This window comes from Rhodocytophaga aerolata, assembly GCF_030503435.1.
GTDB classification, from domain to species: domain Bacteria; phylum Bacteroidota; class Bacteroidia; order Cytophagales; family 172606-1; genus Rhodocytophaga; species Rhodocytophaga aerolata.
In genome coordinates, this window is sequence record NZ_JAUKPO010000001.1 from 288,357 (window position 1) to 749,729 (window position 461,373).

At 41.8% G+C, this 461,373-nt stretch carries 364 protein-coding genes, 2 tRNA genes and 1 pseudogene (2 of these 367 running past the window's edge); 188 read left to right on the forward strand and 179 right to left on the reverse strand.

Annotation, left to right across the window (positions count from 1 at the left end; all coding sequences use genetic code 11):
* From Q0590_RS01150 to Q0590_RS01175, 6 genes are all read right to left on the reverse strand, one after another.
* Positions 1-370 carry the 5' portion of an START domain-containing protein gene (locus Q0590_RS01150; RefSeq protein WP_302035634.1) on the reverse strand. It extends 251 nt beyond the left edge of the window, so 370 of the gene's 621 nt are visible here — the first part of the coding sequence; the start codon lies at positions 368-370; the stop codon falls past the left edge of the window.
* A 241-nt stretch (positions 371-611) separates the two neighbouring features.
* Positions 612-1,514 carry an SDR family oxidoreductase gene (locus Q0590_RS01155; protein ID WP_302035635.1) on the reverse strand — a complete coding sequence of 301 codons (903 nt, stop codon included), beginning with the start codon at positions 1,512-1,514 and terminating at the stop codon, positions 612-614.
* Between the two features lie 49 nt (positions 1,515-1,563).
* The gene (locus Q0590_RS01160; RefSeq protein ID WP_302035636.1) at positions 1,564-2,598 is read right to left on the reverse strand and encodes an SDR family oxidoreductase; all 1,035 of its coding nucleotides are present in this window, start codon (positions 2,596-2,598) and stop codon (positions 1,564-1,566) included.
* 128 nt (positions 2,599-2,726) lie between these two features.
* Positions 2,727-4,958: a catalase gene (locus Q0590_RS01165; RefSeq protein ID WP_302035637.1), complete on the reverse strand. Its 2,232-nt coding sequence runs from the start codon at positions 4,956-4,958 to the stop codon at positions 2,727-2,729.
* 333 nt (positions 4,959-5,291) lie between these two features.
* Positions 5,292-5,999, reverse strand: a complete 708-nt coding sequence (locus Q0590_RS01170) for a DUF4142 domain-containing protein (protein WP_302035638.1) — start codon at positions 5,997-5,999, stop codon at positions 5,292-5,294.
* 49 nt (positions 6,000-6,048) lie between these two features.
* Complete coding sequence (locus tag Q0590_RS01175; protein WP_302035639.1) at positions 6,049-6,324, reverse strand: hypothetical protein; 276 nt, start codon at positions 6,322-6,324, stop codon at positions 6,049-6,051.
* Positions 6,325-6,508: 184 nt separating this feature from the next.
* On the opposite strand from Q0590_RS01175, the gene Q0590_RS01180 reads away from it, so the two are divergent.
* Complete coding sequence (locus Q0590_RS01180) at positions 6,509-10,516, forward strand: AAA domain-containing protein (protein WP_302035640.1); 4,008 nt, start codon at positions 6,509-6,511, stop codon at positions 10,514-10,516.
* 150 nt (positions 10,517-10,666) lie between these two features.
* Here Q0590_RS01180 and Q0590_RS01185 read toward each other — a convergent pair whose 3' ends face one another.
* The 8 genes from Q0590_RS01185 to Q0590_RS01220 all read right to left on the reverse strand — a co-directional run bounded on the left by Q0590_RS01185 (position 10,667) and on the right by Q0590_RS01220 (position 20,637).
* Positions 10,667-12,169, reverse strand: a complete 1,503-nt coding sequence (locus tag Q0590_RS01185; RefSeq protein ID WP_302035641.1) for a S8 family peptidase — start codon at positions 12,167-12,169, stop codon at positions 10,667-10,669.
* Positions 12,170-12,348: 179 nt separating this feature from the next.
* A complete protein-coding gene (locus Q0590_RS01190) occupies positions 12,349-13,146 on the reverse strand; it encodes an SDR family oxidoreductase (protein ID WP_302035642.1) in 798 nt (265 codons plus the stop codon).
* A gap of 97 nt (positions 13,147-13,243) precedes the next feature.
* Positions 13,244-14,998, reverse strand: coding sequence for an SLC13 family permease (locus Q0590_RS01195; RefSeq protein WP_302035643.1), 1,755 nt, complete (start codon positions 14,996-14,998; stop codon positions 13,244-13,246).
* Between the two features lie 213 nt (positions 14,999-15,211).
* Positions 15,212-16,822, reverse strand: a complete 1,611-nt coding sequence (locus Q0590_RS01200) for an HTTM domain-containing protein (protein WP_302035644.1) — start codon at positions 16,820-16,822, stop codon at positions 15,212-15,214.
* Positions 16,823-17,040: 218 nt separating this feature from the next.
* Entirely contained in the window at positions 17,041-17,961 is a 921-nt protein-coding gene (locus Q0590_RS01205; protein ID WP_302035645.1) for a hypothetical protein, read from the reverse strand.
* 242 nt (positions 17,962-18,203) lie between these two features.
* On the reverse strand, positions 18,204-18,512 hold the full coding sequence (locus Q0590_RS01210; protein WP_302035646.1) for a hypothetical protein: 309 nt from the start codon (positions 18,510-18,512) through the stop codon (positions 18,204-18,206).
* A 669-nt stretch (positions 18,513-19,181) separates the two neighbouring features.
* Positions 19,182-19,502 (reverse strand): hypothetical protein, encoded by a 321-nt coding sequence (locus Q0590_RS01215; RefSeq protein ID WP_302035647.1) that lies wholly within the window; start codon positions 19,500-19,502, stop codon positions 19,182-19,184.
* Positions 19,503-19,770: 268 nt separating this feature from the next.
* Positions 19,771-20,637 carry a sigma-70 family RNA polymerase sigma factor gene (locus Q0590_RS01220; RefSeq protein WP_302035648.1) on the reverse strand — a complete coding sequence of 289 codons (867 nt, stop codon included), beginning with the start codon at positions 20,635-20,637 and terminating at the stop codon, positions 19,771-19,773.
* A gap of 482 nt (positions 20,638-21,119) precedes the next feature.
* On the opposite strand from Q0590_RS01220, the gene Q0590_RS01225 reads away from it, so the two are divergent.
* Positions 21,120-21,932: a DUF892 family protein gene (locus Q0590_RS01225; protein ID WP_302035649.1), complete on the forward strand. Its 813-nt coding sequence runs from the start codon at positions 21,120-21,122 to the stop codon at positions 21,930-21,932.
* Positions 21,933-22,127: 195 nt separating this feature from the next.
* Here the strand turns inward: Q0590_RS01225 and Q0590_RS01230 are convergent, their stop codons facing one another.
* The 6 genes from Q0590_RS01230 to Q0590_RS01255 all read right to left on the reverse strand — a co-directional run bounded on the left by Q0590_RS01230 (position 22,128) and on the right by Q0590_RS01255 (position 30,280).
* Positions 22,128-24,761, reverse strand: a complete 2,634-nt coding sequence (locus tag Q0590_RS01230) for an ATP-binding protein (protein ID WP_302035650.1) — start codon at positions 24,759-24,761, stop codon at positions 22,128-22,130.
* Between the two features lie 141 nt (positions 24,762-24,902).
* Positions 24,903-26,180 carry a T9SS type A sorting domain-containing protein gene (locus tag Q0590_RS01235; RefSeq protein ID WP_302035651.1) on the reverse strand — a complete coding sequence of 426 codons (1,278 nt, stop codon included), beginning with the start codon at positions 26,178-26,180 and terminating at the stop codon, positions 24,903-24,905.
* Between the two features lie 308 nt (positions 26,181-26,488).
* The gene (locus Q0590_RS01240) at positions 26,489-26,677 is read right to left on the reverse strand and encodes a hypothetical protein (protein ID WP_302035652.1); all 189 of its coding nucleotides are present in this window, start codon (positions 26,675-26,677) and stop codon (positions 26,489-26,491) included.
* Between the two features lie 71 nt (positions 26,678-26,748).
* Complete coding sequence (locus Q0590_RS01245; RefSeq protein WP_302035653.1) at positions 26,749-27,606, reverse strand: gamma-glutamyl-gamma-aminobutyrate hydrolase family protein; 858 nt, start codon at positions 27,604-27,606, stop codon at positions 26,749-26,751.
* A complete protein-coding gene (locus tag Q0590_RS01250) occupies positions 27,570-28,598 on the reverse strand; it encodes an amidoligase family protein (RefSeq protein WP_302035654.1) in 1,029 nt (342 codons plus the stop codon). Before Q0590_RS01250 ends, Q0590_RS01245 begins: the two co-directional genes overlap by 37 nt.
* Positions 28,599-28,828: 230 nt before the next feature.
* On the reverse strand, positions 28,829-30,280 hold the full coding sequence (locus Q0590_RS01255; RefSeq protein ID WP_302035655.1) for a Gfo/Idh/MocA family protein: 1,452 nt from the start codon (positions 30,278-30,280) through the stop codon (positions 28,829-28,831).
* Between the two features lie 272 nt (positions 30,281-30,552).
* Here Q0590_RS01255 and Q0590_RS01260 point away from each other — a divergent pair, with 272 nt between their 5' ends.
* The gene (locus tag Q0590_RS01260; RefSeq protein WP_302035656.1) at positions 30,553-31,833 is read left to right on the forward strand and encodes a DUF418 domain-containing protein; all 1,281 of its coding nucleotides are present in this window, start codon (positions 30,553-30,555) and stop codon (positions 31,831-31,833) included.
* A 63-nt stretch (positions 31,834-31,896) separates the two neighbouring features.
* Here the strand turns inward: Q0590_RS01260 and Q0590_RS01265 are convergent, their stop codons facing one another.
* The 3 genes from Q0590_RS01265 to Q0590_RS01275 all read right to left on the reverse strand — a co-directional run bounded on the left by Q0590_RS01265 (position 31,897) and on the right by Q0590_RS01275 (position 37,794).
* A complete protein-coding gene (locus Q0590_RS01265; RefSeq protein ID WP_302035657.1) occupies positions 31,897-33,435 on the reverse strand; it encodes a c-type cytochrome domain-containing protein in 1,539 nt (512 codons plus the stop codon).
* 56 nt (positions 33,436-33,491) lie between these two features.
* On the reverse strand, positions 33,492-34,985 hold the full coding sequence (locus Q0590_RS01270; RefSeq protein WP_302035658.1) for a DUF1501 domain-containing protein: 1,494 nt from the start codon (positions 34,983-34,985) through the stop codon (positions 33,492-33,494).
* Positions 34,986-35,046: 61 nt separating this feature from the next.
* The gene (locus tag Q0590_RS01275; RefSeq protein ID WP_302035659.1) at positions 35,047-37,794 is read right to left on the reverse strand and encodes a DUF1553 domain-containing protein; all 2,748 of its coding nucleotides are present in this window, start codon (positions 37,792-37,794) and stop codon (positions 35,047-35,049) included.
* A 511-nt stretch (positions 37,795-38,305) separates the two neighbouring features.
* Between Q0590_RS01275 and Q0590_RS01280 the strand changes: the two genes are divergently transcribed.
* Positions 38,306-39,727, forward strand: a complete 1,422-nt coding sequence (locus tag Q0590_RS01280; RefSeq protein ID WP_302035660.1) for an MATE family efflux transporter — start codon at positions 38,306-38,308, stop codon at positions 39,725-39,727.
* A 252-nt stretch (positions 39,728-39,979) separates the two neighbouring features.
* Here the strand turns inward: Q0590_RS01280 and Q0590_RS01285 are convergent, their stop codons facing one another.
* From Q0590_RS01285 to recQ, 7 genes are all read right to left on the reverse strand, one after another.
* A complete protein-coding gene (locus Q0590_RS01285) occupies positions 39,980-42,301 on the reverse strand; it encodes a M1 family metallopeptidase (protein WP_302035661.1) in 2,322 nt (773 codons plus the stop codon).
* Positions 42,302-42,420: 119 nt separating this feature from the next.
* Positions 42,421-43,017 (reverse strand): HupE/UreJ family protein, encoded by a 597-nt coding sequence (locus tag Q0590_RS01290; RefSeq protein WP_302035662.1) that lies wholly within the window; start codon positions 43,015-43,017, stop codon positions 42,421-42,423.
* Between the two features lie 90 nt (positions 43,018-43,107).
* Entirely contained in the window at positions 43,108-43,743 is a 636-nt protein-coding gene (locus Q0590_RS01295) for an LON peptidase substrate-binding domain-containing protein (protein WP_302035663.1), read from the reverse strand.
* Positions 43,744-43,942: 199 nt separating this feature from the next.
* A complete protein-coding gene (locus Q0590_RS01300) occupies positions 43,943-44,416 on the reverse strand; it encodes a gliding motility lipoprotein GldH (protein WP_302036274.1) in 474 nt (157 codons plus the stop codon).
* A gap of 64 nt (positions 44,417-44,480) precedes the next feature.
* Positions 44,481-45,752 carry a PSP1 domain-containing protein gene (locus tag Q0590_RS01305; RefSeq protein WP_302035664.1) on the reverse strand — a complete coding sequence of 424 codons (1,272 nt, stop codon included), beginning with the start codon at positions 45,750-45,752 and terminating at the stop codon, positions 44,481-44,483.
* Positions 45,753-46,000: 248 nt separating this feature from the next.
* Positions 46,001-47,296: a phosphoribosylamine--glycine ligase gene (gene purD / locus Q0590_RS01310; protein ID WP_302035665.1), complete on the reverse strand. Its 1,296-nt coding sequence runs from the start codon at positions 47,294-47,296 to the stop codon at positions 46,001-46,003.
* A gap of 84 nt (positions 47,297-47,380) precedes the next feature.
* The gene (gene recQ, locus Q0590_RS01315; RefSeq protein WP_302035666.1) at positions 47,381-49,567 is read right to left on the reverse strand and encodes a DNA helicase RecQ; all 2,187 of its coding nucleotides are present in this window, start codon (positions 49,565-49,567) and stop codon (positions 47,381-47,383) included.
* A 433-nt stretch (positions 49,568-50,000) separates the two neighbouring features.
* On the opposite strand from recQ, the gene Q0590_RS01320 reads away from it, so the two are divergent.
* From Q0590_RS01320 to Q0590_RS01335, 4 genes are all read left to right on the forward strand, one after another.
* Positions 50,001-51,074 carry a mannose-1-phosphate guanylyltransferase gene (locus Q0590_RS01320; RefSeq protein WP_302035667.1) on the forward strand — a complete coding sequence of 358 codons (1,074 nt, stop codon included), beginning with the start codon at positions 50,001-50,003 and terminating at the stop codon, positions 51,072-51,074.
* 261 nt (positions 51,075-51,335) lie between these two features.
* On the forward strand, positions 51,336-52,424 hold the full coding sequence (gene hemH, locus Q0590_RS01325) for a ferrochelatase (protein ID WP_302035668.1): 1,089 nt from the start codon (positions 51,336-51,338) through the stop codon (positions 52,422-52,424).
* Positions 52,425-52,795: 371 nt separating this feature from the next.
* A complete protein-coding gene (locus Q0590_RS01330; RefSeq protein WP_302035669.1) occupies positions 52,796-54,958 on the forward strand; it encodes a sensor histidine kinase in 2,163 nt (720 codons plus the stop codon).
* A gap of 419 nt (positions 54,959-55,377) precedes the next feature.
* Positions 55,378-56,742 (forward strand): Gfo/Idh/MocA family protein, encoded by a 1,365-nt coding sequence (locus Q0590_RS01335; RefSeq protein ID WP_302035670.1) that lies wholly within the window; start codon positions 55,378-55,380, stop codon positions 56,740-56,742.
* Between the two features lie 74 nt (positions 56,743-56,816).
* Here the strand turns inward: Q0590_RS01335 and Q0590_RS01340 are convergent, their stop codons facing one another.
* Both Q0590_RS01340 and Q0590_RS01345 read right to left on the reverse strand, forming a co-directional pair.
* Positions 56,817-57,242, reverse strand: coding sequence for a nuclear transport factor 2 family protein (locus tag Q0590_RS01340; RefSeq protein ID WP_302035671.1), 426 nt, complete (start codon positions 57,240-57,242; stop codon positions 56,817-56,819).
* A gap of 204 nt (positions 57,243-57,446) precedes the next feature.
* Positions 57,447-57,575: a hypothetical protein gene (locus tag Q0590_RS01345; RefSeq protein ID WP_302035672.1), complete on the reverse strand. Its 129-nt coding sequence runs from the start codon at positions 57,573-57,575 to the stop codon at positions 57,447-57,449.
* A gap of 28 nt (positions 57,576-57,603) precedes the next feature.
* Here Q0590_RS01345 and Q0590_RS01350 point away from each other — a divergent pair, with 28 nt between their 5' ends.
* From Q0590_RS01350 to Q0590_RS01395, 10 genes are all read left to right on the forward strand, one after another.
* Entirely contained in the window at positions 57,604-58,449 is an 846-nt protein-coding gene (locus Q0590_RS01350; RefSeq protein WP_302035673.1) for an alpha/beta hydrolase, read from the forward strand.
* 263 nt (positions 58,450-58,712) lie between these two features.
* Positions 58,713-61,109 carry a TonB-dependent receptor gene (locus tag Q0590_RS01355; protein ID WP_302035674.1) on the forward strand — a complete coding sequence of 799 codons (2,397 nt, stop codon included), beginning with the start codon at positions 58,713-58,715 and terminating at the stop codon, positions 61,107-61,109.
* Between the two features lie 3 nt (positions 61,110-61,112).
* Positions 61,113-61,928: a DUF4249 domain-containing protein gene (locus Q0590_RS01360; RefSeq protein ID WP_302035675.1), complete on the forward strand. Its 816-nt coding sequence runs from the start codon at positions 61,113-61,115 to the stop codon at positions 61,926-61,928.
* A gap of 194 nt (positions 61,929-62,122) precedes the next feature.
* Positions 62,123-63,262 (forward strand): redoxin domain-containing protein, encoded by a 1,140-nt coding sequence (locus Q0590_RS01365; RefSeq protein WP_302035676.1) that lies wholly within the window; start codon positions 62,123-62,125, stop codon positions 63,260-63,262.
* Positions 63,263-63,460: 198 nt separating this feature from the next.
* Positions 63,461-64,099, forward strand: a complete 639-nt coding sequence (locus Q0590_RS01370; RefSeq protein ID WP_302035677.1) for an acetyltransferase — start codon at positions 63,461-63,463, stop codon at positions 64,097-64,099.
* A 101-nt stretch (positions 64,100-64,200) separates the two neighbouring features.
* The gene (locus tag Q0590_RS01375; protein WP_302035678.1) at positions 64,201-64,833 is read left to right on the forward strand and encodes a hypothetical protein; all 633 of its coding nucleotides are present in this window, start codon (positions 64,201-64,203) and stop codon (positions 64,831-64,833) included.
* Between the two features lie 268 nt (positions 64,834-65,101).
* Positions 65,102-65,581 carry a DUF2975 domain-containing protein gene (locus Q0590_RS01380; RefSeq protein ID WP_302035679.1) on the forward strand — a complete coding sequence of 160 codons (480 nt, stop codon included), beginning with the start codon at positions 65,102-65,104 and terminating at the stop codon, positions 65,579-65,581.
* 3 nt (positions 65,582-65,584) lie between these two features.
* Complete coding sequence (locus Q0590_RS01385; protein WP_302035680.1) at positions 65,585-65,812, forward strand: helix-turn-helix domain-containing protein; 228 nt, start codon at positions 65,585-65,587, stop codon at positions 65,810-65,812.
* A gap of 260 nt (positions 65,813-66,072) precedes the next feature.
* Positions 66,073-66,576 (forward strand): DUF6265 family protein, encoded by a 504-nt coding sequence (locus Q0590_RS01390; protein ID WP_302035681.1) that lies wholly within the window; start codon positions 66,073-66,075, stop codon positions 66,574-66,576.
* 176 nt (positions 66,577-66,752) lie between these two features.
* Positions 66,753-67,691, forward strand: coding sequence for an LEA type 2 family protein (locus Q0590_RS01395; RefSeq protein ID WP_302035682.1), 939 nt, complete (start codon positions 66,753-66,755; stop codon positions 67,689-67,691).
* A 91-nt stretch (positions 67,692-67,782) separates the two neighbouring features.
* Here Q0590_RS01395 and Q0590_RS01400 read toward each other — a convergent pair whose 3' ends face one another.
* Positions 67,783-68,070 carry a GNAT family N-acetyltransferase gene (locus Q0590_RS01400; protein ID WP_302035683.1) on the reverse strand — a complete coding sequence of 96 codons (288 nt, stop codon included), beginning with the start codon at positions 68,068-68,070 and terminating at the stop codon, positions 67,783-67,785.
* Between the two features lie 122 nt (positions 68,071-68,192).
* Between Q0590_RS01400 and Q0590_RS01405 the strand changes: the two genes are divergently transcribed.
* A complete protein-coding gene (locus Q0590_RS01405) occupies positions 68,193-69,338 on the forward strand; it encodes an AI-2E family transporter (RefSeq protein WP_302035684.1) in 1,146 nt (381 codons plus the stop codon).
* Here the strand turns inward: Q0590_RS01405 and Q0590_RS01410 are convergent.
* Both Q0590_RS01410 and Q0590_RS01415 read right to left on the reverse strand, forming a co-directional pair.
* Positions 69,335-69,598, reverse strand: a complete 264-nt coding sequence (locus Q0590_RS01410; RefSeq protein WP_302035685.1) for a GNAT family N-acetyltransferase — start codon at positions 69,596-69,598, stop codon at positions 69,335-69,337. The genes Q0590_RS01405 and Q0590_RS01410 overlap by 4 nt on opposite strands.
* Before the next feature lie 95 nt (positions 69,599-69,693).
* Positions 69,694-70,779: a site-2 protease family protein gene (locus Q0590_RS01415; RefSeq protein ID WP_302035686.1), complete on the reverse strand. Its 1,086-nt coding sequence runs from the start codon at positions 70,777-70,779 to the stop codon at positions 69,694-69,696.
* Positions 70,780-71,064: 285 nt separating this feature from the next.
* Here Q0590_RS01415 and Q0590_RS01420 point away from each other — a divergent pair, with 285 nt between their 5' ends.
* Together Q0590_RS01420 and Q0590_RS01425 are read left to right on the forward strand one after the other, a co-directional pair.
* A complete protein-coding gene (locus Q0590_RS01420; RefSeq protein ID WP_302035687.1) occupies positions 71,065-71,295 on the forward strand; it encodes a hypothetical protein in 231 nt (76 codons plus the stop codon).
* Between the two features lie 829 nt (positions 71,296-72,124).
* A complete protein-coding gene (locus Q0590_RS01425) occupies positions 72,125-72,817 on the forward strand; it encodes a hypothetical protein (protein WP_302035688.1) in 693 nt (230 codons plus the stop codon).
* Between the two features lie 78 nt (positions 72,818-72,895).
* Here the strand turns inward: Q0590_RS01425 and Q0590_RS01430 are convergent, their stop codons facing one another.
* Complete coding sequence (locus tag Q0590_RS01430; RefSeq protein WP_302035689.1) at positions 72,896-73,117, reverse strand: hypothetical protein; 222 nt, start codon at positions 73,115-73,117, stop codon at positions 72,896-72,898.
* Positions 73,118-73,257: 140 nt separating this feature from the next.
* A complete protein-coding gene (locus Q0590_RS01435; protein WP_302035690.1) occupies positions 73,258-74,817 on the reverse strand; it encodes a serine/threonine protein kinase in 1,560 nt (519 codons plus the stop codon).
* A gap of 171 nt (positions 74,818-74,988) precedes the next feature.
* On the opposite strand from Q0590_RS01435, the gene Q0590_RS01440 reads away from it, so the two are divergent.
* A complete protein-coding gene (locus Q0590_RS01440) occupies positions 74,989-75,453 on the forward strand; it encodes a DUF4920 domain-containing protein (RefSeq protein WP_302035691.1) in 465 nt (154 codons plus the stop codon).
* A 61-nt stretch (positions 75,454-75,514) separates the two neighbouring features.
* Here the strand turns inward: Q0590_RS01440 and Q0590_RS01445 are convergent, their stop codons facing one another.
* Positions 75,515-76,255 (reverse strand): SDR family NAD(P)-dependent oxidoreductase, encoded by a 741-nt coding sequence (locus tag Q0590_RS01445; protein ID WP_302035692.1) that lies wholly within the window; start codon positions 76,253-76,255, stop codon positions 75,515-75,517.
* Positions 76,256-76,298: 43 nt separating this feature from the next.
* Positions 76,299-77,813 (reverse strand): oligosaccharide flippase family protein, encoded by a 1,515-nt coding sequence (locus Q0590_RS01450; RefSeq protein ID WP_302035693.1) that lies wholly within the window; start codon positions 77,811-77,813, stop codon positions 76,299-76,301.
* Between the two features lie 283 nt (positions 77,814-78,096).
* Here Q0590_RS01450 and Q0590_RS01455 point away from each other — a divergent pair, with 283 nt between their 5' ends.
* Both Q0590_RS01455 and Q0590_RS01460 read left to right on the forward strand, forming a co-directional pair.
* Positions 78,097-78,744, forward strand: a complete 648-nt coding sequence (locus Q0590_RS01455; RefSeq protein WP_302035694.1) for a class I SAM-dependent methyltransferase — start codon at positions 78,097-78,099, stop codon at positions 78,742-78,744.
* Positions 78,745-78,794: 50 nt separating this feature from the next.
* A complete protein-coding gene (locus Q0590_RS01460) occupies positions 78,795-80,063 on the forward strand; it encodes a glycosyltransferase family 4 protein (protein WP_302035695.1) in 1,269 nt (422 codons plus the stop codon).
* A gap of 123 nt (positions 80,064-80,186) precedes the next feature.
* Here the strand turns inward: Q0590_RS01460 and Q0590_RS01465 are convergent, their stop codons facing one another.
* Complete coding sequence (locus tag Q0590_RS01465; RefSeq protein WP_302035696.1) at positions 80,187-80,480, reverse strand: hypothetical protein; 294 nt, start codon at positions 80,478-80,480, stop codon at positions 80,187-80,189.
* Positions 80,481-80,812: 332 nt separating this feature from the next.
* On the opposite strand from Q0590_RS01465, the gene Q0590_RS01470 reads away from it, so the two are divergent.
* From Q0590_RS01470 to ytxJ, 5 genes are all read left to right on the forward strand, one after another.
* The gene (locus Q0590_RS01470; protein ID WP_302035697.1) at positions 80,813-80,965 is read left to right on the forward strand and encodes a hypothetical protein; all 153 of its coding nucleotides are present in this window, start codon (positions 80,813-80,815) and stop codon (positions 80,963-80,965) included.
* A 304-nt stretch (positions 80,966-81,269) separates the two neighbouring features.
* Positions 81,270-83,249 carry an alpha-ketoacid dehydrogenase subunit alpha/beta gene (locus Q0590_RS01475; protein ID WP_302035698.1) on the forward strand — a complete coding sequence of 660 codons (1,980 nt, stop codon included), beginning with the start codon at positions 81,270-81,272 and terminating at the stop codon, positions 83,247-83,249.
* A gap of 178 nt (positions 83,250-83,427) precedes the next feature.
* Complete coding sequence (locus Q0590_RS01480) at positions 83,428-83,727, forward strand: hypothetical protein (protein WP_302035699.1); 300 nt, start codon at positions 83,428-83,430, stop codon at positions 83,725-83,727.
* Positions 83,728-83,792: 65 nt separating this feature from the next.
* Positions 83,793-84,653 (forward strand): hypothetical protein, encoded by an 861-nt coding sequence (locus tag Q0590_RS01485; protein ID WP_302035700.1) that lies wholly within the window; start codon positions 83,793-83,795, stop codon positions 84,651-84,653.
* A gap of 6 nt (positions 84,654-84,659) precedes the next feature.
* Complete coding sequence (gene ytxJ, locus Q0590_RS01490; protein ID WP_302035701.1) at positions 84,660-85,016, forward strand: bacillithiol system redox-active protein YtxJ; 357 nt, start codon at positions 84,660-84,662, stop codon at positions 85,014-85,016.
* 46 nt (positions 85,017-85,062) lie between these two features.
* On the opposite strand, the gene Q0590_RS01495 is transcribed toward ytxJ, so the two are convergent.
* Positions 85,063-85,470 (reverse strand): OsmC family protein, encoded by a 408-nt coding sequence (locus Q0590_RS01495; protein ID WP_302035702.1) that lies wholly within the window; start codon positions 85,468-85,470, stop codon positions 85,063-85,065.
* Between the two features lie 281 nt (positions 85,471-85,751).
* Between Q0590_RS01495 and Q0590_RS01500 the strand changes: the two genes are divergently transcribed.
* From Q0590_RS01500 to metK, 4 genes are all read left to right on the forward strand, one after another.
* Complete coding sequence (locus Q0590_RS01500) at positions 85,752-86,429, forward strand: hypothetical protein (RefSeq protein ID WP_302035703.1); 678 nt, start codon at positions 85,752-85,754, stop codon at positions 86,427-86,429.
* 77 nt (positions 86,430-86,506) lie between these two features.
* Positions 86,507-87,379, forward strand: coding sequence for a lipoyl synthase (lipA, locus tag Q0590_RS01505; protein WP_302035704.1), 873 nt, complete (start codon positions 86,507-86,509; stop codon positions 87,377-87,379).
* A 114-nt stretch (positions 87,380-87,493) separates the two neighbouring features.
* Entirely contained in the window at positions 87,494-88,663 is a 1,170-nt protein-coding gene (locus tag Q0590_RS01510) for a lycopene cyclase family protein (RefSeq protein WP_302035705.1), read from the forward strand.
* Positions 88,664-88,782: 119 nt separating this feature from the next.
* Positions 88,783-90,090 carry a methionine adenosyltransferase gene (gene metK, locus Q0590_RS01515; RefSeq protein WP_302035706.1) on the forward strand — a complete coding sequence of 436 codons (1,308 nt, stop codon included), beginning with the start codon at positions 88,783-88,785 and terminating at the stop codon, positions 90,088-90,090.
* Positions 90,091-90,201: 111 nt separating this feature from the next.
* Here the strand turns inward: metK and Q0590_RS01520 are convergent, their stop codons facing one another.
* From Q0590_RS01520 to Q0590_RS01540, 5 genes are all read right to left on the reverse strand, one after another.
* Positions 90,202-90,621: an EamA family transporter gene (locus tag Q0590_RS01520; RefSeq protein ID WP_302035707.1), complete on the reverse strand. Its 420-nt coding sequence runs from the start codon at positions 90,619-90,621 to the stop codon at positions 90,202-90,204.
* Between the two features lie 91 nt (positions 90,622-90,712).
* Positions 90,713-91,012 (reverse strand): ribosome hibernation-promoting factor, HPF/YfiA family, encoded by a 300-nt coding sequence (hpf, locus tag Q0590_RS01525; protein WP_302035708.1) that lies wholly within the window; start codon positions 91,010-91,012, stop codon positions 90,713-90,715.
* A 35-nt stretch (positions 91,013-91,047) separates the two neighbouring features.
* Positions 91,048-91,926 carry a phage lytic cycle repressor MrpR family protein gene (locus tag Q0590_RS01530; RefSeq protein WP_302035709.1) on the reverse strand — a complete coding sequence of 293 codons (879 nt, stop codon included), beginning with the start codon at positions 91,924-91,926 and terminating at the stop codon, positions 91,048-91,050.
* Between the two features lie 69 nt (positions 91,927-91,995).
* Complete coding sequence (gene rpsU / locus Q0590_RS01535; protein WP_302035710.1) at positions 91,996-92,190, reverse strand: 30S ribosomal protein S21; 195 nt, start codon at positions 92,188-92,190, stop codon at positions 91,996-91,998.
* Positions 92,191-92,282: 92 nt separating this feature from the next.
* A complete protein-coding gene (locus Q0590_RS01540) occupies positions 92,283-92,726 on the reverse strand; it encodes an SRPBCC family protein (protein WP_302035711.1) in 444 nt (147 codons plus the stop codon).
* Positions 92,727-92,790: 64 nt separating this feature from the next.
* On the opposite strand from Q0590_RS01540, the gene Q0590_RS01545 reads away from it, so the two are divergent.
* Positions 92,791-93,378 carry a hypothetical protein gene (locus tag Q0590_RS01545; RefSeq protein WP_302035712.1) on the forward strand — a complete coding sequence of 196 codons (588 nt, stop codon included), beginning with the start codon at positions 92,791-92,793 and terminating at the stop codon, positions 93,376-93,378.
* Between the two features lie 141 nt (positions 93,379-93,519).
* Positions 93,520-95,733 (forward strand): TonB-dependent receptor, encoded by a 2,214-nt coding sequence (locus Q0590_RS01550; protein ID WP_302035713.1) that lies wholly within the window; start codon positions 93,520-93,522, stop codon positions 95,731-95,733.
* On the opposite strand, the gene Q0590_RS01555 is transcribed toward Q0590_RS01550, so the two are convergent.
* The 12 genes from Q0590_RS01555 to Q0590_RS01610 form a co-directional block, all read right to left on the reverse strand.
* The gene (locus Q0590_RS01555; protein ID WP_302035714.1) at positions 95,727-96,119 is read right to left on the reverse strand and encodes a MerR family transcriptional regulator; all 393 of its coding nucleotides are present in this window, start codon (positions 96,117-96,119) and stop codon (positions 95,727-95,729) included. The genes Q0590_RS01550 and Q0590_RS01555 overlap by 7 nt on opposite strands.
* A gap of 64 nt (positions 96,120-96,183) precedes the next feature.
* Complete coding sequence (locus Q0590_RS01560) at positions 96,184-96,576, reverse strand: diacylglycerol kinase family protein (protein ID WP_302035715.1); 393 nt, start codon at positions 96,574-96,576, stop codon at positions 96,184-96,186.
* Positions 96,548-97,153, reverse strand: coding sequence for a DUF1361 domain-containing protein (locus tag Q0590_RS01565; RefSeq protein WP_302035716.1), 606 nt, complete (start codon positions 97,151-97,153; stop codon positions 96,548-96,550). Before Q0590_RS01565 ends, Q0590_RS01560 begins: the two co-directional genes overlap by 29 nt.
* A gap of 101 nt (positions 97,154-97,254) precedes the next feature.
* Positions 97,255-97,734 carry a hypothetical protein gene (locus tag Q0590_RS01570; protein WP_302035717.1) on the reverse strand — a complete coding sequence of 160 codons (480 nt, stop codon included), beginning with the start codon at positions 97,732-97,734 and terminating at the stop codon, positions 97,255-97,257.
* 7 nt (positions 97,735-97,741) lie between these two features.
* Positions 97,742-99,178: a DUF4153 domain-containing protein gene (locus tag Q0590_RS01575; protein ID WP_302035718.1), complete on the reverse strand. Its 1,437-nt coding sequence runs from the start codon at positions 99,176-99,178 to the stop codon at positions 97,742-97,744.
* Between the two features lie 165 nt (positions 99,179-99,343).
* Positions 99,344-99,706, reverse strand: a complete 363-nt coding sequence (locus tag Q0590_RS01580) for a chaperone modulator CbpM (RefSeq protein ID WP_302035719.1) — start codon at positions 99,704-99,706, stop codon at positions 99,344-99,346.
* A gap of 82 nt (positions 99,707-99,788) precedes the next feature.
* Positions 99,789-100,742: a DnaJ C-terminal domain-containing protein gene (locus Q0590_RS01585; RefSeq protein WP_302035720.1), complete on the reverse strand. Its 954-nt coding sequence runs from the start codon at positions 100,740-100,742 to the stop codon at positions 99,789-99,791.
* Positions 100,743-100,996: 254 nt separating this feature from the next.
* Complete coding sequence (locus tag Q0590_RS01590) at positions 100,997-103,858, reverse strand: TolB-like translocation protein (protein ID WP_302035721.1); 2,862 nt, start codon at positions 103,856-103,858, stop codon at positions 100,997-100,999.
* 185 nt (positions 103,859-104,043) lie between these two features.
* A complete protein-coding gene (locus Q0590_RS01595; protein WP_302035722.1) occupies positions 104,044-105,309 on the reverse strand; it encodes a dihydroorotase in 1,266 nt (421 codons plus the stop codon).
* A gap of 323 nt (positions 105,310-105,632) precedes the next feature.
* Positions 105,633-107,171: a glycosyltransferase gene (locus Q0590_RS01600; protein ID WP_302035723.1), complete on the reverse strand. Its 1,539-nt coding sequence runs from the start codon at positions 107,169-107,171 to the stop codon at positions 105,633-105,635.
* Between the two features lie 407 nt (positions 107,172-107,578).
* Positions 107,579-109,690 carry a BatA domain-containing protein gene (locus Q0590_RS01605; protein WP_302035724.1) on the reverse strand — a complete coding sequence of 704 codons (2,112 nt, stop codon included), beginning with the start codon at positions 109,688-109,690 and terminating at the stop codon, positions 107,579-107,581.
* A 171-nt stretch (positions 109,691-109,861) separates the two neighbouring features.
* Positions 109,862-110,617, reverse strand: a complete 756-nt coding sequence (locus Q0590_RS01610) for an SIMPL domain-containing protein (RefSeq protein WP_302035725.1) — start codon at positions 110,615-110,617, stop codon at positions 109,862-109,864.
* A gap of 175 nt (positions 110,618-110,792) precedes the next feature.
* Here Q0590_RS01610 and Q0590_RS01615 point away from each other — a divergent pair, with 175 nt between their 5' ends.
* From Q0590_RS01615 to Q0590_RS01625, 3 genes are all read left to right on the forward strand, one after another.
* Positions 110,793-111,185, forward strand: a complete 393-nt coding sequence (locus tag Q0590_RS01615; RefSeq protein WP_302035726.1) for a hypothetical protein — start codon at positions 110,793-110,795, stop codon at positions 111,183-111,185.
* Between the two features lie 135 nt (positions 111,186-111,320).
* Positions 111,321-111,704 (forward strand): SMU1112c/YaeR family gloxylase I-like metalloprotein, encoded by a 384-nt coding sequence (gene gloA2 / locus Q0590_RS01620; protein ID WP_302035727.1) that lies wholly within the window; start codon positions 111,321-111,323, stop codon positions 111,702-111,704.
* Between the two features lie 115 nt (positions 111,705-111,819).
* A complete protein-coding gene (locus tag Q0590_RS01625; RefSeq protein WP_302035728.1) occupies positions 111,820-112,617 on the forward strand; it encodes an alpha/beta hydrolase in 798 nt (265 codons plus the stop codon).
* Positions 112,618-112,678: 61 nt separating this feature from the next.
* Here Q0590_RS01625 and Q0590_RS01630 read toward each other — a convergent pair whose 3' ends face one another.
* Both Q0590_RS01630 and dusB read right to left on the reverse strand, forming a co-directional pair.
* Positions 112,679-113,572: a DMT family transporter gene (locus Q0590_RS01630; protein WP_302035729.1), complete on the reverse strand. Its 894-nt coding sequence runs from the start codon at positions 113,570-113,572 to the stop codon at positions 112,679-112,681.
* Between the two features lie 49 nt (positions 113,573-113,621).
* Positions 113,622-114,608, reverse strand: coding sequence for a tRNA dihydrouridine synthase DusB (dusB, locus tag Q0590_RS01635; RefSeq protein WP_302035730.1), 987 nt, complete (start codon positions 114,606-114,608; stop codon positions 113,622-113,624).
* Between the two features lie 274 nt (positions 114,609-114,882).
* Here dusB and Q0590_RS01640 point away from each other — a divergent pair, with 274 nt between their 5' ends.
* From Q0590_RS01640 to Q0590_RS01655, 4 genes are all read left to right on the forward strand, one after another.
* Complete coding sequence (locus tag Q0590_RS01640) at positions 114,883-115,827, forward strand: CPBP family intramembrane glutamic endopeptidase (protein ID WP_302035731.1); 945 nt, start codon at positions 114,883-114,885, stop codon at positions 115,825-115,827.
* Complete coding sequence (locus tag Q0590_RS01645) at positions 115,827-116,033, forward strand: putative signal transducing protein (protein ID WP_302035732.1); 207 nt, start codon at positions 115,827-115,829, stop codon at positions 116,031-116,033. Before Q0590_RS01640 ends, Q0590_RS01645 begins: the two co-directional genes overlap by 1 nt.
* A complete protein-coding gene (locus Q0590_RS01650; protein WP_302035733.1) occupies positions 116,014-116,847 on the forward strand; it encodes a phosphatidate cytidylyltransferase in 834 nt (277 codons plus the stop codon). Before Q0590_RS01645 ends, Q0590_RS01650 begins: the two co-directional genes overlap by 20 nt.
* Positions 116,848-116,956: 109 nt before the next feature.
* Positions 116,957-117,622, forward strand: coding sequence for a carboxypeptidase-like regulatory domain-containing protein (locus Q0590_RS01655; RefSeq protein ID WP_302035734.1), 666 nt, complete (start codon positions 116,957-116,959; stop codon positions 117,620-117,622).
* A gap of 92 nt (positions 117,623-117,714) precedes the next feature.
* On the opposite strand, the gene Q0590_RS01660 is transcribed toward Q0590_RS01655, so the two are convergent.
* The 3 genes from Q0590_RS01660 to Q0590_RS01670 all read right to left on the reverse strand — a co-directional run bounded on the left by Q0590_RS01660 (position 117,715) and on the right by Q0590_RS01670 (position 120,800).
* The gene (locus Q0590_RS01660; protein ID WP_302035735.1) at positions 117,715-119,145 is read right to left on the reverse strand and encodes a CCA tRNA nucleotidyltransferase; all 1,431 of its coding nucleotides are present in this window, start codon (positions 119,143-119,145) and stop codon (positions 117,715-117,717) included.
* A 93-nt stretch (positions 119,146-119,238) separates the two neighbouring features.
* Positions 119,239-119,805 carry an L-threonylcarbamoyladenylate synthase gene (locus Q0590_RS01665; protein WP_302035736.1) on the reverse strand — a complete coding sequence of 189 codons (567 nt, stop codon included), beginning with the start codon at positions 119,803-119,805 and terminating at the stop codon, positions 119,239-119,241.
* Between the two features lie 167 nt (positions 119,806-119,972).
* The gene (locus Q0590_RS01670; RefSeq protein ID WP_302035737.1) at positions 119,973-120,800 is read right to left on the reverse strand and encodes a hypothetical protein; all 828 of its coding nucleotides are present in this window, start codon (positions 120,798-120,800) and stop codon (positions 119,973-119,975) included.
* Between the two features lie 207 nt (positions 120,801-121,007).
* On the opposite strand from Q0590_RS01670, the gene mscL reads away from it, so the two are divergent.
* A complete protein-coding gene (gene mscL / locus Q0590_RS01675; protein WP_302035738.1) occupies positions 121,008-121,472 on the forward strand; it encodes a large conductance mechanosensitive channel protein MscL in 465 nt (154 codons plus the stop codon).
* 105 nt (positions 121,473-121,577) lie between these two features.
* Here the strand turns inward: mscL and Q0590_RS01680 are convergent, their stop codons facing one another.
* The 8 genes from Q0590_RS01680 to Q0590_RS01715 form a co-directional block, all read right to left on the reverse strand.
* A complete protein-coding gene (locus Q0590_RS01680) occupies positions 121,578-122,291 on the reverse strand; it encodes a PT domain-containing protein (RefSeq protein WP_302035739.1) in 714 nt (237 codons plus the stop codon).
* 505 nt (positions 122,292-122,796) lie between these two features.
* Positions 122,797-122,970: a DUF1059 domain-containing protein gene (locus Q0590_RS01685; RefSeq protein WP_302035740.1), complete on the reverse strand. Its 174-nt coding sequence runs from the start codon at positions 122,968-122,970 to the stop codon at positions 122,797-122,799.
* 334 nt (positions 122,971-123,304) lie between these two features.
* Positions 123,305-124,576 (reverse strand): sodium:proton antiporter NhaD, encoded by a 1,272-nt coding sequence (nhaD, locus tag Q0590_RS01690; RefSeq protein WP_302035741.1) that lies wholly within the window; start codon positions 124,574-124,576, stop codon positions 123,305-123,307.
* Positions 124,577-124,692: 116 nt separating this feature from the next.
* Positions 124,693-127,650: a protein translocase subunit SecDF gene (gene secDF / locus Q0590_RS01695; protein WP_302035742.1), complete on the reverse strand. Its 2,958-nt coding sequence runs from the start codon at positions 127,648-127,650 to the stop codon at positions 124,693-124,695.
* 202 nt (positions 127,651-127,852) lie between these two features.
* The gene (locus Q0590_RS01700) at positions 127,853-128,209 is read right to left on the reverse strand and encodes a hypothetical protein (RefSeq protein WP_302035743.1); all 357 of its coding nucleotides are present in this window, start codon (positions 128,207-128,209) and stop codon (positions 127,853-127,855) included.
* A gap of 270 nt (positions 128,210-128,479) precedes the next feature.
* Positions 128,480-129,613, reverse strand: coding sequence for a phosphoglyceromutase (locus Q0590_RS01705; protein WP_302035744.1), 1,134 nt, complete (start codon positions 129,611-129,613; stop codon positions 128,480-128,482).
* Between the two features lie 96 nt (positions 129,614-129,709).
* Positions 129,710-130,237: a hypothetical protein gene (locus tag Q0590_RS01710; RefSeq protein WP_302035745.1), complete on the reverse strand. Its 528-nt coding sequence runs from the start codon at positions 130,235-130,237 to the stop codon at positions 129,710-129,712.
* A gap of 40 nt (positions 130,238-130,277) precedes the next feature.
* On the reverse strand, positions 130,278-131,600 hold the full coding sequence (locus tag Q0590_RS01715) for a hypothetical protein (protein ID WP_302035746.1): 1,323 nt from the start codon (positions 131,598-131,600) through the stop codon (positions 130,278-130,280).
* 261 nt (positions 131,601-131,861) lie between these two features.
* Between Q0590_RS01715 and Q0590_RS01720 the strand changes: the two genes are divergently transcribed.
* Positions 131,862-132,248: a hypothetical protein gene (locus Q0590_RS01720; protein WP_302035747.1), complete on the forward strand. Its 387-nt coding sequence runs from the start codon at positions 131,862-131,864 to the stop codon at positions 132,246-132,248.
* A 168-nt stretch (positions 132,249-132,416) separates the two neighbouring features.
* Here the strand turns inward: Q0590_RS01720 and Q0590_RS01725 are convergent, their stop codons facing one another.
* Positions 132,417-134,366, reverse strand: coding sequence for a heparinase II/III domain-containing protein (locus tag Q0590_RS01725; protein ID WP_302035748.1), 1,950 nt, complete (start codon positions 134,364-134,366; stop codon positions 132,417-132,419).
* Between the two features lie 235 nt (positions 134,367-134,601).
* On the opposite strand from Q0590_RS01725, the gene Q0590_RS01730 reads away from it, so the two are divergent.
* The 6 genes from Q0590_RS01730 to Q0590_RS01755 all read left to right on the forward strand — a co-directional run bounded on the left by Q0590_RS01730 (position 134,602) and on the right by Q0590_RS01755 (position 148,828).
* Positions 134,602-135,921 (forward strand): ComEC/Rec2 family competence protein, encoded by a 1,320-nt coding sequence (locus Q0590_RS01730; protein ID WP_302035749.1) that lies wholly within the window; start codon positions 134,602-134,604, stop codon positions 135,919-135,921.
* A gap of 65 nt (positions 135,922-135,986) precedes the next feature.
* The gene (locus Q0590_RS01735) at positions 135,987-136,841 is read left to right on the forward strand and encodes an endonuclease/exonuclease/phosphatase family protein (protein ID WP_302035750.1); all 855 of its coding nucleotides are present in this window, start codon (positions 135,987-135,989) and stop codon (positions 136,839-136,841) included.
* Positions 136,842-137,449: 608 nt separating this feature from the next.
* Entirely contained in the window at positions 137,450-140,563 is a 3,114-nt protein-coding gene (locus tag Q0590_RS01740; RefSeq protein ID WP_302035751.1) for a SusC/RagA family TonB-linked outer membrane protein, read from the forward strand.
* 51 nt (positions 140,564-140,614) lie between these two features.
* Positions 140,615-142,156, forward strand: a complete 1,542-nt coding sequence (locus Q0590_RS01745; RefSeq protein WP_302035752.1) for a SusD/RagB family nutrient-binding outer membrane lipoprotein — start codon at positions 140,615-140,617, stop codon at positions 142,154-142,156.
* A 107-nt stretch (positions 142,157-142,263) separates the two neighbouring features.
* Positions 142,264-145,395 (forward strand): DUF5107 domain-containing protein, encoded by a 3,132-nt coding sequence (locus tag Q0590_RS01750; protein WP_302035753.1) that lies wholly within the window; start codon positions 142,264-142,266, stop codon positions 145,393-145,395.
* A 1-nt stretch (position 145,396) separates the two neighbouring features.
* Positions 145,397-148,828: a VCBS repeat-containing protein gene (locus Q0590_RS01755; protein ID WP_302035754.1), complete on the forward strand. Its 3,432-nt coding sequence runs from the start codon at positions 145,397-145,399 to the stop codon at positions 148,826-148,828.
* Between the two features lie 40 nt (positions 148,829-148,868).
* Here the strand turns inward: Q0590_RS01755 and Q0590_RS01760 are convergent, their stop codons facing one another.
* From Q0590_RS01760 to Q0590_RS01795, 8 genes and pseudogenes are all read right to left on the reverse strand, one after another.
* Positions 148,869-150,137 (reverse strand): amidohydrolase/deacetylase family metallohydrolase, encoded by a 1,269-nt coding sequence (locus Q0590_RS01760; protein ID WP_302035755.1) that lies wholly within the window; start codon positions 150,135-150,137, stop codon positions 148,869-148,871.
* Between the two features lie 115 nt (positions 150,138-150,252).
* The gene (locus Q0590_RS01765) at positions 150,253-151,476 is read right to left on the reverse strand and encodes an aminotransferase class V-fold PLP-dependent enzyme (protein WP_302035756.1); all 1,224 of its coding nucleotides are present in this window, start codon (positions 151,474-151,476) and stop codon (positions 150,253-150,255) included.
* Positions 151,477-151,536: 60 nt separating this feature from the next.
* Positions 151,537-151,995 (reverse strand): RidA family protein, encoded by a 459-nt coding sequence (locus Q0590_RS01770; protein WP_302035757.1) that lies wholly within the window; start codon positions 151,993-151,995, stop codon positions 151,537-151,539.
* Positions 151,996-152,087: 92 nt separating this feature from the next.
* Entirely contained in the window at positions 152,088-153,881 is a 1,794-nt protein-coding gene (locus tag Q0590_RS01775) for a PQQ-dependent sugar dehydrogenase (protein WP_302035758.1), read from the reverse strand.
* Between the two features lie 213 nt (positions 153,882-154,094).
* Entirely contained in the window at positions 154,095-155,393 is a 1,299-nt protein-coding gene (locus tag Q0590_RS01780; protein ID WP_302035759.1) for an amidohydrolase/deacetylase family metallohydrolase, read from the reverse strand.
* Positions 155,394-155,426: 33 nt separating this feature from the next.
* Entirely contained in the window at positions 155,427-156,659 is a 1,233-nt protein-coding gene (locus Q0590_RS01785; RefSeq protein ID WP_302035760.1) for a PLP-dependent transferase, read from the reverse strand.
* 29 nt (positions 156,660-156,688) lie between these two features.
* Positions 156,689-157,143: pseudogene (locus Q0590_RS01790) on the reverse strand (RidA family protein).
* A gap of 74 nt (positions 157,144-157,217) precedes the next feature.
* Positions 157,218-157,364 (reverse strand): hypothetical protein, encoded by a 147-nt coding sequence (locus Q0590_RS01795; protein WP_302035761.1) that lies wholly within the window; start codon positions 157,362-157,364, stop codon positions 157,218-157,220.
* 123 nt (positions 157,365-157,487) lie between these two features.
* Here Q0590_RS01795 and Q0590_RS01800 point away from each other — a divergent pair, with 123 nt between their 5' ends.
* Complete coding sequence (locus tag Q0590_RS01800) at positions 157,488-158,426, forward strand: SMP-30/gluconolactonase/LRE family protein (protein ID WP_302035762.1); 939 nt, start codon at positions 157,488-157,490, stop codon at positions 158,424-158,426.
* A 115-nt stretch (positions 158,427-158,541) separates the two neighbouring features.
* Here Q0590_RS01800 and Q0590_RS01805 read toward each other — a convergent pair whose 3' ends face one another.
* The 4 genes from Q0590_RS01805 to Q0590_RS01820 all read right to left on the reverse strand — a co-directional run bounded on the left by Q0590_RS01805 (position 158,542) and on the right by Q0590_RS01820 (position 166,338).
* Positions 158,542-161,820, reverse strand: a complete 3,279-nt coding sequence (locus Q0590_RS01805) for a TonB-dependent receptor (protein WP_302035763.1) — start codon at positions 161,818-161,820, stop codon at positions 158,542-158,544.
* A gap of 195 nt (positions 161,821-162,015) precedes the next feature.
* Positions 162,016-163,134 carry a purine nucleoside permease gene (locus Q0590_RS01810; RefSeq protein WP_302035764.1) on the reverse strand — a complete coding sequence of 373 codons (1,119 nt, stop codon included), beginning with the start codon at positions 163,132-163,134 and terminating at the stop codon, positions 162,016-162,018.
* 75 nt (positions 163,135-163,209) lie between these two features.
* Complete coding sequence (locus Q0590_RS01815) at positions 163,210-164,799, reverse strand: hypothetical protein (protein WP_302035765.1); 1,590 nt, start codon at positions 164,797-164,799, stop codon at positions 163,210-163,212.
* A 207-nt stretch (positions 164,800-165,006) separates the two neighbouring features.
* On the reverse strand, positions 165,007-166,338 hold the full coding sequence (locus Q0590_RS01820) for an NAD(P)/FAD-dependent oxidoreductase (RefSeq protein ID WP_302035766.1): 1,332 nt from the start codon (positions 166,336-166,338) through the stop codon (positions 165,007-165,009).
* Positions 166,339-166,592: 254 nt separating this feature from the next.
* Between Q0590_RS01820 and Q0590_RS01825 the strand changes: the two genes are divergently transcribed.
* The 4 genes from Q0590_RS01825 (at position 166,593) to Q0590_RS01840 (ending at position 171,714) form a co-directional block, all read left to right on the forward strand.
* A complete protein-coding gene (locus Q0590_RS01825; protein WP_302035767.1) occupies positions 166,593-167,786 on the forward strand; it encodes a multidrug effflux MFS transporter in 1,194 nt (397 codons plus the stop codon).
* Positions 167,787-168,164: 378 nt separating this feature from the next.
* On the forward strand, positions 168,165-168,905 hold the full coding sequence (locus Q0590_RS01830; protein ID WP_302035768.1) for an HAD family hydrolase: 741 nt from the start codon (positions 168,165-168,167) through the stop codon (positions 168,903-168,905).
* The gene (locus Q0590_RS01835; RefSeq protein ID WP_302035769.1) at positions 168,905-169,927 is read left to right on the forward strand and encodes a UbiA family prenyltransferase; all 1,023 of its coding nucleotides are present in this window, start codon (positions 168,905-168,907) and stop codon (positions 169,925-169,927) included. Before Q0590_RS01830 ends, Q0590_RS01835 begins: the two co-directional genes overlap by 1 nt.
* A gap of 116 nt (positions 169,928-170,043) precedes the next feature.
* Positions 170,044-171,714 carry a glycosyltransferase family 39 protein gene (locus tag Q0590_RS01840; RefSeq protein WP_302035770.1) on the forward strand — a complete coding sequence of 557 codons (1,671 nt, stop codon included), beginning with the start codon at positions 170,044-170,046 and terminating at the stop codon, positions 171,712-171,714.
* Between the two features lie 513 nt (positions 171,715-172,227).
* Here the strand turns inward: Q0590_RS01840 and Q0590_RS01845 are convergent.
* The 6 genes from Q0590_RS01845 to Q0590_RS01870 form a co-directional block, all read right to left on the reverse strand.
* Complete coding sequence (locus tag Q0590_RS01845) at positions 172,228-173,844, reverse strand: glycoside hydrolase family 32 protein (RefSeq protein ID WP_302035771.1); 1,617 nt, start codon at positions 173,842-173,844, stop codon at positions 172,228-172,230.
* Between the two features lie 325 nt (positions 173,845-174,169).
* Positions 174,170-175,885, reverse strand: a complete 1,716-nt coding sequence (locus Q0590_RS01850; RefSeq protein WP_302035772.1) for a RagB/SusD family nutrient uptake outer membrane protein — start codon at positions 175,883-175,885, stop codon at positions 174,170-174,172.
* Positions 175,886-175,905: 20 nt separating this feature from the next.
* The gene (locus Q0590_RS01855; RefSeq protein ID WP_302035773.1) at positions 175,906-179,076 is read right to left on the reverse strand and encodes a SusC/RagA family TonB-linked outer membrane protein; all 3,171 of its coding nucleotides are present in this window, start codon (positions 179,074-179,076) and stop codon (positions 175,906-175,908) included.
* A gap of 158 nt (positions 179,077-179,234) precedes the next feature.
* On the reverse strand, positions 179,235-180,131 hold the full coding sequence (locus Q0590_RS01860) for a carbohydrate kinase family protein (protein WP_302035774.1): 897 nt from the start codon (positions 180,129-180,131) through the stop codon (positions 179,235-179,237).
* A 45-nt stretch (positions 180,132-180,176) separates the two neighbouring features.
* A complete protein-coding gene (locus Q0590_RS01865; protein ID WP_302035775.1) occupies positions 180,177-181,511 on the reverse strand; it encodes a sugar porter family MFS transporter in 1,335 nt (444 codons plus the stop codon).
* A gap of 186 nt (positions 181,512-181,697) precedes the next feature.
* Positions 181,698-184,457, reverse strand: a complete 2,760-nt coding sequence (locus tag Q0590_RS01870; RefSeq protein ID WP_302035776.1) for a substrate-binding domain-containing protein — start codon at positions 184,455-184,457, stop codon at positions 181,698-181,700.
* 917 nt (positions 184,458-185,374) lie between these two features.
* On the opposite strand from Q0590_RS01870, the gene Q0590_RS01875 reads away from it, so the two are divergent.
* The 3 genes from Q0590_RS01875 to Q0590_RS01885 all read left to right on the forward strand — a co-directional run bounded on the left by Q0590_RS01875 (position 185,375) and on the right by Q0590_RS01885 (position 190,494).
* Positions 185,375-185,953 (forward strand): hypothetical protein, encoded by a 579-nt coding sequence (locus tag Q0590_RS01875; protein WP_302035777.1) that lies wholly within the window; start codon positions 185,375-185,377, stop codon positions 185,951-185,953.
* Positions 185,954-186,477: 524 nt separating this feature from the next.
* The gene (locus Q0590_RS01880) at positions 186,478-187,764 is read left to right on the forward strand and encodes an MFS transporter (RefSeq protein WP_302035778.1); all 1,287 of its coding nucleotides are present in this window, start codon (positions 186,478-186,480) and stop codon (positions 187,762-187,764) included.
* Positions 187,765-188,349: 585 nt separating this feature from the next.
* Entirely contained in the window at positions 188,350-190,494 is a 2,145-nt protein-coding gene (locus Q0590_RS01885) for a tetratricopeptide repeat protein (protein ID WP_302035779.1), read from the forward strand.
* Positions 190,495-191,192: 698 nt separating this feature from the next.
* Here Q0590_RS01885 and Q0590_RS01890 read toward each other — a convergent pair.
* Positions 191,193-192,008, reverse strand: a complete 816-nt coding sequence (locus tag Q0590_RS01890) for an SDR family NAD(P)-dependent oxidoreductase (protein WP_302035780.1) — start codon at positions 192,006-192,008, stop codon at positions 191,193-191,195.
* Between the two features lie 346 nt (positions 192,009-192,354).
* Positions 192,355-192,768: a response regulator gene (locus Q0590_RS01895; RefSeq protein WP_302035781.1), complete on the reverse strand. Its 414-nt coding sequence runs from the start codon at positions 192,766-192,768 to the stop codon at positions 192,355-192,357.
* Between the two features lie 564 nt (positions 192,769-193,332).
* On the opposite strand from Q0590_RS01895, the gene Q0590_RS01900 reads away from it, so the two are divergent.
* Positions 193,333-196,305, forward strand: coding sequence for a CheR family methyltransferase (locus Q0590_RS01900; RefSeq protein WP_302035782.1), 2,973 nt, complete (start codon positions 193,333-193,335; stop codon positions 196,303-196,305).
* 148 nt (positions 196,306-196,453) lie between these two features.
* Positions 196,454-198,079: a PAS domain-containing sensor histidine kinase gene (locus tag Q0590_RS01905; RefSeq protein WP_302035783.1), complete on the forward strand. Its 1,626-nt coding sequence runs from the start codon at positions 196,454-196,456 to the stop codon at positions 198,077-198,079.
* Between the two features lie 336 nt (positions 198,080-198,415).
* Here Q0590_RS01905 and Q0590_RS01910 read toward each other — a convergent pair whose 3' ends face one another.
* Both Q0590_RS01910 and Q0590_RS01915 read right to left on the reverse strand, forming a co-directional pair.
* Positions 198,416-199,672: an alkaline phosphatase family protein gene (locus Q0590_RS01910; protein WP_302035784.1), complete on the reverse strand. Its 1,257-nt coding sequence runs from the start codon at positions 199,670-199,672 to the stop codon at positions 198,416-198,418.
* 923 nt (positions 199,673-200,595) lie between these two features.
* Positions 200,596-201,042: a hypothetical protein gene (locus Q0590_RS01915; protein ID WP_302035785.1), complete on the reverse strand. Its 447-nt coding sequence runs from the start codon at positions 201,040-201,042 to the stop codon at positions 200,596-200,598.
* A gap of 316 nt (positions 201,043-201,358) precedes the next feature.
* Between Q0590_RS01915 and Q0590_RS01920 the strand changes: the two genes are divergently transcribed.
* From Q0590_RS01920 to Q0590_RS01930, 3 genes are all read left to right on the forward strand, one after another.
* The gene (locus tag Q0590_RS01920) at positions 201,359-201,577 is read left to right on the forward strand and encodes a hypothetical protein (protein WP_302035786.1); all 219 of its coding nucleotides are present in this window, start codon (positions 201,359-201,361) and stop codon (positions 201,575-201,577) included.
* 223 nt (positions 201,578-201,800) lie between these two features.
* Positions 201,801-202,565 carry an SDR family NAD(P)-dependent oxidoreductase gene (locus Q0590_RS01925; RefSeq protein ID WP_302035787.1) on the forward strand — a complete coding sequence of 255 codons (765 nt, stop codon included), beginning with the start codon at positions 201,801-201,803 and terminating at the stop codon, positions 202,563-202,565.
* A 316-nt stretch (positions 202,566-202,881) separates the two neighbouring features.
* Positions 202,882-203,781, forward strand: a complete 900-nt coding sequence (locus tag Q0590_RS01930) for a helix-turn-helix domain-containing protein (protein WP_302036275.1) — start codon at positions 202,882-202,884, stop codon at positions 203,779-203,781.
* Between the two features lie 212 nt (positions 203,782-203,993).
* Here the strand turns inward: Q0590_RS01930 and Q0590_RS01935 are convergent, their stop codons facing one another.
* The gene (locus Q0590_RS01935; RefSeq protein ID WP_302035788.1) at positions 203,994-207,368 is read right to left on the reverse strand and encodes a sensor histidine kinase; all 3,375 of its coding nucleotides are present in this window, start codon (positions 207,366-207,368) and stop codon (positions 203,994-203,996) included.
* A gap of 554 nt (positions 207,369-207,922) precedes the next feature.
* Positions 207,923-208,504: an LOG family protein gene (locus tag Q0590_RS01940; protein WP_302035789.1), complete on the reverse strand. Its 582-nt coding sequence runs from the start codon at positions 208,502-208,504 to the stop codon at positions 207,923-207,925.
* A gap of 150 nt (positions 208,505-208,654) precedes the next feature.
* Here Q0590_RS01940 and Q0590_RS01945 point away from each other — a divergent pair, with 150 nt between their 5' ends.
* Positions 208,655-210,523, forward strand: a complete 1,869-nt coding sequence (locus tag Q0590_RS01945) for an ABC-F family ATP-binding cassette domain-containing protein (RefSeq protein ID WP_302035790.1) — start codon at positions 208,655-208,657, stop codon at positions 210,521-210,523.
* Positions 210,524-210,530: 7 nt separating this feature from the next.
* Here the strand turns inward: Q0590_RS01945 and Q0590_RS01950 are convergent, their stop codons facing one another.
* From Q0590_RS01950 to Q0590_RS01990, 9 genes are all read right to left on the reverse strand, one after another.
* A complete protein-coding gene (locus Q0590_RS01950; RefSeq protein ID WP_366970286.1) occupies positions 210,531-211,448 on the reverse strand; it encodes a sugar phosphate isomerase/epimerase family protein in 918 nt (305 codons plus the stop codon).
* Between the two features lie 87 nt (positions 211,449-211,535).
* The gene (locus Q0590_RS01955) at positions 211,536-214,109 is read right to left on the reverse strand and encodes a phosphoenolpyruvate carboxylase (protein WP_302035792.1); all 2,574 of its coding nucleotides are present in this window, start codon (positions 214,107-214,109) and stop codon (positions 211,536-211,538) included.
* A gap of 215 nt (positions 214,110-214,324) precedes the next feature.
* Positions 214,325-217,720 (reverse strand): ThuA domain-containing protein, encoded by a 3,396-nt coding sequence (locus tag Q0590_RS01960; RefSeq protein WP_302035793.1) that lies wholly within the window; start codon positions 217,718-217,720, stop codon positions 214,325-214,327.
* 113 nt (positions 217,721-217,833) lie between these two features.
* Positions 217,834-219,246: a vanadium-dependent haloperoxidase gene (locus Q0590_RS01965; RefSeq protein WP_302035794.1), complete on the reverse strand. Its 1,413-nt coding sequence runs from the start codon at positions 219,244-219,246 to the stop codon at positions 217,834-217,836.
* A gap of 38 nt (positions 219,247-219,284) precedes the next feature.
* Positions 219,285-222,689: a VCBS repeat-containing protein gene (locus tag Q0590_RS01970; RefSeq protein WP_378410438.1), complete on the reverse strand. Its 3,405-nt coding sequence runs from the start codon at positions 222,687-222,689 to the stop codon at positions 219,285-219,287.
* Between the two features lie 94 nt (positions 222,690-222,783).
* Positions 222,784-224,661, reverse strand: coding sequence for a RagB/SusD family nutrient uptake outer membrane protein (locus Q0590_RS01975; protein WP_302035796.1), 1,878 nt, complete (start codon positions 224,659-224,661; stop codon positions 222,784-222,786).
* 11 nt (positions 224,662-224,672) lie between these two features.
* Entirely contained in the window at positions 224,673-228,281 is a 3,609-nt protein-coding gene (locus Q0590_RS01980) for a SusC/RagA family TonB-linked outer membrane protein (protein ID WP_366970287.1), read from the reverse strand.
* A 105-nt stretch (positions 228,282-228,386) separates the two neighbouring features.
* On the reverse strand, positions 228,387-229,448 hold the full coding sequence (locus Q0590_RS01985) for a FecR family protein (protein WP_302035797.1): 1,062 nt from the start codon (positions 229,446-229,448) through the stop codon (positions 228,387-228,389).
* 282 nt (positions 229,449-229,730) lie between these two features.
* Positions 229,731-230,372, reverse strand: coding sequence for an RNA polymerase sigma factor (locus Q0590_RS01990; RefSeq protein WP_302035798.1), 642 nt, complete (start codon positions 230,370-230,372; stop codon positions 229,731-229,733).
* An 800-nt stretch (positions 230,373-231,172) separates the two neighbouring features.
* Between Q0590_RS01990 and Q0590_RS01995 the strand changes: the two genes are divergently transcribed.
* From Q0590_RS01995 to Q0590_RS02040, 10 genes are all read left to right on the forward strand, one after another.
* Positions 231,173-231,547 carry a DUF3471 domain-containing protein gene (locus Q0590_RS01995; RefSeq protein WP_302035799.1) on the forward strand — a complete coding sequence of 125 codons (375 nt, stop codon included), beginning with the start codon at positions 231,173-231,175 and terminating at the stop codon, positions 231,545-231,547.
* Positions 231,548-232,027: 480 nt separating this feature from the next.
* Positions 232,028-233,041, forward strand: a complete 1,014-nt coding sequence (locus Q0590_RS02000) for a helix-turn-helix domain-containing protein (protein WP_302035800.1) — start codon at positions 232,028-232,030, stop codon at positions 233,039-233,041.
* Between the two features lie 251 nt (positions 233,042-233,292).
* The gene (locus tag Q0590_RS02005; RefSeq protein WP_302035801.1) at positions 233,293-234,564 is read left to right on the forward strand and encodes a hemolysin family protein; all 1,272 of its coding nucleotides are present in this window, start codon (positions 233,293-233,295) and stop codon (positions 234,562-234,564) included.
* Positions 234,565-234,892: 328 nt separating this feature from the next.
* Positions 234,893-235,444, forward strand: coding sequence for a hypothetical protein (locus Q0590_RS02010; RefSeq protein WP_302035802.1), 552 nt, complete (start codon positions 234,893-234,895; stop codon positions 235,442-235,444).
* 552 nt (positions 235,445-235,996) lie between these two features.
* A complete protein-coding gene (locus Q0590_RS02015) occupies positions 235,997-236,560 on the forward strand; it encodes a carboxymuconolactone decarboxylase family protein (protein WP_302035803.1) in 564 nt (187 codons plus the stop codon).
* 34 nt (positions 236,561-236,594) lie between these two features.
* Positions 236,595-239,369: a TonB-dependent receptor gene (locus Q0590_RS02020; protein ID WP_302035804.1), complete on the forward strand. Its 2,775-nt coding sequence runs from the start codon at positions 236,595-236,597 to the stop codon at positions 239,367-239,369.
* A gap of 46 nt (positions 239,370-239,415) precedes the next feature.
* Positions 239,416-240,654: an MFS transporter gene (locus tag Q0590_RS02025; RefSeq protein WP_302035805.1), complete on the forward strand. Its 1,239-nt coding sequence runs from the start codon at positions 239,416-239,418 to the stop codon at positions 240,652-240,654.
* A gap of 61 nt (positions 240,655-240,715) precedes the next feature.
* The gene (locus Q0590_RS02030) at positions 240,716-241,270 is read left to right on the forward strand and encodes a carboxymuconolactone decarboxylase family protein (RefSeq protein WP_302035806.1); all 555 of its coding nucleotides are present in this window, start codon (positions 240,716-240,718) and stop codon (positions 241,268-241,270) included.
* Positions 241,267-242,496 (forward strand): DUF3179 domain-containing (seleno)protein, encoded by a 1,230-nt coding sequence (locus Q0590_RS02035; protein ID WP_302035807.1) that lies wholly within the window; start codon positions 241,267-241,269, stop codon positions 242,494-242,496. Before Q0590_RS02030 ends, Q0590_RS02035 begins: the two co-directional genes overlap by 4 nt.
* Positions 242,497-242,530: 34 nt before the next feature.
* On the forward strand, positions 242,531-243,079 hold the full coding sequence (locus Q0590_RS02040) for a carboxymuconolactone decarboxylase family protein (protein ID WP_302035808.1): 549 nt from the start codon (positions 242,531-242,533) through the stop codon (positions 243,077-243,079).
* A gap of 183 nt (positions 243,080-243,262) precedes the next feature.
* Here the strand turns inward: Q0590_RS02040 and Q0590_RS02045 are convergent.
* Positions 243,263-243,336, reverse strand: a tRNA-Ala gene (locus Q0590_RS02045).
* A gap of 36 nt (positions 243,337-243,372) precedes the next feature.
* Complete coding sequence (locus Q0590_RS02050) at positions 243,373-244,056, reverse strand: C40 family peptidase (RefSeq protein WP_302035809.1); 684 nt, start codon at positions 244,054-244,056, stop codon at positions 243,373-243,375.
* Positions 244,057-244,116: 60 nt separating this feature from the next.
* On the opposite strand from Q0590_RS02050, the gene Q0590_RS02055 reads away from it, so the two are divergent.
* The 6 genes from Q0590_RS02055 (at position 244,117) to Q0590_RS02080 (ending at position 249,797) form a co-directional block, all read left to right on the forward strand.
* Positions 244,117-245,514 (forward strand): FAD-binding oxidoreductase, encoded by a 1,398-nt coding sequence (locus Q0590_RS02055; protein ID WP_302035810.1) that lies wholly within the window; start codon positions 244,117-244,119, stop codon positions 245,512-245,514.
* 105 nt (positions 245,515-245,619) lie between these two features.
* Positions 245,620-246,051 carry a hypothetical protein gene (locus Q0590_RS02060; protein WP_302035811.1) on the forward strand — a complete coding sequence of 144 codons (432 nt, stop codon included), beginning with the start codon at positions 245,620-245,622 and terminating at the stop codon, positions 246,049-246,051.
* 264 nt (positions 246,052-246,315) lie between these two features.
* Complete coding sequence (locus Q0590_RS02065) at positions 246,316-247,197, forward strand: SDR family oxidoreductase (RefSeq protein WP_302035812.1); 882 nt, start codon at positions 246,316-246,318, stop codon at positions 247,195-247,197.
* An 83-nt stretch (positions 247,198-247,280) separates the two neighbouring features.
* Positions 247,281-247,658, forward strand: a complete 378-nt coding sequence (locus tag Q0590_RS02070; RefSeq protein ID WP_302035813.1) for an SPW repeat domain-containing protein — start codon at positions 247,281-247,283, stop codon at positions 247,656-247,658.
* Between the two features lie 115 nt (positions 247,659-247,773).
* Entirely contained in the window at positions 247,774-248,415 is a 642-nt protein-coding gene (locus tag Q0590_RS02075; protein ID WP_302035814.1) for a deoxyribose-phosphate aldolase, read from the forward strand.
* Positions 248,416-248,591: 176 nt separating this feature from the next.
* The gene (locus Q0590_RS02080) at positions 248,592-249,797 is read left to right on the forward strand and encodes a proline dehydrogenase family protein (RefSeq protein ID WP_302035815.1); all 1,206 of its coding nucleotides are present in this window, start codon (positions 248,592-248,594) and stop codon (positions 249,795-249,797) included.
* A 116-nt stretch (positions 249,798-249,913) separates the two neighbouring features.
* Here Q0590_RS02080 and Q0590_RS02085 read toward each other — a convergent pair whose 3' ends face one another.
* The gene (locus tag Q0590_RS02085) at positions 249,914-250,333 is read right to left on the reverse strand and encodes a hypothetical protein (protein WP_302035816.1); all 420 of its coding nucleotides are present in this window, start codon (positions 250,331-250,333) and stop codon (positions 249,914-249,916) included.
* 197 nt (positions 250,334-250,530) lie between these two features.
* Between Q0590_RS02085 and hppD the strand changes: the two genes are divergently transcribed.
* Positions 250,531-251,625: a 4-hydroxyphenylpyruvate dioxygenase gene (gene hppD, locus Q0590_RS02090; RefSeq protein ID WP_302035817.1), complete on the forward strand. Its 1,095-nt coding sequence runs from the start codon at positions 250,531-250,533 to the stop codon at positions 251,623-251,625.
* A gap of 437 nt (positions 251,626-252,062) precedes the next feature.
* The gene (gene arfB, locus Q0590_RS02095) at positions 252,063-252,488 is read left to right on the forward strand and encodes an alternative ribosome rescue aminoacyl-tRNA hydrolase ArfB (RefSeq protein ID WP_302035818.1); all 426 of its coding nucleotides are present in this window, start codon (positions 252,063-252,065) and stop codon (positions 252,486-252,488) included.
* 78 nt (positions 252,489-252,566) lie between these two features.
* On the opposite strand, the gene Q0590_RS02100 is transcribed toward arfB, so the two are convergent.
* Positions 252,567-253,073, reverse strand: a complete 507-nt coding sequence (locus tag Q0590_RS02100; RefSeq protein ID WP_302035819.1) for a DUF4864 domain-containing protein — start codon at positions 253,071-253,073, stop codon at positions 252,567-252,569.
* 100 nt (positions 253,074-253,173) lie between these two features.
* Between Q0590_RS02100 and Q0590_RS02105 the strand changes: the two genes are divergently transcribed.
* The 9 genes from Q0590_RS02105 (at position 253,174) to Q0590_RS02145 (ending at position 262,206) form a co-directional block, all read left to right on the forward strand.
* Positions 253,174-253,827: a class I SAM-dependent methyltransferase gene (locus Q0590_RS02105; protein WP_302035820.1), complete on the forward strand. Its 654-nt coding sequence runs from the start codon at positions 253,174-253,176 to the stop codon at positions 253,825-253,827.
* Between the two features lie 121 nt (positions 253,828-253,948).
* Complete coding sequence (asnB, locus tag Q0590_RS02110) at positions 253,949-255,850, forward strand: asparagine synthase (glutamine-hydrolyzing) (RefSeq protein WP_302035821.1); 1,902 nt, start codon at positions 253,949-253,951, stop codon at positions 255,848-255,850.
* A gap of 112 nt (positions 255,851-255,962) precedes the next feature.
* Entirely contained in the window at positions 255,963-256,946 is a 984-nt protein-coding gene (locus tag Q0590_RS02115) for a Kelch repeat-containing protein (RefSeq protein WP_302035822.1), read from the forward strand.
* Positions 256,947-256,983: 37 nt separating this feature from the next.
* Positions 256,984-257,520, forward strand: coding sequence for a GNAT family N-acetyltransferase (locus tag Q0590_RS02120; RefSeq protein WP_302035823.1), 537 nt, complete (start codon positions 256,984-256,986; stop codon positions 257,518-257,520).
* A gap of 32 nt (positions 257,521-257,552) precedes the next feature.
* Positions 257,553-258,302 (forward strand): L,D-transpeptidase family protein, encoded by a 750-nt coding sequence (locus Q0590_RS02125; RefSeq protein ID WP_302035824.1) that lies wholly within the window; start codon positions 257,553-257,555, stop codon positions 258,300-258,302.
* A 180-nt stretch (positions 258,303-258,482) separates the two neighbouring features.
* Positions 258,483-258,860: a tellurite resistance TerB family protein gene (locus Q0590_RS02130; RefSeq protein ID WP_302035825.1), complete on the forward strand. Its 378-nt coding sequence runs from the start codon at positions 258,483-258,485 to the stop codon at positions 258,858-258,860.
* A gap of 42 nt (positions 258,861-258,902) precedes the next feature.
* Complete coding sequence (locus Q0590_RS02135) at positions 258,903-260,570, forward strand: UxaA family hydrolase (RefSeq protein ID WP_302035826.1); 1,668 nt, start codon at positions 258,903-258,905, stop codon at positions 260,568-260,570.
* A gap of 84 nt (positions 260,571-260,654) precedes the next feature.
* Complete coding sequence (locus tag Q0590_RS02140) at positions 260,655-261,428, forward strand: SDR family NAD(P)-dependent oxidoreductase (protein ID WP_302035827.1); 774 nt, start codon at positions 260,655-260,657, stop codon at positions 261,426-261,428.
* Between the two features lie 76 nt (positions 261,429-261,504).
* The gene (locus tag Q0590_RS02145; RefSeq protein WP_302035828.1) at positions 261,505-262,206 is read left to right on the forward strand and encodes a head GIN domain-containing protein; all 702 of its coding nucleotides are present in this window, start codon (positions 261,505-261,507) and stop codon (positions 262,204-262,206) included.
* A gap of 83 nt (positions 262,207-262,289) precedes the next feature.
* Here Q0590_RS02145 and Q0590_RS02150 read toward each other — a convergent pair whose 3' ends face one another.
* The 10 genes from Q0590_RS02150 to Q0590_RS02195 all read right to left on the reverse strand — a co-directional run bounded on the left by Q0590_RS02150 (position 262,290) and on the right by Q0590_RS02195 (position 270,631).
* Positions 262,290-263,519, reverse strand: coding sequence for an MFS transporter (locus tag Q0590_RS02150; protein WP_302035829.1), 1,230 nt, complete (start codon positions 263,517-263,519; stop codon positions 262,290-262,292).
* Between the two features lie 19 nt (positions 263,520-263,538).
* Entirely contained in the window at positions 263,539-264,522 is a 984-nt protein-coding gene (locus Q0590_RS02155; protein WP_302035830.1) for a GSCFA domain-containing protein, read from the reverse strand.
* Positions 264,523-264,655: 133 nt separating this feature from the next.
* A complete protein-coding gene (rplI, locus tag Q0590_RS02160) occupies positions 264,656-265,099 on the reverse strand; it encodes a 50S ribosomal protein L9 (protein ID WP_302035831.1) in 444 nt (147 codons plus the stop codon).
* 79 nt (positions 265,100-265,178) lie between these two features.
* Positions 265,179-265,430 (reverse strand): 30S ribosomal protein S18, encoded by a 252-nt coding sequence (gene rpsR, locus Q0590_RS02165; RefSeq protein WP_302035832.1) that lies wholly within the window; start codon positions 265,428-265,430, stop codon positions 265,179-265,181.
* Complete coding sequence (rpsF, locus tag Q0590_RS02170) at positions 265,427-265,798, reverse strand: 30S ribosomal protein S6 (protein ID WP_302035833.1); 372 nt, start codon at positions 265,796-265,798, stop codon at positions 265,427-265,429. The genes rpsR and rpsF overlap by 4 nt, the downstream gene beginning before the upstream one ends.
* A 121-nt stretch (positions 265,799-265,919) precedes the next feature.
* Complete coding sequence (locus tag Q0590_RS02175) at positions 265,920-266,333, reverse strand: hypothetical protein (RefSeq protein ID WP_302035834.1); 414 nt, start codon at positions 266,331-266,333, stop codon at positions 265,920-265,922.
* A 276-nt stretch (positions 266,334-266,609) separates the two neighbouring features.
* Positions 266,610-267,530 carry a DUF8428 domain-containing protein gene (locus Q0590_RS02180; RefSeq protein ID WP_302035835.1) on the reverse strand — a complete coding sequence of 307 codons (921 nt, stop codon included), beginning with the start codon at positions 267,528-267,530 and terminating at the stop codon, positions 266,610-266,612.
* Between the two features lie 207 nt (positions 267,531-267,737).
* Positions 267,738-268,511, reverse strand: a complete 774-nt coding sequence (surE, locus tag Q0590_RS02185) for a 5'/3'-nucleotidase SurE (RefSeq protein WP_302035836.1) — start codon at positions 268,509-268,511, stop codon at positions 267,738-267,740.
* A gap of 110 nt (positions 268,512-268,621) precedes the next feature.
* On the reverse strand, positions 268,622-269,341 hold the full coding sequence (locus Q0590_RS02190; RefSeq protein ID WP_302035837.1) for a hypothetical protein: 720 nt from the start codon (positions 269,339-269,341) through the stop codon (positions 268,622-268,624).
* 33 nt (positions 269,342-269,374) lie between these two features.
* Positions 269,375-270,631, reverse strand: coding sequence for a bifunctional 3,4-dihydroxy-2-butanone-4-phosphate synthase/GTP cyclohydrolase II (locus Q0590_RS02195; protein WP_302035838.1), 1,257 nt, complete (start codon positions 270,629-270,631; stop codon positions 269,375-269,377).
* 231 nt (positions 270,632-270,862) lie between these two features.
* Here Q0590_RS02195 and Q0590_RS02200 point away from each other — a divergent pair, with 231 nt between their 5' ends.
* Positions 270,863-271,237: a hypothetical protein gene (locus Q0590_RS02200; RefSeq protein WP_302035839.1), complete on the forward strand. Its 375-nt coding sequence runs from the start codon at positions 270,863-270,865 to the stop codon at positions 271,235-271,237.
* Between the two features lie 130 nt (positions 271,238-271,367).
* Here the strand turns inward: Q0590_RS02200 and Q0590_RS02205 are convergent, their stop codons facing one another.
* The gene (locus tag Q0590_RS02205) at positions 271,368-272,603 is read right to left on the reverse strand and encodes a sensor histidine kinase (protein WP_302035840.1); all 1,236 of its coding nucleotides are present in this window, start codon (positions 272,601-272,603) and stop codon (positions 271,368-271,370) included.
* 572 nt (positions 272,604-273,175) lie between these two features.
* Here Q0590_RS02205 and Q0590_RS02210 point away from each other — a divergent pair.
* The 3 genes from Q0590_RS02210 to Q0590_RS02220 are packed head-to-tail and all read left to right on the forward strand — an operon-like array spanning position 273,176 to position 277,555.
* The gene (locus tag Q0590_RS02210) at positions 273,176-274,723 is read left to right on the forward strand and encodes a GDSL-type esterase/lipase family protein (RefSeq protein WP_302035841.1); all 1,548 of its coding nucleotides are present in this window, start codon (positions 273,176-273,178) and stop codon (positions 274,721-274,723) included.
* Complete coding sequence (locus Q0590_RS02215) at positions 274,701-275,978, forward strand: GDSL-type esterase/lipase family protein (protein WP_302035842.1); 1,278 nt, start codon at positions 274,701-274,703, stop codon at positions 275,976-275,978. Before Q0590_RS02210 ends, Q0590_RS02215 begins: the two co-directional genes overlap by 23 nt.
* Positions 275,979-276,037: 59 nt before the next feature.
* A complete protein-coding gene (locus tag Q0590_RS02220) occupies positions 276,038-277,555 on the forward strand; it encodes an MBOAT family O-acyltransferase (RefSeq protein ID WP_302035843.1) in 1,518 nt (505 codons plus the stop codon).
* A gap of 36 nt (positions 277,556-277,591) precedes the next feature.
* Here Q0590_RS02220 and Q0590_RS02225 read toward each other — a convergent pair whose 3' ends face one another.
* Positions 277,592-277,957: a DUF6249 domain-containing protein gene (locus tag Q0590_RS02225; RefSeq protein ID WP_302035844.1), complete on the reverse strand. Its 366-nt coding sequence runs from the start codon at positions 277,955-277,957 to the stop codon at positions 277,592-277,594.
* Positions 277,958-278,212: 255 nt separating this feature from the next.
* On the opposite strand from Q0590_RS02225, the gene Q0590_RS02230 reads away from it, so the two are divergent.
* Together Q0590_RS02230 and Q0590_RS02235 are read left to right on the forward strand one after the other, a co-directional pair.
* On the forward strand, positions 278,213-278,524 hold the full coding sequence (locus Q0590_RS02230; RefSeq protein ID WP_302035845.1) for a YciI family protein: 312 nt from the start codon (positions 278,213-278,215) through the stop codon (positions 278,522-278,524).
* A gap of 67 nt (positions 278,525-278,591) precedes the next feature.
* The gene (locus Q0590_RS02235; RefSeq protein ID WP_302035846.1) at positions 278,592-279,065 is read left to right on the forward strand and encodes a hypothetical protein; all 474 of its coding nucleotides are present in this window, start codon (positions 278,592-278,594) and stop codon (positions 279,063-279,065) included.
* A gap of 32 nt (positions 279,066-279,097) precedes the next feature.
* Here the strand turns inward: Q0590_RS02235 and Q0590_RS02240 are convergent, their stop codons facing one another.
* The 3 genes from Q0590_RS02240 to Q0590_RS02250 all read right to left on the reverse strand — a co-directional run bounded on the left by Q0590_RS02240 (position 279,098) and on the right by Q0590_RS02250 (position 281,008).
* Positions 279,098-279,754 (reverse strand): 3-oxoacid CoA-transferase subunit B, encoded by a 657-nt coding sequence (locus Q0590_RS02240; protein WP_302035847.1) that lies wholly within the window; start codon positions 279,752-279,754, stop codon positions 279,098-279,100.
* 47 nt (positions 279,755-279,801) lie between these two features.
* Positions 279,802-280,131, reverse strand: coding sequence for a four helix bundle protein (locus Q0590_RS02245; protein ID WP_302036277.1), 330 nt, complete (start codon positions 280,129-280,131; stop codon positions 279,802-279,804).
* Between the two features lie 181 nt (positions 280,132-280,312).
* Positions 280,313-281,008, reverse strand: a complete 696-nt coding sequence (locus tag Q0590_RS02250) for a CoA transferase subunit A (protein WP_302035848.1) — start codon at positions 281,006-281,008, stop codon at positions 280,313-280,315.
* A 464-nt stretch (positions 281,009-281,472) separates the two neighbouring features.
* On the opposite strand from Q0590_RS02250, the gene Q0590_RS02255 reads away from it, so the two are divergent.
* The 4 genes from Q0590_RS02255 to Q0590_RS02270 all read left to right on the forward strand — a co-directional run bounded on the left by Q0590_RS02255 (position 281,473) and on the right by Q0590_RS02270 (position 285,991).
* Positions 281,473-284,127 carry a valine--tRNA ligase gene (locus Q0590_RS02255; RefSeq protein ID WP_302035849.1) on the forward strand — a complete coding sequence of 885 codons (2,655 nt, stop codon included), beginning with the start codon at positions 281,473-281,475 and terminating at the stop codon, positions 284,125-284,127.
* A 193-nt stretch (positions 284,128-284,320) separates the two neighbouring features.
* The gene (locus tag Q0590_RS02260; RefSeq protein WP_366970290.1) at positions 284,321-284,560 is read left to right on the forward strand and encodes a CsbD family protein; all 240 of its coding nucleotides are present in this window, start codon (positions 284,321-284,323) and stop codon (positions 284,558-284,560) included.
* Positions 284,561-284,730: 170 nt separating this feature from the next.
* The gene (locus Q0590_RS02265; RefSeq protein ID WP_302035850.1) at positions 284,731-285,609 is read left to right on the forward strand and encodes an SPFH domain-containing protein; all 879 of its coding nucleotides are present in this window, start codon (positions 284,731-284,733) and stop codon (positions 285,607-285,609) included.
* Between the two features lie 184 nt (positions 285,610-285,793).
* A complete protein-coding gene (locus tag Q0590_RS02270; protein ID WP_302035851.1) occupies positions 285,794-285,991 on the forward strand; it encodes a type II toxin-antitoxin system antitoxin in 198 nt (65 codons plus the stop codon).
* A 253-nt stretch (positions 285,992-286,244) separates the two neighbouring features.
* Here the strand turns inward: Q0590_RS02270 and Q0590_RS02275 are convergent, their stop codons facing one another.
* Entirely contained in the window at positions 286,245-287,135 is an 891-nt protein-coding gene (locus tag Q0590_RS02275) for a hypothetical protein (protein WP_302035852.1), read from the reverse strand.
* Positions 287,136-287,381: 246 nt separating this feature from the next.
* Between Q0590_RS02275 and Q0590_RS02280 the strand changes: the two genes are divergently transcribed.
* Positions 287,382-287,936: a ferritin-like domain-containing protein gene (locus Q0590_RS02280; RefSeq protein WP_302035853.1), complete on the forward strand. Its 555-nt coding sequence runs from the start codon at positions 287,382-287,384 to the stop codon at positions 287,934-287,936.
* Positions 287,937-288,024: 88 nt separating this feature from the next.
* On the opposite strand, the gene Q0590_RS02285 is transcribed toward Q0590_RS02280, so the two are convergent.
* The 3 genes from Q0590_RS02285 to Q0590_RS02295 all read right to left on the reverse strand — a co-directional run bounded on the left by Q0590_RS02285 (position 288,025) and on the right by Q0590_RS02295 (position 291,570).
* Positions 288,025-289,311 (reverse strand): metal-dependent hydrolase family protein, encoded by a 1,287-nt coding sequence (locus Q0590_RS02285; RefSeq protein ID WP_302036279.1) that lies wholly within the window; start codon positions 289,309-289,311, stop codon positions 288,025-288,027.
* Between the two features lie 72 nt (positions 289,312-289,383).
* On the reverse strand, positions 289,384-289,815 hold the full coding sequence (locus tag Q0590_RS02290) for a YybH family protein (RefSeq protein ID WP_302035854.1): 432 nt from the start codon (positions 289,813-289,815) through the stop codon (positions 289,384-289,386).
* A gap of 51 nt (positions 289,816-289,866) precedes the next feature.
* On the reverse strand, positions 289,867-291,570 hold the full coding sequence (locus Q0590_RS02295; protein ID WP_302035855.1) for a helix-hairpin-helix domain-containing protein: 1,704 nt from the start codon (positions 291,568-291,570) through the stop codon (positions 289,867-289,869).
* 117 nt (positions 291,571-291,687) lie between these two features.
* On the opposite strand from Q0590_RS02295, the gene Q0590_RS02300 reads away from it, so the two are divergent.
* The 13 genes from Q0590_RS02300 to Q0590_RS02360 all read left to right on the forward strand — a co-directional run bounded on the left by Q0590_RS02300 (position 291,688) and on the right by Q0590_RS02360 (position 304,467).
* Positions 291,688-292,089 carry a hypothetical protein gene (locus Q0590_RS02300; protein WP_302035856.1) on the forward strand — a complete coding sequence of 134 codons (402 nt, stop codon included), beginning with the start codon at positions 291,688-291,690 and terminating at the stop codon, positions 292,087-292,089.
* Between the two features lie 141 nt (positions 292,090-292,230).
* On the forward strand, positions 292,231-292,980 hold the full coding sequence (locus tag Q0590_RS02305) for an alpha/beta fold hydrolase (protein ID WP_302035857.1): 750 nt from the start codon (positions 292,231-292,233) through the stop codon (positions 292,978-292,980).
* A gap of 42 nt (positions 292,981-293,022) precedes the next feature.
* Positions 293,023-294,138 carry a 5-methyltetrahydropteroyltriglutamate--homocysteine S-methyltransferase gene (locus Q0590_RS02310; RefSeq protein ID WP_302035858.1) on the forward strand — a complete coding sequence of 372 codons (1,116 nt, stop codon included), beginning with the start codon at positions 293,023-293,025 and terminating at the stop codon, positions 294,136-294,138.
* Positions 294,139-294,204: 66 nt separating this feature from the next.
* Positions 294,205-295,140, forward strand: a complete 936-nt coding sequence (locus Q0590_RS02315) for an alpha/beta hydrolase (RefSeq protein ID WP_302035859.1) — start codon at positions 294,205-294,207, stop codon at positions 295,138-295,140.
* A gap of 83 nt (positions 295,141-295,223) precedes the next feature.
* Positions 295,224-296,516, forward strand: coding sequence for an MFS transporter (locus tag Q0590_RS02320; RefSeq protein WP_302035860.1), 1,293 nt, complete (start codon positions 295,224-295,226; stop codon positions 296,514-296,516).
* Between the two features lie 22 nt (positions 296,517-296,538).
* Positions 296,539-297,717, forward strand: coding sequence for a 4-hydroxybenzoate 3-monooxygenase (locus Q0590_RS02325; RefSeq protein WP_302035861.1), 1,179 nt, complete (start codon positions 296,539-296,541; stop codon positions 297,715-297,717).
* A 2-nt stretch (positions 297,718-297,719) separates the two neighbouring features.
* Complete coding sequence (pcaD, locus tag Q0590_RS02330) at positions 297,720-298,511, forward strand: 3-oxoadipate enol-lactonase (RefSeq protein ID WP_302035862.1); 792 nt, start codon at positions 297,720-297,722, stop codon at positions 298,509-298,511.
* A gap of 235 nt (positions 298,512-298,746) precedes the next feature.
* Positions 298,747-299,145: a 4-carboxymuconolactone decarboxylase gene (gene pcaC / locus Q0590_RS02335; RefSeq protein WP_302035863.1), complete on the forward strand. Its 399-nt coding sequence runs from the start codon at positions 298,747-298,749 to the stop codon at positions 299,143-299,145.
* A complete protein-coding gene (gene pcaH, locus Q0590_RS02340) occupies positions 299,132-299,830 on the forward strand; it encodes a protocatechuate 3,4-dioxygenase subunit beta (RefSeq protein ID WP_302035864.1) in 699 nt (232 codons plus the stop codon). Before pcaC ends, pcaH begins: the two co-directional genes overlap by 14 nt.
* Positions 299,827-300,411 (forward strand): protocatechuate 3,4-dioxygenase subunit alpha, encoded by a 585-nt coding sequence (pcaG, locus tag Q0590_RS02345; RefSeq protein ID WP_302035865.1) that lies wholly within the window; start codon positions 299,827-299,829, stop codon positions 300,409-300,411. The genes pcaH and pcaG overlap by 4 nt, the downstream gene beginning before the upstream one ends.
* A 3-nt stretch (positions 300,412-300,414) precedes the next feature.
* Positions 300,415-301,734: a class-II fumarase/aspartase family protein gene (locus tag Q0590_RS02350; RefSeq protein WP_302035866.1), complete on the forward strand. Its 1,320-nt coding sequence runs from the start codon at positions 300,415-300,417 to the stop codon at positions 301,732-301,734.
* A gap of 15 nt (positions 301,735-301,749) precedes the next feature.
* A complete protein-coding gene (gene pcaF / locus Q0590_RS02355) occupies positions 301,750-302,955 on the forward strand; it encodes a 3-oxoadipyl-CoA thiolase (protein WP_302035867.1) in 1,206 nt (401 codons plus the stop codon).
* Between the two features lie 165 nt (positions 302,956-303,120).
* The gene (locus Q0590_RS02360) at positions 303,121-304,467 is read left to right on the forward strand and encodes a 3-oxoacid CoA-transferase (protein WP_302035868.1); all 1,347 of its coding nucleotides are present in this window, start codon (positions 303,121-303,123) and stop codon (positions 304,465-304,467) included.
* A gap of 117 nt (positions 304,468-304,584) precedes the next feature.
* Here Q0590_RS02360 and Q0590_RS02365 read toward each other — a convergent pair whose 3' ends face one another.
* The gene (locus Q0590_RS02365) at positions 304,585-305,286 is read right to left on the reverse strand and encodes a GDSL-type esterase/lipase family protein (RefSeq protein ID WP_302035869.1); all 702 of its coding nucleotides are present in this window, start codon (positions 305,284-305,286) and stop codon (positions 304,585-304,587) included.
* 64 nt (positions 305,287-305,350) lie between these two features.
* Positions 305,351-306,586, reverse strand: a complete 1,236-nt coding sequence (locus tag Q0590_RS02370) for an AGE family epimerase/isomerase (RefSeq protein WP_302035870.1) — start codon at positions 306,584-306,586, stop codon at positions 305,351-305,353.
* A gap of 719 nt (positions 306,587-307,305) precedes the next feature.
* Between Q0590_RS02370 and Q0590_RS02375 the strand changes: the two genes are divergently transcribed.
* Together Q0590_RS02375 and Q0590_RS02380 are read left to right on the forward strand one after the other, a co-directional pair.
* A complete protein-coding gene (locus Q0590_RS02375) occupies positions 307,306-310,530 on the forward strand; it encodes a SusC/RagA family TonB-linked outer membrane protein (RefSeq protein ID WP_302035871.1) in 3,225 nt (1,074 codons plus the stop codon).
* A 90-nt stretch (positions 310,531-310,620) separates the two neighbouring features.
* Positions 310,621-312,237, forward strand: a complete 1,617-nt coding sequence (locus tag Q0590_RS02380; protein ID WP_302035872.1) for a SusD/RagB family nutrient-binding outer membrane lipoprotein — start codon at positions 310,621-310,623, stop codon at positions 312,235-312,237.
* Positions 312,238-312,700: 463 nt separating this feature from the next.
* Here the strand turns inward: Q0590_RS02380 and Q0590_RS02385 are convergent, their stop codons facing one another.
* The gene (locus Q0590_RS02385) at positions 312,701-312,925 is read right to left on the reverse strand and encodes a hypothetical protein (protein WP_302035873.1); all 225 of its coding nucleotides are present in this window, start codon (positions 312,923-312,925) and stop codon (positions 312,701-312,703) included.
* Positions 312,926-312,958: 33 nt separating this feature from the next.
* Positions 312,959-314,482: an outer membrane protein assembly factor BamB family protein gene (locus tag Q0590_RS02390; protein ID WP_302035874.1), complete on the reverse strand. Its 1,524-nt coding sequence runs from the start codon at positions 314,480-314,482 to the stop codon at positions 312,959-312,961.
* Positions 314,483-314,738: 256 nt separating this feature from the next.
* Here Q0590_RS02390 and Q0590_RS02395 point away from each other — a divergent pair, with 256 nt between their 5' ends.
* The 12 genes from Q0590_RS02395 to Q0590_RS02450 all read left to right on the forward strand — a co-directional run bounded on the left by Q0590_RS02395 (position 314,739) and on the right by Q0590_RS02450 (position 334,167).
* Entirely contained in the window at positions 314,739-318,023 is a 3,285-nt protein-coding gene (locus tag Q0590_RS02395; protein ID WP_302035875.1) for a VCBS repeat-containing protein, read from the forward strand.
* Between the two features lie 11 nt (positions 318,024-318,034).
* Positions 318,035-319,360, forward strand: coding sequence for a vanadium-dependent haloperoxidase (locus tag Q0590_RS02400; protein ID WP_302035876.1), 1,326 nt, complete (start codon positions 318,035-318,037; stop codon positions 319,358-319,360).
* 14 nt (positions 319,361-319,374) lie between these two features.
* Entirely contained in the window at positions 319,375-320,616 is a 1,242-nt protein-coding gene (locus tag Q0590_RS02405) for a heparan-alpha-glucosaminide N-acetyltransferase domain-containing protein (protein WP_302035877.1), read from the forward strand.
* 72 nt (positions 320,617-320,688) lie between these two features.
* Complete coding sequence (locus tag Q0590_RS02410) at positions 320,689-321,843, forward strand: family 20 glycosylhydrolase (RefSeq protein WP_302035878.1); 1,155 nt, start codon at positions 320,689-320,691, stop codon at positions 321,841-321,843.
* Positions 321,844-321,893: 50 nt separating this feature from the next.
* A complete protein-coding gene (locus tag Q0590_RS02415) occupies positions 321,894-322,460 on the forward strand; it encodes a hypothetical protein (RefSeq protein ID WP_302035879.1) in 567 nt (188 codons plus the stop codon).
* A 195-nt stretch (positions 322,461-322,655) separates the two neighbouring features.
* Positions 322,656-323,621: a sugar phosphate isomerase/epimerase family protein gene (locus tag Q0590_RS02420; RefSeq protein ID WP_302035880.1), complete on the forward strand. Its 966-nt coding sequence runs from the start codon at positions 322,656-322,658 to the stop codon at positions 323,619-323,621.
* A 151-nt stretch (positions 323,622-323,772) separates the two neighbouring features.
* Entirely contained in the window at positions 323,773-324,663 is an 891-nt protein-coding gene (locus Q0590_RS02425) for a sugar phosphate isomerase/epimerase family protein (protein WP_302035881.1), read from the forward strand.
* A gap of 287 nt (positions 324,664-324,950) precedes the next feature.
* Positions 324,951-329,201: a hybrid sensor histidine kinase/response regulator gene (locus tag Q0590_RS02430; protein ID WP_302035882.1), complete on the forward strand. Its 4,251-nt coding sequence runs from the start codon at positions 324,951-324,953 to the stop codon at positions 329,199-329,201.
* A gap of 287 nt (positions 329,202-329,488) precedes the next feature.
* On the forward strand, positions 329,489-331,039 hold the full coding sequence (locus tag Q0590_RS02435; protein ID WP_302035883.1) for a TolB family protein: 1,551 nt from the start codon (positions 329,489-329,491) through the stop codon (positions 331,037-331,039).
* Between the two features lie 89 nt (positions 331,040-331,128).
* Positions 331,129-332,118 carry an L-glyceraldehyde 3-phosphate reductase gene (gene mgrA / locus Q0590_RS02440; protein WP_302035884.1) on the forward strand — a complete coding sequence of 330 codons (990 nt, stop codon included), beginning with the start codon at positions 331,129-331,131 and terminating at the stop codon, positions 332,116-332,118.
* Between the two features lie 73 nt (positions 332,119-332,191).
* The gene (locus Q0590_RS02445) at positions 332,192-333,301 is read left to right on the forward strand and encodes a glycoside hydrolase family 26 protein (RefSeq protein ID WP_378410437.1); all 1,110 of its coding nucleotides are present in this window, start codon (positions 332,192-332,194) and stop codon (positions 333,299-333,301) included.
* Between the two features lie 62 nt (positions 333,302-333,363).
* Positions 333,364-334,167, forward strand: coding sequence for an NIPSNAP family protein (locus tag Q0590_RS02450; RefSeq protein WP_302035885.1), 804 nt, complete (start codon positions 333,364-333,366; stop codon positions 334,165-334,167).
* 64 nt (positions 334,168-334,231) lie between these two features.
* Here the strand turns inward: Q0590_RS02450 and Q0590_RS02455 are convergent, their stop codons facing one another.
* From Q0590_RS02455 to Q0590_RS02480, 6 genes are all read right to left on the reverse strand, one after another.
* Positions 334,232-334,951: a hypothetical protein gene (locus Q0590_RS02455; protein ID WP_302035886.1), complete on the reverse strand. Its 720-nt coding sequence runs from the start codon at positions 334,949-334,951 to the stop codon at positions 334,232-334,234.
* A gap of 43 nt (positions 334,952-334,994) precedes the next feature.
* Entirely contained in the window at positions 334,995-336,104 is a 1,110-nt protein-coding gene (locus tag Q0590_RS02460; RefSeq protein WP_302035887.1) for a DUF3419 family protein, read from the reverse strand.
* The gene (locus Q0590_RS02465) at positions 336,091-337,194 is read right to left on the reverse strand and encodes a hypothetical protein (protein WP_302035888.1); all 1,104 of its coding nucleotides are present in this window, start codon (positions 337,192-337,194) and stop codon (positions 336,091-336,093) included. Before Q0590_RS02465 ends, Q0590_RS02460 begins: the two co-directional genes overlap by 14 nt.
* Positions 337,195-337,207: 13 nt before the next feature.
* Entirely contained in the window at positions 337,208-338,125 is a 918-nt protein-coding gene (locus tag Q0590_RS02470) for a fatty acid desaturase family protein (RefSeq protein ID WP_302035889.1), read from the reverse strand.
* 4 nt (positions 338,126-338,129) lie between these two features.
* On the reverse strand, positions 338,130-338,870 hold the full coding sequence (locus Q0590_RS02475) for a long-chain fatty aldehyde decarbonylase (RefSeq protein WP_302035890.1): 741 nt from the start codon (positions 338,868-338,870) through the stop codon (positions 338,130-338,132).
* Positions 338,871-338,959: 89 nt separating this feature from the next.
* Entirely contained in the window at positions 338,960-340,000 is a 1,041-nt protein-coding gene (locus Q0590_RS02480; protein ID WP_302035891.1) for a hypothetical protein, read from the reverse strand.
* Between the two features lie 470 nt (positions 340,001-340,470).
* Between Q0590_RS02480 and Q0590_RS02485 the strand changes: the two genes are divergently transcribed.
* The 3 genes from Q0590_RS02485 to Q0590_RS02495 all read left to right on the forward strand — a co-directional run bounded on the left by Q0590_RS02485 (position 340,471) and on the right by Q0590_RS02495 (position 345,736).
* Positions 340,471-341,502, forward strand: a complete 1,032-nt coding sequence (locus Q0590_RS02485) for a helix-turn-helix domain-containing protein (RefSeq protein WP_302035892.1) — start codon at positions 340,471-340,473, stop codon at positions 341,500-341,502.
* Positions 341,503-341,738: 236 nt separating this feature from the next.
* Positions 341,739-343,517, forward strand: coding sequence for a 3-keto-alpha-glucoside-1,2-lyase-like domain-containing protein (locus Q0590_RS02490; RefSeq protein ID WP_302035893.1), 1,779 nt, complete (start codon positions 341,739-341,741; stop codon positions 343,515-343,517).
* Between the two features lie 83 nt (positions 343,518-343,600).
* On the forward strand, positions 343,601-345,736 hold the full coding sequence (locus Q0590_RS02495) for a plastocyanin/azurin family copper-binding protein (RefSeq protein WP_302035894.1): 2,136 nt from the start codon (positions 343,601-343,603) through the stop codon (positions 345,734-345,736).
* A gap of 96 nt (positions 345,737-345,832) precedes the next feature.
* On the opposite strand, the gene Q0590_RS02500 is transcribed toward Q0590_RS02495, so the two are convergent.
* Both Q0590_RS02500 and Q0590_RS02505 read right to left on the reverse strand, forming a co-directional pair.
* Positions 345,833-346,822, reverse strand: coding sequence for an arabinan endo-1,5-alpha-L-arabinosidase (locus Q0590_RS02500; protein ID WP_302035895.1), 990 nt, complete (start codon positions 346,820-346,822; stop codon positions 345,833-345,835).
* A 129-nt stretch (positions 346,823-346,951) separates the two neighbouring features.
* Entirely contained in the window at positions 346,952-348,208 is a 1,257-nt protein-coding gene (locus Q0590_RS02505) for an Hsp70 family protein (protein ID WP_302035896.1), read from the reverse strand.
* A 454-nt stretch (positions 348,209-348,662) separates the two neighbouring features.
* On the opposite strand from Q0590_RS02505, the gene Q0590_RS02510 reads away from it, so the two are divergent.
* The gene (locus Q0590_RS02510) at positions 348,663-349,361 is read left to right on the forward strand and encodes a porin family protein (RefSeq protein ID WP_302035897.1); all 699 of its coding nucleotides are present in this window, start codon (positions 348,663-348,665) and stop codon (positions 349,359-349,361) included.
* Between the two features lie 482 nt (positions 349,362-349,843).
* The gene (locus tag Q0590_RS02515) at positions 349,844-350,053 is read left to right on the forward strand and encodes a hypothetical protein (protein ID WP_302035898.1); all 210 of its coding nucleotides are present in this window, start codon (positions 349,844-349,846) and stop codon (positions 350,051-350,053) included.
* 176 nt (positions 350,054-350,229) lie between these two features.
* On the opposite strand, the gene Q0590_RS02520 is transcribed toward Q0590_RS02515, so the two are convergent.
* The 3 genes from Q0590_RS02520 to Q0590_RS02530 form a co-directional block, all read right to left on the reverse strand.
* Positions 350,230-350,727, reverse strand: coding sequence for a fasciclin domain-containing protein (locus Q0590_RS02520; RefSeq protein ID WP_302035899.1), 498 nt, complete (start codon positions 350,725-350,727; stop codon positions 350,230-350,232).
* Positions 350,728-351,930: 1,203 nt separating this feature from the next.
* Positions 351,931-352,002 (reverse strand) — tRNA-Glu (locus tag Q0590_RS02525).
* Positions 352,003-352,132: 130 nt separating this feature from the next.
* Positions 352,133-352,480, reverse strand: coding sequence for a 4Fe-4S binding protein (locus Q0590_RS02530; protein WP_302035900.1), 348 nt, complete (start codon positions 352,478-352,480; stop codon positions 352,133-352,135).
* A gap of 172 nt (positions 352,481-352,652) precedes the next feature.
* On the opposite strand from Q0590_RS02530, the gene Q0590_RS02535 reads away from it, so the two are divergent.
* Positions 352,653-353,663, forward strand: a complete 1,011-nt coding sequence (locus Q0590_RS02535) for an acyl-CoA reductase (RefSeq protein WP_302035901.1) — start codon at positions 352,653-352,655, stop codon at positions 353,661-353,663.
* A gap of 56 nt (positions 353,664-353,719) precedes the next feature.
* Here the strand turns inward: Q0590_RS02535 and msrA are convergent, their stop codons facing one another.
* From msrA to trpS, 3 genes are all read right to left on the reverse strand, one after another.
* A complete protein-coding gene (msrA, locus tag Q0590_RS02540) occupies positions 353,720-354,400 on the reverse strand; it encodes a peptide-methionine (S)-S-oxide reductase MsrA (RefSeq protein ID WP_378410413.1) in 681 nt (226 codons plus the stop codon).
* A gap of 152 nt (positions 354,401-354,552) precedes the next feature.
* On the reverse strand, positions 354,553-355,143 hold the full coding sequence (locus Q0590_RS02545) for a DUF2939 domain-containing protein (RefSeq protein ID WP_302035902.1): 591 nt from the start codon (positions 355,141-355,143) through the stop codon (positions 354,553-354,555).
* 186 nt (positions 355,144-355,329) lie between these two features.
* Positions 355,330-356,301 carry a tryptophan--tRNA ligase gene (gene trpS / locus Q0590_RS02550; protein WP_302035903.1) on the reverse strand — a complete coding sequence of 324 codons (972 nt, stop codon included), beginning with the start codon at positions 356,299-356,301 and terminating at the stop codon, positions 355,330-355,332.
* 129 nt (positions 356,302-356,430) lie between these two features.
* Here trpS and lpxK point away from each other — a divergent pair, with 129 nt between their 5' ends.
* The 3 genes from lpxK to Q0590_RS02565 all read left to right on the forward strand — a co-directional run bounded on the left by lpxK (position 356,431) and on the right by Q0590_RS02565 (position 360,018).
* Complete coding sequence (gene lpxK, locus Q0590_RS02555; protein WP_302035904.1) at positions 356,431-357,483, forward strand: tetraacyldisaccharide 4'-kinase; 1,053 nt, start codon at positions 356,431-356,433, stop codon at positions 357,481-357,483.
* Positions 357,484-357,497: 14 nt separating this feature from the next.
* On the forward strand, positions 357,498-359,372 hold the full coding sequence (locus tag Q0590_RS02560) for a putative porin (protein WP_302035905.1): 1,875 nt from the start codon (positions 357,498-357,500) through the stop codon (positions 359,370-359,372).
* A gap of 64 nt (positions 359,373-359,436) precedes the next feature.
* Positions 359,437-360,018: a MiaE family protein gene (locus Q0590_RS02565; protein WP_302035906.1), complete on the forward strand. Its 582-nt coding sequence runs from the start codon at positions 359,437-359,439 to the stop codon at positions 360,016-360,018.
* Positions 360,019-360,139: 121 nt separating this feature from the next.
* On the opposite strand, the gene Q0590_RS02570 is transcribed toward Q0590_RS02565, so the two are convergent.
* The gene (locus Q0590_RS02570; protein WP_302035907.1) at positions 360,140-361,066 is read right to left on the reverse strand and encodes a UbiA family prenyltransferase; all 927 of its coding nucleotides are present in this window, start codon (positions 361,064-361,066) and stop codon (positions 360,140-360,142) included.
* Between the two features lie 266 nt (positions 361,067-361,332).
* On the opposite strand from Q0590_RS02570, the gene Q0590_RS02575 reads away from it, so the two are divergent.
* The 3 genes from Q0590_RS02575 (at position 361,333) to Q0590_RS02585 (ending at position 367,111) form a co-directional block, all read left to right on the forward strand.
* Positions 361,333-362,442 (forward strand): type III polyketide synthase, encoded by a 1,110-nt coding sequence (locus tag Q0590_RS02575; protein WP_302035908.1) that lies wholly within the window; start codon positions 361,333-361,335, stop codon positions 362,440-362,442.
* 193 nt (positions 362,443-362,635) lie between these two features.
* Positions 362,636-366,238: a PAS domain S-box protein gene (locus Q0590_RS02580; RefSeq protein ID WP_302035909.1), complete on the forward strand. Its 3,603-nt coding sequence runs from the start codon at positions 362,636-362,638 to the stop codon at positions 366,236-366,238.
* Between the two features lie 42 nt (positions 366,239-366,280).
* Positions 366,281-367,111 carry an alpha/beta fold hydrolase gene (locus tag Q0590_RS02585; RefSeq protein WP_302035910.1) on the forward strand — a complete coding sequence of 277 codons (831 nt, stop codon included), beginning with the start codon at positions 366,281-366,283 and terminating at the stop codon, positions 367,109-367,111.
* 4 nt (positions 367,112-367,115) lie between these two features.
* Here Q0590_RS02585 and Q0590_RS02590 read toward each other — a convergent pair whose 3' ends face one another.
* Together Q0590_RS02590 and mfd are read right to left on the reverse strand one after the other, a co-directional pair.
* Entirely contained in the window at positions 367,116-367,817 is a 702-nt protein-coding gene (locus Q0590_RS02590; protein WP_302035911.1) for a TVP38/TMEM64 family protein, read from the reverse strand.
* 154 nt (positions 367,818-367,971) lie between these two features.
* Positions 367,972-371,325, reverse strand: coding sequence for a transcription-repair coupling factor (gene mfd / locus Q0590_RS02595; RefSeq protein WP_302035912.1), 3,354 nt, complete (start codon positions 371,323-371,325; stop codon positions 367,972-367,974).
* Positions 371,326-371,483: 158 nt separating this feature from the next.
* Between mfd and Q0590_RS02600 the strand changes: the two genes are divergently transcribed.
* From Q0590_RS02600 to Q0590_RS02610, 3 genes are all read left to right on the forward strand, one after another.
* Positions 371,484-371,867, forward strand: coding sequence for a DUF4174 domain-containing protein (locus Q0590_RS02600; RefSeq protein WP_302035913.1), 384 nt, complete (start codon positions 371,484-371,486; stop codon positions 371,865-371,867).
* Positions 371,868-371,947: 80 nt separating this feature from the next.
* Positions 371,948-372,892 (forward strand): L-lactate dehydrogenase, encoded by a 945-nt coding sequence (locus tag Q0590_RS02605; protein WP_302035914.1) that lies wholly within the window; start codon positions 371,948-371,950, stop codon positions 372,890-372,892.
* Positions 372,893-373,054: 162 nt separating this feature from the next.
* Positions 373,055-373,807, forward strand: coding sequence for a spheroidene monooxygenase (locus tag Q0590_RS02610; RefSeq protein ID WP_302035915.1), 753 nt, complete (start codon positions 373,055-373,057; stop codon positions 373,805-373,807).
* Between the two features lie 48 nt (positions 373,808-373,855).
* Here the strand turns inward: Q0590_RS02610 and Q0590_RS02615 are convergent, their stop codons facing one another.
* From Q0590_RS02615 to pdhA, 5 genes are all read right to left on the reverse strand, one after another.
* On the reverse strand, positions 373,856-374,098 hold the full coding sequence (locus Q0590_RS02615) for a type B 50S ribosomal protein L31 (protein ID WP_302035916.1): 243 nt from the start codon (positions 374,096-374,098) through the stop codon (positions 373,856-373,858).
* Positions 374,099-374,171: 73 nt separating this feature from the next.
* Entirely contained in the window at positions 374,172-375,851 is a 1,680-nt protein-coding gene (locus tag Q0590_RS02620) for a M1 family metallopeptidase (RefSeq protein WP_302035917.1), read from the reverse strand.
* A gap of 47 nt (positions 375,852-375,898) precedes the next feature.
* Complete coding sequence (locus tag Q0590_RS02625) at positions 375,899-376,120, reverse strand: hypothetical protein (protein ID WP_302035918.1); 222 nt, start codon at positions 376,118-376,120, stop codon at positions 375,899-375,901.
* Positions 376,121-376,260: 140 nt separating this feature from the next.
* Entirely contained in the window at positions 376,261-378,231 is a 1,971-nt protein-coding gene (locus Q0590_RS02630) for an alginate lyase family protein (protein WP_302035919.1), read from the reverse strand.
* A gap of 111 nt (positions 378,232-378,342) precedes the next feature.
* Entirely contained in the window at positions 378,343-379,392 is a 1,050-nt protein-coding gene (gene pdhA / locus Q0590_RS02635; protein ID WP_302035920.1) for a pyruvate dehydrogenase (acetyl-transferring) E1 component subunit alpha, read from the reverse strand.
* Positions 379,393-379,539: 147 nt separating this feature from the next.
* On the opposite strand from pdhA, the gene recF reads away from it, so the two are divergent.
* On the forward strand, positions 379,540-380,631 hold the full coding sequence (recF, locus tag Q0590_RS02640; RefSeq protein WP_302035921.1) for a DNA replication/repair protein RecF: 1,092 nt from the start codon (positions 379,540-379,542) through the stop codon (positions 380,629-380,631).
* A gap of 48 nt (positions 380,632-380,679) precedes the next feature.
* Positions 380,680-381,000, forward strand: coding sequence for a DciA family protein (locus tag Q0590_RS02645; protein WP_302035922.1), 321 nt, complete (start codon positions 380,680-380,682; stop codon positions 380,998-381,000).
* 54 nt (positions 381,001-381,054) lie between these two features.
* On the opposite strand, the gene Q0590_RS02650 is transcribed toward Q0590_RS02645, so the two are convergent.
* Together Q0590_RS02650 and Q0590_RS02655 are read right to left on the reverse strand one after the other, a co-directional pair.
* Complete coding sequence (locus Q0590_RS02650) at positions 381,055-381,825, reverse strand: glycosyltransferase family 2 protein (protein ID WP_302035923.1); 771 nt, start codon at positions 381,823-381,825, stop codon at positions 381,055-381,057.
* Positions 381,826-382,193: 368 nt separating this feature from the next.
* Complete coding sequence (locus Q0590_RS02655) at positions 382,194-383,129, reverse strand: GumC domain-containing protein (RefSeq protein ID WP_302035924.1); 936 nt, start codon at positions 383,127-383,129, stop codon at positions 382,194-382,196.
* Between the two features lie 178 nt (positions 383,130-383,307).
* Between Q0590_RS02655 and pseB the strand changes: the two genes are divergently transcribed.
* The 24 genes from pseB to Q0590_RS02770 all read left to right on the forward strand — a co-directional run bounded on the left by pseB (position 383,308) and on the right by Q0590_RS02770 (position 413,240).
* On the forward strand, positions 383,308-384,348 hold the full coding sequence (gene pseB, locus Q0590_RS02660) for a UDP-N-acetylglucosamine 4,6-dehydratase (inverting) (RefSeq protein WP_302035925.1): 1,041 nt from the start codon (positions 383,308-383,310) through the stop codon (positions 384,346-384,348).
* The gene (pseC, locus tag Q0590_RS02665) at positions 384,345-385,505 is read left to right on the forward strand and encodes a UDP-4-amino-4,6-dideoxy-N-acetyl-beta-L-altrosamine transaminase (protein ID WP_302035926.1); all 1,161 of its coding nucleotides are present in this window, start codon (positions 384,345-384,347) and stop codon (positions 385,503-385,505) included. Before pseB ends, pseC begins: the two co-directional genes overlap by 4 nt.
* Positions 385,506-385,531: 26 nt before the next feature.
* Complete coding sequence (locus Q0590_RS02670) at positions 385,532-386,725, forward strand: N-acetyl sugar amidotransferase (RefSeq protein WP_302035927.1); 1,194 nt, start codon at positions 385,532-385,534, stop codon at positions 386,723-386,725.
* Positions 386,726-386,734: 9 nt separating this feature from the next.
* Positions 386,735-387,349, forward strand: a complete 615-nt coding sequence (gene hisH / locus Q0590_RS02675) for an imidazole glycerol phosphate synthase subunit HisH (protein ID WP_302035928.1) — start codon at positions 386,735-386,737, stop codon at positions 387,347-387,349.
* 10 nt (positions 387,350-387,359) lie between these two features.
* Positions 387,360-388,148 (forward strand): imidazole glycerol phosphate synthase subunit HisF, encoded by a 789-nt coding sequence (gene hisF, locus Q0590_RS02680; protein WP_302035929.1) that lies wholly within the window; start codon positions 387,360-387,362, stop codon positions 388,146-388,148.
* Position 388,149: 1 nt separating this feature from the next.
* On the forward strand, positions 388,150-388,713 hold the full coding sequence (locus Q0590_RS02685; RefSeq protein ID WP_302035930.1) for a GNAT family N-acetyltransferase: 564 nt from the start codon (positions 388,150-388,152) through the stop codon (positions 388,711-388,713).
* A 12-nt stretch (positions 388,714-388,725) separates the two neighbouring features.
* Positions 388,726-389,598 carry an aldo/keto reductase gene (locus tag Q0590_RS02690; protein ID WP_302035931.1) on the forward strand — a complete coding sequence of 291 codons (873 nt, stop codon included), beginning with the start codon at positions 388,726-388,728 and terminating at the stop codon, positions 389,596-389,598.
* Positions 389,595-391,679, forward strand: a complete 2,085-nt coding sequence (locus Q0590_RS02695) for a glutamate-1-semialdehyde 2,1-aminomutase (protein ID WP_302035932.1) — start codon at positions 389,595-389,597, stop codon at positions 391,677-391,679. Before Q0590_RS02690 ends, Q0590_RS02695 begins: the two co-directional genes overlap by 4 nt.
* On the forward strand, positions 391,676-393,166 hold the full coding sequence (pseG, locus tag Q0590_RS02700) for a UDP-2,4-diacetamido-2,4,6-trideoxy-beta-L-altropyranose hydrolase (RefSeq protein ID WP_302035933.1): 1,491 nt from the start codon (positions 391,676-391,678) through the stop codon (positions 393,164-393,166). Before Q0590_RS02695 ends, pseG begins: the two co-directional genes overlap by 4 nt.
* A 69-nt stretch (positions 393,167-393,235) precedes the next feature.
* Positions 393,236-394,309 (forward strand): pseudaminic acid synthase, encoded by a 1,074-nt coding sequence (pseI, locus tag Q0590_RS02705; RefSeq protein ID WP_302035934.1) that lies wholly within the window; start codon positions 393,236-393,238, stop codon positions 394,307-394,309.
* A 625-nt stretch (positions 394,310-394,934) separates the two neighbouring features.
* Positions 394,935-397,037, forward strand: a complete 2,103-nt coding sequence (locus tag Q0590_RS02710; protein ID WP_302035935.1) for a hypothetical protein — start codon at positions 394,935-394,937, stop codon at positions 397,035-397,037.
* A gap of 664 nt (positions 397,038-397,701) precedes the next feature.
* Positions 397,702-398,853, forward strand: coding sequence for a hypothetical protein (locus Q0590_RS02715; RefSeq protein ID WP_302035936.1), 1,152 nt, complete (start codon positions 397,702-397,704; stop codon positions 398,851-398,853).
* 24 nt (positions 398,854-398,877) lie between these two features.
* Positions 398,878-400,245: a capsular polysaccharide export protein, LipB/KpsS family gene (locus Q0590_RS02720; RefSeq protein ID WP_302035937.1), complete on the forward strand. Its 1,368-nt coding sequence runs from the start codon at positions 398,878-398,880 to the stop codon at positions 400,243-400,245.
* A gap of 87 nt (positions 400,246-400,332) precedes the next feature.
* Positions 400,333-401,565, forward strand: coding sequence for a lipopolysaccharide biosynthesis protein (locus Q0590_RS02725; RefSeq protein ID WP_302035938.1), 1,233 nt, complete (start codon positions 400,333-400,335; stop codon positions 401,563-401,565).
* Between the two features lie 24 nt (positions 401,566-401,589).
* Entirely contained in the window at positions 401,590-402,831 is a 1,242-nt protein-coding gene (locus Q0590_RS02730; RefSeq protein WP_302035939.1) for a hypothetical protein, read from the forward strand.
* 13 nt (positions 402,832-402,844) lie between these two features.
* A complete protein-coding gene (locus Q0590_RS02735) occupies positions 402,845-403,594 on the forward strand; it encodes a glycosyltransferase family 2 protein (RefSeq protein WP_302035940.1) in 750 nt (249 codons plus the stop codon).
* A 51-nt stretch (positions 403,595-403,645) separates the two neighbouring features.
* On the forward strand, positions 403,646-404,359 hold the full coding sequence (locus Q0590_RS02740) for a class I SAM-dependent methyltransferase (RefSeq protein WP_302035941.1): 714 nt from the start codon (positions 403,646-403,648) through the stop codon (positions 404,357-404,359).
* Between the two features lie 46 nt (positions 404,360-404,405).
* Positions 404,406-405,395 (forward strand): class I SAM-dependent methyltransferase, encoded by a 990-nt coding sequence (locus Q0590_RS02745; protein WP_302035942.1) that lies wholly within the window; start codon positions 404,406-404,408, stop codon positions 405,393-405,395.
* Between the two features lie 28 nt (positions 405,396-405,423).
* A complete protein-coding gene (locus Q0590_RS02750) occupies positions 405,424-406,476 on the forward strand; it encodes a glycosyltransferase family 4 protein (protein WP_302035943.1) in 1,053 nt (350 codons plus the stop codon).
* A gap of 20 nt (positions 406,477-406,496) precedes the next feature.
* Positions 406,497-407,558: a glycosyltransferase gene (locus Q0590_RS02755; protein ID WP_302035944.1), complete on the forward strand. Its 1,062-nt coding sequence runs from the start codon at positions 406,497-406,499 to the stop codon at positions 407,556-407,558.
* Positions 407,559-407,995: 437 nt separating this feature from the next.
* Entirely contained in the window at positions 407,996-408,862 is an 867-nt protein-coding gene (locus Q0590_RS37535; protein WP_366970307.1) for an O-antigen ligase family protein, read from the forward strand.
* A 92-nt stretch (positions 408,863-408,954) separates the two neighbouring features.
* Complete coding sequence (locus tag Q0590_RS02760) at positions 408,955-410,337, forward strand: undecaprenyl-phosphate glucose phosphotransferase (RefSeq protein WP_302035945.1); 1,383 nt, start codon at positions 408,955-408,957, stop codon at positions 410,335-410,337.
* Between the two features lie 161 nt (positions 410,338-410,498).
* Positions 410,499-411,959, forward strand: coding sequence for an Asp-tRNA(Asn)/Glu-tRNA(Gln) amidotransferase subunit GatB (gene gatB / locus Q0590_RS02765; RefSeq protein ID WP_302035946.1), 1,461 nt, complete (start codon positions 410,499-410,501; stop codon positions 411,957-411,959).
* 141 nt (positions 411,960-412,100) lie between these two features.
* Positions 412,101-413,240: a TlpA disulfide reductase family protein gene (locus tag Q0590_RS02770; RefSeq protein ID WP_302035947.1), complete on the forward strand. Its 1,140-nt coding sequence runs from the start codon at positions 412,101-412,103 to the stop codon at positions 413,238-413,240.
* Positions 413,241-413,590: 350 nt separating this feature from the next.
* Here the strand turns inward: Q0590_RS02770 and Q0590_RS02775 are convergent, their stop codons facing one another.
* Complete coding sequence (locus Q0590_RS02775; protein WP_302035948.1) at positions 413,591-415,858, reverse strand: aconitate hydratase; 2,268 nt, start codon at positions 415,856-415,858, stop codon at positions 413,591-413,593.
* Between the two features lie 408 nt (positions 415,859-416,266).
* On the opposite strand from Q0590_RS02775, the gene Q0590_RS02780 reads away from it, so the two are divergent.
* The 3 genes from Q0590_RS02780 (at position 416,267) to Q0590_RS02790 (ending at position 417,649) form a co-directional block, all read left to right on the forward strand.
* On the forward strand, positions 416,267-416,569 hold the full coding sequence (locus Q0590_RS02780) for a DUF3817 domain-containing protein (RefSeq protein ID WP_302035949.1): 303 nt from the start codon (positions 416,267-416,269) through the stop codon (positions 416,567-416,569).
* Between the two features lie 161 nt (positions 416,570-416,730).
* Positions 416,731-417,126, forward strand: a complete 396-nt coding sequence (locus tag Q0590_RS02785) for a hypothetical protein (RefSeq protein WP_302035950.1) — start codon at positions 416,731-416,733, stop codon at positions 417,124-417,126.
* A 145-nt stretch (positions 417,127-417,271) separates the two neighbouring features.
* The gene (locus Q0590_RS02790; protein ID WP_302035951.1) at positions 417,272-417,649 is read left to right on the forward strand and encodes a YccF domain-containing protein; all 378 of its coding nucleotides are present in this window, start codon (positions 417,272-417,274) and stop codon (positions 417,647-417,649) included.
* Positions 417,650-417,977: 328 nt separating this feature from the next.
* Here the strand turns inward: Q0590_RS02790 and Q0590_RS02795 are convergent, their stop codons facing one another.
* Positions 417,978-419,231, reverse strand: a complete 1,254-nt coding sequence (locus tag Q0590_RS02795; RefSeq protein ID WP_302035952.1) for a pyridoxal phosphate-dependent aminotransferase — start codon at positions 419,229-419,231, stop codon at positions 417,978-417,980.
* A 262-nt stretch (positions 419,232-419,493) separates the two neighbouring features.
* Between Q0590_RS02795 and Q0590_RS02800 the strand changes: the two genes are divergently transcribed.
* Together Q0590_RS02800 and Q0590_RS02805 are read left to right on the forward strand one after the other, a co-directional pair.
* Complete coding sequence (locus Q0590_RS02800; protein WP_302035953.1) at positions 419,494-419,919, forward strand: hypothetical protein; 426 nt, start codon at positions 419,494-419,496, stop codon at positions 419,917-419,919.
* A 59-nt stretch (positions 419,920-419,978) separates the two neighbouring features.
* On the forward strand, positions 419,979-420,737 hold the full coding sequence (locus Q0590_RS02805) for a hypothetical protein (RefSeq protein ID WP_302035954.1): 759 nt from the start codon (positions 419,979-419,981) through the stop codon (positions 420,735-420,737).
* Positions 420,738-420,801: 64 nt separating this feature from the next.
* Here Q0590_RS02805 and Q0590_RS02810 read toward each other — a convergent pair whose 3' ends face one another.
* The 6 genes from Q0590_RS02810 to Q0590_RS02835 form a co-directional block, all read right to left on the reverse strand.
* The gene (locus Q0590_RS02810) at positions 420,802-421,668 is read right to left on the reverse strand and encodes a sigma-70 family RNA polymerase sigma factor (protein ID WP_302035955.1); all 867 of its coding nucleotides are present in this window, start codon (positions 421,666-421,668) and stop codon (positions 420,802-420,804) included.
* Positions 421,669-422,375: 707 nt separating this feature from the next.
* Positions 422,376-424,781, reverse strand: coding sequence for an endopeptidase La (lon, locus tag Q0590_RS02815; RefSeq protein ID WP_302035956.1), 2,406 nt, complete (start codon positions 424,779-424,781; stop codon positions 422,376-422,378).
* 308 nt (positions 424,782-425,089) lie between these two features.
* Complete coding sequence (locus Q0590_RS02820) at positions 425,090-425,953, reverse strand: SRPBCC family protein (RefSeq protein WP_302035957.1); 864 nt, start codon at positions 425,951-425,953, stop codon at positions 425,090-425,092.
* 65 nt (positions 425,954-426,018) lie between these two features.
* The gene (locus tag Q0590_RS02825) at positions 426,019-426,543 is read right to left on the reverse strand and encodes a DUF4142 domain-containing protein (protein WP_302035958.1); all 525 of its coding nucleotides are present in this window, start codon (positions 426,541-426,543) and stop codon (positions 426,019-426,021) included.
* Positions 426,544-426,816: 273 nt separating this feature from the next.
* Entirely contained in the window at positions 426,817-428,643 is a 1,827-nt protein-coding gene (locus tag Q0590_RS02830) for a DUF3858 domain-containing protein (RefSeq protein ID WP_302035959.1), read from the reverse strand.
* A 267-nt stretch (positions 428,644-428,910) separates the two neighbouring features.
* Positions 428,911-430,014, reverse strand: coding sequence for a bifunctional 3-deoxy-7-phosphoheptulonate synthase/chorismate mutase type II (locus tag Q0590_RS02835; RefSeq protein WP_302035960.1), 1,104 nt, complete (start codon positions 430,012-430,014; stop codon positions 428,911-428,913).
* A gap of 179 nt (positions 430,015-430,193) precedes the next feature.
* On the opposite strand from Q0590_RS02835, the gene Q0590_RS02840 reads away from it, so the two are divergent.
* From Q0590_RS02840 to Q0590_RS02865, 6 genes are all read left to right on the forward strand, one after another.
* Positions 430,194-431,534 carry a site-specific DNA-methyltransferase gene (locus Q0590_RS02840; protein ID WP_302035961.1) on the forward strand — a complete coding sequence of 447 codons (1,341 nt, stop codon included), beginning with the start codon at positions 430,194-430,196 and terminating at the stop codon, positions 431,532-431,534.
* 108 nt (positions 431,535-431,642) lie between these two features.
* Positions 431,643-432,380: a hypothetical protein gene (locus Q0590_RS02845; RefSeq protein ID WP_302035962.1), complete on the forward strand. Its 738-nt coding sequence runs from the start codon at positions 431,643-431,645 to the stop codon at positions 432,378-432,380.
* Positions 432,381-432,486: 106 nt separating this feature from the next.
* Positions 432,487-433,416 (forward strand): DUF4349 domain-containing protein, encoded by a 930-nt coding sequence (locus tag Q0590_RS02850; RefSeq protein ID WP_302035963.1) that lies wholly within the window; start codon positions 432,487-432,489, stop codon positions 433,414-433,416.
* A gap of 299 nt (positions 433,417-433,715) precedes the next feature.
* Entirely contained in the window at positions 433,716-434,123 is a 408-nt protein-coding gene (locus Q0590_RS02855) for a hypothetical protein (protein WP_302035964.1), read from the forward strand.
* A gap of 579 nt (positions 434,124-434,702) precedes the next feature.
* A complete protein-coding gene (locus Q0590_RS02860; protein WP_302035965.1) occupies positions 434,703-435,278 on the forward strand; it encodes a hypothetical protein in 576 nt (191 codons plus the stop codon).
* A 112-nt stretch (positions 435,279-435,390) separates the two neighbouring features.
* Complete coding sequence (locus Q0590_RS02865; protein ID WP_302035966.1) at positions 435,391-435,744, forward strand: J domain-containing protein; 354 nt, start codon at positions 435,391-435,393, stop codon at positions 435,742-435,744.
* A 1-nt stretch (position 435,745) separates the two neighbouring features.
* On the opposite strand, the gene Q0590_RS02870 is transcribed toward Q0590_RS02865, so the two are convergent.
* The 8 genes from Q0590_RS02870 to Q0590_RS02905 all read right to left on the reverse strand — a co-directional run bounded on the left by Q0590_RS02870 (position 435,746) and on the right by Q0590_RS02905 (position 445,729).
* Positions 435,746-436,801 (reverse strand): phosphotransferase family protein, encoded by a 1,056-nt coding sequence (locus Q0590_RS02870; protein WP_302035967.1) that lies wholly within the window; start codon positions 436,799-436,801, stop codon positions 435,746-435,748.
* A 106-nt stretch (positions 436,802-436,907) separates the two neighbouring features.
* Positions 436,908-438,119: an acyl-CoA dehydrogenase family protein gene (locus tag Q0590_RS02875; protein ID WP_302035968.1), complete on the reverse strand. Its 1,212-nt coding sequence runs from the start codon at positions 438,117-438,119 to the stop codon at positions 436,908-436,910.
* Positions 438,120-438,136: 17 nt separating this feature from the next.
* Positions 438,137-439,228 carry a glycoside hydrolase family 130 protein gene (locus Q0590_RS02880; protein WP_302035969.1) on the reverse strand — a complete coding sequence of 364 codons (1,092 nt, stop codon included), beginning with the start codon at positions 439,226-439,228 and terminating at the stop codon, positions 438,137-438,139.
* 85 nt (positions 439,229-439,313) lie between these two features.
* On the reverse strand, positions 439,314-440,084 hold the full coding sequence (locus Q0590_RS02885; RefSeq protein ID WP_302035970.1) for an SDR family NAD(P)-dependent oxidoreductase: 771 nt from the start codon (positions 440,082-440,084) through the stop codon (positions 439,314-439,316).
* Between the two features lie 69 nt (positions 440,085-440,153).
* The gene (locus Q0590_RS02890; protein ID WP_302035971.1) at positions 440,154-440,912 is read right to left on the reverse strand and encodes an SDR family NAD(P)-dependent oxidoreductase; all 759 of its coding nucleotides are present in this window, start codon (positions 440,910-440,912) and stop codon (positions 440,154-440,156) included.
* Positions 440,913-440,955: 43 nt separating this feature from the next.
* Positions 440,956-441,831, reverse strand: a complete 876-nt coding sequence (locus Q0590_RS02895) for an NHL repeat-containing protein (RefSeq protein ID WP_302035972.1) — start codon at positions 441,829-441,831, stop codon at positions 440,956-440,958.
* A 101-nt stretch (positions 441,832-441,932) separates the two neighbouring features.
* Entirely contained in the window at positions 441,933-442,916 is a 984-nt protein-coding gene (locus Q0590_RS02900) for a zinc-dependent alcohol dehydrogenase family protein (protein WP_366970293.1), read from the reverse strand.
* Positions 442,917-443,107: 191 nt separating this feature from the next.
* Positions 443,108-445,729 (reverse strand): WG repeat-containing protein, encoded by a 2,622-nt coding sequence (locus Q0590_RS02905; protein ID WP_302035973.1) that lies wholly within the window; start codon positions 445,727-445,729, stop codon positions 443,108-443,110.
* Positions 445,730-446,092: 363 nt separating this feature from the next.
* On the opposite strand from Q0590_RS02905, the gene Q0590_RS02910 reads away from it, so the two are divergent.
* Together Q0590_RS02910 and Q0590_RS02915 are read left to right on the forward strand one after the other, a co-directional pair.
* Positions 446,093-447,472: an Nramp family divalent metal transporter gene (locus Q0590_RS02910; protein WP_302035974.1), complete on the forward strand. Its 1,380-nt coding sequence runs from the start codon at positions 446,093-446,095 to the stop codon at positions 447,470-447,472.
* A 256-nt stretch (positions 447,473-447,728) separates the two neighbouring features.
* Positions 447,729-451,229, forward strand: coding sequence for a T9SS type A sorting domain-containing protein (locus tag Q0590_RS02915; RefSeq protein ID WP_302035975.1), 3,501 nt, complete (start codon positions 447,729-447,731; stop codon positions 451,227-451,229).
* 29 nt (positions 451,230-451,258) lie between these two features.
* Here the strand turns inward: Q0590_RS02915 and Q0590_RS02920 are convergent, their stop codons facing one another.
* The 6 genes from Q0590_RS02920 to Q0590_RS02945 form a co-directional block, all read right to left on the reverse strand.
* Positions 451,259-451,468 (reverse strand): hypothetical protein, encoded by a 210-nt coding sequence (locus Q0590_RS02920; protein WP_302035976.1) that lies wholly within the window; start codon positions 451,466-451,468, stop codon positions 451,259-451,261.
* 13 nt (positions 451,469-451,481) lie between these two features.
* Complete coding sequence (locus tag Q0590_RS02925; RefSeq protein WP_302035977.1) at positions 451,482-452,393, reverse strand: hypothetical protein; 912 nt, start codon at positions 452,391-452,393, stop codon at positions 451,482-451,484.
* 172 nt (positions 452,394-452,565) lie between these two features.
* Entirely contained in the window at positions 452,566-453,636 is a 1,071-nt protein-coding gene (locus tag Q0590_RS02930) for a DUF6807 domain-containing protein (RefSeq protein WP_366970295.1), read from the reverse strand.
* Positions 453,637-453,784: 148 nt separating this feature from the next.
* Complete coding sequence (locus Q0590_RS02935; protein WP_302035978.1) at positions 453,785-455,125, reverse strand: Gfo/Idh/MocA family protein; 1,341 nt, start codon at positions 455,123-455,125, stop codon at positions 453,785-453,787.
* Between the two features lie 103 nt (positions 455,126-455,228).
* Positions 455,229-455,960 (reverse strand): 3-keto-disaccharide hydrolase, encoded by a 732-nt coding sequence (locus Q0590_RS02940; protein WP_302036284.1) that lies wholly within the window; start codon positions 455,958-455,960, stop codon positions 455,229-455,231.
* A 297-nt stretch (positions 455,961-456,257) separates the two neighbouring features.
* Positions 456,258-457,187, reverse strand: a complete 930-nt coding sequence (locus tag Q0590_RS02945) for a sugar phosphate isomerase/epimerase family protein (protein WP_302035979.1) — start codon at positions 457,185-457,187, stop codon at positions 456,258-456,260.
* A 311-nt stretch (positions 457,188-457,498) separates the two neighbouring features.
* Between Q0590_RS02945 and Q0590_RS02950 the strand changes: the two genes are divergently transcribed.
* From Q0590_RS02950 to Q0590_RS02970, 5 genes are all read left to right on the forward strand, one after another.
* Entirely contained in the window at positions 457,499-457,885 is a 387-nt protein-coding gene (locus Q0590_RS02950) for a hypothetical protein (protein ID WP_302035980.1), read from the forward strand.
* Between the two features lie 151 nt (positions 457,886-458,036).
* Positions 458,037-458,969, forward strand: coding sequence for an alpha/beta fold hydrolase family protein (locus Q0590_RS02955; protein ID WP_302035981.1), 933 nt, complete (start codon positions 458,037-458,039; stop codon positions 458,967-458,969).
* Between the two features lie 124 nt (positions 458,970-459,093).
* Positions 459,094-459,636, forward strand: a complete 543-nt coding sequence (locus Q0590_RS02960; protein ID WP_302035982.1) for a GNAT family N-acetyltransferase — start codon at positions 459,094-459,096, stop codon at positions 459,634-459,636.
* A gap of 285 nt (positions 459,637-459,921) precedes the next feature.
* Positions 459,922-460,566: a class I SAM-dependent methyltransferase gene (locus tag Q0590_RS02965; RefSeq protein WP_302035983.1), complete on the forward strand. Its 645-nt coding sequence runs from the start codon at positions 459,922-459,924 to the stop codon at positions 460,564-460,566.
* A 192-nt stretch (positions 460,567-460,758) separates the two neighbouring features.
* A complete protein-coding gene (locus Q0590_RS02970) occupies positions 460,759-461,223 on the forward strand; it encodes a low affinity iron permease family protein (protein WP_302035984.1) in 465 nt (154 codons plus the stop codon).
* A gap of 103 nt (positions 461,224-461,326) precedes the next feature.
* Here the strand turns inward: Q0590_RS02970 and Q0590_RS02975 are convergent, their stop codons facing one another.
* A protein-coding gene (locus tag Q0590_RS02975; RefSeq protein ID WP_302035985.1) for a leucine-rich repeat domain-containing protein crosses the window boundary here: on the reverse strand, positions 461,327-461,373 show its end. Its footprint extends 1,171 nt past the window's final position; 47 of the gene's 1,218 nt are visible here — the last part of the coding sequence; its start codon lies off the right edge, out of view; it ends in the stop codon at positions 461,327-461,329.

Genomic DNA, 461,373 nt, shown 5'->3' on the forward strand with positions numbered 1-461,373 from the left:
GCGTTTGCTCAATGGTCATGCGAACAGCAGCATCCCGGTTTCTGGCAGGCCAGGGCAAAGCTGTTTCCACATAATACAGCAGTTCTGTAGCAGAAATTTCCTGGATAAGGTAGGCTTGCTTAGTAGCATATACCCACTGTGGTTGCTTTTCCACTTCTTTGAGAATAGAAATAATTTTCTGGCAAGTTCCTTTAAATACGGCTTCTACCTTTACTGACTTCACTGGCGAAGTGCTAGATTCGGCTGTATAAATTTTGATCCCATTTGTCTCCTTTTCCAAATTCCATTGTGCCTGTGCTGAAAAACAACTAAAAGCCAGCAGGCAGATTAAGTAGAATGCTATTTGTAAAGCTTTTTGTCTGGTATACATAGAAGATGGAAAACAGGGAGGCAATAATTAATATCTTTTATAAAGTAACTGCTAGCTAAAGCATTAGTTTATAAGAAACAACACTTTTGGATGGAACGACAGTAGACTTATCGAAAAAAGGCCGGAACGTGTGTGCTAAAAGGTAGCAAAACACATTTCAGGCCTTTTACTTTGCTTGATTCCCAAGTAGGAAACTCCTTTTCTTTTTCTGGAGCTACGTAGCTTACTAAGTCAGCAGCTACTAAATAGTTGGCGTGCCCCCGGTAGCAGGTATAGTAGCTCCGGATATATAGCTAGCATCCTGGGACGCCAGTAACACATAAATAGGAGCCATTTCCACTGGTTGACCGGGCCGCTTCATAGGCGTATACTCACCAAACTTCTGTACCTCTTCGGCAGGCATAGTAGCCGGGATTAGCGGCGTCCAGACTGGCCCTGGAGCCACACAATTTACGCGAATTCCTTTATCTGCCAGGATTTGTGCCAGATTTGCTGTAAAATTCTGTATAGCTCCTTTGGTGGCTGCATAAGCCAATAAAGAAGGGTTTGGCTTATAGGCATTAACAGATGTAGTATTTACAATGGCACTTCCCGGTTTCATATGTGGCTCTGCTGCTTTACACAGGTAAAACATAGAATAAATATTGGTGCGGAACGTATAATCCCACTCCTCGCTAGGAATCTCCTGTAACGATTGCCGGGCCATCTGAAAAGCCGCATTGTTCACCAGAATATCTATTCCTCCCAGTTCTTCTACTGCCCGCCTGATAATTTCCTGGCAATGTTGCTCCTCACTTATATCTCCTGAAACCAGTACAGCTTTTCGCCCGGCTTCTTCTACATAACTGGCGGTAGTTTTAGCATCCTGCTCTTCATTCAGGTAAGCTATTAACACATCAGCGCCTTCCCTGGCAAAAGCAATGGCTACCGCCCGGCCAATCCCAGAATCGCCACCAGTAATAATGGCTTTTTTGCCTGCCAGCTTCCCTGAACCTTTATATGATTCTTCTCCATGATCAGCTTTGGGCTGCATAGCCTCATCCGTTCCCGGTACCGGTTGTTTTTGTTCCGGGAAGGGAGGCTGCTGGTATTTTTGCTGCGGATCTGGATTAGCCTGTGGTTTATTCTCTTTGGACTGTGGCATAAATAAAAGATTTAAACTTATATAGGAATCACTTCTCCAGAGTCACTGATCAAAAATCTATATCCTCCGTTTCGTCTGTATGGATTTGTTTCTTTTTGCCGCTGAGTAATGCTGCTAATGCTACGCCTCCTCCTACTAAGGCTACACCAGCTAATACTGGATTAAGCTTGGCTTTTTGCAGCAAACTATTTTCCAGTACCATGCCTTCATACTCTCCCCGTTCCTGTAAAGCCGACTGTGTCTGGTAAAGGCCATCGGGCTGGGAAGAGGGCTTAGGTTCGTCTTTAAACTGGCGCTTCGACATATCTTTTTCCATCATCTTATCCATAAGCCGGGGAGCCACCTGCCCCATAGCACCCAGCAGTTTACCTTCTCCTACCGTAAAGTCGCGTACACTATTTTCCGCACAATGCAGAATAGCTTCGGCTACCAGGTCAGGCGCAAACACTGGCGGCGGCAAGGTCGCTTCTTTCTCCTGGTAGTTTTTGGCATGTTGTGGATACGGCGTGTTGATGGCACTAGGCTTAATAAGTGTTACAGAAATAGGTAAATTATCTTGTTCTAACTCCATACGTAAGGCGTCGGTAAATCCTTTTACCGCATGTTTGGAGGCACTGTACGTTCCTTGCAAAGAGATGGCACGGTCGCTTAGCACACTGCCTATGTTAATAATAGCTCCGCCACGGGCAGCTAAGTGCTGTACCGCAATACGTGACCCTAAGACAACGCCCCAGAAATTAGTTTCAAACAACCGGCGCTGGTCTTCCATAGATATTTCTGTAATTTTGCCATAAATGGATACACCGGCATTGTTTACCCAGGTATCTATGCGGCCAAACCGTTGAATAGCGGCTGTGGCTGCCTGTTGCAATGCCGCTTCGTCAGATACATCTACTTCGGAAAATATAGCTTTGTTGCCGGAGGCATTCAGTTCATCGGTTAGTTCTTCTAATGCTTGTCTGTTACGGGCTACTAATACTACTTTTGCGCCTTTCCGGGCTGCCATGCGTGCCGTAGTGAGTCCGATACCACTAGTTGCACCAGTAATCAGGATTACCTGTTCTGCGAGAGGTTTTAATTTCATATAATTTATATTGTTTTAGGTAGTTAATTTTACTGTTACAGTACTTAGTGAAGGGGAATTTAGTTACATCATCTATCAGTAAGTAACTTATGGGCAGAAGCAAATAGTGCTTCTGCCTGAAGTTAGATTTAGGCGGGTATCATTGCTCTTTCCTCACGTTCCACAATATGTCTGTGCTGGGCAATAGCTTTTAGGAAAACCTCATTAAAAGCTGTAAAATCTCCGGTGTTGCGCAAGGTAACTATACCTTTGGCGGTCAATGGTTTACCCTGTTGATCATCGGAAGCTACGGTAACTAGCTGCGAAATACTGGATGCCAGCAGCAAGTCTACTCCCTCATTAATGGCTCCAATAGGCTTACCATGCTTAAAAGCCTCATTAATAAAATGCAGTGCATCGCCTTGTTTTTTTAGCTTCTCTATACTTTCCTTTCCACCTGGCACAAATACAGCATCGTACATAATAGACCCCGTTGTAATATGGCTTTTATCTACCTCTAGTTCTTCTCCATCAGCACTTTTCAGTTTTCCTTTAAACATAGAAACGATTGTGGCCTGTGCACCCTGTGCCTTTAAAGCTTGTTTGATGGACATTACCTCTTTAAAAGCAAAGCCATTGTCTACCAGAACTGCTACTTTACGGCTTTTAATGGCGTTTGATTTGTTGTTGCGATCTATGCTAAGGGAAGGTGAGTCTTCTACTGTTTTCCCTGGGCTAAGTGAATGAGCAACCTTATCTTTTATGCTTCCGGCAGCATCCTTTACCTTGCTTACTATTGCACCTGAAGGAGCCTCTACACCTATGCCTTCAGCTACCATGGTAGCCAGCTCGTGGTTAATATTGTTAAGTATTTCATTTACCATCCGCATGCGTACCTCTTTGGAATCTACTTTGCCCAATTCAAAGTGGAGGGCCTGTACGATACGTTTTTTCTCTCCTGCCGACATACTGTTCCAGAACAAGGTTGCCTGGCTGAAATAGTCTTTAAAGCTTTTGCTCCGCTCACGTACCTTATGTCCTTCTACTTTTTCGGTATAGTGCACATAGCCGCCTTCTTGCTCGGAGGCCATTTTGGGATAACCCCCACCTAAAGAGTTGGGGAAGTAGTTTACTTTGCCTTTGCTGATTGTTTGCCGCATAAATCCGGCTCCATGTTGATTGTGAACAGGTACTACCGGACGGTTAATGGGCACCTCCGTAAAGTTTGCACTGCTAAACCGGTTGATCTGGGTATCTACGTAGGAAAATAAGCGGCCTTGCAACAAAGGATCGTTGGTAAAATCTATACCCGGAACCACATTGCCAGGATGGAACGCAACCTGTTCTGTCTCTGCAAAAAAGTTATCCGGATTGCGGTTCAACGTCATTTTGCCTATTCGTTTTACTGGTACTAATTCTTCTGGAATAAGTTTAGTAGCATCTAGAATGTCAAAAGCAAAACTATGTTCATCTTCTTCCGGAATAGCCTGTATCCCCAGTTCAAATTCTACATAGTCTCCCATCTCAATTGCTTCCCATAAGTCTCTGCGGAGCCAGTCCGGATCTTTTCCTGCTAGTTTCTGGGCTTCGTCCCATACTAAAGAATGGACACCGAGCAGTGGCTTCCAATGAAACTTCACAAATGTTCCTTTACCCTCCGCATTTACCAGCCGGAAGGTATGTACACCAAAACCTTCCATCATGCGGAAACTACGGGGAACAGCTCTGTCGGAGAGTACCCACATCAGCATATGAGCGGTTTCAGGCATCAGCGAGGCAAAATCCCAGAAGGTATCATGGGCGGCAGAAGCCTGAGGCATTTCGTTATCAGGCATAGGTTTAATTGCATGCACCAGGTCAGGAAATTTAATAGAATCCTGAATAAAGAATACAGGCATATTATTGCCTACCAGATCGTAATTACCCTCCTGGGTATAAAATTTGGTAGCAAAGCCACGTACATCCCGAACGGTATCAGCCGATCCTCTGGAGCCTACTACGGTAGAAAACCGGACAAAAACAGGTGTTTTAACAGAAGGATCTTGCAGAAACTGGGCTTTAGTTAGGTGTGTCTGGGGCTCGTATACCTGGAAATACCCGTGCGCACCTGAGCCACGGGCATGCACTACGCGTTCGGGAATAGACTCATGATCCAGGTGGGTCATTTTTTCACGAAAGTGGAAGTCTTCCATGAGGGTAGGGCCACGGAATCCGGCCTTGAGTGAGTCGTCTGTATGACTGATTCTGACTCCCTGGTCAGTGGTCATATACTGGTCTTTGGGCTCTTCCTGGAATTGCTCCAGTTGCCGCTTTTTGCTATTTTCATCTACTTTTTCGCCAGTAGAAGCATTATTGGGTTGTGGTTTGCCTGTGTTTTCCATAGAATTTGGGTTAAGTAAACATTTATGTATTAAGAGGTATCAAAAGCAAAGTGTGTGTGTGGTAAGCAGATCATAGTTTACTGAATTTAATTTAAGTAAGCATGTATAAATTCTTCTTTCAAGAACCTGTTAGTGAATGTACTACGCTGAAAAATTTTGAAAGAAATTACTATTTGGGAATAGGTATATACTTATACCCTCGTAAAAAGGTTATTAACTGATGGATATTTTAACCCGCTTTTACCAAATAGTTGCTCCATTAGTTTTTCCTATTAAAAAAGCCTGACGTGATTTCTCACGTCAGGCTTTTGGTTTTTAGTAAGCAGTATTTTATTAATTGCCTTTTGTTCTGGCTGTTCCTCCTTCCAGCGAACTATTGATTTGCTGAGCTTTCTCCAGATGTTGTTGCAGCGTTGGCAAGGTAGCAGAGGCAAAACTTTTCAATTCTGCATCTTTTAAGCTACTCGCTGCTTGCTTGAACTTACTAACATCTTCCTGATGATCCTCTACCATCATGCTCATATAGTGCGTATCAAATTCACTGCCCGATAACTTAGAGAGTTCAGTTACGTGTTGCTGATGTTTTTCCATCATCTGATCTGGCAACGTTATTTTCTTTTGAGCGGCAAGGGATTTCAGTTTTTCATTAGCTTTTTTATGGTCTGCCATCATCTGTTTGCCAAAATCTTTTACTTGTTGGGCTTGTGCTTTTTGAGTGGCTAACTCTCCCAGCGCTACTTCCATCATCCCTCCACTGGCGGCTTCTTTGGCAAATTGCTCGGCAGTCATATCTCCGGCAGGTTTGCTGGCATCTCCGGGCTGCATAGCGGCATCAGAATTTTCTACATTGGCTTCTCTGCCAGCATTCGGATCACTGGTGGTAGGCGCTTCATTGGCTGCCAAATTTTCCTGGCCTGGGGAAACCATGGCCTGGTCTTCGCCGGTATTCTGGTCTGCATTGGCGGACTTTTCTCCGGAATTACAGGCAGACGTGTAACAAAGTGTTGCTGCCAGTAGGCTCATTATAAGAATTCTTTTCATAGTGGTAATAATTTAGGTGTTTGTTGATACTATTCTTGTTTAAACTTTTCTATGGTTCCATACGGAAGCTTTTATAACTAGTTGGTGAAATAACAGCCACTTGTGTTTTCTGGTCTGGTCCGGGCGTTGAATGCCCATGCAAATATTGATCGTATACGTTTACCAGGCCTGAAAGGACAAACGACGATTTGTTAAAAAGTTCTTTGGCTCTTAAATCTTCTATCTGCTGGACATGATCCTCCATCTGGACAATCAGTTCGCGAAGCCTGTTCTGCATTTGAGTAACATATACTTCGGCGGCATTTTCAGGTGTTATAAAACTCATAGGTTTATTCGGTTACTGTTCAATCAATAAAATTATAATATGCATATCATTCTACCTTAGGCAAATGCAATTCAAAACCATTTTAAGGGGTGTACTACATTTATTGAAGAAAGTTGCAGAAAAGAAGAAGGCGTTGGGCTGCTAAACAAGGCAAGTCTTTGGTTTGTCCGCATAAATCCGTATCATGCTGCTTACAACTGGAGCTTCCATGCAGCAAGTACTCAAACACTACCTGAAACGATTGACCAACCTGAGTTCCAGCAATAAATCATTGCTGCTGCTGAACCTACCCCTTGGTCAGTTTATAGATATTCATGAACTGGATTTCCTTACGAGCAAACCCTCTTTTCATAGTATAGAGCAACTCATTGCCGGTAAAAACAATATCTACCTGTGTGATGTACACGACAGCCGCTTTGATAAAGTAAATGAAGCCAGCAATAAGCTCAAAAAATTAGACCGTACCGAGCAATTCATTGAAGACGAACGAGGCGCACACGATTTATATGTAGGCTACCCGATGATCCGGGGCAAACTTTCCGATGGCAGCCCTATCCGCTGCCCCTTGTTATTTTTTCCGGTAAGTCTGCATGTACAAAACAACAAGTGGCATCTGCAACAGCGGGAAGAGGAAGAAGTAATGCTGAATAAGAGTTTTTTACTAGCCTATGCTTATTTTAACCAGATTAGCCTGCCTGATGAATTCATTGAAACCAGCTTTGAAGACTTTGATACAGAAAGCCGCATGTTCCGCACCCAGGTATACGAATTGCTGAAGAACAGCCCGGTGAAAATCAACTTCAATCAGGAAATCATCACCACGGATAAACTTCAGGCTTTTGCCAGATTCTCTAAACCGGAATTTGAAGAGAAGGAACGTACCGGTGAATTAAAGCTTTATCCGGAAGCCGTACTGGGCATTTTCCCTCAGGCAGGCTCCTACCTGGTACCCGATTATGAATTGTTATTGCAACGGGAGGAAGTCGAGAGCCTGGAAGAGCTTTTTCTGGATAAACAAGCCATTCTACCAGACACTTCACAGGCTACGCGGGAAGAACAGACATTTACGCCTTTTGCCATGGATGCCTCCCAGGAAAATGCTATCAAGACAATTAAAAGCGGAAAATCTCTGGTTATTCAGGGTCCTCCGGGTACAGGAAAGTCGCAGTTAATTTGTAATCTGATCGCCGACTATATGGCCCGGGGAAAAAAGGTTCTGCTTGTCTGTCAGAAAAGAGTAGCCCTGGATGTGGTATACGACCGGCTGAAAGAAGGAGGCATGGAGGATTTTGTGGCCCTGGTACACGACTTTAAACACGACCGCAAAGCCTTATATACCCAGATTGTAGCCCAGATAGAAAAGCTAGATACCTATAAAGAACAAAACAACAGCCTGGATGCCATTTTTCTGGAACGTACTTTTCTACAGGAATGCCGCAAAATTGACAAACTTACGACCGAACTGGATGAATTCCGCAAAGCCCTATTCGACCATACTATCTGTGGCTTATCTGTAAAAGAGCTTTACCTAAGTAGCGACCCGTTACTCCCCCATATTCCTTTGGCTACTACCTATAAGCATTTTCCGTTTGTTTCTCTGGATGCTTTTCTGCAGAAACTCCGGTATTATGAAGCGTATGCCCGGCAGCTGGAAAAACCCCTGTACCCCTGGAAAAACAGGGTTTCATTCAGCCAGTTTACCTATACTGATCTGGAAGAGATAAAAAAAACAATAAAAGCCATTCCTATCTTCGGGCAAGAAGTTAAAAACCGGATAGAGCGTATTACCGGTGAAGCGCTTTCATTATCTGAAATAGAAAAATACAGCCCTGAAGTGGAGCCTCTCCGGCATTTTGTGCACGTAGCCCAAACCGAAGAACAATGGGCAATATTTCAGCGGTTACGGGATTGCAACCATCCTAAATCATGCAATTTAGCCTGGATGGAAGAGGCAGAAAGTAAATTACTTAGTTATTTGCAAGGGGTGGGCATTGAGAGAAGTTTACCAACAGAAGAGTTAACCAACTTCAGCAATATATTACTGGAAGCACGTGAGGCAAGAGCCGGATTTTTTACCTGGTACCTATGGCTGTGGTTTTCTAAGAATAAACACCAGGTGGCAAGTGTAGCGGCAGCTAACGGCTTATTGTTAAGCCAGGATGATATAGAAATACTTAGCCAGAAAGTAGCCAACCGCTTGGCTATGGAAGATTTGTTAGTTAATATAAAAGAGGTACGTCCCATTAGCAATCCCTATGAGCCAGAACACATCCGTACCTGGTTTCATCAACAGAAAAAAGCCATTGAACTAAAAAACCTGCTAACTATTTCGGCTTTCCTGAAAAAGTATCCCCACTTGGTAGACTTACCGTTTACACAATTTACGCAAAAAATAGATGAACTGAGTTCTTTAGTACAGGATATACAAATGGCCCGTACCTCCTGGAAAAGATACCTGCTTGATGTCCAGGTTGAGCAACTTCTGACCAACCACCAGTATGCGGATGAACTAACACGCACCGTGCAGGAAGATTTTGATTCGCTGGTAGAACTAGACCGCATCAAAGAAAGCATGGATAGCATAGAACTCGACGTAACACACCAGCTATGGGACTATATATCTGCTACTGCCACCGATACAGCCGGCTTAGATATGGTTAGTTTAGTGGAGAACAGCCTCCGCATTGCCTGGATAGAACACATAGAAGCCACGTATCCTATTTTGCGCAGTGTAGCTACCCTGAAGCTGGAACAGATGGAGCGGGAACTTCAGGAAAGTATTCTGAAAAAAATGCAGATAGGCCGGGATATTACCTTGCTGAAAGCCCGAGAACAAACCTACCGCCATATGGAATACAACCGCCTGGGCAATCTGGTAACGTACCGCGACCTGAAGCACCAGGCCAGTAAGAAACGTAATATCTGGCAGATCAGAAAATTATTTACTGCTTATGCCAACGAAATTTTTAAGCTTATTCCCTGCTGGATGGCCTCTCCGGAATCGGTATCGGCCATTTTTCAGATGGAAGAACTTTTTGACCTGGTCATTTTCGACGAAGCTTCCCAGTGTTTTGCCGAGCGGGGTATTCCGGCCATTTACCGGGCCCGCCAGGTAGTTATTACAGGCGATACGAAACAATTACCCCCAAGCGACTTGTACCGGGTGCGGTTTGAGGAAGAAACCGAAGATACTCCGGAACTGGAAGTAGATTCCCTGCTTGACCTGGCTGCCCATTATTTTCCTCAAGTACAGTTGCAAGGCCACTATCGTAGCAAATCATTAGAGCTGATTGATTTTTCCAACAAACACTTCTATAAAAATACCCTGCAACTCCTCCCCGACCGCTTGCAGATCAATAAGCAAGAGCCCGCCCTCAGCTACAGGAAGGTAGAAGGAATTTGGCAAGACAACACCAACCGCATAGAAGCAGAAGAAGTGGTCAACCTGATTAGTCAGCTTACTCAGCAATGGCCAGAGAAAGAGATAGGAATAGTTACGTTTAACTTCAAGCAGCAAAACCTGATTCAGGACCTGCTGGAGGAACGTGCCTTACAATCCGGCAAAAATTTCCCTTCTTCCTTATTTGTCAAGAATATAGAAAATGTACAAGGCGACGAACGGGATATTATTGTATTTTCTGTTGGCTATGCCCCGGATGCTAAAGGCAGAATGGCCATGCAATTTGGCAGTTTGAATATGCAAGGCGGTGAAAACCGGCTAAACGTGGCGATCACCCGTGCCAGAGAACAGATCTATATTATTAGTAGCATCTTACCCCCTCAATTGAAAACTGAAGACACCCTGCATCAGGGGCCTAAATTACTCAAAGAATATCTAGCATATGCCTTAACCGTATCGGGCGGGGCGTATACACCTTCTCCTAAACCTGCCAAAGGTTTTGAAGCAAGCCAATTGCTGAAAGATAAATTAGTAACCTGGAATACGTCTCTGGCGAAAGAATTGCCCTTTGCTGACCTTACACAAAAAAAGCACGAAAAATACCAGTCGCTTCTCCTCACCGACGATGACCTGTATCACCAGAGCCTATCAGCAAAAGATGCACACGCCTACACACCTTTTTTATTAAATAAAAAGAACTGGCCTTTTATCAGAATATACAGCCGCGAATACTGGAAAGACAAAACCAAAGTGCAGGAAAAGCTAAGTAGGTATGAGCACGTAGAAATATAAAACCGGCTCTTTGCAATTTTTACTTCATTATGAAATAGATCATCATTGCTTTGGCAGAAGCTTAAACAAACTATATTATAAGCTTTATAGTAATGAAAAAACCAGGCCTGAATAGTAGCAGACCTGGTTTTTATTTAGATAGTCAGGTATTTATTGGGCATTCACAACGGCCCGGTAGGCATTTACCCGGCCATGGCCGTAGTAAGCATCTTTCCCCGGCTTTCCTAAATCATCGGCAGACGCTCTCAACACAGTTTCTACCTGCGAAGGTTTCATGCTACCGCCATTTTTACCGATGATTAAAGCGGCTACACCGGCTGCATGAGGGGAAGCCATACTGGTGCCTGCTGACCAGTAATACCCATTATTCCCAGTACTGAACACCAGATCGAATACCCAGCAAGGACGGGTTATCCCGGCAACTGTGCAATTCTCATTTCCAGGATAGGAAGAATCCCCACCTGGGGCAGCAAGGTCAATAACCGATACCCCAAAGTTGGAATAAGATGCCAGATAATCCAGATTTGCATTAGGACTGGTTAACCAGCCAATAGGCGCTGTAGCAGAGATAGAAATAACATTAGGGGCATCTGAGGGTACACTCACCAGAGATTTGTCTTTATCTCCATCGTTGGCATCATTGCCGGCAGAAGAAATAAGCGTTACTCCTTGTTGGTAAGCAAAGGTAGTTACCCGGCTAATGGCTACAATTAACTCTTGTACAGCTTTTGTATCGGATACGATAAAATCGTCTGTAGGGTCGTTAGGCGTTCCGTTGTCATCCAGAAATTTGCCATTCCGTGGAATAGCGGCGCCCAAACTCATGTTAATTACATCTGCTCCCTGAAGCGTAGCATGAACAATTCCATTCAGCAGCCAGGAGAATGATCCGCTGCCACTGTCTGCTAACACTTTTACTAAAATCAGTGTGGCTTCTGGGGCTACACCAATTACACCTACGCCATTGTCTGCAGCTGCTACTGTGCCGGCTACGTGTGTACCATGGCTGAATGTGTTGGGCAATGCATATTCCAGTTTTTCGGTTGGAACAAAACTGGCACTGGCGGCCAGGTCAATATTGGGTGCCAGATCCGGATGATCCACATCAAAGCCGCCATCCAGTATGGCTACTCTGGTTCCTTTTCCACGGTACCCTGCGTTCCAGGCTTCTGGCGCATTAATGGCATCATGCCCCCACTGTAAATCAAAAAAAGGATCATTATCGCCGCTGGCAGGTGGATTACCAACTGCTTCGCTTACTACATTTTTTTCTTTGCTTGGATCGTACCATTGCACTGAAAAATCCGGAATTACAGCTTTAACGCCTGAAATCTTGGCAGCCTTGGCTGCAAAACCTGGACTGGCCGAGGAGGCGGTTGCCAGGCCTACTTTATCCATTGAGCTTGTGAGTGCACCTCCGGCTGAGGCAAGTTGCTGGGAAAGATTGGCTGGTAAACCCGCAGCATTGGTGGAAATGATAATGTAATTTCCCCGAGTGATCTTCACTTTTGATGTCTCAGCGCCTACACGCAGAGTAGCCTCATTTACAGGCGAATCATTCGTTAGTTCTTGTAACTCTTGCTTAGCACATCCGCCGCTAAACAATAAAAAAATGGCCGCAGCAGAAAGTTGCGATAGGTAAGTAAACTTCATACGTGGTTTAAGTTTGTTGATGAAAATTTGGTTAGAACCTAAAAATTAAGCCGATTATTAATTATAATCAAACATTATCCATATAAATTTTAGTTAAAAATTCTAATTTTTCATATGTTACCAACTTAACCTACTGATATCAACTGAATTACCCGGCTTTGTATTCTGTATTTTTCTACTTAGCCCATAAGTAACGACTCTGCCCCATCTATCCAGACTGGAGTTCCGGTAATATGGCTGGCTTTTGCTGAGGAGAGAAAAAGAACAAGCTGGGCTACCTGTTCACTTTGGCCCGGTTTGCCATTGGTTAAGGGTATTTTACCTTCCGGAAAATCTACTGGTTCTTTTTCCTTAGTAAGGTTTCTTTCTTCTGTACTTTCTTCAATATTGGTATCAATAGCTCCCGGACATACGACGTTTACCCTGATCTTATATTTAGCTAACTCCAGGGCAGCCATTTTGGCGAAAGCCAGCTGAGCAGCTTTGGTGCAAGAATAGGCCGTAGCGCCGGTATTACTGAATATACGGGTACCATTTACAGAAGCAGTAATTACGATGGCCCCACCTTTTTTCTTCAGCAGTGGAATGGCATATTTCACAGTAAGAAAGGTACCCCGCAAGTTAATGTTTATTGTCCGGTCCCATTCTTCTGGTTGCAGGTCCTCCAGGGGAGCCCATACGCCATTTATGCCAGCGTTCGCAAATACAATATCTAGCGTACCCCATTGCTCAGCTATGGTTGCCAATGCCCGCTCCATGTCTGGAACAAAAGAAATATCTGCACTGATTTTCAGGGTATGTCCGCCCAACGCTTCTATCTCCTCCACCGTTTTTTCTAACGACTCTTCCGTACGATCCAGTAAGGCTACTTTTGCTCCTTCCCTGGCAAATACTATAGCGGTAGCTTTACCAATTCCGGAACCTGCTCCGGTTACCAGGGCTACTTTTCCGGTTAACTCTCCTGCTGGTTTTTTCATATGAGTAGTATAGAAATGGTTAGGTAACGAATCTACTGGGCGCATAAATAAGCTCCCGCCCGGCTATACTTATAGATAACATGACCAGGGCGTATGCTTACATCTTCCAGAAAACAGGCACCATACATACAATAATTACGATCATAATAATGGTTAATAGGGAACCTGTTTTTAAAAAATCCATAAACTTATATTTTCCTGGCCCATACACCAGAATACACGATGGTTCAAAAGGAGTAATCAGGGATACAGAAGCACCCAACATAATGGCAATCGCAAAAGGCCGCGGATTCAAACTTAGTTGTTCTGCCACCTGCATGGCTACCGGCAGTACCACCAATGCCGCCGCCGCATTAGACATGGGCTGGGTTAATACTACGGTAAGAATAACAAACCCTGCCAGAATAGAAATAACCCCCAGAGGTTGCAGCAAAAATACAATATACTCTGCCAGAAAAGAGGAAGCGCCGGTTTTCTCCATGGCAATTCCAAAGGCGCTCATCCCTCCGATCAGAATTAACAAACGCCAGTCTACCATCTGATAAGCCCTTAGAGCAGTAAGTTTGTTTACAAATGCTACCAGTAAAGCTGCTGCCAGAAAGCTGATAGATAAAGGAACCACATTTGCTATATTTAATATAATAGCCAGTAGAAATATACCAATCGTAATCCAGCCGCGGCGTTTTTTATACAGCACCGGGGAAAGTTGGCCTAAAATGGCAAAATCGTCGGATGCCTGGGCATGGTCAATTTTGTCGGAAGGTCCTTGAACCAGCAGCATATCCCCCATATTCAGCCGGATATCTCCCAGCTTGTCGCGCAGATAACTCCGGTTGCGGTGCACAGCCATTATTTTCAGGCCATACTTTTGAAAGAAGTTGGCTTGCTTGGGTGTACGGTTAATCAGGCTGGAGCGGGGTGTTACAATAACCTCTGCCAGTTTAATATTATCGTTACTCAAATCTTCCATCAGCAGGTCGGCTTTTATCTCAATTCCTTCCGTCTCTTTTACTTTAATCAGTTCATCCATTTTACCTTCTACCAGCAATATATCATTCTGTTGAATAACGGTGGTAGCTCTGGGCATAAAGTTGCTCGTATGCCGGATAACCCGTAGAATAGTAAAGTCCAGTTTATTCAGGTCCGATTCAAACACATGCTGCCCGATTAATGGCGAATCTTTCATGATAATAATCTCTGTCAGGTAGTCGCGTACGGCATATTTGTCCGCTAGGTTAGCTACGGGGTGGTTGGGTAATAAGAATTTACCGGCAGTAAGCATATATACAATCCCTACCAAAAATAAGATGGCTCCCATGGGTAGCAGCTCAAACAAACCTATTGGTTGCATCCCGGCTTTGCTAATAAAGCCACTTACGGCCACATTGGTAGAAGTACCAATAACTGTGCAGGTGCCACCCAGAATAGAAGCAAAGGCCAGAGGCATTAACATTTGCGAAGGGCTGATTTTTAGTTTCCGGCATAACCCTGTGATAGGGCCAAGAAATAAGGCAGTTACCGTGGTATTGTTCATAAAAGCAGATACAGCACCCGTAACTACCATAATTATCCCCAGCAGCACACTCTGGTTTTTAATGTTCACACGGCTTATCTGCAACCCCAGGTTATCCAGTATACCGGTATCCTGCAAAGCGCCACTAATAATAAACACAGAAGCCAGGATAATTATAAAGTCGCTGCTAAAGCCTGAGAAAGCCTCTTCCGGCGTAAGAATTTGAGTAAGGGTAAGTACAATAATAAGTAATAGTGTTACTACATCTACAGATAATTTTTCTGTAGCAAAAAGGCCGATTGCTACTATCAACAGGCCGAGAACTAAGGCAATTTGCATAAAATGGGAGTGCAGAAATACGCTGCGTGAAGGATAAATGAGTTATTATACGCAAATGTGGATAAATAGATAATATTTTTATTGTATTGCGTACAAATTCACATAATAGCAGGTATGGTATATTTTAAAAAGTATTTTAGTAGCTTAACGGCTTTACTCTTTGCAGTTATTTTCTACATTCTGGCAGCCAATCTATTCACTGTTCAACAAATTTTATTTAACATCCGGCAAAACTGTATTACAGTCGAATAACAATTCTTTTACCGGAGGTGATGGCTGATAATCTGGTTTGGTTACTTCTTTCATGTAGATGATTTGCAAATTGGGTATACGGTTGCCTGGATCTGTCTGCCGCGCATTCCATTGGTTAGTGAGGTAGGCACAATAATACAACCGGTAGTGGCTGTTGTTTACAAAAAGAATATTCTCATGGTATTTTCGCCAGCGGTCGTCTTTAAAAAAGTCGGCTACTACGGCAGGTTTCTCAAACGTAACAGGCCCATCCGGATTGGTTATATCTAGTTGCTTTCCATTCACTGTTTTGCCAAGCAAAACAAACCAGCCATCGTCTTTAAACACGGCTGGGGCAAACATCCCCCAGAACTGGTCGATACGTAACAAGTGGCCTACCCACCTGGCATTGTCCAGAGGAGGAACCGGTAGTTTAAGGTTGCCTATATTCCAGAGTAAGGTGTATCCAATGCAGAAAGTGATAAACAGGGAAGTAAGCCATTTTTCACTGGGGACATAGTTTTTTAAGATTTCCTGCTCTTCCCCTGCTTTTAAACTGTAGGTTCGTAATTGCTGCCAGGTAATAAATTTGGACCGTTGCCTTTTATAAAAACTGATAGCTCTGTCATACAGATAATCGTGGCGGCTGTTGAGCCGGTTTTGTACCATAGTAGGGAGTAAGCCTAGTACAGAAACAATATTGATTAATGGAAAAAGGCCCACATACAGTGTCATGCTAATGCCGATATGAAACAGCACCATACCTATAACAAACGCCAGGCGGAAATACCCGGTAAAAAAAGGCACTAATAAGAAAAATGGCAAGATGAGTTCTGTATAATAGGTCATAAATGTCATTAGCTTCAGGCCATCTCCCAATTCTAGCAACAGTTTGCCAAAGGGAGTTACCAGCTGGTCCAGGTTAAGGGCATAATACAAAGCGGTGTATTCCTGATTCCATTCCGGAGACGATTTAAGCAGTGCCGAAAAAAAGTATACATAGAATATCTGGCACACGTACGCAAAGCCAGCCAATGATACATAGTTGTTAGAAGAAAGCTCACTTTTTGAAATCTTAGCTGCATCCAACGAGTAATAGTACCCCCATGGAAGAAACATTCCCCAGAATAGAAGCAGGCGTAATAAATCGTCGCCTCCTTGCTGAATCAGCGGATTGCGGTTATGTAAGGAAAGTATACATATCCAGCAGAGAAAGGTAAATAACCGAGTACGGTACCCAACCATCAGACAGAAAGCACAAATGCCATTCAACAAAAAAATAAGTGCCTGGATTTGCCAGCTGCCCGCCATTGTATATACCGATACATAGTTGGGATTCCAGGCGTACCGGAACAGAACTTCCAGTGGCAATATGCCGGTGTTGCTGTAATGAGCTTCCAAACTGGTAGCCCGGATTATCAGGTCAAGTATAATAACTAAACCTACGCCGATCCGCATGAGTGCCAGTGAACGTAAGTCCAGGGCGAAGAGTGAATTAAACCGTTGTTCCAGGAAGAATAGAGCTCCCTGGGTATTTTTTGATTCTGTAGTTATCGTAGGGGGTGTCTTCGTAGAAACATGGTTACCTTCCATCTGACGTAAATGCTTGGCTATGGGCAAGTATATGTAAAATTACTCCAGCAAAAAAGAGCTGGTTAAATCTGTAAACAGATATTGCCCAGCTCTCTATCAATATAAGCTCCCTGAAGTTTACTATTTACTTTATGTTTTAACAATAAACCGGAAGTAATAAGTTACTTCCGGTTTACTTTATACACTATACAAGTTGTCTTGTAATGTATTTAAAACAATTATCTGCCACTGGTAGTACCTGTGCCAGAAGTGGTACCTGAAGTAGTGCCGCCACCGGAAGTAGTTGTTCCAGAAGTTGTACCGCTAGTAGTAGTACCGGAAGTAGTTCCTGTACCGGAGGTTGTGCCGCTAGTAGTTCCTGAAGTAGTACCTGTTCCGGAAGTTGTTCCGCTAGTGGTACCTGAAGTAGTTCTTCCACTGGTTGTACCAGAAGTTGTTCCAGCGGTAGTACCTGAAGTGGTTCCACTAGTAGTTCCTGAAGTAGTTGTACCAGAAGTGGTGCCTGTACCAGAGGTTGTTCCGCTGGTAGTAGTACCGGAAGTAGTTCCTGTGCCTGAAGTAGTACCAGAAGTGGTTCCGCTGGTAGTTCCTGTTCCGGAAGTTGTGCCGGAAGTAGTTCCACTGGTAGTTCCTTCATCGTCGGCATCATCGCTACCTGAGGTAGTTGCACCGCTGGTAGTTCCTGAAGTGGTTCCGCTAGTAGTTCCTGAAGTAGATGCACCACTAGTTGTTGCTCCACTAGTAGTTCCTTGCTGCATATCCATGTCGTCGTTTTCGTCGTCGCTCATGTCAGTGCCTGAAGTAGTGGTACCAGAAGTTGTTCCGCTGGTAGTTCCTGTTCCGCTAGTAGTGGTACCAGAAGTAGTACCTGTACCTGAAGTGGTTCCACTAGTAGTTGTACCTGAAGTGGTTCCAGTTCCGCTAGTACTCATACCAGAAGTTGTTCCACTGGTAGTACCAGAAGTCGTTCCAGTATCTGTATCCGCATCTGTACCTGTACCTGTACCGCTAGTTGTGCCTGTTCCTGTGTTGGCAGTTGTCCCTGGGTTACATGCAGGGAAAACACATAAGCCTATAATTGAAGTTGCAAAAAAACCTTTGATTACAGTTTTTTGAATCTTCCTAATAACTAAATTCATAACAAATGGTGGTTTGGTTGATAATTAAAATAATTAATATGTGTTTACTTTTAACAGACCCTTACTTATTTCTGTAGAGTAAGGTTTCAAAATTTTAGCTTATTTTTTTATTGACTTGTTTTTGCTTAAAATAGATACTGCTCTTTTTTATCCTTACCGGTCGTTCAGCTAATTTGAATTGTAGATGAGCCCCAGACCAAAAATTGAATACGCACTATTATAAAATAGTCAATGAGGGATGTTTAATTGCCGCTGGTAGTACCTGTACCAGAAGTAGTTCCGCTAGTGGTAGTACCAGAGGTGGTTCCACTCGTAGTAGTTCCTGCAGTGGTACCTGTGCTAGTTGTATCCATTGTAGTTCCAGTTGCATCTGTTCCTGAAGCATCCGTACCAGAAGTGGTACCTGTCGCATTTTCATCTCTGCCGGTATCACCACCTGATGCATTTTCTCCACTAGAGCCACACGCAGAAAACATAGTAACAGTGATTGTAGCCAATACAAATACACCTTTCTTGAAGATGTTCTGCAAGTTTCTAGGCATCAATTTCATAGGTTTGTTTTAAATAATTGGTAATACGTTTTAGGTAAATCCCTAGCAGATTCAGTAAGCTGATTCTGGCCAGGTCAGAGACTGATACGTAAGGATTTATTATAGGTTGGGTTTTTTAAATTTTTTTTTAAGTACTTTCTACTTTTGCAAACACTTTATTCGTTGTAGTATTTCTGATTTATAAGCATTTTTAGCTTTTTACGCAGCTATATCAGCATTGAAAAGGTTGGTATTTACATGCATGTCTGGTTGTTTTTTTATCTATCTCGTCCCCAGTTCATTCCTGCTTTTCATTTATATTTTTAGGCTACTGATCTTTTTACAGAGCTTCCCCGCATTATGCTAGTACACAGTTAATAAGAGATTTTTTGATATATATTCCTGTCAGGCTTTCGCCCAAAAGCATTCTTAAAATGAAGGTTACGCACAGGTATAGCTGAACAGGCTACCCACAAACAAAAAAAATAGCAATTAGGTAATTCATTATCACCAGAAAAGATACTTCTACTGGGCAGTTTATCCGAGATGAATGATTGATAGCAGGCAGAAGGAGTGTGACGCCTGCCTGACTTTAACTGTATGTTTTAATCCAGGCAAAAAGACCTGTTTTTAGCCGGATGATCGGCAAAAAACAGGTCTTTTCAGGTAGCCTTATTATAAAGTTACGTATTACCTACCGAACGTAGACAATATTTGATTGATTACAGTTTTCACTTCGTTACGGGCGCGGCTGAATTCAGAAATTTTTTCTACTTTATTTCCAGCTGACCAATAGCCTTTCAAATGTCTGCTTTTATCATATTCCAGATCACGTAAGGCAGTGGTTCTGCGGCTGTCAAAAAAGTCGTGACGTGGATTTTTTAGTTTTCCCAGTATATTTATTGTCTGATCAATCAGACCTTCCAATTCCAACGCTTTTGCATCATTCAAATCCAGGTTATTTACCTTATCCCGGATAGATCTTAATTCATTGATTAATTCAGCTGCCATAGTTAGTAATAGATGTATATGTATTTCAGATATTTTATTTTTTGTTAGTTGAAATCTTTTCCGGATAGGGTTAATCTGGAAGGAAGCTCTAAATTATAAAAATTCAAGCGTAGTAACTACTCTCTTCCGCTTACAGTATAGAAAACTATGTAATTATTGAGCTGAAATGCAATATTTGAAACTATAGTGTAAAATTTACCACCACACGCTTACATAAAGGCGCTACCAGCATAGAATTTTTTCATAGGCCGTAGCGCCTTATATTGGATCAGTTAAGAAAGAACTGCAATAAGTGACGGCCGGCACGTGCCCTTAATTTACGTAATGCACCTTCTTTTATTTGCCTCACCCGTTCATGGGAAACGCCAATTCGTTCAGATACATCTTCAATAGATTGCGGATACTCGTAGCCTATGCCGAATACACGGCAAATAATTTCTTTTTCACGCGTATGTAAGGTCGCTAAGATTCTTTCCAGTTCTATGCTCAACGACTCTTTGTCGCTAAGAGCAGCATCTGTAGATTCTGCATCCGGATTATCGAGCACATCGAGTAATGAGCCATCTTCACTGTCGCTGAAAGGCGCATCTAAGGACGACTGTTTAATAGAAGCTACATTGGTTGATTTAATCTCCTCTACATTTATTCCCATAAATTCAGCCAGTTCTTCCAGGGTTGGTTCTCTTTCAAAACGTTGCTCCATTAATGCGGAAGCATGGTTTATTTTAGACAGGCCGCCAATTTTATTAGCCGGGATCTTTACAATCCGCGAGTGCCGGTCCAGCGCATCCATAATAGACTGACGAATCCACCATACGGCATAGGAGATAAATTTAAAACCCTTGGTTTCATCAAACATTTTCGCAGCCTTAATTAAACCCAGGTTGCCTTCATTAATCAGATCATTAAGCGGTATTTTGCTATGATGGTATTGCTTGGCTACAGACACAACGAATCGCAAATTAGCCTTTACCATTTTTTCCAGAGCTGCCTGATCGCCTAACTTGATGCGGCGGGCCAGATCTACTTCTTCTTCCGGGGTAATCATAGCAACCTTCGAAATCTCATTGAAATATTTCTCAATGGTAGCACTGTCGCGGTTGGTTATTAATGTTGATATTTTAAGTTGTCGCATGGGTATATCATTCTACTTTTACCTGGTACACACCTTTAGGTTTTCCCGCCTACTACTGTTATGTACTTGTACGAATCCGCCAGAAGCTAAATGGGAATAAAACAAGGAAGGAGTATTCGTGAAAACCAAAATTTAATTTGGTCAAAATCCATTAAAGAGGAATTCTATATAAATTACAAACTTACACATTTATAACATCCTCATTTTGTAGCTTCTCTCTTAATTAGATACAAATTAGCGGTGCCAAAAGTTTATTCTGTACAGATAAATTTTAACAGGTTCCAGCACAAAAATATCTTCATTTTCTACTACTAAAATATAAGCAAAAATACTTGCCTCCGTTAGTTAAATACATAAAACCACTAATTACCTGTTAAAATATTTTTTTTATCACAACAATACGCAGCGTATGTCCGTCTGTAATAGTGGCCTTTTTGAAAGGCTTAAATTTAAGGTAATATAAACTTAAACCACCTACAATCATGAAACTTGAAACATTAAGAAAACTGTATGTAACTGAACTGAGGAGCCTATATAGTGCTGAAAAGCAAATTCTTTTGGGCTTAAAAAAAATGAAAGCCGCTGCCCACCACGATGAATTGAAACAAGCGTTTGAGCAGCACTATGCAGAAACAGAAGGTCAGATAAACCGGCTCGAGCAGATATTCGACCGCCTGGGAGAAAGCCCTAAAGGACAGACTTCCAAAGCTACCCTAGGCCTGATTGCCGAAGGTGAGAAAATCATTAAAGCAAAAGGCCAGTCGGATGTAATTGATGCCGGCCTGATTGCCGCAGCTCAGAAAATAGAGCATAATGAAATAGCTTGCTATGGTACAGCCATTGCCTATGCCAAACAACTAGGCGACCAGGAATCAGCCAGCTTGCTGCAACAAAACCTGGATGAAGAATATGCAACAGATAAGCGGTTGACAGCGATGGCTGAAAATTCAATTAACCGTGAGGCGACTTATTCTACCGGGTATTATGAGGAAACTAGTGAGTATAGCAGCAGCAGTAATACTGGTATTTCGTTATCGGGTTTATTGCTTGGCGCAGCTACTGGTGTAGCGGTAGGTATGTTACTGGCACCCTCTACCGGCTCAGATTTCAGAAGAAAAATTTCGTCACAAGCCAATAACCTGTTCGACCAGTTTGGCGGCCAGTTGGGCTCCGTATCGGATGTTGCCAAATCACTGCTAGATAAATTTTCTGCCCAGGAAGGCAAATCTGGCGGCAATCCTTCAGGTCCACAATCACAAAACAGCCCCTATGGAGCTGGCGGACCTAAGTTTTAATGTAGATGAATAGAAATTAAAAAACCTCCTGGTTAGTTGCCAGGAGGTTTTTTAATGTAGTTGATCTATATAGTGATCAAACAAGGATTGTTCGTTCTATCATCTTTTCAAACAAGAAAGCCTGTAGCTGTCTTTAAATACAGTATGGATATAGGAAGGGTGATCATGCTTATAATAATTTGTCACTAGTGTGTATTAGTGAGGATTTACTGCTTCCTTCTCTTGAATAGCCTTGTATCTGGATAGCTCTGTTTTTACCCAGGAACACTCTTCTTCAGTTTGTTTGATCAATTGCGAAATAACTTCCCCATTATCCTGCTTGGTTTGTAGCACTTGTTTACTTTGTTCCAGTAGTTCATGCAACTGAGCCAAATCCAGTAACTGTAGCAGCGATTTAAATTTATGCATGCTATCCCGTAGCCCGTCTACATTTTTGCTATGCATGCTTGAGGTATAAGAGCCCTGTAACTCAGAAATATTGTTCAGGCAAGCATCCAGCAACTCCTGCATAAATTGTTTATCTCCTTCAGCCAGCTTTTGAATTTGCTGATAATTTAATTCTTTCGCTTTGTTTTCAGGCTCCACTGCTGGAGAACTACTTTCTACCGGCTTGTCAGCTACTGGAACTGTGCAGGAGACAATTACCTGATATAAATCTGTTGGATGGAAGGGCTTAGCCAGGTAATGGTTCATTCCAGCTTCTTTGATCTTTTGTTTAATGTCGGCGCTTACATCGGCTGTGAGGGCAATAATGGATAATTTCTCGTACTCTCCGGACAACCGACGGATGGCACTGGCAGCCTCCAGGCCATTCATTACTGGCATTTGTAAATCCATCAGCACTAGGTCGTAGGTTTTTTGCTGCACCTTTTCTAGGGCTTGCCTGCCGTCTTCTGCTACATCAGCCGTAATATTCCATTTCTGCAAAAACTTTTGTGCTACCATTATATTTACCTGGTTGTCTTCTACCAGCAGCAAGCGGATATGCCCCAGGTCAGTTTTCATGGAAGCCTGCCCCGATAAGTTATATGCCGCCTTGGCTGCGTCTGTCCGGAAAGGCAAGCAAAAGCCAAAAGTAGAGCCTATGCCTTCTAGGCTGTTTACCCATATTTTGCCATTCTGCAATTCTATTAGCTTTTTACTGATGGCCAGGCCAAGTCCGGTTCCGCCGTATTTTTTGGTTGTATCTGGCTCAGCCTGTTCAAAAGCCAGAAATATCTTCTCCAGCTTTTCAGCCGGTATCCCTATGCCGGTATCTGTTACAGAGAAAGAAAGATTACAGGAAGTACCCTGGCTTGCCGTTAAGCTTACGTGCAGTTTTATAGAGCCAGCATTGGTAAATTTTATCGCATTGCTTAACAAATTATTTAATACCTGCGTCAGGCGTACAGGATCGCCGGTAAGCACCTCTGGTATGTTCTTGTCTGTATGCAGGGTGATGCTAATGCCTTTTTCTGCTGCGTTAAAGGTAAATGCATAAATAATGGTATGGAGCAGGTCTTTGATATTGAACGTGGCCTCTTCAAAAAGTATTTTTCCTGCTTCAATCTTTTGTAAATCCAGTATGTCATTAATCAGCGCAAGCAGGTTTTCCGACGAAAACCGGAGTACTTTCAATAGTTCTACCTGGTCGGGCCGTGGATTTTGCTCTAGCAGCAGATTACTAAGCCCTAATACCGCATTCATAGGGGTACGAATCTCATGGCTCATGTTCGATAAAAAGTCGGATTTTATTCTGGTAGCCTGCTCAGCCATTTCTTTGGCCGCAATTAATTCAATCTCTGCTACTTTCCGGTCGTTAATGTTTTGCATGAAGGTAGTTACCCCCACTACTTTCTTATCTTTATCTATAATAGGGTTAAAAAATACTTCTTTGTAAAAATTTTCACCAGGAAGCTCTACAGAAAATTTATCGCCGGCAAGCGCTCTGTCATAAAAGCCTTTCCATTGCCGGGCTATTTTCGGGGGCAACAAGCTGATGAAATTGTCTCCGGTTTTTATATCGGCTCCAAAGCGGTAATAAAACAACTTTTTGTATCTGGAATTATAATACGTAAGCTTATACTCGCTGTCTAACGACCAAATGTAATGATTCGCATTCTCCACGATGGCTGATAATTTTGCCTTTTCTGCATCTATTTCGCGGGTAAGCTTCGACAAATGTTCCAGATTAGTCTTTAACTCTTCTTCCCTATGAGTTAACACTTTGTTGAGGCTCTCTTCTGTTAAAACGGTGGAGGTTAATTCGTTCTCTACAAAGTAATTGGCTTTTATCAAATGGTATAAGCAAAGAATAGTAAGCAATAAGGAAGTAAGCAGCGAATACGAATACAGAATATCCAGTTTAGTAGGGGAAAGCGGAATTATCCACGAATTAAGTTTTACAGGCAAATGAAGTGCAAAGAGACTCACCAGGCTAACGGATAAAACTAGTAGCGATTTGTCCATTTCGCGGTAGTCGAACAGCACAAGTGCGGCACAAACCAGGGGGAAATAACAAAGGTAAATTCCAGCTTCCATCCCCAGCAGCAAAGAGTCGTAAAATATTTCCGTGCATGCCGTAAATAGCAGAAAATACTTGGCATAGGTATAATGCCCTTTTCTATTCAGCCAGAATACAAACAAATAGATGCCTATACAGAGTGTATGAAGAAAAATGAGGGAATGAATATGAAAAGCAATCAGAAACACATCGTATAAAACCGTATTGATCACCACTAGGAATCCTAGCTGGTTACATAAAATAATTTTCCTGTTGGATAAATAACTGTGGGTATTATTTAAGCCTATATAGGAAAAACGGTTCCAAAGCTTGATAAATTTATTCATCTGCACCGGTTATTAGCTACACATACTACGAGGCAAATTTACCAAGAATCAGCAAGATAAAAACCAATATTAGCTGCAAACCCATACTATGTAATGAAAAGCCACTCTGGCTTAAACAGATAGGGTTATTGTACAGGAAGATTATCGGGTGACCATTACCCGGTGAATAAACTCCTGTTGGCCAGTATATATACTTACCATATACAAGCCGGCAGGAAACTGGCGCATATCAAACTGCTGCGTAAAATACCGTCTGGCTCCGGTTAAACTGGAAGTTAGTAACTCTTTACCTAGCAAATCGGTTACTTTTATGGAAAGTCCGGTAATGTTTTCTTCGAAAAAGCCATCCACTGTTAAGGTGCCATTGGTGGGATTGGGAAATATGGCTATTGGCTCGTCTCCGGCTTCTGGCGTACGGGTACGCCATCCAATGGCAGAAAGCATTCTCAGCGTGAGCTCACCGGGCCAGTAAATAGATTCTGCTCTCCCGATCTGAGGTGTCATAAGGGCATTTTCGTTGCCAGCCGGGTACCTGAACTCGTCCAAATGCGAAATACTGGAGCCTAAGCTAAAAAGCCTTGGCGCATATATGCGTGGTAATGCATCGGCAGTAGCCGGGTTGTTAGAAGAAGACACATCAAAGAATAAATTATTGTTGGTTAACTGGCTGGCCAGACTTGCAGAGGGATTTGGAAAAAGAGTGGTATTGGTAAGCCGCTGATTGCTGGTGTTTTCAATAAAATAATCGTATACAAAGGCATAGCCAGTTTCTTCTCCCCATTGCCCCTGGTTGGTAGCCACATCAAACGAAGAGAAAAACCCTAGGCCATGAGCTATTTCATGCAGCACCACTGTTACCAGGCTATACTGCCCAGCCGGGGTACGTCCATCTATGCCATAATACCAGTTTACATTGCTGTTGAACGAAGCCACAATATCTGGTTCCCCAGGTTCATTTAGCTCCCTGCCGGTTAATCTTTCAGCCAAAGCTACCGGATACCATAGTCCAGGTCTAAGGGCTCCCGGAAAATCACGGTATAAGGTGGTAGCCCCTGCGGAACCAAGCGTAGTAGTTTCCAATTCCTCCCAGCTTGCATCAATTTGAATAGGAACTGAAGAGACCAATACCGATTGCCAGATACTTACCGCGTACTGGAATGCCTGTTGCGCCTGTGGAGTAAAGCCGCTGTAATTAACAGTAATAGTAGAGTTTACATTGCCAATAGACTGGAGATTTTCGCGGTAGGCCGAGGGCATGGCTACCATACTGTTAAAGTCTTCGTTATGGCCGGGACAAGAGAGAATTGGTCCTGGCGTAGAAATCTGTGCTGATGCTGTGGGGATACTGCCTAATAGGCTAAGCACTACGAATAATACCCCGGTCAGGTTGATGTAGGGAGTAAGTGTTTTTTGTTGCATAGCTGGATAATCAGTAAGGGAAGACATCCCTTTGAAGAGATATTGTATACTAAACTTATGAGATTCATACGGAGAAGTACAAAAGTTTGATATATGTATGTATTATTTCCTGACTGTACTGCAGCTATTACCTGTTAATATATATTGATAAAAAATAGCCTATATCCCTATTTTTCAGCCATCTACTTCATAAGAACCTTATTTTATATAGCCTACAAACCTTTTTAAAACACATCAGCCGGTGAGCAAATCGTATGATTCCCTCACCGGCTGATGCATACCTGAATGTACGCAGAGTAGCTACCTTTTTAAGAGACTACTAGCTTTTTTTCTTTTTTCTTTGGCTTGCTGCTCGTTGGATAAGTAACAAATTCTTTTTCCAGTACTTCTAAATGCTTTCTTAAGGTTTGCCTGCCCAGATCAGTTTGTGCTTCCTTCAGTTGACTGAGTGTATCGTTAACCCGTTTACGGACTTCTAATTTGCGGTGCTTTTTCATAGCGGCCTTTTCTAAAGTTAAACTGTATTACTATTGCTTATTAATGTACCAGGCTGAAAATTGTAACCTTCTTATCCGGCTTCTATTGCTTCCGGTTCATTTTGTTTCGTTGCTGGTTTCGTTATACTGGCTTTTACTAAGGCTTTGAATATCCGCCTGTGTATTTTTTTCTGGATCAGGTATTCCGGATGCCATTGCACCCCCATAATAAAATACTCAGTAGTTGCCTCAATGGCCTGAACCACATCGTTTGATTCTTTTGCCACAATTTTTATGCCTTTCCCTGGCTTTTTAACAGCCTGGTTATGGATGGAGTTTACCATTAATTCAGGCACATTTAGTATGGCAGATAGTCTGGTGGTAGGCTGTACAAAAGCTTTTTTAACAGGAAAGATGCTATGCCTGTTCGGTTTTTCTGTATAAAAGTCTTTGATATTTTTGTAAAGCGTTCCCCCAAAATATACGTTAATCAGTTGTGAGCCACGGCATATACCCAGTACAGGTATTTGTTTCTCTATAGCCTGATTCAGCAGATTAAACTCTAGCAAATCCCGGTCTTTATCCAGGCCATGACCTTGAGTACCCCGGCTTAGCCAAATCCGAATAAAATACACCGCCGGATAAAGAATCAGACTGAAGAAGCTGCTGATCCGTTGCAGGAACGATTTGCGTTTATTTCTAAGTGTCTGATTTAGGTAGGCCTGAATAAAATTATCTTTTTCGTACGTATTCGGATCAACGTCTGCTCCACCTCCAATAATAAGCGCATCTAATTTAGCTACCGGCTGTGGCTTAGCAGGCGTAATCCGCCTGGGTATACCGCCTGCAATCAGTACAGAAAGAGCTGTAAAAAACCAGGCGGCTGTACCGCCAGTATCTGGTCCGGTTATGCCTATAGTTGGCTTGGTAAAGGTCGGCTTTGCATCCATTCTTCCATTTTATTAATCCATATTTCCTCAAAATTTGTCAGGTTCATCGCCGAAATCCGCAGGTATTCCTTGCTTAACTCGGCTAGTGCGCCGGGGTCGCAGGCCAGTTTTTCTACTTCTACCCAGCGGTTCCATTCTTGGGCAATGGTCCAGTCCGGATCATCTATTAAACTGTTGGGTAAGCGGTAGTGAAACGTAGGCCTTGGAGAAACTTTACCAATATCTTTCAGGCCGTTTACTTTTTCTGCGTTCAGCCAGGCAAATACCGGATACAAATCCAAAGGCCGGTTGCGGTCTGGATTCAGCAGATAATAATCATCTATGAACTGATCTAGCTGCGGAGCATACTGTTCATCTAAGATAAACCGTATATAGGCAGCCGGGAATGGATTAATAAACGAACTGATCCGGCGGGCAATAGCAATTTCAGAGACTTTAAACAGCCATGGATAGAGCATTACAAAGGCTCTGGTGTAGGCAAGCAGGGTTTGTACATTTTTTTCCGGCAACTCAGGATTTATATGCATAGCAAATGCATAGAGAATGGAAGATTTTGTGCCCTTTGCATCAATTTCCTGGAGCCCCTGCCTTAAGCGCTCAATTTGATGCAACTCGGTAATTGGCAGGGATGGCGCAGAAATTTCATAGGGAATTACCGTAGTTATCCCTGATTCCAGTACATTTTCAATAACAGTGTCCAAGGAGGTGTTGCCAATATTGATTGTAGCCAGATTAATGCCTAGTTTCTCAAACAATACCGTATATTTTTTCTCAGACAATAAACGTAAATCTACATTCAGGCAGAAATCGCCTATGGACGAATTGTTTACCCGTTGTTTCTGCTTATCGGTGGTTACATATTCTCCGCCATATTGCTGTAAAATTACGGTTGCCGCTTTTTGTAAATCTACTCCGGCAAATTCCAGCTCAAAGCCTACTCTACGTATTTCCCCTTTCTCATTGAGAATAACGGGAGGTTTTTTGAATTCCATAAAAAATGATATTTCTCTAAAGTGCTTTGTATACGTATAAAAACTCCACCTTAGTTGCAGAAAATAAGGAATTCCCATGAAGGCGTGGGCAGTATCAAGGAATTAAAAATAAGAATACCCATAAAAATTGCCTCCTATACTAAGCTAGGCAATTTTTATGGGTTTATCTTGTTTAATGTTAGCTCTAAAAAAGTATATCGTTTTGTTACAGCCTATTGCTAGCAGCTTGGTTAGCCTGGTAAACTCCAGCCTTGCCGGTATTCTCTTTTTACAAATTGGTTAGCTGTATCGAAGTTTGAGATTTTCATATTTTTTCCATCCCAGAGTAATTGTTTGCGGCCAGGATACGAATAGCCTTTGCCATCGGCATTAGGTTGCCGGAAGTTGTAGCTGCGTACAGCCAGGTTACCCATCAAAATAGTTTCAGTAAGCGGACCTGCTTCTTCGAACGGAGAGCTGGTATAGGCCCCATGTCCCTTTTTGCAAGCTTTTACCCATTGCTGCTGATGCCCTTCCGGCCCACCTTCTACCATAGGTTTGGCAGCTGCCGGCAGCGTAACCTCTTGCATTTTTGAGGTAGGAAGCAACGTAGGTTTTCTGCCCCACATGCCTGCTGTTAATTTACCTTTGGTTCCCTCGAAAATCATTCCTCCATCTTGGTCACCCATTTTTTCGTCCGGTTTCAGTTCTATGGGACGTTTGGGAAGAATTCCCCCATCCGACCAGGAGAAATCTACAGCAGGCATAGTCCCGCGCGCCGGAAACTTCAAATAAATAACCGAAGATGGCGGACAGCTTTCTGAGAAATCAGCTTCTTTAAAAAAATCTGCATATACGGCTCCAACACTACATTCCACAGCCTCCGGATATCCCAATTTGAGCGCCCGGAAGGGCACATCCATAATGTGGCAGCCCATATCTCCTAAGGCGCCAGTACCAAAATCCCACCACCCCCGCCAGCGGAATGGCATATAGGCTTCATGGTATTCACGGAATGGAGCGGTGCCGAGCCACAAATCCCAGTCCACGCCTTGAGGTACTGGCATTTTGTCTTTGGGAGTAGGCACTCCTTGTGGCCACACCGGGCGGTTTGTCCAGGTGTGTACGGTGTGTACATCGCCGATCAACCCTTGCTGAATCCAGGTTTCAATGTTACGTGTATCGTCACCGCTGCTGCCCTGGTTGCCCATCTGGGTTACTACTTTGTATTTTTTTGCTGCCTCTGTCAGCATGCGGGCTTCATAAATATCGTGGGTAAGGGGTTTTTCTACGTACACATGCTTACCTGCTTGCATAGCGGCCATGGCAATAGGAAAATGCATATGATCTGGCGTACTCACAATAACTGCATCTATACTTTTATTTTCTTTTTCTAGCATTAGGCGGTAGTCTTTGTGGTATCTGGCCTTTGGCCACTTCTGGCGAGCTTCTTTGGCCTGTCGGTCATCTACATCGCAAAGCACCACTATATTGTCGCTGCCATTGTTATATGCCTGGGTAAGATTATACATGCCTTTGCCACCTGCGCCTATAGCCGCAATATTCAATTTATCGCTAGGAGCAACATAGCCTTTTCCGCCAAGTACATGCCTGGGTACAATAAATATTCCGGCAGCAGCTACAGTGCCTGCCTGTAAGAATGATCTGCGGCTAACTTTTTCAGGTTTGTTTTGATTTTCCATGTTACCTATATATTCTATACCATTAAAGTTCAATAAAAACTATTGAACATACAATATTTTCTAACTGACTTATTTAAGTGAAAAGAAGAAAAGCTTGCGAATAGCAAAGAAATATCCCACAAATAATCATAAAAAGGTATAGCCTTTGGTAAATAGTTTATTCCGCTCATCCATTAACTCATTGAATTTCAGATGGTAAATATTACCTTACTGTTCTCTACTCAATGCCAGATCTGAAAGCTTGTTGCTGAAAAACAAACCATCCCAACACTATGAGCACTCAAACCATTACTTCTGTAGTTAGCACCCCCATCATACCCGTCAGGCAAGCAAAAGACCGAATCCAGGTTATAGATGTACTCCGGGGATTTGCATTAGCCGGAATCTTATTTGCCCACCTGTCTAATGAATTTTCAGCGGGGATGTTGCCTCAACGCATTTACGAAACAATGATGAGCCATCCGGCTAATATGGCGGTAATTATTATCAGCAATATATTTGTGCAGGGTAAATTTTATACTATTTTTTCGTTTTTGTTCGGGTTAAGTTTTGCGCTACAACTAAGTTCGGCCAGAGAAAAAGGAGGACATTTTCTTGGCAGGTATGCCTGGCGTTTACTGATTTTAGGCGCAATTGGCCTTATCCATCATTTACATTGGCGCGGAGATATTTTAACTATTTATGTAATCCTGGGCTTTGTGATGCTGCTGTTCCGAAATTTGCCGGATAAATCTCTTCTACTTATTTCTCTGCTATTGGTACTTAACCTGCCAGGTAGACTCACCAATCTATATGAAGCTATTACCGCCGGGCCGGCTCCGGCACAGGCGCAAGTTGAAGCGGAGAACAAGCAGCGGGAAGCCCAGGCAGAAAACTATTATGACTTTATTAAAAATGCCTCCTATGTACGCACCTTGCAAGAAAACTTTGTGGCTTTTGCTGATAAAATGAAATTTCAAGTAGAAAGCGGAAGAATATACATGACACTCGGATTTTTCTTAATGGGTATGTATGCCGGAAGAAGGCGGCTGTTTGAACAACTGCCGGATAACAAACCTTTTTTTAAGAAGATCTTTAAATACACTGGTTTACTTACCCTTGGGTTAATTTTACTGGCCTGTGGCCTCTTTTTAACACCGCTAATGAAAGACAATCCTTATGCAAATGCCGTTGGAGGATTTATTTTTGATACTGGCAGTACGGCCCTTACTTTATTTTATATAGCCGGCATAAGCTTATTATTCTTCCGTAAAACCTGGACTAAACGTTTAGCACAACTAGCGCCGGTCGGTAAAATGGCCCTGACCAGTTATCTGATACAAACGGCTTTTGGCCTGCTGATTTTCCAGAGTTATGGTCTTAATTTGCTGGGTGAAATTGGTGTAGCCGCGGCAACTGCCCTTACTATTCCTATATTTTTCCTGCAGGTAGTATTTAGCAAATGGTGGCTAACGAAGTATCAATATGGGCCAGTGGAGTGGCTATGGCGTTCCCTCACCTATCTAAAAGTACAGCCTTTAGCTAAACCTAGTTTGGAAGTTCCAGCACCATAATCGGATAGGTACCCTTACTCACCATAGCCATATCATTTATAGCTATTGCAGGTAGGGTTCTATCTATTGTTTCTGACTTACTACTTTCAACACCGAATCTTTATCTGATTTGGAAACCGAGTCTTTTTTATTGGTGTCTGTCCAGCCGGTATTAATGACTAGTTTCGGGTGTTGTTTTTGTAAAGATTGTACGCCGGTTTCGCTTACCTTGGTTTGCCACAGATATACGGACTGCAAGCCTTTAAAAGAAGTTAATTTAGGTAAGGCTTTGTCTGAAACGGCTGTGCCATACAAATTCAGGTATTCCAGATTATCTAGCTTTTGTAGCGATGCAATAGCCTCATCAGTAATATTGGTTTTATCCAGCCGAAGCCTGGTAAGATTGCGTAAACTACTTATTTCCTTTAATCCTTCGTCAGTTATTTTGGCGTTACTTAGATCAAGCCAGGTAATTTGTGGGGCTATGGCTTGTAAAGCCTTGGCTTGTGCTTTACCAAAGTTTTCAGTTGTGTGTGTATATTTTACCTGCAAATACTGATTATCCTGCGAAATAGAGGTAACCTGGAAACCGGCTTTTTTTACACTGTCAATCGCGGAAGGCTTGGCCGGAGGTACTTGCTTGGCAAAAATACCTTTAGGTTTGCCCTCATCTTCTGTAGATACACCCAGGCTTGCAAGAGCCTTTTCCACCGGTTCTGTTACCGTTGCCTGGGCTACTTTTTTATCGGCCGAAGCACCTTCATCAATCCACCAGCGGATAAGTTCTATCTGGGCTTTGGTTAATTGTTTTTTACCCTTTGGCGGCATATGATCATCATCTTCCAGAGGGAGGGTTATATGTTTGTAGAGAGGACTTTCAGCAGATTTTCCGGAAACCAGTACTTTTCCATCCTCGCCGCCTTTCATCAGGTCGCTGAACGTATGCATGAGTAGGTCGCCTTTCTTTTTATCCGGGTTGTGGCAACTAATACACCGCTCTTCAAAAATGGGATGAATAATGTCTGTATATAGTACGGCTTCCTGAATATTGGTGATGGGTTTAGCTTCCGTCTTTTTAACCGGAGCTGGTAAGCCAGCCAATGTCCGTAGCGGACCGGGCATGTACTGCGTGAGGTATTCGGAGCCATGCGTTAAGTTTCCACCCAAGTGACCTGCTACCATCAATACCACCATACTGGAAGCTAACAAAGGAAAATAAGCCTTAGACACCAACGTTATGTTACTGACGGTGCGAATTTTTAGAAAATAGGCAATTGCGGATGTTACCGCTACCCCAATACCAAACCATTGATGCCAGAATAAAGCATCTTCATCATACCCACCTTCAAAGGAAAGAAAATACCCCAAAATAGCTGCCGCTACTGCACTTAAGGTACCCAGGAGCAGTACCAGAGACGTAGCATGCCGCACTTCGCTGAACCGTTGCAGGCGGGAAAAGCATTCCAGCAGAAAGGCAATAATGAGAAAGCCAATAGGTAAATGCACAAACAGGGGATGAAAACGGCCCAGGAATAATAGAAATTCGGATGGCTCGTCGGCATTCGTGGCTGCCATGACTGGTCCGGAAAGTATCAGAAAAAATAAAATGAGTCGGCTCTTCACAAAATATAAGTTAATGGAGTGGTATAACAACTGTATAATTTCATGTACTTACTAAATCAGGCAAGTATATCCCGTACTACTTGGCCATGCACGTCTGTCAGGCGGAAATTACGTCCCTGGAAATGGTAGGTAAGTTTTTCATGGTTCATCCCTAGTTGGTTTAATATAGTAGCCTGAAGGTCATGCACGTGCACTTTGTCTTTTACCCCGTAATACCCAATTTCATCGGTTTCGCCAAAAGAGACGCCCCCTTTCACACCCCCTCCGGCCATCCATACGGTGAAGGCTTCTGTATGATGGTCGCGGCCTGTAAATGGATTTTCTTTTCCTTCCCGGTTTTCTAGCATCGGCGTACGGCCAAACTCTCCGCCCCACACAACCAGGGTATCTTCCAATAACCCTCTTTGTTTTAAATCCTGTATAAGGGCTGCCATAGGCTGATCTACTTCCCGGCAACGGTCCATAAACCCGAAATTCAAGGCTTCTTCTTTTCCTGCGCCGTGGGCATCCCATCCCCAATGGAAGAGCTGCACAAAGCGCACATCGCGTTCTATCAGGCGGCGGGCTAGTAAGCAATTATTCGCAAAAGACGATTGACCCGGACTTGTCCCATACATCTGATGCACAGATTCTGGCTCTTTGGAAATATCCATCGCTTCCGGCACAGATACCTGCATTTTAAAAGCCATTTCATATTGCGAAATCCTGGAAATTATTTCCGGATCGCCCATTTCTTTGTATTGCTCTTCATTAATTTTATTAATGGCATCCAAGGTATGCCGCCGTAAATCCCGGTTCATGCCTTTCGGATCAGATACATATAGCACAGGTTCGCCTTTAGACCGGCACTCTACCCCCTGATATACCGTTGGCAGGAATCCGCTTCCATAGGCACTTTTACCAGCATCAGGCTGTTTGCCGCCAGACACTAAGACAATAAACCCTGGTAGATTTTCATTTTCTGATCCTAAGCCATAAGTTACCCAGGAACCCATACTTGGCCTGCCTAGGCGGCCATTGCCAGTTTGCATCAAGAGCTGGGCAGGGGCATGGTTAAACTCATTCGTATGCATGGCTTTGAGAAATGCTACATCATCTACCACCTTAGAAAAATAAGGCAAATGCTTGGAAACCCAGGCTCCCGACTGTCCATGCTGTTTGAATTCAGCCTGTGGGCCTAACATTTTTGGTACACCCTTAATAAAGGCAAACCGCTTTCCTTCCAGCAAAGATTGTGGGCAACTCTGTCCGTTGAGCTTCATCAACTCTGGCTTATAATCAAATAATTCTAGCTGGGAAGGCGCCCCGGCCATGTGCAAAAATATGACGCGTTTGGCTTTTGGAGCAAAATGGGCAGGTTTGGGGAGAAGCGGATTTGTGCTGTGTTCTGCCAATGCTTTTGCTGTGTTACCTGTGGATTTTCCCGAGGAATTACATCCCAGAAACGAACCTAAAGCCATGGCTCCTAAACCTGTTGTGCATTTTAGCAAAAAATGCCGCCTGGTTAAATATTGTAACCGCTCAAATTCCGCTTGTTCAAACAAATTCATACCTATCTATATTTAAGTCCACAGCCCATTATATTGCCAAGCTATGGAGTATTTAGTAAATTTATTCCTTGGTTATTACCTCATCCAGATTCAATATGGCATTGCTAACTACGGTTAGTGCTGCCAGCTGAGTGTTGGTTGATTGTTCCTCCCCTAGTATTGCTCCTACCTCTTCGGGCTTTTCTTTATAATAGGAAAGAGAGTTTGTATATAATTGCTTCAGAATAGCAAGTTTAGCAGCAGTAGGTTCCCGCAGTGTAGCTAGCTTATATCCGGTTTTTAATTGATCTTCTATGGTAGCTTCGTCCTTAGTTGAGCTCATCCGGCTGGCTAGCCCACGGGCAGCTACTATATAAACAGTATCGTTCAGTGTAACCAGGGCTTGCAAAGGTGTATTGGTCCGGATACGCCGGGAAACGCAAATTTCCCGGACTGGGCTGTCAAACGTGATCATGGAAGGATACGGAACTGACCTGCGCCAAAAGGTATAAATGCCTCTTCGGAAAGCATCTTCTCCCTCGCTGTTTTTCCATTGTAAACCACTGTACACCACTTGCCACACACCTGCTGGCTGTGGAGGCATTACGCTTGGTCCACCCATTTTTGTACTTAATAAACCTCCTATGGCCAGTGCCTGATCCCGTACTTGCTCAGCCGTCAACCGGACTCTGGGGCCGCGGGCCAATAACCGGTTATAAAGGTCTTTTTCCTGCAGTTCCGGGGTCACTTTCGCCGATTGCCGGTAAGTAGCAGATAGCACTAGTTGCTTCAGCATCTTCTTTACACTCCACTGCTGTTCATGCATAAACTGAAGTGCCAGCCAGTCTAACAATTCCGGGTGGGAAGGTTTCATGCCTTGAGAACCAAAATCCTCTAATGTTTCTACAATGCCTGTCCCAAATAATTGTTCCCAGAAGCGGTTAACAGTTACCCTAGCAGTTAGCGGGTTTTCAGGGCTAACTAACCATTTTGCCATACCCAACCGGTTACTCGGAACTCCTTTTGGCAAGGGGTTCATGGAGGCAGGCACTCCACTCTGCACTTGCTCTCCTTTTACCAGCCAGTTACCCCGCACAAACACATGGGTTTTCCGGCGAGTAGTTTCGCCGTTCTCCTGCAGTATGGGCATTCTGTCTGGTTTAGCTGTATTGTGCAGGCTCAGCAAACTATCTTGTACAGCCTTGAACCCTGGTTTATCCCATCCTGGCATTGCTTCACTGAACACTACCCAGTCGACAATGGCTACTTCACTTTTCGCAGCAGGATTATTAAATACCAGATACACATCATGGGTTCCTTCGGTTGGCTGAATGAAAAACGATTTTACTACATATTTCCAGCGGCTACCAGTGCTTTCTACCTGCCAGGTACCAATTTTTTCACCATCTACAGCACCTTTTCTAAGCTCTACCACACCGCCCGGACTTTCCGCTGCATACCGCGTAAACACTTGTGTTTTACCAGTAAAATTAATTTGCTTTAGCCTGGTAAAGCCTGTATGATGTATTCCTGGCGATTTGTTATCTCCGGTAAGCACACCTTTCGTTAAAGAATCAAAATTATGTCCGTGAAATTTTGGCTCCAGCACCTGAAGAAAATGGCGGATCTTTTGTTCTTGCTGCGCTTTTTCCTTTGCCGGGCTATGGTTTGTAATCCAGTCTTTTACTAACTGAACTTTTGTTTGCTCTTCCTGCTTAAAAAAATTCAGTGTTGGGGTTTCATTCGGGGTGTCTTCATCGCGGGTGTTATTAAAATACGACATGAATTGGTAATATTCCTTTTGCCGGAATGGATCATAGGGGTGGCTATGGCATTGTACACAAGCCATGGTAGTCGCCTGCCATACTTCCCAGGTAGTATTTACCCTATCTAGAACAGCGGTTGTGCGGAATTCTTCATCGTCTGTACCCCCTTCATCGTTGTTGGTCGTGTTCCTGTGGAAACCTGTGGCAATCAGTTGTTTTTCGGTCGGTTCTGGCAATAAGTCTCCGGCTAATTGTTCAACCGTAAACTGATTAAAGGGCAGGTCTTTATTGAATGACTCAATTACATAATCGCGGTACCGCCAGATATTCCGGAAATCGTCTTTTTCATAGCCTTTAGAATCGGCATAGCGGGCTAAATCTAACCACATAGCTGTCCAGCGTTCCCCATAGTGAGGAGAAGCCAGCAAGCGGTCTACTACTTTTTCGTAAGCGTTCGGAGAATTATCTTTCAGAAAACTGTCAACCTGGGTTTGTGTTGGAGGTAATCCGGTTAAGTCCAGCGTAACGCGGCGAAGTAAGGTTGTTTTGTCTGCTTCCGGAGAAGGTTGCAAGCCTTCTGCTTCCAGTTTTTGGAGAATAAAGTAATCTATCCCGTTTTTAGGCCAGGCAGTATTGCTTACTTTGGGTAACTCTTGGGGCTTGGGCTTTACATAGGCCCAATGATCTTCCCATTGTGCTCCTTGTTTAATCCAGGCTTTTAACTTGCGTATTTCTTCCTCGTTGAGTGGCGGGGCATCCAGGGGCATCCGGTATTCTGGATCGTCGTGTACCAGGCGTTTGATAAGTTCGCTTTCGCCAGGCTTGCCCGGAATAATGGCTGGTTGCCCTGATTCTGTTTCCGCCAGTGCTTCCTCCCTGAAAAGCAAACTAAAGCCTCCATTCTTTTTTACTCCCCCATGGCAAGAAATACATTTTGTATTAATTATCGGGCGGATATCTGCATTAAAGTCTATATGTTCATTTGAAGAACAAGCGCCAGCCAGGTATACGAGTGAAGCTACGCCTATTCCTTTTATCAAGGATAGACTATTTTTTTTCTTCATTTGTATGCTGAGGTTCCTAAGTAGCTTCATAGATGAAAAAGGGTGGTTAGTAAGGCATGTATTAGGTTACCTGAGGCACATTTTATTTTCAGGCAGATCGATACTATTTCCCGCCTGACAGGCTATGTTTTGCCTGATATTGGCTGCGGCATTCATTAAGTATTGCTGGCTAAGAATAGTGGCGGTCATACAACAGGCATGGATTTGGGGTTCTACCTAAGAAAAGAAATTATTATTGTTCTAATCACGAATATACAAAATTTTATAGTAAATATCTTTTAAATACTATAAAACCTGCACCCATAATTTGCTCAATAAGGGCTGCCAACCTTCTACCACACAAAATTTTATGTTTCCGGTTATGTAAATAGTGAGCATTGCATTTCTATTTTTTATATCTTTGGCGGATGAAGTAGTTATCCCCAAATACAGAACCTCTTGCTAGCCATCCTCCGGCTACCTTTTTCTTTATTCACTGTATTATTCTTTATACTTTTCTGTCCTTCTGTATATGGATCATCAACAGCCGCTTGTTACTGGCAATAAACTTCAACGCATAGTTGCGTATTTTAAGATTGCGGTAAAAGGCGAGGAAAAAAATTTTACATCTGGCAGCATCAACAAAGCCATTTTTATGCTTTCTGTTCCTATGATTCTGGAGATGGTGATGGAATCTTTGTTTGCTGTAGTGGATGTGTTTTTTGTAAGCCGCCTGGGAGAAAATGCCGTAGCGACCGTAGGCCTAACCGAATCTGTGCTGACGTTGATCTATGCCGTAGCCATTGGAATAAGTATGGCCGCCACGGCTATGATCGCCAGACGCGTAGGCGAGAAGAAAGAAAAAGAAGCATCGGAAGCTGCCGGTCAGTCGCTTGTTCTGGCAATCAGTATCTCTGTGCTCATCAGTTTGGCAGGTATTTATTTCGCTGCCGATATTCTGCGGCTGATGGGCGGTTCGGAGGAATTAATTGCGCAAGGACAAGGCTTTACCCGGCTCATGTTGGGAAGTAACCTAACTATTATGCTTCTCTTCCTGAACAATGCCATATTCCGGGGTGCTGGCGATGCTTCTATCGCCATGCGTTCTTTATGGATTGCCAATGGTATTAACCTGTTATTAGATCCTCTGTTTATATTTGGCTGGGGACCTGTACCTGCTTTTGGTGTAACTGGTGCTGCCATGGCTACCACAATTGGTCGCGGATGTGGGGTTATTTATCAGTTTGTCATATTATTTTCCGGCAGATCAATCATTAAAATTAACTGGGAAGATATACAGTTGCGCCTCTCTGTTATCTGGCAAATTCTGAAGATCTCTTTTGGCGGCATGGGGCAGTTTCTGATCAGTTCTGCCAGCTGGGTCTTTCTGACACGTATCATCTCTGAGTTTGGCAGCGATGCTTTAGCCGGTTATACGGTAGCTATACGGGTTATTATATTTACCATTCTTCCTTCGTTGGGCTTAGCAAATGCAGCGGCAACATTAGTAGGGCAAAACCTGGGTGCCGGTCAGCCAGCACGGGCCGAGAAATCGGTATGGCGGGCCGCTTTTTTTAATATGCTTTTTCTAACAGCTGTCTCAATAGTCTTATTTATTTTGTCAGAAAATATCATTCTTATTTTCTCTCAGAAACAAGAAGTAGTAACTTATGGTAAACAATGCTTGCGGTATATATGTGTAGGATATGTTTTTGCAGCCTATGGGATGGTCATTAGCCAGTCATTTAATGGAGCCGGCGACACCCGTACTCCTACGTTCATTAATTTCTTTAGCGAATGGGTACTCCAGATTCCTCTGGCTTATATGCTAGCCATTTATTTAGATCTGGGGCCTGCCGGTGTATTTATTGCCATTGCCATTAGCTTATCAGTACTGGCTATTATTAGCATTTTTCTTTTTAGAAGAGGCAAATGGAAGCTGGTGAAAATATAGAAAACCGGTTGAGAAACCCCTGTCTAGTAGGCAAGCAAGATTACATCTAGTACTTGTGAAGAGCACGGGAAATTAATAAGGGAGCGGTTTAATGTTAAAAGATACATTAACTAGGTTCGAGCTATATAATGATATAATTAAAAGAAAGTACAAAGTTTGCTTCAGTCTGATAAATCCGGATGGTAAGAATTAAAAGCAGGGAATAAAAAGTGCATGTGGTCCACGTTCTATTCCCTGCTTTTAATTTACTCCTTAATTGGTGTTCATTTGCCCGGCGGCTTCCCGTTGCTGTTGCATCGGGTTTTTAGGTGTCATTTTCCGTTCCTTATATAGTTGAAACCTGGTAGGCACGGATTTTCTTGGGAACGCATTATTTTCTGTATCAATGTCAGCAGTTTCCAGGTACGGGTCTAATGTAAATTGTGCTACAGGTTTTTCCGTAAAAAGCACTTTATTTATCTCCTGATTATTCATTCGCCATACTTCCGCCGGAATCCGCACTACTTTCTCGGTGCCATCTTCAAAGTCCATTTTAATGATTAATGGCATAATGGTACCGCCATTGTTTTTCAAAGAAAGCACATAAAAATTCAATCCTGAATCTACCAGTTCTTTTTCTTCCGGAGTTAGAGAGTTATAGTACCGTTGATATTTTGCACGATCGGCTTGTGTAACCTGGTATGGATCATAAGAATTATAAAAGTCAGACACGGCAGTATCCCGTTCCTGTAAGGTACTCTTTATATCTTTCGCATTCTGTATTTTACTTAGGGTTTGCGGATTAGCTTGTTCTTTGGCTAAGGGTTTCTCAACCTCCGGATTTTGCGTGTTAATCTGATAATGTGTTACATCGGCCAGGGCTATTTCTACCGGATTCGTGCTATAGAACCAGCCTCTCCAGAACCAGTCCAGATCCACACCGGAAGCATCTTCCATGGTGCGGAAAAAATCTGCCGGATGCGGATGTTTAAAAGCCCATCTGCGGGAATATTCTTTAAAGGCATAATCGAACAACTCACGTCCCATTACCGTTTCGCGCAGGATGTTCAAGGCTGTAGCCGGTTTACCATACGCATTTGCCCCAAACTGCATAATCTGCTCAGAATTCGTCATAATCGGTACCAAAGCCGTAGGATCGCTTTTCATATAAGGTACAATTTTATATGGCTCCCCCCGTCTGGACGGATAATCCCGCTGCCACTCTTGTTCGGCCAGAAACTGGCAGAAGCTATTTAACCCTTCATCCATCCAACTCCACTGCCGCTCGTCTGAATTAACAATCATCGGGAAAAAGTTATGCCCAACCTCGTGAATAATCACCGAAATCATGGCATATTTAATTTGTTCGGAATAGGTACCATCTGGTTCCGGACGTCCGCCATTAAAACAAATCATCGGATATTCCATGCCAAACACTGGTCCATGTACAGAAATAGCTACCGGATATGGGTAATCGATGGTATGCTTGGAATAAACCTGTAAGGTATGGGCTACTACTCTGGTAGAATACTGGCCCCACAGTGGATTTCCCTCTTTAGGATAATACGACATGGCCCAAACTTTTTTCCCGGCAATGTTTACCTGCATGGCATCCCAGATAAATTTCCGGGAGCTGGCCCAGGCAAAATCCCGTACATTTTTGGCTTGGTACACCCAGGTTTTTGTGCCCTTTGCTTTGCTTTTTTCGGCTTGTTCGGCTTCCTGTTGCGTAACAATTACTACTGGTTCTTTGGTATTTTTTGCTTTTTCCCAGCGTTTTAACTGAGTAGAAGTTAATACCTGATTCAGATTCTGGCATTCACCGGTGGCCGCCACTATATGATCTGCCGGCACGGTAATAGCCACTTTATAGTCTCCGAATGGCAAGGCAAACTCTCCCTGACCTAAAAATTGTTTATGCTGCCAGCCATACACATCGTCATAAACGGCCATGCGCGGAAACCATTGGGCTATTTCATAGAGGTAATTGCCATCTTTTTCAAAATATTCAAAACCTGTACGGCCTCCCAGTTTTTTCTGGTCATTGATGTTATAGTTCCAGTCTATTGAAAACGCAAACGTACCCTTTGGCTTGAGCGGCCGGGGCAGGTCTATCCGCATCATGGTTTTATTGATATTGTACGTCAGTTTAGCGCCAGATTTCTCTTTAACAGCAGTAATTTTATAGCCTCCGTCAAACTTCTCCCGTTTCACAAAGTCCAGGGCATCAAACGATAGGTTATCATTCAATGTGCCTGTTTCGGTCTTATACGTATCTGAGTCTTTAGAAAACAAATTCTGGTCTAACTGTACCCACAGATAGGTTAGCTCATCCGGAGAATTATTAGTATAGGTGATTACCTCTGAACCGGTAATATGCTGTTTTTCATCATCGAGCTGCACTTTAATATCATAATCTGCTTTCTGCTGCCAATAATCCGGGCCGGGAGCACCAGAGGCACTCCGGTAGGTATTGGGTGTAGGCAGCATGGTGCCTAACTGCTCAAACTTTGAATTAGCTGGCTTATATTCCTCCTGCGCCCACAGCTGTGTGTATAGTGTGCAGCAAAAGATCAGAAAACAAACTCTTTTCATCTGGTTATACGGTATGTTGATAAACTATAAAATTAAACTTGCTATTTTCTTATTGAGGGCAACTATTGCTCTAATTGCATTCTTCAAAGATAAACAATTCTGTAGAGAGCGCACAGGCTTCAGAATATATTTGTCTTGATAAGCAGGGTAATGGCAAAACCAATGACAATCCCAGAGACAATCAGAATCCAGTCACGCCGGGACACCTTTAATATATTCTGGAAAACGACAGCCAGGCAGAGCACCACAAACACTATAGCCAATTGACCTATTTCCAGACCTATATTAAATGCCAGCAGGGGCTGAAAGATGCTAGCCTCTTTCCCTAGCAAACTTCTCAGATAATTAGAGAACCCCAGCCCATGAATTAACCCAAACAGAAGAGCCATGCCATATCGGAGCTTAGGTGTTTTTTCATCCGTGAGTCTACCGGTAGTTTTAGGATTGTTGAACAGATTACCAACCGCCGTCAGCACTATAGTAACTGGTATAAGAAATTCGATAATATCGCTGCGGAACCGAACCATGTTCAGCGTAGCCAAGGCCAGGGTGATGGAATGGCCTACGGTAAAAGCCGTAACCAGAATTAACACCTTTTTCCACTCTCTGAACTGATATATTATGCAGAGCGCCACAATAAACAGGATGTGGTCGTAGCCATTTAAATCTGTAATATGAGAAAATCCTAGTCTTAAATACGCTTCAAATTCAGTCATTTCTACAAGCAACTTGGGTAATCAGCATACATTACGAGCAATGCATCCTGAGAAAATACACTTAATGAGATTGGAAGTTTTACTATGATTTTAAAAATTCAAGGGGTCCAGATGCTTAAAATGGCCATTCAACCGGATTCTTTCTTTGGTTCGCTCCATATCCTGTATCAAAGGTATAGCATTTTGCAAATGTGTAACTAAAAACTCCTGCCGGCTTTTTTCTGAAGGCATAGTCAGCAACTGATATTCTTGCTCCGTGGAAAGGCCAATCTTATGCGCTAACTCAAAAGACAGGTACTGATACAGTTTAAAATCCAGGTTCAGGTTTAGTTGCAACAGGCTATATAATTGCTTTACTTGGCCTATCAGCTGGGTAGTTATTGGCTCACTGGCATCGTCGATGAGTTCCAGGGCTTGTACTTCGCCGCCCGCATACAATTTGCTTTTCACTGGATTTTCAAAACTCAGCAACTTAAAAATACGCAAGCCTTGTGTTTCAATATCCATTTTGCCATCTTCATATATCTTGCTTATCGCAAGCAGGCGCATTTCTGTACCATACCCTTCAATTTTATTATTAATAAAGCACGGAATGCCAAAAGTGGTATGTTGTGCATAGCATTCAGTAATTAACTGTTTGTAGCGGGGCTCAAAGATGTGCAGGTTAAGTTTTTCCTTCGGATACACCACCAGATTTAAAGGAAAAAAAGGCAGAAAATGGTTCATGGCTCACAGAAAATTGCGGGTAAAATTACAAAGTAAACTCATTAATGCATAATAAGTTTGCTTCGCATCAGGTTTCTATCTGAGGCATCATAAGGCAATAAACTATCAGGTGGCCTGAAAACTGATGGCAGGCATCCACGAGTTGTTTGTTCCTAAACGTATGGTTGGATACTGATCCGTTAAATAATGGCGCTAGAAATTAACTGCCTTCTGCCTGCTCTACCCGAATTCCTACACTCATGATAGATGGCAGTGGATCTTGCCGCATATATTGTTTTAGTCTGATGGTGTACGTGCCAGCTTTGGGAAATTTGAAATTTGGCAACGCCACAATCTGATGGTCAAAAATATCACCTAAGCCATTTCCTAGGGGTTTACCGGTTTTAGGGTCTAACAACGTTAACTCTTGCAGGCGGGCGGATACCTGGTTACCCTCTTCATCCAGCAAGTAGTAAGTCAGGTAGAGGTTATAATACGGATATGAATTAGCATTGCGGATGTTGTAATAGATATTGTAAGCTGCCGTAGAATCAGTAATAGTAAATGTAAAACTTGGGATACTATCAATATACCATTGATTGTTAGGAATTGTATGATTTTGTTCATACACCCTGTCTGAATCGCAGGCAAAAAAAATGGTGCTAATGGCTACTACAAATAAAATATATTTCATCATGCGCAAATAAAATAAATTATCCGCAATTCGTAAGCTCTCTACGCATTGCGGATAATCAAAATTATTCAGTTTTTGGTTTTGGTTTCTTTTTCTTCTTCTTCTTTGGCCTGTCTGTTTTTCCGTTTAAGCTTTTATCGGCTAGTATTGGCTTTTCTGTAAGTGGCTTATCGGCTGGTACAGGTTTTTCACCGGTAGGCCTGTTATGCCTTGGATTTTCTGCCCCTTTTGGCTTTTTGTTCTTTTTCTTATCAAACCGTTCAAGATCGTTTTGAAGAAGGGCATCTGCTTTTGCTTCTTTTTTTGCATCTGATCCGTTTTCTTCCAACTCCAAAGGTTTTAAGCCTTTTTTGTTCATGGCCAGAATTTCGTTTACCCGTTCTACCGGAATAGGATGCCAGGTACTTTCATTGTCATAGCCAAACCAGAGCAGTTTCTTGAAAATATCAGTCTTTTGTAAAAATACCGGCCCCTTTTCAGTCATTAATGGGCCTTCTACCGTGGGAATATCTTTTAATGCATCCATGTACGTATCCAGTTCGTAGTTGAGGCAGCATTTGAGCCTGCCACACTGGCCAGATAACTTACTGGGATTCAACGATAAATTCTGATACCGGGCAGCAGCCGTGGATACACTTTTAAAGTCGCTGAGCCAGGTGGAGCAGCAAAGTTCACGGCCGCAGGAACCAATGCCTCCTAAGCGACCGGCTTCTTGCCGGAGGCTGATCTGTTTCATTTCCACCCGTATTTTAAACTCTCCAGCCAGCAGTTTAATCAGTTCACGAAAATCTACCCGTTCTTCGGCAGAGTAATAAAAAGTAGCTTTGGTATTATCTGCCTGATACTCTACATCCGTCAACTTCATGTCCAATTTTAATTCCTGGGCTATTGCACGGGTGCGGTATAAAGTAGGCATTTCCCGGAGCTGGGCCTGCTCAAATTTTTCCAGATCTTTGGCTGTGGCTACCCGGTAGATAGGCCGGATATCATCGGTTTCTTTCACACCTTTTTTCAGCATTTGTAACCTGACCAGTTCACCCTGTAAAGAAACATGTCCCATATGATGGCCATTGGGCACGTCTACAATCACCGGGTCGCCGGTATACAGCTCCAAATGATCGGTATTGCGGAAAAAATCTTTGCGTCCTCCTTTGAAACGGACTTCTACTATATTGAACCGGCTGGTAGCAGGAAGGTCCATATTACCAAGCCAGTCGAAAACATTCATTTTATTGCAGCCACCTGTACGGCAGCCACCATTGTTGCGGCATCCTGCCACTTTTCCGTCAGCTGTTTTGGTGCCGCAGCCGCCGGACGAACAACTCTTACATCCCATGTTATGTATATATTTAATCAGTAAGCTGGCTTACTTACCAACCTACCTACCCAACGCATTGATTTATTTATATATATTGAAATATACTGTTACTAAAACACTTTCAGCGTATGTTACTGATGGTATGAAGTTCTGTGATTATTCAATCTTCAACCAGTGTTTCAAGTAAGTGGTATACTTGTATGAATGATTATACATACTATATCTGTTAAACTTCACTTATCCGGATACAGAAGTTTTCAAAGTTACTAACTATTTATATTTAAATAAAGAACATCTAAACCAATGTCTTTTCTATAATATTTATTTTCCCACTCAATTAGTTGAGCGGCTGCCCGTGATTTTTGTAGTGCCTCCTCTAACGTAGTGCCAGTGGCCGTAAGCGCTAAAACACGGCCGCCATCTGTTACAACAGTACCATCTGGCAGTTGCTTGGTAGCTGCATGAAAAGCCGTTACTTCCCTTATTTTGTCTAACCCACTGATAGCCTTCCCTTTCTCATACCCTTCCGGATACCCACCTGAAACTAGCATAGTCGTAGCAGCCGGATTCGGATCTATTTCTAGCTGTATATCATTCAGTTTTCCCTCCGCTGTTGCCTGCAATAAGGCGACCAGGTCGGTTTTAACTCTGGGAATGACTACTTCTGTTTCCGGGTCTCCCATGCGCACGTTATATTCGATAACGTACGGATCGCCTTTTACATTCATTAAACCCAAGAAAATAAATCCTATATAATGGATGCCCTCTGCCTGCAAACCTTGGATAGTTGGCTTAATTACCTGCTCGTCAACCTTCTGCATAAAAGCAGCATCTGCAAAAGGTACAGGAGAAACAGCACCCATCCCACCAGTATTTGGCCCTGTGTCCCCTTCTCCTATTCGTTTATAATCTTTCGCTTCCGGCAGGGTTACATAGTTTTTGCCATCTGTCAGCACAAATACAGACAGTTCAATACCTGACAGAAATTGCTCTATGACTACTTTGGCGCTGGCCTCGCCAAAACGTTTATTGGCCAGCATATCTTGCAGGGTGGTGCGGGCTTCTTCAGTTGTCTGGGCTATAATTACACCTTTCCCTGCTGCCAGGCCATCGGCTTTTAATACCACTGGCAGGCTGTGTTTGTCTACATAGCTCAGGCCTTGAGATAAAGTTTCGTAGGTGAATGTGGCCGAACTAGCCGTAGGGATAGCATATTTCTGCATGAAGGATTTAGCAAAGTCCTTACTGCCTTCCAGGCGGGCGCCCGCTTGGTCAGGGCCAATTACCGGGATGGAAGCTAGTGCTGCATGCGCAGCAAAGTAATCTTTAATACCGCGCACCAAAGGTTCTTCCGGACCCACTACTACCAGTTGCACAGCGTTGTCTGTTACAAACTGAGCTATTGCCTTAAAATCGGTTACAGAAATGGATACATTTTGTGCAACGGAGGCGGTGCCTGCATTACCTGGAGCTATAAACAAGCGGCTGCATAAAGGGCTTTGGGAAATTTTCCAGGCAAAGGTGTGTTCTCTGCCCCCAGAGCCAAGTATGAGTATATTCATAAGAATGACGAATGACGAATGATGAATGACTATGTAATACGCAAGCAAGGTACTACTTATTCATTAATGATTCGTCATTTGCTGTTAATTTGCTACTTCTGAAATAAACTTAATCCGCATCAGCCGCAGTTCTTCTTCAGAATACTCTTTGCCTAGCTTGTTTAAAGCTACCTGAATATTATCCGTATCGGCATTCATAAAGTAATCAAAAATATCTTCTTGCCGTTCGTCGTCCAGCACTTGGTCTATGTAGTAATCCAGATTGAGACGGGTGCCAGAGTAACAGATATGCTCTATTTCTTCCAGCAGTTCAGCCATATCCAGGTCTTTAGATTCAGCTATTTCTTCCAGATCAATTTTACGGTCTATCTGCTGAATGATGAATATCTTGATTTTCGACTTGTTTACCGTGGATTTAACTACTACATCTGAAGCCGTTTCAATATCGTTTTCTTCTACGTATTTAGCGATCAGATCTATAAAGGGCTTACCAAACTTAGCTACTTTCCCCATACCTACCCCATTGATCTGGGCTAGTTCTTCTCGGGTGGTTGGATAAGTAGTGGCCATTTCTTCCAATGAGGGGTCCTGGAAGATTACATATGGCGGTAAGTTTTTCTCTTTTGCCAGTTTTTTACGCAGGGCTTTCAGCAGTTCGAATAACACCTGGTCGTGTGCTTTAGAGGAAGTAGTAGCAGGGGTATCGTCTTTATCGTCATCTTCTTCTGTTGCACTGGAATAATCGTGGTCTTTGGAGAAGGTGATCGGATAAGGATTTTCAACATAGTTCAACCCTTTTTCTGTAACGTGTAGCACGCCATAATTATCAACATCTTTGTCCAGATAGTCGAACACCAGAATCTGGCGGTAGAGAGAGTTCCAATAGGTTGCTTCCTGCTCGGCCCCCTGACCATATACGTCTAGTTTGTTGTGGTTATAGCTAATGACGTATTGGTTTTCCTGGCCTCTTAATACATCTACCAGGTGTGCAGCGCCGAAACGTTGGTCAGTTTGCAACACCGCCTTAATGGCAAGCACTACTTCATCCTGGGCCACAAATTTTTCTTTGGGTTTCAAACAGTTGTCGCAGAAACCACAGTCTTTATCCATGTGTTCGCCAAAATAATGCAGCAACTGGCGGCGGCGGCAAACAGAAGATTCGGAATAAAAAGCCATTTCCTGCAACAGGTGCTTGGCATTGTCTCTTTCAGTAACGGGTTTGTCTTTATTAAATTTCTCTAGCTTAATAATGTCGTTATAGCTATAGAACATCACACAATTACCTTCCAGGCCATCTCTTCCGGCCCGGCCAGTTTCCTGATAATAGCCTTCCAGCGATTTTGGCGTATCGTAGTGGATTACAAAGCGGACATCTGGTTTATCAATACCCATCCCAAAAGCAATAGTTGCCACAATAACATCTACTTCCTCATTCAGGAATGCATCCTGGTTGTGCATGCGTACCTGCGGATCAAGACCTGCGTGGTAAGGCAAAGTCCGGATATCATTTACATTCAGCAACTCGGCTATCTCTTCTACTTTTTTGCGGCTTAGGCAGTAAACAATGCCTGATTTACCTTTATGGTTTTTTATGTATTTGATCAGCTGTTTTTTGGTATCTGTTTTTGGCCGGATCTCATAATACAGGTTTTTCCGGTTGAAAGACGATTTAAAAACAGCCGCCTCCTCCATTTGAAGGTTTTTCTGAATATCCTGCTGTACTTTAGGCGTGGCAGTGGCTGTAAGTGCAATCACCGGCAAACGGCCTAAGTTATCAATAATGGTTTTAATCTTACGGTATTCCGGGCGGAAATCGTGGCCCCACTCGGAAATACAATGTGCTTCATCTATGGCCACAAAAGAAATATTTGCTTTCTGAAGAAAAGCCACATTCTCTTCTTTAGTCAGTGATTCCGGCGCTACATACAACAGCTTTACTAATCCGGAAAGGGTATCTTTTTTAACTTTGGTAATTTCGGCTTTTGTGAGGGTGGAGTTAAGGAACTGAGCGTTCACGCCTACGGCATTTAACTGATCTACCTGGTTTTTCATCAACGCAATAAGCGGAGAGATGACAATAGCTGTACCGGGTAAGGCAATAGCGGGAAGTTGATAGCACAACGATTTGCCTGCTCCCGTCGGCATAATGACAAATGTGTTTTTACCTGCCAGCACATTCCCAATTATAATTTCCTGGTTACCTCTGAATTGGCCGTAACCAAATACTTCTTTTAATTTATCTTTTAAATTTGGGGCCTGATCTGTTAACATCTTTTATTTTATAGACAAAAAAGTGACTGCTTTTTATATATTTGCTACGAAGTTCATCAAAAATACACAATAACAAAATTACAAAGGGAAGTTAGTAAAAAATAAAGTGAAAAATGCAAAATTTAATAAATCAATCTCGCATAAATTATATTTTATATCCAGTGAGCAGAGCATATGGCTTAGGGCAGCTGTAAGGTACAGTTACCTTTTTATGTTTGAAGGTGTACAAAACGCACGAATATAACAACCTAACAATCAATTTACTACTATTCTATTTTTAGAGTCCTTTATTTTTGCAACACTTCTTTACTTTCGTTTTCCCTAACTGATCTGATCGCTAAAGTGAGATAGAACTCTTTGTTTTTTTACAGAAAAAATTCAAAAAATTACATAATACTTTTATAATGTATTTATCAGCTAAACAACCGAACAAATGAACAGAAATAATTATGTAGTAATAATGGCAGGTGGAGTAGGAACGCGCTTTTGGCCTTTCAGCCGTACAAATTTTCCAAAGCAATTTCATGACGTATTAGGCACCGGTAAAACCTTGTTGCAACAAACTGCTGAACGATTTGAGGGGGTCTGCCCTTCTGAAAATATTTATATCGTTACCAGCCAGGAATATAAAGAACTTGTTCAGCAACAACTGCCATATTTGTCCGCTCACCAGATATTACTGGAACCTACCCGCCGCAATACCGCTCCCTGTATTGCGTATGCCTGCTACAAAATAGCTGTTAAAAATCCGGAGGCTAATATTGTGGTAGCCCCCGCAGATCATATTATTTTAAAAGAACAGGAATTTAAAGATACCATCCGCAAGGCACTGGCTGCTACAGCGGAACAGAATATACTTATTACACTTGGTATAAAACCTAGCCGGCCCGACACCGGATACGGCTATATTCAATACATTCCGCAGAGCACCTCTGAAATAAAGAAAGTAAAAACATTTACCGAAAAGCCTCACCTGGAACTGGCTAAAAAGTTTATTGAAAGTGGGGAGTTTGTATGGAATTCCGGAATTTTTATCTGGAACGCACAAGCCATTATTCAGAATTTTGACCAACACCTGCATGAAGTAGCCGAGCTTTTTGAAGAAGGAAAAAAAGTATTCTACACAGACGAAGAAGAAAGTTATATTAAAAAAACGTATTCTTTCTGCAAGAATATTTCAATAGACTATGGTATTATGGAGAAGAGTGAAGAAGTATATGTGCTGCTGAGTGATTTTGGCTGGTCGGACCTGGGCACCTGGAAGTCCTTATATGACGTATCGGAAAAAGATTCTTCCGGCAATGTGATAGATGGGCAAGTAATGACCTATAACACAACTAATTGCATCATTAAAACTCCGAAAGACCGCCTGGTAGTAGCCCAGGGATTAGAAGGGTATATTGTAGCTGAATTCGACAATGTGCTGCTGATCTGCAAAAAAGACGAGGAGCAAAAAGTTAAAGATTTTGTAGCCGATGCTAAATCAAAAGGCGCAGAATACATTTAACTAACCACCACCGGTTTAACTATTTTTAAAGCAGACATAGCCCTCCTGGGTTATGTCTGCTTTTTTTACAGGATTTTCATATTGAATAGCTATACCTATATATTATATTAAGTTTCTATTACTTCTATTAAATAACTCTGAAAAGGTTTAGTCACTGATGCACCTCCTTCTTCATGTCTGTAAAGTGTAAAATTAACTTTTGTTCTTTTCAACCTTTTTAGGCAATTTTTGGTTATTTCTGATAAATACTGAATTTTGAACATGCTAGCGTCTACTTCTGCTATACAAACTGAGCAACCGTCTAAAAAAAATTTCACACCTGCCCGCCCACGGACTGGGGTATTACTTGTAAACCTAGGCACACCAGATAGTCCATCTGTGCCAGATGTACGAAAATACTTGCGGGAATTTTTAATGGATGGTAGAGTAATTGACATTCCGTTCATTTCAAGATTCTTCCTGGTTAATTTTATTATTGCACCTTTCCGGGCGCCTAAATCAGCAGAAGTCTACAGAAAACTCTGGACAGACAAAGGGTCACCATTAAAAATCTATGGGTATGAGGTAGCTTCTCTGCTGCAACAGGCTTTGGGAGAGGAATACCTGGTTTCGTTGGGTATGCGTTACCAGAGCCCAAGTATAGAGAGTGCATTGCAGGAGTTAAAGGATAAGGGGCTGGACAATATTATTGTTGTTCCTTTATTTCCTCAGTATGCATCGGCTACTACTGGTTCTGTACACGACAAAGTAATGGAGATTGTACGTACCTGGCAGATTATACCACAAATCAACTTTATTAATAGTTTTTTGCAGCATCCTAAGTTTATAGAAACTTTCGCCTTGCTGGGTAAGAAGTATATAGCCGAACATCCGTTTGACCATTATATATTTACCTATCATGGCTTGCCTGAGCGGCAGATACGCAAAGGGGATGCAACCAATACCTGTCTGCAGGGCAACTGTTGTGGTTCCTTGCATGCGCTAAACCAGCATTGCTACCGGGCACAGTGTTTTGAAACTTCTAGATTATTAGCGGCCGCTTTAGGCATTACGCCAGATAAATACACCGTTTCGTTTCAGTCCCGGTTGGGGAAAGACCCATGGATTAAGCCCTATACTGATGATATGATTTCGGAACTAGCGGCCAAAGGGGTGAAACGGGTGCTGGCTTTCTCACCCTCGTTTGTATCTGATTGTCTGGAAACCACTATTGAAGTAGGAGAAGAGTACAAAGAGTTGTTTGAAAAAAAGGGTGGGAAACACTGGCAACTGGTAGAAAGCCTCAACAATCATCCCTTATGGATAGAAACGCTGACAGATATTGTTCATAGAAATAATGTAAAGGCCTGATTTACTGATAACGTAGAAAAGAAAGGGTTATAAGTTTTTGTTACTATAAGAAAAATCTAATATTGTGCCGGGCCAGGTGAAGTGCCCCCAAAATTACTCTCATCATCTTTTTAAGGAGATTGCCTGTGTAGGTGTTTCAGACAAATTTTTCTGGAAAAAGTTTTAATTTATGCCAAAAAAAAGGGGCTATTATTTGGTATTCCGTATTCATTTAATAAATTTCACATCAGATTTATAGACTGATTAAGCAAGCAAAGGTAATCCCAGGTTGTATAAAAGTATAGTGCTGTTTATTTTATCTCTACCGGGTAATTCAATGATGGCAACAAACCTGGTAAAAATCTTCAATACATTTTGTTTTACAATAAGCTATGGATTCGCAACTATTGCTGCAAGAACTAGCACAGGGATTTTCTACGGCAGCTATAGGAAAGGAGTTTTTCCGCTCACTGGCCCAATATCTGTCGAAAGCTCTGGAAGTTGATTATGTATTTATTGGTGAGCTTACTGCTGTCAGTAATGAGGCCGATGCAAATCAGGCTTCTGCTCTATACAATCAAACGGTGAGGTCTATCGTGTTCTGGAGCCATGGCGCAGAAACCAGCAGCACACAATATCCACTGGTAGGATCTCTGTGTGAATATGTGGTAAAAGATAATTTCTGCTCTTTTCCATCCAATGTACAAAAGCAATTTCCTTACAACCAATCCCTTAAGCAGTACCAGGTAGACAGTTATGTAGGTATTGCGTTATATAATTCACAGAAGCAAGTAGCTGGGCTAATCTATATTATGCATGGAGCCCCTATCCAGAATATTTCTCAAACTGAGTCTTTGCTTAGAATAGTTGCACGCCGGGCAGAACTTGAGCTGGAGCGTAAACAAAAAGAACGGCAGTTGCTGGAGAAAAATCAGCAGTTGCAACAAGCGCAGGATTTACTACTTCAACTCAACGAACAACTTGAGCAGCGGGTAAATCAGCGTACCAAAGAACTACAAGCAGCCAATACGCAAATACAAACCTTGCTGGAACGCGAAAGAGCAGCCCGCCTGGAGGCCGAAATACAGCAAAGGCAGGTGGAAACGCTGCTCCGGCAAGCGCCGGTTGCCCTTGGAATTTTGAGCGGACCAGCTTACACTATTATGGTGGCCAATGAGGCTTTATGCAAAATGCTGGGCAAACCTCAGCAAGAGGTAATCAATCATCCGCTTTTTGCTATATTACCTGAATTAAAAGGCCAGGTATTTGAAAAATTGCTGGATACAGCCTTTTCATCCGGAGAGCCTTTGGCTGGCACGGAACTGCATGCCATAATTACGCGGAAAGGCGAGCGCAGGGAGGGATATTTGAATCTGGTTTACCAACCTATCCGCGATCCTAAAGGTGAAATCACAGGAATTATTGTGGTAGTGCATGAAGTTACCGAACAAGTAATAGCCCGCAAAAAAATTGAAGAAAGTGAATCCAGGATATTACAGATTCTGGATAGTATTCCGCAGATAGCCTGGACTTCACTGCCGCACAGCCTTAACATTGCTTTTTTCAACAAACGCTGGTACGACTATACCGGTTTAACGCAGGAGCAAAGCCAGGATGCAGGTTGGCAAAAAATTATTCATCCGGATGATTTGCCTACAGTAGTTGAACGCCGTACGAAGGGACGCAGTGAAGGAAAATCGTACGAAATAGAAAACCGGTATAAAAGAGCCGATGGTACGTACCGCTGGTATTTGAGCCGAATTGTGCCCATCCGGGATGAGCAGGGGGCCATTTCTTTGTGGGTAGGCACAGCCACCGACATTCATGAGCAGAAAGTAACACAACACAAGCTGGAGCACACCCTCAAAGAACTCAACGATAAAAATTACGAACTTGACCAGTTTGTCTACAAAACCTCTCACGACCTCAGAGCTCCGTTAACCAGCATATTAGGCTTAATTAATATATCCAGGCTGGAACAGGAAGAGGCCACCCGAAAAAATTATATGGACCTGATAGAAAACAGGGTGCATAAGCTGGATAATTTTATTCACTCTATGCTGGAATATTCCCGGAATGCACGGACTACTACAGCTCAGGAAAAGATTAACTTCCATACGCTTTTACAGGAATGTTTGGCAGAACTGACCTATATGCGGAATTTTGGCCAGCTAACGGTTAGCATGGAGGTTCACGGAGATAATTTTTATTCAGACAGGTTCCGCCTTAAGATCATTTTTACAAACCTGATATCCAATGCCATTAAATATCAGGATTTTGCAAAAGAGAAGCATTACCTGAAAATACGTATTTCCATCACCCCCGAACAAGCTACTTTTGAATTTACAGATAATGGCACCGGCATTGAACCTCAGTTCCAGGAAAAAATATTTCAGATGTTTTTCCGTGGCTCCGAACACTCCGATGGGTCAGGGCTGGGCCTATATATTGTAAAACAGACTGTAGATATTCTTCAGGGAAAGATAAGGGTAAACAGCCAGGTAGGCCAGGGTACGTGTTTTACGGTAACCTTACCCCTTTACCTCACTCAATAAATTTTGATGATATTCAGCTCAAACCAAGCTGCTGTAATCCTTTTTTAACACCTGGCAACACCTGAAAATGCCCTTAAATATGGGATAAGTAATCATAACTAATCCATGCCCATACAAAACCTCTTCATACAGATAACACTTTGCTAGAAACAGCCCTTGCGCAAACTTTTTACATTCAACCTACTTACTTGCAGCAAATAGTTGCGTAGAAACTATTATCTATAAAAAAAATTCAAGTAGATAGTTGTTTTTTTATATGAATGATGATAAACTAGCTAGTGCATGTTGGTAGCCTGACTGAATAGTAGTTAGTTATCTGGCAAAAATACGTTGGTAGGAGCCCCGCTAAACAAGCGTATTACCGGCTACTTCCTTTTCTTAGATACCTTACCCTGTATACACCTTTTTAACCTTTATTTATGAACATTTCAGAAAAAGTATCCAGCCGGAGAAGTTTTTTAACTACTACCGGAGCAGTGGTTACCGGCAGCTTATTACTGAATCCACTTTCTGTAGCTGCCCAATCTGTTGCTTCCGCAGATAAAAAAATGCGTCTGGCCATGGTGGGCACCGGCAGCCGTGGCATCGGCATGTGGGGAGTTGATGTACAGAAACAATACAATCAGCATATAGAATTTGTAGGCCTTTGCGATACCAACCCAGGCCGGCTGGAATATGCCAAAAGCCGGATGGGTGTTGCTTGCCCGGTGTATACCGATTTTGAAAAGATGATGAAGGAAGCAAAACCAGATATGTTAATTGTAACTACGGTGGATGCCACGCATCATGAATTTATTATCAAAGGAATGGAAATGGGTGCCAATATTATCACCGAAAAACCCATGACTACGGATGAAAAGAAATGCCAGGCCATACTGGATGCAGAAAACCGCACCGGAAAAAAAGTAACCGTTACCTTCAACTACCGCTACTCTCCCCACCGGGCCAAAATGTATGAATTACTACGGCAGGGGGCCATTGGCAAATTAACTTCCGTGGATTTTCACTGGTATCTGGATACCAGCCATGGAGCAGATTACTTCCGGCGCTGGCACCGCCTGGAAGAAAAAAGCGGCTCATTGTGGGTTCATAAAGCCACCCACCATTTCGATCTGCTCAACTGGTGGATAGACAGCGATCCATCCGAAGTATATGCCTCAGCCTCTCTGGACCATTATGGCAAAAACAATCCGTTCCGCCACACCCACTGCCGGCCATGTCCGCATAAAGAAAAGTGCAACTTCTACTGGGACATTACCAAAAACAAAAACTATATGGAGCTATACGTAAATAACGAAAAGCACGATGGCTACCTGCGTGACGGCTGCGTATGGAAAGAGGATATAAATATTTATGATAAAATGGCGGCGACTATTAAATACATGAATGGCGTACAAGTGAGTTATTCGCTTACTACCTATTCTCCCTATGAAGGCTATCGGGTTGCCTTTAATGGCACAGAAGGCCGTTTAGAAGCGTGGATCGAAGAAAGTAACCCGGTAGAAAAAAGAGACTACGATGAACTAATGCTCGTCAAAAATTTTGGCAAACGGGAGTTTTTCAAAATTCCGCACGGCACCAGCGGACATGGTGGAGGCGACAGATTGCTGAAAGACAAAATATTTTTACCAAATAAGCCAGATCCCTTACGCCAATCAGCTGGCACACGGGATGGTGCCTTATCTGTGCTGGTTGGGGTAGCCGCCAGGAACAGCTCTAAAAGCGGGCAACCAGTTAAGATAGCTGATCTTACATCCATTAAACCACAGACTCAGAAAGCATAACGCTACCTGCCTGACTAGCAAAAAGCCTTTCTATTAGCAACATAGAAAGGCTTTTGCTAAACATATGAAACTTATTACAGTTTAAAAGCCTGGCGGGCAAGCAATTTCCATTGTCCTTGCTGCTTCTGCCATACCAACAAAACTCCCAGATTTACATTTCCAGGCTGTCCGCTGTTTACTACTTCGCCAGTAAGCTTATGCCGGACAAGGGCAGTGTTTCCAGCTAACTTTATGGTCTGTTCTGTGAGGTTGATGCTTTTAAAATCAGCCTTCCCACTGGCTAGTGCCTCTACAAAAGCAGCTTTATCTTCTATTAACCCATTGGAGTGCCCATACGTGAGTTCTGTAGCAGCTATGTTTTCCAGCGAAGAGCGGTTTGCATCTAACATGGCTTTTTTGAGGCTTTCTACGGCAGCCGCTACTTCTTTTTCCTCTTTTGACTGAGCCTGTAAACTACTGCTGAGAACTAAAAATAAAAGTAATCCTAAAAGTTTTTTCATGGGTGTATGGGTTAAAACGGAGTGGATTGGTAACAAAGCGAAATTTATTAAAAATTACCTGTAAGTAAAACAGTTAATTTGTGCAAGCCATGCGTCTCCGCTTTTCCTGCACATTAGCCATTTTTCAACCAACTTATAAACATTCAGTACTCTGCGTTGTTCACTATAGAAGATAGGTATACCTTTGAGGTTTGTGGGTTTGGATTAAGTCAGATACGGCAGAAAAGAATGGGTATCTCTTTCCGGCAGTTGATTCCAGGCATCTATTCCAATATATAAATACATATTTTTTCCGCTACTTATCCGCAAAAAAGAATAAAAGCGTATTTTCATTCATTTCTACAGTCAAAATTAGTATGCCATGTCTACTGATGTGTTAGTTACAGATGTATTTGCTATTCAAACCACCGATGGGCTGCATTTGCAGGGAAAATACTGGAAAATAAACAAGCCTAAAGCCATTATATGCCTGGTACATGGCCTCGGCGACCATATAGGCAGGCACATGCATGTAGGTGATTTTATGGCTGCACACCAGATTGCCATGGTAGCCTTTGACCTTCGGGGACATGGAAGATCAGAAGGCAAAAGAGGGCATATTCCTTCCTATGAAGTTCTGTTGAATGATGTTGAACGTGTACTCACGTATACCAAAAGCCTTTATCCCGATGTTCCTCTCTTTCTGTATGGACATAGTATGGGTGGCAATCTTGTAGCTATTTATGTATTAAAAAAGAAGGTAGATATACTAAAAGGGGCAATTATTTCTTCCCCCTGGTTGCGGCTTAGCTTTAATCCTTCTGCTATTCAACTGACTTTAGCTAAGCTGGCGAGCAAAATTTATCCTAAGTATACGCAACCCAATGGCCTCAATGCTAAGCAACTTACCCACGATCCGGAAATAGCCAAAGCCTATGTGTCAGACCCACTGGTACATACACATATTTCTGCTACTTTATTTTTTGGGATGTACCAGAACGGGGAATGGGCCATTAAGCATGCCGACCTTTTAAAAATTCCTGCACTCGTTATGCATGGAGAAAACGACCCTATCACCTCTATGCCGGCTACCCGGGAATTTGCCCGCAAAGCTGGTAATTTAGCTACCCTTAAGGTGTGGGACGGACTTCTGCATGAGACGCATAATGAATCTAACCGGATGGAAATACTGGCCTATATGAAAGACTGGATTCTGAGCCATAGTTAGTTTTACACTTTTGTTGAATAGAATTTTTATTTTTTTTCCTTCCCGCATAGGGGTAGTGCTCTTTCTGCCTGTCTTATCTACAAAAGGATCAAAACCGGTTTTCCTCCACAAAATGATAATTCAATAAATTATTGGATATATCCAACTTATAACGTAGGCTGTTGCTTTAACCTATAAATCAACCGCTTATACTATATGTATTCAACTAAAAACAATAAAACTGCATTTTTACTTCGCAAAAAAATCTATTTCAATAGAAAACAATGAACGTATCGAAAGGTTTACTCTTGCTTATCTTTTGTGCTCTATTTGGGTATAGCCATGCACAAAGTAAATATACCATCAGCGGCTATATAAAGGATGCCCGGAGTGGGGAAGAACTCATTGGGGCTACCGTGTATGTACAGGAACTAGGTACCGGGGCCACTTCCAATGCCTATGGATTTTACTCGCTCACCCTACCTGAAGGAAACTATACCCTCTTATATAGTTATGTTGGGTTCATCAATCAGAAAAAAGCCCTAACCCTTACCTCCGGACAAACCATTAATATAGAACTCTCCGAGGAAAGTGTGCAGATGCAGGAAGTAGTAGTATCGGCTCAGAAAATGGATGAGAACGTGACGGAGGTGAAAATGAGCCGGGAAAATATCAAGATTGAACGCATCAAATCCATGCCTGCCCTGTTTGGTGAGGTAGATGTGCTCAGAAGTTTGCAGATGCTGCCCGGCATCCAATCTGCTGGCGAAGGCACCACCGGCCTGTTTGTACGCGGAGGTTCTGCTGATCAGACTCTGATGCTGCTAGATGAGGCTACCGTCTACAATGCTTCTCACTTTCTGGGCTTTTTCTCTGTTTTCAACCCGGATGCCATTAAAGATATTGAGCTTTATAAAGGCGGTATCCCGGCAGAGTTTGGCGGCAGACTAGCCTCTATTGTGGATGTACGCATGAAAGATGGCAACTCTAAAAACTTTGCAGCCTCTGGTGGCATTGGTACCATCTCCAGCCGCTTAACGTTAGAAGGCCCTCTTGTTAAAGACAAAGCTTCGTATATTATCTCTGGCAGAAGAACCTATGCCGATTTGTTTTTGAAACTTTCTCCGGATGAAGCCATCAACAGCAACACCTTGTATTTCTACGACCTGAATGCCAAAATGAATTACAAGATCAATGACAAAAACCGTATATTCCTGTCAGGCTACTTTGGAAAAGATGTTTTTGGCTTTGATGATGTCTTTGGGTTGAACTGGGGCAATACCACGACTACGTTGCGCTGGAACCACCTGTTTAGTCCTAAATTATTTCTCAATACAACGGTCTTGTTCTCTGATTTCAACTATGGCTTCGATATAAACGACGGCGCACAAAACTTTCAATGGAAATCGAATCTGCAGGAATATGCGCTGAAACTGGATTTCAATTACTTTCTTAACCCTAGCAATGAATTAAAGTTTGGGTCTAACACCATGGTTCACCGCTTTTCTCCGGCTACCATTAAACCTAAAAATTCCAACTCTATTTTTGAATCCTTTGCTTTGGATAATAAATATGCCGTAGAGCAAGCCTTTTACCTGAGCAATAACCAGAAAATCTCTGACCGTTTGTCGTTGCAATATGGCCTGCGTTACTCTTTATTCCAGAATGTAGGGCCAGGCCGGGTATTCCAGTATGCCCCTGGTGTGCCAAAAGCGGATAATACCATTGTAGATACAGTAAGCTATGGCCGTCTTGAGAAAATTAACCTCTATCATGGCCTGGAACCTCGGCTGGGTGCCCGCTTCCTGGTAGATCAGAACAGTTCGGTGAAGGCTTCTTACAACCGCATGCGCCAATACCTGCAGATTGCCTCCAACTCTACGGCCGGCCTACCCATTGACCGATGGGTACCTGCAGATAGCTACATTAAACCTCAAATTGGCGATCAGGTGGCCGTAGGGTATTTCCGTAATTTTAAAGACAACATGTTTGAGGCTTCGGTAGAAGTCTATTATAAGTGGATGCAAAATCAGATTGACTTCAAAGATGGCGCAGAAATATTATTGAATAATAACCTGGAAGCCGAGTTGCTTTCGGGCAAAGCCTGGGCGTATGGCTCTGAATTTATGCTGAAGAAAAACACCGGCCGCACCACCGGCTGGATAAGTTACACCTTAGCCAAAGCGCAACGGCAAATTGAAGGCATTAACAATGGCAACCCTTACAGCCCCCGCTACGACAGGCGGCACAATGTGTCTCTGGTACTTACTCATGAGCTCAGCCCCAGACTATCTCTATCCGGCAACTGGGTATATACCACGGGAAGTGCAGTCACGTATCCACAAGGATTTTATGAAGTAGAAGGCCAACGCATAGCCTACTATCCGCAGGAACGCAACACCAGCCGTATGCCAGCTTACCACCGCATGGATTTATCGCTCAACCTGGCCGGCAAAAAGAAGCCTGGCAGAAAATGGGAAAGCAGCTGGAACTTCTCCTTATACAATGCTTATGCCCGTAAAAATGCCTTTACCATCCAATTCAGAGATGTGATTAATGGTGACCCTGGTGTAAGTGAGTTTGATGATGATCTGGTCATTAACACCCGTGAACCCAAAGCGGTAAAAACCTCCCTGTTTGGCATCGTGCCTTCTGTTACTTATAATTTCAAATTTCAATAAGTCATGAAAACAATAAACATCTATATTTTTGCCGGGTTGCTTTTTCTTTTATCCGCTTGTCAAGAGGTGATAGAGGTACCTCTGGATAATACAAATCCCAAACTAGTGGTAGAAGGAGCTATTACCAATCAACCGGGGCCCTATTATGTTAAACTATCGCAGACAGGCGACTTTTACAGCACGGCCCCTGCTCCCAAAGTAACCGATGCAGTGGTGACCATCTCGGATGATGCAGGCAACAGTGAGGTATTGACGCACCTGTCTGATCAGCCTGGTACCTATGCGACCAGCAGTTTACAAGGGGAAACAGGCCGCACCTATACCTTAACTATTGTGCACGAGGGGCAAAATTATCAAGCACAGTCCAAGCTACTTCCAGTAACGAATATCGATAAACTAGAGGTGCGGTTTGTGCCTGAAAGCCCTACCAAAGACGAAGGCTATTATATTTATTTCTTTGCCAAAGAGCCGCAGGGAGAAACCAATTATTACCGGTTTATGGTGTATGAAAACGATTCGCTCTACAACAGCATCAACGACTTGCTGGTGAGCAATGATGATTTTATTAAAGGAGATATCGAAAACCTGGAATTAGGCTATGCCTTTCAGTTAAATGATGAAGTGAAGCTGGAAATGCATTCGATCAGCAAAGAAGTGTACGACTACTACATTGGCTTAATTAACATTTACAACAATGACGGGGGCTTGTTCAGTCCGCCTCCGGTGAATCCGCCATCCAACATCAGCAATGGGGCTTTGGGTGTTTTCCGGGCATCTTCGGTAGTTTCACAAACCGTTACCATTACAGGCGAAGAATAATTTTAGCACTTGTTTATACATATTTTACACCCCACCGATAATTATTTGTGGGGTGTTTCTTTTTATTAACGTCAATTCAGGTACGTGCGCTCTTATTGCTATTCTAAGTATAATTATTTAATTTAATCAAATAATTCTATTCGTGAGTAAACCGATTTTATAACTTCTGCCTGTAGTATTAAATATCCACACCTATGAAGAAACTTACTATTTCCGCTGACAAATGCCTTCTGGGTCTTTTTTTATTGATTAGTAGCATATTTACAGGTATAGGCCAAGCATTCGGTGACGATCCGAAAACACTGGAAATAGGCTCTGCTGCCCCGGATTTCAACCTGAAAGGCATTGATGACAAAATGTATAGCCTGAAAAGCTTTGCTGATGCCAACGTATTAGCCATTATTTTCACCTGCAACCATTGCCCCACTGCCCAGGCTTACGAAGACCGCATTAAACAACTGGTAACCGATTATAAAAGCAAAGGCGTAGCTATTGTGGCTGTATCTCCGAATGACCCGGAATCTGTCAGGTTAGATGAACTGGGCTACTCAGACATGGGCGATACATTTGAGGAGATGAAAATCCGGGCAAAAGACAAAGCCTATAATTTTCCTTACTTGTACGACGGCGAAAATGAAAAAATGTCTATGGCCTATGGACCGGTAGCTACTCCGCATGTGTTTATTTTTGATAAAAACCGCAAACTCCAGTATACCGGCCGTATTGATGATTCTGAAAAACCAGGTACACCCAAAGTACACGACACCCGCAATGCTATTGAAGCCTTACTGGCCGGAAAACCTGTGCCGGTAGCCAAAACAAAAACCTTTGGATGCTCTATTAAATGGGCCGATAAACGGGATTATGCGAAGAAGGCCTATGTAGATTGGGCTAAAGAAGAAGTATTGCTGGAGATGATTGATGAAAAGGGTTTAAAAGAATTGATTAAAAATGACTCGGACAAATGGCGGCTTATTAATGTGTGGGCTACCTGGTGTGGCCCCTGTGTAACTGAATTTCCTGAGTTTGTGGATATGAACCGGATGTACCGCAACCGGGAGTTTGAGTTTATTTCCATCAGTGCCGACAAACCCGACAAAAAAGACAAAGCTTTGGCATTCTTAAAAAAATCGCAGGCATCCGGAAAAAACTATCTGTTCAACTCGGAAGATAAATATGCGTTGATAGAGGCTGTTGATAAAAACTGGCAAGGTGCCCTCCCCTATACTCTTTTAGTCGGGCCTGGCGGTAAAATTGTGTACAGCAAGCAGGGCACCATTAATCCGCTGGAAATGAAACGGACCATTGTAGAGCAGTTAGGCAGGTATTATTAGTTTTCCCACACGCTTACGCTTAGCCATCAGGCCGCAGTTCTATACTTTGCTCATCCGGCAACAGAAACAGGTATACATTTCCTGATCTCTTTTGCAAAATCTGTTGCCGTTTCTTTTATTGCATGCGTATATCCCAACAATGCACTACTTTAGTGGGCTAAACGTATAGGAAACCCTTATAATTAACTTGAGACTTTTATGGAAAATCCGGTAATCATTTTAGGAGCTGGCGGCCTGGGCCTGGTAGCATTAGATGTTTTTCAGAGCAATGGGGTAGTGGTATACTGCTTCCTGGACGATAATACTGAACTACATGGCAAGGAAATACACGATGTATCGGTACTGGGCAGCACCGACGATGAAGGCTACCTGAAATTGATCGGCAAAAAATGTGAAGCATTCATAGCTACCGATGATACTAAACTCCGCAAGCATCTGGTAGAAATGCTGAACGAACGCCGGAAAATGATGCCGGTTAACGCCATCCACAATCAGGCATACATTTCTTCGCTGGCTACTATTGGGCACGGAAACCTCATAAGCGCCGGCACTATTCTTAATACGGAAGCAAAAATAAGCAACCACTGCATTCTGCATGCACGGGCTGTAATAGATTACCAGGCAGAGCTGGGAGATTTTGTACAGGTAGGCACCGGCAGTATTATTAACTCTGGCGTAAAAATAGCGAATGATGTATTTATAGGCGCTGGCGTTACGGTAGTTTCCGGCATCACTATTGGCAAAGGTGCCCGCATAGGGGCAGGTTCGGTGGTTATAGAGAATGTAGCAGCCAATGCTACAGTATTCGGCAACCCTGCCAAAGCCATTGGAAAATAAATTGAGTGAGTTGTACAAAACGCCAGACAGCGTGTATCCTCTAAATTCACTATATGTCCGCTATAATAGCGTGTGTATAAGTGTTAGGTGTAAGTTGAATTATGAAAAAAATTGGGTTTTTACTTCTGCTGTTTTTAATATTTACTAAAAGTTATTCACAAGTAGAAATCCGTGGTGTCAACAAAATTGCAACACAGGGCATACAGTCCGACTCTATAAATGTATCGCCGAATAAAGATTTTGAGGAGCGAATCAGAATAAAGCCAACAAAAGAATCAAAAAATGATGTAGAAATAAGGTTCTATGCTCATTCAACACTGACTGATACAAGAGATTTACTAATAATACAATTACATGAGAGTACTTGGAAAGGAATTATATTTAGGGAGACGAACTACCCAAAGATTAAGATTAGCAAGTATAAGTTGAAAGCAAAAGCAGAGTTGGCCGAAGTGTATACTACGCTTCTTGAAAATAATTTGACAAGGTTACCTAATCAAGAGGAACTCAAGCCCAAGATGCGGAAAGTTTCGATGCAAGACGGCTGGGAAGTTGAACACAAGCTTTCTGTTACCGATGGAACGGTCTATATGGTAGAGTTTAAAATTGGCGATAAATTTAGGGTTTACTCATTCCATAGTCCCGAACTGTATTCCGAATTTTATCCGGATGTACAAGAATTGAAAGACTATGTTGCTATAAAGAAGATTTTTGAAACAAAACTAATAGAATAACTGCTAGCCAAACCGGTTAGCAGCCAGCACAGCGCAATCTCCAAGCTTGAGGGTATGCCGCCGGTTGGCTTTGGTCAATAAGAAATCATTGTAACAGACGAACCGGCTAATTCTAACCGGTTGATAATTTAAATCCAAAAGTTGTTAATCAGTTTCATAAGAGAAAGACATTTAAATTTCTAATATTTCATAAATAATAACAAATATTTACTGTTTATCAATAATTATTTATTATATTTATAGTGAAATTTTAATTTATAAAATCATTATGAAAAGAATTTCAACAACATTTCTTCAGGCAGTTATCGTGCTTATCGGCATGGTGGCGATTGCCATTTTGATTCGGTTTCCCTTAACCGAGGGAAGGGCTACAAATCTAGACTTGTTCAGCATTTACGCTGACCCGTTCATCTTGTATGGATACGCAGCATCAATCGCTTTTTTTGTTGCGCTGTATAAGGCCTTCAAATTATTGGGATACATCGGGCAAAATAAAGTGTTCTCCTCAGACTCTGTCGGAACTTTAAAGAGCATAAAGTATTGTGCCATTGTATTAAGTGTTTTAATTGTGGCAGCAGGACTATACATTAGAATATCCCATTCTAAAGAGGAAGACCCTGCGGGTTTTATTGCCATATGTATCTTGGCTACTTTTGTGTCGATTGTAGTTGCAACTGCTGCGGCAATATTTGAAAAAATCTTGCAGAATGCCATGGACCTGAAATCTGAAAACGACTTAACAATTTAACCTATGCCAATCATTGTAAACTTAGACGTGATGATGGCAAAACGAAAAATTTCTCTGAATGAACTTTCTCAAAAAGTTGATTTGACATTATCTAACCTTTCTATCTTAAAGACAGGTAAGGCGAAAGCCATTCGTTTTAGCACCTTAGACGCAATTTGTAAAGCATTAGACTGCCAACCAGGCGACATTTTGGAATATGTAACTGACAAAAATAAAATAACAACTCACTAACCTCAGCTTGGCAAAAGTAGGGCTGACAGTTTCCATTGTCAAGCCTTCACCAAGCCATAAACCGTTAGCCAGTACAAAAAAGATGAAGTTAAGGAAAGGAATAACTGGATTTTATACTCAATGTGACAAACAACCGACTCCAACAGTAGATGAAGAATTGTTAAAAACTCTCTAGTATAGGCATACTAATAATTTTCTTTGGAATTGCTAAACTTGGCAAATAGTGATAATTTACCGGCTTATCACCTATTCCATCGTACATGAAAAGTCTTTATTTTTTATGGTTGCTGGCTGTCGGCTGCTTCGCCCTACCAGAGGTTTATGCTCAAAATGCTGCCAGTAAAGGTTCTCTTAGTGACTTAGCTTTTATAGAAGGCCATTGGAAAGCAACACCCGAAGGGCGAACAATAGAAGCTTCCTGGTTTCCTCCCGCAGGCGATAACATAGCCGGCATGATGCGTATGATGACCAATGGGAAAGTTACTATGTACGAAATCCTGGGCTATGAGAAGACAGAGCAGGGTATAGTATCTCTGGTAAAACATTTTAAACCCGGTATGATTGGGCAGGAAGACATAGAAAAGCCTGTACGGTATATTTTCTTGGAGTCAAGCAAAGACCGGGTAGTGTTCGAGCAGGATAATCAGCAGGTGCGGGTATTGTATGAAAAACGATCTACTGATGCTTTTGTCATCTCCATTGGCCGGCAGGAAGAAGGCAAATGGGCATTTAAACCCTTGTTTGAGTTTAGCCGGGTTAAATAAATCATTCATCCATAGCATTCTACATTAGCTTATAAATTCTATGCCTCCGCTTCTTTGGGTTTTTATAAAAAGAAACGGAGGCTTTTTATTCAATAATTCTACCCAACTGCTTCATTTGATAATAACTAATCGTCAGTAACTTACGTAGGGATAAAGATTATTAGTGAAATCTTTCTATGGCTTCTCAATCTTTCTTCCGCAGACATCCCATTCTTACATTCTTTCTGATACTTATTCTTCTAGGCGCTGCGGCAGCTGTCTATCTATTTAAAACTACATCCAAAGAAGAACTGGTAAAACAGGGAAAAAACTATGTAATGCCAGATTTGCAGAGTGCCAAAACCGTAATAGACGAAATCACTGCCGACTCTTTGAAGGGAAAATTAACCCTGCGGGTAAAAAACAGTTTACCCCTTACCATAGATATAGATAGCCTGCAATACAAAGTAACTCTGGATGGCGATACCGTAACCAAAGGCTATGACGACACAGGCATTCGCATAGAGTCTAAGTCTAATGATGAAGTTACCGTGCCGATAAAAGTGAATATCCGTTCGTTTTATCAGAAGGTGCGTCAGCTGGAATCGGATAGTGCTATGGTTGGCATACATGCGGTGCTATACAACCACTTTCCTGTAGTAGGCAGTAAGGCTATTCCCGTTAATTTTACAAAAAAAATCTATATACCCAAACTGCCGAAGGTGGAAGTAGACGGCATAGATCTATCCAATATGGGCCTAAAAGGCGGTAAATTACAGGTAAAAGTGAAAGTGACGAATTACAGTGCTATGCCCTATACCGTTAATGGGTTTACCTATCACTTTAAGATGAGCGACAATATAGATCTGGAAGGCAAGAGCGACCAGAATTTTAATTTTGATAAACCAGGTACAGAGATTATCACGATACCAGTTGACATAGACCTGAACCAGGTAGGTGAAGCCGCTGTAAAAATCTTGTTTAAAAGTGAAGACACTCCTTATACGTTCGCAGGCAATATGCACATTGTTACCGACAATGCTGCGCTTGGCAAGTTCAACATGGCCTTTCAAAACGCTGGGACTATCAAAGAGCTGAAAGAAAATGTGAAAGCGGCCGCACAAAAGGGTAAATAAAAGTTGAAGTTTAGCAGTATCAACCCGTATGAATTTATCCGGGCGATACTGTTAAATATATCACCAATTTTTCAGCGAACTGGCTTTGAGGTTAATTTTTAGCTAATAAAGCTTCATACTCGGAAGCGTGCCGCTTTACGAAAGCAGCTACAAAGCGGCAGGTAGCTAGTATTTTCATTCCATTATCTTTGGCATAAGCAAAGCCGGCTTCTACTAGTTGCTCCCCTACTCCCTGCCCTCTAAGCGATTCGGGTACAAAAGTATGCTGAAAATCAATAATACCCTCTTCCGGTAAGCTGTATGCAAGTTCGGCTTCTTCGCCTTCTACCTGTGCATAAAAAGTCTGTTCTTGTAAATTATGATCTATATGTACTTCCATAACTATTTTTAGTTGAATACAATCAAAACTTTGTTACTTACGTAAACGACATAAATTTGTAGCAAAACTCAATTCATTTCCACAGAAATATATTTTACCCGCCTTCGATTTATTAATTATCCATGGATACAACAGAGCCTAAAGATTTAATGCAGCGATATCCGCTTGTTAGGTACACCTTTCTTTTATTGTTTGGCTTTTTATTTATTGGTGCTTTGTATTATGCCCGTGCACTCCTGGTGCCGATGAGTTTAGCGGCCTTGCTGGCTATGCTGATGCTTCCCTTATGCAAAAAGTTTGAGAGCTGGCGTTTTCCCAGAGGATTGGCCATTGTTTTATGTATTTTAATTATTCTGTTAACTTTTCTGGCGTTAATCTCTTTATTCACCTGGCAGATTGCCGATTTCGCCAGTGATATTCCCAGCCTGCAGGTTCAACTTAATAAAAAGTTAGATATGTTGCAGGGGTTTGTAGAGCGCCAAACCAATATTTCCCCTGAAAGGCAGCTTGAATATATCCGTCAACAATTTTCTACTTTCCTGGAATCTGCCGGCCAATACATGACTGGTATACTAAGTGCAACCACTGGTACACTGGCTACTATAGGTATTTTAGCTATTTACATTTTCTTTTTTATGTTTTACCGCGAGAAGTTTGAGCGGTTTACCTTAATGATCACGCCAAATGCCGAACATGACAAAGTAAAGAATATAATTGGACAAATCAGCCTAGTTACTCAGCAATACTTATCTGGGGTACTAATTGTGGTAGTTATTTTATCTACACTTAATTCTGTAGGGCTGCTGGTTATTGGTATCAGACAAGCCATATTTCTGGGATGTTTAGCTGGGATACTGAATATTATACCCTATATAGGAGTACTTATCGGAAGCTTGCTTCCCATCATTATTGCTTTACTTACAAAAGATGGTATAGGGCCGGCCATTGCGGTAGCAGGTGTATTTGTGTTTGTTCAATTTCTGGAAAACAACTTCCTGACGCCTAATATTGTGGGTGGCAAAGTGAAGATTAATCCACTGGCCTCTATTATTGCGCTGCTCATTGGAGGCTCTTTGTGGGGGGTTGCCGGTATGATCCTTTTTATCCCTTTCTTGGGAATAGCTAAAATAATATTTGACAATATAGAAAGCCTTCGCCCGTATGGCTACCTGATCGGGGATGAAAGTGATACTGAAGAACCAAATGCAGCAGATAAAATAAAGAAATGGGTTAAAAAGAAAAGGGCTGACAAACAGCCCATTCCTTAACGGTGCTGGCTGTGTACATATTTTTCGGCAAAGCGGCAACTCGTTATAATGCGGTAGTTATTTTGCCGGGCATAGGCTAATCCGGCCATTACGAGTTGTTTGCCTATTTCATTGCTGCGTAGATTTTCCGGAACAAATGTTCTTTTAAAATCTATTAAACTCTCTTCAGGCATTTTATATACTAGTTCTGCCTTCTGGCCCTGTATATCTGCATAAAAAACCTGGTTCTCTTTGTCATGCATTACTTGTACATTCATCATAACAATATAATTAGTTAAGTTTCCTTACGGATAAATAGGTACATCTGTTTTAAAGATGGTTTTGCCACTTACAGCTTCTCTAGTAAGCTTATATTTTATCCATAACTTAACGCAGACCGGATCATTACAAATTCTTGTATATTGTTCATATCGATTACTCCTATCAGGCGGTTGCCTTCTACTACAGGAAAAAAAGCATTTTTCTTGCGTTGTGCATTTGCATATACTTCTGTGAGGCGGTCGCTAATAGCTACTGTATCAAAATTCCGCTCCATTATTTCTGTTACGGCTTCTCCTGCCCGGTTTTCGCGAAGGGAGTTAATAATTAAGGAGCGGGTCATGATTCCTATAGCTTGTCCGTTGTCAACAACTATCAGATCCTGATCAGAGCCAGATAATAGTTTATCTGCTGCATCTTTCACTGAATCAGCCGGTGATAAGGTTACGAAGTTGGTAATCATGGCACTTTGCACGGTGTAATCTTTCAGTAATTCCAGGTGTTGCACCATTACATTTTCTGTCCGGGCACCAAAGTATACAAATATGCCAATCAGAATCAGGATAGGATTGCCGGAAGTAAGGCCGAAAAAGACAAAGCCAAGCGCTAAAAACTGTCCTAAATTCGCCGCAATCTGTGTGGCACGCATACGCCCCATCCTCATGGCAAGCAAAGCACGAAGAATTCTGCCACCGTCCATAGGAAAGGCCGGGATAATATTAAAAACCACTAAGGCCACATTTATTCTGAATAAAGAATTTAAAAAGCCTGCTGTACTAGCTATGCCTGCCGTTTCTTCATTAATAAACAGCTGATCGGTTTGAATAAATGGAAATAACAGCAGGGCAATTACAACGTTTACTGCTGGTCCGGCAACTGCTACCCACAACTCTTGTCTGGGGTCCTCCGGAATGCGTTCCAGGCTAGCTACCCCACCAATAGGTAAAAGTGTAATTTTCTTGGTATCTACCCCGTAGCGCTTTGCCGTAAGCGAGTGGCCTAATTCATGTAGCAAGACGCAAACAAAAATACTTAGTACAAAAACCACCGTGTTAATAATAGTGGGCGTATCGTTTCCCTTGCTAACGCCAGATATGACAATCCAGCCTAAAAGCAATAAAAAAGTCCAGTGTACGAGAATTTTTATCCCGGCAATTCTTCCAAGTACTAAAGATCTGCCCATAGTGGTTGGTAATGTGGTTAAATATTAGTAAAATAGTACTTCAATCTTACATCAAGTCTGCTCACTGGTAGGACTTCCCTCTTTTATAAGGGAATGAACCAGATTCACAGCCTACAGTACCTGATATGTATCTGATACTAACGGATTTGGACGGTGTATGTTTTTTGTTAATTTTTTAGGTTTTTTATAACAGACACCAAACCCCGTAAGTAATAATTCGTATAGTGTATTATTATAACATTTTAAAGTTAAAACTAGATTAAGTATTGTTAGGCCATGGAGTCAATGTTTGAATTTATTATACTACCTTCTGAAGAACAGGCGCAGTATGTATGGGAAAAGGGCACATTTCTGATGTCGCGGCAATTAGGCAGATACAACATTAGTTTGTATCACGTAGATGGGTTTTATGCAGAAATATGGTATAATAAATTGGATAATACCATTTACGCAATCACTCCTTTTAAAGATACTTCCCGGTTAGAGCCTTATTTGGCAGAAATTGAGCTGTGTTAGATATACATTTCAATTAATAAGGTAAACCTCAAAGTATGAGATGTAAATTAGTGCAATTTTTAGGCACTTTATTACATCTGCTTTAGATTACATAAGTTACCTACTTTAGTAAAATTCATTTGTACTATCTATGGATGTAGCATTGGATACATTCGTAGATAGTTGCGTTTTATAGGAATATATTCTTATACATTGCTTTATTTAATTTGCCACTTACTCCTACCTATTAATTAGTGGATTTCCTTCCATACCTCCAGGTAATTTTCCTCAAGTTCCCATTTATTGAAGTAGAGTTTTCCTTCTATATACCACACACTTTATTCTTCAAGTAGTTAACATTTCCTCTAGCAATAAATCGTTATACTCAAACATAAATAGTTAGTAATCAGATTTTTGAATTTAATCAGCTTAAATTATTCTACTCTTTTTAACTTATTTACCTTCTAAGCTTTTAGTAGTTCATCATCCGCTAAACTGGAAAGTCTAGCTGCACAGCATTGCCCGACTTCCATTCACTTTATCCGGCAAAACTCAAAATCTTTTTTCACAAAGCTTCAAAAACCTATAGAATTTATAAGCTTAAAGTGCTGAATAACAAAATTTAACTAAAGTATTGTATTTTTTAAACATATTATATAACAAAGCAGTTAAAAGCTTTAAAGACTGGCAACAATATTGCTTGTAAAAAATAAATTTATTCTACAAAATATCACATTGTTTGCCAGACCTAAGTATAACTATTACACAGCCAAGGGTAACTTATAGTAGCACTAAAGGAATTTAGCTATACTATCAGCAACTCTTACATCTTTTTTAAATATTTAACCATATGACTACAAATCAACAACATATTCTCTCCATGTACCAGACAGTGTTGTCTTACATGGATGCTAAACCCACTATGTGGAATACAATAGGGCCTATTGTCAAATCTGTGTTTATGTTCAGAACCTACGTAACAGCCCTTATTCAGCAAATGTATATTCAGCCTGGCCAAATGGCTGCACTCTATATGCAAGATAAAGATGGGCATATGCTGGCCATGTCGGATATGTCGCTTGCTATTTTATTGAAGGTTCGCGCGTATGCTAAGGCATCTAATAATAAAGCCTTGCTTTATGCCATAAATTACTCTGAGAATGAGCTACGTACTGGTTCAGAAATACATATTGTGAAACGCTGCCAGACTATATATAACAAGGCAAAAGATCATTTAGCAGAATTGACAAAATATGGCGTTACTGAAGAAAGATTATCACAGTTGCAGCATGCCATAAACACTGTCAGACCTATGATTACTCACAGGAATGCAGTTGCGAATAAAAAATTAGCTGCTATGGTGAATGTGCCTTTACTTATTGAAGAAGCGCGGGCCGAACTAGAGAAACTCGACGAATTAGTTAAAACAACTATTTTTGATAGAAGGTATATAAAAATGTATATGCAGTTACGCAATCAGACAGAAATGCCTTTACATACACCTTCTGTACAGATGAGTAGCAATAATCTGCAACTTTCCTAGAATTGATTCGCACAAGTGTAACAGGCTTTATCTCAACAGGTAAAGCCTTTTTGCTAATTAGCCCAGTTTATTATAAAACTAACCGGATTGATTCTTAAACCACTTAGCTACTTTTTTATCGAGCCGTGTAAGATACCCTACAAGCAATATAACTGATATAATGCCGCCCAGTATCATGAACCAAATTACCTGGTCTTGCATATGATCTGGCACTTCTCTACTCCGCACGGTGGGATAGTCTGTAGGAGTTTGGGCGAGCAAAACAGGAATCCATAAAAATAAATACAACAGCTTATCCATAACACATATTTTTAGGGGTAAAACATATAAGCAGGCAAAACTAAAGTTGTTACAAGAGGGTGTATCTCCTGGTTAGTTTAGCTGCTTGTTAGTTTATCCTACGTATTTGATGCTCAGCTGTTGTAAAATTTGTCATATACTTAATCTCCGGTGATATAATAAATCTGTAAATCTTTGTTCATTTTCAGCATAGTGTACAGCTTTCGGGTTTTCCAGCTGCGTTGATTGGGCCGACGGTACCTATAGTTTACATAATAATCTATCACGTAGTTACCTTTTTCATCTCTGGAATAGCGGAAAGTTTCCCACAACACGGTATACTTTGCTTCAGGTGTACGTTCCCATGCCTGGTTCTGCAACTGTTTCAGTAATTCATCTGACACACCATATTCGTTAAAAAACCGGATAAGGCTAGGGGCATAGTACTGAGCCAGGCGGCCAGAATCTTTAGCTTCCATAGCTTTGTAATAATTTTCTAAGCGGTATTGCAGCTCTGATTCCGTGAGCATAGCTGTATTGGCAGCCGCCAGGGTAGTAATCCCTTCCGGAATGGCAGATTCTTCAGTATCTGAGACAGAATCGTCTGCTATCGTAGAATCGGAGTCTTGATTGCTTTCAACAGAATCCATATCTACCGATTGGGCTGCAGCATACGTTTCCCGGCTGGCAGACTTGGAGGCATTTTGATACAACAAGGTTATTATAAAAAAACAGGCGGCCATCAGCGTAAATACAGCAAATATGCCAGCCACCGTTCTCGACTTCTTCTTATGTTCAACAACTTTTATTACTGAATCAACTTCTGCGTCTGTGGATTGGATGCTGTTTACCGATATCTCCCGCAACATTTCCTGATATTGTTTCTCTCTTTCTTCATTCTGTATTTCCTGTACGGCTATTATAAACTCGTCTGCATCCGCAAAGCGTTCATCGGGATTTTTAGCAGTGGCTGTATTTACCAGCAGTTGTAGTTTTCCCCTGATCCCTTGCCTGATTTCATGTTCTTTAAACAGGGGTTCATATACGATTTTGTTCTGTATCTCAAATTCGGAACAATTGCTTCTAGCATACGGACCATTTCCGGTGAGTAACTCATACAAGACAACACCTGCTGAATAAATATCTGTACGGGCATCCAGAGATTTTTCATAAATCTGCTCAGGGCTTTTGTAGCACACATTCCCTATTTTAAAACCCGCCTTCGATAAAGCCATCGTATCGGTTGACAGTAACCTGGATGTACTACAAAAAGAGATCTTTACTTTTTTATCTGTAGTAATAAAGATATTAGAAGGCTTAATATCGGTATGCAATACGCCGCGTCTGTGAGCTAAAGCAATGGCCCCTAGTAGCTGCAGAAAAATCTCCATAATTTCTTCTTCCGCAAGTTCTCTATCCGCCTTGTCGATGTATTGGGCCAGGGTAATTCCATCTACATATTCCATCATCAGGCCAATGCCCTCTGTCGATTCTGCCAACTCGTAGATGTGTACAATATTTGGATGGTGCAAACTGCTAATCAGCGGAACACTGTTCTTCAGATGTTTGGCCAGCCTGGTGCTTCTTACCAGGTATGGATTATAAACTTTTAAGGTGGCTGGGGTTCCCTTCCGGGTATCTGAGGTAAGATAGACGGTACTCATGCTGCTCATGTTGAGCAATTTTTCTACCTTATAATGGAGAACTTCCTTTCCTAACATAGTTGTTCTTTAATTATAACTAAGACCTTAACGTATAACTATACAGAAAAGCTATACCTGGAAGGTAAATACTTTTATAGAATAAATCTATTTTTTAAACTAATATCTTCTATTTTAGCGTTTTATCCGGACAGTAGAAACCTTAAGTTACTTCAGTAAACTTTTAGTCAGATGAAAAAAATCAATGCTCTTTTTGCCGTTTTATGTATGTTAACTGCATTTCTCCAGAATGCCTCTGCTCAGAATCCTGCTAGTTATGGGGCTCATTTTGTTCCGGATAATCCGGTGCCTGCTTCAGCCCTTACCAGCAAATTGAATGGAAAAGAATCTGTTGACCTGCAGACAACCGGAACCGTAAAAGAAGTTTGCCAGGCTAAAGGCTGCTGGATCAAGGTAGATGCCGGCAATGGACAAGAAATGCTGGTAAAGTTTAAAGACTATGCTTTTTTCGTACCGAAAGATATTGTTGGAAAACAAGTTGTACTCAATGGAAAGGCTTTTCAGAAAACGATACCTGTAGCCCAGTTGCAACATTATGCCGAAGATGCCGGAAAGTCTAAGGAAGAAATTGCCAAAATAACCCAGCCTCAATCTTCCCTGCAATTTGAAGCGGATGGAGTGTTGGTAAAAAATTAAATGTATACATTCTCTAAAGGCAGTACAGGAGACAGGTTAGCCAACTTCTCCTATGCTGCCTTTATTTTTTGATATAAATATATCCATCTTCCGCCTGAATGGGAGTCTGAAGTAGCTGCCATACATGGTTTGCTACTTCCTCGGCAGTTAGCAAGCCATTGGAGTTTTTTAAGTCAATAAACCGCTGAAGTGTGCTGAAATTATCCTGGGTGGTTTCGCGTATGGCATCTTGCATAGGTGTGTCGGTAGCGCCTACGGATAAAATATAATAACTAATTCCTGAGTTTGAAATTTCCGCTTCCTGCCTGGCTACTTTTGTTAACATATCTAATGCTGCTTTAGTACTACCATACATAGACATGCCATCTCTGGGGTTTCGCCCGGCACTAGTACTCACATTTATCACCAGCTTCTCTTTAGTGGTGTGTGCATATTGTTGTGCAAATGCATTCATCAAAATAGCCGGAGCTACACAATTACTAGCATACACTCTGGCTATGGAGGCATTATCCAGCTTGCCAATATGTTTCAATTCCCCAATCCAGGCAGCATTATTAATTAATACAACCTTGCTATAGAAGGAAGCATCAGGAAAAATACTGGCTAGTTTATTTACCAACGCCTGCCAGTCCGACAAATCTGCCTGAATATTCGTGAATCTTTCCCGGCTCTTCATAGGCGTGCGGGAAATGCCTATAACTGCTGCATGCGGGTACGAAAGTATTTTGTTGAGCAGTGCTTTACCTATCCCCTTGCTGCAACCGGTAATAATATATAATGCTTGAGGATGATTTTCTTCCATAGGTATATAGCTGTAAGTGATTTAGTATGGAAATAACATATTATCAGGCAGTTTTTTTCATAAAAGCCTTTATTCGGTCTACCCCTAGTTTAGCCAGGTTATTGGCATCTTCAGATACCTGAAAGACATAGGTAAACCCAACAAACAAACCAGTGATGACCGCTGACCGGAAAAGAATGTTGAGCAATGTAGGAACAATTTCATCTTCAGGAGCTGGCACCAGGGAGGCAGCAAAAAAAGTAACCGCCATAATTAATACTACGATTACCGTTTTTATATTAAAAGGCTGCATCCGGAATTTAATCCAGAGAAATACGTATTTTAAAATATTATATAGAAAAACAGACAAGGAAGTACCAAATGCTGCCCCGTTAATTCCATACAGCGGAATAAAAATATAATTAGTTACTACAATCAATACAGCCAGAAATACAACCGAGATCAGATTAAACCGGTAATATTTAGATTGAAGAATAATCTCTCCATTTACTCCGGTAGCCATATCAAAGAGGCGGGCAGCTCCAATAAACAGAATTACATACTTGCCTGCCCGGTACACTTCCCCATTAGGAATTATATTAAATATAGCATCTGCATTGCACCATATGCCCAGAAAGCAAAATGCCCCGATAACAAGTTGATTAATAGCTGATTTCTTATAAATGTCTTCAATCTTATCGAGGTCGTTTTGTTGCCAGGCCTGCGAAAGAATAGGTGTACTGATTTGAGCAATAGCCCGGCGGGGAATCTCTATAATGGTGCCCATAAAAAAGGCAATGGTATAAATGGCCACTTCTCTGGTTCCTGCCAGAGAGCCTAACATCAGAAAATCTATTTTCGTAATAATAAGCGTAGCTGCGCCTCCCAGTAATATAAAAGCTCCATAAATCCCCATCTCTTTCAAAAGTTTTCCGGTGAGGAAATCCAGGCGAGGTTTTATATGCAATACTTTCAGGTTGTACAAATATGCCATCAGCAGCAATGTAATTATTCCATAGGTAGCAATAATCGAGAGAAGAAACTGGTGAAAGGTGATAAGTTGAAAAGAATACAGGAGAATAAAACCCAGCGTAATCAGCTTCAATACCACATCCCTGAACAAACCAGGTACCACAATCCGCAGATGCACCCGGCTATACGCCTCCAGTATCAGCTGGTACATCATAAAGAATACAAGGGGAATGAAATAATAAAAATAGGTATTTACAGCTGGGGATTTTTCCTGGTATACTTCCAGCCATATATTTTTAAACGCCAGGAATAACAGGCAAAAAAGCAGAAAACCGGCTAATGGGAAAATCAATAAAAAAAACAGGAAGCCATTATTCGTCTTGTCTTCGGTACGGAATACAGGTATAAACTTATCTGCTATGTTTGCAGCACCCAGCTGCACAAAAGCGGCTATAAACAAGCCGTTTTCCTGCAATAAACGCATTAATCCATACTGCTCCGGGCTTAATATTTTAGGAAAAACCACTATTGTATTCACAGCCCCAATCAATACGCCCAGGTATGCCACCGTCGAATACTTCAAGCCCTGTCTAACAATAATCCCCATGTATACTTTACTGTTTAACACTTATCTTTATAAGCGTCAAATTTATGCAGGATATTGTATAACAGAGCTATCAGCCTGAAATATATGTAAGTGGGCATTGTAAGATTTATCTTTGGGCAATAGAACAAGATGGCCACTGGCAGGAAAGATGCTGGGTATAGAGCTACTTCCCTGTTTGTACCACACTTTTATGCTTAAAAAGATAAATTTTTAATTACCGATATTTAATTAGAATTTTGACCCATTATCTATCTATAGTTCCGGCTTGTTGTTGCAACATGGCATGAAAAAAGTAAAAAAAATCGTCTGGAACAGCTTAAATGCCATTGGTATGGGCGGAGCTGTACAATTAATATTGGAAAGTGCTTTACTAGAAAACGGCTGGTTTAGAAGTTACCATACCAAACAATCGGTTGACAGAGACGGACAGCCAATTCCCTGGTGTACTTATCCTTACATCCATTTTGTGGAGCCTCGCTTACAGGAACATATGGAGGTATTTGAGTTTGGCTGTGGCAACTCCACCCTGTGGTATTCTTCCAGAGTAAAAAGCATAAAAGCCGTAGAGCATGATAAAAACTGGGTTAAGCTTATGGAGTCCAAACTTCCGGCTAATGCACAAGTTGTTTTTCAGGCTTTGCAAGAAGACGACAACTATGTACGGGAGGTGGGCAAAAGCGGGAAAAAATATCATATAATTATTATAGATGGAAGGAAACGCAGCAAAAGTGCCAGAGAAGCCGTGCAACATCTGACTGAAGACGGAGTGATTGTATGGGATAACACAGATCTTCCACAGTACCAGGAAGGTGTTAAGCATCTGCTCAACGTAGGGTTTAAACGTTTAGATTTTTGGGGATTGTCTCCTATTACCGCACATTTAAACTGTACTACCGTTTTTTATAAATCCACAAATTGTTTACATATATAATTTGGTAAAATGGCTACGTATTTCCAGGATTTTATGAAAATAGAACAGCAATGAAAGTACTATTCATGTTTGGCGGCTTACCTCATTATTATAATCTGGTATTGAACAGGCTCAACCAAGTTCCCGGGCTGGAAGTTGTTGTAGTGGCTCCGTCTAATCAAAGTAAAAATGTAGGCGCAGGGGTACACCAGACTTTAGAAGGCATTGATTTTAAAGTTCATTTTCTGGAAGAGTACCAGACAGTGTATGGTAAAACATTCTTTAAAAATTTCAGTCAGCTTATCCGGCAAGAAAATCCAGATGTGATAGTCACTATATGGCCTTATGTAGTAGGGTTCGTGTACAACATACCTCTACTAGCCCTGATTAAATCTAAAGGCATTAAACTTATTTTAAAAGAAATTCCATTTAAGATTCCTAAATACCAAGAAGCCCGCCAATTTTATGCGGAAGGTGGCATCGTTACCGAAGACCTAAAAACTAACCTGAACCGGAATAGCCTGCTTTTCCGGCTGAAATATGACCTGGTTACCTATGTGCGTAAAATTTATTACAACCTGATGGATGCCCATGTCAATTATATTGAGGAAGCCTATGATATTATCGGAAGTTACGGCGTTGACAAACGTAAAATCTTTATCACCTATAACTCGCCAGATACAGATATCATCTATGCAGCGAAAGAAAAGATAAAAGACCTCCCTCCTATTCTTCCTCCAAATCCGCATCGATTGTTGCATGTGGGCCGGCTTATCAAATGGAAACGGGTGGATATGCTTATTGAAGTATTCAGCCGGTTAACAGATGAGTACCCCGACGCTGAACTGGTAATTGTAGGAAATGGTCCGGAAGAGGCCACCCTGAAAAATCAGGTTCAAGCACTAGGGTTATCACAATCCGTCCACTTTACTGGTGCCATTTATGATACAGAAACCTTAGGACGGTATTTTACAGCTGCCGCTGTATATGTACTGGCGGGTCTGGGTGGCTTATCTATTAATGAAGCCATGACTTTTGAGAAACCAATAGTATGTTCAGAATGCGATGGCACTGAGAAAAAACTAGTACGAGAAGGTTACAACGGCAAGTATTTTAAAGAAGGAGATGCAGATAGTTTGTATCAGGTATTGCAGGAATTATTGGCTAATCCTCAACAACTTGCGCAAATGGGTAAACGGTCGGAAGAGATTATCCGCAATGAAGTAAACATTCACACGGTTATAAAAGGATATGTAGCTGCTTTTAATTTTGTAACCAATCATAAATATCACCTTCAATACACACCTACGGCAACTACAGAAAAAGTAAACAAATTATAAAATTCAGCACTGCTTAAAAGCTTTCTATTAAATGTTCTATACAAAAAGAAAACCCGGCTGTAGACCGGGTTTTCTTTTTGTATAATTACACCTGTTTGTCAAACAGGTTTTGCATAGTATTATTTACTTATCCTTGCCAAAGCCTTCCATCTTGATAAGCTTGTTATAAAGACCCAAAAGCAAGAAAGGAGCTGGCCACTGGCCTACAAATAACGCCTCTTCGTCTTTCTTCATCACTTTAAGTGTAGCTGAAATAGCCATTGAGCCTAAAGCAGCCCATAGAAATATGTCTGAAGGTATTTTAGCCGTATACTGCTCAATAGCAGTAGCTACCGGACCTTCTTTATACTCTGGATTGAAGTTGTCAGCTTTATTTTTCAATCTTTGTGCTTCGTCTTTTACTGATTGTGCTTCCATAATTCTGATTTTTAATTAGGTTTTAAAATGTGGTATATGCCTACCAGAACGTATTTGTTACTTTATTGTTTAGCATTTGCTACAAAATAACAAGGAATCTAGCTGATAGAATCATATCTAAGGTTTTACGGAATATTTTCAGTTTAGTTGAATTATAGCTTACTGGTTTCTACAGCTTTCAGGTAAACACACAATTCCCGACACATAACTCACCTCCTTACAAACCCTAAAATTGCACACGTAAAACCAAGAATCTGTATTACTTACCGCGTACTTAACCTTTGCCAGGGGTTTGCGTAAGTTAGAGTAATGTTGAACCTAAAGTCTTTGTTATGTATACGTCAGTTTTTTGGATCATTTTAGCACTAGTAGCAATTGTACTAGTAGTGTATATAGCTGGCAACAGCAAGAAGCGGAAACGGGTAATTAATGAATCTACCCAGAAGTTTCCTGAAAATAAAAGTACTCCCCGTAGTGCCCCTTAACCATACGGGCTAATGCCGGAGAAGGTACTTTCTCAAGAAATACCTTTTAGTTGATAGTGGGACGCTTTACTATACTAAGCCAGTTTGTAAAGCTGAGTGGCTATAGTATGAAAATATTCCGCCTATACACATTTGACCGGTATGCGTTTGTAGCTTGGTGACTGTTTTTTCAGTAGCTAGATACCTAGGTCAAAAGCATAAACCTACCTTAATCAGGTAGCTCTGGTTAAACGAAGTTTAAGAATAGCATTGGTTTGAGATATCAAAAACCCTAGTAACTTTGATAGTTCAAACCAATATTTTTGTGAAATTTCGTAGAAAACACTATACCGACGATACCTTACTGGCTCTTTACAAAGCTATTCTAAAGCCCCGCCTGATTGAAGAAAAAATGCTAATTCTGTTGCGGCAAAACCGGATCAGCAAGTGGTTTTCCGGTATTGGACAAGAAGCCATAGCCGTGGGTTCTACCATGGCTTTGCAAGAAGATGAATACATTTTGCCGCTTCACCGGAATCTAGGTGTTTTCACAGTTAGAAATTGTCCTTTACATCAGCTTTTCGCTCAATTTCAAGGCAAACCCACCGGATTTACCAAAGGCCGAGATAGATCTTTTCATTTCGGCACCCAGGAGCATCATATCATAGGCATGATTTCGCATCTGAATGCGCAGCTACCGGTTGCTGATGGAATAGCTCTGGCAGATATGCTGGCTAACCGCAATAAAGTAACCCTAGCTTATAGTGGCGATGGTGGCACCAGTGAAGGAGATTTTCATGAAGCGTTAAATGTGGCTGCTGTGTGGAACCTACCTGTTATTTTCCTTATCGAGAACAACGGATACGGCTTATCTACCCCAAACAACGAACAATATAAATGCGAATATCTGGTAAGCCGGGGGGCAGGCTATGGAATGAAAGCTGTTCAGATAGATGGGAATAACGTGTTAGAAGTATATGATACCATTGTTCAGCTAAGTGCCCAGATGCGGGAAAACCCTCACCCCGTACTGGTAGAAGCCCTAACTTTCCGGATGCGGGGCCATGAGGAAGCTTCCGGAACCAAATACGTACCTCAAGTTCTGCTGGATAAATGGTCGGCGTTAGACCCTGTCTCCAATTACGAAAAGTTTCTCTTGCAAGAAGGGATTCTAACTGAAGCAGTTATAGCAGAAATTCGTGCATTAATCAAAGAAGAAATCAATGTGGGTCTGGAAAAAGCCTTTCTGGATAAAATGCCGGAAGCAGATACAAAGCAGGAGTTACAGGATATGTATAAGCCATTTGTACAAACTGCGCATGCACCTGCTAATGCAACCAAAACAGAGAAAAGATACATTGATGCTATTTCGGATGCTTTGCGGGAAAGCATGCTCGCCTATCCGAACCTGGTATTAATGGGCCAAGATATAGCAGAGTATGGAGGTGTATTCAAAATTACAGATGGCTTTGTGAAACAATTCGGCAAAGAACGTGTCCGGAATACACCGCTTTGCGAATCGGCTATTATTGGAGCTGCTCTGGGCTTATCTATCAATGGATATAAAGCTATGGTTGAAATGCAGTTTGCTGATTTTGTTTCCTGCGGTTTTAACCAGATAGTTAATAACCTGGCTAAAAGTTATTACCGCTGGGGGCAGCATGCAGATGTCGTTATCCGGATGCCTACTGGCGCAGGTACAGCTGCCGGGCCCTTTCACTCTCAGTCTAACGAAGCCTGGTTTTTCCATACTCCCGGATTAAAAATTGTTTACCCATCTAATCCTTATGATGCCAAAGGTTTACTAAATGCAGCGATAGAAGATCCTAATCCGGTTATGTATTTTGAACATAAGTCTCTTTACCGTTCTGTTGCTGCTGCTATTCCGGATAGTTACTACACCGTACCCATTGGCAAAGCCGTCCTAACTGCTATAGGCGAAGATCTGACTATTATCACCTATGGAATGGGTGTACACTGGTGCCTTGAAATCCTAGCAAAGCACCCCGAAATACACGCTGACCTTATAGACCTGCGCACGTTGTTACCCTGGGATAAGGAAACTGTGGCGGCAAGTGTTAAAAAAACTGGTAAGGTTTTGGTGGTGCATGAAGACTGCCTTACCGGAGGTATTGGAGGAGAGATAGCGGCCTGGGTGGCAGAACACTGCTTTACGTCCCTGGATGCCCCGGTTATGCGGGAAGGCAGCCTGGATACAGCTGTACCTTTTGCTCCAACATTAGAGCAAAATTTCTTACCTAAGTATAGAATAGAAGAAAAGATAAAAAAACTGCTTGCCTTTTAAATCTACCTTGCAAAAGGTGTGAAATGGATTCAGCAAATGCTAGCAGAAATGTATTTTCTTACTTCTAAGAAAAGTATCTTATTGCGTAAAGTTAAGAAAATCAACCTTTTTGCAGATATTCGTGTTAAAATAGTAACAAGCTGGCAACTAAATAAACATCCATACCAAAACAACAGATATGAGGACAACTTTAACAGGCTATAGTATATTACTCATAATCGGACTGATAGCTTTTTCTTCCTGCCAGAAGAAAAATTGCCCTACCTTTTGGGGACCTGCCGATAACACCCAGGTTGCTTCAGATAGCAAAAAAGACTCTGGTGAAAATCTGGATACGGAGGATGGCGAACGCACGGTAGAGTTTCCGGTAATACGGGTAAAGCGGGATAAGAATGGCATTGTTACCAAGCAGCAGCCTAAAAAGGGAAAGAAAATGTATAAAGACCCTAGAAAAGATTACAAACCACAACGAAATTAACCTTGATTTACTGAGCAGACCCCTCCAGTTCAAGATTTAATCCTAATTAAACACCCTGCACATTGATGCAACAAGTTATTGTTACCTGCTTAAGGGCACTGTTTACATCCTGTTTTGCTTTTCTTTGTAAAAGAAAGGTAGCAGGTAGTGTATATGCAGGTACTGTTCAAACACTTTGTATAGTATTAATAAGCCTTTTTTTTATCAGTATCCCGGCAGCCGACGGATTCTCCCAAAGTAAAAAAGACCGGGAAAACCTAGGTATGGTGAAAGTGAGGTCTGATAAATTTAAACGGAAGAAATCTAAAGAAACAGCCAATTTTACCAGCAGAAACTATAATAACAATCCTCCGGGAGGTTCAGTAAAAGACCGCCAGAAAATGTCGTCTTTTATGGGTAATGGCTTGGTACCCGTTTCTAAACCTAGTGGCGGTAATATTGGAAATCCCAGCAAAGCAGAAGCCTACCGCAACCTGAAGCCGCTGAAACCAGGCCGCAATCCGATGGGTGAACAGATTGCCCGCCAATCGCAAGCCTATAAAGGTAATGGCTTAGTTAAAAGTGATTACAAAAAACGGAAAGATGCCCGCAGACGCGATGGCAGGTTTGGCCACTATAAAGGTGTACTGGTAAAAAGTGATTATAAAAAGCGGAAAGATGCCCGCAAGAAAAGTCAGCAGATTAGCAAGTACAGAGGAGATCTGTTAGTGAAGAAAATGCCAAAAGGTGCACATCCAAGTGCTGTATGGAGAGGTGGAAAAGTTAAAAATTCTTATCAGCAAAAGGAGAAATACCGTCAGCGGATGATGAAGCGGATTGGCAGAAATAAAAACAATCTTCAGCCAAATTATTTGCGGAAGAAAAACCGAGAAGAAAAACCAACGTATGATTCAAGAGAGAACGAAATTTGGAGCAAACCTAGATAAAAACCTATGAACTGGATTAAATTGAATGACTCGTCACAAGTAGACGAAATAAAAAAGGAATCGGAACAACAACCTGTCTTAATATTTAAGCATAGTACCCGTTGCTCTATCAGTGCAACTGCCCTAAGCCGGCTGGAGCGTTCGTGGAAGGACGATGACATGAAAGAGTTGAAACCTTATTATCTGGACCTGCTTAGCTACAGGCCTATTTCTAACAACATTGCCGAAACCTTTGGTGTATATCATCAGTCGCCTCAGGCGTTGATTATCCACAAGGGTAAATGTGTATACAACTCCTCACATTTTGATATTACTTACCCGGATATTAAATCGCAGATGGAGACTATTACTAAAGTAGCCTAAACAAAAAGAGCAGAATGTAGATTCTGCTCTTTTTGTTTATTGGCGCCTAAAAAGTAAAACTTACCACTTGCTCTACGTCCGGATGCAGACTCAACGCCACCGGACAGGTTAAAGCAGCTCTTTTTAATTTTTCTTGCTGCTCTATAGATAATGATATATTGGCTTTCATATCAAATACAATTTCTATTTTAGCAATTTTTCTGGGATTAGAAGCCATCGTCTTAATAATTTCAAATTTTGTATCCCGGAGTTCAATTTTTTCCCGTTCAGCGACTATTCCCATAATAGTCATCATACAGCTGCCTAAGGCTGCACACACCAGGTCTGTTGGAGAAAAGGCTTCGCCCTTTCCGTTATTATCTACCGGGGCATCTGTAATAAGGGTATTACCTGAGGCAACATGCGTAGCTTTTGTCCGGAGATTACCCTGATAAATTGTCTGGATTGTTGGCATAATTAAGTAAATTGGTCTAGAAGATCAGAATTCAGCAAATATCAAATTTATGTGTAGTAAAATACGTTCATAATATACGTATTTTACAAGCTAAAATTATAACTATATTGCCCTTGATAAAACTTAGAACAGGTTAAATGCCTGTTGCTAAAGGATTTTGTCTAGAACAATTGCAGAAATTTTTGCGTTAATGTAGAAACGCTTACCTTTAGAAATAACATCCTAATCAGTAAATAACCGTGTTGCGCTACTCTTTTTTTATTATTTTCATAATAAGCTTATTGTCTTATCCTGTATTGGCACAGGAGGATGAAGATGAAGAATACCGGTCCGAAATCGTATATGGGTTGAACTTTAATACCAATGGCGGTATAATTGGAGGAGCTATCTTCAAATACAGTCAGGCAGTTAGTTCTAGCATGTACCAGACGTTTGGTATTGAAGTGGTAAATGTAAAACATCCCAAAGAACTACGGGTTACCTACAATAACACGAACACCTTCATAGCCGGTAAGCAAAATTACCTTTTTGCAGTAAGGCCGCAATATGGCCGGGAACTAGTGCTTTTCCGGAAAGCGCCAGATGAAGGTGTCCAGATTAATGCCGTTGCTGCCGTAGGCCCTACACTCGGACTGGTAAAGCCCTACTATATACTGTATAGCTACTCAACTACTGATGTCCGCTCTGAAAGATACGACCCTGATAGACACGACTTATCCCGTATTATTGGCACAGGCGGCATGTTTGAAGGTTTTGATGAAATAAAAATAGTGCCCGGAATTAATTTTAAAGCAGGCTTGAGTTTTGAGTTAAGTGGCTTCAGAAACAGTGTAACCGGGTTTGAAGTGGGCTTTATGCTCGAAAAATACACTTCCGATATCGTACTGATGCCGCAAGCATCTAACCGCAGTTTTTATACTTCCGGATACCTGAATTTATTTTTCGGTAGCAAACGCTAGAGCTGCCGTTCATTTGCTGGTGCCTAATTCTGCAAATTGGGAATCAGTTCCTATCTTTACATGTTTAGTAACTAACCATGATAGAACTTCCTGTAATATCCAAAAATACAACCCGTAAACCAGATTGGCTACGGGTAAAACTTCCGGTCGGCAAGACTTATGCAAATGTCAGAAAAATTGTAGACGAAAATAAGCTGCATACCATCTGCGAAAGTGGCAATTGCCCCAATATGGGTGAATGCTGGGGAGCAGGTACCGCTACCTTTATGATATTAGGCAATGTTTGCACCAGGAGCTGTACGTTCTGTGCTGTAGCCACCGGGCGGCCCAATGAATACGACACCGATGAACCCCGCCGTGTAGCAGAAGCCATTAAACTGATGGGTGTAAAACATGCTGTTATTACCTCTGTCAACCGGGACGAATTAAAAGACCGCGGTGCTGAAATTTGGTATCAAACAGTAGTTGAAGTAAAAAATGCTTCGCCTGCTACCACTATTGAAACCTTGATACCAGATGTAAAGGGAAACTGGGAAGCTTTATACCGCATGATCAGTGCTGGTCAGGAGGTAGTTTCTCATAATATGGAGACTGTAGAACGTTTGTACCGCCGCGTTCGGCCGCAAGCCAAATATGAAAGAAGCCTGGAGCAAATAAAGCGGATTAAAGATTTTGGCAAACGTACAAAATCTGGGATCATGCTGGGCATAGGAGAAACTACTGATGAAGTATACCAAGCTATGGACGACCTGGCCGCTCATGGACTAGATATTTTAACACTAGGGCAATATCTGCAACCAACTAAAATGCACCTGGAAGTAGCAGAATTCATTCATCCTGATTTGTTTGCCCATTATAAGGAGGAAGGATTAAAGAGAGGATTAAAATATGTAGAATCCGGACCGTTGGTTCGATCTTCGTATCATGCAGAAAAACATGTGCATGTATAAAACATCCCCTCCATCTACCAGTTATTGTATAAAGTCTTGTTTTCATGCAAGACTTTTGTTTTTTATTGCTTTACTTGAGCAAACGTTTAACTTACAGCTTTTCCTGATTGCTTCATGAAACAGAAACGGTATGACTACATTATTGCAGGAGCCGGTTGTGCAGGCTTAAGTCTTGCCTACTATTTATCGCAAAGTAGTTTACAAGATAAATCTGTTTTACTGATAGATAAGCAATTAAAAGTGGGAAACGACCGTACCTGGTGTTTCTGGGAAAAAGGAATTAACGATTTTGAAACCATTGTCTGTTGCAAATGGCCCCAGGTAAATTTTTATGGTACAGATTATTCGGCTACGCTGAATCTAATGCCTTATCAATACAAGATGATCCGGAGCATAGATTTTTACCAATTTGTACAACAAGCGATTGCCCAGCACCCAAACTTTGAATTTTTATTAGGCAACATCACCTCTTTCTCAGATACAACCGATGGAGCCCAGGTTGAAGTTGAAGGCGTAACCTATCAAGCTGATTATCTATTTAATAGTTTATACCAGGTAGAGCAACAAGCCAAAAAACCCGGCTGTCATTATCTATTACAGCATTTTAAAGGGTGGGAAGTAGAAACACCGGAAGCTTTTTTTGATACCAGTGTAGCCACATTAATGGACTTCAGGATAAAACAACATGGAGAAACCCGTTTTTTTTATGTATTACCTTTAGATGCACACCGGGCTTTGATAGAGTTTACTGTATTTTCGGGAAACATATTAGACAAACCGGCGTACGACCAGGAATTAAAGGAGTATATAAAAAACTTTGTAAAACTTGAAAATTATACGGTGCGGCACCAGGAGTTCGGCATCATTCCTATGAATGACCATCCCTTTTCCATACAAGCTGGCAAGCATCTGATAAATATTGGCACAGCAGGCGGCCGTACCAAAGCATCTACAGGTTATACTTTTCTCCGCATCCAACAGCACATTAAATCATTGCTTACCTGTTTGCTTGCTACCGGAAAACCTTACATGGAATCTTCTGCCAATAGCCGGTTTAAACTTTACGATAGTATGCTGTTAAATATTATGGCGAAGAACCGGTATTCCGGAAAAGATATATTTACCAAACTCTTTCAAAAAAACGATACAAGCACAATTTTGAAATTTCTGGACGAAGAAACCCACTTTGGGGAGGAACTCAAAATTATGGCTACTACGCCTTATAAGCCTTTTATACTTGCCTTGGGAGATATTCTGCTCAATAAAAAACCTCTTTTTAATTAAGAAACATACATTAAACAAGGCTTGCACAAGTTTTTTAGTCAGACTTATATATTTTTACATATAAATTTATAGTATTTTTGCCCACTTTATACTGTTAAGGTTTAACAATCAATTAACTAATGTCATATCTATTCACTTCAGAGTCAGTATCCGAAGGTCATCCGGACAAAGTAGCTGACCAGATTTCAGATGCCATCCTGGATGCTATGCTATCGCAGGACCCTAATTCCAGAGTAGCTTGCGAAACACTGGTTACCACTGGCTTAGTGGTAGTAGCTGGTGAAATAACTACTAATGCCTATGTAGATATTCATAGTGTAGTAAGAAATGCAGTTACTCAGATAGGCTACAACAAAGCAGAATATCAGTTCGAAGCCAATTCTTGTGGCATTATTAACACATTACATAGCCAGTCCGCTGATATTGCCCGTGGGGTAGATGAAGCAGATAATAAAGAACAAGGCGCCGGCGACCAGGGAATGATGTTTGGCTATGCCACCAGAGAGACAGAAGAATACATGCCAATGGCACTTGCCTACTCTCACCGCCTGGTAAAACGGCTGGCTGATATTCGTAAAAAAGAAAGCAACCTGATTAACTATCTTCGGCCTGATGCTAAGTCACAGGTTACCATCGAGTACGACGATAATCATAAACCTTTACGCGTACACACCATTGTAATTTCTACGCAGCACGATGATTTTGTGAAGCCAAAAGATAACTCTCCTGCAGCTCAAGCAACAGCAGATAAAGAGATGCTGGAGAAGATTAAGCAAGATATTATCGAACATGTGATTAAAAAAGTAATTCCTGCTAATCTTTTAGACGACAAAACTATTTATCATATCAACCCGACTGGTAAATTCGTCATTGGGGGTCCACATGGTGATTCAGGCTTAACGGGCAGAAAAATTATTGTAGACACCTATGGTGGAAAAGGAGCACATGGCGGTGGAGCATTCTCAGGGAAAGACTCTTCTAAAGTAGATAGAAGTGCAGCATATGCAGCCCGTCATATTGCCAAAAACATGGTGGCTGCTGGTGTAGCCGACGAAATGCTGGTACAAGTTTCCTATGCTATTGGTGTGGCTAAACCTGTTTCTTTAACGGTGAATACATATGGTACAGCCAAAGTTAACTTAACAGATGGACAAATTGCAGCCAAAGTACTTGACATCTTTGATATGCGCCCGAAGGCTATCGTAGAAAGACTGGGCTTAAAAAATCCTATTTTCTCTAAAACGGCTGCTTATGGACATATGGGCCGTGATGCTTTCAAAGAAAAAGTAAAACTGGAGCTGGTGCAAATAAAACAGAATGGCAACGGCAAAGAAGAAATTAGAAAAGAGGAGTACAAAGAAGTAGAATTTTTTACATGGGAAAAACTAGACCATGTAAATAAAGTAAAAGCTGCTTTTGGTTTATAAAATACTCAACTTGTAGTTAAACTAAAAAAGGTGCTTTATAAGCACCTTTTTTAGTTTATAGCCTAGCTAAATACTTATATTTTTGAATTAGCAAGATATACCTAAAAGATTTTATAAAATAAGAATTATTGTGCCAGCTATTATTAAAATAGCCCCAATAGCCGCTTTTACTGTTAGGGTTTCTTTCAGAATAACTACTGATAATAGTATAGCTATAGCCACACTCAATTTATCAACAGGAGCCACTTGTGATACCTTACCTATTTGCAATGCTTTAAAATAAAAAATCCAGGATAAGCCAGTTGCTATTCCTGATAAAGTCAAAAACAGCAAATTATTCTGTGAAAGCTGCCATATAGTATTTCCATTTCCCTTAAACACAACTATTGACCAGGCTAGTAACAAAACAACAATGGTACGGAAGGCTGTAGCAAGATCTGAGTCTATGCCTTTCATACCTATTTTAGCTAATATAGCTGTTAGTGCAGCAAAGAAAGCTGATAATATTGAATATATCCACCAGGTATTCATAAATGGTATGTTAACTGTTTAAACTGAAAATCCTCTGGAAAACAGTAAATAGTCTTCCAGAGGATTTATATGGATTAAATAGCGGCTTCTATTAATGGGCTACTATCTTTGCTTTATGCTTGGTCAGTTGTCTTTTCATAGCATCCACTACCATATCAGTGGCGGCTTCAAATGATTTTGCTTGCTCACGGCTAAACAATTGTTGGCCGGGTATACGTATTTTAAGTTCTACTAATTTATTTTCTTGTGTTTCATCCTTAGTTAATCTCATAGTCACTTCACCATCAATGATCCGCCCATGAAAAGTATCTAACTTATCAGCTTTTCTTTGAATAAAATCGATCAATTTTCTGTCGGCGTCGAAGTGAATGGAATGCATTTGAAGTTTCATAACTGTAAAAATTTAAAGTGGAACTTAAACATCAATTAAGCTTTAGGATGAGCTTGCTCAAAAATATTTTTTAGCTTTTCCAAAGAATTATGCGTGTACACCTGCGTGGCTGCCAGACTACTATGCCCCAGCAGATCTTTTATTGCATTTAAATCAGCTCCTTTATTTAACAGATGGGTAGCAAAGGTATGCCTCAACACATGCGGACTGCGTTTTTCAATAGTTGTAGCCAAATCAAGGTGTTTTTTTACAATCCGGTACACCATCATAGGATATATTTTATCGCCGCTATCCGTTACGATTACATGAGAATTACCATCAGGAAATAGTTGTTTTTTTTCAATACAGTAAGTAGTAAGCAATGAAAGTAACCGTTTGCTGACCGGAATAATACGTTGCTTATTCCGTTTGCCTGTTACTTTAATTACCCCTTCGTGCGTATTTATATCTTTTTCCTGTAATTCAATCATTTCAGACAAGCGGATACCTGTGCCATAGAGTAATTCCATAAGCAAGCGGTCGCGGTGGCCGGCGAAAGTGTCAGGAAAGTCAAAGGTATCCAGTAATTGATTCAGGCTGTTTTCATCCACAAACTGAGGCAGAGGTTTGCTCAGTTTCAGCGATTTTACTTTCATCATCGGATCGCTGGTAATTACATTTTTCTTTAAAAGAAACTTGTAATAGGTACGTAGCGTGGCTATTTTTCTGTTGACAGAACTTGCATTCTTCTTTTCTTCTACCAGGCTTACAATCCACGAGCGGATCATGGGAAAGCTGGCAGTTTCAGGTGAAGGCAACTCGTAAGAAGTAGTAAGAAAAGTATGAAACTGCTGCAAATCAGTCTCATAAGAGATGAGTGTATGGGGACTACACCGTTTTTCGTATTGTATATATTGCAGGAAAGACGAAATCATGTTAGTATTAGAAGGGGTAACTTCTTAATACTAACATAATAAATATATACTTTAAAAGTAAATGAAAACTTAAGAATTTTCTTCCATCTGCAAGCTTTGTTTGTAAGCTGCTTTAATCTTCTCTGTTCTTCTGGCTACGGAAGGTTTTTCGAAATAGGTACGTGCTCTTAGTTCTTTCAAAACACCGGTACGCTCAAATTTCTTCTTAAATCTTTTTAATGCCTTGTCGATTGATTCGTTTTCTTTTACGTTGATTATGATCATTTTGCTAGATAAATTTCTTGTTTGTCAAAAGGATTGCAAATATAACAAGCTCTATCGGATTTTCAAAACGAAGTAGAGAACTGCGAACAATTTTATTGTTTTCTGCGAAAGTACTTTTTGTAAACTGGTTTTCTGTAGAAGAACTGCCCATATAACACCGGATACATTAAATAATCAACTAAAATGAATGGGGTTTTAAACTGAATATCATCTACAATAGCTGTATTCTCGCCTCGTTTCAGAATGCGGTGGGTATGCTGCCAGTAGCGTAGAAAGAACGGTAATTGTATTCCTTTATCTATAAAATAAATTTCGTCTTCCTGTACGCTATCTTCTATGATCAGACTTTTCCACACTTGTTTGAACAATAGAAAGTTCAATTCCAGATGTACTTCATCGCCTTTTCTGGAGCCATCGAATCGCAGCAACTTTACAGGTGGAAAAGGAGGATTTAATGCCTTAAATAATTTTTCGTCGAAGTTAGCGGCTACTTGTTGATAGTTCTGCGTTACTAATGTTGTAAGTCTAATGCGCATGTTTTTCTCTTTTTTGGCTTATTTATTGTTACGGTGTAGTAAAAAATCACAAATCCACTTACTTATGAACCGCATTTTTCAGTGTATAACTATTTTTAGTTTGCTGATGTTATCTTTTGCAGCCCAGGCACAAAATGATTCTTTGTATGTACGCAGGGATAATAACTTAGCTCAGCAGAAGCCATCTTTTTTTGAGAAAGTAACTGTTGGAGGTAACTTTGGGCTATCGCTCGGAAATCCCATGCAGATTAATGTGTCGCCTCTGTTTGGCTATCGCTTTACGAATAAGTTTGTAGCAGGCGCCGGTCCATCTTTTATTTATACCCGCATAAAAGCTTATGGCCAAAAAATCGAGAATAGTGTATTGGGTGGCCGGGCTTTTGCACAATATACCTTGTTCCAAAATTTTGCTGCCCGAGGTGAATATGAATACCTAAGTATTCAATATCCAGTATTTAATGGCACAGATTATACCAAACAAAGAGAATGGGTGAGTAACCCGATGCTAGGTGCTTCTTATATTATACCTATAGGTAAAAAATCTTCTTTTGGTATTACTGCTTTATATAACTTTAATTACAAGAACCGCTTAAATCAGCAATATTTGTATGGAAGTAGCCCGCTAGTAATACGGGCAGGTATTATGCTATAAAACTCTCTTTCTATATTTCTCAAGTAAACCTGGTCCAACAAGATTAGGTTTATTTTTTTAGACCAACCTAAAAAATAATTTCATATTATCTAAACTTTTTTTTAGATTTACTGTAGACATATAAAACGGTCTACCTAAAAAATGATGAAATTATTTACATGCTTATGCCTATATTTTTTACTTTGTTGTATAAGTAAGGGAGTAGCCCAAGGAGAAGAAGGTACAATTACCGGGAAGATTGTAGCGGCTAAAGTGCCTGTAGCATTCGCCAATGTAGTGTTGAAAGACACCCAGATCGGCACGACTACCTCTGAAAAAGGAGAGTTCACGCTTAAAGCCAAGCCTGGAAATTACGTTTTGCAAGCTTCAGCCGTAGGATATACTGCTTTTCAAAAAACGATCGTAATTCAACCTGGAGAAACACACAAAATTGATATTACCATGCAAGAATCTTCTATAAACTTAGGGGAAGTAGTGGTAACAGGCACAATGAAAGAAACATTTGTAAAAGATTCACCTGTAAAAGTTGAAGTGATTACGCAAAAATTTCTATTAACTAACCCAACTAATAATGTCATAGAAGCTATTCAAACTGTAAATGGCGTGCAAGAACAGATCAACTGCGGCGTGTGTGGCACCAATGATATACATATTAACGGAATGGAGGGTCCTTATACCCTAGTACTGATTGATGGAATGCCAATAGTCAGTTCCCTGGCTACTGTTTATGGATTCAATGGTATTCCTACTTCACTAGTAGACCGTATCGAAATTATTAAGGGTCCATCCTCTACTTTGTATGGCACGGAAGCTGTAGGCGGAGTTATTAATATCATTACCCGCAAACCCGACAAAATGCCATGGCTGAGCTTCAATACATTTTATACTACTCACCACGAATGGAATACCGACCTGGCTTTTTCTCCCCGCATCAGCAAAAACATAGCGACTACCTTCAGTGCCAATTATTACCGCAACCAGTACAGACTAGATAATAACGGGGATAATTTCACCGATATTCCCTTGAATGAACGCGTATCTTTATTTACTAAGTGGCATTTTACCAGAAAGAATAATTATCTGGCAAGTATAGCTGCCAGATATTATGGAGAGAATCGTTTTGGTGGCACCATGCAATGGCAGCCTATCCATAGAGGTAGCAATCAGGTATATGGGGAATCTATCTACACCAAACGGTTTGAACTAATTGGGTCTTACCAACTGCCTGTCAGCTTTACCAACCTAAAAATTGACTACTCATTCAACATTCATAACCAGAATAGCTTCTATGGAAAAACTCCTTATAAAGCCGATCAGAAAGTATACTTTACCAACTTGCTTTGGAACCATACTTTCGGAAACCACGACCTGCTGGTAGGAGGCACACTCCGCTACCAGACGTATGCAGATAACTCTCTGGCCAGTACCAATGACAAACGTTTTATTCCTGGTATATTTGCCCAGAACGAATGGAAATTTGCTCCCAAAAGCAGTTTATTAGTAGGTGCCCGATTGGACCATCACCAAAAGCATGGATTTATTTTTGCGCCGCGAATAAATCTCAAACAAGGATTTGGAGATTTTACCACGGCAAGGCTTAATTTGGGTACTGGCTTCCGGGTGGTAAATCTGTTTACAGAAGACCATGCGGCACTCACTGGAGCCCGGACAGTACTGATACAAAATGACCTGCAGCCGGAAGAATCGTATAATGCTACCTTGAACCTGAACCGGGTATATACCTTGGGAGAGTCTGCTGGCTCAGTGGATGTAGATTTATTTTATACTTATTTTACAAATAAGATCATCCCGGATTATGATACTGATCCTAATCTGATTATTTACGACAACCTGGAAGGCCATGGAATTTCCAGAGGGGTAGCCATGAATGTGCAGCATTCCTTTTTATTTCCACTGAGAATAACCATGGGAGCCACCCTTCAGGATGTGTATGAAATAACAAAAGATGAAACTGGAAAAAAGTACAAAGAGACACAGGCCTTTACTCCCAGATTGTCTGGCACATTTGTTATCGGCTATGAATTTAAGAAAGCACGTTTGTCGATAGATTATACCGGACGGGTAATGGGCTCTCAGCGATTACCAGAATATACTGAACCTTTTACCAGGCCTACGCAATCGCCATGGTATACTATCCAGAATGTGCAGATTAATAAGGAATGGAAGAAAGGGTTTCAGCTATATGGTGGAGTAAAAAATCTTTGGAATTATACGCAGAACAGCCCGCTGATTGATCCGGCGAATCCCTTTGGCGACAGTTTTGATACTTCTTATGCCTGGGGTCCGCTGCAAACCAGAAGATTTTACCTGGGTGTACGCTGGAATATTCAATGAGTATTCGGCTGAACGTTTTCTGCGGAATTGGCCGGGTTAGTTGTGTTGCTGTCTTTCACGTCCAGGTTGTTGCGGACTTCTATCAGAAATGATTTTATTTTCTCCAGAGAGGCAATCAAAGCAGCCTTTTCGTTTTGTTCTTTGGCACTGGCTTTAATAATATCTTTAGCACCTTGCAAGGTATAGCCTTTCTCTTTTACCAGATGGTATATCGTTTGTATACAATCAATATCTTTTTGAGTAAACTGCCTGTCTCCTTTTTTATTTTTCTTTGGGCGTAGGATATCAAATTCCGTTTCCCAGAAACGAATCAAGGAGGTATTGACATTAAACTTTTCAGCCACTTCGCCAATTGTATAATACCGCTTCTGGATTTCTTCTTGCATGGTTACCGGATTTGTACAATCTGCAAATTAAACGATTTACCGGGAAGAGCAGTAGTAATGCTGGCTAAAATTTTATCAGCATATTTAATTTATTGCCAAATACTAATACACCCACGGCTAAAGCCATTATAGAAATTACCAGCACCGCTCCGGCAGCTATATCTTTCACAGCCCCAGCTTTGGGGTTGAATCCTGGCGAAACCAGGTCCACCAGTTTTTCTAAAGCTGTATTAAATATTTCAGCGGCCCACACCAGACCAATCTGCATCAGAATAAGAGCCCACTCAATAGCAGACAATTTTACAAGCACACCTAACAAGAGAGCAATAATGGAAGCAAAAAGATGAATTCTAGTGTTGTTTTCAAACCGGATAACTAGGTATATTCCTTTAAAGGCATAGGTAAAACTTCTGGCTGTTTTTAACAAACTATTCCGTACGTTGATGAGTAGATTCATAGGTTTTCCAATGAATGAGGCTTAAAAACAGCAAGTAAAAGAATGTAAGAATACTAGCAAAAGCAATTGTCATTTTTATAGCCGTAGGATTGGTTAATTGCTGCAAGGAATCCATCAGCAACCATCCTGGGTTAGTGAATAAATCCCAGCTGTTCCACCGTTGAAACCTGCCCAGGTACACGCCATAACTCGACAGCCACACACATATAGCTATAATTCCATAACTTACCTTTTTAGTGAACACCTTCTCCAGCAAGCCTTGCATAATGTATAAGGAAAACAAACCTGCTTGCAGCCCGGCCATAGCATAAGAGAAAACCAATAATGAATCAAACCATACAGGTACATCACTATTGCCACGCAAATGAAGAAGGTCGGTAATGATATAAGGAGCATTGGGTAAAAACAATAACCAGAATACGCTACCTACAGCCAAATACACACGATGCATGGGCTTGTGTTGAAAATACAGTTGCATATACACGGCTATTGCCAGCGGAACCCAGGCTAGAAATAAATTCCACACCAGAAAAGAATACCTGATGGTATCGGTAGAGAGGATTCTTGCCAACAGCATAGCCAAACAAATAAGGGTGAAGCCTAGCAACAGCAGAACTGGCTTACATAAAGTAGAAGAATAAAATTGACGCAACATGTGCATGGTTCTGGAAATAAATTTTAAAATTTAGTAAAAAGGGAAGGTAATTGCCGGCTCATCAAATAAAGGCCTGTAGAAGCAGTCAGGTAAAATGAAATAATAATAGCTAGTGGTTCTGGCGGCAATGGCCTACATTCGTTGGCTGCCCATGCAATGGCTGTTAGCATTACGGAAAGCAAAACCGGCATAGGTAGATACTTAGCAAAAATGGCCATACTTTGTTTAGGGCTATTTGCTTGGTTAAGCTCCCACAAGGCTATAGGCAACAACAGTACGGCACTTGCCGCCATACAGACAAAACTGCCAAAAAATCCGCCAAAAATAATGATCAGGATGGCTGTACTGCTTTCGCCAAATAAAATGGATGGCTTTGTAGCTAGAAAAGCTTCTGCAAGTAAGCCATACACAACAGCTAATGGTCCTAGGATAAAGCAATTTAGCAACAACCTGGTAATCAGCTTAGATAAGGAGATAAAGCCTGGGACAGAAAAATTTTTCATAGCTGTATTATTTAAGGTTCAGTAAATCCTTGGCTATTCTGCTGTCATCGTAGTTCCACGATTGCCACTGCTGGCGGGTGTACTGCTCTAAAAACTCATTTTTCTTTTGAAGGATTGCTGCTTTTTGTGCTTCTGTCAACCGCTGTGGGTCCTTCTCCAGAAGATTCACCAGAAGGGCTGTATTGGTTTGAGGTAAACCTACCAGGTACGCAATATCTATTTCTTTGAAGCTATTCAGGTGGCTCAAGTTATATTGCGTAATCAGGCGGCTCCAGTTTATCAAAGTAGCTAGTATGAGTACTGTATAAAAAGCCCAGGTAGTTTTGCGGAATAAAAACCAGTTGTTTTTTACGCCATATATTTTAATAAACGTAGTAACCAGGCCAATAACCGTTAGCAGCAAATAAACATATACCCCTATACGCTTATGAGTTAGACTGTATTCGGCAATGTATAAAGAGGTTTTTATGGCTGTGTTACCTACTAACACAATATTCTGTACTATCCAGGCGTAGGCTAGCCATTTAAGCAAACTATTATTTTTGTAAAAATTCAAGTTGCCTCTGAAGTAATAGAGAATTACCACAATAGCTAATACAATAGAAAATATAAGGGCATATACTCCCTGATGCACATACTGGGCATAGTCTACACCTTCCGGTAATGATTTACTAATCAGCAAGTAGTAAAAATCAATTCCATTTACAAACAGCAACAGTGCATTTAGCAAAGCAAACGATAGCCAACCCAACTGGTATTCGGTCCGGAGAGCAGGCAGTTTAAAGATCCGTCTGATACCTGACCGTTTTCTGCGTAATTGATCAGGACTCAGCAAATCATGTTCGGTAAGGGATTCGATAGAAATTTGATAAATAAAGCCGAATAACAGCAGAAAACCCATCAACGTAAACGTAAACCATTCTCCGGAAATCCATCCGGTAAAAAGCTGATCCGTAATAGATTTAAAAGCAGGGTTAGCTATCCGGTAAATAAATACGAATAAAACGGTAAGCAAAGGAGGAACAACTACTTTCAAGGTCAGGGCAGAACTCATGCGGACCCCAGCTGTTTTTGGTCTCTCCTCACTGAACGAATGAGCTATTTTAAGAATAATAGCTGCAAAGAAAGAATAAATAGAATTCAGAAAAGCAATTAAAAACGAGGAGCCAGGATTTAAGCTCAACCCTGCTACTACAATCATAGAAATGCTATGTGCTACAATAGCTAGCGTAGTGTGCTGCCATACCACCATACCAGAAGTTAGTAAGGCACCTACCCCCACCGCCATCCACGACTTACTCAACAATAATAAAGGTTGCCTTACTACTAACAGAATCAGCAGTACTATAGTAAAGAGCAGAAAATTAATGCCTGCTGTTTGTTGAAAAAACAGAAAGCTATAGGCTAACAGCGCAATAAAGAGAAATAGATTATTTTTGTTCATAAGTTTGATTATATAAAAGTACTTTGTATTTCAAAGTTACAGTATAAAAGAAAAGAGCTGGAAATGGAGCTCTAATAAGTAACCATACTATATACTTTCCAAAAGTACTTTGTAATTCAAAGTTATAATAAACTTTTTATCTTTTCTATAAAATGCGGAAATTATTTATAGTTGTTCATCATGATCTAAAAGCAAGCCTCTGCTTCTAGGTATATCAAAAAATAGCCATTCCCGTTCTTGTTCCAGGCGCTGAGCTTTGTTACGTACTTTATTCAGCTCATCATGCAGTTGAATGAGTTGGTCCCGCATAGATAGAATAATGTCAATTCCCTCTTTATTGATACCCAGATCACGGTAGAGCCTGATTAGCCGGGCTACGTGTTCGGTATCGTCTGCCATAAGGTATTCGCCTTCTTGTTGCCTGTAAACGGTTACCAGGCCAAATTCCATAAATTCCTGGATAAGCTCTTGTTGTATACCAAACTGGGTAGAAAACTCTTCTATGGTTATAAAGACTGTGGAAGCCATATCTAAATAAGTTGGAAGTTTAAAACTATAAAAACGAAAAGAAAGAATATCTGGCTATTTCTAACACTCGTCTCAGCCAGAGTTACTCCCCTCTCAAGGAAGCAAGTTGCCGGAATAGTTCTTTCTCCTTATCCGTCAGGTTTTCCGGAATTTGCAGGTTTATTTTTATATATAAATCTCCGGCTATTCCCTGCTGACGGTAGGCCGGAAATCCCTTGCCTTTTAGACGAAGGGTAGTTCCATTCTTTGTTTCAGGCTTTATTTTAATTTTTACTTGTCCGGACAACGTTTCTATTACTGCTTCACCACCTAGCATGGCTTTATACAAGCTGATCGGTGCATCCATAAACAAATCATTTCCTTTGCGTGTGTAGACCGGGTCTGGATGAATGCGGAGGGTAATATATAAATCTCCGTTCTCCCCTCCCTGAATACCTGGCGCACCGCTTCCTTTCAGGCGGATGGTTTGCCCGTCTTCTACGCCCGGATGAATCGTAATCCGTAGGTTTTTCCCATCAATACCCACTGTTTTCTTTGTTCCTTCAAAAGCCTCTTGCAAAGTCAGGTGTAACTCGGCATTATAATCCTGCCCTTTAAACGACATGCCACCGGCTCTTCCACGGGTACGCTGGCCACTTGCTCCAGGACCCGCCGCTCCACCAAACAGGGTGCTAAAAAAGTCAGAGAAGCCACCAGCGCCACCAAAGAAATCTTCCATATTCCCTTCATATTGAGTATAGCCTCCTCTCCCTCCTTGCTGGGCATACTTAGACCAGTCGAAACCTCCTTGTGCATCTCCTGCCTGCTGGTAACGGTTCCAGTCGGCCCCGAAAGCATCGTATTTTTTCCTCTTCTCATCGTCACTTAATACATCATAGGCTTCACTGATATCTTTGAATTTTTCCTCTGCCTCTTTATTGTTTGGGTTTACGTCCGGATGAAATTTCCGGGCTAATTTGCGGTATTGCTTCTTTATATCTTCTTTAGAAGCTGTTTTTTCTACACCAAGAATCTTATAATAATCTTTATAGTCCACGTTTGTATCGTATCAAAAAGTTAAATATGACCAATGAAGATGCCGGTTATTGTTGCCACTCTGCTATCTTCATCTCATGAGTATTAAACGAAAAATAACAAGTTTTTTTAAGATTGTCAACCGGAAACTACCTGAAAAAATGAACAAAGCCTGAAGCAATATTGAATTCTTAGCAAGAAACTACCAGTGCTTTTTTCGATGGCTTTAATAGCCTAAAAGTCACCGGTAGAAAAGAGACAAGAAGCAGGTACTTATTAGAATCCTACCTCAATTACTAAAAACTGAAAGTTCCATTGGTTGGTATCCGGGAAATAAATGGTACGCATGCCCATTTCTAAGGGTACTGGTAGGCGCATAAAGCAAAATTCTGTAGTTAAATCAGCCCCTATAGATTGATACAATTTTGAGCCTTGACTTGTTTCTCCTTTGCCCACATCATAGAATAAGCCTCCGTTAATTCTCCGGAAATAGAACCAGCGGCCCAGGGCATAATCAGGATTAAATAAGGGTAACCGGTATTCTGCCGATCCGCCATAAAACTGTGAGTGACTTGTATACTCATGGCCTCTGGGGAAAAGGATAGAGGAGGAAAAGCGGTAATTGCTTTGATCTTCCTGCTGGTATTGAGCCCTTATATGGAAGCTATGATGTTTGCCTAACCCTGGGAAATATGCATTACCTACTGCAGAAAACAACTGTCCCTGAAAATCGCCTCCAAACGGTGTATGCCTAAAATTCAAGGCAAGGGTCTGGCCCCAGCGGGGAGCAATATCCCGGATGCTTCTTTTATGTAGCCTGCGGTAAGAAAGTCCATACAACATAGCCTGCATAGATCCATTGCTGATATCGGAGAACCGTCTTCTAGGCAGATCGTAGCCATCTACTAAGGTTAAGGAAGTATGTGCAGAAACATTCAGCGTCTGAATATATTTATCATGCGTAAAATTAAAGGGCAAGCGGGCACCCAACATCAAATTACTTTCTTTCCAGGTATCTTTCTGTTCTTCCTCATCAATGGTTAACGACACATTCCGGGGTCCGCTTTCGAAAGTAGCATCTAGTACTGGATATAATCCCTGGTAGCTTACATTGGCAAAGAAATTAGCTGTTTGTTCATTAGCATTATATCCTAAGCCAGCCTCGGCCTGCAAGGTGCTTAATATATCCTGTGAAGCCAAAGACAAGGTAAGGCCACGTGCATCGGAACTGATAATAGGCGACCAGCTATAGGGGTTAAATAAGTGCTTCCCCTTGCTAAACCGGTTTATCTGATATTCATTGGTAGGTATGCTATCCAGAATGTTATGGTTGCCCTCTTGTTCTACCAGCGGCGCATGATAATTTACATTACGGTCTTCTACTTGCTCCAGGGGTGTCCAGGTGCCGGGGTTATTAGGCATAGTAGCTATCCGGAAACCATCTACGGTGTAATCATTAAAAGCCAGTGTTGAGCCATCGGGAGATATAGCCGGATTATACGCTCCATATTTACGGGATGTCACCTTGTATTCCTTCCCTGTCTGGATATGTACAGCATGAATATTATCTATGCCATTGTAGGGAGAGTTGAAATAAACATAGTCGCCATTCATCACCGGATGGGCTATATTCATGTGGCTATAGGGTATTATTTCGCGGCCTTTGCCAGTGGCTATATCAATAAGCTCAATGGTTTTTCCTTCTTTTGCCAGTTTAACCGCTACAATCTGCTGTCCGTCCGGCGACCACCGGGGCATAATGTAGAAGTGGTTGCCGGGGTTAGATAGCTTTTGTAACTCCTGACCAGTCCGGCTATCTAGAATCACAAAATTATATTCATTGTTCACCGACACTTGCAAGGCAAGTATCTTCTGCCCATCAGGCGAAAGAGAAGGAACATTTAAGCGGCTTTTGCGGGTAATCTGGCGTACTTGTTTGGTTTTCAGATCATACAATTTCAAAATTGTGTAGTCTTTCATTCCCCAGCGTGGATCAAATGTACGTTCACTCCATATCAGCACATCCTTACTTACTGAAAGCATACCTCCACTGTTAACAATTCCAGGTACATACACTTTTTCCTCTTTCCGGGAGCCATCGGGATTTAACACTACAAAGGTCTCTACATCGGCCATGCCATATTTTTGCGCCAGTATACGCCCATCAGAAAGAAATTGCGGATATTCATAACTAGTGAACACCCGGTTTTGGGCCGTAGGCAACGTTTCTGCTTCTGTAATAGGCATACCTTCCAGCTGTTCCCGCCACTTACTGCCAATATTATTCATAGTTACCTCATAAAGGTCTTCTACCCGCTTGCCGGTTTCTTTCTTAATAGCGTTTGAAAAAACAAAAGGTAATAGAGGGAAATTATACGTACGGTTTAGCACACGGCTCCAGGCATTTGGCCCATATTCCCGCTTCATATAGGTAGTAATGTAATACCCCAGTTTATAGCGGCTGAATCCGGGAGTGACATAATCTTTATAAGAACCTAAATAGGCTTTTGAATAAGAGAAGGCACCTTTTTCTAATAGGTAAGTACGTAGTTCCAGAGAGAAATTAGGCATACGGCCACGGCCACTGCTGGTAAGAGCCGTTTCGGCCCCCACAGCATCTCCCTCCCAGAACCAGCCAGGTACCGACAGATTAGCGATTAAGCTTAATCCATTGCCCCCAAAAATATAATATACCCCTTTAGTGAAACCTGTAAGTGCTTTATCGAATTGCACCACATGCCGGAACTCATGCACCGCCAGCAAGTTAAGCCAGTCGTTGGTACCTAATAAGTTATAATCTTGGGGAGGCGTAGTAAAGAATTCGCTGCGGCGGGGCGTAAGCGTAACAAATCCGTTGCTAATGGCTGTTTGGTTTTGAAGTACAATGGAAATAGGCCTGGGCTCTTTCTCCAGGCTGCGGGAAACCGGCCCGTAGATGGTTTGCAAGGTATTAGCCATCCGTTGCGCTTCACTTTCAAACCCTTTTGGATATACAACACGGAACTTGGGAGTATTGATCTGATACCATTTTAAGCCAGTAGGATTCTGATCTAAAATGGGCAGGCTTTGGGCAAAGCTAAAATTTATAAAACCCACGACTGCCAGCGTTGCCAGCAGTACACTTTTTTTCAGGAACATAGTACAAATTAATCTATTCTGCTTATGAAACCAAATGATGAAATAACATTGAGGTGATAAGGCGAAAAGGGAAGTATTTCCGGCTTACGGGCATTAATGTATATAATCTATTTTGGTAACCTGTGGCAGAACAGAGAATAAGCTAACGTTTCTTAAATCAATTTTGCGAGCATTTTCAGCATTTGCTAGGCAATTTTTCCATTATTAATAATTGCCAGAGGTTTTCCTTTGAACGTTTGCCCGATAAATGGAGAATTTAGCGATTTGGAACGGATATTTTTTTCTAAATAGGTCCATTCCAGCTCCGTAGAAAATAAAGTGAGGTTAGCTACTTGCCCCTCTTCAATAGCAGGAACTGGTAGCTGTAAAATCTGCCGGGGGCGGATAGCTAATTTTTCTACCATGTCCGATACGGAGAGAATTTTGTTATAGGTATTGATGAGGGCAAAGGCTGTTTCCAGACCGGTTATCCCAAATTCAGCCAGGTCAAATTCCAGCTTTTTACTTTCTATATCTAAAGGATTATGGTCTGAAACAATGGCATCAATGGTATTATCGGCCAGGCCCTCCCATAAAGCAGCAATATCGGCCTGGCTACGGAAAGGAGGATTTACCTTTAGATTTGTATCAAATTCTAGCAGAGCCGTATCATCAAAAGCAATCTGATGGGCAGCTATATCACAAGAAACCTTCAAGCCTTTGTGCTTAGCCTGACGGATTAGCTGCACGGCTTTGGCGGTAGAGATCGTAGAAAAATGAATTTTACCACCGGCATATTCCAGAAAACGCAAATCCCTGGCTATCATCATTTCTTCTGCAATGGCAGGTATGCCTTTTAAGCCAAGCATCGTACTTGTTATACCTTCATGCATATTGCCGAACTGGGTAAGCAGGGTATCTTCGGGGCGGTTGATTAACAAACCATTGAAAGTTTGCAAATATTGCAGCGTTTTTACTAATATATCTGAATGCCATACCGGCTTTATTCCATCTGTAAACGCAATGGCGCCAGCCATATGCAGGTCTATCATTTCTGTTAGGTCTTTACCTTTGCCATCAATGGTAACCCCTGCCATGGGATGCACAGTTACTGCATGCGTATTGCCTTTGGTTTTGGCATAAATAATGGATTCTTTAGTCTGCGTAAAGGGATGTGTGTTGGGTAGTAAAGCTATTTCTGTGAAGCCTCCGGCGGCGGCGGCATCCCGGACGGTATATAAATCTTCCTGGTGTTCCAGGCCTGGGTCTTTGGCTAAAGCCCGCATGTCTACCCACCCGGCAGATACTTTTAATGCCTCATCTTTATACACCCGGTGTGCTTCTGTGGTAGGTAACTCACCTGCATTCGCAATATTTTTGATAATTCCATTTTCAATCCATATATCCCGGCGCTGGCCATTTAATTGAGAATTAGGAGCTATTATTTCTGCCGAGCGAATGAGTATTTTCATGTGTATATAATATCTTTTATAAGGCCTGACTAACGCTGGTTCAGCAATGTCCGGCTTTTAGGTGTATCCTATTGAGAATCTTTTTCCCAATTCTTCTACTCAACAAGTGGTATTGATAAGCAAATGTGCAAATATGCGAATCATTCAGTAGGAATTTACATAAGTCCCAGAAAAAAATACACCGCATCAGAAATTCCGCAAGGAATCTAGGTGAGCTAAATACCATCTTTCCCTAAAAACGTATGGCAAAAGATGAGTAATATCAATAAAAAAGCGCATTCATTAAAAAATGATGCGCTTGAATAGAAAAAAATTAGTACGTATTATGCTGTTACTGTCATTGGTCTGTTTACTCTGGCTTTCCGATGGTACACAGATTTTTTATTGAAAGCTGCCTGTTTCCATAAGTATTTTAATACGTCCCAGTATCCTCCGCCGACTTTTACCAATTTAAACGAAGATACACCCATATCTGGCGTACGGTTAATCCAGGAAATGGGTACTTCTTCAATGGTATATCCCATCATCAATGGCATTAAGCCCGTTTCTGCATTAATGGAAAACCCTGGCTGGCTTAAGGGTAGTTTTTCCACTACTTCCCTTTTTATCAACTTCAAGTTGTTGGTTAAATCTCTGAACCGCTCCCTGAGAATAATACGTGCCAAAAAGTGAAATCCTCTGTTGGCAATAATTTTCTGAATAGGATAGTTTAATAAGACACTGTGTCTGGAAAAGCGGCTTCCGACAATTACATCTTTCCCTTGTACAGCGGCATCAAACATATCGCGCAGTTCGGGTAACAAATGCTGAAAATCACAATCCATGGATAAAATATAGCAGCCTGTGGCATGTTTATACCCATCCATAATGGCACGTCCGACACCATTGGGTGGCGTGCGGAATACCGGATTGATTAGTGGATATTGCAGAGCCAGCTTTTTAATTACCTCTTTTGTATTATCCTTGCTGTTATCATCTACCAATATTATTTCGTGCAGGTAGTCTCCATAGAAGTTCATTAATTGTGTAACCAGAGGCCCTACATTCATCTCTTCATTATGGCAAGGTACAACTACGGATATGGCGCCTTTTAATTCGGGATGATCACATAACGATACTTTTGGGGTAGCCAGTTGCTGTGCAGGTTTTTGAGCATGAATAAGAATAGATCCGGCCAGGGTACGGATAAACGGGAAATTCTCCAGAATAATAGACAGATTGCGCAGCACCCATACAGCTTTCGGTGTGAGTGGGGCATATACAAAATCGTTGAATACAGAAAACACCTTCACAAAGCCTAGTTCTGACATCAGTTCATATAGTTCTGTACGGTTAAGTAGTTGCCGCTGATCTTTTTTGCCAAACAATCCGGAGATCAACCGGCTTCCCTGTAAAAACACATTCCAGGGATTACTTTCATAGAAAATAATTTGTCCGCCTGGTTTAAGTAGTTTATATACCTGTTGTAATAACCATGAACAATTTGATTTATCCATCAAATCCATGGCCACAATAAAGTCAAACTGTTTTCCATCCAGCTGCTCTACAATAGCTGTTAAGCTCAGCACTTCCACAGAAGCAGGCATCTCTGTCTGAGGTAGATCCTCCTGGAAAGTAACAGCCGTAATATTATTTTCGCCGCGAGATACCTGGTATAGTTGTTTAGTAAATAAACCTTTTCCGCAGCCAAGCTCTAAGATAGTCTGGCCAGGCAGTAAATGCACCAGATGCCGGAATGTTTGCGCACGCCACAACAAACGGTCTTTTATAATAGGGTCTTTTTTGTGCCAGTACTGGTCGCGGTACTGTTCTCGCCGCTCAAGAATTTTTACAGAGTTGCTTTTTTGTGCTTTTACCGACATGGTTCTAAATAAGATAATGGATGCAAGAACTTCTCAATGAGTTTAGGCGGCTCTGTGTAAAGTACACATATTGATCCAGTAAAATGGTTGTTTTATTTCTACTGGTTACCTCATCAGGCGATGCTTACTTTACTTTCTTAAATACCAATTTGTTTTTATAAGTAAATACAACTTGTATACTCACTTACAGGAAATTAAGTATAAGAATAATATTGAACATTTTCTGCTAGGCACTAGCAAACAGCAGGTAGCAATATGTAAGATTTTGTAATTGAAAAGAAAAGAATTGCATACTTGCCTGATAGCAGACTATCATACATTTACTATTTGCTTGGCAAAAGTAAAATAACCAAGGAGCAGGTTTTAGGTAATATGACTTATAATGCTTTTGTTGAAGCAAAACTTAACTAAAACAGCCGGATAAGCGCAATTTCTGTGAGCAGGAAAAACAGAGCTGCCAGTAAACAATACTTCCACAAGTTCTGCCCTACGTTCTTAGCTTTAAAATCTTCAGCAAAATCTCCGTCTTTTACAGAGTTGTATACCTGTACATTCTTTTTATTGCCAAAAATCTTTTGCAACTCCTGTGGACTATAGGTTTTCATATCCGACTCTTTTTTGTCGTAATTAAAGGCCAAAATACGTTCACTTTTATTATCCAGAGTTAACTCATAATACCCAGATTCAGGAGCTTCGCTACTGGTGGTCTGGCCAGGCTGCGGAAGCTCAAAAACAAGCTGGTTGCCCGACTTACGCTGGGAAGGAATTACTTCAAAATTTTCTTTCTTCAGCTTATATACTTGCTCTGAACCCGAAGCATTTACATCTACAGCAATGGTGGGCTCCTGAAAAGTATACGACAGCCTTTCCTGTGATTTGCTTAGGGCAGCAATTTTATAGAGCACAGGTACAAATAAGGCGTGTTTTGGAAAATTGCTATACTTCGTGTCTAATGGAGCTGCTACCAGATAGGTTTTGCCCTGCTGGCTGCCAAACTCTGATAAGAAAGGCTGGTTGTTCCGGAATTGAAGCAACGCTGTACCCGTATTACGCCATTCCAGTACCGGATTGGCAAAAGGCATATTGATCATCCCTTTTTGTGTAGTATTTTCGAAGATAGATTCAAAAAAGGGGTTACGCATATCTGGCGGAGCCAGTGTATTTACCGGGGAATCATCTGCAGCTGAGTAGGAAACCGGACTTACATTTACCGAAGAACTTACCACACTCGGACGGGCAAGGCCTCTTACACCCAGGCTACTCAACAATTGCCCATACGAATTTACATCTGGCTGATTGCCTGGAAATATCAGCAAACTTCCGCCTGCTTGTACAAAATCCGTTAGTTGCCCTCGGACAGTAGCATCTATTGAAGCAAGATTTTCAATAACTACCAAATCAGAAGTTTTTACCTGGGCTAAGTCTGCATTATTGATATTAAAGCTTTTTACATTAAAAACTGTTTCATTTCCAAACACACTGGAAACATATTGTGTGCGGGGCTCCTGATACAGATGCACGATATTAATAACCGGAGCAGCATTAATTACAAAATAATAGTCATTATCAAAAGTTACCGGATAGTCTTCAAATGAAACACGGCCTTTTTTAAATCCTTTATCCTGCACAGTAAAGGTAAACTCCATAATGCCATCCGTATCGGCTTCTAGAGAAATGGTAGAAGAGGCTACCTGTTTTTCATCTATGAAGAGTTTTACCGGAAGGTTATCTACCCGTTCTGCACTACTGTTTACAAACCGCACGTTCAGCACATTGCTTTCCATTTCTTTTACAAACGGGGTAGTAAGCCAGAGAGAATCGACAAACACATTGGCCCGCTCTTCTGCCTGTAGGGGTACAATAAAATATTGATTGAGGGTATCCAGGGGGATTTTTTCCAGTTCGCCGGAGGTGCTTTTTTGAAAGTCGGAAAACCAGAAAAGCTGATTTTGCGGAGTAGAGGAGTACTTTTCCAACAAGCTTCTTTGCCTGCGGTAAACAGCATCCAGTGAACGGGAAGTATTAGAAAGATTTATCTCTGTGAGCCGGTCTTTGAGTTTATCGGAACTGGCGACAAACTGGTCGCGGCTCTCAAAGTCATTGGTTAGAAGCTGATACGATGGCCGGTTGGGAAGTATGTTTAATACTTGTTCAATCTGGTCTACGGCTACATCCAGATTGCGGCTCTTTCCAGACTCGTTTTGCATACTGAGGGAATTATCCAGGTAGATGCTGGTAAGTCCTTTATTTTGTAAAGCCGATTGCTCCGGATTTTGCCCGGCCGGGATAAAAGGCTGGGCGAAGGCGAGTACCAGAAACGTAATAAAAGCAATACGGGAAATAAGAATCAATATATGCTTTAGCCTACGAAACGAACTTGTGCTGGTATTTACATTTTTAAGAAAAGCAACATTGGTAAAATATACCTTCCTTGTCCGCCTGAAGTTGAACAAGTGTATAGCAATAGGAATACTAATAGCGGCTAACCCAAATAAAAAGGAAGGATATAAGAAATTCATGCAATTCGAAAATAAATGAGTATTGACTAATGAGGAATGAATACCTGCTTTGCCTGTAGTGATTACTTAAACACAATAGATTGGCAATCAATTCCCCTGTATGCTAATTTAGTAATATTCCAGTAATATACCTATTAAGCCCATTAATCAATACTCATTCGTTAGTTTGCCCTACTTTATGGCAAAAACGGCCTGCATTTCATAACGGAGCTTAATTTTTCTGAAATCTATTTCGGGTTCCTGAGCCATTTCACCCCCGGCAGCATCGGCTTTCATCATCATCTCGTTGGCAGCTCTGTTATACACCGGATATGGCTGGTAAAACCCATCCGTACCTCCCATTTCGGTAATTTCCAACACGCCTCCCAGTTGCTCATTCAACCCTTCTACCAGATACCCGGCTTTCTCCTTGGCTGCCTGCAATGCTTTTAACTTTAGCTCTTTGCGGTATTGTTCAATTTTAGAATGTTCGTACCGGGAAATATTCACATATTCAATGCCTTTAGCATCTACCTTTGTCAATACATCATCTACTTTGGCTAAATTATTCAATTTCAACACATACCGGCGGCTCTCCAGGAAGTCTACTGGTTTCTTACGTTGATTCCACTGCCAGCGGTTGCCTGAAATATTCTCAATCTGAAAATTTTCTTTCGGAATACCTGCCCCACTGACCGCAGCCTGTAATTGTTTTTCTAACGCCGCAATCTCTACTTTATTCTTGTCTTTCTCTTTAAAATACTCCCGTAATGAGATAGTAAAATAGATTTCATCCGGAATTACTTCCATCTCGGCGCTGCCGGTAACAGTAATTTTTTTTATATTCTGATTAGTTGTCTGCATTTGTGCCTGCGTTTTAGTTGAGCCTACCAGCAATCCTGTAATAATGCTTAAGAGAATAGCTAGCTTTACATACGGTGTGTTCATAACTGTTTTTATTAATAGTTGGTATTTGCTCACAAGATGCAACAACAATGCCTATTCCATAAAGAAAACAGGTAAAACTACTTTATTTTTTGTCGTGCAACCATTCTAACGCGAGCAGGGTCTTGGGGAAAATGCTTTCTTGATGTATCTATTTTTGGCTTAACTTCTGTTTTTTATGTACAGGTTAATTACTTCTTTCAGTGGCGTACTCCTCCTTTTCAGTCTGCTTTCTTGCGATAAAAACGACTTGTCTCCGGAAAACGCTGCCTTGGCATACTCCGCCTGTGGTGTAAAAGATCCGGCAAACGAATTACCATGGCTCAAAGAAATTATACATAAAGCAGAAAATGGTCCGGACAAATTCTCTGATGCAGGAACGGTGCAGCTGATTACTTACCAGGGACAATCGTATTTTATCTATCAAAAATATGTAATGAGTTGCATGGCTTGCCTGGTATACGATTGCCAGGGAAATAAATTAGATATTCTCTCCAGGCCAGAACTGCACATGGCCATTATCGAGCATATGTCGGAAAAGAATATTATTTACCGTTCACCATTCAGTTAGACAAACCGTAAGCTACTACAATAGAGTATCAAAGTATAATAAGCAGAAGCCACATTGGAAGGAGAGAATACTCCCATTGTGGCTTTCTTCTTTATTATCTTATATTCGTGCATTCTATTACAAGCCACTATTTATATGCAAGTAACTAAAATCCACCATGTAGCCATTATCTGCTCCGATTATCAGAAATCCAAAGCTTTTTATACCCAGATCCTAGGCCTGCCTATTATCCAGGAAACCTTCCGGGCAGAAAGAAACTCGTATAAACTGGACTTAGCTATCGGCCAACAACAGATAGAACTTTTTTCTTTTCCCAATCCTCCCAAACGCCCCAGCCGGCCTGAAGCACAAGGGCTACGGCACCTGGCCTTTGTCGTAGATAACATAGACGAAACAGTAAAAGAGCTGCAAGCGAAAAAAGTAGAAGTGGAAGCCATCCGGGTAGATGAATTAACAGGGAAACGTTTCACCTTTTTTAGTGATCCGGATGGTTTGCCACTGGAGCTGTATGAAAAGTAAGCTTAATTCTATGGTACAAACAGTCGTTCCCTACGCTTGGAAAAAAGTGTGTATCGTTTAACTTCTTCTAACTTATTTGCATATTAGCACATTCACCAATCAGCTTAAAACTCGTATGGCACAGCAAGCAAATTTATCTTACCAACAAGCAGGCACTGGGTTTCCGGTAGTGTTACTGCATGGGTTTATGGAGAGCAAAGAAGTATGGAAAGCAGTAACAGCCAAGTTATCTGGCCACTTTCGGGTAATTGTACCGGATATGCCAGGGTTTGGCGAAAGCCTGACTAATTCACATTATCAATCGGTGGAAGCCATGGCCGACGAGATCCAAAAGCTGTTGCAAACCCTTCAGGTGACTCAGTGTATTATTATTGCTCACTCGTTAGGTGGCTATGTAGCATTGGCTTTTGCCGAAAAATTTGCTGATCAGGTAAAAGGCCTGGGTATGTTCCATTCTACTGCTTTTGCAGATAGTGAAGAAAAAAAGCAAAACCGCGACAAAACAGCTGACTTTATAGATAAGCATGGAGTACAACCGTTTGCTGAGAATTTTGTGCAGTCGTTGTTTTACAAAGAAAGAAAAGAGGAACTGGCTGATATTATTGCCAGTGTTTACCAGATGGCTTTACAAACTCCTAAAGCAACGGCTGTAGCCGTAACCAAGGCTATGCGCAACCGCCCCGACCGCACACAGGTTCTGAAGGAAGCTACTTATCCGGTGTTATTTATTGCAGGCAAGGCCGATGAAGCTGTTCCACTGGAAAAAAGTAAAGAAATGTTGTATCTGCCTAAAAATGCCCTTATTCAGCTTTTGGACGAAACAGCGCATATGGGCATGTATGAACGTCCGGAAGAAACCTATTTTATGGTAGAGCAATTTTGCAGGTATTGTGTAGAAGTTACTAAAAAATAAGTTAGTGCAACATTCGTATGAACTGGCCTACTAGCCCTGCCTAGCTGTAAAAGTTGTGTTTTTACTTCTTGCGGTTTACCATATACACACCGGCAATAATGGCTATCATACTGATGTATTGCACCCATGTCAGTTTTTCCCCGTCCAGTAAACCCCAGCCTAAGGCTACTACCGGAATCAGATATGTTACCGAAGCGGTAAAGATAGGCCCGGCCAACTGGATCACTTTATTAGACAGGACCGTAGCAACAGCCGTACCCATTAAGCCAAGCAATAGTACACAACCCATAGCCAGCAAACCTTCCCGGGTTTGAACTACGGAAATATCAATATCTGTACTGAAAAAATAAGCTCCGGCTAACACTCCTACACTACACAAAGCCACAGACGTAATTTGCAGCGAAGGAATAGTATTCAGGTATCGTTTCACCAGATTTGCATTGATACCATAGCAAAAAGTGGCCACTACAGGCAGGATGGCATAGTAATTTGTAAAATCCAGTTTCCCTTCTGCATTAATAACGATCAGGAATACACAACCTGCCAGCCCTATCAGTAGTCCGATTAGTTTCTCTCTGGCAATCGATTGACTGAAAAACAGGGCACCTACCAGTAAGGTAAACAGCGGTGTGAGGGCATTTAAAATACCAGATACTGAGCTGTTCAACTTTGTACCGGCAGCAGCAAATAAAAAGGATGGAATAAGATTTCCCAGCAACCCGCTAATAAACATAACTGGTATTTTATCTCTGGGCACTTTTCTAAGATGAAAAAACACCAGGGGCAATAGAAACACCGCTGCAGAAAATATCCGCAAGGACCCTACCTGGGAAGCCGAATAAACAGAAACTCCCTTCTTGATCAGAATAAAGGAGCTTCCCCAGATAAGGGCTAGAACACACAGTAATACCCAGGCTAAGGTCAGGTTAGCTTCCTTGGGTTTAGTAACAGACATGCAGATGAGAGGCGGTAATACTAGATAGTAACATACGTAGAAATATAGCTTAACACATCTGTAAATACTGTTCGGCTATTTCATCGAGAATTTCCAGGGTTTCTTCATAACTGCCTGCTTCTACCAGACGCATCCGGAAAGGTTTGAAATGTTCTATACCTTTGAAATAGTTGGTGTAATGGCGGCGCATCTCAAATATACCAGTTTTAGGACCTTTCCACCGGATAGAAAATTCCAGGTGTTGTTTGCATACGTCTACCCGTTCGGCGATCGTGGGCGGCACTAACTTCTCGCCAGTAGCCATGTAGTGCTTAATTTCGCGGAAGATCCAGGGATAGCCAATAGAAGCCCGGCCAATCATTACGCCATCTACATTGTATTGAGTACGGTAAGCCATGGCTTTTTCCGGGGAGTCAATATCGCCATTGCCAAAGATGGGTATATTGATTCTGGGATTCCGCTTAATTTCACCGATTAACGTCCAGTCGGCTACGCCTTTGTACATTTGCACACGGGTACGGCCATGGATTGTTAAGGCAGCAATGCCAATATCCTGCAAACGTTCGGCTACTTCGGGCACATTTTTGGTATCATCATCCCATCCCAGGCGTGTTTTTACAGTTACTGGCAAATGCGTGGATTTAATAACGGCTTCTGTCATTTTTACCATTTTGGGTATATCCTGTAATAACGCAGCACCAGCCCCTTTACAAGCCACATTTTTTACCGGGCAGCCATAGTTAATATCTATCAGATCGGGATTTACCTGGGTAGCTATTTCGGCAGACATTCTCATATGTTCTATTTCACTGCCGAATAACTGAATACCAATGGGCCGTTCGTACTCAAAAATGTCCAACTTCTGCCGGCTCTTGGCTGCATCGCGTATCAACCCTTCTGAAGAAATAAATTCGGTATACATTAAATCGGCACCATTGGCTTTGCATACGGCTCTGAACGGAGGATCACTTACATCTTCCATGGGCGCCAGCAACAGCGGAAACGCTCCCAATTCTATATTTCTTATTTTCGCCACAACAATCTGTGTTTTAAATCCCGTTTTATTATTGTAAAATGCAAGCAGATTCCTAAAAGTTCTTATAGCTGTGCAGAATGTACAGTCAATCTCTGAAAGCCACTACGTCGGTTCTACAGTGATAGAGAGCTGATACGTGCCATATGCTTACATCCGTAAATTAAAATTTTGCCGTAAATTTACATGAAATGGCCATACTATAGTAGAAGAATCAGCAGAATCCACAAAAAGCCATTACATATGGCCATAGAAAGTAAATGTATATACATGAATTATGACTAATTTATATAATGACTATCCGGTAGCCAGAGAAAGAAATCCCTTGTATGAAATTTTTATCCTGGTCATGTTTGTGCTCATTGGGCTGTTTGTGGGGTATTTTGTAGGAGTAATGATCGCCTTGGTAGTATTAGGATTTGATATTACCTCCTTTCAAACAGTACTTACCAATCCTACCGCTAACCCAGATGCCTGGAATATTATTATGATTTTGCAAGCGGTTCCAGCGCTGGGTGCTTTTATTATTGCCCCGCTTATTTATACACAAACATTTGCCAACAAGCCTGTTCAATCGCTTAACACTTCTAAAGAGGTATGGCTCATTCCGGCTTTGCTTTGCGCCTTTCTTATTATTGCTTTTATGCCGTTTAATGCCTTGTTTATTGAATGGAACAGCAAAATGAACCTGCCGGCCTGGCTGGAAGGGCTAGAGCAGTGGATGCAGCAAAAAGAAACTGCTTTAAAAGAACTTACTGAATACCTAACTACATTTGATACATTTCCGCAGTTATTCGTTGGCTTTTTGGTTATAGCTTTAATTCCGGCAATCGGAGAAGAGTTATTGTTCCGAGGCTTAATTCAACCCAGAATGTACCGCCTTACCCGCAATGTACATGCGGCTGTCTGGATTACAGGCTTTATTTTCAGTGCTATTCACCTGCAGTTTTATGGCCTCATTCCCCGGATGCTGCTGGGCGTATTGTTAGGGTATTTGTATGTGTGGTCTGGCAACTTGTGGTACCCCATTATAGGCCACTTTACCAACAATGGATTTACCCTGCTAATGATTTTTTTGCATAACCGCAAAGCCATAGATATTGATATTGAAGCCACCTCCTCAGTACCTATAGGTACCGCACTGTTAGCTGCTTTAGTAACAGGAAGCATATTATTTGTATTGAAACGATATTATTTTAAGAAGGAGACAAGCACCGCATAATGAACAACTGGCAAAAAGTATACACCAGCCTGATCGGCCACCAGGCAGAGATCGTGAAAGGTGTACTCGAAACACATGGAATTCCGGCGGTAGTGATGAACCGGAAAGATTCCTCTTACCATTTCGGACATTTTGAAGTGCTGGTACCGGCTGACAATACAATTGAGGCGTTAAAAATAATTTCGGATGAGATTAACTTTAAGTAAGCTTACCAACCTGCAGCAGCGTGTAATTGCGGCAGCTATTGGAGGCTGTATTCTGGTAGGATCTATTTTATGGAGTGAATGGTCTTACTTTTTTGTATTTTTTTTTCTGTGCATGTTGTCGCTGCTGGAGTTTTACAAACTGGTGGGTTTAGATGGCAATATTCCACTCAAAACGTATGGCACCCTTTCCGGGCTATTTATTTTTGTGCTTACCTTCTTTATTGAGAAAAAGATTATCGGCTTCCAGTATTATTTTCTTATTTCCCCGGTTGTATCGTTTATATTTTTCATCAAACTCTATAAGAAAGCCGACCTCAAACCATTTACCAACATTGCTTTCACTTTCCTCGGAATTATTTATGTAGCTATCCCTTTCTCCTTACTCAACTTATGTGCCTTTGCTACCGGAGCCTATAGCTACCAGATTATCTTAGGAAGCTTATTTCTTTTATGGGCCAGTGATACTGGTGCTTATTTTGCAGGGGTAAACTTTGGCAAAACCAAACTCTTTGAAAGGGTTTCTCCCAAAAAGTCGTGGGAAGGATTTATGGGTGGCGCCATATCTTCTGTGACGGCTTCTATATTTATCTCCTGGAATTTTGGAGACTTAACTTCCTGGCAATGGCACTGTATAGCCATTATTATTGTAGTAGCCGGCACCTATGGCGATCTGGTAGAATCCTTATTCAAGCGGAGTATGGCTATTAAGGATTCAGGTAGCAGTATTCCTGGGCATGGCGGCTTTCTGGATAGGTTCGATGGCTTGCTGCTCTCGGCTCCTTTTATAGTGACATTCATACGAATTTTTGGATAAAACCTATATAATCTTACATTTTTGAATTTTTTATGGCGTAAATTCGTATTTTTAAAAAGTGTCCGCCTGAAATGGATAGGACACTGGTCAGAAATAACCGGGCATGCTTATGAACAATTTACTCTTTACATACAGCTATAAAATACCAAGTTTCTTTTTACTCATTCTGTGTGTATTAGCCATTACTGTTCAGCAAGCAAAAGCCCAGGGTAAAGAGCCTATTATTCAGTTTTCAGGAATTATTATTGGCGGCGACAACTCTGAACCCGTTCCTGGAGCCCATATTTATGTTCCCAAAGCCGGCAGAGGAACTACGACTAACCCTTATGGATTTTTTTCTATGCCAGTAATGGCTGGCGATAGTATTATTATTAGTTCTGTCGGGTATCAGCGGCAGTATTATGTAGTGCCTCCCAAGAATGAAAAAGGCTACTCTGTGGTAATTGAGTTGCAATCTGATGTTACTACACTGCCCGTAGTAGAAGTATATCCCTACCCTACGGAGGAATTATTTAAAGAAGCATTTTTAGCATTGCAAATGCCGGATGAGAAGCAGCAGCAAGCCATGCGGAAAAACCTGGATCAGCAATTGCTTTACCAAATGTCTATAGCCGCCGGACCTGGAGCCGGGGAGAGTTTCCGGAACTTTACCAGTCAGCAGCAATACTACAATGCCAACCGCAATTTTGCTCCTACGTTGCAACTACTCAACCCTTTTGCCTGGGCTCAGTTTATTAAACAGATAAAGAACGGCGATTTTAAAAAGAAAAATTAACCAGGTGTAGTTCTTAAAAATTTCTTGTTTCAGGAGGGTAGAAAATCATTCAGTATAACTGTTGGATCGATTCTCTACGCAAAATCCGGTATTTATCTTTCTATTTCTTTTTGCACCTTTAAACCCATTTTTCTACCTGTTTCTTTCATAAATCCATAGGCCTCTGCAAACTCATTACGGATTTCTCCTTCCAGAATGGCTTCCCGGAGAATAGTTTTAATATCCCCTACTTCTTTAGAAGGTTTTAAGCCAAACGTTTCCATAATGATCTCCCCGGTTATTACCGGCTGGAAGTTGCGCAGTTTGTCCCGTTCTTCCAGTTCGTGCAGTTTGCGTTCTACCTTATCAAAGTTCTGGATGTAGCGTTTTACTTTGTCGTGGTTTTTAGACGTAATATCGGCCCGGCACAAAATCATTAGTCCCTCCAGGTCTTCCCCAGCCTCAAATAGCAGGCGCCTTAAAGCTGAATCAGTAATATTCTCTTTTACCAGAGCAATGGGACGCAAATGCAGCCTTACCAGTTTTTGCACAAACCGCATTTTTTCATTTAGCGGAAGCTTAAACCGCTTAAAAAGGCCAGGAGTCATTTTAGCACCCAGGTCTTCGTGTCCGTGAAAAGTCCATCCTACTTTTTTGTCGTACCGTTTAGTGGGTGGTTTGGCAATATCATGCAGAATAGCTGCCCACCGCAGCCACAAGTCATTGGAGTGTTTGCTTACATTATCCAGTACTTGCAGCGTATGATAAAAATTATCTTTATGGCCTTTGCCCTCCAGGGTTTCTACACCTTGCAGGGCCACCATTTCCGGAAAAATAATTGACAGGAGTCCTGAATGGAACAGCAGTTTGAATCCGTAGGAAGGAGTAGGCGAAAGAATGATTTTGTTGAGTTCTTCCGTAATGCGCTCCATAGACACAATTTCTATCCGCTCCTTCATTTGAGTGATAGCATCAAAAGTATCCGGGGCTATATCGAAACCTAATTGTGAGGCAAACCGGATGGCCCGCATCATCCGTAGCGGATCGTCTGAAAAAGTAATAGCCGGTTCGAGAGGTGTGCGGATATTTTTTTTCTGAATATCTTTTAATCCATTGAACGGATCTATTAAGTCACCAAAATTGCTTTCATTCAAGCTAATAGCCATGGCATTTATGGTAAAATCACGCCGGTTCTGATCGTCTGTTACCGTTCCTTCTTCTACAATGGGCTTGCGGGATTCACGCTGGTAAGATTCTTTGCGGGCACCTACAAACTCTACTTCCCACTCGCCTATCTGGAGCATAGCCGTACCAAAATTCTTGAAGATAGCTATCTGATTTTCCCGTTTGCTCTCTTTGGCCACTTGCCTGGCTAGTTCTATTCCATTGCCGATACATACAATATCTATATCTTTAGATGGCCTCCGCATTACCAGGTCGCGCACAAAGCCGCCAATTACATACGCTTCCACTCCCTGCTGGCGGGCGGTATGGGCCACCAGTTCGAATATTGGATTTTTATGGAGTGTGTCTGTAAAGTTCATGCGGCTGAGTAAAGAGTACAAAATTTCTAAATTTCAGGCTCTAATCAAAGTAATACTTACAATTAAGCCTGCAACCTCTTCAGGTATCCCTGTTTACTTCCGGATAAAGGTGATTTGCCCGTTGAGTTCGAGGCGAAAAATGGTTGGCAGTAGTTTTTTTGTAGTAGCCGGCCGGTTAGGTACTTGCACTATATAATCTACTCCTTCCTGAATAGATGCATCCACGTCTGCCAACGCAAATGGCTTGGCTTGCTTAGCTACATTGGCTGAGGTATACACAACTCCCCGGCCAACTTTCCGGATAAGTTTCTGGCAAAATTCATCTTTCACCAGTTGAATAGCAATGCTTCCATCGGCAGCTAATATTCCCGGAGCTACATTTTTGCCTTTCGCATACACAACGGTTAAGGGTTTTTCTGCAAACTCTACTATATCCCAGGCAATATCCGGCACTTTCTGCACATAGTCGTGTAGTTGCCCGATTTCAGCTATCAACACAGTAAATGGCTGCGGTGGGTTCCGATTTTTTAGCTGATGAATCCTAGTTACGGCTTCTTCATTCCGTACATCGCACCCTATACTCCAGACAGTATCTGTTGGGTAAAGAAGTAGTTTGCCGGCTCTTAGCGCATCGGTTGCTTGTTGCAGAACATCCATCATGAATAAGATTATAATTGACCCCGCCTGACAGTAGTAATCCTTTGCTGTCCTCCGCATACAAATATAACGCGTAAATGGATGTTATGTTAATACCTGGTGGTATCAGATACATTCAGGGGAGCTATTTCGTAAAATTTGATTTTAGTAGCTTAACATCCCTACTGGCTTTATTCATATTCATAAGAGGCTGTTTGAGGCTCAACTTGTGGTGACGTTTCTATTCGAACTGTTTTTTGAGCCGGATATCCTTTTTCGTTATAGCTATAAGTACTAGAATTTACAAAACTAATGGTAGTGCCATCCGCTGCAAGTGTCGTCTGTTTGCCCGGGTTGTTTACATAGAAGGTGATACCTGGTAAGTAGGGAAAAACAATAGCCAGGTTATCTACACTTTTTTTGTCATCATACCCTTCATATCTGGTGATAGAAGATAAAGTAAACGTTGTCTGGTTGGGGAGTTTATTAAATAGTTTTTGCTCAGTCAGGTTGCCCCGGGCATCATACGCATAGACATGTTTAAACTGGTTTGCCTCTCCTTCAAACAGGTCGTGTACTTGTGATAAACTTTCAGTTAAGCGGCCGTTGCTATTATAGATATATGTATGTGTAAGTCTTAACCTGTTACTGTTGTCGTATTCCTCCATTTTCTTCAGCACCGTGCCTTCGTAATAATATTTATTAAAAAATCCGCTGTCAAAAACAATCTTATCCAGGTACCCGGCTGCATCGTACGTAAAATTTGCTGTTGTCCGTTTAATTTCCTGGACATCATTGTTCATATATAACCACTGCGAAATATAGCTGGCAATTTTTCCATCAGGCAGGTAGGTATACTGCTGAAAATCAGTTGCACGCCACGTAATCTTCTTTATTCTGGATGGGGCATCAGCAGGCTGAGGCGTAGTATCCCGGGTGCAGGAAAAAAGAAGGCCAGGCAGCACTACCCAGCAGGCAGCCTTAAATAATTTAAGATAAAAGGGTGTGGAATTTTTCACAGTATTAAGGTGGAGTTGTTTACTTTAATGAATGACCCAATTTTTTCATTTCTGGTTGCACACACCATAAAAATTAACCAATCAGCTACATATGATGAAATAATTAAGCCGTAACACCTATAAAAAAATAATTTTCCCGGTCTGCATTTTACCAAAGCAAATTAAATGATATATTCCTGTAAATTTTAACCCTAAACAAAACATCCCATGCTAAAAGAATTCAAAGAATTTGCCATGCGAGGCAATGTTATTGATCTGGCGGTAGGCGTAATTATCGGCGCCGCCTTTGGTCAAATTGTCAACTCAATTGTTAAAGACTTAATTATGCCTTTAGTAGGTATTGCCGGTTCCGTTGATTTTACGAATAAATATCTTCCTTTATCAGATAAAGTACGCGAGGCTATGCAATTACCGGATGGAAGTGTGTTAGGATTGGAAAAAGCCCGGGAGCTAGGACCTGTGTTTGCTTATGGTAACTTTATTACGGTACTTATTAATTTTATCATACTTGCGTTTATTATCTTTTTATTGGTGAAAGCTATGAACAATTTGATGCGCAAGAAAGTAGAAGCCCCTGCTGTTCCACCGGCTCCAACTAAAGAAGAAGTATTGCTTACTGAAATGCGGGATGCCCTGAAAGTAATCGCCAACAGACCAACAACTACCTTATAGTTAGCTTGTAAAGTTATATATAGTCATACAGCCGGCCTATAAAAAGCCGGCTGTATAGTTCTACCTCCAGTAACAGATAGATGCATTTTCTACCGGATACTGAACTTACCAGGTGTTTTTCTGGAAGTACGATCCATTGGCATCATTGCGGTTAAATTTCACCAGCATATACTCTTTACCATTCATTTGCACCATTTCGTAATAGTACGTTTTTACTTCTAACTCTTCCGGACGGGAGTCGCGGCTGAAATTAGAACTCGGGGCACAAGAGTAGAAGCCTCTGGCTTTGCCACTAGCAGGTGTAAATGTGAACGAACCATCCGCTTCATTAAACTCCACAGTACCTTTTTTGTACGTATACGCTTCTGTTTTGCAATTATACATGCGTTGTGTCATAATGAAGTATTGTTCACATTCGCCGTTATCCTTAAACACAAATACATTAGACTGTTCTGAGGCGTTACCGGCATATGATCCATCGTAGTTCCAGAACTCAGTCAGAGAAAACGTACCTTGTGTCCAGTTGCCTACCATACCACCGGGTACACTCCCATTGCCTGGGATAGGATTGTCGTTAGGGTCTTCTGTTGGTTCGTCTGTGGGCTCCTCGGCTGGCTCATCATCCGGATTGTCCGATGGCTCGTCGGTGGGCTCATCTGTTGGATCTTCCGTTGGGTCATCGCTGGGAGTGTCTGTTGTATCGGAAGGCACTTCATGGATAGGGCCCTCCGGATCTGGTATTACGATATCTTCCGTACAAGCGGATACTAGGGTAAGAAATGTAAAAAGGGTAAGAACAAATAAAATATATTTTTTCATGATTGTTTTCAAAAATTAGTGGATTGTTTTCATTTTATTAAGCTAACCGACTACTTCCAGGAAAATCCGGCAACCTCAGGCCCTTTCAAATTTTGGTGCGGTGTTCCAAACTTCTCATCGTTAACATGCCCTTTATGAGAATTTGTATAGGCAGTAAACCATGGCAGCTAAATTTTTTTACAATAGCATATCGGTTGCTTCACAAAGGAAAAGTATACTGTTACCTGCATCGCCTGGCAAACGAAGGTGAATGTGTTTCCGTAAAGGTGAATATGCAAGGCAAAGCATACGTACTTCTGCAACTTCATGTGCGTGGCAAGTTGCAGGTAAGCAGCAATAGATAGAAAAAGTTTAACCCGATATAGGTAGAACGGCTTTTGCAGAAAAAATCCGGACGAGAAGGGTATGGAGCTACAACTAAGCTATTGTTCCAACAACGGAAGATGGTGTTGAGAATAGCTTTACGGAAAAGGTATCATACAAGCTCAGCCATGCATGACTGCTTCTACTTTTCTTCTTTAATAAGCGTTTGTACTTGCTTAGCCATTTCAGGCGTAACCTCTACTCCATGCACTTTTTTGGCATGGTCGGCGGCCTGCTGCAAAACTTCGGCATCAGTATTTCCATGGATTACCTGGTTGCAATCAAACCCAGCATCACGGCATTTGAGCGTTTTCATAAAAAGTGCGATTGAAAATGAACGGGTATGTAAAAGTAAATATACCTAACTCCGTAAATAGCTCTGCTACAGCTATATGAAAGTATATGTATTAAAAATAGCAGGTAATACTTTATTTGTCAATACCTGTTTTTAGGTATTTTGTTTATCGGCCGAGCAGCCTGTCTGAACAGAAACACTGGGTAACAAAATAAAACCTGTCAGGTAGCAAGAACCCGACAGGTTTTATAACAGAACCGGGGCAGCACCCAGACTTTTCACTCAACTATGTGTTAGCAAATGCTTACTGCCTTGGCAGCAGGTGAGCTTAAGCAACTAAGGCATATACAAAGCATTAATTAAACAAACTGTACATACCCAGGTACACTACTACGCCGGCAAAATAACCCAGCAAGGCCAAAAAGCTGATGCGTTTAATATACCACATAAAATCTATCTTTTCCATGCCCATAACGGCTACCCCGGCAGCGGAGCCAATAATCAGTACACTTCCCCCGGTACCAGCACAGTAAGCCAGAAATTCCCACAGTTTGGCATCCGTCGGAAAGGTATTCAGGTCATACATTCCCATGGTAGCAGCCACCAGGGGCACATTATCTATAACGGCAGATGCCAGCCCGATGGTTACCACAATAATATCTAAGTTTCCAATAACATCGGTCATCCAGGTGGCCAGGTCGGTTAACAAGTGGGTAGCTTCCAACGCGCCAATAGCAATTAATATTCCCAGGAAAAACAATACACTAGACGTATCAATCTTGGAAAGGGCATGTGCAGGCGTATAGGGGTGCTTTTCTTCGTCATCCTTATCACTGTTTACCAGTTCAGATACAATCCAGACTACGCCTAGCGCCAAGAGCATACCCATATAAGGTGGCAAATGAGTAACCGTTTTAAATATAGGCACAAACACCAGCCCGCCTACCCCTACACAAAGCATTAGTGTGCTTTTTTCGTGTGTATCTACTTCTAGCTCCATTTCTTCGCCTTTAATATCTCCCTTCATTCTGAACGATAGAAAGATCAGGGGTACCAGTAAGCAGGCCAGGCTAGGAAGAATTAAACTGATAATCACATTCATCGCAGTAATCTGGCCGCCAATCCAGAGCATGGTAGTGGTTACATCTCCCAGAGGCGACCAGGCACCACCCGCATTGGCGGCAATAATTACTACACCGGCATAAAACTTCCGCTGTTCCTGATCGCTGATCAGTTTTCTGAGCAAGGATACCATTACAATAGACGTAGTCAGGTTATCTAAGATGGCTGACAGGAAAAAGGTAATAATAGATAATACCCATAACAAGGTGCGGCTGTTCCGGGTAGTAATTCTATCGGTAATTACTTTAAATCCATGGTGTGCATCTACCAGCTCTACAATAGTCATAGCCCCTAATAGAAAGAACAAAATTTCAGATACTGCTCCCAGATGATGGGATAATTCTTCGACAATACTCTCAGCTTCATGGCTGGTAAACAGCACATACACTGTCCAGCACAACACACCTGTTACAAGGGCAGAGGCTGTTTTGTTAATTTTGATAGGGTGCTCAAAGGCAATAGCTAAATACCCGATTACGAATATTCCAATGATTAATCCGAACATGTTTAAAAGGTTAAGTAAAGTTGGTTTAAGTGTGTATAATTAAATAAATGTGGTACGGCATAATGTACCTCCAACTCATCTGACTAAAACACCGGGAGTTGGAGGCAGTATACAAATCAGGCAGCCTGCCTGCTGACTTTTCGCTTGGAGAAATCCAATACTACTGGCGCTGCAATAAAAATAGAAGAATATGTACCCAGGATAATACCTATAACTAAGGCAAAGGAAAAGCCTCTGAGCACCTCTCCCCCAAACAAAAACAAGATCAGCACCACAAGTAAGGTAACAAAAGAAGTCATAACGGTGCGGCTAAGCGTCTGTCCGATAGAGCGGTTAAGAATACTCTCTAAACTCTCTTTCGTAGAGGCCATCCCGGTAAACTCCCGTATCCGGTCGAATACGACTACCGTATCGTTAATGGAATAGCCAATTACGGTAAGCATGGCGGCAATGAATACCTGGTCTATTTCGTAGGAAACCCCAAACAACCGTACCAGAGCAAAGGCAGATAATACCGCCAGCACATCGTGAAACAAGGCTACCACGGCTCCCAGACTGTATTGCCACTTCCGGAACCGGACTAAAATGTATAGGAAAATGACCACCAGAGAAAGCAAAATAGATGTGCGGGAACTATCCTGAATATCGTCGGCCATGGTAGCTCCAACTTTGGAAGAACTAATATCCGTACTGAATTTATACCCTGCTAGCCCGGTCAAAAGTGCATCTTCCACCTTCTTATCTGCTTCCGCCGACTCATCATCGATTAAATAGCTGGTAGTTATTTTAAGCTGGCTGTCGCCATTGTAGGTTTTAACCTCCGGAGCTATATTTCCAAAATTATCGGTCAGGGCAGACCTTACTTCGGGTGCCGACACGGCCTGCTCAAAATTTACTACATACATCCGGCCACCTTTAAAATCAACACCTAAATTCAGCCCCATAGTCGCCATAGCAATAATGCCAGCCAGAATAAACACACCGGAAAGTATATAGGCCTTGTTCCTGAATCCGATAAAATCGTAGGTAACATCTTTGAAGAGATTTCTGGAAATAACCGTATACATAGAAAGGCCTTTGGTATCGGGTCTTCGGGCCGTCCATTCTATAATAAGTCTGGTAATAAAAACAGCTGTAAAAAGGGAACACACAATACCAATCATTAAGGTAACGGCAAATCCTTTAACCCCCCCAGAACCAAACGTATACAAGATTACCCCGGTTAAAAAGGTAGTGGCATTGGAATCCAGAATAGAACTATAGGCTTTATCGTACCCAAAACTGATGGCTTGCAAAGGCGGCCTGCCCAGGCGAAGTTCTTCTTTAATACGTTCAAAAATAAGCACGTTGGCATCCACTGCCATACCCATGGTAAGCACAATACCGGCAATACCTGGCAGGGTAAGCGCTGCACTGAACTGGGCAAGTATGCCTATAATAAAGAAGATATTGAAAAGCAACGCCACGTTGGCGATCATTCCGCCAGCTCCATAATACAATACCATGAAAATAACCACCATGCCCAAACCGGCTGCCATAGACACCAGGCCCTGTGTAATAGATTCTTTGCCCAGCGAGGGACCAACCACGGCTTCTTCTACTATGCGGGTAGGGGCTTCCAGCTTACCGGCTTTCAGGATGTTGGCTAAGTCTTTGGCTTCTTCAATGGTAAAGTTGCCAGAAATAGAAGAGCTGCCATTGGGAATTTCGCCCTGTACGTTGGGGGCAGAATACACATAGTCATCCAGAACAATGGCTATTTGCCGTCCTACATTATTCGCTGTGAGGTTTTTCCATTTCCGGGCGCCTACCGAATTCATCTGCATGATTACTTCTGGCTGCCCGGTCTGGCTATAGTCCTGGCGGGCATCTATAATCACATCACCTGCCAGAGCCACTTTATTATCCCGGCTTTTTTTAATCGCATGCAAAGCGATAAATTGTTCTCCCTCGGTAGTACCTCCCACAGGTTTAACCTCCCACACAAAACGGACATTGGAAGGGAACATATCTTTCACTGCCGGGCGGCTCAAGAGTTCATTAACTGCTGCTGTATCGCGTATATTGGTGCCTAAACCTCCCATCATGGGAACAAAATACTTGGCCAGGCCACGGGTCTGGTTTTGCAGATTGGCCAGTGAATCGGCTCTGGTGGAATCTCCGGCTGCGGTTCTGCCGGCTAACTGCTGCTCCAGGCTGGTAGCCGTATCGCCTGCCGCTGATAAGGTAGTGCTGTCAGTAACAACCGGAACCCTATTCTGTGTATTGGCAGCAATGGGCGCAGGTTCTGTACTGATCAGGTATTCGTCCAGCCGTTGCAGATATGGATTTAACTCCTGCATCTGCCATACTTCGGCAAACTCTAATTTAGCTGCACCGGTTAATAGTTTCCGTACCCGTTCCGGATTGGCAATACCAGGGAGTTCCACCTGAATGCGCCCGGTACCTGGCAGCTGCTGAATGGTAGGATTAGATACCCCGAATTTATCAATACGGGTGTTTAGAATTTCGAATGAACGGTCAATGGCATCGTCTACCTCCGCTTTAATTACGTTCACTACCTGATCGTTTGTAGACTCATAACTGATTTTACCTTTGTTGGCAGCCGTTGAAAAAATCCGGCTGAGCCTTCCATTGGGCGCTGCCTGCTGGTAAGCCTGGTAAAACAAATCAACGTACGACTCCTGGCTTGTTTTCTGTAACTGATTTGCTTGTTGAATAGCCTGCAGAAACGCCGGATCAGTGCTATTGCCCGACATAGCTTTTAATATTTCTACCGGAGAAACTTCCAGGGTTACGTGCATACCGCCCTGTAAATCCAGGCCTAAGTTCAGCTCTTTTTCTGTAACCTCTTTGTAGGTATAACTGGTAAAGCCAAGATCGTATACTGGTTTATTCCAGAGAGAATCCAGATACGCCTGTTTTTTACTAAAATCCACTTTGCCGGAAGCATCTGTGGCATACGCGGTGGCATCCTTCTGGATACCACGGGACACGAAGGTGAATGACAGAAAATAGATACACAAAACGGTAATAAGTGCTGTCAGGATAATAATGCCTGTTTTGTTACGCATAGCGTTACTGGGTTAATGGGATTAACATTGTTGATGGGAATAATGGAGTACCACTAGTAGAAAGGCCCGATGGCCATTTTACGCAGCAACCCACAGAATAAAAATTACATCATAAGGCTAGTACCTTAAAGAAATCGCCATTCCAGACTTTTTAAACCAGCCCGGAAGACAAATAAAGAATGTAATGAAAGGGGAATATTACCTAAGGAGCGTTAATAGCTATGTGGTGACAAAAAATATTGTCTAAATAGGAAAGTGTAAAAGAAGGCGTTTTAAAAATGGCCGCCTTAAAAAGAAGAAGTACAGAAAAAGCAAATCCTAGAACAAACAGGAACTCTTGCGCCAAATTAAAATGAGCCGCCTGTACAAGCGCTTTATCGCTGGCTGGCAGCAAAACGGCCTGGTCTGGATCACTATGGGGCTGCGCTGCCGAAGAGGGCAAATTAATCTGATACTCAGCAGATGACATACTCCTAATGTTTGTGGAAGGCTTACAAATGCCAGCCAGCACCACCAGGAATAATAAGATCAATTGTATAAAAGGTATCTGCTTCGCCATAAATGCTTGATCAGCAATGAATAGGAATTGGTTTGCAAAGGTAGCAATAATAAGAGTAATATAAAATAGTTATTTTCGTTTTGCTGCACAGTGTTTCTACTGGTTTCTTTCATCCCAGCCTAATTTTCTATGGTTATATTCTAGATACATAGGCCTAACTTACAGCAAGTCTAAAACAAGGCAGACAATTAGGGTAGTAAATACTGTTTTCAGATGTAACATAGTTATCTAAAGATTCAACCAGAAATCTTGAACATCTTCCGTCCATGATTACTTTTTTATCATCTCCTGCACTACTTTGCCTACTTCCCGCTTACTGGTATACTCTTGTCCGAGAAAGGCAGCCAGGGTTTTGGCCATCTGGTTTTGCCACCATTGCCCATTGGTTTTTACTTCCCCCAAAGCAGGTGTGTCCGGCCCGATCACAGCAAACCAGATCGCATCTGAACCTGCATGTTCTTTCCCGTGGTGTTTCCAGGCATCTTTAGGCGTATCGCCCCGGCCGTGGTCGGTGGTTATGAGAAAGGTGGTTTTCTGTGCATAAAAAGGATCACTTTGCACAAATTGCCAGAGTTGCCCAATCATGGCATCTGTCTGGCGGGCCGATTTTAAATAATGGTCATAGTGGCCATCATGGGCAAAATCATCGGTTTCGCCGTAGGCAATATGCACTACCCTGGGGTGTTTCCGCTTTATGTACTCCAAAGCAAAATGATGTGTAAAGGCATCCAGCCGGACTGAGCCCCATGGGCTAGGAATTTGTTCCTGCAATTCATTCAAGAATACTTCCCGGCTGCTCAATCCCTTCCCTTCTGCCCTGCGGAAACCAGCATTAACAGGAATATCACTGCGTTTTTCGTTGATAATAAATGGAAATACATCCCAGGAACCAAAGAAGGCGACTTTGCCCTGGTAAGCTGGTTTCTGATTAAGCCACTCCAATACCGTTACATGCGGGTTATCAATCTTATTATTGGAGTTGATTTCCGGATCGCTGAACCCGGTAAGAATTTCGCTGTAGCCTGGGTAGGAGAACCAATGCGGATTCGATACATTTACTTTATTGCCCAGCCAGCGGTTGCCATAAATCTGCCCTTGCTTGCTTACCGTCTGCCACATCCAGGGCATTAGTTTCATCCGCCTTTCCTCGGCTGTAGAACCGGCAAACAAGGTTTTGAGTTGCGCCGTGTCTCCTACAAATGTTTTATCATTCAGTAAACTGTCTGCCGCTCCGCCAAATAATTCTTGCCAGCGCATGCCATCCAGGGTAATAATAAATACATTTTCCGTCTTGAGCGGTTTAGGTTGGGCTACTGTGGAAAAAGAGCCAGAAACAAGCAAACCTAGTAATAGAACAGCAAACCGTGTAGCCTTTAGGGAGCTATAACCAGCAGAAAAATACATACAAAAGTTCATGTTAAGGATAGGGGTGAAAATAGTACCAAAGTTCACGCGTATATGTGAAGCCCACGTAAGGTAAAAATTAATTTATTATGAAACTTAATACAAAAGGGCAATTATTCTGTTTCCCCAGTGGTTTTCCCAATTCTGCTTGTATGACCGGAGTTGTTCTTTGCTGGGAATGCCTGCCTGCTGTACCTGCTTGTCGTAAGCTTCGGCACTTAGCCAGGTAATGCGCCTAGTGGGGATATCTAGGATAAAATAGGCTTCCGGTTTTTCATCAGGTGTTTTCCCATATACCCGGTTACCGGTTTTTATAAACTCTTTGGTACGTACCAGTACCTTCTTATTCTGGTCTACAACAGCTGACAGGTAGGGCTCTTCGCCACGTTTTCTCACTTCCAGTTGATCTCCCAGGGGAATACGTTCATATTCTGGGCCGCTTTTTTTTCCCCAATAAGAATTCTGCCAGATAATTAACCCTACAAACACCAACCCGTACGTGTGTAGTTTTGACCACCTTTTTCTTAGTAGCCATTGTAAGAAAAAGTGTAGCAGGCTTCCATATAAAACAGCCAGAATTGCCAGACCCGCTAAACTTAGCAGATAGTACAGCGAATAAAACATGGAGTAAAGGTAGTTTTTACGCTAGGTATAGGTAAAGCTTTTATTTTTCAAACCTAACCATATATTCTGATACATACTCTCCCTTGCCCTCATAATTATCTTTAAAAAACAACCGGCCTTGCTGCCCCATTTTTAAACAGGTATGCTTGTTTGCAATATCTTCTTTGGTATTCAGTGGTTGCAAAGAAGGATACCAGAGAGTATGGCCTGGTTTTTCTACCAGCAGCACCGGCGTAGACCATTGTTGCGAATTGTTGCCTTTGCCCAGATCAGCATTTGTATTAAAGGAAACATACAGGCTACTTCCTTGCCAGGAAGGGCCCTCGGCTTTTGCCATCAGCATCACCCAGGCTTGTAAGTAGGTGTTCCAGCTAACGGAAGGACCCCAGTAATACTTTCCTTCAGCAGAAGAAGCCGGACCACCTCCTTGCGATTTGGGAATGAGTAGGGATGCAATAGGGGCTCCTATGCCATCGTAGGCTGCATCGAAACTTTTTCCGTTCCATCTTTTTGCTTTTCCCTGCGGATTTTCCAGATCTTTCAAAGCTATGCGTGCCACACTAATGCATTGTCCTTTGTGTTCAAGTTCAGGGTCATAGGTAGTGGCAGCATACGTGCCCGGATAGCCATATTCTCCATAAAACAGATACAAATACTCGCCGCTGGCCACCGCCGAAGGATCGCCTACTCCACCGGCAAAGTTAATTCCATTATTATGCGGTTTTAAAATAAGCCTTGATTGCAGATCTTCTATAAAAATGCCTTTGTTTACCCAGCTTTTTCCGCCATCCGTAGACTTCATAATGCCAATCCGGCAAACGGCTGCGGCTGTTTCCGGGCCTTTTAAGCCCTGTGGCCAGTGGGCATCTATGTATCCTTTTCCGGTAGCCGCATCATAGGGTAAAGTGGAAGGATAATTTTCGTTGTGATAAACAGCAAACAAGGTTTTACCAGTTTTATCTTTGGCGTCCTGGTAAACGGTTTCAAACCATACAGCTCCATGAAGGCCCTCTGTACCAGGAGGCGCATTTTTTGGCATTACCGGCTCTGTAAATTCATCGGAACGTCTGTTGAATACTTCTTCGGCATGAGCACCATCGGCATACTTCAGGTCCCGGGCATCGCCCCACAAGGGATCTTCGCCGTATTTGCCCGGAAAAATTCGGAAGGTATCGCCAATCCAGGCCTCGGCCATGTTGCAGTCTACAAAGGAATTGAACAGGTAGCGTTCTGCCGGAATTAATACGGCTCGGGGTGTAGCCGGATGTGGGAAATGTGGTTGCCGGGAAACAGGCCATATAAAGGCTACACTTCCACACAAAACGAGGAGTACAGCCGCTAAATATACTTTTTGTGTATTCATACCTACAGCATAGTAGTGTTAGTTACCATAATGGAACGCAGCTCTAACAATTTAACAGCAGCCAAAAGAAAGATACAAAAAACCAGAATGAGTATACATGCTGCCAGGAAAAAATTAGGAGTTACTTCCTGAACAGGTAGCCGGTCGGGAGGTAGAATTTGATTAGAAAAGAACAACTATATAAATAATTCAAGGAAATATTAGAATAAATTTTTATATTTCTTCTTCTTTACCAGTTAACCCATTTATAACCACACGCATATGAAAAACCTAGTAAAAACTGGCGGTAAACTACTGGCTGCAACCCTGCTTTCTGCTTTTTTTGCCAGCACAGCCTCTGCCCAGGAAGCAGCTGCTAAAGAAACCAGCCTCACAGGCGAAGTTTTGGATCTGTCCTGCTACATGAAAAGTGGCGCCAAAGGCCCTGAACATAAATCTTGTGCAACTGGCTGCTTAAAAAACGGCAATCCGGTTGGCCTTCTGGCTTCCGATGGAAAAGTATATCTGGTTGTGGAAGACCATAAAAATGCTGATCCCTATAAAGAACTCATCACCCATCCGGCAGAGCAGGTAAAGCTTACTGGTACCTTACAAACCCGGAATGGAATGCCAGGCCTGGTACTCTCCAAGATGGAAATGGCCAAATAAGCAAGTGTAGACCTTATAAAATTATGGAACAACAGGGTAAGTATAGTGCTACTTACCCTTTGTCTTTTTAGTTTAATAAACGGTAAGTTTGGCAAGACTACAAATATATCCCCTACCAATCAATCACGTCTGTATATGTTAATCAAGTAGCTTTTCATCTATTTTAGGCTACTTTCTGGCCCAGTTTATCAACGAATTCTCTGATTTCCGGACATAGGTATCTGCTCCTTCCGGAATAAGAAGTACCTCAAGCGTTTCTTTAGCCTTTTGGGGCATTTTTACCTCAAATCCGATGATGACCGTACCTGGGTTTGGTGCATCATAGGAGTTAGGAGGATATGTACGCCAGGTTTTCAGCCGTACGCCGGCAGGTTTCTGCACGTGTATGGTGAGCTTTTTGCCGTCTTTTACCAGGTAAGCTTTGTTCGCTTCTATTTTCTGCACAGCAGCCGGTGTTAACATGGTCCAGCGGATGGTGCAACTGTCGTTTGCCGTTTCTATTTCATCTTGCACAAGTACATACTGCTGTTCAACAATAGCTACTCCCCGCTGGGCTTTGGTTAGCTGATCTGCATATAGGGCGGTTATGTCAGTGGTAGCAAAGAGAAAAGAAGGCTGGGTGCCATGCGTTGTAATAGCAGCATAGCCATTTACCCGCTGCAAAGAATCATTAACCGTTAAAGTATTGTGGGTAAAGTTTGAATAGCGGAAGATCTGCCACCGTTGCGAATGCTGGCCACCATCCCACAACCTCACGCCTTTTGACTCCAGCGACTCGTAGCTTTGCATCCCAAAATCCATTGCCCAGCGTACCCCTTGTGCTTCCATTACAAAAGACCCTACATCCATATGCCCATGATTTACTGCCGGGGAACCAGCTTTCAATCCCACATATATAGCAGCCGGGTCAGTCCAGGAAGTACGCATAAGCGCCACCGGATTTTTACCCTGCCCTACCCACACCTGTTGTTTAGGCGGACGAATATCTTTTAGTTGCGTACCTGCCCCCCAGAGTAGTACTGCCGGAAGCAAGCGGTTGTCTGTAGGTAGAGTAGCCTCTTGAGTAGCCAGGCGCTGGCGTTCTACCCACAGCAACGAAGGGTCTTTTACCTTTTGAGCAAACCAAAACATAGCCGGTTGTAATTTGCCCTCCAGACCAGAATCAGAATAATTAAAACACTCACCAGAGGGCCCGGTCATGTGTTGCAGATAGCCGGCAGTTTTTAGAAAACCTGCATTCTCTGGCATACCGGAAGTATTACCCAATGCTTTTTCAATAGCACTGATAAATAAAACCTGAAAACTAGTGCCATAGGCCCAGTAACTGTATCCTTCTGGGTAGGCTCCATCCGGCAAATAATCTTGCAGCGGCCGCTGAATACTCTCCAGGCTGCGTTTAATTATACGTTCTGCTAGCTGGGGTTCATCTTCGTAAATAGCCAAAGCCCCATAGGCCATGCCGGCATTACACACCTGGTTCCAGTTATGGCTAGCCTTCAGCCAGCTGGAATACCTGGTATCCAGGGAAGGCTCTATGCCTTTTTTTAAAATCGCTTCTTTTATGATCTCTCTGGATGATTGAGGCAAGTCCTGATACAGCCAGTCGTAGCCGATAGCCATGCCAAGCGTCATTTCAGCTACATCCAGAAAATGAGACGGGTTCCAGTCGCTGAAACCGGCAACTGCCAGCATCTCTTTCTCTGCCCGTTTCATATATTTTTCCTCACCAGACACCCGGTAAGCATAGGCCAGATAAAACACCCGGCGCAGCAGTTCCCGTGATTTATCCAGCAGCCGTCTGCCTATTTGTATCCGCTGAATAGGCTCTTCCTTAATGAATCTATCGCATTGGGCTATAAGTGTTTGATGCAGTTTCTCCCAGGCAGGATCGCTGGCAATGGTTTTCCGGATGGTTTCCTCCTCTCCTTTCAACAGCAAAATCCGCGGATGACTGGCCAGCGGCTTTCCTTCAAAGGTTTGAGTAAAGGCTCCGTTTCCTGTACCTGTTACTAGTGTTAGTATAAGCAGCATTAGCCTGGTAAAATAGTGTAGATGGTAAAGCCAGGCAGCTGTTGCCTGCAAAGGATTACTGTTGTTCTCAGTAGTAAATAGGTACATACAGTGTAGAATTAGAAGAACTAAGCCTGTAAATTTAATAATAACGTAATGTACCTTGTCCGCTGTTAGAATACATTATTTACTATTCTTACAGTCAATAAGCTGAATTAGAATAGACTTTTTTACATTTCCTGCCGGGAATATACTTTTCCGGAAGGGTGTTTTAAATGTAAAATATAGCTATAAATTAGCAATGTTTTTTTAAAGCCTCTCCCATAGTTTTTGGTAAGAACGTATGTATAGATTAACTATCCACCCTGCTTTAGTTATAAAATATACACTTATTGGTATTCTGCTTCTCTGTGTAGGTACCGTCAGTGGGCAACAGATAGGCAGCCCATTGCCTCCCTGGCAGGAAGGAATGTTAGATCTACACCACATCAATACTGGCCGTGGCGATGCCGCCTTCTACATTTTCCCGGATGGCACGACTATGCTTCTGGATGCCGGCGAAATGGACCCTACAGATCCTCGGACTACCTCAGCCAGGAATGCCCCCCTCCATCCTAACAATTCCCGGACTCCCTCTGAATGGGTGGCTATTTACATACAAAATTTCTTCCCTAAGACGAGGCAACCTACATTAGACTATGCACTGATTACGCATTTTCATGACGACCACTATGGCTGTATTTTTCCGGGTGCCAAAACTTCTGCCAAAGGCGGTTATACCCTCACTGGCATTACTGGCGTAGGCGATGCCATTCCCATAGGTACCTTACTAGACCGAGGCTACCCCGACTATTCGTATCCTACCGATCTGAATGCGTACAAAGCCATGGTAGCTGCCAGACCAGGTCTGGAAAAATACTACAAAAGCATGCTGAATTATATTGCTTTTACCAAGTACCACGTGCAGCAATCCGGCATGAAGGCGGCACAATTACAAGCCGGCCGCAACGACCAGATCAAACTTCTGCATAACCCCAGAAAATATCCTGAATTTAAGGTACAGAATGTAAAAGCCAATGGCCTTATCTGGACAGGAACTGGCACGGAAACTTTCAATTATTTAGAGAAAGCGCCTGCAGACAAAATTTCTGAAAATCAACTGAGCCTGGTTATCCGCATTGATTATGGCCCTTTCCGCTACTACACTGGAGGCGACTGTCCTGGCATTGCCGACCTGGGTGCACCCACGTGGGCCGATGTGGAAACGCCTGTAGCAAAAGCCGTAGGTGAGGTGGATGTAGCCGTTATGGACCACCATGGAAACCGGGATGCCCATAATGAATTTCACATAAAAACCCTGCGCCCCAGAGTATGGATACAACAAACCTGGTCTTCGGACCATCCAGGGCACGAAGTACTCAGGCGGGTTACGTCCAGATATTTGTACCCTGATGAGCGGGATTTATTTGCTACCAACATGCTGGAACCTAATAAACTCGTAATTGGCCCTTCGCTGGAAAATGCCTACAAAAGTATGGATGGCCATATTCTGGTCCGGGTAATGCCCGGAGGTAACACCTACTCTGTAATTATATTAAATGACGAAAACGAGAAAGCCGAAGTAAAAGCCGTTTTTGGTCCCTATACCACAAAAACCAAATAACACAAGTTTAGCACTTGTTCAACCAGTATGCAGGTTGAATGCAGGCTGATTGTAGTACTATACGTATGAAACATACATCTAAAACTTTACTTGTATATATACTCAGTGGAATTGCACTCTTCGTGGCCGCCTGTTCTCCCCGAAATTTACCGGCTACCAAACGTGTAGCCCAAAATAAGCCGGCTGATCCCTTAACTGGCCAGGTAATCCGGGTAATGGCCTACAATATTCATCACAGTAACCCGCCATCAAAACCTGATTATATTGATATAGAAGCTATTACAACTACCATCCGTACCCAAAACCCGGATCTGGTAGCCCTACAGGAAGTAGATGTCCATACAGACAGATCAGGCCCAGCTAACCAGGCAGAAGAAATTGCCCGGAAACTCAACATGCACTACTACTTTGGCAAAGCAATTGATTATGGCGGCGGAGAATATGGTGTAGCCATTTTGTCAAAATATCCCCTTTCGGAGCAGAAAGTACACCGCTTGCCTACCCAGGAGGACACCAAGGGAGAGCCCAGGATTCTGGCTACGGTTAAAGTTACCTTACCCAACGGCCAGGAAATACGTTTTGGCAGCACACACCTGGATGCACAGAAAGCAGCTGTTAACCGGGAACTGCAAATCAGGGAGATAGGCAAGATTGCTTCGGCTGAAACATTGCCTTTTATTATTGCCGGAGATTTCAACGCACCGCCAGAGTCTGAGGTAATTCGCCAGCTAGATACGTATTTTAAACGGACCTGCCAGCCGTGCGCCCCAACTATTCCGGTGGAAAACCCTACCAAAGCCATTGATTTTATTGCCTACCGGCCTGCCGGTAAATTCAGGGTTGAAAGCCACCAGGTTATTGCTGAAAAATACGCCTCCGATCATTTGCCGGTCGTCGCAGAGATTATGCTATCTAACTAATGTACCTGGAAATTCTTTCCCTTTTTTCAGCCTTTAGAGTTTTACCTGTCTACTACGCATCCCAAAACCGGTAGCCTTCAAGTGAATTTCTTATGTTTAGAAAACAGAGAATAATTTAACTAGAATGTTCGTGGCTAGCCAATTTTTTAACTATAGCAGGTTTGGATGTCTTCTATTTATGGTAGTCTACACCCGGCAAGTGTCTCACCATATATTTACCTGTCTCCATTGCTATGCTTTATCAGCTTTCATTCATTAACTAATCAGTGAGCTGTAGGCTGAAAAATTATTCCAAAACATTTTGCATCTAAAACATTTTTCATAATTTATCATAATTAAAATATTTCAATTATTTCCATGTATAGTATAAATTATACAAATAGTATTTATGAATTTTACACAGTTTTGAATAAATCTTTAATAGTCACTAAATGAGTATAATTTTTTTTAGTAAGCATTTCTAAATTTTACTTGCCATCTATTCTGTTTATTACTAAGTTTAGTGCCTACAATAAAAATAAAATCCTAAAACAGGCAAATTTATTTTGGTCAGCAAACTCACTTCTAATTATTGCACTTTACAAACATTCATTAAAACAAATCCCATTATGAAGCAGAAGTTTTATCTACTCGTATGCCTGCTGTATTGCATAAGTATAGTACCTATACTTGCCCAATCCAGTACGGTAGCAGGAACCGTAAAGGATGATAACAATGAGCCCTTACCCGGTGTAAACGTTTTGTTAAAAGGCACTACCCAGGGTACAGCCACCGATGCGAACGGAGCCTTTCAGCTTCCGTCGGTAGATGGAAGCGGCACCTTAGTTTTCTCGGCCATTGGCTTCATTACGCAGGAAGTACCCATCAACAACCGGTCGACTATAAACATCAGCTTACAATCGGATGTGCAAAGTTTGAATGAAGTGGTAGTTACCGCACTAGGTATTGAGAGGCAGGCCAAAACCCTTACCTATGCCACCCAGCAACTGGAAGGCAGGCAATTGACCCAGGTACGGGATGCTACTGGTAGTGCTGTAAATTCCCTGGCTGGTAAAGTTGCCGGCTTAACTATTACCCAATCAGCTAACGGGCCGGGTGGCGCTAACCGGGTAGTATTGCGGGGTAACCGCTCTATCACCGGAAACAACAATGCCCTGTTTGTGGTAGATGGAGTAGCCATTGATAACTCTACCCGCGGCCAGGTTACATCCTCTTTTGGAGGCAGCAATTCCAGTGATGCCGCTGCCAACATCAATCCGGATGATATTGAATCGATAAACGTACTGAAGGGAGCTGCGGCGGCCGCCTTGTACGGTAGCCGGGCTGCCAATGGCGTAATTCTGATCACGACCAAAAGAGGCAAATCCGGACAAACATCCGTTGATGTTAATTCTGGTATTTCTGTGTCTAACCCAATGCTTTTACCCAACTTCCAGAATGACTATGGGCAGGGATTAGGGGGTGTATATGCAGCTAACTCAGAAAGAAGCTGGGGACCAAGAATGGACGGCCGCACAGTAACTGACTGGACAGGCAAAGAAACTGCTTTTTCCCCTCAGCCAGATAATATCCGCGACTTCTTCCGGAATGCGTTATCGCTGAACAATTCAATTGGAATCAGCGGCGGCAGCGAAAAAATACAGACGTATCTATCCTACACCAACAACTATGTGGAAGGTCTGCTACCTAACAACGATATGATGCGCCATACAGCCAACCTGCGGTTAAACAGCCAGATTTCAGACAAACTAAGTGTGGAGGGCAAAATAACTTATATGCAGCAAGGCATTGACAACAAACCGGCTGTAGGCGAAACGGCTGCCCCCCTGAATAGTTTATTCCAGGTACCCCGCAACATCCGCCTAGAGGATATGGAAAACTATCAGCGGATTGACCCAGCAACAGGCCTGCCGGTGCAGAATTACTGGCTACCAGGCTCTTCGGTTTTGCAAAATCCTTACTGGATTGTGAACCGCAATTCCTATTTTGAAGACAGACGACGGGTTACGGCCTTTGGTTTGGCCCGGTACAATTTAACCAGCTGGCTGAATGCACAGCTCCGGGTAAGTGTAGACCGCTACAACGACCGCTTAGAAGAAAAACATTACCAGGGTTCTTACTGGATAAACCAGGCCGGGGGCCAATATGGTTTTGGCACTAACTATGTAGATGAACAAAACGTAGACTTGCTGATCAGCGGAAATAATACCTTAAGCGAAGCCTTTAAACTTAACTACAATATTGGAGGCCAGTTGCTCTACCGGGAAAGTGAGTTTAACTACAGCAATTCCAATGGTTTATTAAAGCCTAATTTGTTTGCGATCACCAACACTGGTAATGTAACCCCTTCGTATAGCTACTTCAAAAGAAACCTGCAAGGCGTATATGCCACTGCCCAGCTTTCGTTCCGCGACTACCTGATTTTGGATTTAACAGCCCGCAACGACTGGTCTTCTACGCTGCCGGCTTCCAACCGTTCCTACTTTTACCCGGCAGTTGGCTTAACCTATGTATTGTCTGACATGATAACCATGCCTGAATTTATATCATTTGCTAAATTCAGAGGTTCATATACACAGGTGGGTAATGATGCTAATCCATACTTGTTGCAACAGACGTACACCGTTTCGCAAGGCGGACTTAGCGGCTGGGTTACCCGCGATGCTACCCAGGCTATTCCGGATCTGAAGCCAGAATTAACTAAATCCATTGAGGTAGGCATGGACTGGCGTTTCATGGATAACCGCATTGGTCTGGATTTAACCCTTTACCATACCAATACCATTAACCAGTTATTAACTTTGTCATTACCTCCGGCCTCTGGTTTCTCTAATAAATACATCAATGTGGGAGATGTACAAAATCAGGGTATTGAAATTATGCTGACCACTTCTCCTATCCGTACGGCTAAATTTAACTGGAATGCCAATTTGAACTTCTCTGCTAACCGCAACAAAATTCTGGAACTTAGCCCAGACATTAAACGGGTAGGTTTAAGCTCCGACTCCCGCGTAGGCGATGTTGTAGTAGAAGAAGGCAAACGTTTTGGCGAAATTTATACAGAAGGCTGGGCCAGAGACCCGGCAACCGGACAACTACTAATCAATGCCAATGGCTTACCTGTATTGACACCCGGAGGGTTAAGCCAATATGTTGGAAACTTTAACCCAGATTGGATGCTGGGCTTTAACAATACCTTTACTTATGGAAACTGGTCGTTAGGTGTGTTACTAGATGGACGTTTCGGTGGTGTAATGGTATCTGGCGGCGATGGCTTGCGTACTTCCAACGGATCAGTAGAAGTAACGACAAATTTCCGGGAAGGCGGCTGGGTATTGCCAGGTATTGTAGAAGGTACCGGCGAGCCAAATGTTAAACCTATCCGGTCTGAAGATTTCTGGTATTACATGGGGGGCCGCTACTCCAGAGGCGAAATTTATACCTACGATGCAACCAACGTTCGTTTACGGGAAGCCAACTTAGGGTATTCGTTCAACATGCCTGAAAACTTCTTTATCCGCTCTGCCCGGGTTTCTGTTGTAGGCCGTAACTTGTTCTTCCTGTACAGAGGAAGTTCTACCTTTGATATTCCAGGCATTGGCAAACGCAAAATGGATTTTGACCCGGAAGCTAACCTGGGTTCTGGCAACTTACAGGGCTTGGAATACAATGCCTTGCCCACTGCCCGTACGCTGGGTGTAAACATCAACCTTGGTTTCTAATTCTTTTGTTTCACAAATACTCTTAAGTTTTCATATCAATTAGATAAAAGAATGAAAAGCATAAAATTATATAGCATTAAACTATTGAGTGGTGTAACCCTTATTGGCACACTATTTAACAGTTGTACGGATAACTTTGAGGAAATCAATACCAATCCAACCAAAATCACAGCGTTGGGTACAGGCGAATACGGAATGATGTTTGCCAAAGCAGAATCAGTGCCTTTTGCCTCCTACCAGATTTCCCAGAATTTATTTGCCGACTTGTACGCACAGTACTTTGCTCTTACGGCCAGCTACTTCCAGTCAGACCGCTACACCATGCGTTTCGACTGGCTAACCGGCCACTGGAATCCGCCTTATACACAGGGAGTACCCCAGCTAAAAACCATTATTGAAGCTACAGAAGGTGAACTGCCGGCTGAAAATGCACTGGCGAAAATCTGGTGGGTATATATGTTTCACCGGGTTACAGATTATTATGGACCCATTCCCTATTTCCAGGCTGGCACCGATTCCAAAGTAATTGCATACGATCCGCAGGATAAAATTTATGACGACTTCTTCAAGAAGTTAGCAGAAGCCACCGAGGTGTTAAATGCCAATAAGGATAAAAAACCTTTTGAGAAATACGATGCCATCTATGCAGGTGATGTAAATAAATGGATTAAGTTCGCCAATACGCTCCGCCTGCGTCTGGCTATGCGGATTTCCGATGTTGATCCGGCCCGTGCCAAAACAGAAGCGGAAGCCGCTGTAGCCGGGGGAGTTATGATGGAAGTAACAGACGATGCCATGTTAAAAGTAAGTGGCAAAGGAAATGATATTAATACGTTTAACCAGATTACTAACTGGAATGAGTTCCGGATGAGTGCTTCTATGGAAAGCGTATTGAAAGGGTATGGCGATCCCCGGATTTCTGCTTATTTCCAGCCTGCCGAAGCCACCGGTACGTACGAAGGATTACGCAACGGCTTACTGCCAGCTCAGCAAGGCCTTACATTAAATTTGCCAGCTCAAAATTCTAACGTAGCTGCCAGGTTTACGGTGGCTAACCAGAATACCAATCCACAGGATGTAATGCATGCCGCAGAAGCTTATTTTCTCCGGTCAGAAGGTGCTTTAAACGGATGGAATATGGGAGGCACAGCGCAGGAACTATATGAAGATGGTATCCGCACTTCGATGATTCAATGGGGAACCACCGATGAAGCGGCTATTACCGCCTATATTACGAGTGCAGCTACACCTGTTGCCCCTCAGGATCAACAGAATTCGCCTGCTTTGTCGGACATACCTGTGAAATGGGAAGCAACTCCTGAAAGGCAACGGGAGCAAATTAATACGCAGAAATGGCTTGCGCTGTATCCGGATGGATTTGAAGCCTGGGCTAACTTCCGCAGAAGCGATTACCCCAGATTATATCCGGTAGTAGCTTCCGATAATGCAGATGTGCCAACCGGAACGTTTATCAAACGGATACCTTTTATCACGCTTGAAAAGCAAACAAACGGACCTGCCGTTACAGCTGCCGAAGCCTTACTTGGCGGACCTGACAAAGCCAGTACGCCACTGTGGTGGGATAAAGATTAATGGATCTTTTTATCTGATAAATCAACACAAATCGGTGGGGTATATTCATACTTCACCGATTTGTGTTTCAATCGTTGCCTCCATTTTTTAATCTACTATACAGCATCATGCGTAAAATCTACCTTTTCAGTATAATATATTATCTTCTCTTAACGTATAGCCCCCCCTTGCTTGCCCAGAATGCTTCGTTCCGGGAATATACCAAAGCCTACAAAACCTACCCCTTCTCCGACCCTAATCCCATTCCTAATCCAAACACACTAATTTATCCCTACTTCCGCTTTGATGGGTACACCGACAAACCTGTAAATAAAGAATGGAAAGTAGTAGAACTGGAAAATGAATACATTAAGCTAACTATACTGCCGGAAATTGGGGGTAAGATATGGGCAGCCTATGAGAAAGCATCTGGGAAATCGTTTTTTTATGACAACCAGGTAGTTAAATTCCGGGACATAGCCATGCGCGGCCCCTGGACATCCGGCGGATTGGAAGCCAACTATGGAATTATTGGTCATACCCCGGCGGTAGCTACGCCAGTAGATTATTTAGTAAAGAAAAATGAAGACGGCAGTGTGAGTTGCTTTATTGGCACCCTGGATTTACTTACCCAAACTACCTGGTGCCAGGAAATTAACGTAGCGCCCGATAAAGCCTATTTTATTACCCGTTCGTTCTGGTATAACTCATCCCCGCTTGAACAACCCTACTACTCCTGGATGAATGCCGGTTTAAAAGCCGCCGGAAATCTGCAATTTATTTATCCTGGTACACACTACTTAGGGCATGAAGGGCAGTATGAAAAATGGCCTGTAGATGAACAAGGCCGCGATTTGTCTTTTTATGAAAACAACAATTTTGGCACCTACAAATCGTACCATGTATTTGGCAAGTACACCGATTTTTTTGGCGGCTACTGGCACGACGAAGATTTTGGCATGGGCCGCTACTCTACCCACGACGACAAAGCCGGGAAAAAAATATGGATCTGGGGCCTTTCCCGTGAAGGAATGATCTGGGACAAAATTTTGACAGATACCGATGGGCAATATGTAGAAGTACAATCCGGACGTTTATACAACCAGGCAGCCCCGGCAAGCTCATTCACTCCTTTCAAAAATATAGACTTTACGCCCTATGCCAGTGAAGACTGGAAAGAATACTGGTTTCCGGTAAAAGGGACCAAAGGTTTTGTAAAAGCCAATACCTATGGAGCATTGAACCTGAAGAAAGAAAACAATTCGTTGAAAGTCTACTTTTCGCCCCTGCAACCCATTGCCGATACACTAAAAATAGTAGATAACCAGAAAGTCATTTATACCAAAGTACTCACCCTGAAACCCCTGCAACTCTTCTCTGATTCCATAGCCTTTACCGGGAATGAAAGGAACCTGGTGTCAAGTTTAGGAGGAAATAAATTAGTGTATGCAGCCAATCCCCAAACAGATGTATTGCAACGCCCAATGGATTTTCCGAAGGAGTTCGACTGGCAATCTGGCTATGGTTTATACATTCAGGGAAAGGAACTGGCCAGACATAAACAATTTGGTCAGGCTATGCAGAAACTACAAGCCAGTTTGCAAAAAGAACCACATTTCGGCCTAGCTCTGGTAGAAGTCGCACAGTTGCTGTACCGGAATATGCAATACCAGGAAGCCCTGACGTATGCCAAACAAGCCCTTCGTTTAGATACCTACGACCCGGCAGCCAATTACATATATGGCCTGGCAAATGCTGCCTTACAAAACACCACCGATGCCAAAGATGGATTTGACCTGGCTGCCCTTTCTACCGAATACCGGCCACAAGCCTATACGCAACTAAGTAAGCTGTATTTCACTGAGAAAAATTATACCCAGGCGGCTGAATATGCCCGGAAAAGTCTGGAGTATACCCACAACAATCTGGAAGCCTATCAGCTATTAGCTGTGCTGCATCGACTGGAAAATAAAACAAAGGAAGCAACTGAGTATCTGGACGAAATTTCTAAGATAGCTCCATTGAATCACTTCGCTCGCCTGGAACGCTACTGGCTGACTAAAACTGAGGAAAACAAAAAGCTATTTACTTCCCTCATCCGTACAGAACTACCGCATGAAACCTATATGGAGCTGGCAATCTGGTACTTTCACCATGGATTGTTTAAAGAATCTCTGGCTGTATTGGAATTAGCTCCTAGTAGCCCGGAAATTGTATACTGGCAAGCATTTTTGCAGCATAAGGCAGGCAACCAGGCAGCCCATGAGTTACTAAAGAAAGCCAATAGTCTGTCACCTGCCATGACGTTTCCCTACCGCTCCGAAACAGCCGACGTACTAAAATGGGTGCTGTCCCAAGATAAAAGCTGGAAACCCAACTACTACCTGGGTCTGATTCACTGGAACCGGCAGGATACCCTGCGGGCAAAAGAGCTATTGATGGCCTGTGGCACTGCTCCTGAATTTGCCCCTTTCTACCTAGCCAGAGCTGAACTTCTTGGCAAGAATAATCCTAACCAAGCCCTGACTGATTTCCAGAAAGCGGAAAAACTGGATCCAAAAAATTGGCGAATTGGTTTACTGCTTTCTCAATTCTATGCGGGGCAAAAAAACTATACAAAAGCGCAGCAGTATGCCAAACGGTATTATCAACTCTTTCCCGAGAACTATATTTTAGGTAGCCAGTATGCGAAAACCCTGCTGTTAACCGGAGATTATAAAGCTAGTTTAGGCGTATTAAATAAACTCAACATTCTGCCCTACGAGGGAGCAACCGAAGGCCGGTCATTGTACAGAGAGGCAAATCTGATGCTGGCTACCCAGGCGTTGCGTAGTGGCAAAGCCCCTGAGGCAATAAAATTTATAACCCAGTCACGGGAGTGGAAAGAGACATTGGGAGCCGGAAAACCTTATCCGGAAGATATAGACGAACGCATGGAAGATTATATGGAAGCCCTGAGTTATGAGAAGCTAGGCAAACCGGATAAGGCCAGGGCTTTATACAACAAAATCGTAAACTTCAAAAAAGAGGGAGCGGCTCCCAATAAGCTATTTACTGCTTTTGCTCTTCAACACTTGGGGAAGCAAACAGAAGCCCGTAACTTACTGGAAGATTGGGTGAAACAATCGCCGGAGAGTACATTAGCCAAGTGGTGTTATGCCCAGTTTAAAGGAGAAAATCCGCCGGTTCCAGCAGAAATTTCAGCAAATGAAAATCTGCGTTTATTAGTTGCCTTTTGTGAAAGTTTGAAAAAGGTGTAACATGTATACCTATATACCTATTGTTATTTCATTCATTAAAATGTATCGGTTACTTATCTACTCTACCTTCCTTCTCTTTATACTTCTTTTTACAGCCTGTAAACAGGAAGAAAAGAAAGACACCTTATTCTCTTTATTACCCGCAAGTGAGACTGGCATCGCCTTTATTAATCAGCTAACTGAGTCAGAAGAATTTAACGTGCTCAAGTATGGGTATTTCTACAATGGCGGCGGCGTAGCCATTGGCGACCTCAACAACGATGGATTGCAAGATATTTATTTCACAGGCAATATGGTGGGCAACCGACTATACCTCAACAAAGGGGAGTTAAAATTTGAAAACATTACCGAAAGTGCAGGTGTAGCGGCGATGGTTGGATGGAAAACCGGCGTAACCATGGCCGACTTAAATGCCGATGGCTTACTGGATATATACGTTTGCCGTTCCGGAAGCAGTGTAGCCAAAGAACGTGAAAACTTGCTTTATATCAATCAAGGGAATATGCGGTTTACAGAGCAGGCCGCCCAATACGGATTGAATGATACCGGGTATTCTACACAAGCCGCTTTTTTTGACTATGATAATGATGGCGATCTGGATATGTGGCTGCTGAACCATTCTGTACAGGAATACGCCGGATTCAGCCAGATCAGCGCTAAACTAAAAGATCAGAAAAATCCTCTATTTGCCAGCCGCTTGTTGAAAAATGAAGGGGGAAAATTTACAGATGTAAGCGAAGCCGCCGGTTTGGTAAACAATGTCCTAAGCTTTGGCCTGGGAATTGGTATTTCTGACTTTAATAAAGATGGATGGCCCGATGTGTATATTTCCAATGATTACAACGAACAAGACTACCTGTACCTCAACCAGGGAAATGGCACCTTTAGCGAAAGGTTAAAAGACTGCATCGGACATACTTCCCTCTTTTCGATGGGTGTAGATGTGGCCGATGTAAATAACGATGGCTGGATGGATGTACTCACCCTGGATATGCTTCCGGAAGATAACTTCCGCCAGAAACAAGTGCTTGGGCCAGATAATTACGATAAATACCAGATGCTGGTAAAGTCAGGCTTTTATCACCAGAACATGCGCAACATGCTGCAACTCAACAACGGACCAATGCAACTAACGGATTCTGCTGGAAAACCAAATCCGGTCAAAGGAGTTTCGTTTAGCGAAATTGGGCAACTGGCTGGCGTTTCGAATACCGACTGGAGCTGGGCGCCTTTGTTTGCCGACTTTAACAACGATGGCCATCAGGATCTTTTTATCAGCAATGGGTACGCCCGCGATTATACCAATATGGATTTTCTGAGCTTTGCGGCAGACGAGAAAATGAAAGAAGGCCAGGGCAGCCAGAAAATGACCATGCAACAGATTATTGGCAAAATGCCATCTGCCATTGTAAAGAATTATATCTACGAGAACAAAGGGGACCTGACTTTTGCTAAACAAACAGAGAAATGGGGGCTGGACCAGACCAGCATTTCCACCGGAGCCGCCTATGCCGACCTAGACAATGATGGTGACCTGGATTTAGTAGTAAATAACACCAATGAAGCTGCTTTTGTATACCAGAACAACCTGGAGAACCAAGTAAAAGACCACCGTTTTTTAAAGGTAAAACTTATAGGAGAGGGAAAAAACAAACAAGGAATTGGAGCAACTGTACAGCTTATTTGTTCAGATAAAACATTGGTTCAGGAAATGATGCCTACCAGAGGATTCCAGTCCTCAGTACCTGCCGAACTGGTATTCGGTTTGGGAACCTCTGACCTGCAACAAATACAGGTAACCTGGCCAAGTGGAAAAATACAAACCATTTCCTCTTTGAAGCCTAACCAAACCATTACTTTACAAGAAAAAGAAGCCTCTCTGCCATCAACTCCACAGGCAACTACTTCTCTGCTGTTTACACAACTAAATACTCTAGTAGATTTTACACACCAGGAAGAAAACTTTGTAGACTTTAAAATTCAACGATTGCTACCCAATGCTCTTTCTGCACAAGGGCCGCACATAGCCAAAGGTGATGTAAATGGAGATGGACGGCAAGATTTGTTCGTTTGCGGTGCCCGGGGACAGGAAAGTAAACTATTTCTTCAAAAGGCGGATGGCACTTTTCATGCACTTCCACAAGCTGATTTAGCCAAAGATGCGGCCGCTGAAGATACGGATGCCTCTTTTTTTGATGCAGATGGAGACAAAGACCTGGACCTACTGGTCGTAAGCGGGGGCTATTGTTTTCCGGCCAATGATCCAAGTTTACAACCCCGTTTATATGTGAATGATGGCAAAGGAAAATTTATCCGGAAAAGTGACCTGCTTCCCTCCTTCTTTGTAGATGCCTCCTGTGTACGGCCTGGAGATGTAGATGGTGATGGGGATGTAGATCTGTTTATTGGTGGAAGAGTTATTCCAGGCCAGTATCCAAAAGCACCCGAAAGCTATTTACTAGTCAACAATGGCAACGGACAGTTCACAACACAAACCGACAAACTGGCACCCCAATTAAAACATGCAGGCATGGTTACCGATGCTCTCTGGCTGGATGTAAATGGAGATAAAACCCAGGATTTAGTGGTTGTCGGAGAGTGGATGCCCATTACCCTATTTATTAATCAGGATGGAAAACTCGTAAATCAAACATCCACCTATTTGCCACAAGCTTCATCCGGATGGTGGAACCGCATCCTGGCTGAAGATTTCGATAACGATGGCGATCTGGATTTGGTAGCAGGAAATCTGGGATTAAACAACCAGATGAAAGTAACCGGGCAACAACCTGCTACACTACTCTACAGCGATTTTGACAATAATGGTACCATTGATCCTGTACTAAGCTATTACATAGAGGGCAAGAATTATCCTGCTTTCAGCCGAGACGAACTAGGCGGTCAGATGCCTGCCATAAAAAAACGGTTTACGAGTTACGAAGCTTATGCCAAAGCAACTATGGAAGATGTATTTTCGAAAGAGCAATTACAGGTTGCTCAAAAATTAACCGCTAGCCGCTTTCATACCACGTATTTTGAAAATAATAAGGGCCTATTCACTGCTAAAGAGCTGCCCATACAAGCTCAATTTGCACCTGTGTATGCCATACAATCTCTGGATATAAACAGTGACGGGCACCTGGATATACTACTTGGCGGAAATCTGGAGAAAACCAGGGTAGTTACCGGGAAATACGATGCCAGTTACGGAACCGCTTTTCTGGGAGACGGCAAAGGCAATTTTACTTATTTGCCTCAGGCACAAGCGGGCCTGCATATCAGAGGCGATGTCCGGGATATAGTTGTTTTGGAGCAAGGCAACCAAACAAAAGTACTTTTTGCTGTTAACAATGACAAAGTACGTACGGTAGCTCTAAACAAGAAGAATCAAAACATGGCAGCTTCAACCACTAACACATCTGCTAATAAATAAGCGGCTATGAATTAAAAATTAGAAATAACCATCCATACAGTTATCTGGATGCGGCTGCTGGTTTTTGTGGTACAACAAGCGGACTGGCTATGCCATTGAGATCATATACAATTTTGCCGTCCCTGATAGTCATTTCACATTCCAGGCGCTTGTTTCCTTCTAGTTTATAGCCAGTATAATCGAAATAGCCGAATTTACCGTTACGTAAAGTAAGTACTGCCACGTCGGCTAGGGCACCAACCGATAAATGGCCTAACTCTTCGCGTTTAATAGCTTTAGCAGAATTCCAGGTACTGGCTTGTATAACAGGCTGCAGTTCCATACCCATTATCAGGAATTTAGACATAGTCGTCAGCATATCTTTCATGGCATTATTCATACTGCCGGTGTGGATATCGGTACTGATGGTATTCGGATAAAAGCCATTTTTAAGGGCTGGTACAGCCTGCGAAAAAGCAAAACTGATGCCTCCGTATCCTACGTCAAAGATGATTCCCCGTTTTTGCGCTTCCCAGACAAAGGGCTTTACTTTTTTAGACGCTGTGTCTACAATCGCTTCTCTGGTAGCCAGCTGCCCGAAAGCATGCGTATAAATATCCCCAGGCCGCAGGTGTTTCATAAATAGTTCTTCAATAGACAACGGAGGGTTGCTTCCCCCAAAATCAATAATTACAGGAATATTCGCCATATTACCTGCTTCCACTGCCCGGTCTACCGGAGTCCATTCCGGGCCTTCGTAATGAGCCACTTTTACACCTACTATGTAATTTTTATGTTGCTTGGCTACCAGAGCAGTCATTTTTGCATCCATATCCTGCGTGTTCTGCTCATAGGCACCGCCTCTCATGCCTTCGCCTACAATATTTAAAAAAGAAAGTACCCGTGTTTTGGAGTTATCAATCACATTTTGTTTGAATGTAGGAAAACTGCGCCAACCGGCACCCCCGCAATCTACCACGGTAGTAACTCCATTACGGAACGTAAATCCATCCGGGGGAAGGGCATTAAAGCCATTGCTGTAGGCATGGTTGGGTTCTGTGCCAAAGAAATTATGAGAATGGATATCAATCAGGCCGGGCGTTACATACATACCTTTGGCATTCACCACTTGGGCAGCACCTTTGGTGTCTATATTTTTGCCAACCTGGGCAATTTTTCCATCCAGAATGGCTACATCCATCACGCCATTAAGGTTATTCTTGGGATCAATTACATGTCCACCTTTAATAACTATACTATAGGTCTGTGCCTGAACAAAGTTTAGCGTAAAAAATACGAGAGATAAAAAAATGAGATATACTTTTTGCATACGTACGGGTTAGGGATTCAATAGCTGTAAAGAAAGAACCCTCTACAATAAAGTAAAGGGTTAAAAGGATTAACAAACCAGGTAAGTTTTTCAGTAATTCTGCTTTTATACAGCGTTAGACAGTGGCTTTTGAAAATTCTTCTGTCAGACGTTTGGCTACTATTTTCTCCTGGCCCGGCTTCATCATCCAAACGGTCACACTAAAGGACTCTGGCCCACCACCCCCCAGTTCAATAGATGGATTGCCCTTGCGCAAGTTGGCGACGAGATCGTCTTTAGCAAGCTTGATTTTATTTTTGTCCCAGGTTACTTGCAAAGTAGGTGTATGGTTGCCCAGAGGTGGCACGGTTATTTGAGTTTGCACACCTTCTACTTTTTTGATGGAATTGTCAATGTGTGCTATGCCTTCCTCCCACTGCTTCCAGGTTTTCGCATGATCCTGATTAATAAATTTCTCCAGAGCCACATACATGCCGAAAATTTCTTCTTTGTTAATTTTCATGCCCCGGCCAATCGTAAAACCTCTGGGAGGCATGTGCATCCGGGCAGCAGCAATCAGGTCTTTTTTGCCCATCAATAATCCGGCGCTTTGGGGTCCCCGCATGGCTTTGCCGCCAGAGATACACACTAAGTCAAAGCCCATGTCATTAAATTTCCACAGGTTTTCTACCGGGGGCACATCGGCGGCTATATCAATCATGGTAGGTATATTGTGCTTTTTGCCCAGGGCTACCCATTCTTCATGCATAATTTTCCCTTTATCTGCCTGGATGTGTAGAAACCACAGCATAGCTGTGCGTTCGTTAATGGCTTTTTCTACCTCTTCTACCGTTTCTACAAACACCACTTTACACCCAGTATTGGTCAAGGCTTGTTTATACACAATATCGTGCCCTTTCTGAATGATTACTTCGGATTTCATACCAGTGTATTCCAGATGCGGCAGTTGCTCTACTTTTTTCTGATCGGTACCGGTTAGTACACCTGCCAGGCCTAATGTCAAAGCGGAGAAGGCACCGGATGTAACTACAGCTGATTCTGAATGAACCATTTTGGCAATCCGTTCGCCTACTTTGTCTTGCACCTCATCGAGCAAACAAAATTCCTTGGAGGTAGAAACAATGGTATCCAGTACTTCATCTTGCATCAGGGAGCCCGTCATGAAAGTAAGCGTACCTGCCGCGTTAATAAAGGTACGTACACCTAGTTCTTTAAACAGATCCCGTTTGGGCTCTTTAGGAGCAGCCTGTGCAGGCAGAAAGGGAATACTGCTTCCGACAAGTCCGCCCAAGACTGGTATGGCAGACAAGCGTTTGATTAAATTTCTTCTATTAAGCATTAGGGTATAGGTTAAATAGGGAAAGAAAGTGGTATCTCGGCTTAGAAATACCATGAGTTGTTAGACGTAAGCAATGCAATCCATTTCTACCAGTGAGTCGCCTGGTACGCCCCCATACACTGCCACTGTGGTACGTACCGGGGGTTTACTGCCAAAACGGCCTTTATATACTTCGTTCATCCCTTTGTAATCATTCAGGTCGTGCAGGTACACGTTTACTTTCAGTACTTTATCCATAGAGGAGCCGGCTTTTTTTAGTTCAGCCTCCAGTTCCTTCAGTACTTCATCGGTGTGTACTTTTATATCGCCTTCTTTATGATACCCTTTTCCGGCAACAAATATCAAATTTCCATGCTTAGTAGAACCTGAAAACAAAGGTACATCCTGATAAGTAGTGACATTAAATACTTCTTTTTCCGGAGTGGCATCTGTTTTAGCCTGAGCAACGGCTCCTAAACCGGTAACACCTGCAAGGGAGGCAAATAGTCTTTTTAGAATAGATCTTCTTTGTGATTTCATAGTGGGTTTTTGTAAAGGAATAAAATTGAATTGGTATGTTGAAAATTTACTTTGTTGATTAGTCTGGAAAGAAACGGTTTCTAATTCCCCTCTCACTTAGTTGTCGAAGTATTTTGCACGTGTAATGCATTTCTCACCTTATTCACTTCGTCTGCATTGATGGCGCTTGCCGTATTTCCAAAATTTTGCCGGATATAGGTCAGTACCTGGGCTATATCTTCATTTCCCAAAAAGCTATGCTGCGGCATTACATTGTTATACGATTGTCCTTTTACTTCAATAGGGCCCTGTAACCCATTCAATACTACTTCAATCAACCGATTTTTATCGCCTACTACCCAATCTGAGTTAGCCAGCGGGGGAAAACGGCTGTTATCGCCTAAGCCATTCCGCTGATGACAGGAACCACAATAGGTATTGTATATTTTTTCGCCGGCTACTACTACCCCTTTATCCAGGTTATCATTCACTTCATCGGGGGTGCGCAGGTGAGAAAGAGATTTGCGTTTTTCCATCTGGGCTAATTGCGGCTCTCCAAAGGTATCTTTCTCCCCGGTGTACATAATCCGCCATACTTTGCCTTTTTCTGTTTCAGCAATGTATAAAGACCCATCAGGCCCCATAGCAATGCCCATAGGTCGGTAATGTGCATCACTTACGTTCACAATGGGGTCTACTCCGGCAAATCCATCGGCAAACACTTCCCATTCGCCAGTAGGTTTACCATTTTTAAACGGAATAAAGCCAATAAAATAACTGGCTTGCGGATAAGGTGCCCGGTTAGTAGATCCATGAAAGGCAACAAAGGCCCCTTCCCGGTACCTTTCGGGAAACTGAGTTCCTGTATAGAAAAGCACATCGTTTGGAGCCCAGTGGCCAGGAAAGCCGAAAATCGGTTGTTCCAGGTCTTTTTCTTTTCCAGCCAACGCTGCTTTCCCTTCATATTCCGGATTTATTACTTTCTTTTTCTGCATCTGGTCGTAATAGAAGTAGGGCCAGCCGCCATCCATTCCTTCCCGTACCTTAAAAAATTCTTCTGAAGGCAGCACCGCACTTTGCCAGGGCGTATACTTATGTGCCCATAAGCGCAGCAGGTCATCGCGGCCATGGTTGAGTACGTATAAGCTTTTATCAGCCTGATTCCAGTCCATGGCTACAATACTTCGCAGGCCAGTGGCATACTTAGTACCATCTCTCTGGGTCTGGTGAAGTTTATCTGCACTAAACCGCCAGATGCCTGCATGATCTTCCAGGAGCGGGCAAGGATAGATGCCTGGAGAGTTAGGTGTGCGGTTAGTTTCCTGGCACGCATTGGAGGGAGCGCCAAACGGAACATACATATTTCCCTGATCATCGAATGATAGCGGTTTGGCGATGTGTTCGTGCATGCCATGCGCATGGTCGTCGGTGAGGATTATCTCCATCTTGCCTTCCGGCACCAGTTTACCCGGCGTCAGTTTATACCTGTACACAAGTAATTCCGAGCTGAAATAAATATATCCTTTATGAATCCGTACGGCTGTACCATAACCTCTTTCCTTTCCTACGCCACCAAACCGTTTCAAAATATCTGCTCTGCCATCGTTATTGGTATCACGCAGTGCAATAATTGAACTATCGGCTCCGCCATACCGGGCCTTTACATACACATCTCCATTATCGTTTACTGCAATATGCCGGGCTTTGCCTTCCAGACTATCTGCTACCACTACGGCCTGAAAATTACCAGGAAGAAAAAGACCTCCATTGTCTGGGCTGGGTGGCGGCAGCTTTACTTTTTCTTTACACTGTGAGAAGAAAAGAAGGAGCAATAACCAACAAAAAGTTCTGCTGAACAGTCCTGTTGCAGAGGTTGCCTTTAAATACGTCAGGTATATGTGTTGCATCTGATAGAAAATGCTTCGGTATTAGAAATTTCACTTTAGTAGCAGGCATAGCAAAGCACCTTTTTGCCCGGCAACACTAGCCGGGAAAGACGGCCACTTTTGCTTTCTAACTTACAGATAAAAAAGATACCAGTCAACTAAAAGGATGAATACGTGTACGTGCACGTTTCTTGTGTGCGCGTACACACAGTTTGTCAAAGGCAAACTTCCTTATCAATGCCCGCCACTCTTCTGAGAAGAAGTAGCCCGTTGTGTAGAGGCTGTTCTGGGTACGACTATTGGATTGGCAATGCCATTCAGGTCGTATACAATTTTGCCGTCTTTAATGGTCATTTCACATTCAAATTTCTTTTTGCCTTCCATCTTATAGCCTGTTTTATCATAGAAGCCAAAATTGCCTTCCCGCATGGTGAGCACGGCTACATCGGCCAGGGCACCCACGGACAGATGCCCCAATTCTTCCCGTTTGATAACCTGAGCCGGAGCCCAGGTACTGGCTTTAATGACGCTGGCTTCGTCCATACCCATGGCTACAAATTTGGACATGATGCTTAATATATCTTTCATCGAGCCATTCATGCTGCCTGTATGCAAATCGGTGCTGATGGTGTTGGGATAAAAGCCTGCTTGTAGGGCCGGGATGGCCTGGGAATAATTAAAACTGGCTCCCCCATAGCCTACATCGAACACAATTCCTCTTTTCTGGGCTTCCATTACAAAAGGCTTCACTTTTTTGGTGGCTTCATCTACCACCGTTTCCCGCACATTTCCTTCCAGCAATGTATATGTATGGGTATAAATATCCCCGGGCCGCAAGCGTTTCATAAACAATTCTTCAATAGAGAGTGGAGGCGTGTTGCCACCAAAATCTATAATAACTGGCATATTGGCTAAGTTACCTGCTTCTACTGCCCTATCTACCGGTGTCCATTCCGGGCCCTGGTAATGCGCTACTTTGAATCCTACGACATAGTCTTTGTTTTGCCTGGCTACCATGGCAGCCATTTTTGCATCCATGTCATTCAGGTTCTGCTCATAGGCTCCTCCCCGCATGCCTTCACCTACAATGTTCAGAAAAGACAGCACTCTCGTCTGCGAATTATCAATAATGTTTTTCTTGAAGGTAGGAAAAGACTTCCAGCCGGCACCCCCACAATCGACTATAGTGGTACACCCGACCCGGAACGTAAATCCATCTGGCGGCACGGCCACCAGGCCATTACTCAGGTAATGATCTGGCTCTGTACCAAAAAATACATGCCCGTGAATATCTACCAAGCCAGGCGTTACATACATGCCTTTGGCATTTACTACCTGGGCAGCGCCTTTGGTATCTATGTTTTTGCCTACCTGGGCAATTTTTCCATCCTGAATGGCCACATCCATCACAGCATTGATGTTATTCTTAGGATCAATTACATGTCCGTCTTTGATGACGATGCTATAGGTTTGTGCTTTGGCAAAGGAAGCCAGGAGCAGCATAGAAAAAATATAAAGTACTACTTTTTGCATAAGTATTAAGGATAATTTGTTTTACTAAAGTTATCAAGCAGAGGCAGAAGATAGTTCTTCGGCCAGTCGTTTGGCTACTATTTTTTCCTGGCCTGGCTTCAACATAAACACCGTCAGGCTGATGGATTGGGTACCTTTTTCTCCTCCCACTACTTCAATGGAAGGATTGCCTTTGCGCAGTTTCTCCTGCAAATCCTGAGGCGAAAGCTTGATCTGGTCTCTATGCCAGGATATGCGCAAAGCTGGTGTATGGTTGGCTATAGGGGGCACAAATGTTTCTGTTTGCACGCCAGTTACTTTTTTTACAGCCGTGTCGATGTGAGCTATCCGGGTTTCCCACTCTTTCCATTCTTTTGCATGATCCTGGTTTATATACCGTTCCAGGGCTACGTACATGCCTAGTATTTCCTCTTTGTTTACTTTCATGCCCCGGCCTATATTTCCCCCTCTGGGTGGCCCGTTTAGCCTGGCAGCAGCAATGAGATCCTTTTTCCCCATCAATAATCCGGCACTTTGGGGTCCACGCATAGCTTTGCCGCCAGAGATACACACTAAGTCAAAGCCCATGTCGTTGAATTTCCACAGGTTTTCTACCGGGGGCACATCGGCGGCTATATCAATCATGGTAGGAATAGTATGCTTTTTGCCCAGGGCTACCCATTCTTCATGGGTTATTTTTCCCTGCGGGGCAGCATAGTTTAGGAACCACAGCATGGCTGTGCGTTCGTTAATGGCTTTTTCTGCTTCTTCCAGGGTTTCTATTTCTACTACCATTACGCCAGTATTGGTAATGGCATGTACATAGCCGGTATTATGTGCCTTCTGTACAATCACCTGCGACTTCATGCCGGTGTACTCCAGGTGGGGCAGCTGAGCTATCTTTTTTTCGTCTTTGCCCGTAAGCACGCCTGCCATGCCCAGCACCATGGCCGACCAGCAGCCGGCCGTTACCATAGCCGCTTCGGAGTGTACCAGTTTGGCAATCCGCTCGCCTACTTTATCCTGTACTTCTTCCAGCATCATAAATTCTTTAGAAGCGGCGTTGATGGTATCCATCACCTCATCTGGCATTAGCGAGGCTGTCATGGCGGTGTAGGTTCCGGCTGCATTAATAAAGGTCCGCAACCCAAGTTCCTGGATGACATTTCTTTTAGCAGCAGTTGGGAGAGCTGCTCCGAGTGTTGCAAAGGGCAAACTGCTTCCAAACCAGCTTCCAATAAATGGGGCAGCTGACAGGCGTTTAATCAGGCTTCTTCTAGTGAACATGAAAATACAATTCTAATACCTATTCAACATTATATATGCGCAATACAATCTATTTCCACCCATGAATCACCTGGGGGCCCCCATACACCGCCACTGTGGTACGAACCGGAGGTTTGCTTCTAAAGCGGCCTTTGTATACTTCATTCATGGTTTTATAATCATTCAGGTCGTGCAGATAGACGTTTACTTTCAGCACTTTATCCATAGAAGATCCGGCTTCTTTCAGCGTTTTTTCCAATTCTGACAGCACGTGACCTGTATGAGCTTTGATGTCTCCCTCAAAATGGACACCTATGCCATGAGATAAAAACCAGCGTACCTTGCTTTTTAAATTTACTATACAAAGGTATATCCTGCACGGGCCCAGCTCTTGATTCTGCTTTCCTAGCCTGCGTTACAGCATGAGCAACCGTACCCGTTCTGGTAATTCCTGCTAACGAAGCAAGCATTTTTTAATGAGGGTTCTCCGTTTGTGTGTGATCATAGAAAAGGAAAATAAGCGGCAGATTAGTTACTAAATTTACCTAACAAAATCAACATCTTTTACTAATTATCCCACTAAACCCTGCTGGCAAGCCGGTTATGCCCTTGCCGGTTGATGGCTGCATAAAAATTAGCTGCATTACTATTTTCTTCGGATGGCGGCAATACAAAAAGGCGGGGAATGGTGCCGCCAGTTAACTTACCAGGATAGCTGAAAAACAAACCGAGAGATAGGGTGCAGATACCATGTTTGCATTAAAATAAAAAAATAGTAAGCATCATGAAAGTATTCGCATCAGTTATTGCTAATTTAAGCGTTCTTCAACTTTTTCAGTTCAGGCTACTATGCAACCTACCTACTCACGTACCTTTCTTTTATTCCGGATTTATGTATGCCTATCAATTTTCATTACCTTTTCCTGCTCTTCTAAAAAGCAGCCATCCGGTTCAGAAGATTTATTCAAACCTGCTGCTTTTACACCTGCCAACAGCTTTACGTCCGGTGCAGAAGGGCCTGCTGTAGACAAATCAGGAACGGTGTATGCCGTAAACTATGCACGTGAAGGAACCATTGGCCAGGTAAATCCTGCCGGACAGAGCACTATGTTTGTAGAATTACCCAACAGCAGTATCGGCAATGGTATCCGCTTTAATTCCCGTGGCGAGATGTTTATAGCCGATTACACGAACCATAATGTACTGAAAGTGGACATGCGTACCAAGCAGGTAAGTGTATTTGCTCATGAACCCCGCATGAATCAACCCAATGACATAGCCATCGATAGCAAAGACCGTTTGTATGCCAGTGACCCGAACTGGAAAGCAAGTACTGGTAATATCTGGCGTATTGACACTGATGGCAAGGTTACCCTTCTGGAAGATAGCATGGGTACTGCCAATGGCATAGAGGTTAGCCCGGACGATAGAATATTGTATGTAAACGAATCTGTGCAACGCAAAATATGGGCCTATGATTTATCTCCTGAAGGGCAGATCAGCAACAAACGCTTGCTTATTGAATTTCCAGACTTCGGTATGGATGGCATGCGCTGCGATGCAGAAGGGAATTTGTATGTAACCAGACATGGAAAAGGAACGGTGGTAAAAGTATCTCCCAGTGGCAAAGTTGTACAGGAAATAACATTAGCCGGAAAAAAACCCTCAAACATTGCTTTTGGTGGAGAGGATGGCCGCACAGCGTATGTTACCTTACAGGATCAGGGGAATCTGGAAACTTTCCGGGTAGATATCCCCGGCCGCGAGTGGCAAATGCAACACAAATAAATTGGCGGTACATCTATTTTGTGAATGAATCCCAATAGCCGCACAAAGGCTGCTATTGGGATAAATTATTCTCTACTAAATCTATACTTGAGTACGTTCTACAGGTTTGTATAAGCTAAAAAGTATACCGCAATTCCAATTGCCCTTGCCATAAAGCACTGTTGATGCCAGATTCGAGTATATTCCATGGTTCTACGCCGGAAGGGGTATTAAACGAGAAAGCTGGCGTAGTGCCGTCTGACAATTTGCCCAGATAGGTAAGCAGGCGATAGTTCGGATTACCGGCTGTGCCTACAAAATACCGGCGGCCCCAGTTATTATTAAGGAAGTTAGCGGCATTGAACATATTGAAACCTACCGTTAACATATGGCGTCTGCTGGAGGCAGTTTTTACAAAGAAATCTTGGCTGATTTTTACATCAACTATACCTGTGAAAGGTGTACGGTCGGCAAAACGTTCGGCATAGGAACCCCGGTTTTCCCGCAGGTAATCTACACTTTCTATGTACGAATTCAAGGCCTGCCACATTACTTGCTGCTGATCTTCCGGCAAACGTTCAACCGTCGTCTGGCCATTGCTACCCGTTACAGTCTGGCCAAATACAATTTCATCTGGTGAGGCAGGTATATACACCAGGTTTCTGGCTGCGCTAATGCCGGGGCTAAAAATTTCATTATTGAGCAAGCCATCATCGTTGTATACATAAGAGAAAGGACTGCCTGTTTGCCCGGTAAAAACCAGAGAAATTTTAGTTGCCATAAAGCCCAGGTATTCTTTCTGGTAGCCAATGGCCGCTACTATCCGGTGACCTGCGTCATACAGGGAAGTAGCCAGTACAGCATTGTTTCTGCCGTTTACCTGTTCGCGGTATACCCAGTTATCGTTGTTAATAAACTGCTCTCCATCGTATAAGGATTTAGCTCTGGTAAAAGAATAGGCAATGCTTCCGCCAAAACCTTTCCGCACAGGATACGACAGCGTAGCCGTTGCATTCCAGGTATAGCCCTGACTGGTATTGGTTACCAGCGTAATATTATTATAGGTAGGGTCTATTTTATCTTCGGTGTTGAATATGGGCCGATTATCCGGCGTACCAGCCAGCGTAGCAGTGGAAGGCTTTACATTCACATTTTGCACCCGGATATTGCTGATATTTTTGGTATACATAAATTCGGCAGAACCTACAAAACCTCCCGGCAACTGAATATCTGTTCCCAAACTTCCTCTGAATACCTGCGGATATTTAAAATCTTCCGCATAAATATCTACATCTCCGGAGGGTTTGGTCAGGTTAGTGGCTAAGTTAGTCTGCCATTGCCCCGGATTGGGATAAAAAGGCTGCACACCCAGGGATAAACTACTGGTCAGTCCATTCCGGATGTAGATACCTCCCGGCCAAACCCAGGGAATACGGCTGGTAAATATGCCTAGTCCGCCACGCAGCTGAACAGCATTTGCGTTACTCACATCCCAGTTAAATCCAATACGCGGGCTCCAGTGAATACGCGACTTAGGTAATACACTGGCTCTGGCTCCCTGCAAGTCATAGCCAAAGCTTTCAATCAAGGGTATGGTAGTCTGGTTGAAGGGGGTATTTATCTGGGGTGCATCATCCAGGTTTACCGGAATATCTATGCGAAGGCCAGGAGAAATCTTAAACCGGTCAGAAACCACAATTTCGTCCTGCACATAAAAGCCCAGCTGCATGGCACTAAAGTCGGCGGCTACGTTTTCCGCATTATCTGCCAGCCGGATGGCTTGCCCTGGGCTTACCGGCAACTCATGTCCGAACAAGTAAAAACCCGGTGCACCACTCAGGAAACTTTCCAGTCCGGTAGGACCGCCATAAATATAGCGGGGTGTAGAAAAAATAGTAAACGTGTTGAGTAGCTTAAAAAACTCATTATGGGTGCCCACAGTAAGGGTATGATTATTTTTATAGAAGGTCAGGTTATTGGTTAAGGTAAACACATCCTGGTTTACAATGTTAGTATAGGAGAAGTTATCAGTTCCAAAAATAATAGTAGCATCGCCATCGCCAGCTTGTACCTGCGGAAAAGGTTGCCCCAGAATGTCGCGGTCATCTCTGACAGTAGTCAGGCCCAGGATTAGATGGTTAGACAGAGAGGGGCTAAAACTGCTGCGCAACTCAACAGCAGAAGAATTAGTGACACTTGGGAAATATACCCCGGTGTTTCCAAAGTAAAGCGTAGTACTATTCGGCCTGTTACGCGTTTCTGCAATGCCTTTTACGTAGCTATGCCGCACCGACAGTTTATGCACTTTATTAATATTCCAGTCGAGTTTGCCTAGCACCTTCGTTCCTTTTAAAGAGTTCAGTTCATTCAGGTAGCCTCCCGGATCATAGCCATATTGCTGCCGCAGCACATCCACTAGTTGGTTAATTTTAGTAGCATCGGCATTGCCTGCATAGGTATTAAAAGAGAAAGGCAACGGAGTTTCATCTTTTTGCAGTTCTATATTGGTAAAGAAAAACAACTTATCTTTTACAATAGGCCCTCCCAGCCGGACTCCATAAATGTTAGACGTGAAAGGTGCCAGCTTATTGCCGGTAGAAGGGGTAACGCCAGCCAGTTTTTCGTTCCGGTTCAGGAAATAAGCTGAGCCCTCAAAATAATTTTTTCCACTTCTGGTAACCGCATTTATCCCTGCTCCTACAAATCCTCCTTTGGTAACATCGTAGGGCGAAGTAACTACTTGTATCTGTTCCAGGGCATCTATACTGATAGGCGAAATACCAGCCTGTCCGCCATTGGTGCCGGAATACGCCAGGCCAAATACATCATTGTTAATGGCTCCATCAATATAAATAGCATTGTAGCGGTTGTTCATGCCGGCAAAAGAAATACCAGTGCCTTCGCCCTGAACTAGTGTGGCCTGGGGCGTAAGCCGCATATAATCGGTAAGCGACCGCTCTATGGTAGGAAGGCTTTCTAGTTGTTCCCGGTTTACTGTAGTGGCTGGGCCTGTCCGGTTTCTGTCAAAGGAACCCTGGGCTGTAACATTAATTTCGGCCAGTTGCAGGGCCTCTTCCTGTAGCTTAATCTGTAGTGGGTATTGCTCCCCCAAACGCAGATTGATGCCTTCTCTGGTATAGGTTTGAAAACCCACAAAAGAAATGGCGACTTTGTAGGGGCCGCCAATCTGTAAATTAGGTAAACGAAAATTGCCTTTCTCATCGGCTACGGTACCGTAGGTGGTGCCGGTAGCCTGGTGGGTGGCTACCACTTGTGCGCCAGGCAAAGGCCCGCCGTTGGCTTCTTCTATTTTGCCTACCATAGAAGCAGTAGTTACGCCTTGACCAAGGCTACTAGTATATGTAATAACAAAAAGAATGAGTGTAAGGGAGAAGGCATGTAATTGCTGTTTCATGGTGTAAGGTGGATAATACAGGCTAAATATACTGCCAACACTACTCTTACACAAAATTTAATTCTCAAAAATTATATATATCTAATTTATAATTTTAGTTATTTAACTATTTTAAGAATAATTATACCATAAAACACATTTATGCATTTAACTTCATTTACCTGCCTTACTTGTTATATGAACCGAAGTGGCTAATTACATTTCTTCGGCTGAAGGTATTTTGGTTTTGTAGGTTTGCCAGTGAGTTACCAGGCTATCTACGACGACCGAACCAGTCCGGTAAGCTGCTTCCAGAGATGGAATAAAAGCTGTATAGCCTTCTTCTCCTCCATGATCTTCATGCGTCAGGCTCTGGGCAGCCGTGATACCAGGATATTGCATAGTGAAATTACTGGCGGTACGCAACACCAATAGCCGGTTCATATCTGCTTTGCCGGCTTTGTGTAGAAACTCCAGCGATTGGCCAGTTCCGGTATCTTCCATAGCTGAGGTTACAAAGTTGCCTTTTCCTTGTGTCCAGTAGCTTACCCATTGATTGGCCCAATCATTCAGGTGCTTTCCGTGCCAGTAAGTCATAGCGGCCAGGTGATCGCCTTTCATTACAGCAGGCGGGTTTTGTGCTTTCGGATAATTGCTATACTTTTCCCGCATCCGCTTTATTTTCTCGTTATCCTCTAGTTTTAGGTCTTTAGTCAGGCCATAGGCCCAATTAACCAGCCCAGGATTCAGGTGAATAGCATTGTTATACTCATTTTCCATCACTGGTTGCTGATAAGGTTTTGTTTTACTCAAAGGCAGATATCCGGTTGGCCAATCTTTAGGCATTTCCCTCACATCTATTTCGTGCGCCAGGTCGCCATCTACCAGCCACTCGGCCCATACTGCCGAACCAGTGCTGCCATCTTCCGGATCAATGCCGGCTATGCCAGCTACCAGCCAGTACGCATTGGTCAGGTCGAAGCGGGGGTCCATACCCAGGGCCATAATAGAGGCAGCAGACCGGGCCGTACCCATGCCAGTACAAATACCCAATACTTGTTTTTCGCGGTTGTAGCGGAGTGTTTTATAGCCTTGTGGGAAGGAAAGAGTATCTGGCAAAGGCAGCCGTTCTACCCAATATTGAAATTCACCTGGTGCATCCCCACTATCTTGTCCACGTTCAAACATCGTAACCACCACTACTTTCACTGGGATAAGGCTGTCTGAAGCAGGTTTACTGGCAGCAGTTTGAGAGGTATTTTCTTTGCCGGAAGGCTGGCAACAGGTACACGAAAAGATGGCGATTAACAACAGTAGGTAAACAGGTAGTTTCATGGGCAGTTTATATAAATTTATAAGTAGGTATAACAGGTATTGTTCAGCCTGGTGAAGTAATTTAGTTAACTCCCATTACAGGGATGAATTAGCCATACTAACGAAACGCTGCCAGCGGCTTTCCCAGATTTGTAAGGCTTTTTTCTTCTCCGGTGCATCCAGCAAACTGTATTCAATAGCATTCATAGAAAGCTTCTTTAACGCCCGCAGGTCCAGCTCCCAGGCCAGAAAGATACTCCAGTAATCAGGCGTGGTGCCAGTGTACTGAAATATAGCCGGGTCATCGGAGTTAATAGAAATCTGGATGCCCCGCTTAATCCAGGCATGGGCCGGATGCATCCGTAAATCGCCGATATAGCCCAGGATCTGGTTACTCAGCGGACTAACCTCTATACATATATTCCGCTGCCGGATCATCTCTTCTGCAGCCGGGAAAAAAGACAAGTTAAAACCATGTCCAATGCGGGTGCTACCCAGCAGCACAGCATCGTATACATTCGATACGTGTTCCCAATTGCTTTCGCCATCGTGGAGGCAGAGCGGCATATCTATCTTGTAAACTTTTGCCAGAGAATCACGCAGTTGCCAGGCCTCCAGAAAGTACAGCGTAGAATTGCCGGCATCTTCCTCGGCTACCAGGTCGTAAGCTTTTACCAGATGAGGATATTTTGCCCGTATGGCAAAGGCTTTGGGCAGGTCCTGTTTAATAATGTCGAGTGGCCGGAAGCGGACATTGGTATAAATCAGCTGGTAAGTAAATGCCGGATCACTTTTTTGGCGTACAAGGGTAGCCGCCTGTTCCAGATAATGAATGATAGAATCTGCCGGAAAACTACCTGGCGAATGAGTTAAATCATATAAGCTTCCTCCCAGAAAAACACGCAACTCCGCATGCTGGATGCCATCTGCCAGTAAGGAATCAAAGCAGGCGGTGTAAAAATCCTGAAAAACGGGCTGATAAGTAGTGAAGCCACCAGTTCTGCGGAAACACCGCTCAAATTCATACCAGATATCTACAGAATCGTTGGCTTCGGAGGCATTAAAGGTGAACAGTTGGTAGAGCTGGCTTTTGAACCCGGCAATAGATTCGTTTAATTGTTGAATGGCATAAAATCCTTCTGGCACTTCGTCTTTTTTGTAAAAATGCATTTGCCCTCTGATGTATTGCTCATTATCATTTTGCCAGTATACATAACAATCCGGCTCTTGCAAAGCCCGGTTAATTACCCATTCAAAATTGAGCCCGGCTGTTGGATGAAAATGATGAATGCCTCCTTTCGGCATTTTCTTTAATACTTGAAAAAGAGGAGTAGTATAGATGTGCTCCTGCGATTTATAAAAGTTGTGGGCCGGGGGAAAAAAGTTTACAGCATCATATTGTTGGATCATTTGCTTGCGGAGAGCAATTAACTTCTCATTTAGTTGTTGCTCTTCCGTAGTTAAGGCTATGTGTGCGTCAAAATCTTGTATACTATCTGTAGCTACCAGTTGCTGCCTGGCCTGTAGATAAGCTTGTGCGGTTGGATAGAAGGTAGGGTATGTAGTAGCTGCTTTAGTAGAAGAGGTACCTGCCAGTTTCGAATGGCAGCCAGAAAACACAAAAGACAAAGTTACCAGATAAAGGAACCAGAGCCCTACATCCGGCTTTCCGCTTATACAGCGCATATACTTATGGATTTAACCTGCAATAAAAAACGAAGCTATCTAACAATTTCTATTTTCAAAATAAAAAATAAAATATTTATAGATATTCCTAATATTATTCTACCAAATAGACAAACAACAGAATTAAGACTGCCTCTACATGTATTTGTCATTAGTTCACTAAGGCATTTGCTCCCCTGCATTTTATAGGTAAAAACAGAGATTGGGTTATACAACAGTTTTTGATGTAACAGCTTCTACCGGTACGTTTTCATGTTTCTTGCCAATAATTAACCGGATACCTTTGTCGTAACTAAAATAACTCCACATCCAATTCATCAGGACAAAGAGTTTGTTGCGGAAACCAATTACTGAGATCAGGTGGATAAACATCCAGATTAACCAGGCCCTGAAGCCCTGCGTACGGTATTCTTTTTTGAAGACTTTTAGATCGGCTACTGCCCGGTTGCGTCCGATAGTAGCCATAGAGCCTTTATCGTCGTAGGTAAAAGCTTGCAATGGCTTTCCGGCCAGCATATGCATGATATTTTTTCCGAGTAACCTTCCTTGCTGCAAAGCAGGCTGAGCCATCATGGGGTGGCCTTGTGGGTATTCTTCCGTTATCATGGCGGCTATATCGCCAATGGCAAAGATGTTAGTGTAGCCACTAACCCGGTTGTGTATATCTACCTGCAGGCGATTGCCTTTTAAAATACTTTCTTTCCGTAAGCCTTTGATAGGTGCCCCGGATACGCCCGCAGCCCAGATCAGCGTACGGCTGATAAACTTCTCTCCACTGTCTAAGGTTACCGTATAGCCGTCATAGGATTGTACGCGTCTGTTCAGCCATACTTTTACTCCGAATCTTTCCAGATATTCCAGCGCCTTAACAGCTGCTTCTTCCGACATACCATTCAGCAAACGCGGCCCACTCTGGATCAGGTGAATATCCATTTTTACAAAGTCCAGTTCCCGGTAATCTTTAGGGAAAACGTGTTTGCGTAGTTCACTTAAAGCGCCGGCTATTTCTACACCGGTAGGCCCTCCGCCTACAATCACATAATCCATTAAGCTGTTTAGCTGCTCTTCATCATCTATCTGCAAGGCTTTCTCAAAGTTGGTCAGAATGGTATTCCGTAGCGAAAGTGCATCTTCAATACTCTTAATAGCAATGGACGACTGCTCAATAAGGTTATTTCCATAGAAATTTGTAGTGGCACCTGTGGCAATTACCAGATAATCGTAGCGCAGGTACCCAATAGAGGTCTCCAGAATCTGTTTGTCGGTATCCACACATTCAACGGTAGCTAAGCGGAAAAACAAATTGTCCTGTTCTTCGAATATCTTGCGGAAAGGATACACAATAGAATCTGCTTCCAGCCCGGCTGTAGATACCTGGTACAGTAAGGGTTGAAAAGTATGGTAGTTCTGTTTATCGATTAACACGACTTGCAGGTCTGCATGGCGCAAGGCCTTTGCTAATTCAAGCCCTGCAAACCCACCGCCTACAATAACCAGGCGGGGTTTACCATTATCGGCTATTCTGGTTTGCTCCAGCATCGAAGTACGTTTTGGGTGGTTGATATACTAGGTAATTATATGGGCACTACTAAACAAACCTATGCTTCAAACCGGATGTTTAAAAGGATAAGTTTCAAGTTATGGCAATTTTCCGGAATTTTATTTTCATGTACGAACTTTCAACGTATAGCTGAAAAATTTACTATCATTTATTAACCAAAAACTTTCATTATTCCAAGAGGCACTCTGCTTAGCCCATAACTTCCCTTATCTTTGCAGGCTTATTCCTGACAATGACCCGTAAAACCTACCTCTCCCTCATTCTTATCTTAGGCTCCCTTACAGCATTAGGACCTTTTTCCATTGATATGTACCTGCCTGGCTTTCCGGCGATTGCCAAAGATTTAAATACGACCGTGGCAGAAGTGTCACTTACCCTTTCCAGCTACTTTATCGGAATTTCTTTCGGGCAATTGCTGTATGGCCCCTTGCTGGACAGGTTCGGCAGAAAAAAGCCTTTATATATAGGAATGATTGTTTATGTCTTGTCTTCGCTTGCCTGTGCGTTTTCTACCTCCATTGATGCACTTATTTTGCTCCGGTTTATTCAGGCAGTAGGTAGCTGTGCAGCCGCAGTTGCTTCCCGGGCTATGGTCCGCGACTTGTTTCCTATAGAGGATAATGCAAAAGTATTCTCGTTATTGATGCTGGTCGTAGGTGTTTCTCCGATGGTGGCCCCAACGGTAGGTGGCTATGTAACTGCCGGATTTGGCTGGCCCTGGGTCTTTGTTATTCTGGGCGCTATGGGAGCTATTCTGTTAGTGGTGGTTTACCTGGGCTTGCCTGAAAGCAGTGTTCCGGACAGAACGTTGTCACTACGGCCCAGGCCCATTATCTTAAATTTTCTCTCTGTGGCAAAGATTCCGGTTTTCTATACCTATTCTCTTTGTGGAGCCCTGTCTTTTGCCGGTTTGCTTGCCTATGTTTCAGGTTCGCCGCTGTTGTTTATGGAAATATTCAGTGTCAGCGAAAAAGAATACGGATGGATATTTGCCTTCCTCTCGATAGGGTTAATTGGTGCCAGCCAGGTAAATAGTCTTTTACTAAATAAATTTCCCAGCAACCAGATTATTTTCGTAGCCCTGATCGGTCAATCGGTTATTGCCTTTGTATTGATGCTGGGTACATGGCAGGGCTGGCTGGGCTTATACGAAACCATTGGTTGTATATTTATCTTCTTGTGTTGCCTGGGCTTTAATTTTCCGAATTCGTCTGCCCTCTCTATGGCTCCTTTCTCCAGGAATGCAGGCAGCGCCTCGGCATTAATGGGAGCTTTGCAAATGGGTTGTGGCGCCTTGGCAACCGTTGTACTAAGCTTGTTCAGTAATCATTCTTCGCTGCCTATGACCATCGTCATGATTAGCACTTCGCTGCTGGCGCTGCTACTTATGATTGTAGGCCGCAGGCATATCCAATCGTTTGCTTAATGCGCAATAGTCGACCAGACTAAAAATAGAAAAGCCTCTATCATAAATAGAGGCCTTTATAAATATACACTTTTGCATTATTAATTAGCTATACGCAAATACTGGTCCATAGGATGATTTTTTATAAAATATTTTTTAGTGTGTGGATGCATCAATAGTAGAAGGCAGATTAAATGAAAATTATTAAATAGTTATCAAGCAGTTGTTATAGTTATTTTCCGGTTTTACACTATTTTTTATACATTTTTTATCAGTAAAGTTAGTAAGTTGATAATCAAAGTACTTATATTTAATTTTAAAGAGATACATGACATTTTCTAGTTAAAAATATGAAAAAAAACAGCGTATTCTTTTAGCTGCTATTACCCCTAATTGCGTATGAAGCTACAAATACTCATATTTGTAGTTTATATTGAACAAACATTTATACACTTGAGCTTTGATTGGAGTAAACTAAAAGTAGTAATCTTTGATGTGGATGGTACCTTGTATACTCAGTCGCGGCTACGGAAGAAGATGTTGTTTTCTCTGCTAGGATTCTATGCACTACGTCCGTGGAGAATAAGGGAAATGCTTATTTTACATCATTTCCGGGCACAGCGGGAGAAGATGATTCATAGCCAGTATACCGATCTGGAGAATACGCAATATGAGTGGTGTGCTCAAAAAATTAATTTGCCCATAGAGGTGATAAAAAAAGTAGTCGATCATTGGATGTTCACCTTTCCGATTGCCTACTTAAAGCAATGTATGTATCCGGGTATCCATGCTTTTTTTGATGCACTACGTAAGCATCATGTTAAGATAGCTATTTACTCAGATTATAAAGCACAAAAAAAATTAGAGGCAATGGGTCTACAGGCAGATTTAGTAGTTTGCTCTACCGACCCCCAGATAGACAGGCTTAAGCCAGACCCGCAAGGGTTATTATATATTGCTAAACAACTACACGTACGAGCAGACGAGTGTTTATTTATTGGCGACCGATATGAACTAGATGGGGAGTGTGCCATACAAGCTCAAATGCCTTACCGGATTGTTGATAAAAAACCATACAAGGAATTTGATTTCTACCATCGTATTACCCAGGAAATGACCCTAAACCTAACCAAGAAATAATGAATCAAACGACTCTTACCCCATCAGACGTGGTTCCGCAGGAAATTGTATCAAGACCTGCCGGATTTAAAGAATACCTGGCTATTGCCCGGCTCGATCACTGGTTCAAAAACATATTCATGTTGCCAGGTATGCTGTTCGCCTTGCTTGTATACAGCACTCCATTAGATTTAACGTTACTGATCCGCATAATAATCGGGATTACAAGCACTTGTCTTATCGCTTCTGCCAATTATGTAATTAATGAATTTCTGGATGCAGAATTTGACCGTTTCCATCCGGAAAAGAGGAAAAGAACAGCCGTAGTAAGTGTGTTGCAGGCAAAAGTTGTGTATAGTCAGTGGGTATTATTAGCAGCCGTAGGCCTGGCTTTGGCCTATCTGATCTCCATTCCATTTCTGGCCCTGGAGGCTTTTTTGCTGGTCATGGGAATTATTTATAACGTTAGACCCTTCCGCACGAAAGAACGGGTGTATCTGGATGTGCTTTCTGAATCTGTTAACAACCCCATACGGTTTGCCCTGGGCTGGTTCATTTTTGTGCCCGTTACCTTGCTGCCAGACAGCTTATTTGATCTATCCTGGGTAATTATCCCCCCAAGTAGTATTGTAGTAGCCTACTGGATGAGTGGTGCTTTTTTGATGGCGACCAAACGGTTTGCCGAGTACCGCTTTATTAATAACCCTCAATTAGCTGGCCTTTACCGGAAATCTTTTAAAAAATACACCGAAGAAAGCCTGCTGATCTCCATGTTCTTTTATGCCATTACCGCTTCATTCTTCCTGGGTATTTTCCTGATAAAGAACAAAATAGAACTACTGATCAGCTTTCCGTTCTTCGCCTTATTATTTGCCTGGTACTTCAAATTAGGTTTACGGAAAGATTCAGTAGTACAGGGGCCTGAAAAATTGCATAGAGAAAAAAAGTTCATGGCTTATGTAGTCTTTCTGACTTTGCTGGTGATGGTGTTGATTTATATAGATATTCCGGCCTTAAACTGGTTCCTGAAAAAATCTTTCTGATCGCCAGAACCATCGTCAGCAATACCTCTTTCTCAATAGTTATTAGTTGTCCATTTTGAGCAACACTGCTCTATACCATTAAAACAAGTCAATGTTTATATTGGCTGCTTTATTAGATGCACTTTCAGACAAACGTACTTTCCAGAGAGCACGTGCCAGGCTCTTCTACTTCTATTGAGAGGTATATTCGCGAAAACATTGCGATGCTCACCTGGCTAATTATAGGGGTGGGCATCGCCGTACGATTGTTTCATTTTTTCTATAACCGTTCCCTCTGGACAGACGAAGCTTATTTAAGTAATAGCATCATCCGAATGGATTTTGTCCGGTTGGCAATCCCTCCCTTGGAGTATGAGCAAAAGGCTCCTATAGGATTTTTATGGATGTCTAAGCTTTGTGTTCTGCTGTTTGGCAAAAAAGAAATGGCTCTCCGGCTGTTTCCGCTGATCTGTGGCATTAGTTCGTTGTTTGTTTTTAAACGGGTAGCCAGCTACTTTTTAAAACCAGCAGGTCTGCTGGTTGCCATGGCTATAATAGCCATAGCTCCTCCCCTTGTGTACTATGCCGTGGAAGCGAAACAATATGCCACCGATCTGCTGGCTACTACCCTGGCTTTGTATGCATACCTGCGCTTTCATGAAAGAAAAACCATTCTTTCTATGCTGCTTTGGGGCGTATGGGGAGCTGTTATTATTTGGTTTTCTTATGCAGTTATCTTTATTCTGGCAGGTATAGCTTTCGCCCTTTCCGTGTACTATCTTTTTACCAGAGACTGGCAAAAGTTCTTCTATGGTATGCTTCCTTTTTCCATGTGGTTACTAAGCTTTGCCATTAACTACTTGTTGTTTACTCAAAAACATGCCGATTCACAATGGCTAATTGACTGGTTTGCAGGAATTAAATCCTTCATGCCTTTTCCCCCAACCTCGGGTAAGGAGTTAACATGGTTTATTACCATGCCTCTTTCTATGTTGCATTTTAGCATAGGGCTCTCCTGGCTGGATTTGGGTTACAACTACAGCAACCTTTGGAGAACTTTGGGAAGAATGCCCTGGCTGCCTTTGATCTGTATAGGACTAGGAGCATTGGTGTTTTTCCGGCAAGAGAAAAAACATTTCCTGGTATTGCTTTTTCCTTTTTTACTGGCAATGGTAGCTTCCGGACTCAAAATGTATCCTTTGTTTGAGCGGCTTTTCATCTTCCTTGCTCCTTTGCTGATTTTATTGGTGGTCCGGGGATATGAGCAGCTTATGCACCAACTGTCTGCTGTCAGGTGGAAGTATATCATTCCTGCCTTACTCCTAGTGGGGGCTATCGGCAATTCACTTCATATCCTTTTTAATCCCTCCACATTTGGTAAACATGCCAAAAACATGACCGGCAGAGCCGCATTGCTATATGTAAATGATAGAGTGCAAAAAGGAGATGGCGTGTATATTTACTGGAATTTTGAACCTATTTACCGGTATTACAAAGAGGCTTACGAGCTTAAATACGAGGCAATTGTGGGGCAAGATGTACGCCTGGCGTCTAATAACCAGATTGACTACTCCTATAAGTTGACTCCTGATATTGACCAACTGGAAGCCTATAACCGGGTCTGGCTTGTTTACCATAAATACCGGAAGTTCACCATAGGCGATTATGCTCACCAACCTGCCTGGTATTATGCCACCGACTTTCATCCCGGACAAGTGGTGTACCAGAAACTTTTAGAAAAAGGCAAAGAAGCCAACACCTTTCAAACCAGGGAAGTAAAGGTGCATTTGTTTACTTTATCAAAATAAAACATAGAAGTTGTTTAAAGTTATTTGAAATGTTATTGAAGCTTTGCTTAAACTAGATAGATTTGACCATATCTTCTTACTTTTTTGTCATTGCCACAGGGCAAAGCGCATGCTTTGAGCCAGCCTTATGTGTCATTAACAAAAAAAGTCTAGGATTCCCAAGTATGCGAATGCGAAGGGAACCAACGCAGTTGACAATGCTTCTCCGCTGCAAGCCTACGCTTGGCTCGCTGTTTTTCCGGGCCAACGCAATTTTTAATCCTTTTAATAAAACGTTAAATAAGTTCATAGTCAACTTAAGGCTGAACCATATGCATTTGTAAGGTGGTAGGCGAAGTTTATTCCGGACGGTAAATCACTTTAATCTGATTGAAAAAGTAAGTTAACATAAATAATCAGCTCACCGCTACCTATTGAAGATATTAGCTGATGAGCTGATTACGTGTATATTCAACTAAAATTGTTTTATTATAGCTAGTTAAAAACTATAGATGTATCCATTCAAAGGCTGATTTAGTTGGCAGAAGCTAACTTTTGATCCCAAATAGATTTGAGCCTGGTTAGCTGCCCGCTAGTCAGTTGGATGGCCCCCTCTTTTGAATATAGCTTCACCTGATCGTAATTGGCATCCGGAAAGAAGATACTCGTCATTACGGTTTCTCCATTGTCGGCAAATACTTCTACGGAAGCTACATCAATAAAGACCTGTAATGTTAAGGTATTGCCGGTAGAGAGTCTGGGAGCGGTTTGTTTTTTAGGAAACTCTTTAGAAAAATCTATTTTGCCAGACTTGCTACGGTCAATGTAAAACTGCTTGCTTGCTGGTTCATATCCAATTAGTAATTTTTGTCCTTGTGCATTAGAAAGCTCAATGCCCAAATCTTTGCTTTTATCAATGTCTTCTAAAGATACGGTTAGTTCGGATAAAGTTACCGGAAAGGATGCACTTTTGGTCAGGTCTACTTCTCCGTTAATTGTTTGACTCTTCAAGTCAGCAGATTCTGCTCTGATGGAACTCAACTCTTTCACTGGCTGCGAAACCAGGCGGATGCCTTGAGGAGTGTTTTTTAAGCTAAGTTCCCTGGGTAAAGTCATGGCACTGCGCCAGGTATCAGTCGGCACATCATCGGCATACAGCCAGTTACTCATCCAACCCATAAACAACCTGCGGCCATCCGCCTGCGGAATATTCGACCAGGTTACCCCAGCATAATTATCGGTGCCATGGTCTACCCATAAAGTGGTTTTGGCCGGATTATCACTGGTAAACGTTTTGCCATCGAAGTTGCCGATAAAATACTGGGTAGCCGAGCCGCCATTGGGCCCGCCAGGATTAATGCTTAATAACATTACCCACTTCTGCTTGCCATCTACAGTTAATGGAAACAGATCCGGGCATTCCCATACGCCCCCATGGCCACCATACGTTTTGCCAAATTCACTTAGCTTGGTCCAGCTGGTCAGGTTCTTGGAACCGTAAAATTCTACATGGTCGGCTACAGCTAAAATCATCACCCATTGTTTGGAGGGTTCGTGCCAGCTAACTTTCGGGTCGCGGAAGTCTTTAATACCTGGATTTTTCAGCACCGGATTTTGCTTGTATTTTTCCCAGGTACGGCCATTATCTGTACTATACGCGATGCCCTGCGTCTGGTAATCTATTTTTCCTGCTTTCTCTCCTTCGGCTAAGTGATAGGTATAAATGGCTACCATGGGTGGATTCTCTTTCGTGCCCAGGCCAGAGGTATTGTTTGCATCTACCACTGCACTGCCGGAAAATATATACCCCAAACTATCCGGATACAAAGCAATAGGCAGGTGTTCCCAGTGAATCATATCTTTGCTGACAGCATGCCCCCAGTGCATAGGGCCCCAAACCGTGCTATCCGGATAATGCTGATAAAATAAATGGTATTCGCCATTGTGGTACACCATGCCATTGGGATCATTCATCCATTTAGCCGGCGGCGAAAAGTGGAATTGCGGCCGGTGGGTTTCCTGAAAATTGTTGGCTACCTGGGTAACTTCTTGTTGAGTAGTATCCGTTTGGGCTGTTTGGGTATTTTCCTGGCTCTGGTTGCATCCTATGCATAGAAGCATAAATAGAGCAATAGCAATGTTGTATTTCATACAAATGTATTTAAAACGACTAGATGGCTTTAAGATATGAATATAGTGATCTGGTGGATATATTTTAACGTGTGTATAAACAAATCGTAAGTTAGTGAAGAAAGCGTATGCACCAGAAGCATACGCTTTACTGAACAACTATGTCTACTTTAACCTATTTATTTTCGATATAAAAAGTGATTGCATGGCATAGCCACTCTTTACTTGTAAGCTTCCTTTGTAACATTTATTGTAGTTTGATCAATCAGTAATGGATACGAACTCCTGGGTGTAAAACTGTTTGTAGAGGTTACAAAAGCTATTATACTAAATATATCACCCTCCGTTAATACCCCGGATTTTGTTGATATAAGCCTTTGGTGAAGTTTATTTCCCGCTGAGGAATAGGTAAATACTCATCCCGGCCTGCCGTGAATTTAGCTCCGTTCAGGTAAGACCTTCTTGTCTTCTCTTTAGCCAGATACGCATTCAGGGTTGGTTCGGCAATTCCCCATCTTACCAGGTCAAAGAAACGTGGGCTTTCCATGGCAAATTCCAGCCGCCGTTCCCATTGCAGGGCTTTCCTGGCATATTCCTGTGTCCAGTTAGCTGTGGTATAAGGTTTTATTAAGTAATTAGATGGATTAGTGCCATCCGCTTTCTTAGTCCGGCCTGTGCTGGCAGCAGCTCTTTCTCTCACCTGGTTTATCAACTGCAAAGCCAGTGCTTGTTGGCCTGTTTCTATATAAGCTTCAGCTTGCATGAGCAATACATCGGCATAGCGGATAATGTCTATATTTTTGGAAGTACCAATAAAAGGGCCTTCTTTTTTGTAGCAAGAACAATCGGCTAATTGCTGCTCTTTCATACTTTGGAAGAAACCATATACTCCAGCATCCCGTACCCAGCTGTTTTTAAACGGAAGGGCAGCATTGTATTTATAGGGGTGTCCATCAATGCCGATGGTATGGTCTACGCGGGGGTCGACCGTGGCCGTCTGGAAATTGATTTCGCTTTCGTTGAATGTATCGAATTTGGGTAGCCCGTTTGCATCCGTTCCGAAAGCATTGGCCAGGTTCTGGCTTGGCTGGTGAAATCCGCAGCAACCATATTGGGGCGCCCCATGCGGATAGTTTAGTCCGGTTACCGTACTTATTCTGCCTAACGAGGTACCATCATTAATGGAATACTGAATGGCAAATACAGATTCCGGTCCGTTATCAAAACCATCGAGAAAGTTTTCGCCAAAATCGGGCTGCAAACTATATTTTCCCGAACCGATCACCATCTGTGTTAAGCTAATCACTTCCTGCATTCTGGCCTGATTGATTCCAACAACCTGATGATTATCGTTCTGCTCATAGGCCTGATATAGCCGGAGTTTTGCCAGATAGGCAGCGGCAGACAATTTATTAGCCCTTCCTACTTCGGGTTGTGTTTCTGGTAAATTATCCACTGCATACTGGAAGTCTTGGGCTATTTTGTTCCATAGTTCATCGTTGGTATATTGCCTGTTTGAAGTTTCCAGAATCTGCTCATTGGTAAGGGTCTCATCTATATACGGAATGTACTTAAATAACATTTTCATCATAAAATGCGAATGTCCTCTCAAAAAACGTAACTCAGCCTGCCTGGTAGTTTTCATCGCAAAATCTGTTTCAGATAGATTATTGAGAGAACGCAGGGCAAAATTAGCTCTGGAAATAGCTCTGTAGAAATTCTCCCAGGTATAGGGATGAAAAAATCCGCCGCCCTGTTGTGGCTGTGTCAGGTTATATTGTTCGTAGAAGTTAATATCTTCCAGGTCGGCTACCCCGCCGCCACCTTTATACGAATCGTCGGAGCGGACACTGCCATATACCCACATGCTGGTCATAGGCCCAATCATTTCATCGTTGCCGATGCCGGCATAGGCGGCTGTTACCAGAGCTTCTGCATTTTGTGCGGTGGTTACACTTTCGGAGGACAAGGCCCCTTGCGGTTGTGTTTCCAGGTAATCTTTACAAGAGCCCAATGTGAGCAGGCTGATCAGAAGGGAGCTATATATAAGTTTATTTTTCATGATGGAAAGCATTAAATGGGTTAGAAAGAAACATTGATACCGGCAGTAAAAACTCTGGGTACTGGAATAGTATTTACATCTATCCGCTCTGGATCTGGCCCTTTAAAAGAATTGCTTTTTACCCAGAATACATTATCAGCCATCAGATACACCCGTAACTTTTCCATGCCTCCAATTTTGCTGATAGCTGTGGTGGGCAGGCTGTAGCCCAATTGCATGTTCCGAAGCTTAAAATAGGAAGTGTTTACGTTGAAATAGTCAGAGGGACGGGTCTCGTTGTTGCTGTCAGATAAGGTTAAGGCCGGCACATTAGAAGTGGGGTTCTGTGGTGTCCAGGCATTAAACACGCCAGGGCCAACATTATCTCTGCCCCGGATAAAGTCATTGTAGAAAGTATAGGGGTCAAAACCTGTTCTGCCGGCTATACCAGAGCCGAACAGGGAGAAGTCAAAGTTCTTGTAGCCCAGATCTACCCGTACGCCATAGTTGAAAGCAGGCAGGGTGGTTCCATAAAACTCCTGGTCTAAGGCATTGATGATACCATCGTTGTTCAGGTCTACATACCGGATTCTGCCGGGGCCTACGCCTACTTGGGTGGCATGAGCATCTACTTCTGCCTGGCTCTGAAAAATACCATCGGTGCGGTACCCAAACAGATCCAACTGGGAATGGCCAATAATGGTGGTAATGGCATTTCCGGCAAAGGCAGACCGTACTTCTTCTGGCAGCACTGTAATTTTATCTCTGAAGCGGAAGACGTTGGTAGATACACTGTAAGTAAAATCTCCTTTAGGCTTGCCATAATAGGCCAGAGAAAATTCCCACCCTTTGTTGGTCTTGGTGGCGCCGTTCACAAACTTTAACTGCCCCTCGCCTACCGCTGAAGCTACCGGAGGTTTAATCAATATATCTCTGGTTTCTCTGGTAAAATAGTCAAACGAACCTACAATGCTTTCGCCGAAAAAGCCAAAGTCTATCCCTACGTTTACCTCATCGGTGGTTTCCCATTTCAGTGCCGGGTTAGCTCCCTGGGTAGATACAAAGCCAGAAGGAAGGTTACCTGAATTTATTCCACCCAGATCATAGGCCGTTCCGACGTTCCAGTATTGGTCAAAGAAGCCATTATGCCCGTTGGGTACTTGCGAGGCTCTGGTGCCATACCTGGGTTCAAACAAACCAAATCTGGCTACGTCTCCAATATCCTGGTTACCAATTCTTCCCACGCCGGCTCTCAGTTTCAGGTTGGTTACAGGCGTAAGGCTTTTCATGAATGCTTCCTTGTCAAGTCTCCAGCCCACAGAAGCAGCCGGGAAAAAACCATACCGGTTCTCTTCTCCGAATCTGGAGGAACCATCTCTCCGTAGGGTTACGGCCGCCAAATAGCGGTCTGAGAAGGCATAGTCGATGCGGGCAAACTGGGAGAGCAGGCGGCTTTGCGTAGCATTTCCGGCACTGTTGGCATTGCCAGATCCGGCACTGATAACAAAAAAGTCCTCGGACTGTACAGCAAAATTCTCCCGGTAAGCGGTTAGGTCATTCAGGTTATCTCTAATAGCTTCGATACCTGCCAAGAGGTTAAATCTGCTTTCTCCTACATTGAAATTATATCTGGCGGTATTGGACCAGGTTAAACTGACAAACTTATTGGTATTGATTGTTAAGCTGTTGAGTGAACGGGCGATAAAGCCTTCTTTATAGGATTGTTCTATATTTTTATTTGTATATCCGGCAATATCTGCTCCCAAAGAAGACCGCAAAATCAGGTTGGTTACCGGCTCCACTTCCGCATATACGTTACCGAAAATGAATTCTCTTCTGGTATTATCCCATTTATTAATATCCTGCATATGCAAAGGATTGTTGCGGTCAGAATAACCTGAGCCCAGGGGCCCGGCATACCTTCCATCCGTAGTATACACCGGAATGGTTGGGGCCAAGGTAATGGCCAAGCCAGGGGTTGGAGCACCACCCAGATCAGTTGCGGCCAGCGTTTCTTTGGAAGAAACCAACTGCGTGTTTACGCCCAATTTGAGGCGGTTATTGAACAGTCCAGTGTAAGCATTGATGCGGCCGCTGTACCGGCGGTAGTTGGTGAATTTCAACATACCGGAATTGCTCAGATAACCAAAATTCATTAGCAGGGAAGAATTCTGGGTGCCACCAGAAACGGTTACATCATTAAAGGTAACATAGCCGGTTTTGTATACTTCATCCTGCCAGTCGGTATTGCCAGCTGGAGTAAGCGGATCGCCTCCAACCAAAGGTTTCACAGATACACTATTGAGGACCGGGTTGTTAAAATCGTTATTCCAATCGAAATTATATATTTCCCCGTAGCCGGAAGCCGGATCTACCCGGTCGTTGACAGATGCTTGCCAGAGTGCCCGGCCACGGTCTACTGAATTGAGCATTTCAAACCGCTGCGACTTTTCGGATTGGGTGGAAATACTGGAGTTGAGCTGTACCTTCAGCTTACCATCTGTATTGCCTCCGTTATTGGTGGTAACAATGATTACACCATTCGATGCCCGGGAACCATAAATAGAGGCCGAGGAAGCATCTTTTAATGCCTGAATAGATTGGATAGTACCAGGATTTAAGCTCTGAAATACCTGCGAACGCTTAGTAGGAACTCCATCAATAATATACAAGGGATCAGTATTTCCTAACGTGTTTACGCCACGTAGCAGAATCCTGCTATTATCTCCGGATGGCGTACCGGTTTTTTCAATATATAAACCAGGTACCCGGCCTTGTAATGCCTGCATCGGATTGCCAGAACTGGCAGTAGCATTTTGAATGGGTGCTAACTCTACTACGGCTACTGCACCAGTCAGGTCTTGCTTTCTGGAGGTAGTATAACCTACTACTACTACTTCGCTTAGGGCTTTAATATCAGGGGCCATTGCCATATCAATAATTGATCTGCCGTTTATGGGCACTTCTTCCAGGGTGTAGCCAATAGACGAAAAAACCAGTGTAGCATTAGCATCCGGTACTTGTAAAGTATAAGCACCATTCACGTCCGTGGTAGTTCCGATAGTGGTCCCTTTAACCAGTATGTTGGCACCAATCAGGGGCTCGTTGGTTTCCGATTCAGTCACTTTTCCGGTAACTGTGAAGGTAGTCTGGGCATGCACACCTATACAGGTGCACCAAAGCCAGACTACCAGGAGTACGCTTTTTTTCATGGGTTAGGAGTTTAAAGTGTAAGTGGATAAACAAGTGTTAGAGAAGCTTCCGGTAGGGAGAAGCCTCTGCTCACTAGAGGAATCTTCTCTGTTCGCAAAAAACTGTTGAATTAAAAGCCTCAGATTAACCAAGTGATCGGCTCTGAAAGCTGCTTTTCTTAAGAATAAATAGATGATTTCATCAATGCGTGCGTAAAGTGTTCTGGCACTTCCGGTGTTGCTCCGCGTTGGGTAGCTACATAGGCGCCGGCTGCACAAGCATACGAAAGCGCCTCAGATGGTGGCATTCCCAGCAAATACCTATGTAAATACATCGCCAGGAAAGCATCGCCACTGCCAATGGTATCTTCTACAGTTACCTGAAAACCCGGATGTTCGGCGTATCCATCTCTGGTTATCAGCGATGCGCCATTTTCGCCTCTGGTTACTAATAGCAATTGTTTATTAAACCGTTTGAGCAGATACTCCATGCTTTCTTTTTCCTCCAGATTCTTCCCAAACCAGCTCATAATTTCTATCAATTCCTGGTGATTCATCTTCACAATGTCTGCCTGTTCCAGGAGTTGCATGACCCCTTCTGGCGTGTAATGCGGCGGCCGCAGGTTTACATCAAACACTTTCAGTCCGGCAGCAAGCGCTAAATAATTCATCAGGGTTTCACGGGTGGTTTTATGGCGGGCCGCCAGGCTTCCGTAAATGAATACCTTACTTTTCCGGATACTCTCTGCCAGTTGCTCATCATAGGATATAAAATCCCAGGCTACCGGCTCCACAATTGTGTAGGTTACATGTAATTTGTTGCTGACGTTCGCTTCTACTACCCCTGTTTGATGAGTTTGGTCTTGCTGTATTAAAGCTGTAGGAAGTCCTTTTGATTCTAAAAAACCAGTTAGCTCTTTGCCAAAAGCATCTTTTCCAACACGGCTGATTACTAAAGGAGCATGTCCATTATAAGCTAGATGAATAGCCACATTCATAGGGGCTCCACCTGGCATAGCACCATCGGGTAATATGTCGAACAGGGTTTCGCCGAAGCAGATAATTGTTGGGTGCATAAAATTAAGGGGTTGAGTTATTTTGCAAGCGGCACTACTTAATACCTAGTGCATGACTACTGTTTTTTCGATTTGCTCCAGCGAAGTATTTTTAGTTTCCGGCATTATGCGCCATACAAAAAGTAATTGCAAGACCATCATCACACTAAAGAGCAGAAATGTATTGCCACCGCCCAGGGTGTCTGCTATGTAAGGAAAGGTAAAAGCAATGATAGCGGCCATAAACCAATGGGTGAAACTGCCCAGCGCCTGGCCGGAAGCCCGCACTTTGTTAGGGAAGATTTCAGAAATAAACACCCAGATGACAGCTCCCTGCGAAAAAGCAAAGAAGGCGATATAGACAAACAAGTATACCGGAACAGAATAACTAGTAAATTCTTCAAAATAAAAGGCTTTGGCTACCAGGCCCAAGGTAAGAATGAGTCCGACAGAACCAATGAGCATGAGGGTGCGGCGGCCGAAGCGGTCTATGAAGTTGATAGCCAGTAAGGTGAAGAGAAAGTTAATGAGCCCAATGCCAGCTGATGAAAGTAATGCCGAGCTTTTACCAAGACCTGCCATTTCGAAAATACGTGGCGCATAATAGATGATGGCATTAATTCCGGATGCCTGATTGAAGAAAGCAAACAAGATTGCCAGCATCACAGGCGTACGGAACTGCTTAGAAAACAAGGAACCTTTTGCCTGGCTGCCATCTGCATTCTGGGAAGATAATACAATGTCGGCGACCATCTTATTGGCATCAGCCTCCGGATTAGCTATTTTAAGTGTCATTTTGGCTTCTTCTATGCGGCCTTTTTTCAATATCAGCCATCTGGGGCTTTCAGGTACCATTAAAACTGTTACCAGAAATACTAGCGAGGGAAAAGCTTGTACACCCAGCATCCATCGCCAGTCGTTTTCTGCTTCTCCTCCAATTAAGTAATTCGTGAGATAGGCGATCAGAATGCCAAAAACTACATTGAACTGGAACATGCCTACCAATTTTCCGCGTGCATGTGCCGGAGCAATTTCAGAGATATAGAGCGGAGCCGTAACCGAAGACACCCCTACGCCCACCCCACCTAAAAAGCGGAAAATTAAAAAAGTGATCCAGTCTGGAGCCAGGGCCGTACCAATAGAAGACAAGAGGTATAAAACAGCTATAGCAAACAGGGTAATTTTGCGGCCATATTTATCGGAAGGAATTCCTCCAAACAAGGCACCCAATACAGTTCCTATTAATGCAATAGATACGGTAAGCCCATGTTCAACGACGCTTAATTGCCATAGCTGCTGAATAGCTTTCTCAGCACCTGAGATAACTGCTGTATCAAAGCCAAATAAAAAGCCACCTAATGCTACAACCGTTGCCCAGAAAAATACTTTTGTGTTTGTCATCGGAAAATTATTTTCGTTCTGACAAAACTAGGGTATGGGCAGAGGTCTTTATTGCCGCATTATACCAATTTCCTTCGAATTTGTATCAATCCGGTTTATTACACACATTCCGTTGATTATCAAATAATTATCAACTAATCAAGTTATTGAATTTTCAATTTTGTATCCTGTTTTTTCAAATTTGTTTCATTCCTGCGGGGAATATTTCTGGTTCCTGTACTCCAGGGGAGAAAGTCCATACCTGGCTTTGAAGGCAGTGGAGAAGTAGGCAGGAGAAGAGAAGCCTACCTCATAGGCAATATCGGCTACCGATACCCCTGGTTGCTGGAGGCTATGGCAAGCTTTGTTGAGGCGGATGGATTGTATGTAGTCGTTTATGGTAACCCCCAGCAGTGCTTTTACTTTCCGGTAGAGCTGAACTCTAGATAAGCCTAGTTCTTTACACAGACAGTCTACTGTTAAGGAAGGATCAGCAATTCTAGAATCTATAATAGCTTTAAAATCGGTTACAAATTTTTTGTCTACTTTACTGAGTCTGCTGCCAGCTTTAGAAGTAGGTATTATTTCGCCGGTATAATGATTTTTCAAGATGGCCCGGTTACTTAGCAAACTTCGAATATTTTCCTGCAAAAACTGTAGATTAAAGGGCTTGGTCAGGTATAGGTCTGCGCCGGTTTGTATTCCTTCTATCTGCTGTTCTACGGTAGTTTTAGCTGTTAACAATATAATGGGGATATGGGAAGTCCGGATGTCTGTTTTTAGGGTTGAGGTTATTTTCAACCCATCCGTATCCGGAAGCATAATATCACAGATAATCAGGTCGGGAATTTGCTCAAAGGCCTCTTTCATGCCTGCGTTGCCATCTGTAGCCGTGGTTATCTGAAAAGTTGACTGGAGCTTTTCTTTCAGGAAAACTTGGAGGTCTTCATTATCTTCTATAATTAAAATCGTTTGTTCTAAGAAAGCAGGAATATTCTGCGCTGTTTCTAGGGTGGTAGCTTCGGTGTGTTGCAAAGCAAAATGCTCCGATAATACGCTTTCTGGTTTTTCTGCTGAAAGAGCTTCTCCGGTGAAATGGGTTTTGCCTAATGGCAGTTCTATGGTAAACACCGTTCCTTTGTACTTCTCACTTTTCACAGTTATTTTTCCCTGATGCAGTTCTACTAACTCCTGCGAAAGTGGCAAACCCAAGCCAGTTCCTTTGGCCGAAGCGTTACTGCCCTGATAGAACATTTCAAATGCACTGGCTGCCTCTTCTTCCGACATTCCTACGCCTGTATCTTCCACCTTCAGAATAGCCTTTTCTCCGCTGGCATCTTGTTCGATATATACATAAATGCGGCCTTTGTCCAAGGTAAATTTAAAGGCATTGGATAAGAGATTAAACAAAACGGTATCCATCATGTCTACATCTATCCAGGCAGGCAGGGAGCTTAGCTTAGTAATTAATTGAAAATCGATGCTGCGTTTTTTAGCCACTATTTCAAAGGGCAGCATGGTTTCCTGTACCAGGGCAATCAGGTCGGTCTGCGTAGCTTTTACCATAATTTTTCCGCTTTCAATCTTGCGGAAATCCATTAGCTGGTTTACCAGCCGGAGCAGGCGGAGGGCATTTTTATGAATAAGCAGCAGGTCTTTTTTTACCATACTTGCCTGGTTTTTTTTGGCGGCTACAATTTCTTCAATGGGTGCCAGAATGAGGGTTAAAGGTGTCCGGAACTCGTGAGAGATATTGGTAAAGAACCGGAATTTAGATTCGGTGGCTTCCTGGGCTTTCTCTGCCATCTCCTGCACCTTGTTGCGCTGCTCTAAAATTTCTGCATTTTTGGCTTTCAGCTCCCGGTTTATTTTTTTGTTTTCTGTTAAGGAATATAGCGCCAACGACCCGGCAACAATGGTTACCAGCAGCAAGCCCGACATGCCATACAGAAACATTTGCTGATTCTGGTATATCTTAAGCTGGTCGTCAATTTTTCGTTGCTGGGTTTCTATATCTTCTTGCTGCAGGAGAATTTTATCCGTCTGCTGTTTCATCATATGCACATTCGAGGAATCTATTACAGCCGTTTGCAGAATGGTTTCTTTGTCGTAGCTGTCTTTTTTAAGAATCTTCATGGCTGTCCGGATAGCCTCTTCGCCACCTGGCGAATAGAGTATGGTAGCTTTAAAGATGCTATCACTTACCATCTGCAGCCCTCCCGTTTTTCCGGCCAAGCCATCAATCCCAACAAACTTCACCTTGCCCAGCAGTCCTTTTTCTTTGCATACTTCGTAGGCGCTTACTGTCATCCGGTCGTTGTGCCCAAATATCAGATCTACATCGCGGTGCTGATCGATGATTTGTAATAAGGCAGGTCTGGCATATTGTTTTTCCCACTCCCCGTTGATGGTTACTACCTTTATGTCTGGGGAAGAGGCTACCTGATCCATGAAAGCCTGGTGGCGGTCCATGGCTGGGGAGGATTTTGGCGAACCAGTTATTTCAATTACTTTTCCTTTTCCTTTTAACAGCATTTGAATATACTGGCCGGCCAGCTTACCTACTTCTCCATTATTCCCCCCAACAAATGCCGAATAGAGGGGAGAAGAAATACGGCGGTCTACTACCACTACCGGAATACCCATGCGGTAAACTTCCTCTACTACCGGGGTAATGGGCTGGTCTTCATTGGGAGATACAATCAGCAGATCAATATCCGAATTTGCTAACTCCCGTATCTGTTCTATCTGTTTCTGATTATCGTACTTGGCATCTCTGTACAACAATTCTACATTCGAATGGAAAGCTAATTCCCGTTGCATCCCGTTAAGCATCGCTCTACGCCATTCGTCGCCGCCAGTACATTGAGAAAAGCCAATAGTAAATTCTGCAGCAGGCTTTTGATCACAACCTGCCAGTATATGAGAAATAACTAGTACAAGAACTAAACAAAAACGGCCAAACATCTATATCAGCTAAAGTTATTCAAAAGCCTGGCTTCCGTTGCAAGCAGTTACGATGCAGGAAAGTAACTAAACTATCTATTAAAGATACCTTAAGTCCTGGTAAGAAAATATAAGAAGGAAAGATTTTATATAAAATACCTATCGGGAATAGAATATCCGGATGGCTGGTATGTATAGGCTTTTCGGGCTGGTTAGATAGGTAAATTCAATAAAATTTCATAGCAAACTCAATTTTTATATTTGTAAAATATTCAATTTTTATTACATGTAAACATATGATATACTTTTTACAAACAAATCATACCAATAACGTAAAATTCAGCATTTAACTACTTATGTAATTTTACTATACTCAGTATAAAGATGATTATTATGTATAATATATGGTAATTTTTTTTAAATATTAATACATATCTTACATAGAATGCATATTTTTTGATGCATGACTCAAGGCAATACATAATCTATAAATTATACTATACTCTTAAAACTAATTCTTTTTTATAGTAATATAAATTTATTAATCTCATCATTTTTAGCAACAACTTAAAACAATACGTATATAATATTATAATAGTACAAAAACCTATCTAACTTCTTATATTTTTCTAAGCCATAATTGCAATATATAAATAACACAAAGTTTAAATATTACTAATCAGATTTAGCAATTATCCGTCCTGAAGTTAATTTTATTGACTAAAACCGTCCTAATCCATTAGCAATAACCTTGATATAGTTATATTTTTCACCGAACCAATAGTGGGATTGTACCGTGTGAAGAGGTAACTTTGTTTATAATTAATTCAATTTCAGTATAACTAACTAATTAATTAACAAATTAAATATTTCTAATAAGAGGGGGTAATTACTAGGATGCTCGTTGTATCCACCAATTGAACCAACTACCTAAACCTATGAACGCAACTAAAATAAATCAACCTATAGATACTCCATACTTTACCAATGCTGAACCAAAGACCTTACATAGTCTTTCTGGAAAATCTGACACACAACCAGCACCGCTGCAATGGGTTAAACATACGCTACATAAAGTACTACGGGCAGTGTACCATATGTTACATAGCAGCCTTGCAAAACTGGTAACGGTTAACCAAGATGGGCAACAGGTATTGGTTGATATCATAAGTCCAGAAGGCTCTTCCTTGCCCAGATACTCTTTTTCCGGAACAGCACAGGTATTATACATGCTACCAGTCAATTCAGCTACGAAAAGCGCAAGAACTGTCCCTTTTAAAGCCATTGTTAAGCCTCTGGAAGAAAACTGCTATGAGTTGATCATTGAAGGAGGCCGGCAGAAAAAAGAACCGTTGGCAATCAACATTTATGGGGAGACAAACACCCTGCTCTATAGTGAGAAAATTATGTACAATGGCCACTTTAGCCGCCTTTACGACTTAAAATGGCCTCATCTACCAAATATTTCTTTCGAGGTGATCAGCAGATATGGAGCATGCAAAGCTGAAATTATCTGATTACCGAAAATCTGTTTCATTCAATAATTTAATTCAATAAACTAAGCTCTTAATTTTATGGAAGCCATATTCAGTATCCTTTTTATCATTGTGTCCGTTGGTGCCCTGGATGCCCTAACCTATAAGTCACTCGACCATTTGTTCAAAACAAAGAACAAGTCCTAGTCTACAGGCTTTCTGCATTTTCAGTTTCATTCACCGACTAATCTCATTTCAACAAAAGTATCTCACCTTTCACAGAGGTACTCCAACAAATACATCATTTAAAACCTGATACAGGCGTTATCAGCCCTGGAAGTACCTGGGGCTGTACAAAACCTGTGTGCCAGATTTTTAACGGAGCCTGCATATTCAGGCCGCTGGCACAAAAGCAAATCCCAGCCAACGCATCTACCCAGATGCGCTGGGGATTTGTACAGGAGACTTAGTATAGCCTTTCAGTTCTACTTGCGGGTACACGAAGTAATAGGCACAGCATAGACTATTACAAACGGTATACTCTAAGGCCCTGCCAGTAGAATAGTATGAAAGGCCTACACCTAACGGATAAACGCTATCTCCATAGCTTCTCATCCTCTTATTACCCGGACATTCAGCTTTACCGGTTTCATCAGTTCCTCCACCCTTTACTATTTCTCGTACAGAATATGTTATCAAAACTTAGTATATTCCCTTCTCCGCGAAGGGTAATCCGCTTAACCATCGGTACCTTTTTCTTTCTGCAGGGCCTATGTTTTTCTTCCTGGGCAAGCCGCATTCCTACCATCGGGCACCAACTAGGTCTCAGTCATGGAAAACTAGGCGCGGTGCTTTTTGCCTTGCCCATAGGGTTAATTACTAGCCTGCCTCTGTCGGGCTGGCTCATTAGCCGGTATGGAAGCCGACAGGTACTTATTGTATCTGCCATTCTATATGCATCCTTTTTGCCGTTAATTGGCTTAACCGCCGAAGCCTGGCAATTGATGGCTATGTTATTTTTGCTGGGGCTTTCCGGAAACGTATCGAATATTGCCATGAATACGCAAGCCGTACATGTAGAAGCCTGGTATGGCCGCTCCATTATGGCTTCTCTGCATGGATTGAACAGCTTAGCCGGATTTGCAGGAGCTGCTATCGGAATGTATTGCGTTTCTCTTCATCTGTCACCGTTTGTTCATTTCAGCCTGATATGCGCTCTTGCTTACATGTCTATTGCCTTCCTGTACAGGTATGTTCTGCCGTTCAAAGAAAAGGTAAAACCAGCCAAACCTACGTTTAGTTTTGCCCTACCGGAAGGAAGATTAACCTTGCTTGGCCTCATTGTATTTTGCGGAATGGTCTGTGAGGGTACCTTATTTGACTGGAGCGGCATTTATTTTATGGAAGTAGTGAAAGCACCTGTTGACCTGACTTCGGTAGGCTATCTGGCTTTTATGTACGCAATGGCCTTTGGCCGCTTCGTAGGAGACTGGCTTTCTTCCCGCTTTGGCACCAAACAAGTAATCCGGGTGAATGGCCTGCTCATTGGTATCGGGCTGACTACGGCTATTGTACTGCCCTATGTATCTACGGCTACCGTGGGTTTTCTATTGGCAGGTGCCGGCGTATCAACCATTGTGCCGCTAATCTATGGCTCTATCGGAAAACAAACGAATGGTACGGCTTCTAATGCGTTAGCCGCCGTAGCCTCTATGGGATATATTGGTTTCTTGCTGGGCCCTCCCATAATTGGAATGCTTGCAGAAATAATTAATCTACAATGGGCATTTGCTTTTGTCGCTTTGCTTGGCATGCTAGCTGCCGTACTGATTAGCAAAGTAAAATTTGAATAGTTTGAATACCTCTCCGCAAGTATGTGCCTGTATCTGCCTCCATCAACAAACCGGTCTTGTTGATGGAGGATTTTTACTAAGGGCTACTTGATGTTTCATCTTTCTACCAGTATACTTCTTCACATCTTACTCGCCTTCTGTCACCCCGTTTGCTCCTGCATTGTGCTAATTTCTGCTTTAATTAAGAGCCAGATATAGGCCCTGTTCTGTTAAAAAGCTAAGTATATGCAGCGGCTGATGGCCGTTACACTAGCGTAGTTCCTCTTACTTTTACTAATGCCAGACTTACCGCTAGCTATAAGTATATATCCTTAGTAATTTACTACCCAACATTTTACGGCTATTCTGCTATACATTTATTAATTTTGCCTGCAACTTAAAGAGTTACTATTTAAAATCTTCTTGAGAGAATAGTATCTTTAGCATTTCACCTGAATTAGCAGTAACTTATTTAATTCTGTTATCGCCCTTGAAACGTACTTTCAGGTTACCCAGCTATGGTGAGTTGTCGGTATACTAATGAATAGCTTCTTATGACTTGCATAGTTTATGTGGATAAAGCAGTTCTACAGCCGGATTTTTCTTATGTTACTGGTACAACCTGTATGGGCCAGGTGGCAAAACAGGATACAGCCTTTGCAGATTGGTCGTATGCATGTGATATGTATGGTTGGGTTGTTGTTTATTTCGGTAGCTAGCTTAGCACAGAACCAACCGGGTAGCGGGCAAAAAACAGGCACCCAACGTCCGGATACAAATCAGGTGAATGAATTAAACCGGTTAGCCAGAATTTATCAATGGAAGGCGCCGGAGAAATCAAAAGACTATGCCAGGGAAGCGTATCTCCTGGCAACCAGAATCAATTATGCCAAAGGAGCTTCCTATGCCTTATGGAAACTAGGCAGCCTTCACGAATTGCAGGGGAATTACAACAAAGCCCTGTATTATTTTTTAGAATCTATCCGGGTACATCCTCCTCAAGAAAATACCACCGCAAAAGCACATGCGTTTGGCAGTATAGCTAACTTATATACCAGCCTGGGGCAATACAAGCAGGCAGAAACCTATCTTACCGAATCGTTTTCCATTTTCAAGAACCTCTCTCATCCCCTGGGAATAGCCATTTCGCACAGGCGACTGGGATTTTTACACTTCAATCAGAATCAGCTTCAACAAGGAATGCAACACTTTTTGCGTTCGCTTACCTTAATGCAGGAGTTGCAAGATACGGTAGGTATCGGGTATGCACGGGCGAGTATGGGACAGGTTTACTTCCAGGAAAAAAAGTATACGCAAGCTCTGGAAGAATATACCCAGGCAGTAACTTTACAAGAGAAAACAGAAAATTTTGCTGAAAAAGCGTATTTGCTGATCTATATAGGTAAAATATACACGCAAACCGGCGAGTATGCAAAGGCAATTGAAAGTTGTACGCAGGCCCTTACCTTAGCTAAAGAACTGAATTTTAAGCCTGCTTTGCAGGAAAGTTATAAAAGTTTAGCTGCCATCTATAAAGCCCAGGGTAACTTAAAGCAAGCCCTTTATTGTTATGATCAGTTTCTGGTTTTACACAATGAGCTGTTAAGTGACGAAACCATGGAAAACATAGCTGACTTACAAATTCAGTATCAAACCTTTGAGAAAGAACAAGAGATAGAATTGTTGAAAAAAGAGAAGGAAATACAATCGCTGAAAATTACTGAAAGCACCCATATTGTATACTTTTTTGCCGCTATTCTGCTGCTGCTGTTAGTGGTTTGCGGGTTACTCTACAGCCGGATTACCTTGAAGAAAAAAGCAAATCTTATTCTGCGGACACAAAACGAAGCTATCGGGTATCAGAAAAATAAAATTGAGCAGCAAAACAAGCTGTTAAAAGAGGCAAACAAAGTTATTGAAGATCAGAATCAGTTGCTAGAGCTGGACAAGATAGAATTGGAGGAGAAGGTAAAGGAGAAAACAATGGCATTGATGGAGGCATACACGCATTTATTGCAGGCAACGGAAGAAATGGATATCCTCGTCTATAAATCTTCGCATGATCTACGCGGACCGCTGGCAACAATACTTGGTCTTTGTAACATAGCTTTCATTGATGTTAAAGAAAAAACGGCCCTTACCTATTTCAACTTACTGGCAAAAAATGCCACCCGGATGGATGCGTTGTTGCATCGGCTTCTAAAGGTAAACCATGTAAAACATGCTGAAATACATAGCACTTTGTTACAACCTACTCAGCTCATTTCAGATGCCATAGCCGCTGTTGCCACTACGGACGGGTATGCAGCTATGCAATTTTATATAGAGTCAGAACCTGAGTTAAACCTGTATTCTGATCCGGATTTAGTAAAAACAGTGCTAGAAAACCTGCTGCAGAACTCCATTCACTACCGTTCGCTAACGGTAGATAACCCGCCCAGTGTATGGCTAAAAGCAGAAAGGTATGGAAATGCTGTACGATTTATGATCAGCGATAACGGAATTGGTATTGAGAAAGAATATGTCTCTAAGTTATTTACCTTATTTTCCAAAGTCTCTTCCCGGTCTCAGGGTTCAGGCCTAGGTCTTTATATAGCCAAAGCAGCTGTTTCCAGGGTGCAGGGGAGTATCCGGTATTGCAGTGAACTAACGGAGGCCACTACTTTTGAAGTGATCATCCCAAACCTGAACAACAAACCTGTTTTTCATCCGTTGCCGATGAAAAAAGAGATTAGTATTTACAACAGCTGATATAGCTTGCCAAGAGAGTAATTTCTGAAGAATAGCAAGACACCCGACTATCTTAAATAGGGGTGGCTAAATGGAATCTCCTCTGAGAACTTCCAGTACAGCTACTCCAGCCAACGGCTATACAAAAGAAAGCTACCTTCTGTTTCCAGCGAGTAGTTAAAAAATAACCTGTTGACTTTTTGTTTGCTCTTTAAGCCGGTAACTCTGGTATAAATCTTTAATTTCTTGGGTCATTTTCCGGGCTGCCTCCATTTGCTGGGTTTGTAAATGAAGCTTGTGTTTACAGCGGCTAGAACACGTTTTTTTGTCGGAACGGCAGGCATAAAATTCTTTTTTACAAACCGGGCAAACCAGTGTGTTCCTTGTAGAGCGGCTATGAACAGGATTCATGGTACTAGATAATCTTAATGGGACTAAAAAATGAGACAGCAAAAGTAACAGGAAAATGCGGAACCTGCTATATACCTTTACCGGGAATCATACATTTGTGATGGAAAAGCATTTAGTGCAGGCTGCCTGCTTGCGAACATACCCAAAAATGCTCTCTATACAGTCTGATTCTAATTTTTTTAGCTCATAGGTACTTAGCTGCTTACCTGTATCCGGTAGAAAGTGCCTGCCTACAAACCCTCCATTCAACAGATGGCCAGGTGCGTTAACATGTGCATTCCCTACATACCAGCCATACGATTGGAAGCCTAACCGAAAGCTGATTCTACACTGCCGCCATCTACCCGGTAATTACTGCCGTTAACGTAACTGGACAGCCCGGAGCATAAGAAGGCAATAACAGCCGCTACTTCTTCCACGTTTCCACGCCTGTGTACCTCAATGTGAGGACGTTTATTTTGCAGAAACCACTCCACTGCTTCTTCTACCGTTGTACCCCGTTGCTGGGCCAGTTCTTCCATCATGGCATCCGTCATGGGAGTGGCAATAAAGGCTGGCGAAACAGTATTAATGAGTACGCCCTCTTTGGCATAGGCTCTGGAAAGGCATTTAGCCAGATTGATAATGCCTGCCTTACAAGCATTATATGGGCTTTCTTCTTCATAGGGCTGGAAAGCATTTTCTGAAGCAATTAACACAATACGGCCCCACTTTTTTGCCTGCATCTGAGGAATAAATGCCCGGCATACCCGTACTGCCCCCATCAGATCTATATCAATGGTATCGTACCAGTCTTGGTCACTCAATGTAAGAAAGTTACCTGCTGCGCCTCTGGCACCCGCACAATTTACCAGAATATCAGCCCCACCGTATTTTTTCTTAACCTCGCCGGCTAGTTGCTGTACTTCCTGATTATTAGTGATATCTGCCCGGATAGCTACTATGCTGCTGTTTTGCCTGGTGTATTTTTGTAGTTCTTGAAGGGCTTTATCTAGCGGTTCTTGTGTTTTATCTGTTAAAATAATGGTAGCTCCTTCGCTGGCTAATACCTTGGCTGTTGCCAAGCCAATTCCTGAATCGCCACCGGTAATTACAGCCGTGCGGCCTTGAATAGATAAGTTCATTGTAAAATAAGTATAGCTGGTTCAAATGGTTTTACATACAGATATGTATTTTTCTAAAGGCCTGTGTGTAAAAATCTACGTTACGGATATAACTGCCTTATTCCGCTTTTGTTTTCCGGTTGAAAAGATTACCTGGCGGGCAGAGTAGAGGAGCTAAGTATAGAGCAGCGCATGAGAAGAATGTACCTACGCTACTATTTGCTTCATATAAGCAAAGGAAGTAGCTCGTTGTGAACGAAATTGCCGATACAGCACGGTCCGTATGCGAGGTACTCCCCGGATAGAAACAGTTGTTAGTATGATAGATCCTGCGAAACAATCAAAAGATGAATTGCTATCTAATATCTTATCTTTCTTTCTCTAAAATGGGTAATAGGTTATCTACCGTTAATGGCTTGGTAATAAAACCGGCTATACTGTATCTGCCTGCTCTGGAAATATCTTTGGAAGAAACCGAGGAAGTAAGAATGCAAATAGAAACTTTATTTAAAATGGACTCATAATTAGCTGTAAATTCATCTAAAAATTCAAAGCCGTTCATCACAGGCATATTTAAGTCAAGCAGAATTAAGGTAGTACCCTGCTCTGATTCATCTGCCTGGGTAGTACCCAAAGTAGCCTCTAAATAATCTAATGCCTGCTTGCCATTATACACCGTTTTTACCTTATCAGTAATGGCTAACTCTTGAAGGGTATCTTTTATTAAATAGCTACTTGCTTCATCATCATCTACAATCAAAATTGTCGTTACATTTTTCATAGGAATCACCTAATTTATAAAATTGCTGTTTTACTTCCGGAAAAGAAGTGGCTTACAAATAAATACTAAAATACTACGTGTTTCCTATGACCTCTTGCCGATGGCTTGTTTAATAAAGTGCCTTGGGAAGCTTAAAATACCCAAGCTATACAAAATACATTTGTCCTTTTCTCCCTATGAAAGCTCATATCAGGTATAGCTAATATATAGATAGAGATATGAAAGAGGCACTTTCAAAATAAATACCTACGTACTTATACTGTTAAATGAAGCTAAAAATAGTATAAATAACAAACAATACCCTTTTATTTAAAACAAATTCCGTATAAACCACCATATACATTTCAAATTTTTGCTATCAACTTAGCTTAATGCAAACGAAAGAAGATAGAAACTTGGAGCATAATCAAATTCACAACTAGCAAAAGTAAATATACTTGCCTGTATCTAGTGAGTATATCTATATTTATCTTCATTTTCACGCGTATGCACACATACGTATTTTCTTTTTTTAAGTACACCTAATCAGAACTGTATACCGATACTTTTCAAATTTGTTTACCCATGGTCAATGGCAAACCCCTAGACAACAACAAACTTACCAAAGAGGAATTCCTGGAGGAATGGCAGGTAGATGTACAGCAGCTAAAAAACAGAGCATTCCCTATTGTAGGTATTGGTGGTTCAGCTGGCGCGTTGGATTCATTTAAAGAATTTTTCTCAACTATTCCTTCCGATACCGGCATGGCTTTCGTGCTGGTGCAACACCTGGACCCAACCATGAAGAGTATGTTGCCTGAACTTCTTCAACGGAATACTCCAATACCGGTAGTGGCGGTGGCAGATGGCCTGCAAGTAGAGCCAAACCATATCTACGTAATTCCTGAAAATACAGAGATGGTGATTTTCAATGGCCGGCTACTGCTCTTTAAGCCTACCCGTCCGCGGGGCCTGCGAATGCCCATTGATACCTTTTTCCAGAGCCTGGCAGCGGATTGGGGTGAAAAAGCAGCAGGCATTATTTTCTCAGGCATGGGCTCTGATGGGGAACTAGGCGCCCGGTTTATTAAAAAGGGCTTAGGCCTGGTAATTGCCCAGGACCCCAAAACTGCCTCCTACGATAGTATGCCCCGTAGCGTAATAGATACTAACTCCGCTGACTATGTGCTTGCCCCTAAACAAATGGCAGAAAAATTACTGGAATTTATTAAAAAACCGTATCAACATATGCAGAAAAAGAATGCCTTCGACAATGCGAAGGTAGTCAATACATTACAAAAAGTGCTTCAGCTCCTACGTAGCCATACCGGCCACGATTTTTCATTGTATAAACCCAATACCATATTCCGCCGCCTGGAGCGCCGCCTGCATACACACCAGCTTACTAGCATGGAAGAATATGTGGAGTTTCTGCACAACAACCCTGGAGAAATAGACCTGCTTCTGCAAGATATGTTGATTGGGGTAACAAAATTCTTCCGCGATTATCCGGCATTTAAGCTGCTGGAAGACAAGATTCTGCCCAACCTGCTTAAAAACAAAAGTAAGGATAAGCCTCTGCGGATCTGGGTGGCCGGGTGCTCCACCGGAGAAGAAGCCTACTCACTGGCAATTATTATTAAAGAATTTGTGGAAAGAAGCAAGGCTAAGCAGTTTTTGAAAATACAATTCTATGCGACAGATTTAGCCCACGAAGCCATTGAAAAAGCCCGCAAAGGGGTCTATTATTCCAACATTGCAGCAGATATAAGCCCGGAACGTTTACATCGCTACTTTGTTAAGCAGGGAAATCTCTACCAGATTAACCAGGAAATCAGAGAAATGATCGTATTTGCCCAACATAACCTGGTAAGCGATCCTATTTTTACCAAGCTCGATCTGCTCTGCTGCCGGAATGTATTTATTTACTTTAATCCTGAGTTACAGAAAAAACTCCTGCCCATCTTCCATTTTGCCCTTAATCCAGAGGGCGTGCTGTTTTTAGGTCCTTCCGAAAACATACAGGGCTCAGAGACTTTATTTGACTCGGTAGACCTGAAATGGAAACTATATAAGCGCCGGCTCAATACCTCAGCCTTGGCGGATATTACAGATTTTCCGGGGAAAAATTTTACGCATGTTACTCCGAAGGATGCCCCTGCAGAAAGAGAACTGCCCATAGCAGTAGGGGAATATGTGAAGAGAGTCTTGTTAAGAGAGCATACACCGGCGGCTGTGTTAATTAACGATAAAGGGGATATTATATATATTAACGGACGTATATCTCCCTATCTGGAACTGATGCCCGGCGAGGTAGAAGTGAATATTTTTTCGATGGCTACGGAAAAACTAGCCTTCGATTTACGTAATGCGGTAAAGCAAGCCATTACCAAACAAGAAGTGGTCGTAAGCCAGACCAAGATCAAAGCCAATGGCAAAGGAGCGGTGCTTAAACTTACCGTTAAATACCTAAAGAATCCGGAAGAAATCAAAGGTTTGTTACTAGTCGTATTTGAAGAGTTGCCCTTGCCTGCAAAACGTCCGAAAACTACGTCCCTTTCTGCCCTTACCAAACAAGACTTAGAAGAGAAGGAAGAAGAAATTAAGCTTTTACGGGAACAACTGCAGCAGATCCGGGAAGAAAGGGATGTAACAGTAGAAGAAATTAAATCGGCCAATGAAGAGCTGCAATCTACCAACGAAGAATTACAGTCTACCAATGAGGAGGCTATTTCTGCCAGGGAAGAGCTTCAGTCTATGAATGAAGAGCTAATGACGGTAAATACCGAATTGCGGGAAAAAACCGATCAACTGACAGAAATTAACAACGATATAGTAAACCTGCTGAACAGCTCTCATATTGCCACTATTTTTGTAGATACCAGCCTGCATATCCGGCGTTTTACGCCAGCGGCTTCCCAGGTAATGAACCTGATTGCAACAGATATAGGCCGACCTCTAGTCCATATCCGCTCTACGCTTCAGTACAACACGCTGATAAAAGATTTGCAAGAGGTAATTAACTGCTTAATACCCACAGAAAAGGAGATACAATCAGACGATGGCAAGTATTACTCGGTCCGTATTCTACCCTACCGGACCACCGACAATTACATTTATGGAGCCGTAATCAATTTTGTGGATATTACCTCCAGCAAAGTATCTCAGCAGAAGCAACAAGAAAGTTTACTGCTGATGGAAAACATTGTTGACTCTATACGCGACCCCATGCTGGTACTCGACGGGCAAAAACGGGTAATTGCACTCAGCCGGGCTTTCCGCAAAATCTTCAGAGTAACTGAGGAAAACACCAAAGGAAGAATACTTTTTGAGCTGGGCAACGGAGAATGGAACATTGATGGCCTGAAACAGTTATTAGATAAGGTAATAGAACAAGACCAACAAGAAGACTTTAATGATTTTATTGTAGAGAAGCACTTTCCTAAAATAGGTTTTAAGCGGATGAAACTTCACGGCAGGCATATAGTAAACAGATTAGGCCACCAGCAGGACCATCTGCTCCTGCTCACCATTGAAGATATCACAAGCAAGCAATAAACCTAGCCACCGTACGGAAACTGCCGGAAGACCAGAATAAAACAGGCAACCAAGCCTCTTCCTGGTACAGTAAAAACCGTATATATAAGAATAGAACCAGGTAATGTATGATACAGAGATGTTGAATAGTTAGCTGTTAGCAGACAAAATGAAGAACAGAGAGGAAGAAAAAATAAACCGGATTGAGGCACTTCGTTCCAAGGCCGAAAAACTACTTGAACAGCAGCGGATGGATATTCCTTTACATACAGTAGATCCTGCCACGCTGCAAGAGCTTATGCAGGAATTGCATGTGCGCCAGGTAGAACTAGAGATGCAAAATGAAGAACTGTTAGAGTCCAGGGTAACCATTGAAAAATCGCTGAATGATTATGCAAGCCTATATCAGTTTGCACCGGTTGCCTATTTTACGCTGGATAAATATGGGGCAATCGTACAAGCTAATATAGCAGCCAGCCATTTAACTGGTTACCCAACCAAATCACTTGTCAAAAAGCCCCTGCGCAGCTTACTGCCCCCCTCGCAGGCCTCCGCTTTTTATGAGTTTATCAATAAAATATTTACCAACGGTACTAAACAAGTAAGCCAGTTCCATATCCGCAACAAAACCGGAAACCTTCTTTCGGTTCATATGGAAGCGCAGAGCCTTCATGACAAAGGACACCCTCATCAGTGTTTGCTGGCTATGGTTGATCTAACTGCCCAGAAAGAAGCAGAAAATAAAGTACACCGCGAAAAAGCTTTCTCTGAAAGTTTGCTGGAAAACAGTATAGACGGCATTGTTGCCTTTGATACGGAGGGTAAGATTACCTCCTGGAACAAAACCATGGAAACCCTTACCGGTAAACACAAGGCTGAGGTAACAGGCAGGCGGATAGTGGACTTATTTCCTAATTACCAGGTAAACGCAGAAGGACAAGCCATTCAAAAAGCCTTACAGGGCGAAACATCCATCTTGCATAATCACCCTTTCGGCATCCGGAACGGGTTTTATGAAATATCTACTGTTCCTTTATACGAACAGGAATTTTATACAACCAATCAGGTAATTACCGGGGGACTTTGCATAGTTCATGATGTAACCGACCGTATAAAAATAGAGCAAGAACGTATTTCATTAAAGCTAAAAAGCCAGCAAGAACTACTGAATGCCATCTTGCAGGCACAGGAAGAAGAAAGAAAACGCATAGCCGAAAGTTTGCACAATGGTATAGGCCAGATTCTCTATGCTGCCCAGCTAAGTTTGCAACAGATTAAACTCTCCGAAACGCCCCTATCCACGGAAGAATTAAGAAAAGCAAAAAAGCAAACAGAAGAACTACTAAAGGAAGCTATCCGGTCTTTGCGGCAGGCTTCTCATGAATTGGTGCCCGTTCTGCTGGAGCAGTTTGGCCTGGCCGAAGCAATTAATGATTTTTGTAGCCGTTTTTCCCATACAGGCATCAATATCACTTGCCATGGCTTTGAACAATCCCTTAACAAACCTCTGGAACTGGCTATTTACCGCATTGCTCAAGAGTTAATAAATAATATTGTCAGACATTCCCAGGCCACCAGAGCACGGTTAGAAATGTTTATGGAAGGCGGACAGCTGGTACTGGAGGCGCAAGACAATGGAAAGGGCCTTGAGGAAGGTGCTTTGCAAAAAAAAGGCATCGGCCTAAAAACGATTCAGAACCGGGTAAAACTCCTGGGAGGAACCATGGATATTGACTCTACGCCTAACAAAGGAACGTTGCTTACAGTTACCTTGCCCATTAGCCATGCGACATAAATCAGTTGAGCAAAAATATATACCCATAGCCATAAACAAAGAAAGGACACTGGATGCCCTTTTTTTGTGTTACCTTTTATTTTTTAACCAAAACGAACTATAAAGAGATTCGATTAGCAAACCTATACAGGCAACATTAGCAGATTGTTACCGCTGCATGAATATACGACTAACTTTTCAGGGATAAGCTTTACAAAAAAGTGAAGAAATTACTGTAAATTCTCCATCTACTTAGCAGGCTAGGAAATAATTAAGACAGTAGTTCTTTCCCTTTTTTCTGCCTGTAGAGGCTGTTCAGCGTATAACCCGCTAAACTATTCATACTTGCAAGCAGGCTTACTCTTGTTTTTGCTTAAGCAACAGCCATACATTTTTACTACTGAACGGGGCTTCCAGCACAATTTTATAAAAAGAAGCAGGCAGCTTTTGTGTAGAAATAGTGGCATATTCCTTTTGCAGGGGTACTTCAGCAAGCAGGTGATAGGTATCTTTCCCGCCCGTTTTGAATGCATTTGTCGTAGCAACCCATATTTTCACGTTTCCGGTTGGCTCCAGGGCCTTCCAGGCTATATCTAACTGGTTCTGAAAGTAATTTACTTTTACTTCTGCCAAAGAGACCTTACCTGCCAGCGGTACGCCATCCAGTTCGCGGCTTATTTCTACAGGTAAAGTCAGGTCAAGAAAGTGGGCTATGGTGGGCATAATATCAACAATAGCCGGGGTGTAGTAACCGGCATAATTATTTAGCTGGGAATGATTGGTTACAAGCCAGGTGCTGCGTTGCCTTGCGCTTTGCCCGCCATGCGATTTACCGGTCTGCTCATCGCGGCCATGGTCAGTAGTGATAAAAATGAGCCACTCTTCATTATGGTTCTTTTGGCGGTAACTAACGGCTTGGGCAATCTTTCCGATCTGGGCATCCATCTGTTGAACCGCCTTGTAAAACTTATCGCTGTCTCCGTACATATGTCCCATATCGTCGGTATATTCCAGGTATACCCAGGAAAGATCCGGTGCCTGCTCGCGTATATGGCTGGCTGCTTCGGCTACTACCCGATTATCAATCTTACTCATAAAATCCCGGCCTTTGTCATGAGGAAACTGAAGCGTATCCAGTTCGTAGTCATCGGCATGGTAATCGAAGCGAAGGTTGCCTGTTGCAGCTAAGCTCTCCCCTACTAGTTTAGTGCGGTTGTCAAGCCAGCTGGAGAAAATGGCAATTTTCTTCTCTGGATACTGGTTTTTAAACAAGCGGAAGATAGTAGGATAGTGATAGTTGGGTTCCTTAATATCATTATCCCAGACGTTGTGCTTGTTCGCCCAGGTGCCAGTGAGCAGGCTATTATAGCCCACGGCTGAGATGGTGGGACTTTGGGAATAGCCTCCTTTTTCTCCCCCTACGTAGGCCCGCATATAGCGGCCAGCTTTCGAAAGGCTGTCCAGCGACGGGGTGTGCACCTTTTCTACCACATCTGCCGGGATGCCATCTACCAAGATAAATACGGCTTTTCGGGTTTTGCCCTGGCTCAGGCTTTCGGTGGTTGCATAGAAACAAAGCAGCAGCAGCCCGATCTGCACAACAGTATTTTTCATAAAACGCAAGGTTTAGTAGAAGGTAAAGCCCGGAAATGCTATTTCTTTTGCAGGACAATTTGCAAATTTTCTCTGGTTTACCAAATATAAGCATATGTGCCTCACTTGCTGGTTGCCGCTTCTCTATTATATCCCTGTAAACAATATTCTACTAAGTATTTCTGCTAATACGTATTAACTGTTTCCTCTTTTAAAGGCTCCTCATAGGTTTCTTTCTCAAACTGATACAAGTAAGGTGCCCGGTGCGGACCTAAATTGCGTCTTTCTTCCAGTATTCAGAATCTGTTAGAATTCAAAACAAATGAATGGTTATAACAGAAGGCATCAGCGTTCTGGAATGATTGTTAGCAAGTTGACAGATACCTTAAACTGGTAAGTAAGCCTGAGGAATTTGTTTTGGCCTAAGAGAGCAGGCTTAGCTGGCAAAATAGACAGTTTATTCCTTACAAAGTATGAAAAGAAAGGTATAGGAGACAAAAAGGCTACCTTATTTTATTACGCGCAGGCATAAAAAAGCCTATTTTGTTGTAGTAAAAAGAAGAGTAAAATGTAAGATATTATTCGCTTATCTACAGAAAACAATTTAACGATAATAGCTTGTCAAAAAAGGATGTATAGGTAAGACACGCATAAAAAGGCCATTTGCAGGCTTTTTGAGCCTATTAGTGGCAGAAACTATCCTTTATTAAATAGCAGACAGCTGTTTAATAAGCTATTTTTCAGTTGTTTATCTACCAATATTTACATTCAACAGATGTGTTTTTTCTGCCAAAGTTATAGTACTCAGGCTGTTTACCCTTTTGTTCGCTTAGTGTATCAAGCATCAGTTAACATAAACACTAATTAAGAAACAGGTAAAAAAACATGGCAACTGCTAAGACAACAACAAGCAAAACAACAGCTCCGGCTAAAAAGGCTACGGCTCACAAAAGTGTATCAACTGTAAGCAAAACAACAGCTTCTGCGAAGACGCCAACACCAAAAAAGGCGGCTCCTAAAAAATCTACTACAGCCAAAGCAACTCCGGTAAAAGGAGTATCTGCGCCAAAAGTAGTTGCAGCGAAAAAAGCTACTCCTGCAAAATCAGTTACCTCTGCAAAATCTACTACTCCTGCAAAGAAAACTACTGCTTCTGCCAAGCAAGTATCTTCCAAGCCAGTAATTACTGCTAAAGTAGCAACTACACCCAAAAGTGCTACAACAGTAAACAAAACAGTGAGTGCTGCAAAAAAAACTACGGTAAGTGCCGTAAAAAAATCAGCTGCACCTGTAAAGCAGACAGCAGTGGTTGCTAAGAAAGAAACAAAAACTAAAGTAGCTGCTCCAGCTAAAAAGTTGATCGCTAGCAGCGTGAAAACAAAAACTACCAAATAATAACGGTAGCATACTATTTGTATAGCCTATTTAGGCTATACTACACCAAGTTTCCCTACCGGAAACTTGGTTTTTTAATTTTATTTATAACAGAATTTCTGCATTTGTTTAGCAGCTAAAATCCGCTAAGTATGCCCCAGGTTAAGGGAAGTTTTTCAGCAGATTATAGAGAGTAATTACATAATTAAACTTTTATAGAAATATCGTTTTTAAACAAAGATTCTTCTTCTATATTCGCATATTGGTGTATTTCTTTAATCTCAAGAACATTATTTACATACTCACCCATATCCCCTTTATTTTATAGATTCCATGTTAGCCGTAAAAAAATTAACAATTAAATACTTCTCCCCTGCCAATAGATTTTACAAAGCAAAGTTAGAAGCCAACAATCAAGTAATTACCCTTTCTCAAGAAGAAGCTACTAAGCTCATTCAAGCTACTATCTGGACCTCTACTGAAACCAGGTCTGTCAGTGATAACAAGCGGACAATGATTGAAAAAACGTATCTGCTTCAAATGGCTCCTTAATAAGGAACAGATGACTTCTTTCAGCTTATCTGGCCGCTAAACGTCAATAACAAGGCTTTTATTTTTTTACACCTTCTTTTGTAGCTATGGTATTACTTCCTGTACATAATAATCCTGGCAAGGAATATTTGATTTTTGCAAATAGTCGATTGATGCTTGCAAACAGTTAATCCTGCCTATACCCCATCTTTGTGTCATCAAATTCACTATAAATTGATTTCATATGACAACAAAGAAAAAAATAGCTATTGTAACTGGCGGCAGCCGCGGTTTAGGGAAAAATATGGCGCTGAGCTTGGCTAAGAAAGGCAATGACCTAATTATTACCTATCACAGCAAAAAAGAGGAAGCACTTGCTGTTGTATCAGAAATTGAGCAGATGGGTCAAAAAGCGGTGGCCCTGCAATTAAATGTGGGCGATGTAAAAACCTTTGATTCTTTTTTTTCCCAGGTAAGCATTATCCTACATGAGACCTTTCATACCGATAAATTTGATTTCCTGGTAAATAATGCAGGTATCGGAAAACACGTGCCCTTTGCAGAGACAACCGAAGAAGCCTTTGATGAATTGATGAATATTCATTTTAAAGGAGTTTATTTTCTTACGCAAAAAGCATTGGCACTTATTAAGGATGGCGGGCGTATCATAAATCTGTCTACCGGCTTAGCCCGCTTTACTTTAGAAGGAAACTCAGCGTATGCTTCTATGAAAGGAGCTGTAGAAACGTTGACTAAATACATGGCGAAAGAATTAGGCTCCCGCGGTATTACGGTTAATATAGTTGCTCCGGGTGCTATTGAAACTGATTTTGGAGGCGGCGCTGTGAGAGATAATCAGAACTTAAACAAATTTGTAGCCGGAATTACTGCTTTAGGACGTGCCGGATTACCAGATGATATTGGAGGGGTGGTAGCCTTCCTGTGCAGTGAGGATGCCAGATGGATTAACGCTCAACGGATTGAAGTATCTGGTGGCATGGCGCTTTAATACATAACTGAATCGGGTAATGTTCTGCCCGTATTCATTACCAGATTCAGTCTTCATTTTAAGGTAGGGAATTTTACTACAGCGTTTATTGAAATTCTCTACCTTTCATCATGACTTATTGCCGTCAGCGCCTACTAAGTTTTAACACCCCCTGGCAAGTGTCGCTTGCCATTTTAAGGTATGTGCATTTTGTAATGAAATGAGTGTATATTAAGTAATTCAATAGAACACACATTCATATTTTACCTTGCTCTAGAACACCATTATTGTAAGCGGACATACTTTTGTATCTTTGATATATACAAATGCTAAAGATGTGAAAACTACTTCACTAGAGGAATTCTACAATCAAGTAAACAGACTTATTCCGCAAGAATTAAGCAAAGAGATTGGGCATTTTAATGTTTTCAATATAGAGGATTTGAATGCAAAGGGAACGTCAGTTATGCCTTATAACAGACGTGCGTATTATAAAATAAGCCTGATAAGCGGCAGGAACCGGGCCGAATATGCTGACAAGGTAATTTCTATTGAAAACAATGCTCTCCTGTTTGCTACACCTAAAGTACCCTATCATTGGATACCAGAGGACACCAAGCAATCTGGCTACTTCTGTATTTTTACCGATGAGTTTTTACTCCCTGCCAAAAGCGGTGTGGTGTTAGACGACTTACCAATTTTCAGATCAGGTGGTTATCCGGTGTTTCAGGTAACAGAGGAAGACAAAGAAGATATTCTGTCCATTTTCAAGAAAATGAATAAGGAAATAACATCCAACTATGTCTACAAATATGACCTGCTGCGTAATTATGTATTGGAACTAATCCATTTCGGGCAAAAGCTGCAGCCCGTTACTTCTCTATACCCTACTCATACTGCTTCTGCCAGGGTATCTTCTTTGTTCATTGAACTATTGGAGCGCCAGTTTCCTATTGAATCGCCACACCAGAAGTTGCATCTGCGTACCGCTAAAGATTATGCGGACCGGCTGTCTGTACATGTCAATCACTTAAACAAAGTGTTAAAAGAAAATACAGGAAAAACTACTACCGATATTATCAAAAACCGTGTAGCACAGGAGGCAAAAATTCTTTTAAAACAAACTGACTGGAATATTTCTCAGATAGCTTATTGCCTTGGATTTGAGGAAGTAGCTCATTTCTCTAACTTTTTCAAAAAACAAACATCTGTAGCTCCGATAATTTTCCGTTCATAAACTCTTTTTTAAAAAGGTACTTTATATAAAACAGTAGCTGCTAGCCTGCAAAGTTGACGTATGCTGTAGCTATAGTATTGCTTAGCATGGTTAGGTGCTTTCCATGTTTATTACACTTTTGCCGCAATTTGTAGAACACCTGTGGTTAGTTTATCCAATGTTTGTTAGCTGGTATGGTTTTCCTTATGCAATAAAAGCGGCTCATACGAATTCTACTCTTCTTTGGGCTGCATAGTAGGCAGTTTGATAATAAATGTAGTTCCGACACCCAGTTCCGATTGCAGGTGAATAGAGCCCTTAAGCTTTTCAATAGCTTCTTTTACAATATACAAGCCAAGGCCAGAGCTGTTGGAGAGCTGGCTGCCTCTGTAAAACATATCAAATACCTTTTCTTGCTGGCAAGGGTCAATACCTATGCCATTATCTTTTACAGTTATTGTAGCAAAATGTGTATCTGTCTGTATGTGTATGTGAAGGAATGATTGATCAGCGTGCAAATTCTGATACTTAATGGCGTTTGAAAACAGATTACGCAGGATGATGTGCAACCGCCTGACATCATTATAATGAGGAGCCTCAAGCTTAAAATCTGTTAGCAGTTTCAGCTGGTGGGCATTCTCCATGTATTGGAGTTCGGCGTGCACATTATCTACTAATTCCGGGAAATTGATTTCTTCCTGATTAATGGTTATCCGCGAATTCCGGGAGTAGTCTAATATATCTTTTACAAAACCATCTAACTTATTAATACTCTTATCAATCATCTGCAAATACAGTTGTTGTTGTGCCGGATCTTGCTCAAGTTTAATTAGTGTGACCAGACCTAGAATAGAAGACAAAGGAGCCCGGATATCATGCGATACCCGGTATACAAAATTATCCAGCTCCTCATTCGTCTTTTTTAGGTCTGTTGTCCGGAGTTCTACCCTTGTTTCTAGTTCCTGGGCATGCGTCTTAATTTCTTCTTTTTGATCTTGAATCAGCCTGTTCATTTCTTTGAGAGATTCATTGGCTTTTTGCAATTCTACGGTACGTTGAGTTACCTTTTTTTCCAGCTTTTTGTTTTGTGCCCTAATACGTCTGATCCGCCAATAATAGAGGACGGTTAATAAGGTTGATGTAGCCAACAAAAAAACAAGGCGCGCCCACCAGGTATGCCACCAGGGCGGCGTTATGATGATTGTTAGGGTGCGGGATGGTACAGCAATCGTACCTTCTGTAACAGTAGTAAGCTCAAAGACATAGCGCTTTGGCGCTAAGTTCGTATAGGTTACCTTCCGGGTAGTACCTGCCTGCTGCCAGCTTTCATCGGTAAATCCTTTCAGCCGGTAAGCATATTGAATATCTTCCGGGGCAGTATAGTTTAGTGCGGCATATTCAATACTAAATACCGATTGTTTATAATCTAACGTAATTGCTTGCGTCTGATTCAGCCTGGCTTGTAAAGGAGAGTTGTCTTTGCCTATCGGAACAGGTTTATTAAAGATCTGGAAATCTATCCACACCAAGGGTACCTGTGACGTGAGTTGCTTTAAACTATCGGGATGAAACAAATTAAACCCATTATTTCCTCCAAAAAGCAATTCACCTGAATACAATTTACCCGAAGCTTGCCTATTGAATTGCAGGCTCTGAACACCGGCGCTGATGCCAAAAATTTGACACCTTTCCGTTTCCGGATCAAAACGTACAATTCCCTGGTTTGTGCCCAGCCACAGCAATCCCTTGTTGTCTTCCTCAATCGCATTAATCGTATTACTGGGTAGGCCATTCGCTACTGTAAACGTTTTAAACGTTGAATCTTTTTTTTGCAGCAGCTTTAACCCTCCACCCCCGGTTCCAATCCATATTCGTCCTTTATTATCTTCAACTAAAGCCCGCACTGCATAACCGGTTTCTCCTGGCTTTTGCAAAGGAATATGCTTAAACCATTCCCGTTTGTTATCTAGTACATCCAGATAGCCATTGGAAGTCCCAATCCATACATTGTTTAATGTATCTACCAGAAGCGCCCATACGAAATTATCACTTATGTCTGCCCGGTTGTTGGCTTTCTGGGTGAAAGCCGTAAACTTTTTTTGAACCGGATCAAATCTGCTGATTCCCCCACCAAAGGTACCCAGCCAAACATAGCCATCCTGATCTTGGGCCAGACAAGTTACATTGTCATTATTCAGTTGCCCTTCAACTGGCGCTTTTCCTTTTCGGAAATGGGTAAAAACTTTCTGCTGGGAATCAAAGTAATCCAGGCCGCCATCCCAGAATCCTATCCAGATCCCTTGCCTGCGATCTGCCAGCATGGCTTTAATTTTATTGCTGCCAATGCTAAACGGGTTGTTATAGTCGTGCCTGTAAGCTACAAAAGAATCTCTGGCTGGGTTCAGTACATTCAGGCCTCCTCCATCGGTTCCAATTAACACCTGGCCGGAAGGCTTCGCTAAGAAAGCACTTACATCATTATGAGTAAGAGAATTACCGCCAATTTTTGTATAATAATGTCCCATCTGGGTTAGATAGGGATCTGTCAGGCACAAGCCATTATTATTTGTGCCTACCCATAAACGTCCCTGTTTGTCTCCATATAAGCTCTTTACAGAATTGCCTGCCAGGCTTTTAGGATCAAAAGAATCATGATGATAGGTATAAAAGGATTTCTGGGCTTCGTTGTATAAGCACAAGCCTTTGTCGGTCCCGATCCATACCCGGTTATGCCCATCTTCTACAAGTGCCCATACCTGGTTGCTGGTTAAAGAATTATTTGCTGACGGCAAGTAACTAAAACGGGTAAATCCGTGTGAGGAACCTTCTTTCAGGTTTAAACCATTATTCCAGGTACCTACCCATAGCCTGTCTTTACTATCCCATAATATGCTAAATACATCGTTGTGGCTGAGACTTTGCTCATTGCCGTTCTCATGCAGATACCGCTGAAAAATACCAGTAGCAGGATCAAACTGATTAACACCACCGCCAATTGTACCAATCCAGAGTTTTCCTTGCTTATCTTCTGTAATGGCGCTTACCCGGTTATGACTAATGCTGGTTGAATCTTGTCGATCATGAATATAGGACTTAAACGTATATTTTTGTGTGTCGCATAGATTTAGGCCATAACCATTCGTACCCACCCAGATCCTACCTTTAGAATCTTTGTATAAGTCGTATATATAGTTACTGCTAAGGCTAGTATTTTGCTGAGGTACATGTTTGAGCTGCCGGAAATTATCTAATTTCCGGTTGTAAATGAAGATTCCCCCTCCCCAGGTTCCTACCCATACGTTATGGTCGTTATCTTCAACTAATGCTACAATGGGATGATTCGTCAGGCTGGTGCTGTCTCCCGGAATATGCTTATATACCTGGAAGGTATAACTATCAAATTTATTGAGGCCATCTTCTGTAGCCACCCAGATAAAACCTTCACTATCTTGCAATATTTTCCTTACATAATTATTGGATAGTCCATCTTGAACAGTATACCGCTTGAAGGATACTTGTGGTTTGCTTGCCCAGGTTTTCAGGCTTGGCCAAAACAAAAACAGCATAAGAAAAAACAAATAAGGAAAATAAGTAAACAGTTTTCTCATAGGCAACGCAAACTAAAAAATTTCCTTGCGAAATGTGGCACACAAGGAAGATGCACCTGTCTATTTAAGGCAGTACGTCTAACTTACGAAAATATACTATATGCGTATTGTTTATTTTTAGTGTTTTCTTCCAAATAAATAGAAAGTAACACAATAATAGTTATAGAACCTATTGAGTTAACCATATGTAGTAATTCATCACTATACCTGGACAGGGAAGCGGTTATTTTGTCTATACCTATTTTATGGAAGGAACCTATTGTATACATCCAAGGCTCCTCTATTTTTCTGTGCAGGTTAAATTATGAGAAAGGCCTTCTTCTATCATGGATATAGCTTAAGAATGCCTCCTGAAGAAGACAGTTTCTAACGGGCCGCCTATGTTTTAAGGAGATTTGAATCAGCTTTCTGGAAGCTTTACCAATTATTTCTTACTTAACTATCTGTTTGAGATAGCTACACACAAATTAGTCTAGCAATACAAGCTAGAATCGGCTAGGCTTTCATTGATTAGTAGTCTATTAAAATAGCTAGTTTATGGTTACTAGTTGTGGCTATGTATCCCTGTTTGTTAGCCACTTCTCTACCGCAGGCGCTTGGTATGCATTCATTTGGGTTAGTAGCACCTCTGCTTTATCTGCATGTAAAAGCATTTGGTGATGCTTTTCTCGCAAAAAACCTTCTTCTACCATTTTTTGGAAGAGTTGCAGTAGAAAATCATAATACCCATTTACATTTAATACCCCGGCAGGTTTACCGTGCAAGCCCAGCTGCGACCAGGTAAGAATTTCACATAACTCTTCCATAGTGCCCATGCCACCGGGTAAGGCAATAAACCCATCTGCCAGCTCCGACATTTTCATTTTCCGTTCATGCATCGATTCCACCAGAATTAGTTCGGTAAGGCTGGCATGGGCTATTTCTTTACCGGCCAAAAAGGTAGGCAACACACCCGTAACCTTTCCCCCCTGTTTTAACACTCCATCGGCTACTTTCCCCATTAAGCCTACTTTGGCCCCTCCATAAATCAGCCGGATGTTATTTTCTGCCAGTAATCTGCCCAGCTCATAAGCAGCCCCGGCATACAAAGGGCTGTTTCCCATACTGGAGCCGCAAAATACGCATACACTTTTCATGAGTTATTGCTTAGTTGGTTATTTACAAAAGTAAAGGTATCTATCCATACAGCAAGTTCTGGAAATTGTTTTTTACTGACCTTAGATAAATCCATTTAACATCCGGGCTATGCTTCTGCTTCTTAGCCTATAATTTGCTACCTTTGCCCCATGAATTATCTATCTGCTGAGTTTATCTCCAAAAGTTTCAGCGACAAATGGCTGTTTAAGAATGAGTCTGTGGGTATTAGCAAGGGTGAAAAAATTGCTTTAGTGGGAGCCAATGGAGCAGGCAAAAGTACCTTGCTGAATATTCTGGCTGGCAAACTACCTCCAGACGAAGGCAAAGTGAGTGTCCGGAAAGATATCACCGTTGGGTATCTGGGACAGCACCCTCAATTTGATGAAGAAAGTACCATTCTCGATACCCTGTTTGCTTCTGACAATCCAACTTTATCAGCCGTAAAAGCTTATGAAGAAGCATTGAATGGAAATGGCAACCTGGAGCATTGCATCGAGCGGATGGATGCCTTAAAAGCCTGGGATTACGAAGCCAAAGTAAAGCAGATACTCGGAAAATTGGGGATACATGATCTGGATAAGCCGGTAAAGCAACTCTCTGGCGGGCAACGCAAGCGGGTAGCCATGGCCCGTGTGCTGATCGAGCAACCCGACCTGCTTATTATGGATGAACCCACCAACCATCTGGATCTGCAAACCATTGAATGGCTGGAAAACCTTATTGCTACCCAGCAGCAAACGCTACTCTTAGTTACCCACGACCGTTATTTCCTGGATAGGGTAGCCAATGAGATTATCGAAATCAATCAGGGGCAATTTTTCCGCTACAAAGGCAATTACAGCTATTTTCTGGAGAAAAAAGCCGAACGGGAACTTGCCCAGGAAGCCGAAACAGAAAAAGCCAAAAACCTGATGCGTAAAGAACTGGAATGGATGCGGCGGCAACCCAAAGCCAGAGGTACTAAGTCTAAATCCAGGATAGATGCTTTTTACGAGCTCAAAGACAAAGCTAGCCGGCAGAATACGAGCAACGCTCTGGAACTGAGTGTAAAAACTACCCGCCAGGGAAGCAAAATTATGGAACTGGAAAAAGTAAATAAACAATTCGGAGACCAGGTACTGATAAAAGACTTTTCCTACGTATTTAAGAAGCTAGACAAAATAGGCATTATAGGAAGAAACGGGGTTGGGAAAACTACATTCCTGAATATGCTTACCGGCAAATTACAGCCGGACTCCGGTAAAATAGACCGTGGTGAAACTACTTCCTTCGGGTATTATACGCAGGATGAGCTTAGTTTCCAGGATGATCAACGGGTGATAGATGTGGTTCTGGAAATAGCGGAAGTAGTAACCATGGCAAATGGACAAACAGTAACAGCTTCGCAGTTTCTGCAATATTTCCAGTTTAGCGGAGCCATGCAATATAGCTTTATATCTAAGCTAAGTGGTGGAGAAAAAAGGCGTTTGCAACTGCTGAAAGTACTCATTAAAAACCCTAATTTCCTGATTCTGGATGAACCAACCAATGACCTGGATCTGGTAACACTGAATATTCTGGAAGACTTTCTGCAAAATTTCCCCGGCAGCCTGCTCATCGTTACCCACGACCGCTACTTCATGGACCAACTGGTAGACCATCTGTTCGTGTTTGAAGGTGAGGGAAAAATACGTGACTTTCCCGGAAACTATACCGACTACCGGGAGTGGCTGGAAGAAGAAGAAAAGCAACGCAAAATTGAATCGGCCAGTAAAACGCCTGTGCAAACCCAGCCAGCTGCTAAACAAGACACCTTTTCAGCTAAAAAGAAAATATCTTTCAAGGAAAAACAGGAATATGAGCAACTGGAAAAAGAGATAGAAGCCCTGGAACATCAGAAACGAGGCCTGGTAGAGAAATTAGCCAGCAGTATGGCTAGTCACCAGGAACTTACGGCATGGGCTCTGGAAATAGAAGAGATAGACCGTAAGCTCTCCAACAAATCAGACCGATGGCTGGAGCTGGGTGAACTGCTGTAGGCAATTTTTAGTTGGCAAAACCGGCAAATAAATCATTGGCATACGTCAAACTTTGCCGGTGAGCCTCAATAGCCGTTAAGGTGTTGGGTGAGCCTTTCTCCACGGCTTGCTCCAGCACTACATGTGGGCGGACCTTTAGCGTTTGCAGCGCTTTTACCAATCGTTTGTAGTCTATGTCTCCCTCACCAAACACTTCCGTCCAAATGCCTGCTTTCGACTGGCGCAAATGCAGTTCACTAATCCGCTTGCCATACAAACGTACAATATCAAACAAGGCTACTTGCGAATTCCCTGAACCACGGTAAATCCAGTGGGCATCCAGGCAAAGCGAGACATCCTTCGGATCGGTATGAAGCATCATATGATGAAACTCCCTGGCAGCATTCCGCATTTCCGGGTCATGCGTGTGATAGGCTAATAGGATATCTCTTTTCCGAAGTTCTTTCCCCAGTTTACCCAAAGCAGCTGCCTGAAGTTCCAGTTGTTTGTCATCTTTATCTTCCGGGCCACCCCAGCGGATCGGACTTGGATTGGTAACAATTATCTGTGTGCCTACAGCTGTTGCGGCTTCGGCAATAGCTACAACCGAATATATACTTTTTTCTATCTCCTCCGGTTTGTGCAATACGCTGTTTACATACAGAGACCGCATCTGCAAATTGTATTTTTTCAGCAGGGGTGCTAGTAGGGATATGTCTTTAGCTGCTTCAATAATGGGTTCATATCCCGTTAAACCGGATTGCGTAAATTCCCTCAGCGAGTTATCCAGATCAGCAGACCAGTTTCTTCCTTGCCGCTGCAAAAAAGTGAACCAGGGATACTGGTTACAGGCGATAGCCAGCGGTTTTGCCGCTTTTGCAGCAACCGCTGGATGGCTGCCAATAAAAGAAGCTACAGCCAGGTTAGCAATAGCTTTTACAAACATTCTGCGGTTTTGTAGCATGACGGATAATAAACAGTTTCTCCGTTTTTATTGAAATTTACGCCACATTCAGGCTTTTTCGTGGCATTATTACGCAGAATTTCTTTCCGCGTTAATAATTCCAAACGAACACCGGATTACCAGACTTTCATAATTCTTTTTACTCTGTGTTTCAGCAGCTTGCTCTTCCATCTCGCGTATTTTGGTAAGGGCAAATTGTTGAATAGTAAGCAGCGGTAATTCTATGCGTTGGCGCATGCGTATGGAAAGTTGCTCTACTGGTTTGTCATCCATTAATTTGGCAGAACCAGTGAGGCGCAGTACATGCTTCTTGGTGCACTCAAATTCATCGAAAATCATGTTCCATACGTTACCATATTTGGGATGCTCCGATAAAAAAGCAGTAAGCGGGAAAAAGCATTTACTCATAGCCATTTCGCAATTTCCCAGTAAGGTGCGGAAGAAAATAGAATTTTTATACAACTGCTGTACTTCTGCCCATCTGCCAGTTTTATCCATCTTATCCAGGGCCATGCCTACCCCATAATAGCCAGGCAAATTCTGTTTTAACTGGCTCCAGGAACCTACATAAGGTACCGCCCGCAAATCGTTCAAATTCAGCTTTCCGGCTTTACGTTTGGCCGGCCTGCTGCCTATGTTAGTTTCAGCATAATACCGCAAGGGACTGGCATAGTTGAGGTAATCCAGAAAATCCGGATGCTTCTTCAGTTGATTATAGGCTTCATAACTTTCGATAGCCAGGTCCTGCAGAAGTTTTTCCTCCATTTCGTTTAAGGTAGCATCTGTTTTATGCAAAGCGTTGGTAATACCGGCATGCAGCAATTGCTCCATATTAAACTGGGCAGAATCTACAGTTCCGAAATTAGAGCTGATCGTCTGCCCTTGAATAGTCAGTTGTATTTCTTTATTGGCAATATTGCTACCCATAGAGGCATAGAACTGGTGTGTTTTGCCACCTCCTCTGGCGGGCGGGCCTCCCCTGCCGTCGAAAAAGATAACATCTACATCGTATTGCCTAGAAATGGCACTCAGGGTTTCTTTGGTTTTATAGATGCTGTAATTAGCCATTAAATAGCCGCCATCTTTTGTACCATCCGAAAAACCCAGCATAATCGTTTGCGTATTGTTCCGCTGCGTGAGGTGCTGCCGGTAAGCCGGATTTTCATATAAGTTTTTCATTACTTCGCCGGCATGCTGCAGATCGTCAATGGTTTCGAACAAGGGTACAATGTCTACGCTCAGGGTTTCTTTCTGCCACCCGCTTAGTAAAAACAGGCCATATACTTCCAGTACATCCAGGGCACTTGTACTATGGCTGATAATATAGCGGTGACACCCTTCTTCTCCATTGGTTTGCTGAATGGTTTTTATAGCTGCCATGGATTCCAGTGTATCTTGCAGCAGTTCGTCGCTTAATACTGCCGGATCAGCCGGGGAATCAACTTTCAATAAAGCGGCTATTTTCTGCGCTTCTGAAAGTTCCTTATAATTTTTAGGAATAAGTGAGGTTTTTTCAGCAATAACCTCCATTGCCTGGGAATGAACAGAGCTATCTTGCCGGATATCCAGCGAAGCAAAGTGTAGCCCAAACAACTCTACTTTTCTTTGGAGATTTTCTACCAGGTTTACAAATAAACCATTGTGCCGCTCCTGCAATGTCTGGCGCATCTGTTCCAGCATGTCCATAATTTCCTCTTTGGAAAGGTCTGCTTTGTGGCCTGGAACAAATAAATTATTAAACAGTTTCTGTTCCAAGGAGGCCAGTACATTAGCTACTCCTTTAAATGTGAGGCGGCGCTTAAGTTTCCGCACATCGGCATAATACGACTTAATAATTGCTCCCCGTAGCGAATCAGCTACCTTCAAGGTAGTTTCTGTTTTCACAAACGGGTTGCCATCCCGGTCGCCTCCTGGCCAGAAGCCCATTCGGATCAGGGAATGTTTGCCGTAAATATCGGAAGGGAACTGATTTTTTAGTGAGGTTAATATTTGTCCGGCCGATTGGTAAAACACATTTTCCAGATACCAGATCAGGCTTACGGCTTCGTCGTAAGGGGTGGGTTTTTCTTTCTTAAAAAATGGAGTTTTACCCAGTTGCAGCAAATAACTATTTACTTGTGCGGTACTGTCATTAATAATAGCTTTGGATAGGTCATTAATAATTCCCAGTACTTCACTCGGATAGAACTGTGTAGGATGTGCCGTTAGCACCAGCCGCACAGAGAAATCTTTTAGTTTTTCCTCCAGCTGTTGTTTGGCTTTGGTAGTAGGCACCTGCGATTCTAGATTTTTTATGGTGCCAGGCCCGTTCATGTCATGGGTATCGCGGAAAGCGGCATCTTCCAGGGCATCAAACAATACTACCTGGCGCTCGGCATATTGGACAAACCTAAAAAGTAGATCGGTTTGCTCCTGCTCCGTGCGGTACGAGGTATATTGCTCAATAAATGAACTAATGATATCATCCGGGCTCTGTCCTTTGTTGTATCCTTCTTCGCAATGCAACAAAAACAACGACAGCAGTATACCAGTTTTTTCTACCCGGTGAAACGGAAGGGCTGTAAAAAGACTGTTGTATAGCTGAAATTTCAGACCTACCTGATGATTATAAATTTGTAAAAGGTTACCAGCAGAACCATCCATAATTCGTAAAAATGTTGATAAATTATACTACCTACGAATAGGCAAGAGGAATAATATTTGGCTAAACTACGAAAAAATAGATTGTTTGCCCATGAATGGAAGAAAAATTAACGATAACCTAATATAAAGTAAAAAAGTCACGAGTGCTGGCTTTCGTACAAATGACTACTGGCCAGTAACTAATGACTTTTTTTAACTAACTTATTCTGCAAATACTATCTCTCAAAGTTAATCCAATCCAGAGAGAGCAGATTTGTTTTAGGAGCTTCTTTCTTAATCACTACAAAATACAAGTCTTGTTTGGTACCCGTAGCTTGAATAGGAGTACTCGCCTCTATGTAATTTCTCCACTCGCCGGTAGCTTTATAATCCAGTGTGCTAATAACCGGGCCTTTTAAAGAGCCTGCCCGTACTTCTATCGTAGCATTCTGGTCTTTGGAAGCATAGCGGTAAGTAAGGCGGCTGATTCCTTTTAAATCAATATTTTTCAGTACAAAATAGGATTTATTATGAATGCTGCCTAAACCTCTTCTTTGTTTCTCCATGTTGAAGAGCACATCCGCCTCTTCGGCTTCTACTTTGGTAGGGCGTAATAGTAGTATATTAGTGGAAGTTAATGGCGTAATGGCTCCGCCTTTGTCGGTATATGAAGCGGTAAGGATATACCGGCCTTGCTCTTGTTTACCTACGTGATCTTTTAAGGTGATATTTCCCTGTCCCGGGAGTTTTGCATCTGGTTTAGCCATAGATAGAGACAATACATATTTCACCATTTCCGTAGCTTCATCTACGGATAATTGCGGATGGGCATTCATCGCATGTTCTCCCCAGACACCACCGCCACCGGTAATTACTTTATTTGCTAACCGGGCGACAGCATTTTTATCGCCCTGGTATTTTTTAGAAACTTCCATAAAGGCAGGCCCTACTGATTTTTTTTCTATCTGGTGGCAGGCTTTGCAATCGGAAGTAGCCATCAGACTTTTGCCCAAGTTGAAGGATGCCGTAATCTGCTGATGACCCATTACCTGCTCGTTACTGGCTACTTTGGGAATATAATTTAAGGCTACCTGTAGTTTCTTCTTATCAATCACTTTGTCTTCATTATCTTTTACCTCTACCATATATTTCAGCGGCGTATTGTCAGCAAAGAAGAATGAGCTGTTTTCTTCTGTTTTGATGGCCACCTGAGGTAAGGTATTGCCCACTTTAATTTCTAATGTATCGGTGCTTGATAACCCGGCTGGGTCTGTTACCTTTAAAGTAGCTTTGTAAATGCCATTTTTCTGGAATGTATAAGTTGGATTGGCCTCTGTAGAACCAACCACATCTCCCACGAACCGCCACTCATAGCTAAGTTTATCTTGCTCGTCAAAATCGTAGCTTCTGCGGCTGCTGAAGGATACTTTCATAGGAGCCAGACCGATGGTATCTCTTGCCATAATCTGAGCTACTGGCGCCCGGTTGCCTGGATTAAATTCTATTTTTACCAGACGGGCATCTTCATTATCAATTCCATAGACCGAACCGTACTCCAGCATATACATTTCTCCTTTCGGCCCGATTTCCAGGTCCACTGGTCTTTTAAAATCACCCACCATCGGCATAAAGGGTTCCATGCGCTTGTAATTCTGGTTTTCGTCCAGGCGCACTGCAAATACCCAGTTACGCATCCAGTCGGCAATAAACAGCGCTTTGTCATAATACGCCGGTATTTTTACGTCCGATTGTAAAGCCGGATTGTAATGATATACTGGTCCGCCAATGGCACAACGGCCACCCACACCCAGGTCCGCAAACTCATCTGATTTATTATACGGGTACCAGATCATGGCTTTTTGAGCAGAAGGCAAAGTTTTGGCACCAGTATTATTAGGAGAATTGTTAGTAGGACCATTTACATCAAACAGTTCGCCTACATTTTTGCTGGCAAAATCATACTCTTTGTACGCTTTGTTATCTCCTACAAGATAAGGCCATCCAAAGTTTCCGGCTTTTTTTGCCTGATTAAACTCATCGTAACCTCTGGGGCCTTGCGGACCATCCGTGCCAGAATCAGGGCCGATTTCACCCCAATACAATATAGAAGTTTCCTGATCTACGGATATGCGGTACGGATTGCGGCAACCCATCACATATATTTCGGGCCGCGTGCCAGGTGTGCCTTTCGGGAACAAATTACCTTCGGGAACAGTATAGCTCCCATTGGCTTCCGGGTGAATACGCAGAATTTTACCCCGTAAATCATTCGGATTGCCAGACGAACGCTGTGCGTCAAAAGTTAACCGGCCTTGCTGTTCGTCTATGGGAGCAAACCCGCTTGATTCAAAAGGCACGGTGTTATCGCCAGTAGAAATATATAAGTTTTTGTTTTTATCCCATGCCAGAGAGCCGCCAGTATGGGCACTTACTTCCAGGTCGATCGGTACTTCGATGATCACTTTTTCAGAAGCCAGGTCCAGGAAACCATCGGAGCCTAAGGTAAAACGGGAAATGTGTTGCTTATGCTTATTGTTCTCTGTTACTGTATGGAAGAAATAAATATAGTTATTGGTAGCAAAATCCGGATCAAGGGTTATTCCCAGTAAGCCGTTCAGGTATTTTTCAACAGCTTTCACAGGAAAATCACGAAGTAAGCGGGTCTTGTTAGAAACCGGATCGTACATGTAAAATTTGCCGCCTCTTTCCACAAAGAACACCCGGCCATCAGGAGCTACTGCCAGTTCCATAGGCTCGTTTAGATCATTGGAAAGAATGGTTTTAGTGAAACGGTTTTCTTCTGGCATTTTTACAGCATAGGCTTTGGAATAGTCTAAATCTTTATTTTCGCCAATAGCATACTTAATACCTTCCAGTAGATGGTTTACAAACAGGGGTTCTGAAAAAGATTCGTTGGTATGGCCTCCGCCAGTATAAAAGGCTCGTCCACCGTCAAATTCATGATACCAGGCTATAGGATGGTTTTCGCCATTTTCGCCACCTTCATAGCTATCCTCATCCAGCTTTGCCAGCACGTTTATATCCGGATTAATGCTTTTATAGTTGTACCATTCATCGGTACGTTCCCATCTGGCAGGCAGGCCTTTGGTTGCTTTGAAAGTAGTATCTATGACATCAATAATGGCTTTGCGTACATTGGGGTTGTTGGGATGGCTTTTAAAATAGGCACCCACCAGTTTATTATACCAGGGCCAGGTATATTCCGTATCTGCGGCTGCATGCACACCTACAAATCCTCCACCCGCCTGAATATACCGCTCAAAAGCTACTTGCTGATCGGCATTCAGTACATTTTGTGTAGTACTAAGAAATACCACGGCACTGTATTTTTTCAGGCTATCTTCTACAAAGTAGGCAGCATTTTTAGTGGTATCCACTACCATATTATTTGCCGCACCCATTTTTTGTATAGCTGCAATTCCACTAGGTATAGATTCATGATAAAATCCGGCTGTTTTGGAGAATACCAGGATACGGGCAGTTTTGGGCACTTCTGCTGGTACACTGGCCGTAGTAGCCGGAGCCGTTTTACAGGCATAAAATCCTCCGGCTGCAGAAGCCGAGAGAAAAAATGCGAGGGAGATTTTTTTAGTAAATGTTTGAATACGCATGAAGAGTTATGGTTTAGGAAAATATGTTGTAAGAATTGTAGTTTCATCTCACCCGAGGAGTACGAATACTTATGCGATGAAATTTATCTGGCTACTGCTCAATTGCCCTTTGCTTACGGCTCAACAGTGGCTAATCCGGCAGGTTTGGTAGCTGGCTGGGTGTTTTCAAGTTTATTAACTACCCATTCGCCAACCTGTAAACCTTGTTTCCGGCCATTATCTATCGCATCCATGAAATGAATACCGCCATAAAAACGGGATAACCCCGCTTCAATAGCTGCCTCTTGAAAAGAACTAAATTTACGGGCCGGGAGCCCATATCTTTCTTCTACCGTATCGGTATAGCTGAAATTATCGCCAAAATAGTGGGTAAGTATCACAGCGGAAGCGGAAGAAATAGTAGAATGGCCACTTAAATATTCTGGAAAGGGGGGTGTTTGCAACAGCGGTTTCCAGGAATGATCAATGTACTTCCGGATTGCTGTTTCTGGGCGGATACGGTTGCTACGGAATTTTTCATCCCAGCAGCTGATAAAGCCATCCATCAATCCTAGTGCAACAGCTGTATGTATTTTCATTGTTCTGGCAAAATCCAGGTTAGCTTGCTGACAGGCAATACCGGTAATTCCCAGCCAGTGGGCTCCGGGAGATATTTTTTTCATGCCTACCAGCATATGCCCGTTATCCTGCAAAGCAAACGGATTACAATCCCAGAAAGCAGCAATCTCCTGGTGTTCTTTAGAAAGATGAATGCCTTCTTTATAGCACTCCTGCATCAGTTTATAGAACGCTGAATTCTTAGTACTTGAAAAAACAACTGGCGGCTCTGGCTTGAACTGGGTGCAGGAATCTAAAGTAAACGCTCTGACTGTATTAAAGTAGGGTTCTACCGGAGCAAAAAAACCTGGAGGCGTGGGATACCAGCTTCCTTCCGCAGAGGATGGCGTATACCTGGGGAAATTGCTGATCTTGTTATATTGATCTTTCTTGGCATAGGTCAGTATTTGCCCGCTTACGTGCCTGGCATATTGCAGAGAGCCATCCAATACTTCCTGTGTAAACCCATTATTCTTACAGGAATCCAACAGTTTCTGCTCATAGGCTTCCAGCAGTGTACCCGATGGCTGCATTTGCTTGGCTGTTTCAATCATAGCCAGCAAAGAGGCTAGCTGGTAGGAATAGGCGTTTATTTCTTTTGGCTTTTCAATAAGCGGATATTCATTGAGTATCCCATGCATGCTTTGGTATTCAACCTCTTTTTGAGATACTGGCTGTTGTACCGATTTTTCTTGGGCTATTATTTCGTAACCTGCGAGGCAAGCATAAGAAAAAAACCGGGCAGCTAAAGGCGGGTTTGTAACATCATGCACCATCAGGTCTGTCATCTGGCCAATCACATTACTTATGGTCTGGCTATTTAATTCTGGAGCTTTAGCAGCTTGTTTCTGTTTGTCTTCTTGCTTGGCCGCCTGTTGGCAACTACACATCAACACTATACCCACAAAAAGCGGGATAAATTTATTCATAGCCCTAATGCATACTTTGTTATACTGGCTCATTGTTTTTACTTTTTACTTAGTAAATCTGGCTGTTTCTTTTTAGCAGAACTTGCAGGCTTAAAGGCTTTCAGCGGCTGATTATTTAGGCCAAAGACTAATAGGTTATTTACCTCCAATATACTCCTCACATCACCTTTTATAGAAAAACCAGACTGGTTTTGAGTAACGTATGTAAAATTCCCTTTGCCATCGCCTGTTAGCAGCACGCCATAATTGGCATCGTACTTCCCAAACCGTAAGCGGGCCTGGTGAACATTTCCACCCAACAACAGATCCTCTTTTCCATCTTTATCCGCATCTAGAACGGCTATACTATATACCGGTGAGTATTGGGCTTGCAATGGCAAAGCTTTTGCCTGTAGTTTCCCGGTTGGAGTGCTTTCGAAAATAGCTGTCTGCAAATACGTGGCTGTTAAATGCCCGGCTCCTTTTAGTTCTTCAGCTGTAAAAATATCTTTCAGGGTAGCATCCGCATAACTCTTATAATCGGTAAACCGGGTTCTCATAATACTCAGTTGATCCAATAATTCATCTCTGGTAACATATGGGTATGATTTCCCTTGTATAAAAAAACAAAGAATAGGGTCTATTGAGCCATTGTCATCGAAGTCTTTGTAATAGAGTTCAGCTGGTTCTTTTTCTGAGGCTTTACACTGCGTATTTACTCCTTGATTGCCAATTACTAAATCAACTTTGCCGTCTTTGTTAAAGTCACCAGTTACTATCTTATTCCACCATCCATTATATTTCTTGTCGAAGTAGGTGTTTGTCTGGTCTATCCATTGATTGTTTTGTTTACCAAAAACTGTTACTGGCATCCACTCTCCTACAATCACTAACTCCTTTACTTTATCTCCATTCAGATCTACCCAGGCGGCATCGGTTACCATACCTGGCTTTTGTAAAGAAGGAGCTACTTGGGCAGTCATATCATTGAACTTTCCTTTGCCATCATTCACTAATATATAGCTTCGGGGGGGTTCCGGGTACCGCCCTGGAATGGTCCGCCCACCTATGAACAAATCTAGTAGTCCATCGCCGTTTACATCAGTAGCCCGCACGCAGCTGGTACTGGTGAGCATCAAAGGTAAAGCCTCCGGACTTTTTGTAAAATTTCCTTGGCCATCATTCAGGTATAAGCGGTCTTGCAGTAATTTATCTTCTGGCATAAAGTTATCGTAGCCGCCACTGCCTACATACAAGTCAGTAGATCCGTCACCATTGGCATCGAAAAACAAAGCATCGGTATCATCACTTGCTTTATCTTCTTCAAAAGCAGCTATAGATTTAGGGGTAAACTGACCGCTTTTACTCTGCAAATACAGGGCGCCAGGCTGTCCGCTACCTCCTCCAACATATATATCTTCCAAGCCATCGCCATTTACGTCTCCCTTTATTAAGCAAGGCCCCGAGAAAGAAAGAGGGTTTATTAACAATGGTTGCCGTTTAAAATCATTGACTTTGGTATCCTGATGGGTAAAGATTATGGGAGTCTTTGTTTCCTCGAATAAGGGATTGGAGTTTTTTCCTGAAGCTTTGCCTTTCGATGCATTTTTTTCTGCCAGAGTAATTTGCTGATTAGCTTGTATATCTTTAATTGTTTGCCTTTTTCCACTCTGCCAGACAATCTGCAAAGAGTCTATAGAGGAGGCTTTTCCCAAGCCAAAATGCAGTATAGGGGAAACACTGGACTGATAACCTCTGGAGGGCATCTGTTCTGCATATTGCAGATTGCCTTTGGAAAATACGTTTACTTTAGCTCCTATACCATCCGTATTTTTACCTTCGCCTTGTAGCTTTATTTGCAGATACTGATGGGTAAGTTGACTATTGGTTTCATTCTGATAAACAAAAGCGGTACGGTTGATATTATTTACTACCATGTCTAAATCACCATCGTTATCCAGGTCGGCATAGGCAGCACCACTACTGTTTGCAGCAAGGTTCATTCCCCAGGATTCCTGTTTGTTAGCAAAGGTTAGATCTCCATTATTCCTGAAAATATAATTGCTGACATTTGAAGCCGGCATCTGGTGAATCAGTTGCAATACATCATTGCGCACCATATTTCCGCTTTTCTGTTTAATAAAATCACCCATGTATTTCATAAAATCCATATTGGTGAAATCCCGAAGGTAGCCGTTACTCACATAAAGATCCTTCCAGCCATCGTTGTCATAGTCGGCAAACAAAGCAGCCCAGCTCCAGTCGGTATTGGAAATACCTGATAATTGGCCAATTTCACTAAAAGTGCCATTGCCATTGTTTACCTGCAGCATATTGCGCATATACTGATAGTGAAAACCAGACCGCAAATTGAGATCAAACTTTTCATAGTTATCTGGTGCAAATAATAATTTCTGCCGGCGGTTATCTTCCGGCAACATATCTAACGTAAAAATATCCAGCAAGCCATCGTTATTAATATCAGCTATATCGTTTCCCATAGAGAAATGAGAACTTTGTCCCAGTATATTTTTTAGCTTATCTGTGAAGGTTCCGTCCCCATTGTTGATATACAGGTAATCGGGCACATTGTAATCGTTGCCAATGTAAATATCTAACCATCCATCTGCATTGAGGTCGGCAATTCCGGCTCCTAACCCATACGAGAGGGCAGAACTATGAATGCCTGCTTTTTCTGTAATGTCCGTAAACTGGTTATTTGTATTTTTAAAGAGCCGTGTTCCATTTTGTGCATCTACTTTCTTCAGCATTTCTGCTGTAGAAACTTCATCCAGTACGGGTAGCGGCTCCGGACTGTGATTCAGTAACAGCATGTCCAGATCTTGATCCCGGTCAAAATCAAAGAAAACGGCCTGGGTACTAAACGAAGTGCTGGCAAGGCCATACTCCTGCGCTTTTTCGGCAAACACAGGAATACTATCTGCTCCTACACCCTGGTTAATAAACAACTGGTTTGTTCTTTTTTCTACAGGCAACTTGCCAGAGTAGCATACATAGATATCTAGCAAGCCATCGCCGTTTACATCGGCCATAGTTACGCCGGTTGACCATGGCCCTTCTCTACCGGCTACTCCTGCTTTGGCTGTTATATCTTCGAACTGCAGGTTGCCTTTGTTCAGATATAACTTATTAGGCTGCATGTTGGCAGTGAAATATATATCTTGCAGCCCATCGCCATTAATATCTCCTATGGCAGTTCCTCCTCCATTATAAAAATACTCGTACATCAGTACATTGGTATTTGGGCCTTCGGTGAGTGTATTGGTGAACTGAATGCCTGTTTTTTCGGACGGCAGCAATGTAAACAGTGGAGACTTTGCTGTAGACTGATCAGCCGTAATTTTTTCCTGAGCAGGTTCTTGCTTGGCATTATTTTTCTGGCAGGCTGTGATACTACAAAGAAAAGCCAGAAGCAAAAGGGATACAGGGTGGCGGGTAAACAGTAACAAATGCTTACAAATTAAATTGGGCTCTATAAATAAAAAGATCTATGCCAGACATCTGGCATAGATCTTAAAATTACTCAAAAAAATGATATTAGTAGCCAGGGTTCTGGACTAATTTATCATTCCTGTTCATTTCATCCCGGCTTATTGGCAGGAAATACATTTTATCGAGCCACATCCGGTTTTCTATGCCTTCAGCAATGTTTTGTACACTGTAAGAATAGGTGTAATTCTCTGGATTATACCGGTATATAGATACTGATTTACCTGGTTTTAAGGTACCCCGTATCTCTATTATTTGGGCTTTCTGTCCTAACGTTTGATCAGCAATCATCCACTGGCGGGCATCGTGGTAGCGGTGTTCCTCGTAGGCCAGTTCTACTCTGCGTTCATTACGATACCGCTGACGCAAAGCATCTCCTGTTTCTATAACGGCAGGCATCCCTACTCTGAAACGGACTTTATTTAGCCACATCTGCGCTTCGGCATCTTCGCCCAGTTCAATGCAGGCTTCCACATAATTCAACACAGCTTCTGTATAGCGGAAGAAGGGCCAAGGCACTTGCTGCCAGGTATTCTGGTCAACAATAGCCGGATTCGGGTCAGTGAATTTACGGATATAATATCCTGTACGAGTTCCATTCCAATCTTCTACAGAGCTCTGGCGGGTATCTAGCCCAAAATGAGTTGATTTTGCTCCATTTGCACTACCTACTTCGTAATGGCCAGTCTGAATTTCATTGAAAGGTTCTTTAGGAGCTACACCGGCAGGACGCGGCTTCCATGGGGCACCATCGTATAGTATAGAGGCATAGAATCGTGGGTCTCTGTTTGTATAGGGAGCACTGGCATGAGCAGGATTGCTCCAGTCAAACGATGTACCATCCATCATCTCATAGTCGCTCACCAGATTTTCGATAGGTGCATTACCAGCCCAGTTATTATAGCCATTCGGACCATTGAATAAGCCTTGTCTTCCTCCATTCTCATTTTTTTGCGAACTGAAGTAGCGGCCAAATATCATATCTCTTTCACCTCCATTTCTGGATAAAGAAACGTTCATATAATTGTCTTTTCCTTCTTGTGGAGTAACAGGTGCGCCTAGATCCAGCCTAAAACCATATCCTGGTAAGTCAATGACTGTTTTAGCAGCTTCTTTTGCTTTCTGCCAACGTTCTGTACGACTACCACTTACATATCCGAAATATTCAGGATTAGAATAACCTGCAAGTGTACTTGATTTAGCTTGGGCAGTTGGAGCATCATGTAAATCCCGGGAAGCATATAAAAGCACACGGGACTTTAAAGCCAAGGCGGCGGCTTTGGAAGCTCTGCCTTGAGCCATCGTTTTGCCATCCAGTAGTCTGGCAGCTTCTTCAGCATCTTTAACAATAAAGTTTACACATTCTTCAAAAGTATTTCTGGGCATTGAGTAATCAGATTCGCCCAATCCATATGACCGGTCTACCAAAGGCACTGCTCCATAATAGCGGAGCAACTGGTGATAGTTATAGGCCCGCATAAAATAGGCTTCGCCTAATAATCTTTCTACCAGTGCCGGATTGTTGAATTGCGGATTTTGCAGATTTTCAAGAGCTAAATTATTTGCCCTGATTCTTCCATATAAGCCAAAATCCCGTGCTCCCCAGGTAAGTGGTGCATTAATCCAGCCTGGATTTGCCGGATTAGAACGGGCTTCTGTAATAGTATTGATGTTTCGTCCAGGGTGCGTAAATATGGCCTCATCTGTGAGAGAAGCAAGCATCTGCTCATCAAATCCCCCCTGGTTTAAGCCATAGTAAAAATCAGTTATGAAAGCTTCAGCTAAACCTTCATCCTTCCATACATCTTCCGATGGCACCTCTACTAAAGGTTTGGTATTCATAAAATCGTCGTTACAGCCTGTAACAGAAAACATGGCTATAACAATACCAAGCGTTATACTTTTTATTTTAGTTGTATTTTTCATTGCTAAAATCATTAAAAGGTTACGGTTACACCTGCGTTCAACACTCTTGCTTGTGGGTAATACTGCCCATTTGCATTGGCATTTTCAGGATCGTATACTTTCAGCTTATCTATTGTGAATAGGTTTAACCCATTTACATACACGCGCAAATTGTTAATGCCTACCCGCTGTCCGATAGCCTCCGGAATGGTATATCCTAATTCCAGGTTTTTCAAACGGATGTAATCGGTGCTTCTCAGCCAATACGTATTGTTACTGGAGAAATATTGGTTACCGCGGTCAGCAATCCGGGGGTGTTTATCACTGGGATTGTCTACTGTCCAGCGGTTTTCATAAATATCCAGTAGATAATTACCGATACTACCCATCTCGCCTGTACCTACATATACCAATGCACCAGCAGCACCCTGGAATAAAATAGATAAATCGAAATTTTTAAACTGGGCACCAATATTTACGCCCCCCTGGAATAATGGAATATTGGTTTTATCGGTTCTTACCTGATCGTCAGGGGTGATTTTGCCATCCTGGTTATGATCTTTGTATTTCATATCACCAGGGCGAAGTGTGTTAGTGATAGCAGTGTAATCCAATGTATTGGCATCAATGGCCGCCTGGTCTTTAAATACTCCGTCATATACATAGGCCATGTAGGTATACATAGGCCGTCCGGTAGTCCGTTGCCACTCAGGGGCACCTTCTGCCTCATTCCAGTAAATCACTTTATTTTTGGCATAGCCTCCGTTTACGCTCACGTTGTAGCGGAATTCACCTACTTGCCCATTATATCCTACTAAGAAATCAAAGCCTCTATTTGCTACTTTCGCTATGTTTTGAGGAGGGAGTATAGCAAAAATACCGGATGATTCTGTTACTGAACCTTCTCTTGGCCATAACAGATTCGAACGTTTGTTATAAAAGTAATCAAACTCAAAATTAATTCTACCTTGCAATAAACGGCCTTCCAAACCTACGTTGGAGTTATTGGCAACCTCCCAAGTAATGCTATTGTTGGGTACTCTTGGCTCATATAGTGTAAGAACTTCCTGGCCACCAATAATATGGGTACGGAACGGATAGGTTGCCAGATACTGATATTCTGCCAGTGTCTCATCACTATTAATTTCTCCATTACGGTTTCTATCATAGTAGATCTGGTCATTTCCCATCTGGCCCCAAGAACCTCTTATCTTCAAGTAATTAATAAAGCCTATATTATCTTTAAAGAAATTTTCTTCAGAAATCTGCCAGCCGGCCATTATACCTGGAAAGAATCCGTAACGCGTATTTTCAGGAAACATATAGGAACCATCATACCGCCACAAGAACTCAGCCATGTATTTTTCTTTAAAGTTATATGCCACCCGGCCAAAGTAATTTAAACGAGCGCGTTCAAATCCACCTCCGTTAGTATTTCTTTCAGAATTACCACCAGCACCTAATTGATCTACCTGAGGAGAAATAAAATATCTGCGGAAACCCCAGAAATTAGCATTTTGAATTGTTTCGCGGTTGGTACCTGCCAGGAAGGTAAAAGCATGGTCTCCAAATGTACGATCATACGACAAAATACCTCCTAACAAAATATTTAGTTGATCTTCATTTTCTTGCCGTAAACTTGGCTCAGCAGGGCCTCTTTTGTTTCGGGTAAGTTTGGGTGTTACACCATCATCTTCATAAGATGATCTGTCCCAGCTATAAAGATACCATGGAATTTGCCACAGTTTTCTTTGCCGGATATATTTATCTACTGCTGCAGTTCCGGTAAGTTTCAAACCTGCTACCCAAGGTACTGATATTTCCAATGAACCATTACTTTGAAAATAATACCGAGTATCACGGTCATATCCTGTATCATTGGTAGTTATCACTACAGGATTCTCCCCATTTTCAATATCTGGTCCTGGCAAACCATTTGGCCAGAAAGCAGGCGCTGTAGGAATACCCCGCATCTGCATCCGGAAAATAGAACCCGCACTACGCGTAGGGAAAAAACGGTTTTCCTGACGGCCTAATACGCCAACACTGGTTTTGATATACTTATTGATATTTGCATCCAGGTTGATTCGCAAATCATACTGCTTGTACCCAGTAGCTGCCTTCCGGTAATAAGCATCCTGGTTCTGATAACCCAAAGAAGCTAAATATCTGAAGTTTTCAGTACCTCCATTGAGCTGTAGGTTGTGACGGGATTGCGGCGACCATGGTTTCAGGGTAGCCTCATACCAGTTGGTGCTTGGATACCCCCAAGGATCAGAGCCATCTCTGTATTTTTGGATATCCTCTGGTTTGTACGGAGCCGTTTTTGTCTGAGTTGCACCATTAGCATCTACATAAGAATATGAACCCGTGTTTCTAAAGGCTTCAGCAGCAGCAGCCCATTCAGACACAGGCATGTTAATTACTTCCAATTCGTTCCGCATCTCAGCATATTGCGAAGAATTAGCCAGCTTAGGTACTACCGTAGGCTGGGCAAATCCCTGGTTATAGGAGTAAGAAAGTTCAGGTTTGCCAGTCTTGCCCCGCTTGGTAGTTACCAGAATTACACCATTGGCGGCACGTGCTCCATAAATAGCAGCAGCAGCATCTTTTAATACAGAAATATTCTCAATGTCAGCTGGGTTCAAACGTTCAATACCGCCGGCACGGGCAGGAATACCATCTATTACGATCAGGGCTTCATTGCTTCCCAATGTGTTGGAGCCGCGAATACGGATACCAGAACCATCATAGCCTGGTTCACCGCTTCTGTTTACGGCAATAACTCCGGGCATGCGGCCGGCAATAGAGTTAGATACGTTAAGTGCAGGCGACTTTACTAATTCAGCTCCTTTTACCGTAGCTACCGATCCGGTAACGGTTTCTTTCTTTTGTTCACCATATCCCACTACCACTACCTCGCCTAATGTTTTTACATCAGCTGCCATGGTAATATTAATGGATGTGCGGTTATTGATAGGCACCTCTTGTGTAGCATATCCAATAAAAGAAAATACCAATGTACCATTGCCGTCTGGTGCCGATAACGAATAATTTCCCTCTACATCAGTTGTTGTACCAGTTGTACTCCCTTTTAATAATACGTTTACACCTGGCAAGCCGGAATTCTGCTCATCTACTACTTTACCTGAAATAGTAATAGCTGCGGCTATATTACTAGTTTGCAACAGAGCCATTCGTTCCAGTGAGGCAAGGGCATGCATTCCTTGCATAGATTCCGATGTGCCAGCAGAAGCAACTAACAATTTACTATCAATCTTCTGCAAACCTGAAGTTTCCTTGTTGGCTACAATAATGTAAAAATCATCCGCAGTCTTTTTGTATTTCAGAGAGAAAGACCGTAACACCTGTTCCAGAGCATCTTCCAGATTAGCGTAATTTTTGGCCGAAAACTGTACTTCCTTGTTTTCAATCAACTCTGATTTGTAGGCAATAGATACTTTAAACCTGTTTTCAAGGTCTTTTAATACACTTTTCAGTGTGCGCCTGTCTGTCTGCTCTGACGTATAGGTAGTAGCTTCTTTATCTGGTTTAAAGGAAGCTAATACTTGTCCATTCGAAGCAAACCCCAAGCAGCATGCAAGTACCATGATGCTGCATTGCTGTAGGTTTTTTTTCATGAGGGTTAAGGGTTTAGAAATTTACTTTGTTAAAGACTACTTGAACTTAAAATTATACAACTTATTTTTTTACATACATGTGACCGTTGCTTGTTTGAGTTATTTTTATTGTTTCATCGGAAGGATTTGTACTAAACTTCCTTTTCTGCTGATTTTGATTTCAAAGGTTTGAGCAATGTATTGCAACAATGTATCTTTATTGCTTAAAGGGATAGATCCGGATACTTTTTGCTTCAGCAAATCTTTGCGTGTTACTTTTACCTGGTAGCCATAGCTATTTTCCAAGAGCTGTACAATTTCCTCAAGGCTTGTATCATCCAGTTGAAGTTTGTTGGATTTCCAGGAGGAGTATATTTTAGGGTTTACCTCTTTCTTGATGTATTTCTCTGAGGCCTCATCGAACTCTATTAATTCGCCAGGCTTCATCAGCAAACGTTGCTTTGGGGCATCTTTTTTATCGGCAGGCTGTATTCTGAGTTGTATCTGGCCGGTTTCTAATACCACTCTGGTTTTGTTGTTTCTTTTGGTAATATTAAATTCTGTTCCTAATACTTCTACTTGTAAAGAATTATCCGTATGCACAATAAACCGCTGGTGGTTTGCCGTATGTACCACAGAAAAAAATGCTTCTCCACTTAGCCAAACTTCCCGCACATCGGTTGCCGACCAGTTTTTAGCGAACGAGACCTGTGAATTGGCATTGAGTGTTATAAGAGACCCGTCTGGCAGTTGTACTGCTTTTGTTTCCCCATAGGCAGTAGTATAAGTTATGGTATGTACCCATTTGCGGTAAAGCAAACCGGCTACTGAAAGTAAGAGAATGGCGGCTAAGGAGGCGGCAATACCCATAAACAGGTGGCGGCGTGACGAACGGCGTTTTAACGTTCCGGCATATGGTTTTATAACCTGTTGCCTTTCTGGCTTAGCCGACACTAGTTTTTCCAGATTATGCCACATGCGTTCAGCTTTATCAGCAGGCATGGTTTTGTGTTCAAAAGCCATAGATTTGATCAGGGCTCGGGCTTCTGCTATTGTTTCTGCTTGAGAGGGATTTTTTATCAGCCAGTTTTCCCAGAATACATCAGCCTGTTCCGTAGGATTCTGTACCCATTCCTGGAAAAAGGAATCCATTACAAAATCTTCTACTGTATAGCCTTTATATTGCATATTCAATGGTTGGTCTGAGAAAGCGTATGTTGTTTCTCTTAAGAGGGAGAATCATCTATTTTGTCCCGGCTTTTATAAAGAAAAAACAAATTATTTTATTTGGCTTATGATCAGTGTTATTGCCTACCATTTGCTCCCAGGTTCCTGTACACCAGTTTTGCAGGAAATGCCAGAGTCCTGCTTATCCAGTTCTGCTTTTTTATAGATCAGGAACAGCTATTATAAGAAAGGAACTGATGGAAACGAACAGCTTAAGACTAGGGAATGTATGTATAGATATCTTTAAAAGATCATACTGAATACCAGGGAAAAGGAATAGATAAAATCGTGTTTATTCAATTCTTTCCGGAGGGTTTGGATAGCTAGCGAAACCAGGTTACGTACCGATTTATAAGAAAGAGACATTAACTGCATTACTTCTTCATAACTCAGCTTCTCATAATAGCGGAGATACAACGCTTCTTTCTGACGTTTGGGTAAATGGTCAACAGTAGCTGAGAGTTTATGATATTGCTGGGAAAGCAACTGCTCATGAATCAGGTCCATATCTGCAGAACCTGTTGGGTCTAGGTGTTTATACAGTACTGCTTCATTAAAGGAGAAGGAGGATTTGCGAAAATGTTCCAATTTGGCAATGAGCAACCTTCTGAATGAAACAAGCAAATAATACCTGATGGAATTAATCTGGGAAAGTTTCTCCCGTTTCACCCACAAATCGATAAACAACTCTTGTATACAATCGCAGATAAGTTCCTCATCAGCTACAAGGGTAAGTCCATAATTGTAGAGAACATCTTTATAACACTTAAATATACAAGCATAAGCCTGTTGATCGCCTTCTTTAAAAGCTTTCCATATATCAGGCTCATTACTAAGGGCAACAGCTTTTGTTTTTACCGATTGTGCTTGTAAAGGTATAGTCATAAGGTAAGAAAAACAGAACCAGGCATGCTAAATAATATTGTTCCTTTAAAAGTTACAATATTTATAAACTAAGTTAAAAAAAACAAAAAAAATAAACACAATTTTTATTAATTCTAGCTTTCTATGGCCTGCAATGAGGAGGAGGGGAAAGGGTAAGTAACACGTTTTTTTGCGATGCGAGTAAGGCAAGGCATTGGTCATAAAAATAAAATTCCTCCGGCAGAAACTACCGGAGGAATCTAGTAAAACAAACCACCTAAAACCTAAACTTATATGACTATTATTTCATATCGACTTTTAAGGATACAGTTAATATACTTACTCTCCAATCCTACGCCTCACTTTCTATTTCCGTATCGTTTATATTTCAAAATTACTATACCTGACTAAAATAAAAATGTAGTTTTCTTGCCTTATCATACATATATAATGTATTTGCTTAAAATTAAAACTTCTGCTGTTTCCTTTGGCCAACTCCTTCAGCAAACACCTACTATTATTATTTATATGCTTAACTATCAACTATTTATAATATTTTATTAGCTTTATATATATTTAAATTTCTGCCTGAACAAAAGAATTAGCATACATAAACATGCTGAAAAGGAATAATAATCAGTAATAACTTTTAAAAAGCCTTTAACTATTACCAGAAGGTTACAGCAATATATTATTCTCAACGAAGATTACATTATTTAGTAAGACCGGACTTTCCACTAATAAAGCATACAAAAAATGTGATGTACAGATCATTTATTTTACTATACTCGTGATACGCTTTCTAAAACCATTTTTACCTTATGAAAAATCTCTGGTTTATCTTTCTTGTTTTTGGCTTATATTCCACTCCTATTAGCCAAACGCCTCATCCATTCTTTTCCTCCGGATCTAACATACCTACCGGTCTTGAAGAGTACACAGGGAAGTATACTTTTACTACTTCTGGTAGCCCCATAACTTCATTCACTATTACAGAAAAGGCAGGGGAATTATTTGGAGAGGCGGATAGCTATGGTGCCAATAAGCTAATAAAACAAGCAGAAGCAGATAAATTTGTTTCTACCAGTTCGTATGGGTCTACTATTATTTTTGTACGCCATGCAGAGACAAAAAAAGTAACAGGCCTACAATTACTTATTCAAGGAAATACATTAGAAGCAACGAAAGAAAATTAACAGGCTTGTATCCCTTTTCTTAGGTATCTAACTCATACTTAACAGTTAACCGTTACCCGCTGCAACACATCATCAGATAAATTAAGTATATGACTTGCTATTTTTAGCAAAAAAATTATAACTTAGCAGATAGTTAAAAGTTTGAACATACTATAGCAAAGGGCCTCTCTTCTAGAGAGGCTTTTTATTGATTGTTTCTTTAGTATATGTATGGTGGAAGGGTTTATTAGTCCTCAAAGCTACCTTCTTATTCCAGAATTATATTTATTCAGAACTATAAATAATTTATTCAAAACGTTAAAATTGCAGGCAGCAATCACAGTATATTCGTTTAGGGGCATATTTTGAAGCAGTCAGACGATTAACACTAAACCTGCTTTGCTTCTGTATCCGAACAACAACATAAATAAATAAGCCCGGAAGATTCAAAAATTCAGCTTACGGATTAACTACCCCGAATTGTGAATCTTAGTTCAATGTATGTTAACACTTTCTTTCGAAGAATTACAAAAACTACTAACGCAGAATTACAAGGTATACGAGGAGGAACAAATGAGTCTTCAAATGTATCATACTACGTATGCCTCTACTATTCAAAGTCCTGTTTGCGAAGGAAAGGCGATTAGTACTACTATCAGAGAAGGTATTACCTTACTCAGACTTCAACTGACCTTTAAACAGGATACACAAACAGAGATAAAATCATTACAGCCACAAATTGGCTTTGCTTATTGTTTGGCCGGTACTATTTCTGCTATTAGGAATAACAGGGGTTATTTGCCTCCAGACGATAATATTATTAACATGCCGGCCTATCATGGCTATATGTATGTAGCGCCTACCTCACAAGGCTGGCAATATTTCAAAGCCAACATAGGCTATGAAGCTATTTATATCCACTTTAGTTATCCTGCTTTTATTCAGCTTGTAGGCGAGCAATTGAATGAGATGCCTACTGAATTTAAGCTTCCAATGAATGATTATTCCCGGTATTACTTTAAGCAGGCCAAACTTACTACACCTGTAGTGGCTTTATGTGAGTCGCTCTTTAACAATCCTTTTTCAGGAAAAAGCAGAGAATTTTATAGAGAGGCTAAAGTAATAGAATTAATCGCCTATCAGTTGGATGAGTTAGTAAAGTCGCCAGATGAAATAGATTCTACTGGATCTATGCTGACAAAAAAAGAAGAGATGTTAATTGAACGCAGTTATCAGCTGTTAATGGCTAACTTAGTTAATCCCCCTTCATTGATGGAACTTGCCCGGGAAATAGGCATGAGTGATTACAGGCTTAAAAATGGATTTAAGCAAAAGTATGGGCAAACTCCCTATCGTTTTATAGCAGAGAAACGGATGATTACAGCCAGAGAATTATTAGCTAAAGGAAACATGAATGTAAGTGAGGTAGCAAACGCAGTAGGGTTTAATTCTCTGGGGTCATTTTCTAATAGTTTTTATGAAAAATTTGGTATCCGCCCAAGTGAAGTAAAATAAGTGTCAGCAGTGCCCAAAATCTCCTTATAGCTACTTTTGATACTGCCGATCATTCCTTTCCATAAGTAATTCTCTATACACTCCTTAGATAGTAAAATCACACGCCGATTTCTAACGAAGCCATTGGTTAAAAAACGGGGGTGCTTCTTTTTGGGGACTTTCATTTTTTGAAGATTCTATATTGTATGAAGTGAAGGCATTCCGGACTTGGCTGTGTTACGTATATGGATTAAATACTTTACTTTGCATCTATGGAAGTAGTGGTAATTTTTATCTTGATTTTATTAAACGGTATATTTTCTATGTCAGAGATTGCCCTGGTATCTTCTCGCAAATCCCGACTGGAAGCTCAAGCCAAAAACGGAGATACCAAAGCATTAGCAGCTTTGCATTTAGCCAATTCTCCCAACCGCTTTTTATCGACTGTACAAATTGGCATTACCCTTATAGGAATTCTTACTGGTGTATTTAGCGGGGCCAATATTACAGAAGACATCAAGGCTTTTGTGGCCTCCAATGAGTTGTTAAGGCCTTATAGTAATGCCATAGCGGTAAGTATAGTCGTGGTACTGATCACTTATTTTTCACTGGTTTTAGGGGAACTGGTACCCAAGCGTATTGGGCTGTCGAATCCGGAAGGTATAGCCAAAATAATGGCTACGCCTATGAATATTCTATCCAAATTCACTTCCCCTTTTATCTGGATACTAAGTAAATCCAATGATTTTATTATTAAGCTAATGGGTATAAAGCCCAATGATAATGCTGTAACTGAAGATGAAATAAAAGCAATTATTCAAGAGGGGGTTAGCGAAGGCGCAGTGCAGCAAATAGAGCATGAAATTGTAAAAAATGTATTCCATTTAGGCGACAGGCGCATCAGTTCTTTAATGACCTACCGGCAGGATATAGCCTTTCTCAATATTAACGATGATGTAGAAAGCAACCGGCAAAAAATTCTTGTTCACCGGCATTCGCAATATCCTTTATGCAATGGGACTATAGATGACATTATCGGAATTATCTATAGCAAAGATTTGCTACACCCAAACATAGAGCAACAATTAGCCAGGCTACAGGAGATTAAGCGGGAGGCTTTGTTTTTACCTGAAAACAGTAAAGCCTATTTTGTGTTAGAGCAATTTAAAGAAAGGCGTATCCACAACGGAATAGTTGTAGATGAGTATGGGGCCGTTGCAGGCATTGTGACTATCAATGATATATTTGATGCGCTTGTCGGCGATATTTCTGAAACTAATGAGTTTGAATACACTATTGTGCAGCGGGAAGATGGAAGTTACCTTATTGATGCCCAGATTCCCTTTGAAGAATTTCTAGATTACTTCTTAATACCCATTCCTGACCGGAGTAGTTTGTATGGGTTTAATACTTTAGGTGGTTTTGCTTTGAATATTTTAAATAGAATTCCCCGGGCCGGCGATACTTTTCATTGGCAGGATTATTCCTTTGAAATAGTAGATATGGATAAAAGCCGCATTGATAAGATTTTATTCAAAAAATAGAACTAAGCATTCTCTACTGTTAACACCTACCTACATAACCCCTCAATGCTTAGACTATGTTTAAAAAGCTACTCAATTACCCAAGATAAAGGAACCAGACACAACAGCTTTATGTAGATTCAAAATGAGAAATTAACCTATCCGCACTGCGAGATTCCTATAATGGATATATTGAAAGGCATGCAAGATGAACCTTTAAAAAAGCCCTTGGAATAAGCCGACTCTTTTGGAACAAAAGGGTTTAATAAAAATCATTTTAGAAATATTCTTGTAATCTATGTAATTATTTTTACATTTGAATTTTCCACTACTCTGCTAACTATATTCCTTGAAAAGAGCTATCTCCCTTTTACTGCTCTCTTTATTCCTATACAATATGGTAGGGTTTTATACCCTGTTTTTTATTCAGCAGGCAAATATTAAGCAAGGGATTACTCAAACTATTGAACAGGGAAACATATCCGAGGAAGACTTAATTGTTTTCGGCATTCCTATTACCCTGCCCTACCAAGCGGACCGGGATTTTGAACGCGTAGAAGGCGATTTTAAGTATGAAGGAAAGTACTATGAGATGGTAAAAAAGAGGATTAAAAATGATACGCTCTATGTGTATTGCATTAATAATGTGGCGCAAGAACAGCTAAATGCTAATTTATCTAAACATACAGCCGCCCATGTAGGCGACCTTACAGGCAATCATGGTGGGAAATCTGCAGAAAAAATAATCAAACAAATCATCAAAGATTACCTCTCTCAACCAGCAGAGATATTTTCAACAAATCTGCAAAAGATTGATTTGCTGAAAACAACTACGCATTATCTGCCGCATATTTCTTCCACAGCACGGCAAGTACCCTCTCCCCCTCCCAAAACCGCTTAACTCTGACAAGCCGCTTTTTTGTGAAACTTGAGTAACGAAATGTCTGGTATTTTCCCGTAAGTACATTGCCGTATTCGTAGAGGCTTTCTATAGGATACCTATATTGTAAGCTATGTATGAGCAACCGGGCTAAAGTACTTACAAGCAACAGAGCTATAACTAGAAGCAGTTATTACCTGGTTGCTTTCAAATACGGTATTTGTTATGAGAAGCCTAGGAAATCTGCTGAGCCATAGTATGGAGATATACCATCAGTGGCTATAGGCTGCATTCCATTTATCTGCATTTTCGATACTATTTTCGAATGATTGCATGACCATTTTCTGTCAAAAACGCTGGTAAAGATATTACCTATGAGTAAGCAATTCTATAACCTGTGTTTTTAGCAGATTGTGTTCTTGCACACCTCAATATGCACACAAAAAGCTAGCTGTCGTTGTAGGCGTTTTGCTGAATAAGGTTGGTTAATAGCTATACTAAGCGACCACAACCGGACCCCCCTTTATTCATTTCAGTTCTCTTCACCCTTAGTAACCTCAAGATTTTAAACCTATGCCTCATATACCTTTACCCCAACATTTACCAGGCATTACAGGCCTTTTAGAATACCGTTTGGATACGGCTCTTCCGATACGCGAACTAACCCAGATTTTACTTCGGGGAGATTCTACACTCACGCAAGCCGAAAGAGAGTTAATTGCTACGGTTGTTTCCCATGGCAATGAATGCAAGTTCTGCACTACTGCTCATACAGCCGCTGCAGATTTATTACTGGGTGAAACCACAACCGCCCAGCAGGTAAAAACCAATCCGGATCAAGCTCCGGTGTCTGACAAAATGAAGGTACTACTGGAAATTGCCAGGAGAGTACAAAAATCTGGCAGAAATGTAACAACAGAGCTTATTGAACAAGCCAAATCTTTGGGTGCTACTGATAGGGAAATCCATGACACCGTCCTGATAGCCGCGCTTTTCTGCCTGTATAATAAATACGTGGATGGCCTTGCCAGTGTAACGCCCAGTGATCCGGGTTACTATGCAACGCTTGCCGACAGAATTGTAAACCAAGGCTACCTGCGCCCACAGAAGGGTTTTGATCATCTCAACAAACAATAACCTATCCCTATTCCCCAATTATAAATCTAAGCATATGAAATATATAATTTTTACCCTGATTAGCTGCCTGTTTCTATCCTTTTCTGTGTCAGCACAAACTACCGGTATTTCCGGCACTATTACCGATTCGGAAAATAACCAACCTCTCACGGGGGTAAACCTGTTGATAAAGGGTAGCCTGGTAGGTACCATTACTGATAATAAAGGCAACTTCAACCTTACTACCACCATTCCTTTGCCATTTACCCTAGTTGTATCTACCATTGGATATATAAAGCAGGAGGTAACTATTTCGAGCACCGCACAAGTAATCAAGATCAATTTAGAACCCCAGACAACGTTTATTCAGGAAGTGGTTATTGCTGCCTCCAGGGTAGAAGAAAACATTATGCGTTCGCCGGTGAGTATTGAAAAGATGGATGTGCGGGCAGTGCGGGCCACTCCTTCCCTTACGTTCTATGACGGTCTGCAGAATATGAAGTCTATTGATATGGTCACCAGCGGGTTGAATTATAAGTCTATTAATACCCGAGGGTTTGCCGGCCTGGGCAATAGCCGTTTTCTCCAGCTGGTAGATGGCGTAGATAACCAAACACCAGGATTAAACTTTGCGGTAGGAAACCTGTTTGGCCTCTCTGACCTGGATGCCGAAAGTGTAGAACTGATTCCAGGCGCCGCTTCTGCTTTATATGGCCCTATTGCTTTTAATGGCGTACTGGTTATGCGCAGCAAAGACCCTTTTCAGTATCAGGGATTAAGTGTAATGGGTAAAGTAGGCGTAAACCATGTAAACGATCCGTATACTAGTGCTGCTCCTTTATATGATTTTGCCATCCGCTATGCCAAAGCCCTCAACAACCGGCTGGCTGTTAAAATCAATGGCTCATACCTGACCGGATTAGACTGGTTTGCCACTAACTATACCGATGTAGATTCTAAAACACCTGTTGCCCAGCGGGGAGAGAATAATCCGGGAAAAAATTCTTTAAACTTGTATGGCGACGAAATTTCTACCACCATCAGCGGCATAGGCCAGGTATCCCGAACCGGCTATGAAGAAAGGTTCTTAACCGATTACAATATAAAAAGTCTGAAACTAAATGGTGCCTTACATTACCGGGTAAGTAACAATGTAGAGGCTATTTATCAATATAATTTTGGGTTGGGCACCACCAATCATACCAGCAGTAGCCGCTTTTCGGTGAACAACTTCACCCTGCAGCAGCACCGGGCAGAACTAAAAGGCAGCCAGTTTTTTATCAGGGGTTATGCTACCATTGAGAATTCACACGATTCTTACAATGCACGTACCCTTGGCCAACAGATCAATAAGACCTGGGTGAGAGATCTGGATGGAAATATAGTGGCTCCCGAAAATGCCAATGCTACCTGGTTTCAACGCTACGAAGCAGCCTTTAAAGGAAACATCAGCGGTGTAGGCGCCAACAACCATACCCTTGCCCGTTCCTTTGCTGATCAGGGAAGGTATTTGCCTGGTTCTGCGGAATTTGAACGGGAAAAAAACAGGCTTTCGCATATTTACGGAGGGGCAACCGGGGCAGGTGTATTCAGCAATAGCAAATTGTATCATGTAGAAGGCCAATATGACCTGAGCCGCCAATTTAAAGTAGTAGATGTACAGATTGGGGGTAATTACCGCATGTTCGATATGTTTACCGATGGTACCTTATTTGCCGACAAAGACAAGAAAATAACCATTAATGAATACGGCACTTTTGTACAGGTTTCTAAAGAATTGCTGAACCAAAAACTTAAACTAACTGCTTCTGGAAGGTACGATAAAAATCAGAACTTTAAGGGGCGGCTTACTCCCAGAGCATCAGCTGTATTTTCTCCTACGCCTACCCATAACTTTAGAGCCTCTTACCAGACCGGGTTCCGCAATCCTACGCCGGTTGACCAATACATGAATCTGTTTGCTGGAGCCATTACTATTTTAGGTGGTGTACCATCCAATAGTCAGGGAACGCCTGCGTATACTAATTCTTTTACTTCTTCTTCCGTGGGTGCATTTGCCGGTGCCTTTAGAGGCGAGGTGGCAACAGGCGTTAATCCACAACAGGCCATTTTAAACAATAAAGATAAACTTCAGAAATCTGATGTGGCCTATATCAAGCCTGAACAGATTGAAAGCTATGAAATCGGGTACCGCGGCATGATCGGCAACAAACTCACCATTGATGCGAATTATTATTACAGCAACTACAGGGACTTTATTCTCAATCAGGTGGTAATTGCTCCGCAAAGCGCTGTTCTGGCAAATGATGGCAGCATCAATCCACAGGCCGCTGCAGACCTGTTAGGCGGGAAAAGCCATGCATATCAGCTATACACCAATGCTAATGACAGAGTGAGTTCACAAGGAGCTACGTTGGGTGTATCATACTATTTACCCAAAGGATTTGTTGTGACAAGCAATGGCACCTGGGCTGATTTTCTGTTAAAGGATGCCAATCCGAATAATATTCCTGCTTTCAACACGCCCGCGTATAAAACAAATGTGGGCGTATCTAACGCCAGTTTAACAAGAAATCTGGGCTTCTCACTTATGTGGCGCTGGCAAGATGCGTTTGATTGGGTAGCCCCATTTAACGAACTGCAGCCAGGACGCATACAAGCCTATCATCTGCTGGATGCACAGGTAAGCTACAAAGTGCCTTCTATTAAATCTATTGTTAAGCTAGGGGCTTCTAATCTAACCAATCAGTACATTGTACAGGCCTATGGTGCACCAGCAGTAGGCGGTATCTATTATGTATCGCTGACTTTTGATGAGCTGCTGCGCTGATAAGCGGATTTTACTATTCTTCCTTTTTATAACCTATGAATAAATTATGCAAACTATAACAATAGCTCCTGAAAAAAGTGTGGTTGATCACCGGGTGGTGTTCTTTATCTGCGTAATCTGTTATCTTTTCTGTGGCCTGGTTTCTACCTTAATGTCCGTTTATCTCCCAGTAGTAGTGCGCGACTTGCTAGGCAATGTTACCGAAAAGCAAATGGGCGAAGTAGGTGCCTATATTGGTTCTATGTATCTGTATGGATGGACACTGGGCGGCATTATTTTTGGCCTGCTGGGCGACCGTATTGGCAGAATAAAATCATTCATCGCCGCTGTAGCCCTGTATGCTGTGTTTACGAGTATTACTGGATTTACTTCTCAATGGCTGGTTTTAGTAGCTTACCGATTTATGGCTGGTTTTGGCGTAGGCGGCGTACTGGTACTCGCTACTATTATTGTATCAGAGGCATGGCCACAAAAATCACGCAGTATTGCCATTGGTGTGCTGGCAGTTATGTTTCCGGTAGGCATTGTATGTGCTGGCATTGTCAATAATACGATACCTGAGTGGCGCAATGCTTTTTTAGTGGGTATAATTCCTTTGTTTACAGCCCTAGCAGCCTTGTTTTTGCTCAAAGAATCTCCTCAATGGGGAAACAGGCATAGTACACAACTGGAAGCGCAAAGTTCGCTTCAACTGCTGAATCAGCCCTTGCATCGCAAGAATCTATTTGTGGGTGTGGTTATATTTGGAGCAATGCTTATTGGGTTGTGGGCTATTTTTTCCTGGCTTCCTACCTGGGTGCAAAGTTTATTTACTAACCCTTCACTAGGACAAAAAGAACGAGGCATTACCATGATGCTGCTGGGTAGCGGAGGAATCATAGGTGGAGGCTTTTCAGGCTTTATGTCTAACCGGCTGGGATACAAGAAAACCATTTTACTTGCCTTTGCCGGAAGCTTTGGTATGTGTTTTATCCTGTTCAGCACCAATGCAATTTTTACCCCGATCATTTACGTAGAGACAGCCTTGTTAGCTTTGTTTTTTGGCATAAGTCAAGGAACTCTTTCGGCGTATCTACCTGCTTTATTTCCAGTGAGGATACGTGGCACAGCTACTGGTTTTTGTTTTAATATTGGTAGGCTTGCTACGGCTACTGTGGTGTTCTTTGTGGGTACCCTGGTAACCTTGTTCGGTGGATATGGCCATGCAGTGCTTGCCTTCTCGGTCACGTTTCTTATTGGTTTTATTTTTACTTTCCTGGCTAAGGAAGCAAAACCAACCATTTGAAAGTTTTCAATTTAGTATTCTATCTTCTACTATCAATTTTTAACATTCAACGTCTAAAACTATGGCCCATATACAAGTACCAGAAGGTGTTCCAGGCATCCGCAGCCTGGTGATGTACCGCCCCGATACCGGAAAACCTTTATACGAACTCGCAGGGGCATTGCTGCGTGGAGACTCTACACTTTCAGAGGCAGAACGCGAACTCATTGCTACCTACGTTTCTCGCCTGAACAGTTGTTTGTTTTGTATGAGCAGTCACGCCGCCGCTGCCCGTTATCTGTTCAAAGATGAAAAAGGCATTGTCGATGTAGTCCTAGAAGACTATGAGTCCGCACCTATTTCTGCCAAACTCAAATCATTACTTTCTATTGCCGGCAGCGTACAGCAGGATGCCCGGACGGTAACACCGGAGATAGTAGCCAAAGCCAGAAGTTTAGGTGCGACTGATAGAGAAATCCATGATACCGTGCTAATTGCAGCCACTTTTTGTATGTTTAACCGCTATGTGGATGGCCTGGCTAGTTTTACCCCTACCGATCCAAAAGCCTACGAAGAAATGGGAAAACGAATGGTGGAAAAAGGATATGTACTACCTACTCCGCAAACAGGCATATGAATAAGCGAATAATTACTAGTTTATTCTGGGCAGGAATTTTCCTGTTGTTGGTGCCCGGTTTGCTGCATGCGTATTTGCTGATGCCTTTTCCTGGCAGCCAGGATCTGGAAGCCATTACCTTTGTGTATTATCTGGAAAAGATTGTTCTACCGCTACGTATTATAGGCTTTCTGCTGGTTCTATGGCCACTGTGGCATGCTTTTGCTAAAGGCCGACTTAGTGAAAAGATTACAAAAGGTGGAATGGTGCTGGTATGCCTGGGTGTATTTTATTTTTCAGATCACCTGTACCGGGCCGAACGCATGTTTGAGGAACCGCAAATTATCCGCTTTGCCAGTTCTCAGTCAAATCAAGTACCTGATACATTGCTGGTACTGGGTGTGGTAGAAGGGAGTGTTGCCAAAGCATATCCGGTTAATTACCTGGGCTACCACCATAAAGTGCAGGACAGTGTGGGTCAGGTGCCAGTACTAGTAACTTATTGTACCATGTGCCGGACAGGCAGGGTATTTTCTCCGGTAATTAATGGCACTCATCAAACATTCCGGCTGGTGGGTGCCCGTCATTACAATGCCGTGATAGAAGATGCGTCTACTAAGTCGTGGTGGTATCAGGCCACCGGAGAAGCTGCCGTAGGCCCGCTACAAGGCCGCACGTTAAAAGAAATTACTTACGAGCAACTGACTTTGCGGTCGTGGCTCGAAAAATATCCTAACTCCCTGATTCTTCAACCAGATACGAATTATTTATTAGCTTATGATGATTTAAAACGCTATGACCGCCTGCAACCCATAGATAAAGATTCTACCCTAAAATCAGATACGCTGATACGCAAAAGCTGGGTAGTGGGCATCACTGTAGACGAGCAAGCCAAAGCCTATGACTGGCGAGAGTTAATTGAAGCAAAAGTAGTGAATGACCTGGTTGGCAAAACGCCGGTAGTGGTAACTATTGAACCGGATAGCCTTTCTTTTCATGTCTGGAACCGCAATCTGGAAGGAAATGTGCTACATTTTGAATCTGACGAAAAAACCTTATGGGACAGGCAAACTAATTCGACCTGGAACTGGCAAGGCGAATGTGTGTCCGGATTGCTAACCGGGAAGAAACTCAAAAGCATACAGGCACACCAGGAATACTGGCATTCCTGGCAGCAGTTTCATTCCCCAACTTTGTTCTGGCGGGGGGAAAAGAGCCCTGCTCCTACTATTATTTCTGAAAACTAAGTAACCGTTATTGTACATTTTAAACTACTTACGTATGCCTCATATCAATTTACCAGAAGGATTACCAGGAATCAGAGGCTTAATGGCCTATAGTCCAGGAACAGCCAAAGCCTTAAATGCCCTGGCAGAAGTATTGCTCAGGGAAGAAAATTCTCTCTCCCGAAGTGAGCGGGAACTGATTGCCACTTATGTGTCTTCCCAGAACGATTGTTTATACTGCCAGAGTGTGCATGGGGCTGTAGCCAGTTTTTATTTAGAAGACGATGGAAAACTTATTGATCAAGTAAAAAAGGATTACCAACAGGCTCCTGTTTCCGACAAAATGAAAGCTTTGCTGAGTATTGCCGGAAGTGTACAAAAAGGAGGAAAAGAAGTTACTCCCGAACAAATAGAAGATGCCAGAAATATGGGTGCTACCGACAAAGAAATTCATGACACGGTACTCATTGCCGCAGCTTTTTGTATGTTTAACCGCTATGTGGATGGCTTAGCCACCTGGGCACCTAGCGATCCTCAGCTTTACAGGGAAAGAAGTGCAACATTAGCCCAGATAGGATATGCCGGGTCTAATCCTTATAAGTAATTTTCGAGCAATAATAGTTTGTATTTGCATAGATGACCATAGGGGCTTGCCTTGAAATCATATGCTTGCAGCAATGTTATTGAATGAGATTACCAAGACGTAAAAAGAATAAAAAATAATTATTGACATTCAAAATAAAAACCTCTGTAAATCAATAATTTACAGAGGTTTTTAAATATAGGGTGGAGAAGATGGGACTCGAACCCACGGCCTCTTGCATGCCATGCAAGCGCTCTAGCCAACTGAGCTACATCCCCATGGTAATGCAAATATAATGGCTTAATTCTGATATATCAAAATGGCCTGACTGCTTTCACAAAAATCTTTTGATAATATTCTGAATAAAAATTATCTTCTATAACTCCTCTACTGGTGCTGGCATGAATAAATTTTACTTCATTTCTCCCTCCTACCTCAGTCACCATACCTACATGGGAAATTTGGTTGCTGCCTTTCCGTTCAGCAAAAAACACCAAATCGCCGGGGGAGAGATTGGCCAGCCGTACTTCTTGTCCATAGTTTGCCTGTTCGTTTGACGTACGAGGCAGCTTAATGTTGGCTGCTTCAAATGAAATACATAAAAGTCCGGAACAATCCATTCCCCGGCGGGTGCTGCCTCCATAGCGGTAAGGAGTGCCTATATATGATCTGGCAGCTTTAATTATTTCTTTTGCTTGTACACTTGCAGCCTTACTCTCGTGTACTTCAACTGGAGATTTGGCGCTTGTAGAGGGAGGACGTTTCCCATATACTGGTTTAGCGGGGGCAGTACTCCGGCTGGCAACCCGGCCATGGCTACTTTTCCCATGATTAGACCGTTTATTCCCGCTAGATGCTTTTTTACGGACATACCCTTTACCCGTTGTATGGCTCTTCCGCTGATTATAACTTGACCTCGAACTTTGACAACTGGTTTCAGCCAAACAAAGGGAAACCATGATTAAGAAATACAGAAATGTTTTGGTAATTTTATTCAAGTTTCAGGAGGTTTTTAACGTCTAATTTACTACATACAACTCAAATTTTCACATTTTATTATGTTTACAGCTCAGATTTCTCACGTAGTGATAGAAAAAATGCAAAAGATTGTAGGAGCTGCCCATGTACTGGCTGATGAAGAAAATCTCTACAAGTATTCGCATGACGAAACAGAAGATTTATCCTTTTTACCAGATATAGTAGTAAAGCCAGCAACGGCTGCTGAAGTAAGTCAGATCATGCAATTTTGTTCAGCAGAAGGTATACCAGTAACTGCCCGTGGCGCTGGTACGGGCCTAAGTGGCGCTGCGTTACCCATATACAAAGGAATTTTACTTTCTATGGAGAGACTCAATAACATTCTCAACATAGATGACAAAAATTTTCAAGCCCTTGTCGAGCCGGGGGTAATTGTGCAAGTATTGCAGGAGGCTACTATTGAAAAAGGCTTATTTTACCCGGTAGATCCTGCCAGCAAAGGAAGTTGTACCATTGGTGGGAACATCGCCCAGTCGGCCGGTGGACTAAGAGCAGTAAAATATGGTACGACACGCGATAACATTTTAAATTTAGAAGTTGTACTGCCAACTGGCGAAATTATCTGGACTGGTGCCAATGTTCTCAAATATTCCACCGGTTATAATCTTACCCAGTTAATGGTAGGGAGCGAAGGTACATTGGGAATTGTTACCAAAGCAGTTGTAAAACTCCGTCCGTATCCAAGTTATAATCTGGTAATGCTTGTGCCTTTTACTACAGCCACCCAGGCATGCGAGGCGGTGAATGCCATTTTTATGGCAGGGATTACCCCATCCTGCTTAGAGTTTATGGAGCGGGAAGCACTTGAATGGGCCATAGCTTATACTGGCTCCTCTATTCCTTTGCCTGCTCACATACAAGCACACCTGCTTATTGAACTAGATGGCAATGATATGGAACTGCTCTTAAAAGAGGCCGAACAGTTATATCAGGTAGTTAATACGTACGATGTAGGAGATATATTATTAGGTGAATCTTTTCAGCAAAAAGAAGAACTATGGGCTTTGCGGCGCAAAATCCCTTATGCTGTACGGCACAATTCTGTGTATAAAGAAGAGGATACCGTAGTTCCCAGAGCGCATTTGCCACAACTATTAAAAGGGATTAAGGAAATAGGAGCCAGGTATCAGTTTAAGTCTGTTTGTTATGGGCATGCCGGCGATGGTAACTTGCATGTGAATATCATCAAAGGTAACATGTCGGAGGAGGAATGGACAACTAAGCTTCCGGAAGGAATCCGTGAAATATTCAGGCTTTGTGTACAACTTGGTGGCACCATCTCAGGCGAGCATGGCATAGGGTATGTTCAAAAGCCATATATTGATATTGCACTGCCAGAAGTTAACCTGGCTATTATGCGCGGGATAAAAAAAGTTTTTGATCCGAAAGGAATTTTAAATCCAGGAAAGATTTTTTAAGATTTTGCATGTAATATTTACCAGTTTTTTGCTTACTATTTTTTTGTGTGCCGTATTAACGTTTACAAAACAAAAGGATTTCGTTTCACTAAATATACATTTACCATGTTAGAAAGATTTGAACCAGCTCATGCCGCGAAAGTTAAAAGTCACTTTGCAAATCTTTGCCAGCTTGCTCTAGCAGATGCTTTTGTAACGAAGGATGAACTGGAGTATCTAAATAAACTATGCAGTAACTTCAATCTTGATAAAGAAGACTTCGATTATATAATGGATAATGCCTATTCTATCCCTTTTTATGCGCCTAAAACATCGATGGAGCGCTTAGAACAGATTTATGATCTGGTAAGGATGGTATTAATTGATGATATTATTGATGAACGGAAAGTATTGCTTTGTGTTGAAGTAGCCGAAAAGCTTGGATTTAAAGCACATGTTGTAGGCGACCTTATCAAAGCGCTTGTCAACGTGAGTGAAGAAACCGGAGAAGATACGTTACCCGAAGATGACTTGCAATTGATTCTTAAAGAAGGATAACAGTTACCTCATATATTTTTTTCTAATCCAGGTGCCTAGCTAGGTGCCTGGATTTATTTTTTATAGCAGTTGCTATTTATCCGGTAACTTCCTGTTTATTCGATGGTTTGCCAACATTTACCCTCCTTTTATAGTTCAACTAATATAAGCGTCGATAGTTGCTGAACGTATGGGTAGCTCTGTTGAATTGAAGCATCAGAAGAATTTCTGCATTCTCTAATTATGCTTTGCAAAAAATCGAACAATACTAATTAAGACCATCCTATGAAAAACCGCATATGTTTAATTACAGGAGCAAACTCCGGAATTGGAAAAATAACTGCCAGGGAATTGGCTGCCAAGGGTATGACCATCCTGATGATTGCCAGAAATAAGGAGAAAGGAGAACAGGCACGCCAGGAAATTAGTCAGGCTACCGGTAATTCTGCTATAGAATTATATCTCTGTGATCTGTCGGTACAAGCAGATATAGTAAAAGTCTCCAATGAAATAAAAGCAAAGCATAACAAAATTGATGTATTAATTAATAATGCAGGCTTAATTATTCCTGATTATCAACTCTCTGCTGACGGTATAGAAATGACACTGGCCATCAATCACCTTGGGCCGTTTCTCCTAACAAATTTATTGTTGGACTTGGTAAAAAATGGAAATGATCCGCGAATACTTACTGTCTCGTCTGAAGCACATAAATTTTCGAAATTAGACTTTAACAACCTTGTTTCGCCCAAAAAATATAGTGCCTGGTTAGCCTATGGCAATTCAAAATTGGCTAATATACTTTTTACCAGGCAACTGGCCAAAGTGGTAAAAAATGATGGTATTACGGCTAATTGCCTGCATCCGGGAGCTGTAGCTACTAACTTTGGCGCTGGTTACTCAGGCATTGCAGGGGCATTTTTCAGCTTGCTCCGTCCTTTTTTTATAAGTCCGGAAAAAGGGGCAGAAACTACTATTTATCTTGCCTCTTCTCCTGAAGTAAAAGGAATGACAGGTTTGTATTTCGACAAAAAGAAACCTAAAACACCTACCAAAGAAGCACTTAGTGACTATAATGCACAAAAGCTCTGGGAGATGAGTACTACCCTAACCAAGCTAAACGACCGTTTGCAACTCAATGCACAAAAAAATTCTTTTAGTAAATAACACGCTTATGCAACAATATTTTTTGTATACCGATAACAATATTGAATAATATCAACAATTGAAAATATATTCTAAAAAAGCATATGAGATTTTTATCAACTAAAGCTCACGGAGTAATAGATTACTTGGTGGGATTGCTACTAATTGCTGTTCCTTGGATTTTTGGATTTGCACAGGGAGGAATGGAAACATGGATTTTTGTGCTTGCCGGAGTTGGAGCTTTGATATACAGCTTTTTTACTGAGTATGAGTTGGGTGTAGTTAAATTAATACCTATGCCCATGCACCTACTATTTGATGCCATGTCTGGTATTGTACTGGCTACCTCCCCCTGGTTATTTGGCTTTAATGATTATGTATATCTTCCTCACTTACTATTTGGGTTATTTGAGATAGGCGCCTCCTTAATTACGCATAAAGTACCTGGGCATCGTACATCCGCTGCAATGGATAGAAGGTAATTTGGGAAAAGCTAATGTAAAGGTTGTAATTACTTGAAATCAATAGTTGCAGCCTTTTTTTATGTGTTCTTTTCCTTATACCTGGTAAGTTACGTTTGCATATACATAAAATTTTATGTACCCACATATAGAATATACAGTACTTGATCCATTTGTGACAGACAATCAGATAGATGCTGCTTCAGCACTGGCTGTTGAGTTACAGGTAGGTGGGTTATGTATTCCTCCCTATTGGGTAAAAAAAGCAAGCCGGGAAGTAGCTCATACAGACGTGGCTTTACTTACCATTATTGGTTTTCCGTATGGCTACCAGCGGACCGAAACGAAACTTGCAGAAATGGAACTAGCCTTTGCCGATGGCGCCACAGCTATAGAAGTGGCAATAAATATGTCGGCTTTAAAATCGCAGCGGATAAACTGGATAAAGGCAGAGGTTGCACGCTTTGCTCATCTGGTACATGCCAGGGAGGCCATGCTAACAATGGTAGCTGATACAGATTCACTAACTAACCTGGAACTGGAGCTGTTTTGTAAAACCTGTGCAGATGCCGGGGCAGATTACATAAAAATAATGAGCGGCTATGTACCAAAAGCATATTCTATCGAAAAGCTGGAACTTGCGTTAAAATATATACCTGCTTCTGTAGGGGTCAAAGTTTATACACAAATGTGTACCTTCCAAGAAGTAAACAACTTACTACATATTGGTATAGAGAAAGTAAGTGTTCCCTCACTTGATTTCCTGAAACAACAATAAATCCTCCTAAATAGCGAACAATTCGCTACCTATTTAGCTTATGAGAATGGTAGCCTGTACTTTACATGCAGGCATTACCTTACCATAAATAAGCGTCTTAGGTAGTCGGTTTTGCTCAAGTGTTTGATAGATAATTGGCTATCTTTGCCGCGTTGTGACTCTAAAGTACCTATTCAATGAACAATACATATAATACTAAAACGACCGTATCCTTTGAAGATACAGCCACAGCCTTTGCTTCAAAATCGGATCTGGAATTAAAAAAAATGCATTTATTGTTTGCTGCTATGAACAGCAATGCCCTTGTCAGCACCGGCACTTTTTTTATGAAAGCCGCTCTTAAATTTGGTTTACCTATAAAATCACCCATTAAACACACCTTGTTTGAGCAGTTTTGCGGGGGCGAATCTATTGCTGAATGTGAAGATGCCATTCAGGAACTGGCAAATTACCATATTAAAACCATTCTGGACTACTCAGTGGAAGGAGAAAAAACGGAAGCCGGCTTTGATGCTACTACCCAGGAGATACTGGCTACTATAGACCGCGCCAAAGGCGATCCCAATATTCCTTTTTCTGTATTTAAAGTTACAGGAATTGCCGCCACCCGCTTATTGGAAAAAAAGCAAAGCGACTCTCCGCTTTCTGAAGCTGAAAAAATAAGCTTCGCTAAAGTAGCTAACCGGGTAGATACCATCTGCAAGAGGGCACATGAGAATAATGTACGTATCTTTATAGATGGCGAAGAATCCTGGATTCAGGAAACTATAGATGAGTTGGCTTATGAGATGATGCGCAAATACAACAAAGAACAGCCCATTATCTACAATACATTTCAGATGTATTTAACAGCTAGTCTCAATAAATTGAAAGATGCCCTTCATAATGCAGTCATGCATAACTACTATTTGGGGGCAAAACTGGTAAGGGGAGCGTATATGGAAAAAGAGAGAGAAGAGGCCCGCCGCAGAGGCATACCAGACCCAGTGCAGCCAGACAAAGAAAGCACAGATGAAGATTTTGACAAAGCCTTGCTGTTTTGTATGAATGAAAAACAAAGAATTGCTATTTGTTCCGGCTCTCATAACGAACACAGCAACTATTACCTGACTGTATTAATGGATAAGCACGGACTGGCACCTAATGACTCCAGAGTATATTTTGCTCAACTCTATGGCATGAGTGATCACATTTCCTATAATCTGGCGAAAGCCGGATACAATGTGGCTAAATACGTTCCCTATGGGCCTATTGAATCGGTTATGCCCTATCTATTCCGACGGGCCGAAGAAAACACCTCTATTGCGGGGCAGAGTAGCCGAGAGTTTAACCTCATCCAAAAGGAACTACGCCGGAGAAAAGCTCAAGCCAAAGCATCCTGACTTAATTTCTCATAGATGAGAAGCTCACAAAAAGAAAGCAAGCAAATTTAGATATTTGCTTGCTTTCTTTTCGTATAGAAGAAACAGTGTAGAATGACTAAGTTACTTAGCTTTGCCTAAGCCCGCCATACCTCCAGCCTCTGATCCGGAGCTACCATAAGCATAATTCTGGCAGGGTTAGGTAATATTACCAAGCGGGCTTCTTTGCCTGGAAACTTATCTGCATCTACCCATACGCCTTCTTTGAAATTTACATCGTATATAGAACTCCCGTCCGCATTCTGCCCTTTATTAGTGTATTTCTGGGCTAGGTAGGCAATGGGTAATAATACTTCTGTATCTGAGCAGTATTCTTCATGTACTTCCTCCAACGCTTTTTCCAGTTCTTTGCCATATTTATCCATCAGTTTGTCTTCCAGATCATGCAACTCTTCTTCCACTGTATCGTAACTGGTGTCTGCGTAATTTAAGCTGCTCAGCTGGTTCTTTTTTTCCACTAAAGCAACCAATGCTTTATTTAAACCTTTTGCGTCCATAATCAAGAAAATAGAAATACTGATACAAAAGTCTATAGACTTATTCACAGATGCAAGTAAAGATTACAAAAAAACCATGCATCTCAGTTATAGTAAATATACTATAATAAATTTAACTATTCTTTTATGACATTGTTTACCTACTAACTTACGTTAAATAAGGGTATACTACCAGAATCAACAAATGAACTAAACCTATGGAAAAAGATTTTTTACCGATCAACGGTACCGACTTCGTAGAATTATATGTAGGAAATGCCAAACAGGCAGCTTACTATTACCAGACTGCTTTTGGGTATCAGCTGATAGCGTATGCTGGTCCGGAAACTGGGATTAAGGATAAAGTATCGTATGTAGTACAACAAAACAAAATCCGGTTGGTATTGACCACAGCCCTTCATCCTGACTCACCCATTGCCGAACATGTAAAAAAACATGGAGATGGCGTAAAAGTACTGGCTCTGTGGGTGGATGATGCTGAAAAATCGTTTGCCGAAACCGTAAAACGCGGAGCCCGTCCTGCCTCTTCCCCTCAAAAATTTACTGACGAATTTGGGGAAGTACGCATGGCCTCTATTCATACCTATGGCGAAACCGTGCATACATTTGTAGAGCGTAAAAACTACAATGGCCCATTTTTACCCGGATTTAAAGCAAAGCAAAGCAGTATTGAAACTACCCCTGTCGGATTGCAATATGTAGATCACTGTGTAGGAAATGTGGAACTCGGTGAAATGAACAAATGGGTGAAATTTTATGAAGAGGTGATGGGTTTTAAACTCCTGATTACCTTCGATGACGAAGATATTTCTACCGAATATTCGGCGCTGATGTCAAAAGTGGTATCTAATGGAAATGGCTATATTAAATTCCCGATTAACGAACCGGCAGTAGGTAAGAAGAAATCGCAGATAGAAGAGTACCTCGACTTTTATCAGGGAGCCGGTGTGCAACACATAGCCATCGCAACGCATGATATTGTTCATACGGTAGGTGAATTACGCAGAAGAGGCGTGGAATTTTTACAGGTACCCGCCTCCTATTATGAAGACTTGCATGAACGTGTAGGTAAGATTGATGAAGACCTGCAACCACTAAAAGATTTAAATATTCTAATAGACCGTGACGAAGAAGGGTATCTCTTACAAATATTTACTAAACCAGTAGAAGACAGACCAACATTATTTTATGAGATTATTCAGCGTAAAGGAGCTAAATCATTCGGGAAAGGAAATTTTAAAGCCTTGTTTGAAGCTATTGAACGGGAGCAGGCTTTACGGGGAAACTTATAAGCGGAAAGAAAAAACTCGAAATATGAGAAGTGCCTGAATAGAAAAAGTGCAGGAAAATCTGAATTTCTGCACTTAAAAAGAAGTTAAAAGTTTAAACATAATAATAAAGGGCCCCTCCATGGGAGAGGCTTTTTATTTTACCTGTTGTTAAGCCCTATTAATTAACATGATTCTACAAATTTCGTTAATAAAAATATCTATGTAAATACCTAATTCCAGGTATTTTTACTAACTATTCTAAGATTTTATATAATTTTTCCAAGCATTTTTTTAAACGATTCATGAATGGGTATAATTGTTAATGAGTCCTTGTCAAGCCTTCTTAATTTAAAGAATGCTGTTGCTAAGAAGGTTTTTATGTAGTTGCTCTTAAACTCACAGCTAACTTTCATACCTTTGCAGCGTTCGATTCATATTACATATTACTACGCTATTTAATGTCCAGTCTGATACAAAACCGGGATTTTTATACTGAATTTGACTTTGCCACTTCTCGAAGTGGAGGTGCAGGTGGGCAACATGTAAATAAGGTATCATCTAAAGTAGAATTACGGTTTCATGTGGATAACTCTACGTTGTTGACACTGGAAGAAAAAGAGATATTGAAACAGAAATTAGCCAACAAAATCACCAATGATGGCTATCTGCAGATAGTTTCTCAGGCAGAAAGAAGCCAGCTACTCAATAAGCAACTGGCTGTCACTAAATTTTATCAGCTACTGGAAAAGGCGCTTACGCCAGTCAAGCGGCGCAAAGCCACCAAACCTACTAAGGCTTCCATTCAAGCACGGCTTCAGGCAAAGAAGGCACTTTCAAGCAAAAAAACAGATCGCAATAAACGGGATTTCCTCGACAATGAATAAGCAGAAAGGCTGTTTGGTGATATTACATCAGTCTATTACTCGTATTTCAGGTTTGGGTTAAAAAGCCTTTGCTTGCTTTTATGTATTCACCGTTTTATCCTCATACGCTAGCCGGATTACACTGCTAGTCATCCAGCAATCTTTGTAAGGGCCCTCCGTCTGTTTGGATAAAGTAAATAAATAAGCCGCTTTTTTTCCCACTCGGTCAGTAATTACGATAATCTGTTGGGCCGTATTTCCCTCCACACGCAATTTCTGGGGAGTATACTTTTTCAAATTAAGTAACGGATCGTATGTTGGGTTTTTCACCATTGCCTTAAAAAAATCCAACGGGCCAGTATATTTTTTATTTTCAGGGGCAGCAAAGCTAAAAACGGTCTCTATGCCTGTATCGTTGTGGTCATTTTCCTGAAAAGCTTTCAGCTGGATAGCAATTACATCTTCAGGACTTAAATCAGGTCTGGGTGAAGGATGGGTATAGTGTGCAAAATAGTGTGTTGTTTTTTGTATGTTAGCTACTAACGAATCTGGTTGAAGCAACATTGCTGCCGCAGCCCAGGCCACTAAACTTACTTTTATTTTCATAAATCAATCAGGTTATGCATATTCACTCATACTAGTTCTTATACTTAACTTATACGGCTGTTCATAGGTTTTGGATTTTATTTAGATGTTAACTAAATCTTTGCACAACTTTAACTTTATTGCTCCGGTATATGACCAGCTGGCCAGCTGGGTGTTTGGGCAATCCATCAAACAAGCCCAGCTGGATACACTTACATGGATTCCTTTAAATGCCACTGTTTTAATCATTGGGGGCGGTACTGGCTGGTATCTGAAGGCATTGCTGGAACAGCACAAAGTAAAGAAGGTTGTGTACATAGAAGCTTCTGAAAAAATGCTTGCCCTCACACGCAAAAAGATAGCAAGCCTGCTTCCGGAGCTAACTACTTCGGAAATAGAATTCCGCCTGGGAACAGAAGACACCCTTTATCCTGCTGAACAATTTGATATAGTGGTTACTCATTTTTTCCTGGATGTATTTGAGCCGGTACAGCTAAAAAAAATAGCCTACCAACTAAAAAATGTATTATACCCTAGTGGATTGTGGCTGATAGCTGATTTCCGCTTAGCAGAGCAGAATATTGGAATTAGATACTTATGGAAGAAACTACTGGTAAAAAGCATGCTCCTTTTTTTCAGAATAACCAGCCACATTACAGCCCGTCAACTGCCTGATTTTGCAGCACTTTTTACTGCTATGAATATGAAACTCGTAAACGAACACTCCTATTACAAAGGTCTGATTGTTTCGGCTGTGTATAGGAAAACACAGTAATATTCATAGCAAAAAGGATTTACCGGAATCTGTAAAATATCAGTATCTTGCCGGTTTATACTAGGCACCTCTCAGCCACAGCCGGGTTGCCGGTAACTACTCTTAATTTGTTATACTAGCTATGTGTGGAATAACAGGGATATACGCTTTTAATGAAATAGGCCGGTTTTTCATGATTAATATGTTCGCTGCCACAGACGCATTGTCGCAGCGTGGGCCAGATTCTTCAGGTACATTCACACATGGCTATGTTGGCTTAGGACACCGGCGGTTGTCTATTATTGATACTAGTTCTGATGGCCGCCAGCCCATGACGGACGAAACGGAGAGATATACTATTGTATTCAATGGAGAAATTTTCAACTTCCCGGAACTCAAGCAACAACTGGAGGCAAAAGGCTATAACTTCCGTTCTTCATCAGATACCGAAGTATTGCTCAATTTGTATATTCATGAAAAAGAAAATTGCCTGAAACACCTGAATGGTTTTTTTGCTTTTGCTATTTACGACAAAGAGCAAGAAAGCCTGTTCATTGCCCGCGACCGCATGGGCATAAAGCCACTTCTCTATTTTCAGGATGAAGATAAGCTGATTTTTGCTTCAGAAATGAAGGCTGTGCTAGCCTATGGCATCCCCCGCGAACTGGATTATGTATCGCTGCAGCAATATTTGCAGCTCAATTATATTCCTGCGCCACACACCATTTTTAAAGGTGTGCAGAAATTACTTCCAGGGTATTATATGTACTTAAAAGGCAATGAAGTAACTACTAAACCCTATTACCAGATTCCGCAAACGTACAACCGATGGACAGCCAACCAGATGAGTTATGAGAAAGTGCAGTCAACACTCGTAGAACTACTGGAGGAATCTGTACGGAAGCGGCTTATTGCCGATGTACCACTGGGAGCATTTCTCAGCGGTGGCATCGACTCCTCCGTTATTGTTGCCTTGGCTTCTAAATATACAGATCATCTCAACACCTTCTCCATTGGCTACCGGGACGAACCTTTTTTCGATGAGACCAGATATGCCAACCTGGTAGCCAAAAAGTACAAAACGAATCACACAGTATTTTCTTTGTCTAATGAAGATCTGTATGAACACCTTTTCGATATGCTCGACTATACTGACGAACCTTTTGCCGATTCGTCGGCCTTAGCAGTATATATTCTGAGCAAACGGACGCGTAAACGGGTAACCGTTGCCCTCTCTGGCGATGGAGCTGACGAATTATTCGGCGGATACAATAAACATCAGGGAGAGTACAAAGTTCGGGAAGGCGGGCTCATGGCAGGTGCCGTAAAAACCTTGCAACCCTTGTGGGATGTATTACCGAAATCCCGGAATAGTACATTTGGTAACAAAGTTCGCCAGCTACAGAAGTTTGCCGAAGGCATGAGCAAAACCGAAAAAGAACGGTACTGGCGTTTCTGTACCTTTGTTAATGAAGAAAATGCCCGGCATGTATTAAGCAATCAGAGTCTGCAGCTGGCAAGCGAACAAGCATTTGAAGAACGGAAAAACAGGATACTCAAACACCTGGACGAAGACGGCGATTTTAATGAATTTCTATACACAGATATGCAACTGGTATTGCCTAATGATATGCTTACCAAAGTAGATCTGATGTCGATGGCGCATGGCTTGGAAATACGGGTGCCTTTCCTGGATTATACGGTGGTAAACTTTGCTTTTTCGCTTCCAGCGGAATTTAAAGTGGATGGCACCATGAAAAAGAGAATAGTACAAGATGCCTTCCGCTCTCATCTGCCAAAAGAACTTTACAACCGGCCCAAACAAGGCTTTGAAGTCCCTTTACTAAAATGGTTTAGAAATGAATTGCAACCGTTAATTACCAATGATCTGCTGAAAGACGATTTTATTCAGCAGCAAGGTATTTTTAACGTGGACAATATACGGGAGCTAAAGGAAAAACTATTTTCCAGCAATCCGGAAGATGTGCATGCCCGCATCTGGGGGCTGCTCGTTTTTCAATACTGGTGGAAAAAGTATATGTAATTGTATATCTTCAGTCAGGAAATTCATACTTTTTTTTACTCCCATATACCCGAGTACATATTACTAAAGCAAGCTATTTCTTGTGACCATTGAACCTAACAGTTATCTACCTATGAGACATTTTTTTATACCATCTGCCCCTTTTTTACTTAGTTTATTGCTGTTAAGCTTCACGCTCACCAAAGAACCTGGACCATGGAAACTTGTAGCCATGGAGAATGAGCCTGAAAAGCGGCATGAAAATGCTTTTGTGCGTGTAGGAGATAGTTTTTATCTGGTAGGAGGAAGAAATATAAAACCAGTAGAAGCGTATAACACCAAAACCAGGCAATGGAAAAAACTTGCTACCCCTCCCCTGGAAATGCACCATTTTCAAGCCATTGAGTACAAAGGTGAAATAGTTGTAGCCGGCGCTTTTACCGGAGGGTTCCCTCATGAAACACCCATTCCTAAAATTCAGATATATAACCCTACAACAGATAAATGGAGGGAGGGCGCCGAAATTCCGGAAAACCGCCGGAGAGGGGCTGCTGGCGTAGTAGTGTATCAGGATAAGATATACCTTGTATGTGGTATTATAGATGGACATTATGACGGACATGTTACCTGGCTCGACGAGTACGACCCCAAAACAAATAAATGGCGTCAGTTACCGGATGCCCCCCATGCCCGCGACCATTTTCAGGCGGCTGTAGTGAACAACCAACTGTTTGTAGCCGGTGGCCGCCGTTCTACTCACAAAACTGGCCACGTACTGGATCTCACGGTGCCCGAAGTAGATATTTTTGATTTTAAAACGAACACCTGGAAAACCCTGCCAGCTGCACAGAATATTCCTACCCAACGGGCGGGCACCGCAGCAGTTACCCTAGGAAAACAGGTACTCATTATTGGCGGTGAGAGCCCCCAGAAACTGGCCCATAATCAGACAGAAGCCTTTGATTTCAAAACGAATACCTGGCAAACCCTGGCACCCCTACAAACCGGACGCCATGGCACCCAAGCTATACTTTATCAGAACAAAGTGTTTGTTGCTGCGGGTTCGGCCAACCAGGGTGGCGGCCCAGAACTAAATACCATGGAGGTGCTGGAGTAATGGACATGCATTCAGAAATTTAATTAGTCTCTCTCCCATGCCAGAAAACGTGAAGGTAGAGCAACTTTCAACAGAACGCCTGCTGCTGACTCCTGTTACCTATGCAGATGCAAAGGATGTTTTTGAGTTATTTACCGATAAAAAAGTATTGAAAAACTATGGCATTCCTCCACATAAAAATCTGGATGAAAGCAAAAAATTAATCCGCTTATTAACAAATAGTAATCACTTTAGCTGGGGAATCAGGCAAAAAAATAAACCGGAACGACTAATTGGCCTCTGTTCATTACACGATTGGAACAAGGCAGCGCAACAGGTAGAAATAGGTTGTACACTTTCGTCAAAGCACTGGGGTTTAGGTATTATGCAGGAAGCCTTCCGTAAATTAATAGATTATGCATTTCAACAGCTGCAGGTACAACAAATCATTGGCAAAACAACCGTAGAGAATGGCCGGGCAATTAAACTGGTAGAAAAACTAGGTTTTACCCAACGGGATACCTATTCTGAGAGGCAACCTAATGGAGATCGAAAGCAGGTAGTGGTCTTAATTAAAGAAATTTCATTCCAATAAAACAGGATGTATCTATTAACTTACTTTTACCTATGTGTCAATTTATGTTTGTATGGCTATTTCTCATGGCATCTGTTTCAGCTTTCAGCCAGTCCGGTTTTAAATCCCAACAGTTAACCTACAGCCGGGTAAAGGAAGCCTATCAGGAGAAGGAAACGCACGTTAAACAAGTATTTGCCGCCAAGAATATAGATGTAACGAAAGCCAATCTTTTTTTCAGAGCTTTTAAACATGAAAGGCTCCTGGAAGTTTGGGCTAAGCCCCATACAAAAAATACCTACGAATTAGTTACCACTTACCCGGTTTGTGCCATTTCCGGCAATCCAGGACCCAAGCGCAAAGAAGGTGATTATCAGATACCGGAAGGGTTTTACTACATCGACCGCTTCAATCCACAAAGCAATTTTCATTTATCATTAGGAATCAATTATCCTAATGCTTCTGACAAACTATTGGGAGTGAAAGGCAAACTAGGTGGCGATATTTTTATTCATGGCAGTTGTGTAACAGTTGGTTGTCTGCCTATGACAGATGACTTCATTAAAGAGCTGTATATAATGGCGGTGGAAGCCAGAAATACCGGGCAGCAGCAGATTCCAGTACATATTTTCCCTGCAAAAATGAATGAATATACACTTACCAGCCTGGTACATACTTTTTCAGCAGACGTAACAACCGCTGCCTTCTGGGCTGGCTTGCAGAAAGGATATGATTTGTTTGAAAACACCCGGCAACTCCCCACGGTCGCTGTTACTTCCCAGGGAGCTTATACCTACAAATAGACTAGTTGCATCAGCTACCTGTTAGTAAATGCTTTTTGCTAGGGGCAGAAAGCATGTTTTTCTCTAACTTTTGACATATTTTTTTTTAAATTATGTATATTGCTCCATCTGCAGCAATACATGTATATGGCATTAGCTGTGCACAAGAAGCAGATTTTAACGTACTTTAGATTGAGTTATATGGCATTACAAATAGAAACTGAACAGGAAGCCTATCTGGCTATCATGTATGCTTGCATGTCGGTAGATGGCCGGGTAACCGAGGATGAAACAGATGAACTAATTCGGTCTCTGATGAAAGAGCCTGTTTTTAAGGATGCACCCCTTATTAGCTTATATAAAAAAGTACAATTGATCAACCAGTCTATCCGGTTTGATGCTTACCGGCTAATTGAACTAGCAGCCCCCGTTATTGGTCCTGAATTGAAACCAATGGTGTTTAAATCTGCTGTTAATCTGCTTCAGGCAGATGGGGTGGTTTTTGGCACAGAAAAAGACCTGATGCAACACCTTCAGAAATGCCTGTATCCGGAAATCTCTAATGGTTCTACCAATTAACAATCCTCCCTTTTTTAAAGAAACAATTCTTTCAGCAGCCTTATGCTAACAGAAATTAAAAATACAAAAGTGCTTAAAGTACATCCGGCAGATAATGTCATAGTAGCCCTAACCGATCTTCCGGCAGGTACTAGCGTGGAATATGAAGGAGAAACCTATGTACTTCCAGAAACTGTTCCGCAAAAGCACAAATTTGCTACCGCCAGCCTTCAGCCCGGAGACCAGGTTTTTATGTATGGAGTTCTGGTAGGCAAAGCATCGCAGCCTATTTCCAAAGGTGGTTTAGTTTCTACACGCAACCTTAAGCATGCGGCTTCCGATTATTTTGGTAAAATGAAAGAATACCAATGGGTGGCCCCGGATGTTTCTAAATGGGTGAACCGGACCTTTATGGGCTTTCACCGCTCTGATGGGCAGGTAGGGACGGCTAATTACTGGTTGTTTATCCCTACCGTTTTTTGTGAAAACCGCAATCTGGAGTTTATTAAAGATGCGTTAAATAAAGAGCTGGGATACGGCAAAACAGAAAAATACAAGAACTACACCAGGCAACTGGTAGAAATGTTCAGAAATGGCACACCGCCTGATGCTATGCTTACCACAGATTTGCAGCTCAATGAAGAGCATTTCAACACAAACCGGCTTTTTCCAAACATAGATGGCATAAAGTTTCTTACCCACCAGGGAGGCTGTGGCGGAACCCGGCAAGATTCTGCTATCCTGAGTTCCTTACTGACTGCTTACATTGATCACCCCAATGTGGCAGGGGCTACAGTTATGAGCCTGGGTTGCCAGCACTTGCAACTAGACGACTTCCAGCGGGAGATTTATAAACGGAATCCAAAATTCAATAAGCCCTTGTTGATGTTCGAGCAGCAAAAAAGTCAGTCGGAAGAGAGTCTGGTAACAGAAGCCATTAAACAAACTTTTGTACAGCTAATCGAAGCAAACAAATTGGTGCGTCAGCCTGCCCCGATCAGCAAATTAGTATTGGGAGTGAAATGCGGCGGTTCTGATGGATTTTCAGGAATTTCTGCTAACCCAGCGGTAGGCTATGCAGCAGATTTACTGGTGGCCGTAGGTGGCTCTGTGTTACTTGCTGAGTTTCCAGAGCTTTGTGGCGTAGAGCAGGAACTGGCCGACCGCTGTGTAAATAACGAAGTTGCCGATAAGTTTGTCCGGCTAATGAAATCCTACGCTGCCCAGGCGGAATCTGTAGGCTCCGGTTTCGATGCTAATCCATCTCCAGGCAATATCCGCGATGGACTCATTACCGATGCAATTAAATCTGCCGGAGCGGCTAAGAAAGGCGGCACCTCCCCTATTGTGGATGTACTGGATTATACACAACCTGTTAATAAACCAGGCTTAAGTCTGGTATGTACGCCAGGAAACGATGTAGAAGCCACTACCGGAAAAGCAGGTTCTGGGGCTACCCTTATTCTGTTCACCACTGGCCTGGGTACTCCTACTGGTAATCCGGTGTGCCCGGTAATTAAAGTTTCTACCAATACAACACTCGCCCGGCGGATGAAAGATATTATTGATATTGACACTGGCGATATTATTACCGGAGAAGCTACCATCGAGAGCAAAGGCGAAGAAATATTAGAATATTGTATCCGGGCCGCCAGTGGCGAAGTCATACCTAAATCAGTACAACTCGGGCAGGATGATTTTATTCCCTGGAAACGTGGCGTTTCTTTATAAGGATTTTTTTAAAACCCAGTCAGATACAAAATTGCTGAGGTTTATTTAACATATATAGTATCCCCTAAACCCTATCATTATTTCATGTTCCAGTTAACCGGAAAAACAGCTGTTATCACCGGAGGCGGCAGTGGCATTGGAAAAGCCATTGCCAAAATATTTGCCAGACAAGAAGCTCAGGTGGCTATTATTGAATTAAACAAAGCAAATGGCGAATCCACCATTCAGGAGATTACAAATGCTGGCGGCAAAGCTAGTTTATATACCTGCGACGTTTCCAAACAATCGGAGGTTAAGCAGGTATTTGACCAGATCTATGCAGATTTAGGCAAAGTAAATATTCTGGTAAACAGTGCCGGAGTATCGCATATTGGTAACCTGGAAAAAACCACTGAAGCCGATTTCGACAGACTTTTTGCGGTAAACGTAAAAGGCGTGTATAACTGCCTATTATATGGCGTTGAAAAAATGAAGCTTACTGGCGGTGGGGCAATCGTAAATCTGGCTTCTATCGCCGGAATTATTGGCATACCCGACCGGTTTGCTTATTCTATGAGCAAAGGAGCCGTACTTTCCATGACCCTTTCCGTAGCCCGTGATTATATAGATCAGAATATCCGCTGTAATTGTATTTCTCCAGGCCGGGTGCATACGCCTTTTGTAGATGATTTCTTGAAAAAGAATTACCCTGGGCAAGAGCAGGAAATGTTTCAAAAACTTTCTAAAACACAACCAATCGGCCGGATGGGTACTCCGGATGAAATGGCAGCTCTGGTATTATACTTATGTTCTGATGAAGCAGGCTTTGTTACAGGCAGCGACTATAATATTGACGGGGGCTTTTTACGGATAAAATAAGAGAAAAAAAACTTCCGGCCATGCAACCTTTTATCAGAAAGAGCATCTTAATCTTCATACACCAACCTATATACTTATGAAAAAGTATCTTTTCTCTTTAACTGTTGCATTGGCTACGTATAGCCTCCTATTGTGCAGCCTGTCGGTTGCTCAAAGTTCGCAAACCCGAAATCTTCAACCATTCAACGAAGTACATGTTAGCGGAGGGTTTGATGTAGTGCTTACCAAAGGTACTACTGAATCGGTAAGTATTGAATCCAGAAATGTAGATATGGAGAATATACTCACCGAAGTGGAGGGTAAAAAACTGAAGCTTTACCTGAAGAAAGGTAACTACCGCAATACAGATATTAAATTCGTTGTTACGTATAAAGATATAGAAGCTATTCATTCTTCTGGTTCTTCTGAAATTGTGTGCAACACCGATATCCGTGCAGATAATTTTTCTCTCCATAGCAGTGGTTCAGGCAACATTAAACTGACCTCTGTAAATACAGATAATTTTGAGATCCATAACTCTGGCTCTTCCAATATAGATGTAGCCGGGGTAGCCAAAAAACAATCGTTGCACATTAGTGGCTCCAGTAAAATAAACGCCTTTGATCTAAAAAGTGAAGATAGCAAAGTAAGTATTAGCGGCTCGGGAGATGTAAACATTAATGTAAGTCAGAACCTGGAGGCAAGCGTATCTGGTTCCGGCGATATTAAGTATAAAGGCGAACCGAATATTCGGAATGTACGGGTGTCAGGCTCTGGAAACATCAGCAAAGCAAACTAAGCTTATATACTTATTTAATGTGTGAGCCGTGAGTTATCACGGCTTTTTTGTATTCATATACTTATTTGGCCAGACTACCTATGCTAGTATTGGGTAGATCCCGCATTCCACTGATGTATCTGCTTTTCAGAGGGTAGCAGGAAGGTAAATATGCCAAGGGCAGGCAGGCAACCACAGACAATCATAATAAATTGCAGCCCAAACTCATCGGCTAGTTTACCTAAGGCTATAGCTCCAATGGCAGCCATGCCGAATGACAAGCCAAATATTAGTCCGGAAATAGTACCGATCCGGCCAGGTATCAGTTCTAGCGCATATACCAGGGTAACCGAAAAACTAGACAGAATAATAAACCCATTTAGTATAAGAATAGGATATACCCAGGGCAAGCTTACGTATGGCAAAATAAAGGATAAGGGCGCTGAGGCAATCATCGAGTAAAGAATAACATTTTTCTTTCCAAATCTGTCTGATAAAGGGCCACCGGAGAATATACCAATAGCGCCAGCCAGCAGGTACAGAAATATATAAAACTGGGCATCTTTTATACTTAAGCCATAATGCTCAATCAAGTAAAAGGCATAATAGTTTGTGATACCTGTACCATACCATGCCCGGACGAATACGAGAAACACAATCAGAATCAGCGCAAACGTTACCTTCTTATTTCTTACGGTGGGTACCTTCTCTGTTTTCACTACAGGAACTGTTGGAAGCACGGCAACTTGCTGGCGGTACCAACTGGCAATATAAAGCAGTAAAATAAAAGCTAAAGCAGCCAGAACAGTAAACCATATAGCACCAGATTGCCCTAAAGGAACAAAAATTAAGGCCGTCATTAAGGGAGCCAACGATTGTCCGGCATTTCCCCCCACTTGAAATATAGATTGGGCAAGACCCCTTCGCTGGCCTGCTGCCATAATAACCACACGTGAGCCTTCGGGATGAAAAACAGCCGACCCCACTCCTACCAAGGATACAGAAACGATGATTAATGCCAGATTGAAAGAATATGCTAGTAACAGCATTCCTACCAATGTAAAAGCCATGCCTACGGGCAATAAATATGGCAAGGGCTTGGTATCGGTATAACGGCCAATAACCGGCTGCATAATGGAAGCAATAAAGTTATTGGCAAAAGCAATCATACCTAGCTCCACATAGGAGAGTTTCAGAGTCTGTTGAATAATGGGGAATATGGCTGGTATCACAGATTGAATGGTATCATTCAGCAAATGCACCATGCTGATGGTGAGCAGCACCGGATACAACGTTTGTGTGACTGAAAAAGAAGCGGAAGAACTGGTAGGCATGCGTAGTATTCAATGGCCATTAATGGCTCGATTTAATTTGGTTAGTGATCAGTTCAAGTTCAGCATCTACATTTACATACGTACGTAACTGTATGAGCTTTTCTCTGGTTTTACGTAAAAAAGCCTGATGGGCCACCGACTGCGGATGAAAAGGTGTATGTGCCATGGCTTTAGTTACACTTTCCCAATCCTTCAAAAACTCTTTTGTTCCCTGCTCCATATAAGCATCCACAAATTTTTCCCAGATATACTCTTCTGCAACTTCAGTCGGATGAAGCATATCTTTTTTATAAAACCGGTAATCGCGTAAATCGTCCAGCATACATTCATACGCCGGAAAATAAGTCAGTTGCGGACATTGCAGACCTGCTTCATGACAGGCTACCCGCAAAACAGATTTACTTACCTGGTTTTCTGGGATACCGTCTTTTACGTGCCGCACCGGGCTTATTGTTAGAATAATGTGTATATCGGGCCGTATAGTTTTAAGGAGGTTGTATAAAGCACAAACAGCCTGGGTAGTTTCAGTCACTGTTAGTAATTCTTTTGAAAATAAAGATGCGGGTGCTTTATGGCAATTAGCTACTACCGTATTGGTTTCTTTAAGGCGGTAGACAAAAGCTGTTCCCAGAGTAAGCAAGAGCACATCAGCAGCAGCTATAAACCGGGCAACTTCTGCTAACAGATGTTTAGTCTTTTCCCTTAGTTCGTCGGCAGTAGAAGCCACTATTTCGGAATGCAAGTCATAATGATACCATAAGTCCTGGTGTTGCCACAATAACTCCTCCGGAAGATTTTTTTTAGCAATAGCAGCTTCTAGTAATTTTAAAATGGATACTGGATTGTAGATAACACCAAACGGATTAACCATTACCCTAAACTTGTTATGCTGTAACCGGGCACCCATCACATCGGCAAAGCATGAGCCTAAAGACAGAATCTGGGTATGCAACGATATTTTGGTGTTAGCAGGCGGTATGTGTACTTCTGTTCTGAATTTCATAAAACCCGGTATGTCTACTGGCTCAGAAATGGACTATATAAACAAGAAACAGATATATACAAAAAAAGCGTTTCATAAGGTGAAACGCTTTTTTATACGTACTTATCCGTAAAATCGCTAAAAATTCTAAGTATTAACTGGCCACTACTTTAAATGTAATGCGGTGTTTGATATCTTTATGCAGATCCAGCAGGGCAGTATATTCTCCCTCTGTTTTAACTTCAGATTCGAAAGAGATTTTCTTTCTGTCTACACTGAAACCTTTGGCTTTCAATGAATCTGATATTTGCAAAGTAGTTACCTTACCGAAAATTTTGCCACTCTCACCCACTTTAGCAGGTATTTCAAGCACCGTGTCGCCAATAGAAGCAGCCAGGTCAGCTGCATCTTTTTTAATTTTATCCGCTTTGTGTGCTGCTTGCTTTATGTTCTCTTCCATTACTTTTTTATTGGAAGCATTGGCAATAACAGCATACCCTTGCGGAATCAGGTAATTGCGTCCGTAACCAGGCTTTACGTTCACTACTTCGTTTTTATAACCTAAGCCTGCTATATCTTCTTTTAATATTAATTCCATTGTCTTGAATGATTAATGATGTTCGAAGAATGAACCATACATAACTGATAGTTACGTATGATTCATTGATCATGACCAGTTATTTTAATGAGTCAGTTACGTATGGAAGCAGAGCTAAATGTCTTGCCCGCTTTACGGCCTGTGCTACTCTACGCTGAAACTTTAAGCTGGTACCAGTAATTCTTCTGGGAAGAATCTTGCCTTGCTCATTCACAAACTTCAATAAGAAATTAGCGTCTTTATAGTCTATATACCGGATTCCATTTTTCTTGAAACGACAATATTTTTTTCTATTCTCGTTTTTGTGCATGGGTTCGTTCATCAGTGTCATGCTTGTGCCTCCTTTTCTTCAGTTCTTTTTCTACCTACTAAACCTTTTCTTTTTCTTTCGTTGTAGTCTACAGCAAATTTATCTAACGCTGTGGTCAGAAAACGTAATACGCGCTCATCGCGGCGGTACTCTGTTTCCAGTGTAGCAATTAATTGTGTATCAGCCTTGAATTCAAAGAATTGATAAAAACCTGAATTTTTGTGGCCAATCGGGTAAGCCAGCTTCTTTAGCCCCCAGTTATCTTCGTGAACGATCTCCGCGCCATTGTCCACCAGCACTTTTTTGAATTTTTCGACAGTATCCTTCATCTGAACATCAGACAAAACGGGAGTTAAAATGAATACTGTCTCATAGTTTTTTACTTCCATGATTTGGGTTTTACTATGTAAAATGGTGAAATTGATTTTGAGCCTGCAAAATTAAGTAATAGCTCCGTGGAAAACAAGTGGTAGAAAAAGTTTAATATTAATTCTTGCCCGTATCAGGTAACTATTCTGATACTTCGCTTACCTGCTGTGCATGCAACGATACGGGGCATTCGGTATCGGAAATATTGTGCAAAACAATTTGTGGCGCAGAGGTACAATACGTGAGGTATTTGCCTAGTTCTTCTACTGGCTTTGTAAAAGTGAAATAAATAACCGACCCATTTATTTTATATTCATCTGGCAAGTTGAGGGTTTCTACCACATTGTCATACGCTATGCTCTCTGCAATACCATAGTCAGCATTTTTTCCTTCCAGCATAATGGCATATGAACCTGTCAGGCAACCTTGCCCGATTACTTTGCCCTTTACGCATATGTTTGCCTGAGGCTCTTTCTCACAACCCGTCATACTAATGGCAGCTACCATTAACAAAAAGTGATATACTAATACCTGTATAAGTGCAGTTGAGCGCATACAATTCTCAATACTAAAATGGGGTGGTATACTAGGGTAGCTTCAGCATTGTACAACCGAATCTATACACAAGACTCAATAATGCATTGAAGGGTTGCATGGAGGTATGGATAAATGCTAATAGTTTTAATATCCATCTTCCGTTCAATTCTCAGGATATCTTGAATGTATAAAGTTTTTTCAGCAAGATATTCGATACCTATAGTTTAGTGGGGTGTATATACTCAAAAAGGGAAGCAGATGCTTCCCTTTTTGAGTATACCCTATATTTTAAATTTATTTTACTACAAATGATCCCTGACCAATTAAATAGCCATCTGCATATAATTCTACTGTATGCTTGCCTTCTTTGTAGGGGTTTCCTTTGTCGTAAACAAAGGTTACTTTCTGGCCTGTATTATCAAACAAAATTTCTTGTCTGGCAGTATAAAAAGTTTCTTTCCCCTCTACCATAAAAGTACCTCCACCGGTAGCCAGATCAAACAGAGCTGCACCGTCTGGCTCAATTAAGCGCATATAAATATCTTTCGCTGCAACCTCAGCCACTTTATTTTCGGCCAGGGTGAAAGAGATTTTTATTTTGTCTACTTGTCTGGCTTTATATGCACCTCCATCGCGTTCTTTTCCTTTGTCGTTAATGGCATTAATGGCAAGATTTTCTGTTTTTAATGCAGCAGCAATAGCTACTTTTTCCGCCAGTGCCTGTTTATCACGTTCTATAACCGTGATTGATTCATTCAGTTGGTTAGCTTTGGTTTTTAGTGTGGTATTTTCTGTGAATAACTCCTGATTTACTGTTTTCAGTTTTGCAATTTCTTCATCCTTAGCATTTAACAATGTTTCGTAGTCGGCAACCTTTTCCATCAGGCGGCGGCGTTCGGCATTGCTTGCTGTCCGTAAAGATGCTTTGTCCTTTTCAAGCTGCGCTTTGGCAGCTGTCAATGATTCTACATCCCCACCCAGCCGTTGTACTTCGGCAATTCTCAGGTCAAGTTGCCTGGAAATGGAATCTAACTTAACAGTGTTGGCATCCAGCTCGGCATCTTTCGCCTGGATCACTACGTCCTTTTGCTGGCTTTCCTCTTTGTTTTTAATGTTCAAATAAAGCAAAACTCCATTTAACGCTATCAACACAATAATGAAGATAGTAAGCAATATCTTTCTACTTCCTTGTTTTTCCTGATTCTGATCAGCCATATTAGTTTTAATTATTAATTATAAGGGTATTAGAGTTTGTAAAATTAGTTTTTTATTGAGTGAAAACAAACAATTTACTTGTTGATAATCCATCAAACAAGCCCTACATATGTAAGTTTTTTTTCGTATAGACAAGATATATTGGTTCAGTTATACAGAACTATAGAAAGGTATAGTAGTATATTTTCAATAAAAAATACGCAAAAATCAGATATTCCACTGGTTCAGTGTAGATAACGCATGATGGGCAGTCAGGTCATACATGCAGGGTACTATTGATACATAGTTGTTAGCTAAAGCCCATTCATCGGTATCTTCACCTTTGTCGTGGTTAACAAAATTTCCGGCCATCCAAAAGTAGCGCCGGCCGTTGGGGTCTTTCCGCTGGTCGAATACCTCTTGCCATTTGGCATGAGCTTGCCTGCATATTTTAATGCCTTTTATTTTCTCACTGGACTTAGCCGGAATATTCACATTCAGCGCAATATCTTTGGGTAAGCCAAATTCTAATACCTGTTGGGTAATTTTTTTTACATACTCTTTGGTATGGGAGAAATCAGCCTGCAGGGAATAATCGCATAAAGAAAAACCAATCGCCGGAAAACCTTCAATGGCGCCCTCAATAGCAGCAGACATTGTACCCGAATACAGTACACTGATGGATGAATTGCTGCCATGATTTATTCCACTAACTACCAGGTCTGGAGAGTTGTCTTTTAATACGTAATGTTTGGCCAGTTTTACACAATCGGCCGGTGTACCTGAACATTCATAGGCATCCAGGCCTTCAAAAATAGTGCTTCTGTCCAGGCGCAGCGTGTTCCCTACCGTAATAGCATGCCCCATACCTGATTGCGGACTATCGGGTGCCACAACTATTACGTCGCCTAATTCACACATTACTTCCACTAAGGTTTTTATTCCGCGGGAAGTAATTCCATCATCATTAGAAACGAGGATTAATGGTTTTTTCTTAGCCATTTATTGATTGATTAGTAAATTAATATAGCCCTGTACACCTGAAAGAGTTTTCAAGGCTCAAATATATTTACTCCCTGCAACAATGCCGCAGGATAAGTCTTTTTCCTGTATTATTTTTTTAAAGAATTGTAATAGTTAAGTATTTGTATCAGGTCACGTGTATCATCAAAGCGGAACCGATGGGCATTAATGAACTTCTTTACTTCACTGGATTTATCTCTGAGCAGGTATAACAGGTCTTTTTTGGTTCCATCATAGTTTCTGATTGTTCCATTGGCAAAACCCATAAAATAGTCGCGGCGGATGCGTGTACGCAGATAAGAGTAATTTCCAAACCCTCCATATCCATACTGTGGCACATTTTCAGTAACCAGCCGTTCGCGGGCCAGCAAGCTAACGTCTCCTTCGGTAAGTAATTCAAACAATACCGGCGCTTTGTAATTCGACTCTACGCTATAGGGCAAGGCATAGAACTGACGGTCGGTCATCATATCCGGGTCATAAAAAGTAAAAGCCCAGATTTGCCTGGCAGAATAGGCTTTAATGGCATTTCCTGCATTTATCTGCACCAGGTTATTCTGCAAATCGTAGTGAATATCGCCGCTAAGGGAATCTCCTTCCACCAGAATAAGGCTGCCTCTATACCAGTTATCATTACCGGCACCTGCTTGTGCGTAACCCAGGCCGGTTCCGGCAACTACTAACAACCAAAGCAGTAAACTGATTTTTATACATTCAGGCCCAATTATAGATAGTTGGCTGTTAGTAGTTTGCCTGCTAACTGGTAGCAAAGAGGTAGCTATTCTATTTTTGAAAACAATATGCAACATAGGCTTAGTTAAGCACAGCAGTAAGCATTTACCTTACTGCTGCTCAAGTCCATTATTTGTATACGATACGGCTTTTAAAATGGTATGCCCCATTTTATCCCGTTTAGTTACCAGATACTTCTCATTAAAGGGGTTAGACGGTATTTCGATGGGCACACTTTCTACAATTTCCAGGCCATATCCGATTAATCCGGCTCTTTTTTTCGGGTTATTGGAAATTAATCTGATTTTAGTAATACCTAAATCTCTGAGTATCTGCGCGCCTACACCATAATCGCGTTCGTCCATCTTAAAGCCCAGTTCCAGGTTTGCTTGTACCGTATCGCGGCCCATCTCTTGAAGTTTGTAGGCTCTCAGCTTATTCAATAAACCTATTCCGCGGCCTTCCTGGTTCATATACAATACAACGCCTTTGCCGGCTGCCTCCACCATCTGCATGGCCGTATGCAACTGACCCCCACAATCGCAGCGGCACGACCCAAAAATATCGCCTGTTACACACGAGGAATGTACCCTTACCAACACTGGTTCATCTTTCTCCCAGGTGCCTTTAACCAAGGCCAGGTGCAAGTCACCGGTGTTTTCCTGCCGGTAGGCAATCAAGTCGAAGTGCCCGAAATCGGTAGGCATGTCTACGCCTATCTCCCGTTTAATAAGGCTTTCTTTTTCCAGCCGGTACTCTATCAGGTCTTTAATAGAAACCAATTTTAACCCAAACTTATCGGCTATTTTGCGGAGTTCGGGTAAACGGGCCATCGTGCCGTCTTCATTCAAAATCTCAATGAGTACACCGGCAGGTTTAAAACCGGCTAACCTGGCAAAATCTACGGTAGCCTCCGTGTGTCCGGTGCGCCGTAACACTCCTCCAGCCTTCGCCCGTAACGGAAAAATATGTCCTGGCCTGCCCAGATCTTCAGGGGTAGTAGCCGGATTTACCAGGGCTTGAATAGTTTTTGCCCGGTCGCTGGCAGAAATGCCGGTAGTACAGCCATGGCCCAGCAGGTCTACAGATACAGTAAAGGGTGTTTCATGAATAGCTGTATTGCGGCCTACCATCATCTCTAATCCAAGTTCCGTGCATCTTTCTTCGGTAAGCGGGGCACACATTAACCCTCTGGCTTCCTTAATCATAAAATTGACAATTTCAGGCGTAACTTTTTCAGCGGCGCATACCATATCTCCTTCATTTTCCCTGTCTTCATCATCCACCACGATAATTACTTTGCCTTGCCTGATATCTTCTATGGCATCTTCTATAGAATCTAATCTGATTGATGTTTCCGGATTCATACTAAATAATTTATCTGTAGCTGTAACAAAATTTTTGCAAAAATAAATCTATTCTCCGCTGCGTTTGCCGCCAGACCACAGGTATGTGTATTAAATGAGAATCAAAGGTAGGATTTATAAAGGATTATGACACACTACGGCAAAATGTTATTTTTCAGAACAGTTGCATTTCTTATATTGTAAAAATATACTACTTTGTATGAAATCTGTGTTTTCCCATAGCTTTCTTGTATGCTAAACAAAAAGGCAAAAACATTTCTGATCGAAGAAATTAACCGCTTTACCAGCTATCATAACATACAGCTGGATATGGATGAGAAGGAAGAAGCCTTGGCTATTGAGGAACTGTCCAGATTTTCGCTCAGGAGAAAAAAAGCTATTCTGCTGGAAGCAATTATCTGGAGTGTGGTACTACTAGTAACCGTGCTGGTACTGATTTTCCGCAAAAGGACGTTTGATACAGGCAGTTCTATTACCTTTGCTATACTAATCAGCGGGAGTTTTATGCTTTTACTTAGAGCGATGTATGCCCTGGGCCGCAACCGGAAATTCCGGCTGATAGTAAAAATATTCCGCCTAAACCGGGAAGTAGTAAAGCACAGCTGAAAAATAAATACCTGACAAAAGCTCTTGGCAGTGTGGGTGCGCCATTAGAAGGTAATCCAGCTTCTTTCATACACTGGTTGAATCTTCCACACTTCCAGGGCTACCATTTGCCTGCATGTATAGCGAAAAACTACGCACTTTCAGAGGAACTGACCACTTTCTCTTCGATGGGCTTAAAATAGACTTTAAACATCGTGCCTTTTCCTTGTTCACTCTCTACATCTATTCTGCCGCCATTGTTTTCGATAATCCGCTTCACAATGTACAACCCAATACCGGAGCCCTCTACATGGGTATGCATCCGTTTAAACATGGTAAACAATTTCGACTGTTGGGCAGAACTTAATCCCAGGCCATTATCCTGAACAGATAGCACTACATACGGACTTTCGGTATATGTTTTAACATACAGGTGGACTGGCCTTTCCGGCGATCGGTATTTTATACCATTGGTCAGCAAATTGTACAAAATGCTCCGCAGGTTTCTTTTGGCATACAATATATCAGGTACAGTGTATTCTTCTGTAAAAGTTACCCCCGACTCATGAATCAGCTTTTGAATATCTCTTTTTATATCTTCGGCAATATCTCCAAATGCAATACATTCCAGCTCTTCATTAAAATCTTTCTGCACTTTGGTAATTTCAGTAAGGTCGCGGATAGTATTATTGAACTTGGAGATAGAAGTAGTAATCATGTTGAACAAGTTCAGCTCGTCTTGCCCGATCTTGTCTTTTATTTTTTTGCTGAGAATAGTTATTAAGCCTTCCAAATTAGCAATAGGGCCTTTCAGGTCATGAGAGGCAGTGTATACAAAGTTGTCCAGGTCGTTGTTAATTTTTTTCAGCTCCTGGTTTTTCAACTCCAATTCTACATTTTTATTCACCAGCTCTTCTGTCCGTTCTTTTACCCGTTCTTCCAGTTCATTATTAATAGCCTTTAGCCGTTGTTCCTGGGCCATTAGCTGATGGTTCTTTTTATAAAGATCTATAAAGACCGATACTTTGGCTTTAAGCAGCGCCGGATTAATAGGTTTGAAAATATAATCTACTGCGCCACTTTGGTAGCCTTTGTACATGGTATCTTCCCCGTAATCAAAGGCCGTAATAAAGATAATGGGGATATGCCGTAACTTTTCCCGGTCATAAATTAACGAGGCTGTTTCAAAACCATCCAGATCAGGCATCTGAACATCCATCAGAATTAAGGAGAAGTCCTGTTCTTTTAAAAGAATTTTTAATGCTTGCCTGCCGGAATTGGCCCGAACAAAGGTATAGCCATTCTGCTCCAGCACAGCCTCGATTGAAAACAGGTTGTCTTCCCTGTCATCAACTAGCAGAATCTTTATTTCCGGTCTTGTATCCAATAGATGATTATTTGCTTGCAAGGTGTGAATATAATTTTATATTGGCAAGATACCATATAAGCGCATGGCTCATAATAATTTTCCAAACATTGATATCTGAACAAATAGGTATACTAGTGAAATTACAGCAACTAGGCTTCCTGCCTTAATTAGGTAGCCAACCTGTAAAAAATGCATAGTTAGTACTAAAGATTTAACAGCCTTCATACATCACCTGGGCTTCTATAGCTACGCAACTAATAAATTATCTGAATTCAAAGGTAGCCTTTATCCAGGGTATTAAAAAATTTTAGGTACGCGTTTTACATCTTAGCTGCCATGACTCCCGTCAAGTTTCCCATTTGAGACTGAAAAAACGAAAGACACATACTATACTTACGCAATAAAAGTTAAAGAATGATAAGGAATGGCAGAAAAAAATAACAGACATGTCTATAAAAAAACGATGCATCTGGTATACTGGCTCTTTTTCCTTACATGAACACGCACCATTGACTCATCCTTTGGGTGGTTACCTTTTTTATTCAGCACAATCATTTGTACTTTTGTAGAAGTAAATAGGTGTATAGTATATGGTAAAACCTTCCAGGTCACTTTTGCTGCTGGGATATATTTTGATCATACTGGCAAATGTTACCTTCTTTCTGCCTCCTGAGATCAAGCTTACGGAAACAATTTCGTTCCGCTCTTTTACCCCAGGCAGCATTTTTGAAAAACAGGAAGTGAAATATGCGGATATATCTGACATCACACAGAAATTTAACCAGCCCGATCCACTGGAGTTACCCGAAAAGGCAGCACCGGCTAAGAAAAAAAAGAAAACAAAAGCAGCTGTTGTCAAACAACAGGCGCCCGTAAAACCAGACACGACCGAAGTGCTGGAGACCCGTTACCACATTCAGTTTCCGGAAAAGGCAGATACGGTATTAGATGGTTTTTTTCAGGCATTGCGTAGTTCGCTTCCTTCCAAAGAATTGATCCGGGTGCTGCACTACGGCGATTCGCAGATAGAGGGCGACCGTATTACGTCTTTTCTTAGAAGAAGATTGCAGGAACAATATGGCGGATGCGGCATTGGGCTGATACCAGCCGTAGATGGTTCTGGTACCCGCCTTACCCTGTTGCAACGCGCCGACCGTGCCTGGTCACGGACACTGGCTTTTGGCCCTGATTACAACAAGACTTTACCCGGTTCGTATGGCGTGCTGGGCACCTATTACACTTATACCCCGATCAGGCATCTCAGCCAGATTAAACCTACCAGTGGGCAAAGTTCTTACTCCCGGGAAGAAACAACGACTAACGGCAAATTTGATTTTTCTACGGCGGAACCTGTTTCTTTGGAACTTATGCCTTCTGATATGGCCAAAGGCAGAAGCCGGCAAGTTAAAAATCTTAAACTGCTTTACCGCAATCCCGGGGCGCCTTTTCAATTATCGGTAACAATGGCTGGCGATACGGTTAACAAAAACATAGATTCTTCTGGCAGTTTACGCATATACAAATACCGGCTGAAAAAAGATTTTGAAACGATCCGGCTCTCTTTCAAAAGTAAAAAAAGCCCCGAACTCTATGCCTTGGCCCTGGATTGTAACACTGGCATTGCGGTAGATAATATCCCCTTCCGCGGCAGCTCTGGCACCGAATTTATCCGCATGAATAAAAACCTGCTGAAACAGCAGCTAAAGGAGTTAAATGTAAAGTTTATTATTCTGCAATTCGGTGTAAACATTGTGCCCTACCTCACCAGCAATTTCAGCTTCTATGAAGAGCAGCTCTATAACCAGCTGGAACTGCTAAAATCAGTGGCTCCGGAGGTAAGCATTCTGGTGGTAGGGGTGTCGGATATGTCGCGTAAAGAGGGAGAAGATTATGTGTCGTATCCCAATATTGAGCCCATCAGGGATGCACAACGCCGGGCAGCTTTTAAAGCAGGGTGTGCTTTCTGGGATCTGTACGAAGCTATGGGTGGAAAAAACTCGATGCCTAGCTGGGTGTTTGCCGAGCCGCCGCTGGCCAATAAAGATTTTACCCATTTTACGCCCAAAGGAGCCAGACTAGTTTCTGAAATGTTATACAAAGCCTTGATGATGGCCTATGAAGAGAAGAACAGAATTTAGACTATTGTTAAGTTTAGCCATATTGTCAGGCTTTGCCTTTACTACCCTACACAGCAGTTACAGCAACACGCATCCGTATTCTATCTATCCTTTTATCAAAACAGATAAAAACCGTATCAGGCAATATGCTTCTGCCGGATTACACCATTTTTATATGGCTTTAGATTCCGTAGCTAAAGGTCACCGGCAGCAGGTACGGGTAGTTCATATCGGCGATTCGCATATACAGGCTGATATTTTTAGTGGGCGGGTAAGGGAGCTTTTTTATAAAGATAGCTTAATTGGTAACGCCGGCCGCGGCTTTGTATTCCCTTATGCTGCTGTGCGCACCAACAATCCGGTAACAATTAAAACAAGCTATACCGGACAATGGACTGGCTGCCGCAATGTAGAGAAAAGCAAAACGTGTAACTGGGGCCTCTCCGGCATTACTGCCAGTACGAGTGATTCATCCGCTACCTTTACTATTAATCCCAACGCGTATCCGGAGTATATTTATCCCATTAGCCGCATTAAAATCTTTTATGATGTAGCTGACTCTACGTTTTTTTCAGTAAATCTGCTAACAGAAGCAGATCGCATTGTTTCCAGAGAGGTTAATACCCAGGGCTTTGTAGAATATGTATTGAAAGCCCCCCTAGATCAGATAACTATTGGCCTGGAGAAAACGCATCCTGCTCAAACAGGTTTTACGTTGCAAGGACTTACTTTCGAGAGTGGCAACCGGGGCATGCAATACCATTCCATTGGCATTAACGGTGCTGAGGTAGCTTCTTTTTTACGTACCACCCTGGAGCCCAATCTGCATGTGCTTAACCCAGATCTGGTAATTGTTTCTCTGGGCACCAATGACGCCTATATGGCTACCTTTGATGAAAAGGGCTTTAAGCGTAACTATGGCACCCTTATACAACGCATAAGAAAAGCTGCGCCACAAGCCTCTATCTTGCTCACAACACCTGGAGACAGTTACCGTTCCCGCAAATACACCAATTACAACAATGCAAAAGCTACTCAGCAGATACTGGACCTGGCAGAAGAAACCGGCTGTGGCGTATGGAATTTTTATGAAATCATGGGTGGGTTGCGGTCTATTAACCAATGGTATGCCAGTGGGCTTGCTTCTAAAGACAAAATTCATCTGACAAAAAAAGGGTATGTCCTGCAAGGCGAGTTGTTGTATGAGGCTTTACTACGTGATTATACTACTTACACAGCCAAACATAGCAAGATTACGGTGAAAAATCCGGAATGAGGAGATATATGTTTACTTAATCCAACCACCTACTTATAGTTAAACTTACACGTAACTCTTTGGAAACCTTACGCAACATATTAAGCTATAATGAAAAAAGCCCGCTGATTTTTACAGACTCATTGTTCTGGGTATTTTTTGCAGGTGTCATGCTCATCTATCAGTTTCTGTACACCAAACAGAAATTGCGGAATATGTTTCTGTTAGTGTTCAGCCTGTTTTTTTACTACAAGTCCAGTGGCTTTTACTTTGTGCTGCTTTTGTTCACTACCGTGGTAGATTATTATCTGGGCTGGAAAATATATAATGCCCCGGAAAAAACCCAGAAGAAGTGGTATATCGTTCTCAGTTTGTTCATTAATCTGGGCTTGCTAGGCTATTTTAAATATGCCTATTTTCTGGCTGATATTATCAATAATACTGCTGGTACGCAACTAACTCCGGTAAACTACATGGCTCACTGGACCAATGTAGTAACTGGCAGTTCCATTGACATTGCCAGTATTATTTTGCCTGTAGGGATTTCTTTTTACACGTTTCAGAGCATTAGTTACTGCATTGATATTTACCGCAATCAAATCCGGCCGGTCGACAACATCCTGGATTATGCTTTTTTTGTAAGTTTTTTTCCTCAACTGGTGGCCGGTCCCATTGTGCGGGCTTCTGAATTTGTGCCACAGATTTATAAACCCTATCAGCTAAAAGATGAAGAATACACCCATGCCATATTCCTGATCTTAAACGGCCTGGTGAAGAAAATACTTATTTCTGACTACATCTCTACCAACTTTGTAGACCGGGTGTTTGTAAGCCCTACCAGTTACACAGGTTTTGAAAACCTGATGAGTGTATATGGGTATGCCATCCAGATCTATTGCGACTTCTCCGGATATACCGATATTGCCATCGGCCTGGCCTTGCTGCTGGGGTTCCGGCTGAACATTAACTTTAATTCTCCCTACCAGGCTGTAAATATTACCGACTTTTGGCGCAGGTGGCACATTTCGCTTTCTTCCTGGCTGCGTGATTATTTATATATTTCTCTGGGTGGCAATAGAAAAGGTAAATTCCGCACATACCTGCATTTGCTGCTTACCATGCTACTGGGCGGCTTATGGCATGGAGCACATATAAAATATATTATATGGGGAGCTTTACACGGCCTGGGGCTGGCTTTTCACAAATTCTGGATGGAAGTACGGGGTACCAAAGGCCAAAAGAGCCGTGGCTGGAATAAGTTTGCTGCACAGCTTGTTACCTTCCATTTTGTGGCCTTCTGCTGGATATTTTTCCGGGCTGAAAACCTGGAAATAGCCAAACAGGTAATGACGCAGATTGCTACTAACTTCCAGGCGCAATTAATTCCGCAAATTTTATTCTCCTACAAAGCGGTGTTTGGGTTGATGCTGCTGGGATATATTGTCCATTTCACGCCCAAAGGTCTAAAAGAGTATCTGGAAGAATATTTGGGGTATGCCCCCGATATTGCCAAAGCTTTTATCATTGTAGCCATTATTCTCTGTCTATACCAGGTAAAAACATCTGCCTTACAGCCTTTTATCTACTTTCAGTTCTAATTTATTCCTCTACCAGAGAACTGGTTAAGTCCTTGGTTAGAGCGGCTGGTAGAGTTGTTTATTTTCTTCCAAGGTTTTCTCCTTTTCTTCCTGCTTCAGTTGAATAATGTAGGAGGTTAACAAGCCAAGTCCGCCGAATAACAATACCATAGAGAAATAGGCTATTTCTTCCCGTATAGAGATGTTTACTTCCAGAATATTGCCTACCAACAATCCAATGCTGATGCCAATGGCCAGTAATGCCAAACGCAGGGTACCAATAGCACTTACTCGGCGCCGTTTAGTGCCAAAGTCAATGCCTTTGTTGATCATAGCCATGCGTTCATCGTTTTCAAACTTCCGCAGGAACACGATCATCGTAAATGCACCCAAGGATATTAAAATAGGAATGAGAATTTCCATAATTGTAACGTTTTTGTTTTATAGTGTATTTGCCTATAGGATACCAGGATCAGCTGACAGGTTACAGGCAGGTGAAAGAATTTTATAGTATTTTTTGCTAACTAAGGAAGGTTGGTCAGTTAAGCGTGCTATACAAGCTTTCCAACAAATAACTATTTTTCCATCGCTACAAAACACCTATTTTTCTTCAGCCTGTTTTATATTTTTCCTATCTTCGGCATTGATCAATTATGTACCTGCCAGTAGGAAATTTCTATGACACAAGCACCCACGCAGACTCAGCAATATGTACTAATCGCGTATGATGGCACCGATGCCGATGCCTTGAACCGCCGGATGGCTGCCCGCCCAGCACACCTGGAAAATACCCGTAAACTGAAAGCCGATGGCCATTTTATTGAAGGAGGTGCCATGCTAGATGAAAATGGCCGTATGACGGGTTCTGTGGTAATTGTTGCCTTTCCCTCCCGTGAAGAACTGGATACGTGGCTGCACAATGACCCCTATGTAACAGGCAATGTATGGCAGAAAATAGAAATAAAACCTTTCCGCTGTGTACAGTTGTAAAGTAAACCACTGATCTGTATCAATGCGACTAATTAAATGCGGGTGGCTTTGCAGCATGTATTTAATTATGCAAGCCGGTATAAACAATTACTCACCTGGTATACCACCTCAAATAAAACCGCATCTAACAGAATTTATAGCACAAGCCAAACAAAGGGGGATTGTACTAGATACTACTAGGCTTGTTATTACATTTGTAGATTATCTACAAGACAGAGAAGGAAATGCAGTCAATGGTAAATATATACGTCAGTATTTGCCATTCAGGCAAGATATAATACAACTGGATACAACAGCTTACTGGTGGTCAAATCTTTATGCAAGAGAAAAAGTTATTTTCCACGAATTAGGACATTGTCTGCTCAGGCGGGAGCATCGATTTGACACTTTTCCTGGAAATTTACCTAAAAGCATCATGGGTGTTACAAAAATACCCACTTATGAACTCACCCCTCTATATAGAACATATTATATGAATGAGTTGTTTAATCCAGAAACACCCGCACCTTGCTGGACTGAAAAGTTTGGGTGTGTGAATTAACATGCAGTAAACGGGAAATGATATTGAGTAATTTAAACCTGCATTTCTGGCACCTCTCCTTCTATTATCAACTTACCTTCGGTAGCTTGTTTAATATCCTCAACAGAAACCCCAAGTGCCCGCTCCACTAGTTTAAAGCCTCCTTCGGGCAACACATCTAGTACAGCTAGTTCAGTTACTATTTTTTTTACACACCTGAGCCCGGTAATAGGCAAGGTGCATTGCTTTAATAATTTAGAAGCACCAGATTTGCTCACATGCTGCATGGCTACAATAATATTCTCTGCAGAAGCCACCAGGTCCATGGCGCCGCCCATGCCTTTTACCATCTTTCCTGGAATTTTCCAGTTAGCAATATCTCCGTTTTCCGAAACTTCCATAGCCCCCAGAATAGTCAGGTGAATGTGGCCACCGCGGATCATGGCAAAACTTTCGGCAGAGCTGAATAAGGAAGAGCCAGGCAGCATGGTTACCGTCTGTTTTCCGGCATTAATCAAATCCGGGTCTACTTCGTTCTCCAGGGGAAAAGGTCCAATTCCCAGAAGCCCATTCTCTGATTGAAGCACGACATTGATGCCTTCCGGAATGTAATTGGCTACCAGTGTAGGAATGCCGATGCCTAAGTTCACATACATGCCTTCTTTCAGTTCTTTGGATATTCGCTTGGCTATTCCGTGTTTGTCTAACATAATTCAATTTGAAAGTGTGAAAATTTAAAAATGTGGAAATGAAATGATTACCTTGCTTTGGATGTAATAATGATTTTTGAAATTATCCTTTTCATTTCCTGGAGTTTATTTAACAATGGCTCAGATTCAGGATAGTTCCTGGCAAATTTGCAAAGCAACAACCAATATTCTGATTCATCTGCTTCTTTTGCTGCTATTTTAAATTTATGAATAAAATCTATTTTGCTTTCTGCATTTTGCGCCTCCCGGATGTTAGCTCCTATGGAAGTTCTACTTTTTAATATCTGATTGGCTATCACATATTTCCGTTTTTCCTCCAGCAATTCTGTGAACTCTATTATATCTAATGCAAACTCAAAGCTCAACTTAACAATTATGTTCTCCTTTTCTCATCCATAGTATTATGTGAATAGTAAAGTAAATTTACTTGGTCAACTCCTTTTTCAGCTTAAACAGTCAGTACTAACATAGAAATTAGTTATGTTATACACTTACTACCTCCTCTCACGCTACCTCACCCATCCATTTTCAAACTTCCACATTTCCAAATTTTCAAATTTACCTCCTTACCGTCCGTTGTTCGATGCGTTTCTCATAGTGTTGGCCCTGGAAAATGCGGTGCACAAATACACCTGGCGTATGAATGGCATTCGGGTCTAATTGTCCGGCAGGGACGAGTTCTTCTACCTCGGCAATGGTAATTTTTCCGGCAGTAGCCATCATCGGGTTAAAATTGCGGGCCGTTCCTTTGTAGATCAGGTTGCCGGCCGTGTCTCCTTTCCAGGCTTTAACAATGGCAAAATCCGCTTTCAGCCAGGTTTCCATCAGGTACATTTTCCCATGAAACTCCCTGGATTCTTTGCCCTGGGCTACTTCTGTACCATAGCCGGCAGGCGTGAAAAAAGCCGGAATGCCAGCCCCGCCTGCCCGGATACGTTCGGCCAGTGTACCTTGCGGAATGAGTTCTACTTCCAGTTCGCCGGATAGTAGTTGCCGTTCAAATTCTTCATTTTCGCCGACATACGACGAAATCATTTTTTTTACCTGTCGTTGCTTGAGCAGTAGCCCAATACCAAAGTCGTCTACTCCGGCATTGTTAGAAATACAGGTGAGGTTTCTTACGCCTTTCTTCAGCAATGCCGCAATACAGTTTTCCGGAATGCCACACAAGCCAAAACCGCCCAGCATTAAGGTAGCGCCATCGGGAATGTCTGCTACCGCGTTGTCCGCATTTTCTATCACTTTATTGATCATATGTTTTTTACGTCTGTTGATTGGTTGAACTAAACCTGTATGGTTTTAAAAACCTCATCGATTTTTATTTCTCAATACAATTAATTATAGTTTTAGTACAAATCAAACATAAATCAAGCACAAATCCATTTCCCTTTCTTATTTTCTTCTCACCATGCCACCCTATACTCTCACAGATGTATGCAGACAGCCTGCCTCTTGCGTGAATAGCTCAGGATGAGCTGTTGCCGTATTATTTCCACATCCTGGTATACTTCTATACAAAGGTCTGCGTGTTTTATATCAAAAGAAGCATTAGTTTTGCATTCTGATGTAGGAGAATGGCCTGCAAAAATGTACGGAAAAGGTAATAAGCAGGCTACATGATTTACATATAAGCTACAATCGAAAGTCAATTTTACAGATATAGCTTAAGTAACCATTTGCACATCAGCACATTTCCAAATTTGCACATTTATTTACGTATGGAGCTATCAAAAACCTATAATCCGCAAGCGGTAGAAGACAAATGGTACCAGTACTGGCTGGATCAAAAATTTTTCGCATCTAAACCCAACCCTGCCAAAGAACCTTTTACTATAGTAATTCCTCCGCCAAACGTGACTGGCGTACTGCACATGGGCCACATGCTGAACAATACCATTCAGGATGTACTGATCCGCAAAGCCCGGATGGAAGGCAAAGAAGCTTGCTGGGTTCCTGGTACCGACCATGCCTCTATTGCTACCGAAGCCCGGGTTGTGGCCATGCTAAAGGAAAGAGGTATTGATAAAAAATCTATCAGCCGCGAAGAGTTTTTGAAATATGCCTGGGAATGGAAAGAAAAATACGGCGGCATTATCCTACAACAGCTGAAAAAACTAGGTGCCTCCTGCGACTGGGACCGTACCCGTTTTACGATGGAAGATGTAATGACCGAGGCAGTAATAGGTGTATTTGTAGACTTATACAACAAAGGACATATTTACCGGGGCATCCGAATGGTAAACTGGGACCCGCAAGGCAAAACTGCCCTGTCTGACGAAGAAGTAATTACCAAAGAGGTTAATTCTAAACTCTATTATATAAAATATCCGTTAGCAGACAATACCAATACTTTTGTTACCATTGCTACTACCCGTCCGGAAACCATTATGGCCGATACGGCGGTTTGTATCAACCCGAATGATGAACGGTATACGCATCTGCATGGCAAAAAAGTATTGATTCCACTGCTGAAAAAAGAAATACCCATTATTCAGGATGAGTATGTAACCATGGAGTTTGGAACCGGCTGCCTGAAAGTTACCCCTGCGCACGATTTGAATGACTACGAACTCGGGTTGAAACATAAACTTCCGGTAGTAGATATTTTGAATGACGACGGCACATTGAATGAAAATGCCCAAATCTATGTAGGCTTAGACCGCTTCGCTGTTCGTAAACAAATTGCTGCGGACCTGGAAACTGCCGGACTTATAGAAAAAGTAGAAGAGTACAAAAGCAATATCGGTTATTCGGAACGGACCAATGCGGTAATAGAGCCAAAATTATCGCTGCAATGGTTTTTGAAGCTGAGTGAAATTTCCGGCCCTGCTCTGGAGAATGTAATGAACGACACTATCAAACTCCATCCGCCCAAGTTCAAAAATATGTACCGCAGCTGGATGGAAAATGTAAAAGACTGGTGTGTTTCCCGGCAACTGTGGTGGGGGCAACGGATACCGGCCTATTACCTGCCCAATGGAGAATATGTGGTAGCCAAAACGAAAGAAGAAGCCTTGCAACAAGCGCAGTTAACGTATAGTCTGCCAAATCTAAAACCGGAGGATTTGAGGCAAGACGAAGATGTACTGGATACCTGGTTTTCTTCCTGGCTATGGCCAATCTCGGTGTTCGACGGGTTCAAAAATCCGGATAACGAAGATATTAAATACTACTATCCAACCAACGATCTGGTTTCTGCCCCTGAGATTCTCTTCTTCTGGATTGCCAGAATGATTATTGCCGGCTATGAATACCGTGGCGAAAAACCATTCCGCAATGTGTATCTGACCGGGATTGTACGCGACAAGCTGGGCCGGAAAATGTCTAAATCTCTAGGTAATTCACCGGAGCCCATGGAATTAATTGAGCAATATGGGGCCGATGGCGTTCGTACCGGAATGCTATTCAGTTCACCTGCCGGTAACGACCTGCCTTTTGATGAAAAACTGTGTGAACAAGGCCGGAATTTCAGCAATAAAATATGGAATGCCCTGCGTCTGGTAAAAGGATGGGAGGTAAAACCCGAAGAAAACCTAACAGGTTTAAATGGCAACCACGTAGCTATTGAATGGTTTGAATCCAGGTTTAACCAGGCCTTGCTGGAAATTGAAGATCATTTTTCCAAATACCGTATCTCGGATGCCTTGCTGAGTATGTACAAACTAATCTGGGACGATTTCTGCTCCTGGTACCTGGAAATGGTAAAACCGCCGTATCAGCAACCCATCGATAAAGCTACCTATGAGGCAACAGTTGACTTCTTTGAGCGGGTAATGAAGCTGGCGCATCCGTTTATGCCATTTATTACCGAAGAAGTTTGGCACTTGCTAAGAGACCGGCCCGAAGGAGATTGTATTATTGTTGCCACATGGCCAACAGCAGGGAAGGTAGATGAAACAAGCATTGCCCAGGCTAGTGTAGTTTTTGAAGTGATAACCCAGGTCCGTAATATCCGCAATAGCAAAGGGATTTCTCCTAAAACCGCTTTTGAACTGCTGATTAAAACAGAGAATCCAGAAATATATACCAGGTTTAGCAATAGCATTCAGAAAATAGCCAATGTTTCTGCTATCCGTTTTGTACAGGAAAAAGCCTCTGGTGCGACCAGCTTTTTAGTGAAAGGCGATGAATTTTTTGTACCAATGGAAGAAGAACTGGATGTAGAGAAAGAGATTGAGAAAACCTGGAAAGATCTGGAATATGCCAGGGGCTTCCACGATTCAGTAGCTAAAAAACTATCCAACGAACGCTTTGTTAGTAACGCACCGGAGAAAGTACTGGCCAACGAAAGGCAGAAACTGGCAGATGCCGAAGCGAAAATTAAAGCGTTGGAAGAAACACTGGGAAGATTGCAGGACCTTAAAAACAGATAAGGCTAATACGTCTTTTCTGTTTTATATCGGTTCTTACCCTATTTCAAAAAATACATCCCAGATGTGTATACTATAAAGGCGATAATATAAACTGCTCATTTCCATACCTTTACTACCGTACGTTGTAACATTCTAAGGCTTGTTCCGTATAGGAGAATGTAAATAAAATGTTGTACTAAAACCACTTAAAGTTATGAATGCATATGATAATAATATGAATAATGACTCTAACCGCATGTTCGACAGGTCAACGGAGTGGAGAGCAAAAGGAAATTGGAATGAAATGAAAGGTAAAATGCGTCAGCAGTACGCCGACCTAACTGACGATGATATGGAATATGCCGAAGGAAAACAGGAAGAATGGTATGGAAAACTTGCTAAGAAACTAGGCCGTACAGTAGACGATGTAAAAAATTGGGTAGCTAACCTATAATACCAACAACAACTAAAAACCAATTCTTGTAAAACGGTTCCGTCCATAAAAAGGCGGAGCCGTTTTTTTATGCCCTAAGCCATCCAACATATTTTGCTACTTCTCTCTTGACTGGCATTATTTATTTTACTATAATTATGATATCAAAATGATATTAAAATTTTACAAATATGATAAAAGAAACTACTGTAAGGCCATTATCAGCATATATAATGTTGGTGGTATGTTTATTTATATTGGCATTTGCCATATTGATACCAGCGTTTAGCCTGCTGGGCAGCAAAGGGCTTAGTGTAATTGGCGGCCTGGTGGTAGGCTTTATTTTCCTGTTCACCTGTGCCGGCTTCTTTATCATCAACCCGAATGAATCAAAAGTGCTTATTCTGTTTGGGGAATACAAAGGCACCGTAAAAGACTATGGCTTTTTCTGGGCTAATCCGTTTATGGTAAAGAAGAATGTGTCGTTACGGGCCCGGAACCTGAATGGATCTACTTTAAAGGTGAATGATAAACTGGGCAATCCTATTGAAATAGCCGCCGTTATTGTATGGCAGGTGAGAGATACAGCTAAAGCCATTCTGGAGGTAGACGACTATCAGCAATTTGTAGTAATACAAAGCGAAGCAGCCGTACGTCATCTGGCCAACACCTTTCCCTACGACACCTTCGACGACGATCATGAACCGGGCTTAACCCTACGTGCAGGAGCCGAAAAAGTAAACGAACTATTGGAGTTAGAACTCAACGAACGGCTGGCCAGAGCAGGAATATTTGTGTTAGAAGCCAGAATCAGCCATTTGGCTTATGCTTCTGAAATTGCCGGAGCTATGTTGCAACGCCAGCAGGCTATAGCTGTAGTAGCTGCCCGGCGCCAGATTGTAGAAGGGGCTGTAGGGATGGTAGAAATGGCTCTGGACAGGCTTTCAGAAAAGCAAATTGTAAACCTGGACGAAGAACGGAAAGCAGCAATGGTAAGTAATTTATTAGTAGTTCTTTGTGGAGAAAAGGCCGTACATCCCATACTCAATGCCGGCACTCTCCATCATTAACATAGGCTTAAACCTGTTAGGTTTTTAGAACCTAACAGGTTTCTCTATTTTGAAGCAAGTTAGTAATCCATTTGTTAAAAGGCACTGGTAGTCCCGGATTGTTCACTGTGTTGAGCATATTTGCTCAACATACATCTTACCCAAGGAGAGCATAGTGCCTTTATTAACCCGATGAATAAAGCCAATGGCGCAGAAGAAATCATTTGTATTGCGGATCAATCCTGAAACCTTACGGGAGCTGGAAAAATGGGCAGAAGACGAATTCAGGAGTGTAAATGGCCAGATAGAATACCTGTTAATGAGAGCACTGAAAGAAAATGGACGTGAACCAAAAAGCAATAGGGAGCAAGAAAAAAGCAATCCTGAAAATGAAGATACGTAAATTCAGCCGGTAGATTCATAAAAGCCGCTGTTTTGCCCCGTTCTATCATCCAATAGGTAAGCTTATTTTGCTGGGCACTTCTCATCCCATAGCACTAGATATGTCAGCCATGCCCATAATAAATGGCACAAATGATGGACTGCCTACGGTAGAAGAGAGGATGCAATTCAAGGAAAATTTGCCCCTTCACACAACTTTAACTGTCTTACAGAAAGTGTCAGAATCCGGTAAAGGGTATTTTCAGCAGGCTTACTTATAGTTTGTAGCTGAGTAAGTAAGGTACCTGAGTTGTAGCAGGCGAATCTGTGAAAAACTCCTCCAATAACCGGGAAATAATTTTATGTCCGTCAATAGGCAAAGCCAGCATATCTGGGTGTACTGCCTTCAGAAAATGGATGATGCCTGCTTCATAGGTATACTCTTCTACAACATGGAGCTGATAGTTAATCAGAGAATAAGAGTTAGCCAGTTCCCGCATGGTATTCATTACCTGGATAACTGGCTGGCGATGAAAATACCGGTTAATGTGTAGTAAATGCAATTTAAACATGAAAATGCGCTGTAACTGGGCTAATAAAGTAACTAAAGGTTGTGGCCCCTCTTCGCCATCTGTTACAAAAACCACTGTGTTGAGAGCAGCCGTTTTGGGTGAATGAGCCACCGTTAATACCGGACAGTGTGTCTGTAGCAATAAGGTTTCTATTTCAGGGTGCAAAGGCAATTCATGGGCAGCACAAGCGCCTTTTGTACCTTCCGCAAAATCATCCATCATAAATTCACAAGCACTACCACTTGATTGCTTATGTTCTGCTTTCATGGCTAGTTTATATTTACCTCTCACAAAAGCTGCGTCTATCACCATAAGATCTGCTTCCAGGCAAGGAAACCTGGTTCTGTGTGTTTTCTGAGCCTGGCTAGTGGTTCTATTTACATCTGCAGATGCCAGCCGGTAATCAGCTTCTGAAAGGGGCAACGCTTCTATTTTCTCGATAAATCCACCGTATTGTTCAGCAAGCGCAAAGGCTTCATTTTCTAACGGATATACGTGTACGTCTGCTGGCATTTTTGATGCTAAACAGGTAGCAAACTTGAAAGCAGAAGCAGCATTATGCGTGGGGCTGGTGGGCACATAAATTGTTTTCATATAGACGAGTTTGGCTGCAAAGACAGGTGATAGTAAAAATTTACTAAAGCTACCTTTTATTCAAAGCAAATCAGCTGAGGAACCTTAGCTGCAAAGATGATCTTGCTCATAGAAGGCCATTTGCGAGGAATTAATACCTGCGAAAAGCAGATTAACAAAATGTCTGATAAAGCTGCCAGGTAGGGCTAACTCTTTTTTGTAATTACCGTTTGTAGGTATACACATAAACCTTAACCTTATACAACTATGGCCTCTACCAGCGAAAACATTGTGGATACCCTACAAGAGCTAACAGAATTTATTAACGACCGTCGGGAAGGATACGAAAGAGCAGTAAGAGAAAGCAAAAACTCTGAATTTCAAGCCTATTACCGCCGGCTTTCCAGCCAGAGTGCTGATTTTGCCAATGAACTCAACAGCCATATCCGCAGCTACGGCGGCGATCCGGAAAGAGATACTACTATTAAAGGAAAATTTTACAGACAATGGATGGACGTAAAAGCCGCCTTTACCGGCAGCGATGAAAAAGCCATTATTGATTCAAATATTTATGGAGAAGAATGGGCATTAAAAGCCTATGACGATGCCCTGAACAGTGGCACACTTCCTCCTGAAATCCGCCAGGCGATCGACAAGCAAAAAGCAGCTTCGTTGAAGGCGTATAATGAGTTGAAAAACATGAAAGATCTGGGAGATTCTTACCGGTACAATACCAACAATAACTCAACAGATAGCGACAGCAACAGCTTCAACAATCTGAATACACCCGGGTTTTCTGCCACCGGTGATGCCGCTTTATAAGTAAGTAACCTATAATTAACTAGTGAGGGGTAAAGCTTGTATCTGTCTTCGGATGATACAAGCTTTTTAGTTTATACATCCAAGTATCTTATTCCTGCTTATACACTACCCCATTCTTCATCACAAAAGTTACTTGCTGCAAAGTGCGGATGTTTTGTAAGGGATTGTCATTTACCGCTACTATATCTGCCATCTTTCCAGCTTCCACACTGCCAAGTTGATCTTTCACCCCTAATAGCTCTGCCGCCACTACCGTAGCAGATTGAATGGCAGCCATGGGCGGCATACCGGCCTCTACCATATACTCAAATTCGGCTCCGTTACGTCCATGACGGAATACCCCGGCATCTGTACCAAAAGCTATTTTTACACCTGCTTTATAAGCTTTGCCAAAAGTAGCCTGCAACTGTGGCCCAATGGACAGGGCTTTCGGTACAATCACCGCCGGGTAGTAATTAGGAATTTTAGCGGAGTCGGCCACGGTTCTTCCGGCTGTGATGGTGGGCACATAATAGGTACCCATTTTTTTCATCAGTGCCATAGTTTCATCATCCATCAACGTGCCATGCTCAATAGAGGTTACTCCTGCCCGCACAGCCCGTTTCATGCCTTCTGCTCCATGGGCATGAGCAGCTACTTTATACCCATAATCTTTAGCTGTTTCTACAATAGCCCGGATCTCTTCTTCTGTAAACTGTGGACTGGAACCATCTTTTGCCACACTTAATACCCCACCAGTAGCCGTAATCTTAATCAGGTCTGAGCCATCTTTATACCGTTGCCGGACTGCTTTCCGGCAGTCATCCGGACCATTAACAACGCCTTCTGCAGGGCCTGGGTCGCCCATCAGGTCTTTGCGGTAGCCATTGGTTGGGTCGGCATGGCCGCCAGTGGTAGCAATGGATTTTCCAGCAGTATAAATTCTTGGTCCTATGGCAATGCCTTTGTTAATCGCATTCCGCAGTGATACATTTACCCCACTACCGCCCATGTCCCGCACCGTCGTGAAGCCTGCCAGCAAGGTAGTTTGTGCATAGACCGCAGCTTCATAGGCTCTATCGGCTGTATTCATGGTAAAATTATCCAGGTAGCGGTTTTTGTTTGTTTCCGATTCCAGATGCACATGGCAATCGATAAAGCCTGGCATCACGGTTTTCGTTTTCAGGTCTATTACCTTGTCAGTAGTCGCCGGATTTGTGTAGCCTTTATCTACGCGTACAATTTTATTGCCTTGCACCACAATGGTTGCTTCTGATTGTACTTGATTTTGAAGACCATCTATTAATCGGCCACAATAAATAAGCGTTTGCTGAGCAGAAACAGCCGGAGAATACAACAGCAGTAAAACAAACAGGAGTTGGTAAATTCTTTTCAGGTACAGGTGTGTCATACAGGAGTAAGGAAAATACTATGCTTTTGAATTGATAGATTATTGGAATGTAAACAATTAACTGGAGTGGTCGGCAACAATGAGCCATTTACCTTGCATTTTCCGCATAAGCAAGCTGAAATGGCCATTGGCATCCCCCTTCTGCGGACGGGTTAGAAAAAACTTTCCTATCACAAAGGCAGCATCTGGACTGATCAGATCCACACTGAGGATTTCAAACCGTAAGGTACCTCTGGAAGCTGCGTCCGGGTAATTTTTTAGGTATCTATCCAAAGTGTTTTGCCAGCCATAAACGATTCCATTTTTACCAATAAACTTCAAGGAATCGGATTTCCAGTAGGTTTGCATAAACCCTGGTATGTCGCCTTTGTTCCAGCTGCTTATTTGTGTTTCTAATACCTGTGCTATGGCTTGTTTATCTGTAGAGGTTTGAGCAAAGCTACTTTGCCCAAACCACAGGAAGAGTAATAAGAAAATAGAATACTTCATAAGAGAAGGAAATGAAAGAGTAAAGAAATCAGTATCGAATTTTCTTGTGCACTATGTTTGAATGAGCTTTTCTTTTCTCTGGACAAAATACCTTCCTAGTTCCTCCGCTGAAAGAGCATTAAAGGTCATTTGCCTGGGCAGACCACCTTTGCGGGCTACATACAGGCCATAAACCATATCATGATACCCATCTTTTTCATGTGCATCCGGATTAATACTAATCATTACTCCTTTTTCCAACGCATACGGCAGCCAGTGCCAGTCCATATCCAGCCGCCAGGGATTGGCATTTATTTCAATTACTACGCCATTAGCTGCACAAGCATCAATTACCTTTTTATGGTTGATCGGATAGCCTTCCCGGCGCAACAAAAGTCTGCCAGTAGGATGCCCCAGGATAGTAGTGTAAGGATTTTCTACGGCTTTAATTAACCGTTGTGTAGCTTTTTGCTCATCCATCTTGAGGCCGGAATGCACAGAGGCCACAATAAAATCGAAACTTGCTAATACCGTAGGTTCATAATCCAGTGAACCATCGTGCAGAATATCGGACTCTATGCCTTTAAAAATGCGGAAAGGCGCTAATTTCTTATTCAGGCGGTCTATTTCTTCGTGCTGTTTGCGTACTCTTTCTTCATACAATCCGTTGGCATAAAAAGCAGATTTAGAGTGATCGGAAATGCCCAGGTACTCAAAGCCCAGTTCTTTGCAATAAACAGCCATTTCCTCCAGCGTATGCTTGCCATCACTGTAGGTAGAATGGTTATGTAAAATACCTTTTAAGTGCTCATACTGCACTAAATCTTTCAATTTATCCTGCTTAGCCAGGTCAAACTCATGTAATCCTTCGCGGAGTTCGGGGATAATATAGGGCAAGCCCGCTGCCTGATAAATAGCTTCTTCCGAATCAAAGGAATGGCTTTTGGCTATCTGCAAGAGGTTTTTACCGGAAGCATCTGTATAACATAAATGAGCAGGAACTGCCGTATGAATAAATGCCTGATTGATGAATCTATTTGAGGGGGCCATAATGAACTCTACAGCCAGTCCACTTGCTTCCAGTTTACCCCGCCAGGCAAAAGGCGACGATGTTTTCTGATTTTTTTCTACTTCTGGTAAGCTGTCCAGCAAGGCATGTACCTCCGATGGTTTATCGGTAGCCACTACCAGTTGCAGTAGTTCTACAATATCCGTTTTGCGGGCCATTTGCCCGGTAATGGCCGCCTGCCAGCCCTTCGATTTCAATAGATTCAGCAGGTCTGCAGCAACTGGTTCGGCACTGGCATAGTGGAGTTTGCCAACAGCTGCCTGATTGAATAATAAGGCTTGTTTAATGTTTTCCTGCGTCTTTTCGCCGAAGCCTTTCAGTTTAGCTACCTGGTTGTTCTCACAAGCTTCCAGCAGTGCATCGGTAGATTCCAGGCCCAGTTCTTTCCACAAGGTGCGGATTTTTTTCGGACCTATTCCTTTTAACCGCATCATTTCCAGTACACCTGGCGGCGTTATGGCCAGCAAATTATCCAGCTCTTCAAAGCTACCTTGTTCATTCAGGGAATGTATTTTCTGGGCAATACTTTTGCCGATTCCCTCCTGGCTGGCTAGTTTATCTACAGGCATGCCTGCCAGGTCTATATCTAACTTTTCCAGGGCAAATACGGCATTGGTGTACGAGCGGATCTTGAATTGATTTTCTTCGTGCAACTCCATTAGTTGAGCGGCCAGCTTTAAAGCACGTATGATAGCTGAATTTTCCAAAGGTGATTTTATTTTTGATTTGCGAGGTAAAAATATACAGAATTTGGTTTAAGCTTTGCACTATTGCGTATAATTATCTGCAGGATATTTTCCTCAAAAAAACAGATGTCAATGTATATGTTCGTACAAACCATAAGAATACTAGGTTGTTGGATGGTGCTGGTAATTAGCTTAACAGCTCAGCAATGCAAACAGGAGATAAATCCGGCTTTTTTGTATCAGCAGTGGACTCACCTGCACGAAGAAGACGCCGAAGGTATAGAAGTATACCGCAACAAAAAATATAGCTTTCCGGTATCCCGCGGCCGCAAAGGATTTGAATTCCGTAAAGATGGCACCTTTATTCAATCAGATATTGGTCCGGTAGATGTAAATGTACAGACAACCGGCAAATGGGAAAAAGCGGGAGACCGGGAAGTAAAAATCACCCTGCGAGACGGACAACCATCTTCCTACAGAATGGAAATTGTGGACTTATCGAAAGATATGCTGAAGGTGAGGCGGATAGATTCAAAGTAATTTATGTTGGTAGATCAGCTTTGCAGGACAGATTGTACACGGCTTCTTCTCTAGTCAGGTAGTATTAAAGTTGCCTGAGTCTTTGCATGTCATAGAAATTATGTTTATGATAGTAGGAAAACACAACTCTATCTTATTAACATGCAAAAACGCATTCTGCTTGTCCTTGCTTTCATTCTTTCTGTTGGCTGGTATGCTTACGCCCAGACTAAACCTACTACCTACGTTATTGTACATGGAGCCTGGGGTGGAAGCTGGGCCTTCAAAAAGACAGATTCTCTATTAACAGCTCAAGGCCACACTGTTTACCGCCCGTCTCTTACTGGCCAGGGGGAACGCGTGCATCTGGCTTCTGAGTCGGTAAACCTGAGCACCCACATCAACGATGTAGTCAACACGATTCTTTTCGAAGAGCTTAAAGATATTGTTTTAGTTGGCCACAGCTATGGCGGCATGGTGATTACTGGTGTAGCCGACCGGGTGCCAGACCGTATCCGGAAACTCATTTATCTGGATGCCTTTGTGCCTAATGATGGCGAAAGTGTAAAATCCATTCAAGGGCCTGGCTTTGAACGGATGATGGCTATGAGTAAAGACGGCATGCTGGTGCCCCCATGGGTGAAAGCAGATCAGCCGTATCCAAGAGATGTACCTCACCCATTAAATACCCTGACTGAACCTCTTTCGCTGAAAAATGCAGCAGCCAAAAAACTACCTGCCGTATATATTCTCACGGTAGATCCTGGCAAAAAGCCTGAAGAAGATAGCTTTTTTACTTCCTCTCAGCGGGCTAAGCAAAAAGGCTGGAAAGTACTGGAGATGAGTGCCGACCACAATCCTCAATGGTCTAAAGTAGAAGAACTTGCCCAGTTACTGAATGCCAATAAATAAGCATACGTATTTTCTAACCCCAAGCCAAGCTGCCTGTTATTTATGTATAAAATAAAACCACCCTTCAGAGCCGATCAGGTAGGAAGCCTTTTACGGACAAAGGAAGTAAAAGAAAACCGCTTACGATGGAAGAGAGGCGAAATTCCTACGGAAGTACTCCGGGAGATAGAGGACAAAGCCATTGCAGAAACCGTCAAGAAAATGGAATCTATCGGAATAAAATCCATTACGGATGGAGAGTTCCGGAGAGATTATTTTCACCTGGACTTTCTAAAGGAACTGGCCGGTGTAACGGTTAGTGGTGAAATTGAAGCCAACCCCAATGCGAAGGCAGCCCAGGATGGATTTACGCCTCCCAAACTCAGTGTAACCGGCAAAATCAAGCATGTAAAAGATATCCAGGTAGCTGATTTTACTTACCTGAAGTCTATAACTACCCAAACACCCAAAGTATCTATCCCCTCTCCTACCATGATCCATTTCCGGGGTGGCCGCAAAGCCATAGATATTCATTCGTATCCGGATATGGATGAATTTTTCCATGACCTGAGCGAAAGTTATAAGCAGGAAATCGCTGCGCTGTACCGGGCAGGGTGCCGCTATCTGCAACTGGACGATACCAATCTGGCTTACCTTTGCGACCCAAAGATGCGGGCTGCTGCCAGGGAACGCGGAGAAGATCCCAATGAACTACCCAGAACCTATGCAGCTCTTATTAACTCAGTGATTGATAACCGGCCCGACGATTTAACAGTAGGCATCCATTTGTGCCGGGGAAATTACCGCAGTACCTGGTTTGCTGAAGGAGGCTACGAACCAGTGGCAGAGGTGCTGTTCAACCATATCAACGTAGATGCTTATTTTTTGGAATACGACGATGAACGGAGCGGCGACTTTGCTCCACTCCGGTTTGTTCCTAAAGATAAAGTGGTAGTGCTAGGTATTATTTCTTCCAAAGTACGGGAATTGGAAAACATAGATGATCTGCGTGAACGGATTGATGAAGCTGCCCGGTATTTGCCTTTAGAAAATATGTGTGTAAGTCCGCAATGCGGTTTCAGCAGTACCCACCACGGCAACGACCTAACACATGACGATCAGTGGCGGAAAATGGAGCTGGTCGTAAATACAGCCATCAAAGTATGGGGAGAAAGTTAACCACCCTGATTTGTGTTGTTTATACAGCTATTTATCCAATCCATTTTTTCCATAGACTACGTTACAATGAAAATTTTATTCACCTTCCTGGGGGCGTTCTTGCTGATAAGCAGTAGTCTTTATAGTCAATTGTCCAAACAATGGCTGGATGTAAACTATGCAGGCGATACGCTTACCGGCCACCGCCTGGATATTTACCTTCCAGAAAACGGCAAAGCACCGTATCCAATCATTGTTACTATAGCCGGGAGTGCCTGGTTTGGAAACAATACCAAGAAGCAAGCCTACCAGAAAATGGGAATACCCATGCTAAAAAACGGCTATGCCGTAGTAGCTATCAATCACCGATCCAGCCGGCAAGCCATTTTTCCAGCTCAGATCAATGATGTAAAAGCGGCCGTCCGATTTATCCGGGCCAATGCTTCCAACTACCAACTCGATACTACCTTTATTGGCATTACCGGAGATTCTTCTGGAGGACATTTATCCGCGATGATGGGTACCACCCGCGGAATAGAAGGACATACTATTGGCACCAAAAGTTTGTCCTTAGAAGGGAAAGTAGGCAGCTTCACCAAACATAGCAGCCGGATAGATGCTGTGGTAGACTGGTATGGCCCGAGCACCTTTCAGGTAATGGATTCCTGTGGCAGCAGCTTTTCACATGATGCCGCGGACTCACCAGAATCTACGCTTACAGGTGGGCCCATACAGCAAAACGATGACATGTGTGCCTTAGCTAATCCCATCACTTATATCGACCAGAATGATCCGCCATTCTTGCTGCTGCACGGAGACGCAGATAAAATTGTACCTCATTGCCAAAGCATTTTATTGCATAATGCCCTACAGGCAAAAGGAGTACAAAGCCGGTTGATTATTGTGCCCAACGCAGGCCATGGCGAAGGAATGTGGCTTGATCAATATACCAATGAAATGGTGGCTTTTTTCAATGCACAAAAGGCAAAGAAAAAGAAAGAAGCAGTAAAAGTAAAAGGTTAGAGAGCAGTACATCTATACAGTGCACCTTCAGAATTGATTAATCAAACTTTCCCAAGCATACATAGCAAACAATACTCTCCTTCATGGATATTAAAACCATACTAGATCACCGGAGTTTAAGCTGGCTGCAATATTCCACCATATTCATCTGCTTTTTGATGAATATGCTCGATGGCATGGATGTACTTATTATTTCCTATACGGCCCCCTCTATTGCTAAAGAATGGTCTGTAAGTTCGGAAGCCCTGGGAGTGGTGTTCAGTGCCGGATTGCTGGGAATGACTGTAGGCGCCGTATTTCTGGCACCCAAAACGGATGTTATCGGACGGAAGCCCATGATTTTACTAAGCGCCGCGTTGATGGGAGCCAGTATTTTTGCCACAGCTTATGCCCAATCAATTACGCAATTGATGTTATTCCGGTTTGTCAGCGGATTGGGCATTGGTTCGATGTTAGCCAGTACGCCTGCCTTGGCTTCTGAATATACCCCAAACAAAACCAAAGATTTCTGGGTCAGCCTGGTCATCAGTGGATACCCCATGGGTGCTTTTTTGTCTGGCTTGGTAGCAGCCGAAGTTATTCCAGTGTATGGCTGGCGCACGATGTATCAGCTTGCCGGTTTAGCAACGGCTTTCACTATTCCCTTGATATACTTCTTACTGGCCGAGTCTCTGGATTTTCTGTTCAAGACCCGCCCCAAAAATGCTTTGGAAAAATCAAATCACATACTTGGCAAAATGGGCCTGGAACCTCTCAGCCATTTGCCGGAAGTAAAACAACAGGCATCCAGAGCATCGGTAAAAGAACTGTTTACAGCCGATAGAAAAGGGGCTACTATTGGTTTATGGGTAGCATTTTTTATGTCCTTTGTTACCCTTTACTTTCTTACCAGCTGGATACCCAAACTGGCCGCGAACACAGGTTTGAGCCTGGAGCTGGCCATTTACGCCGGAACAGTTTTTAATATGGGTTCCTTCGCCGGCATTCTTACACAAGGATACTTATCCGGCAGATTCGGCCTGCGGAAAGTTATTGGCCTGTTCCTGATCGGTTCAGCCCTATTGATGATGACCTTTAGTGCATTTTCCGGGTCAGCATTTATTCTGGTGTTATTCGGATTTATTGGTTTTGCCATACAAGGCGGTTTTGTAGGGCTGTATTCCGTAGCCGCCCGAATTTACCCGACGGAAGTACGTACTACTGGCATCGGCTGGGGCATTGGTGCGGGAAGAATTGGTGCGTTAGTAGGACCTTTACTGGGAGGGGTACTCATCGGAATGGATATAAACATGACCATGAACTTTATCATTTTTGCCCTGCCGGCCATAGTTGCCGGCATAGCCACTTTTTTAATTAAATCAAGTGGAGTGAGTTAACAGATAAGCAGGGAAGCATGTTATGACAGCATCTACACAAGTAGCTATTATCGGAGCCGGACCGGCAGGCCTCACCTTAGCACTATTGCTGCACCGGGCAGGGATTGAGTGCACTATTCTGGAAAACAGGAGCCGTGCCTATGTAGAATCCCGAGTACGAGCCGGGTTGCTGGAGCAAAATACGGTTGACTTGTTTCATGAACTGGGTGTAGCGGACCGCCTGAACCGCGAAGGTTTAGTACATAAAGGAGTGTATTTCAGTTTTGATAGCGTACGTCAACGGATTCCGTTTGATGAATTGACAGGCGGCCGGTGCATTACCATTTATGGTCAGCAGGAGGTAGTAAAAGATTTAATTGCCGCCTGTCTTTCCAGAGGACTGGAAATAAAGTTTGAATCAGAAGCTACGCAGGTAGAAGGAATAGAAAGCCACTCGCCTGCTATTACCTATTTCCAGAATGGCTTACAACATACTCTTACCTCTACCTTTGTAGCTGGCTGCGATGGTTTTCATGGCATTTCAAGAAAAGTTTTACCCAAAAGCAGTTATACCACATTTGTAAAGGAATACCCTTTTAGCTGGCTGGGAATATTGGCACATGCCAAACCTTCCAGTGATGAATTAATCTACTCCTATACAGAAAGAGGCTTTGCCCTTCATAGCCTCCGGTCGGAATCAGTCAGCCGCTTGTATTTGCAGGTAGAAAACAATGATGCTGTCGACAACTGGCCAGATGAAAGGATATGGGAAGAACTTGCCAAGCGGTTACATACAGAGGGTTTTGTACTCAACACCGGCGAAATCTTTGAGAAAGGTATTACCCCCATGCGTAGCTTTATGATCGACAATATGCAGTTTGGCCGGCTCTACCTGGCGGGCGATGCGGCACATATTGTTCCACCTACCGGCGGTAAAGGCTTAAACTTGGCTGTAGCCGATATCCGCTGGCTGGCAGAGGCGTTTGTGGATTTTTTTCAACACAAAAAAGAGGAAAAGCTGAAAGCCTATTCAACCAATGCCTTGCGGAGAATATGGCGGGCACAGGATTTTAGCAATTTTATGACGTACCTTTTTCACAAACAAGCCGAGCAAGGGTCATTTGAATACCATTTGCAAAAAGCAAAGTTTGATTATATCCGCTTATCAAAGGCCTATGCCACTACAATTGCGGAAAATTATGTAGGACTAAAAGAGATTTAATCATGCAGTTTATAGATATAAACGGGCACATCATTCATTACCAATGGCAAAATACAGGAAAAGAACACACCTTTGTATTTATCAACTCCTTAGGTACCGATTACCGGATATGGACTGCCGTGGCTGAAGCTTTACAAGAGTATGGAAATATTCTACTCTTCGATAAACGGGGGCATGGCTTATCTGATGTAGTGCCAGATACAAATGGATTAGCTGATTTTGCCAATGATGTACAGACTTTGATTGAAGAATTAAAAATTAAAAAGTGCATTATCGTTGGACTTTCCGTTGGCGGAATGATTGCCCAGGTACTGGCTAGTAGGATACCAGAAAAAATAGAAAAACTGGTCTTATGTGATACCCGGCACAAAATCGGGAATGCGCCTATATGGAATGACCGCATTAAAGCGGTGGAAAAAGAAGGTTTATCCAGAATTTCAGATGGCGTAATGCAACGGTGGTTTTCAGAAAGCTTCCGCAAGGAAAATAAAATTCAGGTGACCGGCTACAAAAATATGCTGGAGCGGACAACGACTTTGGGCTATATCAAAACTTGTGAAGCCATCCGGGATGCAGACCTGACAGAGCTAGCAAGCCAGATAAAAATCCCTACCTTATGCATCGTAGGATCAGAAGATAAATCAACCACTGTCAACGAAGTCAGAAATCTGTCGGAGCTAATCAAGGATAGCCGTTTTGAAATCATTCAAGGTTCCGGGCATATACCTTGTGTGGATAATCCGCAAGCATTGGTTAAGTTGATATATAGTTTTATTGATAGACCCAGTAAGTAACGGTTATCACGTATGTGTGGCTGGCGGTGCAGCAACAGCGCGGTCTATTTTTGCCTATGCGTGAGCCGGAGGTATGTGGGATTAGCTTATCCGGGAGTAAAATAGGCTCTGTTGGTGCTGACCTTTTGTTTTGTTACTTTTATTTTGGGCAAGCAAAATAAAAGTAAAAAGATAAGGTCTGCTACTTGAATACATAGCCAAGCCAAATGAATCTATTTCAATTGAAAGAATACATATGAATAATGATTTATACGAAAAAGGCATGCAAACTCGCCGGGCAGTGTTAGGCGATACCCATGTTGACAAAGCCGAAGCAAACAAGACGGACTTTGATAAAGATTTCCAGGAATATATTACGAACAATGCCTGGGGAGCTGTTTGGAGCCGTCCGGGTCTTACCAAGCGGGAACGAAGCCTGATCACCATTGCGTTAATGGCTGCAATGAAACATGAAGGAGAACTGGAATTACACCTGAATGCTTCTAAAAATACCGGTGCCTCTATAGAAGATATTAAAGAAGTATTGCTGCATACGGCAGTCTATGCTGGGGTTCCGGCTGTCAATCATGCCATGAAAATTGCCAAAAAAGTATTTTTTGAAACGGATAATACCAATACGAATGACACAAAATAAACGGGATTGGGAAGTACAGCCACCTTATCTGTATCCGGCCTATAAATCTACCGGATTGCGGGCACCTACTAAACCCTTGGTTCCGCTGAAACATACACTCAGTGAACTCACTGGGCCTGTCTTTGGCCACGATGTCATCCGGCCCTATGACAATGACCTTACCCTGAATGCCCGTAAAAATGGAGAACCCTTAGGAGAACGGATTATTGTGGCAGGCAAGGTAATGGATGAACAAGGAAGACCCATATCTAATACACTCGTAGAAATCTGGCAGGCCAATGCAGCCGGTAGATATATTCACAAAGTGGATCAGCACAATGCTCCGTTAGACCCTAACTTTTTGGGTGCGGGCCGTTGTTTAACAGATAGGGATGGAAATTATAAGTTTTACACCATTAAACCGGGAGCCTATCCCTGGGGAAACCATCCGAAAGCCTGGCGGCCCAATCATATTCACTTTTCGCTGTTTGGCAACCAGATTGCATCCCGGCTTGTTACCCAGATGTATTTTCCCGGCGATCCCTTATTCGACTATGATCCAGTGTTTCAAGGCGTACCAGAAAAGTACCGGCACCTGCTGATCTCCAAATTTAATCTTGACATTACTGAACAAGATTTCGCTTTAGGTTATCAGTTCGATATAGTATTGAGAGGCAATTCTGAAACCCCGTTTGAAAGCAAATGAGCACACATACCTATCTCCAGACTCCTTCACAAACCGTAGGCCCCTATTTTGCCTATGGGCTCACAGCTGAGCAATACCTGTACGATTATTCGAGCATAAGCAATGGCAATTTGATTGTTAATGAGCAAGTAAAAGGCGAGCGGATTACTATTTCTGGCCAAGTATGGGATGGAGTAGGAAAGCTGATACCGGATGCGATGATTGAAATCTGGCAGGCCAATTCGGAAGGTAAGTATTTGAAAGACCGTAGTCTTTTTCATGGCTTTGGCCGCTTAGGTACTGGTACTCATCCTCAAAATACAGTTGAGTTTCAAACCATTAAACCAGGTTCCGTAAATGGACAAGCACCTCATATCAATGTAATTGTTTTTATGCGCGGCCTACTCGTCCATGCCTATACCCGGCTGTATTTTTCTGATGAAGCAGAAGCCAATGCGACTGATCCGGTATTGAAAAGTATAGATCCTTCTAGGCAGCAAACATTAATTGCCAATAAATCCAGGAGAGCTGATGGATGCACCGCTTATGAATTCAATATTTACATGCAGGGAGAGAAGGAAACCGTATTTTTTGATGTGTAGCCTATGAGTATGTATGCAGCCTATTTATCGGATGAAGAAATGGAAAGAGCCTGTTCTGAAGAGCAGTTCATCCGGCACATGCTCACGTTCGAAATGGCTCTGGCAAATGCAGAAGCCAAGGTAGGCATCATTCCCCATTCGGCTGCACAGGCAATCCAGGCAAAGCTTTCTCAAATTACCATCAATCCCTCTGACCTTGCGGAAGGAACGTTAAAAAACGGCATTCCTACCATTCCTTTTTTATCCAACCTAAAAGAACAACTGCCAGCAGCGGCAAAGGATTTTCTGCACCTGGGAGCCACCTCTCAGGATGTACTCGATACAGCACAGGTCCTAATGATCAAGGAAGCCGTTTCTATTCTGGAAGGACACATTAGGAAGTTACTCTACAACCTCTTAACCTTGGTTGAGAGAGATGGCCAAATACCGTGTATTGCCCGTACCAGATGGCAACAAGCAACTCCCATTCCTTTTGGGTTAAAAGTAGTGAACTGGGCTATGCCATTCGTACGGGACTTAGAAAGATTGCAGGAGATGAAAAAACGATTACTGGTAGTTCAACTGGGTGGGGCAAGCGGTTCACTGGCAGCTTTGGAGCACAAAGGATATCAGGTACTGGAAGCCTTAGCCAACGAATTGCACCTGGGTGTTTCTTTGCCATGGCACACCCAGCGGGATTCTTTTACTGAATTCACCAACTGGTTAACGTTGGTAAGTGCAACGCTTGGAAAAATGGGCGAAGATGTATTGCTGATGGCACAAACAGAAGTAGGCGAAGTAATTGAAAATGCACAAGGAGGCGGAAAAAGCAGTGCCATGCCTCATAAAAACAATCCGGTGCTTAGTGAGGCTCTCGTTGGCCTGTCTAAAGCAACTACTAATCTATCGGCTCTTCAAATGCAGAGTATGTTACAGGCAGGAGAAAGAGATGGTACTTCCTGGATGCTGGAATGGAGAAATATTCCGCAAATGCTAATCAACACAGCTACCGCTTTGAAGCATGCGATCACGGTGAGTACTCATATGCAGATAAACAAAGAACGGATGCTGGAAAACATCAATCTTACGAACGGACTGGTGTATGCGGAACAAGCGGTTTCCTTCCTCTCCAGGCAACTACCCAAATCCGAAGCTTCCAGTCTGGTAAATAAGGCAATTGAGCTGGTGAATAAGGATAAAAGTCTGCCGGATGCACTGACAGAAGTAGCAACAGATAGAAAGATGAACTGGCAAGAACTCCTGCAACCAGAGGCTTGTTTTGGTTCTTCCAGGGAGATGATGGCAACTGCCATAAACCGGATAAAAGAAGTTTTACCTACATAAAAAAGCAATTAACGAATGGAAGCCTATATAGTAGATGGCATACGTACCCCTGTGGGTAGTTTTGGAGGAAGCTTGTCTCCGGTACGTGCCGATGATCTGGCATCCATGGTAATCAACTGTTTGATGGAAAGAAACAGCTCGGTACCTGGGGAAGCCATTGATGATGTAATTCTGGGATGTGTGAACCAGTCTGGGGAAGATAACCGGAACGTAGCCCGCATGGCGTTGCTTTTAGCAGGATTGCCTTATACCGTACCAGGTGAAACCGTAAATCGCTTGTGCTCCTCTGGTATGTCGGCCATTGTACAGGCCGGTAGAGCCATCAAAGTCGGTGATGCCGACCTGCTGATTGCCGGAGGCGTAGAGCATATGACCCGCGGCCCGTATGTAGTATCCAAATCCAGTAAACCCTTTGGCAACGATAGCCAGATGTATGATAGCAGTTTTGGCTGGCGGTTTATTAATCCCCAAATGGAAAAAATGTATGGCGTAGATGCCATGGGCGTAACCGCTGAAAACCTGGCAGAACTATATAAGATTAGCCGGGAAGATCAGGATACATTTGCGTATCAATCTCAGATGAAAGCCAGTGCAGCTCAAAAGAATGGACGGTTAAAGCAGGAGATCATGGCGGTAGAAATACCTGCTAAAAAGGGAGAGATTACTGTTTTTGACTATGACGAATTTGTAAAACCGGCTACTACTCTGGAAGTATTGGCCAAGTTAAAACCTGCTTTCAAAAAAGAAGGAGGAACCGTAACGGCCGGAAATGCTTCAGGTTTGAATGACGGCGCAGCTGCCATTTTAATTGCCTCAGAAGTTGCCTTAAAGCAATATAATTTAAAGCCACTAGCAAGAATTGTGAGTTCGGCTGTGGTAGGTGTAGAACCCAGAATTATGGGCATTGGGCCAGTAGAAGCCAGTAAAAAAGCCTTACAGCGTGCGAATCTGAAGATGGATAACCTGGATATTATTGAACTCAATGAAGCATTTGCCGCTCAAAGTCTGGCCTGCATTCGTGCACTTGGTTTGAAAGGTGAAGATCCACGCATTAATCCGAATGGAGGGGCTATTGCTATCGGCCACCCACTAGGCATGAGTGGAGCCAGAATTACGTATAGTGCCGCATTGGAATTGAAAAAGCAAAATAAAAAATATGCCCTGGCTACTATGTGTGTAGGCGTTGGACAAGGCTATGCTATAATTTTAGAAAGAGTGTAAAACAGTAGCTTTTTAAATATCGAATTTTGAACAAGGAATGTAGAAACAAGAAATTTATCCTTCTCTGTCCGATATTCCTTGTTCATCTGTCAAACATTCGCTCTCAACGCTAAAGAGCCTGGATAATTCAATTAACTAATTAACTCTGAGTATTTAAACAAATACATGAAAACTGTTCCTATTATCAGTGTTGAGCAAGCAGCGGCCCTAGTGAAAGATGGCGACACCCTATTTGGCGGTGGCTTCGGTATGACAGGTAACCCGGTTCACCTGCTACATGCCCTGGCAAAAACGGCCACTAAAAACCTCACCTTTATTGGCAATAACGTGGGAGAGCCTAACCTGGGCGGTGGGAAACTTTTGCTCAACGGACAAATCCGGAAGATGATAGGTTCCTTTTTTACCAGCAATCCGGATGCTGTAAAAGCAGCTCAAAGTGGACAGGTAGCATATGAATTATTACCACAAGGCACCCTGGCAGAAGCGATCCGGGCTGGCGGGTCTGGTATCGGAGGTTTTTATACACCTACATCTGTAGGAACCGTCATTGCGGAAGGCAAAGAAACAAAAATAATTGATGGAAAAGAGTTTGTTTTTGAAAAAGGCTTACGGGCCAATGTAGCCTTTATCCGTGCCTGGAAAGCCGACACCGCTGGCAACCTGCAATACCGCATGACCGAGCAAAACTTCAATAAAGCCATGGCTACCGCGGCCGATCTGGTAATAGCCGAAGTAGAGCATATTGTACCAGTCGGTGAAATAGCTCCGGAGCATATTCATACCCAGGCTTGTTACGTAGATTACCTGGTAGAGGCACATACTACCTTAGAAGACCTGGGCACTTCCGCATCGGTTAAGTCAAGCAAGAAGAAAGTGGATGAGGTGCGGATGAATATGGCTAGAAGAGCTTTTAAAGAACTAAAAAAAGGTGATCTGGTTAATCTGGGAATTGGTATCCCAACCTTGGTAGCTGATCTTATCGGGCCTTCAGATGGCATCATCTTACACACAGAAAACGGGATGCTGGGGGTTGGTCCAGAACCAGCGGGAGATGGCAGTGCCATGGATTATCCGGTAAATGCAGGTAAAGTGCCGGTAACGGCTCTCAAAGGCAGCAGTTATTTTGATAGTACCGATTCTTTCTCTATGATCCGGGGAAAGCATGTGGATGTAGCCATTATGGGCGGCCTGGAAGTAGATGAACAGGCTAACCTAGCCAACTGGGCTGTACCAGGAAAACCACTCCTGGGAGTTGGTGGTGCCATGGACCTGGCCTCTGGTGCCAAAAAGCTCATCATTACCATGACCCATACCAATCCGGATGGCAGCAGTAAAATTGTACCTGCCTGTAAACTTCCCCTCACTGCCATCAAAGCTGTGAATTTAGTGATTACCGATCTGGCAGTGTTTAATTATGAAAATGAGCAATTAACGCTTATAGAACTAATGCCAGGCGCCACCTTAGAAGAGGTAAAAGCAAAAACAGAAGCTAGTTTTAGAGTAAACCTTTGAGGTCCCTACAGAGGATTTGCTGATTAGTAAAAGTTAAATCAGGATATAAAGTCCTTTGCTGCCATCAATAATGCCTTTTGAAAACTATCTATACTGATTGCTTCGCTGAACCACGTATTACAGGTAGCCCTTTTGTTTAAGATGTTTTGCCCATCGTTCGTAGCCTGCCTGGTTCAAGTGCAGTCCATCATAGGTGTATCTGGCATCGAGGCGTTTTTGTGAATCCAGGAACAAGGAAAAAATGTCAATAAATTGGGCTTTGGTTTCAGCCGCTACCTTTTTTATAAGCTGATTAGCTTTCAATACATGCTCCTGCTTGTCGTAATGCTGCGGAAAATTTTTCACATCCGGGTTCAGGGGCAACAGGCTTTGTACATAGATCTTCGTAGCGGGGCTCTTTTTCTGTACAGCCTGTATAATTTTGCGGTAGTTATCGGCAATTACGTCATCCGGAATATCCATCCCTATATCGTTAATGCCTATCAGAATAAATAGTTTTGCAGGTTGCCGCTTGGTGATATCATCCAGCCGCCGTAACACGCCAAAAGTTATATCCCCACTAATTCCCCGGTTAATAATCGTAGTATCTCCAGTTAGCTGCGCCCACTTCCCTCCTTCCGTAATGCTGTTGCCCAGAAAAATAATTCTGCCAGTTTTCACTGGTTCTTTCTCAAACAAAGCCACCCGCTTCTCATAATGGGCAGGCATATTGGGAATGGTATCGTATAAGCGCTGGTTAGTTACGGCTAGCTGTGCGTTTAACATAAACGGCGATAAGAACAAACAGAAAAAAAGAATGGGTACAACTTTTTTATTCATAATACTTTTACGGCTAATCAAGCTACTTCTATCAGTGGATTTTGTTAAACAAGGTATTCCGTTTCTAACTTCTGTATTGTGCTTCTGCTAAAACACGCTGGCATCGGTTAACAATTTCTATACACATCCGGGCACTGGGGTGAGGACTTTTCCAGAAACTAATTTTGTCTTCTGTCTCTATAACTGTATATGTATTATCCACCCCCCATAGCCACTCGCCTTTCTCTTTATCCAGGAGATATTTTTTGGCAAACTGCCAGGCATCCCAGGAGTTATCCAGAAAATGCTCTTCTTCGGTGAGCTGATAGGCATTCATAAATCCCACCATGGCTTCTGCACTCACCCACCATACGCGGTGTGTATCGGAAAGCCCGGTTTCTTCATCGTAGGTATGATACAAGCTGCCATCCGGCTGAATAGCTTTGGCTGTAATACGGGCCATGGCTACGGCTGTAGCTTTTGTTTTTTCAATGAGTTCTTCGTTACCTAATACTTCAGCGGCTTGTTGCAATACCCAGGACGTTTCAATATCATGGCCATGCGATACCAGGCGGGTAGTAGCTGTCCAGTCAGCGGTAAAAAATAACTGCATGTGGCCAGTATGGGTGTCAACAATATGGTGCAGAAACGTTTCCAGTAGAGCTTCCAGCTGTTGGGCTACTTGTTTATCTGGCCATATGCGGTAAAGATTAGCGTAAGCCTCCAGCATAGGCAAATGGGTGTTCAGGGTTTTAGGATCGTTGCGGTCTTTCTCACTGAGCCGCAGATCTTCCAAGAGCTCTCCCTCCCGGCTGAGGGCATCAAAGTAGCCCCCAAACGCCGGATCAAAGCTGTATTTTTCTAGCCAGTAAAAAAGAACCTGGCAGGTTTGCAAAGCCTCTGGTTTGGCGGTAGCCCGGTAATATTCACTTAATCCGTATATGGCAAAGGCTAAGGCATAACTCTGCTTGCGGGTGTGTAAGGGTTTGCCTTTTGTATCCACAGCCCAGTAAATGCCTCCATATTCCGTGTCATAGAAACGCTTCAGCAGATACGTATAGGCCCGGTGAGCTATTTCCAGGTATGCCGGATTATTTGTATGCCGGAAAGCAGCCGAAAAAGTCCATAAAATCCTGGCATGTAACACACTTCCCTTGGGTGCCTTTTTATCTATTGAAAGATGCCTGTCCATTTTTCCGACGAACCCTCCGTTCTTTTCATCCAGGGCATGTTTCATCCAGAAATCCAACATACGGACTAATTCTTCCTGTGCCTCTGCCTTATATATTTGTAGCTTACTGGTAGTTGCCGATTGAATCATTCTGTAAACTATCTAAAAAATTAGTTTTATCTAGGAATATCTTAAAAATAGGTATTCTTTCACTCTATGTTGTGTATAGATTTTGATTTCGCCCCAACCATTAGTAAGCAGGCAGAACTTGAGTCTAGTCTTCTTTGGGTGTTTAAGAAAGACTGCTAAAAATACTGTAGCCTATTTTATAGGGAGTACTTATAGGTAGGCAACACATCTGGGAAAGGCTACCTGAAAGATGTATAGGTACACACCGATTATTTATTACAGATATTTATAAAAATTTCTTATATAAAGAAAAATTAGTACTTAATTTGGATTTAATTCATTTAGGGCTAAATTGTATGTTGATTTTCTTAGATAACAGAGCTTAGTAAAATTACTAGAAGAGCTTACAGAACAGGATATATAAGAAGCGTTTGCCGGGCCTACTAAGAACCAGAATTTTCATTTCCAATACTTCACCAGCTACTGTTAACAGATCCAGGCGTAATCAGGCGGATCTGATTTTTAGAAACAATAAAATTAAGAGAGCTATACCCTCTTCTTGTACATACATGTACTTCTCTAACGATAGAGACGGGCAACGGATGTTTCCAATAAATTAATTGCTAACCTTAATTCAACGTAAATTTTGTATGACACTGAAGCATTCTTTACCACCGTAAACGTTTTAGGCACTCATTGAAGCTTTCAACAGATCAACTTAAACAGTAATAACACAAATTATGAAAAGATGTTTATACAATTTTAGTTTTTTAACCCTCCTTTTACTTTGCTGCAGCCAGCTTGCCTGGGCCCAGCAAACGATTACAGGTAAAGTAGTAGATAATACGCAACAGGCATTACCTGGCGTAAACGTAATTATTAAAGGAGGCCTGAAAGGTACAGCCACTGGAGCCAATGGCGAATATTCTATCAGCGCCAATAGCGGCGATGTGTTAGTATTCAGCTATTTAGGTTTTGCTAACCAGGAAATTACGGTGGGCAATCAAAGTACTATTAACGTAACCTTGCAGGCAGAAGACCGGCAATTGACTGAAGTAGTAGTAACGGCACTGGGTGTAGAACGTGAAAAGAAAGCATTAGGCTATACCGTTGCCGAAGTGGCAGGCGCTAACCTGACGCAGGCCCGCGAAAACAACCTGGCCAATGCCCTGGCAGGTAGAGTAGCCGGGGTTAACGTAAGCAGTGTAGCTTCCGGACCGGCAGGTTCCTCCCGGGTTGTTATCCGGGGAAACAAATCGCTTCAGGGAAACAATCAGCCACTCTATGTAATTGATGGTATCCCGATGGATAACTCTAACTTCGGCCAGGCAGGGGTATGGGGTGGTGCCGACCGGGGCGATGGGATGGCTAGTATCAACCCAGATGATATTGAGTCTATCACGGTATTGAAAGGTGCCAGTGCCGCCGCACTGTATGGTGCCAGAGCTGCCAACGGCGTAATTAATATTACTACTAAAAAAGGTTCTGCCAGAAAAGGAATTGGTGTAGAATTTAATTCCAACTACGTATTTGAACGGATTAATGACCAGACCGACCTGCAAAAAGAATTTGGCAGTGGTAATTATCAACGGTCAAATCCTAACGATCCCACATCCCCTTTCACAGCCGTAAGGCCAACTACTATTCAACAAGCCTACGATTGGGGTGGCGATTCCTGGGGCCCCCGGTACGATGGTGCACCGGTTATGCATTTTGATGGAGTAAGCAGACCCTATTCTCATACTGGTGATAATTGGGACCGTTTCTATGAAACTGGCAGCACCTGGACTAATACACTTGCCTTAACTGGTGGAGGTGAAAATCAGACGTTCCGTTTTGCGGTGTCCGATCTGAGAAGCAAAGCCGTTGTGCCCAACTCTGGTTTCGACCGGTTCAACGTATCGTTAGCTACCAATGGTAAATTTGGCAATAGAGTATTATTTAATGCGAAAGTATTGTACTCCCACGAAAAAGCAGATAACCGCCCTTCCCTGTCCGACTCTCCTAACAATGCTTTCCAGTCTATCTACCGCATGCCTGGGAACCACAATGTACTGGATTATAAAGGTGATCCTAATAAGCTGGGTGGCATCCCTGCCGGAACAGACCCTAACCTGCTCAGAATATGGGGAAAATCCGTAGGGGAAGAATTTCAGCAGGCAAACAATAACTGGCTGCAAAATCCTTACTGGGCAGCGTATCAGTATTCTGTAGATGATGAGCGGGACCGGGTTATTCCTTCGGCCCAGTTACGGTATAATGTTACGGATTTCTTATACGTTTCTGCCAGAGCCGGTATGGACTGGTTTACCAGAAGAGATCAAACCATAACTCCTCAGGGAACCGGACACACCCGTGGCGGCTCAATGAATGAAGGCGAAGACAGAGTCCGGGAAATTAACCTGGAAGCAACCGCCGGGTTTGATAAAACTTTCGGCAAGTTTGGTGTAAACGCCTTTATTGGTGCCAACCGGATGCGCCGGAAAAGTGAGCGGCTTAACCTGAACGGAAATGCATTCAATGTTCCGTTTGAGCAGTTCATCAACAACACAGTAACCCGTACCTGGGATTTTGGAACCAACCAGTCTGGTATTAACTCCTTATTTGGCTCTGCTGAAGTGAGCTATGGCGGCTTTATCTATTTAACAGCAACTGCCAGAAAAGACTGGTTCTCCGTACTCAATCCGGATATCAACGATATTACTTATCCTTCCATTGGGGGTAGCTTTGTATTTACAGAGGCGTTTAATGCCTTGCCAACCTGGTTGAGTTTTGGCAAGATAAGAGCCAGCTGGGCACAGGTAGGTAGTGTTTCTGTGCAACCTTATCAAACAGTAAATACCTATTCCCTTTTGGGTGCTACACACCTGGGTGTTCCCATGGGTTCTTTCTCCACAGCCACAGGCAACGGCGGAACGATTCCTAACCGCAACTTGCTTCCCTATACCTCTACAGAATTTGAGATTGGTACAGACCTCCGCTTCCTGGAAGACAGATTAGGTGTGGAATTTACCTACTATAGCCAGAAAACAACCGATGACATCCTGAACGCTACTATTTCCAGAGCTTCCGGATTTGGATCTACCCTGGTAAACGTAGGTGAATTAACCAATAAAGGGGTAGAAGTTTTATTATCTGCTACACCACTGAGAGGTGCCTTAACCTGGGATGTATCATTAAACCTAGCCAGAAACCGGAACAAGGTAATCCAGTTGATCGAAGGAAATGACGAACTGATTGTTGAAGAACCTCGTACCAGAACAGTGTTCGTGAAACACATTGTAGGTCAGCCTTTTGGTGTGCTCACCGGGTTTGTGCAAAAAACTTCTCCAGATGGTCAACCTGTGTTTGAGGCCAACGGTGCGCCGGTTCAAGCAGAAAAAATGCAGGTAATTGGAAATGGTTTACCAGACTGGACAGGCGGTATCAATAATTCATTCAATTATAAAAATTTCCACTTCGATTTCTTAATTGACTTTAAATTGGGGGGTGATATCTATTCTGGTACCAATGTACGTCTGACTCAGTGGGGGTTGCATAAACAAACATTACAGGGACGCGAAGGCTATGATGCCATTACTGTAAATGGCGTTATTCAGAATGGAACCGATGGCAGCGGTAATCCGGTGTATGAACCGTTTACCAAAACCCTTACCCCACAGGAGGCCCGCAACTACTGGAACCAGACAGGTGAAAGAAGACAAGATATGTTTGTGTACGATGCTTCTTTCCTGAAACTGCGCCAGCTTACATTCGGATATACCTTCCCAAATACGATGCTAAACAAAACTCCGTTCTCTAACTTACGCTTATCCTTTGTAGGACGTAACTTATCCATCTTGTGGAAAAACACGGACAACATCGATCCGGAATCAAGTTATTCCAGCGGCAACGGTCAGGGCTTAGATTATTTTGCTATGCCCCGTACCCGTAGTTACGGCTTTAACTTAAGTGTAGGATTTTAATTAATTAAGTTGAACCAATGAAACGCTACAAGCAACGTTTATTTGTCGCCGTAGATTTTAGCAGGTTCTTTACATCAAATTATTAGACTGATGAAATATATAAATAAACTTTTTCTATGCGCCTTGGTCATAGCCATGCCAATGGCCAGTTGCGATACGGATGAACTGCATGATTTGAATTTAAATCCACAAGCAGTAAATCAGATCGATTTAAATTATCTTTTCTCAGCCGCTGAACTGGGAATAGCCTCTAATGGCTCTTCCGGCGACAACCGCTACATTGACTGGCGGACGAACATCGGTATGGCTGCTTATGCGATACAGCATCTGGCACAGGCCACTGGTGGTATAGCCCCTGGTGATAAGTACCAGGAAAATTTCGAGACTTCGGCGGCTCCTTTTGAATTTACCTACAATGACCAGTTAAAGAATATCTCTGAAATTATGAGGCAGACTGGCCCTGGTGGCTATGCAGAAGGGAAACATGTAAATATGCGGAATGCCGCCAGAATTTTGCGGGCATTCAGTTTTCACCGGTTGACCGATTTTTATGGAGCTGTTCCTTATTCGGAAGCAAACAAAGGGATGGAGCAGATTTTCTTCCCGAAATACGATAAGCAATCTGCTATTTATGCCGACTTGTTGAAGGAACTGGATGAAGCTTCTGCTGCCCTGAGTGCTTCCAACCCAGATGAAGGATTTACCAAGGCTGACTTTATTTACGGAGGCGATATTGCTAAATGGAAAAAATGGGGTTATTCCCTTATGTTGCGGCTAGCTATGCGGGTATCTAACGTAGACCAGAACATGGCTGCCCAATACGTAACCAAGGCTGCGGCAGGCGGTGTATTTACCAGCAACGCTGACAATGTATGGGTTAAAATGGCTGTTGGTCCTAGCGAATGGATTAACCAGAACGGAATTTCCCGCGCATTCAACCCTGGCGACGGCGGACAGCCTTCCTATTTAAGTAAGACATTGGTAGATTTTCTAAAAGGAAATGATCCTGCCATAGCCGCCGATGACGATCCGCGGTTAATGATCATCAGCGGAGGTATTGGTAACTGGACAGCTACCGAATGGACTCCAACTACCACCGATCCCCTTGCCCAAAGAGGTATGCCGAATGGAATGGACCAGGGTATGTTGGATGCAGCCGAAGGAAAACAAGTAGATCAGGCGCAGACTTTTTCCAGAATAAACCCTCTGATGCTACAGGATGATGATCCATATATGATTATGCATCATGCAGAAGTAGAGTTTTTATTAGCTGAAGCGCTGGAAAGAGGAATTGGCACTGGCATTTCTGGTACTGCCGCAGAGCATTACAATGCCGGTGTAAAATCTGCTATGCAAATGTATACCCCTTTTGATGCATCCCTTACCGTTTCTGATGCGCAGGTAGCCACCTATCTGGCCACCTATCCTTATGGGGCAACACCTAACAAAACAAGCTTGCAGATGATATACGAGCAGTTATGGGTAAGTAAATTCTTTAACTGGTGGGAAGCCTGGTCCGACTGGAGAAGAACTGGGTATCCGCAGCTAACCCCTACCAACTACCCTGGTAATATCACCAATGGCACCATTCCTGTCAGACTGAAGTACCCAACTACTGAAGCAGCAGGTAATCAGAATTATTCAACAGGTGCTACCTTGCCAGACACCTATACTACTAAAGTTTGGTGGGACGGTGGAACGGAGTAATGTACCGTCAACTATTGAAAACAAAAAATCCTTGGAGCAATTCAAGGATTTTTTGTTTTCAATAATTTTATACAAACATAGGTAGCTATGATCTACTATCTACGTTTACCTATGATCGGACTTTTTTACCTAAAACAAAGGAAAGTTTTGAACAAAAAAGGAATAGACTGAAAAACGCTATATACTTTCATGTATTTCCTCTTTACAGGCAATCAATTTTGCAACAATAGCAAGGCTATGTTCTATAGTTGGTCGTAGTCCCATATTCATTTTTGCATGCTCATCCAGCTTACAGGCAATTATTTTAACTGATTCATTTTTAGAGGCTGTTTAAACTTTTTAAACTATCAATTGAGTTTGTCCTAAAGCAGATAATTTTGACCGTACCTTCTTACTTTTTTGTCATTGCCACAAAAAAGTAACAAAAAAAGTCTAGGAAAAACAATGCTTCTGCGCTACAGGCTTACGCACACCCCGCTGTTTTTCCGGGCCAACGCACTTTTTTATAACTGTTCTTACTTAAAAGTTTAAATATGTTCTTAGTAAGAAGTGCAAAGACAGAAGGAATATAGCTATTGTATTCATCGTCGGGTCCATTATACTTATTTATACCAATTGGGTCCCATTCTTCCCAAAGTATACGGCCAATCTCATCCCAAAGCTTCTTATGGTTCCCTTTCAGTTTCATAAGGACTTCTCTTTTTTTTTACTGATTTCAAACCTACCGCTGCACAAGTTGCTGTTGAGCTAGAGGAAAAACACCATTCCCTTCAGAACCCATATAGCCTCCCCAAACAGGTGCTTTTCTCACCTTCACTGGCGTATCTATCCGCTTCACGCGCATGCCCAGAAAAGACAGCAGATCTGAGTGGCTGAAATACTGGCAATGCACAATGTCCAGGTAGCCATTATCATCCAGATCACCAATCCAGGGCGTAGAAAATATATTCTTGAAACCCTTGGTCTGGTCTATGGTGTTCACGGTTTGCTTGGTAAAATCTATTGCCAGGAGTTTATTTTCAATAGTGAAAGACGATTGATCGGTTAATTTCCGGCCACAATCATATTCGTTGATACTGATAATAGCTTCATCCCGGCCATCGTTGTTCAGGTCATATACCACCGGAGAGGAAAATCCGGAGCAGCCCAGGTTGTTCTGATAGGCAATTTGCCCGTTTTTACCATCCAAAAGTATTTGTAAGGTACCGGTATTTTCTGGCCACACCCCTTTACTGACAAAGGTGAAAAAGTCAGGCACCTCATCGTTGGTAAAATAGCCCACTGCAAAACTGTTACTCGACTCAGTACCTGGAATGGTTTTCTGCCACAAGGCTGTTTGCTCCCGGCCGTCTATCGCAAAAACTGAACTGCCATGCGAAATAGCCACAACATCATATACGCCATCCCCGGAAATATCTGCTACTACTGGCGGGGCTATAAACCCATGTCCTTTTTCAGAGGCAATTACTTTGGCGGAGGCTAATTTTTTCTCCATCAGATCAGAGAGCCTGGCCATATAGAGGTTACCTGAGATGGTTTCGCCACCAGTTCCAAAAAGAATGATATACTCCTGGCTGCCTGGCTGCGCAAAACACACCGGCGACATATACGATTCTTTTCCATCTGGCATGGTATCGGCAGCCAGTACCTGGCCGGTTTTGGAATCAAAAACCATGAGTACACCTGGAAAACGGTTTAGCTCAGAACCGGGCTCTGCTTTAGCATTGCCGCCATTAAGTGTCAACAACTCTGGTAAGCCATCTTTATTCTGGTCGGGCACCAGGGCCAGGTTGTAAAAGTTATATTTGGCATATTTCAAAATAGGGTCATTCTCAAACTGGTATTTGTATTCCCACAGGATTTCGCCGGTTTTTCCATTCAAAGCTTTTAAGTTTGGCGACCTTCCCCCAATAAAAATATCTGGTATATTATCTCCGGAAATATCATAAAAAGTAGGCGTTCCATACACCTGATCGGGCGCACGTTGCTGCCACAATAACTCCCCGGTTTTCCCATTCATGGCAATTATCCCCTGGCTGCTTTCCTGAAACTCATTTTTACCGGCCCCCATCACAATGTCTTGTACACCATCTTCATTTAAATCTATAGCCCTGGGTGAGGATTGAGAGCCAATAATAAAAAAGTTTTTGTCCCACACCAGTTCGCTTTTTTTGCGGGTACAAGTAGTCAGAACAAATAGAACCAGTAAACAGATAAAAGATAGTTTATACACACGTATGGTCATTTTTTTGTAAATGGCATGGCCGCAGCTTAAAGAAATTAATTCAAACAGCTTCTTAGTAAGTCAGCCTGGATGGTTGCTGTTAACACTCCTCCAATGAATCTATAAGCTTAGCTAATATCTCCTTATTATCCAACTTCTTATCCATCAAAATATTCTACTTTTTACAGGTAGCCATACTACCAGCAGAAGCTTGATTTACAGGGTACTTGGCAAGCGGTTCATTTTGCATTTCCATCGGATTATTGTAATTTTAACTATGCATTTCCCTACGTATTTTTTATGTGTAGCTTTCTGGGTAAGTTGTGTCTTGTATTGCCATTCCTCAGCCGCACAGTTTACGCTGCTAAGCTCCAAGCAAACCGGTATTACCTTTAACAATCAGTTAACCGAAACAGAAACACAAAATGTGCTGCAATACGAGTACTTCTACAATGGCGGTGGTGTAGCCGTTGGTGACATAAATAATGATGGCTTGCCCGACCTCTATTTTACCGGCAATATGGTGCCCGACCGGCTATACCTGAACCAGGGAAATTTGCAGTTTAAAGATATTACCCAAAACTCCGGCATTAGCTTTGGAACCGGCTGGAAAACCGGAGTTACGCTGGTAGATATTAACACCGATGGCTGGCTGGATATCTACGTCTGCTATTCAGGAAACGGAGAACCCTACTATCGCCGCAACAAACTGTATATCAACAATAAGAATCTTACTTTTACTGAACAAGCGGCTCAGTATGGATTAGATCTGCCGACCCATAGTACACAAGCCGCTTTCTTTGATTACGATAAAGATGGCGACCTGGATTGCTACCTGATGAACCACAATATTAAGGACTTTAAGCGCTTTGATGCGGCTGCAGTAAAAGCCATGCGCGACGAATTTGCCGGCGACAGGCTCCTGCGCAACGAGGGTGGTAAGTTTACAGACGTAAGTGCCCAGGCTGGGATTAAAGGCAATCCGATAGGTTTTGGTTTGGGAATAGCTATTAGTGATATCAATGCCGATGGATGGCCGGATATCTATATCTCCAACGATTATATTGAGCAGGATTACCTGTATATCAACAATGGGAATGGCACTTTCTCTGATAAGTTAACGGAGTCTGTTGGGCACCTGAGTTATTTCTCTATGGGCAATGAAATAGCGGATATTAATAACGATGGATTTCCTGACATTTTTACCCTGGACATGCTGCCTGAAGATAACCGGCGCCAGAAGTTATTGTATGGACCAGAAAACTATGAGGTATACCAGAATATGGTAAAAAATGGGTTTCATCACCAGATTATGCGCAACATGCTGCAACTTAATAATGGCAATGGTACCTTCAGCGAAATAGGCCAGCTGGCAGGAATATCTAATACGGACTGGAGCTGGGCACCTTTAATAGCTGATTTCGATAACGATGGATGGAAAGACTTGTTTATCACCAACGGCTACCTGCGCGACTATACAAACATGGACTTTATGAAGTTTTATGCCGATAAAGAGCTGAAAGCAGCGCAAGGAAGTCCAACTGCTATGATGGACATTGTCCGGGAAATGCCATCCTCACAGACACAGAATTATTTTTTCCGGAACAATGGCCGCCTGCAATTCGAAAACAAAGGGAAGCAATGGGGCTTCGACCAGACGTTTCTCTCTAATGGCGCTGTATGTGCCGACCTGGATACAGACGGCGATCTGGAGATTATTACCAATAATGTTAATGCAGAAGCTGCCATTTACCGCAATGATGCCATGGCTAGGGAAAGCAACTATCTGCAAGTACAGCTGGGAAATAACTTTTCAGCCGCTACTTATGGAGCTAAAGTATGGGTGCACACGAAAGAGACCAGGCAATACCAGGAGTATTATCCATCGCGTGGTTTTCAATCGTGTATGAATACGCCGCTGCATTTTGGCTTAGGAAAAGCAACTGTGGTAGATACCCTGAAAATTGAATGGCCAAACGGTAAGTATGAACTCCTTTGCAATATACCTGCCGGGCAGAAACTGGTAGTGGAGCCCGGAAAAGCAAATAAACCTTCCTCCCCGGCAAAATCAACTACCCATTTATTTACGGCTGTTACCAAAGATACTGTTCCTTTTCTGCACCAGGAAGATGACTATAATGATTTCAAACGCCAGTTATTGATTCCCACTATGCTCTCTTATCAAGGCCCGCACCTGGCCCAGACAGATGTAAATAAAGATGGCTTACCAGACTTGTATATCGGCGGAGCCAAAGGGCAGGCAGGGGCTTTGTTACTGGGACAGAAAAACGGTTCCTGGCAAACTTCTCCGCAACCTGCTTTCCAGAGCGATTTGTTGCAGGAAGACACCGGGGCTTTGTTCTTTGATGCGGATAAAGACGGTGATATGGATTTGTATGTGGTGAGTGGTGGGTATGCCTACCTGGAACAAGATGTACTCTTGCAGGACAGATTATATCTTAACAATGGCAAAGGGAAATTTACCCGTGCCCAAGAAAACCTGCCAATAGACCGCAGCAGCGATGGATGCGCCAAAGCCATTGACATAGATAAAGATGGCGACTTAGACTTATTCGTTGGTGGCCGGGTAATTCCAGGACGTTATCCGGAGCCTGCCAGCAGCCGTATTCTCCTGAACGATGGCAAGGGAAAATTTACCGATGGCACGTCTCAACTAGCCCCCTTTCTGGAAAAATTTGGCTTAGTCACCGATGCTGTGGTACTCGATGCAAACAAAGATGGATGGGATGATCTGGTAGTAGCCGGTGAGTGGATGCCTATCACTGTTTTGCTTAATCACCAAGGAAAACTGCAAAACAATCAACCAGCTAATCAGTCTGTTGGTAAATCATATGGATGGTGGAATAAGCTGGTAGCAGAAGATCTGGATAAGGATGGAGACCTGGATATTGTCGCTGGCAACGCCGGATGGAACTGCCAGATGAAACCTACCGAAAAAGAACCAGTTACGGTAGTCTACAGCGACTTTGACCAGAATGAAGCCATCGATCCTTTCGTATGTTATTATATCGGAGAAAAATCGTACCCGTTAGTAAACCGGGATGAAGCCTTAAACCAAGTGTTTGCCCTCCGCAGGAAATTTACTACCTATGCCTCCTATGCCGATGCCACTTTACAGGAAATGTTTACCCCGGAGCAACTGAAAAATGCCAGTACGTTACAGGCAACTACATTTAGCTCTGTTGTGCTAGAAAACAAGGGGGACGGCACGTTTAGTCCGCACGAACTTCCGGTAGAAGCACAGTTTGCTCCGGTCTATGGCATTGCCCTGTTAGATATAGATAAAGATGGGCTGAAAGATCTTATTTTAGGAGGAAATCAAACCTATACCAGAATTAAGCTGGCCCGGATGGATGCTACCTATGGAATGGTGTTCCGCAATGAAGGCAACTGTAGATTCGCTTACATACCTCAGTGGAAAAGTGGCCTGGCTGTCAAAGGCGATGTACGGGATATTACCGTAGTAAAAAACGGACCTCAGACATTTTTGCTATTTGGCAGAAATAATCAATCAATTAGTAGTTATTTAGTAAATCCATAAGTATACAACCCATGAAATGGATAGTTACCTGTCTGCTTTTTATTTCCACCATAGTGGCAAAAGGAGACATTTTTTCTGAGCCTTATGTAACCAAGACGGATGCCCAGGCCTATGTGCAGACATTAAAAAAATTAACGGATGTAATGGTAGGGGATGTAACCGGACCTTGTGCAGCGGCCAGGTATTATGCCTATGCGAATATGGCAGCCTATGAAGTTATTTACCAGCAGGCCCGGCCGGCACAATATGTTTCGTTTGCTGGTTTACTAAAAGATTATCCGGGTTTCTCCACCGTTAAACCTTCCCAACCCATTAATGTAGAGCTAGCCAGTTTATATGCCGTGGTTCGGGCTGGTGAAGAACTATTGCCTTCCGGATTTACCTTAGAAAACGCCCGTCATCAATTAGTAAAAGAAGCAGGTGGCAACCTTTCTCCAGCCATTATCGAAGCCTCCTGTGCGTATGCCGATAGTATTGTAAAAGGAATTGTGAAGTATGCGGCCAGAGATGGCTATGTAAAAACAAGCGGCTATATGCGGTATACCCCGTTTAAAGAGGCAGGCTCATGGCAACCTACCCCACCAGGATATATGGAAGCCTACGAGCCGCACTGGGGAAGCTTACGTCCATTTTTGTTAGACAGTGCCACTCAATTTCCTCCGGCGGCTCCCGTGGCTTACAACCAGCAAAAAAACTCAGGCTTTTATAAACTAGCCAAAGAAGTACAGGAAGTTACCAGCAAATTGAGCCAGGAACAAATTCATATTGCCAACTTCTGGGATTGCAACCCATTTTTTCTGAACCAGAAAGGCCATATCAGTTTTGCAACAAAAAAGATTTCTCCGGGAGGCCACTGGATGGGTATTACCGGGATTGCCTGTACACAAAAACAATTATCTCTGGCGGAGACCATCCGCTGGCATGCCCTGGTAGGCATTACTATGTCAGATGCATTTATTTCCTGCTGGAAAGAAAAATTCCGCAGCAACCGCATACGTCCCGAAACCTTTATCAATACCCATGTAGACCCAGACTGGCGGCCTTTGCTGCAAACGCCTCCTTTTCCAGAATATACCAGCGGCCATAGTGTGGTATCCAGTGCCGTTTCTACACTGCTTACTACCCTGGCAGGCGAAAACTTTGCCTATACCGATATAACCGAAGTGGAATTTGGCGTACCGGCCAGGTCGTTTACGTCATTCAAGCAGGCAGCCCAGGAAGCAGCCATTTCACGTCTCTACGGGGGTATTCACTACCGGGATGCGATAGATAATGGCTTGGTACAAGGAAAGCAAATTGGTAACTATGTCGTGCAACGGTTAAAGCTGAAACAATAGATAACACCTGTCATATGATCACAAGCCCAACCACTAGTTCCGTTCCACCCATTATAAAGGATGGCGTGCTACAGCCTGCCGCTAACCGTATCGCCTCAATTGATATTCTCCGGGCCATTACCATGGTTTTGATGATTTTTGTAAATGACCTGTGGTCTTTGCAGAATATTCCCCTTTGGCTGGAACACGTCTCGTATGAAGCGGATGGAATGGGTTTGGCCGATACCATCTTTCCGGCATTTCTTTTTATCGTGGGTATGTCTATTCCTTTTGCTATTGCTAACCGCCGCAAAAAGGGAGATACCCTTCCACAGCTCTTATTTCACATTGCCAGCCGGACGGTAGCCTTACTGGTTATGGGTGTGTTTCTGGTGAACGGGGAAAACATAAATGCCCAAGCCACCGGTATGCCGCGTGTAGTCTGGTATAGCCTTTCCTGCCTGTCTTTTATCCTGATCTGGAATGTGTATTCGGATTCGGTGGCTCCCTGGCTGAAAAAAACACTACAAGGAATAGGTATCTGCATTTTGTTGGCACTTGCCTTTATTTACCGGGGCGGAGAATCAACAAACGAGTTAGTAGGTTTCTCTACCTTCTGGTGGGGAATTTTAGGCTTAATCGGCTGGTCGTATCTGGTAAGCGCCTTGGTAACTGCTTTGGCTGGTAAAAACTACTATGTGATCCTAGGTGCCTGGGTACTGTTTTGTATAATAAGTATGCTGGCAAATGCAAAAATGATTCCCGATGCCTTCAATTTTATTCCCGGTGCCATTCGTGGGGGTACATTAGTAGCTCTTACCCTGGGTGGTGTATTGATAAGCCTATTGCTCACTTACCTGAATAAACAACCGGCACGGTCAAAGCTACTCATAGCCTTACTCCTCATAGCTGCTGGCTTACTACTTTTCGGATTTTACACCCGGACTTTCTGGGGCATTTCAAAGCTCCGGGCTACGCCTGCCTGGTTGTTTATTTGCAGTGCTCTTACTATTACTACTTTTGTAGCCATTTACTGGCTTGCCGACTTGCGCAAAAAAGCCCATTGGTTCAGCTTCATAAAACCAGCCGGAACCGATACATTGCTTTGTTACCTGATGCCTTATTTTGCTTATGCAGCCGTGACTTTACTTGGCATTCATTGGCCTGAATGGATGCTAAGCGGCAATGTTGGCCTACTGAAGTCATTTACCTTTGCTTTGCTCTGCGTATGGGTTACTGGCATCTTAAGCCGTAATGGAATACGCCTGAGGTTATAAAGTGCCAGGTTTGTTAACCTCCATACTATTATCACGACTTTACCTAAACATAACTACTACGGCTTTCTATTTATGAAACATCACCTTACCTCTACCCTACTTACCTTTATTTTTGTAATCCTTTTTTCATCTCAGCTTTTTGCACAATCCGGCCTCGATACCTTGTTGCAGGTCCGCGGATTTTGTATTGCCGCCCCCAGGCCCAACGGCGTAGATTCATTTGTAGAGTTTATAGAGAAAGAACTGGCTCCCAGAAAAGTAAATACCTTAATCCTGCGGGTAGATTTTAATTATCAGTTCGAAAGCCATCCGGAGTTAAGAGATTCAGTAGCCTTATCTAAAGCGGATGCTAAAAAGATAGTAAATGCGAGTAAGAAACACAATATCCGCCTGATTCCGCAGATAAACTTACTGGGCCATCAATCATGGGCAAACACTACATATAATCTGTTGCGGGTATATCCCGATTTTGACGAAACGCCACATGTAAAGATGCCTGCTACCTATAAATGGCCTAATGAAGATGGCTTATACTGCAAAAGTTATTGTCCTTTGCATCCGGGTGTGCATAAAGTAGTTTTTGCCCTGATGGATGAAATTGTAGACGTATTCGAGACGGATGCCTTTCATGCCGGGATGGATGAAGTATTTTACATCGGAGACGACAAGTGCCCCCGCTGTTCTGGCCATAACAAAGCTGAACTTTTTGCCGGAGAAGTACGAAAAATCCACGACCATCTAGCGTTAAAAAACCGGGAACTATGGATATGGGGCGACCGTCTGCTGGATGGAAAAACTACCGGTTTAGGAATCTGGGAAGCCAGCTTCAACAATACCCATCAAGCCATTGATCTGATCCCTAAAAGCGTAGTCATCTGCGACTGGCATTACGAACGCCCCGACCAGACAGCTGTATATTTTGCCATGAAGGGTTTCCGGGTAATTACGTGTCCCTGGCGCAAACCCCAGATTGCCGTAAGCCAGGTAGACGATATGGTCCGGTTCCGCACAGCTGCCACCAAGGAGATGAAAGGACGTTTTTATGGGATGATGCAAACGGTATGGTCTGGCCCCGATCAATTTTTAGATGGCTACTATGGCAGAAAAACAGATGATACAGCCGGAGAGAATACGCCCTGGAACACCTTCCGGACCATGTATACTAAGATAAATTCTTTGGAAAACCCTTCTACAGAGAAATCAAAAAAATCAGCTAAGAAGAAATAGATTTTAGCACCCACTTCAGAACAATATTTTGTTTTGTAAGCACTTGAATCATGAAAATAGGAAACATACTTATATTTATTTTGCTAGCTTTTTTATTATTTACTAGTTGTTACTGTGATGCTCCAGAAACAGGATTAGTAAAGATATCTCCTTCAGCACGAGCCTGGATAAGTTACCACCCTGAACAAAGCTTAATTTTTGCAAGGCCATTTGGCCAACCCGATGTATTGCAAGTAATTCAGTATACAGATTCGGTTGAGAATTATATAGTCGGTGACGAATGCCCGGATGGAATGCAAGAGGTCATTCGTGCATTGATCAGCAGTACCACCTTAAATGATACCATCCGTATTGAAATAATTAATCAGCGAATCAATATTCATAAAGATATCATTAGCCTTACGTATTTGGTTGATGATAAGCTGATTTTTCCCAAAGATCAACCTGGCAATTATGCTTTGTTAGATTCGGTAGTTTTGGCAGGCAAAACTTTTTCTCAGGTATTAAAAGCAAGGTGCTTATCTTGTGATCAGGAGAAAGTAACAGAACTGTATGTAGCAAAAGAAACTGGGCTGATAGGATATGTAAAAAACAGGGAATTGTGGACACTACAATAACATCTGCTTACAATACTACTCTAAGCCGACAACTAGGCCACTCTAGCAGAAATCAATGCAAGAAACCATAGTTTCAGTTGGTGCAATCCATATTTTCCCAGGCTTTTTTACGTGTTTGTTCGCACAGCATTTTTATCTTTAGGCTTTCTTTTATATTTTTTCACTCATTTACCTTAAACCTATACCAGTAAACAAATGGCAAACAGACGATTTTTTTTGAAACATACCGGAGCTCTCGCCTTAGGCACGCTGCTTTTTCCCGCCTGTAGTAGCGAAACCAAGAATGAAACCACCCAAACGGCGGATACCACCGCTGCCGCCACTTCCACTACTCAAACCACTTCCGCTACCGGAAATTTAGGTCCAGTTGGCTTACAGCTGTATTCTGTAAAAGATGTTATTGAAGGTGATTTAAAGGGTATTTTACAACAGCTGGCAACTATTGGCTATAAAGAAGTAGAATCATACCCAGGCCAGAAGGGGCATTACTTTGGCTACACGCCTGAAGAATTCAAAACAATGCTCAGCGACATGGGCTTAACTCTGGTTAGCAGCCATTTTGGCTCAGGCAGCCGCGATGGAAAAAAAGTAGACACCTGGCAGCAAGCTACTTTGTTACAGAATTTTGAAGCCTTGGTGGAGCAAGCTGCTAAAACCGGACAGAAATACCTTACCTGTTCGTCTATAAGCGAAGGCCTGCACAAAACACAGGATGACCTGAAACGGACAGCCGAACTATTTAACAAAGCCGGAGAAAGCTGCAAAAAAGCCGGTATGCAGTTCGCTTACCACAACCACGCCTTTGAATTTGAGAAAGTAGGCAATGCCGTAAAACTGGATTACCTGATAGAAAATACCGATCCGGAGAATGTAAAATACGAACTGGATCTATTCTGGGTAGTAGCCGGTGGCCAGGACCCAATTGCGTACCTGAATAGATATCCAAACCGATTCCCTCTGGGCCATGTAAAAGATATGGACAAAGCAGACAAAACTAAAAATACTGAAATCGGCTCTGGCTCTATTAACTATCAGCAAATACTGGATGTAGCGAAAGAAAAAGGCATGCAACACTTTTTTGTTGAGCAGGAAAGTTTTACCCGCCCTTCTATGGAAAGCATGAAAATGAATTACGACTACTTATCTAAACTAACTGTATAAATTATAAGTAACTTCCTGACAGTTATTGCGTTATCTATTTTTTAATAATGCAATAGGTGTCAGGATTTTGCATAATTTTCTTAGGATAATGCACTTTTCATAGAAGTATCGTATCTTCAAGGCTACATTAATTTTTAATCCAACACCCATTATGTCATCCTCTAAAAAAGTATCGCGGAATCAATTTCTGAAAATAAGTGCATTAGCCCTATCGGGTTCTCTGCTTGCCAGCTTTGATACATTCGGCAAAACGCAGCGTAACGTAGGACTTCAACTCTATACCCTGCGCAACGAGCTTCCTAAAGACCTGGAGGGAACCCTGAAAAAGGTAGCAGACATTGGTTACAAAGAAGTAGAACTCTTCGGCTACAGTGATGGAAAGTACTTCGGCAAAACACCTAAAGAATTCAAGGCAATACTGAAGGGTTTAGGCCTTTCAGCCCCAAGCGGCCATTACACTACCGGTAAAACCATGCCTGCCGCCAAAGGCACCCTCACCAACGACTGGAAACGGGCCGTAGACGATGCCGCCGAACTGGGCCAGAAATACATGATCTGTGCCTTCCTGTTTCCGGATGAACGCAAAACCCTGGACGATTATAAACGCCATGCCGAATTATTCAATAAATCAGCAGAAATTTGTAAGCAAGGCGGTATTCAATTCGGCTACCATAACCACGATTTTGAATTTGTAGAACTGGAAGGCCAGGTGCCCTTCGACATATTGTTGAAGCAAACAGATCCTAAGATGGTACAGATGGAACTGGACTTATACTGGGTTGCTTTTGCCGGAAAAGATCCGGTTCAGTTATTTCAGCAAAGCCCAGGCCGCTTCCCAATGTGGCATGTAAAAGATATGGAGAAAAGTGCTGAAAGAACCTTTGCCGAAGTAGGTACCGGTTCTATTGATTTTCAGCGGATTTTCGATGCTGCCAAAACAGCCGGGTTGAAACATTTCTTTGTAGAGCAAGATCAGACCAAAGGACCTGCCATAGAAGCCATTACTACTAGTTTTAACAATGTAAAGAAGTTAAAAATCTAACTTTGCCTTGTTCCAACTTTCAGGCAAGCAGCTTTACATAGGTATATACCTGAATAGATCAATCCCGGCAGTACGCACAAAATGGCTTTGTGCGTACTGCCGGGATTTTACGTTTGTGCACCCTGCGTATTATACTATATTTCCACTGAATAATTAAAATTCAATTCTCTTACATGTGTAGCATCCGCCAGATTATTTAGCCTTTGTAGGAGTTACTTTTCTTTATCTTGCCAGACTAGCTGAAAACTTTGTGAAGTGAATAAGCGCTTTTTAATCTGGCCATTCCTATGCATTTATTTCATGTAAGGCAGTTTTTTGTACGTACGTTCATCGGTGGCTTATTCAGCATTTTACTTTTTTCTATCGCATTTGCGCAGTCTGCTAGCTATACTTTCAAACATCTGACAAGCAACGAGGGGCTTTCCCATAATAACGTCACCTGCCTGTTGCAGGATAGCAAAGGATTTATGTGGTTTGGTACATTCGATGGATTGAATAAGTACGATGGCTATAAGTTTACCATCTACCGGAATGATCCGCTGAACAGCAGCAGCCTGAGCCATAATTACATATGGACTATTTTTGAAGACAAACAGGGAAGAATATGGATTGGCACCAACGATGGCGGATTGAGTGTATATAACCGCGAGACCGACAGTTTTAAAAATTACCGGAGGGATAAAAGTAAAACTAACAGTATCAGCCATAACAATGTGCGGTCAATTGACCAGGATAAAGAAGGCAATCTGATTATAGGAACATATGGCGGAGGTCTCAATTTCTTTAACCCGGTTACGGAAGAATTTACCCATTACAAACACGATGCTCAAAATGATGCCAGCCTAAGTAGTAACCATGTAAGTCATGTAAAGATTGATAGCAAGAACAATATATGGGTGGGTACTTTAAATGGCCTTAATTTATTTAATACAGCCAAACAACCTTTTACCCGCTACCTACCTGATCCTTCCGATAAAAACTCTATTAGCCATACGGATGTCAGGAAAATATTTGAAGACTCCCATGGAAATTTGTGGCTGGGAACAGAAGGCGGTGGATTAAATAAATTCAACCCGGAACAAGGTACCTTTATCCGGTATCAGCACCATCCGGAAAAGCCAGAGGGTATTAGCCATAACGATGTTATTTCCCTGGAAGAAGACTGGAAAGGCGACTTATGGATTGGCACCCGCAACGGAGGGATCAATGTATTACATCTACCGACCAATACCTTTACCTACCATACGTACAGCGAAACCAGCCACGACGGATTAAATAATGGTTCCATTTACTCTATCTATAAAGATAACCGGGGGAACATGTGGGTGGGTACATATAGCGGAGGCATCAATATTCTATTCCGGGAACCCCAGAAATTCACCCATTACAAAAATCAGATAGGCAGCCTCAATAACCTGAATAATAACAACATATTATCACTATACGAAGATGCAGACGGAAGCGTATGGATAGGTACCGATGGTGGCGGGCTGAATATCTGGAACCGGGAAAAAAATCAGTTTACGCACCTGAAACATAAAGCCGGTGACCCTACAACCATAGGCAGCAATTACGTAATGAAGATATATGCAGACTATGATGAGAATATATGGCTTGGCAACTACAAGGGAGGGTTAACTGTGTTCGATAAACAGAAAAACACCTTCCGCATGATGCAGGGCGATACCCTCTTAAAAAATTTCCATTGTGAAAGCATTAGTACGTTGTTACAGGATAAAAAAGGTTACATATGGATTGGTACAGTAGATAACGGATTACTCCGCTACGATAAAGCCAGTAACAGTTTCAGGCAGTATAAGTCTGACGCTACCACGTCCGGTAAACTAAGCCACAATTCGGTGCTTTCACTATTTATAGATAGCCACCATAACTTATGGGTAGGTACGGCGGTAGGCTTAAATATATATAATGAGAATACAGATACCTTTACTCAGTACATCCACAACTCACAGAATAGTTCAAGCCTAAGCAACAACCTGATTAACACCATCTTTGAAGCCACTAATGGAAAACTATGGATAGGTACAAACAGGGGGCTGAATTTATTTAATGCCGGAACCGAATCCTTTACCACCTACACAGAACTGAATGGTTTACCCAGCAGTATGATTCAGGGCATTCTGGAAGATGATGCACATAATCTCTGGATTAGTACAAATAAGGGCTTGTCTACATTCAATCCTCAACAGGAAACCTTCAGAAACTATGTCCTCAGCGATGGGCTGCAGGGAAATTCGTTCAACAGGGCTTCCTGCTACAAACTCCGGAGCGGAGAAATGCTATTTGGCGGGCAAAATGGATTTAATATTTTCCATCCGGATAGTTTACGCGACAATACTTTTATTCCACCGGTATTTATTACCGATTTCCAGATTTTTAACCAGTCAGTGGCTTTACAAGAAAATAGTCCTTTAAAGCATCAGATTAGTGAGGCCAGGGAAATAACCCTTTCGTACAAGCATTCTGTTTTTTCCTTTGAATTTGCTGCGTTGAACTATACCATGCCAGAAAAAAATCAATATGCCTACCAGCTGGAAGGCTTTGATAAAAAATGGAACCACATAGGCAACAAGCGGACAGTTACGTATACTAACCTGGACCCGGGCACTTACACATTTAAGGTAAAAGCCTCCAATAATGATGGCATTTGGAACGAAACCCCGGCCACACTAACTATCCATATCACGCCACCCTACTGGAATACCTGGTGGTTTAAAAGCCTGATCTGTGTAGTTGTTGCCGGTAGTATAGGGGGTTACTATTGGATACGGTTACATAGAATTAATTGCCAGAAAAGAGAATTAGAGAAGCAAGTACTGGAACGTACCACAGAAGTAACTAACCAGAAAAATCAACTACAGGCACAAGCATTATTTTTAGAAAAGATAAACGAGCAACTTGTGCAGCAAAAAGCCTTTGAACAGCAGGCCCGGCAAGAAGCCGAAGAGGCACGCCGGGAAGCAGAGAAGGCAAATCAGGCCAAAAGTGTGTTTCTGGCTACCATGAGTCATGAGATAAGAACCCCGATGAATGGAGTTATTGGAATGGCTACTTTGCTTTCAGAAACTACCCTGAATGAAGAACAACAGGAATACACCAGTACCATTCAAACTTGTGGAGAGAACCTGCTGGGGGTTATCAACGACATATTAGACTACTCCAAGATAGAATCCGGACACATGGAGCTAGAGCAGCAGGATGTAGACATCCGGACGTGCATAGAAGAAGTACTGGATATATTTGCCGGCAAAGCTGCCCAGTCTGGCCTGGATTTACTCTATCAGATTGACAGTAATGTACCGGCTATCCTTACAGGAGATAGTTTGCGGATACGGCAAGTGTTAATCAATCTGGTAGGCAATGCCATCAAATTTACAGAACGGGGAGAAGTGTTTGTAGGCGTTTCTCTAGAGCCAGCAGCGGAAACGGATTCCCTTACAGTAGCTTTTCAGGTGAGAGATACAGGAATTGGTATTGCCGGAGATAAACTTACGCGGTTGTTCAAGGCTTTTTCCCAGGTAGACTCGTCCACTACCCGGAAGTATGGCGGCACCGGCCTGGGGCTGGCCATCAGTGCCAGGTTAGTCGAGTTAATGAAGGGGAATATATGGGTGGAAAGCCAGTTAGGAAAAGGCACCACGTTCCATTTCACCATACAGACCAAGCCGGGTATACAAACCATAAGTGGGTTTGCACCAAGTCATTTCTATGGGACGGAAGGAAAACAGGTTTTAGTGGTAGATGACAATCAGACGAGTCTTCAAATTTTTAAAACCCTGCTGAAACAATGGCAACTTGTTCCGGTAGTTGCATCGTCAGGCAAAGAGGCCTTGCTGATGTTATCCGGGGAATGCCGGTTTCAGCTAATGATAACAGATAGGCAAATGCCCGAAATGGATGGCATCGAACTGGCCAAAGCAGTGAAAGAGGTACATCCACAGTTGCCCATTGTCTTACTCAATTCCATAGGAGACGAGAGCAGTAAACATTACGCCAGCCTGTTTGCTGCCATGGTGCATAAGCCTGTCAAGCAGCAGCAGTTCCATAAACTCATTCAAGCACAACTAAGTGCCCGGCAAGAAACGGTTGCACCACACAAACAACAGGTACTATCGAAAGCCTTCTCAGAAAAATATCCCTTACGTATTCTGATTGCAGAAGATAATGAGGTAAACCAACTCCTGATCACCAGGATTCTGGGTAAACTCGGCTATCAGACAGATATTGCCGGAACCGGCGTGGAAGTTTTGCAAAAACTGGAAAATACATCGTATGATATTATTCTGATGGATGTACAAATGCCGGAAATGGACGGCCTGGAGGCAACTTCCCTTATCCGTAAGCAGCAGAAACAGCAACCCTATATTGTAGCCTTAACAGCCAATGCTATGCAAGGCGATAAAGAAATTTGTTTGCAAGCCGGGATGGATGACTATATTAACAAAGCCATCAACCTGGAAGAATTAAAAAGCTGTCTGGAGAAAGTAGCCCTGATGCATCAGGAAAGCAAAGGGTAACCCTGTTAGTCTTTAAAGCGCCACTTTTTTAGTACTCACCCTCTTTTACAGAACCCACTAGTAGTTTGCTAAACCTGGTATTTCTATTTTGATGAATACCAGCCTTTAGCATTTTTAAGGCATACCTTCAGGGTTTGCTTGTTTATAATTAAGCAAATATAAATTTGTGTTTATCTAAAATAACCCTTAACATTATTCTCTGGAATAAAAAGTCTTCCTTCCATGGTAGTAACAGATTTTTTCCTTGGAAGCAGTAACCTATACCAACCTTAAACTTATTTTTCTTCATGCAAAGCAAATTTTACTATTCATTATTAGCCCTGCTTTTTGGGTTAATTATACATGTGCCCGCCGTTTCCCAGAACAAACCTGTAGGCATTTTTGAAGGCTATGGCGATGTGGGTGCTGTACGCAAACCAGGCAGCACTTCCTATAATGCTAAAACCCGGCAATATGAACTAAGCGGCGCTGGCTACAATGTGTGGTTTGATCACGATGAATTTCATTATGCCTGGAAACGTATGAAAGGTGATTTTATCGTCTATACGCGTGCCCAGTTTGTAGGTAAAGGCGTAGACCCGCACCGGAAAGTGGGCTGGATGGTCCGCAGCAGTCTGGATAGTAATTCAGCTCACATCAATGCCGTGGTACATGGCGACGGCCTTACTTCCCTCCAGTACCGGAAAACTACCGGAGCCCAGACCGATGAATTAAAATCTAAACTTACCGGTGCTGATGTGATTGAACTGGAAAGAAAAGGCAATACGTATACCATGCGGGTAGCTAAATTTGGCGAACCCTTTGTAACCGAAGAGGTAGCAGAATTGAAGCTGGGTGATGAAGTATATGTAGGGTTATTTGTGGGTTCACATAATAAAGATGTAGTAGAAAAAGGAATTTTTAAAGATGTACGCATCACAGTTCCTGCCCCGGCAAGCCTCGTTCCATACAGAGATTATCTGGGAAGCCACCTGGAAATACTGGATGTAAACACTGGGGACAGGGAGGTTATTTACTCTTCTCCCAAGTCTCTGCAAGCGCCCAACTGGACACCCGATAACAAAACCCTGATCTATAACAGCGACGGCCTGATTTATACCTTTGATCTGGCGAGCCGCAAACCTAAAGTACTCAACACGGGCGATGTAAAAAATAATAACAACGACCATGTACTCTCGTTTGATGGAAAAATGCTTGGCCTGAGCAGCGGAGTTAAAGAACTGGGTGGTTCTATTATTTATACTGTACCAGTTACGGGCGGCACACCTAAACAAATTACCCCCAAAGGTCCTTCCTATTTGCATGGCTGGTCACCCGATGGCAAAACTTTGATTTTTACAGCAGAACGGAATAAAGAATATGATATCTATAGTGTACCCTCCGCAGGTGGCCCGGAAGTACGGCTTACGACTACCAAAGGCCTGGACGATGGTTCAGAATATTCACCCGACGGAAAGTATATCTATTTCAACTCTAACCGCGAAGGGAGCATGCGTATCTGGCGTATGAAGGCTGATGGAACCGGGCAAGAATCCTTAACCAATGACGATTTTCATGACTGGTTTCCGCATGTTTCACCAGATGGCAAGTCTATTGTGTTTTTATCGTTCCTGAAAGAAGAAGTGGAATCAGGCGACCATCCTTTTTACAAACATGTGTACCTGCGTATGATGCCGGTTAATGGCGGTACTCCTAAAGTGATTGCCTATTTGTATGGAGGTCAGGGAACGATTAATACGCCTTCCTGGTCGCCAGACAGCAAAAAGGTAGCCTTCATTAGCAACACAGCCGATATCACTTTACAAAAACCGGTTAATGCCAGTGCTACCAAACAGTAAGCTATTTACTCAGAAACCAACTATTGGTCTGAGGGTAAACCGCTGAAAAACCATCTACTTTTCTATACCTAACAAGCGAACAATCATTAATGTCTTATACCCCTACTTCCGACCGTTACCAAACCATGCAATACCGCCGCTGTGGCCGCAGCGGATTAAAACTTCCGGCCATCTCTCTGGGTCTCTGGCACAACTTTGGCCATGTAGATGTGCTCGAAAACTGCCGCCAGATTTTGCGCCTGGCTTTTGACAGAGGCATTACCCATTTTGATCTGGCGAATAATTATGGGCCGCCTCCAGGCTCAGCTGAAGAGAATTTCGGACGTATTTTACAGAAAGATTTTGCCGGCTACCGGGACGAATTAATTATCTCGACTAAGGCAGGATATTATATGTGGGAAGGCCCTTATGGAGAATGGGGCTCAAAAAAATACCTGGTTTCCAGTCTGGATCAGAGCCTGAAGCGGATGAATCTGGCGTATGTGGATATTTTTTACCACCACCGCCCCGATCCGGAAACACCGCTGGAAGAAACCATGACAGCTCTGGATCTGATTGTGCGTCAGGGGAAAGCATTATATCTAGGCTTGTCAAACTATCAGCCGGAAGAAGCCGCCAAAGCCATCCGGATTCTGCAACAATTGGGTACACCCTGCCTTATTCACCAGCCAAAATATTCGATGTTTGAACGATGGGTAGAAGGCGGTTTATTAGACTTACTGGAAAAATCAGGCGTGGGCTGTATTCCTTTCTCCCCACTGGCACAAGGTTTATTGACTAATAAATATTTAACAGGCATACCGGCCGATTCACGGGCTGCCAAACCGCATGGCTTTCTGCAGGAAAACCAGGTGTCTGAAGATAAGCTCATGAAAGTAGGCAAGCTAAATGAACTAGCTCTGGAAAGAGGCCAGACATTAGCCCAGATGGCCTTAGCCTGGTTGCTGAAAGATCCACGGATTACTTCTGTACTGATTGGTGCCAGCAAACCTGAGCAGTTAGCTGACTCATTGCAGTGCCTGAACAATACCCGATTTAGCCCGGAAGAACTAACCCGGATTGAGGGTATTTTACATTAATTTCAACGGTTAACCCTTTTACCAGTTTTCCTGAATGAATAAATTTTATCTGTTGATAGCAGCTGTAGCTTTCATGGCGTTTACCATGCCCGAAACTACAGTTACTAGCCAGGCAAAACCAGGCCCTATTGACCGTAAGGCAACCAAAGAAACAGTTTCCTTATTCAATAACCTGTTAACATTATCCAAAGAGCATATTTTGTTCGGCCATCAGCATGCTACCGAGTACGGCCATGGCTGGTCCGGCGAAGAAGGCCGCTCAGATGTTAAATCGGTCACTGGTTCGCATCCGGCAGTAATTGGCATTGACTTTAGCGGTTTATCTGGCCGGCCAAAAGAGGAGATAGAAAAAAGTAAAGCTTCTCTCAAAAAACAGATTGTTGACACCTATAACCGGGGTGGCATAATTACGGTTGCCTGGCATTTCAGCAATCTGGTAACGCCACAAACCGGGTTCTACTGGAAAGATTCTGTTTCGGCTCCGGCTGTAAAAAACATCATTCCTGGTGGATCACACCATACGCAGTACAAAGAAATTCTCCGTACCATAGCCGATCTGGCCAACTCAGTAAAAGGCAAAGACGGAAAACTAGCCCCTATGATTTTCCGGCCTTATCATGAGTTTGACGGTGACTGGTTCTGGTGGGGCAAAAGCCATTGTACAAAGGATGAGTTTATCTCCCTCTGGCGGTTTACCGTATCCTATTTACGCAACGAGTTAGGCGTGCATAATTTTCTGTATGCTTTCTCACCAGATAACAAATTCAATTCAGAAGCCGAATTTCTGGACCGTTACCCAGGCGACGAATGGGTAGATATGGTGGGTATGGACAATTATGGAGACTTTGGAAGGAATGGAAAATACAACCTGGAGGCTGGCATAAAAAAACTCAAAATTGTATCCGATTATGCGCAGAAAGCCGGAAAACTAGCCGCTTTCACGGAAACAGGCCTGGAATCCATTGCGGATAAAGATTGGTGGACAGCTTCTTTATTACAATCGTTGAAAGCTGAAAAAATGCAACTGGCGTATGTACTGGTATGGCGCAACGATGCCAAAAGCTCTACACATTATTATGCACCGTATCCGGATCACCCGAGTGTACCCGACTTTATGAAATTTTACCAGGACCCCTATACGTTATTTGAAGCTGATTTACCAGATATGTATCATATGAAGTAAGTCAACTGTTGGCTCATAAAAACTTAAACCTATTTACTTCACTATTATTTTTTACTGTACTAATGAAAAGACGAAATTTTGTAAAGAACTCTCTCCTAGCCGGATCAGTGGCTGGTATGGTACCACAGGCTACCATGGCTTCTGCTGCTCAAGAAACACAACAAAGCGCCAATCAGGAATTTTACGAACTCCGGGTATACAGCCTAAAAAATGGACGGCAACAGAAACTGGTAGAAGGGTATCTTCAGAATGCCCTCATTCCGGCCATGAACAAACTCGGCAGCAAAACAATAGGTGTGTTTACAGAATATTTAGCGCAAGGCTATACTAAGTTGTTTGCCCTTATTCCGTATGCGACGATGGATGATTTCATAAAAGCACCTGAGAAAATGGCAGCTGATGCTGCCTACAAACAAGGGGCAGCAGCTTATCTGGAGGCACAGGCCACCGAGCCAGCCTACGAACGCATAGAAAGTTCGTTTTTTAAAGCATTTACCAATATGCCTAAAATGGAAGTGCCGGAGAAAAAACCACGTCTCTTTGAACTGCGGCGCTACGAAAGCCATAATGAAACAGCTAGCAAAAAGAAAATAGAAATGTTTAATGAAGGTGGCGAAATAACCATTTTTAAACGTGTAGGACTAACTCCTGTGTTTTTTGGCGAAGCCCTTATTGGCTCGATGCTGCCTAACCTTACCTATATGCTTACCTTCGATGATATGGCCGAGCACGACAAAAACTGGAAAACCTTTGGCAGTGATCCGGAATGGAAAAAAATCAGCGGGATGCCTGAGTATGCCAATGATAAAATCTTATCCAACATCACCAGAACATTTCTAGTACCTACGGCTTTCTCACAGGTATAACTCATTTGTGCCATCTACTCAAAGGCTAACTACGTACAGAGAGCTGAATTATTTTCAGCTCTCTTTATTTAATAACTTTAGCTTTCTCCAGCCGGATACCGATGCCAGCCGTGAGTGAGAGATGCGAGAAAGATACATTCATGGGTCCGAAGGTTATGCCTGGGCCTTCGCCTCCTACAAATGTATACGGCCCAACCTTCTCTTTACCGGCATACTGATACTGGGCTTGTAAATCGATGAATACTCTTTTTCTCCTAGGAAAACGAACGCCTCCTTCCACTACAAAACCAACCTTGGTAAAAGACCTTTCCGGGAAACTGCTCGATTCACGGTTGGCTTGGAAGCCTGTAAAATGAAGAGCAGGGCCCATAGCAAATCTTGTAGACTGGATTTTGGAATATATCCCTCCCAGAACTGCAAATGTGGTTCCATAGTAGATAGTGGTAAATTCACTCCACCGCGGTGAAAAACCTATTATTTTCCCATAGCGGTTAGCCAGCATCCCTTTCACCAGCCATTTTCCCGCAATATTATTTTCAACCCCTAGCTGAAAGCTGATGCGTTGCAATTTCTTTGGATAAGTGGTAGTAGTCCCCCAAAACATGCTGTTCATGGTATGATTAAAGCTGTGTGTATTCATTTCATCAACAACTTTTGTTACAGGTCCGCCCAATGTTCCACCTACATGCAAGGTTAGCTTCCATCCGGAGAATCGAACCGTATCTTTTTGAGCATATAAGGGTAGTTGCGCTGTTAGTAACAGCACTAGGATATAAGTTTTCATAACAAAAAGGGTAGATTGAACTTTACTCGTCTACTTTAAAAAATTATTTACTCACAGTATAGCCGGCTACTTTGCCGTAAACAAAAGAGCGGTCCTGCTGAAGTAGCTGCGTACTCAGTGTTTCGTTTTTCCGGATGGTTTGCTGCAGAGCTACCGGTACTTCGCGGGGAATAATCAGGTTGCGGAACAGGCATCTGGCACCGGGTGTAGCTACTCTGGCTATTTCTTCAAACAACAAAGCGGTATCTTCCTCACTTTTCAACTCGCAGATATTCGACAGGCTAAAACAATCAACTGAGCTTTCGGGCATAGATTGCAGCCATACTTTTACATCAGCTGTAATAATATTCAGGCGGTGGATGAGAGATTTTACTTTACTAAAGTTTTCTTCTTTTAAATAGGCAGGTACCTGCTCAAGATTGTGATATTTGCCCAGTAAATACAGAGATAAAAAATAATTAGGCTGAGTAGGCAAATCCCGAAGGACATGCCTGGCCCGCCTGTAGAAACTTTCAGCAAACGACCGGCTTCCATCATCAAAGTAGAAATAATCGGCGCTCAGGCCCCTTTTAGCTAGTATACGTTTGTTAAACAGAAGCTTGAAAAGCAAGCGGAATTGCCAGGTATCAAACTTCTGGTCATAGTATTGCTGTTGTTGCGCCGGGGTGCTTGCCTCAAACACCTGATGTACGGTACGGTTTCCCTGGAGTATGCGCATGAGCCGCCCTGCCAGCTGCACAAACTTTTCAAACCGGCCTGACATCAGGAGGCCCTTTTCAAGTAGCTGCTGGTTTAATTGCCAGTAGTATAAAGCTTCCGGCGATAAATGGGGTTGTAATTTTTCAAAAATCTTTATCCTGGTATTATTTTCTTCTAGGCCCATAAAAGCCATAAATTCCTGGTACTCCAACTGCACAATAGCTGCTTTTTTCAACTCCATAAGCCACGATTGGGCAGGATTGATATCTACCGCATAAAGTTTATCAGGGCCTTCCAGCAGCAACTCAAAGGTATTGCAGCCACCGGAAGTTATGGTCATTACTTTGTCGCCCGGCCGGATTTGTAAAGCTGCTTTATCAGAGGCGGGATCTTCCCAGTTTAAGGTAAAAATGAGCTTATTCAGTCCTACCTGGTCTTTTCTAGTTGTCGTCATACCTCTTTGTTTGAATTTGCCACAAACCCTGATGATTGTAGAAAGGAGCCGGAACAATGCCATGTTTCCGGGCCCATGTGCTGATCTGGTCCATTTTTTCACTAGTAATATGGCCTCTGCCCTGTGAAAAAGATTCCCGTTTATTTTCGAAAGCAAGCACAGCCGCCTCCAGTACACAACCATGTGCTATATTGTCTTCAGGAAAATGATATAAGGTTTGTTTATAGTCCGGAGAAAAGGAATAGCCACCGCTTACGTAGCCCATGCCGCCAAAATACAAATGCACGTTGCGCAGATCCAGGGCAGTCGCATCAATGTTTTTCGGAAACCCGGCATCTACGATGATGGCGCCGGGCTTTACGTGCGGTAATTTTACGTTAGTAGCGCTGGCTACCGCAATAATAATATCGGCCTCCGCTGCTGATTCTTCCACCGAATCAGCTAGTTGAACCGTACATTTTGAAAGTTTAGTGCTTAACTCATACAACCTGCGCCTGTTACGGGCGGCCAGGGTAAGTTTAGCGGCTTTCTCTAAGAAATAACCCGCACAGGCTGACCCAATATCTCCGGTAGCTCCAATAATCAGAAGATGACTCTGGGAAATATCCTTGTGAAGCAACGCACAGGCATCTTGCAAACTTTGTACAATAAATGCAGCTGTAAGGGTATTGCCAGTCGTAAATTGTGTCTGCAAGCCGGCAGGAAGCAAATTCAGTTGCCCTTCCAGAATAATAGACGTAAACCCACCCAGCGTAGCCACCGGAACTTGTAATTTATCGGCACAGATAGCCGCTTCGCTAACTTTACGCAGATTCTCTTTGGAGAATACTGTATCCAGCCGGTCAGGTGGCAGAAAAGTTTCTATATAATGCCCGCAAATCTGCTTGTCTGGCTGAATAGAGTGAACCGTGATGCGGAAGATGCTTCTGGGCGGAAAGTACGGAAAAAGATATTTAATGTCTTCTTCCGGAATAGCCCGCAGCTTTGCATCCCTTACCTGATGGATAAAAGGATACACATTTTCCCAGCATTCCTGATGGCCCAACACAGCAAAATCACTTTTTTCAGTTGTAGGATATGTTCCCGGCATAGGGTTGAGTGGCTTAGGTTTCAGGTTTTAAAGCAGGCGAAGGCTCATGCGTTACTTCCGGCCCTTTCCACAACCGGAGGTATATCTGCCAGAAAGAATACGTTTGTTGATCTTTCCGGGTAAACACCGGTAAATGAATCCAGGAAATTTTCGGGTACTGGTGGTGCGCCAGGTGCAAGTTAAAATTCAGGTAAAGTACTCTCATCCATACGGGCATTTTCAGGTTATGTGCCCCTTGTACAATATCTCTCGGTGAAAAGGCATGGGTAACATAGTTCTGCGACGACCACACAAATGCATGCAGCAGGTAAGCCATCAGTAGGAAACTTACTTGCAGTTCCAGCAGGAAAAACAGGGCTATCTGAAAGATTATGACCAGCCAACTCTCCTGCCGGATGCGGAACAACAATTTCTGATGCTCTGTACCTTTAATAATTCCGTTAATTTCCTTATTCCAGCTAAATAATCTGGAGAATACCAGTCTGGGTACAAAAGCAAACAGCACAACCGAAAGTACAACCATGAGCCACTCTACCCCAATCCGGATGCTGTACAAGTATATCCGCCGTAGCCACTTCCGCTGATGGGGATAATACAAATCCCACATTTCGTAATCAGTCCGGTTATGCCGGTGATGGTTCAGGTGACATTTTTTCAGAAAAGTAAACGGGGCTATAAACACGACACATAAAGCCACACCCAACCAATCATTGATCTGGCTGTCTGGGTGAGCCACCCGGTGTTCTGCCTCATGAATTAGTGAATACAGCGGAATCATCAGCAAGGCAAACAGGCTAGCCAGACCTATTTGCATGCCCACTGATTGAATATGCGAACCCAGGTAAAGTACGGTTAGGCTGCCAATTGCACCACTCATGGCTACTGCCAGGTTCAACCGGTAAGGAATCGGATACGATGGATTATCTGGCATAACCTTAAAAGGGAAGATTAATGATCCAGACAGTGGTTTGTTCACCAGGCAAGCCAATGGTATCCAACGCCTGGGCATAGGTCTTAAATGCATTGGCCCGGATTTGTCTCAGGCTAAGTCCGATTTCTTCCAGGTCGTCTTTCATACAATTGCCGTTACATATTCCACAATGTCCCTGTATATCTTCTGTGGCAGTCCACTGGGCTAGCACCGTCATTACATCTTCATGCAGAATTTTAAAGGTGTCTGTAAATACATGGCCTTTTCGTGCTAATTCTTGTTGCAGAATTTCAGTCGCATGGTGCAGGTGTTCTTTTTCCTGTTCAGACGTTTGCAGCAACAAAGCCCCTATTTCACCGCCTATAGCTTCTCCGGCATCTTTGTACATCGACACAGCAAACGATTCCAGCATTACTTCCTGTATAATTAAGCAGGCAATAAAATCCTGAAGCCGGGCATAATGCAGAAATTTTTCGCGGATGGTTTTCCAGTAATAGCCTTCCATATTGGCCCGTACTGGTAAGTTGTATTTGGCAGCTACCTGCATAAAGCCCAGCGCATGTTGCCGTTCACTTTCGGCATGTTCTACGGCCTCCATTTTCTCATGCAAGTCAGGGATTACGCCTGCTAGGGAAGCAAAATTTGACATACCCACAAGTTCCCCGGTAATAGCCTGGGATACTACATCGCCTATTACTTTCCGGGCTCTGGCGGTTTCTGATTCTAAAGTGAAGCTTTCTTGCATGATGCATATGGTTTAAGTGTTTGACATGATAGAACAGGTATCCTGAACTCAAAAAATAGATGTAGCCTCTATGGACTATATTTAGCAGGTTACACCAGAGAATAATCTTCGAAAGGAATACCATTCCTGACCGCTTGGATCAGTTGGGTATTTTTTTTGAGGCTGGTAATATACCCATACGACTTAAATTCAAACTTTGGAAGCCCCCGGAAATGCTTCAGCAGCGGATCTTTTTCGTGCAAGCCAATACTTAAAAAATGGTATTGCTTGGTAAAAGCTATATTCCGGGCTACCTGGATCAGTGCCAGCAGGGCTTTTTCCTGAGAGGGTTTATAATAAAAATTATTTACATATAAGTTTCTCACTACCTGGCCAATTTCGGGCAAGCGGTATAAGGGTAAGTAGGTAAATAAGGTATTAGACAAGGCGACTACTGCCCGCAGATGCGGCTGCAAACCTACAACTACGTTTTGCTTCATTGGCAAGGTATCCAGTAAGGTAAGGGCAGCTACAGGCTCAGTGTTTTCATAGGCGACTAAGGCTGTTGTATCGTTGTTTGCCTGGATTATTTTACCCAGCTGATAGCCTCTGTAGAACTCATTAAACAAGTTGCACAAAGGTTGCTCTAATGGTTCATAGCGGATATCGGGATGAATGCCTGAAACGGACTTTCCGGAAGGCAATAGCTGAAATACCTGAAACTGCCCCAGCGAAGTAAATTTCGGAATAGCCGCCCGTCCATTAAACAGTGGTTGTACCAGGCTATTGCCATGTGCAGCCGTACAAAACAACAGGTCAGCGTCTTTCGATTGAAGATACTGATACATGCGGGCCACCAGCCGGAAGGCATATACACCTGCCCGGTAACCCGCATCTACCTTCAGATCACTTAAGTAGTAAAGGGGCGTCAGCTGTCCCTGAATATAAACGTGGCTTTTGGATGCAGAAAAGCTGCCAACTACCTTTTTATCTTTCTCCAGCAAAAAAGTAATACTTTCCCCTCTTACCTGTAATATCCGGAAGAAATCAGGCTTCCGGTCAATACGTAGCGAAATGGCTCCTTGCATCGGATTACTGGCGGTAAGGGTCAGTAAGTCTTCATTGTCCTGAAAGGTAGCCAGCCTGATCATACATGAACATTTAATTTTTCTGATAATCCTAATGGAAAAATGCGCAACAAAAGCAAAAGTCTGCTACCAGCTTCCCTCTCTTATTTTAGACCTCCACACCTGCAAATATACGCTATTCAATATCTATACTCTTAGAGTGTTTTCCTATAAGAAATATCCTGTATTTTTTTAACAGACACTAATTGATTCTCAAGCACATCTACTATTTTTTTAGCAGAACAAACCAAACCCAGTTAAGCGTAGCGAATTTTACCTGCAGCCTTAATAAAATCTGCCAGGCTACTGAAATTATTTGCATTTTTTGCAAGTATTTTGGTAAGATTTTTTTATATTTAGTATAATACCCAAAAAAATATTCCCCCTTTATTGTTTTTTATCACAGGCAATAAGTTCAGCTATGGTATGCCAGATTGGCTCTGCCCGTAAAACCCGATTGTGAATAAGGTATACTGATTTTTTCTTTTGCTCCTATGAACAAACTTACAACGGCTCCTCCTTCAGAGCTCTCCCTGCAAAAAAAGCTTTTCCAACAGATAAAAAATGGGTTAGGCAGTCATCTCTCACTGGTAGAAGAAGTAGCTGATCTATTGGGCATCAGCACCGACAGTGCCTACCGTAGATTACGTTCTGAAACACCTGTTTCCTTAGAAGAAGCTGCCATTTTATGTAAACACTTCCACATTGCTCTGGATGAAATAATACCCCAGCCACAAGAAGCCGTTATATTCCGGCGGTTCAGCATTCATGAACAAGCCTTAACCTTTGCAGATTACCTGCGCTACAGCCGGGAGTACTTTGAAAAGATGCGGCTGATTAAGCACTGTATGTGCTATTATGCGGCCAAAGACATTCCGGTATTCTACCACTTTATGTTTCCGCCACTCGGGAAATTTAAATTATTTTTCTGGCTAAAGACCGTGAAGGGGGTTCCTGAATTTAAAAATCTGCCCTTTTCTTTTGAGAGTATACCAGATGAGTACATGAAGTTGAGCAATGCTATTTCGGATAGCTATTTTCAGACGCCTGGCGTAGAAATATGGAATGAAGAAACTACCAACAGTACCCTGCGGCAAATTTATTACTACCATGAAGCTGGGTTATTTGCCGATCCGGCTATTCCCTTAGCCCTGGTAGATCAGCTGGAACAATTGGTTAAGCATGTACACTTGCAGGCAGAAACCGGCCAGAAACTGCTTCATACGGCAACTCCAGCTGCCGTACCTGTGAAATTTGAGTTGTACCACAATGAAGTATTGCTCCTGGATAATACCATTCTTCATCAAGCTGATTCGTTTAGTTCCGTACTGGTAAGCTACAATGCCATTGATTATTTAACTACGACTAACCATGCTTTCTGCCATGAAGTATACCGCTGGTTGCAAATTCAAATGGAAAAATCTGTGCTGATCAGCAAGATCTCCGAAAAAGAACGGAACCGGTTCTTTAATAAAATGTATGAAAATATAAAACAACACCGGAAAAAAATGCAGGAACAAAGGTGAGTATAAGAACCGGGCAGTTTTCCGGTTTTTGATTTTTCTGGATATTTTTTATCACAATTCTCACGTCTGCTATTGTTTACACTGCTTTGAATGCTCAACTTTGTACACTCATTGTTCATTTATGATTCACTATGCAAGCTAATCTGTTCTCTCTTATTTTTTGTCTCCTCTTTTCCGCTGCCAATCTTCTTGCACAAACAAAACAGTTGCCCTATACCCTTGTTAATCTTCAGAGTTTGAATGATTTTAAGCCGGTTGGTAATAACTGGAAAGTGGTGGGAGATGTATACTATGATATAAACAAAGCAGAATCCGGCAAAACAGGTTCTGGCAGCGGTATTGTGGCAAATGCGCCTTCCGACAAAAATAAAGACCATTTGTTTACTAAAATGGAGCATGGAGATATAGACCTGGAACTGGAGTTTATGATGGATAAAGGCTCTAATTCAGGCATATACCTGCAAGGCCGCTACGAAATTCAGTTATTCGACAGTTGGGGAACGGCAACTCCTACCTCATCCGACTGCGGGGCCATCTACCAACGCTGGGACGAAAGCAGGCCCGAAGGCAGAAAAGGCTATGAAGGACATCCACCTGCCCAGAATGTAAGCAAAGCCCCCGGCTTATGGCAACACTACCGGATTGTTTTTCAGGCACCCAGGTTTAATGCATCTGGCGAGAAAATAGCCAATGCCCGTTTTGTCAAAGTAATCCATAATGGTGTAACGATTCATGAAAATGTAGAAGTTACCGGACCTACCCGTTCTGCTGCCTTTACTGATGAAAAACCCACTGGCCCCTTAATGATTCAGGGAGATCATGGGCCGGTAGCTATCCGCAATATTAAATATAAGTCGTATGGAGTTGAGCCGGTTACTTTAACCAATCTGCAATTGAAGGCTTATGAAGGAAAGATTAAAAGCTTGGCAGAACTCAATTCACTGACCCCGGTGAAAGAACTAAATATTGATGTACTGGATCATCAGGGTTCTGGAACCAGAGATAATTTTGGTGGCCTTATTACCGGAACCATCCGGGTACCTCAATCTGGCGAATACCTGTTCAACCTCAGTTTAGACTGGATTCCGGCCGATAACCGGCCTGAGAACCCCAATGGATTTGGCTCCTTCCGTATTGGCGACAAACCACTGATAGAACTGAACGGAACCAGTGGCACCGGTTCAGCTATGGTAACCCTGCAGGCTGGCGAACATCCGATTACCCTTTCTTATTTCAAAAATTATGGATACTGGTATGCCAGAAGCAATAATATTACGCTGGCTGTTGAAGGACCAGGCATTGCCTACACTTCCCTAAATGCCCCATTGCGGGTAGTAGAACCGGTAAGTGCCATTACTATTGAAGCCAGTCAGGAGCCCACCATGGTCAGGAGTTTTATCAATCACAAAGGAAAAAAGCGGACGCATGTATTATCCGTTGGCGAGCCTACTAATTTGAACTATACCCTAGATTTAAGTACCGGAGAACTGTTACATGTATGGCGTGGAGAATTTGTAGAAGCTACTCCCATGTGGCATGGCCGTGGCGAAACACAATTAGCCGTTCCCCGGGGAAGTGTACTGGAACTATCTGGAAAACCTTCCCTGGCAACACTTACCAATCAAACTACTGCCTGGCCAGACTCTAGTACCAGCTATACCTATGTTGGCTACGATATTGACAAAGCTTCCCGCAGACCAGTGTTTAAATATACCCTGGGCACCGCCAGTATTAAAGAATCGTTTGAACCACAGGATGGCGGACGAAAACTGTCTCATTCTTTCCAGGTAACGCCAGGGCAAGAGAAAGAAATCTGGTGCCGGGTGGCTGAAGGATCAACCATTACTAAATTACCCAACGGATTGTATGCCATCAATGACAAGGAATTTCTGGTGGAACTGCCGGCAAAAGCCAAACCTGTTATCCGGAATACCTCACAGAATACCAAAGAACTATTGCTACCGGTTACGGCCGAAAATAAAGCAGGCTCCATCACTTATTCTATCGTATGGTAACGGGTTAATTAAACATCAGATAAACTTCCACGGCAATTGTATAGAAACGAACAGCTTCCATACAAGCCAACAACAATAAAAACATGAAGCTACCCAATCAATTTATTAAAGCTGTTTGTATGGCCTGCGCTTTGCTGGCGCTTGACAATCATACTTCTATAGCTCAGGTAAAACCCAAAGTAAACCCGGCTACTGGCAGCAAACAACCAGCTCCTGCGCCCAAAGGTCTGGAAGGTACTACCGCCGTTCCTCAAACAGAAGACGATTTTTACAAACTTATATCTTTACCCATCCCCGAAGGCATTGTTCTGGAAGTAGGCGGCATGACTACCTTGCCCGATGGACGCCTGGCTATATGTACCCGCCGGGGCGAAGTATGGCTGGTTTCAAATCCGGCCATTTCCGGTAACCAACAGCCCACGTATAAACGTTATGCCTATGGCTTGCATGAACCTCTGGGGCTGGCGTATAAAGATGGTGATATTTATGTAACCCAGCGAAGTGAAGTTACCCGCCTGCGCGATACGGATGGCGACGAGGTAGCCGATTCATATGATAAAATATATTCCTGGCCACTTTCGGGTAATTACCATGAATACTCTTATGGACCTCTATTTCTGCCAAATGGAAACATGCTGGTTACGCTGAACCTGGGATGGAGCAATAGTTTAGGACATGGGGTAAGTTTGGTGCCCTGGCGGGGATGGATGCTGGAAATTACCCCGGATGGCAAAATGACACCGGTAGCGGCTGGCTTACGTTCGCCAGCTGCCTTTGCTGCTAATGCCGAAGGAGATATTTTTTACACAGAAAATCAGGGCGACTGGGTTGGCTCCGGCCGGATGACCCACCTGGAAAAAGGAGACTTTGCAGGTAATGCGGAAGGCCTCAAATGGTCTAGTTTACCGGGTTCTCCCATCAAACTAAAGCCAGAAGATATTCCTAATACCGGAGAGCCTATGAATGAAGTAGCCAAACGGGTATCCGGTTTAAAACCGCCTGCCATCTGGTTTCCACATGGCATTCTGGGCATATCTACCTCAGGTATCTTGTTAGACAATACCAAAGGTAAGTTCGGCCCTTTTGATGGACAGCTATTTGTAGGCGACCAGGGGCAAAGTAAGATTATGCGGGTAGCTATGGAAAAAGTAAAAGGTGAGTACCAGGGCGTGGTTTTTCCTTTCCGCGAAGGTTTTTCTTCTGGCATCCTGCGCCTGGTATGGGGAAATGACGGCTCTATGTTTAGTGGCATGACTAGCCGTGGCTGGTCTTCTACTGGTAAAGAGTTATTTGGCCTGCAACGCGTGGTATGGACTGGGCAAATGCCTTTTGAAATGAAAACCGTACGTGCGATGCCAGATGGTTTCGACATTGAATTTACCATGCCAGTAGACCGTACCATTGCAGCAGATCCGGCCTCTTATAAAATCACCGGCTTTACCTATAAATACCAGGCTGCCTATGGTAGCCCGGTAATCAATAATGAACTTTGCCAGGTACGGGGTATAGCGGTAAGTGAAGATGGATTAAAAGCCCGGCTGGTGGTTGACGGCCTTCGGGAAGGATATATTCACGAAATAAGCACAGAAGGGGTGCGTTCTTCTGAAGGCAAACCTTTATTACACAATGTAGCCTACTATACGCTAAATCACGTTCCAGATGGAGAAAAACTAAATATTGCTTTAGCGGCTCCTGCACATGTGCATGCTTCTACTAGCAAGAATGCGGCTTCTACAACAGGTACTCCTTCCACCAAAAGTAATTCAACTCCCTCTACAGCCAGTGCATCGGCTGAAGGAAAAATGGCTAAACGGGTTACAGAAAAACCTGCTTCCTGGCCAAATGAAGGCGATTTCCGGATTACCATGGGTACTAAACCAGGGCTAAAATTTGATCCTGCTCAGTTCACCGTAAAGGCAGGTAGCCGGGTGAAAGTAGTGTTCAACAACAACGATGATATGCTGCATAACTTTGTTGTCGTATTGCCTGGTACGGCATTGGAAGTAGGAGAACTGGCTATGAAACTAGGTTTATCAGGTCAGGAAAAAAATTACATTCCTCAAACCAACAAGGTATTGTATCATACAAATCTGCTTCAGCCAAATGCCTCAGAATCCATCTATTTTATAGCTCCCGATAAACCGGGCGAATATGTTTATGAATGTTCAGTTCCGGGCCACTTTTATTCCATGCAGGGAATTATGAAAGTGGTGAAGTAAATAGCCCTACATACTAATTAAACAAAAGAATCCCGGAAGGTAAATCAGCTTCCGGGATTCTTTTGTTATGACGTTGAGGTAATCAGTAGATCTACACTATTGGTCAAAAGAAACTACGGGCCATCCTTCCTGATCCCAGCGCAGGGTTTTAATATGCAATTTAGCTTTGCCTTTATCGGAGGCATCGTACCCATGAAAGACCAGGTAATCCTGATTGTTGAAAGTATATACCGCATTATGCCCTACCCCATACCATTGCTTATTTCCCTGTAACACGAGTGTACCCCCACCTGCCAGCATTTTTTCACCATTGCGGTCCAGGTAAGGACCTATAACTTGCTCTGAGCGGCCAACTACCATTTTGTAGGTGCTTTTTTCGCCCCGGCAACAATAATCGAAAGAGGCGAACAAATAGTAATACTTGCCTTTTTTAAAAATAAAGGGAGCTTCTATGGCGGCTTCTCCTGCCAGGGTATCGGCGGTGGTGTAGCTTCGCGGACGGCTGGCAAGGGTATACCACTGCTGTGGAGATTGGGCAATGTTTAATAGATCATCGGTTAGTTTAACCATTTTTATTCCCTTCCAGAAAGAACCAAACGAAAGCCACGGCGTTCCTGTCTGATCTACAATCAGGTTAGGATCAATGGCATTCCATAAATCCCTACCCGGCACCGACTCAATGATCTTTCCATGATCTATCCATTTAAAGTCCGTATCAGCCGGATTTAATGTAGTATTACTGGCTAACCCAATGCAAGAGGTATTTTTACCGAAAGCTGAAATTGAATAAAACAGATAATATCTTCCGTTGTAAAAGCTAATATCCGGAGCCCAGATGTGTCCTTTAAAACCAGCTACCGCCGCCACGGCCCAGGCAGGCGGCGTGTCAAACACTGGATTTTGCTTTTCCCAGTTCTGCATATCTGTTGAAGACCATACCGAAATTCCTCTGCCAGTACAGAACAGATAATACGTATTATCCTGCTTAATCATCACCGGATCATGTACTGGAATAGTAGCTGGCTGAGCATAGGCCACTTGAGAAGCAAGCAGAAGAAATAGAATAGCTGTGATGACTGGTTTCATACGGTTGGATTGAGGAGTAACCTTGCTTAGGTTATTTCCATCTTATATTTCTTGCAAAATATAATATTTATTCAGCAGGTTACCGGCAGAAATCCCTTGTATTTTACTAACGCCTCATTTCTTGTCAGCTTACCCGAACTTCCGATGACTATCATATGCCAGGCCAAGCCCTACACTAGATAGCTTATTTTCATCTGACAGTGCTGCATTCTCAAACAGTTTTTTAAACAGATCTTGAATTAAAGGAATTTCTGTGGAGCCGCCAGTCAGAATAACCAGCTCTATGTCCTTAGGTTGGATGCCGGCTAGTTTTACACATTCGCTAGCCGCGTTAGCAATTTTAGTTACTTCGTCAGCAATGGCTTCTTCAAACTGTGTACGGGCAGTATGGATGAATAAATTCTGTTCCACGAATTCCAGGGAAGTAGCATATAAATCCGCTGTAGTTAAAGCAATTTTCGTCTCTTCTACTCTGGTCAGCAAGGTATGGCCGGTTTCCTGTTCCAGGATACGTAACAGCCGGCTCAGCTTTTTCTTATCATGGGAAAGATGAAGTAGTTGCCGGGTCTGAGAAATAATTTTGAGGGTATACAAAAAGTTAATCTTACTCCACTCCGATAAATCGTGATATAGTTTAAGTGGAATTTCCAGGTTTTTCTCTCCGTAGGTGCTTTTGTACCCCAAGTGAGGCATGATAGCCGCCAGACTTAAATTTTTGTCGAACTCATTGCCGCCAATGCGTACACCAGTATTAGCTAGTATGTCCTGCAAGCGGTCTTTTTTGTGTATATACGTAGCCGAAAGCCTGATCACAGTAAAATCAGAGGTACCGCCTCCTAAGTCAACGACCAGGGCCAATTTTTCATTGGGAATATGCACCTCATGGGCAAACGCAGCGGCAATAGGTTCAAACTGAAATGCAATATCTTTGAACCCCAGCCCCTGTGCAATAGCTCTTAATTCCTGTTCGGCCCGTTTGTCTCCTGCAGGATCATGATCTATAAAATGCACCGGCCTTCCCATTACAACGTGCTCAATATCCTGGCCAACCAGCGTAGTAGCTTTCTCTTTAATATTCTTAAGAAACAGAGAAATTATGCTGTCGAATTTTATCACTTTTCCATTAATCAAAGTGCCTTGATTAACCAAGGAAGTACCCAGCACCCGCTTCAGGCTCCGCATATACCGGCCGGCTTGCTTAGATAAAAAGGACGTAGCAGCTGCGCGGCCAAAACCGGGAACGGCCGATTGCTCCGGAAAGAAAATAGCACTAGGTATAGTCACATGTGCATGTTCTACCGGTACCAGATGTATTGTTTGATTGTTAGCTAGGGCAATTGAAGAATTGGATGTTCCAAAATCAATACCACACGAAATAGTTGCCATGAATACGTAACCTGAAATAGAGCAGCTATTTGTGATAGCTGCTATTTAGTAAAGGCGGCAAATTTACTATTATCAGCTTCATCTTTAGCATATACACCTGCAAAATTCATCTATTTTCTATTGAATATATTATGGGAAGGATGCCAACCAATTTCTATAACCAGAAACCCGCCTGCAGATGCTTTAAACAAACCACTAACTAATGCACTGCTCAAGTAGCCCATTGAAAGTGAGTATTTCTGGAAACAAACCAGTACTACTAACCTCACTTTGTATGGACATAACACAGGACTTTAATTGACATTTTTTCAATATATTGATAATCAAATGCTTAAAATTACATTATATGGTTTTTTTATTTTGTAGTAGAACAATTACATAAATCCGGCCGTAGAATACGTGTACAATAGAAGTATGAATTAACTTATTTCAACCACTATGTAACCTTAACTTTATGAATAAGAGATTTTATAGTTTCAGAAAGCTGACAGGGCTTAGCTTTTTATTTATGCTCTTTTTGCTTGGCACTTATTCTACGACACAAGCACAAGAAAAAGGCAATTTTTTCGGAGGCGACCGGGCTACCCGGTTTGGATTTAAAGGTGGGGCAAACGTGTCGCAACTGTATATTGATCAGGTAGATGGAAATTCAGAACGTTCTAAATGGGGATGGCATGCCGGTATTTTTGTAAAAGCGCCGGTTAGTGATTACTTTGCTTTCCAGCCAGAGTTGCTCTATTCTAATGCAGGAACCAAGGTATCGTATCAGGGTTCTAACTTGCTGGGCGTACGGCCTGGCGAAGTACGCTACAATCTGAACTATGTGCAATTACCCTTGTTAGCTGCGATCACCCTTGGCCCGCTAAGTGTGCAATTCGGCCCCTATGGCTCATATTTGATTGATGCAAACATCAGGAACTTACAAATTGATGATCCGCTGGAGCCTACTGGTGGAATTGGTTTGGATGAATCTGATTTTGAACGTTTTGATTATGGCCTGGCAGGTGGTGTAGCCATGGATATAAAAGGATTTCAGCTGGGTGTCCGATACAACTATGGTTTACGGGAGATCAGCGACAAAGGCCTGGCTGGCAGACTAGTCAATAATTCTAAAAATTCTGTAGCTCAAATATACCTCGGTATTGCTTTTTAGCAACTACGGAAAGAATAATATCTCCGGGCTATACGGTACATTTTATGCAAAGCTTCTTTCAAGAGTAAATTTGAAAGAAGCTTTGTTTTTTCCGACTATATTATATTTGAAACGGATCGATGGATTCTACAATTCCTCAGTTATCATGGAAAGATATATCATAGAGCAGCCATGTAACAGGAAGTTGAATTGCTAAAGGTCATGCCTGATCAAACAGTTATCTGTATACTGACTGGAAAAAGTACAAAGCCCTTCATGCCGGAATTACAGTGATCGCAAATTAATATTTTATTTTACCTGTTTATTCCTAAACAAAAATAGTCTTCTAACAGTACCTAGTATTAATGTTCTTCTATTTTGCCTTTTTATCAACAGTCAGATAGAACACTGGGCGTATTTGGTTTGTTTCACACAATTTATTCTAAAATAGTATGGATATTCCTTTCCCTGTTAATAAGATGCTTATTAAATCTTTGGCTGCTATGGCTAAGCACTCAGAAGAAACCTTGCATCAGAACAATACTTGCTTGCAGGTCTTGAAAGATACTATTCTGGTAGCCAATAAAAACGGATTGTTAGCCTTGAAAGCTTCGTTGGTGGCTTTTACTGAGTCAGAAGCGGAGCGGAATTTTCATAATAAGTTAATCAGCCTGTATCTTCAACTTATTGAGCAGCATTTAAAAAATAGATAGATTCAACCAAAATAATCTTTTGTATACGTTGTGGTGCCTATTCTATACTAAATGCATTTAGTAGGTATGAAATATTTATTGAGTATATAATGTGGAAATGGTCCAGTATATAAAAAAATAAAAACAGATAGTAGTTTAGAAAGCCTGGGTTTCCAGGCTTTCTAAACTTACTTTCCCTACATACCTGTTGTGGGCATAATCACTTTGTCAATTACATGAATTACCCCATTGCTAGCGGCCACATCGGCTTGTTTAACAGAGGCATCATTAACCATGGCTTTGCCGCCTTTTAAAGCTATTTTTGCTTCTTTGCCATTTACTGTTTTGGCTTTCTGTCCATCTTTCAGGTCAGTAGACTTAATATTTCCGCTCACAACATGATAGGTTAAGATAGAAACCAATTGTTGTTTGTTTTCGGGCTTTAATAGATTATCTAAAGTACCGGCTGGTAAAGCAGCAAATGCATCGTTAGTTGGTGCAAATACTGTAAAAGGGCCTTTTCCACTTAAGGTTTCGACTAAACCGGCGGCTTTAATAGCAGCTACTAACGTGCTGAAGTCAGGATTAGCAGAGGCTACTTCCACAATATTACCGGAAGTAGTTTGACTAAAAGAGTTAGTCAGGTTAAAACAAAGGGCTGCTACTAACAACAGCATTACTTTTACTTTTTTCATAGAAATAATAGGTTTGGTTTTTTAGTAGAACAAGCATTTGCCAACATTGTTTAAAAATAGCTGGCTGCCATCTAAATGAAAGGCAGCATGATACCATTACTCTCATTTCTACTGGTTAGCCGCTTGCGCACACATACTATAGCCTTACCGCATGATAGTTTGCTAATATGTCCATAAGTTATTGTTGCAAACTAATAATTTTTACAGCCTATTCCCTTTCTATCATTAATTGTCCTGCCAGGCAGTGACCTTTTGGAACAAAAGATATATATGTTAAACTATTTACTTATATCGCAACCCTATGTTTAAGTTACCTAGTTGCAGTTGATTGAAACATATGCGGCACATTTTATCTCTCTGGTTAATATTCTTTAAAAAGTTATACAAATACTTATAATGGGTCAACAATACATACAACACAACTTAATATATTTATAAAAAAATCAACTACTTATGGAATCATCTGCCGAATTACTTTTACACCCTGCATCCATGTTAATCCTCTCTTTTACTTTAGCCACTGTCGGATTGAGAGTATATGTATTAGCCAAATCTATAATCAAGCAATAGAAACCGATAAAGCCGCCAGTGATTCCTTGGCATAGTAAAGCGTCAAACCAAGGATTTTATCTAAATTAGGAAGGAATTAACTATCTTTCTGAATAAGTAAGCCGGCTACTACACTTCTTGCCTCTGAATTACCTGTAACTTCAGCGCTTTTAAATAAGGCATAACTATTATGTATTTATTCGCTTTCATGGGTCAGGTGAGCCAGAGGTTCTATAATAAGTACGCTTTACAGAATCTCAGGAATTGAAGCTACCTATAATGAAAATTCACGGGTAATTCTTTCCATAGCTATGCCTGGTTTTTGCTACTACCTCTGTGCAAAAGCCTGGCAATTTCAACCAGGTATACAGTTCCCGGAATGCAACCATGGACTCGCAGTCAACTTAGTATGTCTATGTTACTAAAAAATATAGTCAGGAGTAAATCTTACTATATAAGCACACCCGGAAGCAGGTATCTATTGTAGTATGATTTCGAGAAAAAATTAGCAAAGTTATGAGTGGATAAGTATCATACCAGTAGCTACTGCAGAAACAGAAATAGTTGTCTTGTACTGGCAGTCTCAATATGCAAAAACCAAGACAGAAAAAACCCTCTGATTTTTTGAAATCAGAGGGTTTTGACATAATATTGTAGCCCGTACGGGACTCGAACCCGTGTTTCCTCCGTGAAAGGGAGGCGTGATAACCGCTGCACTAACGGGCCATCTTAAAATTGTGATGCAAAGGTACGGGTATTTTTTTTATCTCCAAGAGCTGATTCTAGTTTTTTTTGACTTTACTACAAAATGGCTATTTAGTCATATAAATAGCCATTTTGTAGAACAGACCTAGAATTACTCTCCATGCAGCCAGGCTTTTTTAGCCAGTAACTCCTCTTCCGACTCTCTCACATCCGGGTCGTCGACACAGCAATCTACTGGACATACCGCAGCACATTGCGGCTCTTCATGAAAGCCCATACACTCGGTACATTTATCTGATACAATATAGTAAAACTCATCCGATACTGGCTGTTGAGGGTCTTTTCCACTAATAACCGAACCATCTTCCAGCTGTACCTCTGTCAGACTAGTTCCTCCTCCCCATGTCCACTCTATCCCGCCTTCATAAATGGCGGTGTTAGGGCATTCAGGTTCGCAAGCTCCACAGTTTATGCATTCATCTGTGATCATTATAGCCATTGCAAATTCCTCCTTTTTCTTGTTTACATTTGTTAGTTAACAACAAAATTAACTATACAATGTTTGTATACAAACTGTTATTTAAATTAAATACACTTTTGTAACGGTCTTTAGTAAATAACAGTTACCTAGTACACAAATTCTCCTATTTTCTATTGAATTAATCAAATACATGACCATACAGGAAAGAATATATACCTTCTCAGAGCTTGGCAAAGATCTGAGCCAGCTGTCCGAAGAAGAATACCAGCATCTGGCATTACAGGCAAAGACCAGTAATCAATGGTTTACGCCGGACAATATACGGGTAGTTCTGCAAGCTGTTTCCAGGCAATTACACCCGGAATTATTAGCAAAATGGGCAGCCTCCTACAACCTGGGAGACAACAAGCCTAAAAGAGTGGGCGTAGTAATGGCTGGCCATACACCCGCTGAAGGTTTTCACGACTGCCTGTGTGTATTGTTTAGCGGGCATCAATTGCTGGCAAAACTCCATGTGCAGGATGAAGTTCTTTTAAAAAAAATATTCCGCTTGTTAATAGAAATTAATCCAGAGTTTGAAAAACAGATTATTGTTGCTGACCGGTTAAATAATATAGATGCCTTACTGGCTACTATCAGTGAAAATATGGTTGCGCAGTTTACTAAATACTTCCACCATATTCCTTCTATTATCCGGACCCCAACAAAATCCTGTGCGGTACTTAACGGAAATGAAACATCGGTAGAACTGGCAGACTTAGCAAAGGATATGCTGCAGGACTTTGGTCTAAGTAATAGAAATGTTTCTAAACTCTATGTACCTGGGGGCTATTCGTTTACCCATTTTTTCGAAAGTATAGAATCTTGGAAAAGCCTGATGCTGCATCATAAATATGTAAATAACTACGATTATAACAAGTCTATCTTGTTGATTAATCAATTGCCCCACCAGGATAATGGTTTTCTGCTGCTCCATGAAAATGAGAAACTTTTTTCCCCGGTGGCTGTAGTCCACTATGAATATTATAAGGATATGGATGAACTCACAAAAAAAATTCAAGCCAGCCAGCACCAACTTCAATCAATAGTAGCGCAGCGTGGATGGTATCCTGGAAGTATAGACTTTGGCCGGACTACTGCGCCTGCTTTAAATGAGTATATTGGTGGTATAGATACCATGCAGTTTTTATCGTCTCTGTAACGTATAAATTACCCGATACAAAAAAGGCTGCTCTATTGAGAGCAGCCTTTTTTGTATTATAATTCTTTCTTCAATTTATCTTTAAAAACCTTTTTAAATTTATCAAGTTTGGGAGCAATAACTACCCGGCAATAGGGTGCATCGCCATTCTCATTGAAATAATTCTGGTGATAATCTTCGGCTACGTAAAACTTAGTAAAAGGGCTTATTTCTGTAACTACCGGCTTGCCAAAAGCTTTTTCATCGTTTAATTGCTTTTTAAAAGCTTCTGCCAGGTTGCGTTGCTGCTCGGTATGATAGAAAACAACTGAGCGGTACTGTGTGCCTATGTCTGCTCCCTGGCGGTTAAGGGTAGTCGGGTCATGGCTGGACCAGAAGGCCTCCAGGAGTTCTTCAAAGCTAATTTTCGCAGGATCATAGGTAATCTGAATTACTTCCGCGTGACCAGTAGTGCCAGAACATACCTGCTTATAAGTAGGGTTATCTACCTGGCCGCCGGAGTAACCGGAAGCTACCTTTTGTACACCGTCTAATTGCTGAAATATGGCCTCCACACACCAGAAGCAGCCTGCGCCAAAAGTAGCCAGCTGTGGTGTTTTGGTGGTGTCAGAAACGGTTTGTGTGGGAATGCTTTGTGGTTGCATAGAAAATCTTTCTTGTTTGGTTTTGGTTTGCTGTGCACAGGAGGCAATAAACCCTCCTCCCAGGAACAGGAAAAATAAAAGTAGTATACGCATCTTGTTGGTCTGTTAAAGGTATAGTACACACAGAATATATGAAAATACATACGATACAGTCCTGCTATCGGATTGCCGTATACATCAGATAAGTAACACGGCGGGTGAGCAAATGGTTTGCTTCCTGTAGATATATTCCATGAACGCCGTTACTATAGCGATTCAATGCTTTTTAAGAATTCATCCAGGTTGTTTACTTCCACAATCTGCCAGTGTTTTCCTTTATCGGCTAGTTTCATCTCCAGCCGGTGCGTAGCCTGGGATGCATCAAAGAAATCGGCTGTTACATCGGCATACCCATCTCTGATTAGTACAGTGCTGAATCCGGCAAATTCCAGGCGGTTCACTATATAATCTTGAAGCTGCATCAGCATGGCTTCCGGAGAACTATAGGTATTTGATACATTGGTGCCTACCTGATATTTTCCATGTTGGATATAGTCTGTCACAATGGTTTTAAAAGCGTTAGTGAGTTCAGGTGAATATTTCCGGGCAATTTTTTCAGGGTCCCGGCCGGCAATTTCAGCGTCTTTATTGTGGGAAGCATAGGATACAAATTGTTTGGCCAGACTTTCCGACAAGGCTGGTACATCTACATATTTCTCAAACAATGCCTGGTTTCGCTCGACGGTGGCTTTTTCTACTTGCTGCAATGCATACTGAGGCATTTGTTTGTATATCATGAAATAGGCAATGGCTGCCATCAGCACTAATACCGGAAAAAGAATGAGGAACTTTTTCATAGAGAAATGTCAGTAAACTACCTATTAATTTACTACTATTTCACGGATAACTGGCACTCAGGTTGAATCTTTATTTGCTGAAATGTTATAATAAATAAAAGCCGGAAACTTAATCATCATTTTCTTTGACGGGTTTCCGGCTTAAAAATCAATTATGTTATGCAATAGTTAAGGGAAGTAGTTACTTTATAAATAGCCCAGTTGTTTTCTTACCCGGTTAAGCACCTCACGGGCAATTACTCTGGCTTTGTCTTCTCCTTCTTGTAGCCGCTTATCCAGTTCCGGCAGGTTGTTCATGTAATAGTCAAAAATCTCCCGCTGCCTGGCATATTTCTTCAGCAATAATTCATACAGCTCTTGTTTAGCATGGCCGTAGCCATAATTTCCACCGAGGTACTTTTGCCGCAGGGCTTCTGTTTCCTCCCGGGTAGCTACCAAAGAATATATTTTATAAATAGTATCCACATCCGGGTTTTTAGGCTCTTCCAAAGGGGTACTATCGGTTACAATAGACATTACTACTTTGCGGAGTTGTTTTTCAGGCAGGAAAATATCAATGGTATTTCCATACGACTTACTCATTTTCTGGCCATCTATACCAGGAATAGTCATAACGGACTCATCTATTTTGGCTTCCGGCACTACAAATACTTCACCATATTGGCGGTTAACGGTATTGGCAATGTCTCTGGCAATTTCTAGGTGTTGCTGCTGATCTTTGCCTACTGGTACATAATGGGCGTCATATAGCAGAATATCGGCAGTCATCAGTACTGGGTAAGTAAATACGCCTGCATTCACATCCGACAAGCGGTCTGATTTGTCTTTGAACGAGTGGGCGTTAGCCAGCATCGGGTAGGGTGCAAAGCAGTTAAGATACCAGGCCAGTTCGCAAACTTCCGGAATTCTGGATTGCCGGTACAATAAATTCTTTGTGGTATCAAAACCAAAAGCTAGCCATGCTGCTGCTACCGCATTTACATTATGTACCCTGGTCTGCGCATCTTTTATGGTAGTTAGGGAATGTAGATCGGCAATAAAAAAGAACGATTCGTTATTGGCTTGCTGCGATAAGGTAATAGCCGGTTGTATGGCGCCTAATATATTTCCCAAATGTGGTCTTCCTGAGCTTTGTATACCGGTTAATATTCTGGACATGGAGAATAAGTTGAAAATTTGGAAATCTGAAAGTGTTCAAATGAAAATAAGTACTTTTGAACATTAACGTATGGAAATGTAAAGTTGGAAATAATTTCCAAATTCTCACATTTTCACATTTTCAAATTCATGTCTATACTCCAGATTCTCCTGTTCCCTTTTGCGGTAGTATATCAATGGATTACCAGCTTCCGTAACTGGTTGTATGAGAATGGCTATAAACAACATGTTTCTTTTCCTCTGCCGGTGATTTCCGTAGGCAACCTGACGGTAGGCGGCACTGGCAAAACCCCTCATGTAGAATACCTGATCCGGCTGCTGAAAGACCACAAGCAATTGGCTACGCTAAGCCGCGGTTATGGACGGCAAACCACAGGATTTATCATAGCCGACAAGCAGGCCAGTGCGGCTACTATCGGAGATGAACCTATGCAGTTTTACCAAAAATTCAGTAGCCAGATAAAAGTAACGGTAGGTGAAAAAAGAGTTCCGGCAGTTGAGCAGCTCCTCCGGAAATATCCACAGATAGAACTTATTTTGCTAGATGATGCTTTTCAGCACCGGGCTATTAAGCCTGCTTATTCTATTTTGTTATCCGATTATCATAGGCCTTTTTATAAAGATTTTGTATTGCCGGCAGGCAGGCTACGCGAAAGCCGCCAAGGCGCTAAACGGGCTGATGTAATTATTGTGAGCAAATGTCCGGCTGATATACGTACAGCTGAACGTGAAACTATTATTACTCAAATCCGGAAATATAGCCAGACAGAAACGCCTGTTTACTTTACTAGTATAGATTACGGCCAACCTGTTCCCTATCATCCATCTGCTGTGTTCAATGCAAAAGTTTTATTGGTATCCGGCTTGGCTAATTCTGCCCCGCTGGAGCAGTATGTACGGTCTCATTACCAGCTGGTGCATCATCTTGATTTCAACGATCACCATACCTATACGCGGCAGGACATAGTACATATGCAGAAAAACCTGGAACAGTATGGGGCAGATGTTATTCTTACTACCGAAAAAGATTATGTAAAATTGATGCAAGCCCCTTTTGCTGATCTGGTAGAACCCTTACCTTTTTACTTTCTTCCGATTGAGGTACGTTTTTTGTTTGGCGAAGAGGATGCCTTCTATAAAAATTTGTGGCAAGCCATAACCCACAAAAAAACTAATTACTAACTTTACACGTGATTTTGAAGAAATTAAGCATTGCAGGCCTTCTGTTACTATTGTTGCCTTACCTGGCTTGTGCACAAATCCTGGACGACTCTACCAAAGTGCTGTATGGCCCTTCCACTACCAAATATATACTGGAAAAAGATCTGCTGGCTAACAGAAAAACCACCTACCGGGTAGATACCCTGATTGATAATTTTCATAATTACAACTTTGTAAACCGCTTTGGCAACCGCTACACGGATCTAGGTAACCTGGGAACGCCTTTACGTCCGGTATTTTATAGTCCTCCCCCACAAATAGGCACCTATCTGGGCATAGATGTATACGATAAGTATATGTACAGTCCGGAAGATGTCCGTTATTACGATACAAAGTCTCCTTATACAAACTTGTATTATGTGCAGGGTGGATTGCAGCAGGCTTTGTTTAATGTAGATTTCAGCCGGAATATTTTACCAAACTGGAATGCAGGCATTAACTACCTGCGCCTGACATCGCCCCGGCAGTTTGGCATATTAAATTATGGAGAGGACCGGCAGACCGACCACCACGCCTTTGTTTTTCATACCCGGTATTTTACCAAAGACAGTACCTACCAGGTAGTAGGCCATTTCTCCCACGTGAACCATGAAATGAAAGACCAGGGAGGGATAGTAGAAGAGGGAGATGATACAATTGATAGTTTATTCAACTACCGAGATGAACAGCAAAAGTTACATCAGGTTAGGTCTAAGGATTTTAGGAATAATTTCCATATATATCACCAGTATGCCTTTGCCAGAGGTTTTCATCTGTACCATATACTAGACATTCAGCGCAGAACGTATGATTACCGGGACAATCAACTGTTTGACTTAAGTACCACTCCTCAACCTAATCAACGAGGCAGTTTCCAATCCCATCAGTTTTATCCGGAGGTATATTTCAAAGACACTACTGATTTATCTATCCGGTATATGCTGTATGAAAATCAGGCTGGTATCAAAGGTAGTCTGGATAAGTTAGATTACCGGTTTTATGCCAGGCGCAGGGATTACCGCATTCAGTATAAGCCTGCGTATCTGGAAAAAAAGGTAGCTGGCGAGCAATTTCTGGGTGGCTGGATCAATTACAACTTCAGCGATAGTGCCAGGCTACATGCCGAGGCTGAATATTTGCTATTCCGCGATTACCGCCTCAGCGCCGAATACCAGACGCGGTATTGGCGAATTGGGCATAACCGGATGTATTACTCTCCCACCCTGATTCAACAACGGATAGAAAACAATCATTTTATCTGGAATAACGATTTCCGCCCTACATTATCAGATAATACGTATGCCTACTTAACGATAAATGTAGGGCAATTACATTTTGCTCCTTTTGCCACCTTCACCAATCTGGATAATTATATCTATTACGATTCGTCGGTGCAGCCACGGCAGGAAGGCAGAGCTATCCAGATTCTTACAGGTGGCTTGAACCTGAATTTCAACTGGAAAAATATTCATACCGTTAACCAGGTGGTTTATACCAAAATTACCGGACCCAATGTGCTACGGATACCTGAATGGTTTGGTAATTTCCGCTTGTATTACCAAAACAGGGTATTTAAAGTACTGGATGCTCAGTTTGGGGTAGATATGCATTATAAATCTACTTACACTCCGTATGGGTATATGCCTGCTATTGGACAATATCACTTACCAGATGACTTAGATGATTTTGTAGCCGATGCGTATCTGGTAGCCGACCTGTTTGCTAATATCCGCATTAACCGTGTCCGGCTTTTTGTTAAATTTGCCCATGCAAACCAGGGGCTACCTAATCCGGGGTATTTTGTAGCTCCTTATTTTACTGGCTTACCCCGTACCCTTGCCCTGGGTGCTAGTTGGCAGTTATTCGATTAGTAAAAACTCTATTCTTCAAATAACATAAGTGTAAAGTAGGTAAACCTAATTTTCTAATTTTCTAATGCTTGGCTTAAAACTTCCGACCGACCCCAGATGGGTGAATATAGCCCAGAAAAATATAGAAGAAATTCTCATTGACCATGCCTATTGTGAGCAGAAAGCTGCCTCTAATGCTATTTCGCTGATTGTACAGTTTCCGGAAAGAACCAAAATGGTAGACGTACTTACAGAGATAGTAGCCGAAGAGTGGAGCCATTTTGAACGGGTACTGGAAGAACTCAGAAAACGGGGATTTCGCCTGAGCCACAAACGTGCCGACGAATATGCAGTAAAATTGAATAAACTGGAACGCAAAGGCGGCCATATTAACCGGCAACTGATGGATAAACTCCTGATTAGCGCGTTAATTGAAGCCCGTAGCTGCGAGCGTTTTAAACTACTATCAGAACACATTGCTGACGATTCCTTGAAGAAATTTTATTATGAACTCATGGTTTCGGAAGCCGGACACTATACTACCTTTCTGGAACTGGCTAAAGAATACATGCCAGAGGAAGAAGTAAAGCAGCGGTGGCAAGAGTTATTAGAAGCCGAAGCAGATATTATTCAGCATCTGGAGGTGCGTGGCGACCGGATGCATTAATTCATAGCCTATAGTCTATAGACAATACTCATCAGAAAAGTACGAATTACTTACGATTGGTTAGGCGAAATTACTCAGCCAGAGCTTCCTCCTGTACATTCTCATCATAAACTGCGGAATTTTAGCTATGGATAACAAACCAGAGCAACAGGAAGAAAATATTCATGCCAGTAGCCGTAAGAAAGTTGAGCCGCATGGTAGACCGGAAGTTTACCGCACTCTCTGACTGAAGCACTTTATAAAACCACCACAGGAAAAACACTAACCCCGGACTTAAACATAGTACATACAACCAGAAATAATTCACTGTAAAATAGCTGGTGAAGTACAAAAAATAGCCTGCAACGGCAGTTAAAAATACAATGGTTGTAAAGATAAAAGTACCCCGGATACCCAACAGGCGGCTAAGCGTTAAGTCTCCCCGGCGGGCATCTTCGGCATGCTGATAAACCTGCGTCATGGGGTAAGAACCCATAAGTATGAAAGTAGTGAGGAAGGCTGCATAAATCACTACTGGCTGTAAAGTTTCTTGCAAAGAAGAATTATTCATCGCCTGATAGGCTATAACAAAGGTAAAAGCTCCCTGGAAAAATCCGGCAATGAACCAGCTGACGAGCGGATACTTTTTCAGCCTGACCCGGTCGTCACTATAAGCCTTGGAAACACCTCCATATATAAATAAGCCTACTACAAACCACCAGCCCAGAACAATTCCCAACAATAAGGCAACAGCATCTAACAGCAGGGAAACATACAATAGTTCTTTGCTTACTGGCGGAGGCTTTTCCAGACCTCCTATGCTATCCTCATCTTTATCAAAATAACTATTGTAACCATTACTGGCCGGATACAGCAGAAAATGTAGAATAACAAACACCATCACAACCCGCCAAGGCTCGGGATCAGGTGATATACTCCAGGCAAACAGAAACACAGGTAGTAAAAAGAAAGAGAAAGGCACCCGCAAATGCAGCAGTGTCGAACGGCTGATTCCGTAGGTGCGGTGCACCTGAGGGCTTAATTGCCTGTAAAATTGTGTTTTGGGCACAGATTCCGGTTCCTTTACAAGTAGCTTACAATAGACTTACCATCAAACTTTTATAGTTCAGAAAAACCTACTTCCCTAACGTACATCTCAACTGGGCTAGTTGGTTATTTCTCCTCCAAAATAAATATTTGTAAACACAAAACCTATCCATACAGTTAATTACGTATACAATCGTCGGGCAAGGTTACTAGAATGGCTTAATCATTTTGTACAATTGTCAGTTGTTATTTTTTTTCCGTATAAAACCTGTACCTAGAACAATTGAAATGAAGAGCTACATATCAGCTATTGGAATTGCTAACCCGTCTTATAAAATACCCCAAATGCAGATTGCCGATTTTATGGCAGAAGCAACCCAAATGAATAGTCAAGAAAAGAGAAAACTCAGTGCCCTATACCGTTCCACAGGAATAGATTACCGGTACAGCGTTCTGGCCGATTATAGTAAACATACTGGCGTTTTTGAATTTTACAGCAACACCCCCGATCTGGAACCTTTTCCAATGATTGAGCAACGGATGCGCCTATACCGCGAACATGCCCTGCCCCTATGTATCCAGGCTGTAAATAATTGCCTGTTTGCCTATCAGGATTTTAGAATAAAAGATGTTACCCACCTCATCACCGTTAGTTGTACGGGCATGTACGCCCCCGGAATTGATATCGAACTGGTGGAAGAATTTGAACTGTCTACCAACATCAAACGTACAGCAATCAATTTTATGGGGTGCTATGGAGCGTTTAATGCCTTAAAAGCTGCCGATGCCATCTGCAGATCTGAGCCGCTGGCTAAAGTACTGGTGGTTTGTGTGGAACTCTGCACGATTCATTTCCAGAAAGAAAAAACCGAAGACCACATCCTTGCCAATGCCTTATTTGCCGACGGGGCAGCCGCTGTAATTATGGAAGCACAACCCCGCTCCTCGTGCTCTATCAGTATTGAGTCTGCCTACTGCGACCTACTTTTCGATGGTAAATCAGATATGGCCTGGCATATTGGAAATTTCGGTTTTGAAATGCGCCTGTCTTCTTACATCCCGGACATGGTAAAGAAGGGCATCCGGAAACTAACCGATAAATTACTAGAACACTTAAAACTAAACATAAACGATATTCATTTATTTGCTATTCATCCGGGTGGTAAGAGGATTCTGGAAGTAATAGAAGAGCAACTGGGAATGCAGAAAGACGACAACCGCTATGCCTACCAGACCTTAAAAGAATATGGCAATATGTCGTCGCCTACCATCTTGTTTGTGCTAAAAGCTTTATGGAACGATCTGCAAAAAGCCGATGCTGAAAAAAACATACTAAGCTGTGCTTTTGGCCCTGGCCTTACCCTGGAATCTATGTTATTAAAAGTAAATTATACCTAATTCGTTTGTTGACGGCAAGCTCTATTAAGCACAAAACACGGAAACTATTATCTTTCAGATTAGTAGCTAAAAACAGTTGAAATTACCTGATAATTAAATTTATACAGGTGAGATATTTTGAAAAAGTATAAATTGTTTTTACTTTAGAGATAATATGTGAACACGTTTCACAACCAGCTTTTGATAAACAGCCATGGAAGATTTCAGTGATCTGCTTAGTTACCAGATTAAACAGTATTTGGGTGCCTCTTACCCTATAGACACCAAGCTTCAGAAACTACTACAAGCTATTGATAAAACGTACCGGGTCTCTGAAACAGATCATGTGCTGCACCACAAATCACTCAATGGCACCCTCCGCTCCAGTGACCAGACTGGCATAGAAAGTTCGTTACTATTTAAGGCCATGCTCGACGATCAGACAGAGTTCGTCTGCCGTTTTCTGCCGGATGGTACACTTACCTATGTAAATGAAGCTTATTGCCGCTATTTTGGTAAAAAACGCCAGGCTTTAATCGGCAGCAACTTTATGCCTATTATTCCCGGGGAAGAACTGGTAGAAATTCAAAAACTATACAGCCAGTTTTCGCCGCAAAATCCTATTATCCACAGCGAACACCGGGTAATTATGGATAACGGCCTTATCCGGTGGCACCAGTGGACAGACAAAGCTTTTTTCGATGAGCAGGGGAAGTTGATAGAGATTATGGGTATTGGGCGGGATATAACAGAGCAGAAAAAAGCCGAAATTGAGCTAAAAGAAAGTGAAGACCGCTATCGCACGTTGTTTGAGGCTGCTTTTGAAGGTATAGTTGTACATATAGATGGTGTAATTCTGGAAATAAACCAGCCTGGCCTGCAAATGATGCAGTACACGGCTGAAGAAGTACTGGGAAAATCTCTTTTCGAACTGGTTCCTTCCGGCCTGCACGACATGCTAATTTCCGAGCATGCAAATACCCATGGAGACCCCTATGAAGCCATTATTCTCCGGAAAGATGGTACACCTTTACATATTGAAGTGCTCTCTAAAAAACATTTTTACAAAGGGCGGAAAGTAAAAGTAGCGGCATTCCGGGATATATCTCAGCGCAAAGCCTATGAACAAGAAATACATGCCCAGAAAATACTTCTCAATAATATTCTAAACACCCTGCCCATTAATGTATACATTAAGGATAACAGCGGCAGATATGTATTTATAAATTACCATTTTAGTGTATCCTTAGGCCGTAAGCCGGTAGAGGTACTTGGCAAAACAGATTTTGATATACTGGATGCACAAACTGCCAGCCGCTGGGCTGAAGAAGACTACCAGGTATGGCAGCGCAGGAAACTTACCGTACAAGAAGAGAAAGTAACCTATAATGGCAAAGTTGCTCACTTGCTATCTGGCAAAACCATTATTCAGACAAATGATATCGATACTCCCCTCCTGCTAGGCTACTCGCTGGATATTACAGACCGGGCAAAGGCAGAGGAAGAACTGCGTGTGCAGGAGAGCTTTATCAGGCAGGTTTTAGACACTGGGCCCAACCTGATCTTTGTAAAAGATACACAGGGAAATTTTATGCTGGTCAATCAGGCTACCGCCGATTTGTTCGGGATGTCTAAAGAAGAACTTACCAAAATGAACAATGCCGTAGCTCACAGCAATGCTGCGGAAAATGCTATTTTTAATCAGGCAGATAAGCAAGTAATAGAAAAAGGCATTACTATACGCCTGGAAGAACCTTTTACCAAACCTACTGGGGAAACCTTATGGTTTTATACCATCAAAAAACCACTGTATTTGCAAGATGGCCGGGTGCAAGTGCTGGTTGTTTCCCAAGATATTACCGAGCAAAAGCGGATGCTGGAACTATTAAAAACCAGCGAAATGAAATACCGCAGACTGGTAGAACATGCCACCGACATGATTTACAACTGCGATCCTAAAGGCTATTTTGTGTATGCCAATCCGGTAACCTGCCATGTATTAGGGTATACCGAAGAAGAACTGATTGGGAAGCACTACATTGAGTTTGTTACACCTGAGTATATTCCGGTATTACAGGCCTTTTACAAAAAACAATCGGAAGAGAAAATTACCGATACCTATATTGAATTCAAAGGCATAACCCGTACAGGAGAAGTAAAATGGGTAGGCCAGAATGTGCATATGTTTATGGAAGGCAAACAGATAAAAGGCTTCCAGACAGTGGCACGGGATATTACCGAACGTAAACGGGTAGAAGAAGAGCTGATTTATGCCAAGCAGGAAGCAGAACGGTCTATGCGGGCAAAAGAACAGTTTTTGTCGGTGATGAGCCACGAAATACGTACTCCACTGAATGCCGTAATTGGATTAACCCACCTGCTGCTAGACGAAAATCCGCTGCCTGAACAAATAGAACAGTTGAATGCTATTAAGTATTCTGCCGACAACCTGATGTTCATCATCAACGACATTCTGGATTTTTCTAAAATAGAATCTGGCAAGGTATCGTTTGAAAATATTGATTTTGACCTGAGAAACATTTACAAAGGCATTTTCCAGACGTTGAACTTCAAAGCTGCTGAAAAGAATATTCAATTACAGTTTCACGTAGCTAACGATATGCCTACTCTGCTGGTAGGAGATCCGGTAAGGCTCAATCAGATTTTACTGAACTTAGTAAGCAATGCGGTAAAGTTTACAGATGCCGGATTTGTAAAAGTTACTACAAAAGTCAGCAGCCAGGCAAGAGATAAAATAACCCTGGAGTTTACAGTTCTCGATACCGGAATCGGCATACCCGAAGATAAACTGTCTACCATATTTGAGAGTTTTACGCAAGCAAGCAGCGAAACTACCCGCAAGTTCGGAGGCACGGGCCTGGGGCTTACCATTACCAAACGCCTGGTAGAGTTACAGGGCGGGAAAATTTATGTACGCAGCAAACCAGGCGTAGGCAGTGAATTTATTGTTAGGTTGAGTTTTGGCTTAGCCCACCAGCTGGCAGAAACAACCAATAAAAATTTTACCCGGCAACCGGCCGATAACCTGGAAGGCATCCATATATTACTCGTAGAGGACAATAAAATGAATCAGCTGGTAGCTAGTAAATTCCTGAAAAGATGGGGAGCTACCTTAGATATAGCAGAAAATGGGCTGGAAGCCATAAATGTTCTGGAGAAGCAGAGTTACCATCTTATACTGATGGACTTACAAATGCCTCAGATGGACGGTTATGCCACCAGCCGGTTTATCCGGAGTAATATGCCCCATCTGAATAATACACCCATTCTGGCCCTTACCGCCTCTGCCTTATTGGATATCCGCAAGAATGTGATGGAAGTGGGCATGAATGATTACCTTACCAAACCTTTTGATCCACAGGAGTTGTACAATAAAATCAGGCAATATGCTTGTCATAAACCGGTAGCGTATAATGGGTTGCCGGAACCTGCCAGAGAGCATACAGATCTGGTAAATCTGGACTATCTGGAAGAGATTTCAGCCAGTGATAAAAAGTTTATGCAGGAAATGATCCGGATTTTTATCCGGCAAACCCCGGGATTTATAGATACCTTGCAACAGGCCTGCCAGTGTACCCCCCCGGAATGGGCTACTATCCGGTATATGGCGCATAAACTAAAGGCCACCATCGCGATGATGGGCATTACGCAGCTACAACCGGTAATTGTTCAACTGGAGACGTACGCTATTCAAGAAAGCAATATTCTGGAAATAAGCACCTTACTTGCCCAAATAGCACAGGTATATGCGTTGGTAGATATTGAACTCCAGGCCCGGCTGGAAGTGTTCCAGTAGAAAGTACGCTGATCTTGCTTCGATTCGAATAGCTACATCTACATGCACAGGCTGGAACACACGTTTTCTTACAGAGGGGCACACCTGCACTACAGTTGTATAGGCACAGGCAATAAAATACTGCTTGCATTTCATGGATATGGCCAAAGTAATTTGCATTACCGGCATATGGCTGAACAACTATCAGGGCATTATACTGTTTATGCATTTGATCTGTTTTTTCATGGCAAAAGTATCTGGCACCTAAAAGACCATCCGCTCACTAAAGAATTTCTTGGTAAGCTGATGCAAACATTCTTACAAGAGAAGCAAATAGACCGCTTCTCTGTTATGGGTTTTAGTATGGGTGGCAAATGGGTATTGGCCCTTCTCGAGCAATTCCCCCAGCAAATAGATGAACTTATATTAATTGCTCCGGATGGTGTAAAAACCAGTTTCTGGTATAACTTAGCCACTTATCCCGGCTGGACGAAAAACCATTTTCGTAAGGTTGCCATCTCTCCTACCTATTTTCAAACATTAGCTCACACCTTTAGAAAATTGCATTTGGTGGACAAAGGCGTTGTCCGTTTCGCCCAGCATCAGATGAATACGCGTCAGAAGCGGCTGCGGGTATATTATTCCTGGATGGTGTTCCGGGAGTTAACGTTTAACATGACACATATTGCCTCGCTGCTTACTGCTTATCAAATACCGGTAACTATGTTTCTGGGAATATATGATCGCATTATCACAAAAAAGAATATGGAGGTATTGTTGAGTAAACTTCCCAAACACCGGCTAATCCTGCTGGAAACCGGGCATAATCAATTACTGGAAGAAGTAGCTGCGTATTATGCCAAGTATGGAATTCCTGAAAAAGCAGAAAAGTGAGTTTTTAATATGTCCGCTGCTCCACTGTTTTCCGGAATGCTTTTATGCCATAGTAAAATAGCCCAGCAAACGAAATTACAATCAGCACAATCATGGCAAGTCGCATATACTGATTCTCGTGGTTCTCTTCCATCAGATTCCGGAAAGCACTGGCTTGTGTTCCTACCCAAATGGTCATAACTGTACGCGGAAACATGCCTACAAAGCTGCAAATAATAAACTTTTTGAGGTCTGTTTTTACAATAGACAAAACCACATTCATAATGGCAAAAGGCAGAATAGGCGATAAGCGGGCTAATACAATAATACTCCATTGGTTCGATTTCAGGCGATCTATCCATTCTTTTACTCCCTTCTTCTCACTGATGGTTTGCATAAACTTCCCATTATCTATAAAGGATGCTGCCTGATAACCTATATAGGAAGCCAATAAGTATGAGATGCAAACACCCGGCAAAGAACTCCATCCTAGAAAGTAGCCACTAAGCAGGGCAATAAAAGTTGTAGGCGTCATGGCAAAAGCCATTGTAAAGCTGGTAGCAACGTAAAACAGAAACCAGTGATACCACTCAAAATTTTGTATTTCTGCTTCATACCTGGCTGCATAAAAAGTGACAACAGAACTCACAATAATGGCCATTACACCCATTAGGGAAGTATAGAGCAACGACTTCTTATTCTCTTCTATAAATTTTGGTAAAGGCATTCCTTAGGTAATAATCAATGGTTCATAGTCTACTATCAGAAGTCTTTCAGGCTTATTAACCTGCTAGCCTTCTAATAGTAGTTTTAATGCTTGATGGTAGATACGGAAGAATAGATGAAAAGGGGGAATATCAGGTGATTTAATACGGAATATTTTAAACATCTATCGCTGACAATTCCTGTTTCGCCTGCTGAATGGTTTTGATATTTTCAAAAATGACAATCAATTTGCTTTTTACTTCCTTTAATCTTGCCTTTTTAGGGTTCTTTTGCAAGTATTGCAACACCCGCCCAAATTTGTCCGACTTATAATAGGCTTCATTATCCGGAGACATAAAATATCCTTTCAATGTGTCGTTTTTAATGATCAGTTTCTCCAGGCCTATTTTCTCAGCCACCCAACGCAGTTGCACAGTTTCTACTAAGTCTTTTACTTCCTCAGGCATAGGGCCAAAACGGTCGGTAATAGTGGCCTGGAACTTCTTTAGTCCTTCTTCATCTTTAATGTTATCCAGCTGTGCATACAAACTTAGCCTTTCAGAAATACTGGACACATACTTTTCTGGGATTAGCAGCTGTAAGTCTGTCTCTATGACACAATCAGTTACTAGTTCTTTTACAGAAGGTAGTTCCTTTACAAACAGATCCCTAAATTCTGATTCTTTTAGCTCTTGTACAGCTTTATCTAATATGTCGTGGTACATTTCAAAACCAAGGTCAGAGATAAACCCGCTTTGCTCGGCACCCAGTAAATTTCCGGCACCCCGGATATCTAGGTCACGCATGGCTACTTTAAAGCCATCGCCCAGTTCTGAGAACTCCTCCAAGGTACTGAGTCTTTTACGGGCATCTGTTGTCATAGCAGAAATGGCCGGCGTCAGCAGATAACAGAATGCCTTCCGGTTAGACCGTCCTACCCGGCCCCGCATCTGATGTAAGTCCGACAACCCAAACATATGCGCCTGGTTGATAATAATGGTATTGGCATTGGGAATATCCAGACCCGATTCAATAATGTTGGTAGAAACCAGAATATCAAACTCACCGTCTATAAACTTCAGCATCGTTTTTTCCAGCCGGTCGCCATCCATCTGGCCGTGGGCTACACCAATTTTGGCATCTGGCACCAGGCGCAGAATAATGCTGCCAATTTCTTCAATATCCCCTACCCGGTTATGCACAAAGAATACTTGCCCCCCTCTGCGCAATTCAAAACTTATTGCATCCCGGATTAATACCTCGTTAAATATATGCAATTCCGTAGTTACAGGCTGGCGGTTAGGTGGCGGTGTAGCAATAATAGATAAATCGCGGGCCCCCATCAGCGAGAAATGTAAAGTACGGGGAATAGGCGTAGCCGTAAGGGTTAAGGCATCAACATTCAGGCGCATTTCCTTCAGCTTCTCTTTGGTTTTTACACCAAACTTCTGCTCCTCATCAATAATCATCAGCCCCAGGTCTTTGAACTTAATATCCTTGCTTACAATCCGGTGGGTGCCAATCAGAATACTGGTTTCCCCACTTTCTACCCGTTTTAGTGTTTCTTTTACCTGCTGTGGTGTTTTAAACCGGTTAATGTATTCTACTTTTACCGGAAATTTTTCCAGCCTTTCCTTAAATGTCTTGTAATGTTGAATGGCTAGTACGGTAGTTGGCACCAATACAGCCACTTGTTTATTGTCACACACTGCTTTAAAAGCAGCCCGGATTGCCACTTCAGTTTTTCCAAAACCTACATCCCCGCACACTAATCTATCCATTGGATGCGATTGCTCCATATCTGCTTTTACATCGGTAGTAGCCTTGGCCTGATCTGGCGTATCTTCATAAATAAAAGAAGATTCCAGCTCTGCTTGCATAAAATTATCCCGGCTAAAGGCATATCCCGGAGCTGCCCGGCGTTTGGCATATAATTCTATTAATTCCTTGGCTATATCTTTTACCTGTTTCTTAGCCCTGGCTTTCTTATTCTCCCAGTCTTGTGAGCCCAGTTTACTCATCACTGGAGGAGCTCCCTCTTTGCCGGTATATTTAGCTATTTTATGCAGCGCATGAATGCTTACATATAACAAATCATCATCCCGGTACACCAGGCGAATGGTTTCTTGTTCGCGTCCATTTACTTCTACTTTCTCTAATCCGGCAAAGCGGCCAATACCATAATCTACATGGGTTACATAATCGCCAGGCTGCAACGAGCGAAGTTCCTTTAATGTAAGTGCTTTAGATTTAGAAAACTTCTCTTTGGTGCGGTATTTATGAAAGCGTTCAAATATCTGGTGATCTGTGTAGCAAGCCAGCTGCAACTGTTTATCTATAAACCCTTCGCGGAAAGATATATTCAGCGGCTGAAACTTAACGAATGGATCTAGTTCATCAAAAATAGTCCGCAGCCGTTCCATCTGCTTAGGTGAATCTGCTGCAATTATATTGGTAATGTTGTGCGACTGATTGTCGTGCAGGTTTTCGATGAGCAGTTTAAAATCTTTATTGAAAGAAGGTTGCGGACTTGCCTGATACGTGAATTTATTCTCTGTTTTGAAATAAAACCGCTTTCCGAACTCCACTACATCTTTGCTTTTCAGCTGATTTAGGAAGCTGCGTCTGGTTTCAAAAAGTTCTTCTGGCTTCGCGACAACTTTGGTATTCCCACTTTCCTGCAAAATCAGTTGAAAACTCTGCTCGGCTTTTTCATAATACTTCTGAATAGATTCTAAGGTATGCTCAACATCTTTTACAAAAATGAGTGTATCATCGGGCAAAAAATCCAGAAACGATTCACGGGTTTCTTGCAACAGCTTGGTTTGCACATCTGGTATTAAGGAAACTTCGGTTACCGATTCTACCGATAATTGCGTATTGGGATCAAAGGTCCGGATGCTTTCTATTTCATCGCCAAATAACTCTATGCGGTAAGGTAAATCGTGTGCATACGAGTACACATCTATAATACCTCCACGGATGGAGAACTGCCCCGGCTCGTACACAAAATCAGTTTTATCGAAATCGTATCCCACCAGAAACTCACTCACAAATCCGGTATCCAGCTTATCTCCTATTTTGGCAGTAAACGTATTTTCCCGCAACGACCGCTTATTGATTACTTTCTCCGTTAAGGCTTCCGGATAGGTAATAATTAATTCGTGCTTATTGCTCTGATTCATCAGGTTTAATACCTCTGCCCTGCGCAACACATTGGCATTTTCTGTTTCTTCAAACTGATACGCCCGCTTATACGAAGTAGGAAAAAACAACACTTCCTTATCTCCCATCAGATTTTGCAGATCGTTCTGAAAATAGGCGGCTTCTTCCCTATCATGCAGAATATATAAGTGGGGTTTTGGCTGGTTATGATATAATACCGCTCCTAATACGGCATCCAGGCTACCGATAAGGCCTTTTACCTGCACCTGAGCCGGCTGCCCATTAGCAAGACTGGTTGTTTTTCCGGCAATAGTTTTCAGAAAGCTGTCGTCCTGATACAGCTTTATAAAGTCATTTATTTTCAAAGGTAATCCTCTTTAATCCGACAAAAATAACAAAATATATGCTTGAATAGTTACCAATGTATTACCTAACCAAGAAGAATATGTTTCGGCTACATCAGTATACCACATACCGTATTTTGACTTTTATTGTTTTCACCTCTTTAGCAATTTTATTGACTATGCACTCTTCACAAGCCCAGTCCGATGGTTCATTAAAAGAAAAGCTTACTCGATACACCTGGAAAAAAAGAGTATTGCTGGTGGTGGCTCCCTCATCTACCGATGAACAGTTACGTAAGCAGCAAGAGATGCTGAACAAACAAGCTTCCGGCACACAAGACCGGGATATGGAAGTGATCTATCTTCCTCTAAACACGATTTCAGCAAGCGATAAAGATTACCTGGCAAACACATTCAATATCCGGCAAAGTGGGTTTTACTCCATTTTACTTGGCAAAGATGGCGGAGAAAAACTTCGCTCTCAAACACCTATGGATACCGATCAGCTCTTTAGCACGATAGATGCCATGCCCATGCGCAAGCAGGAAACAAGGAATAAATAACCTGGCAGAAATTATTTTACCAGGTAGCCTGCTGTTTTTGCTTTTTGTGCGTATGTGCTAGTAAACCAAAGAACCAAGACATGAAAATTAATCCTATCCCGCACCAGCAAGTATTTGTGATTGGAGCTGGCATGGTGGGCTCTACTGCCGCCTATACCTTACTTACCCGGGAAGTAGCCCGCGAAATTGTACTGATAGATGTACACCACGAACTGGCGCATGGGCATGTGGTAGATATGAATCATGCCTCGGCGTTTACTTCCGGCATCCAGATACGTACTGGCGACTATTCGGAAATCAGGGAAAACGACATCATTGTAATCACCAGTGGTGCATCGCAGAAATCAGGTGAAGACAGACATGCGGCTGCAGAGAATAATGTAAAAATTATTAAAGAAGTACTCAAGAAAGTAATGGCCAATGGGGTAGGCGTATACATTTTAATGGTAACCAATCCGGTAGATGTGCTCACCTATGTAGCCTGTAAAGAATCTGGCCTGCCCAGCAGCCGGGTATTTGGTACCGGCACGGCCCTGGATACGGCCCGGTTACGGTATATGTTATCTGAACGGATGCAAGTAAACCCGGCCAATATTGTGGCTTTTATTCTGGGGGAACATGGCGATTCGTCGTTTCCAGCCATTAGTGCGGCTACGGTAGAAGGCATTCCTATTCAAAACTATACGACGTTTAAGCAAAAATACATTGCCAATATAACCAAAGAAGTGCGGGAGGCTGGCTATAAAATTGTGGAGGAGAAAAAAGCCACATATTATGGCATTGGCTCTACCGTAGCAGACATAGTGGAAGCCATTATTAACGATAAACAAAAGGTGTATGCACTAAGCTGCGTACTAAATGGCGAATACGGATTGACTAATCTGGCTACCGGTGTGCCGGCCTTATTATCTAACGCGGGCGTAAAAGTACTGGAAAACTATCCGTTAAACGACGAGGAGAGGAAGGCTTTGAAAAAATCTTCAGAAATTCTACAGGCTAACATTCAGAAATTAGGATATCGATAAAAGAGAGGCTAGCAAAGCTTATGCGTATTGTTGCTCTTTAGTAACAAGCTCTACGGCGAAAATTTTTGGTTTACAACTTCTACCCATTCTTGAAAAGCAGCATGCGTACATACGATGGCTTGCATCAATTAAAAAAGACTTTCTTATAAATCAGAGCCATTTATGACTTTATTTCCTGATACTTCCCTTACAGAAAGACAGGTAGTTACCATCAGTTTTTTCAAGTACAAAGGTTTAAAGAAGATATGGGGCATGCAACAAATGCAATTGGCTAAGGGGCCGGTTGGTATGTCGCCTGGCTTGCAGTTCTTTAAATTGCTTGGCAGCGGCGACGGTTTCAGCCTGAAACCTGACTTTTCTACCTATGGTTTACTTTGTGTATGGAGTAATATTCAAGTTGCCAGAAATTTCTTTCATGAATCAGCCGCATTTGATAGGTTCACAAAAAATACAGATGAACAATGGACTATTTATATGCATCCGGTACATGCGCATGGGAAGTGGTCAGGCGCAGCACCTTTTCAAATTAATAAAAATTTTGTTGTCCAAAATGAGTTACTGGCTGTTATTACCAGAGCCACCTTGCATACTAAACATGTGTGGAGATTCTGGCAATATGTGCCTAAAGCAGGAGCAGCGGTGCACACGCACGATGGGCTGATTTTTACTAAAGGTATTGGGGAATTACCGATTGTACAGCAAGCGACGTTCAGTTTGTGGCGGAGTAAAAAAGATATGATGGACTTTGCCTACAAAAATCCTTTTCATACAGAAGTAATCCAGAAAACCCGTGAGCTGGGCTGGTACAAAGAAGAATTGTTTGCCAGATTTACGCCCTTTTATACAGAAGGTAGCTGGAATGGAGAAGATCCACTGGCGCCCTACCTGCCTTTATTGCAACATAAAAGTCAATAAAAAAGCTGCCTCCTAGGAAGCAGCTTAGAAAGTGTATATATAAAATCGTTATTTTTTATATCGTCTGTTGAATTTCTCCACACGTCCTGCAGTATCCAACAATACATTTTTGCCAGTATAAAAAGGATGAGAAGCAGAGCTTACTTCTATTTTAATTACTGGATATGTTTTGCCGTCTTCCCACTGAATAGTATCAGCAGAAGTCATCGTAGAACGGGTCATAAACTTAAAATCGCTAGACTGATCCCAGAAAACTACATCGTGGTATTTTGGGTGAATATCTTTTTTCATGATTTATAATTGTATTTCGTATGCTATCCAAAAAGGATTGCAAATATAAGTATTTATCTTCTAATTAAAATACCTACGGCTTAATTTTTTCAGCATCTATTTTTTGGGTGTGAATATAGAACGAATCGGTATCTACTGTAAAACTTCCCACAATGCCATTCGCTGAAAGTGTTTGCCACTGAGTAGTCGGATATATCATCTTTTCAGCCCCTTTTCCAAAGCTTACTTTCACTGGCATAGTGAATGCTGCCACATCTACCAGCCAGCGGTATTGCACCACAGCTTTTTTACCTTTTCCTTTTATGGCATATTGTAGCGTAGGAATAGTTGCATGCCGCAGGTATTGATCGAAAAAGGAAGTGTAGTTTTTGCCGGTTTTCTGATTGATGTATTGCACAATTTCTTCCGTGTTGGTATTCTTCATCTTAAATTCCTGTGCAATTCCATAAATCAGCTCAAACCAAAGTTTGTCATTATTGATGGCATTCCGCAAGGTATGCAGCACATTTGCCCCTTTCATATACATATCTCCGGAGCCACTGGCATTTACATGAAGTGGGGCTATAATAGGTTCTTTATTTTCTATACTCTGCCTGAGCCCTACAATGTATTGAGCAGCACTCTCTTTATTCTGCATACATTCAATATACAAGCCTTCGGTATACGTACAAAAAGACTCATGAATCCACATATCGGCATGGTCCTGGGCACTTACACTATTTCCCCAGTATTCATGTCCGGATTCGTGAATAATTAAGTAGTCAAATGTCAAACCAATGCCAGTACCTGATAAATCCATGCCCATATATCCTGGCAGGTAATTGTTTCCATAAGCAATGGCACTCTGGTGTTCCATGCCTAAATAAGGCGTTTCCACTAAGGCATAGCCATCTTTCCAGAAAGGATATTTGCCGAATAACTTCTCATAACATTCAAGCATAGGCTTTACCTGGGTAAAATGGCTTTTGGCATCTTCCAGGTTATAGCGTAATACATAATAATCCAGAGCTAATTTTTCTCCGTCTTTGGCTGTATAAGTATCTGAAAAGTGTACATAATCAGCAATATTCAGCGAAACATTGTAATTATTAATAGGGTAACTCACTAACCAATCGTATCTGGTAAATCCATCATTTAGTTTGGTAGTATTCTGCAAATTACCGTTGGCTACACACATCAAATCAGACGGTACTTCGCAGCTGATGCGCATACTATCTGGCTCTTCGGACAAATGATCTTTATTGGGCCACCACAAACTGGCACCAATACCTTCACAAGATACACCAATCCAATCCTTGCCAGTTTCATCTTTTTCCCACGTAAAACCACCATCCCAAGGCGGATTGGCTGCTACAAGTGGTTTGCCTTCGTAATGAATGGTAATAGAATCCAGAATACCTTTAGGCTGCAGCTGTGGAAAGCTAATAAATACGGCATTACTGTCCCGTTCAAAGGGCAGCTCCTGGTTGTGCTGCACAATGCGGTTAATTTTCATATTGCTGGACAAATCAACCTGTATCTTAGTAAACTCTTCAGTAGTGCGGTAGCGGATTGTGTTATAACCTTTTATATATTGCTCAGCCGGATTCACGCGTAAATTAAGGTCATAATAATAGACATCGTAGCAGGACCGCATGGGTGAAAGTGTTCCCCGCAAACTATCGTATCTGGTGTATATCTGGGTTGGGGTATGCTGTGCAAATAGGTGAGTAAAGAAAAAGGATAGGAAAATACTCAGAATAAGCTTTTTCATGCAAGTGTGGAAAGGTTCTATAGGCGGCTGATAGTAAACAAAGATGCTTAAATCTCTTCTACCAGACTAAACCAATCCTGATTAAAAATTTTACCTTGTGGTGTTTTGCACATGCACGCCGGACGGTTTTCAATGTAGCAAGAGCCATCTGCCTTACGGGCTTCAATGTTGATGGTAGCCATATTATTTGCTTTGGTAAAAATAACCTGCTTTCCCGGAAACCGGAATTTTCCTCCATCATCTATCATTTGCAGCGGAATTGTTCGCATAATCTATATTTTTCAATAATATTCTTAATAACGAGGAATGTACCTGTAAGGTCTCCACCAACAATAAAATTTATATAAACAAAAAGGAGGAAATGAATCATTTCCTCCTTTTGATAAAAATAAACTAATGTACGAAACGTCTACCCTGCGGCGGCAGCGGCAACCATACCTTTTTGTTCGGCAGTAGCCGTGGCTTTTTGTTCAATAACGGTCTGTAAGAAATCACTGGAACTTTCGAATATAATCTGCTTAGAAGGCTCTTTTACCCCATAAGTTGTAGAGTAAAAAGCATCCTGTATAATAGGTTCTACTTCTTTTCCAAACTGGTCCCGTGTAGTAATAGTAAACCCTAGGTCAAAAAAGTCAGGCGAAATGTTCCATATCTGTTTTTTGGTAAACTGAGGGAGTTTAGCCTCGGCAGGGAACTGTATAATGTCTTCAATTTTCCATTTAATCTCGTTCTTATATTGCTTTACCTTGCGGAAATGAATAATCTCGGGGTGAACATGTCCATATACCTGCGCTTTACCCTGAAAGGTGTTAGCATCGGCTTGCTCAAAAATATCTACATCCAGGGCCTGGCTCCAATGGTACCAGATGAACCGGCCACCTTTTAACATCTGGTCATAGTCGTTTAGCTGTATCGTGTTGTGCGAGGCAGTGCCCATAAAGAATTTAGTATCCTCCGGAGATGCATTGTATTTATAGGTTCCGGCATCGCGAATAATGTTTTTGCCATTCAGCCAAATATCTACATGCAGGTTATCCGCCTGAGAAGGGCGATCTTTGTGGCTGCCACAACGGATAAAAGCAAATTTTTGTGCATCCCGTAACACAAAGAAGCCCCCTACTTTATATGCCTTGCTTTTCTGTTCTGCTTGAACATGGTTAGTATAGGTAGGTACATATCCGTACCACATCAAATCTTCATTCCATATCCCAGCCCCGTACAATGTTTTCTGGTAAAAATAATTATAGAACGCATTCAATTGCGGACGGAAGTCGCGGTATTCGCAAGAATTAAGCGGGAAAAACAAAGACCCATCATTGGCTCCATAATTAGGCATATGCCCGGTTGATACATCCTGATGCTGGTATAAAAACTCTACGGAAGTTTTCAGCCGCTTATTCAGCTCAATTGAAAAAATATCACCATTCTTTTTGCCCAGGTAGAAAATCCAGGTAAATAACTGCACTACTATCCGGTGATAGTTCATAGAAAATTGCAGAAACGAACCGTCGGTATACACCTGATATAACCCTTCTTCTTCCAGCCATTCTTTTCCGTTCTCCTGCCATTGGGTACTTTCGGGGAAAAACGGATACAGCCATCCGATCAGGTAAATGGCGGCACATTCGGAAATAGCGTGGTTATTCCGGACAGCAATTCTGGAAAAATCGATATTCTTTTCAATATGCTTTGCCTGCCAGTATAGCGAATGGATTATTTTCTGGAAAGTTTCCTCTGTAAGTTGCGGAGAGTTTTTATAATAATATAATGCAAAGGTCCAGTTCAGCAACCTCAGCGCGATCTCCTGGCTGGACATATAGTTCGGCCCGAAGTTCAACGGGTTCTTGTCAATCCAGCTGGTAATTTCATTGAGCACAAAAGCAGATTGATCAATGCCATAATGAAAATCGTAGCGGATAATGGTGTACAAATAAGAGAACCGTGATTTTTCCCACACGTACTTGATATCACCACTGGCCGGATCAAAGTCTTTTATTTTGGTCCAATGCTTATTTATATCGTATTTGTAACCCGTTTCCGGATTGGTTAGCCAATCGTAATCTCTGCCCAAATCCATCACCAGGCCGTTAAAGAACCTGATTTTTCCTTGCTCAATATCCGTAAACTCCTTTTTCAGCTGAATTCTGGCTTCGTCGGTAAGCACATCAAATTTTTTAATATCCTCTTTAGAAGGGAAAAAGAATTTGCCGCCAGTCCGCTTCCACCCTGCCAGATCAGTAAACTTCTCTACTTTCACTTTGGTAGGATACCCTGATTTAAGCAAGCCGGATTTCCGTCTGAACTCATATGTAGCGCGGAAAATAAATCCACGCCAGCCCATGTTCTGTATTAAATGCGAAGTTTGTTTGACTGGATTCAAAAGCTGTAAATTTTAATGGATATGCAAATAAAAATAATCAATAGTAACAAAAAGACAATAGGGATAATCTACCGACTATCCCTATTGAATGTAATATATATTGCAAAAAAATTACTCCATAATAAAAGGGTAATCTTGTTGGACGTACACATCCTTGAATGCTTCTTCTGCAGGCGGATAAGGGGATTCTTCTGCAAAACGAACAGATTCATCTACCACTTCTTTTATTTTCTTATCTATCTCTGTCAGTTCTGCTTCAGTGGCAATGGCATTATCTAGAATAGTTTTCCGAACCTGCTCTATAGGGTCTCTCATTTTGTAGGATTCCAGTTCCTCTTTCGTACGGTATTTCATAGGATCAGACATGGAGTGGCCTTTGTAGCGATAGGTTCGTAACTCTAACAACGTAGGACCTTCGCCAGCCCGGGCTCTTTCAGCTGCCCTGGCAACCGCCTCATGAACAGCCTCCACATTCATGGCATCTACCGGTTCGGAAGGCATGTCATACGCCTCGCCCAAGGTATATAGTTCTGTTACATTGGATGTACGCTTAACAGAAGTACCCATAGCATAGCCATTATTTTCTATTGCAAAAATCACCGGAAGCTTCCATAACATAGCCAGGTTGAGTGCTTCATGGAAAGCACCTTGCCGTACAGCTCCATCACCCATATAGCAAATACACAGGTTTTGCGTCTTATTATATTTTTCAGCGAATGCAATTCCGGCACCTAAGGGCACTTGTGCGCCAACAATCCCATGGCCGCCTATAAAGTTTACCTCTTTATCGAAAATGTGCATAGACCCTCCTTTGCCTTTGGAACAGCCGGTTTGTTTGGCAAACAACTCAGCCATTATGGCATTGGCACTGGTACCTAAGGCCAAAGGTATTCCATGGTCGCGGTAAGCTGTAATCCATTTATCGTCTTTGGTAAGTGCCGTTTTGGCACCGGCCGCACAAGCTTCCTGGCCAATATATAAATGACAAAACCCTCTGATCTTTTGCTGCCCATACAACATACCGGCCCTTTCCTCAAATTTCCGCATTAATTGCATAGATTCGTACCAATACATATAGGTCTCTTTGGGATATTTTGGGCCCGAAGGTGCTTTTTTTGCGGACGTTGATTTTGCCGGAGATTTTTCTTTGACACTCGCCATAATTATTCGTATGATTGATATTGATAAAACGCCGTTAAACGTGTTTAGTTACTTTGGAATGAATGCGAAATTAGAGAAAAATCATTCAACAAAGAAATTAAACTATTTGAATGAACAATAATAAGGCTAAACTGTAAACTTTCATAAATGTATCTTGAAAAAATCAATCTGCTTAATTTTAAGAATTATGAAGAACTTTCGCTAAGCTTCTGTCCGGCTATTAACTGTATTGTGGGGCATAATGGAAGCGGCAAAACTACCCTGCTGGATGCTATTCATTATCTTTCTCTTACTAAAAGTGCCTTCAGTATATTAGATAGCCAGAGTATTAAGCATGAATCCGATTTTTTTTTAATAGACGGTAAGTTTAATGTAGAAGGCAAACATTATCAGATTACCTGTAGCCTTAAAGCCGGAGGCCGTAAAGTAGTTATGTCCGACAAAAAAGCCTACGACCGGTTAAGTGAACATATTGGCCGTTTTCCGGTTGTAATGATTGCCCCGGATGATACAGATCTGATACGGGACGGCAGTGACTTGCGCAGAAAGTTTTTTGATGGAATGATTTCACAAATAGATGCCAGCTATTTAGCCAATTTACTGCAATACAACCTGATTCTGAAGCAGCGCAATGGCTTATTAAAGCAGTTTTTTGAGAGAAATTACTTCGATAAAGAGCTCCTGGAAACATATAGCGTGCAATTGCTAGCTATTGGTAAAGTACTGCACGAAAAGCGGAAGGACTTTATTAAAACTTATGTTCCTATGTTTCAGAAACACTACCAACAACTCACAGACAGTCGTGAAGAGGTAGACCTGGTGTATGAATCAGAATTATTTGAAGAAGATTTTGAATACGAATTCTACTTTGCTACCAAGCGGGACCTACAAGCTCAGCGGACCACTAAAGGCATTCATAAAGATGATTTTATCTTCGAAATCAACCGGTTTGAGCTGCGTAAGTTCGGTTCGCAGGGGCAACAGAAGTCATTTGTGATAGCTTTAAAGTTAGCCCAGTTTGATAGCATTCAACAAAATAAAAATTGCAAGCCTATTCTGCTACTGGATGATATTTTTGATAAATTAGATGAATTAAGAATTAACAAACTCCTGGAGATGATGGCAAAGGGTACCTTTGGCCAGTTATTTGTTACAGATGCCAGGCCGGAGCGGACCAGAAAAATTTTCGAGCATATTCCTTCCGAAACGTGTATCTTTCAAACGGAAGATTTTAAATAACCTAACTTATACACTGAAGCATTAGATAAATTGATTTACCCCAAACCTATGTATCGCCAGAAAAAGAACGAACAAACATTCCGTAAAGCTGAAACCTCCTCTCTTAAAGAAGCCATAGGCGAACTGCTAAACGCCTACAAACTAAAAAATAAATACAACGAAACACATATTGTAGCCGCCTGGAGCCGTATTATGGGTCCGGCTATTGCTAACCGTACTAGTAAAATATTTGTCAAGAATAAAAAACTTTATGTACAGTTAAACTCTGCCCCGCTGAAAAGTGAGCTGGCTATGTCTAAGTCAAAGATTCTGGAAATACTGAACAAAGATGTGCAGGAGGAAATTTTAGAAGAGGTGATTTTTTTGTAGAAGGAATATACTTGAACAGATGTAGTTTACAGTCTCGAATATACAAGTTATGGGTTACTCTTTTATTAGCTGTTGTCTGCTTACTAATACTGCTTTCTGCCTATGAAAATCTCCACGGGAGAAGTACTTCTCAATTAAGCAATAGAGCATAATAAAAAAATAGCGGCTCCCCATTTCTTTAATTTTTAGATTTGACTTACCAGTTTTCCGGTTAGTCCAACTATTAGGAACTATTGCATAAGAATACCCACGGATAATAGCTTTTAAAGGTAATTCTAATGTAAGATTAAAATGAGGGGATAATAAAGGCTGTAATCCTTCAATAACTTCCCTTCTATATAATTTGAAAGCATTCGTAGTATCGTTGTATCGTATATTAAAACATACCTTTACAATCTGGTTAGCTAAGCGGTTAATGAATAGTTTTAATTTGGGGTAGTCTAATACTTTACCTCCTTTAGAGAAGCGGCTTCCAAATACACAATCATACCCTTCTTGTAATTTCTTATAAAACTTAACTAGATCTTCTGGAGAATCTGAAAGGTCAGCCATCATTAAGGCTACACATTCTCCATTGAACCTTTCTAAACCATAACGTACGGCATAGCCAAAGCCATTAGGGCCGGTATTGGTATAATAAACTAATGTAGGAACTCGTAGCTGGATTTGTTTCAACACCACTTCCGTATTGTCTTTAGAATTATCATTGACAACCAGTATTTCATGGGGGATGTTATGTTGGCAAAGCACCCCGTAGAGCTGACTAATGGTTTGTTCAATTGAACCTTCTTCATTATAAGCCGGGATAACAATACTTAAGTCCATGCATTTAATATAATTAGCTTAATAAACTAAGCTTGCTTGATCTCCTAATTATAATAGTTGAATAGTGATAAATGTATTAATTATTTTATATTAAACTTTATACCTATCATGTTTAATATTTAAACATGTATAGAAATTTTATCTACAAATACCTGCTACTAAAACATATTTGTTGAAAATATTTTCAGGAAATTTTCCAAACATAAATTATTTATTGAAGCTAATATATACTTAACATTAGTAAAACTTAACATATTACTAAGTGTATTAAATGTTGTGTTATTTTCTACTATAAAGTGAAGCTATTAAAATGGCAATAGATACAGAAAGGCAGCACAATATGTATGCTTATAAATACACCTAAAAAGCTATTCTTGAAAAAAATGAACTTCTTTCCTAATAAATATAATTAAAATAATAAGTATAGACGTAATAAATCCAATAATAAGGCCTCCCAGTACATGGATAGACAAACGAGGGCTATCAGGCAGTTTGAACTTTTTAAAGCCTTCTATTACTTGCACTGGCTTAACGAACTTAATAGATTCTTCTGTAATGAGCATTTTCTCATATAAATCTATGATTCGAGTGTTAATATTTCCCGGATCACTAAATACAGTAGGCGAACGGCCATTTTTGATTACCTCATTTACCAAACTCTTTACACTATCCAAATCGTTAAGTTCTTTTTGCAATCTTACTCTTAAGGATTGAAGCCTTATTAATTTGCTTTCCTGGCGTACTTTTACATAGTTTGTATTTTCTAAAAGGTTGATAATACCTAACTGTAGAGAATCTAATATCTGATTACTGGAAACTTCTACACTTATATTAAAGCTTGTTTGGGTATAGTTAGGAGCTGTTTCTATGCTTACAGGGAGGGCATTTATTTTTTTTAGCATTTTCACCTTCTCTTCGCTAATATTCAATCTTTCTGATAATTGTTCAAATTCATTCTTTGCCCGAAGTTTTTGTAACGATTCTATTATTGTAATTACCTCGGAATTTAATAAATAAGTATAATCAGTTTTAGCTATCAATGAGGTTTTATAGGTTGGTTTAGTAGTATACCAAAGTACTATTCCTAAAACTAAACCTAAAGCGCTTAGGCCATATATAAGTTTTCTGTATCGTTTAAAATAGGAAATTACTATCCGGATTACTAGTCGCAAATCTATCTGGTCTTCTGTCTCTGTTTTCGTTTCATTCAAATCGAGCATAGAATAATAGTATTTTTTAAATAAGACCTCAAATATATTAATTTTTACTATGGAAGATGTGGTATATACATTAATAATATGCAAGATGTGTACTAGATAGGTTTAATACATTTGATAATCAATATACAAGCCTTAGCAGAAGATCTAACTAACTTGAACTCAGAATATGAAGCAAATATTTGTTTTATAGATATTATATATTGTCCCCCTCTATATTTCAAAAATTTACTAGTTTTGTTGACTTATTTATTATGTTTTAATAATGGCATTAGATTTAAACAATAAATCAATTCTTATAACAGGCGGTACTGGCTCATTTGGAAAGGAATTCGTTAAAACACTTCTTCACAAATTTCCCCAAATGAAAAGATTAGTAGTTTATTCAAGAGATGAATTAAAGCAATTTGAGATGTCTCAAGTATTCTCTGATAGAGAATACGATTGTATTAGGTATTTCATAGGAGATATACGAGATGGGGAAAGATTTAAAAGAGCTTGTGAAGGAATTGATATCATTGTACATGCAGCTGCACTCAAACAAGTTCCTGCAGCAGAATATAATCCGATGGAGTGTATCAAAACAAATGTAATGGGTGCAGAAAACGTTATAAATGCTGCATTAGATTGCGGTGTAAAACATGTAGTAGCTCTATCTACAGATAAAGCTGCTGCACCAATTAATTTATATGGTGCTACTAAGTTATGTTCTGATAAATTATTTGTAGCAGCAAATAACATGAAAGGCAAGCGTGATGTTCGGTTTTCAGTAGTAAGGTATGGAAATGTAATAGGATCAAGAGGCTCTGTAGTTCCTTTCTTTCTAAACAAACGAAAAGACGGCATATTACCAATTACCCATCCGGATATGACACGATTTAACATCTCTCTTGAAGAGGGAGTTGATTTGGTTTTGTATGCCATAGAAAATAGCTGGGGCGGTGAAATCTTTGTACCCAAGATTCCTTCTTATAAAATTACGGATGTTGCAGAAGCTATCGGACCAGATTGCAGACAAGAGGTAGTTGGTATCCGTCCAGGAGAAAAGCTACATGAGGAAATGATCACAGAAACAGATTCACTCAATACTATTGAACTGGAAAATTATTATGTAATCTGTCCATCTACCCCTTTATGGAGTGTAGATGAATACAACAAAGCTTTTAATGGCAGAACTGTACCAATGGGTTTTAAATATAACTCAGGAACGAATGATCAGTGGCTTAGTGTAGAAGAAATACGAGAGCAAATCAGATTACATGTAGATCCTACCTTTAAAGTTACATACAATAATATAGAGGCGTGAAAAATAGCAAACCTATCCCTTACGGCAGGCAGCATATTACACAAGAAGATATAGAGGCAGTAACAAGCGTTCTTCAGTCCGATATCCTTACCCAAGGGCCGTATATTGAAGAGTTTGAAAAGAAATTTGCCAACTACATAGGTTCAACGTATGCTGTGGCTGTAGCCAATGGAACGGCAGCCTTACACTTATGTGCTTTGGCATTGGGTGTAAACAGTTCTACAAAAGTTATCACTACCTCTATCACTTTCGCTGCTTCTGCCAACTGCATCCATTATTGTGGCGGCTCTATAGATTTTGTAGATATAGATGAACAGCTGTATTTGCTAGATTTCGATAAAGTAGAAAAGCAAATTCAGTCGAAACCTGCCGGATTCTATAATGGGATTGTGGCCGTGGATTTTGCCGGACAAGCTATAGATCTGGAAAAACTTCGTAAACTGGCAAATACACACAAACTTTGGATTATTGAAGATGCCTGCCATGCACCGGGTGGCTATTTTACAGATAGCAGAAATATAAAGCAGAATTGTGGGAACGGTACCTATGCCGAACTGGCTATCTTTTCCTTCCATCCTGTAAAGCATATTGCTACAGGTGAAGGGGGAATGATTACAACTAATGACAAATCTTTATACGATAAACTCATTCTGTTGCGGACACATGGCATTACCAGAAAGCCTGAGCTTCTTATAGAAAATCATGGAGGGTGGTACTATGAAATGCAGGAACTAGGGTACAATTACCGTATTACCGATTTTCAGGCTGCCTTAGGTATTTCGCAACTTAAGAGAGCAACAGAGGGATTACAAAAACGAAAATCCATTGCCAGAAAATATAATGCAGCTTTTGCCCAGATAGAATCTATCGTCACACCCTCATTTGAAGATGGTCATGCCTACCATTTGTATGTAATTCAGGTTCCAGACCGGTTAGATTTATACAATTATCTTAGAAGCAAAAACATATTTGCACAGGTACATTATATACCCGTTCATCTGATGCCATATTATAAACAACTCGGATGGAAAAAAGGAGATTTACCATTGGCAGAAGCTTATTATGAACATTGCTTGAGTTTGCCTATGTATCCTACCCTCTCAGAGGAGGAACTTAACTATGTAATTGAATGTATCATTCAATATTATTCTAAATAAAATACATTATTATATCCACAGAAAGTATGGAATTAAAGCGTTGCACAAAATGCACCTTGCCCGAAACGCATGAAACAATAGTTTTCGACGAGCATGGAGTTTGCAATATTTGTAATGGACAGGAGTTTAAGAAAAATAAAATAGACTGGAAAGCAAAAAAACTTGAACTCACTGAGTTGATTGAGTCGTATCGGGGTAAGTACGATTATGATTGTATTATTCCTTATAGTGGTGGGAAAGACAGTACCTGGGCACTCTATTATTTAGTAAAAGAATATAAGTTAAAGCCTCTAGTTGTAAGATTTGATCACGGATTCCTCCGGCCAAATTTAGAAGAAAATACTAAAAGAGTTTTACGCAAACTAGGCGTAGATTTTCACCATTTTACCCCTAACTGGAAAGTAGTACAGAAACTAATGCTACAAAGCTTTCTGGAAAAAGGGGATTTTTGCTGGCATTGCCATACTGGTATATTCTCTTATCCTATGTGGACAGCTATTCGGTATAATGTACCCTTAATTTTTTGGGGTGAACCATCTGCAGAGTACACCTCTTATTTCAGCTACGAACAAGCAGAAGAAGTAGATGAAAAAAGATTTAACCGTTTTGTTAATTTGGGTATTACTGCGCAAGATATGCTAGTACGGTTTGAAGGCACCATTGACGAACGGGATGTAAAGCCTTACTCTTACCCTCCTTTGAAAGAACTTCGCCGCATAGGTTACCGCTCCGTATGTTTAGGTTCATATATTCCGTGGGATGCTAAAGTACAGTCAAAAATTATTGCTGATGAATTAGGATGGAGGGGTGATACCGTTGAAAATGTACCTGCACAGTATAATTATGAGAAGATAGAATGCTATATGCAAGGTGTGAGAGATTACATTAAATACATTAAACGTGGCTACACCCGCCCAACTCACCTTTCATCTATAGATATCCGCAACGGCCGTATGACAAGAGAAGAAGGCATGCATATGTTGCAAGAATATGAAGGCAAAAGACCGCCAAGTTTAGATTTATTCCTGGAATTTGTTGGTCTAAGTGAAAAAGAGTTTCTGGAAATAGCTATGGGCCATGGCGTTTCCCCTTATAAGCATGATCCTAGTACAATTACGGAAGGTACTAAAATGCATGATTTTGATAAATGGTCTAAAGATGGTGCTATGCCTAGAGAAGAAGCAGAAGTTCAACTGGAAAGAATGAGATTAAGACAATAACCTGAAACTATGGTTGGTATTATTGACTATGGCATGGGAAACCTGCTATCTGTTTTTAAGGCGTTTGAATTTATAGGAGCAGATGTTGAGGTATTCAATGATCCGAGTCAAATGCACAGATACAGCCACCTGGTTTTACCAGGAGTAGGAGCATTCCGGGATTGTATAATAAATTTAAAGGAAAAAGGATTCGTAGAACCCTTAAATGAAAATGTATTAGCTAAACAGATTCCTATTTTAGGAATCTGTTTAGGTATGCAAGTAATGGCTGCTAAAGGCTATGAAAATGGAAATTTTAATGGCCTAGGATGGTTTGATGCAGAAGTTACCAGACTTACTCCTGATCAGCCGTCTTACCGGGTACCTCATGTAGGCTGGACAGAAATAAATTCCAGCAAAAACAGCCCTTTATTTAAAGGTATACCGGCCAATGCTGATTTTTATTTTGTACATTCTTATTATGCTAAATGTGCAGACCCTTCACAGGTGGCAGCAACTTTTGAATATGGAGGTAATTTTACAGCCTCTATCCATAGAGACAATATTTTTGGAACTCAGTTTCACCCGGAAAAAAGCCAAGAGTATGGTTTACGAATTTTAGAAAACTTTATTAAAATAGAGTAACTAGGCAGATATGGCAAAAAGGCGTTTAATTCCTAAGTTACAACTAAAAGCCAGTAGATTTGGTAATACTACTAAAATGGTACTTGTCACCACCATTAAGTTTGATAAGGTAGTAGAAATTGGTGATCCAAAATCACAAGCAAAAATCTACGAAGCCCAGGCAGCTGATGAGTTAATTTTTGTTGATATAGCTCCTACAGCTAACGACAGAAAGTTAATTATTGACATATTACGAAGTGTTTCCGAAGAAATATTTATCCCCATAACGGTAGGTGGTGGTGTAAAACATGTCTCTGATTTCCGTGAATTGCTTTCAAATGGTGCAGATAAGGTTTCAATTAATTCAGCAGCGGTCACTAATCCTGCACTGATTACGCAGGCATCTGAAGCTTTTGGTGCCCAATGCGTAGTAGTCAGTATTGACTATAAGAAGAATGGAGACGGTACTTATTCGGTATGGACGGACAGTGGAAAAACCAAAACGCCATTAGATCCGGTAACATGGGCAAAGGAATGTGAAAAGCTGGGTGCTGGTGAAATATTGCTGACTTGTATTGATAAAGATGGTACACATCAAGGCTTGGAACTGGAAGTATCCAGAGAAATAGCCGATAGTCTTTCTATACCTATTATACTATCCGGTGGTTGCGGCCTAGCTTCTCATTTCATAGATGGTTTTAAAATAGCCCATGCCGATGCTGTTTCAGCCGGGACCTTCTTCTGTTTTAAAGACCAAAATCCTATACAAACCCGTGCCCATATTAGAAATGCTGGGGTACCTATTAGAATCTACACATAATATGGTAACTTCTTCGGAATCCGATCTACCGACTGCCTATTTTATAGAAACCGAAAGATTAGCTTTCAGGGAGCTAAATGCTTCAGATGCTAATGAACGATACTACACTTGGCTAAATGATCCGGAAATTAATCAGTATCTGGAGAACAGATATTTTCCTAGTACGATTGAAAGTATCAGAGATTATATTAACTCGATCAATGCATCTAAAGCCAATTTATTTTGTGCTATAATTTTGAAAGAGCAAAATCAACACATTGGTAATATAAAACTAGGACCCATCAATTGGATACATCGGTATGCTGAAATAGGGTTATTACTGGGAGAAAAAGATTGTTGGGGGAAAGGATTTGCAACGGAAGCAATAAAGGCCATTGTAAATTTTGGATTTAAGCAGCTTAATCTGCATAAAATTACAGCAGGCTGTTATGAAACCAATATTGGATCTTCTAAAGCATTTCAAAAAGCTGGTTTTAGTATAGAAGGAATGCAAAAAAGCCAGTTTTTCTCTCAAGGAAAATATGTAGATGGCATACGGATGGGAATTATCAACGAAAGCCAATAGCTCTTGTGCCTTATGATAAGAAACGTTGAAAAATTAATACTCGGGACAGTTCAGCTGGGAATGAATTATGGAATTAATAATACAACCGGAAAACCTACCGAAGAGGAAGCTATTCAACTACTTTCCTATGCTGCCAGGCAAGGTGTAAAGCTACTGGATACTGCCCCAGCCTACGGCACAGCCTTGCAGGTTATTGAGAAATACCAGGCAAATAATCCTCCATTTAATATTATCTCAAAGTTTACTGTTACGCACGATAGCAGCATTATATTAAATCAGGTGCAGCAACAATTGCAGGCATTACAAATTCCTTCTTTTTATTGTTACCATTATCACAAATTTTCAGACTTCACCAAATTTCCACAACTACAAAAAGACCTGATAAACCTTAAGGAAAAAGGATTGATTGAAAGAATAGGTGTATCCATCTATACAAATGAGGAAATGCGGATGGCTATCAATAGTCCATTTATTGATGTGATACAACTTCCTTTTAATTTATTAGACAATACTAATTTACGTGGTGAAGTAGTAGAGAAGGCAAAGTTGCAGGATAAAGAAATACATATCCGGTCCGTTTTTTTACAGGGGTTATTTTTTAAAGAAATGCAATCAATTCCTGGTAAACTTCGTCCACTTATTCCTTACCTTGAGCAAATCAGACATATGGCTCATCAAAATGAGTTAACTGTACAGGAACTGGCTATGGCGTATGTATTTACTAATCCATATATAGATTATGTGCTGATAGGTATAGATTCTCAACAGCAACTGGCATCTAATCTGCAATTCTTAAATAAAGTAGTAGATGCAGAATGCATACGTTTGATAGATACTATCCGTGTAAAAGAATTTGAACTGTTAAACCCTGTGAACTGGAATTGAAAATTATTGCTATCACCCAGGCACGATATGGCTCTACGAGATTGCCGGGAAAAGTGCTAAAAACAGCCGGTAATCAAAGCTTGTTGGAAATACACTTGCAAAGAGCCTCCAAAGCTAGGTTACTCAACAAAATAGTAGTAGCTACTACCCATGAACCACAGGCAGAGCAAATTGCTGCTATTGCTCAACGAGCAGGTTGTTCAGTCTACAAAGGAGACATTCACGATGTATTGGATAGATTTTACCAGGCAGCCAAACCCGAAAATCCAGATTATGTAGTCCGCATCACCTCAGATTGCCCCCTGATAGATCCAGAGGTAATAGATAATGTAATACAACAATGCTTATACGACCTGGCGGATTATACGTCCAATACGCTTAATCCTACCTTTCCAGATGGAGTAGATGTGGAAGTTTTTACATTTGCAGCGCTGGAGAAGGCATGGCAGTCGGCTCAATTAACGTCTGAGCGGGAACATGTTACCCCATTTATCTGGAAAAACTCTACCTTTAAAGGGAATTCCCTTTTTACGGCTACTTCTTACGAGAATGATACTGACTTTTCTGACTACCGCATTACCGTAGACGAAGAAGCGGATTATTTGTTGATAAAACACTTAGTAGAGGAATTAGGGACGGAAAAACCTTGGAAAGAATATATAAGCTATCTTAGGCAAAGTGCCGCTCTACACGGGCTTAATGCACATATCAAAAGAAATGAAGGTTATATGAAAACTATACACACAGAAGTAGAACTTCGGAGAATAACTAATTTTAAAAAATCTGACGAATATAGAAGTAAAATACATGATTTAATACCAGGTGGCGCCCATACGTATTCTAAAGGTGATGACCAGTTTCCGGCTCTTTCACCTGCGGCTATCAGTTATGGCAAAGGAGTCCATGTATGGGATATAGATGGTAATAAATTTCTGGATTGCTCTATGGGGCTTACTTCTGTTAGCCTTGGCCATGCATATGAGCCGGTTAATGAACGCGTAAAACAGGAAGTAGACAGAGGGGTTAACTTTCAGCGTCCGGCGTATATAGAGATGGAAATGGCAGAGAAGTTTCTCTCCTTACTTCCTTGCCACCAGATGATCAAATTTGCTAAAAATGGCTCAAGTGTTACAACAGCAGCCGTAAAAATAGCCCGTGCCTATACTGGCAGAAAGTTAGTTGCCTTTCCCTATGACCATCCTTTCTATTCCTACGACGATTGGTTTATTGGAAAAACAGCTTGCAACTTTGGGGTGCCCGAAGAAATTTCAGCCTTATCTGTTACCTATAAAGCAGATGATATAGATTCTCTTCGATCATTATTTGAGCAGTATCCAGGGCAGATTGCTTGTGTCATTTCAGAACCGGAGAAAAACTTTGGCTTACCTGAAAACTATCTAAAGAATGCCATACAATTAGCTCATAAGCATGGAGCACTGTACATAGCCGATGAGATGATTACCGGCTTTAAAACAGCATTTCCAGGTTCTATAAAAAAATACAATGTTACCCCAGATATGGCTACCTGGGGTAAAGGGATTGCTAATGGTTATTCATTCTGTGCCCTTACTGGTACAAAAGAAGTAATGGAATTAGGCGGTATCCGTAAAAAAGGAGCACAAAAGTTATTTCTTACCTCTACAACCCATGGCGGCGAAACACATGTTATAGCCGCAGGATTAGCTACTATCGAGGTATTTGAAAAAGAAAATGTAGTGGCGCATAACCATACCATTGGCAATGAGTTTTTAAAACTCAATCAGGAAGCCCTTTCAAAACATGGTTTGCATGAGTACATTCAAATAGCTGATTGTAACTGGATGCCAATTTTCATATTTAAAAATAAAAAGAAAGAAGTTTGTAGCAGTATGCGTACCTTAATGCTTCAGGAAATGATTGCCCGCGGCGTACTATTTCAGGGAGCATTTGTTCCTTGCTTCAGCCATACCAGTGCTGATATCCAGTATTTTGCTGCGGCATTCGATGAATCGTTACAGGTATTTTCACAGGCTTTAGATAAAGGATATGAAAGCTTTTTAACAGGCGAACCTGCAAAGCCAGTTTTCAGAAAGTATTTATGATAATTCAACAAACCAGATGTTTTTTCCGGGCAGATGGCAATTCGCAAATTGGCTGGGGACATGTGGTACGTATGCTCGCCTTAGCAACTATTGTTAAGCAAGAATTTTCGTGTGTCTTTGCTATACAAGAGCCTTCTCCTCAACTATCCAGGCAGATTACCGAGGCAGGTTTGAATATACTTGCTTTGCCAGCCTCTAATTTCATAGAAGAAGCACATACTATTTTAAATACGTATATCCATCCTAAAGATATTATAGTGTTAGACGGATATAATTTTTCCACAGAATATCAGCGTATTCTCAAAGAGAAAAACAACAGATTAGTTTGTATTGATGACTTAAGTACATTTCATTTTCTGGCAGATGCCATCATTAATCCTGCCGGTAATGTCAAGCAGGAAAAATACTCCAAAGAGCCTTATACAAAATTATATACCGGGCCTAAGTATGCTTTGTTAAGAACGCCTTTTCTTGAAATGGCGAAGAATAGAAATAGAAGCTGCCACTCTAATTTTCAGAGGCTATTTATCAACATGGGAGGTGCTGACCCTGAGAATTACACATCAAAGGTATTACAGCAGATACAAAAAGATAACTATCAGGAGATACACATTGTAGTAGGTGGTTCATATAAACATAAGGCAAGCTTACAGGAGATCATAGCAGAAGCCAAATCTGTTTTTGTTCATACTAATCTATCAGCCGAAGAAATGAGTGCACTCATGCGTGAGTGCGGTACAGCTATTTGCTCGGCCAGTACAGTATCCTATGAATATTGCTGCGCTGGAGGATTACTTTTCATTGTAAAAACAGCAGATAATCAATCTTCACTATATAAATTTCTGCTTAATGAAGGCCTCGCTTTAAGCTTTGAAAATGAGTTCACAAAAGAACAAACTGATCTGTTAGCCAAAAAGGAAAATCTTCTTAAAAAGCAAGCCTATTATTTTGATGGCAGTTCAGCAACCAATCTGCTAACCATATTTCAACATGTAGCTTTATATAATCAACTTCTTATACGAAAAGCTACGGTGTCAGATATGCAATTGCTTTTTGATTGGGCTAATGATCCGGAAGTACGCAGATTTGCTTATAATCCCCAACCTATTCGGTGGGAGGTGCATCAAACCTGGTTTCATCAGAAAATACAGTCAGATACTTCTTTTCTATATATTTTTTATTTACCCGGCGCAGGTACCGAAATACCCGTAGCCCAGATACGATTTGATATAAAAGAAGGTCAGGCTATTATTAGTTATTTAATCGACCAAAATTTCCGGGGAAAAGGATTGGGCCATATCATATTGCTAAAAGGAGTAGAAATTTTTTTGCAGGAGAATGCTGCTGCATCAGCCATTATAGGTTTTGTTCAGCATGCTAATGTCGCCTCTTGCAAATCATTTGAAAAAGCTAATTTCAGTTTGATCCCGGTCAGTGAACCATTACCTTATCCGGATTCTAGAAAATATATTTTTAAAATAAAATAACCACTACTTTTGTAGGTAAACTTAGAAATTCAAGTTCATTTTCGCTTGAGTTTATTTCAAATAAGTCACATGAAAGACATAACGATTGCTAATTATACCATCAATGCTAGTTCCAGGCCATTTATTATAGCAGAAATGTCTGGCAACCACAACCAGTCGCTGGAAAGAGCCTTGGCTATTGTAGATGCGGCTGCGGAAGCAGGTGCTCATTCCATTAAACTCCAAACCTATACTGCCGATACCATGACTGTGAAAGGAGTTTATACCATTACAGACGAAAACTCTCTTTGGAAAGGCAGAGAACTATATGAACTGTATCAGGAAGCTTATACTCCTTGGGAATGGCATAAACCTATATTTGATAGAGCTAAAGAAAAAGGGATTTTAGCTTTTAGCTCTCCATTTGATGAGACTGCCGTAGATTTCTTAGAGTCACTCAATGTACCTGCCTATAAGATAGCTTCTTTTGAAAACACAGACTGGCCACTATTGAAAAAAGTAGCTTCTACTGGTAAGCCTGTGATTATGTCTACTGGTGTAGCAAATTTGGCAGATGTAGATGAATCTGTTAAAGTATTACGTGCAGCCGGATGCAAAGAATTAATCCTTCTTAAATGTACCAGTACCTATCCTGCTACTCCCGAAAATACTAATTTGATAACTATCCCACATATGGCTCAATTATTTAATTGCCCAGTGGGGCTTTCAGACCATACGATGGGTATAGGTGCCTCAGTAGCAGCTGTAGCGCTTGGCGCCAGAGTAATTGAGAAGCATTTTACCTTACGAAGGGCGGATGGAGGAGTAGATTCTGCTTTTTCTTTGGAGCCTGCAGAGCTAAAAGCACTAGTAATTGAAACTGAGCGGGCGCATCTATCTTTGGGAAACATACAATATGGGATACAAAAAGCAGAAGAAAAGAGTAAATTTTTCAAAAGATCAATCTATGCTATTACTGACATAAAAGCAGGAGAGAAACTTACGAAAGATAACATACGGGTAATCCGGCCAGGAGATGGATTAGCTCCTAAATACTTAGACCAGGTGTTAGGAAAGTTTGCCAAAAGAACAATATATAAAGGTACTCCCTTAAAGTGGGATTTGTTCGATAATTTTTCAATTATTGAGACATTACAGCCTTAATGTTAACAGAATAGTGTACGCAGTTTAACCTAAGCCTCAACATTTAATTTGCAGAAAATTAATTTAGCTTAATCCAGTAATGATCGGTAAGGAACCTGAAATATCTATTGTTGCTCGGCTCTATAAAGAAAGTGTTCACTACCTGATTTAGTAACTCGATTAGATACCTTGTATGTTACACTTGATTTAGCAATTAATATACAATGAAAGAGATCTTGCAACTCTTCGCCAAGTTTAAAGGTATAACGCTGAGCAAAACAGACTTCAGCTCACTATTATTTTGCCTATCCTTGGTTTTAGAATTTACTTTATTGAGACTGGTTTCTTCAAAAGCTATACATAATGGTTCTGGCTATGATTTTCAGTAATTCATAACGGAAGTTTGATTAATTAGCTGCTATATAAAATATTTGATGTTAAGCGGTTTTCATTAAATAATAATTTTTTCTATGGGAGTCTCTATTTTATTTATGTAAATAAACAAAACAATTATCTATAAAAGCCTTTCCCATAGTATGCTCTTATGCTAAAATATCGCAGAATCAGAATTGAAAATGTACCTGTTTTTGATTTAACGGTTTCTTTATTTCTTTCAATAGTTACCCTTGGAATTACCCGCTTTTACTTGTATGCACGTATAGGCTTTGAAGTATCCTATGCTGATATAAATAACATTTCTGGTATAAGCCTTCTTATTCTGCTTGCCCCTTCTATTTGGAATACTTTTGCTAATCTGTATTTATATAAGTATAGACAACCAGGAGGTATTGGGTATAGTGCAATTATAACCTTGTTTACCATAGTTTTATTAATTCTTTGTTCTTATATAGTCGCCTTCACTGGGTATTGGCTGGTAAGTGTATTAGCTGTCTTCGGTTATATTTTTCTGTTAATAGCTCTCTATCTTTTTTTTTCAAAAACAGGGTTTACGCAATGGATAGCTGTACTTTTTTTCTCCCTACTAATGCTAATATGGCTGTCTGGAAGAATATATAGCAGTGTGCATACTCCTTTATTTCTGGAAAATCTTGCCATTGGGATGGCTAAAATGGATACTTTATACAATTCCAGTATCATGCAGATGCTTAAAACGTATAATATTTCAAGTACAGGGTTGGATGGAACACCGTACTTAGCCTATCACTGGGGTAGTCACTGGATACTTTCAAGATTTTCAACCTTACTAGATACAACTGCGGTAACTACCTATAACTTAGTATATCCGGCCATCTTTATTTGTCTGTATTTTAAGGCTTCTTTAACGTTGGGGGTCGATATATTTCGACAGTTCATAAAATCCGAAAAAACTCTGCCAAAAACAGGATTTATTTTCTGGTTTACTTTTCTGCTCGTTCAAATTGGCTTTATGCCCTATTCATTTCTATACAATTGGGCTATATGGGATTCCTGGATCGAATCTGAATCATACGCTCTCTCTTTAATTTTCTTTCTTACATTTTGCTCAATTGCTTTATGGATGTACAACTATGTGCTAAAAAGTTCTCCTACTTATTCTAAGCTTTTATTGCTCTTTATACCTGTTGCTATTCCCTTATTAGGTATATTAAAAATATCTGTTTTAGTTATTGCTTTGTCAGCATTTTTATATGTTTTTCTCAAATTACAACTCTTCCGCAACATCAGCTACATTCTTATTAGCGGAGTAACGATAGGATTAAGTTATTTTGTTTTACAATTAACAGCAACTACGTATACTGGTGAGGAAAATAACAACTTTTATTTATTTCATTTTTTAAAATCACAAATGATTTCAAATTGGAAGGGGCTATTTTACTATATGCACTACTTCTGGACAATCTTATATATTGTACTTAGGTGTACGAAGTTTCAGGAGTTTAATGTCTCCACAATTAAGGAAGCCTTTTTCAGCAACAAATTTATAGATATTGAACTACTTGTAATAATTTCATTAATTGGATTACTGCCAGCCTCTGTTTTTCGGATAGATGGAGGAAGTGCTTTTTATTTTACCGATATCCAGGCCAGGCTTGCTTGTTCTTTTCTCATGGCTTATGTGTTAGTAGATTCATTCGAAATGAATTCTTCTGAGAAGACACAAAAGTTAATACATTATTTTCGAAAGTATGCTTTACTATTCCCCTTAGTTGTCTTTCTGCTATTAAGTAACATATTCTCTAGCTTTGAAAAAGCCATAAACATGAATTTGGCTAGTAGAATTCAATTTGCCAGTTTATACTCAGGTCCTAAAGGTTTCTTAGAAGGGGCTACTGCTGACATTTTACATTATACTTCAGGCAAGAAGAGTGATGTGTACTATAAGTTAAGGCAACTGAAATATATTCCACCAGCCGGACTAGAAGAGAATGCAAGATACACGTTTTTAAAAAGCCTAAATCAACTTGATAAGTTACCTACAGAGAAAAAGCATAGTTTAGCTATTCATATCCCTAAAAAGCACGAATGGTTTTGGAACCAGTCTTTAGAAAATATATACGCAACACCCTTTATTATTCCCTCATTAACTGGCATTGCCTCTGCCGGAGGCTTACCTTCCAGTGTTGACGCCTATCATTTCCTTAATTATGGCTATCATACCTATAAGGCAAATCTTAATAATGCAATATATAAACCAATTGATGAAGGAAATTTTTGCAGATACATTAACGAAAGAGAAATATTTGCTAAAACTATTTTATTTATAAACCCTGAATCATTTTCAATTGATTCATTAGCATGTAGTAATTAATGGCTAGTTTGTTAACTCAATCATTTATCACTATAAGGTCATAAATAGGATAAACAACGTTGATTCATCTATCTCCATATTTTTCATAATTGTTTCTCTCATTGTGCTAATTTTTTCTTTATTAGCCAATTGGTTGGGTATTAGTAATTTCTACTTAATTATCTTCAAGGTTGCAGGTATAGGTGGATGGGTTTTCTTCTACAATGCAGCATTATAATAGTGTTTAATAGCCATAACTAGTATAAATATTTTATTTAGGCTATAAATTTCTGCTTCTATTAATTCTATTGATAATGAAGCAATCAATACTTCACTTAATACAATTACAAATTTTCATTGTATGGCTTGATTGGAATAAGTATTACTAGATGTGTACCGAAAGGCATCTATTATTGCTGGTAAATATCATACAGAAGTGAAACATATGCTAATTCATCAGCCCATTCTTATTAAGAAGTTACTATGTTACAGAATTGTGCCAATAGTTGATGAATAAGATAATACATATAGCTCTTTTATATGAAAATTATGGTAAATGTCAGCTTTGTTTTGCGTAAAAGAAAAATAGTATAACTATTCTGATCCTTGAGGCTTAATACTTTTTCTTTTACATTAACAGGCTTTACTTTATTTACCAGCATTGTTTACGTGCAAAATACATTCTATGAATTTTATCAACCGTAGAAATCTTATCAAAAAGCTAAGCCTTGTAGGAAGTAGCTATATTTTAACCAATTGCACTTTGTTTGATATTTCACCAGATTGCGAAAATTTATCTACTTCAGGAAAAACAATCATAGATAAATGCAAGATAACACCGGCGGGCTGTAATAGCGGGTTACCAAGATACAACTTTGAAATACTGGAACGGACAACAACCTCTTTACTACAAGCAGATAAACCCTGGGAAAGTTTTGGTATAGGCTATTCTACAGTGATGTATAACGGACAGAAATGGCAGATGTGGTATGAGTCGTTGGGAACAGATATCAATGACTTTTTAAGTTATCTATGCTATGCTGAATCTGCCGATGGCGTCCGCTGGGTGAAGCCAAAAGTTGGACTTAACTTGTACAATAATAGTTACAATAACAATATATTACTCTCTGGAAAATCTGAATGTAATGGTATACATGGTCCAACTATTTTTATAGATCCTGATGCACCAACCAATGAAAAATATAAAATGACCTATTCCAAGCAGCACAATACAGATCTTTCCTGGATTTATGGCGCTGTTTCCAAAGATGGGATTTTCTGGAGTAAAGAAAGATGTCTATTAAAACGTAACTCTGATACACAAACAGTTTGCATAAAAGATGGGAATAGTTACAAATTGTATAGCAGGTTAAACAGACCATTAGCAGATGGAACTTTCAGAAGGACGATTGGTTACTCGGAAAGTAGTACATTTGCAGCCAATTCATTTTGCGACCCTGTTGAAATTTTTGGTCCAGATGGTTTAGATGATGAAAAAATGGATTTTTATAACTCTGCCCTAACGAAGATAAACAGCAGACTATATATTATGTTACCCTCAGCCTTTTACTATAGCGAAGATACGGTAATACCCCATTTAGCGTTCAGCGAAGATGGTATTAATTTTTGCAGATTTAATAGAACGCCATTCATCCAATTAGGAAAAGAGTTTGATACTATGTCAATTTATGTAAGTCCTGGGGCAGTACCTGGCCCCAAAGCAGATACGTATTGGCTGTATTATACAGGTGTTGATATTGGACATAATCAAAGAAATTTTCCTAATGCTTACTCTGGGGGTATTGGCAGATTTCTTCTTAAAATTATATCAAATTAAAATAACAATCAGTATTTCAAGTAAATGAAGCCTAACGTATTATTCTTTGCTCGCGATTATCAATCAGAATTTTTTCCTTATTTAAAATCAGATAATTATCATTCTATATTAATCACGCTTACACTAAAAGAAAAACGCCACATACAAAAGCTAGGTTATGAGGTACATGGCTGTTTTGAAGAGGTGTATGATGAACTTTCTACAGACAATATACCTCCATCTTATCTTCAGAGCTCTTTGTGCAGCGACCGGTACTTACGGGTATTGTCACTTTCTAATAGAATAAAAATATTAGGAAAGGAAATTCATTTTTGGGCGCAAATATTAGATAAGTACCGACCCAACTTAATTGTTAATGAAACAATAGCTATAGAAATATCAGAAGTACTCTATTTAGAGGCTGAAAAAAGAAATATTAAATATGTTTCCTGGATGTCTTTCCCTATAAAAAATTTATTCTATTGGCAAACCGTTCCTATACATAATTCTTTATCACAAGAAGTCTTTAACACCCACCCATCCCGTTCTTCTATAGAAATATCCCGGCAGCATATTCTTAATGTTAAAAGTGGAAAAGGAAAACCCTTCTACATAAGCTCTATCAAATCAAGGTTCTATGCAAAAAGCTTAGCTAAAAACTTGTACTGGCTGGCTAAAACCTTTTTGATCAATCTTCAGTACCGAGATAAAACTAAGAATATAGCTATTTTTGGGGAAAACACAGGTCTATATAAGTCTGCCTTACTAAATGTTTTTAATTCTCTCTTCCGTTCATACGATAAGATAAGTGATGCAAATGGATTTGAGTATATATTCTATCCCTTACATTATGAACCTGAAGCGGCTATTAGTTATATGGCAGAGTTCTATGATAACCAGACAGCTACTATTGAGTACATATCAAAATGCCTTAAGTTAAATCAAGTACTTATTATTAAGGAGCATCCGCAGCAGCCAGGTATGCTATTATCTCCAAGGTTTCAGGATCTCCGAAAAAGATTGTCCAATATCTTATATCTGCCTGCTGAGTATCCAACTCATCAATTAATTAACAATTCAAAAGCTGTTATTACCCTTACTAGTACTGCCGGATTTGAAGGTTTAATTCAAGGTAAACCGGTAGTCGTATTGGGACAAGTATTTTATGATAAATATCCTTATATTAACAAAATAGAATCTTTTGATGACCTAAAAAAACTTATTCATACCGATAATTATATCTATCCCGATGACGTGGCAATGGAGACTTTTTTGGCCCAAATGATTGATTATTGTTATAAAGGTAATCCATATCCTCACTCAGATTTGTACTCCGAAGCAAATTTACACAACATAGTAAGTGCAATAGAAACCGAATTAAAAAAAGTATTGGTGGCGAAAGAAGCGGTATAAAATTTCGCCGCAATTTTTTATAATACTCTTTTATTGGAATAAATAAATAACTTTGTGGCCGTTGTTTAGTATTTTTATTACTTGCTAATGGGCGCTAAATGGGAAAAGATTGTTTATGTGGCAGTTAATTTATTGATTAGCTCATTTAACTTTATCCGCTCATTCGTTTTTCTTAATTATTTAAATTTTTTTGAACTAGGCCAAATAACTATCCTTCAAACCCTTATCCAATTAATCAATACACTTCAATTGGGTTTTTTGAATGGTGGGTACAGAATATTCTCTTTGAGAAAGGAAATAAATGCAAAAAGGGTTAATGAAACCATATTTACTTATATTTTCATTGTGTCTGTGGTTGCAGGTATTTTTTTAACTATTTCCTACTTTATAGGCAGTATACAAGATGGTAGTGTAGTAATATTTGGTGTAGTTACTGGAGTATTAAGTATTTGTTCTAACTGGCTTACTAATGTTTATATAGCTACTCAAAAGATTAATAGCCTGAACAGAATAAACTTTGTCTCTAATATCATTGCTTTTTCCTCTTTACTGTTTCTAAATAAAATTGGAATCTACGCAGCCATGCTAAGTTTTTTTATCCAGCCTATTGCATTAGTTGTCTTAATATTTATAGAAACCAAAGAATTAATTCCGAAAAGATTTTATTTCACTCTTAACACTGCCAAGTGGATACTTAGTTTTGGGTTTATTCCTTACTTGAGCGGTATCTTTTCTTATGCTAATATTCAAATTGAAAGGTGGAGTGTAAACTATTTGCTTGGTACAGAAGAGGTAGGAAAATTTTATTTAGCCATCGCGTATGCAGCTATCTATGCACTAGTACCAACTTCATTGAATAATTTATTCTTTCCTAAAGCAATGCAATACTTTTCTAATAAAGAATTCAGTCTATTTTCAAAATATATTCAATCTTATTTCTTAATTCTTCTGGCTTATTCCATTATTACTATTCTGCTTACTCTTTTTTTATCAGAACATCTGATTATCTATTTTTTTCCTAAGCACTTAGAAAATTTAAAATATGTATTTCTGACTTTACCGGGTTTAGCTGCTATTCACCTTATAGCACCTATTGGCCTGGTATTTAATGCTTCCTTGCATTTAAAACCCATTTTGTGGGCATACGCCTCCAGTTCGCTATTTCTAATGATAGGCATTAGCTTTATGGCTTATGTTAAACTCTACAATTTGTCTAATTTTGCCTTACTGAACTCTTCTGTTAACATATATATAAGCATTTTCTTTGTTTTATCATTTCTGCTTTTGTATAAAAGCCTGAAAACAAACATCTCAGATTAATTCAAAAGTTTTTCTAACCAATACATGAACAAAAAAAAATTTTTACTCTTTCTATGGACTTTCCTGCTCATTTGCTTCCGGCCTTCCATATTTGGAGAAAAGTATAATCCCTTAGTATTCTTTTGTTTTCTGATTGTCACAGGGCTGATAGCTCTGTCACAAAATATCTTTATTAAGTTTAAAGTCAAGAAAAAATTTCTCGTAACAGTAACTGTTATTCTTACTACAGTACTATATTTTGTACTACAAGGATTTATTCTCAGTGATGCTAAACTGACAGTGTTGAACTCAGCCATAATTATTTTAGGGACAATTACCTGTTTTTTATATGTATTAAATTCTGCTAATCAGTTTTATATCCTCAAATTCTTTATTTATATCCACTTTGCATTTTCCATAAGCTCCATATGTACATTTATTATATATGTCTTAACTGGCTTTAATCCTTCCAATTTGCCTGTATTAGTAGATTTGTATGCACTAGTAGAATACGCTGTTTATGACCCCTCTCGCCTATTTTCTAATCATGTTATATTGTTCCCATTTACAGTAGTCTGGAGTAATGCTGAATTTTTAGGTATAAGTGTACATAGAGCATTAGGCATCTACCGGGAACCAGGTATGGCTCAAATATTCTTCCTCACAGCTTATTTTCTCACATATTTTATTCCATTAGCAAAACCACGGCTTATTAGGAATACTATTCTGGCAGGAAGTTTTCTAACCTTTTCTACAGCCAGTTTCATCAGCTTTTTGTTTGGTATAGTTATATATAAATTTGCTAACTCACTCAAATTTCAGAACATTATTAAATCTTTGCTAAATCCTCTTAGAATTACTATTTTCGCGAGTTTATTTATTATTGCAAGCGCAATCACTTATAATTTAGTTAAAGATAAATTAAATGATATCTCTGGACAGACTCGAATAATCAGCTATTTAAAAGGCGCTAAGAGGCTGATGGCAAGCCCTATGTTTGGCGAAGGATATTATAACTCATTTGCAAAAAACGAAGAGGGTATAGTAATATCCGATTCATTTATCGGGCTAATTGGGGTATCTTACCAAATAGGGCTTATCGGAATTATGCTATATTTAACATCCTGGTATTTTGGTGTATCTATGTTGGGCAATACAGCTTCTTTATGTATCTATATACCATGTTTTATTACTTTGTTTACCTCTCAGCCTAGTTACAACGATGTGTTTACATGGTTTTTACTGCTGATTGATACAAGCCACTTCAAACCAATTTCCAGCCTGTAAGTAACCCAAAGTAATGAAAATTTCGATTGTAACTCCATCTTATAACAGTGAAAAGTATATTACTGAAACCATAGAATCAATAAAACAGCAATCTTACAAAAATTTTGAACATATTATTGTAGATGGAAAATCTACAGATAATACAGTAAAGATTCTCCAAATGTATCCACATTTACATTGGATTTCAGAAAAAGACAATGGACAAACAGATGCTTTAAATAAAGGATTCAGGTTAGCATCCGGTGATATACTAGCTTGGCAGAATGCAGATGATTTATATTTCCCTGATACTTTTGAGAAAGTGATTAAGTTCTTTAAAGAAAATCCAGAAACGGATATTATTTATGGTTATTATGAGTTAATAGATAGTACAAGCAACTTTGTATGTAAAGTAAAACCAATTGCGTGGAATTTCTGGTTATTCAAGCATGGCCGCTTTGTACCAATGCAACCAACTGTATTCTGGCGGAGAAAAGTTTATGAAGAAATAGGTGACTTAGATACAACCCTACATTACTGTATGGATGTAGATTTTTTTGCCAAGGCTTCAAAAAAATTCAAGTTTTCCCTCGTTCCTCAGTTTTTAGGAAAGTTTAGAGTACACAATCAGAGCAAAACCCAAAATAGCGTAAACTACAAGGCTCTGATAAAAGAATATAACGTAGTAATGGCTAAAAATTTTGATTTGACTATATTCAATAAAATAATAATGCGTTTGTTTCAATGGAGAAGGGAACTAGGCAGCTTTATAAGAATTAAATAAGAAACTTATACTACTTTCACGCTCTTATAGAAATTACATAACAATAAAAGAATGGTTAGCAATACAGAGCAGCATAATATTTACACGGACGGCAATTATAAGGAAAAAAATCCTACCTGGCATATAGAAGATTCTCCTTGGAAGGCTAACCATGTTTTGAGTATACTTAAGCGAAATAACTTGCAACCCAAATCGATATGTGAAGTGGGTTGTGGTGCAGGCGAAATCTTGATACAGCTCTATAATCAAATGCCTGAGTATGTCCAATTCTATGGCTATGAAATCTCTCCTCAAGGCTTTGAACTTTGCAAAAACAGAGAGAACAACCGAGTAAAGTTTTATCTAAAGGACTTAGTGTTGGACAATGAGGCTTTCTTTGATGTATTGCTGGTGATTGATGTATTTGAACATGTGGAAGATTACCTAGGTTTTCTAAAAAAAATCAACACAAAATCTAAATATAAAATATTTCATATCCCATTAGACCTCTCCTTACAAAGAGTATTGAGAATTAACTCAATTCTTACTGCACGGGAACAACTCGGGCATCTCCACTATTTTACTAAAGAAACTGCTTTAGCTGCATTAGAAGATACCGGATATAAAATAATCGATTATTTTTATACAGCAACCAATATTGATTTACATGAGAAGCTTGCTCAAACTAAATTCATGAATATCATTAGAAAAATCTCTTTTAAGTTTAATCAGGATTTGACTGCTCGTATATTAGGTGGATATTCTTTAATGGTACTAACTGAATAAGAATTAATATTACATAAACTATTTTTAAGAACAGTGAAAGTGAAGTATGAGTAAGTTAATACAAAAGAAATCGGCTGCTGTGTATGATAATTTAATATGTGTGAAATGCAATACACAAATTACAGAAGAGGCTTCAGTTTTCGATCAGGAATACTTTTCTTGCACTACTTGTAATTCCAAGTATCCTGTAATTAATAATATACCTATAATCCTGGATGAAAGGAGAAGCATTTTTAAAAACAAAGATTTTTTAGAGCAGAAAAATTTATTCTTTGATATATCAAAAAGAGGCAAATTAAAAACGTTTATTTCTCACCTGATTCCCAGTAATTCCTCTAATTGGTATGCAAGAAAGAATTATCAATATTTGACAGATTCTTTACTGCAAATGGGAATAAAGAAGCCGAAAATACTTATTGTAGGAGGCAGCATTGCAGGAAATGGTATGAAAGAATTTTTAGCTAATCCTGCACTTAATATAGTAGAAAGTGATGTTTCATTTGGTGAAAGAACACAAATAATATTTGATTGCCATGCTATCCCTTATCAAAATGAAACATTTGATTGTATTGTAGCACAAGCTGTATTGGAACATGTGATAAATCCGCAACAATGTGTAAAAGAAATATTCAGAGTACTGAAGCCGAATGGGTTTATTTACATAGAGACTCCCTTTATGCAGCAAGTGCATGGTGGTGCCTATGATTTCACCAGATATACTCATTCTGGCCACCGATATTTGTTACGCAATTTTGATGAATTGAAAAGTGGAGCGACAGCCGGACCAGGTACAGTAATGCTTTGGTCTTACGAGTATCTGTTTAAGTCATTATTCGGTTTTTCAGAGCCAATTCGTCTTTTTCTAAAAGCCTTTACTAGATTAACAGGTTTTTGGTTAAAATATATTGATTTACTATGCAGATGGAATCCCCATTCTAAAGATGCCGCTTCAGGATTTTATTTTATAGGAAAAAAATCTACTAAAACTATTTCCGATGAAGAGCTAATCCAGTATTATCATAACAACCTTTATTAACATGGTAATTTGCTATATAATCACAGCTATGGATTTTGGCGGTGCAGAGAAATTATTAGTAAATACTTCCAATATCTTAGTTAAGAGGCATACTATTCATATTATCTACCTGAAAGGAGAAGCAAAATTGCAGCCGTTGCTTGATCCTCAAATTACTTTACATAAAGTAAACCTTGGACCAAGTTGCATCACACCTCTACGTACACTTTTAAAAAGCATTAAGCCTGATGTAATTCATACTCATCTGGGCCACGCTGATTTAATAGGCTTATTTGCCAGCCGTAACTTAGCTGCCAAGTTATTTTGCACAATGCATAATGTTTGGTTTAAATGGAATAGAATAGATTACCTTATATTTTATTTATACCGCATCCTATTCAGAACTGTGGCTCGTCATTGCAAGGTTACCTGTGTTTCAAGAGCAATAATGCATCATGTAATTCACACATTAGGTGTAAAAAAAGAAAATGTAGTATTACTACCCAATGCTATTCCGGATAGGATAGAAGAGGAAAGTAAATTGCAAGCAAGGGAAGAATTAAAAATTGGCAAAAATGATTATGTTGTATTATTTATTGGCCGCCTTAGAATTCAAAAATCTGTTGATACGCTTATTAGTTCGGCTATACACTTGAAAAGCTATATTCCTTTTTTAAAAATATTAATTGTTGGAGAAGGTCATCTACGAGAAGAATTAGAGTTACTATCAGCTAAGTTAGATTTAGAGCAGATAGTAGAATTCCGGGGAGTTACTCTTACTCCTAATAAGTATTTGCAGGCATCAGACGTTTTTGTTCTTCCATCAGTTTTTGAAGGCTTGCCTACTGTAATTTTAGAAGCATTTAGAGCTTCTATCCCAGTAATTGCTTCCGATATTGATGGCACCAATGATTTAATTGAGCATACAGTGAATGGATTATTATTTCAAGCAAAAGATACTCAAAAATTAGCTGAGCACATAAAGTGTTTGTATAACGATAGTTCCTATGCTGCAACTATAGGAAAAAGTGGAAACAAAAGCTTTAAAAATAAATACACGATAGAAAAATACGTAGAACAATTAGAGGATAATTATCTTTAATTTTTTGTTTATATCATACGATGTTAATAGTTCATGTGGCTGAGGCTTTTGGCGGTGGTATAGTTGACTTTGTATTAAGTCTGACCTCCCAATTGAAAGATCATAAACATATTATTATATATGCTCAGCGGGAAATACCAATAGATGTTTTGAAAAAACGCTTTGACAGCGGTAATGTACAGTTTATAGAATGGAAATATGCCCAGCGTGAAATCAAACTCTTATCAGATATAAAAGCTACCTATTATTTATATTCTTTACTAAAAAATATAAAATATGATGTTATTCATTTACACTCTTCAAAATCAGGTTTTTTAGGTAGAGTAGCAGCAAGATTCTTGAATAAGCGAAAAGTAATCTATACGCCTAATGGTGCGCCGTTCGTACGTACTGATATATCTCTATTTAAAAAATTTTTTTTTGTTTTCCTAGAAAAAATTGCTGATATGTTGGCCGGAACAGTGATTTGTTGTTCCCGCTCGGAAGCGGAAGCATATTACCAAAACAACATTAAATGTTCTTATATCAACAATGGAGTAGCCATTAATCCTTATCCGAAAAACTATACTGTAAATTCAACCTTTAAAATAGTAACAGCAGGACGTATTACATATCAAAAAAATCCCTGCCTTTTTAATGCGATTGCTGATCATTTTAGTCATCAACCTGATGTAGAATTTATTTGGATCGGAGAAGGTGAGTTAGATTACTTACTTACAGCTAAAAATATCCGGATTACAGGGTGGCTTTCTAAACAACAGGTAGAGGAGGAGATACTAAAAGCAAATGTATACCTATCTACAGCATTATGGGAAGGTTTGCCTTTTGCTGTTCTACAGGCAATGAATTTAGGTAAACCCCTGCTTTTGAGTAAATGTATTGGAAATATTGATCTTGTGAAACATGGGTATAATGGCCACATCTATCAATCGATTGATGAAGCGTCTTCGTTTATTAATTATTACATTGCCAACCGAGATTTTCTACAAGAGGCTTCTTTAAACTCTTATAATTATCTATTAGATAATTATAATATACAAGATATGGCAAAAGCGTATTTGAATAAATATGAATCTGTATGAAATATTTCAGGCTAAATTCAAATTATAAAAACGTTTTACCGCTTTCTTTCAACAGTTCCATAAATTACTTTCATCTTATTCAGCTTACTTTAGCTTTTACCTTACCTTTTCACCGTAATATTAGTTCGCTATTAACCATACTTTTACTTTTACGATGGTTTATAGAGGGCGATATCGTAAACAAAACAAAAAGTGTCTTTACAAATAAGTATGGTTTGTTGTTTACCTCTATTTTCTTTGTTCCATTAGCCAGTCTGCTATATACCACAGATATGGGGAATGGGCTGTACAATACAGAAAAAATTCTTTCTATCGTAATATTTCCATTAGTCTTATTATCATCTCCGATACCCACTACCCATCAGGTCATTAATATTCTAAAATCCTTCTGTTTGGGTTGCTTTGGCGCTATGCTAATAGCATTATTTCATGCTTTGATGCTTAATTTCCAGCAAAATAAGTTTAATCGTATAATTCCAGGATTATATGACACTAATATAGTAACCATTATAGGTATTTCTCATGTGTACTTTGGACTTTACTTAGCATTGGCTATACTGATTATTACCACCGCTACTATTAATGGGAAGATTTTTTACTTTAAAAATAAATGGATACAAGTCATTATTGGTGTTTGCTTACTTTTGTTTCTTATTTTGCTGGGGGCTAAAATGGCTATCATTGCTATTTTTCTCATACTCCTTATTAACCTAGCTTCCTACATTATCAGATCCGGCAGGTATATACTGGCCATCGTATGTTGCTTACTTCTAGGTTGTTTCTTTTATCTTACTATTAGTATATTTCCGGTTACAAAAGAACGATTTGAAGCCTTATCGAACCAGGAGAACTATCAAATTGGCGATAACCAGTGGAATAGTATAGCCTCCCGAATTAGTATACTTTACTGTACAAAAGCAGTCTTGAAGCAAAATTGGCTATTGGGTGTGGGAATAGGAGATGCTCAACACGAGTTAAATGAATGTTTTACTAGCAATAAATTTGGGACGTTAATTAATATGAATGCACACAATCAGTTTCTGCAATACATTCTCACGTCTGGCATTACTGCTTTTATAGCTTTTACTCTTTGCTTTTTATATCCATTTGTCAAATTTTTTCGCTTGAGGAAAGCAAATTATTTATATATTGATTTTCTGCTTCTGTTTGCTTTTTGTTGCCTTACAGAATCGATGCTAGAATCGAATAAAGGAATAGTTTTTTACTCTTATTTTAATTCTTTATTATTTTTGCACGTTAAAAAATTACAAGAGGAAGAAAATAGCGCATCCCTGAACAGATAGCATTATATTGCGTAGTATTATTTTTATATTTCAGCATGTATAATAAAAATGTTCTAATTTAGTAGTCTCGATTTTGTAAAATTAAATTAAACTTGACAACCAGGTATTCTAAATTTACACGCAGTATCTATTTAGTAGGAGATATCTTTCTGATTAATCTGGCATTTCTACTTTCTTACTTTTTTAAATTTTATGCGGTAGAAGAAGTTGAGCAAGATTATTATATTATTTTAGTACTCTATTTTAATTTAACCTGGGTAGCCTCAGCCTTTTTTCTACGAATCTATGATATTAGCCGTGTAGAAGAGAATAAAAATATTGTACTTAATATTTTTAAGATTCTCTTTATTCATGTTTTACTTACAACAGCTTTCATTGTAGTAAGACAGGGATACTATTACTCGCGGGAACATCTGCTTGTTACCTACTTATTATTTACTATTTTTATCCTGTCCTGGCGGCTTGCCTGTATTTACTTCTTCCGGATATATCGGCGCACCGGGTATAATTACCGGAATGTGATCATCATTGGTAGTGGAGAAATAGCCCGGGAACTTCGCAATTTCTTTCAGATCAACCCTCAATATGGATACCGCTTTTTAGGATTCTTTACAGATGGTGCAGTAACTGATGCAGATGTAAAAGGAGATATTCAAGATGTAAAAGCTTATTCTCTGCTGCATGAAGTAGATGAAATATACTGTGCCAAACCTGATGTAGACAACACCTGGATTAATGAACTGATAGACTTCGCAGAAAACAATTTGATTCGGGTAAAGTTTATTCCAGATTTTAGAGGTATTAATTTCCGTAAAATCAATATCGATTTTTATGGGCATTTTCCAGTAATCACTTTTAGAGAAATTCCCCTGGATGATGTATTGAATCAGATTACCAAACGCACCTTTGATATCATTTTTTCTTTAATAATTCTTGTCTTTGTTGCTTCCTGGTTGTTTCCCATTATAGCTCTGTTTATAAAGCTAGACTCATCAGGACCAGTTTTCTTTAAACAAAAACGAAGTGGCAAAAATAATTATGACTTCTGGTGCTGGAAGTTCAGGACTATGTACGTGAATAATGAATCTCATGTGAAACAAGCCAGGCGGAATGATAGTCGCATTACGAAAGTAGGTAACTTCCTAAGAAAGACAAGCTTAGACGAGCTTCCGCAATTTTTTAATGTACTGCTGGGAAATATGTCTGTAGTGGGACCAAGACCACATATGTTAGCACATACAGAGGAGTATTCAAAACTGATTGATAAATACATGATCCGGCACCATGTAAAACCTGGGGTAACAGGGCTGGCTCAGGCAAAAGGATACAGAGGAGAAACACTCAATCCCCAATCCATGAAAAACAGGGTGAGAGTAGATACATTCTATATAGAGAACTGGTCTTTCCTGTTAGATATGAAAATCATTGTTATGACCATTATTAGCATCATAAAGGGTGATAGAAATGCATTTTAACCTTCGTTTACCGCATTTCTAAGAACTTTATAGCCTCCTTATATAAGCCATCCTATTTTCTAACTCACTCAATGGAGTAGTTGCTGTATTACATAGAGAAATCTGTTCTTTCAAAATCCATCCATTCCTAGTATTTTTACGGTTTATCAGAATTTTGATTTATGTTGAACCCAGAAATCAGGGAGAAATACGAGGTAGTAATTGGCCTGGAAGTACATTGCCAGCTGCTGACAAATAGTAAAATATTTGCTTCCGATACAGTAGAATTCGGCAGTATGCCTAATACGAATGTAAGTGTAATTACCCTTGGTCATCCGGGAACTTTACCTAAGTTGAATAAGAAAGCGGTAGAACATGCCATTAAAATGGGGTTGGCTTGTGGTTGCCATATTACACGACATTCAGTATTTGCCCGCAAAAACTATTTCTATCCTGATTTACCCAAAGGCTACCAAATCTCCCAGGATAAAACGTCTATTTGCCTGGGAGGCACTATTCACATAAAAACCAAAGACGGTGTGGAGAAATCCATAGGTCTAACCCGAATACATCTGGAGGAAGATGCAGGAAAATCAATCCACCTGGCTGGAGAGGCCGATACCTTAGTAGATTTCAACAGGGCCGGTACTGCTCTAATAGAGATTGTCTCGGAACCGGAAATCCGATCGTCCGATGAGGCCTATGCTTATCTAACAGAGGTGCGGAAACTAGTACGTTACCTGGAGATATGCGATGGCAACATGGAAGAAGGTTCCTTGCGTTGCGATGCCAATATTTCGGTTATGCCTAAAGGGAGCCCGGTATTTGGAACAAAAGTGGAGGTAAAAAATATGAACTCCATTAACAATGTTAAACGGGCTATTGAGTATGAAATAGAACGGCAGATACTGGAAGTAGAACAAGGCAAGGCTATTCAACTGGAAACCCGCTTGTTCAATGCCAACAACGGACAGACATACTCTATGCGAGTGAAAGAGACTATGAATGACTACCGCTATTTTCCTGAACCAGATTTAACGCCTTTAGTTATATCCGAAGAATGGCTTACTTCTATACGCCAATCGTTACCTAGCTTACCTCAAGAGCTTTTCGAAAAATTTACCAGTAAATACGGTATTCCAGAGTATGATGCCCTTGTACTGACAGATAATAAAGAGATTGCTTTATATTTTGATGCTCTCTGCCATTATACAACCAATTATAAGTCTGCCTCTAACTGGATAATGGGCTCCGTTAAATCGTATTTGAATGAGTCTGGCCTAACGGTTAGTCAATTTCCTATATTACCTGAACAATTAGCCGGATTAATTTCATTGGTGGATAGTAATAAAGTAAGCAACTCAGTAGCCTCCCAGAAGATTTTCCCTGCTATGCTGAAGCAGCCAAGCCTATCTGCCCTAGCCATTGCCGAATCGCAGAACCTGATGCAGGAAAGTGATACAAACTCCTTGCAAACTCTGATCAATGAAATATTAGCTAGCCATCCACAAAAAGTAACTGAATATAAAAAAGGAAAAAAAGGTTTATTAGGGATGTTTATGGGTGAAGTAATGAAAAAAACAGGAGGCAAAGCCGATCCTAAACTGACGAATGAACTGTTAAGCAAATCTTTAAATACGTAAATATTACATCTACTGTACGGCCGCTGTTTGTTTTCCTATTTTAGTTTGCCGGAAATCTTACTTAACTTTTGGCACTAAAGCTAAAAATTTGTCGTTTTTGTAATAGCTTACCCTACTGTTTTATAGGTCTTTAAATTAACTATGAAAAAACTATTTATATTCTTTTTTTCCGCTCTTCTATTTTCCTGCGAATCACAATCCCAACCTAGCCAGGCACAAACCAAATCAGGCACTGCCCAGGAAGTAACCATTAATGGCAAAGTCAAACACCCAAATACTGGCTATGTTGTGCTTACAGAACTGAAGGAAAATGGCTTTCAAAGTGTTGACTCTGTCAAACTAAAAAAAGACAATACCTTTACGCTGAAGCGGAAAGTAAATGAACCTGGCTTCTACATGGTAAATTTCTTTAATCAGCAGAAAGTATTGGTAATTTTAGATAAAAACAATGTTGATATAGCTGCCGATGGCAATAATCCGGCTGGAGATTTTACATTGAAAGGTTCTAAAGATGTGGAAGATCTGCAAAAGATTACTAAAGCCCAGAATGAACTCCAAGGAAAAGTAAATAGCTTAGGAGTTAAGTTTCAGGAAGCAAATGACAAAAAAGACGAGAAAGCCAGAGAGAAAATACAAGCAGAATACTTTACGATGCAGGCTGATTTTAACAACCGCATCAAAGAACTAATTAGGGAAATAGGCCCTAATCTTGCCTCCTGGTATGCTACAAACCTGCTAAATCCGGAAGAAGAGTATGTATTTTTAGATAGCTTATCAAAGGGGTTTGAGAAGCAAATGCCTAACTCCAAATTTGTAAAAGAATTTAAAACCAAGTTGGCTCAATATAAAAATGTAGTAACGGTAGGTCAGCCAGCTCCAGAAATTTCTTTAAATAATCCTGAAGGTAATCCCATAAGTTTATCCTCTCTACGCGGCAAATATGTATTGATTGATTTCTGGGCATCTTGGTGTGGTCCTTGCCGTCAAGAAAACCCTAATGTAGTGCGGATGTATAATAAATTTAAAGGTAAAAACTTCGAAATTTTTGGAGTGTCATTAGACAAAAGCAAAGAGAAATGGCTTGAAGCTATTCAGAAAGACCAACTCTCCTGGGTACACGTATCAGACCTTAAATACTGGCAATCTGCCGGAGCTGAGGCTTATGGGGTACAATCTATTCCAGCTACTTTTTTAGTAGATCCCTCCGGAAAAGTTATCGCGAAGAACTTACGAGGAAAAGCCTTAGAAGATAAACTTACACAGATCTTAAGCAAACAATAATATTTGCGTTAACTTACTGATTCAGTACAAGCAGAAAAGCTCTTATAAAATTATAAGAGCTTTTCTGCTTTTTAGCCCATGCGTAACAATTATTAAACATCCATTGAAGAGCGTATTTTATATTTTCTCATGGGTAACTAAGTAGTAGTATAAAAAAGATATTTCATTAAAAAGAGGCAGCTCACAGCATATCGAAAGCATAATAAATCAGCTTTGGTGCATATAGCCGTATTATTTTTTAATGAATGATCTTTTGGCTTTATATAAGGCTCCAAGCTCCTAGCGTTCTTTTACATACAAAAGGCTGAACAAAGTCAGCCTTTTGTATGTAAAGTATGGTAATTTACAGATCATCCTTTATTTTGAAGGCTAATCATATTCAACGCTGATCCTGCTTTAAACCATTCTATTTGGCCTTCATTATAAGTATGATTAGCCAATATATGATCTTTGCTTCCATCAGCGTGATTAGCTATGATAATTAATGGAATGCCAGGTGTAAAGTCTTTCAACCCAATAATGTCAAAGGTATCGTCTTCTTGTATCTTATCATAATCTTTGGGATTCATGAAAGTTAAGGCAAGCATCCCTTGTTTTTTCAGGTTGGTTTCGTGAATACGGGCAAATGATTTTACCAGTATAGCCCGTACATTTAAATGGCGGGGCTCCATAGCCGCATGTTCTCTGGATGAGCCTTCACCATAGTTCTCATCGCCTACCACAATAGAACCTGCTCCCATAGCTTTATAGGCTCTGGCTACAGCTGGAACCGCACCATATTCCCCATTCAGCTGATTTTTTACAGTGTTCGTTTTATCATTATATGCATTTACTGCGCCAATTAGCATATTGTTGGAAATATTATCCAGGTGACCTCTATATTTTAACCAAGGTCCGGCCATTGAAATATGGTCAGTGGTACATTTCCCTTTTGCTTTAATCAATAAACGTAAGCCTGTTAAATCAGTACCTTCCCATGGTTTAAACCCTTCTAACAGTTGCAGGCGGTCTGATAGTGGGTCTACTTTTACCTGCACTTTGGAACCATCTTCTGCCGGAGCTAAATACCCTGCGTCTTCTACAGCAAAACCTTTAATGGGTAGCTCAATTCCTTTTGGCTCATCCAGCTTTACTGCTTGCCCATCCTCATTGGTTAGCGTATCTGTTACCGGGTTGAATGTAAGATCACCAGCAATCGCAAAAGCCGTTACAATTTCAGGAGAAGCTACAAACGCATGCGTATTTGGGTTTCCATCATTCCGCTTGGCAAAATTCCGGTTGAAAGAAGTAATGATAGAATTTTTGCGGTTTGGGTCACTCATGTGACGGGCCCATTGTCCGATGCAGGGGCCACAAGCATTTGCCAATACTACGCCGCCCATCCGGTCAAATGTTTGTAACAGGCCGTCTCTTTCGGTAGTATACCGAACCAGCTCAGAACCGGGAGTAACGGTAAATTCAGCTTTTACTTTTAGTTTTTTAGAAACTGCTTGTTCAGCTACGGAAGCTGCTCTGGTAATATCTTCGTAAGAGGAATTGGTACAAGAACCGATCAATCCTACTTCCAGCTCAGCCGGCCATCCATGCTCTTTTACTGCTTTAGAAAACTGAGACAAAGGCCAGGCAGCATCAGGGGTGAATGGGCCGTTTACATGAGGCTCTAGTTCTGATAAGTTGATCTCTATTAACTGGTCATAGTATTTAGCCGGGTCTTGGTAAACTTCAGGATCAGAACGTAAATAAGAGGCAACCTTATCTGCTTCTATAGCAATATCTTCCCGCTCAGTACCTGCTAAGTAATCTCTCATTTTTGTATCATAGGCAAATACAGAAGTGGTCGCACCAATTTCTGCGCCCATATTACAAATGGTAGCCTTACCGGTACAAGATAAACTTTCGGCACCTTCGCCAAAATACTCTACTATATAACCAGTACCACCTTTTACCGTTAAAATACCTGCTACTTTCAGAATAACATCTTTGGCAGCTGTCCACCCGCTAAGCTTACCGGTCAGTTTTACGCCTATGAATTTTGGAAATTTCAACTCCCATGCCATACCTGCCATTACGTCTACGGCATCTGCTCCACCTACGCCAATAGCAATCATTCCTAACCCTCCTGCATTGGGTGTATGAGAATCTGTGCCAATCATCATACCGCCAGGGAACGCATAATTTTCCAGCACTACCTGGTGGATAATACCAGCGCCTGGCTTCCAGAAGCCTATACCATATTTGTTAGATACAGAGGCTAAAAAGTCATATACCTCTTTATTAGTATCTTTGGCAATTTCTAAATCTTGCACTGCGCCAATTTTAGCCTGAATTAAGTGGTCGCAGTGAACAGTGGAGGGCACAGATACTTTGCTTTTACCAGCTTGCATAAATTGTAAAAGAGCCATTTGAGCAGTGGCATCTTGCATAGCTACTCTGTCTGGTGCAAAGTCTACATAGGTTTTACCTCTTTCAAAGGTCTGTGTAGGCTTACCATTGAAAAGGTGAGCATATAATATTTTTTCTGAAAGTGTCAGCGGACGACCTACCACTTTTCTGGCAGCTTCCACTCTTTCACCAAACCGGGCGTACACCTCCCGTATCATTTCTATATCAAAGGCCATATCTATTATTGGTTAAAATGAACTAAAAAACGGCTGCAAAACTTGCGCAGCAAAAATACAAAATATAAGTAATTAACAAATAGGTGCTAACGATATAGTGAACCTGTAAATGCATATCCTGAAACCTAGAGTTGCGTAATAAAAACACTCAAAATTCACTACTTTGTTAGCTAGTTACTAGGCTAACACATTTTTAGGCTTTTGAGTTACCAAATTTGTAGCTGTTCTCCTTTATTTACTCCTTTTATATTGATTTCTCCACAAATTCTGCTTTAGAATACTATGTAAACTGGTAAAAAGTTTAAGGTATTTTCCTCATGTTTATCTCTTGATAGGCTACCTTTGTAGTATTATTTAGTTGTAAATAAATATGTATTAGCAATTAACAGTACTATATACTTAGTTTCTATGATTGAATTATTAAAAACACAACTAGGAAGATTGCGAATTATTGGTTTTACTGAAGGTATATCTTATCTGCTACTACTCGGAATTGCCATGCCTTTGAAATATTTATATCAGTTGCCACAAATGGTACGGGTTACAGGCATGATTCATGGCGTACTGTTTGTTTTGTATGTACTATATGTAATCTTGGTAGCCATAGAATTGCGGTGGAGTTTTCGTAAAGCTATTCTGGCATTTTTAGCTTCTCTTATCCCTTTCGGGACTTTTTGGGCCGATATCCGGTTGTTCCGTACCACTCATTAAATGTACTTTGGTTTCCTATATCAGCAATTTTCACGTTTGCAGTTTACCTGCAAGCATATTTACCATTAAATGTAAATTCCAAAAAATGGATCAGGGGTTTAAACAGGTAATTTTCTATAATGCGGTAAATTGTTTTTAATCTTTTATTAGTTCACTAAACTATGCAAGGAGCAGGTGGTTCAAATGGCGGAGTAGGCCGTTTTTTTATGGGTTTAGGTATGTTTATTATAGGAGCATATCTGTTGTTAAGTGCGATTCAGGTAACTAACAATTTTTATTTCGGGTATGGGTTGTTCTCGGTAGGAGGCTTTCAGGTAACTTCCGGCATTATTTTTATCCCCTTTATGATTGGAGTGGGCATGTTGTTTTTTAACTCTTCGAATGTTATTGGCTGGCTACTGGCTATTGGTTCTGTCTTACTGATGATTGTTGGGGTAATTAGCAGTACCCATCTTACCCTTCGGCCCATGTCTGCGCTTGAACTCTTATTAATAATTGGCTTATTGGCAGGAGGTATAGGCTTATTTTTTAGTTCTTTCCGCAATTATTCAAAATAACCTAATCCGGTTATCTACCATATCTACTGGCAGTATTGTATTTCTTCCTCCTGTATAATACAACTTCTAAGCTTGGGATAATTTTGTCATTTTAAGTTTGCCTTCAATAAAAGTACTTATCTGGTTTTAAAATTTTATACAATACATGAGCACAGTAGGAAATATTTTATGGATCATATTCGGCGGTGGTCTTATTCTGTTTCTGGAATATTTTATTGGTGGCTTGTTACTCTGCCTAACCATTATTGGTATTCCTTTCGGTATGCAGTGCATTAAACTATCCTTTTTGGCTTTGCTCCCTTTTGGCAAAGAGGTACAGCACACTCAGCACGCCGGAGGATGTATTTCGTTACTCATGAATATTTTCTGGATAGTAGTAGGCGGTATTTGGGTAGCGGCTACTCATCTGGTATTTGCCCTGGTTTGTGCTATTACCATAATTGGAATTCCGTTTGCCTTACAGCATATGAAACTTGTTTCGCTGAGTTTTGCTCCTTTTGGAAAAGAAGTACGAGAAGCCTAGGTTAACGCAAGGTTATTTAAGAGCATCAATCATTAGCTTTACTTTCATCTTTTTTTCTCCGGTGAATTTTCTCTTCATTGAGTATAATTAGTAGAACATCCTCTTAGTTAATCCGATACTAAAATCAGTTAACTGATTTTAGTATCGGATTCATCTAGCACATTGGTGACTATAATAGGAATTCAAGTTCTTAATACAACATGCATTAAACCACAACTGATAATGGGCTGATCTTCTGCAATAATGCATGAGTGTTTGATGCTTGTTTATAGTAAACTATGCCCAGAGAATATTGTAAAAAAATTAACAGAAAATTTTCTGCGGAATTTTATTTCAGCTGAATTCCTTCGCCAAGTTGTATCCGGGTTTCTTTTTTTGACTGGTGTCTCTCCAGAAATGCTGCCATGCGGTTAATGGCTGTAGTTAAAATTTCTGTATCTGGTAAAAAAACCACCCGGAAATGATCGTTGGTGTAATGATTGAAACCGGTACCATGTACAATCAATACTTTTTCTTCTTTCAGCAATTTCAACACAAAGTCATAATCACTGGCTAAATCAAATTTAGCCAGGTTAAGCTTGCCAAACATATAGAACGCACCCATCGGTTTGGAGCAACGTACGCCAGGAATCTGGCTTATTTTCTGGTAGCAGAGGTCCCGTTGAATACGTAATCTGCCTCCTGGTGCGGTTAAATCTTCAATGCATTGATGGCCTTCTAAAACAGCCTTTATAGCAAACTGCACCTGCTGATTTCCGCATACCCGCAAGTTGGCAAGTAATGTAATTCCGCCTATATAATCTGTTGCTTTTTGTTTGGGTCCGCTTATAATCATCCATCCTGCGCGGAAGCCGGGCACGCGGTAGTTTTTTGTTAAACCGCTAAAAGTCAAACAAATAACATCCTCATTAAGCGTAGCAATAGAGGTATGCTGAACGCCATCGTAGAGAATTTTATCGTATATTTCATCAGAGAAAATAACCAGATTATGCTCAGCGGCTATGTCAGCAATCCTTTTTAGTACGTCAGCCGGATAAACTGCACCTGTTGGATTATTTGGATTGATTAACACAATACCTTTGGTCCGGGAAGTTATTTTCTGCCGGATATCTTCCGGATCAGGATACCAATTGGCTGCTTCATCGCAACGGTAATACACTGTTTTTCCGCCGAATAAATTTACAGCTGAGGTCCATAACGGATAATCCGGTGTGGGCACCAATACCTCGTCTCCATCATTAAGCAATGCTTGCAAACTGATTAACGCCAGTTCACTCACTCCATTTCCTACATAAATATCTTCAAGCTGTAAATCTGTAAAATTTCTTTTGGCATAGGCAACCTGCAATGCCTCACGTGCTTCCAGCAAACCTATAGCATCTCCGTAACCTTGCGCTCGTTCCAGATTGGCAGCCATATTTTTAATAATAGATTCTGGCACTTTATAGCCAAATGGAGCCGGATCTCCAATGTGCAGGCTCAGTATCTGATGCCCCTGTTTGGCTAAAGCTTGTGACTGCTCATAAATCTCTCCTCGGATGTCGTAAGCTACGTGTGTGAGTCTGGAACTGCGTGTGATCATGAAAAAGAAACAGATAAAACTACACTAAAACACTGGCTAATATTTATAGCCATGAAAGTTTTAGATTAAACCAAATATCTATACAAAATAGTGGGGCTCAATATAGGGAAAAAGCAGAACACTGCCCAGGATTTTTACCATTTTATATGGGTAAGCCTTGCTTTAACCCTAACCTTTACAAGGGTTTGGAAGTATATGTTATAAAAGTTTGCCTTCTTGCTCCTATAGTATGCGGAAGGTAATAGCTAATACTTATAAATACATGACAGAGAAAAAACTTAGAAAACTTATAGCTTTTACCGTCATAGCAGGTGGCCTTATGCGTCTGTTTGATGTGGCTCATGGAGGGTTAGTACTGGTAATTGGCCTGGGGGCATTTTTGCTGCTAAAGCTAGTAAAATTGCTTACGAAAAGCGTCCGTACCTGGACCGGGTTGCATGTTATCCAGTTTTTACTGATTATAGCTGCTATGATTGCTTTGTGGCTCAGATATGAAGAATACCCCTATAGCACGGTAGCTTTTGCCGTTACCCTACTGACAGAATCTTTGGTAGGCGCTAAGATTTTCCTGAACGAGAAATTTGGCAGTAGCACTGTAAATGGGTTTTTACGTATGATCAAAGATTTTCTTATGAACTCACGTGCGGAAGCCGGGCAACAGACAGATAAACCTATTATTAAAATCTAATTTTACTACATTTTTAAGTATACGTAACTAATATTTATTACCTTATTTCTATAACCACTATGATGACCTTACCAGCTCACTCTCACCTGCAACTTACGGGGACCACAAATTTAACTTTACTTTTATGGGTTTTACAACTAAAAAATAGCAGGAAAGAGGTTGTACCTATACATCTGGCTAATGGCAACAGTAGCCAAAATAGTGATTCAACTTCTGGAGATAAGTCAGGCACAGCCGGAGCAGGCCACACAAGCGGCAACGACGATGGCTCTGACGACTTTAAAGCTACTAATGAAGAAGACACTGGTACTGGAATGGTTGGCTCAGATTACGTAGGCAAGGCTACAGGAAATATGATAGACGATTCTATAGCAGATACTGTATCTGGCGGTGGTACAGTAGGAGAAAAAACGTCTGATGTTTCAGGTACGACAGTTGGCGGTGTTACTACTTCAGAAGCTGAACTAGGCAATGCTAATTCTGGAAGTGACATTCCGAAAGCAGGCAAGGCTATCAAAAGTGGTGAACCCGGAGCATCTGATGCTGGCAAAGAACCATCAGGTGCATTAGGCATTAATGATAAAAGCCCCAAAACAGCTATTACTGAAGACGATGATCAGGAAAGGAAAGCTGTTGACCGGGGAACAGGAACAGGTGCAGCCATGAATAACCTAAATGAAGAAGATGCGGATACAGGAACTGGGTCTGCACGCCGTGGAAACCGGGCTGGAATGCCAGATGAAGATTCTGGCACTATCAGCGGTGGTACCATGACTTCTACCGGTATCGATGACGCGGGTTTAGGGCCTGAGAAATAAATGAAAACGCCCGGACACTTAAAAATGTCCGGGCGTTTATCTAAATAAATATTGATTACCTGAATTAAGCTAAATATGGTTGAAGCAGACGTGTTCCTGAATTGTTCCGTAGCTTACGCAGAGCACTTTCTTTAATCTGGCGTACACGCTCTCTGGTTAAGCCTAAATTATCAGCTATATCCTCGAGTGATAAAGTATACTCATAACCTAAACCGAAAGCCTGCTTAATTACCTCACGCTCACGCTCCGACAAAACAGAAAGCAAACGTTCTAATTCAATACGTAAAGAATCTCTGTCTGTTAACAGGCTGTCGGCTGCATCTGCATCTGGGTTACTAATCACATCCAATAATGAATTGCCTTCATCTTCTTCAAAAGGTGCATCTAACGAAGATTGTCTGATAGAGGCAGTATTGGCACTTTTAATATCGTCTACATTAATTCCCATAAATTCAGCTACTTCCTCAATAGTAGGTTCACGTTCGAAGCGTTGCTCCATATGAGAAGAAGCCTGGCTGATTTTAGATAATTCACCAATTTTATTGGCTGGAATACGTACAATTCTGGAAGTATTGTTCAAAGCATCCATAATAGACTGGCGAATCCACCATACGGCATAAGAGATAAACTTAAAACCTTTGGTTTCGTCATACATTTTCGCAGCTTTAATTAAGCCTAAGTTTCCTTCATTGATCAGATCGTTTAAAGGAACTTTGCTGTGATGGTACTGCTTAGCAACAGACACGACGAATCTTAAATTAGCCTTCACCAATCTCTCTAAAGCAATCTGGTCTCCTTGCTTTATTCTGCGGGCTAATTCTACTTCTTCTTCCGGTAAAAGTAACTCAACTTTAGAAATATCATTAAAATATTTCTCGATAGTAGCACTATCCCGGTTAGTAATCAGATTTGTAATTTTAAGTTGTCTCATTGTATAAATTTGATTCTTCTTTTATTTCAAACTGCAGTATTCAATATGCGTATTATAGAAATGCTTATGTAATAGGTTTAATTAAAAGCCATGTTGCACCATACAACTTTATATTTAAAAAGTTGTTCCTTACCAGGCTACCTAAATCCTTCAAGGGTATAGATTTGTAAATGTTGGAGAGTAAAAGAAGGCTCCAGTTATGGGGTAATTGCAGAAAATTATTTATTCCAACTTCCATCATGCCACAGTAAATACAATATATTTTCCTTTAAAACTCATCCTAAAAAACTACTTCCTGTTTAGTTACAATTTACTTTTAAAAAAAGTTTACTCTTATTTAAAAAAATTCTTAACTTTATTCTTCTTGTTTCTAAATTTTCTCTTCAAGGATACGTATCGCTTTTAACAAAAGCAAAGCCTCAATAATTCAGTTCTCTTTAAAAAAATTATATTTCTTCCGCTTTATTTTTCTAAAGGCTACAGTTTATGCTAGTATAAACGGATGCAAAGAAAATATATTTTTTGGCCAGTATTTTCTGGATGTAAGAAAAATACAATAATAAAATATTTGATATAGAAAATGGCGTTTGCTTAATTACAATTTAGGCTTACATTTCTCAGTTTATAAGCCTTATGCTATCTAGTATAAGTAGAATACAAGTAATTTTTACCTGAATAATATAGCTCAGAAAAATAAAAATTGCCTGTTACGGACAGGCAATTTTTAAAACATCCTCAAATTTATAAGCGAAATGAACCTGAAGCCCTTCGCGGACATATGAGGGTAGTTCTTCAAAATCTTTCTTATTTTCTGAAGGTAAGATAATCTCCTTTACTCCTACCCGTCTGGCAGCAATCGTTTTTTCTTTTACTCCACCAATAGGCAATACTTTTCCTGTTAAAGTTAATTCACCAGTCATAGCCAGATTTTCTCTGATGGGTTTATTCATAGCCAATGAGTATAAAGCCAGTGCCATCGTAATGCCTGCCGAAGGGCCATCTTTTGGGGTTGCTCCTGCAGGCACATGCAGGTGAATCATATTTTCATCGAAAAAATTCTTTATTACCTGATTTTCTGTAAAAGTTGCCCGTACATACGAATAAGCTATCTCAGCCGATTCTTGCATTACTTTACCCAATTGTCCGGTTTGCTTGAAACCACTATTGCGGCTTTTAATGGCATTTGCCTCAATATATAAAGTTGCTCCCCCTAAAGGAGTATACGCCAGACCTAAAACAGCTCCTGCAACTCCCCGGTTATACAACTCTTCAGTGGTAAACAGGGGTTTTCCCAGGTATTCCTCCAGGTTTTCAGGCCTCACCACAAATCCTCTTGTATCGCCCTCTGCCAGCTTTAATGTAACATGGCGCATAATCTTTTTTATCTGATTCTCTAAATTCCGTACGCCAGCTTCCCTGGCATACCGGTCAATTATCAGACTCAAAGCTTCTTCAGTAATCAGAAGTTCGTCTTCGGTCAGTCCATGTTCTTCCCGCTGTCGCGGAATAAGGTATCGCTTGGCTATGGCTACTTTTTCTTCCAGAATATACCCGGCTAAATGCATAATCTCCATGCGGTCCAGCAAAGGGCCAGGAATGGTATCCAGCTGATTGGCTGTTGCAATAAATAATACATTTGACAGATCAAAGCGTACATCCAGGTAATGATCCAGAAAATTATGGTTTTGTTCGGGGTCTAGTACCTCTAATAAAGCAGATCCCGGATCTCCCTGGTAGCTTACGCCCATTTTGTCTAGTTCATCCAGCATAATTACCGGGTTGGCTGTACCGCTACGCCTCAAGCTTTCTATTAATTTGCCTGGCATAGCTCCTATATAGGTCCGGCGGTGCCCTTTTATCTCTGCTTCATCACGCATGCCTCCTACGGAAAACCGGTAAAACTTGCGGCCAAGCGCTGAGGCAATGGATTTACCGATGGAAGTTTTTCCTACTCCCGGAGGACCTACCAGCAAAATGTTTGATCCTGTTATTTTGCCTCTCTTTATAATCGTACTGATAAATTCCAATATACGTGCCTTTACATCATCCAAGCCGTAGTGTTCTGCTTCCAGAATTTCCCTGGCTTTGTGTATATTGGCTATATCCTCCGAGTAAATTCCCCATGGTAAATCGGTAAGCACTTCCAGGTAGGTGCGGCTTACGTTAAACTCTGGAGAAATAGGCTCCAGCATTTTTAACCTGTCTAATTCCGACCGGATTACCCTGGCTGCTTCTTCCGGTAACTCCAGTTTCTGCAGGCGTTGCTCTATTTTTTCAATTTCTACATCTTTTCCATCTTTTTCTATACCCAGTTCTTTTTTAATAATTTTTAACTGCTCCCGCAAAAAGAAGTCTTTTTGTTGCTTACTAATCTGCTCATCTACTGTATTTTTAATCCGTTGTTGTAACTGCAGCAGCTCTTTTTCCTCTCTTAACAGCATCAATAGCTTGTATCCACGTTCATACAAATCAAAAGCTTCCAGAATTTCCTGCAATTTTTCGGTGCCTGACGAAAGTAAAGAAGCCACTGCGTCCATAACCAGTCCTGGCTTTTCCATACTGATCTGGGTAATAATCATTTTCAGTTGTTCGCCAAATATAGGATTGAGCCGGAGCAAATCTTTTACAGAGGAGATAATTGCCATAGAATAAGCTTTTAGCTCATCACTGGGTTTTTCTTCCGGATCATTGTGGTATTTTACCTCCCATCTGAGTGGCACCTCACTGGAAGGTGCATTTCGTTTGCAGCTAAAACGGTTCACTCCCTGCACCATTACCTGTACGGTATCTTCAGAAACAGCCGTAAGGCGAAATATCTTAAGTGTAGTACCTACGCGGTACAACTCTGATTGGAATATATCTTTATCGTTTCGTTCTTTTATAAAAACCACTCCTATCATGGCAGGGTGTTGCGCCTGGGCTACTTTTAAAGAGTCTATGTATTTCTTTCCTGAAAAAAGCATAGGCATCGTAATACCAGGGAAAATTGGCCGCTCAGGCATGGGTAATATCACTAAATGATCCGGTAATATATCAGATAACACGACCAGATCATTTGATGATTCTTCTACATCTGTAAATGTGGGATCATTTTCAGTTTTGCTTTGCGTCATAATAATAATAGGTTAATACATAAAGTGTTTAGCGTCTTGCCTCCGCTTGCCGGATCTTATAAAAATTTTGCTTGTATATGTGTACGCCTTTACCTGCTGTTAGTTCTTGTACAATAGAACATTATTGGACGAAAGGGTATGTACCTGAGTAACCGCAGCACTGAGAATTTGTTGGAGAAGCAATGGGTTGAATACAAAAATTATTTTGGCAGGTAGTAAACGAAATGGTATGTCCGAAAAATAGTAAGGCTTACTCTGAAGCAGAGTAAGCCTTATCAAATCCATAAAATAATTTGTGCTATACTTTATTAACTTCTTCCCACGGCTGGTGTATTATTATAACTATTTCCAGTACCCTGACTAGTGGTAGTGACGTTTGAAGTTTCTTTATCCCACTTGCTAGAATCACCAGATGGTTGCAAATCACTTTTGTTAAGCTCACCAGTGCCTGTCTCCATTATTTGTTTAAACCGCTTCAAGTCTGTTTTAATCATGCTCTCCAGCATAGGGTTAAATAATTTGGCAACTCCTTTGCCTAAATCTCCCACCGGCGGACGGTACGAAATCCGGACGTGCATTTCTGTACCCCGGTTATTAGGTGCATCCTGAAAACGCACTTCTCCTGCATTATCTACGGTAGATTTAGCTATAGAACGCCAGGCTAACCTAGTATCTTGTTCCTCTGCTAGTATCTCTGCATCCCATTTAATAGGGGCTCCTAACATTTTCGGAATAAGTGCTTCCCAATGCGAACGTTTGTTGTCTATCTGTTTTACCTCTTTGAGGTGCTCCATAAAGCGAGGCAGGTTTTCCAGATTTCGCCAATACGCATATACTTCGGAACGAGGGCGATTGATTGTCAGCACTTGCGACACTTCTACCGGATTAACCATGGAAGCGGCAGGCGCACTGTTGCGTCCGACGGCTTCATTGACAGGACAGTATCCGGTAGCCCCTCTGAACAACAGGGAACCACTGGTAGTAAGCATGGCCATACTTCCTGACCGTGATTTTCTAAAGTTTTTTGCTGCTAAAAAAGCCAGTAATGCGCCTCCGGCTACAGAAATAATCCGTTCGGCCATGCCGACATTTACTCTGCTAGAGCCACTGGCAGGCGTCTGGCTAGCAGCAGACTGCGCTTTGTTAGCATAATTCATATTTGTAAATGACATAAAGAGTAGGTGTTTGTTTGATGTTGTATACGCAAGAGTAATGGGTAATTGTTTATTGAAAATCCTTATGAACCCATACGGCTTACTACCTGCTGTATATCTGCTTGCTGTACCCGCATTTCCTGCAGAGATTTACTGGCCCAGTTTTTCAAAACATTATTTTTTACTTTACTGGTAGCTTCCTCATACCATTTGATATTTTCCTGGTACATCTTCTGCATTTCTGCTAAATACCGCTTATCAAAATCCTGTCCCCACAAACGGTCAAGTTCATTATAGAGGCGTTGCCGTTCATTATCTAAACTTACAGGCACTGAAAACCCATTTTCTGCTCCTATTTGCTCTAGCTCATTATTGGCTGCCGTATAATAGTCAAACATTTCTTGTCCTAGCACCTTTACATCATTTCCCGCCGCTACTTGTATACCCAAACGGGATGCCTGGACCTTGAAAATAGTGGTATGCGCCGCATAGTCTACAAAATCCTGATCTGACCTGATTTTTACTGGCTCTACCTCTTCGGTACACCCTGCGGCCATAGCACCAATGGCGAGCAGGTATACCCACAAATACTGTTTAATTTTTCTCATAAAATTGTCTTAACTCTATTGCTTATAGCTGGTAATATACTAGAATGATATATACTGTCTTAGGCCTGGATAAGTTGATGAAAGGAACATGTTTTATTGCCTGCCATCTTTACTGGCAGGCCAGGGTTGTCTCTCTTCTGTATTGAGTGTAATACAACCTATTGGCCGCATACACTCAATTCTTCATTATAACCTAAAGACGCAACTTAATAACTATAAAGTGCAGCAAATGTTGAGGATTTTTTAAACAGAAATAGATAGTTTATACACAGGTTATTGCTTATGTAGAACAAGCATCTGGGCATATTTTTCTACAATAGTATCGAAGAATTGCTGTAAATGCGAATAATATTCAGCAGGCACAAATGGTGATTTAATAGCTACACTGGTAACTACCTGCACTTGCTGACCTATTACCTGAACATTGTACCTAAAATCTCCCATATCATGTGGCAATTTCATCAGCATAGGTTTTGGCATTTCCTGCAGTGTGTAGCCATCCGGAAGGGTTAAATTAATAATATAACTATACGAAGCGGGATACCCGAACTCCACTGGCAACCGTCTGATGGGATGCTTGAAAGGAGATTCTTCGAAGTTATTGATCAGTATAGGTTTTAAATAGATCAACTTGTCGGTGTTGTTGATGTGATCAGGCGAAACAAAAACAAAAGTTGTAGAAAAATCCTGGTCCACGTCCTCTGCATTGGTAATCTTCACTTCTTTTAAGGTATAGTCGTCAAAATTACTGCCTACCTGATCCTTCACGAATTTATCTTTCCCATCTCTGGCATATTTTCTCCGCTGATCCACAGCATGATAGCCCTTATAAATAATATCCATTTTATACGTAGGGTTAGCTAGATCTTTTAAATCCGCTGTTACAGATATAATTTGCTTGCTATCAGCAGGTGCTTTTATGGCTACCCAATGCGGCTTTTCTTTATCTAATACAAAGCCTGCTATATTCAGGTCGGCTTTGTCTAGCAACTGGTATGGGCGGGCTACATCGGTAGCATCCAGAAAAAGCTCCTTCTCCCCTGTTTTTACAAATGCCACTAATGTATTGAATTGAGAAAGCAATGGATACCCACTTTGCGGAAAACCATGTTCTCTGGTACTAATAAGAGCAGGACTAGCCTCCAAACCCGCTTCTTTCAGCAAGAGGGTTAGGTATAGATTAAGCTCTGCACTACTTCCTTTCTTGCTTTCTAACAGAGAAGGCAACCCTTTCTCAGTAAACACCCGCAATTTAGTATCCCAGGCCAACGTATTTTTTACATGGTTGTATAGCTTTTGTATCTTCACTAAGTCAGTATCTGTAGGTAAAAGCAATACCTTTAACTTATCTCCGGCAATAGCATGGCGGTTCAGGTAAGAGGTAAAACTATTTTCCTCTAAAAGTTGCTTGCTTAACTTCTCCCATGTATTCATGGAGGTTACATATTCTGGCCCACTACTTACCGATTTGCTTTGAGCATAGTATCCTGCTAACTGAAAACGGATTTTCTCTGCATAATTCATGTAATTTGCCGTATAGGGCTCTTCCACTAAAGCTGGCAAATTCTGCAACACCCAGCGGTTTGCTGGTTTGCTGCTGTATTCGGCTAGCAAGCGGTCTCCCTGATACAAAATCCTATAATCCAGGTCTTGCCCGATAGAAGCACGGAATTCACTGTGCAAAGTAGGAATATCGCTCTGGAACGTCCAGGCTTCCAGGAAGGTATAACTTTTGGAGAGAGTGGTATATTTGTATTCAATAATAGATCCTTCATTTACGGCCGGCAGTGTAAACCGTTTCTCATGCCAGTTTACATTTTCTTTCACGTCAAAAATCTGATTATTCTCTACTTCCTGTATAGTGGCTTTGCCTTGTGGAGAAAAATTGATGGTTTGGGCTTTTATATTCGTAATTTTTTCAAGATCATCTTTTACATAAAAAGGCAATATAATATTAGCCTTATCAATGGCTTTTCGGTCCAGGATTTTTATGCGGGTATGCCTCTCTATTACCACATACGATCCGTAATTGAAACTCACCCGTCCATAATCGCATAGAATTACGGCAGCAGCTGTGCTATCAAAGGCACATAGTTTCAATTTTGCCTCCTGGTCCGAAACCTTACCCCACTTTACAGGTTCGGGTTGGGCGAATACCGGCTGAATACTTAGAATGAAAAGGCAAATTATTACATATACAGTTGCGGACTTGTGTAACTGTAAACATGTACAATAAAAGTTTGAACACATAATACTAATGGTATAAGGTACTACGACAAAGAAGTTTTATAAGAATCGCCAATAAAAAACCAGACATGCAATGCAGCATGTCTGGTTTAAATATATAGATGATATGTTATATAAAAATTACTTTTTTACCGTAATTCTTTCACTTACTTCTGTTTGTTTGCGGATAGATTCCAGGTGAATAAGCTTAAATAATTCAGCTACGAAATCTTCGTGTACCTTCATTTTGGCAGCCCACTCCGGACGTGACTTGAACACTTCGTTCCAGCGTTCTACCTGGAATATAGCTACGTTGTTTTCTTTCTTATATTCCCCTAATTTCTCTACCAGAGACATACGGGCAGCCAGCACTTCTATGAGTTCGTGGTCTACGCGGTCTATCTGGCTGCGGATTTCTTCCAGTTTGTTTACAAATAAAGCATCATCACTGGTAGCCTGCCGTATTTTCAACTCAGATAAAATTTCTGCCAAACGGACTGGGGTTACTTGCTGTGCAGCATCACTCCAGGCATTATCCGGATCTAAATGCGACTCAATCATTAATCCATCATAGTTCAGATCCATCGCTTTCTGAGAAAGATCATAGATAAAACTACGCTTACCGGCAATATGGCTTGGATCGCAGATCAGTGGCAGATCCGGGAAAAGCGTTTTCAGTTCAATAGGAATTTGCCAAAGCGGCTCGTTCCGGTATTTTCCTTTCTGGAAAGAAGAAAAACCTCTGTGAATAGCTCCAATATGCTCTACACCTGCGTTGTAAATACGCTCAATAGCGCCAATCCACAAAGCCAGTTCAGGATTTATTGGGTTTTTAATTAATACCGGTACTTTTACTCCTCGCAGGGCATCTGCTATTTCCTGTACGTTAAACGGGTTAACGGTGCTGCGGGCACCTATCCAGAGAATATCTACGCCATGTTTTAAAGCTTCTTCAATATGCTGAGGTGTAGCAATTTCTACGGCAAAAGGCAACCCTACTTCTTTTTTTACAGTTTGTATCCAGGGTAATGCTTTTATACCATGTCCTTCAAAACTATTGGGGCGTGTTCTTGGTTTCCAGATACCAGCCCGTAGCACATCTACATTCAGATTTTTGAGGGCGCGGGCGGTGTTCAGTAATTGCTCTTCCGATTCGGCGCTACATGGCCCGGCAATAATGAGTGGCTTCTGATCGTCGTATTTGATGCCAGAAGACAGAGGTTTGAATTGTAAGTTAGCAGACATATTAATTAACGTTTGCACCGGATAACACGCCCGGCAAATAAAAGATGTCAAAAATACAAAATAAATTATATACTTACTAAGGTTTTTGTACTATATTCAGAATAATGTAATTTTATTATGGAATTATACAAAATGTACGGGCTTTTTAGAAGCTTTAGATCGCAGCAACCCTTATGATTGTGAACAAATACATTAGTACAGAAGAACTATTACGTGAAAATGAACGGCTGAAAGCAATTATTGCGCTGTTAGAAGAAAATGCCCCTCAGAAAAAATATGGGTTGGTCTGGGAGAAAGAAGCAGACAAAGAACATTTTTTAACAGAAGCCCTCTTCCTAAAAGAAGTACTAAATAAGCGCATTTTTACAGCTGAACAAGCCCCTGTCAACTGGCTGATAGAAGGAGACAACTACCAGTCGTTATCTATTTTGCTGCGAACCCACCGCCAAAAAGTGGACGTGATTTACATAGACCCACCGTATAATACCGGGAACCGGGATTTTAAATTTACTGATACCTTCTCAGATAACGATTCCACCTATCGCCATAGCCGGTGGATAGCCTTTATAGAAAAACGTTTACGATTAGCTAAACAACTACTGTCCCCGGCAGGTGTCATTTTCATTAGCATCGACGATACAGAACTGGCCCAGACGAAACTGCTGTGCGATGAAATATTCGGAGAAAAGAACTTTGTAGCCAACTTCATCCGCAAATGCAAAACCGGCAGCGGCCACGACAGCGGAAAAATCGCCATTGAATTTGATTATATGTTATGCTATGCCAAAGACAGCACCAAACAGAAGTTCAATAAACAGACGCTGAATGTAGAAAAAGACGATAAATACCGTCATACGGATCAGTTTGTAGCTCACCGCGGCAAGTACTATCTACGGGACCTGGATTACAAAGGCACTTATAGTCCTTCCTTGGATTATCCTATTCAGGCGCCCGATGGTTCAGAACTATGGCCCGGTGGCGCCTATGGACGGCCCAATACCTGGCGATGGAGCCGCGAAAAGGTTGAATGGGGCATAAAAAATGATTTTATTGTATTTAAACCCACTGCCAGGCAATGGAAAGTGTATATCAAACAGTATCAGTATGTAGATAATCAGGATAAAAAGAGAGTACGGCAGTTGCCTCACCGGGCCATGATCGAGTTTATTAATTCGAAAGGAAGCAATGAATTAAAAGATATTTTACATGAAGATATTTTTACACATCCAAAACCAGTAGACTTAATTAAATTTATAATCGACCTGGTACCGGGGAATAATTTGACCATACTTGATTTTTTTGCCGGCTCAGGTACTACCGGGCATGCGGTACTGAGTGTAAACCAGGAGAAAGGGACTAATCACCAGTTTATTTTGTGTACCAACAATGAGAATAATATCTGTGAGAAAGTGTGCTATGAACGCCTAAAAAAAGTAATTACCGGGTATGAAACACGCAGTGGCAGATATATAAAAGGTACTAACGGAAACTTAACTTACTGGAAAGTGGTAGAAGTTTAATTATATCTAGTCCGGAAAACTTTTATCTTTGTAACCAGATAAAAAACGGATACCATTTAGCTGGTTACCAGCCGTTTGCTTGCACGATATACGTATATTTTATCACGTATGCCGGTTACTTATCAGGACATTGTTGCACTCCCGCTGACGCAGCAAGATGTTTTACAAGCTATTCAGCGAGCGCAGGAATGCAATTTTTTAAATAATCTCCGGCAGCGGCATCCCACTATTGAGTTCGACTGTAAAATACGAGGCTTTATTGGCGAAATAGCTCTGCAAAAATGGTTTGCCTCCCATCATATTCATTTTCAACAAACCCATTATCTGGCAGATACTACTGGTATAGATGTAGATTTTTTATATGCTTATGCAGACAAATCGCTTAATCTGGAACTCAAAACATCCCTTATTCCCGATGAATGGCGTAACCTGCCCAACTGTGTAGAAAAAGGTGATATTAAATTAATACGGCGGGGAAGGCAACTCATTGAAGCATTACGTGGAGATATTCATGTGCAGATTTATTACCGTCAGCGCCGGAAAGCCAAAGATCATTGGCTAGCCCAGCAAAAAGTGGATATTCACCGATGGAAACCTGCAACGCTCTATGAATTTTTACTAGGCAGAGCTTACCTGGACAATATATTTCTGGTAGGATGGGTAGATAAATCTACGCTAACCCACAATCTGGGCACACTTCCTATACAGCAAAGTACCTGGCAATTTAAGGGCTCCAGCAGACGGTTCTGGAAATGCAATATCGCCCGAAACGCCTTAAAGCCAATAGAACTTATTACCTATCTGCAAAATCTGCCTGCGGCGATCATTAAGACAACAGCCGCCTAAAAAGCTTTTTTTTACAGAATTAATTTTGTCAGTAGTCAGGTTACTTCCACAGAGCTTATGTATTAATTGTCTGATTTTTTCTTCAATTAATTCTAATCTTTAGCGTATGTATTCCTATTCCATCTTAAAGAATTCTAGATTTTGCTATATAGTGTTTATTGTCTTGCTGTTTAGCTGTCATAACTCTAACGATGCTTTTCATAAAGAATCTAATTTAAAGGAACCGGCGGGGAATAACGATTCTATCTCTATACAAGCAGATACTGTTGCACTGGCTTTTGATACTTCCGAAAGAAAATTTATCCGCACAGCCGATGTTAAGTTTAAAACTAAAGATGTTGCCCGTACTACGCAAGCCATAGAAAACCTTACCGGAAGATACAATGGCTTTGTGGTTCATACCCAATTAACCGCATCAGTTATTCACACTTCCACTTTTCCGGTCAGTGCCGATAGCCTGTTAGAGCGGAAGGAATTTACCGTGGAAAATACTATGACCATCCGGGTGCCAAACCAGCAGCTGGACACACTGCTAGCTGCCATTGTTAACTTAGCGGACTTTGTTGATTTTCGTTTGGTAAAAGCCGAAGATATCCAGCTACAAGTATTGGAAAATAGCCTAAAAATAAAGCGGGCTGCTCAAGCAGAGAAAAGGTATACAAAAGCCATAGACGAACAAAACAAAAAACTGCCTGAAAAGATGAATGCAGAAGAAGAGTTGTTAACCTTACAAAGCCAGGCAGACCAGCATACGCTAGCTAATTTGGCATATTTAGATAGAGTAAATTTTAGTACTGTATCTCTGCAATTTTACCAATCACCTGGCTTCACCTATGAGGTACTAGCCAATCCCGAGAGGATAAAAGCTTTCGAGCCAGATTTTTTACAAAAATTAGTAGAAGCGTTAGCCAGCGGATGGGATATATTGGCAGAAGTAGCGCTTTTCCTGGCCAGAATATGGGCTTTGCTAGTTCTAGGCATTTGCGGATTTTGGTTGTATAAAAAAGCAAGAGTGCATGTTATGGGAAGACTCTAAAATCGTCTTACATGCTTTTGTGCCTTGTATGTTAGAGCTACTCATGATAGACCTGAATACTGGTTTGTTTTTTATAATCAATAAACTTTTACAGGTTCAAATTTACTATCTACATATTTCTGATTTCCAATAGCTTATGAATTATTACATTTTTTGTAAAAAAGGCCAAATATTATTAAACATTTTTTAGGATTATTATTATATTATTTTTAAATTATTTAATATTTTCAGAAGGATTATCTATATTTGTTGTAAACCTGAAAATGATTTTTTCAACATCTACATAAACAATGTTGGCTATGATTATAAAAGAGCAATATATGCCTAAGAATAAAAATGCTTTTGAAAGCAGAATAGAATCTATTCTTGAAAAACGCCGCAAAATGGCTGAAGAAGAAAGAATCAAAAAGGAAGAAAAGTTGCAAAAGAAAAAAGACAAGCTGCTTGCCCGTTTTGAAGACGACTTTGCAGAATTAGCTGAGTTATTGAAAGAATCTTCTATGCAGTATCAGGCTTTTTCCGAAGGAGAAGATATTTTTATTCAGATAACTCACCAGATGAAGTCGGTGAAATTATTTCTACCTGAAGACAGTAAATCCTATACACAAGGATGGGAGTTTGAGGGAAATTTTTATAAAACCCGCAATATTGAAGATTTAATGTTAGCTATCCATGAAGCGTTTAAAAAAACACTCAGTTATAACTAACTATTTCGTGTATTAAGCTAGTAATCTGCTTTATACGGTTTGCACACCAACTATCTTATATAATTTATTGAAAGCTAGAGGAAAGCTCAGCTTTAGTTACTAATCAGGTACCAGAAAACAGAGCTTTTTACTACTGGTTAATAGTTGTTACTGTTTTAGTACGTATACTCCTCCTTACCAAACATTCATACACACTTAATACAGCCTTAATTTAAAAGCCATAAATTTTTCACAATTTTGTTTCAAGGTTATTCTTCATACATATGTTATGGGTAATGGAAAACGCTTCAATTTTTTGAAGTGTTTTTTCTTTTTACCTGCCTGAAATTCTTTACATCCGGTTTAAGAAATATACTGGCTATCTGGCCAGAAATACCATTAGAAAATACCATCTAAAAGAGAGGTATCTGGGCTATGCTGAAAAGCCATTATTCAGTATTCAATTTAATAAACTTCCTAGCCAGGCGGCATTCCATATATTCAGCAGTAGAGCACTGAAATTGAGAGTACTATGCGGTAAATAGCCGTTTACCTTTGCTGATTTCCTGCATATATAGCTGTACAATAAATTATACTGTTATGGAAGCTCACTTGAATATACTATCGCATGCTATTGCTGAAAAATTTACTACTACAGAGAATGACCAGGCAATTTTTATAGAGAAAAAATGGTATAGTGCCAGTTATGTAATTCTGTTGCTATTTTCGTTGCTCTGGAACAGTTTCCTGTACTTTTTTTATACAGCCCTAGTAATAGAGCAAGTATCTTTAGCAGCTTATCTTTTTCTAATGCTACTTGTTATAGCTGGTATCTGGATCTTCTATGCAGCTATCTGTGGTCTTGTGAACAAAACTACTATTCAGGCAGACAAACATTCTGTATTTGTGCGGCATACGCCACTTCCCTGGACAGGACAAAGAACTATACCTAAGCAGGATATTGATCAGGTATATGTGGTTCAGCAAATCCATTCAAATAAAGGCACAACCTATATTAGGTATAGTGTAGACTTACTTACCAGGTATGATCAAACAATTACCTTACTGAAAGGATTGGATACGCTGGCAGAAGCCAGATTTATTGAGCAAAAACTTGACACTTTTTTTGCTACAAAAGATCCGCAAAGTAATGAAATGGCCCTGTCACAGCAATAATAGCTTTAGAAAACTAAACCGTTGAATACCGTTCCAGCGAAACTAATTATACAAGGATAGACGTTTCAAAGCTTATAGTAATAACGTATCTTGCTGTTCAAGTTTAGTTCATATGCTTTTCAACCGGTTTATACGTATCCTCAAATCCAATCTGCTGCAAAACCAATCTCCGCCACAGGCTAGTTCAGCAGAGCAAAGCTACACCAATGCTCAATCCGGAAACCGCCAACAACAACAGACAGCATCGTTTCAGGAAAACAAGCAGGAAAACACTTATTACCGGGCACTGGAGGTTACGCCCGGAACTTCTTTTGATGACATAAAAGCATCTTACAAAAAACTGGTGAAAAAATACCACCCGGATCTTTTTCATAATAATCCCGAAAAACGACGCTATGCAGAGGTAGTAACCCAGCAAATAAACGAAGCTTATGCGTATTTTGAGCAGAAAATGGGTATGCACTAAGTTATAACTTGTAAATCCGGTTTGTTTCTATGGCTTTAACTGCCGTTTGGGCACAAGCTTGCAATACATGGATTAAAGAAGCAAACCGTTCGTCTTGGGTAAAGCCTTTTTTGTAGCGGAAGTATATCTGTTGCACGATTACGGCAATTTTAAATAAGCCAAATACATAATAGAATACCACATTCTTCACCTCCCGGCCACTTTTTTGGGCATACCGCTCAACGAGTTGTTCGCGGGTAAGGTTGCCGGGCAAGGTAGTAAGGCCGAACAAATGCAAAGGTTCCGGATCAGTCGGTTCTATCCAGTAACCTAACGTAGTACCCAAATCCATTAACGGATCGCCAAGGGTAGCCATTTCCCAATCTAACACGGCTAATATCTGGTACAAGTCAGAATCGAAAACAATGTTATCGTATTTATAGTCATTATGAATCAGACTTATATATACCTCCGGCGGTCTGTTTTGCTCTAACCAGGCAGCCACCTGAGCCATTTGGGGAATATCGTCTGTTTGCGAATTTTTGTAACGTTTGCCCCAGCCTTCTACTTGCCTTTGTACATATCCTTCAGGTTTACCCAAACTAGCTATTTCCGGCTGATTTATATCAATAGCGTGAATGGTAGCCAGATTATCTATTAGCTTTTCGGAAAGATTCTGCATAGTAGATGGATAGAGCTTTATTTCCCGGTTTGCCTGATTCCGCAGAATTACTCCCCGTACGCGTTCCATAATATAAAATGGCGCACCAATAATAGACGTATCGCCACAGTATAAAATTGGATTAGGTACTTTGTGATAGACCGGTTTCAAGGCTTTCAGTACCAGATATTCCCGTTCCATATCGTGCCCAGATTTAACAGTTGCACCAAAGGGTGGCCTGCGTAACACTAATTCCTGGTTCCCCCACGCCAGCAAGTAGGTCAGGTTAGAATATCCGCTGGGAAACTGGGTAACTTCCAGGGTGGAGCTTGCGTGAAAATGCGCTGATAAGTAGGCTTTTAGTTTAGCTACATCCAGCTCCTCGCCTGTCCGTATGGTTCGTGCCTGGTCTATCATAAAAGAAATATAAACATATAAAAATCAGAAAACCTGAAGACTATTTAAATTGTTTTATATTGGTTATAACACGTTTTTGAGAACAGAAAATTATTATTTCATCAGTCTATTTACTCTCCAGGCCGTAGTTTTTCAGAATTTTTCTGGCCACTACAGCCTTATGCACCTCATCTGGACCATCGTATATTCTGGCGCCCCGTTCATGCCTATACCAGTAAGCCAATATGGTATCATCTGTTATGCCTAAAGCGCCATGCACTTGTATAGCCCGGTCTATTACGGTTTGCAATACATTGGCTACAAAAAATTTGATGGTAGAAATTTCTTCCCGCACAGCTGCCTGCCCTTCGACTTCCATCTGATAAGCCGTATGGAGCACCATAAGCCTGGCCGCCTGGATACTTGCTCTGGATTCAGCTATCCAGGCTTGGATGGTTTGCTTATTGCCCAAAAACTCACCAGGAGCTATTTCTCTGGCTACTGCCCGTTTACACATCAGATCGAAGGCCCGTTCGCAAATGCCAATCCACCGCATACAATGATGTATTCTTCCCGGACCCAGCCGCTCCTGTGCTAGCTTGAAACCGGCTCCTTCTGGACCTAGTAAATTTTCTATGGGTACCCGGCAATTTTCATATTTTATTTCCGCATGGCTGTTGTAGCTGTCTCCTGCTTCACCCATAATCCGGATGTTGCGCACATGTATAAAACCAGGAGTGTCTGTAGGCACAAGGATCATACTGGCTCTGGTATAAGGATTAGGCTGCTCCAGATTTGTAACTGCCATAACTATGGCAAACCTGGCTCCATCTGCAGAAGAGGTAAACCATTTGTGTCCGTTAATGACATAACTATTCTCTTCTCTCACAGCTGTAGTGCTCATCATCACCGGGTTAGATCCGGCAAAACCTGGCTCAGTCATGGAGAAGCAACTGCGGAGTTCTCCTTTCATTAATGGATTCAGAAATTTCTCTTTTTGTTCTGCACTACCAAACTTATGGAGTAATTCCATATTGCCAATATCCGGTGCCTGGCAGTTAAACACATAATGACCAATAGGCGTACGGCCTAGTTCTTCGCTCACCTGGGCAAATTCCACTAAGGTTAATCCCATACCGCCATCCTTTTCCGGTAGGTGTGGAGCCCAAAGCCCGGCTTTTTTTACGGCATTGCGTTTTTCTGCCAACAGGGGCTCCAGCGAGCGAAATGAGTTATGCAAAAATTGAGCTTCTAATGGGTATAACTCCTCTTTTACAAAATTCCGGATTTGAGGTAAAATCTCTTTTAGCCGCTGGGTATTAAATAGGTGGGTTTGCATGAATTTTACAGTAGTATTTATTTCTTAGGCTGATAGGTAGCTACGGCAATTTTGGAATCGGCTGTACCATAGTAGATAAACCATGTATCTTTGTAATACACCAATCCTTCTACAAAACACACATTTCCTATCTGTCCGGTAATTTCATAGTCCTTTTCTGGCCGCATGAAATAAGTATCTGTCCGATCGAGCAGCTTTGTTGGATTTTTTGGATCAATTAAGGCTTGCCCGGCCGTGTAAGTGCCGCCCGGCAGTTTAGGATCTCCATTTGCATCTTTGTTCCGGCTGTTGTAGATCAGGAGTATGCCTTTGTCTGTAATGAGGGCAGGTGGGCCGGGCTCTACCAGATCACTATCGAATTTACCAGGGCGGGGAGCCAGAATATAGGCAAGCTTTCCATCCTTTTGCTCCATGGGAGTCCAGTCGGTCAGATTATCGGAAGTAGCTATAAACATATGGGTGTCTCCCCAATACATCCAGTATTTGCCATTAATTTTTTCTGCGATAATTTTGTTCCCTTGTCTGCGGCTTACGATTGCCCCCGACTTTGACCAAAGATCTTTGTACTTATCGGCTGCTTTGCCGAATGCCAACCCATGTTTTTTCCAGTGAATAAGATCAGTAGACGAGGCCACACAAAGTCGGGCTGTTTTACCATCATAGGTGGTGTAGGTCATAAAATAGGTGCCTTTGGCATCTTCAACAATGCGAGGATCTTCACAGCCGCCTTCCCATTCATAAGGTTTCATAAAATCATTATCTGGGTAGAATACTGGCTCCGGACGCCGGGTAAACGTAAGGCCGTCGGTACTGGTGGCTAGCCCAATGCGGGAGGTACCGGCAAATTTTCCTACTTTGTCTTCGGCCCGGTACAACAGATAAACTTTATCGTTGCGCACGACTGCTGCCGGGTTAAATACATCTTTCTCCTCCCATTTTACGGTTTCTTTCCGGACAGGGCAATTAAAGGTAGTATTGTCTAGTGGGGTAAGGCAAGGATTCTGGGCATCTTGCTTTACAAATGGCTCCCATGTCCAGGTTTTTTTAGTTTGTCCCAGGCAAAACTGGGTAATAATTGTTAACAGCAGCAATACTCGGAAGAAAGACATAGAGGTAATTAGCTAATTTAGAGTTTAAGATTTTACTTATAGTGTTCAGTATAGCACAAATGGATTCTTCAGGAATATATGTTTATCAGATAGTTAGTCCGCCATCGGCAGTAAACACCGTTCCCGTGCAATAGGCAGAAAAGTCAGACGCCAGGAATAAGGCCAGGGCTCCGATCTCATCTGGTTGGCCAACCCGGTTCAGTGGGGTAGCTTTCAGGAAACGTTTCAGGATTTCTTCATTCTGCCACAATGCCTGGCTAAATTTCGTTTGAATCAATCCCGGGCAAATGGCATTTACCCGGATTTTGTCTTTGCCCCACTCTTTGGCCATTACTTTAGTCAGCATAAGTAAGGCAGCTTTACTAACACTGTAAATGCCCAGATTTGGCTCCGGCGACAAGCCACCGATGCTGCTGATATTAATTACAGACCCTCCGCCACGGCTTTTCATACTTGGGTATACCAGTTTAGCTAATTCAAAGGGGGCTTTTACATTTACATCCATTATTTTATCGAAGGCAGCCGTATCGCATTCCAGTACCGGACCAAAAACCGGGTTAGAAGCAGCATTATTCACCAGAATATCTATCCCTCCGTAAGTAGCCATCGTTTTTTCTACAAGTATGCGTACCTGCTCCAAATTACCCATATTGGCGGCTATTCCGGTGGCCTCTCCGCCTTGGTCTTTTATATTCTTAGCTAAAGCATCCACCGCCTCTTGTTTGCGGCTGCTTACTACTACACTTGCTCCGGCCGCCGCCATTAACCTGGCCATACTTTCGCCAATGCCTTTGCTGGCACCTGTAATAAGGGCTACTTTTCCCTGTAAATTGAATTGTGGTTGATTTATAGCCATAGATAGAGAAATGAGATTAGGTAGTGTTAGAACGTTGGTTGTAAGGAAGATATAATGTAGTAGCACAATTTATACCGCAGTAATCCCTCCATCTATGGCTACAGCCTGGCCAGTAATGAAAGATGCCTGTTCAGAACATAGGAAAACCACCATATCTGCTATTTCTTGTGCAGTAGCCAGCCGGCGCATAGGAACCGATTTGAGTATCTTTTCTGCATAGCTCTCATCTTCTTTTAGTGCTTTTTCTACCATAGGTGTTTGGGTGAACCCAGGGCAAACGGCATTTATGCGGATACCATGCCTGACATATTCTATAGCCGCCGTTTTGGTAAGTCCTATAACTGCATGTTTGCTGGCAGCATAGGCACAATGCCCTGGAAATCCCTGCAACCCTGCTACCGAAGCAATATTTACGATAGTCCCTTTAGTCTGGATTAAATAAGGCAATTGTGCTTGCATACATATCCATACCCCCTTCACATTTATTTCCATCACTTTATCGAACACTTTTTCGGAATATTGATCGGTGCGGGCTTGTTCTCCGTCTATTCCTGCACTGTTTACACAAGAATCTACCCGGCCAAATCTGGAAATAACTTCCTCCATCATCGTATGCACCTGTGCTGCCTGGCTTACATCTGTTTTGATAAAATGGGCTTTTCCACCAGCCTGAAGGACTTCCTCCACTACTTGCCATCCTGCTTCGTCTGCCAGGTCAGCAATTGCTACACTGGCTCCTTGTCTGGCAAAGGTCAGTGCAGCAGCTTTACCAATACCTGAACTGCCGCCAGTGATAAGGGCTACTTTGTTTTCGAACGGGTTGGTCATGGAGGCTAGTTTATTTAATGTTTCAGTATACAGATTTCCAGGCTTACCGCACCTTATACGCCGCTACCCGGTTGTCGTTAAATGTAGGAACCAGGAGCAATTTTTTAGCAGGAATGTATTCAATATCAGCTGAGTTAATTTTGGCACCGGTGGTATCTAACAAAAGTTTTTTTTCACCTTTTGCATTGATCCAGAAAATCCGTCCATTCCAGTCGGATACAAAATAGCTTCCTTTTCCGGCAGGCACTACGCCATCTGAAATACCCAGGCCATTGGATACTTCCGTAATTTGCTTGGTTTGAAGGTCAATAAACCGTAAGGCATTGCTTTGGGTACTGCCAACTACCAGCCTGTTAGCTTCTGCATATAATCCATTGGGCTTTTGCAGACTGGCACCTTCCATAAAAACTTGCAGGGAATCGTTTTGTAAGAAATAAATCTTATCGTTCCGGTTGTCAGAAACATATATTATTCCATTGGCTGACACGGTAACATCATTCAGATACACTGGTTCAGGTACCTGGTAGGTTTTAAGTATGGCTCCGGCCGTTACATCCAGCATTACCAGTCTGTCGATATCTGTTACATATAGTTTATTGCCGGATATGCCCATCCCTTTCGGTGCACTTAAACCAGTTGCCCATTGCAATGTTACGATTTTACCATTTAAATCCATTTTTGAGATAAAGCCATTATTGTCTTTGTCAGCACCGTTTCCATTAATATTGGAAACAAACAATATATCTTCTGCCGGATAATACAGCACTGACTCTGGCGTACGCAAGGTATTAGTAGAATCCCATACTTTTTTTAAGGATATTTTTTTTCTGACTTTCTCCGCTTGTAGTGGGCTGCCGGCATAGAATGCAGGTATATGTAACTGACCTATCAGCAGTAAAAAAGATAAAATAACAGGCATACGTTAGGTGCGTTAAAACTTATCAGAGCATAAAATGTAGTTGAGGCAGCATTGTGTTTATTATCTAAAGCGGCCTACCTCTATACCGTGCGAAAAATGAATTACATGGTAAGGATAATCTTACCTGTCCGCCCGGCGGAATCTGCATGAGTAATGGCTTTTTGTATGTCTTGCAAAGGATAGGAGGCTTCTACAGGTAATATGATTTTTTTGGATGCCAGTAGCTCTATCACTGCTTCCTGCACTTCTTTCCGCATACTTTCGTCGGTACGCCGCATCCAGTCAGTAAGCCAGAAGCCTTTCATGGTTAGCGACTTAAAAATCAGAATTCCGCTGTTTACCGGAATAGGTTCTATACTCAGCGCACCGTATACATACATAGTCCCTCCGTACCCCAGGCATTGCAAAGCCAAGGCACCGGTTTTTCCACCTACCGCCTCTAATACCGCTTTTACACCTTTGCCTTCGGTAATCTCCATTACCCGTTTGGGGAGTTTATCCTCTTCCGTATTCAGAATTTCATCGGCACCTAATGCTTTTAATTCAGCTATGGCATCCTTCCGCCGAACAGTACCAATTGTTTTAATTCCTTTCATCTTGCACAACTGGATCACCATCTGCCCAAAAGCAGAACCGGCTGCGGTAAGCATCAGCCATTCGCCTGCCTGTACGCCAGCAGCATGCACCATGGCATATGCCGTAAATGGATTGATAAATACCTGGGCGGCTGTTTCATTGTCCATGTGACTGGGGATGGGAATAACAGTGCCAGCATGCACCACCACATATTCTGACCAGGAACCAATAGTAGTGAAGCTTACTTTTGCTCCAACCGCTAGATTTACGCCATCCCCCAGGGCATCTATTACACCCATTCCTTCAAAACCGGCACGTGACGGGAGTTGCGGACGAATCCCATACATATTTTGAATAAACATGGTATCGGATGGATTGATCGGGCTTGCCAGCACCCGGATGCGGATCTCGCCTGGTTTGGGCAGGGGAAGTGGCACTTCTTGTAGCTGAAGTACTTCGGCTGGCTTACCTGTTTCTGTAAACAGGACACTTCGCATAGTTTGTTGCATATGGTGGTTGGTTATTTACTAAAGTAAGCAATAATATACAAAATATTCAATTCCCTCGCGGTTTAATGAAATAACGCATTAACCAATGCTGAGCATCAGCATACTGCGGATAGACAACAATGCTAAGTATTCTTCAAAACAAAAAAGCACAACCTGGGAAAGTTGTGCTTTTATAGAAAACAGGAGTATATCTATTCGCAGGCAATGCTGTTATAGCGGTCGTTGTCAAATATCTGGCGGCGGATGGATTTACCATCTTTATCAATATAAAATACCAGGAATACCCCGGCTTCTTTTACATTCTTTTCACCCACATATAAGGGATAATCGGATGTGCCCACATTGCGGAGGTCATCGTATTCGCAGTCGATCAATAAGCCTTTGGTATTACTTAATACCCCATATTTTTTATCCATATACACCTTCAGCACAATTTCCTCTTCCGTCTGCTTTACGTATTCTATTTCTTCCATGGGTTTAAACGTATTGCGTTTTTCACTAATATGGTACAAATACCAGGTATCATCCTGCATAACCAGGGCAACATCGTTTTGCCAGTAGCGGATTTCGTCAAAAGCAAAATCAGTTACAGGTTTATTAGAAGCAGTAACCAGGCCATATACTCCCTCTTTGTTAGCTATAAATAGTTTACCTGCGGGATCGTATTTTTTCAGTAAGGCCGTATAGGCAGGCACTATTTCTACACTGTGGTTGAGGCTCACTAAACCGAACCTGGAATTTTTTAACGTGGCTATTTGCCCGCTCTGGTAATTAAGGCCATCATATACGGCAGGAATAAGAATTTTACCCTGGGTGTTAATTAATCCTGTTTTGCCTTTCAGTTCTGTTTTAAACAGGTCTTGTTCCCATACCTGAATATCGTCGTACCTGGGTGAGAGGGTAAACTCTGTTTTGGAGGCATACAAACCTTTTTTACCTTTTTTATTTTCGGTAATTAGCCAGAACTGACCTGGCGACTGAGGCAACATCTGGAACGTATACTTCTCTACATCTGTCAGTTTGATGAGTTTATCTGGCTGTGAGTATACCTGAATAACCCCATTCTGGCTGGCAATAAACCAGTCGTTCCCCAGCAGATTCACCCAATCGAATGTATGAGAGCCAAACCAGGTGCCATCTTTCTTTAATATAGCCCATTTATCTTGATGCTTCACTGCATAAAAAGAATTATTGCCTTTTACTTCAGTAAACACAGAATCAGAGAGCAGCTTACCTGACGGTGTATAGATCTGAAAGGTTCCTGCGGTTTCTGTAGCCCACCCAACAGGCAAGGCATGAATAGTAGAGGTAGTTAAGGGAATAACTGTATCCTGCGCGGTAGTGATAATGCTTTGCTGACCGCCGGTTATTAACTTAATATATCCCTTCTTAATCCATTCTACTTTGTCATAATCGAAATGCAGGGAGGTGTCTTTGCCGTTCAGTAGCTTATCGTAAGTTAGTAGGGCAAACTTGTCAGCTCTTCTGAATATTAACAGCCGCTCACCCGGACTGCTGATAGCATCATATTCCAGGGGTGTCAGTTTACGTCCGTTAAGAGTGGCTAGCCCGGTTTTCCCTGCCAGGGTTACCTGCAGAAAAGTATCTTCCAATAAGTCTATGAGATCGTAGTTAGGCGATAAAATCTCAAAGCCGGCCTGGTGGTATAAGCCCTGCCGGCCTTCCCGTTCCACCATCAATAAACCTTCATCGAGCTGTTCAATGTGGTTATAAGAATAATCGAGTATAGCTTTGCCGGTTTTATCAATAGCACTGATCTTTCCGTCCTTGTATACGAGAATAAAGTCGTCTTTTACACCTTCGCAAAAGTATTCACTGGCAACAGAATCGTAGGTAATCGGAATTTGCAGATTTCCTTTTGCGTCGATAAAGCCATATTTCTCTTCATCGTATACAGGAAAATATGTCAGCTTTTCGGCAGCAATCAGTTTGCGGGCATAGGCCGGATTGTAGAAGTCCGGGTATACTTTTAAAAAATTCTCAAGCGGGTTATCACGTTTATACAAGAAATAGATCCAAAGCCAGGCACGGTCTGAAAAACTGCTGGAAGGGTATTTTTTTACAAAATCGTGATAAGTTTTAATGGTATGGGGTGCCGTGTACATCTCAAATATGATTTGTTCGGCACGTTTCCGGTAAGGGCTTTTCGGGTAAGCCGCAATAAACTTTTCATAGGCCCGTATATCTCCCCCTTTCGTCTGCGACTCAAACAACAGCATATCGTATAGTTTCTTTGCTTCCTGCGATTGCCGGGCATCCGGATAGGTATCCAGAAATTGTTTATAACTCTGGTGGGTATGAGCCGCCTGAGCCTGAGAAAAAGCCAGTTCATTTCTACTTTCTACGGCCATTGTGTACTGGGCAGCTGTCGGGTAGTTATCCAGAAAATACTGGTAGGCGATTACGGTATTGTTTTCTGCCGCCTGAACAAAAGCCAGGCTATCTATCTGTAGCTTTTTCCCAGCCACCGCCTCAGCGTTTATGCCCAGCTTGTTCCATTGCTTTAACGTGCTTTTTTTAGTGTCAGCAAAATTCTCACCGGCCGCCAGCACATATTTATACGCCGAATCCAGATGGGCTGCCTCGTTAGCCGGATGTAAAAAATATAAGCTATACACGTATTTAGCGCCTGCATTTTCCGGGTTCTTTTTCAGTTCTTTATCCAGCAGTTCTTTTGCTTTTTGGGGCTTGTCTTTAACTAAACTCTTATACGCCCTGGTTACCCGATCAGCCTGTGTGCTGAAAGGGATACACCAGATAAGTATAAGCACTATATAATATTTAAACTTCATAATGGAGCTGAAAGAAACCTGTTGTATGTAAGTCAGCAAACAGGTAAATGGTAAAGGGCATTATGTTTAAAACACACCCGGAAACATCAAAAGTTCATGTACATAAATTGTGCAAATGTATTGTTAAACCCCTTGACACTTAAGGCAATTTGCCTACTTATCTTACAAGCTTTCTTTTTGTTCTGGCTGGTACTGCCAATAAACGTACCAGTTTTTATTTCTTCCTCTGAAAGTAGAATATCGGGCAAGAAGAGAAAAACACAGGACTTTACCGGTAAGTCTCCAAAAAAATAACGAACTGTACTAGATTTTAGTAAATTATTGCTATTTTTTAGAAATACTATCCTATTTATTCTTCCGTACATGTCTACTAAAATCCTTGATAAGAACATTGATCCTTACATCCGCACAGACGACAGGATACAGGAGCCCCCGGTTACTTTCGCAGGTATCGTGAAGCATCTGGGTCCGGGCTTTGTACTTTCGGCTGCTATTGTGGGTTCTGGCGAATTAATAGCTACTACCGCCCTGGGGGCCAGAGCAGGTTTTATTGCATTTTGGGTAATTATTGTCAGCTGTCTGGTAAAAGTAACGCTACAGCTTGAGTTTGGCAAACATGTAATCCATAGCGGTGAATCTTCCATGTATTCTCTCAATCAATTACCAGGCCCACGATTCGGAAAAGCCAACTGGTCTATCTGGATGTGGTTATTTATTCAGGTATTTAAACTATTGCAGGTAGGTGGTATTATAGGAGGTGTAGCCATAACATTAAACATCAGCTTTCCCTTTGTCAGCATTCCGGTATGGACAATATTAGTGATGATACTTACCTCTTTGCTCGTATATAAAGGCTATTATAGGCTGGTAGAGAAATTTTCTCTGGTCATGATTGCCCTCTTTTCTTTATTCACCCTTGCCTCGGTTTTCTTTCTGCAGTATACTTCCTATGCCTTTACCTGGCAGGATGTACAGCAAGGGCTTAGCTTTCAGTTGCCGCCGGCCATTGTAGGCATTGCCATTGCTGCCTTTGGTATTACCGGGGTTGGCGGCGACGAGATCTTATACTATAACTACTGGTGTCTAGAAAAAGGTTATGCGGCGTATACAGGTCCTAAGGAAGATACAGAAAGCTGGGTAAGGAGGGCAAAGGGCTGGATACGGGTGATGTATATGGATGCTATTCTGGCCATGGTCGTATATACTACTGTAACAGCTGCTTTTTATCTGTTGGGGGCAGCAATTCTGCATAAAACCGGCGATGTACCAGAGGGCTACCAGATGGTGGAAGTTCTGTCTGGCATTTATACACAAAGTCTAGGACCTTGGGCAAAGTCTATCTTTATGGCAGGAGCTTTAATTGTATTGTATTCTACCCTGTTTACAGCAACTGCCAGCTGGACCCGTATTTTTTCGGATGCTTTCGGGCAAATCGGCTGGATTGACTTTTACAATCCACAAGTGCGAAAACGGGCGGTAGCCTGGCTTGCCTGGATTTTTCCCGCTTCCTGGGCTCTGCTGTTTCTGTTTATTAAACTTCCGGTACTGATGGTGTTATTGGGAGGGTTCGTAACCTCTATTTTGCTGCTAATGGTGGTATATGCAGCCATCCATTTCCGCTACCGCCGGTTACCTGCTGTTTTATATCCTGGCAGGCTTTATACCCTGGCTTTCTGGGTAAGCACCGGAGCTATTCTGCTGGCAGCCGCCTACGGAGTTATACAACTGTTCCGCTTGTTATAGCTTTCACTTATTGTGCAGGTATGAAGTCCGTATCTGGTTTAAAGTTAACTATGTAACTATTATCTTTTTATTTCATTAAAAACTAACAAATATTCCACCTACAATAAATCTTAAAAATATTCTGCCATTTTTTAAGCAAAATAATACCGGCAATTTATTATTTTTATTTTAGTAATTGCTTCCCTTATCCAGGTTAGAGACAAATCAAACTTTAGACTATCCAGCCATCCACACATACTTCTGCTCTATCCTTCGTATGAAAAAAAAACCTGGCTACATTGTTCTTCTGCTGCTCTTTTTAGCTATTGTAAGCTGGCTATATACCTCTGGGCCTATCTCTTTACCTTTTCCAATGCCTACTGAATGGGGGGAAAATGAGGAAGAGGAAGAAGCTAACCGGGAGAGGAGAAAAGCCTGGGTCGAAAATATGCACCGCAGCGCACCGGGTACAAACTGGCGGCAGGTAGACATACAGACACGCCAGCTAAGAGCCAGGCAAGTTATGAATACCCGGATGGAGTTGCTAAAAAATGGCCGGTATTCCAGAACAGCTGCTGAAGAGATTCTGGCCAACGGACAACTCACCGGCACCTGGCAGGAACTTGGCAGCGACAATCAAGCAGGCAGGGTGCATATAGCCGATGTGGATCTGAGTACCAACACCATTTACTGTGCCTCTGCCGGTGGCAACATCTGGAAAGGCAAACTGGATGGCTCCGGCTGGCGGTCACTGAATGATTACATGCAGATGTATTCCATCAGTTCAGTTAAAATATTAACTACTGGTGCAGGCAAACGCCTGGTAGCCGTAGATAAAAACAAAGTTTATTATTCAGATAATGAAGGAGTTACCTGGAATCAGAGCAATGGATTATTGCCGATACAAACCAATGGCACAATAGCCAGAGCCGTATATGCCAACGATGCCACCCAATCTATTTACCTGCTGGCAGCTGAGTTAAATTCCTCCACCAACTGGTCGTCTGTAGTTTCGGTGTATATCTCAACCGATAAAGGACAGACATTTACCAGAAAGAAAACCTTTGCGGAAGAAACCTATGGCGACATTAGCTTTTTTGATCTGTGGACTTCGCCTACTGGCTCCGGCAGGGTATTTCTGATTAATAAATCCACCGTATACACTATCAACACGCAAGGTAATACAACGCTTCATGCTACTTTCACCACGAATGCAGCTGAAGAAAGGCCCTATCTGACGGGGTTCGACGATAAAAAATCCCTGTACTTGTATGTATACATGAATAAACAACTATATAGAAGTAAAAATGGTGGCAAGGAATGGACCTTTCAGGCAGACGTAGAAGAGCAACCGTTCAGCCGGAATAGTTTTTATTGTTCGGCAAAAAATCCTCAGCTGGTGTATTTGGGAGGTGTAGATGCCTATAAGTCGTACGATGGAGGCGAATCCTGGAGTAAGGTCAATCACTGGTACGACTATTATTCCTCCATTGCAAACAAACTACACGCAGATATTCCAGGCATTCAATCGTTTATTAGCAACAATGGCCAAGAATTTTACCTGATTTCCACCGATGGCGGCCTGTATGTATCTACTGATTCCCTGCAAACTGTAAAAAACATTTCCCTGAACGGGCTCAATATCGGGCAGTATTACAGCAGTTATACCTTCCGCGACAATCCCCAGATTATGTACCTGGGTAGTCAAGACCAAGGCTATCAGAAAACACGCGTGGTTAATGGCAAACTACAATTCAAGCAGGAAATCAGTGGAGATTATGGCCAGGTAGTGTCTTCGGATGGCGGAAAAAGTGTGTGGCTGGCTTATCCTTCCTTTATTTTGTATGACAAAGCAGCCCCTTCTGCCTTTACCTACAGTACCTGGAACCTGACAGGTGAAAATTTCTTCTGGCTACCACCCTTAATGGCCCATCCTACACAAAGCAATAAGGTGTATCTGGCTGGCGGCGGCACCAATGGCGGCTCACATATTTTTGAACTGACAGAGGAAGGGGGCTCTATTACGCATACAGAACATCCATTTAACTTTGATACCCAACTGGCAGGTAAAATATCTGCGATGGCCTACTCGCCGGTTAATTCTGCTTTTCGATATGTACTCACTGAACGGGGAATTTTCTACCGGTCTACGGATGGAGGGAAAAGCTGGACTAGAACACCCGGCTTTAATGGCCCGCAGGGACATTACTTTTATGGATCTACCATCGTGGCTTCAGCACAAAATCTAGGTACAGTATATATTGCCGGAAGTGGCTATTCTAATTCTCCGGCTTACGTTTCTACCGATCATGGCAACACGTTCAAAGCTATAAACGCCGGTTTGCCTACTACCATGGTTTACCAGCTGGCAGCTACGCCAGACGAAAAATTCCTTTTTGCAGCCACAGAAGTGGGCCCGTATGTATATGTAAAAGCTGAAAATAAATGGTACGACCTGTCGGGTATCTCTGCTCCGGATCAAACCTACTGGTCGGTAGATTATATTCCATCAGCCCAGATTGCGCGGTTTGCTACCTATGGCCGGGGTATATGGGATTTTAAAATCAGTACAGCTTGTGCTATTCCCGGAGAGCTGGCTTTTACGGGAAGCCCTACTTTCTGCCAGGGAGATAGTCTGGTTCTGCAAGCACCTGCCGGAAATAATTTTACCTACCAATGGCAGAAAAACGGCACTGACCTGGTGAATGCCACTAAACAAACTTTTGCTGCCAAAGAAACTGGTACCTACCAGGTAAAGGTAAAAAGTGCCACCTGCACCAAAATATCCAATAGTGTAGCAGTAACCGTAAAAGCATTGCCCCCCCAACCTGGGTTGATCAGTGGCCAACAGATAACCTGCACTGGCAACCAGCCATACAGCATCGCCGGTGTAGCAGGCGTTACGTATACCTGGCAGGTTTCGGGAGGCGGTACCCTAACAGGTTCAGCTAATACGGTTACTCTCAATTGGACGACTCCAGGTACGCATACACTTACTGTTACCCCCATGCTGAATGGCTGTGCCGGCTCGCCCCGCACCTTAGCTGTAGTGGTACAAGCGTTACCCAATCAGCCAAGTTTAATCAGTGGTCTGGCAGAAACCTGCGTAGAAACCCAGGTCTATAGTGTAAGCCCGACACCAGGTGTTAACTATTCCTGGAGTGTGTCGGGCGGTGGAAGTATTAATGGCTCTGGCAACAAAATAGCTCTTACCTGGACGAAGCCCGGCAGGTATGTATTAACGGTTACTCCATCTATAGGAAGTTGTACCGGCCCCGCCCGTACGATGGAAATCACCGTGAACGACAAACCAGCCAAACCAGTAATTATCCTAACTAACAGCAAACTTTCATCGAGCAGTAGTACTGGCAACCAGTGGTTCCGGGAAGGATTAGCCCTTGAAGGAGCCACCAGCCAGGTTTACGAGGCAACAGTAGCCGGTAATTATGCAGTACAAGTAAGCAACGAATGCGGCCAGAGCGAAATGTCGGAAGTATACCAGTACCAAATACCGCCAACGGCAGTACCAGAAGAACTGGAAAAATTAGTAAAGGTATATCCTAATCCGGCCAGAGAATTTGTGGTAGTGGAACTCCCGGACGAACTGCCAAGCCAGTTTATCTACTTATATGATGCCGCTGGTATAGAAAAGATGGCTCACCCCTCTCATCAATCACAGACAATCAGGTTAAACTTGCAAGAGTTTAGTAAAGGCACTTATACGTTACGTATCCAGACTTCAAAAGGAACCGTGGTGCGGAAAGTAGTCGTTCAATAAACCGTTTCCATTAGCCAATGCTGTATTTGTTAGTTGGCCCGGTTGATTTTTACCAGTTCCAGGCGTAAGCTATCGTTTTTCAACACCCCTTCCATATTCATAGAAGTAGAGGTCAGGTCTGAGATTTGGGCTTTTAAGGTATCTGGGCCGCTTTGAGTGGTGTAGTAAATAAACTGAAGTGTGTTCTGAGCTGTATCGAAGGTATACTGCCCCTGCAAAGAATGGGTAGGATCATACACATACGGATTAGAACTAAAGGCAGCTCCATACAGTCCTGAAAAATAAACCTTTGTAATTACGGTGTTGTCCTTTCAACCAGGCATCCTGAGGAAGCAGGCTATCATTCCGGATAAACTTTGCTACCTTCCAGGTGCCTACCAATTGCTTATCACTGGTATCCCGTAGAACAAACTGATAAATAAGCCCGAAAGCAGCCATAATAGGAAAGAATTGAAGGAATGGCTTTAACCAATAATGCTTTAAGGATAGAGAAGGAAGTCTATCTGTTGCCGCCCAAAAAACTTCTTTCAGCTTTTGAAAATCCAGGAATAGCAGATAAGACAACCCGAGCGTAATAAGAATAGAAACAACAAAAGCACCAACAGCAATGGAGTAAAACATATTAATAAATAAGATGTTCACCATTACTGGCAGTAAAACCATGGTACCCAGCAGAGTTGTTCTCCGGAACAAGAGAAGAATGGAACCTCCAATCTGGAAAAGGGCAATAATCACTGCCAGCGTATACGAATACCCGAAGTAGTGCCAGGTGAGATAAAAGCCGTTTACTTCGCCCAGTGGCATATCTTTTATAAAATCGGCAGTAGTAAACTGGATTTTAAAGATTTTAGCGAAGCCATATGTAGAAATGATAAAGGCTAAACTATACCGGATAACCCCTATCAGATAAGCTTGCCACACCCTAGCCTTATGTGTATCTTGCTTTTCTTTTTCTTCCCATAAAACAGCCAGTGCTGTTCCCGCCAGTAGCACCACACATCCTAGGATGGTTGTCAGCATACCATAATTTATGGATGGCCAGAATCGCTGAGGCAATAGTGGCACTAAGAAAGTAGCTGAACAAGCAAGCAGAAGGAATGCTGCCAGGCTTGTGAGTATTTTAAATCCTAACGTAGAAGCACGTCTGGCAACGGTGTTTTCCATAGTTTTTCTAGTTAAAAGTTGAAACAGTAGTTCCTATCGCACAGAGGATTTACCGATGAAAGCCTTTATAAAATAGTAATGTATTGATTAATAACTTTTTAAGTTTGAATACAATATACAAAAAAGGGAACGCTTTTGATACGTTCCCTTCTTAGCTTTCCAATACAGTGTATTATCTGCCAGAGGCAAATTTCTGATAGGCTGTTTTTATCTGTCCATCCTGGAGCTGCTCACCGGAGTGAATAAGTACCTTGTGCCGGAAGGTCACCGATTTTCCTGGAGCCAGTTTAAAATTCAGTTCTTCTTTGCCATTGCTCATGGCTTTCTGGCCAAGATTATTTACCGCAAACAAGCCATATCCACGGGCATGCCAGTAGGTTGGGTGGCCAACGTTTTTCGGATGATCCATAATTACCAAAGAAATATTTTCTCCATTCATAGTACCAGCCAGATTTACCCATTTGCCGCGTGTACCCCAGACATCATCTCCTTGCTTGCCTTCGCTGCTGTGATATAAACCAGTTACACCTTCATTATTCATACTGGGCACATTGGTTACCTGGCCACTGGCATCGGTAAATAATTCCGGCTTATTAGAGGGATGTTCTAGCTGGCGGGCCACCCGGATACCTAGCATGCCTTCTTTGTTATCTTTAAACAATACTTCCTGCGTTAAAGCCGTGAGGGTGGTAATACGTTCTATACTCCGGGTATGGGCATCGCCGCTGAAAACAAACCGGGTATCTTCCCGTAACAAAGCTATACCTTCTGGTGTTACCCATTCGGCTGTAACTTCCAGTTCTCCTTTATCTTTCCCATCTGTTGTTTTGTTTATTTTTTTATGGACAATGGTACCGTATGCATTTCTTTTATCGGGAGCTATTGAATCTGAATTATTCCAGAAATCCAGGCCATTAACATCACCATAAGTAAACCACAACCCTACATGGTGCGGATGGTCTATACGTTCTCCCGGGCGGGATTCAAGCGGAAACCCACGCGTAACCACTGTACCTTTGGCCGTTCTGAGCGGATATAAAACCGGTTTTTTTGTGGCTGACGGATAAATATAGGAAGTAAATAGCTGTCCTCCGATTAACACATCTACCCGTTGCTCATTTTCATTTTTTACAAGCCTCACCTCCGATTGTGCCCATCCATGGTTCACCACACCTATCATGAGTAACACCACCATCATTGCTATGCTTTTAGCCCGGCGCGACAGTCTGGTTAATTGTATCATAATTCTTTGGTTTAGAGTTAGGAGTAAATACACAGAAACCTGCCAGGCTTCCCATTACCTGACAGGTTCTTATTACTAGTATGATTCATCTAAAAAAACAGGCTTTTTATATATGAATGAATAGCAACAAAAAACGTGTAATCGCTACTTATGAGATTACTACATCTTGTTTCTTAGCATCGAAGGTTACCCGTTTGCCCGTTTGCAGAGCCATCGTAGCCATTATATTAGCTACCGAATGATTGTAGCCAGCTTTGGCGGATGCATTCGGTTCTTTGCGGCTGCGGACACACTCCATCCAGTTACGCATATGCAGTGAGGTCATCGGGTCAGATCCGGTGTTGGCAGAAGTTTCTATTTTGGCTCCGGCTTTCAGCGAAGTTTCCGGTAACAAGAAGGGCTCCATACCCATGGCTTTGGCATGGCTGGCAGTCAATCCGCCTTCCGGGGTAATTTTGTTTGTATCCAGGTTAATCATTCCACCATTGGAGTAATAATATTCTTTTACATCGCCGGCAGCATTGTGCATACGGGAAGAATACAGCACCTGGAAACCCTTGTTTTTGTCTTCGTCCGGGCCATAATCAAACACAGCCGTAAAGGTATCGGCATTGGTACGTCCGTCTTTCCACATGTATATACCGCCATTGGCCACTACGCTGCGTGGGTGATCATAGCCGGAGAACCAGTGTACAGTATCTATCTGGTGCGCCATCCACTGCCCGGCTATACCGGAAGAATAGGGATAAAACAGCCGGAATTCCAGATATTTCCGTGGGTCCCACTCATCATTGGTTTTGCCCATCCGGAAGCGTTCCCAGTCAGTATCTTCTTTGCGGATAGATTTTACCAGTTCTGGCCTTCTCCAGCGGCCCGGCTGGTTTACGTTCCAGGTCATTTCTACCATAGTTACATCGCCAAACTTGCCGGATTTAATAAATTCATAGGCAGCCCAGTAATTGGGGGCACTTCTGCGCTGGGAACCTACCTGTACAATTTTTTTGGTTTCTTCTACCGCTTTTAGCGCCACTCTGGCATCTTCCATCGATTCAGCAAAGGGTTTTTCCACATATGCATCTTTCCCGGCTTTTACTGCTTCGGCACAATGCAAGGCATGCTGAAAATCGGCTGTACTGATAATAACGGCATCTATGTTTTTCATGCCATAGAGTTCATCGTTGTTGCGGGCTTTGGCAATTTTGGAAGCAAAGCCTTTTTCTTTCATAAATGCCTCACATTCATCGCGGCGGCGGTTCCACAGGTCAGACACAGCTACAAACTCAAAGTTCATGTCTTTGGCATGTTCCATAAAAGAAGGAGCCAGCGAACTTCTAAACCGGTCGGAGAAACCTACAACGGCTACCCGGACACGGTCGTTGGCGCCGATAATTTTGGCATAACTGCTGGCATTCATACTCATAGCTAAGCCTGCTGTGCCTAAAGCAGCCTTCTTAATGAAATCCCTGCGGGAATGGTTGATATATTCCATATGTCTAATGATTAATGATGATTGATTAGTGAATAAGGGTACTGACCAATGACGAATGACTAGTAAGAAACGTAATCATTAGTCATTCGTCAATAATCATTATTTAAGCTTTGGGTAATGCTCTGATTTTGAGGTTGCGGTAAGAAACTTTATTGCCATGGTCTTGCAATAAAATATGTCCTTTGGACGCTTCTCCGAAGCGTCCGTTGGCATTGTATTCAGGGGCTGCATATTTACTTTTAGCTACCAGGTCGCGGAAAGCCTGGCTTCCCCGTTCATACTCTACTACTTTTTTCCCATTCAGCCAGTGCTCTACCTTATTGCCCTGCGATACAATTCGTGCCTGGTTCCATTCTCCTATGGGGTTCACCTGCTTGTCTTTAGCCGGAATGAGATCATACAAAGAGCCAACCGTACGGTTACCATTGCTGCCCATTTTCGCATCCGGATGTTTATCGTCGTCCAGCACCTGGTATTCCAGGCCAAAAGCAGAACCTTTGGGCTTGGGTTGCTGCTCCACTACATAATACTTTACGCCGCTGTTGGCTCCTTCTGTTAGTTTAAATTCAAAACTCAGTTCAAAATTATCAAACTCTTCCTCTGTGACAATATCGCCATAACTTGCTGACTCTGATCCATCGGATGCCAGGATAGACAAGGTTCCCTCTTCTACTACCCAGCCTTTTTCCGGAAAAGCATCTTTGTAGGCTCCCCGCCAGCCATTAGTGGTTTTGCCATCAAACAGGAGTTTCCAGCCATTGTTTTTCTCTTCATCTGTCAGGGTATTCATCGGGTCAGCTGCGGAGCTGGCCATGGCTACGCTGGAGTTTTCCATGACAACGGCTGTATCCAGGTCTTTGGCTACGGCCTGTGTTTTATTTTGCTGATCGCAGGCACTAAGCAAGCTTCCGGCGGCAACTAGCAGGGCCGCAAGATTTAATGATTTGCTTAGGCTTTTTTTAGGTTGGTTCATAGGTATTGGGTTCTTCTTATGTAAGTACAGGTAAAGATAATGGATGTACAGCTACTTACCTCTATAAGGCACTTTTCGTGAAAATGTACTCAGTGCCAGCCATGATTTTTCTCCCAGCTTCCCGGACGTAAAATTTTACAGCAGGTAAGCAGATGCAATCTACATTTTAAAGCCGACTTTGCTTTGCAAAAACTCTTTGCTGATCTGGGCACATTGCAGCGGCGAACGTGCTTTATCGGGTACACCATCCAGTTCTATAATTCCCCAGTTCTTAAATTTTATTTCAGTTAAGGCATTAAATACACCCATCATATCTACTTTCCCTTGCCCTAGTTCTACAAACTTATACGTCCTTGCATTCTCACCACTGTTTGCTAGAGGTTGCACATCTTTCAGGTGCAGCACGTGAATCAAGTCTTTGTATTGCTTGATGGCTTTTACCGGATCGCCTCCGCCCTGGTGATAATGCGCTATGTCTAGCAGCAACTTTACAAATTTTGGGTCAGTAGCTTCCATAATCTGCTCTACTTCCTGTGGTGTTTCGCCCAGCTGGTGCATGTGATTGTGGTAAACAACGGTAATGCCTTCATCGGCTGTACGTTTACCGATTTCGGTCATCAGCTTACCTATATCTTTCAGTTCCTGGGCTGTGGGCTGCCGGTCTTTGGGGCGTGCATTATTGGTGAGTTGCAAATAAGGGCCTCCACCGATAGACTTCAGAAATTTGGCATGTTTGATATGCTTATCCATATGTACCTGCTTTTCTGCAGGATTGATATTAACATTTCCGCTGGAAAAGACCGGAACTGTCAGGTTATGCTCTTTTAACAGCTGGCGCAGTTCATCTGGCTTCTGCGAATAGGTTTCCAGCGTGTTGGCCCGGAGCTGGATGCCTTTGAAACCTAAGGATGCAATATCTTTTATAGCCTGTACATCATTGCCTCCCCAGGTAATGGAAGCATAGCCGATTTTCATTCCCGGCGGAACAGCAGCGGAAAACCCGGCAAAGGAACTGGCAGGCAAGGCACTAACGGCGGCCGTGAAGCCGAGTTGTTTCAAAAAGGATCTTCTGGATAAGGGAGTAGACATATATGGTTCAGGTTTTGGTTGATACCTTCTACCCTAAGAGAGAAACAATCCTTGCTTTTGTACTCTATTGCACACAGGTAAATCCCAGCAAATCTGTTTTCAGGCCATTTCGGATATTCCCACACGAACCATGTAAATCAACTTATCTCATTAATAGCCAGCTTCCTGAGTGAAATAGCCTGTATTATACGAGAACGAAGTATCCTTTCCTGGCTTGTCTATATTCTCTATATTTGGAAATAAACACAAGTAGTTGTGTTTATCTATGTGTTGAAATCTATTAAATGAAATGCAGCAAAATCATATTTTATTTGATAATACTATTTATTGCATTATCAATAGTTTATGATGAAATTTATACGATTGGCATGATTTCAGGGACCTATGTCTATAACTTTCCTGTGGCTGGTGCGGAGGGACCAAGTCGAGGTGATCAGTTGACTTTAAAGAAAAACGGACAATTTGAAAGTGATACATGGGGAAACGGAAGTTTTGCAATAGATGGTTCTGCTTTGGTTTTATCATATAACGATTTGCCGCAAGAAGGAAGTTTTCAGCTAGAAGATTCATTAGTTAGTTATCAATACCCCGGTGGAGATGTTAGTGTTACATTTCCATTATACAGACCGTTATTTTGGGGTAGGCCACATATTAGTGTATTTAGAGACCTAAACTATTATTTTCAGAAGATAGATTAATAAGTGATTCAAATACGGAAGGATTGATAAAAAAGCCCATTGGCTAACACCTTCTCCACGACAACCGGCCTTACCTCATGCAATGCAAACCACAACAGGATTGGTATACGAGGAGGTTTGAGCCATTTCCTGCAAGCCTAAAACAACGCATATGCTTAAGTTATACTTTTCCTTATTGATTGTCTTTATTTGCACTTTCAGTTACAGCCAGAAAATTGAAACCGTTTACTTAAATGCAAAAGACAATACTTCTGGCTTATATGTAATTGTCTATCCGCCTAAACCTCCCTGGTCAGGATTCATGTTGCTTGTTCCAGGAATGTTTCAGCAGCCACAAGATGTTTTGAAGCAAACAGAACTACCCAAAATTGCGGCCCAGAAAGGTATTCTTACGATTATCCCTACTTTCAAAACTGGTATCTCTTCCTTGGGTATTGATACAGCGACACAAGCCTCGCTTCTGGACATTCTTCAACACGTAACAAGCAGGAATAAACTTATTGACCAGCCATTTTATGTGGGCGGATTTTCCATAGGTGGAACTTGTGCCCTTAAATATGCGGAGCTTGCTTTAAGTAGCAATTATCCCATTAAACCTTCTGCCGCTTTTGCTATTGATGCACCACTCGACTTCGAAAGACTTTACAACGCTTCGGTAAAGGAAAGAAGATTGGCAGGTACTGACAAAGAGCTTTTGGCTGAAACCACCTATATGCTACAGCGCTTTGAAAAAGAGTTTGGCGGTGCTCCGGCTGACTTTTTGTCTTTTTACCATAAAGGCTCCCCATATTCGTTCAGCGATACCACACAACAAGCGATTAAACCACTAATTAATTTACCCATCCGATTATATACCGAACCGGATGTTGATTGGTGGCTCAAACTAGGAGTGAATTATTCAGGGATGAATGCTTTTGATTGTGCAGCCATGGTTAACGATTTAAAGAAAATGGGCAGTACTAAAGTTGACTTGATTACTACAATGAATAAAGGGTACAGAAAACCAGACAACCAAAGACATCCTCATTCCTGGAGTATCGCTGAGCCAAATGACCTTGTAAAATGGTTGTTGACTCAGAAGTGACATATGCCGACAGGTAACATCGGGCATAATAAGATAATGGGCCTCCTCACCACAGAGCCATACTACAACGGCACGTTTTGCGTAATCCTTTGGTGTGTAGATGGCAATCAAAAGATAGTGAACAATGGCAGAGAATACTTTGAAAATTAACTTAAGAACCTGGCGAATTTCGGATTTGGACAGTTTGGTTACGTACGCAAATAACTGGAATATTGCTAAAAATTTAATGGACAGATTTCCTCATCCATATACGGAGGAAGACGCAAAATCATTTATTGAGTACGCAGGCGGAGCTGGGGCAGCACACATTTTTGCCATTGAGCTGAGAGGACAAGCCATAGGTGGCATCAGTTTGGAGCCTCAGGCAGATATTCACAGAAAAAATGCAGAGTTAGGGTACTGGCTAGCCGAACCTTTCTGGGGACAAGGTATCATTAGCCAGGCTATTAAGCAAATGGTAGATTATGCGTTTGCCACGTACGATATTGACCGGATAGTTGCTCGTCCCTTCGGGCATAATGTTGCTTCCCACCGGGTGTTAAAAAAGAATGGGTTTGTTTTGGAAGCAACATTAAAAAAAGTGCTGTACAAAAATGACCAATATATGGACGAATGGATTTATGCAATTAGAAAGCAAACTTGGGAAGAACAAAAACAGAACCACTAGCCCCAGCTGCTCAGAAATAAGCAGTATGTGTACGCTTGATTTGGCTAAACAAAAGCAACTAACCAAATGAAAATAAACGCAGTCTTCCTTAAAGGAACAACTGGTAATCAGAGACAGGAAAGGATTTGAAACTAGCTAGCCTGACTTTTGAAGGAAGAAATAAATACGTAGCTATATACCGGTGCAGCCGGCCCCAGCTTCACCTGGATCACTCGGTGTGCTGATGCGTATTACTCATAATGGTTAATGAGAAAACTCTTAAAATTTTAGGTATAAACAAATACTATGGCAGAATTCTGGGAATCAAGCTTTCAAGGCAAACAGACCATGTGGGGATTTGAACCTGCAGATTCAGCCATTGCCTCCCTTAATTTATTCCGGGAACAAGGGCTTAACAAAATTTTAATACCTGGATTTGGGTATGGCAGAAATGTCAAGATTTTTATGGATCATGGATTCTATGTAACTGGTATAGAAATCTCGGAAACTGCCATTGTATTAGCAAAAAAGCACTATGGCGATGATGTGAAGGTATACCATGGTTCAGTTAGTGCAATGCCCTTTGACCAAGAGTTATACGATGGAATTTTTTGTTATGCGTTAATCCATTTATTAAATGCCCAAGAGCGGATTAAATTGATTAGTGATTGTTATCATCAACTTAGACCTGGTGGATACATGATTTTTGTAGCCATTTCAACCAACGCCACTACCTACGGGCAAGGCAAAAAACTAAGTAAAAACAGGTTTCTAACCCAGCATGGGGTTAAGCTATTCTTTTATGATCGGGAAGCAATAGAAAAAGAGTTTGGCAACTTTGGGTTGATTGAAGCTACCGAAATAGACGAACCTGCAAAAAGTATGGGAAACAAACCCTCGCAAAAATTCTGGCAAATCATATGTAAAAAAGGGGATTCAGTTAATTCATAAAGCAAGTTATTTCAAGATATCAAAAGGCCATCATACTAAAGCCGGTCCACCATCACCGGCAAAACAGAGCACACCCAACAAGAGGCTATTGGCAGAAGCTTACTGATGCAAGATATGCATACAGTTAAACACTTAGCTGCTAGCCTTTTATCAACTACTTGCGTTAAAGGGATAGAGCAAATGATACTAGAAATGACTAAATTAAAATCAAAAACAATTTTTGAACGGTTTGCTAATACAAGTACCCGCTTTACAGGCCGCCCAATGGCTTTTATTGTTGCTTTTATGGTGGTGTTGTTATGGGCAGTTACCGGACCCATCTTTAATTTTTCGGATACCTGGCAACTGGTTATTAATACAGGTACGACTATCGTTACGTTTTTGATGGTATTTCTTATTCAACAAACCCAGAACAAAGATTCAGCCGCCATCCATTTGAAACTGAATGAGATTGTAGCTGCATTAAAAGGCGCCAGCAACCGCCTGATTAATGTGCAGGATTTAAGTGAACGGGAGATACAAACGCTGCTTAAGTTCTACCAGGATTTATCGGAGATGGCCAAAGAAGATAATGAAATAGCGATTTCGCATACGGTAGAAGAAGCCGTTGAAAATCAGGAGGAAAAAATGAAATCTCGCCTGGAGGGCAAAGATTGATATAGCTGTATAATACCTTTCCTGACATCGGGAGCCCATTGCTGAAAGCCAAACGACGAATGGATGTATCTACCTAAGAGCAGTATGTATAATACATTGATCATTAGTCACTGACTACTACTTGCCTGGCCCGCAGGTTTTCAAACACAG

Bases quoted from the DNA above. Each gene is read 5' to 3' on its own strand.
- Q0590_RS02070 (WP_302035813.1), top strand. From the start codon at position 247,281: ATGAGATTTTTATCAACTAAAGCTCACGGAGTAATAGATTACTTGGTG.
- Q0590_RS02120 (WP_302035823.1), top strand. From the start codon at position 256,984: ATGCCAGAAAACGTGAAGGTAGAGCAACTTTCAACAGAACGCCTGCTG.
- mgrA (WP_302035884.1), top strand. From the start codon at position 331,129: ATGTCTTATACCCCTACTTCCGACCGTTACCAAACCATGCAATACCGC.
- Q0590_RS02085 (WP_302035816.1), bottom strand. From the start codon at position 250,333: ATGGACGCAAAAGGTTTAAATAAAGCATTGGTTGCTTTAGTGGAAAAA.
- Q0590_RS01870 (WP_302035776.1), bottom strand. From the start codon at position 184,457: ATGTTTGGCCGTTTTTGTTTAGTTCTTGTACTAGTTATTTCTCATATA.
- Q0590_RS01520 (WP_302035707.1), bottom strand. From the start codon at position 90,621: ATGAATACCTGGTGGATATATTCAATATTATCAGCTTTCTTTGCTGCA.
- Q0590_RS02255 (WP_302035849.1), top strand. From the start codon at position 281,473: ATGGAGCTATCAAAAACCTATAATCCGCAAGCGGTAGAAGACAAATGG.
- gatB (WP_302035946.1), top strand. From the start codon at position 410,499: ATGTTGAACCCAGAAATCAGGGAGAAATACGAGGTAGTAATTGGCCTG.
- Q0590_RS02885 (WP_302035970.1), bottom strand. From the start codon at position 440,084: ATGGCTATAAATCAACCACAATTCAATTTACAGGGAAAAGTAGCCCTT.
- Q0590_RS01840 (WP_302035770.1), top strand. From the start codon at position 170,044: ATGCACTTTCAGACAAACGTACTTTCCAGAGAGCACGTGCCAGGCTCT.
- Q0590_RS01965 (WP_302035794.1), bottom strand. From the start codon at position 219,246: ATGAATAAATTTATCCCGCTTTTTGTGGGTATAGTGTTGATGTGTAGT.
- Q0590_RS02315 (WP_302035859.1), top strand. From the start codon at position 294,205: ATGAAAATTTTATTCACCTTCCTGGGGGCGTTCTTGCTGATAAGCAGT.
- Q0590_RS01735 (WP_302035750.1), top strand. From the start codon at position 135,987: ATGAAACATACATCTAAAACTTTACTTGTATATATACTCAGTGGAATT.
- Q0590_RS01875 (WP_302035777.1), top strand. From the start codon at position 185,375: ATGAACGCAACTAAAATAAATCAACCTATAGATACTCCATACTTTACC.
- Q0590_RS02420 (WP_302035880.1), top strand. From the start codon at position 322,656: ATGGCAAACAGACGATTTTTTTTGAAACATACCGGAGCTCTCGCCTTA.
- Q0590_RS01800 (WP_302035762.1), top strand. From the start codon at position 157,488: ATGCAACCTACCTACTCACGTACCTTTCTTTTATTCCGGATTTATGTA.
- Q0590_RS02545 (WP_302035902.1), bottom strand. From the start codon at position 355,143: ATGAAAAAGTTCCTCATTCTTTTTCCGGTATTAGTGCTGATGGCAGCC.
- Q0590_RS01895 (WP_302035781.1), bottom strand. From the start codon at position 192,768: ATGAAAAATGTAACGACAATTTTGATTGTAGATGATGATGAAGCAAGT.
- pcaD (WP_302035862.1), top strand. From the start codon at position 297,720: ATGCAGTTTATAGATATAAACGGGCACATCATTCATTACCAATGGCAA.
- Q0590_RS01820 (WP_302035766.1), bottom strand. From the start codon at position 166,338: ATGCTGGAGCAAACCAGAATAGCCGATAATGGTAAACCCCGCCTGGTT.
- Q0590_RS01725 (WP_302035748.1), bottom strand. From the start codon at position 134,366: ATGTACCTATTTACTACTGAGAACAACAGTAATCCTTTGCAGGCAACA.
- Q0590_RS02235 (WP_302035846.1), top strand. From the start codon at position 278,592: ATGCAAGCCGGTATAAACAATTACTCACCTGGTATACCACCTCAAATA.
- Q0590_RS02610 (WP_302035915.1), top strand. From the start codon at position 373,055: ATGACTTTATTTCCTGATACTTCCCTTACAGAAAGACAGGTAGTTACC.
- Q0590_RS01925 (WP_302035787.1), top strand. From the start codon at position 201,801: ATGACAACAAAGAAAAAAATAGCTATTGTAACTGGCGGCAGCCGCGGT.
- Q0590_RS02965 (WP_302035983.1), top strand. From the start codon at position 459,922: ATGGCAGAATTCTGGGAATCAAGCTTTCAAGGCAAACAGACCATGTGG.
- Q0590_RS37535 (WP_366970307.1), top strand. From the start codon at position 407,996: ATGCTTAATTTCCAGCAAAATAAGTTTAATCGTATAATTCCAGGATTA.
- Q0590_RS01835 (WP_302035769.1), top strand. From the start codon at position 168,905: ATGAATCAAACGACTCTTACCCCATCAGACGTGGTTCCGCAGGAAATT.
- Q0590_RS02565 (WP_302035906.1), top strand. From the start codon at position 359,437: ATGCTTGGCTTAAAACTTCCGACCGACCCCAGATGGGTGAATATAGCC.
- secDF (WP_302035742.1), bottom strand. From the start codon at position 127,650: ATGCGTAACAAAACAGGCATTATTATCCTGACAGCACTTATTACCGTT.
- Q0590_RS02300 (WP_302035856.1), top strand. From the start codon at position 291,688: ATGTTCGTACAAACCATAAGAATACTAGGTTGTTGGATGGTGCTGGTA.
- Q0590_RS02910 (WP_302035974.1), top strand. From the start codon at position 446,093: ATGTCTACTAAAATCCTTGATAAGAACATTGATCCTTACATCCGCACA.
- Q0590_RS02730 (WP_302035939.1), top strand. From the start codon at position 401,590: ATGAACAAAAAAAAATTTTTACTCTTTCTATGGACTTTCCTGCTCATT.
- Q0590_RS02135 (WP_302035826.1), top strand. From the start codon at position 258,903: ATGCTAACAGAAATTAAAAATACAAAAGTGCTTAAAGTACATCCGGCA.
- Q0590_RS01960 (WP_302035793.1), bottom strand. From the start codon at position 217,720: ATGCGTATTCAAACATTTACTAAAAAAATCTCCCTCGCATTTTTTCTC.
- Q0590_RS02510 (WP_302035897.1), top strand. From the start codon at position 348,663: ATGAATAAGAGATTTTATAGTTTCAGAAAGCTGACAGGGCTTAGCTTT.
- Q0590_RS02860 (WP_302035965.1), top strand. From the start codon at position 434,703: ATGGAAGCTCACTTGAATATACTATCGCATGCTATTGCTGAAAAATTT.
- Q0590_RS02605 (WP_302035914.1), top strand. From the start codon at position 371,948: ATGAAAATTAATCCTATCCCGCACCAGCAAGTATTTGTGATTGGAGCT.
- Q0590_RS01485 (WP_302035700.1), top strand. From the start codon at position 83,793: ATGCAACAAGTTATTGTTACCTGCTTAAGGGCACTGTTTACATCCTGT.
- Q0590_RS02620 (WP_302035917.1), bottom strand. From the start codon at position 375,851: ATGAAAAAGCTTATTCTGAGTATTTTCCTATCCTTTTTCTTTACTCAC.
- Q0590_RS01370 (WP_302035677.1), top strand. From the start codon at position 63,461: ATGGAAAATCCGGTAATCATTTTAGGAGCTGGCGGCCTGGGCCTGGTA.
- Q0590_RS01650 (WP_302035733.1), top strand. From the start codon at position 116,014: ATGAGATTAACTTTAAGTAAGCTTACCAACCTGCAGCAGCGTGTAATT.
- Q0590_RS01335 (WP_302035670.1), top strand. From the start codon at position 55,378: ATGAACATTTCAGAAAAAGTATCCAGCCGGAGAAGTTTTTTAACTACT.
- Q0590_RS02275 (WP_302035852.1), bottom strand. From the start codon at position 287,135: ATGAAAACAATTTATGTGCCCACCAGCCCCACGCATAATGCTGCTTCT.
- Q0590_RS01435 (WP_302035690.1), bottom strand. From the start codon at position 74,817: ATGTTAGGAAAGGAAGTTCTCCATTATAAGGTAGAAAAATTGCTCAAC.
- Q0590_RS02445 (WP_378410437.1), top strand. From the start codon at position 332,192: ATGGCGTTTACCATGCCCGAAACTACAGTTACTAGCCAGGCAAAACCA.
- Q0590_RS02155 (WP_302035830.1), bottom strand. From the start codon at position 264,522: ATGAAATTCAGAACAGAAGTACACATACCGCCTGCTAACACCAAAATA.
- Q0590_RS02505 (WP_302035896.1), bottom strand. From the start codon at position 348,208: ATGGCAACTATTTCGTGTGGTATTGATTTTGGAACATCCAATTCTTCA.
- Q0590_RS02770 (WP_302035947.1), top strand. From the start codon at position 412,101: ATGAAAAAACTATTTATATTCTTTTTTTCCGCTCTTCTATTTTCCTGC.
- Q0590_RS01235 (WP_302035651.1), bottom strand. From the start codon at position 26,180: ATGCAACAAAAAACACTTACTCCCTACATCAACCTGACCGGGGTATTA.
- Q0590_RS02780 (WP_302035949.1), top strand. From the start codon at position 416,267: ATGATTGAATTATTAAAAACACAACTAGGAAGATTGCGAATTATTGGT.
- Q0590_RS01440 (WP_302035691.1), top strand. From the start codon at position 74,989: ATGAAAAAAATCAATGCTCTTTTTGCCGTTTTATGTATGTTAACTGCA.
- Q0590_RS01170 (WP_302035638.1), bottom strand. From the start codon at position 5,999: ATGAAAAGAATTCTTATAATGAGCCTACTGGCAGCAACACTTTGTTAC.
- Q0590_RS01320 (WP_302035667.1), top strand. From the start codon at position 50,001: ATGAACAGAAATAATTATGTAGTAATAATGGCAGGTGGAGTAGGAACG.
- Q0590_RS01680 (WP_302035739.1), bottom strand. From the start codon at position 122,291: ATGAAAAAATATATTTTATTTGTTCTTACCCTTTTTACATTTCTTACC.
- Q0590_RS01890 (WP_302035780.1), bottom strand. From the start codon at position 192,008: ATGAACTTATCTATTCAAGGCCGCACGGCTGTAATTACCGGTGGCGAT.
- Q0590_RS02195 (WP_302035838.1), bottom strand. From the start codon at position 270,631: ATGAATCCGGAAACATCAATCAGATTAGATTCTATAGAAGATGCCATA.
- Q0590_RS02530 (WP_302035900.1), bottom strand. From the start codon at position 352,480: ATGGCTATAATGATCACAGATGAATGCATAAACTGTGGAGCTTGCGAA.
- rpsU (WP_302035710.1), bottom strand. From the start codon at position 92,190: ATGATCATAATCAACGTAAAAGAAAACGAATCAATCGACAAGGCATTA.
- Q0590_RS01720 (WP_302035747.1), top strand. From the start codon at position 131,862: ATGAAAAACCTAGTAAAAACTGGCGGTAAACTACTGGCTGCAACCCTG.
- Q0590_RS01280 (WP_302035660.1), top strand. From the start codon at position 38,306: ATGGATCATCAACAGCCGCTTGTTACTGGCAATAAACTTCAACGCATA.
- Q0590_RS01815 (WP_302035765.1), bottom strand. From the start codon at position 164,799: ATGCGCTGTATAAGCGGAAAGCCGGATGTAGGGCTCTGGTTCCTTTAT.
- Q0590_RS01305 (WP_302035664.1), bottom strand. From the start codon at position 45,752: ATGGGATGTAAGAGTTGTTCGTCCGGCGGCTGCGGCACCAAAACAGCT.
- Q0590_RS02080 (WP_302035815.1), top strand. From the start codon at position 248,592: ATGAACAATACATATAATACTAAAACGACCGTATCCTTTGAAGATACA.
- Q0590_RS01985 (WP_302035797.1), bottom strand. From the start codon at position 229,448: ATGCAATATAAAGGCTATACAGTAGAAGATTTTGTAATGGATTCCTTT.
- Q0590_RS02825 (WP_302035958.1), bottom strand. From the start codon at position 426,543: ATGAGAAAAATTAAACAGTATTTGTGGGTATACCTGCTCGCCATTGGT.
- Q0590_RS02360 (WP_302035868.1), top strand. From the start codon at position 303,121: ATGAAAACTGTTCCTATTATCAGTGTTGAGCAAGCAGCGGCCCTAGTG.
- Q0590_RS01270 (WP_302035658.1), bottom strand. From the start codon at position 34,985: ATGAATTTGTTTGAACAAGCGGAATTTGAGCGGTTACAATATTTAACC.
- Q0590_RS01645 (WP_302035732.1), top strand. From the start codon at position 115,827: ATGAACAACTGGCAAAAAGTATACACCAGCCTGATCGGCCACCAGGCA.
- Q0590_RS01530 (WP_302035709.1), bottom strand. From the start codon at position 91,926: ATGATTTCGTCTTTCCTGCAATATATACAATACGAAAAACGGTGTAGT.
- Q0590_RS01205 (WP_302035645.1), bottom strand. From the start codon at position 17,961: ATGAATTTAGTTATTAGGAAGATTCAAAAAACTGTAATCAAAGGTTTT.
- Q0590_RS01685 (WP_302035740.1), bottom strand. From the start codon at position 122,970: ATGAAAACGCTCAAATGCCGTGATGCTGGGTTTGATTGCAACCAGGTA.
- pdhA (WP_302035920.1), bottom strand. From the start codon at position 379,392: ATGGCGAGTGTCAAAGAAAAATCTCCGGCAAAATCAACGTCCGCAAAA.
- Q0590_RS01410 (WP_302035685.1), bottom strand. From the start codon at position 69,598: ATGATGAATGTACAAGTAATGCATGACAAAGAGAACCAGGTTTTTTAT.
- Q0590_RS02805 (WP_302035954.1), top strand. From the start codon at position 419,979: ATGATGACCTTACCAGCTCACTCTCACCTGCAACTTACGGGGACCACA.
- Q0590_RS01665 (WP_302035736.1), bottom strand. From the start codon at position 119,805: ATGATGGATGTTCTGCAACAAGCAACCGATGCGCTAAGAGCCGGCAAA.
- Q0590_RS02100 (WP_302035819.1), bottom strand. From the start codon at position 253,073: ATGAAAATAAAAGTAAGTTTAGTGGCCTGGGCTGCGGCAGCAATGTTG.
- gloA2 (WP_302035727.1), top strand. From the start codon at position 111,321: ATGCAAGTAACTAAAATCCACCATGTAGCCATTATCTGCTCCGATTAT.
- Q0590_RS01420 (WP_302035687.1), top strand. From the start codon at position 71,065: ATGTTTGAATTTATTATACTACCTTCTGAAGAACAGGCGCAGTATGTA.
- Q0590_RS02200 (WP_302035839.1), top strand. From the start codon at position 270,863: ATGCTAAACAAAAAGGCAAAAACATTTCTGATCGAAGAAATTAACCGC.
- Q0590_RS01275 (WP_302035659.1), bottom strand. From the start codon at position 37,794: ATGAAGAAAAAAAATAGTCTATCCTTGATAAAAGGAATAGGCGTAGCT.
- Q0590_RS02930 (WP_366970295.1), bottom strand. From the start codon at position 453,636: ATGATACAATTAACCAGACTGTCGCGCCGGGCTAAAAGCATAGCAATG.
- Q0590_RS01995 (WP_302035799.1), top strand. From the start codon at position 231,173: ATGAAAAATCTCTGGTTTATCTTTCTTGTTTTTGGCTTATATTCCACT.
- Q0590_RS01385 (WP_302035680.1), top strand. From the start codon at position 65,585: ATGCCAATCATTGTAAACTTAGACGTGATGATGGCAAAACGAAAAATT.
- pcaG (WP_302035865.1), top strand. From the start codon at position 299,827: ATGAGCACACATACCTATCTCCAGACTCCTTCACAAACCGTAGGCCCC.
- Q0590_RS02060 (WP_302035811.1), top strand. From the start codon at position 245,620: ATGTTAGAAAGATTTGAACCAGCTCATGCCGCGAAAGTTAAAAGTCAC.
- Q0590_RS02325 (WP_302035861.1), top strand. From the start codon at position 296,539: ATGACAGCATCTACACAAGTAGCTATTATCGGAGCCGGACCGGCAGGC.
- Q0590_RS02590 (WP_302035911.1), bottom strand. From the start codon at position 367,817: ATGCCTTTACCAAAATTTATAGAAGAGAATAAGAAGTCGTTGCTCTAT.
- rplI (WP_302035831.1), bottom strand. From the start codon at position 265,099: ATGGAATTAATATTAAAAGAAGATATAGCAGGCTTAGGTTATAAAAAC.
- Q0590_RS02745 (WP_302035942.1), top strand. From the start codon at position 404,406: ATGAGTAAGTTAATACAAAAGAAATCGGCTGCTGTGTATGATAATTTA.
- Q0590_RS02845 (WP_302035962.1), top strand. From the start codon at position 431,643: ATGCCGGTTACTTATCAGGACATTGTTGCACTCCCGCTGACGCAGCAA.
- Q0590_RS02785 (WP_302035950.1), top strand. From the start codon at position 416,731: ATGCAAGGAGCAGGTGGTTCAAATGGCGGAGTAGGCCGTTTTTTTATG.
- recQ (WP_302035666.1), bottom strand. From the start codon at position 49,567: ATGTTAACAGATCAGGCCCCAAATTTAAAAGATAAATTAAAAGAAGTA.
- Q0590_RS02580 (WP_302035909.1), top strand. From the start codon at position 362,636: ATGGAAGATTTCAGTGATCTGCTTAGTTACCAGATTAAACAGTATTTG.
- Q0590_RS01165 (WP_302035637.1), bottom strand. From the start codon at position 4,958: ATGGAAAACACAGGCAAACCACAACCCAATAATGCTTCTACTGGCGAA.
- Q0590_RS01180 (WP_302035640.1), top strand. From the start codon at position 6,509: ATGCTGCTTACAACTGGAGCTTCCATGCAGCAAGTACTCAAACACTAC.
- Q0590_RS01560 (WP_302035715.1), bottom strand. From the start codon at position 96,576: ATGAATCTACTCATCAACGTACGGAATAGTTTGTTAAAAACAGCCAGA.
- Q0590_RS01810 (WP_302035764.1), bottom strand. From the start codon at position 163,134: ATGAAACTACCTGTTTACCTACTGTTGTTAATCGCCATCTTTTCGTGT.
- Q0590_RS01740 (WP_302035751.1), top strand. From the start codon at position 137,450: ATGAAGCAGAAGTTTTATCTACTCGTATGCCTGCTGTATTGCATAAGT.
- Q0590_RS01610 (WP_302035725.1), bottom strand. From the start codon at position 110,617: ATGAACACACCGTATGTAAAGCTAGCTATTCTCTTAAGCATTATTACA.
- Q0590_RS01230 (WP_302035650.1), bottom strand. From the start codon at position 24,761: ATGAATAAATTTATCAAGCTTTGGAACCGTTTTTCCTATATAGGCTTA.
- Q0590_RS02410 (WP_302035878.1), top strand. From the start codon at position 320,689: ATGAAACATCACCTTACCTCTACCCTACTTACCTTTATTTTTGTAATC.
- Q0590_RS01780 (WP_302035759.1), bottom strand. From the start codon at position 155,393: ATGCAAAAAGTAGTACTTTATATTTTTTCTATGCTGCTCCTGGCTTCC.
- Q0590_RS02150 (WP_302035829.1), bottom strand. From the start codon at position 263,519: ATGCCTACCAGTTCTTCCGCTTCTTTTTCAGTCACACAAACGTTGTAT.
- trpS (WP_302035903.1), bottom strand. From the start codon at position 356,301: ATGTCCAGAATATTAACCGGTATACAAAGCTCAGGAAGACCACATTTG.
- ytxJ (WP_302035701.1), top strand. From the start codon at position 84,660: ATGAACTGGATTAAATTGAATGACTCGTCACAAGTAGACGAAATAAAA.
- Q0590_RS01250 (WP_302035654.1), bottom strand. From the start codon at position 28,598: ATGGAATTCAAAAAACCTCCCGTTATTCTCAATGAGAAAGGGGAAATA.
- Q0590_RS01360 (WP_302035675.1), top strand. From the start codon at position 61,113: ATGAAAACAATAAACATCTATATTTTTGCCGGGTTGCTTTTTCTTTTA.
- Q0590_RS02435 (WP_302035883.1), top strand. From the start codon at position 329,489: ATGCAAAGCAAATTTTACTATTCATTATTAGCCCTGCTTTTTGGGTTA.
- Q0590_RS01605 (WP_302035724.1), bottom strand. From the start codon at position 109,690: ATGAATTTCTTATATCCTTCCTTTTTATTTGGGTTAGCCGCTATTAGT.
- Q0590_RS01240 (WP_302035652.1), bottom strand. From the start codon at position 26,677: ATGAAAAAGCACCGCAAATTAGAAGTCCGTAAACGGGTTAACGATACA.
- Q0590_RS02895 (WP_302035972.1), bottom strand. From the start codon at position 441,831: ATGCCTGTTATTTTATCTTTTTTACTGCTGATAGGTCAGTTACATATA.
- Q0590_RS02250 (WP_302035848.1), bottom strand. From the start codon at position 281,008: ATGATCAATAAAGTGATAGAAAATGCGGACAACGCGGTAGCAGACATT.
- Q0590_RS02035 (WP_302035807.1), top strand. From the start codon at position 241,267: ATGAATAAGCGAATAATTACTAGTTTATTCTGGGCAGGAATTTTCCTG.
- Q0590_RS01700 (WP_302035743.1), bottom strand. From the start codon at position 128,209: ATGGCGAAGCAGATACCTTTTATACAATTGATCTTATTATTCCTGGTG.
- pcaC (WP_302035863.1), top strand. From the start codon at position 298,747: ATGAATAATGATTTATACGAAAAAGGCATGCAAACTCGCCGGGCAGTG.
- Q0590_RS02645 (WP_302035922.1), top strand. From the start codon at position 380,680: ATGTATCGCCAGAAAAAGAACGAACAAACATTCCGTAAAGCTGAAACC.
- Q0590_RS02720 (WP_302035937.1), top strand. From the start codon at position 398,878: ATGAAGCCTAACGTATTATTCTTTGCTCGCGATTATCAATCAGAATTT.
- Q0590_RS02520 (WP_302035899.1), bottom strand. From the start codon at position 350,727: ATGAAAAAAGTAAAAGTAATGCTGTTGTTAGTAGCAGCCCTTTGTTTT.
- Q0590_RS02685 (WP_302035930.1), top strand. From the start codon at position 388,150: ATGGTAACTTCTTCGGAATCCGATCTACCGACTGCCTATTTTATAGAA.
- Q0590_RS01730 (WP_302035749.1), top strand. From the start codon at position 134,602: ATGTATAGATTAACTATCCACCCTGCTTTAGTTATAAAATATACACTT.
- Q0590_RS02025 (WP_302035805.1), top strand. From the start codon at position 239,416: ATGCAAACTATAACAATAGCTCCTGAAAAAAGTGTGGTTGATCACCGG.
- Q0590_RS01935 (WP_302035788.1), bottom strand. From the start codon at position 207,368: ATGAGAAAACTGTTTACTTATTTTCCTTATTTGTTTTTTCTTATGCTG.
- Q0590_RS01825 (WP_302035767.1), top strand. From the start codon at position 166,593: ATGACCCGTAAAACCTACCTCTCCCTCATTCTTATCTTAGGCTCCCTT.
- Q0590_RS01630 (WP_302035729.1), bottom strand. From the start codon at position 113,572: ATGTCTGTTACTAAACCCAAGGAAGCTAACCTGACCTTAGCCTGGGTA.
- pcaF (WP_302035867.1), top strand. From the start codon at position 301,750: ATGGAAGCCTATATAGTAGATGGCATACGTACCCCTGTGGGTAGTTTT.
- Q0590_RS01940 (WP_302035789.1), bottom strand. From the start codon at position 208,504: ATGAAAAGTGTATGCGTATTTTGCGGCTCCAGTATGGGAAACAGCCCT.
- Q0590_RS02125 (WP_302035824.1), top strand. From the start codon at position 257,553: ATGTGTCAATTTATGTTTGTATGGCTATTTCTCATGGCATCTGTTTCA.
- Q0590_RS02425 (WP_302035881.1), top strand. From the start codon at position 323,773: ATGTCATCCTCTAAAAAAGTATCGCGGAATCAATTTCTGAAAATAAGT.
- Q0590_RS01830 (WP_302035768.1), top strand. From the start codon at position 168,165: ATGAAGCTACAAATACTCATATTTGTAGTTTATATTGAACAAACATTT.
- Q0590_RS01640 (WP_302035731.1), top strand. From the start codon at position 114,883: ATGACTAATTTATATAATGACTATCCGGTAGCCAGAGAAAGAAATCCC.
- Q0590_RS02945 (WP_302035979.1), bottom strand. From the start codon at position 457,187: ATGTCTACTCCCTTATCCAGAAGATCCTTTTTGAAACAACTCGGCTTC.
- Q0590_RS02370 (WP_302035870.1), bottom strand. From the start codon at position 306,586: ATGATTCAATCGGCAACTACCAGTAAGCTACAAATATATAAGGCAGAG.
- Q0590_RS01400 (WP_302035683.1), bottom strand. From the start codon at position 68,070: ATGGAAGTACATATAGATCATAATTTACAAGAACAGACTTTTTATGCA.
- Q0590_RS02140 (WP_302035827.1), top strand. From the start codon at position 260,655: ATGTTCCAGTTAACCGGAAAAACAGCTGTTATCACCGGAGGCGGCAGT.
- Q0590_RS01375 (WP_302035678.1), top strand. From the start codon at position 64,201: ATGAAAAAAATTGGGTTTTTACTTCTGCTGTTTTTAATATTTACTAAA.
- Q0590_RS01160 (WP_302035636.1), bottom strand. From the start codon at position 2,598: ATGAAATTAAAACCTCTCGCAGAACAGGTAATCCTGATTACTGGTGCA.
- recF (WP_302035921.1), top strand. From the start codon at position 379,540: ATGTATCTTGAAAAAATCAATCTGCTTAATTTTAAGAATTATGAAGAA.
- Q0590_RS02615 (WP_302035916.1), bottom strand. From the start codon at position 374,098: ATGAAAAAAGATATTCACCCAAAATACCACGATGTAGTTTTCTGGGAT.
- Q0590_RS01550 (WP_302035713.1), top strand. From the start codon at position 93,520: ATGATGAAATTATTTACATGCTTATGCCTATATTTTTTACTTTGTTGT.
- Q0590_RS02755 (WP_302035944.1), top strand. From the start codon at position 406,497: ATGTTAATAGTTCATGTGGCTGAGGCTTTTGGCGGTGGTATAGTTGAC.
- Q0590_RS01595 (WP_302035722.1), bottom strand. From the start codon at position 105,309: ATGAAAATACTCATTCGCTCGGCAGAAATAATAGCTCCTAATTCTCAA.
- Q0590_RS01395 (WP_302035682.1), top strand. From the start codon at position 66,753: ATGGCTTCTCAATCTTTCTTCCGCAGACATCCCATTCTTACATTCTTT.
- Q0590_RS02380 (WP_302035872.1), top strand. From the start codon at position 310,621: ATGAAATATATAAATAAACTTTTTCTATGCGCCTTGGTCATAGCCATG.
- Q0590_RS02835 (WP_302035960.1), bottom strand. From the start codon at position 430,014: ATGTCTGCTAACTTACAATTCAAACCTCTGTCTTCTGGCATCAAATAC.
- Q0590_RS02955 (WP_302035981.1), top strand. From the start codon at position 458,037: ATGCTTAAGTTATACTTTTCCTTATTGATTGTCTTTATTTGCACTTTC.
- Q0590_RS01750 (WP_302035753.1), top strand. From the start codon at position 142,264: ATGCGTAAAATCTACCTTTTCAGTATAATATATTATCTTCTCTTAACG.
- Q0590_RS01465 (WP_302035696.1), bottom strand. From the start codon at position 80,480: ATGGAAGCACAATCAGTAAAAGACGAAGCACAAAGATTGAAAAATAAA.
- Q0590_RS01715 (WP_302035746.1), bottom strand. From the start codon at position 131,600: ATGAATACACAAAAAGTATATTTAGCGGCTGTACTCCTCGTTTTGTGT.
- Q0590_RS01855 (WP_302035773.1), bottom strand. From the start codon at position 179,076: ATGAAAAAAAGCGTACTCCTGGTAGTCTGGCTTTGGTGCACCTGTATA.
- Q0590_RS02690 (WP_302035931.1), top strand. From the start codon at position 388,726: ATGATAAGAAACGTTGAAAAATTAATACTCGGGACAGTTCAGCTGGGA.
- Q0590_RS02290 (WP_302035854.1), bottom strand. From the start codon at position 289,815: ATGAAGTATTCTATTTTCTTATTACTCTTCCTGTGGTTTGGGCAAAGT.
- Q0590_RS02230 (WP_302035845.1), top strand. From the start codon at position 278,213: ATGACACAAGCACCCACGCAGACTCAGCAATATGTACTAATCGCGTAT.
- Q0590_RS01880 (WP_302035778.1), top strand. From the start codon at position 186,478: ATGAAAGGCCTACACCTAACGGATAAACGCTATCTCCATAGCTTCTCA.
- lon (WP_302035956.1), bottom strand. From the start codon at position 424,781: ATGACGCAAAGCAAAACTGAAAATGATCCCACATTTACAGATGTAGAA.
- Q0590_RS01775 (WP_302035758.1), bottom strand. From the start codon at position 153,881: ATGCAACACATATACCTGACGTATTTAAAGGCAACCTCTGCAACAGGA.
- Q0590_RS01865 (WP_302035775.1), bottom strand. From the start codon at position 181,511: ATGACAAACACAAAAGTATTTTTCTGGGCAACGGTTGTAGCATTAGGT.
- Q0590_RS01950 (WP_366970286.1), bottom strand. From the start codon at position 211,448: ATGTTTGTAAAAGCTATTGCTAACCTGGCTGTAGCTTCTTTTATTGGC.
- Q0590_RS02905 (WP_302035973.1), bottom strand. From the start codon at position 445,729: ATGAAGTTTAAATATTATATAGTGCTTATACTTATCTGGTGTATCCCT.
- Q0590_RS02015 (WP_302035803.1), top strand. From the start codon at position 235,997: ATGCCTCATATACCTTTACCCCAACATTTACCAGGCATTACAGGCCTT.
- Q0590_RS02455 (WP_302035886.1), bottom strand. From the start codon at position 334,951: ATGAAAACTTATATCCTAGTGCTGTTACTAACAGCGCAACTACCCTTA.
- metK (WP_302035706.1), top strand. From the start codon at position 88,783: ATGTCATATCTATTCACTTCAGAGTCAGTATCCGAAGGTCATCCGGAC.
- purD (WP_302035665.1), bottom strand. From the start codon at position 47,296: ATGAATATACTCATACTTGGCTCTGGGGGCAGAGAACACACCTTTGCC.
- Q0590_RS01945 (WP_302035790.1), top strand. From the start codon at position 208,655: ATGAATTATCTATCTGCTGAGTTTATCTCCAAAAGTTTCAGCGACAAA.
- Q0590_RS02935 (WP_302035978.1), bottom strand. From the start codon at position 455,125: ATGGAATATATCAACCATTCCCGCAGGGATTTCATTAAGAAGGCTGCT.
- Q0590_RS02865 (WP_302035966.1), top strand. From the start codon at position 435,391: ATGCTTTTCAACCGGTTTATACGTATCCTCAAATCCAATCTGCTGCAA.
- Q0590_RS01745 (WP_302035752.1), top strand. From the start codon at position 140,615: ATGAAAAGCATAAAATTATATAGCATTAAACTATTGAGTGGTGTAACC.
- Q0590_RS01705 (WP_302035744.1), bottom strand. From the start codon at position 129,613: ATGTATTTTTCTGCTGGTTATAGCTCCCTAAAGGCTACACGGTTTGCT.
- Q0590_RS02465 (WP_302035888.1), bottom strand. From the start codon at position 337,194: ATGCCGGGAACATATCCTACAACTGAAAAAAGTGATTTTGCTGTGTTG.
- Q0590_RS02485 (WP_302035892.1), top strand. From the start codon at position 340,471: ATGAACAAACTTACAACGGCTCCTCCTTCAGAGCTCTCCCTGCAAAAA.
- Q0590_RS02240 (WP_302035847.1), bottom strand. From the start codon at position 279,754: ATGTTAGACAAACACGGAATAGCCAAGCGAATATCCAAAGAACTGAAA.
- rpsR (WP_302035832.1), bottom strand. From the start codon at position 265,430: ATGACACTGATGAACGAACCCATGCACAAAAACGAGAATAGAAAAAAA.
- msrA (WP_378410413.1), bottom strand. From the start codon at position 354,400: ATGCGTATACTACTTTTATTTTTCCTGTTCCTGGGAGGAGGGTTTATT.
- Q0590_RS01845 (WP_302035771.1), bottom strand. From the start codon at position 173,844: ATGAAATACAACATTGCTATTGCTCTATTTATGCTTCTATGCATAGGA.
- Q0590_RS02350 (WP_302035866.1), top strand. From the start codon at position 300,415: ATGAGTATGTATGCAGCCTATTTATCGGATGAAGAAATGGAAAGAGCC.
- Q0590_RS01260 (WP_302035656.1), top strand. From the start codon at position 30,553: ATGAGCACTCAAACCATTACTTCTGTAGTTAGCACCCCCATCATACCC.
- pseB (WP_302035925.1), top strand. From the start codon at position 383,308: ATGGCATTAGATTTAAACAATAAATCAATTCTTATAACAGGCGGTACT.
- pseI (WP_302035934.1), top strand. From the start codon at position 393,236: ATGAAAGACATAACGATTGCTAATTATACCATCAATGCTAGTTCCAGG.
- Q0590_RS01210 (WP_302035646.1), bottom strand. From the start codon at position 18,512: ATGAAATTGATGCCTAGAAACTTGCAGAACATCTTCAAGAAAGGTGTA.
- Q0590_RS02585 (WP_302035910.1), top strand. From the start codon at position 366,281: ATGCACAGGCTGGAACACACGTTTTCTTACAGAGGGGCACACCTGCAC.
- Q0590_RS01390 (WP_302035681.1), top strand. From the start codon at position 66,073: ATGAAAAGTCTTTATTTTTTATGGTTGCTGGCTGTCGGCTGCTTCGCC.
- Q0590_RS01445 (WP_302035692.1), bottom strand. From the start codon at position 76,255: ATGGAAGAAAATCATCCTCAAGCATTATATATTATTACCGGTTGCAGC.
- Q0590_RS02900 (WP_366970293.1), bottom strand. From the start codon at position 442,916: ATGCAACAAACTATGCGAAGTGTCCTGTTTACAGAAACAGGTAAGCCA.
- Q0590_RS01980 (WP_366970287.1), bottom strand. From the start codon at position 228,281: ATGAAAAAAAACCTACAGCAATGCAGCATCATGGTACTTGCATGCTGC.
- Q0590_RS01255 (WP_302035655.1), bottom strand. From the start codon at position 30,280: ATGGAAAATCAAAACAAACCTGAAAAAGTTAGCCGCAGATCATTCTTA.
- Q0590_RS01185 (WP_302035641.1), bottom strand. From the start codon at position 12,169: ATGAAGTTTACTTACCTATCGCAACTTTCTGCTGCGGCCATTTTTTTA.
- Q0590_RS02850 (WP_302035963.1), top strand. From the start codon at position 432,487: ATGTATTCCTATTCCATCTTAAAGAATTCTAGATTTTGCTATATAGTG.
- Q0590_RS01710 (WP_302035745.1), bottom strand. From the start codon at position 130,237: ATGTTTTATTCGCTGTACTATCTGCTAAGTTTAGCGGGTCTGGCAATT.
- Q0590_RS01850 (WP_302035772.1), bottom strand. From the start codon at position 175,885: ATGAAAAATAAACTTATATATAGCTCCCTTCTGATCAGCCTGCTCACA.
- Q0590_RS02215 (WP_302035842.1), top strand. From the start codon at position 274,701: ATGAAGAGAAGAACAGAATTTAGACTATTGTTAAGTTTAGCCATATTG.
- Q0590_RS01290 (WP_302035662.1), bottom strand. From the start codon at position 43,017: ATGACTGAATTTGAAGCGTATTTAAGACTAGGATTTTCTCATATTACA.
- Q0590_RS02715 (WP_302035936.1), top strand. From the start codon at position 397,702: ATGAATTTTATCAACCGTAGAAATCTTATCAAAAAGCTAAGCCTTGTA.
- Q0590_RS01885 (WP_302035779.1), top strand. From the start codon at position 188,350: ATGTTACTGGTACAACCTGTATGGGCCAGGTGGCAAAACAGGATACAG.
- Q0590_RS01910 (WP_302035784.1), bottom strand. From the start codon at position 199,672: ATGAAAAATACTGTTGTGCAGATCGGGCTGCTGCTGCTTTGTTTCTAT.
- Q0590_RS01580 (WP_302035719.1), bottom strand. From the start codon at position 99,706: ATGGCTTCCACAGTCTTTATAACCATAGAAGAGTTTTCTACCCAGTTT.
- Q0590_RS02375 (WP_302035871.1), top strand. From the start codon at position 307,306: ATGAAAAGATGTTTATACAATTTTAGTTTTTTAACCCTCCTTTTACTT.
- Q0590_RS01805 (WP_302035763.1), bottom strand. From the start codon at position 161,820: ATGAAACAGCAATTACATGCCTTCTCCCTTACACTCATTCTTTTTGTT.
- Q0590_RS01655 (WP_302035734.1), top strand. From the start codon at position 116,957: ATGAACAATTTACTCTTTACATACAGCTATAAAATACCAAGTTTCTTT.
- lipA (WP_302035704.1), top strand. From the start codon at position 86,507: ATGATAGAACTTCCTGTAATATCCAAAAATACAACCCGTAAACCAGAT.
- Q0590_RS02800 (WP_302035953.1), top strand. From the start codon at position 419,494: ATGACAGAGAAAAAACTTAGAAAACTTATAGCTTTTACCGTCATAGCA.
- Q0590_RS02650 (WP_302035923.1), bottom strand. From the start codon at position 381,825: ATGGACTTAAGTATTGTTATCCCGGCTTATAATGAAGAAGGTTCAATT.
- hisF (WP_302035929.1), top strand. From the start codon at position 387,360: ATGGCAAAAAGGCGTTTAATTCCTAAGTTACAACTAAAAGCCAGTAGA.
- Q0590_RS01480 (WP_302035699.1), top strand. From the start codon at position 83,428: ATGAGGACAACTTTAACAGGCTATAGTATATTACTCATAATCGGACTG.
- Q0590_RS02820 (WP_302035957.1), bottom strand. From the start codon at position 425,953: ATGTCATTTACAAATATGAATTATGCTAACAAAGCGCAGTCTGCTGCT.
- Q0590_RS02875 (WP_302035968.1), bottom strand. From the start codon at position 438,119: ATGCAAACCCACCTATTTAATACCCAGCGGCTAAAAGAGATTTTACCT.
- Q0590_RS01355 (WP_302035674.1), top strand. From the start codon at position 58,713: ATGAACGTATCGAAAGGTTTACTCTTGCTTATCTTTTGTGCTCTATTT.
- Q0590_RS02450 (WP_302035885.1), top strand. From the start codon at position 333,364: ATGAAAAGACGAAATTTTGTAAAGAACTCTCTCCTAGCCGGATCAGTG.
- Q0590_RS01415 (WP_302035686.1), bottom strand. From the start codon at position 70,779: ATGGGCAGATCTTTAGTACTTGGAAGAATTGCCGGGATAAAAATTCTC.
- Q0590_RS02740 (WP_302035941.1), top strand. From the start codon at position 403,646: ATGGTTAGCAATACAGAGCAGCATAATATTTACACGGACGGCAATTAT.
- Q0590_RS01760 (WP_302035755.1), bottom strand. From the start codon at position 150,137: ATGCAAAAAGTATATCTCATTTTTTTATCTCTCGTATTTTTTACGCTA.
- Q0590_RS01155 (WP_302035635.1), bottom strand. From the start codon at position 1,514: ATGCCACAGTCCAAAGAGAATAAACCACAGGCTAATCCAGATCCGCAG.
- Q0590_RS01455 (WP_302035694.1), top strand. From the start codon at position 78,097: ATGAAAAAAGTAAAAAAAATCGTCTGGAACAGCTTAAATGCCATTGGT.
- Q0590_RS01565 (WP_302035716.1), bottom strand. From the start codon at position 97,153: ATGCTGTTGGCAAGAATCCTCTCTACCGATACCATCAGGTATTCTTTT.
- Q0590_RS01470 (WP_302035697.1), top strand. From the start codon at position 80,813: ATGTATACGTCAGTTTTTTGGATCATTTTAGCACTAGTAGCAATTGTA.
- Q0590_RS02270 (WP_302035851.1), top strand. From the start codon at position 285,794: ATGGCGCAGAAGAAATCATTTGTATTGCGGATCAATCCTGAAACCTTA.
- Q0590_RS01175 (WP_302035639.1), bottom strand. From the start codon at position 6,324: ATGAGTTTTATAACACCTGAAAATGCCGCCGAAGTATATGTTACTCAA.
- Q0590_RS02970 (WP_302035984.1), top strand. From the start codon at position 460,759: ATGACTAAATTAAAATCAAAAACAATTTTTGAACGGTTTGCTAATACA.
- Q0590_RS02260 (WP_366970290.1), top strand. From the start codon at position 284,321: ATGAATGCATATGATAATAATATGAATAATGACTCTAACCGCATGTTC.
- Q0590_RS02600 (WP_302035913.1), top strand. From the start codon at position 371,484: ATGCACTCTTCACAAGCCCAGTCCGATGGTTCATTAAAAGAAAAGCTT.
- nhaD (WP_302035741.1), bottom strand. From the start codon at position 124,576: ATGTTCGGATTAATCATTGGAATATTCGTAATCGGGTATTTAGCTATT.
- Q0590_RS02075 (WP_302035814.1), top strand. From the start codon at position 247,774: ATGTACCCACATATAGAATATACAGTACTTGATCCATTTGTGACAGAC.
- Q0590_RS02280 (WP_302035853.1), top strand. From the start codon at position 287,382: ATGGCCTCTACCAGCGAAAACATTGTGGATACCCTACAAGAGCTAACA.
- Q0590_RS02495 (WP_302035894.1), top strand. From the start codon at position 343,601: ATGAAGCTACCCAATCAATTTATTAAAGCTGTTTGTATGGCCTGCGCT.
- Q0590_RS01555 (WP_302035714.1), bottom strand. From the start codon at position 96,119: ATGCAAGAAGAAATCCAGAAGCGGTATTATACAATTGGCGAAGTGGCT.
- Q0590_RS01570 (WP_302035717.1), bottom strand. From the start codon at position 97,734: ATGAAAAATTTTTCTGTCCCAGGCTTTATCTCCTTATCTAAGCTGATT.
- hemH (WP_302035668.1), top strand. From the start codon at position 51,336: ATGCTAGCGTCTACTTCTGCTATACAAACTGAGCAACCGTCTAAAAAA.
- Q0590_RS02790 (WP_302035951.1), top strand. From the start codon at position 417,272: ATGAGCACAGTAGGAAATATTTTATGGATCATATTCGGCGGTGGTCTT.
- Q0590_RS02475 (WP_302035890.1), bottom strand. From the start codon at position 338,870: ATGCAAGAAAGCTTCACTTTAGAATCAGAAACCGCCAGAGCCCGGAAA.
- Q0590_RS01330 (WP_302035669.1), top strand. From the start codon at position 52,796: ATGGATTCGCAACTATTGCTGCAAGAACTAGCACAGGGATTTTCTACG.
- hisH (WP_302035928.1), top strand. From the start codon at position 386,735: ATGGTTGGTATTATTGACTATGGCATGGGAAACCTGCTATCTGTTTTT.
- Q0590_RS02625 (WP_302035918.1), bottom strand. From the start codon at position 376,120: ATGCGAACAATTCCGCTGCAAATGATAGATGATGGAGGAAAATTCCGG.
- rpsF (WP_302035833.1), bottom strand. From the start codon at position 265,798: ATGGAAGTAAAAAACTATGAGACAGTATTCATTTTAACTCCCGTTTTG.
- Q0590_RS02320 (WP_302035860.1), top strand. From the start codon at position 295,224: ATGGATATTAAAACCATACTAGATCACCGGAGTTTAAGCTGGCTGCAA.
- Q0590_RS02415 (WP_302035879.1), top strand. From the start codon at position 321,894: ATGAAAATAGGAAACATACTTATATTTATTTTGCTAGCTTTTTTATTA.
- Q0590_RS02395 (WP_302035875.1), top strand. From the start codon at position 314,739: ATGCATTTCCCTACGTATTTTTTATGTGTAGCTTTCTGGGTAAGTTGT.
- pcaH (WP_302035864.1), top strand. From the start codon at position 299,132: ATGACACAAAATAAACGGGATTGGGAAGTACAGCCACCTTATCTGTAT.
- Q0590_RS01615 (WP_302035726.1), top strand. From the start codon at position 110,793: ATGTACAGGTTAATTACTTCTTTCAGTGGCGTACTCCTCCTTTTCAGT.
- Q0590_RS02225 (WP_302035844.1), bottom strand. From the start codon at position 277,957: ATGGAAATTCTCATTCCTATTTTAATATCCTTGGGTGCATTTACGATG.
- Q0590_RS01660 (WP_302035735.1), bottom strand. From the start codon at position 119,145: ATGAACTTTACAGACACACTCCATAAAAATCCAATATTCGAACTGGTG.
- Q0590_RS02575 (WP_302035908.1), top strand. From the start codon at position 361,333: ATGAAGAGCTACATATCAGCTATTGGAATTGCTAACCCGTCTTATAAA.
- Q0590_RS01450 (WP_302035693.1), bottom strand. From the start codon at position 77,813: ATGGGGATTATTGTTAGACAGGGCTTGAAGTATTCGACGGTGGCATAC.
- mscL (WP_302035738.1), top strand. From the start codon at position 121,008: ATGCTAAAAGAATTCAAAGAATTTGCCATGCGAGGCAATGTTATTGAT.
- Q0590_RS02750 (WP_302035943.1), top strand. From the start codon at position 405,424: ATGGATTTTGGCGGTGCAGAGAAATTATTAGTAAATACTTCCAATATC.
- Q0590_RS02005 (WP_302035801.1), top strand. From the start codon at position 233,293: ATGGAAGTAGTGGTAATTTTTATCTTGATTTTATTAAACGGTATATTT.
- lpxK (WP_302035904.1), top strand. From the start codon at position 356,431: ATGTCTATACTCCAGATTCTCCTGTTCCCTTTTGCGGTAGTATATCAA.
- Q0590_RS01975 (WP_302035796.1), bottom strand. From the start codon at position 224,661: ATGAAAAATACAACTAAAATAAAAAGTATAACGCTTGGTATTGTTATA.
- Q0590_RS01955 (WP_302035792.1), bottom strand. From the start codon at position 214,109: ATGGATGGTTCTGCTGGTAACCTTTTACAAATTTATAATCATCAGGTA.
- Q0590_RS01770 (WP_302035757.1), bottom strand. From the start codon at position 151,995: ATGAAATCACAAAGAAGATCTATTCTAAAAAGACTATTTGCCTCCCTT.
- Q0590_RS02020 (WP_302035804.1), top strand. From the start codon at position 236,595: ATGAAATATATAATTTTTACCCTGATTAGCTGCCTGTTTCTATCCTTT.
- Q0590_RS02795 (WP_302035952.1), bottom strand. From the start codon at position 419,231: ATGATCACACGCAGTTCCAGACTCACACACGTAGCTTACGACATCCGA.
- hppD (WP_302035817.1), top strand. From the start codon at position 250,531: ATGGAAAAAGATTTTTTACCGATCAACGGTACCGACTTCGTAGAATTA.
- Q0590_RS02670 (WP_302035927.1), top strand. From the start codon at position 385,532: ATGGAATTAAAGCGTTGCACAAAATGCACCTTGCCCGAAACGCATGAA.
- Q0590_RS02400 (WP_302035876.1), top strand. From the start codon at position 318,035: ATGAAATGGATAGTTACCTGTCTGCTTTTTATTTCCACCATAGTGGCA.
- Q0590_RS02470 (WP_302035889.1), bottom strand. From the start codon at position 338,125: ATGCCAGATAATCCATCGTATCCGATTCCTTACCGGTTGAACCTGGCA.
- Q0590_RS01590 (WP_302035721.1), bottom strand. From the start codon at position 103,858: ATGTTCCTGAAAAAAAGTGTACTGCTGGCAACGCTGGCAGTCGTGGGT.
- Q0590_RS02880 (WP_302035969.1), bottom strand. From the start codon at position 439,228: ATGTCTTTCTTCCGAGTATTGCTGCTGTTAACAATTATTACCCAGTTT.
- Q0590_RS02500 (WP_302035895.1), bottom strand. From the start codon at position 346,822: ATGAAACCAGTCATCACAGCTATTCTATTTCTTCTGCTTGCTTCTCAA.
- Q0590_RS01295 (WP_302035663.1), bottom strand. From the start codon at position 43,743: ATGAACCATTTTCTGCCTTTTTTTCCTTTAAATCTGGTGGTGTATCCG.
- Q0590_RS01765 (WP_302035756.1), bottom strand. From the start codon at position 151,476: ATGCTTAATAGAAGAAATTTAATCAAACGCTTGTCTGCCATACCAGTC.
- Q0590_RS02960 (WP_302035982.1), top strand. From the start codon at position 459,094: ATGGCAGAGAATACTTTGAAAATTAACTTAAGAACCTGGCGAATTTCG.
- hpf (WP_302035708.1), bottom strand. From the start codon at position 91,012: ATGAAACTTCAAATGCATTCCATTCACTTCGACGCCGACAGAAAATTG.
- Q0590_RS01405 (WP_302035684.1), top strand. From the start codon at position 68,193: ATGGATACAACAGAGCCTAAAGATTTAATGCAGCGATATCCGCTTGTT.
- Q0590_RS01755 (WP_302035754.1), top strand. From the start codon at position 145,397: ATGTATACCTATATACCTATTGTTATTTCATTCATTAAAATGTATCGG.
- Q0590_RS01345 (WP_302035672.1), bottom strand. From the start codon at position 57,575: ATGAAAATACGCTTTTATTCTTTTTTGCGGATAAGTAGCGGAAAAAAT.
- Q0590_RS01300 (WP_302036274.1), bottom strand. From the start codon at position 44,416: ATGAAATATATTTTATTTGTAGTAGCCATTAGCACCATTTTTTTTGCC.
- Q0590_RS01540 (WP_302035711.1), bottom strand. From the start codon at position 92,726: ATGCGCATTAGACTTACAACATTAGTAACGCAGAACTATCAACAAGTA.
- Q0590_RS02925 (WP_302035977.1), bottom strand. From the start codon at position 452,393: ATGGAAAACACCGTTGCCAGACGTGCTTCTACGTTAGGATTTAAAATA.
- Q0590_RS02000 (WP_302035800.1), top strand. From the start codon at position 232,028: ATGTTAACACTTTCTTTCGAAGAATTACAAAAACTACTAACGCAGAAT.
- Q0590_RS02265 (WP_302035850.1), top strand. From the start codon at position 284,731: ATGATAAAAGAAACTACTGTAAGGCCATTATCAGCATATATAATGTTG.
- Q0590_RS01350 (WP_302035673.1), top strand. From the start codon at position 57,604: ATGTCTACTGATGTGTTAGTTACAGATGTATTTGCTATTCAAACCACC.
- Q0590_RS01430 (WP_302035689.1), bottom strand. From the start codon at position 73,117: ATGGATAAGCTGTTGTATTTATTTTTATGGATTCCTGTTTTGCTCGCC.
- Q0590_RS01625 (WP_302035728.1), top strand. From the start codon at position 111,820: ATGGCACAGCAAGCAAATTTATCTTACCAACAAGCAGGCACTGGGTTT.
- Q0590_RS02040 (WP_302035808.1), top strand. From the start codon at position 242,531: ATGCCTCATATCAATTTACCAGAAGGATTACCAGGAATCAGAGGCTTA.
- Q0590_RS01460 (WP_302035695.1), top strand. From the start codon at position 78,795: ATGAAAGTACTATTCATGTTTGGCGGCTTACCTCATTATTATAATCTG.
- Q0590_RS02365 (WP_302035869.1), bottom strand. From the start codon at position 305,286: ATGAATAAAAAAGTTGTACCCATTCTTTTTTTCTGTTTGTTCTTATCG.
- Q0590_RS01380 (WP_302035679.1), top strand. From the start codon at position 65,102: ATGAAAAGAATTTCAACAACATTTCTTCAGGCAGTTATCGTGCTTATC.
- Q0590_RS01990 (WP_302035798.1), bottom strand. From the start codon at position 230,372: ATGACTATACCTTTACAAGCACAATCGGTAAAAACAAAAGCTGTTGCC.
- Q0590_RS01545 (WP_302035712.1), top strand. From the start codon at position 92,791: ATGAACCGCATTTTTCAGTGTATAACTATTTTTAGTTTGCTGATGTTA.
- Q0590_RS02775 (WP_302035948.1), bottom strand. From the start codon at position 415,858: ATGGCCTTTGATATAGAAATGATACGGGAGGTGTACGCCCGGTTTGGT.
- Q0590_RS02175 (WP_302035834.1), bottom strand. From the start codon at position 266,333: ATGCGCTCAACTGCACTTATACAGGTATTAGTATATCACTTTTTGTTA.
- Q0590_RS02030 (WP_302035806.1), top strand. From the start codon at position 240,716: ATGGCCCATATACAAGTACCAGAAGGTGTTCCAGGCATCCGCAGCCTG.
- arfB (WP_302035818.1), top strand. From the start codon at position 252,063: ATGTCCAGTCTGATACAAAACCGGGATTTTTATACTGAATTTGACTTT.
- Q0590_RS01195 (WP_302035643.1), bottom strand. From the start codon at position 14,998: ATGCAAATTGCCTTAGTTCTCGGCCTGTTGATAGTAGCAATCGGCCTT.
- Q0590_RS02310 (WP_302035858.1), top strand. From the start codon at position 293,023: ATGTATAAAATAAAACCACCCTTCAGAGCCGATCAGGTAGGAAGCCTT.
- Q0590_RS02390 (WP_302035874.1), bottom strand. From the start codon at position 314,482: ATGACCATACGTGTGTATAAACTATCTTTTATCTGTTTACTGGTTCTA.
- Q0590_RS01900 (WP_302035782.1), top strand. From the start codon at position 193,333: ATGGTCAATGGCAAACCCCTAGACAACAACAAACTTACCAAAGAGGAA.
- Q0590_RS02190 (WP_302035837.1), bottom strand. From the start codon at position 269,341: ATGTTGCATATTGTTTTCAAAAATAGAATAGCTACCTCTTTGCTACCA.
- Q0590_RS01225 (WP_302035649.1), top strand. From the start codon at position 21,120: ATGAAACTTGAAACATTAAGAAAACTGTATGTAACTGAACTGAGGAGC.
- Q0590_RS02870 (WP_302035967.1), bottom strand. From the start codon at position 436,801: ATGATAGACCAGGCACGAACCATACGGACAGGCGAGGAGCTGGATGTA.
- Q0590_RS02735 (WP_302035940.1), top strand. From the start codon at position 402,845: ATGAAAATTTCGATTGTAACTCCATCTTATAACAGTGAAAAGTATATT.
- Q0590_RS02940 (WP_302036284.1), bottom strand. From the start codon at position 455,960: ATGGAAAACTCCAGCGTAGCCATGGCCAGCTCCGCAGCTGACCCGATG.
- Q0590_RS02385 (WP_302035873.1), bottom strand. From the start codon at position 312,925: ATGAAACTGAAAGGGAACCATAAGAAGCTTTGGGATGAGATTGGCCGT.
- Q0590_RS01425 (WP_302035688.1), top strand. From the start codon at position 72,125: ATGACTACAAATCAACAACATATTCTCTCCATGTACCAGACAGTGTTG.
- Q0590_RS01340 (WP_302035671.1), bottom strand. From the start codon at position 57,242: ATGAAAAAACTTTTAGGATTACTTTTATTTTTAGTTCTCAGCAGTAGT.
- Q0590_RS02180 (WP_302035835.1), bottom strand. From the start codon at position 267,530: ATGGCTGATCAGAATCAGGAAAAACAAGGAAGTAGAAAGATATTGCTT.
- Q0590_RS01860 (WP_302035774.1), bottom strand. From the start codon at position 180,131: ATGCACCCAACAATTATCTGCTTCGGCGAAACCCTGTTCGACATATTA.
- Q0590_RS01495 (WP_302035702.1), bottom strand. From the start codon at position 85,470: ATGCCAACAATCCAGACAATTTATCAGGGTAATCTCCGGACAAAAGCT.
- Q0590_RS01190 (WP_302035642.1), bottom strand. From the start codon at position 13,146: ATGAAAAAACCAGCAGGAGAGTTAACCGGAAAAGTAGCCCTGGTAACC.
- Q0590_RS01510 (WP_302035705.1), top strand. From the start codon at position 87,494: ATGAAACAGAAACGGTATGACTACATTATTGCAGGAGCCGGTTGTGCA.
- Q0590_RS02130 (WP_302035825.1), top strand. From the start codon at position 258,483: ATGGCATTACAAATAGAAACTGAACAGGAAGCCTATCTGGCTATCATG.
- Q0590_RS02115 (WP_302035822.1), top strand. From the start codon at position 255,963: ATGAGACATTTTTTTATACCATCTGCCCCTTTTTTACTTAGTTTATTG.
- Q0590_RS02915 (WP_302035975.1), top strand. From the start codon at position 447,729: ATGAAAAAAAAACCTGGCTACATTGTTCTTCTGCTGCTCTTTTTAGCT.
- asnB (WP_302035821.1), top strand. From the start codon at position 253,949: ATGTGTGGAATAACAGGGATATACGCTTTTAATGAAATAGGCCGGTTT.
- Q0590_RS01600 (WP_302035723.1), bottom strand. From the start codon at position 107,171: ATGTCGGTAAAAGCACAAAAAAGCAACTCTGTAAAAATTCTTGAGCGG.
- Q0590_RS01785 (WP_302035760.1), bottom strand. From the start codon at position 156,659: ATGTTCACTAGAAGAAGCCTGATTAAACGCCTGTCAGCTGCCCCATTT.
- Q0590_RS02210 (WP_302035841.1), top strand. From the start codon at position 273,176: ATGGTAAAACCTTCCAGGTCACTTTTGCTGCTGGGATATATTTTGATC.
- Q0590_RS02810 (WP_302035955.1), bottom strand. From the start codon at position 421,668: ATGAGACAACTTAAAATTACAAATCTGATTACTAACCGGGATAGTGCT.
- Q0590_RS02855 (WP_302035964.1), top strand. From the start codon at position 433,716: ATGATTATAAAAGAGCAATATATGCCTAAGAATAAAAATGCTTTTGAA.
- Q0590_RS02890 (WP_302035971.1), bottom strand. From the start codon at position 440,912: ATGACCAACCCGTTCGAAAACAAAGTAGCCCTTATCACTGGCGGCAGT.
- Q0590_RS02725 (WP_302035938.1), top strand. From the start codon at position 400,333: ATGGGCGCTAAATGGGAAAAGATTGTTTATGTGGCAGTTAATTTATTG.
- Q0590_RS01215 (WP_302035647.1), bottom strand. From the start codon at position 19,502: ATGGCAGCTGAATTAATCAATGAATTAAGATCTATCCGGGATAAGGTA.
- Q0590_RS02430 (WP_302035882.1), top strand. From the start codon at position 324,951: ATGCATTTATTTCATGTAAGGCAGTTTTTTGTACGTACGTTCATCGGT.
- Q0590_RS01200 (WP_302035644.1), bottom strand. From the start codon at position 16,822: ATGGAAGGTAACCATGTTTCTACGAAGACACCCCCTACGATAACTACA.
- Q0590_RS02065 (WP_302035812.1), top strand. From the start codon at position 246,316: ATGAAAAACCGCATATGTTTAATTACAGGAGCAAACTCCGGAATTGGA.
- Q0590_RS02145 (WP_302035828.1), top strand. From the start codon at position 261,505: ATGAAAAAGTATCTTTTCTCTTTAACTGTTGCATTGGCTACGTATAGC.
- Q0590_RS01245 (WP_302035653.1), bottom strand. From the start codon at position 27,606: ATGGATGCAAAGCCGACCTTTACCAAGCCAACTATAGGCATAACCGGA.
- Q0590_RS02460 (WP_302035887.1), bottom strand. From the start codon at position 336,104: ATGACGACAACTAGAAAAGACCAGGTAGGACTGAATAAGCTCATTTTT.
- Q0590_RS01365 (WP_302035676.1), top strand. From the start codon at position 62,123: ATGAAGAAACTTACTATTTCCGCTGACAAATGCCTTCTGGGTCTTTTT.
- Q0590_RS01220 (WP_302035648.1), bottom strand. From the start codon at position 20,637: ATGCGACAACTTAAAATATCAACATTAATAACCAACCGCGACAGTGCT.
- Q0590_RS01905 (WP_302035783.1), top strand. From the start codon at position 196,454: ATGAAGAACAGAGAGGAAGAAAAAATAAACCGGATTGAGGCACTTCGT.
- pseG (WP_302035933.1), top strand. From the start codon at position 391,676: ATGATAATTCAACAAACCAGATGTTTTTTCCGGGCAGATGGCAATTCG.
- Q0590_RS02515 (WP_302035898.1), top strand. From the start codon at position 349,844: ATGGCTAAGCACTCAGAAGAAACCTTGCATCAGAACAATACTTGCTTG.
- Q0590_RS02480 (WP_302035891.1), bottom strand. From the start codon at position 340,000: ATGATCAGGCTGGCTACCTTTCAGGACAATGAAGACTTACTGACCCTT.
- Q0590_RS02305 (WP_302035857.1), top strand. From the start codon at position 292,231: ATGCAAAAACGCATTCTGCTTGTCCTTGCTTTCATTCTTTCTGTTGGC.
- Q0590_RS01575 (WP_302035718.1), bottom strand. From the start codon at position 99,178: ATGAACAAAAATAATCTATTTCTCTTTATTGCGCTGTTAGCCTATAGC.
- surE (WP_302035836.1), bottom strand. From the start codon at position 268,511: ATGGCTAAGAAAAAACCATTAATCCTCGTTTCTAATGATGATGGAATT.
- Q0590_RS01285 (WP_302035661.1), bottom strand. From the start codon at position 42,301: ATGAAAAGAGTTTGTTTTCTGATCTTTTGCTGCACACTATACACACAG.
- Q0590_RS02055 (WP_302035810.1), top strand. From the start codon at position 244,117: ATGTTTACAGCTCAGATTTCTCACGTAGTGATAGAAAAAATGCAAAAG.
- Q0590_RS02405 (WP_302035877.1), top strand. From the start codon at position 319,375: ATGATCACAAGCCCAACCACTAGTTCCGTTCCACCCATTATAAAGGAT.
- Q0590_RS02535 (WP_302035901.1), top strand. From the start codon at position 352,653: ATGACCATACAGGAAAGAATATATACCTTCTCAGAGCTTGGCAAAGAT.
- Q0590_RS01920 (WP_302035786.1), top strand. From the start codon at position 201,359: ATGTTAGCCGTAAAAAAATTAACAATTAAATACTTCTCCCCTGCCAAT.